Annotated in this window: 387 protein-coding genes, 3 tRNA genes, 3 rRNA genes, 20 pseudogenes and 1 riboswitch (2 of these 414 cut by a window edge); of the genes and pseudogenes, 276 read left to right on the plus strand and 137 right to left on the minus strand. The window is 70.6% G+C overall.

Annotation, left to right across the window (positions count from 1 at the left end):
* Window positions 1-233: the end of a trigger factor gene (gene tig / locus CFK39_RS12770; RefSeq protein WP_089065774.1), read on the plus strand. 1,348 nt of this gene lie to the left of the window's left edge; 233 of the gene's 1,581 nt are visible here — the last part of the coding sequence; its start codon lies beyond the left edge, outside the window; its stop codon occupies window positions 231-233.
* Between the two features lie 127 nt (window positions 234-360).
* Complete coding sequence (locus CFK39_RS12775; protein WP_089065775.1) at window positions 361-957, plus strand: dihydrofolate reductase family protein; 597 nt, start codon at window positions 361-363, stop codon at window positions 955-957.
* Between the two features lie 52 nt (window positions 958-1,009).
* Here the strand turns inward: CFK39_RS12775 and CFK39_RS12780 are convergent, their stop codons facing one another.
* On the minus strand, window positions 1,010-1,849 hold the full coding sequence (locus CFK39_RS12780; RefSeq protein ID WP_089065776.1) for a C40 family peptidase: 840 nt from the start codon (window positions 1,847-1,849) through the stop codon (window positions 1,010-1,012).
* 455 nt (window positions 1,850-2,304) lie between these two features.
* On the opposite strand from CFK39_RS12780, the gene CFK39_RS12785 reads away from it, so the two are divergent.
* The 7 genes and pseudogenes from CFK39_RS12785 (at window position 2,305) to nrfD (ending at window position 11,012) form a co-directional block, all read left to right on the plus strand.
* Window positions 2,305-2,880 carry an ATP-dependent Clp protease proteolytic subunit gene (locus tag CFK39_RS12785; RefSeq protein WP_172805707.1) on the plus strand — a complete coding sequence of 192 codons (576 nt, stop codon included), beginning with the start codon at window positions 2,305-2,307 and terminating at the stop codon, window positions 2,878-2,880.
* Between the two features lie 43 nt (window positions 2,881-2,923).
* The gene (locus CFK39_RS12790; protein WP_089065778.1) at window positions 2,924-3,616 is read left to right on the plus strand and encodes an ATP-dependent Clp protease proteolytic subunit; all 693 of its coding nucleotides are present in this window, start codon (window positions 2,924-2,926) and stop codon (window positions 3,614-3,616) included.
* A gap of 243 nt (window positions 3,617-3,859) precedes the next feature.
* Window positions 3,860-5,200: an ATP-dependent Clp protease ATP-binding subunit ClpX gene (gene clpX / locus CFK39_RS12795; RefSeq protein WP_089065779.1), complete on the plus strand. Its 1,341-nt coding sequence runs from the start codon at window positions 3,860-3,862 to the stop codon at window positions 5,198-5,200.
* The gene (locus CFK39_RS12800) at window positions 5,197-5,553 is read left to right on the plus strand and encodes a chorismate mutase (protein ID WP_089065780.1); all 357 of its coding nucleotides are present in this window, start codon (window positions 5,197-5,199) and stop codon (window positions 5,551-5,553) included. The genes clpX and CFK39_RS12800 overlap by 4 nt, the downstream gene beginning before the upstream one ends.
* A 53-nt stretch (window positions 5,554-5,606) precedes the next feature.
* Window positions 5,607-8,902: pseudogene (gene fdnG, locus CFK39_RS17205) on the plus strand (formate dehydrogenase-N subunit alpha).
* Window positions 8,899-9,900, plus strand: coding sequence for a 4Fe-4S dicluster domain-containing protein (locus CFK39_RS12815; RefSeq protein WP_089065782.1), 1,002 nt, complete (start codon window positions 8,899-8,901; stop codon window positions 9,898-9,900). Before fdnG ends, CFK39_RS12815 begins: the two are co-directional and overlap by 4 nt.
* Window positions 9,897-11,012, plus strand: a complete 1,116-nt coding sequence (gene nrfD / locus CFK39_RS12820; RefSeq protein ID WP_089065783.1) for an NrfD/PsrC family molybdoenzyme membrane anchor subunit — start codon at window positions 9,897-9,899, stop codon at window positions 11,010-11,012. Before CFK39_RS12815 ends, nrfD begins: the two co-directional genes overlap by 4 nt.
* Before the next feature lie 13 nt (window positions 11,013-11,025).
* Here nrfD and selD read toward each other — a convergent pair whose 3' ends face one another.
* Entirely contained in the window at window positions 11,026-12,045 is a 1,020-nt protein-coding gene (gene selD, locus CFK39_RS12825) for a selenide, water dikinase SelD (RefSeq protein ID WP_089065784.1), read from the minus strand.
* A 75-nt stretch (window positions 12,046-12,120) separates the two neighbouring features.
* Between selD and CFK39_RS12830 the strand changes: the two genes are divergently transcribed.
* The 3 genes and pseudogenes from CFK39_RS12830 to selB all read left to right on the plus strand — a co-directional run bounded on the left by CFK39_RS12830 (window position 12,121) and on the right by selB (window position 15,449).
* Window positions 12,121-12,215, plus strand: a tRNA-Sec gene (locus tag CFK39_RS12830).
* A gap of 152 nt (window positions 12,216-12,367) precedes the next feature.
* A pseudogene (gene selA / locus CFK39_RS12835) lies at window positions 12,368-13,665 on the plus strand (L-seryl-tRNA(Sec) selenium transferase).
* On the plus strand, window positions 13,662-15,449 hold the full coding sequence (gene selB, locus CFK39_RS12840) for a selenocysteine-specific translation elongation factor (RefSeq protein WP_089065785.1): 1,788 nt from the start codon (window positions 13,662-13,664) through the stop codon (window positions 15,447-15,449). Before selA ends, selB begins: the two are co-directional and overlap by 4 nt.
* 10 nt (window positions 15,450-15,459) lie before the next feature.
* On the opposite strand, the gene CFK39_RS12845 is transcribed toward selB, so the two are convergent.
* The gene (locus tag CFK39_RS12845) at window positions 15,460-15,936 is read right to left on the minus strand and encodes a hypothetical protein (protein WP_089065786.1); all 477 of its coding nucleotides are present in this window, start codon (window positions 15,934-15,936) and stop codon (window positions 15,460-15,462) included.
* 115 nt (window positions 15,937-16,051) lie between these two features.
* On the opposite strand from CFK39_RS12845, the gene CFK39_RS12850 reads away from it, so the two are divergent.
* Complete coding sequence (locus tag CFK39_RS12850; RefSeq protein ID WP_089065787.1) at window positions 16,052-17,284, plus strand: WXG100 family type VII secretion target; 1,233 nt, start codon at window positions 16,052-16,054, stop codon at window positions 17,282-17,284.
* Between the two features lie 63 nt (window positions 17,285-17,347).
* Here the strand turns inward: CFK39_RS12850 and valS are convergent, their stop codons facing one another.
* Window positions 17,348-20,014: a valine--tRNA ligase gene (valS, locus tag CFK39_RS12855; RefSeq protein WP_089065788.1), complete on the minus strand. Its 2,667-nt coding sequence runs from the start codon at window positions 20,012-20,014 to the stop codon at window positions 17,348-17,350.
* A 131-nt stretch (window positions 20,015-20,145) separates the two neighbouring features.
* Here valS and CFK39_RS12860 point away from each other — a divergent pair, with 131 nt between their 5' ends.
* A complete protein-coding gene (locus tag CFK39_RS12860) occupies window positions 20,146-20,916 on the plus strand; it encodes a metallophosphoesterase family protein (RefSeq protein WP_089065789.1) in 771 nt (256 codons plus the stop codon).
* Window positions 20,917-20,919: 3 nt separating this feature from the next.
* Here the strand turns inward: CFK39_RS12860 and CFK39_RS12865 are convergent, their stop codons facing one another.
* Together CFK39_RS12865 and CFK39_RS12870 are read right to left on the minus strand one after the other, a co-directional pair.
* On the minus strand, window positions 20,920-22,005 hold the full coding sequence (locus tag CFK39_RS12865) for a lipoate-protein ligase LplAB (RefSeq protein ID WP_089066443.1): 1,086 nt from the start codon (window positions 22,003-22,005) through the stop codon (window positions 20,920-20,922).
* A 52-nt stretch (window positions 22,006-22,057) separates the two neighbouring features.
* On the minus strand, window positions 22,058-23,353 hold the full coding sequence (locus tag CFK39_RS12870; protein ID WP_089065790.1) for a hypothetical protein: 1,296 nt from the start codon (window positions 23,351-23,353) through the stop codon (window positions 22,058-22,060).
* A gap of 136 nt (window positions 23,354-23,489) precedes the next feature.
* On the opposite strand from CFK39_RS12870, the gene CFK39_RS12875 reads away from it, so the two are divergent.
* The 5 genes from CFK39_RS12875 (at window position 23,490) to CFK39_RS12895 (ending at window position 28,002) form a co-directional block, all read left to right on the plus strand.
* Window positions 23,490-23,876, plus strand: coding sequence for an ArsR/SmtB family transcription factor (locus CFK39_RS12875; protein WP_089065791.1), 387 nt, complete (start codon window positions 23,490-23,492; stop codon window positions 23,874-23,876).
* Entirely contained in the window at window positions 23,873-24,778 is a 906-nt protein-coding gene (locus tag CFK39_RS12880; RefSeq protein WP_089065792.1) for a cation diffusion facilitator family transporter, read from the plus strand. The genes CFK39_RS12875 and CFK39_RS12880 overlap by 4 nt, the downstream gene beginning before the upstream one ends.
* Before the next feature lie 52 nt (window positions 24,779-24,830).
* Window positions 24,831-25,625, plus strand: a complete 795-nt coding sequence (locus CFK39_RS12885; protein ID WP_089065793.1) for an SDR family oxidoreductase — start codon at window positions 24,831-24,833, stop codon at window positions 25,623-25,625.
* Entirely contained in the window at window positions 25,625-27,499 is a 1,875-nt protein-coding gene (locus tag CFK39_RS12890; protein ID WP_157697167.1) for an ABC transporter ATP-binding protein, read from the plus strand. Before CFK39_RS12885 ends, CFK39_RS12890 begins: the two co-directional genes overlap by 1 nt.
* Before the next feature lie 278 nt (window positions 27,500-27,777).
* A complete protein-coding gene (locus CFK39_RS12895; RefSeq protein ID WP_089065795.1) occupies window positions 27,778-28,002 on the plus strand; it encodes a hypothetical protein in 225 nt (74 codons plus the stop codon).
* Between the two features lie 80 nt (window positions 28,003-28,082).
* On the opposite strand, the gene CFK39_RS12900 is transcribed toward CFK39_RS12895, so the two are convergent.
* Window positions 28,083-28,355 carry a 2Fe-2S iron-sulfur cluster-binding protein gene (locus CFK39_RS12900; RefSeq protein WP_089065796.1) on the minus strand — a complete coding sequence of 91 codons (273 nt, stop codon included), beginning with the start codon at window positions 28,353-28,355 and terminating at the stop codon, window positions 28,083-28,085.
* A gap of 132 nt (window positions 28,356-28,487) precedes the next feature.
* Window positions 28,488-28,718, minus strand: coding sequence for a hypothetical protein (locus CFK39_RS12905; RefSeq protein WP_089065797.1), 231 nt, complete (start codon window positions 28,716-28,718; stop codon window positions 28,488-28,490).
* Between the two features lie 455 nt (window positions 28,719-29,173).
* Here CFK39_RS12905 and ileS point away from each other — a divergent pair, with 455 nt between their 5' ends.
* Both ileS and CFK39_RS12915 read left to right on the plus strand, forming a co-directional pair.
* On the plus strand, window positions 29,174-32,476 hold the full coding sequence (ileS, locus tag CFK39_RS12910; RefSeq protein ID WP_089065798.1) for an isoleucine--tRNA ligase: 3,303 nt from the start codon (window positions 29,174-29,176) through the stop codon (window positions 32,474-32,476).
* A 197-nt stretch (window positions 32,477-32,673) separates the two neighbouring features.
* Complete coding sequence (locus CFK39_RS12915; protein ID WP_157697168.1) at window positions 32,674-33,153, plus strand: hypothetical protein; 480 nt, start codon at window positions 32,674-32,676, stop codon at window positions 33,151-33,153.
* An 85-nt stretch (window positions 33,154-33,238) separates the two neighbouring features.
* On the opposite strand, the gene CFK39_RS12920 is transcribed toward CFK39_RS12915, so the two are convergent.
* Window positions 33,239-34,819, minus strand: a complete 1,581-nt coding sequence (locus CFK39_RS12920; RefSeq protein WP_089065800.1) for a hypothetical protein — start codon at window positions 34,817-34,819, stop codon at window positions 33,239-33,241.
* Entirely contained in the window at window positions 34,816-35,601 is a 786-nt protein-coding gene (locus CFK39_RS12925; RefSeq protein ID WP_089065801.1) for a hypothetical protein, read from the minus strand. Before CFK39_RS12925 ends, CFK39_RS12920 begins: the two co-directional genes overlap by 4 nt.
* A 227-nt stretch (window positions 35,602-35,828) precedes the next feature.
* Between CFK39_RS12925 and CFK39_RS12930 the strand changes: the two are divergent.
* The 25 genes and pseudogenes from CFK39_RS12930 to CFK39_RS13045 all read left to right on the plus strand — a co-directional run bounded on the left by CFK39_RS12930 (window position 35,829) and on the right by CFK39_RS13045 (window position 59,964).
* Window positions 35,829-37,177 (plus strand): annotated as a pseudogene (locus tag CFK39_RS12930) (bifunctional folylpolyglutamate synthase/dihydrofolate synthase).
* A gap of 2 nt (window positions 37,178-37,179) precedes the next feature.
* Window positions 37,180-37,596, plus strand: a complete 417-nt coding sequence (locus CFK39_RS12935) for a DUF4233 domain-containing protein (protein WP_089065802.1) — start codon at window positions 37,180-37,182, stop codon at window positions 37,594-37,596.
* A gap of 76 nt (window positions 37,597-37,672) precedes the next feature.
* A complete protein-coding gene (gene ndk, locus CFK39_RS12940) occupies window positions 37,673-38,098 on the plus strand; it encodes a nucleoside-diphosphate kinase (protein WP_089065803.1) in 426 nt (141 codons plus the stop codon).
* 79 nt (window positions 38,099-38,177) lie between these two features.
* A complete protein-coding gene (locus CFK39_RS16285; protein WP_157697169.1) occupies window positions 38,178-38,339 on the plus strand; it encodes a hypothetical protein in 162 nt (53 codons plus the stop codon).
* Between the two features lie 107 nt (window positions 38,340-38,446).
* Entirely contained in the window at window positions 38,447-39,988 is a 1,542-nt protein-coding gene (gene ftsY / locus CFK39_RS12945; protein ID WP_089065804.1) for a signal recognition particle-docking protein FtsY, read from the plus strand.
* 236 nt (window positions 39,989-40,224) lie between these two features.
* The gene (locus CFK39_RS12950) at window positions 40,225-41,580 is read left to right on the plus strand and encodes an ammonium transporter (RefSeq protein WP_089065805.1); all 1,356 of its coding nucleotides are present in this window, start codon (window positions 40,225-40,227) and stop codon (window positions 41,578-41,580) included.
* The gene (locus CFK39_RS12955; protein WP_089065806.1) at window positions 41,577-41,915 is read left to right on the plus strand and encodes a P-II family nitrogen regulator; all 339 of its coding nucleotides are present in this window, start codon (window positions 41,577-41,579) and stop codon (window positions 41,913-41,915) included. Before CFK39_RS12950 ends, CFK39_RS12955 begins: the two co-directional genes overlap by 4 nt.
* Window positions 41,905-44,250 (plus strand): [protein-PII] uridylyltransferase family protein, encoded by a 2,346-nt coding sequence (locus CFK39_RS12960; protein ID WP_089065807.1) that lies wholly within the window; start codon window positions 41,905-41,907, stop codon window positions 44,248-44,250. Before CFK39_RS12955 ends, CFK39_RS12960 begins: the two co-directional genes overlap by 11 nt.
* Before the next feature lie 154 nt (window positions 44,251-44,404).
* Window positions 44,405-46,015, plus strand: coding sequence for a signal recognition particle protein (gene ffh / locus CFK39_RS12965; protein WP_089065808.1), 1,611 nt, complete (start codon window positions 44,405-44,407; stop codon window positions 46,013-46,015).
* 626 nt (window positions 46,016-46,641) lie between these two features.
* Window positions 46,642-47,553, plus strand: coding sequence for a PDDEXK family nuclease (locus CFK39_RS12970; RefSeq protein ID WP_157697170.1), 912 nt, complete (start codon window positions 46,642-46,644; stop codon window positions 47,551-47,553).
* A gap of 41 nt (window positions 47,554-47,594) precedes the next feature.
* Window positions 47,595-48,707 carry an amidohydrolase family protein gene (locus tag CFK39_RS12975; RefSeq protein WP_089065810.1) on the plus strand — a complete coding sequence of 371 codons (1,113 nt, stop codon included), beginning with the start codon at window positions 47,595-47,597 and terminating at the stop codon, window positions 48,705-48,707.
* 566 nt (window positions 48,708-49,273) lie between these two features.
* Window positions 49,274-49,762 carry a 30S ribosomal protein S16 gene (rpsP, locus tag CFK39_RS12980; RefSeq protein WP_089065811.1) on the plus strand — a complete coding sequence of 163 codons (489 nt, stop codon included), beginning with the start codon at window positions 49,274-49,276 and terminating at the stop codon, window positions 49,760-49,762.
* 1 nt (window position 49,763) lies between these two features.
* Window positions 49,764-50,006 (plus strand): RNA-binding protein, encoded by a 243-nt coding sequence (locus CFK39_RS12985; RefSeq protein WP_089065812.1) that lies wholly within the window; start codon window positions 49,764-49,766, stop codon window positions 50,004-50,006.
* 1 nt (window position 50,007) lies between these two features.
* Window positions 50,008-51,003 carry a hypothetical protein gene (locus CFK39_RS12990; RefSeq protein ID WP_245822632.1) on the plus strand — a complete coding sequence of 332 codons (996 nt, stop codon included), beginning with the start codon at window positions 50,008-50,010 and terminating at the stop codon, window positions 51,001-51,003.
* On the plus strand, window positions 51,000-51,584 hold the full coding sequence (gene rimM, locus CFK39_RS12995) for a ribosome maturation factor RimM (RefSeq protein WP_089065814.1): 585 nt from the start codon (window positions 51,000-51,002) through the stop codon (window positions 51,582-51,584). Before CFK39_RS12990 ends, rimM begins: the two co-directional genes overlap by 4 nt.
* 8 nt (window positions 51,585-51,592) lie before the next feature.
* Window positions 51,593-52,342, plus strand: a complete 750-nt coding sequence (trmD, locus tag CFK39_RS13000; RefSeq protein WP_089065815.1) for a tRNA (guanosine(37)-N1)-methyltransferase TrmD — start codon at window positions 51,593-51,595, stop codon at window positions 52,340-52,342.
* 317 nt (window positions 52,343-52,659) lie between these two features.
* Window positions 52,660-53,010, plus strand: a complete 351-nt coding sequence (gene rplS / locus CFK39_RS13005; RefSeq protein WP_089065816.1) for a 50S ribosomal protein L19 — start codon at window positions 52,660-52,662, stop codon at window positions 53,008-53,010.
* Between the two features lie 8 nt (window positions 53,011-53,018).
* Complete coding sequence (lepB, locus tag CFK39_RS13010; protein WP_089065817.1) at window positions 53,019-53,597, plus strand: signal peptidase I; 579 nt, start codon at window positions 53,019-53,021, stop codon at window positions 53,595-53,597.
* Between the two features lie 30 nt (window positions 53,598-53,627).
* A complete protein-coding gene (gene lepB / locus CFK39_RS13015) occupies window positions 53,628-54,407 on the plus strand; it encodes a signal peptidase I (RefSeq protein ID WP_089065818.1) in 780 nt (259 codons plus the stop codon).
* Window positions 54,404-55,174 (plus strand): ribonuclease HII, encoded by a 771-nt coding sequence (locus CFK39_RS13020; protein WP_089065819.1) that lies wholly within the window; start codon window positions 54,404-54,406, stop codon window positions 55,172-55,174. Before lepB (CFK39_RS13015) ends, CFK39_RS13020 begins: the two co-directional genes overlap by 4 nt.
* A complete protein-coding gene (locus tag CFK39_RS13025; RefSeq protein ID WP_012804628.1) occupies window positions 55,171-55,473 on the plus strand; it encodes a DUF2469 domain-containing protein in 303 nt (100 codons plus the stop codon). The genes CFK39_RS13020 and CFK39_RS13025 overlap by 4 nt, the downstream gene beginning before the upstream one ends.
* Window positions 55,474-55,570: 97 nt before the next feature.
* Window positions 55,571-56,068, plus strand: coding sequence for a YraN family protein (locus tag CFK39_RS13030; RefSeq protein WP_089065820.1), 498 nt, complete (start codon window positions 55,571-55,573; stop codon window positions 56,066-56,068).
* Window positions 56,068-57,609: a YifB family Mg chelatase-like AAA ATPase gene (locus CFK39_RS13035; RefSeq protein ID WP_089065821.1), complete on the plus strand. Its 1,542-nt coding sequence runs from the start codon at window positions 56,068-56,070 to the stop codon at window positions 57,607-57,609. Before CFK39_RS13030 ends, CFK39_RS13035 begins: the two co-directional genes overlap by 1 nt.
* Window positions 57,606-58,829 (plus strand): DNA-processing protein DprA, encoded by a 1,224-nt coding sequence (gene dprA / locus CFK39_RS13040; protein ID WP_089065822.1) that lies wholly within the window; start codon window positions 57,606-57,608, stop codon window positions 58,827-58,829. Before CFK39_RS13035 ends, dprA begins: the two co-directional genes overlap by 4 nt.
* Window positions 58,830-58,869: 40 nt before the next feature.
* Window positions 58,870-59,964 carry a tyrosine recombinase XerC gene (locus CFK39_RS13045; RefSeq protein WP_089065823.1) on the plus strand — a complete coding sequence of 365 codons (1,095 nt, stop codon included), beginning with the start codon at window positions 58,870-58,872 and terminating at the stop codon, window positions 59,962-59,964.
* 91 nt (window positions 59,965-60,055) lie between these two features.
* On the opposite strand, the gene CFK39_RS13050 is transcribed toward CFK39_RS13045, so the two are convergent.
* Entirely contained in the window at window positions 60,056-60,850 is a 795-nt protein-coding gene (locus CFK39_RS13050) for a murein hydrolase activator EnvC family protein (protein WP_245822634.1), read from the minus strand.
* Window positions 60,851-61,175: 325 nt separating this feature from the next.
* On the opposite strand from CFK39_RS13050, the gene rpsB reads away from it, so the two are divergent.
* The 11 genes and pseudogenes from rpsB to CFK39_RS13105 all read left to right on the plus strand — a co-directional run bounded on the left by rpsB (window position 61,176) and on the right by CFK39_RS13105 (window position 72,214).
* Complete coding sequence (gene rpsB, locus CFK39_RS13055) at window positions 61,176-62,138, plus strand: 30S ribosomal protein S2 (protein ID WP_089065825.1); 963 nt, start codon at window positions 61,176-61,178, stop codon at window positions 62,136-62,138.
* A gap of 102 nt (window positions 62,139-62,240) precedes the next feature.
* The gene (gene tsf, locus CFK39_RS13060; protein ID WP_089065826.1) at window positions 62,241-63,065 is read left to right on the plus strand and encodes a translation elongation factor Ts; all 825 of its coding nucleotides are present in this window, start codon (window positions 62,241-62,243) and stop codon (window positions 63,063-63,065) included.
* A 135-nt stretch (window positions 63,066-63,200) separates the two neighbouring features.
* Window positions 63,201-63,953, plus strand: a complete 753-nt coding sequence (pyrH, locus tag CFK39_RS13065; protein ID WP_089065827.1) for a UMP kinase — start codon at window positions 63,201-63,203, stop codon at window positions 63,951-63,953.
* A gap of 119 nt (window positions 63,954-64,072) precedes the next feature.
* The gene (gene frr / locus CFK39_RS13070) at window positions 64,073-64,639 is read left to right on the plus strand and encodes a ribosome recycling factor (protein ID WP_089065828.1); all 567 of its coding nucleotides are present in this window, start codon (window positions 64,073-64,075) and stop codon (window positions 64,637-64,639) included.
* Between the two features lie 59 nt (window positions 64,640-64,698).
* Window positions 64,699-65,601 (plus strand): phosphatidate cytidylyltransferase, encoded by a 903-nt coding sequence (locus CFK39_RS13075; RefSeq protein WP_089065829.1) that lies wholly within the window; start codon window positions 64,699-64,701, stop codon window positions 65,599-65,601.
* A pseudogene (gene rlmN, locus CFK39_RS13080) lies at window positions 65,598-66,889 on the plus strand (dual-specificity RNA methyltransferase RlmN). The gene CFK39_RS13075 and the pseudogene rlmN overlap by 4 nt, the downstream one beginning before the upstream one ends.
* Window positions 66,890-67,004: 115 nt before the next feature.
* Window positions 67,005-67,553, plus strand: a complete 549-nt coding sequence (locus CFK39_RS13085; RefSeq protein WP_089065830.1) for a DivIVA domain-containing protein — start codon at window positions 67,005-67,007, stop codon at window positions 67,551-67,553.
* Window positions 67,550-68,755, plus strand: coding sequence for a 1-deoxy-D-xylulose-5-phosphate reductoisomerase (gene dxr / locus CFK39_RS13090; protein ID WP_089065831.1), 1,206 nt, complete (start codon window positions 67,550-67,552; stop codon window positions 68,753-68,755). The genes CFK39_RS13085 and dxr overlap by 4 nt, the downstream gene beginning before the upstream one ends.
* A gap of 3 nt (window positions 68,756-68,758) precedes the next feature.
* Window positions 68,759-70,101: pseudogene (locus CFK39_RS13095) on the plus strand (M50 family metallopeptidase).
* Between the two features lie 94 nt (window positions 70,102-70,195).
* Window positions 70,196-71,356, plus strand: coding sequence for a flavodoxin-dependent (E)-4-hydroxy-3-methylbut-2-enyl-diphosphate synthase (gene ispG / locus CFK39_RS13100; protein WP_089065832.1), 1,161 nt, complete (start codon window positions 70,196-70,198; stop codon window positions 71,354-71,356).
* A gap of 6 nt (window positions 71,357-71,362) precedes the next feature.
* Complete coding sequence (locus CFK39_RS13105) at window positions 71,363-72,214, plus strand: GNAT family N-acetyltransferase (RefSeq protein WP_089065833.1); 852 nt, start codon at window positions 71,363-71,365, stop codon at window positions 72,212-72,214.
* Between the two features lie 42 nt (window positions 72,215-72,256).
* On the opposite strand, the gene CFK39_RS13110 is transcribed toward CFK39_RS13105, so the two are convergent.
* Entirely contained in the window at window positions 72,257-73,663 is a 1,407-nt protein-coding gene (locus CFK39_RS13110; RefSeq protein ID WP_157697171.1) for a twin-arginine translocation signal domain-containing protein, read from the minus strand.
* A gap of 143 nt (window positions 73,664-73,806) precedes the next feature.
* Between CFK39_RS13110 and CFK39_RS13115 the strand changes: the two genes are divergently transcribed.
* Entirely contained in the window at window positions 73,807-75,591 is a 1,785-nt protein-coding gene (locus CFK39_RS13115) for a proline--tRNA ligase (RefSeq protein ID WP_089065834.1), read from the plus strand.
* Between the two features lie 70 nt (window positions 75,592-75,661).
* Here CFK39_RS13115 and CFK39_RS16995 read toward each other — a convergent pair whose 3' ends face one another.
* A complete protein-coding gene (locus CFK39_RS16995; RefSeq protein WP_245822636.1) occupies window positions 75,662-76,147 on the minus strand; it encodes a DUF4439 domain-containing protein in 486 nt (161 codons plus the stop codon).
* A gap of 719 nt (window positions 76,148-76,866) precedes the next feature.
* Here CFK39_RS16995 and CFK39_RS13125 point away from each other — a divergent pair.
* The 6 genes from CFK39_RS13125 to truB all read left to right on the plus strand — a co-directional run bounded on the left by CFK39_RS13125 (window position 76,867) and on the right by truB (window position 83,580).
* Window positions 76,867-77,463: a ribosome maturation factor RimP gene (locus CFK39_RS13125; protein WP_089065835.1), complete on the plus strand. Its 597-nt coding sequence runs from the start codon at window positions 76,867-76,869 to the stop codon at window positions 77,461-77,463.
* A 1-nt stretch (window position 77,464) separates the two neighbouring features.
* A complete protein-coding gene (nusA, locus tag CFK39_RS13130) occupies window positions 77,465-78,451 on the plus strand; it encodes a transcription termination factor NusA (RefSeq protein ID WP_089065836.1) in 987 nt (328 codons plus the stop codon).
* Window positions 78,452-78,591: 140 nt separating this feature from the next.
* On the plus strand, window positions 78,592-78,915 hold the full coding sequence (locus CFK39_RS13135) for a YlxR family protein (RefSeq protein WP_245822638.1): 324 nt from the start codon (window positions 78,592-78,594) through the stop codon (window positions 78,913-78,915).
* A 73-nt stretch (window positions 78,916-78,988) separates the two neighbouring features.
* A complete protein-coding gene (infB, locus tag CFK39_RS13140) occupies window positions 78,989-81,826 on the plus strand; it encodes a translation initiation factor IF-2 (RefSeq protein ID WP_089065837.1) in 2,838 nt (945 codons plus the stop codon).
* Between the two features lie 318 nt (window positions 81,827-82,144).
* Window positions 82,145-82,627, plus strand: a complete 483-nt coding sequence (gene rbfA, locus CFK39_RS13145) for a 30S ribosome-binding factor RbfA (protein WP_089065838.1) — start codon at window positions 82,145-82,147, stop codon at window positions 82,625-82,627.
* A complete protein-coding gene (truB, locus tag CFK39_RS13150) occupies window positions 82,624-83,580 on the plus strand; it encodes a tRNA pseudouridine(55) synthase TruB (RefSeq protein WP_089065839.1) in 957 nt (318 codons plus the stop codon). Before rbfA ends, truB begins: the two co-directional genes overlap by 4 nt.
* Window positions 83,581-83,757: 177 nt before the next feature.
* Here the strand turns inward: truB and CFK39_RS17535 are convergent, their stop codons facing one another.
* Both CFK39_RS17535 and CFK39_RS17540 read right to left on the minus strand, forming a co-directional pair.
* Window positions 83,758-83,937 (minus strand): L,D-transpeptidase, encoded by a 180-nt coding sequence (locus CFK39_RS17535; RefSeq protein WP_245822640.1) that lies wholly within the window; start codon window positions 83,935-83,937, stop codon window positions 83,758-83,760.
* On the minus strand, window positions 83,934-85,289 hold the full coding sequence (locus tag CFK39_RS17540; protein WP_245822642.1) for a L,D-transpeptidase family protein: 1,356 nt from the start codon (window positions 85,287-85,289) through the stop codon (window positions 83,934-83,936). The genes CFK39_RS17535 and CFK39_RS17540 overlap by 4 nt, the downstream gene beginning before the upstream one ends.
* Window positions 85,290-85,709: 420 nt before the next feature.
* Here CFK39_RS17540 and CFK39_RS13160 point away from each other — a divergent pair, with 420 nt between their 5' ends.
* The 6 genes from CFK39_RS13160 to CFK39_RS13185 all read left to right on the plus strand — a co-directional run bounded on the left by CFK39_RS13160 (window position 85,710) and on the right by CFK39_RS13185 (window position 92,409).
* On the plus strand, window positions 85,710-86,735 hold the full coding sequence (locus tag CFK39_RS13160; RefSeq protein WP_089065840.1) for a bifunctional riboflavin kinase/FAD synthetase: 1,026 nt from the start codon (window positions 85,710-85,712) through the stop codon (window positions 86,733-86,735).
* 147 nt (window positions 86,736-86,882) lie between these two features.
* Window positions 86,883-87,152, plus strand: coding sequence for a 30S ribosomal protein S15 (rpsO, locus tag CFK39_RS13165; protein ID WP_089065841.1), 270 nt, complete (start codon window positions 86,883-86,885; stop codon window positions 87,150-87,152).
* 215 nt (window positions 87,153-87,367) lie between these two features.
* Window positions 87,368-89,626, plus strand: a complete 2,259-nt coding sequence (locus tag CFK39_RS13170; RefSeq protein ID WP_157697259.1) for a polyribonucleotide nucleotidyltransferase — start codon at window positions 87,368-87,370, stop codon at window positions 89,624-89,626.
* A 178-nt stretch (window positions 89,627-89,804) separates the two neighbouring features.
* A complete protein-coding gene (locus tag CFK39_RS13175) occupies window positions 89,805-91,148 on the plus strand; it encodes a M16 family metallopeptidase (protein ID WP_089065843.1) in 1,344 nt (447 codons plus the stop codon).
* Between the two features lie 78 nt (window positions 91,149-91,226).
* Entirely contained in the window at window positions 91,227-91,994 is a 768-nt protein-coding gene (dapB, locus tag CFK39_RS13180) for a 4-hydroxy-tetrahydrodipicolinate reductase (protein WP_089065844.1), read from the plus strand.
* A gap of 13 nt (window positions 91,995-92,007) precedes the next feature.
* Window positions 92,008-92,409 (plus strand): hypothetical protein, encoded by a 402-nt coding sequence (locus CFK39_RS13185; protein ID WP_089065845.1) that lies wholly within the window; start codon window positions 92,008-92,010, stop codon window positions 92,407-92,409.
* A gap of 412 nt (window positions 92,410-92,821) precedes the next feature.
* Here CFK39_RS13185 and CFK39_RS13190 read toward each other — a convergent pair whose 3' ends face one another.
* Window positions 92,822-93,136 carry an AzlD domain-containing protein gene (locus tag CFK39_RS13190; protein WP_089065846.1) on the minus strand — a complete coding sequence of 105 codons (315 nt, stop codon included), beginning with the start codon at window positions 93,134-93,136 and terminating at the stop codon, window positions 92,822-92,824.
* Window positions 93,133-93,897 (minus strand): AzlC family ABC transporter permease, encoded by a 765-nt coding sequence (locus tag CFK39_RS13195; protein ID WP_089066444.1) that lies wholly within the window; start codon window positions 93,895-93,897, stop codon window positions 93,133-93,135. The genes CFK39_RS13190 and CFK39_RS13195 overlap by 4 nt, the downstream gene beginning before the upstream one ends.
* A gap of 139 nt (window positions 93,898-94,036) precedes the next feature.
* Between CFK39_RS13195 and CFK39_RS13200 the strand changes: the two genes are divergently transcribed.
* The 13 genes from CFK39_RS13200 (at window position 94,037) to miaB (ending at window position 109,083) form a co-directional block, all read left to right on the plus strand.
* Window positions 94,037-94,699, plus strand: coding sequence for an HAD-IA family hydrolase (locus CFK39_RS13200; protein WP_245822644.1), 663 nt, complete (start codon window positions 94,037-94,039; stop codon window positions 94,697-94,699).
* Between the two features lie 172 nt (window positions 94,700-94,871).
* Window positions 94,872-97,043, plus strand: coding sequence for an asparagine synthase (glutamine-hydrolyzing) (gene asnB, locus CFK39_RS13205; protein ID WP_338027679.1), 2,172 nt, complete (start codon window positions 94,872-94,874; stop codon window positions 97,041-97,043).
* On the plus strand, window positions 97,040-97,621 hold the full coding sequence (locus CFK39_RS17385; protein WP_338027680.1) for a hypothetical protein: 582 nt from the start codon (window positions 97,040-97,042) through the stop codon (window positions 97,619-97,621). Before asnB ends, CFK39_RS17385 begins: the two co-directional genes overlap by 4 nt.
* Window positions 97,622-97,676: 55 nt before the next feature.
* Window positions 97,677-98,585, plus strand: coding sequence for a 4-hydroxy-tetrahydrodipicolinate synthase (gene dapA / locus CFK39_RS13210; protein ID WP_089065847.1), 909 nt, complete (start codon window positions 97,677-97,679; stop codon window positions 98,583-98,585).
* Window positions 98,586-98,687: 102 nt separating this feature from the next.
* Window positions 98,688-100,391, plus strand: coding sequence for a ribonuclease J (locus tag CFK39_RS13215; RefSeq protein ID WP_089065848.1), 1,704 nt, complete (start codon window positions 98,688-98,690; stop codon window positions 100,389-100,391).
* Between the two features lie 116 nt (window positions 100,392-100,507).
* Window positions 100,508-103,423, plus strand: coding sequence for an FtsK/SpoIIIE family DNA translocase (locus CFK39_RS13220; protein ID WP_172805672.1), 2,916 nt, complete (start codon window positions 100,508-100,510; stop codon window positions 103,421-103,423).
* Between the two features lie 64 nt (window positions 103,424-103,487).
* A complete protein-coding gene (gene pgsA, locus CFK39_RS13225; RefSeq protein WP_089065849.1) occupies window positions 103,488-104,084 on the plus strand; it encodes a CDP-diacylglycerol--glycerol-3-phosphate 3-phosphatidyltransferase in 597 nt (198 codons plus the stop codon).
* A complete protein-coding gene (locus CFK39_RS13230) occupies window positions 104,084-104,608 on the plus strand; it encodes a CinA family protein (RefSeq protein ID WP_089065850.1) in 525 nt (174 codons plus the stop codon). Before pgsA ends, CFK39_RS13230 begins: the two co-directional genes overlap by 1 nt.
* A 209-nt stretch (window positions 104,609-104,817) precedes the next feature.
* Window positions 104,818-105,123 carry a helix-turn-helix domain-containing protein gene (locus tag CFK39_RS13235; RefSeq protein WP_089065851.1) on the plus strand — a complete coding sequence of 102 codons (306 nt, stop codon included), beginning with the start codon at window positions 104,818-104,820 and terminating at the stop codon, window positions 105,121-105,123.
* Between the two features lies 1 nt (window position 105,124).
* Window positions 105,125-105,349 carry a DUF3046 domain-containing protein gene (locus tag CFK39_RS13240; protein ID WP_089065852.1) on the plus strand — a complete coding sequence of 75 codons (225 nt, stop codon included), beginning with the start codon at window positions 105,125-105,127 and terminating at the stop codon, window positions 105,347-105,349.
* A 275-nt stretch (window positions 105,350-105,624) separates the two neighbouring features.
* The gene (gene recA, locus CFK39_RS13245) at window positions 105,625-106,746 is read left to right on the plus strand and encodes a recombinase RecA (protein ID WP_089065853.1); all 1,122 of its coding nucleotides are present in this window, start codon (window positions 105,625-105,627) and stop codon (window positions 106,744-106,746) included.
* 3 nt (window positions 106,747-106,749) lie between these two features.
* Window positions 106,750-107,442 (plus strand): regulatory protein RecX, encoded by a 693-nt coding sequence (locus tag CFK39_RS13250; RefSeq protein ID WP_172805673.1) that lies wholly within the window; start codon window positions 106,750-106,752, stop codon window positions 107,440-107,442.
* A gap of 21 nt (window positions 107,443-107,463) precedes the next feature.
* Window positions 107,464-109,083: a tRNA (N6-isopentenyl adenosine(37)-C2)-methylthiotransferase MiaB gene (gene miaB / locus CFK39_RS13255; protein WP_089065854.1), complete on the plus strand. Its 1,620-nt coding sequence runs from the start codon at window positions 107,464-107,466 to the stop codon at window positions 109,081-109,083.
* A gap of 28 nt (window positions 109,084-109,111) precedes the next feature.
* Here miaB and CFK39_RS13260 read toward each other — a convergent pair whose 3' ends face one another.
* Window positions 109,112-109,603, minus strand: coding sequence for a YbjN domain-containing protein (locus tag CFK39_RS13260; RefSeq protein WP_245822646.1), 492 nt, complete (start codon window positions 109,601-109,603; stop codon window positions 109,112-109,114).
* Window positions 109,604-109,771: 168 nt separating this feature from the next.
* On the opposite strand from CFK39_RS13260, the gene miaA reads away from it, so the two are divergent.
* A complete protein-coding gene (gene miaA, locus CFK39_RS13265) occupies window positions 109,772-110,752 on the plus strand; it encodes a tRNA (adenosine(37)-N6)-dimethylallyltransferase MiaA (RefSeq protein WP_089066448.1) in 981 nt (326 codons plus the stop codon).
* A gap of 10 nt (window positions 110,753-110,762) precedes the next feature.
* The gene (gene dapF, locus CFK39_RS13270) at window positions 110,763-111,611 is read left to right on the plus strand and encodes a diaminopimelate epimerase (protein WP_089065856.1); all 849 of its coding nucleotides are present in this window, start codon (window positions 110,763-110,765) and stop codon (window positions 111,609-111,611) included.
* A gap of 74 nt (window positions 111,612-111,685) precedes the next feature.
* On the opposite strand, the gene CFK39_RS13275 is transcribed toward dapF, so the two are convergent.
* On the minus strand, window positions 111,686-112,309 hold the full coding sequence (locus CFK39_RS13275) for a class I SAM-dependent methyltransferase (RefSeq protein WP_089065857.1): 624 nt from the start codon (window positions 112,307-112,309) through the stop codon (window positions 111,686-111,688).
* A 154-nt stretch (window positions 112,310-112,463) separates the two neighbouring features.
* On the opposite strand from CFK39_RS13275, the gene hflX reads away from it, so the two are divergent.
* Both hflX and CFK39_RS13285 read left to right on the plus strand, forming a co-directional pair.
* Window positions 112,464-114,014: a GTPase HflX gene (gene hflX / locus CFK39_RS13280; protein ID WP_089065858.1), complete on the plus strand. Its 1,551-nt coding sequence runs from the start codon at window positions 112,464-112,466 to the stop codon at window positions 114,012-114,014.
* Between the two features lie 69 nt (window positions 114,015-114,083).
* Entirely contained in the window at window positions 114,084-116,105 is a 2,022-nt protein-coding gene (locus tag CFK39_RS13285; RefSeq protein WP_089065859.1) for an ATP-dependent DNA helicase, read from the plus strand.
* A gap of 34 nt (window positions 116,106-116,139) precedes the next feature.
* Here the strand turns inward: CFK39_RS13285 and lexA are convergent, their stop codons facing one another.
* The gene (lexA, locus tag CFK39_RS13290; protein ID WP_089065860.1) at window positions 116,140-116,844 is read right to left on the minus strand and encodes a transcriptional repressor LexA; all 705 of its coding nucleotides are present in this window, start codon (window positions 116,842-116,844) and stop codon (window positions 116,140-116,142) included.
* A gap of 169 nt (window positions 116,845-117,013) precedes the next feature.
* On the opposite strand from lexA, the gene CFK39_RS13295 reads away from it, so the two are divergent.
* Together CFK39_RS13295 and nrdR are read left to right on the plus strand one after the other, a co-directional pair.
* Window positions 117,014-117,406 (plus strand): LysM peptidoglycan-binding domain-containing protein, encoded by a 393-nt coding sequence (locus CFK39_RS13295; RefSeq protein WP_089065861.1) that lies wholly within the window; start codon window positions 117,014-117,016, stop codon window positions 117,404-117,406.
* A 28-nt stretch (window positions 117,407-117,434) separates the two neighbouring features.
* Window positions 117,435-117,917, plus strand: a complete 483-nt coding sequence (nrdR, locus tag CFK39_RS13300) for a transcriptional regulator NrdR (protein WP_089065862.1) — start codon at window positions 117,435-117,437, stop codon at window positions 117,915-117,917.
* A gap of 199 nt (window positions 117,918-118,116) precedes the next feature.
* Here the strand turns inward: nrdR and CFK39_RS13305 are convergent, their stop codons facing one another.
* Window positions 118,117-120,360, minus strand: a complete 2,244-nt coding sequence (locus CFK39_RS13305) for a HelD family protein (RefSeq protein WP_089065863.1) — start codon at window positions 120,358-120,360, stop codon at window positions 118,117-118,119.
* Window positions 120,361-120,512: 152 nt separating this feature from the next.
* On the opposite strand from CFK39_RS13305, the gene CFK39_RS13310 reads away from it, so the two are divergent.
* Window positions 120,513-121,490 (plus strand): PAC2 family protein, encoded by a 978-nt coding sequence (locus CFK39_RS13310; protein ID WP_089065864.1) that lies wholly within the window; start codon window positions 120,513-120,515, stop codon window positions 121,488-121,490.
* 282 nt (window positions 121,491-121,772) lie between these two features.
* Window positions 121,773-121,976 (plus strand): cold-shock protein, encoded by a 204-nt coding sequence (locus CFK39_RS13315; protein WP_010551414.1) that lies wholly within the window; start codon window positions 121,773-121,775, stop codon window positions 121,974-121,976.
* An 85-nt stretch (window positions 121,977-122,061) separates the two neighbouring features.
* On the opposite strand, the gene CFK39_RS13320 is transcribed toward CFK39_RS13315, so the two are convergent.
* Window positions 122,062-122,928 (minus strand): spermidine synthase, encoded by an 867-nt coding sequence (locus tag CFK39_RS13320; RefSeq protein ID WP_157697172.1) that lies wholly within the window; start codon window positions 122,926-122,928, stop codon window positions 122,062-122,064.
* 165 nt (window positions 122,929-123,093) lie between these two features.
* On the opposite strand from CFK39_RS13320, the gene CFK39_RS13325 reads away from it, so the two are divergent.
* The 32 genes and pseudogenes from CFK39_RS13325 (at window position 123,094) to CFK39_RS13480 (ending at window position 161,650) form a co-directional block, all read left to right on the plus strand.
* A complete protein-coding gene (locus CFK39_RS13325) occupies window positions 123,094-123,615 on the plus strand; it encodes an SAV_6107 family HEPN domain-containing protein (RefSeq protein WP_089066449.1) in 522 nt (173 codons plus the stop codon).
* A gap of 23 nt (window positions 123,616-123,638) precedes the next feature.
* Window positions 123,639-124,943 carry a DNA polymerase IV gene (gene dinB, locus CFK39_RS13330; RefSeq protein WP_089065865.1) on the plus strand — a complete coding sequence of 435 codons (1,305 nt, stop codon included), beginning with the start codon at window positions 123,639-123,641 and terminating at the stop codon, window positions 124,941-124,943.
* 156 nt (window positions 124,944-125,099) lie between these two features.
* Window positions 125,100-125,510 carry a DUF3040 domain-containing protein gene (locus CFK39_RS13335; protein ID WP_089065866.1) on the plus strand — a complete coding sequence of 137 codons (411 nt, stop codon included), beginning with the start codon at window positions 125,100-125,102 and terminating at the stop codon, window positions 125,508-125,510.
* Between the two features lie 504 nt (window positions 125,511-126,014).
* Window positions 126,015-126,446 carry a division/cell wall cluster transcriptional repressor MraZ gene (mraZ, locus tag CFK39_RS13340; RefSeq protein ID WP_089065867.1) on the plus strand — a complete coding sequence of 144 codons (432 nt, stop codon included), beginning with the start codon at window positions 126,015-126,017 and terminating at the stop codon, window positions 126,444-126,446.
* 193 nt (window positions 126,447-126,639) lie between these two features.
* Window positions 126,640-127,635 (plus strand): 16S rRNA (cytosine(1402)-N(4))-methyltransferase RsmH, encoded by a 996-nt coding sequence (gene rsmH, locus CFK39_RS13345; protein ID WP_089065868.1) that lies wholly within the window; start codon window positions 126,640-126,642, stop codon window positions 127,633-127,635.
* A 1-nt stretch (window position 127,636) separates the two neighbouring features.
* Entirely contained in the window at window positions 127,637-128,155 is a 519-nt protein-coding gene (ftsL, locus tag CFK39_RS13350) for a cell division protein FtsL (RefSeq protein ID WP_089065869.1), read from the plus strand.
* A gap of 2 nt (window positions 128,156-128,157) precedes the next feature.
* Window positions 128,158-128,826: pseudogene (locus tag CFK39_RS17390) on the plus strand (peptidoglycan D,D-transpeptidase FtsI family protein); the annotation flags it as partial.
* 308 nt (window positions 128,827-129,134) lie between these two features.
* Window positions 129,135-131,576, plus strand: a complete 2,442-nt coding sequence (locus CFK39_RS13360) for a UDP-N-acetylmuramoyl-L-alanyl-D-glutamate--2,6-diaminopimelate ligase (protein ID WP_338027681.1) — start codon at window positions 129,135-129,137, stop codon at window positions 131,574-131,576.
* Window positions 131,577-131,578: 2 nt separating this feature from the next.
* The gene (locus tag CFK39_RS13365) at window positions 131,579-133,048 is read left to right on the plus strand and encodes a UDP-N-acetylmuramoyl-tripeptide--D-alanyl-D-alanine ligase (RefSeq protein WP_089065871.1); all 1,470 of its coding nucleotides are present in this window, start codon (window positions 131,579-131,581) and stop codon (window positions 133,046-133,048) included.
* On the plus strand, window positions 133,045-134,145 hold the full coding sequence (gene mraY, locus CFK39_RS13370) for a phospho-N-acetylmuramoyl-pentapeptide-transferase (RefSeq protein ID WP_089065872.1): 1,101 nt from the start codon (window positions 133,045-133,047) through the stop codon (window positions 134,143-134,145). Before CFK39_RS13365 ends, mraY begins: the two co-directional genes overlap by 4 nt.
* On the plus strand, window positions 134,142-135,650 hold the full coding sequence (murD, locus tag CFK39_RS13375; protein WP_089065873.1) for a UDP-N-acetylmuramoyl-L-alanine--D-glutamate ligase: 1,509 nt from the start codon (window positions 134,142-134,144) through the stop codon (window positions 135,648-135,650). Before mraY ends, murD begins: the two co-directional genes overlap by 4 nt.
* On the plus strand, window positions 135,647-137,128 hold the full coding sequence (ftsW, locus tag CFK39_RS13380) for a putative lipid II flippase FtsW (protein WP_089065874.1): 1,482 nt from the start codon (window positions 135,647-135,649) through the stop codon (window positions 137,126-137,128). The genes murD and ftsW overlap by 4 nt, the downstream gene beginning before the upstream one ends.
* Window positions 137,128-138,216: an undecaprenyldiphospho-muramoylpentapeptide beta-N-acetylglucosaminyltransferase gene (murG, locus tag CFK39_RS13385; RefSeq protein ID WP_089065875.1), complete on the plus strand. Its 1,089-nt coding sequence runs from the start codon at window positions 137,128-137,130 to the stop codon at window positions 138,214-138,216. Before ftsW ends, murG begins: the two co-directional genes overlap by 1 nt.
* Before the next feature lie 35 nt (window positions 138,217-138,251).
* Complete coding sequence (gene murC / locus CFK39_RS13390) at window positions 138,252-139,772, plus strand: UDP-N-acetylmuramate--L-alanine ligase (RefSeq protein ID WP_089065876.1); 1,521 nt, start codon at window positions 138,252-138,254, stop codon at window positions 139,770-139,772.
* Window positions 139,773-140,038: 266 nt separating this feature from the next.
* On the plus strand, window positions 140,039-140,791 hold the full coding sequence (locus CFK39_RS13395) for a cell division protein FtsQ/DivIB (RefSeq protein WP_245822649.1): 753 nt from the start codon (window positions 140,039-140,041) through the stop codon (window positions 140,789-140,791).
* Between the two features lie 216 nt (window positions 140,792-141,007).
* Window positions 141,008-142,327, plus strand: a complete 1,320-nt coding sequence (gene ftsZ, locus CFK39_RS13400; protein WP_089065878.1) for a cell division protein FtsZ — start codon at window positions 141,008-141,010, stop codon at window positions 142,325-142,327.
* 71 nt (window positions 142,328-142,398) lie between these two features.
* Window positions 142,399-143,058 carry a peptidoglycan editing factor PgeF gene (gene pgeF / locus CFK39_RS13405; RefSeq protein WP_338027682.1) on the plus strand — a complete coding sequence of 220 codons (660 nt, stop codon included), beginning with the start codon at window positions 142,399-142,401 and terminating at the stop codon, window positions 143,056-143,058.
* A gap of 183 nt (window positions 143,059-143,241) precedes the next feature.
* Window positions 143,242-143,730, plus strand: coding sequence for a cell division protein SepF (locus tag CFK39_RS13410; protein ID WP_089065880.1), 489 nt, complete (start codon window positions 143,242-143,244; stop codon window positions 143,728-143,730).
* 25 nt (window positions 143,731-143,755) lie between these two features.
* Window positions 143,756-144,028, plus strand: coding sequence for a YggT family protein (locus CFK39_RS13415; RefSeq protein WP_420836207.1), 273 nt, complete (start codon window positions 143,756-143,758; stop codon window positions 144,026-144,028).
* 94 nt (window positions 144,029-144,122) lie between these two features.
* On the plus strand, window positions 144,123-144,872 hold the full coding sequence (locus CFK39_RS13420) for a DivIVA domain-containing protein (protein ID WP_089065882.1): 750 nt from the start codon (window positions 144,123-144,125) through the stop codon (window positions 144,870-144,872).
* Complete coding sequence (lspA, locus tag CFK39_RS13425) at window positions 144,869-145,474, plus strand: signal peptidase II (RefSeq protein WP_157697173.1); 606 nt, start codon at window positions 144,869-144,871, stop codon at window positions 145,472-145,474. The genes CFK39_RS13420 and lspA overlap by 4 nt, the downstream gene beginning before the upstream one ends.
* A complete protein-coding gene (locus tag CFK39_RS13430; RefSeq protein WP_089065883.1) occupies window positions 145,471-146,397 on the plus strand; it encodes an RluA family pseudouridine synthase in 927 nt (308 codons plus the stop codon). Before lspA ends, CFK39_RS13430 begins: the two co-directional genes overlap by 4 nt.
* A 41-nt stretch (window positions 146,398-146,438) precedes the next feature.
* On the plus strand, window positions 146,439-147,170 hold the full coding sequence (locus CFK39_RS13435) for a hypothetical protein (protein WP_089065884.1): 732 nt from the start codon (window positions 146,439-146,441) through the stop codon (window positions 147,168-147,170).
* Between the two features lie 136 nt (window positions 147,171-147,306).
* Window positions 147,307-150,402 (plus strand): alpha-mannosidase, encoded by a 3,096-nt coding sequence (locus tag CFK39_RS13440; protein ID WP_089065885.1) that lies wholly within the window; start codon window positions 147,307-147,309, stop codon window positions 150,400-150,402.
* Between the two features lie 259 nt (window positions 150,403-150,661).
* A complete protein-coding gene (locus CFK39_RS13445; protein ID WP_089065886.1) occupies window positions 150,662-151,936 on the plus strand; it encodes an ABC transporter substrate-binding protein in 1,275 nt (424 codons plus the stop codon).
* 95 nt (window positions 151,937-152,031) lie between these two features.
* The gene (locus CFK39_RS13450; RefSeq protein ID WP_089065887.1) at window positions 152,032-152,919 is read left to right on the plus strand and encodes a carbohydrate ABC transporter permease; all 888 of its coding nucleotides are present in this window, start codon (window positions 152,032-152,034) and stop codon (window positions 152,917-152,919) included.
* Between the two features lies 1 nt (window position 152,920).
* Window positions 152,921-153,859, plus strand: a complete 939-nt coding sequence (locus tag CFK39_RS13455) for a carbohydrate ABC transporter permease (RefSeq protein ID WP_089065888.1) — start codon at window positions 152,921-152,923, stop codon at window positions 153,857-153,859.
* A 21-nt stretch (window positions 153,860-153,880) separates the two neighbouring features.
* On the plus strand, window positions 153,881-154,930 hold the full coding sequence (locus CFK39_RS13460; RefSeq protein WP_089065889.1) for a hypothetical protein: 1,050 nt from the start codon (window positions 153,881-153,883) through the stop codon (window positions 154,928-154,930).
* 111 nt (window positions 154,931-155,041) lie between these two features.
* Window positions 155,042-158,610, plus strand: a pseudogene (dnaE, locus tag CFK39_RS13465) (DNA polymerase III subunit alpha).
* Window positions 158,611-158,614: 4 nt separating this feature from the next.
* A complete protein-coding gene (locus tag CFK39_RS13470; RefSeq protein ID WP_089065890.1) occupies window positions 158,615-159,433 on the plus strand; it encodes an endonuclease/exonuclease/phosphatase family protein in 819 nt (272 codons plus the stop codon).
* A gap of 73 nt (window positions 159,434-159,506) precedes the next feature.
* The gene (locus CFK39_RS13475) at window positions 159,507-160,715 is read left to right on the plus strand and encodes an acyl-CoA dehydrogenase family protein (protein ID WP_089065891.1); all 1,209 of its coding nucleotides are present in this window, start codon (window positions 159,507-159,509) and stop codon (window positions 160,713-160,715) included.
* Complete coding sequence (locus CFK39_RS13480) at window positions 160,712-161,650, plus strand: epimerase (protein ID WP_245822651.1); 939 nt, start codon at window positions 160,712-160,714, stop codon at window positions 161,648-161,650. Before CFK39_RS13475 ends, CFK39_RS13480 begins: the two co-directional genes overlap by 4 nt.
* A gap of 28 nt (window positions 161,651-161,678) precedes the next feature.
* On the opposite strand, the gene CFK39_RS13485 is transcribed toward CFK39_RS13480, so the two are convergent.
* Both CFK39_RS13485 and pgi read right to left on the minus strand, forming a co-directional pair.
* Entirely contained in the window at window positions 161,679-162,707 is a 1,029-nt protein-coding gene (locus CFK39_RS13485) for a 6-phosphofructokinase (protein ID WP_089065892.1), read from the minus strand.
* A gap of 91 nt (window positions 162,708-162,798) precedes the next feature.
* A complete protein-coding gene (gene pgi / locus CFK39_RS13490; RefSeq protein ID WP_089065893.1) occupies window positions 162,799-164,496 on the minus strand; it encodes a glucose-6-phosphate isomerase in 1,698 nt (565 codons plus the stop codon).
* 211 nt (window positions 164,497-164,707) lie between these two features.
* Here pgi and CFK39_RS13495 point away from each other — a divergent pair, with 211 nt between their 5' ends.
* The 7 genes and pseudogenes from CFK39_RS13495 (at window position 164,708) to CFK39_RS13525 (ending at window position 173,422) form a co-directional block, all read left to right on the plus strand.
* Entirely contained in the window at window positions 164,708-166,366 is a 1,659-nt protein-coding gene (locus CFK39_RS13495) for a peptide ABC transporter substrate-binding protein (RefSeq protein ID WP_089065894.1), read from the plus strand.
* 195 nt (window positions 166,367-166,561) lie between these two features.
* The gene (locus CFK39_RS13500) at window positions 166,562-167,497 is read left to right on the plus strand and encodes an ABC transporter permease (protein ID WP_089065895.1); all 936 of its coding nucleotides are present in this window, start codon (window positions 166,562-166,564) and stop codon (window positions 167,495-167,497) included.
* The gene (locus CFK39_RS13505; protein WP_089065896.1) at window positions 167,481-168,452 is read left to right on the plus strand and encodes an ABC transporter permease; all 972 of its coding nucleotides are present in this window, start codon (window positions 167,481-167,483) and stop codon (window positions 168,450-168,452) included. The genes CFK39_RS13500 and CFK39_RS13505 overlap by 17 nt, the downstream gene beginning before the upstream one ends.
* 173 nt (window positions 168,453-168,625) lie before the next feature.
* Window positions 168,626-170,295 (plus strand): annotated as a pseudogene (locus CFK39_RS16565) (ABC transporter ATP-binding protein).
* 164 nt (window positions 170,296-170,459) lie between these two features.
* Window positions 170,460-172,382 carry a translational GTPase TypA gene (typA, locus tag CFK39_RS13515; RefSeq protein WP_089065897.1) on the plus strand — a complete coding sequence of 641 codons (1,923 nt, stop codon included), beginning with the start codon at window positions 170,460-170,462 and terminating at the stop codon, window positions 172,380-172,382.
* A gap of 4 nt (window positions 172,383-172,386) precedes the next feature.
* Entirely contained in the window at window positions 172,387-172,836 is a 450-nt protein-coding gene (locus CFK39_RS13520; protein WP_089065898.1) for a hypothetical protein, read from the plus strand.
* Between the two features lie 4 nt (window positions 172,837-172,840).
* On the plus strand, window positions 172,841-173,422 hold the full coding sequence (locus tag CFK39_RS13525) for a CDP-alcohol phosphatidyltransferase family protein (protein WP_089065899.1): 582 nt from the start codon (window positions 172,841-172,843) through the stop codon (window positions 173,420-173,422).
* Here CFK39_RS13525 and CFK39_RS13530 read toward each other — a convergent pair.
* Window positions 173,361-173,633, minus strand: coding sequence for a putative acetyltransferase (locus tag CFK39_RS13530; protein WP_089065900.1), 273 nt, complete (start codon window positions 173,631-173,633; stop codon window positions 173,361-173,363). The genes CFK39_RS13525 and CFK39_RS13530 overlap by 62 nt on opposite strands.
* A gap of 148 nt (window positions 173,634-173,781) precedes the next feature.
* On the opposite strand from CFK39_RS13530, the gene fdxA reads away from it, so the two are divergent.
* From fdxA to CFK39_RS13545, 3 genes are read left to right on the plus strand one after another with little or no spacing between them, the layout of a single operon-like run.
* Window positions 173,782-174,111, plus strand: coding sequence for a ferredoxin (gene fdxA, locus CFK39_RS13535; RefSeq protein ID WP_089065901.1), 330 nt, complete (start codon window positions 173,782-173,784; stop codon window positions 174,109-174,111).
* A gap of 2 nt (window positions 174,112-174,113) precedes the next feature.
* Window positions 174,114-175,289, plus strand: coding sequence for a succinyldiaminopimelate transaminase (gene dapC / locus CFK39_RS13540; RefSeq protein ID WP_089065902.1), 1,176 nt, complete (start codon window positions 174,114-174,116; stop codon window positions 175,287-175,289).
* Window positions 175,290-175,344: 55 nt separating this feature from the next.
* A complete protein-coding gene (locus CFK39_RS13545) occupies window positions 175,345-176,697 on the plus strand; it encodes a citrate synthase (RefSeq protein WP_089065903.1) in 1,353 nt (450 codons plus the stop codon).
* Window positions 176,698-176,761: 64 nt separating this feature from the next.
* Here CFK39_RS13545 and CFK39_RS13550 read toward each other — a convergent pair whose 3' ends face one another.
* Window positions 176,762-177,712: a hypothetical protein gene (locus CFK39_RS13550; protein WP_089065904.1), complete on the minus strand. Its 951-nt coding sequence runs from the start codon at window positions 177,710-177,712 to the stop codon at window positions 176,762-176,764.
* A 21-nt stretch (window positions 177,713-177,733) separates the two neighbouring features.
* Entirely contained in the window at window positions 177,734-178,717 is a 984-nt protein-coding gene (gene dapD / locus CFK39_RS13555) for a 2,3,4,5-tetrahydropyridine-2,6-dicarboxylate N-succinyltransferase (RefSeq protein WP_089065905.1), read from the minus strand.
* 108 nt (window positions 178,718-178,825) lie between these two features.
* Here dapD and CFK39_RS13560 point away from each other — a divergent pair, with 108 nt between their 5' ends.
* On the plus strand, window positions 178,826-180,118 hold the full coding sequence (locus CFK39_RS13560) for an MFS transporter (protein ID WP_089065906.1): 1,293 nt from the start codon (window positions 178,826-178,828) through the stop codon (window positions 180,116-180,118).
* 21 nt (window positions 180,119-180,139) lie between these two features.
* On the opposite strand, the gene CFK39_RS13565 is transcribed toward CFK39_RS13560, so the two are convergent.
* The gene (locus CFK39_RS13565) at window positions 180,140-181,048 is read right to left on the minus strand and encodes a hypothetical protein (protein WP_089065907.1); all 909 of its coding nucleotides are present in this window, start codon (window positions 181,046-181,048) and stop codon (window positions 180,140-180,142) included.
* A gap of 90 nt (window positions 181,049-181,138) precedes the next feature.
* On the opposite strand from CFK39_RS13565, the gene CFK39_RS13570 reads away from it, so the two are divergent.
* The 4 genes from CFK39_RS13570 (at window position 181,139) to CFK39_RS13590 (ending at window position 185,284) form a co-directional block, all read left to right on the plus strand.
* Entirely contained in the window at window positions 181,139-182,899 is a 1,761-nt protein-coding gene (locus CFK39_RS13570; RefSeq protein WP_089065908.1) for an FAD/NAD(P)-binding protein, read from the plus strand.
* 60 nt (window positions 182,900-182,959) lie between these two features.
* Complete coding sequence (dapE, locus tag CFK39_RS13575; RefSeq protein WP_218192259.1) at window positions 182,960-184,063, plus strand: succinyl-diaminopimelate desuccinylase; 1,104 nt, start codon at window positions 182,960-182,962, stop codon at window positions 184,061-184,063.
* Window positions 184,064-184,079: 16 nt separating this feature from the next.
* Complete coding sequence (locus CFK39_RS13580; RefSeq protein ID WP_089065909.1) at window positions 184,080-184,829, plus strand: LOG family protein; 750 nt, start codon at window positions 184,080-184,082, stop codon at window positions 184,827-184,829.
* Window positions 184,830-185,116: 287 nt separating this feature from the next.
* Window positions 185,117-185,284: a DUF3117 domain-containing protein gene (locus CFK39_RS13590; protein ID WP_010551467.1), complete on the plus strand. Its 168-nt coding sequence runs from the start codon at window positions 185,117-185,119 to the stop codon at window positions 185,282-185,284.
* A 92-nt stretch (window positions 185,285-185,376) separates the two neighbouring features.
* Here the strand turns inward: CFK39_RS13590 and CFK39_RS13595 are convergent, their stop codons facing one another.
* Window positions 185,377-186,030, minus strand: coding sequence for an O-methyltransferase (locus CFK39_RS13595; RefSeq protein WP_089066453.1), 654 nt, complete (start codon window positions 186,028-186,030; stop codon window positions 185,377-185,379).
* Between the two features lie 130 nt (window positions 186,031-186,160).
* Here CFK39_RS13595 and CFK39_RS13600 point away from each other — a divergent pair, with 130 nt between their 5' ends.
* Window positions 186,161-186,574 carry a twin-arginine translocase TatA/TatE family subunit gene (locus CFK39_RS13600; RefSeq protein WP_089065911.1) on the plus strand — a complete coding sequence of 138 codons (414 nt, stop codon included), beginning with the start codon at window positions 186,161-186,163 and terminating at the stop codon, window positions 186,572-186,574.
* 55 nt (window positions 186,575-186,629) lie between these two features.
* On the opposite strand, the pseudogene CFK39_RS17210 reads toward CFK39_RS13600, so the two are convergent.
* The 4 genes and pseudogenes from CFK39_RS17210 to CFK39_RS13620 form a co-directional block, all read right to left on the minus strand.
* Window positions 186,630-187,792: pseudogene (locus CFK39_RS17210) on the minus strand (P-loop NTPase).
* Window positions 187,789-188,385, minus strand: coding sequence for a DUF1003 domain-containing protein (locus CFK39_RS13610; protein ID WP_089065912.1), 597 nt, complete (start codon window positions 188,383-188,385; stop codon window positions 187,789-187,791). Before CFK39_RS13610 ends, CFK39_RS17210 begins: the two are co-directional and overlap by 4 nt.
* A gap of 2 nt (window positions 188,386-188,387) precedes the next feature.
* Entirely contained in the window at window positions 188,388-189,737 is a 1,350-nt protein-coding gene (locus CFK39_RS13615) for a magnesium transporter MgtE N-terminal domain-containing protein (RefSeq protein ID WP_157697174.1), read from the minus strand.
* Entirely contained in the window at window positions 189,734-191,290 is a 1,557-nt protein-coding gene (locus CFK39_RS13620) for an aminopeptidase P family protein (RefSeq protein ID WP_089065913.1), read from the minus strand. Before CFK39_RS13620 ends, CFK39_RS13615 begins: the two co-directional genes overlap by 4 nt.
* Before the next feature lie 37 nt (window positions 191,291-191,327).
* On the opposite strand from CFK39_RS13620, the gene CFK39_RS13625 reads away from it, so the two are divergent.
* On the plus strand, window positions 191,328-192,212 hold the full coding sequence (locus CFK39_RS13625) for a PHP domain-containing protein (protein WP_089065914.1): 885 nt from the start codon (window positions 191,328-191,330) through the stop codon (window positions 192,210-192,212).
* A 234-nt stretch (window positions 192,213-192,446) separates the two neighbouring features.
* Here CFK39_RS13625 and CFK39_RS13630 read toward each other — a convergent pair whose 3' ends face one another.
* The 4 genes from CFK39_RS13630 to CFK39_RS13645 all read right to left on the minus strand — a co-directional run bounded on the left by CFK39_RS13630 (window position 192,447) and on the right by CFK39_RS13645 (window position 197,135).
* Window positions 192,447-194,348, minus strand: coding sequence for a DEAD/DEAH box helicase (locus CFK39_RS13630; RefSeq protein ID WP_089065915.1), 1,902 nt, complete (start codon window positions 194,346-194,348; stop codon window positions 192,447-192,449).
* Between the two features lie 116 nt (window positions 194,349-194,464).
* The gene (locus CFK39_RS13635; RefSeq protein ID WP_089065916.1) at window positions 194,465-196,186 is read right to left on the minus strand and encodes a metallophosphoesterase family protein; all 1,722 of its coding nucleotides are present in this window, start codon (window positions 196,184-196,186) and stop codon (window positions 194,465-194,467) included.
* 7 nt (window positions 196,187-196,193) lie between these two features.
* Window positions 196,194-196,415 carry a DUF3107 domain-containing protein gene (locus tag CFK39_RS13640; protein WP_089065917.1) on the minus strand — a complete coding sequence of 74 codons (222 nt, stop codon included), beginning with the start codon at window positions 196,413-196,415 and terminating at the stop codon, window positions 196,194-196,196.
* Between the two features lie 57 nt (window positions 196,416-196,472).
* Complete coding sequence (locus CFK39_RS13645; protein ID WP_089065918.1) at window positions 196,473-197,135, minus strand: TetR/AcrR family transcriptional regulator; 663 nt, start codon at window positions 197,133-197,135, stop codon at window positions 196,473-196,475.
* Between the two features lie 144 nt (window positions 197,136-197,279).
* On the opposite strand from CFK39_RS13645, the gene CFK39_RS13650 reads away from it, so the two are divergent.
* From CFK39_RS13650 to CFK39_RS13660, 3 genes are read left to right on the plus strand one after another with little or no spacing between them, the layout of a single operon-like run.
* Window positions 197,280-200,483, plus strand: coding sequence for a UrvD/REP family ATP-dependent DNA helicase (locus CFK39_RS13650; protein WP_089065919.1), 3,204 nt, complete (start codon window positions 197,280-197,282; stop codon window positions 200,481-200,483).
* On the plus strand, window positions 200,480-203,794 hold the full coding sequence (locus tag CFK39_RS13655; protein ID WP_089065920.1) for an ATP-dependent DNA helicase: 3,315 nt from the start codon (window positions 200,480-200,482) through the stop codon (window positions 203,792-203,794). The genes CFK39_RS13650 and CFK39_RS13655 overlap by 4 nt, the downstream gene beginning before the upstream one ends.
* 29 nt (window positions 203,795-203,823) lie before the next feature.
* Window positions 203,824-204,234 carry a hypothetical protein gene (locus tag CFK39_RS13660; RefSeq protein WP_089065921.1) on the plus strand — a complete coding sequence of 137 codons (411 nt, stop codon included), beginning with the start codon at window positions 203,824-203,826 and terminating at the stop codon, window positions 204,232-204,234.
* A 19-nt stretch (window positions 204,235-204,253) separates the two neighbouring features.
* On the opposite strand, the gene CFK39_RS13665 is transcribed toward CFK39_RS13660, so the two are convergent.
* Window positions 204,254-204,901, minus strand: a complete 648-nt coding sequence (locus tag CFK39_RS13665; protein ID WP_245822655.1) for a phosphotransferase — start codon at window positions 204,899-204,901, stop codon at window positions 204,254-204,256.
* Window positions 204,901-205,218: a hypothetical protein gene (locus CFK39_RS17025; protein WP_245822656.1), complete on the minus strand. Its 318-nt coding sequence runs from the start codon at window positions 205,216-205,218 to the stop codon at window positions 204,901-204,903. The genes CFK39_RS13665 and CFK39_RS17025 overlap by 1 nt, the downstream gene beginning before the upstream one ends.
* 48 nt (window positions 205,219-205,266) lie before the next feature.
* Here CFK39_RS17025 and nudC point away from each other — a divergent pair, with 48 nt between their 5' ends.
* The 3 genes from nudC to CFK39_RS13680 all read left to right on the plus strand — a co-directional run bounded on the left by nudC (window position 205,267) and on the right by CFK39_RS13680 (window position 209,066).
* Window positions 205,267-206,184 (plus strand): NAD(+) diphosphatase, encoded by a 918-nt coding sequence (gene nudC / locus CFK39_RS13670; protein WP_089065922.1) that lies wholly within the window; start codon window positions 205,267-205,269, stop codon window positions 206,182-206,184.
* 126 nt (window positions 206,185-206,310) lie between these two features.
* Window positions 206,311-208,452 (plus strand): ATP-dependent DNA helicase UvrD2, encoded by a 2,142-nt coding sequence (locus tag CFK39_RS13675; protein ID WP_089065923.1) that lies wholly within the window; start codon window positions 206,311-206,313, stop codon window positions 208,450-208,452.
* A 320-nt stretch (window positions 208,453-208,772) separates the two neighbouring features.
* Window positions 208,773-209,066, plus strand: coding sequence for a WhiB family transcriptional regulator (locus tag CFK39_RS13680; protein WP_089065924.1), 294 nt, complete (start codon window positions 208,773-208,775; stop codon window positions 209,064-209,066).
* Window positions 209,067-209,245: 179 nt separating this feature from the next.
* On the opposite strand, the gene CFK39_RS16450 is transcribed toward CFK39_RS13680, so the two are convergent.
* Entirely contained in the window at window positions 209,246-209,404 is a 159-nt protein-coding gene (locus CFK39_RS16450) for a DUF5679 domain-containing protein (protein WP_010551122.1), read from the minus strand.
* Window positions 209,405-209,940: 536 nt separating this feature from the next.
* Here CFK39_RS16450 and CFK39_RS13690 point away from each other — a divergent pair.
* Window positions 209,941-210,567, plus strand: coding sequence for a M48 metallopeptidase family protein (locus CFK39_RS13690; protein ID WP_089065925.1), 627 nt, complete (start codon window positions 209,941-209,943; stop codon window positions 210,565-210,567).
* On the opposite strand, the gene CFK39_RS13695 is transcribed toward CFK39_RS13690, so the two are convergent.
* Window positions 210,543-211,166, minus strand: a complete 624-nt coding sequence (locus tag CFK39_RS13695; protein WP_089065926.1) for an NUDIX hydrolase — start codon at window positions 211,164-211,166, stop codon at window positions 210,543-210,545. The two genes, CFK39_RS13690 and CFK39_RS13695, sit on opposite strands and share 25 nt — an antisense overlap.
* Window positions 211,156-212,634, minus strand: coding sequence for a zinc-dependent metalloprotease (locus tag CFK39_RS13700; RefSeq protein ID WP_245822658.1), 1,479 nt, complete (start codon window positions 212,632-212,634; stop codon window positions 211,156-211,158). Before CFK39_RS13700 ends, CFK39_RS13695 begins: the two co-directional genes overlap by 11 nt.
* Window positions 212,635-212,916: 282 nt before the next feature.
* Here CFK39_RS13700 and CFK39_RS13705 point away from each other — a divergent pair, with 282 nt between their 5' ends.
* The 3 genes and pseudogenes from CFK39_RS13705 (at window position 212,917) to ettA (ending at window position 216,510) form a co-directional block, all read left to right on the plus strand.
* Window positions 212,917-213,957 carry a YlbL family protein gene (locus CFK39_RS13705; RefSeq protein ID WP_245822660.1) on the plus strand — a complete coding sequence of 347 codons (1,041 nt, stop codon included), beginning with the start codon at window positions 212,917-212,919 and terminating at the stop codon, window positions 213,955-213,957.
* A gap of 121 nt (window positions 213,958-214,078) precedes the next feature.
* Window positions 214,079-214,600 carry an HAD family hydrolase gene (locus tag CFK39_RS13710; protein WP_245822662.1) on the plus strand — a complete coding sequence of 174 codons (522 nt, stop codon included), beginning with the start codon at window positions 214,079-214,081 and terminating at the stop codon, window positions 214,598-214,600.
* Window positions 214,601-214,828: 228 nt separating this feature from the next.
* Window positions 214,829-216,510: pseudogene (gene ettA / locus CFK39_RS13715) on the plus strand (energy-dependent translational throttle protein EttA).
* 99 nt (window positions 216,511-216,609) lie between these two features.
* Here the strand turns inward: ettA and CFK39_RS13720 are convergent.
* Entirely contained in the window at window positions 216,610-218,166 is a 1,557-nt protein-coding gene (locus CFK39_RS13720; protein ID WP_089065927.1) for a hypothetical protein, read from the minus strand.
* Window positions 218,167-218,461: 295 nt separating this feature from the next.
* On the opposite strand from CFK39_RS13720, the gene glgP reads away from it, so the two are divergent.
* The 3 genes from glgP to CFK39_RS13735 all read left to right on the plus strand — a co-directional run bounded on the left by glgP (window position 218,462) and on the right by CFK39_RS13735 (window position 222,818).
* Entirely contained in the window at window positions 218,462-221,026 is a 2,565-nt protein-coding gene (glgP, locus tag CFK39_RS13725; RefSeq protein WP_089065928.1) for an alpha-glucan family phosphorylase, read from the plus strand.
* Window positions 221,027-221,063: 37 nt separating this feature from the next.
* Complete coding sequence (locus CFK39_RS13730) at window positions 221,064-222,383, plus strand: extracellular solute-binding protein (protein WP_245822664.1); 1,320 nt, start codon at window positions 221,064-221,066, stop codon at window positions 222,381-222,383.
* Window positions 222,384-222,476: 93 nt separating this feature from the next.
* The gene (locus CFK39_RS13735; protein ID WP_089065929.1) at window positions 222,477-222,818 is read left to right on the plus strand and encodes a TfoX/Sxy family protein; all 342 of its coding nucleotides are present in this window, start codon (window positions 222,477-222,479) and stop codon (window positions 222,816-222,818) included.
* A 2-nt stretch (window positions 222,819-222,820) separates the two neighbouring features.
* Here the strand turns inward: CFK39_RS13735 and CFK39_RS13740 are convergent, their stop codons facing one another.
* Window positions 222,821-223,756: an acyl-CoA thioesterase gene (locus CFK39_RS13740; RefSeq protein WP_089065930.1), complete on the minus strand. Its 936-nt coding sequence runs from the start codon at window positions 223,754-223,756 to the stop codon at window positions 222,821-222,823.
* 40 nt (window positions 223,757-223,796) lie between these two features.
* Between CFK39_RS13740 and CFK39_RS13745 the strand changes: the two genes are divergently transcribed.
* Window positions 223,797-224,318 carry an acyl-CoA thioesterase gene (locus tag CFK39_RS13745; RefSeq protein ID WP_089065931.1) on the plus strand — a complete coding sequence of 174 codons (522 nt, stop codon included), beginning with the start codon at window positions 223,797-223,799 and terminating at the stop codon, window positions 224,316-224,318.
* Between the two features lie 13 nt (window positions 224,319-224,331).
* Here the strand turns inward: CFK39_RS13745 and CFK39_RS13750 are convergent, their stop codons facing one another.
* From CFK39_RS13750 to CFK39_RS13775, 6 genes and pseudogenes are all read right to left on the minus strand, one after another.
* A complete protein-coding gene (locus tag CFK39_RS13750) occupies window positions 224,332-224,781 on the minus strand; it encodes a globin (RefSeq protein WP_089065932.1) in 450 nt (149 codons plus the stop codon).
* Window positions 224,782-224,827: 46 nt separating this feature from the next.
* Complete coding sequence (locus CFK39_RS13755) at window positions 224,828-225,778, minus strand: mechanosensitive ion channel family protein (RefSeq protein WP_089065933.1); 951 nt, start codon at window positions 225,776-225,778, stop codon at window positions 224,828-224,830.
* Window positions 225,779-225,870: 92 nt separating this feature from the next.
* Window positions 225,871-228,420, minus strand: coding sequence for an aminopeptidase N (gene pepN, locus CFK39_RS13760; RefSeq protein ID WP_089065934.1), 2,550 nt, complete (start codon window positions 228,418-228,420; stop codon window positions 225,871-225,873).
* Between the two features lie 233 nt (window positions 228,421-228,653).
* Window positions 228,654-229,142: pseudogene (locus CFK39_RS17395) on the minus strand (ribonuclease FAU-1 family protein); the annotation flags it as partial.
* A 173-nt stretch (window positions 229,143-229,315) separates the two neighbouring features.
* Window positions 229,316-230,416, minus strand: a complete 1,101-nt coding sequence (locus tag CFK39_RS13770; protein WP_089065935.1) for a fatty acid desaturase family protein — start codon at window positions 230,414-230,416, stop codon at window positions 229,316-229,318.
* A gap of 63 nt (window positions 230,417-230,479) precedes the next feature.
* Entirely contained in the window at window positions 230,480-232,294 is a 1,815-nt protein-coding gene (locus CFK39_RS13775; RefSeq protein WP_089065936.1) for a sensor histidine kinase, read from the minus strand.
* Window positions 232,295-232,332: 38 nt separating this feature from the next.
* Here CFK39_RS13775 and CFK39_RS13780 point away from each other — a divergent pair, with 38 nt between their 5' ends.
* Window positions 232,333-233,013: a response regulator gene (locus CFK39_RS13780; protein ID WP_089065937.1), complete on the plus strand. Its 681-nt coding sequence runs from the start codon at window positions 232,333-232,335 to the stop codon at window positions 233,011-233,013.
* Window positions 233,014-233,029: 16 nt separating this feature from the next.
* On the opposite strand, the gene CFK39_RS13785 is transcribed toward CFK39_RS13780, so the two are convergent.
* Entirely contained in the window at window positions 233,030-234,196 is a 1,167-nt protein-coding gene (locus CFK39_RS13785; protein ID WP_157697175.1) for a serine/threonine-protein kinase, read from the minus strand.
* 101 nt (window positions 234,197-234,297) lie between these two features.
* On the opposite strand from CFK39_RS13785, the gene CFK39_RS13790 reads away from it, so the two are divergent.
* Window positions 234,298-235,644, plus strand: a complete 1,347-nt coding sequence (locus tag CFK39_RS13790) for a hypothetical protein (protein WP_089065939.1) — start codon at window positions 234,298-234,300, stop codon at window positions 235,642-235,644.
* 164 nt (window positions 235,645-235,808) lie between these two features.
* Here the strand turns inward: CFK39_RS13790 and CFK39_RS13795 are convergent, their stop codons facing one another.
* Window positions 235,809-237,641, minus strand: coding sequence for an ABC transporter ATP-binding protein (locus tag CFK39_RS13795; protein WP_089065940.1), 1,833 nt, complete (start codon window positions 237,639-237,641; stop codon window positions 235,809-235,811).
* Entirely contained in the window at window positions 237,638-239,401 is a 1,764-nt protein-coding gene (locus CFK39_RS13800; protein ID WP_089065941.1) for an ABC transporter transmembrane domain-containing protein, read from the minus strand. Before CFK39_RS13800 ends, CFK39_RS13795 begins: the two co-directional genes overlap by 4 nt.
* A 143-nt stretch (window positions 239,402-239,544) precedes the next feature.
* Between CFK39_RS13800 and CFK39_RS13805 the strand changes: the two genes are divergently transcribed.
* The 4 genes from CFK39_RS13805 to CFK39_RS13820 are packed head-to-tail and all read left to right on the plus strand — an operon-like array spanning window position 239,545 to window position 242,789.
* Complete coding sequence (locus CFK39_RS13805) at window positions 239,545-240,165, plus strand: mycothiol-dependent nitroreductase Rv2466c family protein (RefSeq protein ID WP_089065942.1); 621 nt, start codon at window positions 239,545-239,547, stop codon at window positions 240,163-240,165.
* A gap of 52 nt (window positions 240,166-240,217) precedes the next feature.
* Window positions 240,218-240,700, plus strand: coding sequence for a ribose-5-phosphate isomerase (locus CFK39_RS13810; RefSeq protein WP_089065943.1), 483 nt, complete (start codon window positions 240,218-240,220; stop codon window positions 240,698-240,700).
* Complete coding sequence (locus tag CFK39_RS13815; protein ID WP_089065944.1) at window positions 240,700-241,761, plus strand: Fpg/Nei family DNA glycosylase; 1,062 nt, start codon at window positions 240,700-240,702, stop codon at window positions 241,759-241,761. Before CFK39_RS13810 ends, CFK39_RS13815 begins: the two co-directional genes overlap by 1 nt.
* A complete protein-coding gene (locus CFK39_RS13820) occupies window positions 241,758-242,789 on the plus strand; it encodes an alpha/beta fold hydrolase (protein WP_089065945.1) in 1,032 nt (343 codons plus the stop codon). The genes CFK39_RS13815 and CFK39_RS13820 overlap by 4 nt, the downstream gene beginning before the upstream one ends.
* Before the next feature lie 28 nt (window positions 242,790-242,817).
* Here the strand turns inward: CFK39_RS13820 and CFK39_RS13825 are convergent, their stop codons facing one another.
* Entirely contained in the window at window positions 242,818-243,303 is a 486-nt protein-coding gene (locus tag CFK39_RS13825) for a nucleoside deaminase (RefSeq protein WP_089065946.1), read from the minus strand.
* A 73-nt stretch (window positions 243,304-243,376) separates the two neighbouring features.
* On the opposite strand from CFK39_RS13825, the gene CFK39_RS13830 reads away from it, so the two are divergent.
* A complete protein-coding gene (locus CFK39_RS13830; RefSeq protein WP_089065947.1) occupies window positions 243,377-243,931 on the plus strand; it encodes a GNAT family N-acetyltransferase in 555 nt (184 codons plus the stop codon).
* Between the two features lie 6 nt (window positions 243,932-243,937).
* On the opposite strand, the gene CFK39_RS13835 is transcribed toward CFK39_RS13830, so the two are convergent.
* The 7 genes from CFK39_RS13835 to CFK39_RS17035 all read right to left on the minus strand — a co-directional run bounded on the left by CFK39_RS13835 (window position 243,938) and on the right by CFK39_RS17035 (window position 250,676).
* A complete protein-coding gene (locus CFK39_RS13835) occupies window positions 243,938-244,378 on the minus strand; it encodes an ankyrin repeat domain-containing protein (protein WP_172805674.1) in 441 nt (146 codons plus the stop codon).
* Window positions 244,379-244,398: 20 nt separating this feature from the next.
* Window positions 244,399-246,369 carry an ATP-binding cassette domain-containing protein gene (locus CFK39_RS13840; RefSeq protein ID WP_245822666.1) on the minus strand — a complete coding sequence of 657 codons (1,971 nt, stop codon included), beginning with the start codon at window positions 246,367-246,369 and terminating at the stop codon, window positions 244,399-244,401.
* Between the two features lie 136 nt (window positions 246,370-246,505).
* Window positions 246,506-247,087 (minus strand): ECF transporter S component, encoded by a 582-nt coding sequence (locus CFK39_RS13845; RefSeq protein ID WP_089065950.1) that lies wholly within the window; start codon window positions 247,085-247,087, stop codon window positions 246,506-246,508.
* Window positions 247,088-247,130: 43 nt separating this feature from the next.
* Window positions 247,131-247,236: riboswitch (TPP riboswitch) on the minus strand.
* Complete coding sequence (locus tag CFK39_RS13850; protein WP_245822668.1) at window positions 247,228-247,824, minus strand: hypothetical protein; 597 nt, start codon at window positions 247,822-247,824, stop codon at window positions 247,228-247,230. It overlaps the preceding riboswitch by 9 nt.
* Complete coding sequence (locus CFK39_RS13855; RefSeq protein ID WP_089065951.1) at window positions 247,821-249,851, minus strand: M13 family metallopeptidase; 2,031 nt, start codon at window positions 249,849-249,851, stop codon at window positions 247,821-247,823. The genes CFK39_RS13850 and CFK39_RS13855 overlap by 4 nt, the downstream gene beginning before the upstream one ends.
* 31 nt (window positions 249,852-249,882) lie before the next feature.
* Window positions 249,883-250,434, minus strand: a complete 552-nt coding sequence (locus tag CFK39_RS13860; RefSeq protein WP_245822670.1) for a hypothetical protein — start codon at window positions 250,432-250,434, stop codon at window positions 249,883-249,885.
* 56 nt (window positions 250,435-250,490) lie between these two features.
* A complete protein-coding gene (locus tag CFK39_RS17035) occupies window positions 250,491-250,676 on the minus strand; it encodes a hypothetical protein (RefSeq protein ID WP_245822672.1) in 186 nt (61 codons plus the stop codon).
* A gap of 96 nt (window positions 250,677-250,772) precedes the next feature.
* On the opposite strand from CFK39_RS17035, the gene CFK39_RS13865 reads away from it, so the two are divergent.
* The gene (locus CFK39_RS13865) at window positions 250,773-251,822 is read left to right on the plus strand and encodes an ADP-ribosylglycohydrolase family protein (RefSeq protein ID WP_089066456.1); all 1,050 of its coding nucleotides are present in this window, start codon (window positions 250,773-250,775) and stop codon (window positions 251,820-251,822) included.
* The gene (locus CFK39_RS13870; RefSeq protein ID WP_089065952.1) at window positions 251,819-252,535 is read left to right on the plus strand and encodes an endonuclease/exonuclease/phosphatase family protein; all 717 of its coding nucleotides are present in this window, start codon (window positions 251,819-251,821) and stop codon (window positions 252,533-252,535) included. Before CFK39_RS13865 ends, CFK39_RS13870 begins: the two co-directional genes overlap by 4 nt.
* 45 nt (window positions 252,536-252,580) lie before the next feature.
* Here the strand turns inward: CFK39_RS13870 and CFK39_RS13875 are convergent, their stop codons facing one another.
* Window positions 252,581-253,399, minus strand: a complete 819-nt coding sequence (locus tag CFK39_RS13875) for a PIG-L family deacetylase (protein WP_089065953.1) — start codon at window positions 253,397-253,399, stop codon at window positions 252,581-252,583.
* Window positions 253,396-254,649, minus strand: a complete 1,254-nt coding sequence (locus CFK39_RS13880) for a glycosyltransferase (RefSeq protein WP_089065954.1) — start codon at window positions 254,647-254,649, stop codon at window positions 253,396-253,398. Before CFK39_RS13880 ends, CFK39_RS13875 begins: the two co-directional genes overlap by 4 nt.
* A 221-nt stretch (window positions 254,650-254,870) precedes the next feature.
* On the opposite strand from CFK39_RS13880, the gene CFK39_RS13885 reads away from it, so the two are divergent.
* Window positions 254,871-255,437 (plus strand): class I SAM-dependent methyltransferase, encoded by a 567-nt coding sequence (locus tag CFK39_RS13885; RefSeq protein ID WP_245822674.1) that lies wholly within the window; start codon window positions 254,871-254,873, stop codon window positions 255,435-255,437.
* 18 nt (window positions 255,438-255,455) lie between these two features.
* On the opposite strand, the gene CFK39_RS13890 is transcribed toward CFK39_RS13885, so the two are convergent.
* The 9 genes and pseudogenes from CFK39_RS13890 to CFK39_RS13930 form a co-directional block, all read right to left on the minus strand.
* Window positions 255,456-256,559, minus strand: a complete 1,104-nt coding sequence (locus CFK39_RS13890) for an FAD-dependent monooxygenase (protein WP_420836208.1) — start codon at window positions 256,557-256,559, stop codon at window positions 255,456-255,458.
* 382 nt (window positions 256,560-256,941) lie between these two features.
* Window positions 256,942-258,291, minus strand: a pseudogene (locus CFK39_RS13895) (DUF222 domain-containing protein); the annotation flags it as partial.
* A gap of 383 nt (window positions 258,292-258,674) precedes the next feature.
* On the minus strand, window positions 258,675-259,316 hold the full coding sequence (locus tag CFK39_RS13900) for a response regulator transcription factor (protein ID WP_089065957.1): 642 nt from the start codon (window positions 259,314-259,316) through the stop codon (window positions 258,675-258,677).
* On the minus strand, window positions 259,304-260,650 hold the full coding sequence (locus CFK39_RS13905; RefSeq protein ID WP_089065958.1) for a sensor histidine kinase: 1,347 nt from the start codon (window positions 260,648-260,650) through the stop codon (window positions 259,304-259,306). Before CFK39_RS13905 ends, CFK39_RS13900 begins: the two co-directional genes overlap by 13 nt.
* A 93-nt stretch (window positions 260,651-260,743) precedes the next feature.
* Window positions 260,744-261,184: an SRPBCC family protein gene (locus CFK39_RS13910; protein WP_089065959.1), complete on the minus strand. Its 441-nt coding sequence runs from the start codon at window positions 261,182-261,184 to the stop codon at window positions 260,744-260,746.
* Window positions 261,185-261,221: 37 nt separating this feature from the next.
* Window positions 261,222-261,542 (minus strand): hypothetical protein, encoded by a 321-nt coding sequence (locus CFK39_RS13915; protein ID WP_089065960.1) that lies wholly within the window; start codon window positions 261,540-261,542, stop codon window positions 261,222-261,224.
* A gap of 69 nt (window positions 261,543-261,611) precedes the next feature.
* Entirely contained in the window at window positions 261,612-263,357 is a 1,746-nt protein-coding gene (gene ilvD / locus CFK39_RS13920; protein WP_089065961.1) for a dihydroxy-acid dehydratase, read from the minus strand.
* A gap of 130 nt (window positions 263,358-263,487) precedes the next feature.
* Complete coding sequence (locus CFK39_RS13925) at window positions 263,488-264,105, minus strand: DinB family protein (RefSeq protein ID WP_089065962.1); 618 nt, start codon at window positions 264,103-264,105, stop codon at window positions 263,488-263,490.
* A gap of 123 nt (window positions 264,106-264,228) precedes the next feature.
* Complete coding sequence (locus tag CFK39_RS13930) at window positions 264,229-265,485, minus strand: alpha-hydroxy acid oxidase (RefSeq protein WP_089065963.1); 1,257 nt, start codon at window positions 265,483-265,485, stop codon at window positions 264,229-264,231.
* Between the two features lie 208 nt (window positions 265,486-265,693).
* Between CFK39_RS13930 and CFK39_RS13935 the strand changes: the two genes are divergently transcribed.
* On the plus strand, window positions 265,694-266,479 hold the full coding sequence (locus CFK39_RS13935) for a FadR/GntR family transcriptional regulator (protein ID WP_089065964.1): 786 nt from the start codon (window positions 265,694-265,696) through the stop codon (window positions 266,477-266,479).
* Window positions 266,480-266,528: 49 nt separating this feature from the next.
* Here CFK39_RS13935 and CFK39_RS13940 read toward each other — a convergent pair whose 3' ends face one another.
* The 8 genes and pseudogenes from CFK39_RS13940 to CFK39_RS13975 all read right to left on the minus strand — a co-directional run bounded on the left by CFK39_RS13940 (window position 266,529) and on the right by CFK39_RS13975 (window position 274,522).
* On the minus strand, window positions 266,529-267,398 hold the full coding sequence (locus CFK39_RS13940; protein WP_089065965.1) for an urea carboxylase-associated family protein: 870 nt from the start codon (window positions 267,396-267,398) through the stop codon (window positions 266,529-266,531).
* Between the two features lie 47 nt (window positions 267,399-267,445).
* Entirely contained in the window at window positions 267,446-268,615 is a 1,170-nt protein-coding gene (locus CFK39_RS13945; RefSeq protein ID WP_089065966.1) for a bifunctional 2-methylcitrate synthase/citrate synthase, read from the minus strand.
* Between the two features lie 3 nt (window positions 268,616-268,618).
* Window positions 268,619-269,557: a methylisocitrate lyase gene (gene prpB, locus CFK39_RS13950; protein ID WP_089065967.1), complete on the minus strand. Its 939-nt coding sequence runs from the start codon at window positions 269,555-269,557 to the stop codon at window positions 268,619-268,621.
* Window positions 269,557-271,073, minus strand: a pseudogene (locus CFK39_RS13955) (MmgE/PrpD family protein). The gene prpB and the pseudogene CFK39_RS13955 overlap by 1 nt, the downstream one beginning before the upstream one ends.
* The gene (locus CFK39_RS13960) at window positions 271,070-271,768 is read right to left on the minus strand and encodes a GntR family transcriptional regulator (RefSeq protein WP_089065968.1); all 699 of its coding nucleotides are present in this window, start codon (window positions 271,766-271,768) and stop codon (window positions 271,070-271,072) included. Before CFK39_RS13960 ends, CFK39_RS13955 begins: the two are co-directional and overlap by 4 nt.
* A gap of 110 nt (window positions 271,769-271,878) precedes the next feature.
* Complete coding sequence (locus tag CFK39_RS16290; protein ID WP_245822680.1) at window positions 271,879-272,559, minus strand: PKD domain-containing protein; 681 nt, start codon at window positions 272,557-272,559, stop codon at window positions 271,879-271,881.
* Window positions 272,560-272,962: 403 nt separating this feature from the next.
* Window positions 272,963-273,613, minus strand: a complete 651-nt coding sequence (locus tag CFK39_RS13970; RefSeq protein WP_089065969.1) for a DUF6318 family protein — start codon at window positions 273,611-273,613, stop codon at window positions 272,963-272,965.
* 90 nt (window positions 273,614-273,703) lie between these two features.
* The gene (locus CFK39_RS13975; protein WP_089066458.1) at window positions 273,704-274,522 is read right to left on the minus strand and encodes a spermidine synthase; all 819 of its coding nucleotides are present in this window, start codon (window positions 274,520-274,522) and stop codon (window positions 273,704-273,706) included.
* A gap of 71 nt (window positions 274,523-274,593) precedes the next feature.
* Between CFK39_RS13975 and CFK39_RS13980 the strand changes: the two genes are divergently transcribed.
* Window positions 274,594-275,067, plus strand: coding sequence for a GNAT family N-acetyltransferase (locus CFK39_RS13980; RefSeq protein ID WP_089065970.1), 474 nt, complete (start codon window positions 274,594-274,596; stop codon window positions 275,065-275,067).
* 15 nt (window positions 275,068-275,082) lie between these two features.
* Here CFK39_RS13980 and CFK39_RS13985 read toward each other — a convergent pair whose 3' ends face one another.
* Window positions 275,083-275,439: an HIT domain-containing protein gene (locus CFK39_RS13985; protein WP_089065971.1), complete on the minus strand. Its 357-nt coding sequence runs from the start codon at window positions 275,437-275,439 to the stop codon at window positions 275,083-275,085.
* 122 nt (window positions 275,440-275,561) lie between these two features.
* Between CFK39_RS13985 and CFK39_RS13990 the strand changes: the two genes are divergently transcribed.
* From CFK39_RS13990 to CFK39_RS14000, 3 genes are all read left to right on the plus strand, one after another.
* Window positions 275,562-275,849, plus strand: a complete 288-nt coding sequence (locus CFK39_RS13990) for an FmdB family zinc ribbon protein (RefSeq protein ID WP_089065972.1) — start codon at window positions 275,562-275,564, stop codon at window positions 275,847-275,849.
* Window positions 275,850-275,907: 58 nt separating this feature from the next.
* On the plus strand, window positions 275,908-277,164 hold the full coding sequence (gene fmdA, locus CFK39_RS13995) for a formamidase (RefSeq protein WP_089065973.1): 1,257 nt from the start codon (window positions 275,908-275,910) through the stop codon (window positions 277,162-277,164).
* 143 nt (window positions 277,165-277,307) lie between these two features.
* Window positions 277,308-278,006: a DNA alkylation repair protein gene (locus tag CFK39_RS14000; RefSeq protein ID WP_089065974.1), complete on the plus strand. Its 699-nt coding sequence runs from the start codon at window positions 277,308-277,310 to the stop codon at window positions 278,004-278,006.
* Here CFK39_RS14000 and CFK39_RS14005 read toward each other — a convergent pair.
* Both CFK39_RS14005 and CFK39_RS14010 read right to left on the minus strand, forming a co-directional pair.
* Window positions 277,950-278,954 carry a hypothetical protein gene (locus CFK39_RS14005; RefSeq protein WP_089065975.1) on the minus strand — a complete coding sequence of 335 codons (1,005 nt, stop codon included), beginning with the start codon at window positions 278,952-278,954 and terminating at the stop codon, window positions 277,950-277,952. The two genes, CFK39_RS14000 and CFK39_RS14005, sit on opposite strands and share 57 nt — an antisense overlap.
* Before the next feature lie 60 nt (window positions 278,955-279,014).
* A complete protein-coding gene (locus CFK39_RS14010) occupies window positions 279,015-280,190 on the minus strand; it encodes a multidrug effflux MFS transporter (protein WP_157697176.1) in 1,176 nt (391 codons plus the stop codon).
* 521 nt (window positions 280,191-280,711) lie between these two features.
* On the opposite strand from CFK39_RS14010, the gene CFK39_RS14020 reads away from it, so the two are divergent.
* The 5 genes and pseudogenes from CFK39_RS14020 (at window position 280,712) to CFK39_RS14040 (ending at window position 285,973) form a co-directional block, all read left to right on the plus strand.
* Window positions 280,712-281,320, plus strand: a complete 609-nt coding sequence (locus tag CFK39_RS14020) for an NADPH-dependent F420 reductase (protein ID WP_089065978.1) — start codon at window positions 280,712-280,714, stop codon at window positions 281,318-281,320.
* 475 nt (window positions 281,321-281,795) lie between these two features.
* The gene (dnaK, locus tag CFK39_RS14025; protein ID WP_089065979.1) at window positions 281,796-283,667 is read left to right on the plus strand and encodes a molecular chaperone DnaK; all 1,872 of its coding nucleotides are present in this window, start codon (window positions 281,796-281,798) and stop codon (window positions 283,665-283,667) included.
* Complete coding sequence (locus CFK39_RS14030; protein ID WP_089065980.1) at window positions 283,667-284,344, plus strand: nucleotide exchange factor GrpE; 678 nt, start codon at window positions 283,667-283,669, stop codon at window positions 284,342-284,344. The genes dnaK and CFK39_RS14030 overlap by 1 nt, the downstream gene beginning before the upstream one ends.
* 121 nt (window positions 284,345-284,465) lie before the next feature.
* Window positions 284,466-285,472, plus strand: a pseudogene (locus tag CFK39_RS14035) (DnaJ C-terminal domain-containing protein).
* A 60-nt stretch (window positions 285,473-285,532) separates the two neighbouring features.
* Window positions 285,533-285,973 (plus strand): heat shock protein transcriptional repressor HspR, encoded by a 441-nt coding sequence (locus CFK39_RS14040; RefSeq protein ID WP_089065981.1) that lies wholly within the window; start codon window positions 285,533-285,535, stop codon window positions 285,971-285,973.
* Here the strand turns inward: CFK39_RS14040 and CFK39_RS14045 are convergent.
* The 4 genes from CFK39_RS14045 to CFK39_RS14060 all read right to left on the minus strand — a co-directional run bounded on the left by CFK39_RS14045 (window position 285,957) and on the right by CFK39_RS14060 (window position 289,729).
* On the minus strand, window positions 285,957-287,096 hold the full coding sequence (locus tag CFK39_RS14045) for a glycosyltransferase family 4 protein (RefSeq protein ID WP_089065982.1): 1,140 nt from the start codon (window positions 287,094-287,096) through the stop codon (window positions 285,957-285,959). The two genes, CFK39_RS14040 and CFK39_RS14045, sit on opposite strands and share 17 nt — an antisense overlap.
* A gap of 13 nt (window positions 287,097-287,109) precedes the next feature.
* Window positions 287,110-287,601 carry a TVP38/TMEM64 family protein gene (locus tag CFK39_RS17040; protein WP_245822682.1) on the minus strand — a complete coding sequence of 164 codons (492 nt, stop codon included), beginning with the start codon at window positions 287,599-287,601 and terminating at the stop codon, window positions 287,110-287,112.
* 187 nt (window positions 287,602-287,788) lie between these two features.
* Window positions 287,789-289,033, minus strand: coding sequence for a glycosyltransferase family 4 protein (locus CFK39_RS14055; protein ID WP_245822684.1), 1,245 nt, complete (start codon window positions 289,031-289,033; stop codon window positions 287,789-287,791).
* A 198-nt stretch (window positions 289,034-289,231) separates the two neighbouring features.
* Entirely contained in the window at window positions 289,232-289,729 is a 498-nt protein-coding gene (locus tag CFK39_RS14060) for a YbhB/YbcL family Raf kinase inhibitor-like protein (protein ID WP_089065984.1), read from the minus strand.
* 71 nt (window positions 289,730-289,800) lie between these two features.
* Between CFK39_RS14060 and CFK39_RS14065 the strand changes: the two genes are divergently transcribed.
* Both CFK39_RS14065 and CFK39_RS14070 read left to right on the plus strand, forming a co-directional pair.
* Window positions 289,801-291,144 carry a carboxylate--amine ligase gene (locus CFK39_RS14065; protein ID WP_089065985.1) on the plus strand — a complete coding sequence of 448 codons (1,344 nt, stop codon included), beginning with the start codon at window positions 289,801-289,803 and terminating at the stop codon, window positions 291,142-291,144.
* Window positions 291,141-291,923, plus strand: coding sequence for an aspartate/glutamate racemase family protein (locus CFK39_RS14070; protein WP_245822686.1), 783 nt, complete (start codon window positions 291,141-291,143; stop codon window positions 291,921-291,923). The genes CFK39_RS14065 and CFK39_RS14070 overlap by 4 nt, the downstream gene beginning before the upstream one ends.
* 35 nt (window positions 291,924-291,958) lie before the next feature.
* Here CFK39_RS14070 and CFK39_RS14075 read toward each other — a convergent pair whose 3' ends face one another.
* From CFK39_RS14075 to CFK39_RS14095, 5 genes and pseudogenes are all read right to left on the minus strand, one after another.
* A complete protein-coding gene (locus CFK39_RS14075; protein WP_157697178.1) occupies window positions 291,959-293,254 on the minus strand; it encodes a carboxylate--amine ligase in 1,296 nt (431 codons plus the stop codon).
* 69 nt (window positions 293,255-293,323) lie between these two features.
* Window positions 293,324-295,038, minus strand: a pseudogene (locus CFK39_RS14080) (glycoside hydrolase family 13 protein).
* Window positions 295,039-295,076: 38 nt separating this feature from the next.
* Window positions 295,077-295,976, minus strand: coding sequence for a sugar ABC transporter permease (locus CFK39_RS14085; RefSeq protein ID WP_089065986.1), 900 nt, complete (start codon window positions 295,974-295,976; stop codon window positions 295,077-295,079).
* 20 nt (window positions 295,977-295,996) lie between these two features.
* The gene (locus CFK39_RS14090; RefSeq protein WP_089065987.1) at window positions 295,997-297,574 is read right to left on the minus strand and encodes an ABC transporter permease subunit; all 1,578 of its coding nucleotides are present in this window, start codon (window positions 297,572-297,574) and stop codon (window positions 295,997-295,999) included.
* A 142-nt stretch (window positions 297,575-297,716) separates the two neighbouring features.
* Complete coding sequence (locus CFK39_RS14095) at window positions 297,717-298,982, minus strand: sugar ABC transporter substrate-binding protein (protein ID WP_089065988.1); 1,266 nt, start codon at window positions 298,980-298,982, stop codon at window positions 297,717-297,719.
* Window positions 298,983-299,139: 157 nt separating this feature from the next.
* On the opposite strand from CFK39_RS14095, the gene CFK39_RS14100 reads away from it, so the two are divergent.
* The 4 genes from CFK39_RS14100 (at window position 299,140) to epsC (ending at window position 302,871) form a co-directional block, all read left to right on the plus strand.
* Window positions 299,140-300,102, plus strand: a complete 963-nt coding sequence (locus tag CFK39_RS14100) for a LacI family DNA-binding transcriptional regulator (RefSeq protein ID WP_245822688.1) — start codon at window positions 299,140-299,142, stop codon at window positions 300,100-300,102.
* Between the two features lie 52 nt (window positions 300,103-300,154).
* Window positions 300,155-301,231: a tryptophan--tRNA ligase gene (gene trpS, locus CFK39_RS14105; RefSeq protein WP_089065989.1), complete on the plus strand. Its 1,077-nt coding sequence runs from the start codon at window positions 300,155-300,157 to the stop codon at window positions 301,229-301,231.
* Between the two features lie 105 nt (window positions 301,232-301,336).
* On the plus strand, window positions 301,337-302,266 hold the full coding sequence (gene cysK, locus CFK39_RS14110; protein WP_089065990.1) for a cysteine synthase A: 930 nt from the start codon (window positions 301,337-301,339) through the stop codon (window positions 302,264-302,266).
* 17 nt (window positions 302,267-302,283) lie between these two features.
* Complete coding sequence (gene epsC, locus CFK39_RS14115; protein WP_089065991.1) at window positions 302,284-302,871, plus strand: serine O-acetyltransferase EpsC; 588 nt, start codon at window positions 302,284-302,286, stop codon at window positions 302,869-302,871.
* A gap of 31 nt (window positions 302,872-302,902) precedes the next feature.
* On the opposite strand, the gene CFK39_RS14120 is transcribed toward epsC, so the two are convergent.
* Together CFK39_RS14120 and CFK39_RS14125 are read right to left on the minus strand one after the other, a co-directional pair.
* On the minus strand, window positions 302,903-303,682 hold the full coding sequence (locus tag CFK39_RS14120) for an SIR2 family NAD-dependent protein deacylase (RefSeq protein WP_089065992.1): 780 nt from the start codon (window positions 303,680-303,682) through the stop codon (window positions 302,903-302,905).
* On the minus strand, window positions 303,679-304,524 hold the full coding sequence (locus CFK39_RS14125; RefSeq protein WP_089065993.1) for an aldo/keto reductase: 846 nt from the start codon (window positions 304,522-304,524) through the stop codon (window positions 303,679-303,681). The genes CFK39_RS14120 and CFK39_RS14125 overlap by 4 nt, the downstream gene beginning before the upstream one ends.
* 173 nt (window positions 304,525-304,697) lie before the next feature.
* Here CFK39_RS14125 and CFK39_RS14130 point away from each other — a divergent pair, with 173 nt between their 5' ends.
* The gene (locus CFK39_RS14130) at window positions 304,698-306,032 is read left to right on the plus strand and encodes an arginine deiminase (RefSeq protein WP_089065994.1); all 1,335 of its coding nucleotides are present in this window, start codon (window positions 304,698-304,700) and stop codon (window positions 306,030-306,032) included.
* On the opposite strand, the gene CFK39_RS14135 is transcribed toward CFK39_RS14130, so the two are convergent.
* Window positions 305,954-306,424 carry a GNAT family N-acetyltransferase gene (locus tag CFK39_RS14135; protein WP_245822690.1) on the minus strand — a complete coding sequence of 157 codons (471 nt, stop codon included), beginning with the start codon at window positions 306,422-306,424 and terminating at the stop codon, window positions 305,954-305,956. The two genes, CFK39_RS14130 and CFK39_RS14135, sit on opposite strands and share 79 nt — an antisense overlap.
* 339 nt (window positions 306,425-306,763) lie before the next feature.
* On the opposite strand from CFK39_RS14135, the gene gcvT reads away from it, so the two are divergent.
* The 8 genes from gcvT (at window position 306,764) to CFK39_RS14170 (ending at window position 315,162) form a co-directional block, all read left to right on the plus strand.
* Entirely contained in the window at window positions 306,764-307,897 is a 1,134-nt protein-coding gene (gcvT, locus tag CFK39_RS14140; protein ID WP_089065995.1) for a glycine cleavage system aminomethyltransferase GcvT, read from the plus strand.
* Window positions 307,898-307,953: 56 nt separating this feature from the next.
* A complete protein-coding gene (gcvH, locus tag CFK39_RS14145) occupies window positions 307,954-308,325 on the plus strand; it encodes a glycine cleavage system protein GcvH (protein WP_089065996.1) in 372 nt (123 codons plus the stop codon).
* A gap of 116 nt (window positions 308,326-308,441) precedes the next feature.
* Window positions 308,442-311,384, plus strand: a complete 2,943-nt coding sequence (gene gcvP / locus CFK39_RS14150; protein WP_089065997.1) for an aminomethyl-transferring glycine dehydrogenase — start codon at window positions 308,442-308,444, stop codon at window positions 311,382-311,384.
* Between the two features lie 71 nt (window positions 311,385-311,455).
* Window positions 311,456-312,667 (plus strand): cobalamin-independent methionine synthase II family protein, encoded by a 1,212-nt coding sequence (locus CFK39_RS14155; protein WP_089065998.1) that lies wholly within the window; start codon window positions 311,456-311,458, stop codon window positions 312,665-312,667.
* 115 nt (window positions 312,668-312,782) lie between these two features.
* A complete protein-coding gene (locus tag CFK39_RS17045; protein ID WP_245822692.1) occupies window positions 312,783-313,487 on the plus strand; it encodes a glycosyltransferase in 705 nt (234 codons plus the stop codon).
* Window positions 313,466-313,927: a glycosyltransferase gene (locus CFK39_RS17050; protein ID WP_245822694.1), complete on the plus strand. Its 462-nt coding sequence runs from the start codon at window positions 313,466-313,468 to the stop codon at window positions 313,925-313,927. Before CFK39_RS17045 ends, CFK39_RS17050 begins: the two co-directional genes overlap by 22 nt.
* A 162-nt stretch (window positions 313,928-314,089) precedes the next feature.
* Window positions 314,090-314,833 carry a gamma-glutamyl-gamma-aminobutyrate hydrolase family protein gene (locus tag CFK39_RS14165; protein WP_089065999.1) on the plus strand — a complete coding sequence of 248 codons (744 nt, stop codon included), beginning with the start codon at window positions 314,090-314,092 and terminating at the stop codon, window positions 314,831-314,833.
* Between the two features lie 71 nt (window positions 314,834-314,904).
* Window positions 314,905-315,162 (plus strand): hypothetical protein, encoded by a 258-nt coding sequence (locus CFK39_RS14170; protein WP_089066000.1) that lies wholly within the window; start codon window positions 314,905-314,907, stop codon window positions 315,160-315,162.
* A 90-nt stretch (window positions 315,163-315,252) separates the two neighbouring features.
* Here CFK39_RS14170 and deoD read toward each other — a convergent pair whose 3' ends face one another.
* Complete coding sequence (gene deoD, locus CFK39_RS14175; RefSeq protein WP_089066462.1) at window positions 315,253-315,981, minus strand: purine-nucleoside phosphorylase; 729 nt, start codon at window positions 315,979-315,981, stop codon at window positions 315,253-315,255.
* A 134-nt stretch (window positions 315,982-316,115) separates the two neighbouring features.
* Here deoD and CFK39_RS14180 point away from each other — a divergent pair, with 134 nt between their 5' ends.
* Entirely contained in the window at window positions 316,116-317,417 is a 1,302-nt protein-coding gene (locus tag CFK39_RS14180) for an MFS transporter (RefSeq protein ID WP_089066001.1), read from the plus strand.
* Between the two features lie 22 nt (window positions 317,418-317,439).
* On the opposite strand, the gene CFK39_RS14185 is transcribed toward CFK39_RS14180, so the two are convergent.
* Entirely contained in the window at window positions 317,440-318,075 is a 636-nt protein-coding gene (locus CFK39_RS14185; RefSeq protein ID WP_089066002.1) for an L-threonylcarbamoyladenylate synthase, read from the minus strand.
* Window positions 318,076-318,272: 197 nt separating this feature from the next.
* On the minus strand, window positions 318,273-318,638 hold the full coding sequence (locus CFK39_RS14190) for a DUF952 domain-containing protein (protein ID WP_089066463.1): 366 nt from the start codon (window positions 318,636-318,638) through the stop codon (window positions 318,273-318,275).
* A 24-nt stretch (window positions 318,639-318,662) separates the two neighbouring features.
* Between CFK39_RS14190 and CFK39_RS14195 the strand changes: the two genes are divergently transcribed.
* From CFK39_RS14195 to CFK39_RS14210, 4 genes are read left to right on the plus strand one after another with little or no spacing between them, the layout of a single operon-like run.
* Complete coding sequence (locus tag CFK39_RS14195; protein ID WP_089066003.1) at window positions 318,663-319,031, plus strand: GNAT family N-acetyltransferase; 369 nt, start codon at window positions 318,663-318,665, stop codon at window positions 319,029-319,031.
* Window positions 319,028-319,540 (plus strand): low molecular weight protein-tyrosine-phosphatase, encoded by a 513-nt coding sequence (locus CFK39_RS14200; protein WP_089066004.1) that lies wholly within the window; start codon window positions 319,028-319,030, stop codon window positions 319,538-319,540. Before CFK39_RS14195 ends, CFK39_RS14200 begins: the two co-directional genes overlap by 4 nt.
* Window positions 319,537-321,006, plus strand: coding sequence for an amidase (locus CFK39_RS14205; RefSeq protein ID WP_089066005.1), 1,470 nt, complete (start codon window positions 319,537-319,539; stop codon window positions 321,004-321,006). Before CFK39_RS14200 ends, CFK39_RS14205 begins: the two co-directional genes overlap by 4 nt.
* A complete protein-coding gene (locus CFK39_RS14210) occupies window positions 321,003-321,431 on the plus strand; it encodes an RNA-binding S4 domain-containing protein (RefSeq protein WP_089066464.1) in 429 nt (142 codons plus the stop codon). The genes CFK39_RS14205 and CFK39_RS14210 overlap by 4 nt, the downstream gene beginning before the upstream one ends.
* Before the next feature lie 25 nt (window positions 321,432-321,456).
* On the opposite strand, the gene CFK39_RS14215 is transcribed toward CFK39_RS14210, so the two are convergent.
* Entirely contained in the window at window positions 321,457-322,845 is a 1,389-nt protein-coding gene (locus CFK39_RS14215; protein ID WP_089066006.1) for a PrsW family intramembrane metalloprotease, read from the minus strand.
* 292 nt (window positions 322,846-323,137) lie between these two features.
* Between CFK39_RS14215 and CFK39_RS14220 the strand changes: the two genes are divergently transcribed.
* Entirely contained in the window at window positions 323,138-325,798 is a 2,661-nt protein-coding gene (locus CFK39_RS14220; protein ID WP_089066007.1) for an ATP-dependent Clp protease ATP-binding subunit, read from the plus strand.
* A 57-nt stretch (window positions 325,799-325,855) separates the two neighbouring features.
* On the opposite strand, the gene CFK39_RS16490 is transcribed toward CFK39_RS14220, so the two are convergent.
* On the minus strand, window positions 325,856-327,379 hold the full coding sequence (locus tag CFK39_RS16490) for a hypothetical protein (protein WP_177349006.1): 1,524 nt from the start codon (window positions 327,377-327,379) through the stop codon (window positions 325,856-325,858).
* 58 nt (window positions 327,380-327,437) lie between these two features.
* On the opposite strand from CFK39_RS16490, the gene CFK39_RS14230 reads away from it, so the two are divergent.
* A complete protein-coding gene (locus CFK39_RS14230) occupies window positions 327,438-327,779 on the plus strand; it encodes a hypothetical protein (RefSeq protein ID WP_157697180.1) in 342 nt (113 codons plus the stop codon).
* Window positions 327,780-328,310: 531 nt separating this feature from the next.
* On the opposite strand, the gene CFK39_RS14235 is transcribed toward CFK39_RS14230, so the two are convergent.
* The 4 genes from CFK39_RS14235 to panD form a co-directional block, all read right to left on the minus strand.
* Window positions 328,311-329,165, minus strand: coding sequence for a WXG100 family type VII secretion target (locus CFK39_RS14235; RefSeq protein WP_089066009.1), 855 nt, complete (start codon window positions 329,163-329,165; stop codon window positions 328,311-328,313).
* 90 nt (window positions 329,166-329,255) lie between these two features.
* Window positions 329,256-332,216, minus strand: a complete 2,961-nt coding sequence (leuS, locus tag CFK39_RS14240; protein ID WP_089066010.1) for a leucine--tRNA ligase — start codon at window positions 332,214-332,216, stop codon at window positions 329,256-329,258.
* Between the two features lie 229 nt (window positions 332,217-332,445).
* Complete coding sequence (locus CFK39_RS14245; RefSeq protein WP_089066011.1) at window positions 332,446-333,372, minus strand: AEC family transporter; 927 nt, start codon at window positions 333,370-333,372, stop codon at window positions 332,446-332,448.
* A 154-nt stretch (window positions 333,373-333,526) separates the two neighbouring features.
* A complete protein-coding gene (gene panD, locus CFK39_RS14250) occupies window positions 333,527-333,952 on the minus strand; it encodes an aspartate 1-decarboxylase (protein ID WP_089066012.1) in 426 nt (141 codons plus the stop codon).
* A gap of 68 nt (window positions 333,953-334,020) precedes the next feature.
* On the opposite strand from panD, the gene CFK39_RS14255 reads away from it, so the two are divergent.
* Together CFK39_RS14255 and CFK39_RS14260 are read left to right on the plus strand one after the other, a co-directional pair.
* Entirely contained in the window at window positions 334,021-335,586 is a 1,566-nt protein-coding gene (locus CFK39_RS14255; RefSeq protein WP_089066013.1) for a DEAD/DEAH box helicase, read from the plus strand.
* A 99-nt stretch (window positions 335,587-335,685) separates the two neighbouring features.
* Window positions 335,686-337,080 carry an L-serine ammonia-lyase gene (locus tag CFK39_RS14260; RefSeq protein WP_089066014.1) on the plus strand — a complete coding sequence of 465 codons (1,395 nt, stop codon included), beginning with the start codon at window positions 335,686-335,688 and terminating at the stop codon, window positions 337,078-337,080.
* On the opposite strand, the gene CFK39_RS14265 is transcribed toward CFK39_RS14260, so the two are convergent.
* Together CFK39_RS14265 and CFK39_RS14270 are read right to left on the minus strand one after the other, a co-directional pair.
* Window positions 337,061-338,209 carry an AMP-binding protein gene (locus tag CFK39_RS14265; protein ID WP_157697181.1) on the minus strand — a complete coding sequence of 383 codons (1,149 nt, stop codon included), beginning with the start codon at window positions 338,207-338,209 and terminating at the stop codon, window positions 337,061-337,063. The two genes, CFK39_RS14260 and CFK39_RS14265, sit on opposite strands and share 20 nt — an antisense overlap.
* A gap of 19 nt (window positions 338,210-338,228) precedes the next feature.
* Complete coding sequence (locus tag CFK39_RS14270) at window positions 338,229-339,335, minus strand: NADH:flavin oxidoreductase/NADH oxidase (protein WP_089066015.1); 1,107 nt, start codon at window positions 339,333-339,335, stop codon at window positions 338,229-338,231.
* Between the two features lie 209 nt (window positions 339,336-339,544).
* Between CFK39_RS14270 and acs the strand changes: the two genes are divergently transcribed.
* Window positions 339,545-341,524, plus strand: a complete 1,980-nt coding sequence (acs, locus tag CFK39_RS14275) for an acetate--CoA ligase (protein WP_089066016.1) — start codon at window positions 339,545-339,547, stop codon at window positions 341,522-341,524.
* Between the two features lie 98 nt (window positions 341,525-341,622).
* Here acs and CFK39_RS14280 read toward each other — a convergent pair whose 3' ends face one another.
* Genes CFK39_RS14280 through CFK39_RS14290 form a run of 3 tightly spaced genes read right to left on the minus strand, consistent with a single transcriptional unit; the run spans window position 341,623 to window position 344,569 of the window.
* The gene (locus CFK39_RS14280; protein ID WP_089066017.1) at window positions 341,623-342,549 is read right to left on the minus strand and encodes a DUF4097 family beta strand repeat-containing protein; all 927 of its coding nucleotides are present in this window, start codon (window positions 342,547-342,549) and stop codon (window positions 341,623-341,625) included.
* 47 nt (window positions 342,550-342,596) lie between these two features.
* On the minus strand, window positions 342,597-343,250 hold the full coding sequence (locus CFK39_RS14285) for a response regulator transcription factor (RefSeq protein WP_089066018.1): 654 nt from the start codon (window positions 343,248-343,250) through the stop codon (window positions 342,597-342,599).
* A complete protein-coding gene (locus CFK39_RS14290; RefSeq protein ID WP_089066019.1) occupies window positions 343,247-344,569 on the minus strand; it encodes a sensor histidine kinase in 1,323 nt (440 codons plus the stop codon). The genes CFK39_RS14285 and CFK39_RS14290 overlap by 4 nt, the downstream gene beginning before the upstream one ends.
* Before the next feature lie 147 nt (window positions 344,570-344,716).
* Here CFK39_RS14290 and CFK39_RS14295 point away from each other — a divergent pair, with 147 nt between their 5' ends.
* The 4 genes from CFK39_RS14295 to rlmB all read left to right on the plus strand — a co-directional run bounded on the left by CFK39_RS14295 (window position 344,717) and on the right by rlmB (window position 348,909).
* Entirely contained in the window at window positions 344,717-345,838 is a 1,122-nt protein-coding gene (locus tag CFK39_RS14295; protein ID WP_157697182.1) for a LacI family DNA-binding transcriptional regulator, read from the plus strand.
* Window positions 345,839-345,899: 61 nt separating this feature from the next.
* The gene (locus tag CFK39_RS14300) at window positions 345,900-346,382 is read left to right on the plus strand and encodes a phage holin family protein (protein WP_089066020.1); all 483 of its coding nucleotides are present in this window, start codon (window positions 345,900-345,902) and stop codon (window positions 346,380-346,382) included.
* A gap of 94 nt (window positions 346,383-346,476) precedes the next feature.
* Window positions 346,477-347,922 (plus strand): cysteine--tRNA ligase, encoded by a 1,446-nt coding sequence (gene cysS, locus CFK39_RS14305; RefSeq protein WP_089066021.1) that lies wholly within the window; start codon window positions 346,477-346,479, stop codon window positions 347,920-347,922.
* A gap of 21 nt (window positions 347,923-347,943) precedes the next feature.
* Window positions 347,944-348,909: a 23S rRNA (guanosine(2251)-2'-O)-methyltransferase RlmB gene (rlmB, locus tag CFK39_RS14310; protein ID WP_089066022.1), complete on the plus strand. Its 966-nt coding sequence runs from the start codon at window positions 347,944-347,946 to the stop codon at window positions 348,907-348,909.
* 142 nt (window positions 348,910-349,051) lie between these two features.
* Here rlmB and yczE read toward each other — a convergent pair whose 3' ends face one another.
* The 3 genes from yczE to CFK39_RS14325 all read right to left on the minus strand — a co-directional run bounded on the left by yczE (window position 349,052) and on the right by CFK39_RS14325 (window position 352,276).
* Window positions 349,052-349,774, minus strand: a complete 723-nt coding sequence (gene yczE / locus CFK39_RS14315) for a membrane protein YczE (RefSeq protein ID WP_089066023.1) — start codon at window positions 349,772-349,774, stop codon at window positions 349,052-349,054.
* Between the two features lie 18 nt (window positions 349,775-349,792).
* A complete protein-coding gene (locus tag CFK39_RS14320) occupies window positions 349,793-351,034 on the minus strand; it encodes a DUF4032 domain-containing protein (RefSeq protein ID WP_089066024.1) in 1,242 nt (413 codons plus the stop codon).
* 156 nt (window positions 351,035-351,190) lie between these two features.
* Entirely contained in the window at window positions 351,191-352,276 is a 1,086-nt protein-coding gene (locus tag CFK39_RS14325) for an ABC transporter ATP-binding protein (protein ID WP_089066025.1), read from the minus strand.
* 227 nt (window positions 352,277-352,503) lie between these two features.
* Between CFK39_RS14325 and CFK39_RS14330 the strand changes: the two genes are divergently transcribed.
* Together CFK39_RS14330 and CFK39_RS14335 are read left to right on the plus strand one after the other, a co-directional pair.
* Window positions 352,504-353,187 carry a peptide deformylase gene (locus tag CFK39_RS14330; RefSeq protein WP_157697183.1) on the plus strand — a complete coding sequence of 228 codons (684 nt, stop codon included), beginning with the start codon at window positions 352,504-352,506 and terminating at the stop codon, window positions 353,185-353,187.
* Between the two features lie 82 nt (window positions 353,188-353,269).
* Window positions 353,270-354,007: a hypothetical protein gene (locus CFK39_RS14335; protein ID WP_089066027.1), complete on the plus strand. Its 738-nt coding sequence runs from the start codon at window positions 353,270-353,272 to the stop codon at window positions 354,005-354,007.
* 137 nt (window positions 354,008-354,144) lie between these two features.
* Here the strand turns inward: CFK39_RS14335 and CFK39_RS14340 are convergent, their stop codons facing one another.
* On the minus strand, window positions 354,145-354,657 hold the full coding sequence (locus CFK39_RS14340; protein ID WP_089066028.1) for an inorganic diphosphatase: 513 nt from the start codon (window positions 354,655-354,657) through the stop codon (window positions 354,145-354,147).
* Window positions 354,658-354,725: 68 nt separating this feature from the next.
* Between CFK39_RS14340 and CFK39_RS14345 the strand changes: the two genes are divergently transcribed.
* From CFK39_RS14345 to CFK39_RS14415, 15 genes and pseudogenes are all read left to right on the plus strand, one after another.
* Window positions 354,726-356,135 carry a D-alanyl-D-alanine carboxypeptidase/D-alanyl-D-alanine-endopeptidase gene (locus tag CFK39_RS14345; protein ID WP_089066029.1) on the plus strand — a complete coding sequence of 470 codons (1,410 nt, stop codon included), beginning with the start codon at window positions 354,726-354,728 and terminating at the stop codon, window positions 356,133-356,135.
* Window positions 356,135-357,229, plus strand: a complete 1,095-nt coding sequence (tilS, locus tag CFK39_RS14350) for a tRNA lysidine(34) synthetase TilS (protein WP_089066030.1) — start codon at window positions 356,135-356,137, stop codon at window positions 357,227-357,229. The genes CFK39_RS14345 and tilS overlap by 1 nt, the downstream gene beginning before the upstream one ends.
* Window positions 357,230-357,273: 44 nt before the next feature.
* A complete protein-coding gene (gene hpt / locus CFK39_RS14355; protein WP_089066031.1) occupies window positions 357,274-357,828 on the plus strand; it encodes a hypoxanthine phosphoribosyltransferase in 555 nt (184 codons plus the stop codon).
* 4 nt (window positions 357,829-357,832) lie between these two features.
* Window positions 357,833-359,949, plus strand: a pseudogene (gene ftsH / locus CFK39_RS14360) (ATP-dependent zinc metalloprotease FtsH).
* A 1-nt stretch (window position 359,950) separates the two neighbouring features.
* On the plus strand, window positions 359,951-360,517 hold the full coding sequence (gene folE, locus CFK39_RS14365; protein WP_089066032.1) for a GTP cyclohydrolase I FolE: 567 nt from the start codon (window positions 359,951-359,953) through the stop codon (window positions 360,515-360,517).
* Window positions 360,514-361,371 carry a dihydropteroate synthase gene (gene folP / locus CFK39_RS14370; RefSeq protein WP_089066033.1) on the plus strand — a complete coding sequence of 286 codons (858 nt, stop codon included), beginning with the start codon at window positions 360,514-360,516 and terminating at the stop codon, window positions 361,369-361,371. Before folE ends, folP begins: the two co-directional genes overlap by 4 nt.
* Entirely contained in the window at window positions 361,368-362,285 is a 918-nt protein-coding gene (folK, locus tag CFK39_RS14375; RefSeq protein WP_089066034.1) for a 2-amino-4-hydroxy-6-hydroxymethyldihydropteridine diphosphokinase, read from the plus strand. Before folP ends, folK begins: the two co-directional genes overlap by 4 nt.
* Complete coding sequence (locus CFK39_RS14380) at window positions 362,282-362,791, plus strand: DUF3180 domain-containing protein (protein WP_089066035.1); 510 nt, start codon at window positions 362,282-362,284, stop codon at window positions 362,789-362,791. The genes folK and CFK39_RS14380 overlap by 4 nt, the downstream gene beginning before the upstream one ends.
* An 84-nt stretch (window positions 362,792-362,875) precedes the next feature.
* A complete protein-coding gene (locus CFK39_RS14385; RefSeq protein ID WP_245822696.1) occupies window positions 362,876-363,463 on the plus strand; it encodes a PH domain-containing protein in 588 nt (195 codons plus the stop codon).
* On the plus strand, window positions 363,460-365,088 hold the full coding sequence (locus tag CFK39_RS14390; protein WP_089066036.1) for a PH domain-containing protein: 1,629 nt from the start codon (window positions 363,460-363,462) through the stop codon (window positions 365,086-365,088). The genes CFK39_RS14385 and CFK39_RS14390 overlap by 4 nt, the downstream gene beginning before the upstream one ends.
* Window positions 365,085-365,990, plus strand: a complete 906-nt coding sequence (locus CFK39_RS14395; RefSeq protein WP_089066037.1) for a Rossmann-like and DUF2520 domain-containing protein — start codon at window positions 365,085-365,087, stop codon at window positions 365,988-365,990. Before CFK39_RS14390 ends, CFK39_RS14395 begins: the two co-directional genes overlap by 4 nt.
* A pseudogene (gene panC / locus CFK39_RS17545) lies at window positions 365,987-366,861 on the plus strand (pantoate--beta-alanine ligase). The gene CFK39_RS14395 and the pseudogene panC overlap by 4 nt, the downstream one beginning before the upstream one ends.
* Window positions 366,862-366,903: 42 nt before the next feature.
* Window positions 366,904-368,412, plus strand: a complete 1,509-nt coding sequence (gene lysS / locus CFK39_RS14405; RefSeq protein WP_089066038.1) for a lysine--tRNA ligase — start codon at window positions 366,904-366,906, stop codon at window positions 368,410-368,412.
* A 1-nt stretch (window position 368,413) separates the two neighbouring features.
* On the plus strand, window positions 368,414-368,596 hold the full coding sequence (locus CFK39_RS14410) for a hypothetical protein (protein ID WP_089066039.1): 183 nt from the start codon (window positions 368,414-368,416) through the stop codon (window positions 368,594-368,596).
* Window positions 368,597-368,710: 114 nt separating this feature from the next.
* Window positions 368,711-369,040 carry a histone-like nucleoid-structuring protein Lsr2 gene (locus tag CFK39_RS14415; RefSeq protein ID WP_089066040.1) on the plus strand — a complete coding sequence of 110 codons (330 nt, stop codon included), beginning with the start codon at window positions 368,711-368,713 and terminating at the stop codon, window positions 369,038-369,040.
* Window positions 369,041-369,151: 111 nt separating this feature from the next.
* Here CFK39_RS14415 and CFK39_RS14420 read toward each other — a convergent pair whose 3' ends face one another.
* The 5 genes and pseudogenes from CFK39_RS14420 to CFK39_RS14440 all read right to left on the minus strand — a co-directional run bounded on the left by CFK39_RS14420 (window position 369,152) and on the right by CFK39_RS14440 (window position 374,942).
* Complete coding sequence (locus CFK39_RS14420; protein ID WP_089066041.1) at window positions 369,152-370,120, minus strand: aldose 1-epimerase family protein; 969 nt, start codon at window positions 370,118-370,120, stop codon at window positions 369,152-369,154.
* Entirely contained in the window at window positions 370,117-370,914 is a 798-nt protein-coding gene (locus CFK39_RS14425) for a LutC/YkgG family protein (protein WP_089066042.1), read from the minus strand. Before CFK39_RS14425 ends, CFK39_RS14420 begins: the two co-directional genes overlap by 4 nt.
* Complete coding sequence (locus tag CFK39_RS14430) at window positions 370,911-372,470, minus strand: lactate utilization protein B (protein WP_089066043.1); 1,560 nt, start codon at window positions 372,468-372,470, stop codon at window positions 370,911-370,913. Before CFK39_RS14430 ends, CFK39_RS14425 begins: the two co-directional genes overlap by 4 nt.
* 108 nt (window positions 372,471-372,578) lie before the next feature.
* Window positions 372,579-373,364 carry a (Fe-S)-binding protein gene (locus CFK39_RS14435; protein ID WP_089066044.1) on the minus strand — a complete coding sequence of 262 codons (786 nt, stop codon included), beginning with the start codon at window positions 373,362-373,364 and terminating at the stop codon, window positions 372,579-372,581.
* Window positions 373,365-373,452: 88 nt separating this feature from the next.
* A pseudogene (locus tag CFK39_RS14440) lies at window positions 373,453-374,942 on the minus strand (malate:quinone oxidoreductase).
* A gap of 440 nt (window positions 374,943-375,382) precedes the next feature.
* Here CFK39_RS14440 and CFK39_RS14445 point away from each other — a divergent pair.
* Complete coding sequence (locus tag CFK39_RS14445) at window positions 375,383-376,657, plus strand: alpha-L-fucosidase (protein ID WP_157697184.1); 1,275 nt, start codon at window positions 375,383-375,385, stop codon at window positions 376,655-376,657.
* A gap of 72 nt (window positions 376,658-376,729) precedes the next feature.
* Here CFK39_RS14445 and CFK39_RS14450 read toward each other — a convergent pair whose 3' ends face one another.
* Window positions 376,730-376,972, minus strand: a complete 243-nt coding sequence (locus tag CFK39_RS14450; RefSeq protein ID WP_089066046.1) for a DUF6458 family protein — start codon at window positions 376,970-376,972, stop codon at window positions 376,730-376,732.
* A 232-nt stretch (window positions 376,973-377,204) separates the two neighbouring features.
* Here CFK39_RS14450 and CFK39_RS14455 point away from each other — a divergent pair, with 232 nt between their 5' ends.
* The 3 genes from CFK39_RS14455 (at window position 377,205) to CFK39_RS14465 (ending at window position 381,299) form a co-directional block, all read left to right on the plus strand.
* The gene (locus CFK39_RS14455) at window positions 377,205-379,787 is read left to right on the plus strand and encodes an ATP-dependent Clp protease ATP-binding subunit (RefSeq protein WP_089066047.1); all 2,583 of its coding nucleotides are present in this window, start codon (window positions 377,205-377,207) and stop codon (window positions 379,785-379,787) included.
* Window positions 379,788-379,956: 169 nt separating this feature from the next.
* Window positions 379,957-380,793: a DedA family protein gene (locus tag CFK39_RS14460; RefSeq protein ID WP_089066048.1), complete on the plus strand. Its 837-nt coding sequence runs from the start codon at window positions 379,957-379,959 to the stop codon at window positions 380,791-380,793.
* Window positions 380,790-381,299 carry an amino-acid N-acetyltransferase gene (locus tag CFK39_RS14465; protein WP_089066049.1) on the plus strand — a complete coding sequence of 170 codons (510 nt, stop codon included), beginning with the start codon at window positions 380,790-380,792 and terminating at the stop codon, window positions 381,297-381,299. Before CFK39_RS14460 ends, CFK39_RS14465 begins: the two co-directional genes overlap by 4 nt.
* Window positions 381,300-381,367: 68 nt before the next feature.
* Here the strand turns inward: CFK39_RS14465 and CFK39_RS14470 are convergent, their stop codons facing one another.
* The 5 genes from CFK39_RS14470 to CFK39_RS17055 form a co-directional block, all read right to left on the minus strand.
* The gene (locus tag CFK39_RS14470) at window positions 381,368-382,351 is read right to left on the minus strand and encodes an HhH-GPD family protein (RefSeq protein WP_089066050.1); all 984 of its coding nucleotides are present in this window, start codon (window positions 382,349-382,351) and stop codon (window positions 381,368-381,370) included.
* 5 nt (window positions 382,352-382,356) lie between these two features.
* A complete protein-coding gene (mscL, locus tag CFK39_RS14475; protein WP_089066051.1) occupies window positions 382,357-382,794 on the minus strand; it encodes a large conductance mechanosensitive channel protein MscL in 438 nt (145 codons plus the stop codon).
* A gap of 61 nt (window positions 382,795-382,855) precedes the next feature.
* Window positions 382,856-383,512, minus strand: coding sequence for an SAF domain-containing protein (locus tag CFK39_RS14480; RefSeq protein ID WP_089066052.1), 657 nt, complete (start codon window positions 383,510-383,512; stop codon window positions 382,856-382,858).
* 110 nt (window positions 383,513-383,622) lie between these two features.
* The gene (locus CFK39_RS14485) at window positions 383,623-383,946 is read right to left on the minus strand and encodes an FmdB family zinc ribbon protein (protein WP_089066053.1); all 324 of its coding nucleotides are present in this window, start codon (window positions 383,944-383,946) and stop codon (window positions 383,623-383,625) included.
* A 74-nt stretch (window positions 383,947-384,020) separates the two neighbouring features.
* Window positions 384,021-384,365 carry a 5-formyltetrahydrofolate cyclo-ligase gene (locus tag CFK39_RS17055; protein ID WP_245822698.1) on the minus strand — a complete coding sequence of 115 codons (345 nt, stop codon included), beginning with the start codon at window positions 384,363-384,365 and terminating at the stop codon, window positions 384,021-384,023.
* Between the two features lie 395 nt (window positions 384,366-384,760).
* Between CFK39_RS17055 and CFK39_RS14495 the strand changes: the two genes are divergently transcribed.
* The 7 genes from CFK39_RS14495 (at window position 384,761) to CFK39_RS14525 (ending at window position 390,712) form a co-directional block, all read left to right on the plus strand.
* Window positions 384,761-385,387, plus strand: coding sequence for a GNAT family N-acetyltransferase (locus CFK39_RS14495; RefSeq protein ID WP_089066054.1), 627 nt, complete (start codon window positions 384,761-384,763; stop codon window positions 385,385-385,387).
* A gap of 36 nt (window positions 385,388-385,423) precedes the next feature.
* The gene (locus tag CFK39_RS14500; protein WP_089066055.1) at window positions 385,424-386,311 is read left to right on the plus strand and encodes a hypothetical protein; all 888 of its coding nucleotides are present in this window, start codon (window positions 385,424-385,426) and stop codon (window positions 386,309-386,311) included.
* 1 nt (window position 386,312) lies between these two features.
* Window positions 386,313-387,524, plus strand: coding sequence for an alanine racemase (locus CFK39_RS14505; RefSeq protein ID WP_089066056.1), 1,212 nt, complete (start codon window positions 386,313-386,315; stop codon window positions 387,522-387,524).
* An 81-nt stretch (window positions 387,525-387,605) separates the two neighbouring features.
* Complete coding sequence (locus tag CFK39_RS14510) at window positions 387,606-388,916, plus strand: D-arabinono-1,4-lactone oxidase (RefSeq protein ID WP_089066057.1); 1,311 nt, start codon at window positions 387,606-387,608, stop codon at window positions 388,914-388,916.
* Window positions 388,917-389,001: 85 nt separating this feature from the next.
* Window positions 389,002-389,895, plus strand: coding sequence for an inositol monophosphatase family protein (locus tag CFK39_RS14515; RefSeq protein ID WP_089066058.1), 894 nt, complete (start codon window positions 389,002-389,004; stop codon window positions 389,893-389,895).
* A 109-nt stretch (window positions 389,896-390,004) separates the two neighbouring features.
* A tRNA-Ala gene (locus CFK39_RS14520) sits at window positions 390,005-390,077 on the plus strand.
* 92 nt (window positions 390,078-390,169) lie between these two features.
* Complete coding sequence (locus CFK39_RS14525; protein WP_089066059.1) at window positions 390,170-390,712, plus strand: STM3941 family protein; 543 nt, start codon at window positions 390,170-390,172, stop codon at window positions 390,710-390,712.
* Between the two features lie 76 nt (window positions 390,713-390,788).
* On the opposite strand, the gene CFK39_RS14530 is transcribed toward CFK39_RS14525, so the two are convergent.
* Window positions 390,789-391,136: a hypothetical protein gene (locus CFK39_RS14530; RefSeq protein ID WP_089066060.1), complete on the minus strand. Its 348-nt coding sequence runs from the start codon at window positions 391,134-391,136 to the stop codon at window positions 390,789-390,791.
* 87 nt (window positions 391,137-391,223) lie between these two features.
* Window positions 391,224-392,489, minus strand: a complete 1,266-nt coding sequence (locus CFK39_RS14535; RefSeq protein WP_157697185.1) for a trypsin-like peptidase domain-containing protein — start codon at window positions 392,487-392,489, stop codon at window positions 391,224-391,226.
* 923 nt (window positions 392,490-393,412) lie between these two features.
* Between CFK39_RS14535 and CFK39_RS14540 the strand changes: the two genes are divergently transcribed.
* Both CFK39_RS14540 and CFK39_RS14545 read left to right on the plus strand, forming a co-directional pair.
* Window positions 393,413-393,958, plus strand: coding sequence for a LysR substrate-binding domain-containing protein (locus CFK39_RS14540; RefSeq protein WP_089066062.1), 546 nt, complete (start codon window positions 393,413-393,415; stop codon window positions 393,956-393,958).
* Between the two features lie 98 nt (window positions 393,959-394,056).
* Window positions 394,057-394,530 (plus strand): S-ribosylhomocysteine lyase, encoded by a 474-nt coding sequence (locus tag CFK39_RS14545; protein WP_089066063.1) that lies wholly within the window; start codon window positions 394,057-394,059, stop codon window positions 394,528-394,530.
* Window positions 394,531-394,590: 60 nt separating this feature from the next.
* Here the strand turns inward: CFK39_RS14545 and malQ are convergent, their stop codons facing one another.
* On the minus strand, window positions 394,591-396,726 hold the full coding sequence (malQ, locus tag CFK39_RS14550; protein WP_089066064.1) for a 4-alpha-glucanotransferase: 2,136 nt from the start codon (window positions 396,724-396,726) through the stop codon (window positions 394,591-394,593).
* Window positions 396,727-396,878: 152 nt separating this feature from the next.
* Entirely contained in the window at window positions 396,879-398,489 is a 1,611-nt protein-coding gene (locus CFK39_RS14555) for a dolichyl-phosphate-mannose--protein mannosyltransferase (protein WP_245822700.1), read from the minus strand.
* Window positions 398,490-398,565: 76 nt separating this feature from the next.
* On the opposite strand from CFK39_RS14555, the gene rsmI reads away from it, so the two are divergent.
* Window positions 398,566-399,405, plus strand: coding sequence for a 16S rRNA (cytidine(1402)-2'-O)-methyltransferase (rsmI, locus tag CFK39_RS14560; protein WP_089066066.1), 840 nt, complete (start codon window positions 398,566-398,568; stop codon window positions 399,403-399,405).
* A 140-nt stretch (window positions 399,406-399,545) separates the two neighbouring features.
* On the opposite strand, the gene rpmF is transcribed toward rsmI, so the two are convergent.
* Window positions 399,546-399,716, minus strand: a complete 171-nt coding sequence (gene rpmF, locus CFK39_RS14565; RefSeq protein ID WP_089066067.1) for a 50S ribosomal protein L32 — start codon at window positions 399,714-399,716, stop codon at window positions 399,546-399,548.
* Between the two features lie 312 nt (window positions 399,717-400,028).
* On the opposite strand from rpmF, the gene CFK39_RS14570 reads away from it, so the two are divergent.
* From CFK39_RS14570 to CFK39_RS14585, 4 genes are all read left to right on the plus strand, one after another.
* Window positions 400,029-401,003 (plus strand): TatD family hydrolase, encoded by a 975-nt coding sequence (locus CFK39_RS14570; protein WP_157697186.1) that lies wholly within the window; start codon window positions 400,029-400,031, stop codon window positions 401,001-401,003.
* A complete protein-coding gene (gene rsmA, locus CFK39_RS14575; RefSeq protein ID WP_089066069.1) occupies window positions 401,000-401,887 on the plus strand; it encodes a 16S rRNA (adenine(1518)-N(6)/adenine(1519)-N(6))-dimethyltransferase RsmA in 888 nt (295 codons plus the stop codon). Before CFK39_RS14570 ends, rsmA begins: the two co-directional genes overlap by 4 nt.
* A complete protein-coding gene (locus CFK39_RS14580) occupies window positions 401,887-402,813 on the plus strand; it encodes a 4-(cytidine 5'-diphospho)-2-C-methyl-D-erythritol kinase (RefSeq protein ID WP_089066070.1) in 927 nt (308 codons plus the stop codon). The genes rsmA and CFK39_RS14580 overlap by 1 nt, the downstream gene beginning before the upstream one ends.
* Window positions 402,814-403,546: 733 nt before the next feature.
* A complete protein-coding gene (locus CFK39_RS14585; RefSeq protein ID WP_089066071.1) occupies window positions 403,547-405,295 on the plus strand; it encodes an HNH endonuclease signature motif containing protein in 1,749 nt (582 codons plus the stop codon).
* Window positions 405,296-405,312: 17 nt separating this feature from the next.
* Here CFK39_RS14585 and CFK39_RS14590 read toward each other — a convergent pair whose 3' ends face one another.
* The 3 genes from CFK39_RS14590 to CFK39_RS14600 form a co-directional block, all read right to left on the minus strand.
* Window positions 405,313-407,217 carry an ABC-F family ATP-binding cassette domain-containing protein gene (locus CFK39_RS14590; RefSeq protein WP_089066072.1) on the minus strand — a complete coding sequence of 635 codons (1,905 nt, stop codon included), beginning with the start codon at window positions 407,215-407,217 and terminating at the stop codon, window positions 405,313-405,315.
* A 65-nt stretch (window positions 407,218-407,282) separates the two neighbouring features.
* Window positions 407,283-407,816, minus strand: a complete 534-nt coding sequence (locus CFK39_RS14595; RefSeq protein WP_089066073.1) for a MarR family winged helix-turn-helix transcriptional regulator — start codon at window positions 407,814-407,816, stop codon at window positions 407,283-407,285.
* 37 nt (window positions 407,817-407,853) lie between these two features.
* Window positions 407,854-408,501, minus strand: coding sequence for a TetR/AcrR family transcriptional regulator (locus tag CFK39_RS14600; protein WP_089066468.1), 648 nt, complete (start codon window positions 408,499-408,501; stop codon window positions 407,854-407,856).
* Window positions 408,502-408,715: 214 nt separating this feature from the next.
* On the opposite strand from CFK39_RS14600, the gene CFK39_RS14605 reads away from it, so the two are divergent.
* The 15 genes from CFK39_RS14605 to CFK39_RS14675 all read left to right on the plus strand — a co-directional run bounded on the left by CFK39_RS14605 (window position 408,716) and on the right by CFK39_RS14675 (window position 425,799).
* A tRNA-Gln gene (locus CFK39_RS14605) sits at window positions 408,716-408,787 on the plus strand.
* Between the two features lie 85 nt (window positions 408,788-408,872).
* On the plus strand, window positions 408,873-410,381 hold the full coding sequence (gene glmU / locus CFK39_RS14610) for a bifunctional UDP-N-acetylglucosamine diphosphorylase/glucosamine-1-phosphate N-acetyltransferase GlmU (protein ID WP_089066074.1): 1,509 nt from the start codon (window positions 408,873-408,875) through the stop codon (window positions 410,379-410,381).
* Window positions 410,378-411,358, plus strand: a complete 981-nt coding sequence (locus tag CFK39_RS14615) for a ribose-phosphate diphosphokinase (protein WP_089066075.1) — start codon at window positions 410,378-410,380, stop codon at window positions 411,356-411,358. Before glmU ends, CFK39_RS14615 begins: the two co-directional genes overlap by 4 nt.
* Window positions 411,359-411,802: 444 nt before the next feature.
* Window positions 411,803-412,408 (plus strand): 50S ribosomal protein L25/general stress protein Ctc, encoded by a 606-nt coding sequence (locus CFK39_RS14620; RefSeq protein WP_089066076.1) that lies wholly within the window; start codon window positions 411,803-411,805, stop codon window positions 412,406-412,408.
* Window positions 412,409-412,658: 250 nt separating this feature from the next.
* Window positions 412,659-413,273 (plus strand): aminoacyl-tRNA hydrolase, encoded by a 615-nt coding sequence (gene pth, locus CFK39_RS14625; protein ID WP_089066077.1) that lies wholly within the window; start codon window positions 412,659-412,661, stop codon window positions 413,271-413,273.
* Window positions 413,270-416,881 carry a transcription-repair coupling factor gene (gene mfd / locus CFK39_RS14630; protein WP_089066078.1) on the plus strand — a complete coding sequence of 1,204 codons (3,612 nt, stop codon included), beginning with the start codon at window positions 413,270-413,272 and terminating at the stop codon, window positions 416,879-416,881. The genes pth and mfd overlap by 4 nt, the downstream gene beginning before the upstream one ends.
* Window positions 416,882-416,891: 10 nt before the next feature.
* Window positions 416,892-417,698 (plus strand): MazG nucleotide pyrophosphohydrolase domain-containing protein, encoded by an 807-nt coding sequence (locus CFK39_RS14635; RefSeq protein ID WP_245822701.1) that lies wholly within the window; start codon window positions 416,892-416,894, stop codon window positions 417,696-417,698.
* Window positions 417,699-417,764: 66 nt separating this feature from the next.
* The gene (gene eno / locus CFK39_RS14640; protein WP_089066080.1) at window positions 417,765-419,048 is read left to right on the plus strand and encodes a phosphopyruvate hydratase; all 1,284 of its coding nucleotides are present in this window, start codon (window positions 417,765-417,767) and stop codon (window positions 419,046-419,048) included.
* Between the two features lie 271 nt (window positions 419,049-419,319).
* Window positions 419,320-419,760 (plus strand): FtsB family cell division protein, encoded by a 441-nt coding sequence (locus tag CFK39_RS17060; RefSeq protein WP_245822703.1) that lies wholly within the window; start codon window positions 419,320-419,322, stop codon window positions 419,758-419,760.
* Window positions 419,757-420,290, plus strand: a complete 534-nt coding sequence (locus CFK39_RS14650; protein WP_089066081.1) for a DUF501 domain-containing protein — start codon at window positions 419,757-419,759, stop codon at window positions 420,288-420,290. The genes CFK39_RS17060 and CFK39_RS14650 overlap by 4 nt, the downstream gene beginning before the upstream one ends.
* Window positions 420,290-421,243, plus strand: coding sequence for a Ppx/GppA phosphatase family protein (locus tag CFK39_RS14655; RefSeq protein ID WP_089066082.1), 954 nt, complete (start codon window positions 420,290-420,292; stop codon window positions 421,241-421,243). Before CFK39_RS14650 ends, CFK39_RS14655 begins: the two co-directional genes overlap by 1 nt.
* A gap of 63 nt (window positions 421,244-421,306) precedes the next feature.
* Entirely contained in the window at window positions 421,307-422,680 is a 1,374-nt protein-coding gene (locus CFK39_RS14660) for an NAD(P)/FAD-dependent oxidoreductase (protein WP_089066083.1), read from the plus strand.
* A gap of 243 nt (window positions 422,681-422,923) precedes the next feature.
* Window positions 422,924-423,721 (plus strand): glucosamine-6-phosphate deaminase, encoded by a 798-nt coding sequence (gene nagB / locus CFK39_RS14665; protein WP_089066084.1) that lies wholly within the window; start codon window positions 422,924-422,926, stop codon window positions 423,719-423,721.
* 87 nt (window positions 423,722-423,808) lie between these two features.
* Window positions 423,809-425,314, plus strand: a complete 1,506-nt coding sequence (locus CFK39_RS14670; protein WP_089066085.1) for an NCS2 family permease — start codon at window positions 423,809-423,811, stop codon at window positions 425,312-425,314.
* Window positions 425,311-425,799 (plus strand): MarR family winged helix-turn-helix transcriptional regulator, encoded by a 489-nt coding sequence (locus CFK39_RS14675; protein ID WP_089066086.1) that lies wholly within the window; start codon window positions 425,311-425,313, stop codon window positions 425,797-425,799. Before CFK39_RS14670 ends, CFK39_RS14675 begins: the two co-directional genes overlap by 4 nt.
* 78 nt (window positions 425,800-425,877) lie before the next feature.
* Here CFK39_RS14675 and serC read toward each other — a convergent pair whose 3' ends face one another.
* Window positions 425,878-427,041 (minus strand): phosphoserine transaminase, encoded by a 1,164-nt coding sequence (gene serC, locus CFK39_RS14680; RefSeq protein ID WP_089066087.1) that lies wholly within the window; start codon window positions 427,039-427,041, stop codon window positions 425,878-425,880.
* A 129-nt stretch (window positions 427,042-427,170) separates the two neighbouring features.
* Here serC and CFK39_RS14685 point away from each other — a divergent pair, with 129 nt between their 5' ends.
* The 4 genes from CFK39_RS14685 to rrf all read left to right on the plus strand — a co-directional run bounded on the left by CFK39_RS14685 (window position 427,171) and on the right by rrf (window position 433,565).
* The gene (locus tag CFK39_RS14685) at window positions 427,171-427,869 is read left to right on the plus strand and encodes a demethylmenaquinone methyltransferase (RefSeq protein WP_089066088.1); all 699 of its coding nucleotides are present in this window, start codon (window positions 427,171-427,173) and stop codon (window positions 427,867-427,869) included.
* 490 nt (window positions 427,870-428,359) lie between these two features.
* Window positions 428,360-429,879, plus strand: a 16S ribosomal RNA gene (locus tag CFK39_RS14690).
* Window positions 429,880-430,258: 379 nt separating this feature from the next.
* A 23S ribosomal RNA gene (locus CFK39_RS14695) occupies window positions 430,259-433,326 on the plus strand.
* 122 nt (window positions 433,327-433,448) lie between these two features.
* Window positions 433,449-433,565: ribosomal RNA gene (gene rrf / locus CFK39_RS14700) — 5S ribosomal RNA — on the plus strand.
* The 16S, 23S and 5S rRNA genes sit together here, the layout of an rRNA operon.
* 701 nt (window positions 433,566-434,266) lie before the next feature.
* On the opposite strand, the gene CFK39_RS16455 is transcribed toward rrf, so the two are convergent.
* Window positions 434,267-434,641: a hypothetical protein gene (locus CFK39_RS16455; RefSeq protein WP_172805629.1), complete on the minus strand. Its 375-nt coding sequence runs from the start codon at window positions 434,639-434,641 to the stop codon at window positions 434,267-434,269.
* Here CFK39_RS16455 and CFK39_RS16300 point away from each other — a divergent pair, their 5' ends adjacent.
* The 17 genes and pseudogenes from CFK39_RS16300 (at window position 434,642) to CFK39_RS14785 (ending at window position 455,007) form a co-directional block, all read left to right on the plus strand.
* Window positions 434,642-435,421, plus strand: coding sequence for a hypothetical protein (locus tag CFK39_RS16300; RefSeq protein WP_245822705.1), 780 nt, complete (start codon window positions 434,642-434,644; stop codon window positions 435,419-435,421).
* A complete protein-coding gene (locus CFK39_RS14710) occupies window positions 435,418-436,434 on the plus strand; it encodes an HAD-IIA family hydrolase (RefSeq protein WP_089066089.1) in 1,017 nt (338 codons plus the stop codon). Before CFK39_RS16300 ends, CFK39_RS14710 begins: the two co-directional genes overlap by 4 nt.
* Window positions 436,431-437,276, plus strand: a complete 846-nt coding sequence (locus CFK39_RS14715) for a TlyA family RNA methyltransferase (RefSeq protein ID WP_089066090.1) — start codon at window positions 436,431-436,433, stop codon at window positions 437,274-437,276. Before CFK39_RS14710 ends, CFK39_RS14715 begins: the two co-directional genes overlap by 4 nt.
* A 5-nt stretch (window positions 437,277-437,281) precedes the next feature.
* Complete coding sequence (locus CFK39_RS14720) at window positions 437,282-438,226, plus strand: NAD kinase (protein ID WP_089066091.1); 945 nt, start codon at window positions 437,282-437,284, stop codon at window positions 438,224-438,226.
* Window positions 438,227-438,241: 15 nt separating this feature from the next.
* Window positions 438,242-439,990, plus strand: coding sequence for a DNA repair protein RecN (gene recN / locus CFK39_RS14725; RefSeq protein WP_089066092.1), 1,749 nt, complete (start codon window positions 438,242-438,244; stop codon window positions 439,988-439,990).
* Window positions 439,987-441,162 carry a putative cytokinetic ring protein SteA gene (steA, locus tag CFK39_RS14730; protein WP_089066093.1) on the plus strand — a complete coding sequence of 392 codons (1,176 nt, stop codon included), beginning with the start codon at window positions 439,987-439,989 and terminating at the stop codon, window positions 441,160-441,162. Before recN ends, steA begins: the two co-directional genes overlap by 4 nt.
* Window positions 441,163-441,177: 15 nt before the next feature.
* On the plus strand, window positions 441,178-442,239 hold the full coding sequence (locus CFK39_RS14735) for a copper transporter (protein ID WP_089066094.1): 1,062 nt from the start codon (window positions 441,178-441,180) through the stop codon (window positions 442,237-442,239).
* Window positions 442,236-443,069, plus strand: coding sequence for a hypothetical protein (locus CFK39_RS14740; RefSeq protein WP_089066095.1), 834 nt, complete (start codon window positions 442,236-442,238; stop codon window positions 443,067-443,069). The genes CFK39_RS14735 and CFK39_RS14740 overlap by 4 nt, the downstream gene beginning before the upstream one ends.
* Window positions 443,066-444,922 carry a murein biosynthesis integral membrane protein MurJ gene (murJ, locus tag CFK39_RS14745; RefSeq protein ID WP_089066096.1) on the plus strand — a complete coding sequence of 619 codons (1,857 nt, stop codon included), beginning with the start codon at window positions 443,066-443,068 and terminating at the stop codon, window positions 444,920-444,922. Before CFK39_RS14740 ends, murJ begins: the two co-directional genes overlap by 4 nt.
* Before the next feature lie 104 nt (window positions 444,923-445,026).
* Window positions 445,027-445,836, plus strand: a pseudogene (locus tag CFK39_RS17550) (glycosyltransferase); the annotation flags it as partial.
* 204 nt (window positions 445,837-446,040) lie between these two features.
* Entirely contained in the window at window positions 446,041-447,813 is a 1,773-nt protein-coding gene (locus CFK39_RS17555; protein ID WP_089066470.1) for a CTP synthase, read from the plus strand.
* 4 nt (window positions 447,814-447,817) lie between these two features.
* Window positions 447,818-448,492: an NUDIX domain-containing protein gene (locus tag CFK39_RS14760; RefSeq protein WP_245822707.1), complete on the plus strand. Its 675-nt coding sequence runs from the start codon at window positions 447,818-447,820 to the stop codon at window positions 448,490-448,492.
* 587 nt (window positions 448,493-449,079) lie between these two features.
* Window positions 449,080-450,600, plus strand: a complete 1,521-nt coding sequence (locus CFK39_RS14765) for a sugar ABC transporter ATP-binding protein (protein ID WP_089066097.1) — start codon at window positions 449,080-449,082, stop codon at window positions 450,598-450,600.
* The gene (locus CFK39_RS14770) at window positions 450,593-451,696 is read left to right on the plus strand and encodes an ABC transporter permease (protein WP_089066098.1); all 1,104 of its coding nucleotides are present in this window, start codon (window positions 450,593-450,595) and stop codon (window positions 451,694-451,696) included. The genes CFK39_RS14765 and CFK39_RS14770 overlap by 8 nt, the downstream gene beginning before the upstream one ends.
* Window positions 451,697-451,781: 85 nt before the next feature.
* A complete protein-coding gene (locus tag CFK39_RS14775; RefSeq protein ID WP_089066099.1) occupies window positions 451,782-452,840 on the plus strand; it encodes a substrate-binding domain-containing protein in 1,059 nt (352 codons plus the stop codon).
* Window positions 452,841-452,945: 105 nt separating this feature from the next.
* Window positions 452,946-453,958 (plus strand): annotated as a pseudogene (locus CFK39_RS14780) (Gfo/Idh/MocA family protein).
* 44 nt (window positions 453,959-454,002) lie between these two features.
* On the plus strand, window positions 454,003-455,007 hold the full coding sequence (locus CFK39_RS14785) for a sugar phosphate isomerase/epimerase family protein (protein ID WP_089066472.1): 1,005 nt from the start codon (window positions 454,003-454,005) through the stop codon (window positions 455,005-455,007).
* 140 nt (window positions 455,008-455,147) lie between these two features.
* On the opposite strand, the gene CFK39_RS14790 is transcribed toward CFK39_RS14785, so the two are convergent.
* From CFK39_RS14790 to msrB, 3 genes are all read right to left on the minus strand, one after another.
* Entirely contained in the window at window positions 455,148-456,344 is a 1,197-nt protein-coding gene (locus CFK39_RS14790) for an HRDC domain-containing protein (RefSeq protein ID WP_089066100.1), read from the minus strand.
* Window positions 456,341-456,979, minus strand: coding sequence for a DUF3000 domain-containing protein (locus CFK39_RS14795; protein ID WP_089066101.1), 639 nt, complete (start codon window positions 456,977-456,979; stop codon window positions 456,341-456,343). The genes CFK39_RS14790 and CFK39_RS14795 overlap by 4 nt, the downstream gene beginning before the upstream one ends.
* A 118-nt stretch (window positions 456,980-457,097) precedes the next feature.
* Complete coding sequence (gene msrB / locus CFK39_RS14800) at window positions 457,098-457,532, minus strand: peptide-methionine (R)-S-oxide reductase MsrB (RefSeq protein ID WP_089066102.1); 435 nt, start codon at window positions 457,530-457,532, stop codon at window positions 457,098-457,100.
* A 135-nt stretch (window positions 457,533-457,667) separates the two neighbouring features.
* Between msrB and CFK39_RS17075 the strand changes: the two genes are divergently transcribed.
* A complete protein-coding gene (locus CFK39_RS17075) occupies window positions 457,668-457,841 on the plus strand; it encodes a hypothetical protein (protein ID WP_245822709.1) in 174 nt (57 codons plus the stop codon).
* Window positions 457,841-458,670, plus strand: partial view of an alpha/beta hydrolase family protein gene (locus CFK39_RS14805; protein WP_245822711.1) — the 5' portion only. Its footprint extends 352 nt past the window's final position; only the first 830 of its 1,182 coding nucleotides appear in the window; the start codon lies at window positions 457,841-457,843; its stop codon lies off the right edge, out of view. The genes CFK39_RS17075 and CFK39_RS14805 overlap by 1 nt, the downstream gene beginning before the upstream one ends.

Raw genomic sequence — 458,670 nt, forward strand, 5'->3', positions numbered from 1 at the left:
CGAAGAAGAAGGCCCCGGCGAAGAAGGCCGCTGCCGCCGACGAGGCGGACGCCGCCGAGGAGAAGCCGAAGGCCAAGAAGGCCCCGGCCAAGAAGGCTCCGGCGAAGAAGGCTGCTGCCGAGGCGGATGCCGCCGAGGAGAAGCCGGCGAAGAAGGCTCCGGCCAAGAAGGCTCCTGCCAAGAAGACCCCGGCCAAGAAGGCCGAGTCCGACGAGGCGACCGAGAGCAAGTGAACCTCCGCCCTCTCGAGGGCGCAGCATGACGGCGGGTCGTCACCCTTCGGGGAGGCGGCCCGCCGTCGTCGGTGGAAGACTCGTCTCCCCGGACTGACGCTCCGCGGACCCGTCGCCGGAGGTTTCCATGGCAACATCGACCATCCCCACCGCAGGCAAGGTCACCTGGGGCTTCACCGCTTCGTTGGACGGCTTCCTCACCGGCCCCGATCACGACATGTCCTGGCTCGAGAGCGGCCCGAGGACGGATGGGGCCGTGGTCGCACGGCTCGCCGCGGCCGTCGGTGTCATCCTCTCGGGACGTCGTGGCTACGACGCCGCCCGGGCACAGGCAAGCGTGCGGGACGAGCTCACCGCCGAGGCCTACGGAGGCGCCTTCTCCGGGATCGAGATCGTGCTGACCCATCGGCCGGAGGAGCTCGCGGACGACCCCGCGGTCACCGCGCTGGATGTGAGCATCGTGGAGGCCGTGCGGCGGGCGAAGGAGCTCGCGGCCGGCAGGGACGTCCAGATCATCAGCGCAGACCTCGCCAGGCAGGCCCTGGAGCACGACCTCATCGATGAGCTGCAGATGTTCAGCGCCCCAGTGATGCTGGGGGACGGCACGCGCGTCTTCGACGTGCCCGGGGGGCGCCGTGTGCAGTGGGAGCCGGCCGGCCCCATTCCCGGAGCCGAGCTGGGCCTCGGCAGGATCTACCGCCCGCGTCGACCGGAGCGGGCATGAGAGCGGCCCGGCTCCCCCTGGGAGCCGGGCCGACCGGGAACGCTGAGGTGGCTCAGCGGTAGGACACGAAGCTGGGGTTGCCCCAGATGCCGCGCTCGACGACGCGCTGCTTGGAGCCGGAGGCGTCGATGATCTGGCCGTTGCCGGCGTAGATCGCGACGTGCCCGGGCCAGCTCACGATGTCACCGGGCTGGGCCTGGGACTGCGAGATCGAGCGGCCGCCGTTGGCGATCTGGCCGGAGGTGCGCGGGAGGTTGATGCCGGCGGCCTGATAGGCGTAGTTGACCAGGCCGGAGCAGTCCATGCCGCTGAGCGAGGAGCCGCCCCAGCTGTACCGGGTGCCGAGGGCGGAGCGGGCGGCGTTCACGATCGAGCTGCTCGAGCTCGAGGAGCTCGAGGAGGAGGTGGAGACCGAGGCACCGCCGGTGGAGACGCCGGCACCGTTGAGCGCGCCGCGGGTCTGCGGGCCGACGACACCGTCGACCAGGAGGCCGTTGGAGGACTGGTAGCTCTTCACCGCGGAGTGGGTGCGGGGGCCGAAGACGCCGTCGACGGAGAGGTTCGCACCGTGATCGTTGAGCGCGGACTGCAGATCCTGGACCGCACCGCCGCGGGAGCCCCAGCGGAGCTTCTGCGAGGAGTCGAGGACGGCCGCCGGGGCGACGATCGACGGCGCGGCGGGAGCGGCCTGGATCGCGGGGACACTCGCGGCCGGAGCCACCGGGGCTGCCGGGGCGGCGGGGGCGGCCTGCGCCGCACCACCGGTGAAAGCAGTTCCGAGGACGACGCCGCCGAGGACGGCTGCTCCGCCGAGGCCTCGCGCCGCGCGCTGCGCGTGGTGGGTCGGGAGCTGGGCGCGGCCGGCGAGGCGGTGAGTGTTGTTCTGAGCCATGATGTGCGGTTCGTTCCTTCCGGTCCCGGCCAGGGGCCGGGGATGTACTGCTGGATGCTCGGGGCCACAGGTGCCGTGGTCTGTGACCATCGATGTCGTGGCGATGTGACCACCGTAGGAGCAGGAGGTGCTGGAGGTCTGCGGGCTTGGCAGAGCCCGACCGTTGATTTTTGACGGTCTTTACGCATCGGGTTCCTCCGTGACCTGATCGCACCATGACTTGACGAAGCAGCGAGGGGTGACGCACACCGGCGGGCGCGACAGCGCATGGTGGACGCGAGGGTGGAGCGGCGCCGGAGGGGTCCGGCGCAGTGCGCCTGCGGCGAACAGGGCCCGTGCGGGGACCGCCCAGCGCCTAGAGTCGACCCATCAGCGAATTCCGGCATGAAGGAGACCCCGTGTCCTCGCAGAGCACTCAGACCTCCCCGCCCCGCAATGCGGCCGGCGACACCCCGATGGGACTGGACGACAACGTCTATCAGCGCCTGCTGCGCGAGCGCATCGTGTGGCTCGGCTCGGAGGTGCGCGATGAGAACGCCAACGCCATCTGCTCGAAGCTGCTGCTGCTCGCGGCGGAGGATCCCGACAAGGACATCTACCTCTACATCAACAGCCCCGGTGGTTCGATCACCGCCGGCATGGCCATCTACGACACCATGCAGTTCGTCAAGCCGGACGTGGTGACGGTCGGCATGGGCATGGCCGCGTCGATGGGGCAGTTCCTTCTCTCCTCCGGCACCAAGGGCAAGCGCTACGCCACCCCGCACACGCGGGTGCTGATGCACCAGCCGCTGGGCGGCCTGGGCGGCACCGCCACGGACATCAAGATCCAGGCGGAGCTGATCCTGTCCATGAAGCGCACCCTCGCGGAGCTGATCGCGGAGCAGACCGACAAGAGCGTCGAGCAGATCACCGCCGACTCCGACCGTGACAAGTGGTTCACCGCCACCGAGGCGCTCGAGTACGGCTTCATCGACAAGATCGTCAGCGGCTCCGGTGATGTCACCGGCGGTGGCGGCACCGCCGAGTGACCGCCCCGGCATTCACCGACCGCCCTTCACGCAAGGAGACCCTGTGACCTTCGATCCCCGCACCCTCGGCGCGCTGCCGACCGCCCAGGCGGGCCGCCTGGCCCCGATGCCCAGCTCGCGCTACGTGCTCCCGCAGTACGAGGAGCGCACCGCCTACGGCATGAAGCGCCAGGACCCCTACACCAAGCTGTTCGAGGACCGCATCATCTTCCTGGGCGTCCAGGTCGACGACGCCTCGGCCGACGATGTCATGGCCCAGCTGCTGGTCCTGGAGTCCCAGGACCCGGACCGCGACATCACCCTCTACATCAACAGCCCCGGCGGCTCCTTCACCGCGCTGACCGCCATCTACGACACGATGCAGTACATCAAGCCCGAGGTCACCACCGTGTGCCTCGGCCAGGCCGCCTCGGCCGCCGCGGTGCTGCTGGCCGCCGGCGCGCCGGGGAAGCGGCTCGCGCTGCCCAATGCCCGGATCCTCATCCACCAGCCGGCCATGGGCGGCGAGGGCGGTGGCGGCCAGGCCTCCGACCTGGAGATCCAGGCGAACGAGATCATGCGCATGCGCGAATGGCTCGAGGAGACGCTGGCATTCCACTCCGGTCGCACCAAGGAGCAGGTCAGCAAGGAGATCGAGCGCGACAACATCCTCACCGCGAAGTCCGCGCTCGAGTACGGGATGATCGATCAGGTGCTGGAGTCCCGCAAGGCTCCTGCCGCCCAGATCTCGAAGTGACCCGGTGCCGCTGCGGGCAGGCCCGGAGCCTGTCCGCAGCGGCGCGGTCGTACCCCGTCCTCGCCGGTGCGCGACATCATCGACGCGGACGGTCGCCCGGTGCGGGACGCGCCGCCCCCGACGCGTCGCCTCCCGTGATCGGGCAGTTCCCCGCGATACCGTAGTGGGGGTTCGCAGGGCCCCGGGACGTTCCCGCGGGAGCTGCGCAGAGCACTGCTGACGGCCTGACGAGAGGACACGGACATGGCGCGTACGAGCGATGGGGCCGACGTGTTCAAATGCTCCTTCTGCGGGAAGTCGCAGAAGCAGGTCGAGCGGCTGATCTCCGGCCCCGGGGTGTATATCTGCGAAGAGTGCATCGAGCTGTGCAACGAGATCATCGCCGAGGAGATCCAGGCCGCCCAGCCCGCCTCGCAGGAGCAGGAGCCGCTTCCCGCCCCGCGCGAGATCTTCGACTTCCTCGAGGAGTACGTCGTCGGGCAGGAGCCCGCCAAGCGTGCGCTCTCGGTCGCCGTCTACAACCACTACAAGCGGGTCCGCGCCCAGGATGCGGAGCAGCCGTCCGGTCCGGCCAGGAGCGCCGCCTCGGCCCTGGCCGAGGAGGCCGGCACCGAGGATGACGGCATCGAGGTCGCCAAGTCCAACGTGATGCTGGTGGGCCCCACCGGGTGCGGCAAGACCTATCTCGCTCAGACGCTGGCGCGGATGCTCGACGTCCCCTTCGCGATGGCCGATGCGACTGCGCTCACCGAAGCCGGATATGTCGGCGAGGATGTCGAGAACATCCTGCTCAAGCTGCTGCAGGCCGCGGACTACGACGTCAAGAAGGCAGAGCGCGGCATCATCTACATCGACGAGATCGACAAGATCGGGCGCAAGTCCGAGAACCCGTCGATCACCCGGGACGTCTCCGGGGAGGGGGTGCAGCAGGCGCTGCTGAAGATCCTCGAGGGCACGGTCGCCGCGGTGCCGCCGCAGGGTGGGCGCAAGCATCCCCACCAGGAGTTCATCCAGATCGACACCACGAACGTCCTGTTCATCGTCGCGGGTGCCTTCGCCGGCATCGAGGAGATCATCGGCCACAGGATCGGCAAGCGCGGCATCGGCTTCGGCTCGGAGCTGCACTCGCCGCTCGCCCAGGAGCAGCTCTACGGCAAGCTGCTGCCGGAGGACCTGCTGAAGTTCGGGCTGATCCCCGAGTTCATCGGCCGCCTGCCGGTGATCTCCAGCGTCGCGAATCTGGACCGCGACGCCCTGATCACCATCCTCACCGAGCCGCGCAACGCACTGGTGAAGCAGTTCCAGAAGATGTTCGCGCTGGACGGCGTCGAGCTCGACTTCGAGCGCAGCGCGCTGGAGGCGGTCGCCGACAAGGCGATCGAGCGGGAGACCGGCGCCCGCGGGCTGCGGGCGATCCTCGAGGAGGCCCTCCAGCCGGTGATGTTCGAGGTCCCCTCACGCGATGACGTGGTCAAGGTCGTCATCACCGAGGGCGTGGTCGCTGAAGGCCGGGCCCCGATGATCCTCACCGGCAAGGACGCCGACTCGGAGAGCGGGCGCGGCCGCCAGGAGCGCTCCGCATGACGCTCGCGGACGCGACCGATTCCGAGCAGCGCGCACAGAACGTGGAACGGGCCAGGCAGCTGCTGGCGGAGGAGCGCCGCAGCATCGACAACATCGATGCTGCGCTGGTCCATCTGCTCGCCGAGCGCTTCTCCCACACACAGCGGGTCGGCCAGCTCAAGGCCGCGCACGGACTCCCGCCAGCGGATCAGTCGCGCGAGCAGGAGCAGATCGCCCATCTGAGGGAGCTGGCTGACCAGGCCGGGCTGGATCCCACCTTCGCCGAGGCTTTCCTGCGCTTCATCGTCACCGAGGTGATCCGCCATCACGAGCGGATCCGCGACGGCGGTGACGAGGAGGCGAACCGCAGCTGACAGCTCGGCACCGTCTCCGCCACGGTGCAGAGCAGCGCTGATAGCATGCCCCTATGGCACGCCTCACGTTCCTCGACTGGCCGGTGATCCGGCAGCTTCGCGGGGCGGATCCGACCGGACGCGGCACCGCGGTCACGTCGGCGACGACCCGCGACATCGTCCCGCGCACCGTCACTGCCGACGGGGTGGCGGACAGCATCTGCCCGTACTGCGCCGTCGGCTGCGGGCAACGGGTCTTCCACAAGGACGGGCGGGTCATCCAGATCGAGGGGAACCCGGACTCCCCGGTGTCCCGCGGCCGTCTGTGCCCCAAGGGGGCGGCGAGCCAACAGCTGGCGAACTCTTATCTGCGGCAGACGAAGGTGCGCTACCGGCGTCCCTACGCGACCCAGTGGGAGGATCTCGAGCTGGACGTCGCGATGGACATGATCGCTGACCGGTTCATCGAAGCTCGCCGTGCGCACTGGGAGGACGAGGACGAGCAGGGGCGCCCGCTCAAGCGCGCGATGGGGATCGCCAGCCTCGGCGGCGCCACCATCGACAACGAGGAGAACTATCTGATCAAGAAGTTCTTCACCGCTGCGGGTGCGATACAGATCGAGAACCAGGCGCGCATTTGACACTCCGCCACGGTTCCCGGTCTGGGAGCCTCGTTCGGGCGTGGCGGTGCCACGCAGTCGGTGCAGGACTTCGCCAATGCAGACCTCATCGTCATCGAGGGCTCGAACATGGCAGAAGCCCATCCGGTGGCCTACCAATGGGTGGTCGAGGCCAGGAAGCGCGGTGCCCGGGTCATCCACGTCGATCCTCGCTTCACGCGCACCTCGGCGAACACTGATCGCCACATCCCGATCCGCGCCGGCACCGACATCGTGCTGCTCGGCGGGGTGATCAGGCATGTGCTCGACAACGAGCTGTTCTTCAAGGAATACGTCCAGGCGTTCACCAACGCCTCGACGATCATCTCCGAGCAGTACGCGGATCCCGAGGACCTCGACGGGCTGTTCTCCGGCTACGACCCGGAGACCAGCACCTACGACAACAGCAGATGGGCGTATGCGGGAGACCCGGAGAGGCTCGCAAGGGGACTGCCGGAGCGGGACGAGACCCTGCAGCATCCGCGCAGCGTCTTCCAGATCCTGAAGCGCCACTATGCCCGGTACACCCCGCAGATGGTCCAGGACACCTGCGGCATCTCCCCAGAGGACTTCTCCTACCTGGCGACCGCCATCGCCGAGAACTCCGGACGGGAGAGGACCACGGCCTTCGCCTACGCGCTGGGCTGGACCCAGCATCAGGGCGGGGCGCAGATGATCCGCACCGCCGGGGTGCTGCAGTTGCTGATGGGCAATATGGGCCGTCCCGGCGGCGGGATCATGGCCCTGCGCGGGCACGCCACCATCCAGGGCTCCACGGACATCCCCACGCTGTACCACATCCTGCCCGGCTACCTGCCGATGCCGAAGGTGGGGCAGGACGACTTCGCCGAGTTCACCCGGGCGATCGGCAAGAAGGAGCAGAAGGGCTTCTGGGCCGATGCGGATGTTTACACCGTCAACCTGCTCAAGGCCTGGTGGGGAGAGCATGCGACAGCGGAGAACGACTGGGGATATCACTACCTGCCCAAGCTGACCGGTGCCCACGGCACCTACCAGACCACGATGCGGATGCTCGAGGGAGGGGTCGACGGGTACTTCCTGTTCGGGCAGAACCCGGCCGTGGGCTCGGCCAACGGCCGCCTCCAGCGCCTGGCCATGTCGAAGCTGAAGTGGATGGTGGTGCGCGACTTCTACATGATCGAGTCCGCCACCTTCTGGCGTGACGGCCCCGAGATCGAGTCCGGAGAGCTCACCCCGGAACAGATCGCGACCGAGATGTTCTACCTGCCGGCCGCGAACCACACTGAGAAGGCCGGGTCCTTCACCCAGACCCAGCGCATGGTGCAGTGGCGCGACCAGGCCGTCGAACCGCCGGGCGACGCCCGGAGCGACCTGGAGTTCATGCACGAGCTCGGTAAGCGGATCCGGGAGAAGCTCCGGGATTCCACCGACCCGCGCGACCGACCGATCCTGGAACTGACCTGGGACTATCCCGTGGGTGAACACGGTGAACCGGATGCCGAAGCGGTGCTCGCCGAGATCAACGGTCGGCATCTGGAGGGCGAACGGGCGGGACAGCCGCTGTCTTCCTTCGGCGAGATGAAGGGCGACGGCTCCACCGACGGCGGATGCTGGATCTATTCCGGTGTCTTCGCGGACGGCATCAACCAGGCCCGGCGCCGCACGCCCGGTCAGGACCAGGACGAGACCGCCGCCGACTGGGGATGGGCCTGGCCGGCCAACCGCCGGATCCTCTACAACCGGGCCTCTGCCGATCCCCAGGGCCGGCCCTGGAGCGAGCGGAAGAAGCTGGTGTGGTGGGATGAGGAGGCCGGGGCCTGGACCGGCCACGACGTCCCCGACTTCCCGCTGACCAAGCGTCCGGACGATCCCGGTGATCCGAGCGGGGGCGGGGCGGCAGCGCTCGCGGGGACGGATGCGTTCATCATGCAGGCCGACGGCCGCGGCTGGCTGTTCACCCCCACCGGTCTGGTGGACGGGCCGCTGCCGACGCACTACGAGTCGCCGGAGTCGAACATCCCCAACCCGCTGTACACGCAGCAGTCCAACCCCACCCGGGTCACCTTCCGCAGCCCGGAGAACCTCAGCTCCCCGGGCGCCTCGAGCCGCGGCGGCGAGGTGTACCCGTACATCTTCACCACGTATCGGATCACTGAGCACCACACGGCCGGGGGATGAGTCGCTTCCTGCCCTATCTCTCCGAGCTGCAGCCGGAGATGTACTGCGAGGTCTCGCCGGAACTGGCCGAGGAGGTGGGCCTGGAGCCCTACGGCTGGGCGACGCTCATCTCGGCACGCAGCGCGATCGAGGCCAAGGTGCTGGTCACCGAGCGGATGAAGCCGTTGCGCGTCGGCGAGCGCACCGTCCACCAGATCGGGCTGCCGTTCCACTGGGGGCGCGGCACCGAGGCCCTCGTCCAAGGGGACGGGGCCAACGACCTGATCGGTATGAACCTCGATGCCAACACCCAGATCCAGAACAGCAAGAACAACTCGTGCACGATCATCCCGGGGCGCCGCCCGCGGGGCCCGGAGCGCGGCGAGCTGGTGGAGGCATACCGTCGACGGGCCGGTCTGATCGAGGCCGAGCACCCGGCGGTCGACGGGGCTGCGGGCGCTCCCGGCGCCGGTCCTGCCGACTCCTCGACGCCGCATCACGTGCGCGGCCCGGACGAGGCCCAGGCGGTCCCCACCGGCGAGCCCTCGATGAAGGAGATGAGGAACCGATGAGCCTGCTCTCAGGACCTGCCGGTCCCGCGGCGGATTCCGGCTGGGGCCATGACCACGAGCGCAAGGGATTCTTCACCGACACCTCGATCTGCATCGGCTGCAAGGCGTGCGAGGTGGCGTGCAAGGAGTGGAACCGCAACCCGATCGACGGCAATCTGGAGATCCTCGGGTCCAGCTACGACAACACCGGGGAGCTCGGGGCGAACACCTGGCGCCATGTGGCCTTCGTCGAACAGGGTCAGGAGCGGATCGAGGAGGCGCGCGAATCGGGTCGGAAGCTGGTCAGCCTCGGCATGCCCGGGATCGGGCCGAAGACCTCGGGACCACGCGGTGCGACGCCCGCAGGCGATCTCTCGACCGCGGACCGCACGCCCCCGGACACCCCCGAGTTCCGCTGGTTGATGTCCTCGGACGTGTGCAAGCACTGCACCAACGCCGGCTGCCTGGACGTGTGCCCGACCGGGGCGATCTTCCGCTCCGAGCACGGCTCCGTGGTGGTCCAGGAGGACGTCTGCAACGGCTGCGGCACCTGCGTGAGCGCCTGCCCGTTCGGCGTCATCGAGCGGCGTGACGACGGCACCGTCTCACCGCACGCGAATCGGGACGAGAAGATCGACCGGATGGGCACTGCGAGCAAGTGCACCATGTGCCACGACCGTCTGGTCGACGGCGAGCAGCCCGCCTGCTCCGCGACCTGCCCCACCCAGTCGATCACCTTCGGCGAGCACCCGGACCTCACCGCTGATGCGCGGCGCCGGGTCGCCGACCTCCACGAGCAGGGCATGACCGAGGCCCGCCTGTACGGAGCGAACCCGAAGGACGGCGTGGGCGGCACCGGCTCGCTGTTCCTGCTGCTGGACGAGCCCGAGGTCTATGGTCTCCCGCCGGATCCGCAGGTCCCCACCGCATCACTGCCGGCGAGCTATGCGAAGGTCGGCCTCGCGGCGGCCGGCATGGTGGCAGCGGCCGCGCTCTCGTTCCTGGGCGGTCGCCGATGAGCATCAGCGAGTTCGATGCTGACCGGCCGCCGCAGTCACCGCGCCGGCGCCGCCGAGGAGGCGGCCGTCGACGCCGCAGCCTCACCGAGGTCGGTATGGGGGACGGCTCCAGGGAGGGGGCCGTCGTCGAGGACGTCGAGATCCAGCGTGCGGGGGAGTTCGACTCGTACTACGGCCGCCCCATCGTCAAGGCGCCGCCGTGGCGCGAGCCGATCGCCATCTATCTCTTCCTGGGCGGAGTGGCGGGCGGCTCCGGACTGCTCGCCTTCGGGGCGCAGTGCACCGGGCGCCCGCTGCTGCGTCGCAACTCCCGCCTGCTGGCGCTCGGCGCGGTGGGAGCGGGCACGGTCGCCCTGATCGAGGATCTCGGCCGGCCCGAACGATTCCTCAACATGATGCGCACCGTGAAGGTGACCTCCCCGATGAGCCTGGGGAGCTGGATCCTGGGCGGCTTCGCGACCTTCTCCGGGGTCCTCGCCGCGCTCGAGGTGGATCGTATGACGGGGCGGAGGCTGCCGCTGGGGATCCTGCGCCGGCTCCTGGACACCGCGGAAGGACCGGCCTCGCTGGGCCAGGTCGTGCTGGCGCCGCTGCTGGCCTCGTACACGGGAGCGCTGCTGGGCAACACCGTGGTCCCGACCTGGGAGGCCGGTCGGGACCATCTCTCCTACCTCTTCGTCTCCTCGGCGGGCCTGGCAGCGGGCGGCGGCGCCATGCTCACCAGCCCGGTCGCCGAGACCCGGCCCGCGCGGCTGCTGGCGACCGCGGGCGTGGTGGGCGATGTGGTCTCCATGCGCCGCATGAAGCAGTCGATGCATCCGCTCGAGGCGGAACCCCTGGAGACCGGCAGGGCGGGAGCGCTGCTGACCTGGGCCGAGCGCCTCGCGATCGCCGGCGGCATCGGCGCCGTGCTCGGCGGCCGGAACCGCTACGTCGCCGCGGCCAGCGGCGCCGCGCTGCTGGCCTCCTCTGCGCTGACCCGCTTCGGGGTGCTGTACGCGGGGCTGGAGTCCGTCAAGGATCCGCGGCGGGTCGTCGAACCGCAGAAGGAACGGCTGGCGGCGCGACGCGCCGCAGGCATCACCGACGACTCGATCACCACCGGCGGCTGAGACCGGCCCGCGCTCAGCGCACCGTGAGGCCTGTGCCCTCCACCGTCTCGCCGATGATCGGATAGCCGGGGATCTCGCCGATCACCAGCAGCCCGCCGGAGGTCTGGGCGTCCGCCAGCAGCAGCAGGTCCTCCTCGGTGACGCCGGCGCCGGTGCGCAGGTGCTGCCGGACCCAGTCCAGGTTGCGCCGGGTGCCGCCGGAGACGAAGCCGTCGCGCAGCGCCTCGGCAGCACCGTCGATCAGCGGGACAGCGGTGCGGTCGATGACCATCCCCACCTCGGAGGCGCGGCCCATCTTGAACAGGTGCCCGAGCAGTCCGAAGCCGGTGACATCGGTCGCGGCCCTCACCCCCGCGGCCCGCGCGGCCCGGGAGGCATCGCGGTTCAGAGCGGTCATGGTCTCGATCGCCGCGGCGGAGACCTCCCCGGTGGACGTCATCCGGTTGTTCAGCAGCCCCACCCCGAGCGGTTTGGTCAGGGTGATCGGCAGACCCGCCACAGCGGCATCGTTGCGCAGCAGATGGTCCGGATGCGCGGTACCCGTGACCGCCATGCCGTACTTCGGCTCCGGATCATCGACCGAGTGCCCGCCGATCACCGGCACCCCGGCTTCCTGCGCGATCGCCAGCCCGCCCGCGAGGACCTCCTGCAGCAGCTCGTAGGAGAGCACCCCGCGGGGCCAGCCCACCAGGTTGATCGCCACCACCGGGTCCCCGCCCATGGCATAGATATCCGACAGGGCATTGGCGGCGGCGATGCGGCCCCAGTCGAAGGCATCATCGACCACCGGGGTGAAGAAGTCCGCGGTCGAGAGCACCGCGGTCGCCCCGTCGGGCCCGCCGATCCGCACCGCGGCCGCGTCGTCGCCGTCCTCCAGCCCCACGATCACCTGGTCGTACTGCTGCCCGGAGAGCGCCGAGACCACGTCCTCGAGCTCGCCGGGCGGGATCTTCGACGCACAGCCGCCGCCGTGCGCCATCGTGGTCAGACGGATCGAGGGCCGGGCCGCGGGACGGATCGGATGCGCGCTCATGCCCCGAGCCTATGGCGTCCGACCAGCCCGTGCGGAGCGAATCATGGCCGATCCCACGGTGATAGCTTGGGCGGCGGAGGCGTACGTGTCCTGGTGGGCGCCCCGGTCTTCAAAACCGGTGAGACCGAGCACCTCGGTCTGGCGGGTTCGATTCCCGTCCGCCTCCGCCACGCCCTCATCACCCGTATGCGGGTGGTGCCCGCCCGTCGGCCCTCGAGGAGGTCCCGTGCCCGAGACGCCCGTGCCCGAGGGTCCCGCGGCCGGGACCGATGCGCCCGAGGATCCGGCGCACGGTGCGACGGGCGCGGACCCGCGCCGCCGCATCCCCCGCACCGACCACCTGCTGGCCCTCCCGGCGGTCGCGGCCGCGAGCCGCACCATGAGCGGGCGCGTGGTGCTCGGCATCGTGCGCGCCGTGCAGGGTCGGGCCCGGTCCGGAGAGATCACTCCGGAGCAGGTGCAGGACGAGGTCTTCGCCGCCCTCGGGGACCGCCCCGCCGGGTCCCTGCGGCCGGTCCTGAATGCCACCGGCGTCCTCATCCACACCAACCTCGGACGGGCCCCGCTGTCCCGGCCGCTCGGGAGGCGCTGCAGGATGCTGCCGGATACACGGATGTCGAGTTCGATCTGGCCACCGGTGCGCGGGCGAGGCGCGGCGCCGGCGCACGGGCCGCGCTGCTCGCGGCCTGTCCCGAGGCCGAGGACGCACTGGTCGTCACCAACGGCGCCGCGGCCCTGCTGCTGGCCACCACCGCGCTCGCCGGCACCGGCGAGGTGGTGCTCAGCCGCGGCGAGATGATCGAGATCGGCGCCGGATTCCGCCTGCCGGATCTCATCACCTCCACCGGGGCCCGACTGCGCGAGGTCGGCACCACCAACCGCACCCACCTGTCCGACTACACCGATGCCCTCGGCCCCGAGACCGGCTGCGTGCTGCGCATCCACACCAGCAACTACCGCATCATCGGATTCACCAGCGAGGTCCCCCTCACCGAGCTCGCCGGGCCCTGCCGGGACGCGAACGTCCCGCTGATCGCGGACCTCGGCAGCGGGCTGCTCGCGCCCGAGCCCCGGCTGCCGGACGAGCCCGACGTCGCCACCGCCCTGCGCGACGGCGCGGACGTCGTCGTCGTCAGCGGCGACAAGCTCCTGGGCGGCCCCCAGGCGGGGATCCTGCTGGGCCGGGCCGACGTCATCGCCCGCCTCGCCCGCCACCCGCTGGCGCGGGCGGTGCGCGCCGACAAGCTCGCCCTCGCCGCGCTCGAGGCGACCCTGGACGGCCCGGCCCCGCCCGTGCTCGAGGCGCTGCGCACCGACCCGGACGCCCTGCGGGAGCGCACCGCCCGCCTCGCCGCTGAGCTCGACGGCACCGTGGTCCCGCACGACGGCCGCGTCGGCGGCGGGGGAGGCGCCGAGGTGCCCCTGCCCGGATGGGCGATCTCCCTCGAGGCCGAGCTCGCCGGCCCGCTGCGCACCGGGGACCCGGCCCTCGTCACGACCGTGCACGGCGGGCAGTGCCTGCTCGACCTGCGCTGCCTGCCTGCCGAAGACGACGAGCGCGTGGCCCGTGCGGTCGCCGCCGCCCGCTCCCGGACCGCCGGCGAGGTCGACCCGCGATGAGGCAGGTCATCGCCACGGCCGGTCACGTCGACCACGGCAAGTCCACCCTGATCCGCGCCCTCACCGGCAGCGACCCGGACCGCTGGGCCGAGGAGAAGCGTCGCGGGCTGACCCTCGACCTCGGCTTCGCCTGGACCACCCTGGCATCGGGCGACGAGGTGTCCTTCGTCGACGTCCCCGGCCACGAGCGCTTCCTCGGCAACATGCTCGCCGGCCTCGGCCCGGCCCCGATCGTGTGCTTCGTCGTGGCGGCCGACGAGGGCTGGCAGGCGCAGTCCTGCGACCACCGCGATGCGATCGCCGCGCTCGGCATCGACCGGGGCCTGCTCGTCGTCACCCGGGCGGACCTCGCTCCCGACCGGGTCGGGGAGGTCCTGGCCCAGGCCCGTACCGAGCTCGCCGGGACCGGCCTCGCCGCAGCTCCCGCCGTGGCCGTCTCCGCGCTCACCGGAGCGGGGATCGAGGAGCTGCGCCGCGTGCTGGGCACCGTGGTCGCCGCCGCCCACGAGCCGGCCCCGGAGGAGCGCGTGCGCCTGTGGGTGGACCGCTCCTTCAGTATCTCCGGGGCGGGGACCATCGTCACCGGCACCCTCAGCGGCGGCACCCTCCGGGTGGGGCAGACGCTCGAGCGGACGGGCGAGGGTCCGGCGCGACGGGTCCAGGTGCGCGGCCTGCAGTCGCGCGAGGAGACGGTGGAGCAGCTCGGTCCCGTCAGCCGCGCCGCCGTGAACCTCCGCGGCGTGGACGCGGACTCGGTGTCCCGCGGCGATGCGCTGCTCAGCCTCGGCGCCTGGACGATGACGGCCCTGCTGGACGTGCGGGCGACGGCGCGGGGTGCGTTCGCCGAGGCGCCCGCACAGCTCGTCGTCCACGCCGGGACCGCTGCGGTGCCCGCCCGGGTCCGGCCGCTGGGGCCCGACCACGCCCGGCTCGCCCTCGACCGCTCGCTGCCGCTGCGCGTCGGCGATCGGATGGTGCTGCGCGGCAGCGGCGACCGGGTCGTCCGCACCGGCGCCCTCGTGCTCGACGTCGACCCGCCCGCACTCACCCGGCGTGGCGACGCGGCCCGACGGTCCGCCGCGCTCGCCGCGTCCAGCGAGACCGGCGACCTCGCCGCCGAGGTGGCGCGGCGCGGTGCGGTGCCCGCCGCACAGCTGAGCCGATACGGGGTCCCCGTGCCCGAGATGCTGCCTGCCGGCGTGCTCCGGTCCGGGACGCTGCTGGTCGCCGAGGCCGCGCACACCGCCTGGTCCGCACAGCTGCGCCAGGTGGTCACCGCCGAGCACGAGCAGCATCCGCTCTCCGCGGGGCTGGCCCGCAAAGCGGCCCTCGACGTGCTCGGCACCCACCCGGAGCTCCTGCCCGAGCTGATCGATCGTGCCGGCCTGATCGAACAGGACGGACGGATCCTGGACCCGCGACGCTCCACGGGGCTCGGAGCGGCCGAGACCGCGACCGCCTCCCTCGAGCAGCGCCTGCGCGGCGATCCCTTCGCAGCCCCGGAGGCGGATGGCCTGACCGCGCTGGGCCTCGGCCCGGAACAGCTCGCCGCCGCAGCCCGGCAGGGCCGTCTGCTGCGCCTGCCGGGCGAGGTGATCCTGCTGCCCACCGCCCCGGCGCTCGCCATGCGGGAGCTGGCCCGGCTCGAGCAGCCCTTCACCACCTCCCAGGCGCGGCAGGCGCTCGGCACCAGCCGCCGGGTCGCGATCCCGCTGCTCGAGCACCTCGACGCCCGCGGCTGGACCCGTCGGATCGATGCCGGTCATCGTCAGGTGGTGCGCTGAGCGGGCGCGCTCACCGGTTCCTGGCGAGCCACTGCCGGTGGGCCGAGAGCAGGGCGTTCTGCACCCGGGAGTGATCCGGGCCGCCGCTGAGGGCGGAGGGGACGGTCGCGGGCTCCCACAGCGCACGCACCGGGACCCGGGAGCCGTCGCGCAGGAGCGCGGTCGCGACCAGACGCCGGTCGCCCGCAGCAGGCGGCACCAGCCGCTCCAGCACCTGCCAGCGCACCGCTCGCTGCGCCCCGACGAACCCGGCCCACACGAAGCCGTCCGCATCGATGCGCAGGCGGGAGCGTCGGGCGCCCCAGAGCACGAACGCCCCGCCGCCGAGCGCGAGCGCAGCCGGGATCAGCAGCGCCAGGAATCCGGCGGTCTCCATCACGAGCGACAGGACCACGGCTGCGATCGCCGCGAGGACCCCGACGAGCATCACCATCGGCCCCACGACGACATTGATGCGCGAGGCGGACGAGCGGAACGTGGACTCCATGAGATCTACTCTAGGGGAGGCATGGGGAGTGCTCCCCATCGCCAGCACGCGCAGGCCGCCATAGGCTCGTGGCAACGTCGGGGCAGTGGACAGAGCGAACAGGGATGGTGGCGGGATGACCGGGTTCTGCGGAGCGGACACCGAGCAGCTGCGGAGGCAGGCGGACGCCTGCCGGCGGAATTCCGGGACGCTGGACGACCTCGTCGGCACCGTCTCCGCGCTCATCGCGTCCGTCCCGTGGACGGGACCCGATGCCGAGGCCTTCCGGGAGCGCTGGGCGTGCGAGGCGAGGGCGCGACTCACGGAGCGGGCCGAGGCGCTCCGGAGCCGCTCCGACGAGCTGAGCGAGCATGCCGCGCAGCAGGACATCGCCTCCGCGGGCGACGGCGGTGGGGCGACCTTTCCGCCCTTCGGCACCCCGATGCCCTTCCCGTTCCCGCTGCCGCGCCCCGGTGGACCCGGAGCGGGAGGATCGCCGCTGTTCTACGGGGATGAGGGCTACGGCACGGGCGGCGCGGCCGGGGAGGAGCGGCCCGTCGGCGAGCACGACGCCGGGGGCCCGCACGGGGACGGCCGGGAGATCGACGAGGATTTCGGGCATCTCGACGTCTACGCGAACACCCGGGCGAGCGCGGGGACGAGCACCACGGTCGACGAGTTCGGAAACACCACCCATACCGCCGGTGCCCGGGCAGGTGCCGAGGTCGGGATCGACGAACAGCTGAACCTGCCCCTCAGCTCCTCGCTCGCGGCCGACGGACGGGCCGGAGCCGAGGCCTACGCGGAGGCCGGCGTGACCTACGGCGACGGCTTCAGCGCCGGTGCGGGCGCTGGGGCCGGGGTGTACGGCGACATGAGTGCCACCGCCACCGGTCCCGATGGCTCCAGCAACACGATCGGCGTGGACGGGTATGCCGGTGCCGAAGCGCACGCGAATGCGTATTCCCACGCGACCCGCAGCGACGAGGGGAATCTCAGCGGATGGACCATCGGGATGGATGCGGGGGCATTCGCCGGGGCAAAGGCGGATGCCGAGTTCACCTCCGTCTCGCCCGGCGGCTGGATGACGACCTCCGGATCCTTCGGAGCGGAGGCCGGGGCATCGATCGGCGGCGGCGCCGGAGCGGTCGTCTCGACCGACGCGGTCGGACTCAGCCTCGGCGGCGACATCGCAGCCGGGCTGGGCCTCCAGGGAGACATCGCGATCTCGATCAGTCCGAACAACATCGTCGACACCTTCACGCCGGGCGACTACAACCTGGACGATGCGATCTCCGACGCCGCCGGTGCCTTCGACAGCGCCGCGAGCATGGTGGGCGATGCGTACGACGCCCTGACTCCCTGGTGATTCGACAGCGCACGAGCGGGGTGGGCAGCCCCATGGCGGTCCGGTCGTCGTCGTGGCGCGAGCTCAGCCCTTGCTGCGCGGCTGCTTGACCGGCGGCTCGCCGAGCTCGACGTCGCGGGTGAGGATCTCCTCGCCCTCCCCGACGACCAGCTCGAGCTGCTCGATCCGGCCCAGCGCCGTGAGATCCGCGGCGGCGGCCTCGAGATGGGCGAGCGCCTGCTGCGGCGCCTCGATCCTCACGCTCAGGATCGGGGTCTTCTGGGAGACCTTGGCGTCGGACTTGAGGCGTCGCAGCGTGATCGCGGCCTGGGCCACCGTGTCCACGAGCGCCGCGTCCTGACCGGCGGCGGCCTCACGCAGCGGTGCCGCCTGCGGCCAGGCCTGCGTGTGCACGCTGCCCTCGCGCCACCACGACCAGACCTCCTCGGTCGCGAACACGACCACCGGTGCGAACAGGCGCAGCAGCACCTCGAGCGCGATCGCGAGCGCGGCGCGGGCCGAGGCGGCCCCGGCCTCGCCGGCGGGGGAGTTGCCGTGGGCTCGCTCCTTGACCAGCTCGATGTAGTCATCGCAGAACGCCCAGAAGAACGGCTCGACCGCCTCCAGGCTGCGGGCGTAGTCCATGTCCTCGAAAGCGGTCGTGGCCTGCTCGACGACCTGGGCCAGCTGTGCCAGCAGCGCCCGGTCCAGCGGATCGGTGACCACTGCCGGGTCCGCGGCGAGACGTCCCGCCGGATCGGCGGGGGCGGCGCCGAAGCCGAGGGCGAACTTCGAGGCGTTGAGGATCTTGATCGCCAGGCGGCGGCCGATCTTCATCTGCCCCTCGTCGAAGGCGGTGTCCACACCCTGGCGGGCGCGACCGGCCCAGTAGCGCACCCCGTCCGAGCCGTGCTGCTGCAGCAGCCCGATGGGGGTGACCACGTTGCCCTTGGACTTGGACATCTTCTTGCGGTCCGGGTCCAGGATCCAGCCGTTGATCGAGGCGTGCTTCCACGGCAGCGAATCCTGCTGCAGGTGGGAGCGCACGATGGTGGAGAACAGCCAGGTGCGGATGATGTCGTGGCCCTGCGGGCGCAGATCCATCGGGTAGACCTTGCTGAAGAGCTCAGGATCCGAGTTCCAGCCGCCCGCGAGCTGCGGGGTCAGCGAGGACGTGGCCCAGGTATCGAGGATGTCGGGATCGGCGATGAAGCCGCCCGGCTGGTTGCGCTGGGCCTCGGTGAAACCGGCCGGCACGTCGGTGGTGGGATCGATCGGCAGCGCCTCGATCGGTGGGGTGAGCACGGTGTCGTAGTCGGTCTCGCCGTCGGCGTCGACCGCGTACCAGAGTGGGAAGGGCACGCCGTAGAAGCGCTGGCGGGAGATCAGCCAGTCGCCGGTCAGGCCCTCCACCCAGTTTCGGTAGCGGGACTCCATGTAGGCGGGATGCCAGGTCAGCTCCGCGCCACGGGCGATCAGCTCATCGCGCAGACCGCCCTCGGAGGTGTCCCGGCCGCCGTTGGTGAGGTACCACTGACGCGAGGTGACGAACTCCAGCGGCTTGTCGCCGTTCTCGTAGAACTTCACCGGATGCGTGATCCTCTCCGGCTCGCCCACCAGGTCGCCGGACTCGGTGACCATCTCCACCACGCGCTTCTGCGCGCTGAACACGGTGAGCCCCGCGAGCTCCGCGTAGCGGGCCCGGCCCTCCTCGGAGGTGATCCAGGGCGCCTCGGGCAGGAAGCGGCCGTCACGGCCCACCACCGAGCGGGTGGGCAGCGAGAGCTCCCGCCACCAGGTGACATCGTTGGAGTCACCGAAGGTGCAGATCATCGCGATGCCCGCGCCCTTGTCGGGCTGGGCGAGGGGATGCGCCAGCACCGGCACCTCGACCCCGAACAGGGGCGAGGTGACGGTCGAGCCGAACAGGCTCTGGTACCGCTCGTCATCGGGATGGGCCACCAAGGCCACGCACGCCGGCAGCAGCTCGGGGCGTGTGGTCTCGATGTGCACCGTCTCCCCGGTGTCGTCGGTGCGGGTGAAGCCGATCCGGTGGTAGGCGGCCTCCCGCTCGCGGTCCTCCTGCTCGGCCTGTGCCACCGCGGTGCGGTAGGTGACGTCCCACATGGTGGGGGCCTCGGACTGGTAGGCCTGGCCCTGCTGCAGGTTCTCGAGGAACGCGCGCTGGGAGGTGGCACGGGAGGCGGCGTTGATCGTCTGGTAGCTGTGATCCCAGTCCACCGAGAGGCCGAGGGCGCGGAACACGTCCTCGAAGGACTTCTCGTCCAGCGCGGTGAGCTGCTCGCACAGCTCGATGAAGTTGCGGCGCGAGATCGGCAGCTGGTTCGCGGCCTTCGCCGACTTGTTCGAGCCGCCCTCCTGCGGGGGAGTGAAGTCCTCCTCGTAGGGCAGCGAGGGGTCGCAGCGCACCCCGTAGTAGTTCTGGGCGCGACGCTCGGTGGGCAGGCCGTTGTCGTCCCAGCCCAGCGGGTAGAACACGTTCTTGCCGCGCATGCGCTGATAGCGCACGATCATGTCCGCCTGGGAGTAGCCGAACACGTGGCCCACGTGCAGCGAGCCCGAGGCGGTGGGCGGCGGGGTGTCGACGCTGAAGACCTGGTCACGAGTGGTCTCCGGGTCGAAGGAGTAGAGGTCCTGCTCGCTCCATACGCTGTCCCACTTCTCCTCGAGGCCCTCGAGGGAGGGACGATCGGGGAGGGCGGAGTCGGGGCGCGGCGCAGTATCGGTCATGGGGGCCATTGTTCCAGGTCTGCCGCGACGTGCAACGCAGGCGACGACAGTGTGAGCGCCCTCGCTCAGAGCGCGGCCGTGCGGACCCGGTCACGAGACGGACGGGGCACCGGCAGCCGTACGGTGGAGTCATGCCTCTCCAGCGCCTCGCCGTGGTCTCCGACGTGCACGGCAACCTCACCGCCTATCGGGCGGTGCTCGCCGACATCGCCGCCCGGGGCATCACCCGGATCCTGAACCTCGGCGACGTGGTGGGCAAGGGGCCGCGGGGCGCCGCCTGCACCGCACTGACCCGGGAGCGCTGCGAGGCGACGGTGCGCGGCAACTGGGAGGTGGTGATCGCCGGGGACGGGGAGCTGCGCAGCGAGGGGCAGGCCTGGTGGCGCCAGGAGCTCTCCGCCGAGGACCGGCGATGGCTGTTCGCTCTGCCGGGCAGCCTGGACGTCCGGCTCTCCGGCCGACGGGTGCGTGCCCTGCACGCGTCCCCGGTCGATGAGTTCACCCGGGTCCTGCGAGGGCACAGTGAAGAGGAGTTCACCATGATGTTCGCCCCGACACCGTTCACCGGCGGCGGGGAATCGGCGGACATCGTCGTCTACGGCGACATCCACGATCCGTTCCTGCGCTCGGGCCGGGAGGGGACGCTGGTGAACGTCGGCAGCGTCGGCAACCAGCTCGACGACCCCACGCCCTCCTACGCCATCCTCGAGGGAGACCCCGACGGAGGGACCGACGCCCCGTTCGGGATCCAGTTCGTGCGGGTGCCCTACGACGTCGAGGCCGAGATCGAGCTGGCCCGCGCGCTGGGCATGCCCGAGGCCGGGGCGTGGGAGATCGAGCTGCGCACGGGGATCTACCGCGGGGCCCACGCGGCACTGGGCCTCACCCCCGGGGCGGACTGAGCGTCACGGCACCCGCGCAGTCCACTCCTGGGTGCCGAACTTGGTCTCCACCAGCTCGCGGGCCCGGGCGAGCTCCTCCTCGGTGTAGGTCGAGTCCACCGTGTCGTAGCGGGCGCGGAAGAACTCCAAGAAGCCGTCGATGATCTGCTCGCGGGCCAGACCCGTCTGCGAGCGCATCGGGTCCACCCGCTTGTTCGCGCTCCTGGTGCCCTTGCCGGAGAGCTTCTCCTTGCCGATCCGCAGCACCTCGCCCATCTTGTCGGCGTCGATGTCGTAGCTCATCGTCACGTGATGCAGCAGCACGCCGCCGGCGAATCGGCGCTGGGCCGCGCCGCCGATCTTGCCCTGCTCGGAGGCGATGTCGTTCAGCGGCACATAGCGGGCCCTGACCCCGATCTCGGCCAGCGCCCCCATCACCCAGTCGTCGAGATACGCGTAGGACTGCTCGAAGCTGAGCCCCTCCACCAGGGAGGTGGGGACCACCAGCGAGTAGGTGATGCAGTTGCCCTGCTCCATGAACATCGCGCCGCCGCCGGTGATCCGACGCACCACGCCGATGCCGTGCTCGGCGGCGCCCTCGGCATCGATCTCGTTGCGCAGCGACTGGTAGGAGCCGATCACCACCAGCGGGGAGTCCCAGTCCCAGATCCGGAAGTGGGGGCTGCGGCGCCCGGCGACGACTTCCAGCGGCAGCACCTCGTCCAGGGCCACGTGCATCACCGGCGGCAGCACCACCGGATCGATGACATCGAAGGTGAGATCGCTCCAGCTGGTGGCATGGCCCAGGGCGCGTCGCGTCGCGATCGCGACCGCCTCCTCGTCGAAGCCGATCAGCTGCACCGGGTCGGGGCGCGCCGCCAGCCGCGCGGTGATCGCGGCGGCCAGCTCCGTGGTGGTGGCGGTGGTGGACATCCCGGACAGGGCGGCGCCCAGGTCCTCCAGGGCGTCATCCGGCTCGAGGAAGAAGTCCCCGAAGACATGGGCGGTGTCGATCCGTCCGTCCGCGACCGTCACGTCGACGGCCACCAGTTTCCCGTCGCGGACCTTGTACTCGCCGTGCCTGACCGTGCTGTCGCTGCGCTCATCCATGCGGCCATTGTCGCGCAGCGGCATGCTCGGTGGCGTGATTCGGCCGCGCGGCTCAGGTGATGGTCAGCGAGCGCAGCGCGCGATGGACCTCCCAGACGAAATCCGCGGTCGACTGGTTCTTGCGCGGGGCGATCGCATAGGTCTCCTCCCCGCGGACATCGCTCGCCTCACGGGTCACGTTGGGGATGAGCTGACGCCACTCCCGCTCGCCGCCCACCCAGATCCGGTACGTGGTGCGGCTGTCGTCCCCGCGATGATGCAGGCGCAGCCCCAGGGTCGAGGCGGTGAGCGCCGGCTGTCGACGGGCCGCGGCGAGGTCGAAGCCGCGATCGCGCAGCAGCATCGGATTGAAGATCCCCCACAGCAGCAGCCGGGCCCCCTCGACCTCCGGGGAGGCGGGAGTGCCCACCAGCTCCGTCGGCACCTGCGGCAGGCGGGCCCCGGTGCGCCAGGACCGGCGACGGGCGAGAGCGTCCAGGCGCTCCCGCGCCGCGGCGCGGGCCGTCGGATCCTCGAGCCGTCCGATGCCCAGCGGCGTCGGTTCCTGACCGGTGCGCAGCAGGTGGACCGGCGTGCCGTGCTTCACCTCGCCGAACTCGAGCCCGGTGCGGTGCAGGCCCACGCCGACCTGCAGGTGGGCGGTCGCCTGCCCGCGCCGGGTGGAGAAGTGCGCGCTGGAGCCCAGCAGGGTGCGGCCGGCCTGGTGCAGCACGTCCAGATGGGCTCGGAACTCCCGAGCGACACGCCGCTTGGTCAGCAGCTTCTTCGGGTCCACCGGGAACTGCACGACCGGACGGCCCGAGTTCTCGCCGATCTCGCCGATGGTCTCCCACAGTGCGGCGTGCCCCGGATCGGCCTCGGTCATCCGCCTGCTCAGCCGGTCCCAGCTGAGGCAGATCACGCCAGGCGGGAGCGCATCCTGGCAGTCCTGCAGGTCCGAGCGGCGGGAGATGGCGATCAGCAGGTGATGCGGCGAGAAGCCGAGCGCGGCCCGCAGGCTCTGCAGCCGGGGGACGTCGAAGGCGCCGCCGGTGCGCAGCGCGATCCCGAGCCGAGCCCCGTCCTCCTCCGCGGCGGTGGCCGGGAACATCTCGGCGACGAGGTCGGGAGCATTGCGGCGCAGCCGCGGCGCGGCGACGATGCTGCCGGTGGTGTGCGCGGTGCGCGCCACGGTGCGCAGGAAGGCGCTGCGGCTGCGGGGTGCCATCAGCACGAATTCGAGCATGTGCCGCAGGATGACGTCGGACCGGTCGGGATGGAAGGACCAGCCCTCCAGCCCCGTCGACTGCAGGGAGCGGTCCATCGCGAAGGTCAGCATCTGTCCGACGGTGGCGTACGAGCGAGCCATGGTCCTCCTTCGCAGCGATCCGGGGCGCAGCGCCTGCCGCGGCCGATGCTGTCCAAGCCTAGGCCGTGACCGCTGCGGATCCGGTGCCGGATCCCCCCGCCCACCATCCCGCGGCCATCTCTGCCATACTGAACATATGAGCAATCATGCAGATATGGGGATCGGTGCGCTGGACGCGATCCGCGCCAGGATCCCCGGGCAGTCCGCGGTGGCGGATGTCGCGGACGTCTTCTCCCTCCTCGGTGACCCTGCGCGGCTGCGGCTCCTGCTCGCACTGCTCGAGGGCGAGTTGTGCGTGAGCGATCTGGCCGAGGTCACCGAGCATTCCGAGTCGGCCGTCTCCCACGCCCTGAAGCTGCTGCGGGCCCACCGGATCGTCGCCGTGCGCCGGGAGGGCCGCCGGGCGTTCTACCGCCTGGACGACCCGCACGTGAGGATGCTGCTGGACCTCGCGATCTCGCACACCGCGCACAGCCGGATGGAGCACCCCGAGCGGGAGGGCGCGACGGAGGTCGCCTCATGACGCACGACCACCGTCCGCCCAGCGGCCACGCCGGCGGCGCCCACCGCTGGCGCCTGGTCCTCGCTCTGGTGCTGATCGGCGGTTTCTTCGTCGTCGAGCTGGTGACCGGTCTGCTCTCCGGATCCCTCGCGCTCCTCTCCGATGCCGGGCACATGGCCGCCGATGTCGTCACCCTCGCGGCCGCGCTCGCCGCGACCGTGATCGCGGTGCGCCCGGACCGCAGCGGCCGGCGCACCTTCGGCCACTACCGCATCGAGGTGTTCGCCTCCCTGCTCGCGGTGCTGATCATGCTGGGCGTCGCCGTCGGCGTGGTGATCGCCGCGATCGGACGCCTCGGCCACCGGGTCGAGGTCGATTCCGGCCCGATGCTCGTCGTCGGCGTCCTGGGGCTCATCGTGAACCTCGTGGTGCTGATGCTGTTGCGGGGCGGCGCGGGAGAGAGCCTGAACGTCAAGGGAGCCTATCTCGAGGTCATGGCCGATACGGTCGGCTCGATCGGGGTCATCCTCGCCGCTGTGCTCCTGCGCTTCACCGGTGCCACCTGGGTCGATACCGCGGTCGCGCTCGCCGTCGGCGTCTTCATCGCGGTGCGGGCCGTGATCCTCGCCCGCGAGGTGCTCGGGGTGCTCGGCCAGGCCGCCCCACCCGGCATCGACCCCGAGCGGGTGCGCGCCGACCTGACCGCGATCGACGGGGTCGTCGACGCCCACGACCTGCACCTGTGGACCCTCACCTCCGGGATGGAGGTCGCCACCGTGCATCTGGTGGTGGATCCGGGCAGGGATCCGCACCCGGTGCTCGATGCCGCCCAGGAGCTGCTCAGCACCACCCACGGGATCGCGCACGCCACGGTCCAGACCGAGCCCACCGATCACCACGGCTGCCTGGAGATCGGCTGGTGAGAACCTTCCTCAGACGTGGTGCCCGCCGCATCGGTCCGCGTACTGTGACGCCATGACCTCCGCGAACGCCTCGACAGATCCTGAGCACCCGTCCCGCCTGACCGCCATCGTCACCGGAGCCTCCTCGGGCATCGGCCGGGCCACCGCACAGCGCCTGGTCGCGGACGGCTGGCAGGTCCTCGCCATCGCCCGGCGAGAGGAGCGTCTGCGTACGCTCGCCGAGGAGACCGGCTGCGCCGTGCTCGGCGTGGACATCACCGACGATGACTCGGTCGCAGCGCTCACGACGCGGGCGGCGGAGCTGTTCGGCGACACCCTCAATGCCGTCGTCCACGTCGCCGGTGGCGCGCTCGGCGTCGAGCCGGTCGCCGAAGCGGATATCGAGAAGTGGCAGGGGATGTACGAGACCAACGTGCTCGGAGCCCTGCGGGTGACCCGCGCGCTGCTGCCCGCGCTGCGCCGCAGCGGTCGCGGCGACGTGCTCTTCGTGACCTCGGTCGCCGCGCACGAGGCCTATCCCGGCGGTTCCGGCTACAACGCCGCCAAGGCCGGGGAGCACATGCTCGCCCGCACCCTCCGCCTCGAGCTGAACGGCGAGCAGGTGCGGGTCATCGAGATCGCCCCCGGTCTGGTCCGCACCGAGGAGTTCTCCCTGGTGCGGCTCGGGAACCAGGAGGCGGCCGACGCCGTCTACGACGGCATCGAACAGCCGCTGACCGCCGAGGACTGCGCCGACGTCATCTCCTACGCCCTGAACGCCCCGCATCACGTGAACCTCGATCTGGTCACCGTGCGCCCCCTCGCCCAGGCGGCGGCCCACCGCATCGCGCGCCACCACGGGGCCTGATGGCCTTCGGAGGTGGCGGCCACGGCGGGGGCATGGGCCCGAGGCCGGGCGCCGGCCGGATGCCGGACGACCTCCGGCTCGCCCCCGGGCAGCGCCCCGACGTGCGCCGCATGCTGGCACTGTTCCGGCCCTACCGCGCCACCCTCGTCGGGGTGCTGCTGCTGATCGTGCTGGCGGCCGCGATCGGGGTGGTCTCCCCGTTCCTGATCCGCGAGATCGTGGATGTCGCCCTGCCCCGCCAGCGGGCCGATGTGCTGGCCTGGTCGGTCGGCGGGCTGATCGCGGTCACCGTGGTGGCCAGCGCGCTCGGTGTCACCCAGGCGATGCTCTCCACCCGGGTGGGGCAGGCCGTGATGCATGATCTGCGGGTCTCGGTGTTCTCGCATCTGCAGCGCATGGGGCTGGGTTTCTTCACCCGCACCCGCACCGGCGAGATCCAGTCGAGGATCTTCTCGGACATCGGCTCGATGCAGGCCGTGGTCACCTCGGTGATGACACAGATCGTCTCCTCCGGTGCGGGGGTGCTGATGGCTCTGGTCGCCATGGTCGCCCTGGACTGGCGGCTGACGCTGTTCTCCCTGATCGCCCTGCCCTTCGCGGTGTGGATGAACCGGCGCGTGGGCCGCCGTCGGCGCGAGATCGTGCGTACCCGCCAGGAGAAGGCGGCCGACCTGTCCGCCGGCATCCAGGAGTCGCTGTCCGTCTCGGGGATCCTGCTCGGGGTGACGATGGGCCGCACGGAGGCGCTCACCCGCACCTTCTCCACCGACTCGCGCGAGCTCGCCGATCTCGAGGTGCGCTCCACCATGGCCGGCCGCTGGCAGATGGCCGTCTTCACCACCTTGATGGCGCTGTTCCCGGCGCTGACCTATCTGCTCGGCGGCCATCTGCTGTTCTCCGACCCCGAGGGGAAGGGAGTCACGATCGGCACCCTGGTCGCCTTCATCGCTCTGCAGTCCAGCCTGTTCCCGCAGGTGAACGGCCTGTTGCGGGTGGCGAACCAGGTCAACAGATCTCTCGCGCTGTTCACGAGGGTCTTCGAGTACCTCGATGCGCCGATCCTCATCCAGGATGCGCCGGAGGCAGTGGCGTTGGACCCGGCCACGGTGCACGGCCGGCTCCGCTTCGAGGAGGTCGCCTTCACCTATCCCGGCGCCGAGGAGCCCGCGCTGGCCGGCGTGGACCTGGTGGTCCCGGCCGGTCAGCACACGGCGCTGGTGGGGGCGACCGGCTCGGGCAAGACCACCACCGGCTACCTGATGGCGCGGCTGTACGAGCCGACGGCCGGGCGGATCACCCTGGACGGCCATGACCTGCGGGAGATCACGCTGGAGTCCCTCGCCGCGAGCATCGGGGTGGTGACCCAGGAGACCTACCTCCTGCACGCCAGCGTCGCGGACAACCTGCGTTTCGCACGTCCCGACGCGAGCGACGACGAGCTCGAAGCGGCGTGCCGGATCGCCCAGATCCACGACCATGTGATGGGCCTGCCCGAGGGGTACGGCACGGTGGTGGGGGAGCGCGGATACCGCTTCTCCGGCGGGGAGAAGCAGCGCCTGGCGCTGGCCCGGACCATCCTGCGGGATCCGCCCGTGTTGCTGCTGGACGAGGCGACCTCCGCTCTGGACGTGGCCACCGAACGGGCGATGTCCGGGGCCCTCGCCGCCGCCGCCCGCGGGCGCACAACGGTCTCGATCGCCCACCGGCTCTCGACGATCCGCCACGCCGATCAGATCCTCGTGATGGAGAACGGACGCATCATCGAACGGGGCACCTACGCGGAGCTCGTGGCCCGGGGCGGCAGCTTCGCCGAGCTGGCCCGCCAGGACGCCTGGCGCGAGGACGAGGTCCCCGGAGGCGGGACGACGGCATGAACCGGTGCCCGTCCCCTCCTCGAGAAGCCGGCAGCACGCTGTCGGGGCAGGGCAGTCAGGGGGTCTGCTCGACGCGGGCAGCGGGACCGGGCGGCGACGGAATACGACCAAAGGTGGAGGCCGCCCTCCACCCTGGGCGGGATGCGCCACCCGCACCGTGCGGGAGAGGATAAGAGCATCGGAGCGCATCGCATATCCTCACGTGGCATCGCATGAGACGGGCGGGTGCGCTCACCGGCTCAGCACGCACCCGGCCCCAGGGCGGAGAGGATCCCAGCATGGCGACGACGCCTCCCGAGAGTGCCGTGACCCCGCTGCGCCGGTCGAAGCCGGCCGTCGGCCACCCGCTGCTGTTCTCGTTCCTGCTCGCCGCGGCCGCCCTCGGGACGCTGCTCCTGCTGGTGACGGGGCCGAGCATCGGGTTGCCGCTCGCGATCGGCAGCGCCGCAGCGCTGATCACCCTGGTCGTGCTGACCTGGATCTTCACCGGGCCGCGTCTCTGACCCGACGGCGATGATGAGAGCGGCCGACGACGGCTGATCGGACGAGGACAGCCTGAGGGGGTGCCCGGATCGGCTCTCTCTCAGACGTCGATCTCGATCTCTCCCTCGCCGCGGGAGACGCAGGTGATCAGCTGATCGGCATGCTCGTCGTCCATGAGGAACTCGTCCATGTGCTCGACCTCGCCGGAGACCAGCGGCACCACGCAGGTGCCGCACACGCCGCCCTCGCACGAGTAGTCCATCGGGATGTCGGCATCGAGGAGCGCTTGGAGGAGGGATTGCCCCTCGTCGACCTCGACCGTGATCCCGGACTTCAGGCACTTCGCGGTGAAGGGCTCTCCGAACAGCGACATCCTCGCTCCTTCTGCATCGTCCGCCCCGTGACGCGGGGCGGATCCATGAAGGTCTTAGTCTTCCACGAGAACCCGTCTGCGACGAGGTGAGTCGTGCCTCGTCAGAACCTCCCGCAGCGGCGCGCGCACCGCTCAGCGGGCGGTGGGATCGGCCTCGTCGGACGCTCGACGCGGCGTCTCGGCCGCCGTCGCCGGGGCAGGGGCGGGGGCGGAGATCGCCGCCCGCACCGTCGGCGCGGGCTGCGCGGAGGGAGTGACTGCGAGGGCGGAGGGGCCGAAGCTGAGCACCAGCAGTGCCGCCGCGCCCAGCGCCGAGGCCCCGGCCGTCGCCCTGCTGCGGTGCGGAACGGTGTCGTCGTCCATCTCGTCTCCTCCTGGTGGGGGGAGCGGCGTCCTCATCGCCGCTGTGCCCATTGCACCCTCCGCTCCTGGGCGGGTGCTGGGCATCCGGTCCGGTGCGCCTGGGACCACGACCCGCCGCCCGGCGCCGATGGCTGTTCCCCGCGTCTCCTCCGCTCGCCGCGGGCGTGACCCTTCGCGATGGCCCGCGTACACTGCTGGCCATCGGCATCGACCCGGCCATCACCGGAGAGCCGCGGGAAGAACCGCCCACCGTCCGTCTCCGGGCACGGGCCCAGTAGAACCCGCCGGGACCAGCCCGTCATCGCTGAGGAACAAGGGGAGGCCCCTGCGTCGCATCCGTCGGCGCGAGGCATCAACCGAGGTGGTACCGCGCCACCGACCCCAGGGTCGGGAAGCGTCCTCGGAGCGCATGTCGTCCCAGCCCAGCCCCTGTCCTTCCTCGGAGGTCCGTCCTCATGGTCTACCCGGTCACCGGAGACTCCCTCGTCCCCTCACCGAACCTGCCCGCGCTCGAGAACGCCATCCAGGAGTTCTGGCGCGTCGACGACACCTTCCGCGCCTCGATCGCGCAGCGCGAGGGCGCCGAGGAGTTCGTCTTCTATGACGGCCCTCCCTTCGCCAACGGCCTTCCCCACTACGGTCACCTGCTGACCGGCTTCGTCAAAGACGTCATCCCGCGCTTCCGCACCATGTGCGGGAACAAGGTCGACCGCCGCTTCGGCTGGGACACTCACGGGCTGCCCGCCGAGCTCGAGGCGATGAAGGAACTCGGGATGACCGAGAAGTCCGAGATCGAAGCGATGGGCGTGAAGGAGTTCAACAACGCCGCCCAGGCCTCGGTGCTGAAGTACACCAAGGAGTGGGAGGACTACGTCACCCGCCAGGCCCGCTGGGTCGACTTCGAGAACGACTACAAGACCCTCGACGTCACCTTCATGGAATCGGTGCTGTGGGCCTTCAAGACCCTCTACGACAAGGGCCGCGCGTATGAGGGCTATTACGTGCTGCCCTACTGCTGGAAGGACCAGACGCCGCTGAGCGCCCACGAGCTGCGGATGGACGACGACGTCTACCAGGAGCGCCAGGACCAGACGGTCACCGTCACCTTCCCCTTCACCGGGGAGAAGGCTGCGGAGCTCGGCCTCCAGGGCGTCAGGGCGCTGGCCTGGACCACGACCCCCTGGACCCTGCCGACGAACTTCTCCCTCGCGGTCGGCCCGCAGCTCGACTACGCGGTGGTCCCCGCCGGGCCGCTCGGCGCCGCCGACGGCACGGCCGCGGGCGAGGGCCGCTTTCTGATGGCGAGCGCACTGCTGGGCGGCTACGCCAAGGAGCTCGGCTACGAGAGCGCCGAGGACGCGCTCGCCGCCCGCGAGGAGCGCAGCTTCGCCGGGCACGAGCTCGAGCACATGGCCTACCGGCCGCTGTGGACGGTCTACTCCGAGGACCGGGAGAAGTGGGGCACCGAGAACGCCTGGATCGTCACCGTCGCCGACTACGTCTCCACCGATGACGGCACCGGCGTGGTCCATCAGGCCACCGCCTACGGCGAGATCGACCAGCAGGTCAACGCCGCCTACGGCATTCCCGTGATCGTCTCGGTCGACGAGGGCGCACAGTTCCTGGACTACTTCGCCGGCACCGAGCTCGACGAGATCGCCGGCGTGCAGGTGTTCGAGGCGAACCGCCCGCTGATCCGCAACCTCCAGCGCTCCGGGCGTCTGCTGCGCGAGGCCAGCTATGTGCACTCCTACCCGCACTGCTGGCGCTGCCGGAACCCCCTGATCTACAAGGCCGTCTCCTCCTGGTACGTGAAGGTCGCCGACCAGCGCGAGCGGATGCTGGAGTTGAACGAGCAGATCGACTGGGTGCCCGGCAACGTCAAGCACGGCCAGTTCGGCCGCTGGCTCGAAGGCGCCCGCGACTGGGCGATCTCGCGCAACCGCTACTGGGGCACCCCGCTGCCGATCTGGAAGAGCGACGACCCGAACCACCCGCGGATCGACGTCTACGGCTCTCTCGCGCAGATCGAGGAGGCCTTCGGAACCCTGCCGCGCAACGAGCACGGCGAAATGGACCTGCACCGGCCGTACATCGACGAGCTGACGCGCCCGAACCCCGATGACCCGACCGGGCAGTCCACCATGCGCCGCGTCGAGGAGATCTTCGACGTCTGGTTCGACTCCGGCTCGATGCCGTTCGCGCAGATGCACTACCCCTTCGAGAACACCGAGCAGTTCGAGTCCCACAACCCCGCGGACTTCATCGTGGAGTACATCGGGCAGACCCGTGGCTGGTTCTACGTCATGCACGTGCTCTCCACCGCGCTGTTCGACCGCCCCGCCTTCACCTCGGTGATCTGCCACGGCATCGTGCTCGGCGAGGACGGGCAGAAGATGTCCAAGTCGCTGGGCAACTACCCCGATGTGCGCGAGATGTTCGACAAGTACGGCGCTGACGCGATGCGCTGGTTCCTCATGAGCTCCCCGATCCTGCGCGGTGGCAACCTCGTGGTCGACGAGCCGAAGATCCGCGACGCCACCCGCCACGTAGTGCTGCCGCTGTGGAACGTCTGGTACTTCCTGGGGCTGTACGCGAACGCTGCCGGTGAGAAGGACGCGGCCGGGAAGCCGACCGGATACCGCGGGAAGACCCGTTACGACTCCACCGACGTCATGGACCGCTACCTGCTGGCCCGCACCGGTGATCTGGTGCGGGAGGTGAAGGAGTCGATGACCGCGCTTGCGATCGCCGACGCCGCCGAGCTGATCGAGGACTACCTCGACATGCTCACCAACTGGTACGTGCGCCGCTCCCGTGACCGCTTCTGGGAGGGCGATGAGCAGGCGATCGACGTGCTCTCGACCTGCCTGGAGACGCTGTGCCAGGTGGTGGCCCCACTGCTGCCGATGGTCGCCGAGGAGATCTGGAAGCAGCTCACCGGTGGTCGCTCCGTGCACCTGACCGACTGGCCGGACGCAGATCTCTTCCCGCAGGACCCGCAGCTGGTGGCCCGGATGGACGATGTCCGCGCCATCGCCGGCGTCGGCAACTCGCTGCGCAAGAAGGAGCAGCTGCGAGCACGGCTGCCGCTCGCCGAGCTCGCCGTCGTCCACCACGACCCGACCTCCCTCGAGGCGTTCTCGGGGATCATCGCCGACGAGCTCAACGTCAAGGCGGTGCGCCTGCTGGATGTCGCGAGCGAGGAGGCCCAGGGCATGGGCGTCGAGCAGCGCCTCAGCGTGAACGCCCGCGCCGCCGGCCCCCGCCTGGGCAAGCAGGTGCAGACCGTCATCAAGGGATCCAAGACGGGCGACTGGTCCGTGGACGAGTCCGGCCAGGTCACCTCCGGTGGAATCGCTCTGGCCGAGGGCGAGTACTCGCTGGACCTGGTGGCCGGGGACTCCTCCGCGATGGACGGCCATGTCGTCGGCGTCCTGCGCGGCGGGGACTTCGTCGCGCTCGACACCCGGGTCACCGCCGAGCTCGAGGCCGAGGGCACCGCCCGCGACGTGGTGCGGGTGATCCAGGCCGCCCGCCGCGGCGCCGGCCTGGACGTCTCCGATCGGATCCTGCTGACCGTGGACGGCGATGAGTCCGTGATCGGTGCCGTCGCCGCACATCGAGAACTCGTCGCCGGGGAGGTGCTCGCGGTGGAGCTCGATGTCCCAGCAGGCCCGGCCGAGGGCGCGCACGCGGCGAGCGAGAAGGTCTCCGGCGGCACCGTGACAGTCTCCGTGGCCCGCGCCGGCGCCTGACCGGGGGACAACGACCGGCGGCGCCCCGTCCTTGCGAGGAGGCGCCGCCGGTCGTTCGCATCGCGACATGGTCTCGGTGCGGTTCTGCACCGACTTCCGAGAGCCGCTGGCCGCTTTCATCTACCGGACGACGCTCGACTGCACCCGCCGGCGTGCCGGCTGATCGCTTCGGGGCCCCGAGAGGCGACGGTCGTGGCATGCTCAGTCGTGAGCGCAGGTATGAGGGGATGATCATGGTGAGCAGACGGGGACTCCTGGGAGGGGCGGCCGCGATGGCGACCGTGATCCTCGGTGGGTGCGGCCGCGACCGCACGGCGCTGGTGACGGCCGCCAAGGAGGCTGCCTCCGGCGTGGAGGGCGTCGCGAGTGTGGAGCTCGAGATGGCTGACGGGGCGAACTTCGAGCAGCTCCTGCGCGGAACCGTCGCCCTCGAGGCGAAGGACCGTGACAGCGGACTTCTCGTCTTCGATGAGGCGATGCGCAGCATCATCACGGTCATCTATGAGGAGCTCGACGAGGTCGATGCCACGAGCCTCCGCGTCGGCTGGATCACCGGGGTGCTCGCCGGAGGCGAGGAGATCACCCCGATGGAGCTCGACCCCTATATGCCAGCGGTGAACCCGCGCCGCGACAGGATCACAGCGGAATCCTTCTACACCAAGTACGGACTGGGCTGAGAACCGGGCTGGATCCGGGATGCGCCCGGGCCACTTGGTGAACCGCAGCCGAGGACGGGCGCGGTGGTGCAGCGCAGCAGAGGGATCACGGAGCCCCGCGGCCTACCGACACCACGTGGGACTCGGCCACATAGGTGCCATCCCCGAGATATCGCCCGGTGAGGTCGTCCTGCAGCGCTGACAGCGTCGGGTCGGTCGCGGTGGTCCTGCCCACACTGCCTGAGTACCCGCCCTCCGCCTGGCCCTGCAGTCCCACCGAATCGTGATTGGACTCCAGGATCTTCACGGGGTTCAGCGAGTCCACCGGATACCCCGGCAGAGAGACCTCGTGCCGGTTCGGGACCCCGAGTGTCCCACCATCGACCTGCGCGCCGCCGAGGTCGAGTCCGGGGATCAGGTCGCCGCTGATCCCGCCGGCGCCGATCCCTCCCTCGTGACTCACATTCACCGACTGGGTCGATCCCTGCGCCGGGACGACGGTCTGCACCGGAGAGCCCACCGAGAAAGCGTGAGTCACATTGTATGTGCCCGCCTCCCCGGAGGCGCTGTTGAAGGAGGGGTCAGCGGTGAGATGATTCGCGACGATGCCGCCTTGGGAGTGGCCCACGATCATCACGTCCGCCCCGGGCGGCACCCCGGCAGCTTCCATCGCGGCCTGGACGTCGTCCATCGCGGCAGGATGCTGACCGGCGGTCAGGCGCAGGTTCGAGCCCCAGTCGCGCGAGTTGCCCTGCCCGCCGTAGGCGCCGGGAACATCCGAGATGTCCGCACCTTCGGTGGGCGGCACCTGCACGATGTACACGGGTTCATCGCTGCTGGCGCTGCGGATCTCCTGAATGCCGATCTGCCCGTTCTGAAGCGGACCCCCGGGGTTCTCCATGCGCAGGGCATCGTTCTGGAGGATCAGGTCCTGCAGGGTCTGCGGGCTCTGCGCAGGATCCGAGTCGGTGGCCACCGACTCGACGATGCCGCCGGGGCGGTCATCGAACAGCGCGGTGTCCTGGCCGGTGGCGGCCTCGTAGATCCCCACGCCCGCCGAGCCCACGCTCAGCAGCCCGGCGGCGCCCACCTCGGCGATCGTCGGGACCCGCTCACCGGTGGCCCAGTCCTCCAGAATGTCGCCGAAGTGGTCGCCATCCAGCTGGAACTGTGCGATCCCGTCGGTGTTCACACCGAACAGGCCGAGGCCGCCTTCGAGCAGGTCGATTCCGGTGTCGAACCCCTGGCCGATCCCTGCGGAGACCATCCCTGCCAGGTCTGAGACGGCGCCCTCGACCGGATTCTCGAGCCAGTTCGGGATCCAGGGGTTGTCCTCCTGGCGATACCCGCTGCTGGACCCGGAGGCATCGCTCGGAGGGATCGTGCTCGGGTCCCCTCCCGGGCCCGCGTAGGTTCCGTCCGGGGTGGAGACGACGTCCTGCTGGTCCGCCTCGCCGAGTGCACCATCGCTCAGCGCGAGCAGCTCTGCGCGCACGGCCGCCAGTCGGTCCTTGGCCAGGGACGCCCATCGGCCCCGGAACTCCTCGGCATCGGCTCCGGCCCAGGAGGCTCCCTGCACCGCGCTGGTGAGGCGAGCGGTGAGGTCCTCGACCTCGCCGGAGGCGGTGCGCAGCCGCCCGGCGTGCTCGCGCACCTGTGCGGTGTCCATACCCCAGAAGGCGTTCACCGTGCACCCCCCGATACGGCGCAGGCGGCGGTGAAGCGGAGCCCCTGCTCGAGGACCGGCAGGAGGGTGCCGAGCACGTCGCCGCCTGCCACGGGATGGACCTCCAGCGCCGGCGTCGCGGGCTGATCCAGTCGATACAATCCCCTGCTCCCGACCGCCCAGAGGCGAGACCAGGTCACCGGTTCCTGCGTCATCTGCCCGTGCGGATCGTGGAGCGTCAGCGCGAGGGAGAGACGCGGTCCGGTCGCCGTCAGCGCGTCACGCAGGGAGTCGTCGAGACCGGGGACGCTCGCGAAGGCCTCCGCGGCAGGGAGGCCGCGGGTGAGGGCGGCGTGAGCGAAGCGGTTCTGCTCGGGCGTCAGTCGCAGCGCATCCCCGCTGCGCCGGATGCTCAGCTGTGCGGGAGCGAGGTCGATCCCGGCGTCCTCGAGCAGTGCCGTGATCGTCGCAGGCACCTCCCGCACATCGCACTCCATCCAGTGCGAGGGACGGTCTCCGTCGGCCCGCTCGATGGTCGCCCCTGCGGGGTCCAGACCGATCCGGAGACGACGCGTCCGCGCACCCTCGGTCACCGCCACGACCAGCACGGCCGGGGCCGTCAGCTGCCGCTGCACGAGGTCCGTGCCCGCCTCGTCGAGGCCTGCGACGCCGGGGGCGCCGGCCGGTACCGGCCGAGGCTCGGAGACCAGCGCCCGGTACACCGGGTTCCATCCCGCAGGCGACCCCGACTCGCGGCCCACCCACTCCGCCGCCTGCTCGACGGTCGCGATCACCTCGGTCATCGCAGCCTCCCTCGCTTCCCGGCGGCCCCGTCGGCCGTCGCTCCTGCCCCGAGGCTATGTTCGCCGTCACAGAACGGCGATGGGCACTTCTGCCCATGTGGACCGGGGCCCGGTGAGGAGGAACGGTCCCAGCCTCCCCTCGTACACTGATCCGCGCCCCACCCGCCCGTCATCCCCCAGGAGCCGCAGTGCCGAGTTCTCCCCGCCCGGGTACATCCCGCCCGGCCATGTCGCCCGAGCTGCGAGAGGTCTACGCGGCGCTGCTCGAACGCGCCCCGGAGAACCGGATCGAACCGGACCTCTCCCGCATCACGCGAGTGATGGAGCTGATGGGAGACCCGCAGAACTCCTACCGGTCGATCCGGATCGCCGGCACCAACGGCAAGACCACCACCGCCCGGATCCTGGAGCGGATCCTGCGCGAATCCGGGCTGCGCACCGGCCGCACCACGAGCCCGCACCTGCGATCGCCCGTGGAGCGGATCGCCATCGACGGCTCCGCGATCGATGAGGAGGGCTTCCTCCAGGCATACCGCGACGTGGAGCCGTTCGCAGAGATCGTCGACGCCGAGCAGGAGGCCGCCGGGGGAGTGCGGCTGACCTACTTCGAATACCTCACCGCGATGGCCTTCCAGGCCTTCGCCTCCGCCCCTGTGGATGTGGCCGTGGTCGAGACCGGCCTCGGCGGGACCTGGGACGCCACCGGCGCGGTGGACCCCGACGTCACCGTGATCACCCCGATCTCCCTGGACCACCAGGACTACCTCGGCGAGACCATCGCCGAGATCGCGGGGAGAAGGCCGGCATCCTCACGGCGAGGGCCACCGCGATCATCGCCTCGCAGCCTTACGAGGACGCCGCCGACGTGCTGCGCGAGCGGATCGCCGAGCTCGGCACCGAGGCGGCGATCGAGGACCAGCAGATCGGGGTGCTCTCCCACACCCCCGGAGTGGGTGGGCAGATGCTCACCCTCCAGGGCATCGCAGGACGCTACGAACAGGTCTTCCTCTCGTTGCTCGGCGAGCATCAGGCACGCAACGCCCTGCTCGCGGTCGCCGCGACGGAAGCGCTGCTCGGCGACGGCGGCACCGTCCTGGACGGAGAGCTGCTGAGCACCGCGCTGTCGAGCGTGACCTCCCCCGGGCGCGCTGAGGTGGTGCGCCAGGCGCCGACCATCCTGCTGGATGCCGCTCACAACCCCGCAGGGGCGATGACACTGGTCGAGACGGTCCGGGAGAACTTCCGCTTCACCCGCACCGTCGGCCTGGTCGGCATCCTGCAGGAGAAGGATGCCGCGGAGATCCTCGACGTCCTCGAACCGCTCCTGGACAGCGTGGTCATCACCCAGTCGAGTTCGCCGCGCGCCATCCCCACCGATCGTCTGGCGGACCTGGCACGAGACATCTTCGACGACGAGGACCGGGTCGTGGAGCAGGCGAACCTGCCCGACGCGATCCAGGCCGCCGTGGACCTCGCCGAAACGGACGGCGACCAGTTCGGCGGCGTGGTGGTGGCCGGCTCGGTCACCCTCGCCGGCGAGGTCCGCGACCTGCTCGGCGTCCCCGAGGAGGAGTGAGCATGGACCTGGACCTCACCCCCTCTCCACGCCCGCACGGCGCGCAGCGCATGTTCTCGGCCACGATCCTCATCATCGAGGCCTTCGTGGTGTTCTTCGCCGTGCTGGCCGCCCACCAGCTGGTCCCTGGGGAACGCGTGCTGACCTGGTCCTGGGGGCTGCTCACCCTGCTCGCACTGGTGCTGTGCTCCGGGATGCTGCGCCGCGGCGCATGGCCCTACTGGCTCGGCCTCGCGCTGCAGCTGCCCGTGATCCTGCTCGGCCTGCAGCTCACCCCCATGTGGGTGGTGGGGTTCGGCTTCGCCGCCCTCTATGCCTACGGCGCCTTCAAGGGCCATCAGCTCGATGGGGAGAAGGACAGCGTGGACACCGCCGTGCACGAGAAGAGGGCGCGCGAGGACGGGGACCCGACGCTCTGAGCTCGACCGCGCCGAGGTCGTGATCCGCGCTCGCCGGTGCGCCGAGCACCCGCGGATCCGTGGGTACCCTGGTGCCATGACCGCACAGCGCACACTCGTCCTGCTCAAGCCCGATGCCGTCCAGCGCGGCCTGCGAGGAGAGATCCTCCGCCGCATCGAGGCCAAGGGCTATGGAATCCTCGCCCTCACCCAGCGGACCGCAACTGCCGAGGAGCTCGCAGCGCACTACGCCGAGCACGAGGGCAAGCCCTTCTACCCCGGCCTCGTCGAGTACATGGGCTCCGCACCGCTGGTCGCCGTCGTGGCCGAGGGGGTCAACGTGATCCCCGGTTTCCGGTCGCTGGCCGGAGCCACCAACCCCACCGAAGCCGCCCCCGGCACCATCCGCGGCGACCTCGCCTGCGAGGACGACCTGCCCGTGATCCAGAACCTCGTCCACGGCTCGGACTCCGAGGAGTCCGCCGCTCGTGAGATCGCGATCTGGTTCCCCGAGCACGCCTGACCGGCACCAGCTGATCGCGTGAGGCGCGCCGCACGGCGCGCCTCACCACTGGCGTGCCACGGCGTGCAGAATATGAGGCATGAGCCTGTCCCTGATCGTCATCGCCTTCCTGGGCTTCGCCGTGCTGCTCTCGATCGGGATCCTGCTCATGGTCGCGCTGCCGCAGCTGCGGGCCTCGTCCGAGCGGGACGAGGACGAGGATCAGGCGGATCGTCGGCACACCTCCCGCACCGGTCGCTGAGAGATCCCGGTCAGAGGCAGCGGTCGATCCGGTTCGCCGAGCAAACCCACCTACACTGACAGCCGACCTCGCCGCATCGTCGGCTTCCCCGACCTCGGAGGTGACCCGTGGATCCCGATGCTCTACTCGCACTGATCGCTGGTGGCGGCGGTGGTGTGCTCGTACTCGGCGCCGGCGCCTGGGCATACCTCCGCAGCCGAGGGCGCAAACGCTCCGGCGACGACAGCACCGGCGCGGACGGCACTCCCACGGACTCCGCGAATGCGCAGACGTCGCGCAGCAGCACCGCGCTCAAGGAACGTCCCGCCGCACCGACCTGGGACGACACGCTCTCGGCGCCGGCGCCGACGAAGCCCACGACGGACGCCGCAGGCACGGAGACGGCTGCTCCGGGCCCGTCCGCACCGGGACCGGTCCCCGCCGCTGAGCAGACCGCCGCCGGTCCGGCGGCGGAGACCGCACCCGCCGATGCTGACCTGCCTTTCGACCAGGAGACCGCGCCGGAGACCGGGATTGTCGAACAGCCGCGGACCGATGCCCCCACCCCCCTGGACCAGCCCGCCGCGGCAGAGCAGCCGACCGGGCCCGAGCAGTCCTCCGTCCGTGAGCAGCCCGTCCCGGCGGAGCCGGACGCTCCGGGGGAGCCGACCCAGCAGGACGCACCGTCGGCCGCATCCGCCGCGGTCATCGAGACCCCCGAGGCACCCGCTGACCGCATGGTGCGGCTGCGCGAGCGGCTCTCCCGCTCCGGCGCGCTCGGCCGTGGCATCCTCACCCTGCTCACCCGTGGCAGCGGCGTGGACGAGGACACCTGGGACGAGATCGAAGAGACCCTGCTGCTGGCGGATCTCGGCCCGGATGCCACCGACGAGATGCTCGAGAACCTCCGCCGCCGCATCCAGGTGCTCGGCACCGACGACGCCGAAGCGGTGCGCGAAGCCCTGCGTGAGGAGCTCGTCGCCCTGGTGAATCCCGAGCTGGACCGCCGCCTGGCGGCCACTCGCCGCGAGGCGCCCGATGGCACGGAGGTGCCCTCGGTGCTGCTCATGGTGGGTGTCAACGGCACCGGCAAGACCACCACGGTCGGCAAGCTCGCCCGGGTACTGGTCGCCGCCGGGCGCACCGTCGTGCTCGGCGCCGCCGACACCTTCCGTGCCGCCGCCGCCGACCAGCTCCAGACCTGGGGCGCCCGCGTCGGTGTGGACACCGTGCGCTCGGACCGTGACGGCGCCGATCCTGCCGCCGTCGCCTTCGATGCGGTCAAGGAGGGCATCGAGCAGGAGGTCGACGTGGTCATCATCGACACCGCCGGCCGCCTGCAGAACAAGAAGGGCCTGATGGACGAGCTCGGCAAGGTGCGGCGAGTCGCCGAGAAGGGCCTGCACGGCGATCACGTCGCCGAGGTGCTGCTGGTCATCGACGCCACCACCGGCCAGAACGGCATGCAGCAGGCCCGGGTGTTCTCCGAGGCCGTGAGCATCACCGGCATCGTGCTCACCAAGCTCGACGGCACGGCCAAGGGCGGCATCGTCGTCAACGTCCAGCGCGAGCTCGGCGTGCCGGTGAAGATGGTGGGGCTCGGCGAGGGGATGGACGATCTCACCCCCTTCGACCCCCACGGATTCGTCGACGCCCTGCTCGAGGGCTGAGCGCCCGGCCGCCTCGCGCCTCGTTCCCCGGACCCCCGTCGCACCGCGGCGGGGGTCCGTCGTCGCCGTGCGCGTCCAGCGCGCGGGACAGCAGGTCACGGAGAGGTCACGGCCACCCTGCGGACCAGGCGCTCGCGGGGTGCGGGCACACCATGGGGGCACGACCTGTACGGTCGTTCGGCCCGGAGTCGAGGACCCCTCTCCAGGGCCGGCCCTCCGCCCTCTCAGGAGCCGCAATGGAGACCTTCGAACTCGACACCGGAGCCACCGCCTGGATCCTCACCAGCGCCGCTCTGGTGCTGCTGATGACCCCGGGACTCGCCCTCTTCTACGGCGGCATGGTGCGCGCCCGCACCGTGCTGAACATGATGCTGATGTCCTTCGGGGCGATGGCGGTCGTCGCGATCTCCTGGACCCTGGCCGGATACTCGATCGCCTTCGGCGACGACCTCGGCGGGATCCTCGGCCACCCGCTGCAGCACTTCGGCCTGGTCGGCAGCGATGAGGAGTCCCTGCTCGCCGGGAGCGGCGTCCCGTTCCTGGTTGCCGCCGGGTTCCAGCTGACCTTCGCGATCATCTCCACCGCCCTGATCTCCGGGGCGATCGCCGACCGGGTCAAGCTCGGCACCTGGCTGGTGTTCGCCGCGATCTGGGTGCTCGCCGTCTACTCCCCGCTCGCCCACATGGTCTGGGGCGGCGGGCTGCTCGGCGCCGACGGACCCTTCGCCGCGATCGCCGAGCCCGTCGACTTCGCCGGCGGCACCGTCGTGCACATCAACGCGGGCGTCGCCGGGCTGGTGCTCGCTCTCGTGGTCGGTGCCCGCCAGGGCTTCGGCACCGAGCCGATGAAGCCTCACAACCTGCCGCTGGTGATGCTGGGAGCCGCGCTGCTGTGGTTCGGCTGGTTCGGCTTCAACGCAGGCAGCGCCGGCACGGCCGATGGCGCCGCAGGGCTGGCCTGGGTGAACACTACCGTCGCGACCGCAGGCGCGATGCTCGGTTGGGCGCTGGTGGAGAAGATCCGCGATCAGCACGTGACCTCTCTCGGTGCCGCCTCCGGCGTCGTCGCGGGTCTGGTCGCGATCACCCCGGCCGCCGCCGCGCTGACGCCGCTCACGTCGATCGTGCTGGGGCTCCTCGCAGGCCTGGCCTGCGCACTGGCCGTCGGGCTGAAGCATCGGTTCGGCATCGACGACTCCCTCGACGTGGTCGGGGTGCACCTGGTCGGCGGGCTCGTCGGCACCCTCGGCGTCGGTCTGCTCGCAGCTGAGGGTGGTCTGCTGCTGGGCGGCGGGATCTCGCTCCTGCTCGTGCAGACCCTCGTCGCCCTCGCGGCGATGCTGTTCTCCGGCGCGCTCACCGCGGTGATCTCCTTGATGCTGAAGCACACGCTGGGCTGGCGGATCCCCGAGGCCCAGGAGCTCGCCGGGATCGACATCTCCCAGCACGCGGAGTCCGGCTACGATCTGAGCGGCGCTCTCGCCACCCGACGGGAGCGCTCCTCCCACGGCCGGCCCGGGTCCATCACCACCCGGCCAGCAGACGCCCGCACCGGGGAACCCCACCCCGTCACGGCAGGAGAGAACCGATGAAGCTCATCACCGCCATCATCCGGCCCCATGCCCTGCAGGACGTCGCCGACTCCCTGCGTGAGCACGGAATCAGCGGGCTCACCGTCACCGAGGTCGCCGGCTTCGGACGGCAGGGAGGGCACGCCGAGGTGTATCGGGGCGCCGAGTACCGGATCGACACCATCCCCAAGCTCAAGCTCGAGATCCTCGCCCGCGAGGAGGACGAGGAAGCGGTCATAGAGCTCGTCGTCGCCACCGCGCGCAGCGGACGGATCGGGGACGGCAAGGTGTGGAGCAGCGACGTCGGCTCCGTGGTCCGGGTCCGCACCGGTGAACGGGGGGCGGATGCCCTCTGAGCCGCTCGCGGCCCGTCGGATCTCCCAGGTTCTCGAGGAGGGATTCACGGACCCCACCGTCGGCCCCTCCCGCCGCCGTGCCCAGTCGGACCTCGTGGACGACTGGCTGCGCGAGCTGTGGGGGAGGGCCGACGGCCCCGCGCAGGGGGCCGCACTGGCAGCCATCGGCTCCCTGGGCCGGCGCTCACCGGGACCGGCGAGCGACCTGGACCTGGTGCTGCTGCTGGACCCCGCGCAGATCGATGCGGCGCATGCTGAGCAGCTCGCCACTTCACTGTGGTACCCGATCTGGGACTCGGGCACCTCCCTGGACCATGCGGTGCGCAGTCCTGAGGAGTGCGCGGAGGTCGCCCGGACGGACCTGCGGGCCGCGATCTCGCTCCTCGACCTGCGACGCCTCTGCGGAGATGCGCAGCTGGTCGAGAACACCTCCACGCGAGTGCGCACCCAGTGGCGCCGCGAGGCGAGACGCCGCGTGGGAGAGCTCGCGGAGCTCGCCACCGACCGGGAGCGCCGCTACGGCTCCCTCGCCCACTCCTCGGAGCCGAATCTGAAGTCCGACCGCGGCGGGCTGCGGGACATCACCGTGATCCGCGCCCTCGCCGAGAGCTGGCTGGCCGACCACGACCATGCCGTGGTCGACGCCGCCGCGACCACCCTGCGCGATGCCCGCGACGCGCTGCAGGCCGTCACCGGCACCTCGGGCACCCGGCTGCGCCGCGCCGACCAGGATGCGGTCGCGGCCCTGACCGGTCACGCCACCGCCGATGACCACCACCGGGTGCTGGCCGACGCCGCCCGCGCCGTCACCTGGGAACTGCACCGTGCGGTGCGCGCGGCCGAGGCAGGGCTGGCCCCCGGCGGCGCCGCCACCCGCGGCACCGGCACCGCCCGCCGTCCCGCCCTGCAGCGCCTGGCCCACGGCGTGCTGATCCAGGCCGGTGAGGTCTCCGTGGATCCGGACTCCGACGACCCGCTGCGGGACGTCGCGGCGGTCCGTCATGCCGCGATCTCCGGCCTGGCCCTGTCGGCCGCCACCCTCGCCCGCATGGCGCAGGCCCCTGCCGGCCCGCTGCAGCCCGGCCAGCGCGACGTGCTGGTCGACGCTCTGGCCGGGCGGCACCTCGCCGAGACCTACGAGGCACTGGACGTGAAAGGGATCGTGGCCCGCTGGGTGCCGGGCTGGGAGAAGATCCGCAACCGGCCCCAGCGCTCTGCCGTGCACCGCTTCACCGTGGACCGCCACCAGATCGAGACCGTGCTGGAGGCCCAGCGCTTCGTGGGGCAGGTCAGTAGGCCGGACCTGCTGCTGGTCGCCGCCCTGCTGCACGACCTGGGGAAGCACGCCGACGCACGGGATCATGCGGCCGCCGGCGCTCCGCTCGCCGAGGCCGCCGCTGCGCATCTGGGATGCGATGCGGACGATGCCCGCACCATCGGCACCCTGGTGCGCGAGCACCTCACCCTCGTCGATCTCGCCACCGGCCGCGACCTCGCCGACCCCGCCACGCTCCGTGCGCTGCTGGACGCGGTCGACGAGGACCTCCAGACCCTCGAACTGCTGCGTGCGCTCACCGAGGCCGATGCGATCGCGGCCGGCCCGGCGGCCTGGTCCACCTGGCGCGCCGACCTCGTCGGCCACCTCACCGCTCTCGCCCGCACCGCCCTCAGCGGCACCGTCCCCGCGCCGCGCACCCGACTGGCCCCGCAGCGCTCCGCCCAGGAGGCGGTGCTCGGGGCTGTCCGTCGCAGCGGCGGGGCCCAGGTTCTCTACCCCGCCCACCTCGAGGCCGAGCCGATCTCCCAGATCTGTCTGGGTGCCCCGGACGGCGCCGGGGTGTTCGCGGCGATGGCGAGGGTGCTGGTGCGGCTGCGGCTGGACGTGCACAGCGCCGTGGTCACCACCGGTGACGGGATCGCCGTGAACACCTGGTGGGTCGCGGCCGCACCCGCCGACCTGCCCCACCCCTCGGTGCTGCGCACGGCGCTGGAGCGCGAGCTCGCCCACCGCGAACGGGCCGACGCCCGCGTGCTCGAGCTGCCGCCCTCGCTCCCGCCCCGCACCAGCGAGGACACCCCGGTGGTGACGCTGCTGCCCGGCGCCGCGCGGGAAGCGACCGTCGTCCAGGTCAACGCGCGCAACCGCCCCAGCCTGCTGGCCGATGTCGCCGAGGCGATCGCCCTGCACGGGATGCAGGTGCGCAGCGCGCATGTCATGACGCTGGGGCGGCGGGCCGTCGACGTCCTGTACCTCACCGACCAGCACGGCCGGATGCTGGATCCGCCCTCCACGGGCCGGATAGCGGCGGCGCTGATGGAGGCCGCCGAGACCTGAGCGGGCCGCACCTGCGGGAGGACGCCCCGGGGACATGCCGGGGCCGAGCGGGCAGGGTGTCGGTTCTCTCCTGTGGGTCTGACCGCGCATCCTGGGGTGACAGCGCCGGGCGCACTACACTGATGCGGTCCGTACGACCAAGGGGAAGCGCTTCGTGTTCAACAACCTCTCCGATCGCATCACAGCATCGCTGAAGGGTCTGCGCGGCCATGGCCGCCTCACCGAAGCGGACGTCGACAAGACGATCCGCGAGATCCGCCGTGCCCTGCTCGACGCCGACGTCGCCGTTTCGGTGGTGCGCGAGTTCACCGGCCGCGTCCGCGAGCGCGCGCTCGGCGAAGAGGTCTCCAAGGCGCTCAACCCCGCCCAGCAGGTCGTCAAGATCGTCAACGACGAGCTGGTCGAGGTGCTCGGCGGTGCCACCGGCGATCTGCACTGGGCGAAGAACCCGCCCACGGTCATCATGCTCGCCGGCCTGCAGGGCGCCGGCAAGACCACCCTCGCCGGCAAGCTCGCGAAGTGGATGAAGTCCGAGGGCCACACCCCGATGCTGGTCGCGGCCGACCTCCAGCGTCCCAACGCCGTGACCCAGCTGCAGGTCGTCGGCGAGCGCGCCGGGGTGCCGGTGTTCGCTCCCGAGCCGGGCAACGGCGTGGGCGACCCGGTGCTGGTGGCGATGAACGGCGTGTCCACCGCGCAGTTCCAGCAGCACGACGTGGTCATCGTCGACACCGCCGGTCGTCTCGGCATCGACGAGGAGATGATGGAGCAGGCGCGGAACATCCGCGACGCCGTCAACCCCGACGAGACCCTGTTCGTGGTCGACGCGATGATCGGCCAGGACGCCGCCCGCGTCGCGGAGGCATTCCGCGACGGCGTCGGCTTCACCGGCGTGGTGCTCTCCAAGCTCGACGGCGACGCCCGCGGCGGTGCCGCGCTGTCCATCACCGGGGTCACCCAGCGCCCGATCCTGTTCGCCTCCACCGGTGAGGGCCCCGACGACTTCGAGCGCTTCCACCCGGACCGCATGGCCAACCGCATTCTCGACATGGGTGACGTCCTCACCCTGATCGAGCAGGCGGAGAAGGCGTTCGATCAGGAGGAGGCCGAGAAGGCCGCGGCGAAGCTCGCCTCCGGCGAGGACTTCACCCTCGACGACTTCCTCTCCCAGATGCAGCAGCTCAAGAACATGGGCAACATCAAGAAGATGCTCGGCATGCTGCCGAACATGGGCCAGCACCGCGAGGCGCTCGAGAACTTCGACGAATCCGAGATCGGCAGGGTCGAGGCGATCATCCGTTCGATGACGCCGCAGGAGCGCAACGACCCCAAGGTCATCAACGGCTCGCGCCGCACCCGCATCGCCAAGGGCTCCGGCACCACCGTCCAGCAGATCAACCAGCTGCTGGAGCGGTTCAAGCAGGCCCAGCAGATGATGAAGACGATGGGCAAGGGCATGGGCGGCGGTGGCATGCCCGGCATGCCCGGCGGCCCCGGGATGGGAATGGGCAAGAAGTCCCGTGGCAAGCAGGCTCCGCAGAAGCAGGGGAAGAAGTCCAAGTCCAAGAACCCGGCCAAGGCCGCTCGCGAGCAGGCCGAGGCGGCGAAGAAAGCCGCGGCAGGCGGCGGCACCGGGGGTCAGGGAGGCTCGGCCTTCGGCGGCGGCGCCGGGGGAGCGGGCCAGCAGGCCGGCCAGCCGGACCTGTCCGACTTCGACCCCAAGCAGCTCCCGCCGGAGATGCAGAAGCTCCTCGGCGGCAAGTGACCGCCGCACCGCGGAAACGCGGTGCCGCGGTCGCGGTCCCGCCGCGCGTCGTGCCGCAGTCCCGCCGCGCCCCACGCCCCACGCCCCGCCCCCGTGCCGTTGTGCCGCTGTCTCCCAGCACCCCGTGCCGTCGTGCCGTCGCAGTGCGAAAAGTTCCAGTTTCCCGGCACGTTTTTCGTCGTGGCCGGGTGCTAGGTGGGGCGGCTCCGGCGGCGGTGAGGGAAGTACCGGTTCTCTGGCACGTTTCCCAACGTGATCGGGAATCCGGTGGGACCGCCCAGGCGACGATGAGAAAAGTTTCAGTTCCCTGGCACCTTTCTCGTCGTGGCCGGGAATCCGGCGGGGCGGCCCTACTGGCGGTGAGAAAAGTTCCATCTCTCTGGCACGTTTCTCGTCGTGGCTGAGCGCCTCATAGAGCTGTGATGCGCGGTGAGCCGGGAGGTTCCCGCCCGCTGGCACTTCGTGCTTCGTCCCGACTGCTCCGCACTGCGATGAGCCGGCGGTGAATCGGCGCGCCGCCTGACGGGGCTGGTCTCTCCGGTGCCACGGTCCCTCCCCAGCGGCGTCTCGTCCACAGCGGACGGCTGCCTCCGCGCCGGACCCCCTCGGGTTCGTACGCTCCGAACATGTCGCTTCGGCCCTCTGACCTGCGCACCAAGACCCTCTACAGTCGTGCCCACCTGCTCAGGGGTGGGATGCACCGCCGTGACCTCGCCTCTCATGCCATGCGTCGGGTGTTCCCCGGATGGTGGGCCCGTGCCGACACCGAGCTCACGCTGGCGGTGCTCGCCGCGTTCTTCCAGAAGCATGTCAGGCCGGGAGCGGTGCTCAGCCATCAGACTGCTGCCGAGCTCATCGGCATCCCGCTCCCTCGCAAGCTCACCGCCGATGGCGGCTCTGCGATCCATTGCCGGGGGCCTTTCGCTTCGAGCCCGACCGCGGGGTCCCTCGTCGTCGTGCACCGCTCCCTTCCTCAGCCGGAGATCACCTTCAGCAGTGTGGTGATGTCACATCCGTTGAGCGCTCTGCAGGACATCGCCGCACAGCTCTCGCAGGTGGACCTGATCGTGGCGATGGATGCCCTGGCGGCCGATCAGTGCGGAGCTCACCGTCGGGTGCGCCGCTCCGAGATGGAGGAGCTGATCGGGGAGCTGCGGGGGCGCGGAGCCCCGGCGCTGCGCAAGGCGCTGCCCCATGTCCGTGAGCGGTCGTGGTCACCGATGGAGACGAAGCTGCGCCTGCAGATGCTGCGGCGGGAGTTCCCGGAGCCCGAATTGAACGTCCGGGTCCTCGAGGAGACGACGGGGACCGAGTTCTACATCGACCTCGCCTACCCGGCTGAGAAGATCGCCATCGAATACGACAGCGAGGATCACCGGAAGAACCGGAAGACCTGGCAGAAGGACCTGAACAAGACCGATGTCCTGCACGAGGCCGGCTGGAAGGTCGTGAGGGCCACCATTGCCGACTACCACCAGCCGGGAGCATTCTTCGCTCGGCTCACAGATGCGCTGCAGCGGCGCCGGGTGGTGCTCTGATCCCGCCCGACGTCGTGACAGCGGAGATTAAGCTTGATGACATGCGCACCGATGCCAGCCCTGCCCCGGTCCTACATCTGCGCGGACCGGTCCTGCTCGGTCCTGACCAGGAGATCCTCGATGCCTGGGTGGTCGACGGCCGGATCCATCACAGCCGTCCCGAGCTGGCTGCGGGCACCGAGATCCGGGAGATCGACGGCTACGTGATCCCGGGCCTCGCAGATCTGCACTGCCACCTCGGGATCGGCGACGGTGGGGGAGGCACCACCCTGGAGGCCGCCCGGCAGCAGGCGCTGACGGACCGCGATACCGGCGTGCTGCTGATCCGGGACGCCGGCTCGATCACCGACACCTCGCCGCTGCAACAGCAGCGCGATCTGCCGCGCCTGATCCGCTGCGGCCGACATCTGGCCCGCACCCGCCGCTATCTGCGCGGCTATGCGGACGAGATCGAGCCCGAGGGCCTCCCGGCGGCCGTGACCCGAGAAGCGGAGCGCGGCGACGGCTGGGTGAAGCTGGTGGGAGATTGGATCGACCGCGGCGTCGGCGACCTCACCCCATGCTGGGAGGCCGAGGACTTCGACGCCGCAGCTCGCGCCGCCCATCGTGCGGGGGCTCGGATCACCACCCACACCTTCGACGAATCGACCCTGCCGCTCGCCCTCGACGCCGGATTCGACTGCCTCGAGCACGCCACCGGGCTCACCGACGAGACGATCAGCCGTACTGCCGAGGCCGGCGTCCCCGTGGTCTCCACACTGGTCAACGTCGGAGAGTTCGAGAGCTATGCGGCCCAGGGGGAGAAGAAGTTCCCCGGATACGCTGCGCACATGCGTCGACTCCGTGCCGCCCGGTACGAGCGCACCAGGGACGCACATGACGCCGGTATCCAGCTGCTGGTGGGCACCGATGCCGGGGGAGTGCTCGGCCACGGGATCATTCACGATGAGCTGGACGAGTTCGCGCGGGCGGGGCTCGATGCCATCACCATCCTGGACGCCGCGACCTGGGCGGCCCGCCGTTTCCTGGACGTGCCCTGTCTGGAGGACGGTGCTCCGGCCGATCTGGTGGTGCTGTCCCGGGACCCGCGCGCAGACCACCGCGCCCTGCGCGAGCGGAGCCACATCGTGATGGGAGGGCAGGTCATCGCCTGAGCGATCCGGGCAGCGCCGGCGCGCGGCTGGCCAGCCATGCCGCCGCGGCGAGAAACGTTCCACCCCAGCGGTACTTTTCTCGCCCCGGTGCCCCGGTGCCCCGGTGCCCCGGTGCCCCGGTGCCCTGGTGCCCAGTTCCCAGTCCCAGCCCCGGTGCTCCTGCGCCTGGTCGAAGGTTCCGGTATTGGTGCCGCGGCGGGAAAAGTTCCACTGCGGCGGTACCTTTTTCACTGCGACGCGTAGGTGGTGATGTGGTGAGGAGAAAAGTTCCACTTGAACGGTACTTTTCGGCTCACGGCGTGGGGCGAGCCGGCCCGACCCACCTGGCGCAGCCCAGCTCGGCCACGCCCGGTCCAGTTTTCCGGGCCCCGGCGTCGCGTGTGCCCTGGTGCACATGCTCGCGGCTGGTGCGAGGGGCGCTTCGCCTGGCATACTCAACCCCTGTATGTGCATGGGTCGGCCCTCTACCCGTCCGTGCGCGACACCCCGAGAACCGTCAGCGCCCGCATGACCCCACAGGCTGCGGCGGGACTCACCCGAACATCCCTGAAGGAGAGTCCACCCACGTGGCTGTCAAGATCCGTCTGAAGCGCATGGGCAAGATCCGTGCACCGTTCTACCGCATCGTCGTCGCCGATTCGCGCAAGAAGCGCGACGGCGCCGTGATCGAGGAGATCGGCAAGTACCACCCCACCGAGAACCCCTCGCTCATCGAGGTCGAGTCGGAGCGCGCGCAGTATTGGCTCCGCGTCGGCGCGCAGCCGACCGAGCAGGTCGCCGCGCTCCTCAAGGTCACCGGCGACTGGGCGACGTTCAAGGGTGAGGGCGACGCCGCCGGCTCGATGAAGGGTGCCGAGGCGAAGAAGTCCGCCGAGGAGCTCATCGCTGATGCCGATAAGGCCGCAGCCGAGTCCCGCGAGACCGCGCAGAAGGCCAAGTCCGCTGACGAGGCCAAGTCCGCCGAGTCCGCTGAGATCGCACCGGGCTCCGAAGAGGCCCCGGCCGAGGGTGAGACCACCGAGGACGCCGTCGCCGCGGCGACCGACGAGGCCTGACATGAGCTCCCGCGCCGAAGCCCTCGACCACCTCGTTCGCGGCATCGTCGATGATCCCGATGCCGTGGCCGTGACCGAGAAGTCCACGCGCCGCGGCCCGCTGCTCGAGGTCAGGGTCGGCGCAGCCGACCTCGGCCGGGTGATCGGCCGGTCCGGTCGCACCGCTCGTGCCCTGCGCACGGTGACTGCGGCGCTGTCGGATGATGACGTGCGGGTCGACATCGTCGACGTCGACCGGCGCTGAGGTGCCGCGAGCCACTCTGCGGAGCGGTGCTGCCGATCGGACCGAGAGGTCCGGGCAGCACCGCTCCTGGCATTCACGGCTGGGACAGGTGCTCCGCGGCGGGGGCCGGGCCGGGGCGTCGCTGCTCGGCGCGGGACTGCTGCTGAGCGGATGCACCGCTGCGGGACAGGGGTCCGCTCCGTCCCCGTCGGATGCCGGGGCGGCCCCCTCGGCCGCGCAGGAGACGACGGACGACGCGAGCCTGAGCGGGGCCTGCACCGCGTTCTGGGGCGATCCCGAATACGTCGACCCCCTGTCCCGGACCGCTCTGGCCCATGCCGCGTCCGCCGCTGAGGTCGGCCCCTCGGACCCGGACTTCTACGCTGTGACCGGCGACGCCATCGAGACCGCCTTCGAGGAGGCGCCGGCGCCGGCGCAGGAGACCGCAGGGGTGCTGGCCGAGTGGTTCCGCACCGAGCCTGCGCGCGGTGCCGACGCCGATCGGGATGCGTTCCGCAGCGCCTGGGAGGGCCTGGCCGGCAGCTGCCAGGAGATCTCGACAGCGGCACGGTGGGCCGTGGCACCGGGGGAGGACGGCACCAAACCCGCCTCTCTGGTCTGCGCGGATGTCTTCGATACTCCGGGAACCCTCACCCATTTCGCCAACGCCAACGTGCTGACATCCAATATGTTCAAGCTGGTGGGTCTGTATCCCCGCGCGGTCCCCGCTGGTCGCGAGCAGGACGTGCAGGACACCGCTGATCTGCTCACGGCGGAGATCGCCGCAGTGGACGATGGCACCGTGCGTGCCGCCCTCGAGGAGGTGCGCACCCCGTTCCTGGAGGTGCTGGAGGGCGACACCTGGTCCGAGGGACTGAGCGAGCCGCTGGCTGAGCTCGGCACGGCCTGCGAGGCGGTCGGCTATGCCTCCCCGGGCGTCGGGGAGATCGACAGCGAGGCAGTCGTCGGCGCCAGCGCCGAGGACCGGCACGGCACGAACCATGGAGGACGCTCATGAACACGCTCGACGTCATCATCGCGACCATCGGCAAGGCCCACGGGCTGCGCGGCGAGCTCGCGCTGACCCTGCGCACCGATCAGCCCGAGGAGCGCCTGCAGCCCGGCACCGCCTTCGAGGTCGAGGCCGCGGGGCGCCCCCGCACCCTGACCATCGTGAGCACCCGGTCGCAGCAGGAGCGCTGGTACGTGCGCTTCGAGGAGGTCACCGACCGCAGCGATGCCGAGTCCCTGCGCGGAATCGACCTGCAGGTCGGGGTCGACGCCGCGCAGGAAGCGGACGAGGACCCCGATGCCTGGTACCCCTCGCAGCTGAAGGGCCTGCGCGTGAAGCATGTGGACGGGCACGAACTCGGCACCGTGATCGGAGTCGACCACTACCCGGCGCAGGACCTGCTGGTCGTGCGTACGACGGATCGCCGCAGAGTGCAGCTGCCGCTGGTGGAGCAGCTCGTGCCCGAGGTGGATCTCGACGAAGGAGTGGTGATCGCCGACCCGCCCGGCGGGCTGTTCGACGCTCTCCCCGAGGACGAGCAGGGCCCTGAGCCGGAGACCTCCGCCCCGGCCCGCACGGAGCGCTGAGGGCCACCATGCGCATCGACGTCATCACGATCTTTCCCGAGTACCTCAGCCCGTTGGAGCTCTCCCTGATCGGCAAGGCCCGCCGTGAGGGCCTCGTGGACCTGCACGTGCACGACCTGCGGCAGTGGACCCTTGACCGCCACCGCACGGTCGACGACACCCCCCTCGGCGGTGGTGCGGGCATGGTGATGAAGCCCGAACCATGGGCGGCGGCCTTCTCCGCAGTGCGCGAGGCCGGGCAGGCGGTGGTGGGCGGCGACACCGAACCGCTGATCATCTTCCCGAACCCGGCGGGCGCCCCCTTCGCACAGAGCACGGCCCAGGAGTGGTCCCAGTGCGAGTGGCTGGTGTTCGCCTGCGGACGCTACGAGGGCATCGACGAACGCGTCTACCAGCACCTGTCGGACATCGGCTGTGAGGTCGCGCTCGCCTCCCTCGGCGACTACGTCCTCAACGGCGGCGAGGTCGCGGTGCTGGCGATCACCGAGGCCGTCGTGCGCCTGGTGCCGGGGGTCGTCGGCAACGCCGAGTCGCTGGTCGAGGAGTCCCACTCCGACGGTCTGCTCGAGTACCCGCTCTATACGCGGCCCGCCCGCTGGACGGATCCCGCCGGCGTGCTCCGTGAGGCACCGCCGATCCTGCTGTCCGGGGACCACGGCAGGATCGCGACCTGGCGACAGGAGCAGTCGCTCGCCCGCACCCGGCAGCGCCGTCCCGATCTGCTGGCACCGGCCGACGGGGATACGGCGGTCTCCTGAGCGCCTCACCGCTTCGGTGGTGATGGACCCGGCAGCGCGCCACCGTGATGACCAGCACGGCCGGAGCTGCGGGCTTGCCGCACCCGCACCGCGCTGGCAGAATGACCCCTCGTGCGCACCGCGCGCCCCTCTGCCTCAGGGGAGAGCGCAGCAAGCGGTCGGGCAGGTCCGTGGCGATGGGAGTCGCCGCCAGAGGCCCAGCACACCGGTACGGGGAGCATGCTCCCCGCCGGATCGACGGTTCCAGATAGACACCCCCGTCGGGGAGTCCCGCGAACGATGCCGTCCGACCTGAGGCGGAGGGCTGGAGAAAGACTATGCAGAAGCTCGATGAGCTCGACAAGGCGTCCCTGCGCGAGGATGTCCCCGCATTCCGCGCCGGCGACAACGTCAAGGTGCACGTGAAGGTCATCGAGGGCAACCGCTCTCGTATCCAGATCTTCCAGGGCTACGTCATCGGCCGTCAGGGCCACGGCGTGGGCGAGACGTTCCGCGTCCGCAAGATCTCCTTCGGCGTCGGCGTCGAGCGCGTGTTCCCCGTGCATGCCCCGACCGTCGACAAGATCGAGGTCGTCACCCGCGGCGACGTGCGCCGCGCGAAGCTCTACTACCTGCGCAACCTCACGGGCAAGAAGGCCCGCATCAAGGAGAAGCGCAGCCACTCCTGATCTCAGGCATGTCCTGCGACAGCGTGAACGGACGGCGGCGGCCCCACCCGGTGGTGGTCGCCGCCGTCTGTGTCGTGCTGCTGCTCCTCGGCGCGCTGCTGGTGCGGCACTACGTCGCCCAGCCGTTCCGGGTCCCCTCGGCATCGATGGCCCCGGCCCTGCGGCCCGGCGATGTGCTGCTGGCCGACCGCTCCACCCGGGGCACCGCGGAGCGCGGCGAGATCGTGGTCTTCGACGGGCGGGGCTACTTCGCCCCGTCCGCGGCCGACGGGAATCGGTTCTGGGTCAAGCGTGTCATCGCCGTCGGCGGTGAACGGGTGGAGTGCTGCGCACCGGACGGCGCGATCACCGTCGACGGCGCCCCCCTGGAGGAGCCCTACCTGCCCGAGGGCACCGCGCCCAGCGAGATCGAGTTCTCTCTGCGGGTCCCGGAGGGGCGCATGTTCGTCCTGGGTGACAACCGGACGGATTCCACCGACTCCCGTCATCTGCTGGGCGCTCCGGGAGGCGGCATGATCCCCGTGGACCGGGTGGTCGGGGAAGCGGATCGCATCGTGTGGCCGCTCTCGCGCCGCAGTGCGCTCTGACGCCCAGCATCTGCCGATAGGATCTTCGCGATGAACGCGTCCCACGATTCCCGCCCTGCTGAGTCCTCCCATGAGGACCCCGCAGACGGCAGGGACCCCGCGGGCCGGGACGCGCAGCACCCCGCACCGCGCCGTCCCCGGCGGCAGCGCATGCCGCTCTGGCTGGACACCTTCGTCACCATGGTGGTGGCGCTGCTGATCGCGGTGCTGGTCAAGACTTTCCTGATCCAGCCCTTCTACATCCCCTCGGCCTCGATGAACCCGACGCTGCTGGAGGACGACAAGATCCTGGTCTCCAAGCTCAGCCCCGGAGTCTTCGACCTCGAGCGCGGCGATGTCATCGTCTTCGAGGACCCCGATGACTGGATCCCCGGGGACGCCACCGAGAACCCCACCCCGCGGGTGCGGGTGATGATGCTGCTCAGCCTCGTCGGACTGGCGCCGGACCCCTCCCAGGACCATCTGGTCAAGCGACTGATCGGGGTATCCGGCGATCACGTGGTCTGCGAATCCGAGGGGGCGGCGCTCGAGGTCAACGGGACCACGCTCGAGGAGCCGTACATCAATCCCGAGACCCCGGCCTGTCAGGACGCCTTCGACGTCACCGTGCCGGAGGGCAAGGTCTGGGTGATGGGCGACAACCGCTATGCCTCCGCCGATTCCGCGTGGCACGAGATCCGGGGTGAGGGCGGCTTCGTCGACGAGTCCGACATCACCGGTCGTGCCGAGGTCATCTTCTGGCCGCTCAGCCGGTGGGACCGTCTGAACGACGGCCATGGGGCCTTCACCGACGTGCAGGATCAGCCGTGACCGCAGCCGTCCCGACCCTCGAGGTGGAACGTGCCCTCGCCGCTCGCCGCGGTGGCGGCCGGCGCATCATCGTGGGGATCGACGAGGTGGGCCGCGGCGCGCTCGCGGGTCCGGTCGCGGTCGGTGCCTGCGCGCTCGAGGTGGTCGACGGCGTCATCGCCCCGCTGCCCGAGGGTGTGCGGGACTCCAAGAAGGTGACCGCACGCCGCCGCGAAGCGCTCGTGGTGCCGATCCTGGACTGCGTGCATGCCGGCGCCGTGGGCTGGGCGAGCCCGGCCGAGATCGACGAGCTCGGGATCATGCCCGCACTGACCCGCGCCGCCCTGCGCGCGCTGGAGGCGCTCGAGCTGGACGCAGCGGCCGACGCGATCCTGCTCGACGGCGACGTCGACGTCCTGACTCCGGCGCTCGCCGCGGCGGATCACCTGCCGCCACTGGTCCACCTGCAGGTGTCGGCGGATCGTGACTGCGCGAGCGTGGCCGCGGCCAGCATCCTGGCCAAGGTGGCTCGGGATGCGCGCATGGTCGAGCTCGATGCGGACGCCCCCCGCTACTGCTGGGCCGCGAACAAGGGATACGGCTCCGCGGCGCACCGCGAGGCCATCGATCTGCACGGCGTCCACGAGCACCACCGGCGCAGCTGGCGGCTCGGCTCCCGGCCCGCCATCACACCGCGCGCAGTGCCCGTGACGACCTCGGAACCCGCAGAAGCTGGCGTACTGTGGGACGACCAATGGCACCCGCAGTATGGGAAGGAGCGTCGGTGAGCGCCCAGGAACTCGAGAACTACGAGTCCGACCTCGAACTCCAGCTGTTCCGCGAATATCGCGATGTGGTCAGCCTGTTCACCTACGTGGTCGAGACGGAACGCCGCTTCTACCTCGCCAACCAGGTGGACCTGCAGGTCCGTTCCGGGGGTGGCGAGGTCTTCTACGAGCTGCGGCTCGCGGATGTCTGGGTGTGGGACATCTACCGCTCGAACCGCTTCGTGCGCTCCGTGCGGGTGGTGACGTTCAAGGACGTCAACATCGAGGAGCTCAACAAGCAGGACATCTCCCTGCCCTGACCCTCGAGCGCGGCGCACCGTTCCTCCACAGCGCCGTGTCGTCCCCATCCGCGATGCAGCGCCTGCACCGGCCGCCGGATCCGGTCACGCTGGCCGCATGAACCACCTCGCGAAGACCCCCGGACCAGTCCCCGGCCCCGATCCTGCCGGCGTGCCGGGGCCCGCCCTCCTTCCCGGCCCGGCCGCGGATCCGCCCATGACGGGCCCGGTCGCGGCGCCGCCGCCCCGCCGGGTGCGGGACATGACCACCGCCGAGCTCGGCCGCGCCGGCGAGGACCTCGCCGCCGCCCATCTGAGCGCCTGCGGCTGGCAGATCGTGGAGCGCAACCTGCGCCTGCGACAGGGCGAGCTGGACATCGTGGCGCTGGCCCACACCACGCTCGTCTTCGTCGAGGTCAAGACGCGGCGCTCCTTCGTCACCGGCGTGCCCCAGGCCGCCGTCACCCCGGACAAAATGCGGCGACTGCGACGCCTGGCCGGCGAGTACCTGATGGAGCGCTCGACCCCGCACCGCGACGTGCGGGTCGACGTCGTCGCCGTGCACGCCCACCTCGACGGCACCTTCTCGCTCGAGCACCTCGAGGCGGTCTCCTGATGGGCCATGCACGCACCCTCTCGATCAGCCTCGCCGGGCTCGACGGCACTCTCGTGGAGGTGGAGGCCGATGTCTCCCCGGGACTGCCGGCGTTCTGCGTGGTCGGGCTGCCCGACTCCTCCACGCTCCAGGCCCGGGACCGGGTGCGCGCCGCCTCCGCCCGCAGCGGCATCCGCCTCGCCGCGCGCCGGATCACGGTCAACATGACGCCGGCCTGGCGGCCCAAGCACGGCTCCGGCTTCGACCTGGCGATCGCCATGGCGGTGCTGGATGCCCAGGGAGGCCTGGCCGTGCCGGTCCCGGCGGATCTGGTGCTGCTGGGGGAGCTGGGACTGGACGGCCGGGTGCGGCCGGTCCCCGGGATCCTGCCGGCCCTGCTCGCCGCTCGCGCCCACGGCCTCACCCATGCGGTCGTCCCCGAGGGGAACCTGCCCGAGGCCCGGCTGGTCGACGGGATGGACATCGCGGGTGCCGGTGATCTCACCGAGCTCCTGCTCCGCTTCGGCGCCGACGTGCCGGCCTCCCCGGCGAGGCCGCCGACGGTCACAGCCCTGCCCGAGCCGAATCCGGCTGCGCAGTCGGCGCACCCACCCGATTTCCTCGATGTGCTGGGACAGGCCACGGCGCGGCGGGCCGCGGAGGTGGCGGCCGCGGGAGCCCACCACCTGCTGCTGACCGGGCCGCCAGGAGCCGGCAAGACCATGATCGCCTCCCGTCTGCCGAGCATCCTGCCGCCCCTGGACTCGCAGGATGCTCTGGCAGTCTCCGCGATCCATTCCCTGGCCGGCCGCTTCGATGCCCGGGCCGGGCTGCTGTGCACCCCACCCTTCGAGAGCCCCCACCACACGGCCTCCACCGCGGCGGTGGTCGGGGGAGGGGCGGGTATCGCCCGCCCCGGCGCCATCTCCCGAGCCCATGCGGGGGTGCTCTTCCTCGATGAGGCGCCGGAGTTCTCCTCCCGGGTGCTGGAAGCGCTGCGGGAGCCGCTCGAGACCGGGGACATCACCCTGCATCGCACGCGGGGCGTGACCCGGTATCCGGCCCGGTTCCAGCTGGTGCTGGCCGCGAACCCCTGCCCCTGCGGGAAGGCCTGGGGCAAGGGCGATGCCTGCAGCTGCACACCCCAGCAGCGTCGTCGCTACCGGGCGCGACTCTCCGGTCCGGTGCTGGACCGGGTCGATATGCGAGTGTCCGTGGGGCCGGTCGATCTGCACGGCAGCGGCGGCGTGCCGGGGGAGTCCAGCGCCGAGATCGCGGAACGGGTCAGCGCCGCCCGCGAACGCCAGCGCCGACGCTTCGCCGGGCGGGCATGGACCCTGAACGCGCAGCTGCCCGGGCCTCTGCTGCGCACGGAATTCGCCCCGGAGCGCTCTGAGCGACGGCTGCTCGACCACGCCGTCGCCCAGGGCCGGCTCACACTTCGCGGGCACGACCGCGTGCTGCGACTGGCTTGGACGCTCGCCGACCTCGTCGAAGCCGACCGACCCGCCGCCGAGCACATCGGCCAGGCACTGACCTTGCGCGAAGGAGAACCGCGATGACCCGCCACACCTCCGGTGAGGGAACGGAACCGGCCACCGGATCCGACCGCACCGCACGGATCACCTGGTCGTTGATCGCTGAGCCCTCGGACCCGGTGGCCTATGCCGCCTGCGCGGCGCTCGGCCCCGTCGCCGCCCTCGATCTCGCCCGACACGGCGATGCAGGAGCGCTGCTGCACGAGCTGGGTGAAGAGCTCCCTCGCCAGAGCGCCGACCCCGAGCGCGGAGCACCGAAGACCCGCATGGAACGCGCGGTCGAGCGCTGGGGAGCACGCCTGTCACGGATCGACGTCGAGGCTGTGCGCGCGGACGCTCGGCGTCGTGGGATCCGCATCCTCACCCCGCAGGACGACGAATGGCCGCAGCTGCTGGACGATCTGCAGGAGACCGCCCCGCACTGCCTCTGGCTGCAGGGCCCGGGGCATCTGTACTCCCTGCTGGGGGCGCGCACCGCAGCGCTGGTGGGATCTCGGGCGTCCACCCCCTACGGTGAGGACACTGCGGCGATGCTGGCATCGGCCTTCGCCGCCGGCGGCGGCACCGTGGTCTCCGGCGGGGCGTACGGCATCGACGCTGCGGCCCATCGCGGCGCACTGGCGGCCGACGGGGGAGCGACCATCGCCGTCCTGGCCGGAGGGTTGGACCGCCTGTATCCGCGGGGCAACACCCAGCTTCTGGAAACGATCCGTGAACGGCATCTGCTGGTCAGCGAGGCGCCGCCGGGCACCGCGCCGACCCGGTGGCGCTTCCTGGCCCGCAACCGGCTGATCGCCGCGCTGTCGCGCGCGACGGTCGTGGTCGAGGCCTCATGGCGCTCGGGAGCCCTGTCCACCGCCCGGCTGGCTGATCAGCTCTCCCGACCGGTCGGTGCAGTCCCCGGCCCGGTGACCTCCGCCGCCAGCGCCGGAAGCCACCGACTGCTGCGAGAACGCGGTGCCGTGCTCATCACCGAGCCGGGAGATCTGCTGGATCTGCTCCCGGGCGGTCCCGCCGCCGGGGAAGGCAGCTTCGCCGTCCAGGACGAGCTGGACCTGCTGACCCCCGCGGACCGCCGGGTGCTCGATGCGGTGCCGCCACGCTCCAGCATCGCCGAGCATCGGATCGCGGACGATATCGGCTTCCGGCCCGACGAGGTGGATGCCGCCCTGGCGCGCCTGGAGCTGCTGGGACTGGTGGAGAGGTCCGCGCAGCGGGCACGACGCGCCCGTGCCACCGCCTGAAGCAGCGGTCTCTCGCCGCTGGTGGGCGACACTGGGAAGCATGAGCGCACAGCGTGAGCAGGACGACGAGTCCCTCGTCGACGACTTCGCCGGGCATCTCCGCCTGGAGCGGGGGCGCTCGGAGCACACCGTGCGCGCGTACCGGCGCGAGGCCGCGGGGCTGCTCCAGCACCTCCGCGAGGTCGAGCGCATCACCGTGGATGAGCTGGACGTGAATGAGCTGCGCTCCTGGCTCGCCGTGCGGGCCGGCTCCGGTGCCGGCGCGAGCACGCTGGCACGTTCCGCGGCAGCGGCCCGCACCTTCACCACGTGGCTCGCCGCCACCGGGCGGATACCGCATGACGTCGGCGGGCGTCTGCGTGCACCACGTCGCGGCCGGCACCTGCCCACCGTGCTCACCGAAGACCAGGCCGGAAGACTGCTGGACGGGATCGAGGCGACGACGCGGCCGCCGGCTCCGCCACCGGAGCGGCCCAGCCCGCGATCCTCCGCGCCGCGCACCCCCCGGCAGAACGGCGGTGAGCCGCAGGAACGCGAGCAGAGCGCCATCGAGCAGGAAGCTCCCGATCACGCGGCAGAGGGCGCGACGGACCCACGGGGGCCGATCGAGCGGGCGGTGCTGCTGCGGGACATCGCTGTGCTCGAGCTGCTCTACTCCTCCGGCTTGCGGGTCTCCGAACTGGTCGCCCTGGACCGCTCCGGCATCGACCGCAGCCAGCACACCGTCCGCGTCTGCGGAAAGGGGGACAAGGAACGGGTCGTCCCCGTCGGCATCCCCGCCCTGGAGGCCATGCACAGGTGGGAGACCGAGGGCCGGGCGGTGCTGCTGGAGAGCGGAGGCAGCGCGGGCCGGGCCGGTGACGCGCTGTTCCTGGGGGTGCGAGGGGGGCGCCTCGGTGACCGGGCAGTGCGCACGCTGGTGGATCGTCATGCGAGCGAGGCGGGGATCACCCGGCACATCTCCCCGCACACCCTCCGGCACAGCGCCGCCACCCATCTCGTCGAAGGGGGTGCGGATCTGCGCAGCATCCAGGACTTCCTCGGCCACTCCTCCCTGGCCACCACTCAGATTTACACGCATGTCAGCGCGGAGCGGCTGCGACGCACCGTCGACCAGGCCCATCCACGCGCCTGAACCCCGAGCACCAGGGGCGGCATCACCAGCCGAGCAGCCGAGCAGCCGACGGCCGACGTGGTCCGCGCAGCACGCCGACCGCGCCGCGTGGTCACCGGATGCGGGCCGCCGGCAGCGAACGCCCCGGATCACCCCTCGACGGCGCCGCCGCGACGAGGAGGGGCCCTATCGCCCGAGCCTCGGCGGAGGGGCTGGGCGCCGCAGCCGCCACCGGCGTCCCTTCGGCGCCGGACGACTCCTCCCAGGGCAGCAGGACGCTCGGGCCCCGCCCGCCGAGCAGCGGCAGCGGATCCAGATATCTCCCGTCTCGCCGTGCGCCGAGATGCAGGCAGCCGCTCCCGGGGCAGTGCGAGGCCCCTGAGGTGCGCGCGAGGGTGCCCAGCACCTCGCCCGCCTGCACCGGGCTCCCCTCGTCCAGGAGCCCGTGCACCGGCTGGTAGGTCGAGATCAGCCCATCGGCGTGCACCACCGAGACCACACCGCGTCCGGCGACCATCCCGCTGAACCGCACCGTGCCCGACTCCACCGCGCGCACCGCATCCCCATCGACCGGGACGGAGATATCGATCCCGCGATGGCCGGGACCGTAGGGGTGCTCTGGTGCCTGGAAAGGCGAGATCACGTGATGGGGTGGTGGGAGCGGCCATCGCCAGCGCGGCCCGTCGGCGCGCGCATGCCCCGGCAGCGCCACCACCGCGAGCAGCGCCGCAGCCAGGAGCAGCACCAGCGCCCGGTGGCTCGCCCCACGGGCAGGGCGTCGACGAGGGGCAGCGGGTGATGGGGCGAGTACGGACAGCGGCGACATGACCGCATCCTGCTTCAGCGCCCCCATCGAAGCACGGCCCGGGATCGGGTTGTGGACGAGCAGCGGGTGGGGAGGAACCACGGATCCGGTGCCCGGAACCCGGCTCCCCGGCGTCGTGCGTGGTGACGTACGCCGCGCGCGGGAACGCGGTGGCATCCGATAGACTCTCCTCAGCATCCGGTCCGTCCGGATGACTTCGCGTGCCCACCAGGGCGCGTCGGCCAGCGGTCCCCGACCGTTCCCGCACCTCGCGTGCGGGATGTCTCGGGGCGGTCGACGACCCGGGCACCAGGCCCTGCACCGACCGGTGGCGGGGAACAACCAAGAATGCAGGTCCTGCGCGATGACCACGGACGCCCGCGGGCGCGCCGTACGAGCCCAGGGCCGGAGAACAGAGGACACCATCATGGCAGTCGTCACCATGCGCCAGCTCCTGGAGAGCGGCGTCCACTTCGGACACCAGACCCGTCGTTGGAACCCGAAGGTCCGTCGCTTCATCTTCACCGAGCGCAACGGCATCTACATCGTCGACCTGATGCAGACCCTGACGTACATCGACAAGGCGTACGACTTCGTCAAGCAGACCGTCGCCCACGGCGGCACCATCCTGTTCGTCGGCACCAAGAAGCAGGCGCAGGAGTCGGTCCAGGAGCAGGCCACCCGGGTGGGCATGCCCTACGTGAACCAGCGTTGGCTGGGCGGCATGCTCACCAACCTGCAGACCGTCTCCCAGCGCGTGAACCGCCTCAAGGAGCTCGAGCAGATCGACTTCGAGGATGTGGCCTCCTCCGGCCGCACCAAGAAGGAGCTGCTGATGATGCGCCGCGAGAAGGACAAGCTCGAGAAGACCCTCGGCGGCATCCGCGACATGGGCAAGGCCCCCTCGGCCGTCTGGGTCGTGGACACCAACAAGGAGCACCTGGCCGTCGACGAGGCCCAGAAGCTCAACATCCCCGTCGTCGCGATCCTGGACACCAACTGCGATCCCGACGAGATCAGCTACCCGATCCCGGGCAACGATGACGCGATCCGCTCCGTCACGCTGCTGACCCGCGTCATCGCCGATGCTGTGGCCGCTGGTCTGCAGGAGCGTCACGCCAAGTCGACCGGTGGCGAGAAGAACGTCTCCGCCGTCGAGGCCGAGCCGCTGGCGGAGTGGGAGCAGGAGCTGCTCAAGCAGTCCGAGGTCCAGCAGCAGGGCGCCCCCGCCGAGGAGTCCGTCGCCGCGGAAGCCGCCGAGACCGCCGAGGAGCCGGCCGGCATCTCCGCCGAGGCCCCGGCCCAGGCGGCCGACAACGCTCCCGCAGCGGACGCCGCCGCCGAGGCAGTCGCCGAGGAGAAGTCCTCCGAGGCCCCGGCCGCCGAGTGACTCGCAGGCCCGGGAACGGCACCACCGTTCCCGGGCCTCTCCACGGGGAGGCGCACCCCGCCTCCCTCCCCTCCCGCAGCAGCTCCCACAAGGAAGAGGAACATGGCCAACTACACGGCAGCAGACATCAAAGCGATCCGCGAGTCCACCGGCGCGGGCATGCTCGACGTCAAGAAGGCGCTCGACGACGCGAACGGCGACAAGGCCAAGGCCGTGGAGCTGATCCGCGTCAAGGGCCTCAAGGGCATCGCCAAGCGCGAGGGCCGCACCGCGTCCGAGGGCCTCATCGCCGTCGACATCCGCGACAGCGAGGGCGGCCGGACCGGCACCCTGGTCGAGCTCAACTCCGAGACCGACTTCGTGGCCAAGAACGACAAGTTCGTCGCCCTGGGTGACGAGGCCGTCGCCGCGGCCGTCGAGTCCGGCGCAGGTGAGCCCGAGGAGCTGGCCGCCACCCCGTTCGGTGAGGCGCTCACCAACGCCGGCGCCACCATGGGCGAGAAGATCCTGGTGCGTCGCATCGGTCGCGTCTCCGGCGAGGCCGTCACCGAGTACATGCACCGCACCAACAAGGACCTCCCGCCCCAGGTCGGCGTGCTGGTCGCGACCGACAAGGCCGGCGCCGAGGTCGCGCGTGACATCGCGATGCACATCGCCGCCTTCACCCCGGCCTACCTCTCGCGCGATGAGGTCCCCGAGGAGAAGGTCGCCGAGGAGCGCCGCATCGCCGAGGACACCGCGAAGAACGAGGGCAAGCCCGAGAAGGCGATGCCGAAGATCATCGAGGGTCGCCTGAACGGCTTCTTCAAGGAGAACTGCCTCCTGGACCAGGCGTTCGCCAAGGATGCCAAGAAGTCCGTCGGCCAGGTCGTCGAGGAGGTCGGGGGCACCATCACCGGTTTCCTCCGCTTCCGCGTCGGCAGCTGACACTCCCCGGAGGAGACCCGTCAGGGCCTCTCCCCATCGGTGACGCGTGAGCGTCGCCACCGCCCTGCGGCCCCGCACCATCGGTGCGGGGCCGCACCGGTATCATCACCGAGGACCCAGCGCGGAAGGACCGACATGACCCAGACGTTCACGTCACCGATTCCTGTTCTCCCCCAGCCAGAGGACGGACGTCGCGTCCTTCTGAAGCTCTCCGGGGAAGCCTTCGGCGGAGGCGCCGTCGGCATCGACCCCGATGTCGTCGCCCGGATCGCCGGAGAGATCGCCGAGGGCGTGGCCCTGGGGGTCGAGTGCGCCATCGTCGTCGGCGGCGGCAACTTCTTCCGCGGCGCGGAGCTCTCCCAGCGCGGCATGGACCGCCGCCGCGCCGACTACATGGGCATGCTCGGCACCGTCATGAACTGCCTCGCCCTGCAGGACTTCCTCGAGCAGCGCGGTGTCTCCACCCGCGTGCAGACCGCGATCGAGATGGGCCAGGTCGCCGAGCCCTACATCCCGCTGCGCGCGGTGCGGCACCTGGAGAAGGGCCGTGTGGTCATCTTCGGCGCCGGTGCCGGCATGCCGTACTTCTCCACCGACACGGTCGCCGTCCAGCGCGCGCTGGAGATCGGCTGCGAAGAGGTGCTGATGGCCAAGAACGGCGTCGACGGCGTCTACGACTCCGACCCGCGCAACAACCCGGACGCGCGCAAGCTCGACCACGTCACCTACAACGACGCCCTGCAGCGCGGCCTGAAGGTCGTCGACTCCACCGCCTTCAGCCTGTGCATGGACAATGCCCAGCAGATGATGGTGTTCGGCCTCGATGCCCCCGGCAACATCACGCGCGCCATGCGCGGGGACCGGATCGGCACGGTCGTCACCAAGTGACCCCGGCCCGGCGGGCCACCGTCCCGCCGGGCGCACCCCAACCGGCGAAGCCCGCCTGCCGACCTTGACGGTGCGGGACAATGGACCACGAACACACACCGAGAACCGAGGAGCATCCCGTGAGCGACGACACCCCGAGCATCCTGAAGGACGCGGAGTCCAAGATGGCGAAGTCCGTGGAGGTCACCAAGGAAGAATTCACCGCGATCCGCACCGGCCGTGCGAGTGCCGCGATGTTCCAGGGCATCAACGTCGAGTACTACGGCGCCCCGACGCCGCTGAACCAGCTGGCCTCCCTGCAGTTCCCCGAAGCCCGCACTGTCATCGTCACCCCGTACGACAAGTCCGCGATGTCGGGTGTCGAGAGCGCACTGCGTGACTCGGACCTGGGGGTCAACCCCACGAACAACGGTGACACCCTGCGTGTGGTGCTGCCGGCGCTGACCGAGGAGCGTCGCAAGGACTACGTCAAGCTCGCGCGCACCAAGGCGGAGGACGGGCGCGTCTCCGTGCGCGGCTCCCGCGGCAACGCGAAGAAGGCGATCGAGAAGCTGGTCAAGGACAAGGAGATCGGCGAGGACGAGGGCAGCCGCGCGGAGAAGGAGCTCGAGTCGCTGACCAAGAAGCACATCGAGCTGATCGACGAGGCGCTCGGCCTCAAGGAGACCGAGCTCGAGACCGTCTGAGCCGCAGCACAGGAGCGCAGAACCCTGCACCGCAGACCACGACCCGGTGGACCCCCGGCGTGAGCACCGAGCCGGCGCCCGCCGCCCCGACCGCCTCGAGCACGCTCGAGGCGGCCCCTGACGCGCCCGGGAGCGAACCCGAGCATGCCAAGCGCCGCGGCGCCGGTCGGAATCTCCCGGCCGCGATCGCGGTCGGCGCGGGGCTGGCCGCCCTGCTGTTCGTGACGCTGTTCGTGGTGCCGCAGGCCTTCGCGGTGCTCGCCGCCATCGCGATGGTCATCGCGGTGCTCGAGGTGACGCGCGCCCTCGCGCAGGGCGGCCTGCAGCTTCCCCAGATCCCGCTCCTGGTCGGCGTGATCGGCATGGTGGTCTCCACCGTCGTGTTCGGTGCCCAGGGGCTGCTGGTGGCGACCGCCGCCGCCGTCTGCGTGCTCATCCTGTGGCGCGTCAGCGAGTCGATGGGGCTCAGCGCCCTGCGCGACGTGGCCGGGGGAGTGTTCGCGCTGGCCTGGATACCGTTCCTGGGCTGCTTCCTGCTGCTCCTGTTCGCGCGCGATCAGGGCGAGATGCTGGTGCTGCTGGCCATCCTCGGCCCGGTCGGCAACGACATCGGCGGCTATGTCGCCGGGGTGCTGCTGGGGAAGCATCCGATGGCGCCGCGGATCAGTCCGAAGAAGAGCTGGGAAGGTTTCGCCGGATCTCTGATCCTGGGCACCGCCGGGGTCACCGCGGTCGCCACCCTCGCGCTGGGCCTGCCCTGGTGGGCGGGGGTCGCGATCGGGGTGGTGCTGGTGCTCGTCTCCACCGGCGGGGACCTCTCCCAGTCCCTGCTGAAGCGGGATCTCGATATCAAGGACATGGGGCACCTGCTGCCCGGCCACGGGGGAGTGCTGGACCGGATCGATTCCATCTTGCTCGCCGCCCCCGCCACCTACGTCATGCTGGAGGTACTGCTGCCATGAATACCACCGAGGAACCGATCAGCCGCCCCGGCAACCCCACGCCGGTCGCGCTGTCCACCACCCCCGACCTGTCTCGCGAGGCGGTGCCCGGGCAGAAGGTCGCCCTGGCCCCGGGCCAGCTCCAGATGCGTCCCTCCCGTCGGGGCAAGCCGCCGGTGCACCTGGCCGACCTCACCCTCGCCGAGCGGAAGGCCGCAGTCGAGGAGATGGGGCTGCCGGGCTTCCGTGCGAAGCAGCTCTCGGTGCACTACTTCGAGCACTTCACCACCGACCCCGCGGACCTCACGGACCTGCCCAAGGATCGCCGGGACGAGCTGGTGGAGAAGTTCTTCCCCCGCTGCTGAAGCAGGTCTCCCGGCAGTCCGCCGACCACGGCGCGACCCAGAAGTTCCTGTGGCAGCTGTTCGACGGACCCATGGTCGAGTCGGTGCTGATGCGCTACAGCGACCGCAACACCCTGTGCATCTCCTCCGAGGCGGGCTGCGGCATGAACTGCCCCTTCTGCGCCACCGGCCAGATGGGGCTGACCCGCAACCTCTCGGCCGCCGAGATCCTCGAGCAGGTGCGCATCGCCAACCGGATGCTCGCCCGCGGAGAGCTGCCCGGCGGGACGGGCCGGGTCAACAACATCGTCTTCATGGGGATGGGGGAGCCGCTGGCGAATTATCGACCGGTGGCGACCGTGTGCAGGCGCCTGAACGCACCGGCTCCGGAGGGCTTCGGGATGGGCGCCCGGCACATCACCGTCTCCACGGTCGGTCTGGCCCCGGCGGTCCGCAAGCTCACTGCGGAGAAGATCCCGCTCACCCTCGCGGTCTCGCTGCATGCGCCCGACGACGCGCTGCGCAACGAGCTGGTGCCGATCAACACCCGTTTCGACATCGACGAGATCCTCGACGCCGCCTGGGAGTACTTCGAGACCACCGGGCGCAGGGTCAGCATCGAGTACGCGCTGATCCGCGACATCAACGACCAGCAGCACCGGGCCCAGCTGCTCGCCGACCGGCTGATCGCCAAGGGCGGTGCTCACTGGATCCACGTCAACCCGATCCCGCTGAACCCGGTCAAGGGCTCGAAATGGACCGCCTCGGATCCTCGGGTGGAGAAGATCTTCGTGGAGACCCTGCGTGACAACGGGATCTCCGCGACCATCCGTGACACCCGCGGCTCCGACATCGACGGCGCCTGTGGCCAACTCGCCGCGGAGGTCATCGAGACCGACACCCACCGGGAGGACCGTGAAGCACGAGTCGCCCGCGTCGAGGCCATCGCCGCCGGGACCGAGTGACCACGGACCCACCGGGCCCCGACGATCCCGCCCACGACCCCCCGCACGCCTCCCCGCACCGCACCGCCCACGCCGCTACAGTGGGACCCCGACAGCACCGAGGAAGGACCCACTGGTGAGCACATCGTTCGAGCGTGTCTCGCGCTTCAGCGTCGGATACGACATGCACGAGGTCGACGAGTTCCTCTCCCGCGCCCGCACCGCCTATGAGGGGCGCGACCCCTCGTTCACCGGCGGTGACATCACGGCGGCCAGCTTCGGCACGGAGCGGGGCGGATATGACATGCGCGTCGTCGACGAGGCGCTGGATCGGCTCTCCGACGCCTTCGCCCTCCAGGCGCGGGACGATGCCGTCGCCGAGCACGGCGAAGAGGTCTGGGTCGCCCAGCTCACCGAGCGCGCCGAGGTGCTCAAGGAGCGGTTGGAGCGTCCTGCCGGAGATCGCTTCTCGCCGGCCGCCCAGGGCGAGCCGGCCTACGACAAGGCCGACGTCGACGGTCTGTGCGACCAGCTCGTCGCCTACTTCACCGACGGTCACCCGATGAGCGTCGATGACGTGCGGCGTGCCGCCTTCGGGCGCCGCCGCGGACCGGACGGCTATCGGGAGGCCGTGGTCGACGTCTACCTCGATCGTGTCGCGGACGTGATGGCCTCCGTGCCGTGACCGGGACCCGCGAGCGTCGGCTCGCGCTGCTGGGCGCCACCGGATCCATCGGCACCCAGGCGCTGGAGGTCCTCACCCGGTTCCCCGAGGTCGCCCGACTGCACGGGATCGCCGTCGGCGGCACCCGACCGGCGCTCGTCGCGCAGCAGGTCCTCGCCCACCGGCCCGAGCGGGTGGTGGTCTCGGACCCCTCCCGCGCCGATGCCGTCGAGGCGGCGGTGCGGAGCGCCTGCACCGCAGAGGGCCTCGCCCCGGCCCGGTTCGACGCCGGAGCGGATGCCGTGGTCGACCTCGCCGGCTCCCTCGCGGACGGGGACGTGGTGCTGAACGCGATCACCGGTTCCGTCGGTCTGCTGCCTACCCTCGCAGCGCTCGCCTCCGGAGCCCGGCTCGCCCTGGCCAACAAGGAATCGCTGGTGGTCGGCGGGCATCTGGTCACCGAGGCCGCGGCGCCGGGGCAGATCCTGCCGGTGGACTCCGAGCACACGGCGATCGCGCAGGCGCTGGCCGGCGTGCGCCACGACCAGATCGATCACCTGGTGGTCACGGCCTCCGGCGGCCCCTTCCGAGGCCGGCGCCGTGACCAGCTGGCCGAGGTCACCCCGGAGCAGGCCCTGGCCCATCCCACCTGGTCCATGGGCCGGGTGATCACCACCAACTCCGCCACCCTGGTCAACAAGGCGCTCGAGGTGATCGAGGCCAGCTTCCAGTTCGCGCTGCCGGAGGAGCGGGTGCAGGTGGTCGTCCACCCGCAGTCGATCGTGCACTCGATGGTCACCCTCGTCGACGGCGCCACCATCGCGCAGGCGAGCCCTCCGGACATGCGCCATGCGATCGGCTGGGCGCTGGCCCATCCCGAGAAGCTCGCGGGTCTCGCCACGGCGCTGGATTTCCGCGCCGCTCAGTCCTGGACCTTCGAACCGGTCGACGAGGAGACCTTCGATGCGATCGACCTCGCCCGCGCCGCCCACCGGGAGGGCGGGGGAGCGATGGCCGTCTTCAACGCCGCGAACGAGGAGGCCGTGGACGGCTTCTTCGCCGGAGACCTCAGCTTCCTCGGGATCACCGCGCTGATCCGGGCGGTGCTCGAGCATCCGCGGCGCCCCCGTGCCCTCCCGGCCGACGGGGTGGAGCCGCTCCTGGCGGTCGAGGCGTGGGCGCGCCGCACCGCCCGGCAGCTGATCCCCTCCCTGGAGGGCTGAGGCATGCTGCTGTTCGTGCTCGGCATCCTGGTGATCGCCGTGGGCCTCACCCTCTCGATCGCCCTGCACGAGATCGGGCACCTGGTGCCGGCGAAGCTGTTCGGCGTGCGCGTCACCCAGTACATGATCGGGTTCGGCCCCACGATCCTCTCCCGCACCCGCGGGGAGACCGAGTACGGCATCAAGGCGATCCCGCTGGGCGGCTTCATCCGGATGATCGGGATGTATCCCCGCACAAGGGGGAGCCCCCGGGCACCATCCGGGAGGATTCCACCGGCCTGCTCCAGCAGGTGTCGGAGCTGTCCGAGGAGGCGAAGCAGTACGAGTCCACCCTGTACGGGCCCGAGGATGCTCACCGCACCTTCGTCGCCCTCGCGGTGCTGAAGAAGTTGGTGGTGATGCTGGGCGGCCCCTGCATGAACCTGCTGATCTCCGTCGTGCTGATGGTGGTCCTGGTCAGCGGCATCGGCCTGCCGGCCGTGACCCCGACCGTGCAGGCGGTCTCCGAGTGCGTGGTTCCAGCGGATGCTCCTGCCGACGTCGGCTGCGAGGGCCGCGAGCCCGCCCCGGCGCTCGCGGCGGGGATCCGACCCGGAGACATCCTGCGGGTGATCGACGGCAGGCAGATCCACAGCTGGGACGACGTCACCGCCGCGGTGAGGGCCGCCCAGGACCGCACCGTCGAGGTCGTCGTCGAGAGGGACGGCGAGATGATCCCCCTCGAGGCGACCATGGTGGTCGACGCCCGCCCGGTGCTGGACGAGGACGGCGCCGTGGTGCGGGACGCCGCAGGGGACCTGGTCACCGAACAGGTCGGGTTCCTGGGCGTCGCCGGCACCCCGGACCTGGTGCCGCAGTCCCCGGCGATGGTGCCGGAGATGGCGTGGTCGGCCTTCACCCGGACCGGGGAGCTGGTGCTCACCCTGCCGGTGCGGCTGTGGGAGGTGGGGCAGGCTGCCTTCGGCACCGCCGAACGCGATCCCAACGGCCCGCTCGGCGTGGTGGGAGTCTCGCGTCTGGCCGGTGAGGTCGCCGCCGCCGACCAGCCCGGCTTCGAGCTGCGCGAGAAGGTGGGCACGATGCTCTCGATGCTCGCCTCGCTGAACATGGCGCTGTTCGTGTTCAACCTGGTGCCGCTGCTGCCGCTGGACGGCGGGCATGTCGCCGGAGCGCTGTTCGAGGGGGTCCGTCGCTTCCTCGCCCGGCTGCGGGGCCGGCCCGACCCCGGCCCGGTGGACATGTCCCGCATGCTCCCGGTGACCAATGCGGTGGCGCTGGTGTTCATCCTGATGACGGTGCTGCTGCTGTATGCGGACATCGTCAAACCCATCACCTTGTTCCCCTGAACCCCGGTGGTGCACGCCACCGTCATCGTGCAGGAGCGGTGGAGGTCTCTCGCCCCGCCTCGCAACCCCCGCCGCGGAAGTCCATAATGAGGAGGTGACTTCAGTGAGCCTGGGCATCCCGTCCGTCAAGCAGCCGCCGCCGGTGCTCGCCCCCCGGCGGAAGACCCGCAAGGTCAGGCTCGGCGACCTCTACGTCGGCGGCGATGCACCGATCACGGTGCAGTCGATGACCACCACCCCCACGCATGACATCAACGCGACCCTGCAGCAGATCGCGGAGCTGACCGCAGCGGGCTGCGACATCGTGCGGGTGGCCTGCCCCCGGCAGGAGGACGCCGACGCGCTGGCCGCGATCGCCGCCAAATCCCCGATCCCGGTGATCGCCGACATCCACTTCCAGCCCAAGTACGTCTTCGCCGCCATCGAGGCCGGTTGCGCCGGGGTGCGGGTGAACCCCGGGAACATCCGCCGCTTCGACGATCAGGTGCGGGACATCGCCAAGGCCGCGAGGGACCACGGCACCGCCCTGCGGATCGGGGTGAACGCCGGCAGCATCGACCAGCGCATGATGACCGCGGACCGGGTCACCCCCGAGGCGCTGGTGGCGTCCGCGAAGTGGGAGGCCTCCCTGTTCGAGGAGCACGACTTCCACGACTTCGGCATCTCTGTCAAGCACAACGACCCGGTGATCATGGTCGACGCCTACCGCCAGCTCTCCGAGGAAGGAGACTGGCCGCTGCACCTGGGCGTGACCGAGGCGGGACCCGCCTTCCAGGGCACCATCAAGTCCTCCGTGGCCTTCGGCATCCTGCTGGGAGAGGGCATCGGCGACACCATCCGCGTGTCGCTGTCGGCCCCACCGGTCGAGGAGGTCAAGGTCGGGATCCAGATCCTGCAGTCGCTGAACCTCAAGGCCCGCAAGCTCGATATCGTCTCCTGCCCCTCCTGCGGCCGTGCCCAGGTGGACGTCTACAAGCTCGCCGATGAGGTCACCGAGGGGCTCAAGCACCTCGAGGTCCCGTTGCGCGTGGCCGTGATGGGCTGCGTCGTCAACGGTCCGGGCGAGGCCCGCGAGGCCGATCTCGGTGTCGCTTCCGGCAACGGCAAGGGCCAGATCTTCGTCAAGGGCCAGGTCATCAAGACCGTCCCCGAGGCGGATATCGTCGAGACCCTGCTGGCCGAGGCGAACCGTATCGCGTCCGAGATGGATGAGAACGAGCCCTCCTCCGGTGTCCCGTCCGTCTCTGTGGGCTGAGCGGCGATGTTCCGGCGCGGGGGGCGGGTCCGAGCGGTCCGCCAAGGCAGCCATGAGGCCGCGATCGCCCTCGCGCTGACCGACCCGGTCACCAACGCCCTGGCCGGCGCGCGCCTGCGCGAGCTCGGCCGCTCCGCCACCCTGTCCCAGGAGTTCTCCCTGGTCGGCGAGGAGCGGAGCCCTGAGGGGCTGCTGTGGCACGGGGTGAACCTGAACCCGATATCCGCCACCGACCGGGCGCTCGAGGACTTCGGACGGCAGCAGTCGTCCCGGCCACGCAGATCCAGCTCGGTGGTCGGCGACCGGCATGCGGTCGAGATCCTCTGGGAAGCGCTGGCGGAGGTCTGGGGGAGCGACGTGCGGGAATACCGCTGGAGCCAGCCGCTGCTGCTGGCCGAGGATCCGGGCGCGGTCCCGAAGCACCCGCCGGTCGGGCTGCGCGCCGCCGTCCCAGGAGAGGAGGCGGCGGTGTTCCCCGCCGCCGTCGCCATGTTCCGCGAGGAGGTGGGGGTGGACCCGCTGGCCGGGGACGGCGGCCGCTCCTATCGATCGCGCATCGCCGACCTGATCCGTCGGGGTCGTACCTATGTCGTCATCGAGGACGGCGAGGTGCTGTTCAAGGCCGACGTCGGTGCCCTGTTCGGGCCGGTCGCCCAGATCCACGGGGTATGGGTGCGCCCCGACCAGCGAGGGCGTGGCCTCGGCCGGGCGGGCATGGCCGAGCTGGTGCACCTGGTGCACCGCGATCATGTCCCGCAGGTCTCGCTCTACGTCAACGACTTCAACGAACCGGCCCGGCGAGCCTACGCCGCCTCCGGCTTCCGCCAGGTCGGAGAGCTCTCCACGATCCTGTTCTGAGCGTCCTTCGCCGATCGGCACCGCGAACGAGGCGCGGTCCGCTCAGCGTCGCAGGAGCGCATCGAGCGTCAGCAGTACGTTCGCCGCCGTCCAGGCCAGCGGTGCCACCTCCGCCGGGCGCCCGTCGAAGAGCACCTTCTCCGGCAGGGACCCGGCCGCGGTGCGGTGCTCGGCGAGCCAGCGGAGGATCCCCATCGCCGCCGCATGCTCGCCGGTGCGGGCGAGAGCGAGGCCCAGCAGGCTCGTCGAGGGCGTCCAGCTCACCCCGTCCGCGCGCCAGGAGGCGCCCGGGGCGATCCCGCCGCCCGGCCGGGCCAGCTCGTGACGAAGCGCGGCGAGCTGCCCGGACGGGACCACGCCGTGGCAGCCGCTCGCATCCAGGAGAGCCCGCGCAGAATCGGCACCTCCCCCTGCGCGGTAGCGCTGATAGCCGCCGCGCCCGAAGGTGCCCTCCAGCAGGAGCGTGAAGGTCTTGGCGGCCAGGTGCACCTCCGGATCCTCGGTGAGAGACGCCCCCGCGCGCAGCCCCATCAGCGTCGCAGCCATGGTCCACAGGGTCACGGAGTGCTCGCGCCTCTCCCAGTAGTCGGGGGAGACCGGCGGCATCCCGGCGCCGTCCTGCGTCGAGGAACGCAGTGCATCCACGGACACAGTGACCAGCGTGGTCAGGCGCTGCGTGACGATCTCCTGCCGGTCCCCGCCGGCGCGCCCCGCCGCCGCCGCGACCTCGGCTGTCGCCCACAGCAGCAGGCCGATGCCGTCGAACTGGCGCTGCCTGCGATCCGGTGCTCGGTCCGTGCCGGGGTCGTAGCGGGCCTCGAACCAGCCGTCGCGGGCCTGGAGGGACTGCAGGTGAGCGAGGACGTCCACGGCACGATCGAGGTGACCCACCCGGGCCAGGGCCACCGCGCAGAACGCGGCATCACGGGGCCAGATGTGCTGCCAGGAGGGGCTCCACCCCGCGACGGGGGCGGGCAGCGCGTCACCGAGGACCCAGAGGTCCTGCAGCGCGGAGGCCGCGAGGTCCTGCAGCAGCGGCTCCTGCGGGAGGGCTTCGGTGAGCCGCTCCCGCCAGGCGGCGGTGCCCTCGTCGAAGCGGTGGGCACGGCGCCGCACAGGGGAGGAATCCGGCAGATCCACAGCGAGCCGGGTGCCGGGGAGCACGTCGAGGGGGACCCCGCGCCCGCCGACGAGAATCCGGGTGCCGCGTGCGTCATAGGCGACGGTCCCGGACCAGAGCGGGATCACGGTGCGGGGGTCGGCCTCGGGCGGTGCCAGCTTCCATCCGGCGAGGGAACCGGCACCGACCGCACCGAGCGCGGCAGCGACCCCGGCGCCGCGCAGCAGCTGACGCCGCGACGTCCCGGGCCGCGGGGGACTCGCCTCCGCGCCCGTGGAGCTCGTCCCGGGATCCGGGGCGTCCGGGTCTCGCTGTCCTCGCCGGTGCATCCGTCCAGGGTACCGAGGCGCCGTGCACCGGCGTCCGCCGGGCCGCCGCCACCAGTACGGCCGGGCCCTCGCGCCCAGTACGATGGGGCCGCGCGAGCCCCGGTGGCCCCGCCCCGAACCACCCCGTGTGAAAGGCCTGCCCCATGATCCGTCTGTCCTCGTCCTTCGTCCGCACCCTGCGGGAGGACCCGGCCGACGCCGAGGTCGCCAGTCACCGGCTGCTGGTGCGTGCGGGCTACATCCGTCGCAGCGCCGCCGGGGTGTACACCTGGCTGCCGCTGGGGCTGAAGGTGCTGCGCAAGGTCGAGCAGATCGTGCGCGAGGAGCAGGACGCGATCGGTGGCCAGGAGGTGCTGTTCTCGGCGCTGCAGCCGCGTGAGCCCTACGAGACCACCGGGCGCTGGGAGGACTACGGCCCGAACCTGTTCCGGCTGCAGGACCGCCGGCACGACGACTACCTCCTGGCCCCCACCCACGAGGAGATGTTCACCCTCACGGTCAAGGACCTGTTCTCCTCGTACAAGGACCTGCCCACCATGCTGTACCAGATCCAGTCGAAGTACCGCGATGAGGCGCGGCCCCGGGCAGGGCTGCTGCGCACCCGCGAGTTCATCATGAAGGACGCCTACTCCTTCGATGTGACCGACGCGGGCCTGGACGTCTCCTACGAGAAGCAGCGTGTCGCCTACCAGCGCACCTTCGACCGGCTGGGACTGCCCACCGTGATCTGCCGCGCCGACGCCGGCGCCATGGGCGGCTCCCGCTCCGAGGAGTTCCTGCACCCCACGTCGGTCGGCGAGGACACCTTCGTGGTCTCCGAGGGCGGCTATGCCGCGAACGTCGAGGCGGTCACCACGCTCGCCCCGCCCGCGCTGGACGACGCCATGATCGCCGCACTCCCGGCGATGCACGTCGAGGACACCCCCGGAGCGAGCACCATCGCGAAGCTCACCGATTTCTCCAATCAGGCCTTCCCGGGGAAGGGACCGATCGCCGAGTCGGGGGAGTGGACCCGCCACGAGATGCTCAAGCACCTCGTCTACCTGCTGACCTTCCCCGACGGTTCCACCGAACCGTTGGTCATCGCTCTGCCCGGCGACCGGGAGGTCGACGGAAAGCGGCTGGAGGCGGCGCTGTCCCCTGCGATCGCGACCCCCTTCACCGAGGCGGATTTCGAGAAGCAGCCGGTGCTGAAGAAGGGGTACATCGGTCCCGAGGGGCTCGGGATGGAGTCTGCCTCGGGGATCCGCTACCTGGTCGATCCGCGCGTCGTGCCCGGCACCTCGTGGGTCGCCGGCGCCGGCGAGAAGGACAAGCACCTCTACGACCTCGTCTTCGGCCGGGACTTCACCGCCGACGGCACCATCGAGGCCGCGGAGGTGCGCGACGGCGATCCTGCGCCCGACGGCTCCGGCCCGCTGCGTCTGACCCGCGGCATGGAGATGGGGCACATCTTCCAGCTGGGTCGCAAGTATGCCGAAGCGCTGGACCTCAAGGTCCTCGACGAGAACGGCAAGACCGCAGTGGTGACCATGGGCTCCTACGGCATCGGTGTGACCCGGGCCGTGGCCGCGGTCGCCGAGCTCTTCCACGACGACAAGGGCCTGGTCTGGCCCCGTCAGCTCGCTCCGGCCGATGTGCACATCGTCGCCACCGGCAAGGGGCAGGAGATCTTCGCGGAGGCGGAGCGGATCGCTGTCGAGCTCGAGGCCCGCGGCCTGGAGGTGCTCTACGACGATCGGCCCAAGGTCTCTCCGGGCGTGAAGTTCAAGGATTCCGAGCTGCTGGGTGTGCCCACCTCGGTGGTCGTGGGCCGGAGCCTCGCCGAGGGCGTGGTCGAGCTGCGGGACCGCGGCAGCGGCGAGATCCGCGAGGTCAGCCCCCAGGAGATCGTCGCGGCGGTGGTCGAGGAGGTCCGCGGCGTCTGAGCCGTCGACACCCGCGCGGGCGGGGCGCCGCCGGGCGGCGTCCTGCCCGCGACTGCGCGGGCGCTGCCAGTCACCCCTGCGCGGGCGGCGGCTGTTCGACCTCGAGGCTCGGCAGCGGCTCCATGCGGTCCACCAGCGGCGCCAGCTGCTCCGCTTCCTGCAGGGCCGCGGCGATCGGCAGCGGACGCCGCTCGAACGGAGCGGCGCCGACCAGCGCGATGTGATCGATCAGCAGTCCCTGGGCCAGCAGCGTCGGCAGCTCCGCAGCGGCCTGCTCATCGAGGGTCCCTCCGGGGATGGCATAGACCGCCTGGCGGGCGACGACCGGGGCGCCGTCCTCCTCGGCGATCTCACCGAGCTCCCCGGCGCGCTCGCGATGGAGCGCGGTGAGGTCCAGATGCTGCTGCCGCACCTCGCCCGCAGACCGGGCCGCGAGCACCTCGTGGAGGAACCCGGCGTACCACTCCTCCAGCTGGGCCCGCTCGAGCGTGCGCTGGTAATCGGTCTCGGCGCCGATCGACGGCGGATCGGTGGTGGGCACCACCCGGGCCGGCACCAGCTCCTCCGCTGCGGGGGAGGGGGCACCCCGTCCTCGCCGGCACCGCCGCGCATCCGCTGCGCGGCCCACGCCGTGTGCGCCGCGATCGCGACCACGGGCCGTGCCAGGGAGCCGGAGATCTGACGCGCCGCCGAGGCGGCGAGGTCACGCAGCTGGGCCAGGGTCGCCACCAGGCCCGGCAGATCGGTCGGGGTTCCCTCGGGCGGCGGGGGCGGGGACTGTCCCGGTGAGGGATCATCCTCCGCCTCTCGCTCCTTCTCCCGCTCCGCGCCGGTCAGCAGGGCGGTGCGCTGCACCGGCAGGGCGGCGGAGAGCGCCGCCAGGGCCGAGGACAGCAGCGGGTCCCCGCCGGCGTCGCCGTCGGCGACCACCCGCGCGGTGCCGGCGATCGCACTGTCCAACAGCTCCAGCAGATCCGCCCGATACAGATCGTCGATCCCCGGCGGAGGCGGCGTGTACTCCTCCGGCTGGCCCAGCGCGATCCGCCCGCAGCCCGCCAGCGGCAGCAGCACCGCCAGACCGGAGGCCCGCAGCAGCATGCGACGGGAGGGGCCGGGGGCGGCGCAGGGCGGAGCAGAGGGACGGGGCACGGGATGATTCTCGCATCGGAGCCTCAGGTGGAGGCACGGACCGGCCGTGGCCACTATCCTGGTGCCATCGCCCCGGGGTCTCCCCGGGCACCACAGACACCCATAGCAGCAGGAGGCGAGCGGGCCATGAGCGCACTCGAGGACCAGACCATCCTGCGGGAGACGGCCACACGGGTGCTGGACGCCCATGGGCTCGTGCTCGAGGACGTCGAGATCCGGCGCGGCGGCGGGATGCCGCAGGTGCGCCTCGTCGTGGACCTCCCGGAGGACCAGCTGGGCAGCGTGGATCTCGATACCGTCGCCGACGCCTCGCGAACGCTCTCCGAGGCCGTGGACGCCGATGATGCCGTGCTGGGCAGCACACCGGTGCTGCTCGAGGTCACCACCCCGGGCGTCGACCGCGAGCTGACGCAGCCGCGTCACTTCCGCCGCTCCCGCGGGCGCCTGCTGGCACTGACGGTCGCCGACGGCACCAGCTATCGGGCCCGGCTCCTCGCCGTCCACGGCGAGGAGCTGCATCTGCGCCAGGAGCCCGGCCGCGATGACCGCGGGCGCCCGGTGAAGCTGCCCCCGGGCACGATCGAGCGCCCGGTGATCCCGATCGCCGACGTGCGAACCGCCCGGGTCGAGGTCGAGTTCGACCCGCCCGCCGACCTCGCTCAGCTGCTCGCTGATGCCGAGACCACCATCGCGGACCATCCGACCGCGCAGAAGGAGAGCTGAGATGGACATCGACCTGGGTGCCCTCCAGGCCCTCGAACGTGAACGCGAGATCAGCCTGCCCGTGCTGCTGGACGCGATCCGCTCGGCGCTGCACGCCGCTTACCTCCACACTGATCACCCGGTGCGGGACTCCGAGGTGCTCATCGACGACAGCACCGGTGAGGTCGCCGTGATCGCCCGTGAGCGCGACGCCGACGGGAACGTGGTGGAGGAGTGGGACGACACCCCGGAGAACTTCGGTCGGGTCGCGGCCTCGACCGCTCGCCAGGTGATCTTCCAGCGCATCCGCGACCTGGAGGACGACGCGGTGCTCGGCGAGTACGCCGATCGCGCCGACCAGATCGTCTCCGGCATCATCCAGCAGGGCCGTGATCCGCGGATGGTGCTGGTCGACCTCGGTGAGGTCGAGGCCGTGCTGCCGCCTCACGAGCGGGTGCCGGGGGAGGACTACTCTCACGGTCGTCGTCTGCGGGCCTATGTCACCGAGACCCGCCGCGGGCCCAGGGGCCCCCAGATCACCCTGTCGCGCTCCCACCCGAACCTCGTGCGCCGACTGTTCGACCTCGAGGTCCCCGAGGTCGCCGACGGGACGGTGGAGATCACCGGCCTCGCCCGGGAGGCGGGCCACCGCACCAAGATGTCCGTGCGCGCCACAGTCTCCGGCGTCAACGCGAAGGGCTCCTGCATCGGCCCGATGGGTGCCCGGGTGCGCTCGGTGATGAACGAGCTGGGCGGCGAGAAGATCGACATCGTCGACTTCGACGAGGACCCCGCCACCTATGTCACCAACGCGCTCTCGCCCGCCCGGGTCACCAGTGTGACGGTGCTCGATGAGGTCGGCCGTTCGGCACGGGCCGTGGTGCCCGAGACGCAGCTCTCCCTCGCCATCGGCAAGGACGGGCAGAATGCGCGGCTGGCCGCCAAGCTGACCGGCTGGAAGATCGATATCCGGCCCGACAGCGCACCGGAACCCCCGCCCGCCGATTGAGGTGTGTCCCACGCCTCCCCGCTGCGGTAGGTCAACTGCAGGTCCGCTACACTGGGGAGGCTGTTCGCCGGGTGGAGGCACGCATCGTTCGCCGATCGTGCACCTGCCCGCGCGGAGGCGCTCGGAACGGAGGTGGAGGAATGGGTATCCGCTCCTCTCATCGTCCTGAGCGCACGTGCGTCGGCTGCCATCAGGTGGCCCCGCGCGATGACCTGGTGCGTCTGGTCCGGGAGTTTGCTCCCGGAGGAGCTGCTCCGCGAGTCCGCGTCGATCCCTCGAGGTCGGCCCACGGCCGCGGATCATGGCTCCATCCGGCCGCGTCATGTCTCGAGCTCGCCCTTCGGCGAGGCGGTTTCCCCGGTCCTTCCGGGGACCGGTCGACACCGGGCTCCTCGCCCAGTCGCTCGAGAACCCCGATTTCACCCGAACGTGGAACAGGTAGAAGAACCATGGACATCCGATGAGTACTCACCAATGAGCACCTTCAGGAATTAGTGGTCCGAGCCCTCTTGTCGGCCGGACCGAGACAGGAGAAATGTGGCTAAGGTCCGCGTCCACGAGCTCGCCAAGGAGCTCGGACACCCGAGCAAGGTCGTTCTGCAGAAGCTGCAGGACATGGGCGAATTCGTTCGCTCCGCCTCCTCCACCATCGAAGCGCCCGTCGCGCGGCGTCTGCGTCAGGAGCTCCCCGCCCAGAGCGGCGACGATGCCCCCGCAGCGAAGAGCGACGCCGGTGCGCCCTCCAAGGCCTCCGGCGCCCCCAAGCCCGGCGGTGCCCCTGCGCCCAAGCCGGGCATGAAGCCGGCTCCGAAGCAGCCGGTCGAGACCGCTCCGCAGGCGAAGCCCGACCCGGCGCCGGCCCCCGCCCCGCAGAAGGCGGAGGAGCCCGCACCGGCACCGGCACCCGAGAAGCCGGCACCGGCCCCGAAGCCCGGCGCCGAGAAGCCCGCACCGAAGCCCGGCGCCGAGAAGCCGGCATCGACCCCCAAGCCCGGGGGCGAGCGTCCCTCGCCCCGTCCGGGTGCGGCACGTCCCGGCAACAACCCCTTCGCCAGCTCGCAGGGCATGCCCCGCCCCGGCGCCCGCAAGCCGGGCCAGGGCGGCGGTCGCCCGCCGCGCGGTGAGGGAGGCCCCCGTCCCGGGAACAACCCCTTCGCCAGCGCACAGGGCATGCCCCGTCCCGGGCAGCGCTCGCCCCGCCCCGCCGGCGGCGACCAGGCCGGGAGTCGTCCCGCCCGTGAGGGCGCCCCGCGCCCGAGCGGCGGTCGTCCCGGGATGCCGACCCCCGGCATCATGCGCCAGCACTCCAGCGGCGGCCTCGCCGAAGCGAACCAGGGCGGCGGCGGTCGCGGCCGCGGCGGTCGTCCCGGCCCCGGCGGCCCCGGTGGGCCCAGCCGTCCCGGCGGCGGTGGCGGCGGTCCCCGCGGTCGCGGCGGTCGCGGCAGCACCCAGGGTGCCTTCGGCCGCGGCGGCAAGCCGGCCCGCTCCCGCAAGTCGAAGCGTGCGAAGCGTCAGGAATTCGAGCAGCAGCAGGCTCCCGCACCGGGCGGCGTCTCGATCCCTCGCGGCAACGGCCAGTCCGTGCGCCTGCGCCGCGGCGCCTCGCTGTCCGATTTCGCCGATCGCATCGACGTCAACCCCGCATCGCTGATCACGGTCATGTTCGCCATGGGCGAGATGGCCACAGCGACCCAGTCCCTCGACGAGGTCACCTTCGGCCTGCTGGGCGAGGAGCTGGGCTACAAGATCGAGATCGTCTCCCCGGAGGACGAGGAGCGCGAGCTGCTCGAGCAGTTCGATATCGATCTCGACGCCGAGCTCGAGGACGAGGACGATGCGGACCGCATGCCGCGTCCGCCCGTCGTCACCGTCATGGGTCACGTCGACCACGGCAAGACCCGCCTGCTGGACACCATCCGCAAGGCGAAGGTCGGCGCCGGTGAGGCCGGCGGCATCACCCAGCACATCGGTGCGTACCAGGTGGAGGTCGAGCACGAGGACAACGACCGCGCGCTGACCTTCATCGACACCCCGGGCCACGAGGCGTTCACCGCCATGCGTGCCCGCGGTGCGGATGTCACCGACATCGCGATCCTGGTGGTCGCCGCGGACGACGGCGTGATGCCCCAGACCATCGAGGCGCTCAACCACGCCCAGGCGGCGCACGTCCCGATCGTGGTGGCGGTCAACAAGATCGACAAGCCCGATGCCAACCCGGAGAAGATCCGGCAGCAGCTGACCGAGTACAACCTGATCGCCGAGGAGTACGGCGGCGACACGATGTTCGTGGACGTCTCCGCTCGCGAGAACCTCAACATCGATGCGCTGCTGGAGGCGGTGCTGCTCACCGCGGACGCCGCTCTCGAGCTCAGCGCGAATCCCGACAAGGATGCGCGCGGCGTGTCCATCGAGGCGAACCTCGACAAGGGGCGCGGCCCGGTCGCCACGGTGCTGGTCCAGCAGGGCACCCTGCGGGTCGGCGATGCGATCGTCTGCGGCAGCGGCCACGGCCGAGTCCGTGCGATGCTCGACGAGAACGGCGTGGCCGTCGACGAGGCGGGTCCGTCCCGTCCGGTGCAGGTGCTCGGCCTGACCTCGGTGCCCGGCGCCGGCGACTCCTTCCTGGTCGCCCAGGACGAGCGCACCGCCCGCCAGATCGCGGAGAAGCGCGAGGCCGCCAAGCGTGCCGCGTCGCTGTCGAAGGTCCGCAAGCGGATCAGCCTCGAGGACATCAACCAGCACATGGCCGACGGCAAGGTCGAGACCCTCAACCTCATCCTCAAGGGTGACGCCGCCGGTGCGGTGGAGGCTCTCGAGGAGTCGCTGCTGGGGATCGAGGTCGGCGACGGCGTGGATCTGCGCATCATCGACCGCGGTGTCGGTGCGATCACGATGAACAACATCAACCTCGCGGTCGCCTCGAACGCCGTCATCATCGGCTACAACGTCCGCGCGGAGGGACTGAACGCGGACTACGCCGACCGCGAGGGCGTGGAGATCAAGTACTACTCGGTCATCTACAACGCCATCGACGAGGTCGAGTCGGCGCTGAAGGGCATGCTCAAGCCGGAGTACGAGGAGGTCGAGCTCGGTACGGCGGAGATCCGTGAGATCTTCCGCTCCTCCAAGTTCGGCAACATCGCCGGCTCGATCGTGCGCAGCGGCCTGATCAAGCGCGGTGCGAAGGCGCGCATCACCCGCAACGGGGTGGTGATCGCCGAGAACATCGAGGTGGCCGGGCTGCGTCGGTTCAAGGATGATGTCACCGAGGTCCGCGACGGATACGAGTGCGGTATCAACCTGGGCTCGTACAACGACCTCCAGCTCGAGGACCTCATCACCACCTACGAGATGCAGGAGAAGCCCCGCATCTGATGCTGGAGCGGCCGGGCATCCCGCGGGATGCCCGGCCGCGACCCGCGGGGGAGGAGTCCACGATGGCCCAGCTGACCCTCGTCCTGCGCGCACTCTCGGCCGACCCGGCGTGCATGCAGACCGCGGGTGGGCGCGCCCTCACGGGGGCGCTCGGGGCCCGTCGCCCGCCGCCCTCGGCGTGGCGGCCGGGATCGAGGTTCCGCCCGTCACCGCCACCGCTGTCGCCACTGCGACCGCGCCGGTGCCGTGCTCACGTGAGCTGCCCCCACGAACCACCTCGCGTCGAACAGCTCGCCGCTGATCAGGAGACCAGACCCCATGAACGACAACCCCCGTGCCCTCAAGCTCGCCGACCGCATCAAGGTCATCGTCGCGACCATGCTCGACAGCCGGGTCAAGGACCCGCGCCTCGGATTCGTGACCATCACCGATGTGCGCGTCAGCGGTGACCTTCAGCACGCCACCCTGTTCTACACCGTCTTCGGCACCGACGAGGAACGGGAAGGCACCGGTGCAGCACTGGTCAGCGCCACCGGCATGCTCCGCCGTGAAGTCGGCCGGCAGACCGGCGTGCGCCTGACTCCGACCCTGGAGTTCATCGCCGACGCGGTGCCCGAGAACGCCCGTGTCATCGAGGATCTCCTCACCGAGGCCCGCAGCCGGGATGCCGAGCTCGAGCAGGCCAAGGCCGGTGCCACCTACGCCGGGGAGTCCGACCCGTACCGCAAGCCGCGCGAGGAGGACGAGCTGGAGGAGGAGCCGACCAGCTCGGACGACGAGCACGGCCGCGAGCAGGCGTGACCCGCTCCCCGCACGGCATCCTCCTGGTCGACAAGGCCCCGGAGCGCACCAGCCACGACGTCGTCGCGCGGGTGCGCTGGCTGCTCGGCACGAAGAAGGTCGGCCATGCGGGAACCCTGGACCCGATGGCGACCGGGCTGCTGGTGCTCGGCGTCGGCCAGGGCACGCGTCTGCTGACCTACCTGGTGGGGCTGGACAAGACCTACCGGGCGAGGATCCGACTGGGTCGGGCCACCACCACCGATGATCGCGAGGGCGAACCGCTCGGGGACGTGGTCGATGCCGCTGCCCTGACCGAGGCGGAGATCGAGCAGTCGCTGACCGCCCTGCGCGGCGACATCGCTCAGGTGCCCTCCACCGTCAGCGCCATCAAGATCGACGGTCGGCGCGCCTACGCACGGGCTCGCGCCGGGGAGGACGTCGAGCTCGCCGCCCGTCCCGTGCGGGTGTCCCGCTTCGAGGTGACCGGCCGTTCCGTCGACGGTCCGTTCCTCGACCTGGACTCCGTGATCGACTGCTCCTCAGGCACCTACGTGCGCGCCCTGGCGCGCGACCTCGGGGCCGCGCACGGCGTGGGCGGCCACCTCACCGCACTGCGGCGCACCGCGGTGGGACCGTTCGCGGTGCAGGACGCCCGGCACGTCCCGGCACGTGGGGAGGGGGACGACGTCGAGCTGCCGCTGCACGGCCTGGGCACCATCGCCGCCCGTGTGCTCCCCACTCTGGCGGTGGACGACGAGCAGGCGGCCGGCCTCGGCACCGGGCGCCGGATCCGCTCCGACGCGGCTCCCACCGCCGCACCCCTGCCCGAGCCGTTCCCGGGGAAGGACCTCGCCGCCCAGCCCCGACCGGTTGCCGCCCTCGACACCGCCGGGCACCTGATCGCGATCCTGGCCGAGGAGGGCTCCTCCTGGCGGCCCCTGATGGTGGTCCCGCTCGACGCACGCTGCTGAGGACTTCGGGTTCCGGCTGCGCCGCCGAGGAGGACGGATCGCACCGCCCACGGAGGCCACCGCGGAGAGTTGATCAGCCACTACGTGGAGGTGCCCGTCCCGACGATCGTCGGGACGGGCACCACATGCTGCTGGAGCGGCGGCTGCGCCGGGAGGACTCTCAGTAATGGACTGCGGTCAGTAGTGGACCACGGTCTTGGTGCCGATGCTCGCCCAGTCGTACAGCCACTTCGCATCGGAGACCGGCATGTTGATGCAGCCGTGCGAACCGGAGTATCCGAAGGAGGAGCGCCAGGGGGCACCGTGGAAGCCGTAGCCGCGGTGGAAGTACTGCACCCACGGGACGTCTTCGGTCAAGTAGTACTTCGGATGGTCCTCGGGTAGTACGCGCCGTTGGTCATGTCCTGACGGTCGTAGCGCAGGTAGATCTCGAAGGTGCCGGTGACGGTCTCGTTGCCGGGCTTGCCGTCGACGATCGAACGCGGGCCCCACACCGGGGTGTCGCCGACGTAGGCGGTGACCGTCTTGTTGGAGAGGTCGACGTCGATCCACTTCTCGCCGGTGGGCTTCTCCGCCGGGGGAGTGCTCTTCTCCCCGTCCTTCTTCTTCTCGTCCTTCTCGGGCTTCGGGGCATCGACCTGCTCGACCTCGGCCTTGATCTTCGTGGACTCGAAGGCAGCCTCCAGAGGGGTGATCCCCTTCAGGGCGGTGATCAGCTCTTCGGCGATCGCGTCAGTGTTGGTGACCTTCAGACCGTCCTGCTTCTCGGCGACGACCTTGACGACCTCGCCGTCCTCGTCGATCTGCTCGATCCCGTCCTCCGCTTCGACGGAGTCCTGCTCGGCACGGGCGGAGACCCAGCCGCGCACGGCCTCCTCGTCCACGGCGATGCTCAGCGTCTGCCCGTCCTCGGCCGGGACGACGGAGATCCAGCTGTTGCGACGCTCGGCGGAGACCTCATGGGTCTCGCCGTCGGCACCGGTGATCGACATCGGCTGCTCGAGCAGCGTGGAGATGGAGCCGACGACCTCCTCCGCCTCCTCGGTGGTGATCGTCGGGGCGATCTGCTCGATGGGCTGCTCGACCGAGAAGTCCTCGAGCGCGGGCGCGTTCTCGGTCACGGCGGCGACCAGGGGCTCCGGATCCACGCCCTGGCCGTTGCGGCCGGGCTCGGTGGTCCAGGCCTGCTCGTCCTCGTCGAAGGTGACCGCTGCGTCGACCGGCGTGCTGCGGTCCTCGGGCACGAGGCCCTCGGCGAACGCGGCGGCGGCCGCCTCGTCGACGGTCACGACCGGTTCGACCGCGTACTCGCCCGACCAGGTCGAGGAGAGCACGCCGGTGAAGGAGTCATCGCGTCCGACAGCGGCCTGCGCGGTGGCGGAGGCATCGACGTTCACACCGAGATCCGCGAGGCTCTTCTCGAGCTGCTGGTCCCCGGCGGTGACGGTGACCGTCACCCCGTCGGTGCGCTCGGCGACGAGGGCGGCGATCTCCTCCGGGGTCTGACCGGCGACGTCCTGACCGAGCACCGTGGTGCCCGGGAGCGCGCGGCCGTCGAACTGCTTGGCGTAGGCCAGTGCACCACCGGCGAGGACGACGGCGATGACGGCGAGGATGGCCACCAGCAGGATTGCGACCCGGCGACGGCCGTGACGGCCGGTGGGTCGGGACGGGCCGCCCGGCGCGGCCGTATCGGTCACGTTCGTCATGGAAATTGATCCGTTCTCGGCGGCCGTCGTGACTGCCCCCGCTGCTGTATGCGGGAGGGCACAGGGGTCCCTCCCCGGCGCCGCCTTGCCCTCAGACTAACGGAGGGGCATTACCGCACGATATGGGGAATGGCCAGAGGTTCGTCACAGATCTGCAACTGGTGCGGCCGCCGCGGGAGACCCGCTCGCACGGCTGGGCTGTGCGAGCTCGTCCTGGCGCGGCGCGACCGGTTGTGCCCGGTCCAGTGCGCCCGGCGCACTGCTCGTGGCTCGTCGGGCACCTCGGTGGGCACCATGCCGCCGGCCCACGGGCGCTACAGTGTGCACCGGCGATCCTCGCCGCGGCGTCTTCCCGGCGCCCCGAGCCCCTCGACCTCCGCGCAAGAGCGCCTCAGGCCCCCGGAAGGACATGACCGCGTCGTGACCCGCGTCCCCATCTGGCACTCCGTCTCGGAGGTGCCCGCTGAGCTCGGACCCACTGCGGTCTCGATCGGCAACTACGACGGGGTCCACCGAGGCCACCGGTTCGTGCTCGACCAGCTGCGCCATCATGCCGAGACCCGCGCGCTCGCGCCGGTGGCCCTCACCTTCTGGCCGCACCCGCGGCACGTGATGGGCGATCCCGGCCGCACCCCGCTGCTGACCGGCCACGAGGACCGGGACCGCCTGCTCCTGCTGGCGGGGATGCACGGGGTGCTCGACCTGGAGTTCACCGTCGACTTCGCGCAGCACTCGCCCGAGGAGTTCGTGCGCGTCTTCCTGGTCGAGGGTCTGGGCATGCGGTGCGTGGTGCTCGGAGAGGATGCGCTCTTCGGCCGGGCGAACTCAGGGACGATCGAGACCATGCGCGAGCTCGGCGAGAAGTACGGGTTCGAGGTCGTGACCGTCGACGAGCTCGGCCCGGACGGCGCCGGCACCGGTCGCATCTCCTCCTCGGGGATCCGCCGCGACCTGCTGGACGGGGACGTGGCCGCCGCGAACCAGGCGCTGGGTCGGCTGCACACGGTCACCGACGTGGTCCGCCACGGCTTCCGCCGCGGGCACGAGCTCGGGTTCCCGACGGCGAACCTCGGCCCCGCCCCGGCCGGGCTGATCCCCGCCGACGGGGTCTACGCCGGGTACCTGACCGTGGCCGAGCAGGAGCCCGCCCACCTCGGGACCCCGCCGCTGGCCGGTGCACCCGCCACCATCTCCATCGGCACCAACCCGACGTTCGAGGCCGACGGAGCCGATGGCGCTCCCCGTCGCACGGTCGAGGCCTATGTGCACGATGATCACGACCTGGATCTGTACGGGGACCTGGTGCGTCTGGAGTTCGTCGACTATCAGCGGCCCACGCTGAAGTTCGACTCCGTCGAGACGCTCATCGAGCAGATGGACAAGGACGTCGAGGTGACCCGCCGCACTCTCGGCGCAGAGCGCTCCCGGCCCGGCATCTCTGGCTGATATCCTGCCCGAGCCGTCTTATCGGCCGCGGAGAGCGATTCCGCCCCATTCGTCGCATCGTCCCTCGGGCCGGAGCACGGCGGGGCCCGCTCGTCCCAGAGCCCGGACACGAGGTCCCGGAGCGCCGCGCAACGACCCAGGAGAGCCATGGCCTTCGACACCGCTACGAAGCAGCAGATCATCAAGGAGTACGGGACCACCGAGGGCGACACCGGTTCGCCCGAGGTCCAGGTCGCGCTCCTCACCCATCGGATCAACTACCTGACCGAGCACCTCAAGACCCACAAGCACGATCACCACACGCGTCGCGGTCTGATGCTGCTGGTCGGTCAGCGCAAGCGCCTCCTGCAGTACCTGCAGGGCGTCGACATCGAGCGTTACCGCTCGCTGATCAAGCGTCTCGGCATTCGCCGCTGACGATCGCCGCCGCTCGCCCCTGAGGGCGGGCGGCGGTTTCGTGTGCCCGCCGTCCCCGGACGGCGGGCGACCCGTCCACCGCCCCGACCAGGTTCGGTCCTCGGCAGTGGCCCTCGGAGCAGGAGACCCGGAGAACCGGGTGCCCGGCAGCCGCGGGTGACTGACGAAGGCCGCACCGGCAGGGCACCCCCTCATCCAAGGAGAGTCCCATGGCCATGGAAGGCCCCGACATCACCGCCACCACCGCAGTCATCGACAACGGCTCCTACGGCCGTCGCGAGATCCGCTTCGAGACCGGGCGCCTGGCCCAGCAGGCCGCCGGCGCCGTCGCCGTCTACCTCGACGACGACACCATGGTCTTCTCGGCCACCGCCGTGTCGAACAAGCCCAAGGATCACTTCGACTTCTTCCCGCTCACGATCGACGTCGAAGAGCGCATGTACGCGGCGGGCCGCATCCCCGGCTCGTTCTTCCGCCGTGAAGGTCGTCCCGGCACCGATGCGATCCTGGCCTGCCGCCTCACCGACCGTCCGCTGCGCCCGGCCTTCGTCAAGGGCCTGCGCAACGAGGTCCAGGTCGTGCTGACCGTCATGGCGAACGCTCCCGAGGACGCATACGACGTCGTCGGCATCAACGGCGCCTCCGCCTCCACCCAGATCTCCGGCCTGCCCTTCAACGGCCCGATCGGCGCGGTGCGCATCGCGCTCATGCCGAACGCCCAGGGCGGCGGCCAGTGGGTCGCGTTCCCGACCTTCTCGCAGCTCGATGAGGCCGTGTTCTCCATGGTCGTCGCCGGGCGCATCGTCGAGGACGAGGCGGGGAACCAGGATGTCGCGATCATGATGGTCGAGGCCGAGGCCACCGACAACGCCTGGACGCTCATCAAGGAGCAGGGCGCGATCGCCCCCACCGAGTCCGTCGTGGCCGAGGGCATTGAGGCCTCCAAGGTCTTCATCCGCAGCCTCTGCGTCGCCCAGCAGGAGCTGGCCGCCACCGCCGCCAAGCCGGTGCGCGAGTTCCCGCTCTTCCTGGACTTCCAGGACGACGCCCACGACATCGTCGAGGCGGCTGCCGCCGAGCGTCTGGCCGAGGTCATGTCCATCGCCGCGAAGACCGAGCGCGAGGAGCGCACCGAGCAGCTGCTCGGTGAGCTCACCGAGGAGCTGGCCGGCGAGGGCAAGCAGCTCGAGGGCCGCGAGAAGGAGGTCTCGGGTGCCTTCCGTGCGCTGACCAAGCAGGTCGTGCGCAAGAAGGTCCTCACCGACGGAGTCCGCATCGATGGGCGCGGACTGCGCGACATCCGTGCGCTCTCCGCCGAGGTCGAGGTGCTCCCGCGCGTGCACGGCTCCGCCCTGTTCCAGCGCGGCGAGACCCAGATCATGGGCGTCTCCACGCTGAACATGCTGAAGATGGAACAGCAGATCGACTCGCTCGGGCCGGTCACGCGCAAGCGCTACGTGCACCACTACAACTTCCCGCCGTACTCCACGGGCGAGACCGGACGCGTCGGATCCCCGAAGCGCCGCGAGATCGGCCACGGCATGCTCGCCGAGCGCGCCCTGGTCCCTGTCCTGCCCACCCGCGAGGAGTTCCCCTACGCGATCCGTCAGGTCTCCGAGGCGCTCGGCTCCAACGGCTCCACCTCGATGGGCTCCGTCTGCGCCTCGACCCTGTCGCTGCTGAACGCGGGTGTGCCGCTGCGCGCTCCGGTCGCCGGCATCGCCATGGGCCTGATCTCGGACACCGTGGAGGGTGAGACCCGCTACGCGGCCCTCACCGACATCCTCGGTGCCGAGGACGCCTTCGGCGATATGGACTTCAAGGTCGCCGGCACCGGTGAGTTCATCACCGCCATCCAGCTCGACACCAAGCTCGACGGTCTGCCGACCTCCGTGCTCACCGGTGCGCTGTCGCAGGCCCATGAGGCCCGCCTGGCGATCCTCGGCGTGCTCGGCGAGGCGATCGACGCCCCGGATGAGATGAGCCCGCACGCCCCGCGCGTCCTCGCGGTCACCGTCCCGGTCGACAAGATCGGTGCGGTCATCGGCCCGAAGGGGCAGATGATCAACAAGATCCAGGACGACACCGGTGCTGACATCACCATCGAGGACGACGGCACCGTCTACATCGGCGCCACCGACGGGCCCTCGGCGGAGGCCGCCCGTTCGGCGGTCAACGCCATCGCCAACCCGATGGTCCCCGAGATCGGTGAGCGCTACCTCGGCACCGTCGTGCGCGTGGTTGACTTCGGCGCCTTCGTCTCGCTGACCCCGGGCAAGGACGGACTGCTCCACGTCACCCAGCTGCGCAAGCTGAACGACGGCAAGCGGGTCGACAACGTCGAGGACGTCGCCAAGGTCGGTCAGAAGATCGAGGTGGAGATCCGCGAGATCGACGCCCGCGGCAAGATCTCCCTCGCCGTGATCGAGGACGAGGCCGAGGAGACGCCCGCGGAGGGCAGCTCCGCGGAGTGATCCACCTGCCGGCCCCGGTCGGCACCCCAGGACGGGGAGGCATCCGAGCGGATGCCTCCCCGTCCTGCCTCTGCGCCCTTCTGCGCCACCACTGCCGGCTGCTGGCCTCGGCCACCGGCGCGTCGCAGTGACGCACCGCTCGCCCCGCACAGCCCCCTGCCCGTGGAACAATCGAGTGATGCCTCTCGACCTCTCCTACGACGACCCCGCCTCCGATGTGCTGCTGGATCCCGCCACCGGCGTGCGCCGCAGCATCCTGCCCGGGGGCGTGCGTCTGCTGACCCAGACCGACCGCAGCGTGCGCAGCGCGACCATCGGCCTGTGGCTGCCGGTCGGCTCCCGGGACGAGACCCCCGCCCACGCCGGCTCCACCCACGTGCTCGAGCACCTGCTGTTCAAGGGCACCCGGCGCCGCAGCGCGATGGACATCGCCACCGCCTTCGACGAGGTGGGAGGGGACTCCAACGCGATCACGGCCAAGGAGCACACCCTCTACTTCGGCCGCGTCCGCTCGACCGACCTGCCGATGGCCGTGGACGTGCTCACCGACATGATCACCGCCAGCCTGCTGGAGGACGAGGCGCTCGCGACCGAGCGCGAGGTCATCCTCGAGGAGCTCGCCATGGCGGAGGACGATCCGGGGGACATCGGCTACGAGACCTTCCTCGCCGACGTGCTCGGCCCCGACACCCCGATCGGCCGTCCCGTCGGCGGGACCCCCGCGAGCGTCGAGGCGCTGACGATCGACGACGTCCGCACCCATTTCGCCGAGCACTACCGACCCGGCAACCTCGTGGTCACCGCCGTCGGCGACCTCGATCATGACGATCTCGCCGGCATGCTCCAGACCGGACTGCGCCGCGGCGGCTGGGAACTCGCGGCCGGCGCACTGCCGAAGCGCCGCCCCCGCACGGCGCAGCCCGAGCCGTCCGGCGCGGGCCTGCTCGCCGCCCCGGCCGACGTCGCCTCGCTCGCGCCCCACCGGCTCGATCGACCCAGCGAGCAGAACCACATCTACCTCGGCGGCCAGGGGCTCACCGCGCTCAGCGAGGACCGCCACGCGCTCTCGGTGCTGATGTCGATCCTCGGCGGCGGGATGTCCTCGCGCCTGTTCCAGACCATCCGCGAGGATCGCGGCCTGGCCTACTCCGTCTATTCGTTCAGCGCCGGGTATCACGATGCCGGGCTGTTCGGGATGTATGCCGCCTGCCGACCCGGCCGCACCACCCAGGTCGTCGAGCTGCTCGCCGAGGAGCTGGCCCGGATGGGGGAGCAGGGCATCGACGACCTCGAGCTCTCCCGGGCCAAGGGCCAGATCACCGGGTCCTTCGCCCTCGGCCTCGAGGACACCAGCTCCCGGATGGGACGACTGGGCACCCTCGAGCTCGTCCACGGCCGCTACACCAGCGTCGATGAGACCCTGAGATGCATCGGCGCCGTCGGCACCGATGATGTCAGCGCGCTCGCCTCCCGTCTCGCCGGCTCCTTCAGCACCCGGGTCGAGGTCGGCCCCGAGAGCTGAAGCGCCCCGCTCCGGAACCGCTGGACCGCCCCCAGAACCGTGCCACCACCGACCTGCCACCGCATCGAGGAGACCCCTATGACCGAGTCGCCGTCCCGCCCCGTCCGTGTCGCCGTCCTCGGCGCCTCCGGCCGCATGGGCACCGCCGCCTGTGCGGCCGTCGAGGACGCTCCTGATCTCGAGCTGGTCGCCCGCATCGGTCGCGGTGACGACCTGGACACGGTCGCCGAGGCCGGCGCCGAGGTCGCGATCGACCTCACCGTCCCCGCGGTGACCGCGCAGAACGTGCACTGGTTGATCGAGCACGGCATCCACGCCGTCGTCGGCACCACCGGCTGGAGCGACGAGTCGCTGGGCGAGCTCCGCGCACAGCTCGAGGGCGCCGATGGGGTGGGTGTGCTGATCGCCCCGAACTTCGCCATCGGCGCGGTGCTCGCCATGCGCTTCGCGGAGATCGCGGCCCGGTACTACGAGAGCGCCGAGATCATCGAGATGCACCACCCGGACAAGCTCGATGCGCCCTCCGGGACGGCGACGCATACCGCCGCAGCCATCGCCCGGGGTCGTGCCGCGGCCGGGCTCGGCCCGGTCCCGGATGCCACCGAGAAGGATCCCGCCGGTGCTCGCGGTGCGGTCGTGGAAGGCGTCCACGTCCATGCCGTCCGCCAGCGCGGCCTGGTCGCCCACGAGGTCGTCCAGTTCGGTGGGGTGGGGGAGCAGTTCACGCTGCGCCACGACTCCTTCGACCGCATCAGCTTCATGCCCGGGGTGCTGCTGGGCGTGCGCCAGGTCGCCGCGCATCCGGGCCTCACCGTGGGCCTGGACGGCTACATGGACCTCGGCTGAGCCGGGCGAGCACATGAGGGAGAAGATCTTCGTCGCCGCGCTGGTGCTGATCACCGCGGCCTATGCCTGGGGACTGGGCTGGATCGCCTGGGGCTTCGTCCGCGCCGGCAGCGTGCTCGGCTACGGCCTGGCGCTCGGCATCACCATCCTGCTGCTGCTCACGATCTGGGTGACCTGGCGCGAGATGCTCTTCGGACTCGGCTCCGGGCGCCTCGCCCGGCAGTACGAGCCACCGGCCGAGGCCGACGGCGAGGACGCCCGGGCCGAGTTCGAGGCCGCCCGCACCGCGATCCAGGACGGTCCCGAGCACGACTGGCGCGCCTGGTTCCGCCTCGCCCTGGCCTATGACGCGCTGCGAGATCGCAAGGGCGCCCGGATGGCGACCCGACGCGCCATCATCGAGCACCGCGGCTGAGGACGGCATCCCGGCGGCAGCGCGCCGGTGGCCGTCTGCGGGAGGGACCCTGCCGGTGACTGCGTGCGGTTGTCCGTCTGGCGGTGACCGGGTGCGAGGGTCCGTCTGGCGGTGACCGGGTGCGAGGGTCCGTCTGGCGGTGATCGGGTGCGTGGGCGACGTGCCGAGGAGTGGCGTCGGTTCCCCCTGTATCTCCCGCTGCGGAACGATATCGGGGGAATAGTGCGGCGTGTTTCGAGGCTCATGCCGCGGTCGGGGTCCACGCAAGGCCCAAGACTCGAGGCGCAGCGCCGAACAGGCGTACAGCAGGTGGAAGGATCGGCTCCGAGGATCCACTGCGGCGACCACGCCCCGAGGCCAGCGTGATGTCCGCACCGTAACGGCACCGTCCTCCTCCACGTGTCGGCCCCTCTCAGGACCACCCCAGTGCCCGCAGCCCGGCCGTGACCACTGCGGCCCCGACCACGACCACCAGGAATGGGGCTCGCAGGCACAGCAGCACCACCGCAGCAGCGAGCCCCGCCAGGCGCGCATCGAGCAGGATCTCGGAGCCGCTGGTCGCCGTCTGCGTGGCCACCAGCGCGCCCAGCAGTGCGATCGGCAGCAGGGTCGTGACCCGGGAGACTCGCGGGCGCTCGAGCACGTCCGGCGGAGCCTGGTACCCCACCCACTTCTGGGCGAAGGACAGCACCGAGGCGGCGATCACCGCGATCCACAGCATGCTCATCGCCGCTCCTTTTCGATGTCGACCCCGTCGCGGTGGACGGGTCCGCGGCGTGAGGGCAGCAGTCCCGCGACCACCGCCACCAGAGCCGCCGCCAGCACCGGCAGCCCGGCGGGCAGCGCCGGCGTGGTCACCAGGGCCACGAAGGCCGCGGCCACGGCGACCGCGATCGCCTCCCCGCTGCGCAGGCGCGGCCACAGCAGGGCGATGAACGCCGCGGCGGCCGCCGCATCCAGGCCCCAGGCCCCGGGGTCGGCGACGTGCTGCCCGGCGAGCGCGCCCACCAGCGAGAACAGGTTCCAGAAGACATACACCCACACCCCGGCCGCCCAGAACCCGGCCCGCTTCTCCGCGGTGGTGACGCCACTCGCTGCCAGCGCGGCGGACTCATCGATCGTCAGGTGCGCCCGGGCGACGCCCCGGAGGCCGCCCCGAGGCAGGGAGGGGGCGAGGATCAGGCCGTACAGAGTGTTGCGGACCCCCAGCAGCACCGAGGCCAGGGCCGCGCCGAGAGCCGAGCCGCCACCCCCGACCACGCCGATGAACGCGAACTGGCTGCCGCCGGTGAACATCACCGCAGAGAGCACCATCGCCTGCCAGACATCGAGGCCCGAGGCCGTCGCGAGTGCACCGAAGGAGATTCCGTACAGGCCGGTCGCCACCCCGATGGACAGGCCGTTGCGGCGGATGCTGCGCAGGCGGCCGGAGGCGGAGCCGGCGGCGGAGGGCAGGGCCGCTCGTGGGCCGGGTGAAGCGGAGGTCATGATGCGCGACACTCTACGATCACCAGGGGCGACGCGGTCCCGCCGTCCATCGTGCGATGTGAGAATCTAGGGGCATGACCACGTCTTCGGATCCATCTTCCCCCGCGAGCACGGACATGCACTGCCGCTGCGCGGAGAAGTGCTGCTGTTGGACATGGACGGCACCCTCATCGACTCGGGCCCCGCCGTCGAGAGGTCCTGGAACCGCTTGTTCGGCGAGTTCGGCATCGACCTCGAGTTCGGGGCCGAGCATCATGGGAAGCCGGCGCGGCAGGTGCTCGGAGAGGTGCTCCCGGAGCTCGGGGAGGACGGGATCGCGCAGGCGCATCGCCGGGTCGAGGAGCTCGAGGTCTCCGACGTCGACGAGATCGCGGTGCTGCCGGGCACCGAGCGGCTGCTGGCCGAGCTCGCCGCCGCCGCCGAGCAGCTGGGGCGTCCCACCTGGACCATCGTCACCTCCTGCACGGCACCGCTGTTCGAGGCCCGCTGGGCCCGCACCGGGCTGCCGGTCCCTGCTGGGCTCGTCACGGCGGACCAGGTCACCAGGGGCAAACCAGACCCGGAGCCCTATCTGCTGGGCGCCGAGAGGCTCGGCGCGGACCCGACCGCGAGCATCGTGATCGAGGACTCGATCGGTGGGCTGCGCTCCGGTGCGGCGGCCGGATCCCGCACCGTCGCGGTGACCAGCACCACGCCGGCAGGGGACCTCGCGCCCCTGGCGGACGCCCTGGTCACGTCGTTGGACGATCTCGAGGTGAGGGTCGACGGCGAGGGGCTGCTGCTCTCGCGACGCGGACGCTGAACGTCACGCCGCGCCTGCATCGTCGCACCCGATGGCGTTGATAGGCTCGGGCGGCCGAACCCGGTTCGTCCGCACGCCCGGAACCGTCGGGAGCGTCCCTGACGCCCCTGCACTCTGCTGTCGAGCATCGTGACTGCGGGCGGAAGCCGTCCCCCTCGAAAGGACTCATCCCATGTGCGGAATCGCCGGTACCTATGGATTCGGTGCTGACACCGAGGGCATCGCCCGACGGATGAGCAGTGCGCTGGCCCACCGCGGCCCCGACGGCGAAGGTCTCTTCGTCGATGACCAGGTCGGGCTGGCCCACCGCCGCCTCGCCATCATCGATCGCGAGCACGGCGCTCAGCCGATGACCACTGCGGACGGTCGATACACGATCATCTACAACGGCGAGACCTACAACTACCTCGACCTGCGCGCCGAGCTCGAGGGCCTCGGCCATACCTTCCGCACCGATTCCGACACGGAGGTGCTGCTGGAGGCCCACGCGGAGTGGGGGACCGCCGCCTATGACCGCTTCAACGGCATGTTCGCCTTCGCGATCCACGACGCGCACACCGGCACCGTGACCATCGCCCGTGACCACTTCGGGATCAAGCCGCTCTACTACTGGAGCGACCCCACCGCGGATGCCGCCGACGGCCCGCGCGTCGTGTTCGGCTCGGAGATCCGCTCGCTGCTGGCCTCTCGCGCGTTCGAGGCGGCCCCGGATGACCGCGCCGTCTACCGCTACCTGAAGTTCCGGGTCCAGGACGACGACTCCCAGACCTTCTTCGCGGGGGTGAACCGGCTGATGGCCGGCGAGGTGCTCGAGATCCGCGCCGACGGCACCGAGGTCTCCTCCTTCACCCGCCTGAAGGACGAGCTGCGCGAGATCGCCGCCCGCCCCGCCCGGCCCTACGACGAGCAGGTCGTGGACGAGTACCGCGAGCGTTTCCAGGAATCGGTGCGCCTGCGCCTGCAGTCCGAGGTGCCCGTGGGCACCTCGCTCTCCGGTGGCCTGGACTCCTCTGCGGTCGCGGCCGTGATCGCCCGTCAGCTGCGTGAGCAGCCCGAGGACGAGCGCTACAGCGCCGTCGGCACGCGACAGAACACCTTCTCCGCGGTGTTCCCGAACTCCTCGAACGACGAGGAGCGCTATGTGGACGCGCTGCTGGAGGACTACCAGGGGCAGATCACCGCCCACAAGATCACCCCGCAGCCCGATGCCTTCCTCGAGGACGTGCACGACTTCGTGCGCACCCAGGAGGAGCCGATCATCTCCACCGGCCCGTACGCCCAGTACGCGGTGATGCGCGAGGCCAGCCAGCACGTCACCGTGCTGCTGGACGGTCAGGGCGCCGACGAGATGATGGCCGGCTACAACCCGTACTTCTACGTCTACCTGCGCCAGCTGCGCCGGCAGAGGCGGTTCAAGGAGCTCGCCAGTGAGATCGTCGGCTCGCGCGACATCCTCCGCAAGCTCGCCAGGACCAAGTTCTCCGGCCGCACCACGGTGCCGATCGAGGCGCTGCTGAACTCCGGCTTCGTCGCCGAGCACCACGGCGAGAAGGTCACCTCGGTCCAGGACGACCTGAAGGAGCGGCTGCTCGAGGACACCTTCCGCTCCTCGTTGCCGTCCCTGCTGCGCTACGAGGACAAGAACACGATGCGCTTCAGCATCGAGGGGCGCGTTCCCTTCGTGGACAAGGAGCTGCTGAAGTTCCTGTTCTCCCTGGACGAGTCGGCGATCATCCACGACGGCTGGAACAAGCGGATCCTGCGCGAGTCGATGTACGGGATCCTCCCCGACATGATCTCCAAGCGCCGCAACAAGATCGGCTTCACCACCCCGGAGGGGGAGTGGTTCCGCTCGATCGCCCCGCAGCTGCGGGAGATCTTCGCGTCGTCGTCCTTCGCTTCACGCCCCTACTTCGACGCCGCGAGCGTGCTGGCGCTGTTCGACGACTACATCGCCCATCCCGAGAACTACGGCACCCTGATGTTCTGGCGCCTGCTGAACGTCGAGCTGTGGATGCGCACCTTCTTCGACGACGTCGACGGCGCGGTCCGCGCGCTCGGCGGTTCGGCCGAGGCCGGGGAGCCCCCGCGCCCGAACCGGCCACGGCTCCCGCCGCGGAGGTGGAGGACGAAGCGCCCAAGAGCGACTACGTCGCCAACCCCGGCAAGCAGCTGGACCTCGTCTCCGCTGCCGATGCGCACACCTGGCGCCGCCTGCCGCTGCAGACCGAGCTGGTGGCCCGCGGCGACGACATCGAGTCGCTCGCTCGGCAGCGGGTCGAGCGCTTCGCCGCTGACCTGCCCGCCGGGGCCGTACCCGCGGGCGCGCCATGGTACTTCGTGATCAGCGAGAAGATCATCGCGATCTCGCAGGGACGCTCCTGGTTCACCTGGGAGGTCAAGCCGCGCCGTTCGGCGAAGGTGCTCAGCCGCTTCGTCAGCCGTACCCCGGCGGGCATCGGCCTGGGCGACCCGACCACTATGGAGCTGGCGATCCGCGAGGTCGGCCTGCCCCGTGTGCTCGTCGCCTCCGCGGCTGGCGCTGCGGGCAAGGTGGTGGGTCGCAGGGGACTTTTCTACGAGGTCGTCGGCGCGAACGTGCGAGCCATCGACGGGCCCACGCCCTACTCCGCCTTCCCCTCGAATGTCTCCGCCAAGCTCCCGCCGAAGGATCCCGATGCAGTCTCCGCACGGATCTCCGCCGCGATCCGTGCAGCGGACATCCCCGCCACCCTGCGGGAGAGCTTCGTGGGCACCGTGGTGATGGACGCCAATGACATCGGACGCAACATCCTGGGCTCCGATGTGGCGACCCCGCACGAGCATCTCGAGGCGACCTTCGCCGACAATCCGCTCGGGCAGGGCCGTCAGCGCACCCCGATGGCGATCCTGGTGGATCTCGACATCGCGTCACAGCGGTGAGAACACGCCGACCTGGTCTAGGCTCCGGGAATCAGAGCATTTTCGGGAGGAGATCATGACCAGCACCGACCTGCGCCTCGCGCGGCCGTTCGGCGCGGTGGGGACCGCGATGGTCACCCCGCTCACCGAGGACGGCCACAAGGTGGACCTCGATGTCGCCCAGCAGCTCGCCGTCCATGTCGTCGAGCACGGCCACGACATGATCGTGGTCTCCGGCACCACCGGCGAGGCCCCGACCCTCACCGACGTGGAGAAGATCGAGCTGGCTCGTGCGGTGCGTGAGGCCGTCGGGCCGGAGATCACCGTGGTCGCAGGGGTGGGCACCTACGACACCGCCCACTCGATCGACCTCGCGCGCGAGCACGCCAAGCTGGGCGTCGACGGCCTGCTGGTCGTCACCCCGTACTACTCGAAGCCCAGCCAGGCCGGGATCATCTCGCACACCACTGCGATCGCTGACTCCACCGACCTGCCGGTCATGCTCTACGACATCCCCGGTCGCACCGGGACCCCGCTGTCCTACGAGACCCTCCTGCGTCTGGGCGACAATCCGCGGATCCTCGCCGTCAAGGACGCCAAGGCTGATCTGCAGCAGGCCTCGCGGATCATGGAGCAGACGGACCTCGTCTACTACTCGGGCGAGGACGGGCTGAACCTCCCCTGGCTGTCGATCGGCGCGGTGGGGATCGTGTCGGTGGTCGGCCAGGTCGCCGGCGAGCTGGAGAAGGCGATGATCGACGCCGTGGACCGCTTCGACCTGGCCGCCGCCCGCGAGGCCCATCACCGGCTGGTCCCGGTGGTCGACGCCATCATGAACCACATGCCCGGTGCCGTGGCCGCGAAGGCCGCGCTGCATCTGCAGGGCGTGCTGCCCCACGCCGCGATGCGCGGCCCCCACGTCCCGGCCGACGCCGACCAGCTGCGCATGCTCAGCGCCGCGCTGGACGCCGCCGGTCTGCTCTGACCGGATCTGCCTCACCGGGCACGCCCGCCTGCGCCCACGCTCCCGCCCGCTGACGCTCCCGTCCGCGGACGCTCTCCCGCCCGCTGACGCTCGGAGGTCCCGATGCCCGCCGTCCACTCCCAGCGACTCCCGCCACCTCCGGCGCTGCCGGAGGGGACGCTGCGCATCGTCCCGCTGGGCGGGCTCGGCGACGTCGGTCGCAACATGACCGTGCTCGAGTTCGACGGACGCCTGCTCATCGTCGACTGCGGAGTGCTCTTCCCCGAGGACTCGCAGCCCGGGGTGGACCTGATCCTGCCGGATTTCGGTCTCATCCTCGACCGGCTCGACGATGTCGTCGCCATCGTCCTCACCCATGGCCACGAGGATCACATCGGCGCGGTGCCGTACCTGCTGAGGCACCGGCCGGACATCCCTCTGGTGGGCAGCGCGCTCACGCTCGCCTTCATCGAGGCGAAGCTCAAGGAGCACCGCCTCCGACCCCGCACCGTCGTGGTGACGGAGGGGCAGCAGGAGAGCTTCGGCCCCTTCGACTGCGAATTCATCGCAGTCAATCACTCCATCCCCGACGCCCTCGCGGTGCACCTGACCACTCCGGCGGGCACCGTGCTGCACACCGGCGACTTCAAGATGGACCAGCTGCCGCTGGACGGCCGGATCACGGACCTGCGCGCCTTCGCGCGACTCGGCGAGGCCGGGGTCGATCTGTTCATGACCGACTCCACCAATGCTGAGGTGCCCGGCTTCACCGTCGGCGAGCAGGAGATCGGTCCCACCCTGGACACGCTCTTCGCCCGGGCCGACCAGAAGATCGTCGTCGCCTCCTTCTCCAGCCATGTCCATCGCGTCCAGCAGGTGCTGGACGCGGCCGCCGCGCACGGCCGGAAGGTCGCCTTCGTCGGCCGCTCGATGGTGCGCAACATGGGCATCGCCGCGGAGATGGGCTACCTCGACATCCCCGAGCGCACCGTGATCGACGTCAAGCAGATCGACGGCCTGCCCGAGGAGCAGGTCGTGCTGATGTGCACCGGCAGCCAGGGCGAGCCGATGGCGGCGCTGGGACGGATCGCGAAGGGCGACCACCGGGTCAGCGTCGGCCCAGGAGATGTCGTCATCCTCGCCTCCTCCCTCATCCCCGGCAACGAGAACGCCGTGTTCCGGGTGGTCAACGGTTTGCTGGCGCTCGGGGCCGAGGTGGTCCACAAGGGCAACGCGAAGGTCCACACCTCCGGCCATGCGAGCGAGGGCGAGCTGCTGTACTGCTACAACATCGTGCGCCCGAAGAACGTGATGCCGATCCACGGCGAGATCCGCCACCTCATCGCCAACGGCGCCATCGCCGAGGCCACCGGCGTGCCGCGTGACCGGATCGTGCAGGCCCGGGACGGTCACGTGGTCGACCTCAGGGACGGGATCGCGCGGACCGTCGGACAGGTGCCGAACGGCTACGTGTACGTCGACGGCTCCAGCGTGGGCGAGATCTCCGAGGAAGATCTCGAGGATCGCCGGATCCTGGGGGACGAGGGCTTCATCTCCCTGTTCGCCGTGGTCGACGCCGAGACCGGCAGACTCATCGCCGGCCCCGAGATCCATGCCCGCGGCGTGGCCGAGGATGCGCAGGTCTTCGAGAAGATCCGCCTCGAGATCATCGCAGCCCTCGAGCAGGCGGTCGCGGAACACCCCGACCGCCGCGACACCCATCAGCTGCAGCAGGTCATGCGCCGGGTGGTGGGGCGGTACGTCGGCCGACGCCTGCGCCGACGACCGATGATCCTCCCCGTGGTCCTGCGGTCCGACGAGCGCTGAGAACTCCTGGACCACGGGTCCCTGCCCGCGATATGCACGTGATCTGCGCCCGGCGGGACGGTGCCGCCCGGGCCGCCTCCCGGGCATGACGGGGTACGGACGGTAGGATCGAGGGCATGGCGACACGTACGTCTTCCCCCGCACGTGCGTCGAAAGGCTCCTCGCGGAGCGCTGCTGCCGGCACCTCGCGCACCAGCGGCTCCGCGACGAACGACCCCTCGACGCTCCCCCTGCCGGTGCGCGCAGTGCGCTCCGGCTATCTGGCGATCGCCCGCATGGTCGGCGGAATGATCCGCTCGATCGGCGTGCAGCGCTGGGAGGTGGCACCCAAGCAGCGGCGCGACGGCTACGCGCTGTTCCTGCTGATGATCGCGACACTGGTCGCCGTCGTCGAGTGGTGGCAGTCCGCCGGGCCCGTCTTCGGTGCGGTCCATACCGTGGTGGCCGGCACCTTCGGGATCTCCTCGATGGTGATCCCGCTGCTGGCCGCCGGCTGGTCGCTGAGGATGTTCCGCCGCCCCGACCAGGTGCGCGCCAACTCCCGCATCGCGATCGGGATCGCGATCCTGCTGACCGCCATCTCTGCCATCGCCTCGGTATCCGCCCGGCTGCCCGCCCCGGCCGACGGCATCGACGCGCTGGCCCGGGGCGGCGGCGTGCTGGGCTACCTCGCCGCCGCGCCGCTGGAGGCGCTGGTGCCCCCGGTCGCCGTCATCGTCCTGCATTCGGTGCTGATCGCCTTCGGCGTCCTGGTGCTCACCGCCACCCCGGTCGAGTCCATCCCCACGCGCCTGCGCGGCGTGTACGAGGACATGGTGGGGCGCAGCGAGGAGGAGGACGAGGAGCGCGTCGCCTTCGGCCTGCGCCCGCGCCGGATCGATCCCGCCGTGCACGAGCAGGCCACCGCGGCACAGCCGACGGGCCGCCCCCGTCGCCGCACCCGCAAGGAGAAGTCCGAGGCGGAGGCCGCCGAGCGCGACCACGAGAGCTTCGGCTACGTCGGCGACGAGGCCTTCGAGCAGGGCGTGGACGAGGACGCCGCGGCCGCCGCGACGGCGAAGCGATCGCGCCGCCGTTCCACCCCTCGCAGCAGCGCTCCGGCGGACTCCGAGGAGGTCTTCGACGTCGTCGGGGAGGAGAACCACCGCGCGAAGACCTTCCCGGGCAAGGGTGCCGCGGGCGCGCCGCAGCCCACCGCTCCGATGCCCGCTGCGGCCAAGAGCGCCGGGCAGCCGGCGTCGGCCCCCGCCAGCCCGGCCGCCCAGAAACCGGCGCCCCAGGAGAAGACCGAGCTGGTGCCGCCGCCGATGGGCGATCTGCCCCGGGCGGGCGAGCAGCTCGAGCTCGCCGGGGACGTCGTCTACACCCTGCCGGAGTCCTCCTTCCTGCTGGAGGGGCCGCCGCACAAGACCCGCTCCGAGGTCAACGACCAGGTCGTGGCCGCACTCGGCGAGGTCTTCGAGCAGTTCAACGTCAACGCCGAGGTGGTCGGCTTCTCCCGCGGGCCGACGGTCACCCGCTACGAGGTCGAGCTCCACCCCGGCACCAAGGTCGAGAAGGTCACGGCCCTGGACAAGAACATCTCCTACGCCGTCGCCAGCGCCGACGTGCGCATCCTCTCGCCGATCCCCGGCAAGAAGGCCATCGGCATCGAGATCCCCAACACCGACCGTGAGACCGTGGTCCTCGGCGACGTGCTGCGCAGCTCGGTGGCCCGCCGCAATGAGCACCCCCTGGTGATGGGCGTGGGCAAGGACGTCGAGGGCGGCTACGTGGTCGCGAACCTCTCCAAGATGCCGCACCTGCTGGTCGCGGGCGCCACCGGCGCCGGCAAGTCCAGCTTCGTGAACTCGATGATCACCTCGATCCTGATGCGCGCCACCCCCGAGGAGGTGCGCATGGTGCTGGTCGACCCCAAGCGGGTCGAGCTGACGATCTACGAGGGCATCCCGCACCTGATCACCCCGATCATCACCAACCCGAAGAAGGCCGCCGAGGCCCTCGAATGGGTGGTGAAGGAGATGGACGCCCGCTACGACGACCTCGCCGCCTTCGGGTTCAAGCATCTCGATGACTTCAACAAGGCCGTCCGCGCCGGAGAGATCCAGGTGCCCGCGGGCAGCGAGCGTCGGCTGGCGCCGTACCCCTACCTGCTGGTCGTGGTCGACGAGCTCGCGGACCTGATGATGGTCGCCCCGCGCGACGTCGAGGCATCCATCCAGCGGATCACCCAGCTGGCGCGAGCCGCCGGGATCCATCTGATCCTCGCCACCCAGCGCCCGTCGGTCGACGTCGTCACCGGCATCATCAAGGCCAACGTGCCCAGCCGGCTCGCGTTCGCGACCTCCTCGCTGCAGGATTCGCGCGTCATCCTCGACTCCGTCGGCGCGGAGAAGCTCATCGGTCAGGGCGATGCCCTGTTCCATCCGATGGGCAAGGCCAAGCCGATGCGCGTCCAGGGCGCCTGGGTCAACGAGTCGGAGATCCACAAGGTCGTCGACCACGTCAAGACCCAGATGAAGCCGAACTATCGTGAGGACGTCCAGGTCGTCGCCGCCAAGAAGCAGATCGACGATGACATCGGCGACGATCTCGACGTGCTGCTGCAGGCGACCGAGCTGGTGGTGACCACGCAGTTCGGCTCCACCTCGATGCTGCAGCGCAAGCTGCGGGTGGGCTTCGCGAAGGCGGGCCGCCTGATGGACCTGCTGGAGTCGCGCGAGATCGTCGGCCCCTCCGAGGGATCCAAGGCGCGCGATGTGCTCATCCATCCCGATGAGCTCGGCACCGCCATCGCCCGCATCCGCGGCGAGGACGTGCCGTCCGAGGAGAGCGGGGAGGAGCCCTACGGCGCGGACCAGGCCGTCGACCTCACGCCGGGCACACCGGTGGAGACCGAAGGGGCGGGCGAGTCCCAGGATCGCTACGGCGATGACCCGCTGGCCGAGGACGACTCCGCACCGGAGACCGACTACTACGACGATGACTCCGGTGAGGACGGCGAGGATGCCTGGAGCCTCACAGGGCGCTGACCTCCCCGCCCCACCGCCGCCGCCCCGCACCTCCGCTCGTCCCCCATCAGCTCAGGAGCCACCGATGACCGCACCGCGCACCGCCGAGGTTCCGCTCTGGAACATCGCCAACATCCTCACCATGGTGCGGTGCGCCATGGTCCCGCTGCTGGTGATCCTCGCGCTCCTGTACGCGGACTCGGTGCCCGGCCGGCTGCTGGTCGCCGGGGTGTTCGTGCTCGCGATGATCACCGACTTCGCGGATGGCCACCTGGCCCGCAGCCGGAACCTGATCACCGACTTCGGCAAGATCATGGACCCCATCGCGGACAAGGCGATGACCGGTGCGGCGCTGATCATGCTCTCGGTGTGGGAGTACGTGCCGTGGTGGATGACGATCCTGATCCTGGTGCGCGAGATCGGGATCACCGTCATGCGGTTCACGATCCTGAAGTACGGGGCGCTGCCGGCGAACATGGCCGGCAAGGCCAAGACCATGGTCCAGACCATCGCCATCACCTTCTGCCTGATCCCGTTCGAGGTGTGGTGGGCTCCGGCACGCTGGATCGGCCTGGCCATGATGCTGCTGGCCGTGGTGCTGACCGTGTGGTCCGGGCTGGTCAACCTCAAGGACGGCCTGCGGCTGCGGCGTGAGGCCCTGGCCGGCGGCGCCGAGGCCTGATGGCCGTCGCCGGTGACGTCCCCCGCGGCGACGCGCCCACCGATGCCGCGCACTCCGACCCCGCCGCCGTGATCCGGAGGGCAGCGGAGCGGGGCTGGACGCTCTCGACCGCGGAGTCCCTGACCGCCGGGGCCGTGGTGGCCCGCCTCGTGGACGTCCCCGGGGCCAGCGCGGTGATCGCCGGGGGAGCGGCCTGCTATTCGCTGCAGGCCAAGTCCCGGGTGCTGGGGGTGGAACCCGCCCTGCTCGCCGCCACCGGCGCGGTCACTGCGGAGGTCGCCGCGGCCATGGCCGAGGGGGCGCGCTCCCTGTACCTCACCGATCTCGCCGTCTCCACCACGGGAGTGGCCGGTCCCGGCCCGGATGAGCGCGGCGTCGCCGAGGGGACCGTCGTGCTCGGGCTCGCCCGGCAGGGCCGACCCACCCGCACCCGTGAACTCCGTCTCAGCGGCGGGAGGAGCCGGATCCGCGCCCTGACGGTCGACGCCGCGATCGAGATGCTGGCAGCGGAGCTCACCGAATAGGCGGCGCTCCAGCTCAGCCGCGTCCCGCGGACCCGTCCTCCCCACCGTCCCACCATGCACACGGTTCAGCGAACCCTCGGGGTGGGCCACTACACTCGGGGAACACTTTCGTAGGGCACAGCGTTGGACTGTTCGTGATGACGATGACATACCGGAACCCCGAACTGCACCACACGTTCCCCCCGAGTCAGAGGAAGGGAGGCAGGTCCATGATCCTGTTCCGCCAGGAGCTGGGCGACGTGCTGCGCGACGCGCGCCGCTCCCAGGGCCGCACGCTGCGGCAGGTGTCCTCCGATGCCCGTGTGTCGCTGGGCTACCTCAGCGAGATCGAGCGCGGTCAGAAGGAGGCGTCCAGCGAGCTGCTGGTCTCCGTGACCGACGCACTGGGCCTCCCGCTGTCCTTCGTCCTGCGCGAGGTCTCCGAGAGGATCGCGATCGCCGAGCAGGTGACGATCCCGGACACGGTCCCGGAGGGTCTCGCCGACGGCACCGCGCCGCTCGTCGGCGCCCGCTGAGGTGCGGCGCAGCGAATTCGCGGAGCTGGCCGACCACGTGTTCGGTCCAGCCCTAGCCCGCACCTACACGCACGACCTCGTGCTCGAGGAGATCGGCGGCCTCAGCGCCGCCCAGGCCCTCGAGCGCGGGGTCGCCGTGCGTGCGGTGTGGAATGCGCTGTGCGATGCGATGGACGTGCCGGACTCCGCACGCTGGGAGATCCCCGCACAGCAGCGACGGCACTGACGCCGTCACTGCCGAACCCGGGCATGCCCGGCACGATCTGCGCAGAGCGCAGAGCGCATCGGCGACACGCCGACATCTCCCACGTGTTCGAACGTCTGTTCGGTATCGTGGTCCCCGACGGTCCCTCCAGCACGTCACCCACGAACTGATCTCCCCTCCCCATCGACCGCCGTCCACAGCGGGACCGGGGGAGCGGCGAATGTCGGGGGCGACGCCTACTGTGGCCGCACTGGTCACCGCGTCGGCACTCCCGGCCCTCAGGAAGGAACAAGCACATGGCTGCACCGAAGTCAGCATCCAAGCCCCCGGTCTCGAAGTCGACCGAGAAGAACCGCAGCTCCTCGCTCGACAACGCCCTCGCCCAGATCGACCGCCAGTTCGGCAAGGGCTCGATCATGCGCCTGGGCGACGACACCCGTCCGCCCGTGGAGGTCATCCCCACCGGCTCGGTGGCGCTGGACGCCGCGCTCGGCATCGGCGGGCTGCCCCGCGGCCGCATCGTCGAGATCTACGGCCCGGAATCCTCCGGCAAGACGACGCTCGCCCTCCACGCGGTCGCCAACGCCCAGCGCAACGGGGGCATCGCCGCATTCATCGATGCCGAGCACGCGATGGATCCGGAGTACGCGAAGAAGCTCGGCGTGGACACCGACGCCCTGCTGGTCTCCCAGCCGGACACCGGTGAGCAGGCCCTGGAGATCACGGACATGCTGATCCGTTCCGGTGCGCTGGACGTCGTGGTCATCGACTCGGTCGCGGCGCTGGTGCCCAAGGCCGAGATCGAGGGCGAGATGGGCGACTCCCATGTCGGTCTGCAGGCCCGCCTCATGTCCCAGGCGCTGCGCAAGCTCACCGGCGCGCTCTCCGCCTCGGGCACCACCGCGATCTTCATCAACCAGCTGCGCGAGAAGATCGGCGTGTTCTTCGGCAGCCCCGAGACCACCACCGGCGGCAAGGCGCTGAAGTTCTACGCCTCCGTGCGCATGGACATCCGTCGTATCGAGACGCTGAAGACCGGCACCGACTCCGTCGGCAACCGCACCCGCGTCAAGGTGGTGAAGAACAAGATGGCCCCGCCCTTCAAGCAGGCCGAGTTCGACATCCTCTACGGCGAGGGCATCTCCCGCGAGGGCGGCCTGTTGGACCTCGGCGTCGAGCACGGCGTGGTCCGCAAGTCCGGCGCCTGGTTCACCTACGAAGGGGACCAGCTGGGGCAGGGCAAGGAGAACTCCCGCCAGTTCCTCAAGGACAACCCCGATCTGGCCGCCGAGATCGAGGAGAAGATCCTGCGCACCCTGGGTGTGGGCAAGTACGCGGCCGAGCCGGAGGCCCCGGAGGTCGCAGCACCCCTCGGTGAGGACGAGTTCCTCGACGAGGACGTCCCGGTCACCATCTGAGCGATGTCGTCGTTTCACCCCGCCGGCGACGCCGACGGCCACTCGCCCGTCCGCGTCGCCGGCGCCACCACTGCGGAACCTCCCGCCAGTGCTGCCGGGCACGAGGAGATCCATGATCGTCTCGCCGAGCGCACCCGGAGGATCCTCGAGACTCCCCGAGCCGCCCCGGACCCGGAGCGGGCCGCACGGGAGAAGGCCGTGGTCCACGAGTGCCGGTACCTGATGAGGCTGCTCGCCTCCCGCCGGCGCTCGTTCGGGGAGATGCAGGAGCGGTTGAGGCAGCGCGAGGTGCCCGGCGCGATCGCCCACGAAGCGATGGCTCGCATCGACCGGGCCGGCCTGGTCGACGATGAGACCTTCGCCCGCGAGTGGGTGCAGCAGCGTCGGGAGCTGCGGTCGCTCGGCGATGAGGCGCTGCGGCGGGAGCTCGAGTCGAAGCGGGTCGATGCGCGGTGGATCGACGCCGCGCTGGACGGCGGGGACGCGGATGAGGAGCAGCGCTGCCGGGAGCTGGTCCGCTCCCGGATCGGGCACCGCGACCGGGAGCAGCTCCGCAGCGAGCGGGACGGCACCCACCGGCGCCGGCTCTCCCGGCGTCTGGATTCGCTGCTGACCCGCAAGGGCTATCCGGGCTCGCTCGCCGTCCACGTGATCTCCGGCGAGCTGCGCTCCGCCGCTGCGGTGCCGGACGCCTGAGCGCCGTAAGCTCGGGGCACTATGTCCTTCAGCTCGCTCGCCCCGCAACCGGCCCCGGACTCCCACGTCGAGGACGCCGCCCACCAGCACCGCGGCACCTACCAGGTGCGCACCTTCGGCTGTCAGATGAACGTCCACGATTCCGAGCGCCTCACCGGCATGCTCGAGGACTCCGGCTACATCGCCGCTGCGGCGACCGCCGACCCTCGTCGGGGCGAGGTGGACGTCATCGTGTTCAACACCTGTGCGGTGCGGGAGAACGCGGCCGACAAGCTGTACGGCACCCTCGGATCCCTGCGCCCGGGCAAGGACGCCAATCCCGGCATGCAGATCGCCGTCGGCGGCTGCCTGGCCCAGAAGGACCGGGACACCATCATCGACCGCGCCCCCTGGGTGGACGTGGTCTTCGGCACCCACAACCTCGGCTCGCTGCCGGTGCTCCTGGACCGCGCACGGCACAACGCCGAGGCCCAGGTCGAGATCCTCGAATCCCTCGAGGTGTTCCCCTCCACGCTCCCCACCCGGCGCGAATCCGTCTACGCCGCCTGGGTCTCCATCTCGGTGGGCTGCAACAACACCTGCACCTTCTGCATCGTGCCCTCCCTGCGCGGCAAGGAGAAGGACCGCCGTCCCGGGGAGGTCCTCGCCGAGGTGCGTGACGTGGTCGACTCCGGGGCCATCGAGGTCACGCTGCTGGGACAGAACGTGAACTCCTATGGTGTCGAGTTCGGGGATCGGGGAGCCTTCGCCAAGCTGCTGCGAGCCTGCGGCGAGATCGATGATCTGGAGCGGGTGCGCTTCACCTCCCCGCACCCGGCCATGTTCACCGACGACGTGATCGATGCGATGGCGGAGACCACGAACGTGATGCCGCAGCTGCACATGCCGCTCCAGTCCGGCAGCGATGCGGTGCTGCGCCGGATGAAGCGCTCCTACCGGTCCAAGAAGTTCCTCGGAATCCTGGACCGCGTCCGCGAGCGGATCCCGGAGGCGGCGATCACCACCGACATCATCGTCGGTTTCCCCGGCGAGACCGAGGACGATTTCCGACGGACCCTCGAAGTGGTCGAGGCCTCACGCTTCGCCAGCGCCTTCACCTTCCAGTACTCGATCCGGCCCGGCACCCCCGCGGCGACGATGCCGGACCAGCTGCCCAAGGAGATCGTGCAGGAGCGCTTCGAGCGCCTGACCGCCCTCCAGGACCGGATCACCCATGAGGAGAACCTCGCCCTGGAGGGCCGAGCGGTGGAGATCCTGGTCGCCGAGGGGGAGGGGACGCGGGACTCGCGCACGGACCGGCTCTCGGGCCGGGCCCGCGACCACCGGCTGGTCCACTTCTCGCTGCCCGAGGGGATCACCGAACCGGAGCGGCCGCGCCCCGGCGACCTGGTGACCGCGACCGTCACCCACGCCGCACCGCACTACCTGATCGCCGACAGCGCGCTCGGCGAGGGCAGCGGCATCGGACTCAGCGGGCAGCCGTTCGGCGGCGACCGTTTCTCGGTGCGACGCACCCGCTCCGGAGACGCCTGGGAAGCGGGTGAGCTGGGCCTGGATGCGGGCGCCTCCTGCGGCACCGGCGGGGCGGCGATGCCCGGCGGTCCGATCACCCTGGGGATGCCGAGCCTGCGTCCCCGCTGAACCGGGAGATGTGCCCGGCAGCGGGCCCTCAGCTGTCGAGGTCGTCCAGCTCGGCTCCGAGACGCTCCTCGAGGCTGTGGAAGAAGGCGATCACCGTGCTCAGCCCGCAGGTGATCGCATTGTCGATCTGCGAATCCAGGGCTCCGGCGCGGAAGTCCGCAGCGAGCTCGCCGTACACGCCCAGCAGTCCCTCGGACTCACGGCGCACGTAGACCTTCGGCCAGATCCGGTTCATGTTCCACTCGTTGCAGAGCTTGATCATCTCGACCTTGCGGGAGACGTCCACCGAGTGGCTCCAGCGACCGCGGGTCTGGAGCACACCGTGCTCGTCGCCGGAGATCATGAACTGGAAACGGTAGTCGTCGAAGCGGGCGCGCAGGATCTCCGGATGCTCCTCGTCCTCGACGAAGGCGTATCCATGCCGGGCGAGGCTCTCCTCGACCCTCGACAGGGACAGAGGGGCCAATTCGTCGGCCGAGCCCTTGCCCATCTGAACAGGGGACTCGTTCGGTGCAGTCACTTCCCACCTCGGGCGTTCGGTAAAGGGGTCCAGGGTGATCCGAGGGCTCGGATCGCCGATCACCCTACTCCTTCCGCGGTGGAACGGCCCCCGGCACGGCCGTGATCCCGCTGACCCTCCATGGGCTGGGCCGATCCGCGCTCCGGGGACGCCGATACAGTGCCTGCCATGGATGCCTCCGCCGCGCCGCCCATCGCCGTCGCGAGGGACTCCGATGTGCCCGTGGTGGCGGTCGTGGGGGCGACCGCCACCGGCAAATCCGACCTCGCGATCGCACTGGCCGAGCGGCTGGACGGCGAGGTCGTCAACGCTGATGCCCTGCAGCTGTACCGCGGCATGGACATCGGCACCGCCAAGGTCACCGCGCAGGAGCGTCATGGCGTCGCGCACCACCTGCTCGATGTGCTGACGGTGACCGAGGAGGCGAGCGTCTCCGCCTATCAGCGGCAGGCCCGCGAGGCGGTGGCCGGCATCCGCGCTCGCGGCAGAGTCCCGATCCTGGTGGGCGGTTCCGGGCTGTACGTCCGGGCTGCTCTGGACGAGATCGAGTTCCCGCCGACGGATCCTGCCGTCCGCGCCCGTCTCGAGAAGCGCGCCGAGCGAGAGGGCGCGGCAGCGCTGCATCGCGCGCTCGCGGACACCGACCCCGAGGCGGCCCGCACCATCGGGGTCCAGGACACCCGCCGCATCGTGCGAGCGCTCGAGGTGGGGGAGCTGACCGGGCGTCCCTTCACGGCCTTCCTGCCGCGACCGCTCTATCACCACCCCGGCACCGTGCAGCTGGGTCTGCGCCTGGAGCGTCCGGTGCTGCATGAGCGGATCGAGGCGCGAGTGCATCGGATGGTCCAGCAGGGCCTGCTGCAGGAGATCTCCGGCCTGCGCGAGCAGGGACTGGACGACGGGCGGACCGCACGCCGCGCGATCGGCTACGAGCAGGGTCTGGCGGTGCTCGACGGGGCCATCAGCTGTGAGCAGGCGATCGAGGACACCATCGCCGGCACCCGCCGCCTGGTGCGGAAGCAGGACACCTGGTTCCGTCGCGACCTCCGGGTGCGCTGGCTCACGGCCGACGCCGGTGAGGCGCTCGTGGAGCACGCGCTCGCACGGATCCGGGAGGAGGCCATGACGACCCGGGAGCAGCAGCCGTAGGCTCGGCGCCATGAGCGAGCGCATCGACTTCACCAAGGGCCACGGCACCGAGAACGACTTCGTGGTGCTGGATGATCCCGAGGGCCTGCTCACCCTCGATGAGGCCGTGATCGCAGCCCTCGCCGATCGACGGGCCGGGATCGGCGGGGACGGGGTGATCCGGGCGGTCCGTTCGCGCTGCGCCGGTGTCGATGCCCCGGCGGATGCGCCGGAGTGGTTCATGGACTACCGCAATGCGGACGGCTCGATCGCCGAGATGTGCGGCAACGGGGTGCGCGTCCTCGCCGCGCACCTGCAGCGGGCGGGCTGGATCGCCGAGGACCGCTTCGAGATCCTCACCCGCGCCGGAGTGCGGGCCGTGGAGATCCTGGAGCGACCCGCGAGCCCGGGCAGACCGTGGAGCGTCCGGGTGGGCATGGGAGCCGCTCGCTGCACTGCTGAGACCCGCACCATCGAGATCGCCGGGCAGCGCCTGGCCGTGACGGACGTCGACCTGGGCAACCCCCATGCCGTCGCCTTCCTCCCGGAGGGGATCTCCCTGGAGGGGCTCGACCTGACCCGCCGCCCGACCCTGGGCCCCGAACCCGCCGGTGGGACCAATATCGAGTTGGTCAGCGAGCGCGGTCCCCGTCACGTGGCGATGCGGGTGCACGAGCGTGGGGTGGGGGAGACCCGCTCCTGCGGGACCGGCGTGGCGGCGGTCGCGGTCGCCGCGGCGCTGCGCGCCGGAGACGAGTCCCGCGAGCCCTGGACCGTCGAGGTGCCGGGCGGGCGGCTGCAGGTGGGATGGTCCGCAGCGGGAGAGGTCCTGTTGACCGGACCTGCCCAGCTGGTCGCGTACGGCACCACGCTGATCTGAGCGCCGCGGGCAGCTGCCCGGGAGGCGGTGAGGCGGGAGCCGCGGGACCAGGACCCCACTCTCAGCCGGCGTGCTCAGCCGGCTGCGCCGACGGGCCCGACCTCGATCACCCGGAATCCCTTCGCGCTCGCGACCTTCGCAACCGAGCGGTCGGGCAGCTGCTGGCCGAGCCAGCGCGCGAGCGGATCGGCACCCAGGTTCTTGCCGACCACGAGCGCCGCGGTGCCCTGCGGAGCCAGGCGGGGCATCCAATCCTGCAGCAGGACGTGCAACGCCTCCTTCCCGATGCGGATCGGTGGATTCGACCAGAGCGCCTGCGGCGCGAGATCCTCCGGCACCTCCTGCGGGGCGAGGACGCGGAGGTTGGTCAGCCCGGCGCGGCGGGCGTTCTCCGCGGTCAGCTCCCGCGCACGCTCGCTGACATCCACCGCCCACACCTGCGACTCCGGATGCAGCAGGGCCGCGGTCAGGGCGATCGGGCCCCACCCGCAGCCGAGATCCACGATCGTCGCCCCGGGCGGCGGGACGGTGATCTCGTCGAGGCGATCCAGCAGCACTGCGGTGGCCTTGTCCAGGCCGCGACCGCTGAACACCGAAGCGCTCGAGACGAGGTCGAGGTCGCGGCCGGCCAGCCGCACCCGCAGTGGGAAACGGCGGTCCTCGGTCGCGGGGGAGGGGGTGAAGTAGTGCTCGTCCACCTGAGCAGGATACGGAGCGGGAAGGCACCCGTGGTGCAGCGGGGTCCCCTCCCCGGCACGATCCGCTCCGCCCAGCGCAAAATCCCTCGACCTCCGTGTCGGGACGTGGGATCGTGGAGACCTCGATATCCCCGACCCGAGGAGTGCCCCGACCGTGCCCATCGCCTTCCATCCCGAACCCGCCTCAGACACCGACGTCGACGGGACCAGCGCGGAAGGAACCGGGGCCGCCGAGCACTCGAGCAGCACGGACCGGCCGGCGACCGCCCGGGATCCGCTGACCGCACGGATCCTCGCCCGCGGTGACGCCTCCCTCGCCGCCGCCACCTACGACTCCGCGACCGATGGTGAGCAGTACGACCTCGCCGACCGTCAGGCACTGCGCCGGGTGGCCGGCCTGTCCACCGAGCTCGAGGACGTCACCGAGGTCGAATACCGCCAGCTGCGTCTGGAGCGGGTGGTCCTCGCCGGCCTCTACACCTCCGGCAACACCGAGCAGGCCGAGACCAGCCTGCAGGAGCTCGCGGCGCTCGCCGAGACTGCCGGCTCCGAGGTGCTGGACGGCGTCCTGCAGCGCCGGGCACATCCGGATCCGGCGACCTTCCTGGGCAAGGGCAAGGCCGCGGAGCTCGCGGACCTGGTCGCCGGCAGCGGCGCCGACACGGTCATCGCCGACGGCGAGCTGGCCCCCGGCCAGCGCCGTGCCCTCGAGGACATCGTCAAGGTCAAGGTCATCGATCGCACCGCACTGATCCTGGATATCTTCGCCCAGCATGCGAAGTCCCGCGAAGGCAAGGCGCAGGTCGAGCTGGCCCAGCTCGAATACCTGCTGCCGCGGCTGCGCGGCTGGGGCGAGTCGATGTCGCGTCAGGCCGGTGGGCAGGTGGGCGGTGCAGGCGCCGGGATGGGCTCGCGCGGTCCGGGCGAGACCAAGATCGAGCTGGATCGTCGGCGCATCCGCGACCGCATGGCCAAGCTGCGCCGCGAGATCAAGGCGATGGCCCCGAGCCGTGAGGAGCAGCGGGCGGATCGCAGGCGCCATCAGATACCTGCCGTCGCCATCGCCGGCTACACCAACGCCGGCAAGTCCTCGCTGCTGAACCGGCTCACGGGGGCCGGGGTGCTGGTCGAGAACGCACTGTTCGCGACCCTGGACCCGACGGTGCGGCGCGCGAGCACCCCGGACGGGCGGGAGTTCACCTACGCGGACACCGTCGGCTTCGTGCGGCATCTGCCCACCCAGCTGGTCGAGGCTTTCCGCTCCACGCTCGAGGAGGTCGGCGGATCGGATCTGCTGCTGCACGTGGTGGACGCCTCCCACCCGGACCCGGAGGGCCAGATCGCCGCGGTGCGCACGGTGCTCGGGGAGCTCGAGGGCTTCGATGTGCCCGAGGTCGTGGTGCTGAACAAGGCTGATATCGCCGAGCCCGAGACGATCGCGCGGATCCGCAGCCAGGTCGCGGACTGCGTGGTGGTCTCCGCCCGCACCGGTATGGGCATCCAGGAGCTGCGCGAGCTGATCGCCGAGCGGCTGCCGCGTCCCGCTGTCGAGGTGGACCTGGTGGTGCCCTATTCCCGTGGGGACCTGATCTCCCGGGTCCACACCACCGGCGAGGTGCTGGCGGAGGAGCACCTGATGGATGGCACCCGCCTGCATGCGAGGGTGGACGAGGCGCTCGCCGCCGAGCTCCGGGGTTCGGCCTGATCGCCAGGAGATCGGCCTGTCGGGCGGAGCCTGAATGGTGTTCGCCCGGGGCGCGGATACCCTGAGCGGATGACCGCTCCGTCCACCCACCCCGTCGCCCCCACGGCGGGGGACATCCCTCTGTCCACCCTGATGGACGCTGCGGTGACGGCGATCGGTGGGACACCCCGACACGGCCAGCAGACGATGGCGGAGGCCGTCGATCTCGCCATGTCCGGGGGCCGGCACCTGCTGGTGCAGGCGGGGACCGGCACCGGCAAGTCGCTCGCCTACCTGGTTCCCGCGATCCGTCACGCACTGGTCAGCGGTCGCCCGGTGGTGGTCTCCACCGCCACCATCGCGCTGCAGACCCAGATCGTCCGCAAGGACCTCCCGCGGCTGGTCGAGGCGCTCGCCGGGCACCTGCCGCGAACTCCCACCTTCGCCCTCCTCAAGGGTCGGGCGAACTATCTGTGCAAGCACAAGATCGCCGGCGGCTACCCGGTCGACATCGAGCCCGGCGCCCTGTTCGCCGAGGCCTCGGCGGATCCCTCCCGCGACGGTGGTGAGCGGCTGGGGCAGCAGGTGCGACGCCTGCGCGAATGGGCCGAGGAGACCGACAGCGGCGACCGCGACTCCCTCGAGGATGCTGTCTCGGATCGAGCATGGCGCCAGGTCTCCGTCACCGGCACCCAGTGCATCGGCAGCAGCTGCCCGATGGTGGAGGACTGCTTCGCCGAGCGCAGTCGGGAGCTCGCCCGGGAGGTCGATGTGGTGGTGACCAATCATGCGCTGCTCGCCATCGACGCCTTCGACAGCCTCGGCATCATCCCCGATCATGATGTCGTGGTCTTCGACGAGGCGCACGATCTCTCCCCACGCGTCACCAGCGCCGTCACGGATGTGCTGAGCCCCGGCATGCTGCGCGGCACCGTCCGCGACCTGCGGGGGATCGGTGTGGCGGGGACAGCTCTCGATGACGCCTCGGAGGAGCTGCGTGAATCTCTCGAGCTCGCCACGGACGGGCGGGTCATCGGTGAGCTGCCCGAGCGGCTCGCCGATGCGGTCACCCAGCTGCGGGTCGAGGCGCGCACGGCGCATTCCGATGCGAAGGACGCCGGTGACGACTCCACCGCGGGTGCCCGCAAGACCGTCCGCGCGAATCTGCAGGAGATCATCGATGTCTGTGAGCGCCTGACCGCACCGGGGGAGGATGACGTGGTCTCGATCTCGCACTCACCGGCGACCGGGCGCTCCAGCATCCAGGTAGCGCCGCTCAGCGTCGCGGCGGCGATGCGCGGAGCGATCCTCGAGGAGCGCACGGCAGTGCTCACCTCTGCCACTCTCGCGCTCGGTGGCCGCTTCGAACCGGCGGCCGGTGAGGTCGGCCTGGCCCGCCGCGACCGGGTGGCGGAGGACGAGCTGCCGGCCTCCGGGAACTCGAGCGCGTGGGCGGGGCTCGATGTGGGCAGCCCGTTCGAGTACCGCCGCCAGGGGATCCTCTACACCGCCCGGCACCTCCCGGCGCCGGGGCGGGACGGCCCCTCCGCAGCGATGCTGGACCATCTCACCGAGCTGGTGGAGGCCTCGCGCGGGGGAGCGCTGTGCCTGTTCTCCTCGCGCCGCGGCGCGGAGGTCGCGGCCGAGCATGTGCGTGCCCGGCTGGATCTGACGATCGCCGTGCAGGGCGAGGACTCCATGGCGAATCTGGTGCGGACCTTCCGCGAGGAGGAGGATGCGAGCCTCTTCGGCACCCTCACCCTGTGGCAGGGGGTGGACGTCTCCGGCAGGTCGCTGCGGCTGGTCACCATCGACCGGATCCCGTTCCCGCGCCCGGATGATCCGTTGACCGCGGCCCGGCAGGAACGGATCGGACGCCACGGCGGCAACGGCTTCATGTCGATCTCCGCCCAGCATGCCGCGCTGCTGCTCGCCCAGGGGGCCGGGCGCCTCATCCGCTCCGATCAGGACCGCGGGATGGTCGCGGTGCTGGATCCGCGCCTGGCGACCGCGCGGTACGGGAGCTTCCTGCGGGAGTCCATGCCGCCGCTGTGGCCGACGGCGGATCCGGAGGCCGCTCTGGCAGCGCTGCGCCGACTCGCGGACGCCTGAGCGCCCCGACCTCACCGGCAGGGGCGGGCTGTGGTCAGACGGCCCGCAGGACCGCCACGATCTTCCCGAGGATCTCGGCATGATCACCGAGGATCGGGGCGAAGGCCGGGTTGTGGGGCATCAGCCAGACGTGGTCGTCACGCTGCACGAAGGTCTTGACCGTGGCCTCGCCGTCGATCATGGCGGCCACGATCTCGCCCTTCTCCGCAGTGCTCTGTGAGCGCACGACCACCCAGTCGCTGTCGCAGATGGCCGCGTCGATCATCGAATCCCCGACCACCTGGAGCAGGAAGAGGTCCCCGTCGCCCACCAGGCGCTGGGGCAGGGTGAAGACGTCCTCGACGTGCTCCTCGGCGGTGATCGGAGCGCCGGCGGCGATCCGGCCCACCAGCGGCACGGCCACCGAATTGGGAGTGATCTCGGGCTCGGGCGACGGGCTCGGCGGGGCCGGGGCATCGTCCGCATCGGGCATCACCACCTCCATCGCGCGCGGTCGCTTGGGGTCGCGGCGCAGGAAGCCCTTGCGTTCGAGGGACTGCAGCTGGTGGGCGACCGAGGAGGACGAGGTCAGCCCGACGGCATCACCGATCTCTCGCATCGTGGGCGGGTAGCCGTGCGCGGCGACCGCCTCGTTGATCGTCTCCAGGATCAGCCGCTGGCGACGGGTGAGGACCGCGGTGCGCTCATCAGCCGGGGCATCGCCGCGGGCCGGGATCGGCTGGGGGGTGCTCGGCGTCATCGTGCGGCCTCCTGGCGTCGTCTGTCGGACCCATGCGGTTCCGTTGTCCTGTCACCCAGCGTAGGGCGGCACGCCGCAGAAGCCAAACATGTGTTCGATGCTGCTGTTGCGTGTCGCGAGCGACTGGGGTTACAGTCGCACATACATTCGATCGAACAGGAGTTCGGATATGCGTACCGATATTGCCACGGCCCTTCCCTTCCCGTCGCAGGGCACGCCTCGTCGCGAGGCCGCCGCCCGAGCACGCGTTCGACTCGAGCCGACGCGTCGCGGTCGCCTGCTCGTCACGGTGCTCGCCTTCGTGCTCGGTCTGCTGGTGGCCGCTGCCGTACTGCTGTCGGTCGACCTGCCGGCGATGGCGGGCACCGAGAGCGAGCAGCCCCTCACCGTGACCGTCGAAACCGGAGACACCCTGTGGGGCTATGCCGACCAGTACGCGCCGGAGGGCATGAGTGCGCAGGAGTTCGTCGCCCAGGCGCGACTGCACAATCAGCTTCCCACCGGTCGCATCACCGCAGGTCAGGAGATCCAGCTTCCCGTCCTGGGCGGCGAGACCCGCTGAGCGGCTGAAAGGCCGGTATTCTGGGCGGATGCACTGTCCGTTCTGTCGCCATCCCGATTCCCGCGTCGTCGACTCCCGCACGTCCGACGACGGCGCGACGATTCGCCGCCGGCGCCAGTGCCCCAACTGCTCCCGACGCTTCTCCACCTCGGAGACGGCCTCCCTCTCCGTGCTCAAGCGCTCGGGTGTCAGCGAGCCGTTCAGCCGGGCCAAGGTGATCTCGGGGGTGCGCAAGGCCTGTCAGGGCCGGCCGGTCAGCGATGACCAGCTGGCGATGCTCGCCCAGCGGGTCGAGGAGAGCATCCGTTCCAGCGGCCTCGCAGAGATCGATGCCCACCAGGTGGGACTCACGATCCTGCAGCCGCTCCAGGAGCTGGACGTGATCGCGTACCTGCGCTTCGCGAGCGTCTACCGGGGCTTCGATTCGCTCGAGGATTTCGAGGCGGCGATCGCGCGCCTGCGCGCCGAGGCGCCGCAGGGCGAGGACCCCGTGGGGACGCCGACCGCCTGAGGTCGCCCGGCGAGCGGCAGATCGTGTCCGATGACACACCGCCCAGGCGGTTTCCTCCCACATCTCGGATTTGGTGCGGAGGCTCCCGCGGATATGCATAAGATATCCCTCGTGCGCTCACGCAGCGCACACCTGATCGGCGGTCGTGGAGGGGAAGCCACGGCCGCCGATCCCTGTTCGGGCAGGGCGACCGCGGCACTCACTGCGCGATGCCGGCCGGAAGATCCTGCGCGTGGACCACCCCGAGGTGCTGGGTCGGGCGGCTCATCGCCACATATAGATCCCCGGCACCATGGGCGGCGATCAGCTCAGCCGGTTCCACGATCACCACCGCATCGAACTCGAGCCCCTTGGCATCCTGAGCGGTCATCACCGCGACCTCGTCATCCACACCCGCCGATCCCGCGCCGACGGCCGGCAGGGCCGCCTGGGAGCGCAGGGCCTCGAGCAGGACGGCGAGGCGCTCCTGCGCGGCGATCACGGCGATCCTGCCCAGGCGCTCCGCGTGGAGCGCCACCACTGCCTCGGCGGTGCCGGCGACGATCCCCTCGGGGGAGGCCCGCTGTATCAGCGGCTCCCGGTCGCCCTCCCGCACCGAGCTGACCGGTGTCACCGGCAGCTCGTGCGCCTGTGCCATCGCCACCGCGCGATCCATGATCAGGCTCGGCGTGCGGTAGTTGACGGTGAGATGCTCGACCTGCAGTCGATCCTGGATGTAGGGCGAGAGCGCGGCGGACCAGGAGTCGGTGCCGCCGGCGGAGGAGGTCTGGGCGACATCGCCGACCACCGTGAAGGACTTGGTAGGAGCTCGCCGCATCAGGGCCCGCCAGCTCATGGGGGAGTGCTCCTGAGCCTCGTCGACCACGACATGGCCGTAGGTCCAGCTCCGCTCGGCGGAGGCGCGCTCGGCCAGGGTCCGCCCGTCGCGGATGTGGCCGACCTGATCAGCGAGGTCCTCGGCGCGGATGATCCCCGAGGTGTCGATGTTCTCGATGACCTTGCGTGCGTACTCGACCTCCGACCGTCGGCGTTCGGCGTCGTCCCGGGCTCGGGCCTCCGCCGGTGCGGAGTCCTCTCCGAGCAGCTCCGCCACTTCGTCGAGCAGGGGGACGTCCTCGACCGTCCAGGGTGAGTCCTTGGGGCGCACCAGTAGCTCGATCTCGTTCGTCAATGACCGCGGGGCCGCGTCCCGCAGCCGGTCGGGCCGGGAGAACAGGATCCGCAGGAAGCCCTGCGGGGTGTACGGGAGCCAGGCGAGGTTCAGCTGGCGCTTGATCTCGGGATCGTTGCGCAGGTCCGAGAGGAGATCGGGGCGGTCCTCCGGGATGACCGTGTGCCCCTGAGCCCGCAGCGAGCTCTCGTAGCTCTGGACCAGGCGGTCCATCGCTGCGCGGACGAAGACGGCACGGCCGGTGTTGTGCGGCTTGTGCGAGGCCCGGGCCTCGCGCCGGGCCGAGCGGATCGCGTCCCGGGTGAGGGTGATCGGAGTGCCGTCGATGCGCAGGCTGATGTCGGCGTCGGGGACCACCTGGCGCTGTCGGACCGCGCGGGCGAGGAGCTCAGCCATCGCGGCGTCGCCCTTGAGCCGTGCCACGGTGTCCTCGTCGTGCACAAAGGTCTCGACCCCGGGGAACAGCTCGCCGGGGGTCAGCATCACGACCCCGGATTCGCCGAGGCTCGGCAGCACCCGTTCGATGTAGCGCAGGAACCCCGGGGTGGGGGCCATGATCAGCACGCCCGTGTGCTCCAGCCGCCGACGGTGCGTGTACAGCAGGTACGCCGCGCGGTGGAGCGCCACCGCGGTCTTGCCGGTGCCGGGCCCGCCCTGGACCACCAGCACACCGCGGTTCTCGGAACGGATGATGCGATCCTGCTCGGACTGGATCGTCGCGACGATGTCGCCCATCCGCCCGGTGCGCTTCCCGGAGACGGCGGCCAGCAGGGCGCCCTCGCCCTGGAGCACGACGTCGTGGTCGGGGTCCTCGAGCACAGTCTGATCCAGGACGTCGTCCTCGAGGCCGACCACGGTGCGACCTCGATTGATCAGGTGCCGCCGGAGCCGCACCGACAGCCTGTCGGTGCTGGTGGCGCGGTAGAACGCAGCTGCCGCGGGAGCGCGCCAGTCCACCAGGAGCTGTTCTCGTTCAGAGGTGAACAGCCCGATCCGGCCGATGTAGTGACGGGCCGCATCGTCCATGTCGAGACGACCGAACACCAGGCTGCGGGAGACCGAGCGCAGCAGTGCGAGACGGTCCTCGTACAGCGCCATGAAGGAATCGCGCTCGGAGCGGTTCTGGTGGGTCGAGGCGTGCTGTGATCGCTGGATCTGCTCGAGATTGCCCTCCACCTGCGTGATCAGCTGGTCCAGCCGTCGATAGAGACGGTCGGCATACGTCTGTTCACGTGTGATCTCCCGGGCGATCTGTTCCTCGGCGTCGTCCACGTCCCTGCCTCTCACCCTGTGCGTCCTCATGCCGCGCCGCCGTCCGGCGGACCCGAGATCGGCGAAGCACGGTGGTCCATTATGGTGGACGGGCCTGGGTGCGCGTGCCATCAGGTGATCCACGTCCAGTCGGCCGCGAGGGAGGAGCCACGATGCGAGACCCGCGCGATCTGTATCGGTTCGAGTCGACCGAGGTCCTGGAGGCGGTGCCGCGCTCCGGGCTCACGCTGGTGCACGCACTGCCGGGGATGGTGGATGCCGGCAACGCCTGCCGCATCGCCGCCACGTACCTGCGCGATGAGCTTCGCCATCTGCGACTGGTCTCCTTCGACACCGATGAGCTCCTGGACTACCGCGGCTCCCGCCCGCAGGCGAGCTTCGACGGCACTTCCTTCGTGGACGTGGAGGTCCCTGAGCTCACGCTCTCGCTGATGTACGACGAGCAGGACCGGCCCTTCCTCTTCCTCGACGGTCCGGAGCCGGATCTGCAGTGGCGCCGGCTGGCCGAGGCGCTGATCGATCTGGTGGAGTACTTCGACGTCCAACGGGTGGTCGGTATGCAGGGCGTGCCCATGGCGGTGCCCCACACCCGTCCCATCGGTCTGTTCGCCCACGCCAACGACCCCTCGCTGCTGGGTCGGCCGGGCGCCCGGGCGACACCGGCCCCGGGGACCGCGCCGGACTTCGGCGAGGAGGGGGCCGCCGAGCTGGTGATCCCGGCGGCCTTCAGCACCCTGCTCGAGCATCGGCTGGGCAGGGCAGATCATCCCGCGATGGGCTACGCCGCCCAGATCCCGCACTATCTGGCTCGGACCGACTTCCCTGCCGGATCGCTGGCGCTGCTGCGCCGGGTCAGCGAGGCGGCCGGGCTCGACCTCCCGCTGGTCCATCTCGGAGACCTCACCGATGCCGCCACGGTGGCCCTGCAGGCCTCCCTCGAGCAGAACGCGGAGGTGCGCCAGATCGTCGGGGCGCTCGAGGAGCAGTACGACTCGATGGGCGCGAACGAGGACTCCTCGCCGCTGGCGACCACGATGGATCTGCCGACGGCCGACGAGATCGGCGAGCACTTCGAGCGCTTCCTCGCCGACCATGACGGTGACTCCCCGGAGGAGCCGCCCTCGCTGTGAGCGCCGATGCGGTGCTGCCCGACGGCGCGGGAGACCCCGAAAAACCTCAGTTCGTTATCTCTTCGTGATCCGGTCTTGCCGATCTCCGTGTGAACCGGGCCACGGTCATGACAGAATGAAGTCGTTGCGGTGATGCAGGTCCAGCAGGACAGTCCGACGACGGTGCCTCGGCACAGCAGTACGGCTTGCACCTGACGCCACCCGCTCCGGCGGGGGACGGCTTCACGCGGCACCGCGATCGCGTCGTGCGATCGATGAAGGACGACACAGAAGGTGACAGGTATGGCACAGGGCTCGGTCAAGTGGTTCAACGCCGAAAAGGGCTACGGATTCATCGAGATCGACGGAGGCGGCGCAGACGTCTTCGTGCATCACAGCAAGATCGACATGGATGGATACCGCGCCCTCGACGAAGGTCAGCGCGTGGAGTTCGAAGTCAGCCAGGGTGACAAGGGGCCGCAGGCCGAGCAGGTTCGTCCTCTCTGATCGACGGCACCCCGTCAGCATCACGAACCGGGCAGGAGCATCGCGCTCCTGCCCGGTTCGTCGTCGTCGGGCCGTCGGTATGCGCTCAGCGTGAGTGCAGCACGCGTCCGGCACGGGCGAGCGCCTCGACCTGGGGCCGGCGCGCCAGGCGCACCGAGACCGCATCGGAGCGCAGGTCGCGGTCGATGCCCTCGGGGAGCGGGCGCCGGGAGGCGAGCAGGATGCAGTTCCCTCGCCGCTTGCCCGAGAGGTGGGCGGGCTCGGCGATCACCCCGACGTGCGGGAAGACGGTGGAGAGGGTCGCGACCTCGTCCGCCATCAGGCCGCTCCCCGGTGGCGCCGCGCAGTTGGCCAGGTAGATCCCTCCGTCGCGCAGCACCCGATCGGCGTGGGCGGCCGTTTCCGCAGTCGTGAGCTCCGGGGGTGTGACCGCTCCGCTGAAGACGTCTCTGACCAGAACATCGAATCGCTTCTCGCGCCAGGAGGTCAGGGCGCCGAGCGCATCCTCCACGCGCAGTCTCAGCTGCGGCGAGCGGGGGAGGTCGAACCATTCCCGCACCTGGTGCGCGAGCAGCTCGTCGATCTCCACCACGATCTGGCGGCTGCGCGGATGGCGGGCGGCGATCGCCCGCGGCAGGGAGCAGCCGCCGCCGCCCAGGTGCGCGAGATGGGGAGCCGGCGCCGGCGGGCTGCTCGCAGCTCCTGACGCATCTGGTCCTGGCAGCTCCGCGAGGTGGCGGTCGATCACCAGCAGCATCCAACGCATGTACTCGAACACCAGGTGCTCGGGATCCGGATGCAGGTGTGAGGAAGGGACCCCGTTGACATCCAGCAGCACCGAGCCGTCGGTCTCCAGGGTCAGCGCGGCGGTCCCGGTCGAGATGGGGATCGGGGTGTCGAGGGGGCCGAGGTGCGCGAAGGCAGCGCGGCGCGGGCGATCGCGGCGGGGCATCGCACCACTCTAGGAGATCCACGGGAGATCGCCGGGTCGGTTCCTCCCCATCCGGTGCTCCTCCACCGCCGCAGCGGTCCCGCCTCATCTGTCAGACCCCGCCCCTAGCGTGGCACTCAGCAGGACGGCGCAGAGGGCGCCCCGAGTTCGCGGAGGAGGAGACCGATGACCCGCACCATGCCCCGGCGAGGAGGAGCCACGGCGCCGGTCGACTCCGGCGCCCGCGCCCTGCGTCTGCTCCTGGCACGCCTGGACCAGGACCAGGCGGACCTCGAACGCGCGCGAGAGCTGCTGCGCCAGGGGCGATCGCAGCTGGAGGAGGATCCGCGCGAGGCCTTTGAGCTGATCCATCGGGCGGCGTTGAGAGGCGCCGGGGTGCTGGTCTCCCGGGCCAACCGCGAGCGCCGCCGGGCGCTGCCGCTGAACGTGTGGACCGCGCTGGCACGCCTCGGCGGGCCGGATGCCGAAAGGGCGGAGCAGCTGGAGCCCCTGGTGGCGGAGAGGATGCGGCTGGACCGGGAGGTCAGCGCCCAGCCTGATCCAGAGCTGCTGCGCAGCCACCTCGAGGGAACCGGGGCGCACCTCGAGCTGGTCGCCCAGCGTCTCCTGGAGGACCTCCCCGCCCACGTCACCGAGCTCATCGCCCCCGGCGGAGCGTCCCCGGTCGAAGGCGCGCAGCCCGGGTAGAGTTCCTCGCGAGGGAGGTGCCGATGGATGTCAGCGGTGACGCGGGCTCGACGGAGGAGATCCCCGGGATCCTGCACCTGGACATGGACGCCTTCTTCGCCTCCATCGAGGTGAGGGACGATCCCCGGCTGCAGGGCCTGCCCGTGGTGGTGGGTGGCGCGGGGGCGCGCGGGGTGGTCGCCGCGGCCAGCTATCCGGCCCGCACCCGAGGCATCCGCTCCGCGATGCCGATGGCGTCGGCGCGGCGCCTGGCCCCGGATCTCGTCATCGTCCCGGCGCGGATCGACCACTACCGCCAGATCTCCGCCCGCGTGATGGAGCTGCTGGCTGACGTGGTCGCCGACATCGAGCAGATCAGCGTCGACGAGGCCTTCCTCGATGTGCGCGGCGCACGACGGCTGTTCGGCCCACCGGAGCAGATCGCCGAGCTGCTGCGGGGGAGGATCCGCGAGGACCTCGACCTGCCGAGCTCGGTCGGGGGATCCGTCTCCCGGGCCGTCGCGAAGATCGCCTCCGCCCGGGCCAAGCCCGACGGGATGCTGATCGTCCCCGCCGCCCGCACTGCCGAGTTCCTCGCCCCGCTGCCGGTCTCGGTGATCTCCGGCGTCGGCCCCAGAGCGCAGGAGTCGCTCGCCCGGATCGGTGTGCGCACCATCGGCCAGCTGCGGGAGATCCCCCGCTCCGCCCTGACCCGGGCGCTGGGACCTCGAGCGCCCGAGATCGCGGCGCTCGCCGAGGGCAGCGACCGCACCGGGCTGGGGCGACGCGCCAGGGACAAGTCGCTGGGGACGGAGCGGACCTGGGATCAGGACCTCTCCGACCCGGCGGAGGTGCGCAGGTCCATCACGCAGATGGCGGATGATGTCGCCCGGCAGCTGCGCCGCGGCGACTTCGTGACGCGGACCGTCGTGCTCAAGCTCCGCGCTCCGGACGGCACCACCATCACGCGCTCCTCGACCCTGGACCAGCCCACCTCCAGCGGTGAGCGGCTCCGGGAGCAGGTGGTCTCCCTGTGGGAGCGCGAACGCTCCACGATGTGCCGGGTGCGCCTGGCGGGGGTGCGGGCCGCGCACCTGGAGCCGGCCGCCGGCTCCCCGGTGCAGTCGGAGCTGAACCCCCGAGCGGCGGGCTGGCAGGACCTGGAGGCCGCGATGGATCGGGCGCTCGAGCGCTTCGGCACGCGCAGCCTGGAGCGCGGATCGACGCTCTCCGCCGCCCCCGACGGGGCGCGGCGCAGCCCGCCGGACCCCGCCCCGGATACCCGTGCGGGACCGACGGGGCGTCTCGATACGGACGGCCCGCACCCTCGAGGACCGATCGGTCGGTGAGGGTCGCTGACCGGTCGTCATGTGATGCGGTGCCCGGAGTGTTCACATTACCCAGGAACAGGATCTAAACTGGGTGCACTGCCGACGAGGACGAGGCTCCTCGACCGGTGGATGTGCGCCGACCGGCGCGAGAGGACGGGGACAAGGAGCGGGATCATGCCGCTGTCTGAACACGAGCAGAAGATGCTCGACGAGATGGAGCGTCAGCTCTTCGCTGACGATCCGCGCCTCGCACGAGCTTTCGCACCGAAGACGCCGCCGCGACGCAGCGGGCGGCGAATACTCATCGGCCTGGGCGCCGTCGTCGTGGGCCTCGGGGTCCTCGTGCTGGCGGTGAGCCTCCCGGCGATCTGGCTCGGGGTGATCGCCTTCATCGGCATGCTTGCCGGCGCGGTCTATGCGGTCACCGGATCCAGCAGCTCTTCGCACGGCAAGGACTCTCCTGACGGGGGAGGCGGCAGCGGGGGCACCGGACCGGCTGCTCCCGGCGGTGACGACGGCGGCACCTTCATGCGCAAGATGGAGGAGCGCTGGGAGAAGCGTGCGGGGGACGATCCCCGATCCTGACCGCTGTGCAGGTCGGCGCGGCACTGATGCGCTGACTCTCTGATGTATGACGATGCCCCGGCTCGGAAGAGCCGGGGCATCGTCATGTCCGCGCCCTTCGGGTGACCGGTCGGTCACCGTGCCCACGGAGGCGACGGTGCTGGAGGCGGCTGCCTCTCCCGCGATTCCCCACATTGCTCCACCGCGGTTCTCCCTGCCCCTCCACCTCCCTCCCCGCGGCCCGACCATGCCCACCGGTGAGTCGCTGACCTGGGATTTCTCGATTGGGGCTGCTGAGTGGCCGGCTCGGCAGCGGCGGCAACGATGCCGAAACGCCGGAGGAGACGTGCCCGACAGGAATTTTCCCCCACCTCGCTCCATCCCGCTGACCTGCTGTGACGTGGTTCCCTTGCGGCTGTTTCGAGGTTTTGGGGTCCAATGGTGGGGAGTAGTGGGGTAAAGTGGAGCGCGTTGGGAGGAGATGGAGTCCGGATCGCGAGTCGCGGCAGGTGAAGGAGGGCGCTGATGTTCCTCGGCACCTTCACGCCCAAGCTCGATGAGAAGGGCCGCCTGATCTTCCCGGCGAAGTTCCGTGACGAGCTCGCCTCGGGACTGGTCATGACTCGTGGACAGGAGCACTGCATCGCCGTGTACCCGCTCATGGAGTTCCGCCAGAAGCTCGAGGACGCCCGTCGGGCGCCCACCACCGACAAGCGCATCCGTGACTACCTGCGAGTGCTGCTCTCCGGTGCGGAGGACGTCATCCCGGACAAGCAGGGACGCATCACCATCCCGGGCCATCTGCGCGACTACGCGGATCTGGACCGGGAATGCGCCGTCATCGGCGCATTGGACCGGCTCGAGATCTGGGCGCTCCCGGCCTGGGAGACCTACCTCGAGCAGAAGGAGCAGGGCTTCGCGGAGACCTCCGAGGAGGTGATCCCCGGCCTGTTCTGAGCTCGGCCCGAAGGACTCTCCGTCCTGTGAGACCTCTCGTCGTTCCCGCCCCGACGCAACTTCCCCGGTGGCGGGTCGGGAACGACGGGGAATCTGACAGGACGGCACCGCGAAGAGATCGCGGGGCCGGGCAGGACGCAGCACCCGGACCAACGCAGACAGCACGACAGCACCGACCCAGGGGAGGGGTGACATGGACCAGTCGCAGAGCCGGCGACCAGCTGAGGACCGACACGTCCCCGTCCTCCTGGACACCTCCGTCCAGCTCCTCGCCCCCGCGCTCCAGGAGCCCGGGGCGATCCACGTCGACGCCACGCTGGGGATGGGCGGCCATGCCTCGGCCGTCCTGCGGGCCGCCCCGCACGCCCACCTGGTGGGCATCGACCGCGACCCCCAGGCACTGGTCCTCGCCCGGGAGCGCCTGGACTGCGACGGGGTGGGGGCGCGGGCCACCCTGGTCCATGCCACCTACGACCAGATCCCCGAGGTGCTCGAGGACCTCGGTCTTCCCGGAGCGCACGGCGTGATGATGGACCTGGGCCTGTCCAGCTTCCAGATCGATACCGCGGACCGCGGCTTCTCCTACGCGGTCGACGCCCCCCTGGACATGCGGATGGATCCCTCCTCCGACGGCCCCACCGCAGCGGATCTGCTGCGGGACCTGCCCGAGACGGAGATCGCCCGCATCCTCCGCACGCTCGGCGATGAACGCTTCGCCAAGCGGATCGCCCGCCGTCTGGTCGAACAGCGCCAGGTGGCACCGCTGACCCGCAGCGGCGAACTGGTCGAGCTCCTGGAGCGGGCGATCCCCGCAGCCTCCAAGGCCAGCGGCGGGCATCCTGCCAAGCGCACCTTCCAGGCATTGCGGATCGCCGTGAACGAAGAGCTCGAGATACTCGCCTCCGCCATCGAGTCCGCCCTCGACAGCCTTCACCTCGAAGGCCGGATTCTCGTGGAGTCGTACCACTCAGGCGAGGACCGCCTGGTCAAGACCGCGTTCACGCGGCGTACCCGTTCCTCCGCACCGCCCGGGTTCCCGGTCGAGCTGGAGGAGCACAAGCCGACCTTCGCCCCGCTCGTGCGCGGTGCCCTCCAGGCTGACGACGTCGAGCGCGACGGCAACTCCCGCGCAGCCTCGGTCCGGTTGCGCGCCCTGACCCGAATCCGACCCGACCAGGGAGCACACTGAGATGGCCAGCACGTCCGCCGTTCATGCACCCGCGATCCGCCCGGTCCGCGGCACTCGGCGCTCCGCCGCCGCACGACCCGGCCTGACGGTCGTCGCCAGCCCGAAGACCGCAGGCAGCTCGATGCCGTTCACCATGCTGTGCACGCTGATCGTCGTGGCGACCCTCGCCGCACTGCTCTACCTCAACATCCAGATGTCCGACACGAGCTACGAGATCACCCGGCTGCAGGGCCAGTCCCAGCGGCTCACGGAAGAGAGCCAGGCGCTCGCCGAGACCAACGAGCGCCTGGGCACGCCGCAGGAGCTCGCCCGTCAGGCGCGCGAGATCGGCATGGTCCCGGTGGCGGATCCCGCATATATCGACCTCGACACGGGCGAGATCATCGGCGAGACGTCCCCGGCGGCGCAGACTGAGGTCAATCCGGAGCTGACCGAGGTGCCCGAGAAGGTCGCCGTGCCTCCGGCGCAGATCTATGACGAGCCCACCGCCTACCACGGCATGGGCAACGAAGGGGCCTGAGGATGACGCCACCGCGCAGCAGCCGGCGGAGCACCACCCGTGCCACGGGAGGTGCTCGAGGGCACCGGCCCGGCGGCACCGGAGGGACCCTCATCCCGCCGCCCCGGATCGGGGATCCCTCCACCCGGCACCGACTGCTCATCAGCGTGATCCTGGTGGCCGTCCTGGCGCTGTCCGGACGCCTGATCTGGGTGCAGGGCCTGGACGCGAGCGCCCGTGCCGAAGAGGCGATCGCCCAGCGCACCGTCACCCGCACCATCCCCGCCCTGCGCGGAGACATCACCGACCGTCACGGCACCACCCTGGCCAGCTCCGTGGAGCGGTACGACCTGTGGGTCAACCAGCTCCAGGTCGGCGAGTACCTCGAGAACTCGAAGTCCGCCGACGTCACCGGGGTGGCGGCGGCGCAGGACCTCGCCCCGGTCCTGGGCTGGAGCGTCTCCAAGACCGAGCAGGCACTCACCGGCGATGCAGGATTCTCCTACCTCCTCAAGAGCGTCGAGCCCGAGGTGCGTGACGCCGCGCTCGCGCTGCGCATCCCCGGCATCGGCGCGGACCGGGTGGCCGAACGGATCTACCCGGCAGGTTCCGTCGGCGGGAACGTGCTGGGCTTCGTCGGTGCCGACGGCACCGCGCTGGCGGGCACGGAGCTCTCCTTCGATGGCCAGCTCAGCGGCACCGACGGCAAGACCACCTACGAGCGCGGTGCGCAGGGCCAGATCATCCCCACCGGTGCGCAGGAGACCACCCCGGCGGTCGACGGCGATGACGTGGTGCTGACCATCGACCGGGATCTGCAGTGGAAGGCGCAGCAGATCGTCGCCGGCGCCGTCGAGACCTGGGGCGCCTCCGGTGGCAGCGCCGTCGTCTACAACGCGCACAGCGGCGAGGTGCTCGCTCTCGCCGAGTACCCGAGCTTCGACCCGAACACCCCCGGCGACTTCGCCCCGAGGACCTCGGCAACCGGTCGATCTCCAGCGTGTTCGAGCCCGGATCCACCGGAAAGCTGTTCACCCTGGCCGCGGCGATCGAGGAAGGGGAGGTCACCCCGGAGTCGGAGTACGAGATCCCGTACGAGATGTGGTTCGACGGCCACCGCGTGAAGGACTCGCACCATCATCCGGACCAGCGCCTCACCCTCGCAGGGGTGCTCAAGAACAGCTCGAACGTCGGCACCGTGCAGATCGCCGAGACCGTGAGCCCCGAGCTGCGCTACGACTACCTCAAGGCCTTCGGCCTGGGGGAGAAGACCGGGGTGGAGCTGCCGGGCGAGTCCGCCGGAGTCGTCCACCCGGCCGACCAGTGGAAGGGGCGCACCCGCTATACGACCGCCTTCGGCCAGGGGTACAGCGTCAACGCCCTGCAGATGGTCTCCGCCGTCGGCACCTTCGCCAACGACGGTGTGCGGGTCCAGCCCTCCCTGATCGCCGGCCTCCGACAGCCTGATGGCTCCGTGCGACCCCTCGGCGAGCCGGAGAGCACTCGGGTGGTCTCCAGCGAGACCGCCGAGACGATGCGCGCGCTGATGGACAACTCGGTGGACGAGGAGCAGTCCTCCGCCGCGGTGGACGGCTATGCGGTCGGCGGCAAGACCGGCACCGCCCAGGTCGGCGACGGCACCTACACCGCCTCCTTCATCGGCTTCGCCCCGGCGGATGACCCCGAGCTCGTGGTCGGCGTTTTCGTCTTCGGACTGAACACCTTCATCTCCGGCAGCCGCGCTGCGGCGCCCGCCTTCTCCGAGCTGACCGCCTTCTCCCTCCAGAACCAGGGCATCGCCCCGACCGGTGTCCCGGGCGCGAGCTCGAGAACGAGTGGTGAACCCGTGATGACCCCGATGACCGATCCCGCGCTGGAACCCGCCCGCCCCCGCCATGCCCACGGCGCGACGGCGGGGGACCTCGCCCGTGCGCTCGGCGCACCGATGCCGGGTGCTTCCGGTTCCGAGGCCGATCCCGTGCTGTGCGGAGTCACCCTCGACTCACGCTCCGTGGAGCCCGGCGACCTCTGGTGCGCGCTGCCCGGCGCCAACGCCCACGGCGCCCAGTTCGCCCAGCAGGCCGCGGATCTCGGCGCGGCGATGGCGCTGACCGACCCCACCGGCCGGGAGCGCTGCGAGGCCGCTGGACTGCCGGTGCTCGTGGTCCAGGATCCGCGCACCGCCACCGCCACCGCCGCGGCCCTGGTGCAGGGCCGCCCGGCCGCACGCCTGGTCACCATCGGTGTCACCGGCACCAACGGCAAGACCTCCATCACCACCGCGATCACTCGCACGCTGCTGGAGCTCGGGGTCCCTGCCGGTGCGATCGGCACCAGCGGCACCAGCTATCGCGACGTGCACGGCACGGACCATGCCATCGGCACCGTCCGCACCACCCCGGAGGCTCCCGAGCTGCACGGTCTGCTCGCGCGGATGGTCGAGGACGACGTCGAGGTGGTCTCGATGGAGGTCTCCAGCCACGCCCTGGTCCTGCACCGTGCGGACGAAGTCGTCTACGACATCGCCTGCTTCACCAACCTCACCCAGGACCACCTCGACTTCCACGGCTCCATGGAGCGCTACTTCCAGGCCAAGCGGCTGCTGTTCACCCCCGAGCATGCGCGTCGCGGCATCGTCTGCGTCGATGACGACTGGGGCCGCCGACTGGCCCGGGAGGCTCTGGTCCCGGTGACCACCTACACCACGAAGGCGGACGTCGAGGCGGACCACCGGGCCGGGCCCCATCGCCCCGAGGGCTACGGCTCCACCTTCGAGGTCGAGGGCCCGGGAGGCACCCGCACGCTGCGGGCCGCGCTCCCCGGCCGCCACTACGTCGCCAACACCCTGGCGGTCGATCTGCTGCTGGCCGCGATCGGCCATACCGGGGAGGAGGTCACCGAGGCGCTGGGCCGGGCCGGCACGGTCCCCGGGCGGATGGAGTCCGTGGCCGCCGCCCCGATCCGCGGCATCGTGGACTACTCCCACACCCCCGACGCCCTCGAACAGGCGCTGACCACCCTGCGCGGCATCCCCGGCACCGGCCGCCTCCTCGTGGTGATGGGGGCCGGCGGCGACCGCGATCGCGGCAAGCGCCCCCGCATGGGGGAGGTCGCCGCGCGCCTCGCCGACGTGGTGGTCGTCACGGACGACAACCCGCGCAGCGAAGACCCCGCAGCGATCCGCCGCGAGGTGCTCAGCGGGGTCCCGGACGATGCGAACGCGCTGGTCCACGACGTGGACGGGCGCGGGAAGGCGATCGCCCTGGCTGCCTACCTGGCGGACGTGTCCGACACCATCCTCGTCGCCGGCAAGGGGGCCGAGACCGGGCAGCAGATCGGCGGTATCGTCCATCCGTTCGATGACCGCCTCCGATTGCGGGATGCACTGCGAGATGCGCACACGGCGCGCGGGGGCGCCGACGACATGGACGAAGGACGCTGAACATGCTCCAGACCACGGCACGGGAGATCGCCGACCTCACCGGCGGCGCACTGGTGGGAGGCGCCACCGGGGACGAGATCGTCACCGGAACCGCCGCCATCGATTCTCGCGACGTCGGCCCCGGTGATCTGTTCGCCGCCTTCGACGGCGAGCACGTCGATGGCCACGACTACCTCGGCGCCGCCCGGGACGCCGGAGCCGCGCTCGCCCTGGTGGCCACGGACCACGACATCCCGGCAGTGCAGGTCGACGACGTCCGAGCGGCGCTGTCCGCACTGGCTCGTGCCCAGCTCACCCGAGCCCGGCGGCAGAATCCGCAGCTGGTGGTCCTCGCTGTCACCGGCAGCGCCGGCAAGACCGGCACCAAGGATCTGCTGGGGGCGATCCTCGGCGCCTCCGGCCCCACTGTGGCTCCCGTCGGCAGCCTCAACAACGAGCTCGGCCTGCCGCTGACCGTGCTGCGGCTGAGCGCCGAGACCCGGTTCCTGGTGCTCGAGATGGGGGCGCGCGGCATCGGCCACATCGCCCAGCTCACCGCGATCGCCCGCCCGGATATCGCGCTGGTGCTGAACGTCGGCTCTGCCCATCTCGGCGAGTTCGGCGGGGTCGACGCCATCGCGCAGGCCAAGGGCGAGCTCGTCGAAGCCCTTGCGCCCCACGGCCGGGCGATCCTGAACGCGGAGGACAGGCTTGTCGCAGGGATGGCCCCGCGCTCCGCCGCTCCGGTCGTCACCTGGGGATTCACCACCGGGGACGTCCGCGGTGCCGGCCTCCGCCTCGACGAGCAGGCGCGGGTGAGCTTCTCGCTCGAGGTGCCCGAGGGGCTCACCACCCTGGACGGCGATGCCGTGAGCCCGGGAAGCTTCCCGGTCAGTCCCGATCTGCTGGGCGAGCACCAGGCCGCCAACGTGCTGGCAGCGCTCACCGCAGCCCTGGTCGCCGGGGTGGAGCCGGCTGCGGCCGCCGCGACCCTCGAGGGGGCCACCCTTGCCTCCGCGCAGCGGATGCAGGCCCTGCGCGCCGGCGGAGTGCTCATCATCGACGACGCCTACAACGCCAACCCGGATTCCATGAAGCAGGCGCTGAAGACGCTTGCCCACCTCGGCCGCAGCCACCGCACCGTCGCCGTGCTCGGTGAGATGCTGGAGCTGGGGCCCGACAGCGTGCGGCTCCACGACGAGATCGGGCGACTCGTGGTGCGTCTGAACATCGGCCAGCTGTACGTGGTGGGCACCGGCGCCGCCCCCATCCACCACGGGGCCAGCCTCGAGGGGAGCTTCGGCGGGGAGTCCGAGCACCTCGACACCGTCGACGAGGCGATCGCCGTGCTGGAGCAGACCGTGCGGCCCGGCGACGCGGTGCTGCTGAAGTCCTCCCGCGACGCCGAGCTGCGGCGCATCGCGGGCCCCCTCGTCGAGCATCTCGAGCGTCTCGATGACCACGACCAGTCGCAGACAGGAGCCGACCAGTGATCGCGATCATCATCTCCGGGGCGATCGCACTCGTGCTGTCGATCTTCGGCACGCCCCTGTTCATCAAGGCCCTCGAGCGCCGCGGCTACGGGCAGTTCATCCGTGACGACGGCCCCACCACGCATGCCACCAAGCGCGGCACTCCCACCATGGGCGGCGTCGCGATCATCCTCGCGGTCCTGGCGGCGTACTTCCTCACCCACCTGGTGCTGTGGACCTCGCCCAGCGTCTCCGTGCTGCTGGTGCTGTTCCTGGCCGTCGGCCTCGGGATCGTCGGCTTCCTCGACGACTACCTCAAGATCTCCCAGCAGGACAGCACGGGGCTGCGCCCCCGGTACAAGCTGCTCGGCCAGTTCCTGGTCGCGACCGCCTTCGCCGTGATGGCGCTGCTGTTCCCCGACGAGAACGGGCTGACCCCCGCGTCCCTGCACATCTCCTTCGTGCGGGACGTCCCCTGGCTGGACCTCGCTTTCCTGGGCACCGTGGTCGGTTTCCTGCTCTTCGCCATCTGGGCGAACTTCCTGGTCGCCGCCTGGTCCAACGGAGTGAACCTCACCGACGGGCTCGACGGCCTCGCCAGCGGCGCGACGATCATCTTCACCGCCGCCTACCTGATCATCAGCTTCTGGCAGTGGCGACAGGTGTGCAACGTCGATCTCGACGCCGGGGGACTGGTGCACTGCTACGACGCCCGCGACCCGCTGGACACCGCGGTGCTGTGCGCAGCGATCATCGGCGCCTGCGTCGGCTTCCTGTGGTGGAACACCTCGCCCGCCAAGATCTTCATGGGCGACACCGGCTCGCTAGCCCTCGGCGGCGCGATCGCGGGCCTGACCATCATCTCCCGCACCGAGATCGTCGGCGCCGTCATCGGTGGCCTGTTCGTGATCATCTCGCTGTCGGTCATCATCCAGGTCGCCAGCTTCAAGCTCACCGGGAAGCGCGTGTTCCGGATGGCGCCGCTGCAGCACCACTTCGAGCTCAAGGGCTGGAACGAGGTCACCATCGTGGTGCGCTTCTGGATCGTGGCAGGCATCCTCGCCGGTATCGGACTGGGCATCTTCTACCTCGACGCCCTGCCGAGGCTCACGTCATGACCGCGCAGCCGGCCGGACTCGCGGCCGAGGAGCGTTCCTGGCCCGGCCTGGACGTCAGCGGGCTGCGGATCCTGGTGACGGGTTTCGGGGTCTCCGGCTATGCCGTCGCGGATCAGACCATGCAGCGCGGCGCGCAGGTGCTCGTCATCGACGGAGCCGACGCCCCCGCATTGCGCGAGCGCGCCCAGATCCTCGAGGTGCTCGGAGTGGAGTTCCGCCTCGGCGCGGAGCACCTCCTCGCACTCCCGCAGGACCGCACGATCGACCTGGTGGTCACCTCCCCGGGCTGGCGGCCCGATCAGCCCCTGCTGGTCGCCGCCCAGGCCGCCGGGATCCCCGTCTGGAGCGAGATCGAGCTGGCGCGCCGGATGCAGGCCGCCGACGGTCCCGCCTGGCTGGGCATCACCGGCACCAACGGCAAGACCACCACCGTCACCATGCTCGAGTCGATCCTGCACCAGGCCGGGCTGCGGGCGGTCGCCTGTGGGAACGTCGGCCTGCCCGTCATCGAGGCCGCACTGGACCCCGAGGGCTTCGAGGTGCTGGCTCTCGAGCTGTCGAGCTTCCAGCTGCACTGGACCGAGCATCTGGACTGCGAGGCGGCCGTGGTGCTGAACATCAGCGCCGACCACCTGGACTGGCACGGCGGTGCGGAGGCCTACGCCGCGGCCAAGGGCCGGATCTTCGAGGGCGCGCGCACCGCCTGCGTGTACAACGTCGCCGACTCCGTGACCCGGCATCTGGTCGAGGAGGCCGACGTGGTCGAGGGAGCGCGGGCCGTCGGCCTCACTCTGGGGGTCCCCGGGCCCTCCGAGCTCGGCCTGATCGACGGCGTCCTGGTGGACCGGGCCTTCCTCGCCGAGCGCCGCTCCGCGGCCGCTGAGCTCGCCACGCTCGAGGACCTCGCCCACCTGGGTCCGCAGGGCGCCGGCCCCCACCTCGTGCTCGATGCCCTGGCCGCCGCCGCGCTCGCCCGGGCCCACGGGATCGAGGCCCGCGCGGTCCGCGACGGCCTGCGGGCGTACCGGATCGGCAGCCATCGCGCCCAGCACCTGGCCACCATCGACGGCATCGACTACGTCGACGACACCAAGGCGACGAACCCCGCTGCCGCGGCCGCCTCCCTGCGCTCCGCAGCGCGCGTGGTCTGGATCGCCGGCGGTGACGTCAAGGGCGCCGATCTCGATCCCCTGGTCGCCGCGGTGCGCGACCGACTGGTCGCCGTCGTGCTGCTGGGCATCGATCCGGAACCGTTCACGACCGCTCTGTCGCGACACGCACCGGAGATCCCCCTGCGGCGCATCGATCCGGGTGACACTGGCGGCGACGCCGGGCGATCCCGGCTGATGGACGACGCGGTGCAGGCCGCTCGCACGCTCGCCGAGCCCGGTGACGTGGTGCTGCTGGCTCCCGCGGCCGCCTCCATCGACCAGTTCCGTGACTACGCGGAACGGGGGGATCTGTTCGCGGCGGCCGTGAGCCGACTGCCAGGAGAGCGCGCATGACGATGGAGGACACCCGCCGAGGATCCCGTCGCGATGCACCTCGCTCCACCGAGGTGGTGCGGCCCGACGAGGAGCAGCCGCTGGGCAACATCGGCGACCGCGTCCGGGACGGTGTCGCCGGTTGGCTGCGGTCCCCGGCGCTCGACTTCTACGGACTGATCGTCGTCGCCACGCTGCTGGTCAGCGTGGGCCTGGTGATGGTGCTGTCCTCCTCCGCAGTCCTCAACATCTCCCGCGGCAACTCCGGCTTCGCCGGGCTGTTCCGCCAGGGCACGTTCGCCACGATGGGGCTGGTGCTGCTGATCCTCGCCTCGCTGCTGCCTCCGGGCTTCTACCGCCGGGCGGCGTGGCCGCTGCTCGGCATCGGTCTCCTGCTGCAGTGCCTGGTCTTCGTCCCCGGCCTGGGCGTCGAGGTCGACGGCAACCAGAACTGGATCCGGATCGCCGATCTGACGCTCCAGCCCTCCGAGTTCCTCAAGCTCGCGCTCGCCGTCTGGCTCGGGGCCCTGCTCTCCATGAAGCGACCGCTCCTGCACCGGCCCGCGCATCTGCTCTTCCCCCTGGTCCCCGGAGTCCTCCTCTCCCTCGGCCTCGTGATGCTCGGACACGACCTGGGCACCATGCTGATCATGGCCATGCTCGTGGCCGCGGCGATGTGGGTGGCGGGCATCCCGCGGCGCTGGTTCGCCCTCGCGGGTGCCGCAGGTCTGCTCGGGATCATCGTCCTGACCATCACCAGTGCGAACCGCATGGCGCGCATCACGAACTGGCTCCACGGGATCTGCGAGGGCGACTCCTGCTATCAGTCGGACCAGGGGCTGATGGGCCTCGCCGAGGGCGGCTGGTGGGGCGTGGGGCTCGGCGAGTCCCGCCAGAAATGGGGCCGGCTCCCCGCTGCGCAGGACGACTACATCTTCGCGATCCTCGGGGAGGAGCTCGGCCTGATCGGCACCCTCGGCGTGCTGCTGCTGTTCACGGTCTTCGCACTGATCATGGCGCGGATGATCACCCGTCTCGACGACGGTTTCATGCAGATCACCGTGGCCGGCATCAGTGCCTGGCTGCTCGGGCAGGCCTTCGTGAACATGATGGTCGTCACCGGTCTGCTGCCCGTCATCGGGGTGCCTCTGCCGTTCATCTCCTCCGGCGGCTCCGCGCTGCTGGCGTCCATGCTCGCCCTCGGCGTGCTGATCTCCTTCGCACGTCGGGAACCGGGGGCCGCAGAGGCCATCGGTGCTCGGCTGCACTCGGTGCGCAGCTCCATCAGCGTGCTGCCGGCGCCCCGAGGACGCACTGCGGAGCCCGCGGTCGCACGCTCTGCTCCCGCGAAGCGCTCGGCCGGCACCGTGAAGCGCTCGGGCGGCACCGCGAAGCGCCGGACCGGCTCAGCGAAGCGCTCGGCGCCGGCGGAGCGCCCCGCGACCTCCCGCCCGCGGACTGCACGCGGCGGCGCCTCCCCCTCCTCCCGAAGGTCCTGATGTCCTCCACCTCGCCCCGCATCCTCCTGGCCGGGGGTGGCAGCGCCGGGCACGTCTCCCCGCTGCTGGCCACCGCCTCCCAGATCACCCGTCGCTGCCCGGAGGCCGAGGTGACCGTGCTCGGGACCCCCCAGGGGCTCGAGGCCGATCTGGTGCCCGCCGCCGGCTACGAGCTGGTCACGATCGACAAGGTGCCCTTCCCGCGCCGACCGTCCGGTGCCGCGCTGCGCTTCCCGGGCCGTTTCCTGGGCACCCTGCGGGAGGTCCGCACCCTGCTGCGCGAGCGCGAGATCGACGTGGTGGCCGGGTTCGGCGGCTACGTCTGCCCTCCCGCCTATCTCGCCGCCGCCTCGCTGCGGCGACCGCTGGTGGTCCATGAGGCGAACCGCCGACCGGGCCTGGCCAACCGGCTCGGCGCCCCCCGGGCGAAGGCGGTCCTGACCGCGTTCGAGGGGTCGAGCCTGCCCGGTGCACGCCGCATCGGCATGCCGATGCGGGAGGCGATCGCCCATCTCGACCGCGCAGCACGTCGTGAGGAGGCGGTGCGGGCCCTGGGCCTGGACCCTTCCCGTCCCGTGCTCCTGGTCACCGGCGGGTCTTTGGGCGCGCAGCGCCTGAACGCCGCTGTGGCGGAGGCCGCGCGGGCGTTCACCGACGCGGGAGCGCAGATCCTGCACATCTCCGGCCGCGGGAAGGCTGATGACCTTCCCCGGCACGAGGGCTACCGCGCCGTGGAGTACGTGACCGCGATGGAGGACGCCTACGCCGCGGCCGATCTCGCCCTGACCCGCTCGGGAGCCGGGACGGTCAGCGAGCTGACCGCCGTCGGCCTCCCCGCCGTGCTGGTCCCGCTGCCCATCGGCAACGGTGAGCAGGCGCTGAACGGGGAGCAGGTCGTCGCCGCCGGCGGCGCCCTGATGATCGCCGATGACGAGCTCGATGCCGCCTACCTCACCGGGCAGGTGCTGCCGCTGCTGCAGGACCGGGATCGGCTGCGAGCGATGAGCGAGGCCGCACGCACCTTCGGGATCACCGATGCCGCCGAGGTGATGGCCGACGTCGTGACCGGCATCGCACGCCGAGCCTGACGCGGGCGATGCGTCGAGCGGATTACCGTGATCACATGACTGCTGCCCCCGAGAACGGTTCCCTGCCACCGGTGACCCCGCGCACGATCCTGCGCGCCGGCGACGTGGTCACCCGGCCGGACTGGCCTGCAGGCGAGGACGTGCGCTCGGTGCATGTGGTGCGCATCGGCGGAGCCGGTATGAGCGCCGTCGCCCGCCTCGCGCTCGAGTCCGGGCTCACCGTGAGCGGTTCCGACTCGCAGGACGGCCAGTTCATCGCCCCGCTGCGAGCGGCCGGCGCCCGCATCGGGATCGGCTTCGACGCGGACCTGCTGGATGCCGACCTGGACCTGGTGGTCGTCTCCACCGCTGTGCGCGCCGACAACCCCGAGGTGCTCGCGGCTCGCGAGCGCGGGATCCCGGTCATCCACCGCGCGGCCGCTCTGGCCGGGCTGCTCAGCGGCCGTGGCCTGATCGCGATCGCCGGCACCCACGGGAAGACCACCACCACCGGGATGGCCGTGTCCGCGCTGCGCGGTGCCGGGCACGATCCCGCCTGGGCGCTCGGCGCGGCGGTGCCCGACCTGGGCCGCAACGCCGGGCTCGGCGCCGAGCCGTCCGCACCCCCGTCGACCACCGCACTCGCGGTGGTCGAGGCCGATGAGTCCGACGGCTCCTTCCTCGCCTTCACCCCCCGCTCCCTGGTGGTCACCAATCTCGAGCCCGACCACCTCGACTTCCACGGCGACGTCACCCACCTCACCGCGGCGTTCGACGCGCTCACGCGGCAGCTCGCCCCCGGCGGCACACTCGTGGTGTGCGCTGACGATCCGGGCGCCCGGGCACTCGGTCAGCGGGCCGAGGAGCGCGGGCTCACCGTGGTGCGCTACGGCACCGGCGAGGATGCCCGGTGGGCGCTGCGGCAGGAGCGCAACGGGCCCCGCGGCGCCGAGATCGAGATCGACACCCCCAGCGGTGAGCTGACCGCACAGCTGTCGGTGACCGGGCACCACAACGTGCTGAACGCACTGGGCGCCCTCGCCGCGACCGCCGCCGCCGTGCCCGGGGCCGATCTCACCGCCCTCGCCGCCGGGCTGGGGACCTTCACCGGTGCCTCCCGTCGCTTCGACGTGGCCGGGACCGCCGGCGGGGTCACGGTCGTGGACGACTATGCCCACCACCCGCGGGAGGTCGCCGCGACCATCGCCGCGGCCCGCGGGATCGTCGCCGCGCAGCCGCAGCCGGGACGGGTCCTGGTCGGCTTCCAGCCGCACCTGTTCTCCCGCACCCGAGACTTCGCGGTCGACTTCGCCGCAGCGCTCTCGGCGGCCGATCTGGCCTGGGTGCTGCCCGTCTACGCGGCCCGGGAGGACCCGGACCCGAGGGTCGACGCGCGCACGGTCACCGACCTCGCCGCAGAGTCCGTGGAGCCGGTCGCCGGCGCCGAGCAGCTCGTGGACCGCGTCGTCGCCGCCGCCCGCCCCGATGATCTGCTGCTGATGCTCGGCGCCGGGGACATCGTGGAGGTCACCCCCGGGCTGATGGCCGCCCTGGACTCCGCTCGAGGGCGTGGCTGATGGCTCGACGCCCCACCGCGCCGCGCCCCCGGCAGGGCCCCCGACGCCCAGCACCATCGGTACCTCCGCAGCGCCGACCGGTGGCGAAGGCCGCTCGGCAGCGTCCGACGGAGGCCCCACCCGCGCCCACCACCGCTGCCCGTTCCGTCTCGTCGACCGCCTCTGCGCCGCGCTCCCGCTCGGCGTCGTCGGCGGCTCCGGCGCCCCGCTCCCGCTCCCGGTCCGTCGGCCGGCCCCGCCCGATCTCCACGGCCGGCGAGAAGCCGATGGCTGACGGGCGATCGGTCCCCGCCGACGGCCGTCTGCGAGAGCTGGTGGTGGGTCGCCCCTGGCGGCGACGTCGCCGCCTGATCCTCGCCGGCACCGCGGGCACTCTGCTGGTGCTGGTCGCCGCACTGCTCACCGTCGTCTTCCTGCCCGCCCTGCAGGTCGACGAGGTGACGGTGGACGGGACCGGATACCTCGACGAGGCAGAGATCCGTGCCGTCGCCGCGCCGCCGGCCGAGGGCAGCGTGCTGCTGCTCCCCACCGGCGAGATCGCCGCCGAGGTGGGGGCGATGCCGGGCGTCGCCTCTGTCGAGGTCGAGCGGATCTGGCCGGACGGAGCGCGGGTGAGCATCACCGAGACCGCCCCGATCGCGGTGCTCACCAGGCTGGACGGCACCTCGGTGGTGGTCGGGGAGGATGGGCAGGAGCTGCCCGCTGCCGCAGGCGAGGGGGAGACCCTGGTCCCGCTCGCGGTCAGCAGCGGCTCCGCCGACCCCGACGGGGCGGCCGCCGCGATGAGCGAGGTCCTCGCGGAGATGCCGACGACGCTGCGCGGCGCGGTGCGGGAGGTCTCGGCCTCCACCAGGAGCGACGTCACCTTCGAGCTCGCCCTCGAGGGCGGCGGCACCAAGACGGTCGTGTGGGGCGACGCGCATGATGCGGAGCTCAAGGCCGAGGTGGTCCAGGCGCTGCTCGGCCAGCCGGGCTCCGTCATCGACGTCTCCTCCCCGGTCGCCCCCGTGACCAGATGACGCCGATCGAGGTCACCACGGTGATCTGGCCCGCGCTCGGAGGCCGACACGCGCCCTCGGTATTTGCGTGCAGGTGCACCTGTCCCTAGCGTCAGAGGAAAGGGGAGGTGCCCCGAAGTCCGAACCTCAACTCGAGGTCCAGGGTTTCGGAAGTCCACGACCAGGTGCGACGCAGGCCCCTCTTCGCGGAGGAACGACAAGAGCAAGGACCCAAACGTGGCCGGAACCCAGATCTCACTCGCAGTCATCAAGGTCGTCGGCGTCGGCGGCGGAGGTGTCAACGCTGTCAACCGCATGATCGAGTCCGGTCTGAAGGGCGTCGAGTTCATCGCGATCAACACCGACGCCCAAGCGCTGCTGATGTCCGATGCGGATGTCAAGCTCGACGTCGGCAAGGAGATCACCCGCGGTCTCGGCGCCGGCGCCGACCCCGAGGTCGGAAAGCGGGCCGCCGAGGACCACGCCGAAGAGATCGAAGAGGTCATGCGCGGGGCGGACATGGTCTTCGTGACCGCCGGCGAGGGCGGCGGCACCGGCACCGGCGGCGCGCCCGTGGTCGCCAAGATCGCCCGCAGCCTCGGTGCGCTGACCATCGGTGTGGTCACCCGCCCCTTCACCTTCGAGGGTCGTCGCCGCTCCACCCAGGCCGAGTCGGGCATCGCCTCGCTGCAGGCCGAGGTCGACACCCTCATCGTGATCCCCAACGACCGCCTGCTGTCCATCGCGGACAAGCAGGTCTCGATGCTCGACGCCTTCAAGAGCGCGGACCAGGTGCTGCTCTCCGGCGTCCAGGGCATCACCGACCTGATCACCACACCGGGCCTGATCAACCTCGACTTCGCGGACGTCAAGTCCGTCATGCAGGGAGCGGGCAGCGCCCTGATGGGCATCGGCTCCGCACGCGGCGAGGACCGAGCGCTCCAGGCCGCCGAGCTGGCGGTCTCCAGCCCGCTGCTGGAAGCCTCCATCGATGGCGCCTACGGCGTGCTGCTGTCCATCCAGGGCGGCAGCGACCTCGGCCTGTACGAGGTCTCCGAGGCGGCCCGCCTGGTCCAGGAGGCCGCCCACCCGGATGCGAACATCATCTTCGGCTCCGTCATCGACGACGCCCTGGGCGACGAGGTCCGCGTGACTGTCATCGCCGCCGGCTTCGAGGGCGGCGGTCCGGCCCCGCGCCACGACATCGCCCCGCAGCAGCGTCCCGCCCCGCGCACCGAGCAGGCTCCGGCGCCGCGCGCCGCCCAGCCTCGCCCCGCGGCCCAGGAGCAGCGCCCCGCCCAGGGCGGAGCCGCCGCCGCCCCCGGGGCCTGGGGCCTGCCGCAGCAGGCGTTCTCCCCGTCGCGGTCCAGCGCCGCGGAGCCGGAGACCGAGATCCTGGACGCCGCGGATTCCGAGGACGAGCAGGGTGCGGCGCAGGGCCAGGTCGCCCCGCAGCCCGCACCGCGGGCCCCCGAGCGGGAGCCCGCGCGCCCGCCGCACATCGAGGAGCCGCCGTCGGACGATGACGATCTCGATCTGCCGTCATTCCTCAAGTGAGCTCACCTCTGACAGCACGGGCCCCGCGTCTTCGCGGGGCCCGTGCCCTGTTCACGGGGCGGGGCGGGGGAGTGAGCACCGGCGACCACGCCGGGCTGAACCTCGCCCGGCACGTCGGGGACGACGAGCAGGCCGTGGAGCGCAACCGCGCCCTGCTCGCCGAGGAGATCGGCGCGTCGGTGGTCTTCGTCGACCAGGTCCATTCCGCCGATGTCCACGTGCTGCCGGCGACGGGCAGGGTGCCGACCCTCACTGCGGATGCGATGGTCACGGACCGGCGCGATGTCGCGCTGGCGATCATGGTGGCGGACTGTCTGCCGGTGCTGCTGTCCGATCCCGTCGCCGGTGTCGTCGCGGTCGCCCACGCCGGCCGCCAGGGTCTGCTGGCCGGTGTGCTGCAGCGCACGATCGAGGTGATGGCAGAGCTCGGCACCCGTCCGGCGGACCTGCAGGCGAGCGTCGGCCCCTCGATCTGCGGCGCCTGCTACGAGGTGCCCGCCACGATGCGCGACGATGCCGCGGCGCGGCTGCCGCAGACCTGGGCACGCACCTCCTGGGGCACACCGTCGCTGGACCTGCGCGCCGGTGCGGTCGCGGTGCTGGCAGCGGCGGGCGTGCCCCGCGCCTCGCTCGATGCGGACCACCCGTGCACCCTGGAGGACGAACGCTTCTACTCCTACCGCCGCGCCTCGCGCACCGGCCGGTTCGCCGGTGTGATCCGCCGCAGCTGAGGCCGAGGGGCGGCGGGCGCTCACCGCGTGAGCGCCACCGCACCGGACACGCCCACGACACGCCGGGCACCTCCCGGGGTGGAGGAAATGCCTACGGTACTTTCAGTGGGCAAGGGCTCCCGCGCACTCCCCGTGCTTCCCTGGAGCCCAGGTCAGCGTGAACAACAGACTGGGAGATCTGCGATGGGAACCTGGCGCAACGCCATGGTCGCACTCGGCCTCGCCAACGAGGTCGACGACGAGTACTACGAGGACGAGCGGCTCCGCCACGACGAGGTCGCCGCATCGCCCCGCCGCACCGAGCGCGGCCCCGAGCCCGCACCCGAACGGGAGGCCCAGGTGACCCCGATCCGTCAGCATTCGAACGTGGTCTCCATGGCCCCGGCAGTGGAGGAGTCGATGCACCGCATCACCACGATCCATCCGCGGTCCTACAACGACGCGAAGGCGATCGGCGAGTCGTTCCGCGACGGCGTGCCGGTCATCATGAACCTCTCGGACATGCAGGACGGCGACGCCAAGCGCATGGTCGACTTCTCGGCCGGTCTGGTGTTCGGTCTGCGCGGGACCATCGAACGCGTCACCTCCAAGGTGTTCCTGCTCTCGCCGGAGTTCGTCCAGGTCGACGGGGACAGCTCTGCCGACGAGGGCAGCTTCTACAACCAGAGCTGAGCACGCCGTGCAGCTCATCGCGGGAATGGCGTACCTCGCACTCCTGCTCTATCTGATCGTGCTCATCGCGCGGCTGGTGCTCGAATGGATCCGGTCCTACGCGCGGGAGTACCGTCCGGCGGGGCTGGTGCTGGTGCTGTTCGAAGTCGTCTACACGCTGACCGACCCGCCCGTGAAGGGGCTCCGGCGCCTGATCCCCCCGCTGCGCATCGGCGCGGTCTCCCTCGATCTGAGCCTGATGCTGCTGTTGGTCGTCGGATGGATCCTGCTGCGCATCCTCGGCGGCCTCGCGATGTGAGGACTTCCCAGTTCGGGAACGTCCGCTGCATCCGCTAGGCTGACGACACTGCGCGCACCGCGCTTCTGACGTAAGAACTAGGAAAAGGTGACCCATGGCTCTGATGCCCGAAGACCTGCAGAATCAGCGGTTCACCCCCGTTCGATTCTCCGAGGGCTACGACATGGACGAGGTGGACAACTTCCTCGACAACGACGTGGAACCTCGTCTCAAGGAACTCATCGCAGAGAACGAGCGGTTGAAGAAGGAGCTCGAGGAGGCGCACAACCGCATCGCCGAGCTCGAGACCGGCGAGGCCGCGGCCGCCCCGGCGGCGGAGGTGTCCGCGACCGGCGAGACCGACGCGATCATCGACACCACCTCGGTCACCGACGCCGACGAGACTGCGGACGAGCCCGGGGCCACCGCCACGGTCGACGAGGACACCACGGTCACCGCCGCCGAGCAGGACCCCGCCGCGGGCACCGCGGATGCGGCCACCGCGCAGCAGCCCGCCGTCGAGGCCGCTCCCGTGCGGGAGGCCCCGGACCAGTCCGCGGCCGGCATCATCGCCCTGGCGAACCGTCTGCACGACGAGCACGTGAAGAACGGCGAGGATGAGCGTGACCGCCTGATCACCGAGGCCAACGACGAGCATAAGCGGATCGTGGGCGAGGCCGAGGAGAAGTCCCGCCTGACCCTCACCGAGCTGCAGGAGAAGAAGGCCGAGCTCGACAAGACCATCGAGGGCCTGCGCAACTTCGAGCGCGACTACCGCAACCGTCTGCGCAACTACCTGGAGAACCAGCTCCGCGATCTCGACACCAGCGAGACGCAGGACAAGCAGGCGAACTTCGGTCTGTGAACAGCGCTTCCACCGAGTCGACGAGCGCCGGGCCCCAGAGGTCCGGCGCTCGTCGCCGTCTGAGCCGAGGCCGGGTCCTGGGGATCATCGCGGTGATCGCCGTGGTGCTCGCAGTGATCGATCAGATCTCCAAGAACTGGGCCGAGGCGAACCTGGAGGAGCTGGTGCCCCAGCCCTTCATCGGCGAGATCCTGCAGCTGACCCTGCTGTACAACACCGGCGCGGCCTGGGGGATGGGGTCCGAGATCACCCCGGTGGTCACCGGCCTGCAGCTGGCGATCGTGGTCGGCGTGATCGTGTTCGCGCTCAAGGCGGTCCGCTCCTGGGGATACGCCGTCGCGCTCGGCCTCATCCTGGGCGGCGCGCTGGGCAACATCCATGACCGGATGCTTCGCGACCCCTCGCCCTTCCACGGCGCCGTCGTCGACTTCCTCGAGCTGCCGAACTGGCCGGTCTTCAACGTCGCCGACATGGCGGTGGTGGGCGGTGCGATCCTGATCATCGCCCTGGGCCTGTTCGGCGTCGCCGCGGATCCCGCCGCGGACGCTCCGGCAGCGGAGTCCCCGGGGAGCCCGGATGCGACTCCGGAGGAGCCGCGGTGAACGCCTCACGCACCCTGATGGTGCCCGAGGGGCTCGCCGGAGAACGGGTCGACGTGGGCATCTCGCGGATGCTGGGGCTCTCCCGCACCCGCGCCGCAGAGCTCGTGATGGCGGGCCATGTGCTGATCGACGGGCACGCCCCGGCCCGCTCCACCCGGCTCGAGCCCGGGGCGATGGTGTTCGTCGAACTGCCCGAGGAGAAGCCGGCGGTGCAGGTGCGCCCCCAGATCGCCGAGGGCATGAGCCTGATCCATCAGGACGAGGACATCGTGGTGATCGACAAGCCCGTGGGCGTGGCCGCGCATCCCAGTGCCGGCTGGTCCGGGCCGACCGTGCTGGGCCACCTGGCCGCCGCAGGCGTCGGGATCAGCACCACCGGCGACCAGGAGCGCCAGGGCATCGTCAGCCGCCTGGACGTGGGCACCAGCGGGCTGATGGTCGTCGCCCGCACCGAGCGCGCCTACACCACCCTCAAGGACGCCTTCCGCGCTCGCGAGGTCGGCAAGGTCTACCACGCCATCTGCCAGGGCACCCCCGACCAGCCGCGCGGCACCATCGAGGCGCCGATCGGCCGCTCCCCGCAGCATGACTACAAATTCGCGGTGCGCAACGACGGCAAGCACTCGGTCACCCACTACGAGACCCTCGAGGACCTCCAGGGCGCGACCCTGCTGAAGATCGGTCTGGAGACCGGCCGCACCCACCAGATCCGCGTGCACCTGTCGGCGCTGCACCATCCGCTGGTGGGCGACCCGCTGTACGGAGCGGATCCGACGCTCGCGGCGCGGGTGGGCCTGATCCGCCAGTGGCTGCACGCGATGGAGCTGACCTTCATCCATCCGGTGTCCGGGCACGAGGTCACCTACCGCTCGCAGTACCCCGCAGATCTGCAGCAGGCGCTGGAGGCGCTGCGCGGCCCCTGAGCCGGTCACGGTGCCGGTGTCACCCGCGATAGCGTCAGGGCATGAACGATGAGCAGATCTCCGGCGCACTGGCCCCCACCCGTGATGCGGCCCTGGCACGCCCCGATTTCCCCTTCGCGCGCATCGCGCATCGGCTGGGAGTGGACCCCGCCGAGGCGGAGGTCGTCCTGCGCGACGACGAGAAGACGCGGGCGGCGCTGACGCGTTCGATCCACGAGTTCCTGGCGGCCGACGACGATCGGCGGGCCGGTCGCATGCCGGCCACCGCGCTCGCCCTGGACCCGGACTTCCCGACCGGAGTGGGCATGGCGCTGGTGGGCGCGGCGGTGCTCTGGGACGCTCACGATCTCGTGCCGCGCGTCGCGCTGCGGGTCGCGAAGGACCACTACGAGGACGGTGCCGACGAGCTCGCCGCGAGCTACCTCGCACTGGTCCAGGAGGGGATCGATCCCGGGCAGGACAGCGCCGACGACGCGATCGCCTGGGCCGCCCAGTCACTGCTGGTCTCCGTGCTGCAGCGCTCCGGCAGCCCCGCCCAGGCCGATGAGATCGCCCGCGACCTCGCCGCCCACGCGATCCCGATCGACCTGTGGCGGGGCGACGACCCGACCCTGCCGGACGATTCGCTGTCCTGGCACGGCGGTGCCTTCGTGGGCGGGATCCCGCCCCGCCGTGACGAGCGCTCGCTCAGCTTCGAGGACGTCCACGACTTCATGAACACCCTGCTGGCGGACATGCGCCGTGAGCAGGAGGCGGAGGACGGCGCAGACTGAGCCGCCCGGTGCAGCCCAGGGCGGCGACGGGGCGGGCAGCGTCCGGCTCCGCGACGATGCTACGCTTGCTAAACCGCTTTATGCCCGGTCAGCGGGCGCCATCGGCGCTCTGGCAACGCTCATCGAGGAGCCCCCCATGCACGACAACCGCCCCACCAGTGAGGACCGGGTCCGCCGGTTCCTGCGCGAGATGCTGCCGGCCCGCCGTCACCTGGCCACCGGGCCGCTGACGATCGAGGCCTGGGAGGTGCCGGACGAGCCCGTCCCCTTCGAGGAGGCCAGGCGCCAGCGATACACCCCCGTGTCCGTCGGCGACCGCTGGGGTCGTCCCTGGTCGACCCTGTGGCTGCACGTCACGGGCCACGTGCCGAGCTCCTGGAGCGTCGGCGAGGACCGCGACATCGAGCTCCAGCTCGACCTGTCCTTCACGAACATGCCGGGATTCCAGGCCGAGGCGCTGATCTGGACCCCCGAGGGCGAGACCGTCAAGGCGATCAACCCCTTCAACCAGTACCTCACCCTCGAGGCCGGCCAGGAGGTCGACCTCTACCTCGAGTGCGCCGCGAATCCCAACGTGCCCGGTGACTGGACCTTCGCCACCACCGCGCTGGGGGACAAGGCGACCGCCGGGGAGGATCCCATCTACGACCTCACGATGCTGCGCCTGGCCTGGCGCTCGCGGGTGGTCTGGGAGCTCGAGCAGGACGTGATCGCGCTGAACGGCCTCATGCACACCCTGCCCGAGCAGTCCGCGCGCCGCTTCGACATCCTCCACGCCCTGGGGCGGGCGCTGGACGTCGCCGACCCGGACGATCTGCACGGCACCGCCGGCGCAGCGCGGGCAGAGCTGCGCGAGGTGCTGGACGCTCCCGCGAATGCCTCGGCACTGACCGTCATCGCCACGGGCCACGCCCACATCGACTCCGCCTGGCTGTGGCCGGTGCGGGAGACCAAGCGCAAATGCGCCCGCACCTTCTCCAACGTCTGCTGGCTGCTGGAGCACTACCCGCAGCTGACCTTCTCCTGCTCGTCCGCACAGCAGTTCCAGTGGATCCGGGATGAGTACCCGGGGCTGTTCCGACGGATCGCCGGGCACGTCGACGCAGGCCGCTTCGTGCCGGTGGGCGGCATGTGGGTCGAGTCGGATACGAACATGCCCGGCTCCGAGGCAATGGCGCGCCAGTTCCTGCACGGCAAGAAGTTCTTCCTCGAGGAGTTCGGGTTCGAGACCAAGGAGACCTGGCTGCCGGACTCCTTCGGCTATTCCGCCGCCCTGCCCCAGATCTGCGCGCTCGCCGGCAATGACTCCTTCCTCACCCAGAAGGTGTCCTGGAACCAGTACTCGACCTTCCCGCACCACACCTTCGACTGGGAGGGGATCGACGGCACCACGCAGTTCACCCACTTCCCACCGATCGACGCCTACAACGGGCAGCTCACCGCTGCGGAACTCGCCTATTTCGAGGAGAACTTCAAGGAAAAGGGCGCCAGCCACATCGGTCTGACCCCGACCGGGTGGGGAGACGGCGGGGGCGGCCCGACCCGCGAGATGATCGCCTCGCAGGAGCGGTTCGCGGATCTCGAGGGAGCGCCGAAGGTCCGATGGTCCTCCTCGCAGGACTTCTTCGCCCGCGCCCGTGCGGAGTATGTGGACACCCCCGTCTGGAACGGAGAGCTCTACCTCGAGCTGCACCGCGGCACCTATTCCTCGCAGATCCACGGCAAGCAGGGCAACCGCCGCACCGAGGCGCTGATGCATGATGTCGAGCTGTGGAGCGCCACCGCGGCGCGCCTGGTCGACGGCTTCGTCTACCCGTACCAGGAGATCGATTCGCTGTGGGACAAGCTGCTGCTGCTGCAGTTCCACGACATCCTGCCGGGCTCGTCGATCGCCTGGGTGCATCGCGAGGCCGAGCAGTCCTACGACTACATCACCGAGCAGGGTGAGTCGCTGGTCGCGGCCGCCCTCGCAGCGCTCGGCGACGACTCCGAGACCTACGTGATCGCGAACTCGGCATCCCGTTCGCGCCAGGGCGTCCCGCCGCTGGCGATCGCCGCCGCGAGCGATCTGGGCGCGGCGCCGATGGTGCGGGAGGCGGGCGGCACCCTCACCGTGACCACCCCCGGGCTCCACGTGCAGATCGACGAGCGGGGGCTGCTCACCTCGCTGCGCGCCGGCGCCGCGGGTCGCGAGGCGATCGCCCCGGGGGCCGCCGGGGCCCTGCTGCAGCTGCACCGGGACGCACCCAACGCCTGGGACTCCTGGGACATCGATGAGTTCTACCGCCATGTCCACCGTGACCTGACGGCCGAGGGCGCGCCGGAGGTCACGCACGACGAGGATGGCACGGTGCGCATCGCCGTCACCCACCGCACCCGCGAGGACGGCGCCGTCGAGCGCCCCCACGAGGGGATGCCGGCGGTCGGGACCGGATCGCGCATCACCCTGACGTACTCGGTCGCTCCCGGTGCGGACGCCCTCGGCATCGACCTCGACGTCGACTGGCACGAACGCAAGAAGGTGCTCAAGCTGGCCTTCCCGCTGGATGTCCGCGCCGCCGTCATGAGCAGCGAGATCCAGTTCGGCCACCTCGACCGGCCCATCCCCGTGAACACCAACGAGGACTTCGGCCGGTTCGAGACCTGCGCCCATCGCTGGGTGCGCGTGGCCGAGCCGGACTTCGGCATCGCACTGGCCAACGACTCCTCGTACGGGCACGACGTGCGGCGCGTGCTGCGGGAGGACGACGGCGGGACCACCACGGTGGTCCGCGCGACGGTGCTGCGGGCGGCGGAGTTCCCGGACCCCCTGGCAGAGGAAGGGCAGTACTCCCTGCAGTACGCGATCCGACCGGATGCGGGCCTCGGGGACGCGGTGGATCTCGGCGAGGAGCTCAACCAGCCCCAGCGCCGTCTCCGCCGCGCGGAGGAGCTGGCGCCGGTGGCTCAGCTGGTCGCCGACGGCGAGGAGAGCAGCGCCAGGATCCAGACCATCAAGCTCGCCGAGGACCGCTCGCAGGACCTCGTGGTGCGGCTGTACGAGTCCGAGGGGAGACGCGCCGAGGCGACCCTCCAGGTGCCCGGGGCGAAGGAGCTGACGGTGGTCGACCTGCTCGAGCGGCCGCTGACCGACGACTCCCCGCTGGCGCATCGCGCAGCTGCTGCGCAGGGGTCCGCCCTGGCCCTCACGCTGAAGCCCTTCGAGATCACGAGCGTGCGCGTCCGCTTCTGAGGCGATCTGCCTGACGTCACCGGGGGTCCTGCGGCCCCCGGTGGCGTCGTGTGCCCTGAGGGGGCCGCTGCTCAGCACGGCAGCTCGGAACTGCTGGTCCGGTGCGTCGAACCTGCCGCGGAATTGACAGGAGGCGGGCCGGGTGCAACGATCACTTTACCGCTTTAGTGGTGCGTGTCGGGGTTCCCGGGAACCCCGCTCCGGAGCTCGCCGCCGAGCTCCGCACCGAAGCATCGACCACAACAGAAGAGGTCCAGTCATGGCAGCTACCCGACGCACATTCCTCGCCGCCGGATCCGGTGTCGCCGCTGCGACGCTCGCAGGATGCGGGCTCTCCGGCAGCGGCGAGAGCAGCGATGACGTCGCCGAGAAGGCCGCCTCGGGCGAGATCACGGGGGAGATCACCTTCCAGTCGTGGTCGCTGAAGAACGAGAAGTTCACCCCCTTCTTCGAGCAGGTGATCCAGGACTTCCAGGAGGAGTACCCGGGTACCACCGTGAACTGGATGGACCAGCCGGGAGAGGGCTATCAGGACAAGGTCCTGGCGCAGGCGAACTCCGAGTCGCTGCCCGATGTCATCAACCTGCCACCGAATCTGGCCTACCCCCTGGCCTCGACCGACTTCCTGCTCGATCTGGGCGCAGCGGTGCCCGAGCTCGCCTCGACCTATGTCGAAGGTGCCGTCAAGGGCTACCAGTTCCCCCAGGTGGAGGGATCCTTCGGGTTCCCCTGGTACCTGGGCACCGATATGAACTGGTGGAACATCGAACAGCTCTCCGAGTTCGGCGTCGACGAGTCCTCGCTGCCCACCTCACTCGACGAGATGTTCGACCTCGCCCTGCAGGTCCATGAGGAGGGCGGGGAGAATCCCGTCATGTCGAGCATGCCGGAGCTCGTGATCACCTCGGACGACAACGGCGAGTTCGACTTCGCCACCGAAGAGAACGTCGCGCTCCTGCAGAAATATGTCGACCTCTACGCTGCCGGAGCGATGCCTCCGGAAGTCCTGAACAATGACTACACGGGCAATGCCGCGCTGTACAAGCAGAGCAAGGTCCTGTGGACCACCGCCACCTCGACCTATGCCGGCGAGCTGAAGGAGGGGGCGCCCTCCCTCCTGGAGGACACCGTCGTCACCCCCCGCTTCGGCGAACCACCGCTGTTCGTCCAGGGCGTCTGCGTCTCGAAGAAGTCCGCGAACGCGGCCACGGCCCTCGCATTCGCCCAGTTCCTCACCAACGACGAGAACCAGATCGAGTTCTGCACTCTCGCCCAGGGATTCCTGCCCGGCACCCAGAAGGCCGCCGCCGATCCCTCGAAGTTCGCCCAGGACAGCGACATCGAGCTGCAGAATCGGGCCGTGGAGGTCGCCTCCGAGTCGATGGACACCGCGGTCGACAACACGAACGTGCGGTGGACCGAGGACATGGATACCAATCTGATCCAGCAGATGGCCACGGCGATGCAGGGAGAGATCACGGCAGAGGCCGCTCTCGAGGCGGCCGTCGAGTACGGCAACAAGAACCTCGCCTGAGGCCGAGGACCTTCCTTCCGCCCCCGGGGCGCGATCCGCTCGGCCTCGTCCCGCTCTCCCGGTCTCCGCAGGCCGACACGAAGGAGTGATCTCGCATGCGTGCGTTCCGCTGGTATGTTCCGTGGATTCTTGCGGCACCGGCCCTGATCTGGGTCATCGTGTTCGCCCTGTGGCCGTTCCTGAACACCATCGTGCTGTCGTTCACCGACGCTCGGCCGCTGACCGGCGGGAGTTTCGTCGGTCTCGAGAACTACACGGACCTTCTGGGGGACCAGCGCTTCTGGAACGCGCTGGTGACGAGCCTCGTCTACGTGGCGCTGTGCGTCCCCTTCCTCACCTTCCTGCCTCTTTTGATGGCTCTCCTGGTCGAGAAGGAGATCCCGGGGATCTCCGCCTTCCGCACCACCTTCTACTTCCCGGTGATCGCCTCCGTGGTCGTGGTGGGTCTGATCTGGACCTGGCTGTTCGATTCGCGCGGCATCATCAACGAGGCGCTCGAGTTCATCGGCCTGATCCAGGAGCCGATACCGTTCCTCGCCAGCCGCTGGGGTCTCATCGGCACTGCCGTCCTGCTGACCGTGTGGAAGGGCCTGGGGTATTACATGGTGGTGTACCTCGCCGCGCTGGGGAACGTCGGCCGTGAGCTGCACGAGGCCGCAGCGATGGACGGTGCGAACGGGCTGCGCCGCCTGCTCTCGGTGACGATTCCCGGGGTGCGCGGTGCCATGTTCCTGGTCAGCGCGCTGATCACGGTGAGCGCCATGCGGGTGTTCACCGAGCTGTACGTCCTGTCCAACGGCTCCGGCGGTCCGGGCGGCGCAGCGGCGAGCATCGTCATGCTGGTCCAGCAGACCGGCTCGGGCCTGCAGGGCCGGCTCGGGTACGCCTCGGCGGCGAGCGTGGCGCTGTTCCTGCTCACCATCGGGCCGCTGCTGCTGGTCGCCTACCTCAACCGCGGCGACAAGCCGGCGAAGGGAGCCTGAGATGAACACTCTGAGGCATGACCCCGCTCCCGCTCAGATCCCGCCGACGGGCACGCCGTCGCGTCGGCGCCGCACCGACCGGCCCTGGAAGACCAAGGGCGGCGGCGGCTTCGGCAAGCCGACCCTCGCGGGGCTGATCGTCCGCTACGTGCTGCTCGTGATGGTGCTGGTGATCGCCATCGGTCCGTTCATCTGGCAGCTGTCGAGCTCCTTCAAGGGCCCAAGCGATGACATCTACGCGTTCCCGCCGACCCTGATCCCCGCGGACTTCACGCTGGAGAACTACACGCGGGTCGCCGGCACCATCCCGATCTTCGACTACGCCTGGCACTCCCTCATCGTCGCAGTGGCGCTGGTGGTGGCGAACGTCGTGCTGGGCACTCTCGCCGGCTATGCGCTGGGCTGCCTGCACTTCCGCGGGAAGACGATCGCCGTGCTGATCCTCCTGTCGACGCTGCTGCTTCCCGGCGAGGTGACGTTGATGAGTCAGTTCCTGACGATCAAGTCCCTCGGCCTGGCCAACACCCTCGGCGGCGTGATGCTGCCGGGACTGGTCGGGGCGATCAACGTGCTGCTGATGACTGCGGCCTGTCGGGCGATACCTAAGGAGCTGATCGAGGCCGCCGTCATCGACGGCGCCAGCACCTGGCAGATCCTGCGCAACATCGTCTGGCCGAGCGTGCGGGGCATGGCCAGCGTGGTCGCGATCTTCGCGTTCATCGGTGGCTGGGACGACTTCCTGTGGCCGTTGATCGTGCTCACGGACCCGGCGAAGTACACCCTCACTGTCGGCATGGAGTACCTGAACTCGAACTTCGGCTCCGACCCGCGTGTGGTGGCCGCCGGCACGATGATCGCGCTGATCCCGATCATCATCTTCTTCGCCGTCTTCCAGAAGTTCTTCTTCCGCGGCGTCGAGGACGGCGCGGTCAAGGGCTGACCCGCCCCGTACCCTGGACCCATGACTCAGACACGGGGTGCCCATCTCACCGGCAGCGTCAACTACGACGACGCCGAGACCACCATGCGCACGGTCGCCGAGATCCTCGGCGGCCATGTGCGCCGCATCCCCGACGGCGAGGTGGGGAAGCGATTCCACTGGATCATGTTCCAGCCCGACGTGCTCGGCGAGGCCCAGGGCATCGAGCGGGTGGGGGAGGAGCCGATCCCCTTCGGTGCCGGACTCGACATCCGCCCGCTGCGCCTGGCCAGCGGCGTGGAGCCCGCGCACATCGACCTGCCCCCGCTCGGATATGCGGCAGCCGCCGAGGAGGCCTACGCGCTGTTCACCCGGCTGCGCCAGGAGGGGGTGATCCCCGCCGGGACCAGGTTCCAGGTCTCCCTGCCCACCCCGGTCGCCGTGATCTCCTCCTTCTTCCGCGGTGAGGACCGCGCCGCCTTCGAGCTCGTCTACGCCGACGCGCTCCTCGGCGAGCTCGAGCAGATCCTCGAGGACATCCCGCACTCCGACCTCGCGATCCAGTGGGACGTGGCCAGCGAGATGGGCATCCTCGAAGGCGCCTCCGGCTACGGCTCGGTGATGGACCACTGGTGGACCGGCGGCGTGCTCGACGGCATCGCCGTGCGCCTGGCCGCACTGATCGACTCCGTCCCGTCCGAGGTCGAGGTGGGGATGCATCTGTGCTACGGGGATGCCGGGGAGAAGCACTTCGTGGAACCGGTCGACACCGCGAACCTGGTGCGGGTCGCGAACGCTGTCATCGACTCGGCTGCGCGCGAGCTGTCCTGGCTGCACCTGCCGGTGCCGATCGACCGCGACGACGAGGCATACTTCGCCCCGCTCGCCGAGCTCGACGCCGTCGCCGAGCTGTACCTCGGCCTCGTCCATCGCGAGGACGGGGCCGACGGTGCTCGCCGCCGCCTCGCCGCGGCACTGCCCGCCCTCCGCCAGGACATCGGCGTGGCCACCGAGTGCGGCATCGGCCGCGCCCCCGAGGGCACCACCGAAGGGATCCTGCGCACTCATGCGGAGGTCGCCGCGCCGTGGTGAGGCCCGGACCCGCAGCGGCTCCCGGCGGCGACACGCCGAACTCGCCGAGGTGACCTCTCCGACCCACCCCTGAGCGCCTCGGATGTCGTGGGCAGGGCTACCCTGGAGTGCATGGCTTCCGCGGACTCCGATGATTTTGTGCACCTCCACGTCCACACCGATTACTCCCTGCTGGACGGGGCCGCGAAGATCGACAAACTGGTCGACGAGACGGTGCGGCAGGGGCAGCAGGCCGTCGCGATCACCGACCACGGCTACCTCTTCGGCGCCTACGAGTTCTACAAGGCGGCCACGGGGGCGGGCATCAAGCCGATCATCGGCATCGAGGCCTATGTGACCCCGGGGACCAGCCGTCACGACCGCACCCGCCAGCAGTGGGGCACCCGGGAGCAGCAGCTCGCCGGCGACGACGTCTCCGCCCGCGGCGCGTACACGCACCTGACGCTGCTGTCCCGCACCACCGCCGGCATGCACAACCTGTTCCGCCTGGGCTCCTACGCCTCGCTCGAGGGCCAGATGGGCAAGTGGCCCCGCATGGACCGGGAGATCCTCTCCCAGTACTCCGACGGGCTGATCGCCACCTCCGGCTGCCCCTCCGGCGAGGTGCAGACCCGCCTGCGACTGGGCCAGTTCGACGAAGCGGTCAAGGCGGCCGGCGAGTACCAGGACATGTTCGGCCGTGAGCACTACTTCATCGAGCTGATGGACCACGGGCTGACCATCGAGAAGCGGGTCACCAAAGACCTGCTCGAGGTCGCCAAGGCCGTCGGCGCCCCGCTGGTGGCCACCAATGATCTGCACTACGTCACCGAGCAGGATGCCCAGATCCAGGACGTCCTGCTGTGCATCAACTCCGGCTCCCGCCTGAACGACCCCGACCGCTTCAAGTTCGGCGGCTCCGGCTACTTCCTGAAGTCCGCCCAGCAGATGCGCGAGCTGTTCCGCGAGTTCCCGGAGGCCTGCGACAACACCCTGCGGATCGCCGAGATGTGCGAGGTCGAGTTCCGCACCACCGACGAGGGCGCGAATTATATGCCGAACTTCCCCACCCCGGTGGGGGAGGACGAGGAGTCCTGGTTCGTCAAGGAGGTCCAGCGGGGGCTGGAGTACCGCTACCCGGCGGGCATCCCGAGGATGTGCAGAAGCGCGCCGACTACGAGGTCTCGGTCATCCTGCAGATGGGTTTCCCCGGTTACTTCCTGGTGGTCTCGGACTACATCAAGTGGGCCAAGGAGCAGGACATCCGCGTGGGGCCGGGCCGTGGCTCCGGCGCCGGCTCGATGGTCGCCTACGCCATGCGCATCACCGACCTCGACCCCCTCGAGCACGGCCTGCTGTTCGAGCGGTTCCTGAACCCCGACCGCGTCTCCATGCCCGACTTCGACGTCGACTTCGATGATCGCCGCCGCGGCGAGGTCATCGAGTACGTGGAGCGCAAGTACGGCGACGACCGCATCGCGCAGGTCATCACCTACGGCGTGATGAAGACGAAGAACTCCCTCAAGGACGCCGCGCGCGTGCTGGACTACCCCTACGCGATGGGCGACCGGCTGTCCAAGGCGCTCCCGCCCACGGTGATGGGCAAGGACATCTCGGTCAAGGGCATCTTCGACCCCGAGGACAAGCGCTACGCCGAGGCGGGGGAGTTCCGCCGGATCCACGACGAGGACCCCGACGTCCAGAAGGTCGTCGAGATCGCCAAGGGCGTCGAGGGCCTGACCCGCGGCTGGGGCGTGCACGCCTGCGCCGTGATCATGTCCAGCCACCCGCTGATCGATATCGTCCCGATGATGCGCCGCCCCTCCGACGGCCAGATCATCACCCAGTTCGAGTACCCCACGCTCGAGGCCCTCGGGCTGCTGAAGATGGACTTCCTGGGACTGCGGAACCTCACCGTGCTCTCCGATGCCGTCGAGAACATGGCGCGCAACGGCAAGACCCCGCCCGATCTCGAGACGCTCCCCTTCGACGATCCGAAGACCTACGAGCTGCTGCAGAAGGGCGACACGCTCGGCGTGTTCCAGCTGGACGGCTCCGGCATGCGCACCCTGCTGCGGCAGATGAAGCCCGACCAGTTCGGGGACATCACCGCGGTCTCGGCGCTGTACCGGCCGGGCCCGATGGGCATGAACTCCCACACCAACTACGCCCTGCGCAAGAACGGGCTGCAGGAGATCACCCCGATCCACCCGGAGCTCGAGGAGCCCCTCGCGGAGATCCTGGGCGAGACCTACGGCGTGCTCGTCTACCAGGAGCAGGTCATGCAGACCGCGCAGAAGGTCGCCGGGTACAGCCTGGGACAGGCGGACATCCTGCGCCGCGCCATGGGCAAGAAGAAGAAGGCGGAGCTGGACAAGCAGTTCGCCTCCTTCGAGGCCGGGATGAAGGAGAACGGGTACTCCGCGGCCGCGGTGACGGCGCTGTGGGAGACCCTGATGCCCTTCGCCGACTACGCCTTCAACAAGTCGCACTCGGCCGCCTACGGCGTGGTCTCCTACTGGACCGGCTACCTCAAGGCGAACCATCCCACCGAGTACATGGCCGCGCTGCTGACCTCCACCCAGGAGAATCGCGACCGCCTCGGCCTGTACCTCGGCGACTGCCGGCATCGCGGGATCACCGTGCTGCCGCCGGACGTCAACGAGTCCGATCTGTATTTCTCCGCCGTCGGCGACGACATCCGCTTCGGTCTCTCCGCGATCCGCAACGTCGGCGCCCACGTGGTCAAGGAGATCATCGCCACCCGTGAGGAGAAGGGCGCCTTCACCTCCTTCACCGACTTCCTGGACAAGGTGCCGCTGTCGGTGTGCAACAAGCGCACCATCGAGTCCCTCATCAAGGGCGGCGCCTTCGACGAGCTGGGCGCGAACCGCCGCTCCCTGGTGCTGATCCACGAGGACGCCGTCGATGCGGTCATCGACGTCAAGAAGAAGGAGGCGACCGGACAGGGCGACCTGTTCAGCTCGGACATGTTCGGCGGCGGGGGCGATGACCAGGTGGCGACCGGCTCGGCCGCGACCACCACGATCCCGGACCTGCCCGAATGGGATCGCAAGGACAAGCTCGCCTTCGAGCGGAACATGCTGGGCCTGTACGTCTCGGACCACCCGCTGTACGGGCTCGAGCACGTCATCGCCCAGAACTCGTCCACCTCCATCAGCGCGCTCGCCGATGACGGCGCCGTGGAGGACGGGGCGATGGTCACGATCGCGGGGCTGATCACCTCCCTGCAGCGCAAGACCACCAAGAAGGGCGACATGTGGGCGATCGTCACCGTCGAGGACCTCGAGGGCTCGATCGACTGCCTGATGTTCCCCTCGACCTATCAGACCGTCGCCACCGAGCTCGCCGAGGATCTGATCGTCTCGATGAAGGGACGGCTGGACACCTCCAAGGGCATGCCCGAGCTGAAGGTCATGGAGATGTCGATCCCGGAGGTCGGGGGAGGGCCCGACGGTCCCGTGGTCATCGCGCTGCCCGCGATGCGCGCCAGCGAACGGGTGGTCAGCGAACTGAGGGGTGTGCTGGAGGACAACCCCGGCGGCAGCGAGGTGCGCCTGCGCCTGCAGGAGCCCGGCCGCACCACGCTGATGCGGCTGGACAAGCGGCTCTCGGTCACCCCCTCGGCCGCGCTGTACGCCTCGCTGAAGACGCTGCTGGGACCGAGCTGCCTGCAGTGATGCGATGAGCGCGTGGCGGGTCGCGACCTTCAACATCCGCCACGGCCTGGGGCCCGATTCTCGCGTTGATCTCGCGCGCACCGCCCGCGAGATCCGGCGGCTCGACGCCGACGTGATCGGCCTGCAGGAGGTCGACCAGGGGTTCGGGCCCCGCTCCGCTCACGAGGACCAGCCCGCACGGCTCGCGGCGCTGCTGGGCATGAGGGTGTGCTTCGGCGCCACGCTCGACCTCCCGCCGTCGCAGGCCGGTGCGCCGCGACGGCGCTACGGGCTCGCCCTGCTGACCCCGCACACGATCCTCGCGCACACCCTGCACCTGCTGCCCGTCCCGTCGGACGGTGCGCCGTCGCCGGAGCCGCGCGGGTTGCTGCATGTCCGGGTCCGCTGCGCCGAGGGCCAGGAGCTCGACGTGCTCGTGACGCATCTCGACAATGCCGGCCGTGCGCTTCGCACCGCCCAGGCGCAGGACATCGCCCGCCGCACCCGGGACCTCGAGGGGCCGGCGATGCTGATGGGGGACATGAACGCCGATCCCACCGCGCCGGAGCTGGCGACACTGGCCGCCGCCGGGTGGCGGGACACCGCACGCCACGCCTCGCGTGACGGCGGCGACCCACTGCGCCCGAACCTCTCTCAGCGGATCGTTGCCGCCATGGCGTGGCTGCGCACCCGCGGAGGGGCCACCCATCCGGCCCGGTTCCCACTGCGACGGATCGACTCGCTGTGGATGCGCGGCGACATCGAGGCGAGCGCCCCGGTGGTGGCTCCCCGGGGCGCCTCGGACCACCGCCCGGTGAGCGTGACCCTGCGCACCCCACACTGACAGGCCGGAGGACCACGGCGGGAACCGCGCAGCCTGCCGCCCCCAGCAGGCCGGCCTGGACTAGCGTTGCCTCATGAGCTCCACCGCCGAGGACCTGTTGCCCGATTCCCTGCTCGAGACCTTCCGCGAGCGTGCGGTGGTCCACGACCGGGAGAACACCTTCCCCCGGGACGATCTCGCCGATCTCCGCGAGCGCGGCTACCTGCGTCTGCTGGTGCCCGCCGAGCTCGGCGGGCTCGGCGCCTCGCTGCTGGAGGCCACGCGGATCCAGCGCCGCCTCGCCCGGGCCGCTCCCGCCACGGCGCTGTCGATGAACATGCATCTGGTGGTCACCGGGGCGGCGCTGCACGCCCACCGCCTCGGCGTGGCACCGGTGCGCACCATCCTCGAGGACGCCGCCGCGGATCGGCTGTTCGCCTTCGGCATCTCCGAGGCCGGCAACGACGCGATGCTCTTCGACTCCTCCACCCGGGCCGTGGAGCAGGAGGACGGCGGATTCGCGCTCACCGGGACCAAGATCTTCACCTCGCTCGCCCCGGTCTGGGACCGGCTGGTGGTGCACGGCCGCGTCGCCGAGGCCTCCGAGGCGGAGCCGCGGCTCGTCTTCGGGGTCATCGAGCGCACCGACGAGGTCGAGACCCTCGATGACTGGGACACCCACGGGATGCGTCCCTCCCAGTCCTGCACCACGCGCCTGCACGGCGCCCCGATCCCCGGCGATCGGGTTCTCACGCACACCCCCGTCGGCCCGAACCCCGACCCGTTCGTGATGGGCATCTTCGGCGCTTTCGAGCTGCTGATCGCGTCGGTGTACACCGGCATCGCCGAGCGCGCGATCACGGTCGGGACCGGGATCGCGACCACCCGCCGCAGCGCCACCAAGGACATCGTCCACGCCGACGACCCCGACATCCGCTGGCGGCTGGCCGATGCGGCGATCGCGGTGGACGGCTCGATCCTGCAGATCGAGAAGGTCATGGCAGATCTCGATGCGCTCGGGTCGGGGGAGCAGGGCAGCGGCCTGAGCGATCACGGCCCGCGCTGGTTCCTGCACTTCTCCGGCGTGAAGTCCCGGGCCACCGAGTCGGCGATCGCCGCGGTGGACCAGGTGCTGCGCGCCAGCGGCGGATCCCAGTACTTCCGGCGCAGCGAGCTGGAGCGGCTCTCCCGGGACGTGCGCGCCGGCATGTACCACCCCTCCGACGAGGAATCCGTGCACTCCTCCTACGCCAAGGCCCTGCTCGGCGAGATCGGGGCGCCCCGCCCGGTGCTGCCGCAGTGAGCGACGCGCTGCGGATCGTCATCGCGGGAGGCTCCGGCACCCTCGGCCGCGCGCTGAGCACTCAGCTCGTGAGGCGCGGGCACGAGGTCGTGGTCCTCACCCGGGCGCCGCGGTCTCCGTCCCGGCACCCGGGCGTGCGTGAGGTGCACTGGGACGGTCGCACCCTCGGACGCTGGACGCAGGAGCTCGCAGCACCGGGAACCGCCCTGGTCAACCTGGCGGGCCGGCTCGTCGATGCTCGACCCACGCCGGAGAACATCGCCGACCTCACCCGTTCCCGCGTCGAGGCGACCACAGCGCTGGTCGAGGCCTCCCAGCGCCTGGAGGAGCCGCTGACGCACTGGGTGCAGGCCTCGACCACCGCGATCTGGTCCGACGCCGGGGACCGGCTGCTGGAGGAGACGAGCCCGGTGCCCGTGGGACTGCCGCAGATGACCGGGGTCGCCGAGCGCTGGGAGCGCGCGGCCGAGGGAGCGCACTGCGACCATCAGGTGGTGCTGCGCACCGGCATCGTGCTGGAGGCCGGGACCCCGGCACTGGAGCGGCTCGTGCTGCTGGCCCGCTGGGGGCTGGGCGGACCGGTGGGCACCGGCCGGCAATGGGTGAGCTGGATCCACGTCGAGGACTGGGGGCGGATCGTGCTCGCTGCGCTGGGCCTGGAGCAGCCGCAGCTGCCCGAGGGGATCGTGGTCGCCTCCGCCCCGCACCCGGTGCGGAACGCCGAGATGATGCGCCTGCTGCGACGGGGCGTCGGCCGGAGCCACGGCCTCCCCACCCCCGCCCCGCTGCTCCGGCTCGGGGCCGTGCTGCTGCGCACGGACCCGGCGCTGGGGCTCACGGGCCGCCATGCCACCTCGCGCGTGCTGGACGAGGCGGGATTCCGATTCCAGCATCCGCGGCTCGACGGCGCTCTCGCGGACCTGCTGCCCGGCTGATCCCGCTCGGACGCCCGCGGAACGTCGATCAGCCGAACAGCACCTCGGCCTCGCGCCAGCGGGACTCCGGCACCCGCTTGACGCTGTCGATCGCCTCGGTCAGCGGCACATCCACGATCTCGGTGCCGCGCAGCGCGACCATCCGGCCGAAACGGTTCTGGTGGACCAGATCCACCGCCGCGGTCCCGAGCCGGGTGGCGAGCACCCGGTCGTAGCCGGTCGGCTCCCCGCCGCGCTGGATGTGCCCCAGCACCGTGGCCCGGGACTCGATGCCCAGCCGCTCCTCGATCAGCGGGGCCAGCACCTCGGCCACCCCGCCGAAGCGGGGACGCCCGAACTCGTCCAGCTCGTAGTCGATGAAGCCCTCCGGGGCGTCCCGGGGCACGAATCCCTCGGCGACCACCACCAGCGGTGCCCGGCCCCGGGCGAAGGCCGACGCCACCTGGGTGCAGATCTCATCGATGCTCAGCGGGAACTCCGGCAGGCAGATCACATGCGCTCCCGCAGCCATCCCCGAGTGCAGAGCGATCCAGCCGACGCTGCGACCCATCACCTCCGCGACCATGCAGCGGTGATGGGAGTCGCCGGTGATCCGCAGCCGGTCCAGGGACTCGGTGGCGATCTCGACCGCGGTGTTGAACCCGAAGGTGTAATCGGTGGCATCGAGGTCGTTGTCGACCGTCTTGGGCACCCCGACCATCGGGATGCCGGCCTCGGAGAGCCGATTCGCGGTGAACAGGGTGCCGTCGCCGCCGATCGCGATGATCGCGTCCATGTCGTTCTCGTCGAGGTGGCGGCGCACGATCTCCGCCCCGTCCTCGCCCTCGGCGAAGGGATTGGAGCGGGAGGTGCCCAGGATCGTCCCGCCGAGGCGGCCGATGCCGCGCACGCGCCGACGCGGCAGCGTCATCCAGTCATCCTCGATCACACCGCGCCAGCCGTCCCGGAACCCGATGAACTCGTCCTCGAAGTGCTGATCGCCCTTGATCACCGCCCCGCGGATCACGGCGTTCAGTCCGGGACAGTCGCCGCCGGAGGTCAGGATTCCGATCTTCATGGGGATGGCTTCTTCTCTCGTCGAGCGCGGGGCGCGGTGCGTCCACCGCCCACTCTACGGCGGCGCGTTGGGCTCCTCCCAGGACCACCGTTCAGCGCTGCGCGCGATGCTCCAGGTAGTAGCGGATCAGCCCCGCGGTCGAGGCGTCCTCGTCCGCGATCGCCGTCTCATCGCCGGCGACCGCCTCACCGAGGTCCTTGGCGAGCTGCTTGCCCAGCTCCACACCCCACTGGTCGAAGGAGTTGATGCCCCACACCACGCCCTGCACGAAGGTGATGTGCTCGTACAGCGCGATCAGCTGGCCCAGCACGCTCGGGGTGAGCTGCGGGGCCATGATCGAGGTGGTGGGCCGGTCCCCGGAGAACTCGCGGGCCGCGACCAGCGATCCCTCGGTGCCTTCTGCACGGACCTCCTCGGCGGTCTTGCCGAAGGCGAGCGCCTTGGTCTGGGCGAAGAAGTTCGCCAGGAACAGCTCGTGGACGTCCTGGTCGCCGTCCTTCAGCGGATGGTTCGGGGTCGCGAAGGCGATGAAGTCCGCGGGGATCACCCGGGTGCCCTGGTGGATCAGCTGGTAGAAGGCGTGCTGGCCGTTGGTTCCGGGCTCGCCCCAGAAGACCTCCCCGGTCTCGGTGGTCGCGAGCGAGCCGTCCCAGCGCACGGCCTTGCCGTTGGACTCCATCGTGAGCTGCTGGAGGTAGGCGGGGAAGCAGTGGAGGTACTGGGAGTAGGGGAGCACCGCATGGGTCTCCGCGTCCAGGAAGTTCACGTTCCACACGTTCAGCAGGCCCATCAGCAGCGGCACGTTCTGCTCCGCGGGGGCGGTCGCGAAGTGCTCGTCCATCGCGTGGAAACCGGCCAGCAGCTCCTCGAAGGTGTCCGGCCCGAGCACGGTGGCGAGCACGGTGCCGATCGCCGAGTCGACCGAGTAGCGGCCGCCCACCCAGTCCCAGAAGCCGAAGGCGTTCTTGGGATCGATGCCGAAGTCCGCGACCTTGTCCAGCGCGGTGGAGACGGCCACGAAGTGCTGGGCGATGGCCTCCTGCTCCTGCTCCGCGGTCAGGGCCGCGTTCTCCCGCAGCCCGGTCAGCAGCCACTGCCGCACCAGGCGCGCATTGGTGAGGGTCTCCAGGGTGGTGAACGTCTTCGAGGCCACGATCACCAACGTGGTCTCGGGGTCGAGGTCCTGGGTGGTGGCGAAGGCGTCGGTGGGGTCGATGTTCGAGATGAACCGGGCCTCGAGCCCGTCCTGCGCGAGGGGCTTCAGCGCCTCGTAGACCATCACCGGGCCGAGGTCGCTGCCGCCGATGCCGATGTTCACGACCGTCTCGATGCGCTTCCCGGTCATGCCCGTCCATGCACCGGAGCGCACCTGGTCGGCGAAGTCGAAGACGCGGTGCAACGTCTTGTGCACGTCTTCATCGATGTTCTGGCCGTCGACCACCAGGGCGGGGGAGGAGCCGGCCGGTCGGCGCAGCGCGGTGTGCAGCACGGCGCGGTCCTCGGTGGTGTTGATATGGGCGCCGGCGAACATCTCGTCGCGACGCTCCTGGACCCCCACCTCGCGGGCCAGCTGCAGCAGCAGCTCCACCGTCCTCGGCGCGACGAGGTTCTTGGACAGATCGACGTGCAGATCCGCGGCATCGTGGGTGAAGCGCTCTGCGCGCTGCGGGTCGGCGGCGAACCACTCGCGCAGCGAGCCGTCGAGCTCGAGGTGGTGAGCCTCGAGCTCGGCCCAGGCGTCGGTGGTCGTGGGATCGATGGGGGCGGTGGGCGAGGTCGGTGCAGTCATACCGCCATTGAACACTGCGGAAGGAGAACCTGCAGGGCCGTGCCGTGGGCTCCGCGGGTTCGAGCGGCGGGCAGGACCTCTGGTCGACCCCGCGCCGAGACCGAAGTGTTATCAGCAGATGGAATGCTATTGACAGTCAAGGGTGCACACTGGTCGGTGATGCTGCACACTGTCGTGCGGTTCACGACCCCAAGACATCACAGGAGTATTCATGACCATCTCGCGCCGATCGATGATGTTGGGCACCGCTGCCGGCGGCGCCGCTGCTCTGACGCTCGCCGCCTGCGGCAGCGATGAGAGCGGCTCCGGGGGCTCCGGTGGCGGCGAGGGCGGCGGCGGTGGCGGGGGCATGATCCTCGCCAATGGCACCGAGCCGCAGAACCCGCTGATCCCGACCAACACCAATGAGGTCGGCGGCGGCCGCATCGTCCAGAACATCTTCTCGGGCCTGGTCTCCTACGACGCCGAGGGCACCCCGCAGAACGAGGTCGCGGAGTCCATCGAGACCGAGGACAGCCAGCACTTCACGATCACCCTCGCCGACGGCTGGACCTTCACCAACGGCGATCCGGTCACCGCCCAGAGCTTCGTGGACGCCTGGAACTTCGGCGCCAACGCCTCCAACGCCCAGCTCTCGGGGTACTTCTTCGAGCCGATCGAGGGCTTCGCAGACCTCCAGGGCGAGGACGTGGCCGCCGACGCCACCCTCACGGGTCTCTCGGTCGAGGACGACCTTGTCTTCACCGTCACCCTGGTCTCCCCGCAGGCCGACTTCCCGATCCGCCTGGGCTACAGCGCGTTCTCGCCCCTGCCCGAGGCGTTCTTCGACGACCAGGAGGGCTTCGGCGAGAAGCCGATCGGCAACGGCCCCTACATGCTGACCTCCTGGGAGCACGAGGTCTCGGCCGAGCTCGAGGTGAACCCCGACTACAAGGGCCCGCGCGCCCCGCAGAACGACGGCGTGCGCTTCACCTTCTACCAGGACATCGAGACCGGCTACAACGATCTGCTCTCCGGCGGGCTCGACGTCATCGACAACATCCCCGCCAGCCGGCTCACCTCCTTCGAGCAGGAGCTCGGCGATCGCGCGGTCAACCAGCCGGCCGCGATCTTCCAGTCCTTCACCATCCGCATGGAGGATCCGAACTTCAGCGGGGAGGCCGGGACCCTGCGCCGCCAGGCCCTGTCGAAGGCGATCAACCGCCAGGAGATCTGCGACACGATCTTCCAGGGCACCTCGTCCCCGGCCACGGACTTCTCCACTCCCGTGGTCAACGGCTACTCGGACTCGATCCCCGGCAGCGAGGTCCTGGACTTCGACGCCGAGGGCGCCAAGAAGCTGTGGGAGAAGGCCGAGGGCATGAAGCCCTTCGAGGGCCCCTTCACCCTCGCGTACAACGCCGACGGCGACCACGCCACCTGGGTCGAGGCGGTCACCAACCAGCTGCTGAACAACCTCGGCATCGAGGCCACCGGCAAGTCGTACCCGACCTTCGCCGCCCTGCGCGACGAGGTCACCAACCGCACGATCACCGGCGGTTTCCGCAGCGGCTGGCAGGCGGACTACCCCTCCGTGTTCAACTTCCTCGGCCCGCTGTACGGCTCGGCCGCAGCGGAGGGCCGCGGGTCCAACGACGGCGACTACATGAACGACGAGTTCGACCAGCTGCTGGCCGACGGCCTCTCGGCCACCGATGAGGACACCGCGTTCGCCAAGGCCCAGGCCGCAGAAGAGCTGCTGTTCCGGGACCTCCCCGCAGTGCCCCTGTGGAACGACAACGTCACCGGCGGCTCCGCGGAGACCGTGGACAACGTCGTCTTCGGCTGGGACAGCCAGCCGCAGTACCACGAGATCACCAAGTCGGCCTGATCAGCAGGTCCTGACCCGTCGGGGCGGGGCGCGGCGCAGCAGCCGCCCCCGCCCCGCATCGGGTCCCACCCCTCCGGCATCGACCGGCGCCCCGGCGCGCCGGAGCCCTCCGTGTGGCTATGGTGTCCCAGTCCCCTCCGCGCCCCGCCCGACCCGAACGGTCCGGGGCGCCCTCCCTCCCGTAAGGTGCAACGCATGGCCTGGTACGTCCTCCGGCGCGTGCTGCAGATGATCCCGGTCTTCTTCGGCGCGACGTTCCTGGTGTACTTCCTGGTGTTCTCGATGCCGGGTGACCCGATCGCGGCCCTCGGTGGCAACAAGCCGCTCTCGCCCGCGGTCCAGGATCGTCTGCGCGCGGAGTACAACCTCGACGAACCCTTCATCGTCCAGTACCTGCTCTATCTGCAGGGCCTGGCCCAGGGTGACTTCGGCACAACCTTCGCCGGCCGGCCCGTGATCGACGACATCCGCCGAGCCTTCCCGGTGACCGCGCGCCTGGCGCTGGTGGCGATCGTCTTCGAGGCGGTCTTCGGCATCATCGCCGGCGTCATCTCCGGCCTGCGCAAGGGGACCTGGATCGACTCGACGCTGCTGGTCACCTCGATCCTGGTGATCGCGGTGCCGACCTTCGTGATCGGCTTCGTGGCCCAGTTCGTCTTCGGCGTGAAGCTGGGATGGGTGACGATCAACGTCGGCGCGAACGTCACCTGGATGAACCTGCTGCTCCCGGGGATGGTGCTCGGTGCTGTCAGCTTCGCCTACGTGCTGCGCCTGACCCGCACCCAGATCACCGAGACGATGACCGCCGACCACGTCCGCACCGCGACGGCCAAGGGGCTGTCCCGGCCCCGGGTGATCACCGTGCACATCCTGCGCAACTCGCTGATCCCGGTGGTCACCTTCCTCGGCGTGGACCTCGGTCAGCTGATGGGCGGGGCGATCGTCACCGAGGGGATCTTCAACATCCCGGGCCTCGGCTTCAATCTCTTCGACGCCATCCAGCGCGGCGAGAGCACGAAGATGGTCTCGATGGTGACGCTGCTGGTGATCATCTTCATCATCTCGAACCTCCTCATCGATCTGCTGTACGCATTTCTCGACCCCAGGATCAGGTATGACGCACGCAAGTGAGACAGGCGGCGCCACGACGCGCCGCGGCCAGGCACACTTCGTCGCCCCGGTCGACGAGACCCCGCTGCAGGCGGTCGATGCCCTGAACACCGACGTCAAGCCGCGATCCCTGTGGTCCCAGGCCTGGCGCGACCTGCGACGCAACCCGATGTTCATCATCTCCGCGGTGCTCATCGCCGTGGTGGTCGCCGTCGCCGCGCTGCCGCAGCTGTTCAGCAGTCTCGACCCGTACGCGCAGGGCGCCTGCCAGCTGTCCAACAGCTACGGGGACCCGACCCCCGGTCACCCCTTCGGCTTCGACCAGCAGGGCTGCGACGTGTACTCCCGGGTGATCTACGGGGCCCGGCCCTCGGTGATCGTCGGTGTGGTCACCACGCTCGGCGTCTTCCTGCTGGGCGGCCTGATCGGTGCGCTGGCCGGCTGGTTCGGCGGCTGGATCGACGCGATCCTCTCCCGCGTCACCGACGTCTTCTTCGCGATCCCGCTGATCCTCGCCGCGATCGTCGTCGGCCAGCTCTTCGAGCTCAATGCGCTCACCCTGGCGATGATCCTGGTGCTGTTCGGCTGGACCGCCATCGCCCGCATCGCCCGCGGCAGCGTCATGAGCGTGATGAACTCCGAGTTCATCACCGCCTCCAAGGCGCTCGGCGCCTCCTCCTCCCAGAACCTGTTCCGGCACGTGGTGCCCAACGCGGTCGCCCCGGTGATCGTCACGGCGATGGTCAACCTGGGCATGTACATCGTGCTGGAGGCGACCCTGTCCTTCCTGGGGGTGGGGCTTCCCGAGTCCACCATCTCCTGGGGTGCGGACATCTCCAACGCGCAGACCGGGCTGTACACCCGCCCTGAACTGCTGTTCTATCCCTCCGGCGCCCTCGCCATCACGATCCTCAGCTTCATCATGCTGGGCGATGCCGTGCGCGACGCACTCGATCCGAAGACGAAGAAGCGATGAGCTACGACCCGAACTTCCCGCACGCCTCCAGCGAACGCGCCGAGGAGCCGACCACCGAGCCCGCCGGGCCCCGGGACGAGGGCGGCGACGCGGCGGACGCCGACCTCGCGCAGGTCCACGCGACCGCGGGAGGCACCTCCGGCGCCGTCCGCGAATGGGACCCGGACCGTCCGCTGCTCGAGGTGAAGGACCTCGACATCACCTTCACCACCTCCGGCGGCGATGTGCCGGCCGTGCGCGGGGCGAACCTGACCGTGTACCCCGGCCAGACCGTCGCGATCGTGGGTGAGTCCGGCTCGGGCAAGACCACCACCGCCATGGCGGTCGCCGGTCTGCTCGCCTCCAACGGGCGGGTCTCCGGCGGCAGCATCGTCTTCCAGGACGAGGATGTCGCCAAGGCCTCCGGCAAGCGCATCCGCCAGCTGCGCGGCGATGAGATCGGCATGGTCCCGCAGGACCCGATGTCGAACCTCAACCCGCTGTGGAAGATCGGCTTCCAGATCAAGGAGTCGCTGACCGCGAACAAGGTCGCCAAGGGCAAGGCGGCGGACAAGCGCGTCGTCGAGCTGCTCGAGGAGGCGGGACTGCCGGATGCGGCACGTCGCGCGAAGCAGTACCCCACGAGTTCTCCGGCGGCATGCGCCAGCGCGCCCTGATCGCCATGGGCCTTGCGGCCCGGCCGTCGCTGCTGATCGCCGACGAGCCCACCAGCGCGCTGGACGTCACCGTCCAGCGGCAGATCCTGGACCACCTCGACGTGCTGACGGGCCAGCTCGGCATCGCCGTCCTGCTGATCACCCATGACCTCGGCCTGGCCGCGGAGCGCGCCCAGCACCTGGTGGTCATGTACCGCGGGCAGGTGGTGGAGTCCGGCCCGGCGCTGGAGATCCTCCAGAACCCGCAGCACCCCTACACGCAGCGGCTGATCGCGGCCGCGCCGTCGCTGTCCAGCCAGCGGATGGTCTCCTCCTACAGCACCCGCGGCGAGGAGCCCGCCCCAGGAGAGCAGTCCGCTCCGACGGAGGCACGGACCGACGACGTCATCGTCGCCGAGGACCTCACCCGGGTCTTCGACATCCGCGGCGGTGTGCCGTGGGTGAAGGCCGCGCCGTTCACCGCGGTCGATGACGTCTCCTTCACCCTCAAGCGCGGCACTACCCTGGGGATCGTGGGCGAGTCCGGTTCCGGGAAGTCGACGGTCGCCCAGATGGTGCTGGGCCTGCTGGCCCCGACCTCGGGAAGGATCCTCTTCGAGGGCCAGGACATCGCGGAGAAGTCCAAGCAGGAGCTCTTCGCACTCCGCCGTCGCATGCAGCCGGTGTTCCAGAACCCGTACGGGTCGATCGATCCCACGTACTCGATCTTCCGCACCATCGAGGAGCCGCTGCGCCTGCACGGCATGGCCTCCCGCGGCGAGCGGGAATCCCGGGTCCGGGAGCTCCTGGACCAGGTGTCGCTGCCGGCCGCGACCATGCAGCGCTACCCCAACGAGCTCTCCGGCGGGCAGCGCCAGCGCATCGCCGTGGCCCGGGCCCTCGCGCTGCGGCCCGAGGTGCTGGTGCTGGACGAGGCCGTCTCGGCCCTCGACGTGCTGGTCCAGGACCAGGTGCTCGCCCTGCTCAACGACCTCCAGGCCGAGCTGGACCTCTCCTACGTGTTCATCACCCACGACCTCGCCGTGGTCCGGCAGATCGCCGACCGGACGATGGTCATGGAGATGGGCAGGGTCGTCGAGCACGGGGCGACCGAGGAGGTCTTCCGCTCCCCGCAGCAGGAGTACACCCGGCGTCTGCTGGACGCCATTCCCGGCGGCTCCATCCCGCTGGCGGGCTCGGGCCGCTGAGCCCGGCACCCCGCCCAGCGCGTCGAAGGTCTCATCCGGCCCCCTGTGGCAGGAGGCGTGGGACGGATAGACTCGGCGAGGCCCTGGAGCGGGCCGCACGTCTCGTGCGGCCGGGCGCTGCTCGGTCCACGACCCGCCGCGCAACCTGAAACGAGCATCTGCGTATGACCATCCAGCACCGCACCGATCTGCGTAACGTCGCCATCGTCGCCCACGTCGACCACGGCAAGACCACCCTGGTCGACGCCATGCTCACCCAGGGCGGCGCCTTCGGCGATCGCGACAAGCACGACGATCGGGCGATGGACTCGGGCGAGCTGGAGCGCGAGAAGGGCATCACGATCCTCGCCAAGAACACGGCGATCCGGTACGCCGGGCCGTCGGCCGCGGCGATCGGTGAGCCGGACGGCATCACCATCAATGTCATCGACACCCCCGGCCACGCCGACTTCGGCGGCGAGGTCGAGCGCGGCCTGTCGATGGTCGACGGGGTGGTGCTGCTGGTGGACTCCTCCGAGGGCCCGCTCCCGCAGACCCGCTTCGTGCTGCGCAAGGCGCTGGCGGCGAAGCTGCCGGTGATCCTCGTGGTCAACAAGGTCGACCGCCCCGATGCGCGCATCGAGGACGTCGTCGGCGAGGCCACCGATCTGCTGCTGGGTCTGGCCTCGGACCTCTCCGAGGAGATGGACGACATCGATCTCGACGCGGTGCTGGACGTGCCCGTCGTCTATGCCTCCGGCAAGGCCGGCCGCGCCTCGACCACCCAGCCCGCCGACGGCACCCTCCCCGAGGAGGAGAACGTCGAGGCGCTGTTCAAGACGATCCTCGAGCAGATCCCGGCGCCGGTCTACGACGACGAGGTCCCGCTGCAGGCCCACGTCACCAACCTCGACGCCTCCCCGTTCCTGGGCCGCCTGGCGCTGCTGCGCATCAAGAACGGCGAGCTCTCCAAAGGCCAGCAGGTCGCCTGGTGCACCCAGGCGGGCACCGTCAAGCAGGTCAAGATCACCGAGCTGCTGGAGACCAAGGGCCTCTCCCGCGAGCCGATGACCCGCACCGCGCTGCCCGGCGACATCGTTGCCGTCGCCGGCATCCCCGAGATCATGATCGGCGAGACCCTCGCCGACCTCTCCGATCCGCGCCCGCTGCCGCTGATCGCGATCGACGACCCCGCGATCTCGATGACCATCGGCATCAACACCTCGCCGCTGGCGGGCAAGAACGGCAAGGGCCACAAGCTCACCGCCCGCCAGGTGAAGGACCGCCTCGACGCCGAGCTCGTCGGCAACGTGTCCCTGAAGGTGCTGCCCACCGAGCGTCCCGACGCCTGGGAGGTCCAGGGCCGCGGGGAGCTCGCGCTGTCGATCCTGGTGGAGCAGATGCGCCGCGAGGGCTTCGAGCTGACCGTCGGCAAGCCGAAGGTCCTCACCCGGGAGATCGACGGGAAGGTCCATGAGCCGGTCGAGCGCATGACGATCGATGTGCCCGAGGAGTACCTGGGCACCGTCACCCAGCTGATGGCCTCGCGCAAGGGCCGCATGGAGACCATGAGCAACCACGGCTCCGGCTGGGTGCGCATGGAGTTCGTCGTCCCCGCCCGCGGCCTGATCGGCTTCCGCACCCGGTTCATGACCGAGACCCGCGGCAACGGCATCGCCTCCTCCTACGCCGACGGCTTCGAGCCGTGGATGGGGGAGATCGAGTTCCGCTCCACCGGCTCCCTGGTCGCCGACCGCGCGGGCACCGTCACCCCCTTCGCGATGATCAACCTCCAGGAGCGCGGCTCCTTCTTCGTCGAGCCCACCTCCGAGGTGTACGCCGGTCAGATCGTGGGGGAGAACTCCCGCAACGAGGACATGGACGTCAACATCACCAAGGAGAAGAAGCTGACGAACATGCGCGCTGCGTCCTCGGACTCCTTCGAGAACCTGGTGCCGCCGCGTCGGCTGACCCCCGAGGAGTCCCTCGAGTTCTCCGCCGAGGACGAGTGCGTCGAGGTCACCCCCGAGGTCGTCCGCATCCGCAAGGTCATCCTCGACGCCAACGAGCGCAAGCGGGCGCACTCCAAGGCCAAGTCGGGGAAGTGAGGTCGTGAACCCCGCGCGATCGCCGGCGGGGTCGACCCGCAGCGTCGACACCAGCTCCCTCGCGGCCCGCCTCACGCAGGCCGCGATGGCGCTCGTGCTCGCGGTCATCTCGGTGCTGCTGATGCTCACCACGCATCGGCTGGAGCTGGAGCTGTTCGGCGTCGACGTCCCCGCAGGGCTGCTCTTCGGTGCGGTGTTCCAGGTGGTGACCTGCGTGTTCCTGTGGTCTGCGACCGGGTCGCGGTTCCCGTTGCTGGTGCTGGGCTGCCTGTGGGGGATGCTGGCCACCCCCTTCCTGGGGGAGAGCGTCGGCGGCGGCGTGCTGCTGCCGGCGGTGATCGGCGACGTCCCGCAGCTGTCCGGCTGGATCGTCCAGGGGCTCGGCCTGGTGATCCCCTTCCTCGTCGCGGCCGTGATCACGATCCTCGGGAAGCTCTTCCCGCGAGTCCGCTGATCACATGAGCATCTCCCCGCGCCCCGACTGGGCGACCATCCCGAACCTCGTCACCCTGGCGAGGTTCGTGCTGCTGGCGCCGGTGTGCCTGCTGCTGCTGGACGGGCCCGACACCCTCGCGGTGGTGCTGCTGCTGGTGTGGGCATCCACCGACTGGGTGGACGGGCTGCTCGCGCGGGCCCTGGAGCAGACCAGCCGGACCGGGGCGATCATCGACCCGATCGCGGACCGGGTGGGGCTGGCGGCGATCGTGCTGTCGCTGGCAGTGGCGGGCCTGCTGCCCTGGGCGGCGCTGGTGCTCATCGTGGTCCTGGACGTGGCGATGGTGGTGCTCGCGACCGGAGCGGCGCTCGGCGGACGGATCTCGGTGTCCTGGCTCGGCAAGATCCGCACCTTCGTCCTGATGGCCGCGGTGTTCCTGCTGGTGGTCGCCGCCGCCTGGTGGCCCGTCCTGATCCCTGCCGCGCAGGCGCTGATCTGGCTCGGGGTGGTGCTGCACATCGTCTCGGGGATCGACTACATCCTCAGGGCGCGGCGGGCCCCCGCCGTCGCACCGGTGGTGGAGGCACCTCCTTCGCCGCGATGACCAGCGCCCGCGGCACGCGCACCTGGCCGCGGCGGGTCATCACCTGCACCGAGGCCTCGTCGATACCCACGATGGTGCCCAGCGCATCGGTCATCGACTCCCCGTGGGGCGCGGACTGCACATCGATCGCATAGCGCAGCACCACCCGGCGTCCCTCGAGCAGGAAGGGGGCCCAGCCGGCGCGGGCCCGCGGAGCGTCATCGTCAGCCATCCTGCGAGACTATCCCCGCCCCGCGGACCGCGGGCCGGGGCTCCGGGTGTGCAACCTGTCACCTCGGTGGCGCCGGCCTCCGCCGCGCCATCGCCGGAGCGGGCGGGATGAGATGATGGGGGCCGTCTCCGACGGAAGGAAGCCGCCCATGACCTACGTCATCGCCCTGCCCTGCGTCGACGTGAAGGATCGTGCCTGCGTCGACGAGTGCCCCGTGGACTGCATCTACGAAGGCAACCGGATGCTCTACATCCAGCCCGACGAATGCGTGGACTGCGGTGCCTGCGAACCCGTCTGCCCTGTCGAGGCGATCTTCTACGAGGACGACACCCCGGACCAGTGGGCCGAGTACTACCAGGCCAACGTCGAGTTCTTCGATGACCTCGGTGCCCCCGGCGGCGCGGCGAAGATGGGCGTGATCGACAAGGACCACCCGATCATCGACGCCCTGCCGACGCAGCCGAACCCCCTGGCCTGACCATGGCGGCGAACTCCGGTCCCCGCCCGAGCCCGGCGCGCAGAGGGCTCGCCGAGCGGCTGCCCGCCTTCCCCTGGGACGCACTGCTCCCGGCGAAGCAGCGCGCCGCCACCCACCCCGAGGGGATCGTGGACCTCTCCGTGGGCACCCCCGTGGATCCGACACCGGCCTCTGTGCAGGCCGCCCTCGCCGCCGCCGCCGACAGCCCCGGTTACCCGACCACGATCGGCACCCCGGCGCTGCGGGAGGCGCTGGTGGACTTCAGTCGCCGCCACCGCAGCGCCCCGGACTCGCTCGGCATCGAGGGCGTGCTGCCCACCGTCGGCTCGAAGGAGCTCGTCGCCCACCTCCCCTTCCAGCTCGGGCTCGGCCCCGGGGACGCCGTCGCCTTCCCGCACATCGCCTACCCGACCTACGACATGGGTGCCCGCTTCGTCGGCGCCGAACCGCTGCCGGTGGACATGGTCCGGCTCGCGACCCACGGGGATGAGGCCCTGCCCGAGCCGTCGGCCGCGCAGCGGATCCGGCTGCTGTGGCTGAACTCCCCGTCGAACCCCACCGGGGAGGTGCTCGACGTCACCCAGCTGGCGGCCGTGGTGCGCTGGGCCCGGGAGCGGGGGATCGTGGTCGCCTCCGACGAGTGCTATGCGCTGCTGCCCTGGACCGTGGACGATGTTCCCTCGGTGCTGGACCCGCGGGTCAACGGCGGTTCGCTGGAGGGGCTGCTGTGCGTGTACTCGCTGTCCAAGCAGTCCAACCTCGCCGGCTACCGAGCCGCCTTCGTGGCCGGGGACCCAGCACTGGTGGGCGAGCTGGTGGCGGTGCGGAAACAGGCCGGGATGATGCTCCCCGGCCCGGTGCAGATCGCGATGACCGCAGCGCTGGGCGACGATCAGGCCGCAGCTGACCAGCGTGAGATCTATCGCGCTCGGCGCGCGCTGCTCGAGCCCGCGCTGCGAGCCGCCGGCGGCTCTGTCCACGGTTCGCAGGCAGGACTGTACCTGTGGACCACCTTCGGCGAGAAGGCGATGACCAGTGTCGAACGCCTCGCAGCCAGCGGCATCCTGGTGGCGCCCGGGATGTTCTATGGTGGCAGTGGTGGAGGATTCGTCCGGGTCGCGCTCACCGCGACCGATGAGCGGATCGCTGCCGCCGCCCGGCGCCTCGAGCGCCTCTAGAACCTTCGGCGCCCGTGGGTGCCGCACCGATCCGACCACGCACAACGGAGAGCCCATGGATCACGCGACGACGTCTGCTCAGCTCAGCCTGGGGGAGAAGACTCTCGACCTCCCCACCGTTCCCGCCGTGGAGGGCAACTCCGGCATCTCGATCGGGCCGCTGCGCAAGGAGACCGGTCAGGTCACCTACGACCCCGGCTTCATGAACACCGCCAACGCGAAGTCGTCGATCACCTATATCGACGGCGACGAGGGCATCCTGCGCTACCGCGGCTACCCGATCGAGCAGCTCGCCGAGAAGTCGAGCTACCTCGAGGTCGCCTACCTGCTGATCCACGGCGAGCTGCCCACCAAGGGCCAGCTCGACAACTTCGAGGCCAGGGTCGAGCACCGCACGCTGCTGGACGAGCGCTTCAAGCGCATGTTCGACAACTTCCCGCGGGATGCGCACCCGATGGCCGTGCTCCAGGCCGGGACCTCGGCGCTGTCGACCTTCTACCAGGACTCGCTGGACCCCTTCGACGCGGAGCAGGTGCGGATCTCCGCCGTGCGGCTGCTCGCGAAGCTGCCCACGATGGCGGCCTATGCGCACCGCATCGCCCAGGGCCACGCCCTGCTGTATCCCGACAACCGGCTCTCGCTGATCGAGAACTTCCTGCGGCTGACCTTCGGGTTCCCGGTCGAGGAGTACATCGCGGACCCGGTCGTGGTGCGGGCGATGGAGCAGCTGCTGATCCTGCACGCCGACCACGAGCAGAACTGCTCGACCTCTGCGGTGCGCCTGGTCGGCTCGGCCCAGGCGAACCTGTTCACGTCGATCTCCGCCGGCATCGGGGCCCTCTCCGGCCCGGCCCACGGCGGCGCCAACGCCGCGGTGATGGACATGCTCGACCAGATCCAGGCCGAGAACATGGACCCGCGCGACTTCATGGAGAAGGTCAAGAACAAGGAGGACGGGATCCGCCTGATGGGCTTCGGCCACCGGGTGTACAAGAACTATGATCCCCGCGCCCGCATCGTCAAGAAGATCGCCGACGATGTCCTGGAGCGCCTCGGCGTCAACGACTCGCGCCTGGAGCTGGCCATGAAGCTCGAGGAGATCGCGCTGAAGGACGACTACTTCGTCGAGCGCAAGCTCTACCCGAACGTCGACTTCTACACCGGCCTGATCTACAAGGCCATCGGCTTCCCCACCGAGATGTTCACGGTGCTGTTCGCCATCGGCCGCCTGCCCGGCTGGATCGCGCAGTGGGAGGAGATGGTCCACGACCCGGAGACGAAGATCGGCCGTCCCCGCCAGATCTACACCGGGCACGCGGAGCGTCCCTACAAGGAGATGGGCGAGCGCACCGGCACCAGCGAGCTGCGCCTGGCCGAGCTGCAGTCCGACATCGCCAACCGGGGCTGAATCCGTCGCACCGCGGTGACCCCGACGAGGGCCGAGCTCCCCGGGAGCCCGGCCCTCGTCGGCGTCAGCGCCCGCTGACCAGCACCACCACGTGCCCCGTGGCACCATCATCGGCGGCGCCCCAGCTACGGGCCTCCTCGCCGTGGACCGCCCGGTCCCAGACCCGCCCCTGATAGGACACCCGGACCACCCCGTCGTCCGCGGCGCGAGCGACCGCCCAGTTCGCGACCGCCCAGCCCAGCGCGGCATCGCCGCCGGGATCGATCACCAGTGCGGTCGCCCCGGCATCGGCGGACGGCTGCGGCAGCGTGCCGGAGGCGGCAGTCAGGGCCGAGGTGAGCCGACCGGAGTCGACGGCGCGCGGGAACTGCCGCAGCAGCTCGGAACGGACCTGCTCGGGGGAGACGGTCGCCCCGACGGCAGCCAGGGTGCATACCAGATTCGGTCCGCTCTGTCCGGTCAGCGCCGAGGCGTACAGCCGTCCCTCGGTCTCGTGGTCCCGGTAGGCCTCCGGATGGCCGGAGCGCTGGACCTGCTGGGCCACATCGTTGATGTCCGCGCCCGTATAGCCGGGGATCCTCACCAGCTCGTCGTAGAACGCATTGGCGGAGTAGACGGGATCCTGGATCTGCTCCTCGGTGCCCCAGCCCTGGGAGGGGCGCTGCTGGAACAGGCCCAGGGAGTCGCGGTCCCCGTAGTCGATGTTCTGCAGCTGCGATTCCTGGTACGCGGTGGCCAGCGCGATCGAGGCCGCCCGCGGCGGCAGCTGCCGGTCCACGGCGATCGCGGTGATCAGCGCCGCGTTCGCGACCCGGTCGGTGCTGTAGCGATGGCTGGTCCCCAGCCCTGTCGCCACGCAGGTGCCCTCATGGGCGGGGGAGCCGTAGCGCTGCAGCGCGACGTAGCTGCCGCCGGCGATGGCCGAGAACAGCAGCACCAGGGTCAGGGGAACAGCGAGATGGCGAGCGAGGGAACGGCGTGATCCTCGTCCGCGCCGCCGCGCGCCTGCCGCCACCTCGAGTCCTCTGCTCCGCTGTCAGTTCGCGTGCAGCGCGGCGTTGAGCTCGACGGTCTGTCCCTCGTGGGCCACCGCCTGGACTGCGCCGCTCAGCGAGTGGCGACGGAACAGCAGGTTCGCCACCCCGGAGAGGTCACGGGCCGTGACCACGTGAGGCCCCTCGGAGGCGGTGCCCGCCTCGCCGATGAGCTCCACCTTGGTACCGGCGGTGACGTACAGGCCCGCCTCGACCACGCAGTCATCGCCCAGGGCGATGCCCACGCCGGCCTCGGCGCCCACCAGCGAGCGGCGGCCGATGCTCACCCGCTCGGTGCCGCCGCCGGAGAGGGTGCCCATCGTCGAGGCGCCGCCGCCGACATCGGAGCCGTCGCCCACGACCACGCCTTGCGAGATGCGGCCCTCGATCATCGAGGCGCCAAGGGTCCCGGCGTTGAAGTTCACGAAGCCCTCGTGCATGACGGTGGTGCCCTCGGCCAGGTGCGCACCCAGCCGGACCCGGTCCGCGTCACCGATGCGCACCCCGCCGGGCAGCACGTAGTCGACCATGCGCGGGAACCTGTCGACGCTGAACACGGTGGGGGTGCGTCCCGCTGCGATCAGGCGCAGACGGGTCTCCTCGAAGCCGGCGACGGCGCAGGGCCCCTGAGAGGTCCAGACCACGTTGGTGAGCTTTTCGAACAGACCCTCGAGGTTCTGCGCGTTGGGCCGGACCAGGCGGTGGGAGAGCAGGTGCAGGCGCAGGTAGGCATCGGCGGCATCGACCGGGGCATCAGCCAGCGAGATCGTGCGGACGACGACCTCCTGCGTGGTGCCCCGCACCTGGTCGGCCCGGGCGGCGGCGGTCAGCTGAGAGTGCAGCGGATGGCTCTCGATCTCGGAAGGAGCCTCGCCGAGCTGCGGGGAGGGATACCATGCATCGAGGACGGAGCCGTCGGCACCAAGGGTGGTGAGTGCGATGCCCCAGGCCTTCGTGGCAGGGGAGTCCGTTGTCGTCGTGGCCATGAGGCGAGTCTACGAAGCCAGACGCGGCAGCGGCACCATCGGAGCGCCTGCCGGGGCCAACCCCACAGTGCGGCGGGGCCGCACGGCGGAGCGGGGTGAGGCCCGGAGATGACGGATGCCGCCGCCCCTGTCCCACTGCGTCGCAACCCCGAGTACCTGCGGTGGCTGGTCGGCGACCTCCTGCTGGATGCCGGCACCGGGATCGGAGCCTTCGCGTTCCCTCTGGTGACCTTCATGGTCACCGAGGACCTCGGCATCACGGGACTGGTCGCGCTGGTCCAGGGCCTCGGCGCGCTGGTCGGCCTGATCCCGGGCGGACTGCTGGCGGACCGCGTCGAACGGCGGCGCCTGCGGCTGCTGGCCGGGGTGATCGGCGCCGCCGTCCAGGCAGTGCTGGTCATCGTGCTGCTGACCGGGATGGCGGGGGCGGTGGTGCTGGCCGCCCTGGCGTTCGCCGACAGGTTCCGCGAGACGCTGCTGGGCAGCGCCTCCAACGCCATGCTCAAACAGATCGTGCCCACCACGCAGCTGCCCCGGGCGGTCTCGGTCAACCAGGGGCGCGAGGCCGCGGTGGAGATGGTCGCGGGCCCGGCCGGCGGCGCGCTGCTGGGCCTGTCGATCGTGTTCCCTCCGCTGGCCCAGCTGCTGGGCAACCTCGGCTCGGTCATCGCGACCCTCGGCATGCGGCGTCGGTACCACCCGCGGATCGTCGGCGCCAAGCGCACGAAAGTGGGGGAGGACATGCGCGAGGCGCTCGGCTGGATGGTCTCCCAGCCCCTGCGCCTGCAGATCCTCGCGATCGCGTCCGCGGTGAACCTCGGGGCCAACGGCCTGATCTTCGCGGTGCTGCTGAACCTCGCCTCGGACGGGGTCTCGGCGACCCGGATCGGCCTGCTGAACACGGTGCTGGCCGCGGCGATCCTGCTCGGCGCGGCCCTCGCGCCGCGCCTGGTGGACACGGTGCCGACGGGGATGCTCGCGATCGCTCCCGTCGTGGTGATGGCGCTGGTCGGGGTGTTCCTCGGCTTCGAGCCCGGCATGGTCTGGATCGGCGTGGCCTACGCCGTGCTAGGGGTCGGGATACCGGCGACCAATGCCTCCAGCCAGGGATTCTTCACCCACATCACGCCCGTGTCGATGCAGGGGCGGGTCAGCTCGCTGATGCGGGTGGTCTCCTCGGCGCTGATGCCGCTGGCCCCGGCGGCGGCCGGCTGGGGGCTGGAGCTCGTGGGCGTCATGCCCACCATGCTCGTCTTCGCCTCCGTGCTGGCGCTCGGCGCCCTGGTGGGGATGCTGGGCCCTGACCTGCGCCGGATCCCCACCGCGCCGCGATGGGAGGCCCATGCCCGTCAGGAGGGGCTCGCGGTCGAGGAGGACGAGGAGCCGTCCTCCGAGCGCTGAGCGTCGCGGAGCCCGCCCCGCTCACACCGCGGGCGGCTCCTCCACCTGCGGCGCGGGCCCGATCCACTCCGCCGCCCGGTACCGGCGCACGATCTGCCGGAGCCGCCGGGAGCGCAGGTAGATGATCAGCACCGCTGCCACCAGTGCGGCGGCGCCGCCGCCGAGCAGCCACGGCGACCAGTGCGAGACCCCACCGACATCACCCAGCATCGGGGAGATCAGCAGCAGCGCGGCCCCGGCCACGATCATGAGCACCCCGGCAGCCACCAGCAGCGCCGGTCCGAGGGCGCGTGCGATGGCCGGTCCCGCCGACTCGCCCTGCAGCGGGCGTTGCAGCGGCAGCCCGCGGCCGAGCTGCCCCGGCCGGGAGGCCGCCCAGCCCAGTAGGAGATGATCGCGTCGCCTCGTCGCCACCGTGCCCACCAGCGCCGCCAGCAGCCCGGCCACGAGCGCGACCACCAGCAGCGTCAGCCCCTGCTCCGGGACACGCTCGGCGAGCCCGGCCGACTCGGAGCGGATGCTCAGGACCACCATGATGACGACTGCCGTGAACGCCACCAGCAGCAGCACCGCCTCGACCAGGCGCAGCGGGAGCTGTCGCGCGCGCTGCTCCGCCTGCGCGGCGGATTCCAGCTCGTCGGCCACCGGATCAGCGCCCTCCTCGAGCACCACGCGGCGCTCGTCCGCCAGGCGCTGGGCGAACTCCTCGGTGCTGGGGCCGGAGCGCAGGGACGGGGCGTACTGCGCGCGCTGCGTCGCGGTGAGCCAGGTCGTCATCACCAGTGCATCGGCGGAGGCACGCTCCTCGGGCAGCAGATCGGCGTTCACGATCGCGCGCAGCTTCGCCGCCTGGCGCCCGCCGAACAGTCCCGGAGGCGTCGAGGGGCCGCTGGGCGGGAGATGTCTGGGCGACGGCGCGGGAGTCGACATGGCGTCATCGTCCCAGATCGGTGGGGGCGGTGTGGACGCGGCCGCGCGAACACGTGCGGCAACAGGTGGAGGTCACGCCATACTGGAGCGATGACCGCAGCCGCCGAGCCCCTCCGCACCGTCGCCGTCGTCGGGGCAGGGCCGCGGGGCACGGCGATCATCGAACGACTGGTGGCGGCGTCGAACGGCCCGAACTGGCGGGGCGGCCTCACGGTGCATCTGATCGACCCCCTGGTCGGCCGCGGTGGTGCCGTCTGGCGGCACGACCAGTCCGAGGTGCTGCTGATGAACACCACCACCTGCCAGACCACGATGTACCCCGATGAGTCCTGCCATGCGCTGCTGCCCGCGCCGCGCACGGAGACCCTCGCCGACCATCTGGCAGGGGAGGGGCTCGCCCCCACCGACTTCGCCTCCCGTGCCGCGCACGGCCGCTATCTGGCCCACGTGCTGGAGACGGCGCGGCGCGACGCCGATCCGGCCCGGCTGCGGATCGTCGAGCACGCCGCCGAGGCCGTCGACGTCACCGGCGGGGCCGACGGTCCGCAGCGGGTCCGGCTGAGCGACGGGCGGGTGCTGCGCGCCGATGCCCTCGCGCTCGCACTCGGGCATCTGCCCACCGCGCTCGGCCCCCGCTCGCAGCAGCTCGCCGACGCCGCTGCCCGACATGGCCTGGTCCATATCGGGCCCGCGAACCCGCTCGAGGTGGACTACGCCTCGCTGCTGGGACGGGAGGCCGTGGCGGTCCAGGGCCTGGGGCTGAACTTCTACGACGCGATCGGGATGCTCACCGAGGCGGCAGGCGGGTGCTTCGCGCCCGACGCCTCCGCCCCCTCCGGCCTGCGCTACCTGCCCGGCGGCGGGGAGCCGCACCTGGTGGTCGGCTCCCGCTCCGGCATGGTCTACCGGCCCAAACCCGATCTCGGGGACTGGATGCCCGAGCCGTACCTCCCCGAGGTGCTCACGGGGGAGCGGGTGCTCGAGCTCGCGGTCCGCGCCGCGGGGGTGGACCACGAGCGCGACGTGATGCCGCTGATGTTCGCCGAGCTGCGCCGGGCGCTGCGGGGCGGAGGATTCCCCGAGCTCGCCGACGACCAGCTCCTGCTCACACTGCTGTTCCCCTTCGGCCGCCGCGGCGGGGAGAGCCCGGTGCCGCCGCGGAGCACCCGTGACGTGCTGCGCGAGGCGCTGCGGGCCGCGACCGAGCCCGACCCGGCCTGGGTGCTGATCTACCGGGTGCTCATCGCCCTGCGGATCCAGGTGGGTCGCCTCACCGACCTCGGTGCCTACACCACGGAGTCCGTGCGCCAGGACATCGACGGCCACCTGCGCAACGCCTTCGCCTCCTGGGCCTCGGGCCCGCCGGTGCTGCGCGTGCGGCAGGTGCTCGCGCTCCAGGAGGCGGGGCTGTTGGAGTTCACGGGTCCGCGGATGCACGTGGACATCGACGACGAGGCCGGCCGCTTCGCCGTCCACGGCGCGGAAGAGCGGATCACGCTGTGCGACGGGGTGCTCGAGGCGCATCTGCCGCCGGTGGACCTGCCCGCCTATCGCAGCGCCCTGCTGGGCGCCTGGCGCGAGCGCGGCGAGGTGCAGAAGGACTCCTGGGCCTCGCGCGGCACGAGGCGACGGATGCTCACCGGCTCCATCGCGGTCGATGGCCTGTACGCGCCGGTCGGGACCGACGGCACCGTCTACGAGCGTCGGCTGCTGGTCGGCGTGCCGGTGAGCACGGCGCAGCCGGGCTCCTCGATCACCGCAGAACCAGGCACCTCCCCGCAGCTGCTGCGGCACGCCGAGGCGGTCGCTCTGCGCCTGGCCCGTGCCGGAGGCGCGCTGTCCGGGGAATGAGTGCTCGCTGAGCGCGGCAGGGTCGATCCCGCGCCGCCCGGACGTGGCACGATGACGGCCATGAGCAAGCAGACGGCCCCGGTCCTCGATCCCCACGCCGATATCGCCCGGCTCACTGCGGCGATCGTCGACATCGAGTCCGTCTCCGGGAACGAGCAGGCGCTCGCCGATGCGGTCGAGCAGGCGCTGCGCGAGCACGCCGGTCACCTCGAGGTGCTCCGCGACGGGGACACCGTGATCGCGCGCACCGACCGGGGGCTTGCCCAGCGGGTGCTGCTGGCCGGGCACCTGGACACCGTCCCGGTCGCGGACAACCTCCCCTGCGCCCGCCGTCTAAGGGAGGGCCGCGAGGAGCTGGTGGGGCGCGGCACCTGCGATATGAAGGGCGGCCTCGCGGTGTTCCTCAAGCTCGCCGTCGAGGCCTCGGCCGCGCCCGTGGATCTCACCTGGATCTTCTACGACCACGAGGAGGTGGCCGCGGCGGACAACGCCCTCACTCGGATCGCCGCTGAGCATCCCGAGCTTCTCGAGGCGGATTTCGCGATCCTCGGCGAGCCGACCTCCGCCGGTGTCGAGGGCGGCTGCAAGGGCACCATGAAGCTCGAGGTCACCGCTCGGGGCCTCGCCGCGCATTCGGCCCGCGACTGGGTGGGGGACAACGCGATCCACCGCCTCGCACCGGTGCTCGAGCGGGTCGCGGCCCACGAGGCCCGTCGCGCCGTGATCGACGGGCTCGAGTACCGCGAATGCCTCAACGTGGTCTCGATCGCGGGAGGCATCGCCGGGAACGTGATCCCCGATCGGGCCACTGCGCTGCTGAACTACCGCTTCGCACCGGATACCTCCGTCGCCCGGGCGGAGGCGCACGTGCGCGAGCTCCTGACCGGTCTCGAGCTGGAGATCGACGTGGTCGACTCCTCCGGCGGCGCGCTGCCCGGCCTGGACAACGCCGCGGCCCGCGGCTTCCTCGCCGCGCTGGGGGAGGGCGTCACGGTGGCGGCGAAGCAGGGCTGGACCGATGTGGCCCGCTTCTCGGCGCTGGGCACCCCGGCCGTGAACTTCGGTCCCGGGGATCCGCTGCTCGCCCACACCGATGATGAGCACGTACCGCTGGAGGATCTCGAGATCGCGCTGGCAGGGCTGCGCCGATTCCTGTCGGCCTGAGCGCTACGCTCGGTCCATGACGCCTGAGGAACGAGACCACCACCGCAAGGGCCCGATCACGCTGCGCGGCGCCCAGCTGCCCGACCGCACCACCGACCAGCGCCTGCTGGAGGAGGACGGCGAGACGGACTGGGTCCATGCGGACCCGTGGCGGGTGCTGCGCATCCAGTCCGAGTTCATCGAGGGCTTCGGTGCGCTCGCCGAGCTCGGGCCGGCGATCTCGATCTTCGGCTCCGCCCGACTGGGTGCGGACAGCGCCCACTACGAAAGCGCGGTGGAGATCGCCCGCGGTGTGGTGGAGATGGGTTACGCGGTCATCACCGGCGGCGGTCCCGGGATCATGGAAGCCGGCAATCGCGGTGCCCAGGAGGCCGGTGGTGTCTCCGTCGGGCTCGGCATCGAGCTGCCCCACGAGCAGGGGCTGAACAAGCATGTCGACCTCGGGGTCGACTTCCGGTACTTCTTCGTGCGCAAGACGATGTTCGTGAAGTACTCCAGCGGCTTCGTGGTGATGCCCGGCGGCTTCGGCACCTTCGACGAGCTCTTCGAGGCGCTGTGCCTGATGCAGACCCACAAGATCGACCTGTTCCCGGTGGTGCTGGTGGGGCGTGACTACTGGCAGGGCCTGCTGGACTGGCTGCGCACCACGGTGGTCGAGGGCGGGATGGTGAAACCGCTGGACATCGATCTGATGCGCGTGGTCGACACCCCGCAGGAGGCGCTGGAGATGCTGCGGAAGTACGCCCGGAAGGCACCCGTCTCGTGAGTGCCGTCGGTCGACGAACTGCGAGGGACGAGTGGGAGGAGATCGACTCATGAGCGCAGTCGGACCGATCGTGATCCTCCTGCTGCTGGTCGCACTGCTGGTCGGAGCGCTGATGGTGGGGGTCGCGACGGGCAGGATCGGCGGCGGGATAGACCTCCCGGACAGGCCCCCACGAGCCCGACGTGCGCGCCGGTCCCCAGACCTGAGATAATGGCCACCGTACGCGCATTGTCCGAGGCCCCGTCCGGGGGTGCCACGCAAGGGCAGTGACACATCAAGGAGGCACGATGGCTGCTATGAAGCCGCGCACCGGTGACGGTCCGCTCGAGGTCGTGGAGGAGGGTCGCAGCATCATCATGCGGGTCCCGCTCGAAGGAGGCGGCCGCCTGGTCGTCGAGATCGCCGCATCGGAAGCCGTGGAGCTGCGAGACGCCCTGGAGGGTGTCATCAAGTAGCAGATCACCAGCCCAGACCTCAGCCCCGCACCCTGTTGGTGCGGGGCTGAGGTCATCTCCGGGCCGGTCGCCGGCCGCGCTCTATCGGGCGGTCAGGGGCGCAGCACGGCGGCGAGCACGCCGTCGCCGCTGCCGGTGAGCACCGAGACCAGGTCCTCGGAGTCGGTGACGGCCTTCAGCAGTGCGCGCACGGCCTGCGTGGTGGCATCCCGCGCGGTCGGGTCCGCGACCCGGTCGTGGAACAGGGCGTGCGGGATGACCAGCACCCCGCCGGGCCTCAGCAGGCGCCGCGCATGCTCGAGCAGGTCCAGGGCATGCGGGGTGTGAGCGGGGAAGCTGACCAGGTCATAGGCGTGGTCGGTGAGACGCCCGACCACATCGCGGGGACGGCCGGCGATGGTGCGCACCCGCGGGGACCGGATCCCGGCCTCGGCGAAGGACTCCCGGGCGGCACGCTGGTTCTCGACCTCGAGGTCGATGGTGGTCAGCACCCCGTCCGGGTGCATTCCCGAGAGCAGGTAGAGGGAGCCGACACCGCTGCCGGTCCCGATCTCGACGGCGGAGCGCGCCTGGACCGAGGCCGCCAGCACCCGCATCAGCGCGCCGGCCCCCGGCAGCACGGGGGCCGCGCCGAGCTCGTTGCCGCGTTCTCTGGCGCGGGCGAGCACCCCGTCGTCGGAGAAGAGGGTCGCCTCGTCGACGAATTCCTCACCGTGGGCCCAGCCGGCCACTTTTCCCGACGACATCAGCGCATCCTCTCCGTTCACAGTCCGATCTGGCCGATCCTACGACAGCGGCCGCTCCTGTGAGCCCCGCCGAGCCCGCGATGCAATAATGGCGACGCATCAGCAGACCTCGAGACGTACAAGGTGGACAATGGGCGGCACCGGATTCATGGGCCTCGGCGGCTGGGAGATCGTGGTCCTGCTCATCGTGTTCCTGGTGATCGTGGGGCCGCAGCGGCTCCCGGATGTCACCCGGCAGCTGGTGCGGTGGGTGCGGCAGGCGCGGGTCTGGGTCGAGGACTCCCGCTCCACGGTCGAGGACGAGATGGGCATCGCCATCGAGGACCTCCGCAAGTACGATCCCCGCCAGTACGATCCGCGGCGCATCATCCGCGAGGCCTGGGGCGACACGGACCTCGAGGAGCTGATCCCCAGCAAGGACTCGATGAGCGCCGCCCTCGGCGGTGCTGCGGCCGGTGCCGCCGCGAAGGGCGCGACGTCCGGGAAGAAGTCGACGAAGGACAAGGGGCCCAAGCGGGCACCCTTCGACGACGAGGCCACCTGAGCCGAGGCCTCGGGGCCGGCGCTCCCCGGGATCAGCCCCGTGAGGGACGTCCCGTTCAGGATCGCGCGACGGTCAGCGGAAGCTTCATCCCGCCGAGCCCGCGCGGCTTGTGCACCAGCGCTCGGGCGACGCCCTTGAGCGCCAGCGAGGTGGGGGAGCCGGGGTCCGAGACCACCAGCGGCACCCCGTGATCCGAGCCCTCGCGCAGCGCGGGGTCCAGTCCGATCCGTCCCAGCACCGGCACGTCGTGGCCGACGGCCCGCGCCAGCGTCTGCGCCACCCGGTCCCCGCCGCCGGTGCCGAAGACGTCCATCACGGTGCCGTCCGGCAGGGTCAGCCCGGCCATGTTCTCGACCACCCCGGCGACCTCCTGCTCGGTCGAGGTGGATAGCGATCCGACCCGCTCGGCCACCCCGGAGGCGGACTGCTGCGGCGTGGTGACCACGACCATCTGCGCGCTCGGCAGCAGCTGGGCGACCGAGATCGCGACGTCGCCGGTGCCGGGCGGAAGATCCAGCAGCAGCACGTCCAGATCGCCCCAGAACACGTCCGAGGCGAACTGCTCGATGGCGCGATGCATCTTGGGCCCGCGCCACACCACCGCCTGCCCCTCGGGACGAACATGCCGATGCTCATGACGGCCACGCCGTGCGCCGCCGGGGGCATCAGCAGGTCCGAGACCTTGGTGGGCTGCTCGGTGATCCCGAACATGCCCGGCATCGAGAAGCCGTGGATGTCCGCGTCGATCACGCCCACACGCAGCCCGTCGGCCGCCATCGCCGCGGCGAGGTTCGCAGTGACGGTGGACTTGCCGACCCCGCCCTTGCCGGAGGAGATCGCGAAGATGCGCGTCAGCGAACCGGGCTGGTTGAAGGGGATCTGACGACGGCCCTGGCGCAGGCGGTTCGTGAGCTCACGACGCTGCTCCTCGGTCATCGCACTGGTGGAGACCTCGACCCGGGACAGGCCGGGGACGGTCGCGGTCGCCTCCGCGGTCTCGCGCTCGATGCGGTCCCGCATGGGACAGCCCTCGATGGTCAGCAGCACCATGACATGCGCGGTGTCGTCGGCATCGACCGTCACCGAGCCGACCATCCCGAGCTCGGTGATGGGGCGATGGATCTCGGGGTCGATCACCCCGCTCAGCGCCTCGTGGATCTGGGCGACGCGCTCGTCGGTGTCGGTCTGCCCGGTCTCGGTCTGCTCGGAGTTGTTCACTGGCTGTTCTGCTCCTTCGATGACGTGGTGGTGGCATCGGCCGTGCGGCGGTCCAGTGCCGCCTCGACCTCCTCGCGCAGGAGGGTGCGCAGAGTGTCGGCATCCCGGGCGGGCGGCGCCTCGAGGTCCTCGAGCAGGTCCCGCAGCTCGCTGCGCACGAAATCGCGAGTGGCGACATCGTTCAGGGCGAGGCGCAGGGAGGCGATCTCCCGGGTGATGAAGTCGGTGGTGGCGTGGTTGCGCTCGTTGGACTGACGGTCCTGCTCGGCCTGGACGCGGTCGCGGTCGTCCTGACGGTTCTGTGCCAGCAGCAGCAGAGGCGCGGCGTAGGAGGCCTGCAGGGACAGGATCAGCGTCAGCAGAGTGAAGTTCAGGGCGCGCGGATCGAACTGCGCGGATTCCGGGGCCAGCGAGTTCCAGGTCAGCCAGACCGCACAGAACAGGGTCATCCCGACCAGGAAGGCCGGTGTGCCCATCATCCGGGCGAAGCCCTCGGCGGCGCGTCCGAAGGCATCGCCGCGGAAGGGATTGGGCACCAGCGGGCCTCTGCGCGGTGACGGATCGTCCAGCGGGCTGTGGATGTGCTCTGCCATGCTCAGCCCTTCGTGGTACGGGGCGGGGCGGGGTCCTCGGCGTCGCGGGCCGTGGCCCGGGCGATCTCGGACAGATCGATCTGGCCGGTCGCCGGCGGCGGCTCGTCCTGCTCTCGCCAGTCATCGGGCAGCACGTGATCCAGCACGTCGTCGACGGTCACCGCGCCCAGCAGCCGACCTTCCTCGTCGACCACGGGGAGCGAGACCAGGTTGTAGGTGGCCATCTCCCGGGTGAGCGCGGACAGCGCCACGGTCGGGGCGACTACGACCTTGTCCGCATCGAGGATCTCCCCGACGGGGCGGTCGGGGCGCTCCCGCAGCAGCTGCTGGAAGTGGACGATGCCCAGCAGCTTCCCGGTGGGGGTCTCGAGCGGGGAGCGGCAGACGTGCACCGTCGAGGCGAGCGCGGCGTGGATCACCTCACGGCTGATCATCGCCAGGCAGTGCGCCACCGGGGTCTCCGGTGCCACGATCAGGGGCTCGGTGGTCATCATGCCGCCGGCGGTGTACTCGTCGTAGGCGAGCAGGCGGCGCACGTCCTCCGCCTCCTCGGGCTCCATCAGGCTCAGCAGATGGGCGGCGACGGACTCCGGGAGCTCCTGGACCAGGTCGGCGGCATCGTCCGGGTCCATGGCGTCGAGGATGTCCGCTGCCCGGGTGGCGTCCAGCCCGGTGACCACCTCGACCCGGATGTCCTCGGGCAGCTCCTCGAGCACATCGGCGAGGCGTTCGTCGGCGAGCTCCCCGGCGAGCTCGGTGCGGCGCTTGGGCTCCAGCTCCTGGATGACCTCCGCGAGATCGGCGGGATTCAGATCCTGGTACGAGGCGGCCAGGAGGTGCGCGGACTGCTCCGCCTGCGTGCCGTAGAGCCCGGAGACCTCGGACAGCTCGACCGTCACGGTCTCCCCGCGCGAGACCAGCCGGCTCAGCGAGCCGCCCCTGCGCTGCCGGCGCAGATGCAGCCGGGAGACGTTCCAGTCCCGATGACGATCCTGGTCCAGGGCGATGTCCAGCACCGTCGCCTCGCCGGTGTCATCGTTCAGGGTCACCGCACGGTCCAGCAGATCGCCGATCACCAGCAGCTCACCGGTGCGCTTCTCGAAGCGGCGCACGTTCAGCACCCCGGTGGAGATCACCTGTCCCGGGGAGATCGAGGTGATCCGGGTGATGGGCAGGAACGCCCGGCGCTTCCTGCCGACCTCCACCACCAGGCCGACGGCGACCGCGCTGGTGCGCGACTGCGGCACGACCACGACGTCACGGACCGTCGCCACCACGTCACCGATCGGGTCGAAGACGGTGGTCCCGGCGAGCCGTGCCGCGTAGAAGCGCGGTCGCGCGGACGTGCTCACCGCTGCAGCTCGGAGATCCAGCGCTCGACGTCCTCGGCCCGGCGCGGGGCGGCGGCCGAGAGGTTCTCGACGCCGTCGGCCGTCACCAGCACGTCGTCCTCGATGCGCACGCCGATGCCGCGCAGCTCGCTCGGCACCAGCAGGTCGTTCTCCTTGAAGTACAGCCCGGGCTCGATGGTGAAGACCATCCCCGGCTCCAGCTCCGCGTCGAGGTACATCTCGCGGCGGGCCTGGGCGCAGTCGTGGACATCCAGTCCCAGGTGGTGGCTGGTGCCGTGCGGCATCCAGCGGCGATGCCACTGGCCCTCCGCGGAGAGGGACTGCTCAGCGGTGCCGGGCAGCAGGCCCCACTCCGCGAGCCGGTGGGCCAGCACCTCCATCGCGGCGGTGTGCAGCTCGCGGAAGCGCAGGCCGGGACGGGCCACCGCGAACGCGGCATCGGAGGCCTCCAGCACCGCGTCGTAGATCTTCCGCTGCGCGGGGGAGAAGGTGCCGGAGACCGGCAGGGTGCGGGTGACATCGGCGGTGTACAGCGAGTCCACCTCGACGCCGGCGTCGATCAGCACCAGCTCGTCGGCCGAGACCTCTCCGTCGTTGCGGGTCCAGTGCAGGGTGCAGGCATGGTCGCCGGCCGCCGCGATGGTGTCGTAGCCGACGCCGTTCCCGTCGGCCCGGGCGGTGGCCGCGAAGACGCCCTCGATGACCCGTTCCCCGCGAGCATGGCCGATGGCGCCCGGCAGGTGCCGGATGACGTCCTCGAAGCCGCGCAGGGTGGCGTCGACGGCCTTGCGGAGCTCGCGGACCTCGTACTCGTCCTTGACCAGACGCTGCTCGCTCGCAGCCTCCTTCAGGGCGGCGTACTCCGCTGCCGCCTCATCACCGTCGGGCAGCCCGTTCTGCCCGCGGATCTCCTCGACCATCGCCTCGACGGAGGCGTCCACGCTCGGCATCACGCTCAGCGAGAGCTGGGCGCCGACGTCCTTGGCGAGATGATCGCGCAGCTCGTCGATATGGCGCACCTCGATGCCGAGGCGCTGGGCGGCCTCGGCGACGGTGGGGCGGCGCCCCACCCACATCTCGCCGTAGCGGGCGTCGGCGTAGAACTCGCTGGAGTCGAAGCCGGCGCGGGGACGGAAGAAGTACGTGGCCTCCGCGCGCTGGGGGTCCTCGGCAGAGGGCTCGACCACCAGCACGCTGTCGGGCTCCTCATCGGTGCCCAGGCCCGAGTAGTAGGCGAAGGCGGACTCCGGGCGGAAGGGGTAGTCGGTGTCGTTGGAGCGGACCTTGAGGACGCCGGCCGGCAGCACCAGGCGGGTCGCGCTCAGGCGCTGCACCAGCGCGTCACGGCGGGCCGGGGTGAAGTCCGCAGCCTCGCGACGCTCGGCATCGGGGACCGTCTCGTCCCAGCCGGAGGAGATGAACTCGCGGAAGGCCTCGTTGCTGGGGCGCTGCGAGCGGGAGTCGCCGCGAGAGGCGAGCTCCTCCATCCGCTCGCTGCTGCCGGCGCTTCCGGTGGTGGTGGTCTGCTCGGTGCTGCTGTTCTCGGTGCTCACCCCTCGATGGTCTCACGGCGCGGTCTACCCTGGGCGTATGAGTGAGAGGACTGACGCCGGCGCCGCACAGCGGATCGACCTGCATGCACACAGCTCGTGGTCCGATGGGACGACGGATGTCCGGGAGCTGTTCGCGCAGGCTTCCGCCGCCGGTCTGGACGTGCTGGGACTGACCGACCACGACACCGTCTCCGGCTGGTCGGAGCTCGACGCGGCGGTCGCTGCCAGCTCGGTCGCCGCAGTGCCCGGCATCGAGGTCTCCAGCGAGGTCGACAGCCGCAGCGTGCATCTGCTCGCACTGCTGGTGGATCCGTCGCCGGAGACGGCTCTGGCCGCGGAGATGGCCAGTGCACGCAGTTCACGGGTGGAGCGAGCTCGGCGCATGGTGGAGCTGATCTCGGCCGATCACCCGGTCCGCTGGGAGGATGTGACGGCACAGGTCGCGGGGGAGAGCACCGTGATCGGTCGCCCGCACATCGCCGACGCCCTGGTCGACGCACGCGTGGTCCCGGATCGTTCTGCGGCCTTCACCGAGATCCTGCGCCCCTCCGGCCCGTACTACGTCCCCTACTACGCGCCCTCGCCGCTGTCCGCGGTTCGCGCCATCCGCGAGGCCGGGGGCGTCTCGATCCTCGCCCACCCCGGGTCGGTCACCCGGGACGACGACCTGCCGCTGACCCTGTTGGAGGCCCTGGTCGAGGCCGGCCTCGACGGCATAGAGGTCGACCATCGCGAGCACGGCACGGACGAACGGGCCCGGCTGCGGGAGTTCGCGCGCAGCCACGACCTGCTGATCACCGGCGGCAGCGATTTCCACGGCACCGGCAAGGAGAACCGGCTGGGCGAGAACCTCACCGTCCCCGAGGTGCTGGAGGAGATCGCCGCGCGGGCCACCAGCGGCACCCGGATCATCCGGCCCTGACCGGGTGCTCCGTGCCTGACCTGCTGCTCCGTGTCTGACCGGGTGCTCCGCCCGGTCCCAGCGCAGCACGATGCCATCCGCGGGCGCTCTCTCAGCATGCGACCCCGTATACAGGTGCGGATGCTGGCTGAGCGCCACTGGATGCAAGGCACTGGCGGCCCGTGCCCCGGAGACCGGGACACGAGCCGCTGAACTGTGCCGTGGGACGGGCTGCGCCGCGGCGCAGGACCTCGGTCAGTTCTCCTGCGGGGCAGAGCCCTGGTCGCCTGCTACACCGGAACGTCCGCGGCCTCCGCGGGAACGGCGGCGACGGGGGCGGCCTTCCTCCGAGGAGTCCTTGCCCTGCGGCTCGCCCTGCGACGTGCTCCGGGAGGCGCTCGGCGTCCCGCTCTGCGGGGCGTCGGTGACCTCACCGTTGACCCGGCGGGTGCGGGAGCGGGTCCGGCTGCGGCGGGGACGCTCGCCCGAGCTCTCCTCGGTGCTGGTGCTGGTGCTGGTGCTGGTGCTGGTGCGGTCGCCGGGACCGGAGCTCGGGGCGGCGTCCTGACGACCGCCGTCGCGACCGCTGGGGGAATCGTCGCGGGACCGGTCTCGACCACCGCTGCCACGACCGCCGCCGTCTCGACCGCCGCCGTCTCGACCGCCACGGCCATCGCGCTCGCCGCCGCGGCTCCGGCCGCTGCGCTCACCCCGGCCACCGCGTCCACCGCGGCCGCCGTTGTCACGACTGCCGCCACGGTCGCCGCGGCCGGCGTCCCGGCCGCCGCGAGCACCTTCGGGGCCGCCCAGATCCTCGAGCTCCTCGGCCTCCAGACCCTCCCGGGTGCGCGCGCTGCGGGGGAGGGTGCCCTTCGCCTCGGCGGGGATGTCGAGGTCGGTGAAGAGATGCTCCGAGGTGGAGTAGGTCTCCTCGGCCTCGGTGGTCTCCAGCCCCAGCTGACGGGCGATGAGGGCCCAGCGAGCCAGGTCCTCCCAGTCCACGAACGTGACCGCGGTGCCCTTCTTGCCCGCCCGGCCGGTGCGGCCGGTGCGATGCAGGTACGTCTTGTCGTCGTCGGGGCAGTTCCAGTTCACGACATGGGTGACGTCGGTGACGTCGATGCCGCGGGCGGCGACGTCGGTCGCGACCAGCACATCGATCTTCCCGTTGCGGAAGGCGCGCAGCGCCTGCTCGCGAGCGCCCTGCCCGAGATCACCGTGCAGCGGTGCCGCGGCGAAGCCGCGGTCGGCGAGATCGCCGGCGACCCGATCCGCTTGCCGCTTGGTGCGCATGAAGATGATCGACAGACCACGGCCGCGGGCTTGCAGGATGCGCGCCATCACCTCGATCTTGTCGAGCTGGTGCGCACGGTAGACGACCTGCTTGATATCTGCTTTGGTGCGGGCGCCGTCGTTGGGGTCCTGGGCACGGATGTGCGTGGGCTGCTTCATGAAGCGGCGGGCCAGCGCCATGATCGGGCCGGGCATGGTGGCCGAGAACAGCATCGTCTGGCGGTTCTCGGGCACTGCCTGCAGCAGCTTCTCGATGTCCTCGAGGAAGCCGAGGTCGAGCATCTCGTCGGCCTCGTCGAGCACGGCCGTGCGCACCTGGGAGAGGTCCAGGTACTTCTGGCGCATCAGGTCGATGAGCCGGCCCGGGGTGCCGACCACCACCTCGACGCCCTTCTCGAGCGCCTCGATCTGCGGCTCGTAGGCGCGGCCGCCGTAGACGGTGAGGATGCGGATCGGGCGCTTCGCCGAAGCGGTCTCCAGGTCATGGGCGACCTGGACGGCGAGCTCGCGGGTGGGGAGCACCACCAGGGCCTGCGGCTTGCCGACGGGGCGGTCGTGCGGATTCGGCTCGCCGGGCGCCACGGAGCTCTGCAGCAGTGGGATGCCGAAGCCGAGGGTCTTGCCGGTGCCGGTCTTGGCCTGGCCGATGATGTCGCGGCCGCGCAGGGCGACCGGCAGGGTCATCGACTGGATGGGGAAGGGGGTGGTGATGCCCTTGGCGGCCAGCGCGTCGACGATGTCCTTGCGGACATCGAAATCAGCGAAGGTCTGGACCGGTTCGGGCTGTGCGGAAGTGCCGGAGCTCTGCTCGACGGCGGGGGAGGCCGACACGGCCTCGTCGGTGTGCGGGGTGGATTCAGGCACCGTTCAACTCTCTGGTCATGGATATGCACGGCCATCGTAGCCCCCGCACGTCTCGCGGACCCGCCGGACCGTGCCGAAGGTGACATCGGTCCGGCGGGGAAAGAACGGGCAGGTGCTCAGCCCATCCCGCCGTCGCTGCCCGCGGGGACCGGCTCGCGGGTCTCCGGCAGCGGGCTGACGGGATCGGTGGGGGTGACGCGGTCCTCGTCCGGCAGGCCCTCGCCGGGCTCGACCTCCTGCTCCGGTGGGATCGTGTTCTCCGGGGTCTCGGCATCCGCGGGGATCTCGAGCTCCGCCGTCTCCTCAGGCATCTGGGTGCGCTGGATCGAGACCGACACCAGGCCCAGTCCGCCCATCACGATGTCGTCGTAGGCGACCAGCTGCCGGGTGTCCTGGTCGAAGTAGAGCATCCTCGCCGTGAGGTCCAGCGGGTCCTCGCCGGAGAGCACCGGGGCGATCCCCCCGGAGGCGAGCGCCCCGCCGGTGGAGCCGACGGTGAACCAGTCCGTGCCCGAGCCCTCGCGGTCGAGCTCGACCTTCGAGGTGTGCATGTGGCCGGAGAGCACCAGCGGGGTCCGACCCAGCAGACCCTCGGGCTGGGTCGGATCGTGGATCATGGCGAAGTCGACGGGGTCCTCGGGATGGGCCGCGTCGTACGCCTCGATGGTGTCGCCCAGCTGGAAGACGCTGGCGTTGACGGCTTCGTCGCCCTCGCGCCAGCCGCCCGCGTCCGAGTCGTCATCGGCCGCGAAGCGCGGGTCGCCGATCCCGGCGATCCGCAGCCCCGCCACCTCGACCACCTCGTTGTCGACCACGGTCGCATTGGGCTGCGCCTCGATCATGGCCGCGGCGGAGGCACCGTCATGGTTGCCGCTGACATAGACATAGGGGACGTCCAGCGTGCCGATGCGGCGCAGCAGCTCGGTCTCCAGCGGCGTGCCCCAGGAGACGATGTCGCCGGTGTCGACGACAGCATCGATCGCGAACTGCGTGTGCAGCTGCTCGATGACGTCGTAGGCCTGCGGGTTGTCGTGGATGTCCGAGACGTGCAGGACCGTGATCACGTTCTCCTGGTCCAGGCCCACCGGCAGCGAGTCCGCGGCGATGTACAGCGCGGAGACCTGTCCCACGAACTCGGCCAACGTGTCGCGGTAGCTCTGGTAGTCGATCACGGTGCCGTGGCCGAGATCAGCGATGTAGGCGGCCTGGGAGAGCAGCCCCTCGAACTTGGGCTGGCTCAGCGAGGCGGGGGAGAAGGTCACGGAGGTGGCGGCGAGCGAGGCCCCCACCACGACGACGGCACTGCCGCCGGCGATCAGCGCGCGCCGCACCCGGCGATAGGTCACGCCGACGGCGAGCCCGGCCCCGGCGGCGGCGAACAGAGCGTTCAGCGCGGCGTTCTTCGCCGCGGCCGCCGCCAGCGTCTCCGGCGCCGTCTGCTGCAGCTCCGCGAATCCGGAGTCCGCGTAGAACAGCGCCTCGGCCTTCTCGACATCGACGCTCTTGACCCGGGCCTCGATCCGCACCGGCGCGGTATGCGTGTCGAAGGCGACCTGGCCCACCGGCGGGAGCAGCAGCACGGTCTCGGAGGACAGGGAGGGCCGCAGGTGGACGCTCGCGGTCAGCGGGCCCACCTCGACCGTGGTGGCGGGGACCAGCAGCAGACCGACGATCGCCCCCAGCATCGCGACCACGGCCGTGGTGGTGAGGTGCAACCACCGCTGGCGGCGCCGCCTCAGCCGTCGCCGCCGGGTCGGGGAGTCCTGCACGGTCACCGCCGCCGGGCCCTCCTGCGAGCCGGGGCTGCCCTCCGGCGGGCGCGCCTCGCTCGAGGACATCGCGGGCTCAGCCGAGGAAGCCGACGCGACGAGGCTCCTCGGTGGAGACCTCGACGTAGGCGACCTTCGCGCCGGGGACCAGGACGGTGCGGCCCTTGTCGTCGACCAGGGTGACCGGGGAGCCGTCGGCGATCGCGCCGCTCAGCCGCTCGATCAGGGCATCGGACTTCTCCTCGGACTCGATCACGATCTCGCGCGGGGAGTGCTGGATGCCGATACGGATCTCCATGACCTGACCTTTCCTCCGCCTCGGGGCGGGGACGTTCGTTGCAGTACTGCCGGGAGTCTACGCGTCCGCCGGCGGTGCGGAGGCGTCGTCCGCCGCCAGCACAACCCCGGGGATCCGGGAGCCCTCCCGCGGTGCGAAGCCGGTCAGGCCGTGCACCACGGTCGTGGTCATGGTGTCCAGGATCGTGACACGCTCCGCCTCGTCCGCGGCGCCATGGAGCAGCTGCGCGGTGGTCTGGGTGACGGCGATGACCCCGCGCCCGAGGATCCGGGACTCCTCGACACCGATCTGCCGTGAGGCGGTCAGCACCCCGGCCAGCTCGATCGCCATCCGGTCCAGGACCGTCACCACCTTCTGCTGGACCACCTCGGAGATCAGCTCGTGACCGGTGAACAGTCGCAGGGAGTTGTCCAGCGCCACGAACTCGTAGAAGCGGTGCAGGCCCGCACGCACCCGGGTGATCGTGTCGCCCTCGCCCTCGCCTATCGCGCGGACCTCGTCGATCATCGAGGTCGCGAGGAGGTCGAGCACCTCGACGTAGAGCTTCTCCTTGGAGTCGAAATGCTGGTAGAGCACGGGTTTGGTGACACCGGCGGCGGTGGCGATGTCGTCCATGGAAGTGGACTGGAAGCCCTTCGCGGTGAACACCCGGGTGGCCAGCTCGAGCAGCTGTGCACGACGCTGTGCACGCGGCATCCGGGCCGTCGTTGACGTGGTCATGGTGTCGGTCTCCGATTCCGAGGGCAGCGGGGCGAGGGCGCTGCGGGGCAGGGGTCAGGTTCCTCGTGATCCCGGACACTCTACCGCCGCGGCCCGCCGGAGCCGAGGCGCCCGGATGTCGGTGCCGTGAGGTGGAATAGGGGCATGCGACAGACGGGCACGACCACGGGTGAGGGGATCCGTCTGCTCGGGCCCGACCTCGAGGCGCTTCCCGCCCTGCACGCCGTCGAGGAGCTCGATGACGTCCAGCGCGCCGCCCTGGAGCGCTTCCTCGGTGGCGGCGATGTGCTCGTCCACGGCGGCCCCGGCAGCGGCCGCACCGCGCTCGCGCTGACCGCTGCGGAGGTCTCCGGAACCGGCACGCTGCTGCTGGCCCCCCGACGCGCAGCCGCCGGTCGCCTCCGCGACACCCTCGCCGTCCGCGGCACGGGCGAGGTGCGGGCCATGACCCCACCCGCCCTCGGCCACGCGCTGGTGCGTGCCGACGCGCTGCGCCGCGGCCTGGGCGAGCCGACCCTGGTCACCGGCGCGGAACAGGATGCCCTGCTCGCCGAGCTGATCGCGCAGCGAGAGAGCTGGCACCTGGAGGTCGACCCCGGGGCGCGCACGCTGGCGAGCTTCCGCACCGAGCTGCGGGACCTGATCACCCGGGCGGCGGAGCTCGGCCTGACGCCCGCCGATCTCGAGGCGCTCGGGCACGAGCGCGGCAGGCCCGCCTGGCTCGATGCCGCCGCTCTGCTGCGGGACTATCTCGGGGTGCTCGACCTCGAGGCCTCCGCCGCGCTCGACGCGGGCCCGCGCCTGGACTCCGGGGCCCTCGTGCGCCGTGCCGTGCAGCTGCTCGCCGATCCCGCGACGCCCCCACCCTTCCGTGCCGTCGTGGTCGACGACGCCCAGGACCTCACCGCCGCCGGCATCGCCCTGGTCTCCGCGCTCGCCGCTGCCGGCGCGCGGGTGCTGGTGTGCAGCAGTCCCGATGCCGCGGTGGACACCTTCCGCGGCGCCCTGCCCGACGCCGCCGAGCGCCTGCGCGAGACGCTGCCCCGCCCGGTCGGCAGCATCGTGCTGACCGGAGCACATGCCCAGGTCGAGGGTCTGACCGCGGCGGTCGACGCACTGCGGGGACGGCTGCCCCGGGCCGGGGCTCCGGCGGAGGCGCGACGCCCCCGTGCCTCCCGTCTCGGCGCCCTGGTCGCGCTGCGGGCTCAGGATCCGCTGGACGAGGCCCGACTGATCGGCTCCGCCCTGCGCGACCTCCACCACCGCGAAGAGGTCGACTACGACCAGATGGCGGTGGTGTGCCGCTCCGGCGCCGCAGTCGCCGATCTCGCCGATCTGCTCTCGCGCACCGGTCTGCCGGTGCGCATCCCGCACCGCCCCCAGCCACTGCGGGAGGTCCCCGCGATCGCCGATCTGCTGACGATCCTGGAGATCGGGCTCGCCCCGCCGGAGGCCCCGCTGGATCCCCGCCGCGCCACCGAGCTCCTGCGCGGGCCCTTCGGCGACGCCGACACCCTCCGCCTGCGCCGCATCCGGCGACTGCTGCTGAGCGCCCACCGCGCCGCCGATCCCGACAGCGGGGCCACCAGCGAGCAGCTGCTCGCCCGAGCACTGGTCGACCAGGACGCGCCGGGCCTGCCCGCCGCAGCTGCCCGGGACCGCGCCGCCGCCCCCGTGCACCGGGTGCGGGACATGATCGCCGCGGTGCGCGAGCACCGGGATGCCGATGCGCAGCTGGTGCTCTGGCAGGCCTGGGACGCCTCGGGGCTGGCCGGCGGCTGGCGGCGCGCCGCCCTGGGCGCGGCCGGGGACGTGGACGGCGCCCGCTCGCGCCTGGCCGCGTCCCGGCTCGATGCGCTGCTGGAGCTGTTCGCGGCTGCGGAACGGCTGGCGGACCGCCGGCCCGGTGCCGGCGCCCTGGACCTGGTCGAGCAGGTCCGCTCTCAGGCAGTGGTGGAGGATACCCTCGCCCCGGCTGCCGCCGCCCGCGGCCGCATCGCGGTGCTCACCCCCGCGCAGCTCGCGGGCGAGCACCGCGACACCGTGGTCCTCGCCCGCCTCCAGGAAGGGGCCTGGCCGGACCTGCGCCTGCGCTCGACGCTGTTCGGCGCCGCAGAGCTGTCGCTGCGGGTCGGGGCCCGGCGCGGCGCCGAGCTCCCGCTCGAGGCCGACGCGGTGCGCGCACTCCAGCGCGAGCAGGTCATCGCCGACGAGCTGCGCCTGGCTGTCAGCGCACTCGCCCGTGCCCGGAGAAGGGTGCTGGTCACCGCGATCCAGGACGAGCAGAACGAGCCCTCTGCGCTCTTCGACGCGCTCGCAGATCTGGCCGCCCGCGCCGACTCCTCCGATCCCGAGGCCGCACCCTGGATCGATCTCAAGACCCTGCGCCGGGATCCCGGCCCCGCCCCGGACGCCCGCCGCCTGGTCGCGGCGCTGCGCCGGAGGCTGCGGGAGGAGGACCCGGACAGCGCCCGCGATGCGGCCCTGGCCCTGGAGGCGCTCGGCCGGGCCGGCGCCCCCGGCACCGATCCCGCCCGCTGGTATCACCAGGAGCCCAGCTCCACCGCGCCCCTGCACCAGGACGACGACCTGATCCGACTCTCCCCCTCGGCGCTGGAACGGGCCGTGGACTGCCCCCAGTCGTGGCTGATGGAGCGTGCCGGCGGCACCCGCAGCGGTGGGCCCGCCCAGCTCATCGGCACCGCGCTGCACCATCTGGCTCAGGTCCACCCGCGCGGTCCGGCCGGCGGCGAGCAGGACCTGCTGGAGGAGCTGCACACCCTGCTGCGCACCGTGCCCGGCACCGAGACCTGGTCCGGCCGGCGCCGCGTGCGCCGTGCCGAGGACGCCGCCCGCCTGCTCTCCGACCACCTGCGCAGCGCCGGGGAGCCGCTCGCCGTCGAGGCTCCCTTCGAGGTGACCCTGGGAAGGGTGCAGCTGCGCGGCAGCATCGACCGCATCGAGGGCGACGCCACCGGGCTGCGGGTGGTGGACCTGAAATCCGGCCGCGCCGCCAAATCCGCGGCGAAGGCCGAGGAGGACCTGCAGCTGGCCGCCTATCAGGCCGCAGTGCGCGAAGGGGCCCTTTCGGAGCAGCTGGGACCTGACGCTCCGGACCGGCTGAACGGCGCCGAGCTGGTCTACGTCGGCACCGGCGGGAAGAAGGCCGCCGTGCGCACCCAGGGAGCCCTCACCCGCGCAGAGGATCCGGGCTGGTTCGACGACCTCGTCCAGGAGGTCTCCCGCGAGGTCTCCGGTGACCAGGTGACCGCGCGCGTCAACGCCCACTGCACCCACTGCGCCGTGCGCAGCAGCTGCTCCCTGCAGCCCGAAGGAGATCAGCTGTGACCACCCCCCGCCCCACCCCGCCGGGCCCCGCCGCGCCCCGGGCCGAGCATTCCGCCGCCCGGCTGGCCGCGCTGCTCGAACAGCCGCCGCCCACCGCGGAGCAGACCGCCGTCATCGAGGCGCCCCTGGCCCCGATGCTGGTGGTCGCCGGGGCGGGTTCCGGCAAGACCGAGACCATGGCCTCGCGCGTGGTGTGGCTGATCGCCAACGGCATCGTCGAACCCCGCCAGGTGCTGGGCCTGACCTTCACCCGCAAGGCCGCCCACGAGCTCGCCGAACGGATCAGCGCGCGACTGGGGACCCTCGCCGCCGCGCTGCGGGCCGAGGGCCTGCCCCTGCCGCGCGGCCTCGAGCGCGGCGGCGACGACCTGGTCGGCCAGCGCCCCACCGTCCACACCTACAACGGCTTCGCCCTGGACCTGGTGCGCGAGCACGCGCTCGCCGTCGGCATCGACCCCGAGCTGACGATGATGTCCACCTCCGCCTCCTGGCAGCTCGCCCACGAGATCGTCGAGGGCTGGGACGACTCCCTGGACCTCGAGGCCTCCCCGGCGACCCTCACCGCCGCCCTGCTCTCGCTCACCTCATCGCTGGCCGATCACCTCGTCACCCCGGACCGGCTGGCCGTGCACCTGCGCGAGATCCGCGACCACCTCTCCCAGATCCCGCTGCAGGTCGAGGGGAAGCGCCGCACCACCCCCAAGGAGGTCGCGAAGGTGCTGGGCGCGCTCGAGTCGCGGCTCGCGCTGCTGCCGCTGCTGGCGCGGTTCGCCGAGATCCGCACCGAGTCCTCCGCACTGGACTTCGCCGACCAGGTCTCCCTCGCCGCCCGCGTGGCGCGCGAGGTGCCCGCCGCCGGTGCCCTCGCCCGCCGCATGCACCGGGTGGTGCTGCTGGACGAATTCCAGGACACCTCCGTCGCCCAGCTGCAGATGCTCACCGACCTCTTCGGTCCCGGCCACGCCGCCTGCGCCGTCGGCGACCCGCAGCAGGCGATCTACGGCTGGCGGGGGGCCTCGGCCGCCTCCCTCGCCGGCTTCGCCGAGGCGTTCGCCACCGCCGAGCAGAGCGTCCTGCAGCGCACCCTGTCCACCTCCTGGCGCAATGACCAGGCGGTCCTCGCCGTCGCGAACCGGCTCGCCGCCCCGCTGCGCAGCGTCGACTCCGGGGTGACCATCCCCGAGCTGCAGCCCCGACCCGGGGCGGGGGAGGGCGCCTGCGAGATCGTCGAGGCCGCCGACGAGCGCACCGAGGCGCTCGCGATCGGCCGCTGGATCCTGGCGCGCCGCGCGGAGCAGGAGGAGGACGCCCCGCCGGCCTCCGCCGCGGTGCTGGTGCGCGCCCGCCGCCAGATCCCGGCGCTGGTCGAGGGGCTCGAGGCGACTGGTCTCGCTGTCGCGGTGGTGGGGCTCGGCGGGCTCCTGCACCGCCCCGAGGTCGCGGATGTCCGGGCGCTGCTGGAGTGCGCCCACGACCCCGGCCGCGGCGACGCCCTGGTGCGCCTGCTGACCGGGCCCCGGCTCCGTCTCGGGGCCCGGGACCTCGCCGTGCTGGGCCGCTGGCGCGACCGGATGGGCTCCCGGCTGCGGCGGGAGGGAGAGGCGCCGGGCGGTCAGGACGAGGCCGAGACCGTCTCACTGGTCGACGCGGTCGACGATCTCCCGCCGACGGACTGGACCGATCCCTCCGGCCGCGTTCTGTCCACCACCGGCCGGGAGCGGCTGGCGCAGGTCCAGCAGATCCTGCGGGAGCTGCGCCGGTTGCTGCCTTTGCCGCTGCCGGACCTGGTCACCGCCGCGACCCGGCTGCTCGAGGTGGACCTCGCGCTGCTCGAGCGGGAACCGGACTCGCGGGCGCTCGCCGACCTGGAGGCGTTCCGTGACCATGCCGCGGCCTTCGACCGCACCGCCCGCCGCGGCGGTCTCGGGGCCTACCTCGACCTGCTCGAGATCAGCGAGGACGAGGAGGCCGGGCTCGCCGTCACCGCCGCCCCCGAGGCCTCCCACGACCCCGCCGCCGTCACGATCGTCACCCTGCACTCGGCCAAGGGCCTGGAATGGGACCTGGTCGCGGTCGCCGGACTCACCGAGGGCAGCGTCCCCTCCTACGACCTGCGCCGCGCGAAGACCGACGAGGCCGGCAGGACGCGGGTGCCGGCCGACGGCTGGCTCGGCAAGCTCGCCTCCGCCGCCGTGCCCACCGCCCTGCGCGGTGACGCGGACACCCTGCCGGAGCTGGCCTGGGCCGAGGCGGATACGCAGGTCGATGCCGAGTCCCTGATCCAGGAGTACCGCTTCGCCCAGGGAGAGGAGTCGCTGCGGGAGGACCGCCGGCTGATGTACGTCGCGGTGACCCGGGCCCGGCGCCGCCTGCTGCTGACCTCCGCCGCCTGGCGCAGCGGGCTGGCCTCAGCTCGGCCCCGCTCCCGCTATCTCACCGAGGTCACCGAACTGGTGCCCGAAGCGTTCCGCACCGTGCAGGAGGTCCCCGAGCACAACCCCCTGGAGAGCGAGCGCCCGCAGGCGTCCTGGCCACCGGCCCCCGGTCGGAGCGAGCGGGCGCGGGCCCGCGCGGCGGAGCTGCTCTCCGCCGTCGCAGGGCAGGCGGGGGAGCCGGCCGATCCCGAGCTCGCGGAGCTGGTGCGCCGCGCGGTCGTGGACCTCGAGCAGCAGGCCGCCCCGCCCATGGTCCATTCGCCGCCGCGGCTGTCGGCCTCCCAGGTGGTCCACCAGGCACGGTCTCCGCAGGCCGCAGCGCTCGACCTGTTGCGGCCCCTGCCCCGGCAGCCCTCCGCGGCCGCGGCACGGGGCACCGCCTTCCATGCCTGGCTGGAGTCCCGCTACGACAGCGCGACCCTGCTGGACCTGGAGGACCTGAGCGATCTGGAGCAGGCGGACGGCGAGGGCGCCACCGGGCTCGACGACCGGGCCCTGCGCGAGGCCTTCACCGCCTCGGAGTGGGCAGAGCGCTCCCCGCTCACGGTCGAGCAGCCCGTCCACACCCGGATCGGGCAGATCGCGGTGCGCGGCGTCATCGACGCCGTCTTCGCCGATCCCGAGGGCACCGACGGCAGCGAGGGCGTGCTCATCGTGGACTGGAAGACCGGCCGGGTGCCCCGGCCCACTCAGCTGCGGCAGCGCGCCCTGCAGCTCTCGCTGTACCGGCTCGCCTGGCACGAGCGCACCGGTCTGCCGCTGTCGCGCATCCGCACCGCGTTCCACTTCGTGGCCGACGGGGTGACGCACGAGGTGCGCCGCCATCCCTCGCGCGAGCGGATCGCGCAGCTGCTCACGGGGGAGGCGGGGGAGTGAGAGCAGCGGTCCGACGTAGGATCAAAGGTATGGCGACACGGTCTCGGGGCCGACGTGCGGTGCGGGCGGGCACCGCTCTGGTCGCGGTCCTCCTCACCGCGGCAGTGGTCGTCTATGGCGTCTGGGCGGGATACCTGTGGGTCTTCGCCTCCGAAGGGGCCGTCCCTCCACAGTCCCGGATCCCGGATCTGCCGGCCGGCACCGAGATCGTGGGCAGCACCACCGAATGCGCCTCCGGCGGGTGCTGGCGCGAGGTCTCTCTCGCTCCCGCGCCGCACAGCTCCCCGCGAGAGCTGGCGGAGACGCTCGGTCTGGAGCGCACCGAGCAGCGGTATCCGTGGAGCCTCCGCGATCCGCACTCGGTGCGGGCGTGGGCCGACGCCGACGGCGACCGCCTCGTGGTCTCCCTGCGCTACTGGGGCGCCGAGCTCACCCCGTGAGGGTGTGCGGGAGCGAGGCTCAGACCGTCCCGTCCTCCCGCGCGTTCATCTCCTCGTAGGCCCGCTCGGCCTCGTCGCGGGCGAGCTGTGCGAGATCGGCATCGAGATCAGCGATCATGCCGCGGGCATCAGCGACGATGTCCTCATCGCCCACCTCCAGGCCGTGGGCGAGCCATTCCGCGACGGCGAACTCGCCGAGGGCCTGGGCCCGCTCCATCAGCCGCGGATGGGTCGCGGTCGGCAGCTCCTCGCGATAGGCGGCGTAGAGGTCGTCGAAACGCTCCGGATCCAGGGAGGAGATCAGCCAGGCGAGGTCGGAGGCGGCATCGGCGACCTGGGAGGAGGACCAGTCACGGATGGCGCTGACCTGCTGCCCGGTCGTGAACAGGCTCTCTTCGGAGAGGTCCCCGTGCACGAACTGCGGGGTGATGTCCCACAGCTCCTGGTCCTCGAGCAGCGCCTGCCAGCGCTGGGAGACCGCAGCGGGGAGATGCCCGGCCGCGGTGACGGTGTCGATCCGCCCTCGATGGGCGGCGTGCATCGCCTCCGGGGTGAAGGTCTCCACCCCGGCCGCCTCGGCGGCGTAGCGCGGCACGGTGTGGATGCGGGCCAGCACCTGGCCCAGGGACCGGGCCAGCTCCGGGCTGCCGGCGAGGTCGTCGAGCATCAGCGGCCGGCCGACGGGGCCTCCGTCACCGCGCAGCGCCCGCCCTCGGAGAGTTTCACGAAGCCGAGCACCGGAGGGATCACGCTGTGCAGCGAGGTGCCGGTGAGCGAGTCGGCGACCTTCAGATCCCGCTCGAGGCGGACCCCGGCCGCGGTCGAACCGGGGGAGAGGACCATCACGCGCCTGCCGTCCTCGCCCACGATGCCGGCGACGTCGAGATCCTCGGCAGGGGTGGCGATCGGCATGGTCCGCGCCGGGACCAGCCCGGGGACCGCTGCCGCGGCAAGAGCAGCCAGGGAGTAGGAGTTGCGATGCACGCGTCCACCGTACCCGGCCAGGGTGCCCGCTCCGCGTAGGCTCGGACCATGGCGAAGCTCCGTGGTCCCCATCTCAGCACCCCTCTCACCCTCCTCGGCTCCGACCGGGACGCCCTGCAGCGCAGCGCCCCGGAGGCCGCCGCCCCCGGTGAGGACGCCCGCTACCTGGTCACCCGCTCCGGGGCGGTCACCCTGCGCGAGGACGGTGATGGCACCCTCCATGCGGTGCTGGAGGAGGCGGACCCCCGCGACGGCACCCAGCAGCCGCTGGTGCTGCTGGGCCGGCGTGACGGATTCCGCGTGCTCGCCGCCGAGATCGCCGAGCCCAGCCCCGAGCTGGACGCCCCCGGCCGTGATCTGCGCGACCTCCGGCGCGTCGCCGATCTGCTGGCCGACAGCGACGCGGACCTCGCCGCCGCCGCCGTCGCGATGGGCGCCTGGCATCGTTCGATGCGTCACTGCCCGCAGTGCGGCAGCGCGTTGGAGCCGGAGATGGCCGGCTGGGTGCTGCGCTGCCGCGAGGACGGCACCGAGCAGTTCCCCCGCACCGATCCCGCCGTGATCATGGCGGTGCGCGACGGGCAGGATCGCCTCCTGCTGGCCCGCAACGCGCACTTCCCCAGCGGTTTCCACTCGGTGCTGGCGGGTTTCGTCGAGCCGGGCGAGAGCCTCGAGAACGCAGTGGCCCGCGAGGTCGCCGAGGAGGTCGGGGTCACGGTCGAGGAGGTCGAATACGTGGGCAGCCAGCCCTGGCCCTTCCCCCGCTCGCTGATGCTCGGCTACCGGGCCTGGGCGCCGGGCGCCGGCGAGCTCGCGCTGCAGGAGGAGGAGATCGCCGAAGCCCGCTGGTTCAGCCGTGAGGAGCTCGCCGCCGCCCTGGAGGCGGAGGAGATCGCGCTGCCCGGCGCGGCCTCGATGGGCCGGGCGCTGATCGACGACTGGTTCGGCCGCTCCGCGCAGCGGTGAGACCACGCGGTGAGGCCATGCGGTGAGACCAGGGGGCGGTGCACCGGGCACCCCGGGGTGGTGTGCGGCACCCGCCGTCCACAGCGGTCCGCGGGGCGTCGCACCACCCTGGCAGGATGATCGGTGATGACCGATCAAGCCGCCCCCTCCGACCGCGCCGCCGCCGACAGCGGCGCGCCATCACCGACCGATGCGGAATCCCTGCTCGCCGCGCTCGATCCCGAGCAGCGCGAGGTCGCCCGCAGCTTCGGCGCCCCGATGTGCGTGCTCGCCGGTGCCGGGACCGGCAAGACCCGCGCCATCACCCACCGGATCGCCTACGGCGTCGAGACGGGGCAGCTGAATCCCCGCCATGTGCTGGCGGTGACCTTCACCGCCAAGGCCGCGGCCGAGATGCGCTCCCGGCTGCGTGACCTCGGCGTGCCCGCGGTCCAGGCCCGCACCTTCCACTCCGCCGCGCTGCGGCAGCTGCGCCATTTCTGGCCGCGTGTGGTGGGCGGGCCGATGCCCGAGCTGCTGACGAACAAGTTCGCGGGCATCGGTGAGGCCTGCCAGCAGCTGCACCTGAGCGTGGACCGTGCTGCGCTGCGGGACATCGTCTCCGAGGTCGAGTGGTCGCGGGTCTCGATGCTCACCCCCGAGTCCTACCCGGAGGCCGCACAGCAGGCCCGTCGGCCGGGCGTCGCGGGATTCGACTCCCGCTCCATCTCCCGCATCCTCACCCAGTACGAGGAGGTGAAGAAGGAGCGCGGGGTGATCGACTTCGAGGACGTCCTGCTGCACATGGTCGGCTTCCTCACCGAGCGCGGCGATGTGGCCCGAGAGGTGCGGGAGCAGTACAAGCACTTCGTGGTCGACGAGTACCAGGACGTCTCCGCCCTCCAGCACGCCCTGCTGCGGCTGTGGCTGGGCACCTCCGATGATCTCTGCGTGGTCGGCGACGCCGCCCAGACCATCTACACCTTCGCCGGTGCCCGAGCCTCCTACCTGCTGGACTTCCGCTCCGAGTTCAAACGTGCGCAGATCATCCGGCTCGAGCGGAACTACCGCTCCACCCCGGAGATCGTGCGTATGGCCAACACCGTGCTGGACGGTGCTCAGGGCCGCACCCGCGAGACCCGCCTGACCCTGGTCTCGCAGCGCGAGCCGGGCCCGCCCCCGCTGGTCGAGTCCTTCCCCGATGATCCCGCCGAGGCCGACGGCATCGCCGAGCGGATCGCCGACCTGGTGACCGGGGGCCGACCGGCCTCCGAGGTCGCGATCCTGTTCCGCACCAACAGCCAGTCCGAGGCCCTCGAACAGGCGCTGACCTTCCGCGGCATCGGCTACCTGGTGCGCGGCGGTGACCGCTTCTTCGAACGCCAGGAGGTGCGCCGGGCGATGGTCTCCCTCCGCGCCGCCACCCGGGTCGAACAGCTCGATCCGGCCCGCGCGGTGCGCGACATCCTCTCCCAGCAGGGATGGGCGCCCACCGCCCCGGAGACCACCGGCGCGGTCCGAGACCGCTGGGACTCGCTGAACGCCCTGGTGGGCCTCACCGACACCATCACCGCGAGGCCGGCCACCACCATGGCCGATGTGGTGCGCGAGCTCGAGGAGCGGGCGGAATCGCAGGCGGCCCCGGTCGTCGACGGGGTCACGCTCGCCTCCGTGCATGCCGCCAAGGGACTGGAGTGGCCGGTGGTGTTCGTGGTCGGCGCCAGCGACGGTCTGCTGCCGATCTCGATGGCCAGGACCCCGGCCGAGGTCGAGGAGGAGCGGCGGCTGTTCTACGTCGCCCTCACCCGTGCGCGCGACCTGCTCACCGTGAGCTGGTCGGCCGCTCGCACCCCCGGTGCCCGCGGCTCGCGCAAGCCCTCCCGCTTCCTCGACGGGGTCCTCGCCCACCCCGATGCGCCGAAGACTGCGCCCGGGGCCGGGCCGCGCCGCACCGGTCGGCGCTCCGCCACCGTCTATGCGGAATGCCGGGTGTGCGGGCAGGGGCTGGTCGCACCACGGGAGCAGCGACTGGGCCGCCACGAGGGGTGCCCGTCGACCGTCGGGGAGGGGCTGCGCACCACGCTGCGCACCTGGCGACGCGAACAGGCGCGACTGCGCGGCACCCCGCCCTATGCGATCCTCACCGACGCCGCGCTGGACGCGGTCGCCGAACGGGCGCCGCGCAGCGAGCAGGAGCTGCTCGAGGTCCCGGGGATCGGCCCCAACAAGCTCGCGAGCTTCGGTGCCGACCTGCTCGAGCTGCTCGCCGCGGAGGCAGAGGATCAGTGAAACCGCAGGTCAAAAAATAGTTTCGCGGTCCATCGAACGGGTGTAGAGTCTCACTCGTCAATCGTCCGCAGTCGTGGACCGGGACACCGGGACGCGCGCATTCGAAAGGGGGTGGCCTCAGTGATCGATATCTGGAATCTCGCAGGAGCAGGTCCGCGCCCCCTCGGCGCGCCCTCCCTTCTGCCGCGCGAACGGGGCCATGCCCCTGCGGTGCTCAGCCTGAGCTGACGAGGTCCTCCCTCGCTCCGGGTGCGGCACCGCCGCCGCGCCCCCGCCCCATCGGGCGGGTCCCTCCCGACGGACTTCGAAGCAGCGAGACGATGAGTACCCTTCTGACAACTTTCCTGAACCCCGCGGATGCCTCCGCGACCATGCTCCCGTGCCACGACACGGATGCCGCCGACCTCTTCTTCTCCGAGCGCCCCGCAGACCTCGAACAGGCCAAGACCCTGTGCGCGGGCTGCCCGCTCATCGAGGAATGCCGACAGGGCGCCCTCGACCGGGCGGAGCCCTGGGGCGTCTGGGGCGGCGCGATCTTCGAGGCCGGCCGCATCATCGCCGTCAAGCGCGGCCGCGGCCGGCCGCGGAAGAACCGGGAGCAGGAGGCCGCATGACCCGGGCCGAGCCTCGGCTCGCCCGCCTCCTGCCCCTGTGGAACGGCGTTCGGCACCCCTCCGGTGCGGCGGGCGCGCCGAATGCCGTTCCACGGTGCCGCAGCATCGATGAAGGCCCCGGACCGAGGTCCGGGGCCTTCATCGATGCTGCGCGGGGCAGCACCTCGCTCAGGGGTGCTTCAGGCCTTGCCGAGGATCCGGTTCAGCTTGGTGCCGCACTCCGGGCACACGGCCTTGGCCATGCGGCGACCGTTGGAGACGACGACGTTGCCCTCGGCCTCCCGCTTCTCACGGCACTTGACGCAGTAGAACTCTCCGGCATAGGTCTCGTCGGCCATATCCGCTCCTCGTTGCTTGTCGGTGATGTGCATTCCCGGATGCGCGGAACTGGCTGCGAAGCCGGGACCGATCCACTGTAACGGCGCGGGAACGTGCTGCACGAATCAGGGGCCGCTGATGTGGCCGGATCGGGGCGGCCCGTCGCACGCTTCGGGTACAGGAGGCTCCGAGGGAGCCGAGGAAGTGCGCGCGACGAGCCGACATCACAGGCCCCGAAGGCGGCCTCAGGCCTCGAAGGGCCGTGGAACCCCGGGGGCGCTCAGCACCACGCGCACCTTCCCCGTGTGCGTCCTGCTAGTTATCCCGGGATCCCACGTGGAGGGAAACTTAGCCCGTGCGGACACGATGGGTCAAAGTCCGGTCGGGGATCGGCTGTGGACAACTCGCTCCCTGCTGTGGACAGGGTGTCGATGAGCGTGCGCCCCTTGTGGAGGAACGGAGGGATCCGCTGGACACGGGGCTCTGACCGGCCACGTCGCGATGCACAGATGTGGACGAAGGTTTTTTGTCCGCAGCACGTGCGAGGCTGTGACCCATGAGCGATCTGGTCCTGCACGAGCACGTCACCGGCCCTCGCGGGGAGCGGGTGCTGGTGCGCCGCAGCGCCCGCCGGCGCCGCACCGTCTCCATCTCCCGCCGCGACGGCGATCTGCTGATCGCGATCCCCGCGACGTTCAGCGCCCGTCAGGAGCGGCAATGGGTGACGAAGATGGTCGACCAGATGGTCACCAAGGAAGCCCGTCGACCCTCGGCACGACGCAGCGATGCCGCCCTGCTGCGGATGGCCCGGGAGGTCAGCGAGGCGCACCTCGGCGGGCGGGCGCATCCCACCTCGGTGACCTGGTCCTCACGGCAGAACCAGCGATGGGGCTCCTGCACCCCGGTCGACGGCACCATCCGGCTCTCCCATCAGCTCCAGGGCATGCCGGACTACGTGGTGCGCTCGGTGATGATGCATGAGCTCGTCCATCTGCTGGTGCCGGGGCACGGGCCGGAGTTCAAAGCGCTGATGGCGAACTATCCGCTGGCCGAGAAGGCGCAGGGATTCCTCGACGGCGTCTCCTGGTCGAAGAACCTGCCGGAGGTGGAGGGGGAGGTCGACGGCGGTGCTGACCTCGGCGAGCTGCCGGCGGAGGCTCAGCAGGTCCAGCGCGCGAGGTAGAGCGCCAGCTCCTCGAGGGTCCCCGCCAGATCGGGCACCGTCCCCTCGGGCAGCGCCGAGCTCTCGCGTTCGGGTCCGGCACCGCGCAGCGGCCAGGGCACCCACCGCACCTCGGCGGACTCCTCGCTGACCGTGAGCGGCAGCTCGGCGGCCGGGGCCGGGGCGCGCAGCAGATACTGCACATCCCAATGCTCGCTGCACCTGCCGAAGGCCGCATCGAGGGCATGCCGGTGCAGCATCGCCGGGCCGTCGCCGATCCGCTGCAGACCGCTGATCCCGATCTCCTCGACGACCTCCCGGCGGGCGGCCTGCTCGAAGCTGGTCTCGCCCGCCTCGAGGTGACCGCCGGGCTGCACCCAGAAGCGGCCCTTGCGATGCCACACCAGTGCCACGTGATCCCCACAGAGATCGATCACGATCGCGCTCGCGGTGAGATGGCGCGGCCCGCCCTCCCGGAGCAGCACACGCGGGTCCCCGGCCAGCAGCTCGCCGTACTCGCGGGCGAGTTCCGGCCCCGAGACCGCAGCCGCAGCCTGCTCCAGCTCCGCGAGCGCCGAGGCCGGAGGCGAGGGTGCCGGGCCCGCGGGCTCAGCGCCCATCGGCACCGCCGGGAGACGAGGAGCCGCCCTCCTCGTCGTCCTCGTCGTCCTCGCGGTCCTCGCGGTTCTCGTCGTTGTCGTCGTGCGCCGTGCCGGATCCGTGCAGACCGCCCTGCTCGTCCTCGCGCGGTGCCCGCTCCTGGCCATCGCCGGACAGCAGCTTCTCCAGCTCGGCGTCGAAGTCCTCCGGCAGAGCGACGTCCGCCAGATCCTCGACCTCGGTCTGGGACGCCGCAGGCTGCGGGGCCTGCGGGCGCCCGGAGAGGACCTCCGGGGTGGGCAGCAGGTCCGGGTGATCCCATTTCGCCTCGCGACCGGCCTCGCCCTCCGTGTCCAGCACGCTCTCCCACCAGGCCAGCGCCTCGCGCACCCGGCGCGGGCGCAGCTCGATGCCGACCGTCTTCGAGAGCATCTGCTCGGCGGGACCGCCGGAGGCGCGACGTCGCCGCAGCACCTCGCGCATCGCCTCGAGCTCGGGGAGCTTCCCGTCCAGCGCCTTGGTGGTGACGTGATCCACCCACGCCTCGATCAGCGCCAGAGTGGTGGCCAGCTCTTCGAGCGCACGCTCCTGCGAGGCGCGACGGGTGAACACGAACATCTCCTCGGGGCGACGGGCCTGCATCGCCTCCGGGTCCGAGAGGTCCAGGTCGCGCACCATCTCATCGAGGGCGTCGAGGTCCAGCGTGATGCCGCGGGAGAAGTCCTCGATCGCGGAGAACAGCGCCTTCCCGAGCCACGGGGTGGAGGCGAACAGCGCGGTGTGAGCGATCTCGCGGGCCGCCAGGAAGATGCGGGCGGCGCCCGGGTCCAGGGAATGCGCTGAGATCAGATCCTCGACGTTGGCGGCCACCAGCGCCGGCTCGCCGTCCCGGCCCAGCGGCAGGCCCAGGTCCGTGGTGCCCGCCGCTTCCCGGGCGAGAGAGCCGATGGCGTGGCCGAACTGCACCCCGAACATGGTCCCGCCGATGCGCTCCATCATCGCCGCAGGATCCCCGCCCGGGATCGGCATATCGGCGCCGCCGAACTCGCCCATCTGCCCCAGCTGGGCCGAGATCGCCTCGCCGATGGCCCCGGCCATGTACTTCGCGACCGGTTCGACGATGGGCTTCCAACGCGGAAGGGTGCGGGCCAGCCAGGTCCCGCGGCTGTACACGGCCAGCTCGGTCGAGGGCACGTCGACCGAGATCACGGGATCGAGCCACAGTCGCGCCACCTGCGCGGCCTGGCGCAGCTCGGAGGTCGCGGCGTCCGTCGGCGCGGGATCGCCCGGGGTCCCGGCCGGCTCGGGTGTCCCGGGGATCCCGGCCTGACCGGCCGCGGTGCGCCGCGCGATGTCCTCGGCCATGTCCCAGTTCACGGGACTGTCGCCCTGCGCGGCGAACATGTTCTGCATCTGCGCGGCGGCGGCACGCAGCTGGGCGGGATCCTGCGGCAGGTTCGCCTGCTGCGCGAGCGCCGACAGGTCCACCCCGTCCAGCGCCCCCTCGGGGAGCGCATCCCGAAGGTCTCTTTCAAGAAGCGCTTCAGCGCCTCCTCGTCCATGTCACCGGGTCCACCCGGGATCGGGGCATCACTCATGGCCACCTCCAGCAGTCTGTGGGGCATCCAGCCTACCGACCCCTCCTGGGGATCAGCGGCGGGTGGGGCACAATGTCGGGGTGACCGATGCCCCCGCCCGTCCCACCCGCACCCGCCGAGCGAGGGCGTTCCTCGCCCGTTCCGTCGACGACGCGCAGCTGGCCCGCCCGCGATGGCGCTGATCTCGCTGGTCGTGCTGTGCCTGATGATCCTGGGCGGTTCGCTGCTGCCGGTTCCCTACGTCATCGAGCGGCCGGGCCCGGCGATCGATGTGCTCGGTGAGTACGACGACGAGCAGATCCTGGTCATCTCCGGCGCCGAGACCCACCCGACCGACGGGGAGCTGATGATGACCACGGTCTCCGTGGACGGCGGTCCCGGGTACCGCGTCACCCCCGTGGAGGTCGTCGCCGCCTGGTTCGACCGCTCGAAGCTGGTGCTGCCCAAAGAGGTGGTCTTCCCCGAGGACCAGACGCGCGAGCAGACCACCCTGGTCAACACCGCAGCGATGAGCACCTCCCAGCAGGGAGCCGTCGCTGTCGCCCTGGACGAGCTCGGGATCGAGTACCGCGATGTGGTGATGATCGCCGGGGTCCAGACGGACGGCGCAGCCGAGGGCACCCTCGAGGCGGGCGACGTGATCGTCTCCGTCGCGGGCGGGACCGCCGATGGCATCGAGGGGTATCAGCGGCTGATCGAGGCCGTCCCCGACGGCGAGCCGATCCCGATGACCGTGCGACGCGACGGCGAGGAGATCACCCTCGAGGTCCCCACGGCGATGGTCGATGGCACCCCCCAGATGGGGGTGATGCTCGCGCGCGGCCACGAGTTCCCGATGGACGTCCAGATCTCAGTGGGGGACATCGGCGGCCCCAGCGCCGGGATGATCTTCTCCCTCTCCGTCTATGACGAGCTGACCCCCGGGGCGCTGACCGGCGGCCATCGCATCGCGGGCACCGGCACGATCGCCGCCGACGGCGCCGTCGGCCCCATCGGGGGGATCCGACAGAAGATGGTCGGCGCGCAGGAGACCGGCGCCGAGTACTTCCTGGCCCCCAGCAAGAACTGCGACGAGGTCGTGGGCCACGCCCCCGACGAGCTCGACGTGGTCGCGGTCTCCACCTTCCAGGACGCGCTGACCGCGACCGAGACCATCGCCGACACCGGCAGCACCGAAGGCCTTCCGACCTGTGAGGACGTGACCACCCCGTGAGCAAGAAGAATCGTCGTCGTAAACCCCCCAGACCCACCGTCGTCTTCGACTTCGGCGGAGTGCTGAGCGCCGGCCACGATCCGGTGCCCGACGTCCACGAGCTCCTCGGGGCGATGCCGAGGTGCTGGGCGAGGCCCTGTGGGCGCAGCGCGGCGCCTACGACCGCGGCGCCAGCAGCGCGGCCGAGTACTGGGGCGCGGTCGCCGGCGCCGTCGGCATCGAGCAGCTCTCGGAGGATGAGATCAGCGAGGTGCAGCGTGCGGATGACCGCTACTTCCTGCGCCTGGACCCGGCAGCGCGCTCGCTGATCCATGACCTCGCCCGCAACCAGGTGCGCCTGGCACTGCTGTCCAACGCCTCCGAATCCTTCGGTGCCGCGGTGCGCCGCGCCGACTGGTTCGAGGCCTTCACCCTTGCCGTCATCTCCGGCGAGGAGCGGGCCGTCAAGCCCGGTCGGGAGATCTTCGAGGTGCTGCTGGACGTCCTGGCCCACGAGACCGGGGAGTGTCGATCCCCTCGGCGATCATCTTCTTCGATGATCGCCAGGCGAACGTCGACGCCGCGGCGGCGCTCGGCATCGACGCCCATCTGTGGCCGCGCAACGGCGATGAGCACCCCGCGGGCACCGAGCACGGTGCGGTGATGGCGCGCCGCGTCCTCGCCGAACGCGGCATCTCCCTGGACTGAATCCGCCCGCGCACGTCCGCCTCCGCGCCCGGGAGGGTCGTACCCGTCATGTTCCGGGCCCCGCAGCGCCGGGCCGCGCAGGGATGCGGGTAGAGTCGGGAGCCGTGACGTATCCCGTGCGGCGCCGCTCTGCGGCGCGCCGGTGAGAATCCCCGGAACCCCCACTCCCGAACAGGAACACGAGTTGGCTGAATTCATCTACTCCATGCACAAGGCCCGGAAGGCCGTGGGCGACAAGGTCATCCTCGATGACGTGTCCATGAGCTTCTACCCGGGGCGAAGATCGGCATGGTCGGCCCCAACGGCGCCGGCAAGTCGACCATCCTCAAGATCATGGCGGGGCTCGACCAGCCCTCCAACGGCGAGGCGCGCCTCAGCCCCGGCTACAGCGTCGGCATCCTGCTGCAGGAGCCGCCGCTGGACGAGTCCAAGACCGTCCTGGAGAACGTCCAGGAGGGCATGGGCGAGCTGTTCCAGAAGGTGCAGCGCTTCAACGCCATCGGCGAGGAGATGGCCGAGCCCGACGCGGACTTCGACGCCCTGATGGCCGAGATGGGCACGCTTCAGACCGACATCGACACCGCGAACGGCTGGGATCTGGACTCCCAGCTCGAGCAGGCGATGGACGCCCTGCGCTGCCCGCCCGGCGACGAGCCCGTCACGCACCTCTCCGGCGGTGAGCGCCGCCGCGTCGCGCTGTGCAAGCTGCTGCTGCAGAAGCCCGATCTGCTGCTGCTGGACGAGCCCACCAACCACCTCGACGCCGAGAGCGTGCTCTGGCTCGAGCAGCACCTGCAGCAGTACGAGGGCGCCGTCATCGCCGTCACCCACGACCGGTACTTCCTGGACCACGTCGCCCAGTGGATCGCTGAGGTCGACCGCGGCCAGCTCTACCCCTACGAGGGCAACTACTCCACCTACCTGGAGAAGAAGGAGGAGCGGCTCAACGTCCAGGGCAAGAAGGACCAGAAGCTCGCCAAGCGCCTCAAGGAGGAGCTGGAGTGGGTCCGCTCCAGCGCCAAGGGCCGGCAGGCGAAGTCCAAGTCCCGTCTGGCCCGCTACGAGGAGATGGCCGCGGAGGCCGAGCGCACCCGCAAGCTCGACTTCGAGGAGATCACCATCCCGCCGGGCCCGCGGCTGGGCAACCAGGTCATCGACGCCAAGGACATCAAGAAGGGTTTCGGCGAGCGCGTGCTCATCGACGGCCTCTCCTTCTCCCTGCCGCCCAACGGCATCGTCGGCGTCATCGGCCCCAACGGCGTCGGCAAGACCACGCTGTTCAAGACCATCGTCGGCCTGGAGTCCCTCGATGCGGGCGAGCTGAAGATCGGCCAGAGCGTGAAGCTCAGCTACGTCGACCAGAACCGCGAGAACATCGACCCCGACAAGAACCTCTGGGAGGTCGTCTCCGACGGCCTGGACTTCATCCAGGTCGGCAAGGTCGAGATCCCCTCGCGCGCCTACGTCTCCCAGTTCGGCTTCAAGGGCCCGGACCAGCAGAAGAAGGCCGGAATCCTCTCCGGCGGCGAGCGCAACCGCCTGAACCTGGCGCTGACCCTCAAGCAGGGCGGCAACGTGCTGCTGCTCGATGAGCCCACCAACGACCTGGACGTGCAGACCCTCGGCTCGCTCGAGAACGCGCTGCTGGAGTTCCCCGGGTGTGCCGTGGTGGTCTCCCACGACCGCTGGTTCCTGGACCGGGTCGCGACCCACATCCTGGCCTTCGAGGGCACCGCGGAGAACCCGGCGAACTGGCACTGGTTCGAGGGCAACTTCGAGGCCTACCAGGCCAACAAGGTCGAGCGTCTCGGTGAGGAGGCGGCGCGCCCGCACCGCGTGACCTATCGTCGCCTCACCCGCGACTGACAACGATCCACCGGCCACCGGTGGCCGGCCTTCGGATCCGACGGACCCCTGCTCGCCGCGGCGAGCAGGGGTCCGTCCTCGTCCGGGACCGGGAACCGCTCAGGCCTGCGCGAGCTCACCCGCCGGCGGGTCGAGGCTGGCGACCACCTTGGAGGAGGGGGAGCCGGATTCGTTGCCCGGCGACATCTCCCGGGTCACGAAGAGCCGCTGAGCGTTCTGCGGCGAGGTGAACTCGGAGGTGAACTCGATGGTCCCGTCCGGGTCGAGATCGAGCACACCGAGGCTGCGCTGGACCCCGTCGCTCTCCCCCCACAGCTCCAGGACCTCGCCCTGCCAGCCGGCGACCCCCTCTGCGCGCAGCGCGAGACCGTCCTCGGCCAGGACCGCCTGCCAGGTACCGTTGTCGCTGCTGCCCGCGATGAGCAGGGCCCCGGGGGCCACGGAGCGATCGACCCAGGTCGCGGCGAAGGCCTCGGAGTCCTCGAGCCGCCGGTGGCTGTCCAGCAGCAGCGCCCCCAGCACCAGCGAGGCGATCAGGGCCAGGGCGGCCACGGACCGGGAGACCCACGGGACCCGCCGGGTCCCTGCCCGGGCCCCTTGCTTCTCCCGGCGCCGACCGCGCCGCGAGCGCTCCTTCTCGTCCGTGGGACGGAACGCGAAGGCCGGGGCCGCGTCGGTGCCCTGCGCCGCCAGCGGCGGTGCGGCATCGGGCGAGGCCGGTGATCCGGCCGGCGGCTCCCCGGCGCCGACGTGCACACCGCCTGCCACCGGCGGCGGGCCGACGACACGGCGCTGGGTATCGGTGCCGAGCACCGGGGTGGAATAGGTGCCGCTGTAGGCCGCTTCCCCCTCACCCAGGGCGTCGCTCCCGGTGGCGACGGGGTCCGGGGCGCGGGCGCTGAATCCCTCGAGCACCGCGATGCGCAGGTCCCGTGAGGGAGGGACCGCGGTGAGCAGGGCGAGGCGGGCCGCGGCCTCGATCGCACGGAGGTGGATGCCGGCCGCCTCGGGGGAGCGGGTCAGCTCGCGCAGGCGCTGGCGCTCGCCCTCGTCGGCCAGGGCCAGGGCATCCAGAGAGCTCAGCCCCCGGGTCTCGGCATCGGGGGGACCGCCGAAGGGCACCAGCGCATCGAGCACCTCGGAGATGGTCAGCGCGGGCTGCTGCCGGGCGGCGCCGGTGAAGGGGAAGCGTCCCTGGGCCGCGGATTCGACCAGGGCCCGCTGCACCGGGGGGAGCTCCAGCAGCACCCGCAGCACATCGATCTCCCGCCGGTCGCTGGTGCGGTCCGCGGCGGGGCCCGGACCGGCCAGCGAGCGCACGTCACCGGTGGGATCGGTGGCCACGGCAGCGCGTCGGGCGCGATCCAGCACCGCGGCCTCCCCCGGCAGCCCGCTGGTGGCGAGGTCCCCGGCATCTCGCAGGCAGGAGCGCAGCACGGTCACGGCGAGCTTCTCCGCCCGGGCGGCGGATCCGGTGACATGGACGGCCAGCCCATGGATGCGAGGGCCGAGCACATCGACCAGTGCGCTGGCGGCGCGCTGGTCTCCGGCGGCGGTGCGCCGCAGCAGGGTCCGGACCGGATCGAGCCGTTCCCCGAGATCGACCGTGTCCTCCGGGATGGCCGGCATCTCGCCGGTGCGTGCGTCGCTCCCCATCGGGCGCCTCCGTGCGTTCTGAGCTCAGTGCTGGGCACCGCCCCCGCGGTGCCGGACCATTGTTGCAGGCAGTCGTGTCGGGCGTGGCGCCGGGAGGGCGAATCGCCGCGGCCACCGCCGCGAACTTCGCCGAAAGATCTTGCACGATGCGCCAGGGGTCGGCTATCTGAGATCTGACCGCGTTGTTTCCGACCGCCATCTGTGCTGGTGACTGAGGGTCGCAGGGAATGTGAGCTAAGGTCCGCGGCGCGCAAGATCAACGAAAGATCACTCGCCTCTCGGGTATCTTGAGAGCATGCAGCCGCTCTCCACGATCACGGTCTCCTCCGACCTCCCGGATGTCCTCGCGCCGCTGCGCGAGCTGGCGTTGAACCTGCGTTGGACCTGGCGCCGACAGACCGCGGATCTGTTCCGCTCCCTGGACCCGCGAGCCTTCATCGCCAGCGGGGAGAACCCCATCGCGATGCTCCCGCAGGTGCCCGCCGGCCGCCTCGCCGAGGTCTCCCGCGACGAGGCCTTCCTCGCGCGGATGCGCGCCGAGGTCGGCGACCTGCGCACCTACCTCGACTCCGGCCGCTGGTTCCAGCGGACCGTCCCGGGCGCGCAGGACGGCAGCGAGAACACCTCGATCGCCTACTTCTCCATGGAGTTCGGGATCACCCCGACCCTGCCGATCTACTCCGGCGGCCTCGGCATCCTCGCCGGTGATCATCTGAAGTCCGCCTCGGATCTCGGGGTACCGCTGGTCGCCGTCGGGCTGCTCTACCAGTGGGGCTACTTCTCCCAGTCACTGGACCGCAGCGGCTGGCAGCAGGAGGACTACCGGCTGAACGATCCCACCGAGCTCCCTGTCGAGCCGGTCATCGATGCCACCGGCGAGCAGCTGGCGGTGGAGGTCACCCTGCCCGGAGCCCGCGAGGTCGCGATCACCGTCTGGAAGGCACAGGTGGGCCGGGTCCCGCTGCTGCTGCTGGACACCAGCCTCGAGTCCAACGACGAGCAGGCCCGCCAGATCACCGACCGGCTCTACGGCGGCGATCACGAGCACCGCATCCTGCAGGAGATCGTGCTGGGCATCGGCGGCGTCCGCGCGGTGGAAGCCTACAGCGCGCTGGAGGGCGCCCCGGTCCCGTCGGTGTTCCACCTCAACGAGGGCCACGCGGGCTTCTCGGGGCTGGAGCGCGTGGGCCGCAAGATGCAGGCCGGCTCCGGGTTCGCCGAGGCCGTCGCGGAGGTCCGCTCGGGCACCGTGTTCACCACCCACACCCCGGTGCCCGCGGGCATCGACCGCTTCGAAGCCTCCCAGCTGCGCGGCTACCTCGACGCCGACGGGTCCGGACTGTCACGGCTGATCCCGTCGCTGCCCGTGGAGGCGGCGCTCGCCCTGGGCATCGAGGACGGCGGTGACGTCTTCAACATGGCGCAGCTCGGCTTCCGCATCGCCCAGCGGTCCAACGGGGTGGCCAAGCTCCATGGTGCCGTCTCGCGGGCGATGTTCCAGGACCTCTACCCGGGCTTCGACGTCCCCGAGGTGCCGATCGGCTCGGTCACCAACGGTGTCCACCGTCGCACCTGGACCTCCACCCACCTGGATGACCTCTTCAAGAAGGCTCTGGGCGATGTGGACATCTCCTCGCTCAGCGACTGGAGCGCACTGTCCACCCTCACCGACCACGAGCTCACCGAGGCCCGCGACACGCTGCGCGGGGATCTGGTGACGATGGCGCGCCGCCATGTCAGGGACTCGTGGCTGCGCCGCGGCGCCGACGAGGCCGAACTCGCCTGGACCGATCACATCCTGGACCCGAACGCGCTGACCATCGGCTTCGCCCGCCGGGTGTCGACCTACAAGCGCCTCACCCTGATGCTCTCGGATCCCGAGCGTCTGAAGCGGATCCTGCTGGATCAGGAGCGTCCCGTGCAGATCGTGGTGGCGGGCAAGTCGCATCCGGCGGATCGTCCCGGCAAGGAGTTCCTCCAGCAGCTGGTGCAGTTCGCCGACGACCACGGCGTGCGCCATCGCATCGCCTTCCTGCCCGACTACGACATCCGGATGGCCTCCGTGCTGATCGCCGGCTCGGACGTGTGGCTGAACAATCCGGTCCGGCCAGAGGAGGCCTCCGGCACCTCCGGCATGAAGGCGGTGCTCAACGGCGGCCTCACCTTCTCGGTCTCCGACGGCTGGTGGGACGAGATGAAGGATGACGAGGCGGGATGGACCATCCCCACCGCGGACGTCCAGGACCAGGCCCGCCGTGATGAGATCGAGGCCGACGCCCTCTACGAGATCCTCGAGCAGTCGATCGTGCCCCTGTTCTACGAGCGTGACGCCCGTGGCATGCAGCGAGGCTGGATGACGAAGGTCCGTTCCTCGCTGGTGAAGGTGGCTCCCCGGATCACCGCGGGTCGCATGGTCCGCGACTACGTCACGGACCTGTACCTGCCCGCCGCCAGGGCGGCGTCCGCCTTCGCCTCGGATCCCTCGCTGGCCGGTGAGTTCATCGCCTGGAAGGAAGAGATCCAGGACGCCTGGTCCCGGGTGTCGGTGAGGAATGTGAGCCTGGAGGGCGCGGACGGGGCCGCGGTGTCCACCGGCGCCGAGCTCACCCTCATCGCCGATGTCGAGCTGGGCGGTCTGCGCGACACGGATGTGCTGATCGAAGCGGTCCTCGGCGAGATCGGCGCCGGGGATGAGATCATCGAGCCCCAGCTGATCCCGCTGCAGCGCGGGGAGGACGGCCGCTGGGCCGCCCGCTTCGCCCTCACCGTCCCCGGTGAGGTGGGCTTCACCGTGCGGGTCACTCCGCAGCACCCGGTGCTGGCCTCCCGCGCCGAGCTCGGGCTGGTGACCACCGCCTGAGCGGCCCTGCCGCATCCTGCTCGAAAGGTTCCGATCCGTGCCGACCCGCCGCCAGCTCCTGTTCACCACCGCTGCGCTGGGAGCGGCGGGAATCGGGACCCTCTCGGGGTGCTCCCGCGACCGTCCGGTCGAGCTCGAGGACGGGGACAGGCTGCGGATGCGGGTATGGAGCGAGTCCGCGGCGACGGCCTACGAGGCCTCCCTGGAGGATTTCACCTCCGCGACCGGCATCGACGTCGAGCTCGAGGTGCTCGGCTGGGACGACTACTGGGAGCAGCTGCCGATGGACGTGGCCTCCGGGGATCTGCCCGATGTGCTCTGGATGAACACCGCCAACCTGGCCCAGGCCCACGCCAGCGGGACGCTGTTGGAGGTCGGAGAGATCGTGGGGGAGGACGCCGCGGGCTGGGAGAGCGCGGCCACCGACCTCTATCGCATCGATGAGGGCCTGTGGGGGGTGCCGCAGGTGTGGGAGCAGAGCATCCTGGTGGCCCATGAGGGCCTGGTCGCTGCGGCCGAGGGGGATGCCGCAGCGCTGGTCTTCGATTCCGCAGCCCCGTCGGATCCGCTGCGGGAGCTCTCCCGCGCCCTCACCGTGGACGGGGAGGGGCGCCGGCCCGGGGAGCCGGACTTCGACCCCGCCACCCGCAAGACCTTCGGGTTCAGCGCCCATCCCGATCGCACCGCGGTGCTGGGACCGTTCATCGCCGCCCAGGGCGGCAGCTGGCAGGACGAGAAGGGGGCGATGAGCTTCGCCTCCGCCGAGGGCATCGCGGCCGTGCAGTACCTGGCGGACCTCGCCTCCGCGCACCTGGGCCCGGCCGGGCAGGACACCGTCGCCGACCCGTCGCTATGCAGGACGCTGTTCCTGGAGGGAAAGCTCGGCCTGCTCCAGACCGGGACCTACGACCTGCACACCCTTTCCGAAGAGATCGACGGCACGTTCACCTGGGGGATCCATCCGGTCGTCGCAGGCCCCGAAGGCACGCGGCCCCTGGTGCACTCGATCGCCGCTCTCGGGATCGATCCTGGTGATGATGACCGTGAGAAGGCGATCGGTGAGCTGCTGCGCTGGCTCGGCGGCGTCGAGGGCCAGCGCCCGCTGGCCGAGAACCGGCTGGGCATCCCCGCCCACCGTGACCTGCGCGGTGCATGGGAGAAGAGCTGGGACGCCGCCGGCGTGGACGTCTCGGTGATCGAGGTCCCCGAGGAGGCCGCCCGACCCGAGATCGGGGACCGCTCGGGGATCGCGACCGGTACGGCGATGCCCATCATCGCCGAGGTGTTCCTCGGCGAGACCGACGCCGCCGAGGCCCTGCCCCGCGCGCAGCAGGCCGCGCGGGAGGCCATGGGCTGAGCGCCAGGGCGGAGCAGCGCGGGGCGTGACAGGTCGCCCCCGGTCGGGGAGACTCGGGCGCACGCGCATCGTTGCACCGAGGGAGGACCCGCCATGGCTGCCGCATCTCATCCCGCCCAGGAGGCCCTGTTGGCCCGGATCCATAGCCTGCTCCCACCCGGCAGAGCTGTCCGGGAGGTGGCGATGTTCGGCGGACGGGCGGTGATGCTCGAGGACGCGATGCTGGTCTCCGCCGGGCGCGACGGTTCGCTGCTGGTGCGGGTCGCTCCCGAACGGCACGCCGAGCTGCTGACGCGGGACGGTGCCGGGCAGGCGGAGATGGGCACGGAGCGGACGATGGGGGAGGGCTGGATCGAGGTCGAGCCACGCGTGCTGGTCGAGGACATCGACCTGGGTCGCTGGCTCCAGGACGCCCTGGAGTTCCACGACCGCTGACCTCAGCGCTGGCCGGCCGTCCGGATCATGCCCTCCTGGGTGACGGTCGCGACCAGGTCGCCGGCTCGGTCGAAGACCTGCCCGTGGGTGAGGCCGCGCCCACCGGCGGCGGAGGGGGAGCGCTGCACGTACAGCAGCCAGTCGTTGGCATCCACGTGCTTGTGCCACCAGATCGCGTGGTTGATGGTGGCCATCTTCAGCCCCGGCGTCATCCAGCTCAGCCCCTGCCGGCGCAGGATCGGCTCGAAGGGGGTGTAATCGCTCGCGAAGGCGAGGATCGCGTCGTGCAGCAGCGGCTCCGCCTCGACGGGGGCGAGGGTGCGCATCCAGACCATCTGCGCATCCGCGGTGTCGGAGGCCGGATCGGGCTGCAGGTAGATCGGATCGGTGACGTGCCGGATGTCGATCGGGCGCTGGGTGGCCCAGTACCGCGCCACCGGATGATCGATCCCGGCGAGCACCTCCGCTGTGGTGGGCAGCCCCTCGGGATCCGGCGCCTGGGGCGCCCGCTCCTGATGCTCGAGACCGTCCTGGGACTCCTGGAAGGAGGCGGTCATCGCGAGGATCGTGCGCTCCTCCTCGTCGGCCTCTGTTCCCGGCTGGGTGGCCAGCACGCGGCGCACCGAGAAGGAACCGCCGTCCCGCAGCGCATCGACCTGGAAACGAATCGGGTGCGCAGGATCGCCGGGGGCCAGGAAATAGGAGTACATCGAGTGGATCCGACGGTCGGCCGACACCGTGCGGCCCACTGCGGTCACCGCCTGGCCCATCACCTGGCCGCCGAAGACGTGCCCGCCGGGCTGTGGTGAGGAGTCGCCCTGGTACGCGGCGACGGTGGCAGGGGTGGAGAACTCACCGAACGGCGCGATCTCGCGCAGGTCCAGCAGGCCCACCAGACCGGCAGCGATCTCCGAGGGGTCGGTGTGCGGAAACGTCATGGCTCCGATCGTACTGGGCGAGCGGCCTACCATGAGCACCATGCCTTCTCATATCGCTGCCGATGCACCTGATCTCACGCCCGGGCCGCTGGACGTGCCGATCCCGGTCCGCTGGACGGACCTGGACGCCTACGGGCACGTGAACAACGCCGCGGTGGTGCGTCTGCTCGAGGAGGCGCGCATCGCCGCGTTCTGGCAGCCGCCCGCAGAGCAGCTCGCCCTCGGCGCCCCGCAGCCTCCGGCGGCGCTCCCGGTCAGCGGTGCGGGAGCTGCGCTCAGCACCGTCATCGCCTCGCAGCGGATCGAATATGCCCGATCGCTCGGCCATCGCCGTGACGGTGTGGTGGTGAGGCTGTGGCTCTCGCGGATCGGCGGGGCGAGCCTGAGCGTGGACTACCTGGTGCTCACCCGCGATGACCCCGAGGGCGCCGCGCCCTACGCCCGGGCCCGCACCGTGGTGGTGCTGGTCGATGCGGAGACCGGGGCCCCGGTGCGTCTGGAGCCGGAGACCCGGGCCACGCTCGAGGCGTTCACGGCGGAGCCGCTGCGCTTCCGCGACTGACGCGGAGAGCTTCTCAGCTCAGCCGGCCCGGCACGTCCTGGCCGGCCGCCGGTGCCTCGCCGCCATCGACCGTGTTGATCAGCGAGTGGGCCGCCCGGTCGAGGTAGTCCCACAGCGTCTGCTCATGCAGCGGCGCCAGATCCAGGGTGTCCAGGGCGTTGCGCATATGGCGCAGCCACGCGTCGCGGGCCGAGGGCGAGACCGGGAAGACGGCATGCCGCATCCGCAGCCGAGGATGGCCGCGCTCCTGGCCGTAGGTCTTCGGACCTCCCCAGTACTGCTCCAGGAAGGTGCACAGGCGATGCCTCGCCCCGGTGAGATCCTCCTCGGGGTACATCGGGCGCAGTTCGGGATCCTCGGCGACACCCTCGTAGAAGCGATCCACCAGGAGCTTGAAGGTCTCGTGGCCGCCGACGGCCTCGTAGAAGCTGATCTGTGCGGGCTGCGAGGCAGGACTGGTCATGTCTGGGATCCTCCCATGGAGCGGACGGGGAACGGGGATGGGCAGATCAGCTCTGCACGGTCTCGACGAAGCGGGGCATGGCGAAGGCGATGTCGGCCGCGGCGAAGCCGGCCCGGATGCGGGCACGCAGCTCCCGCTCCACGCCCCACTGCTGCCCGGGTGCGGTCTGGATCGTGACCCGCCGCTGATAGCGGTTCCCGTCCACGTCCAGGATGCCGGTGATCGCGGCGGGGGCGAGCACGGTGTCGTTCCATGCGGGGTCCTCGGAGATCTCGGCGGAGACCTTCTCGACCACCTCGGTGACCAGCTCGTCGTCGGCCTCTGCGGCGATGTCGAGGATCACCACCGCGGTGGAGAAGCCGCGGGCGTAGTTGCCCACCCGGATGATCTCGCCGTTGCGCACCGTCCACAGCACCCCATCGATGCCGCGCACCTGGGTGGCACGCAGATTGATCGACTCGACGGTGCCCTCGGCGTACTCGAGATCCACCCAGTCGCCCACGGCGACGATGTCCTCGAAGAGCATCACGACGCCGGCGACCACATCCTTGATGATGGTCTGCGCGCCGATGCCGGCCGCCAGGCCGACGACGCCGAGGCTCGCGATGACCGGGGCGATGTTCACCCCGATCTCGGAGAGGATCATCATCGTGGCGATCGCCCAGATCATCACGTGGGCGATGTTCCGTGCCACGTTCGAGAGCGTGCTCGCACGCTGTTCGCGACGGGCCTGGGCGGCCCGCTGCGACTTCGGATCCCGACGGATGACGGTGCCGGTCACGGTCGAGATCTTCGCCCCGGACTGCACCATGGTGCGGAAGAAGCGGCGCAGGAACCAGCCGACGGCCAGGCTCAGCAGCGTCGCGGCCACCAGGATGACCACGATCTTGATCCCGCTGCTGAGCAGCCATCGCACCAGCTGGTCCATCAGCGTCAGCGCATCGTCGGTGGTGGGGGCGGCCAGGAGCGGGCCGAGGTCGAGAGGAGCGTCCAACATGCCTTCGACGATAGTGCCCGGCGGCGCTGATGTCCGAGCCCGCGAAGGGCGAGGTCGGTCACCGTCCGACCTCGCCCCTCATGGCGTTCCCGTCAGCGGACGTCCGCGGCGCGGACCTTCTCCTGCCGGGCCACGGTGTCGCGGCCCTCGATGATGATCCGGCGCAGACCGAAGGGGGCCTCCTCGGCCTCCGCCAGCCAGGCATCGGCGGCGTCGAGCACGCCCTGCTCGCCGTAGGAGTGCGGGAAGTATCCGCCGACGAGACGGGTCGCGATCTCGTTCGAGCGCTCCGCCCACACCGCCCGGACCATGTCGAAGTAGCGCTGACGGTAGGGGACCAGCAGCGATTCATCGGTGACCCGGCGGAAGCCCTGGATCACGGCGGTGATCGATTCGTTGGCCAGGGTGTCCTTCTCGACCGTGCGGCGCCAGGCCTTGGCCTTGGCGGCCTCGGTCGGCAGTGCGGCCCGGGCGGTCAGGGCGTGCTTCCGGCCCGACTGGGTGTCGTCCGAGGCGAGCTGCTCGTCGATCCCGGCGGCGTCGATCCCGCCCAGCACCGCGAGCGAGATCACCAGCTTCCAGCGCAGGTCGGTGTCGATCTCGCGGCCCGGCAGGGTGACCGTGCCGCCCAGCAGGCCCTCGAGGGTGTGACGGTGCCCCTCGGAGCGGGCGAGTCGCGCGAAGGACTCCATGAACTGCAGCTGCGCGTCGGAGCCGGCCGCAGCCGCCTCGGCGAGCTCCCAGACCGCGGTGGCCGCGGACTCGGTGCGCCGCTCCCGCTGGTCGACCGCGGCATAGGGGCCGGCGACCGTCTCCAGCTGCTGCAGCAGGGTGCGCACCACAGAGGAGGAGTCCTCCCCGGTGAGGTGGGCCAGCACCAGCTGCTGGTAGCGGCGGCTGGGCAGCTCGCCGTCGCGGACCATGTCCCAGGCGGCGGACCACAGCAGGGTGCGGGCCAGGGAGTCGTCGAGGTCGCGCAGGTGCTCCATCGCGACCGCCAGAGACCCCTCATCCAGGCGGACCTTCGCGTAGGTGAGGTCGCCATCGTTGACCAGCCACAGATCCGCGTGCTTCCCGGTCAGCTCCGGGACCTCAGTGAGCTCCCCGTCGACGTCCAGCTCGACGCTCTCGGTGCGGACCAGGGCGCCGTCGTGCAGCGAGAAGCCACCCACCTGCAGGCGGTGCGGGCGCAGGGTCTGGTGCTCCTCGGGAGCGTGCTGGGCGATCGCGAACCGGGTCACGGCCCCCTCGTCGTCGCGCTCGATCACCGGGCGCAGAGTGTTCACCCCGGCCCGCTGCAGCCAGAGCCCGGCCCAGCTGGAGAGGTCGCGGCCGCTGGTGGCCTCGAGCTCGACCAGCAGATCGGAGAGCTCGGTGTTGCCCCAGGCATGCTTCGCGAAATAGGCCCGGACCCCGGCGAAGAACTCCTCCCGCCCCACGTAGGCGACCAGCTGACGCAGCACCGAGGCGCCCTTGGCATAGGTGATCCCGTCGAAGTTGGTCTCCACCGCCTCGAAGTCGACCATGTCGGCGACGATCGGGTGGGTCGAGGGCAGCTGGTCCTGCTGGTAGGCCCAACCCTTCTCCGAGAGCGCGAAGGTGGTCCAGGAATCGCTCCAGCGGGTGACCTCGGCGCTGGCCAGCGTCGAGGCGTACTCGGCGAAGGACTCGTTCAGCCACAGATCGTCCCACCAGCGCATGGTCACCAGATCGCCGAACCACATGTGAGCCAGCTCGTGGAGGATCGTGAGGTCGCGGCGCTCGCGCACCGCATCGGAGACCTCGGAGCGGAACACATAGGCCTCGACATAGGTGATCGCACCGGGGTTCTCCATCGCGCCCATGTTGTACTCCGGCACGAACACCTGGTCGTACTTGCGGAACGGGAAGTCCCGGTCGAAGGCCTCCTCGTAGAAGTCGATGCCGGCCCGGGTCACGTCGATGACGTCCTGCGCATCCACGTGCTCAGCGAGCGAGGCGCGGGCGAAGACCCCCATCGGGATCGTGCGCCCGTCACGGGTGACGATCTCTCCGGTGCCGCCCTGATAGTTCCCGGCGATCAGTGCGACCAGGTAGGTGGAGATCCGCTCGGTGGGGACGAAAGCCCAGGTGGCGACCCCCTCCCCGGCAGGGCTGGGTTCCGGGGTGGGAGCGTTGGAGATGACGCGCCAGTGCGCCGGGGCCGTGACGGTCAGGGCGAAGGTGGCCTTCAGATCGGGCTGCTCGAAGCAGGCGAACATGCGCCGGGCGTCGGAGACCTCGAACTGGGAGTACAGGTAGACCTCGTCGTCGACCGGATCTACGAAGCGGTGCAGGCCCTCGCCGGTGTTCATGTACCGGCCCGTGGCCAGGATCCGCACGGTATTCTCGCCCTCGGCGAGGGCGGGCAGCTGCACCCGGGCGCCGTCGAAGCGGGAAGCGGGTTCGGACAGCAGCTCTCCGTTGAGCTCGATCTCCTGGACGGACTGCGCGATGAGGTCGACAAAAGTGGGTCGGGCGGCGGTGGAGGTGAAGCGGAGGGTGGTCTCGGTGAGGAACGTCCGCTCATCGGTGGTGAGGTCCAGGCGGATGTCGTAGGAGTCGGTGCTGAGGAACGAGGCGCGGCTGCGGGCCTCGTCGCGAGTGAGGTTCTCGGATGACATGGGCTCCATCCTGCCACCCGATGGTGGTCCGGAAGTCCCTGCGCGCCCGGCGGGCCCTGCGGTATCGGCTCAGCGCCTGGTGAGGTCGAGGTCCCAGGTGTAGTGCGAGGGGAGCGGGGCAGCGGCCAGGAGGGGTCCGGGAAGAAGTACTCGTATCCGGCGGAGAAGGGGTATCGCCAGTCGGCGATGTGCTGCTCTGCCTGTCGGCCTGCGGCCCGGATACCGTCGATCTCCTCGGCGGAGAAGTAGCCGGTGCGCTCGGCGCCCTCGAGCTCGTCCTCGTCCTTGTAGTGCCAGTCGCGGCGCGGCAGCACCACCAGGTCCAGGACGAGGTCGCGGGTGGCCACGCCCTCCTCAGTGCGCTCGTAGGGAGTTTCGAGGTTCACGTAGTAGCAGCCCAGCGAGCCGTCGTCCTTGAAGAACAGCCAGATCGAGTAGGGGGTGTCCGGCAGGCCGATCATCAGGATGCCGTTGCCGGTCCAGAGCTGTTTGGACTGCACCCGCGGTGCGGTGAACATGCCCTCGTCACCGGCACGGCGCAGGGCTGCCCCGGTCTCCAGGACGGGCAGCAGCACTTCGGTGCCGGGCGCGATCCAGACCGCCACTCCGCGGTCGTCGTCCAGCACGACGGTGCCGGGGCGGACGGTGCGGGTGGGGTGCTGAGGGGTGTAGTAGGTCCAGGTCACCTGGTCGCCGGGCGACCAGCGTGGGGTGGAAGACATGGTGGTGGTCCCGGCCGGGTCGGCCTCCACGGACGCCCCGTACCGTCCGGCCACCGGGCCGGGGCTGCTCTGCCCGTGAGGGGGTAGGCGTATGGGACGACCATACCGCCCGCCCCCGTGCCGTGCAGGAGACGCGCCGGTGCGCGGCCGCCGCGGCCGAGGCCGGGGACGGGTCAGGAGATGGAGGCTCCGCGCAGCTGCGCCGCCAGCGGGCAGTCCATGGGATCGGCATGTCCCAGGCCCACCCGGTTGAGGTACTTGATGATGATCCCGTAGGAGGTCAGCAGGTTCGTCTCGGTGTAGATGATCCCGCGCTCGGTGCAGAACTGCTTGACGATCGGCTTCGCCCTGCGCAGGTTCGCCGAGGGCATGCGGGGGAACAGATGGTGCTCGATCTGCAGGTCCAGCCCGCCCATCGCCCAGTTCATCAGCAGACCGCCCTTGATGTTGCGGCTGGTGAGGACCTGCCGGCGCAGGAAGTCGACCTGGAGGCCCTTCGGGATCAGCGGCATGCCCTTGTGGTTCGGGGCGAAGGACGAGCCCATGTAGACCCCGAAGACGGCCATCTGCACGCCGAGGAACGCCAGGCCCATGCCCAGCCCCAGGGTCGCCAGCACGATCGCGGGGAACCCGATCACGCGCACCAGCACGAGCGCCAGCTCGACCCGGCGGTGCTTGGCCTTCTTGTTCTTGACCAGCGCCGTGATCCCCTCGTAGTGCAGCACGAAGCCGAACAGGGTGAGGATAGGGAAGAACGCCCAGCCCTGTCGCTTCGCGAACCAGGCCATGAAGCCGGTGCGCTCGCTCATGTCCTCGGGATCGAACACCAGCGTGCCGGCGGCGATGTCGCCGTCGCGGCCGATGGTGTTGGGGTTCGCGTGGTGCTTGTTGTGCTTGCGGTTCCACCAGGCGATGGCCAGTCCCACCACGAGGTTGCCGATGATGCGGGAGAACCAGGCGTTGTGCCGGCCGGAGGAGAAGATCTGCTGATGCGCGGCGTCGTGGCCGAGGAACGCGGCCTGCGTGAACAGGATCCCGAACAGTGCCGCGACGGCGAGCTGCCACCAGGTGCTGCCCAGGGTCAGCAGCAGCACGAAAGCGCCGACGAGGGCGAGCGTGAGCAGTGCCGTGCGCACCATGTAGGAGCGGACATTGCGCCCCATCAGCCCGGCCTCCTTCACCCGTTCGGCGAGCTCGAAGTAGTCCCGGGTCTGGGCGTCGGCCCGGGGCCTTCGGGCGGCGGGCGCGGGACGCGGTGAGGCAGTGGTGGTCATGCCGTTGACGCTAGAGCGCCGGGCGATGCCGGCGCGTCCCCCGCGGGAGCGAACCTGCACCCCCTACCGGGGTAGGGGGTCGGCGAGCGGGATCCGGGCGGTGACGGCGAAACCGCCGTCAGTCCTCGCCGCCGCCTCCACCGTGCCGCCGAGCGCCCGGACCCTCTCCCGGGTCCCGGACAGCCCCAGCCCCGAGCCCGGGATCGTCTCCTGCGGATCCTCGGGGCGCTCGTTGACCACCTCGACCAGGAGGGCACCGCCGGAGGGTGTCACCCGCACCCGGATCGCTGCACCGCGGGCATGGCGCAGTGCATTGCTCAGCCCCTCCTGGACGACCCGGTACGCGGTCAGGCCCACGGTGGGCGTCACCTCCGGCGGCGAGATCTCGGCGGTGATGGTCGCGCCTGAGGCCCGGGTGGAGCGGAGCAGCTCCGTGAGGTCCTCGAGCCCCGGCATCGGCACCTCGTCGAGGATCTCGTCGGTGCGCAGGATCGCCAGCAGCGAGCGCATCTCGCCGAGGGCCTGTCGGGAGGAGGCGGCGATGTCCTCGAACTCCCGCTCGGTGTCCGGATCCAGGCCGGGCAGCCGGAACTTCGCAGTGCCGGCCTGCACCGTGATCACGGACATGGAGTGGGCGACGACGTCGTGCAGCTCGCGGGCGATGCGGCTGCGCTCCTCGAGCTCGTAGCGGCGTCGCACCTCCTCGGCGCTCAGGGTCTGCGCCCGTTCGATCTGCCCGCTGACCAGCACCCACTGCCGAACCGTGATGCCCAGCAGCACCACCCCGCCGCTGACCGCCAGCAGCACCACCCCGTTGGTCATCACCTCTCGCAGGGTGCCCCCCGGCGCGGTCGAGGCGTCGGTCAGCAGCAGGGTGACCAGGGTCAGGACGGCCCCCGCGGACCAGGTGGAGACGGACCAGTACCAGCGATGCAGCACCGCCAGCACGAGCAGGGTCAGGCAATGGGTCAGCAGCGAGGTCACCGGCCAGGGCCAGGGTGCAGCGGCCTGGGCCGGAGCGGTCACCAGCATCATGGCAGCGATCGCCACCACCGACAGTGACAGCCCGGCCCAGGGCCAGCGCACCGCGAGCAGGGCGGAGACCGCAGCCGCGACCGTCACCAGCATCGCCGGCGCCGGATGCACCTCGTAGACGGTGGTGGTGACCGGCCACGCCACGACCGCCAGCACGAACGCGAGGAAAGCGATCGTCATCCGGGTCCAGGCGCTCTCCCGCAGGCGGGCATCGGCCTCTGCCGAGCGCGGCGGCGGGATCGCCCCCCGCAGGCTCGAACCGGGCACCGCGCCGCCGAGCAGAGGTGCCGTGACCACGAGGTCCAGCAGCGCCAAGGCATGCACCATCGCCGGGAAGGAGAGCGTGAGCACCAGGCCGACGACCATGACCAGTGCCCACTGGCCGGGCAGGACGTCGTTCCGCTCCGGCAGCAGGGATCCCCACGCCCACCAGGTCAGCCCGCCCACGGCACCGGTGATCCAGGCGATCGTGGTCCCGGCGGTGAGCGCCCGGACCGGGAGTGCGATCACCGCCTCGAAGGCCAGGTCGAGCCAGCGACGGGAATCGGTGATCAGGCGCAGCATGCCGATAGCGCCCGGACCGCGGCGCCGGTACGTCGCAGGGGTGACCTCGATGCCCCAGCGGCGCAGCCGTGCCCGATCCAGTCGGGCCCAGGCGGAGGCGAGCGTCAGCACCGCCGGGATCAGGAGCACTCCCACCCAGACGATCGAGAGCGCTGCCGAGATCGCGATCAGCGGCAGCAGCGTCAGGGCAGCGAACAGGGTCAGCGGCAGTCCGGGGATGACCAGGGCCAGGTCATGCCGGAGTCGACGCAGCGCATGGCGATCAGGGATGAGGAACATCCACGCTCCCTCCAGGTGGGCGAGGATACGGTGTCGCCATGGGCCAGCCAGCGCGAGACGACATCCGGGTGCTGATCGTCGATGACCAGTCGATGATCCGCGGCGGCTTCGAGGCGCTGCTGAACGCGCAGGACGGGATCGAGGTGGTGGGCACCGCATCCGACGGGGCGGGCATCGCCGAGGTGGTCGAGGAGCTGCGGCCCGACGTGGTGCTGATGGATATCCGGATGCCGCAGGTCGGCGGGCTCGAGGCTACTCGGACGCTGCTCGAGCTGCCCGGGACGCCACCGAGGATCATCATGCTGACCACCTTCGATGCCGATGAGTACGTCTTCGCAGCCCTGCGGGCCGGGGCCAGCGGGTTCCTGCTCAAGGATTCCACACCCCAGGAGCTGGTCCAGGCGGTGCGGGTGGTGGCCGAGGGGGAGTCGCTGCTCGCCCCGCGGGTGACGCGTGCGCTGATCGCCGACTTCGTGGCCCGTCCCGAACGCTCCCAGGGCGCGGAGGCGAGCCTGTCCGTGCTCACCGAGAGGGAGCTGGACGTGCTGCGGCTGGTCGCCCGGGGACTGGCCAATCGCGAGATCGCCGAGTCGCTGGTGATGGCGGAGCAGACCGTCAAGACGCATGTCTCGCGCATCCTCGGCAAGCTGATGCTGCGCGACCGCACCCAGCTGGTGGTCGCCGCGTATGAGTCCGGGCTGGTGCGGCCCGGGGAGTGAGCCCGCGATCGCGGGCTCAGCCGAGCGCCGACCACACCAGCGCGGTGGCGCCGGCGAAGCACAGCACCGCGATCAGCAGCAGCACCACCGCGGTCGCGGTCGCGCCGCCGCGGCGGGGCGCAGGGCCGGAGGGCGCTGCGGCAGTCGTCCGCGTCGGGTCATGGACGAAGCGCTCGGTCGTGCTGGCGGAGGGGGCCGGTGGGGGCGAGGTCGCGGACCTCGATCTGGCGACCAGCCGCTCATGCAGGCCGGGTGCCAGCCCTGCGAGGGTCTCGGGGCCGTCCAGAGGCACCTCCGGCAAGGCATCGGAAGCCTCGATCTGGTCGAGGATCTCGACGGGTCCGCCATCGGCGGTGCGCATCCAGGCCGCCGGCGGTGACGTGGGCAGCGGGATGCGGTCCCGGGCCTGTGCTGCGGTGGGGCGTGCCGCCGGATCGCCGAGGAGCATCCGCTGCAGCAGCTCCTCGAGCGGCCGAGCGGCCGGATCGGCGCTGTGGGCGAGGACCTCGCGCAGGCGGGCGGGGAGCTCGGCCGGCTCGAGCCGCTCCCGTGGCGGCAGCGGTGCCAGCGCCTCGAGCGCACAGGCTGCCGCCGCCCAGACGTCCTGGGCGGAGGACGTGCCCATGCCCTCGAGGATCTCCGGAGCCATGAAACCGGGTGTGCCGTGGGCGAAGCCGGTCTCCGTCAGCCGCACATCGGTCTCGTGCAGAGCGATGCCGAAATCAGCCAGCAGCAGGTGCGGACTGCCGTCACCGGTGGCCTCCAGGAGCAGATTCGCGGGTTTGAGGTCGCGATGGACCCAGTGCGACTCGTGCATCGCCGCGAGCGCGTCCAGCAGCTGGCGCAGCAGCTGGGCGACCAGCGACGGGGACAGCGCACCGTGCTCGGCGAGGACCCCGGCGAGCGTCCCGCCATGGACCAGGGTCATCACCAGCACGATCGTGTCGTCCTCCGCGACCCAGGTGTACGGAGGCAGCAGGTGCGGGTGCCGACCCAGCCCCTGGGCGGAGCCGACCGTCTGCTCGCGTACGAAGCGCAGCACGTCGGCGCCGTCGCGCTGGCGCATCACCTTGGCCGCGCAGACCGCTCCGTAACGGCGGTCGATCGCGCGCCACAGGGAGCCCGAGGCGCCCCGGGCGAGGGGGTGGAGCAGCTCGATACGGCCGGCGATCACATCGGACATGGTGACCGTCATGCTAGGGCACGGGTGCACTGCGGGAGCATCGGATCTGGCAGTCTGGGCGCTGAGCCGTCCCGACGTCGCCCTCGACCCCAGGAGTACGCATGACCCGCCCAGCGCGAGCACGTGGAGCACTCGCCCGCACCACCGGGACGAGCGCGGCCGCACTGGTGGCGGCGCTGGCACTGGCCATCGCTCTCGCCCTGGCGGGCGCAGTGCCCGCAGCGCATGCGGACCCGGCCGACGAGGCGGCGCCGCCCGCCCATGCGTATCAGGCGGCCGGCCCGGAGGTCTCCGGCGCTGTGTCCCAGGCCCAGGCACCCCTGCTCCTGCCCGGGATCCACCTCGACACCTTCGCGCTCGGCGGGCAGAGCGAGGACGAGAGCACCGGGACCGCGAAGTACTACCGCATCGCGGTCAGCAGCGGTCAGCGGGTGCACGCCTCGGCGACGGTGGCCGCCCCGCCGTATGCCGACGGCATCCCCGAGGACGCGGACCAGCTGTCGCTGGCCGTCACCTTCCTCACCGCCGGGGGTGATGACTGCGAGGACAGCGGGAAGGATGGGATCGGCCAGTCGCGCACCGGGGACGGGCCGATCACCTCGAGCGCCGTCTCGGGAGCGGTGGGCTGGGACGGCTGCCCCGGCGAGGAGCTGTTCCTGCGGGTCACGCGGACGGGGACGCGGGCGGGGGACAGCCCGCTCCCGGTCGAGATCCAGGTCGCCATCGAACCCGCCGGCGCGGGCGGCGGCTCCCCCGCGGTCACCGAGGAGATCGAGGACTCCGGTGCCGGCCCGGTGCCGCCTGCCCAGGACGAGCCCTTCGAGGCGGGCCGCTCCTTCGCGACGGCGCCCGAGGCGGCACCGGGCTCCTATGTCATGGAGCTGGTGCCCGGCGAGGTGGGGGTCGTGCGGATCGACGTGCAGGAGGGCCAGCGGCTGCGCTGGCGCGTCGAGACGACATCCCAGCCCGAGGGCGCGGGGGAGCTTGCGCTGCGGACCTTCAACGCCGTCAGGGAGCAGGTCAGCGTCCACGGCGGCAGCTGGGTGATGCGTCCCCAGGACCGGGTCGCCGGTGGGGGCATGACCGCTCCCGTGGATCGCGGCAACCGCGGCTCCGAGCTGACCTCGGTCGCGACGGCCTGGTTGCCGGGCACCCACTACGTCACGCTGCAGCGCCTGCAGCGTCCTGCCGACGCGGAACCGGCCGGGGCCGCGCCCGTCACCGTCGTGCTCACGCTCGAGGTCGACGGCGAGGTGGCCGAGGATGCTCCTGAGGGTTCGGTGCTCGAGCTGGGGGAGACCACCGTGACCAGCGGCCCGCTGTCGTTCGCGGGGATCGATGCCTCGTGGGGACGCCTGGCGATGTTCGGCGGAGCCGGACTGCTGACCCTGCTCGGCCTGCTCACCGGCATCGCCGGCATGCTGGTGCTGCGGATGCGCCGCAGCTGACGATCACCTGGCGTCTGTTGGCTGATCTCCTGCCGTTCGTGCCTCACAGCACGTCGATCAGCGGCGTCGGTTGGCTGATCTCCTGCCGTTCGTGCCTCACAGCACGTCGATCACGCGGTGCCTGTTGGCTGATCTCCTGCCGTTCGTGCCTCACAGCACGTCGATCAGCCGGTCCACGCCGCCCAGAGGCGTGCGTAGTCCCCACCGCGGGCGACCAGCTCGTCATGGGTGCCCTGCTCGACCACGGCGCCGGCGGCCATCACCAGGATCCGGTCGGCGATCCTCGCCTGCGAGAGGCGGTGGGCGACGATGATCGTGGTGCGGCCGTGGGCGACCTCGAGCGCGGCCCGTTCCAGGACCCGGGCCCCGGAGGAGCCTTCGTCGGCCGTGGCCTCGTCGAGGATCAGCACGGCCGGGTCCCGCAGCGCGATCCGGGCCAGGGCCAGCTGCTGGGACTGCTCGGCGGTGAGACGCTCACCCTTCTCGCCGACCTCCGTGTCCAGACCGCGGGGGAGCCGGTCCACCCAGGCCAGCGCGTCGACCCGGTGCAGGGCTCGGCGCAGCGTCTCGTCGTCCGCGCGGGGCGCTGCCAGGTGCAGGTCCTCCCGCAGAGTGCCGCGGAAGACGTGCACGTCCTGGCTGACGATCGCGGCGTGGGCGCGGACCGCCTCGAGGTCGGCGTGGGCGAGGTCCGCCCCTCCGTGCAGCACCCGGCCGTGGCGCGGGGCCAGGGTGCCGGCCAGGATCGCGGCGAGGGTCGTCTTGCCGGCCCCCGAGGCGCCCACCAGGGAGACCACCTCGCCCGGGGCGATGTCGAGATCGATCGGCCGCAGCACGATCCGCTCGGCCCCGTCCGCGTCCTCGCCGTAGGCGTGGGAGACCTGCTCGAGCCGGATCGAGGCGTCTGCGGGGAGCCCGGTGCCGGGCGAGGCGGCCGGGTCGACCGAGGTGATCACCCCGACCATCCTCGCCAGGCTCGCCAGCGCCGACTGCACCTCGTCGAGGTTGAAGATCACCGCCATCATCGGCCAGAACAGGGTCACCAGGTAGACCGCGGCCGCAGTGACCAGGCCGACGGGGGCCCCGCCGACCTGCACCATCACGAAGCCGAACAGCAGCACCATCGCCAGCGCCAGGTTCTCGGGCACGTTCAGGCCCATCACCAGGCGGCTGACCAGGAACATCACCCGCATGTTCAGCAGCGATGCGGTCTCCGAGAGCACCGCGACGTGCCGGGTCTCGCGCCGTTCGATGCCGTAGGCATGCACGGTGGGGATGCCGTGGATCGCCGAGAGCAGGCCCTGGGCCCGGGCGCCCATCGCGATCCGCTCCCGCCGGTAGAGAGGGCCGGTGCGCCGCAGATACCAGAGCGCCGCGAGCACGTACATGGGCACGATGATCACCACCATCAGCAGCAGCCAGGGGGACAGCATCGCCATCCCGACCAGGGTGATCAGCACCAGGAAACCCAGCTGGATCAGGTTCGGGACGAGGTTGTTCACCGCCCGGGCGGCGACGTCGACGTCATCGGCGACCCGTGAGAGGGCATCGCCGATCCCGGTGGACTCCATGGTCTGGGCGGGCAGATCCAGTGCTCGGTCGATGACGTCCTCCCGCATTCCGGCGAGGATGCGCTGGCCCAGCGCCGAGACCAACCACCAGCCCAGTGCCATCAGCACCGCCTGGATCACGCCGACGGCGAGGATCTGGCCGCCCAGCGTCCAGATCCGGTCCGTCGGCTCGCCGGCGGCGACCACGTCCACGGCCGAGCCGATCAGGCGGGGAAGGATCGCGGCGGCGACCGCTCCGCTGACCGTCACCACCAGGGTGAGCAGCGTCCAGGCCCAGTGCTCCCGCAGCCGGGCCGCCATGAACCGCAGGGAGGTGCGGGCGTCCGCGATCGGCAGCAGCTGTGCATGCTCTGCCAGCTGCCGGCGGGCGGTCTCGTCATCGCCGAGCACCTCCTGCAGCGGGCGCTTCCAGTCGAGCTCGCTCATCGCCGCACCACCTCCCGGTACTCCGCGTGGCCCATCAGGTCCTGGTGCGTGCCCTCGGCGACGACCGCGCCGTCCCGCATGAACACCACCCGATCGGCCTCCTGCAGCAGGGCCGGTGCCCGGGTCACCAGCAGTGTCGCCCGGTCGGTCCGGCGGCGTGCGGCGATCAGCGCCTCGGCGATGTTCTGCTCGGTGACCGCGTCGACGGCGGTGGTGGGGTCGTGCAGCACCAGCACCGGGGCGTCCGCCGCCACCGCCCGGGCCAGGGCGATGCGCTGACGCTGCCCGCCGGACAGGTTCGCGCCGCGGTCCAGGATGCGGGAGTCGTAGCCCTCGGGCAGGATCCGCAGCAGGTCCTCGGCACCGGCGGCGTGCAGCGCCTCGGCGGCCCAGGACTGGTCCTCGTCCGCGGTGTCCCGGGGGGAGCGGGTCGCCAGCTGTTCGCGCAGGGTGCCGTCGAAGAGATCCACGACATGGGGCTCGACCAGCAGGTCCGCGCGCAGGGCGAGACGGTTCCCGGGGGTCAGCGGCTGGTCTCCGATGCGCGCCCCGGTCTCGGAGCGGCCGCTGGCGGCATCGACCACGGCATCCGCATCCTGCGCATCGGCGCAGGCCAGGGCGATGATCTCGCCGTCGGCGACCGTGAGCTGGGGGAGGTGCAGGCCGCCCGCCGCGCCGCGGCGGCCCGGCCCGCCGCCGAGGTCGCCGCGCTCATCGCGCTGGGTGGTCAGCAGGTCCAGTCCCAGCTCCGGATCGTCGACGGTCCGCCCCAGATCCGTGTAGAGGTCACGCACGCGCCGTGCGGAGGTGGACATGCCCGCCCACCACACCGGGGCGCCCGAGAGGCCCTGCAGCATGCCCATCACGTAGCGGGCCACGCCCACCACCGCGATCAGCACACCCAGGGAGAGCGAGCCGTCCAGGGTGCGCAGCGCGGCGAGCACCACCACGGCGGCGAGCATGGCTCCGGTGACCAGGGTGGTCAGCCCGGAGGAGATCCCCGAGTAGCGGGCGTTGATCAGTGCGGCCTGCAGCGCCGAGCGCGAGCGTCGGCGGTAGGTGGCCCTGGCCCGGCTCTGCACGCCGAGGCCCTGCAGCACCCGCAACCCGTGGACCAGGTCGGTCGCGGTGGCGGCGGCCTCTGCGGCCTGTGACTGCTGGTCGTCGTAGCGGGCCGACAGAGTCGGGGTGATCACCCGGATCACCACCACCATCACCGCGATGCCGAGCAGCATCGCCAGGCCCAGCCAGATGTCCATCGCGGCCAGATAGCCGGCTGCGGCCAGCACCGTCAGCAGCGAGGGCACCACCCACGGGAGCATGTCCATCAGGTCCGAGGCCTTGTCGGCGTCGGAGGTGGCGATCGAGAGCACCTCGCCGGCGGGGCGCCGCACCGGGCGCGAGCGGGGGTCCAGCACCGCACCGGTCAGCCCCACGCGCAGCCGGTGACGCTCGTACATGCACGCCTTCTGGGTCTGGACGAAGATCCAGGCCCACACGAGAACGCCCAGCACCCGGAGCAGGATCAGTCCCAGCGCGCCCAGCAGCGTCAGCCGCAGATCGCCGGCGAGCACGCCGTGATCGATCACCAGGCCCAGCACGATCGGCGTCAGCAGCTCGACCCCTTCGGAGAGGGTCGCCAGCGGCAGCACCACGGCGAGCATCCGGCGATGGGCGCGGACGATCGAGGCCATCACCCCGGGTGCCGAGGCGCGGGGGACGGCGGGCGCCGTGACGGCGGTGGAACGGGAATCGAGCACGTGCTGATCCAACCCGCCCCGCCCGCACAGCGCAACGTCTTTTGCCTCCCGGGGCTGTGTGCCCGGTCACCGAGCGGGGGATCGCCCACGCAGCGGCGGCCGATGACAGAATGGCCGCATCACCCCCGAGCCGAGGAGTCTCCTTGTCTGTGCGCACCGTCGAGCTGTTCGTCGACCCCGTCTGCCCCTACGCCTGGATGACCAGCCGCTGGCTGCTGCATGCCGCCGAGGTCCGTGACATCGCCCCGAAGTTCTCGGTGATGTCGCTGTCCGTCCTCAACGAGGGCGCCGAGCTGGATTCCGGCTACCGCGCGATGCTCGACGATTCCTGGGGCCCGGCGCGCCTGGCGATCGCGATCGACCGTGCCGAGGGCAATGAGGCACTCTCACGCTGGTACACCGCCTGGGGCGAGCGCTTCCACGTCGGCGGGGACCACCGCGACCGCCGGTCGACGGCAGCGGCCGCACTCGCGGACGCGAGGCTGCCCGCGTCCCTGATCGAGGCCTACGACCCGGTCGCCGGCGATGAGGTCGACGCCGCGCTGCGCGCCTCCCACGAGACGGGGATCTCGCAGGTCGGCAACGACGTGGGCACCCCGGTGATCTCCTTCGGGGACGGCACCGCGTACTTCGGCCCGGTGGTCTCGCCGGCACCGAAGGGCGAGGACGCCGGGAAGCTGCTCGATGCGCTCTCGACCATGGCCTCGCTCGACGGCTTCTTCGAGCTCAAGCGCTCCCGCGGCGACGGCGTCGACTTCAGCTGACCGCCCCGCGCCCGAGCCCGTTCCCGCACCACCGAGAGAGAGACCCCCTGACATGCGCGTGCACATCGGCACCGACCACGCCGGCTTCGAGCTCAAGAACCGCCTGGTGGCGGCGCTGCAGCAGAAGGGGCACGAGGTCACCGACCACGGCGCCCACCACTTCGACGCCCTGGACGACTATCCGCCGTTCTGCACGGATGTCGGCGAGGCGGTGGTCGCGGACAGCGAGTCCCTCGGCATCGTGATCGGCGGCTCCGGCAACGGCGAGCAGATCGCGGCGAACAAGGTCGCTGGCGTCCGCGCCGCGCTGGTGTGGAACGAGGACACGGCCCGCCTGGCCCGTCAGCACAACGATGCCAACGTGATCTCCGTCGGCGCCCGCCAGCATTCCGAGGACGAGCTCGAGGCGCTGATCGATCTGTTCCTCGCGGAGCCGTTCACGGGCGAGGAGCGTCACCAGCGCCGGATCGACCTCATCGGCCGCTACGAGCGCACCGGCGGCTACACGGGGACGACTGCTCCGGCCGGCGACTGATGCCGGAGGGGCATACCGTCCACCGGCTGGCCGCCGCGTTCGAGCGCGCCTTCGGCGGGCAGCGGGTGCGCACCTCGAGCCCGCAGGGACGGTTCTGGGAGGCGGTGCAGCTGGACGGGATGGTCCTGCTGGGCGCGGAAGCGGTCGGCAAGCACCTGTTCCTGCCCTTCGCGCCCGCGGAGGATGTCGACCCGGCTGCGCCGGTGGTGCGGCACGTCCACATCCACCTGGGCCTGTACGGGTCCTGGACCTTCGCCGGCGACCCCGGCTTCGCCGACGCGCATGCGATCGGCGCGCCGCGGCTGCGGATGGGGGAGCAGGAGGAGCAGCTCGACGGGGCGGGCGGTGTCGACTGGCGGCGCCTGGTGCCGCGGCCGACGGTCCGGCTGCGGATCGCCGGGACCCGCGGGCTCGCGGATCTCACCGGTCCCACCGCCTGCGAGATCCTCGACGCCGACGGTCGGCAGGCCGTGCTGGACCGGCTGGGCCCGGACCCGCTGCGCCCGGACCCCGAGCGCCGGGAGCGCCGCCGCTTCGTCGAGGCCGTGCAACGCTCCCGCACCACCATCGGTGCGCTGCTGATGAACCAGAAGATCGTCGCCGGGATCGGCAACATCTACCGCGCCGAGCTGCTGTTCCGTGCCCGCCTGGACCCTCTCGTGCCGGGCAAGGACCTCAGCACAGGGATGCTCGAGGAGATGTGGGAGGACCTGGTCGCGCTGATGACCTACGGCGCCCGCACCGGGAGGATCGTCACCACCCAGCCGGAGCACCGGGAGATCGAGGCGCGGATCATCGAGCGCTCCCGCGGCACCCGGCAGAACGGGGACGAGGACCCGGACGTGGTGCCCCGGGAGGAGTCCTTCTACGTCTACCACCGCCAGACCCTGCCCTGCCGACTGTGCAGCACCATCGTGCGCTCGGCGGACCTCGCCGCCCGCACCGTGTTCTGGTGCCCCCGCTGCCAGAGCAGGCGCAGCCGCCGAGCGAGCTGGACCCGCGAGCACCCGGCCGCTCCCTGGGCGCTGGCTGCGGAGCCGCCCGACGGGAAGGCTGCGTGAGCATCCCGCCGCTTCCGCCTCCGTCCGCCACGACTGCCGAGGGGCGCCTCCCGGTCGGCGACGGGCACGAGATCTTCTGGGAGGAGTCCGGCATCGCCGGTGGCGTGCCCACCCTCTACCTGCACGGCGGGCCGGGAGGCAGGCTCACCCCCGGCTATCGGCGGCAGTCCCCGGCCGGTCGTGCCCGGATCATCAGCCTGTCCCAGCGGGGCGCCGGCCGCTCCGTGCCCGGGGCGGGAGCGCCCGGAGCGGTGGACCTGAGCACGCACACCACCGCGCATCTGGTCGCCGATCTCGAGCGGCTGCGAGAGCACCGGGGGATCGAGTCCTGGGTCGTCCAGGGCGTCTCCTGGGGAAGCACCCTCGCCCTCGCCTACGCCCAGGCCCATCCGGAGCGGGTACTGGGCGTGGTGCTGTTCGCCGTCACCTCCACCTCCCGTCGCGAGGTCGACTGGATCACCGAGGGCGTCGGCGCGCTCTACCCCGAGGCGTGGGACGAGTTCGCCTCCGTCGCCGAGGCCCACGCCGGCTTCGACCGTCATGACCACTCCCCGCAGCGGCTGCGCCTGGTCGAGGCCTATCGGCGGATGCTCACCGGGCCGGCCGGCGCCCTGGTCGACCACGCCGCCCGGGCCTGGATGACCTGGGAGGACGCGCACATCGGGATCGGCGGGGGAGGGCCCGCACAGTCGCACGCCGCGCACGAGGATCAGCCGGTGTCCGAGTACGAGCGCGGCTTCGCCCGGCTGGTCAGCCACTACTGGGCCCACGACGGCTTCGTCGCCGACTGGGCGCGGGACTGGGGTGCGGCGCCCGGCGCGGGACTGCTCGGCGGGATGCCCCGGCTCGACGGGATCCCCGGCGTGCTGATCCATGGCCGCCGCGACGTCTCCGGTCCGGCCCTGACCGCATGGGAGCTGCATCGCGCCTGGCCGGGCAGCGAGCTGGTGCTCGTCGAGGAGGAGGGCCACGGCGGACCGCGCATGGTCGACGCCTGGCGAGACGCCGTCGACCGCCTCCTCGGATGACGGCACTCCGGCCTCGCCTGCCCGTTCCTCAGCGATCGAGCTCCGAGCTCTCCACCCCGATGTCCTCGCTCCAGATCTCCGGACGCTCCACGATCATCCGCTCCATCAGGGCCCGGCAGCGCGCATCATCCAGGACGTCGACGGTGACCCCGCGCTCGCGCAGCAGCGCCTCGGACATCTCGAAGCTGCGGTTCTCGCCGACGACGATGCGGGGGATCCCGTACAGCAGCGCGGTGCCGGCGCACATCAGGCACGGCGACAGGGTCGTGTACAGGACGCTCTCGCGATAGACGCCGGCAGTGAGCCGACCGGCACGCTCGATGGTGTCGGTCTCGGCGTGCAGGATCGCGGACTGCTTCTGCACCCGCTGGTTGTGCCCGGCCGCGAGGACTCTGCCCTCGTGGACCAGGACGGCACCGATCGGCACCCCGCCCTGGTGCCAGCTCGTGCGTGCCTGCTCGATCGCGAGGTCGAGGAAGCGCTGATCCTGCTCGGCGGTGGGGGTCGGGGCCATGATGATCCTCTCGATGGGGGAACGGCGCCCCTGCAGGATACGACCGGGACCGGCAGTGCCGTACCGTGACCGCATGAACGACACGGCCTCCGCCACTGCCCCGGCCCCCGCTCCCGAGCACGGCCACGACGGGGTGCTCCGCCGGGCGGTCCTCGCCGAGATCGACCCGCGCACCCTGTACCTGCTGGCGATGCTGCGACAGGACGTCTTCACGATGGAGCAGGGAGCCACCGATGCGGACCTCGACGGCCGCGAGCTCGAGCCCACGACCACCCTGGCCTGGATCGAGCTGCCGGGATCCGCGGCGGCGGCCTGCGGGCTCGAGCGCGAACCGGTCGCGCACCTGCGGATGCTGTTCGAGGCCGACGGCACCGGCGCGGCGGCCGTGGTGCGGATCGGCCGGGTCGCCGTGCGCGCCGATCACCGCCGCGGCGGTGTCGGACGCCGCCTGATGATCGCTGCGCTCGAGCACATCGAGCAGACCGCGCCCGGGGCGGAGGTGCGCATCGATGCCCAGGCCTATCTCGAGCAGTGGTACGCCTCGATGGGCTTCGAGACCGTCAGCGAGATGTTCATGGAGGCAGGGATCGAGCACGTCGCGATGGTGCGGAGGCCCTCACGGGCCTGAACCCGCCTACGCCCGACGGGCCTCGATGAGCGCGACCATCTCCGCACGCTCGAAGTAGACCGCGGTATCCAGCGCACTGGGGGTGCCCAGAGCAGGATCGGCCCCGGCCTCCAGGAGCACCTCCGCGACATCGGTGAAGCCTTTGAACGCGACGCCCGCCAGCGGGGACTGACCGCGGTCGTTGACGAGGTCGACGTCGGCGCCGCGGGCGGCGAGTTCGCGCACCAGCTCGGCGTGGCCGTGATAGGCGGCGAGCATCAGCGGGGAATTCCCGGCCCCGTCGCGCAGGTCCACAGGGGCGCCCTGGTCGACCAGCGACAGGAGGGCGGCGGCGTCACCGGTGCGGGCGGCGTCGAGCAGCGAGTGGGCCAGGGCGATCACGGCCTCGTCCTCGGTGCTGACGGGGTCCTCGGGGCTGGTGGGCTGGGTGCGGGTGTCCTCGTTCACCGCTCCAGGGTACGACGCGCTCACCCCACCAGCATCCCCGCGATCAGCGGCCAGACCAGGAACCCGCCGGCGATCACGGCGCCGAGCAGGTCCGCCCGGCCCAGCGGGCTGGGTGCGGCCCAGGTGCGGTGGTCCGCCCCGGCGAATCCGCGCGCATCCATCGCCAGGGCCTGCTGCTCCGCCCCGCGCAGCGTGTCCACCAGCAGGGCGAGCGTGGCCCCGGCGAGCAGTCGCGGAGAGCGGGCGCTGCCCAGGCCCCGACGGATCCGCGTGCGGAGGATGACCTCCCACTGCCGGCCCAGATGACCGACCCGCACCAGCGCCGTCACCGAGGCGACGACCGGCCGGGCGGGCAGGCGCAGGCGCTGACCCAGCGCATCGCCGAGCGCCGTGGCCTCCACGCTGCCCAGCGCCAGCACCCCGGGGGCGACGAAGGCGGTGATCCGGGCGGCCTCCTTGAGTCCCAGCAGCCATGCCTCGCGCGACAGGGGCGGTGCGTCGCCGAGCAGGGCCGTGGTCCAGGCCAGCCCCGCTGCCGAGAGCAGGATCGGGGCTAGGCGCAGGGCGCCGCCGCGCAGCGTCCGCACCGCCAGCGGTGCCAGCAGCACCGTAGGGAGCAGGGCCAGCAGCCCGCCCTGCCAGGTCTGCACGGCGAAGGAGCCGGCCGCGGCGAGGATCCCGATGAGGCACAGGGTGAGCGGATTCAGCGCATCGGCGGGAAGCCGACGCCGCGGCGCGGGCGGTGGCCCGGCCGGATCCGGGGCCGGCAGCTCGAACCGGTCGGCGGCGGCCGCGATCAGCTCCGGGTCGTGGGTGGCGACCAGCACGGCGCAGCCGCGGGACGCGGCGTCCGCGAGCAGAGACTGCACGTCCCGGCGCCGACGGGCGTCCAGGCCGACAGTGGGCTCATCCAGCACCAGCAGGTCCGGGGCCTGGGCGAGGGCCGCTGCGGTCGCCAGGCGGCGCTGCTCCCCGCCGGAGAGACGATGGGGATGGGCGCCGGCGAGGTGCGCGAGCCCGGCGCGCTCCAGCAGCTCCTCGGCGAGGACGGGATCGGTGGCCCAGGGGGAGGCGCTCAGCTCGGCCCGCACGGTGGTCGCGACGAAGGAGTGCTCGGGGTTCTGGGGGACCGCCGCGATCCGTGCGGGCTCCGGCCGCTGCACCTCGCCGGTCGCCGGTGCGGCCGCATCGAGCAGGGTGCGCAGCATGGTGGTCTTCCCTGCTCCGGAGGGGCCGGTGAGCACGCTGAGGCGACCGGCGCGCACCTCGAGGTCCAGGGGCGAGGTCAGCCCGCGGGAGGGGACGGTGACGCCGCGCAGCGAGGCGACGATCGGCCCCGCCCCGACTGATCGCGTCGCGGCCGGTCGCGCCGCGCTCTTCTCCTCGGGGACCAGCACCCCGATCTCCTGCAGCAGCGCCCGCTGCTCGCGCAGCACCTCGCCCGGTGCCCCGTCGGCGAGGATCTGCGCCTGCTCGCCGAGCACCACCAACCGGTCCACGTGAGCCAGCCAGGGCCCCAGCCGGTGCTCGGCGATGACCAGACCGGCACCGTCGGCGGCCACGAGGATCGCCTCGCGGACACGGTCCGCGGTGTCGGGGTCGAGCATGCTGGTGGGCTCGTCCAGCAGCAGCAGCTCGGGGTCGAGGGCGAGGCCGCCGGCCAGTGCGATGCGCTGCTGCTGCCCGCCGGAGACCTCGAGCGGACCCCGCTGGGGATCCAGCCCCACCTGTGCGGCCGCGAGGGCTGCGGCGACGCGCTCACGGATCTCCGTGCGGTCCAGGGCGGCGTTCTCGGGCCCGAAGGCGATGTCGCGGAAGGCCGTCGCCGCGACCACGGCATGCGCGGGATTCTGCAGCAGCAGCCCGGCCTCCCCGGGCCGGGTCGGTGGAGGCAGCAGGCCGGTGCCCTCGCCGGATTCCTCGTCGAGGAGCCCGGCGAGGGCCCGCAGCACGGTCGACTTCCCGCTGCCGCTGGCACCCGCCAGCAGCACCCGCTGCCCGGCCGGGATCGTGAGGTCCAGCGAGGCGATCGTGGGCCGGGAGCGGGTCAGCGGTCGCCAGGTCAGACCGGTCAGCTGTCGACCGGTCGTGGCAGGGGCGCGGGGAGGGGTGATCGGGGCCGCCTGCTCAGGCCTCGGCGACCCGGGCGTGCTCCCGGCCGGCGGCGAGGGAGTCCACCGCGCCGGTGGAGACCAGCGCCCGTGCGGCCGCCCAGCCGAGCACGCCGCACAGCAGCACCCCGGAGACCAGGAAGCAGGCGAGCATCGCGCCGGAGAAGGCCCAGCTCATCTCCTGGTAGTACGCGACCTTCTCCCATCCCCACTCCAGCAGCGCGGCGAGGACGCCGCCCAGCACGGCGACCGGCAGGCCGAAGCGCCGGTAGCGGGTCAGCAGGAACGCGAGTTCGACGCCGCCGCCCTGCATCAGGCCGGAGATCGCGGTGCCCCAGCCCCACTGGCTGCCCAGCAGCATCGACAGCACGGCGGCGAGCAGCCCGGCCAGCAGGGCGGCACCGGGCTTGCGCACGATGAGCCCCGCGAGCATCGCCGGCAGGAACCAGATCCCGGCCAGCAGTCCCTCGGCGGGCTTGAACGTCGCGGTCAGCGGTCCGATCAGCGTGTACAGCTGGCCGTAGCCCAGGTACGCGACGCCGAAGGCGGCGCCGATCAGAACGGTGACCAGCAGGTCCACGGTACGGAAACGAGTCATCACTTCTCCTTCCCTCTGGAAGGGGCGCGGGCGCCGGCGGCGCTCCACGGATATCCCGACTCCCTACGCCGGTGTGAGCCGGATCAGGTTCGAGGGTCTGCGCGGGCTGCGCACTCTCAGCACCTCGCGGTGCTCCCCTGTCAGTGGATGACGAGGGGGAAGTCTACCCGTTCAGCGCCGGGAACGGATCGCCTGGTCGACCGCGGTGGCCGTGGCGTGCGGGTCCTCGGGGAGAGGATGTAGTGGGTGGAGCCGCGGCCGATGATCTCGACCATCGTCCCCGGCCGGGTGACCAGCATCCGGTAGGGCTGTTGGATCTGGTCGAGGGTGAAGATCTTCCGCGACCCGACAGGGGTGAGCTCCGCGGGCTGCGGAGTCGATGCGCGGCTGCGACGCCATCCGTAGCCGCCGAGGGCCACGCCCACCTGCGAGCGCGGCAGCTCGCGCAGCTGCACGGTGCGGAAATCCTCCAGCGGCCAGGGCTTGCGAGGCAGGAACCCTCCCAAGCTGACCGTCAGCCCGTGCCCGTCCACGATGAAGCGGGTCCGCTGCCCCATCCACGTCCACACCGCCAGGCCCAGGAACAGCACTGCCACCAGCAGCATGCCCAGCGATGTGGAGCGCTGCGCCATGAGCAGCGCGAGCACGGCGCCGGCCACCAGAGTGATCGCGATGCGGGTCCAGCCGATGGACGAGGGCCGCGTGCGACCCACGTAGAACGGCGCCTCCGGCCTCACCAGATGCTCACCCGCTCCTCGGGTGCGCGGTACATCGCATCACCCTCATGGACTTCGAAGGCGGTGTGGAACTCCTCCAGGTGGCTCGCGACCGTGTTGCAGCGGAACTCCATCGGGGCGTGGGGGTCCACGGCCAGGCGGCGGATCGCCTCCTGGGTGCGGTGGCGGCCGCGCCACACCGTCGCCCACGACCAGAACACCCGCTGCAGGCCGGTGAAGCCGTCGATCTCGGCCTCGACCTCGGCGGCGTCGTGGCTGGCCAGGTAGGCCTTCACCCCGATGGACAGTCCGCCCAGGTCGCCGATGTTCTCGCCGATGGTCAGGGCGCCGTTGACGCGATGGGAGTCGTCGAGGTCCCGGGGTGAGAGGGCCGAGTACTGGGTGATGAGCTGCGCGGCGCGGGTGTCGAAGGCCTCGCGGTCCTCGGGTGTCCACCAGGAGACCAGGTTGCCCTCGCCGTCGTACTTCGAGCCCTGATCGTCGAAGCCGTGGCCCACCTCGTGGCCGATGACCGCACCGATCCCGCCGAAGTTCACGGCGTCCTCGGCTTCGGCATCGAAAAACGGGGGCTGCAGGATCGCGGCGGGGAAGACGATCTCGTTCGCGCCCGGGTTGTAGTAGGCGTTGACCGTCTGCGGGGTCATGTGCCACTCGGTCTCGTCGATCGGCCCTCCCACTTTGGAGAACTCGAACGCGGCCTCGAAGCAGCGGGAGGCCCGGGCGCTGGCGACCAGGTCACCGGGCACGAGCTCGAGGCCGTCGTACTCGCGCCACTGCTCGGGGTAACCGATCTTCGGGGTGAACCGCTCGAGCTTGGCGAGGGCCTTCTGCCGGGTGGCCGGGGTCATCCACGGCAGGCTCCGGATGGAGTCGCGGTAGGCGTCCATCAGCGCGTCGACCAGCTCGGTCATGCGCTCCTTGTGCGCGGCCGGGAAGTGGCGGGCGACATATTCACGGCCCACCGCGAAGCCGACGACACCCTCGACGAAGGCGACACCGCGCTTCCACCGCTCCCGCAGCTCCTCGGCTCCCGAGAGGATCTTCCCGGAGAAGGCGAAGTCCTCCTCGACCAGGACGGCGGGACCGTACGGCGCGTAGGCGGACACGGCATGCACGGCCAGCCAGCTGCGCAGCACCTCGAGGTCCTCCCCGGCCAGCAGCCGGGCGGCGGCGGCGACGAAGTCGGGCTGACCGATCGAGACCACCTCGAAGGCCGTGGCCGGGGCACCGGTGCCCTCGACGTAGGCATCCCAGGGGAAGCTCGGCGCCAGCTCCCGGCGCTGGGCGGAGCCCATCGGGTTGTAGGACTTCTCCCGGTCGCGCAGGCGCACCACGTCCAGGTGGCAGGCGGCCAGACGGGTCTCGAAGTCCATCACGGCGGCGGCGAGGTCCTCGGCGCTCCCGGGGACCAGACCCTCGCGACCGGCGAGCCCCGTGACGCGGGCGAGGTTCGCCAGGTGCTGGACGTAGGCGGTGCGGATCTCGGCGTAGTCCTCCTCGCGGTAGTAGGACTCGTCCGGCAGGCCCAGCCCGCCCTGGTGGATCTTGACCTGGTAGTTCGTCGAGTCCATGTCGTCGGTCCAGACGTACGCCAGCAGCGCGGAGGTGCCGGAGTCCGGGGCCGCCATGGTTCGTACGATGCCCTCGAGATCCGGGGTGGAGGTGACCTCGGCCAGCAGACCCTCGAACACGCCGAGGCCGGCCTGCTCGATCGCCTCGGTATCCATGAACATCCGGTACAGCGCGCCCACCCGGTGGTGATCCGTGGCAGGGACCTGCTCGCCGCGCGGGTCGCGGGACTCCGCGTCGGCCGCGGCCTCCTCGATGATCTCGCGCACCCGCTCCTCGGAGAGGTCCCGCAGGGCGTGGAAGGCGCCGTCGCTGGAGCGGTCCGCGGGCATCACATGCTCGCGCAGCCACCGGCCGTTGACATGGCCGAAGAGGTCGTCCTGGATGCGGACGGACTCGTCGACCTGATCGAGCCAGAGGCCGGAGGGGCGAGTGGAGGGGGTGGGGGCAGTGGTCATCATCGGCTCCTGCAGGATGGGGGTACGGGGATCAGAGGGTGAGCAGCCCGAAGACGGCGAGCGCGAGGGTGAGCAGCCCGAGGCCGACGGGGGCGTAGGCCCAGGGGCTGCGGGAGCGCTCGGCCGGCGAGCGGCGATGGAGCACCAGGGTGGAGAGACCGACACCGATCGAGAGCACGATCGTGCCGATCGCCAGCACCGGCGAGAGGATCACCAGCACCGTGGCGCCGACCTGGAACATCACGGTGCCCGCCACGTCGAGCAGGCGCATCAGCACGGTCGAGCGCGCGCCGACCCGATGCGCCAGCATCGTGGAGATCGCTTCCTCGGACCAGTCGCCGGGACGGGCGATGCGCTGCCGGGTGGTGATGGTCTGGGCGGTGGCGAGCAGCAGCCACACCAGCGCGCAGCCGGCCCCGACCCAGATGCCGAGCTCCGGGCGCACATCAGCGGGCCACAGCAGGATCGCCAGCAGCACCGCAGCGACACGCAGCAGCTCCTCGACGACACTGCGCACGGCCAGCAGGCCGGGGTTCACGGCCAGCTGGGTGCGGGTGCGCGCGACGAACAGGCTGGTGGCCACCAGCGAGGCCAGCTGGGCGGCGCCCAGGCCGATCCCCAGCAGCAGGGGGACCGGTGTCAGGGGGCGAAGGGCAGGATCGCCAGCAGCAGGATGACAGCCAGCACCGGGATCAGCAGCGCCTGGATCGACAGGCCTTTGACGAGGTCCCGGACGAGATCCGCGCCACTGGGCGGATGGTCGTGGCCGGTGTGATCGTGGGGGTCGTCGCCGTGCGGTGCGGAGGCCGCGGAGGTGTCTGTCATGAAGCTCCTTCTGGGTCCTCACCAGGGTACCGGGACCGGACTGGGCGCAGTTCGCCGCCAGCGGTGTGGAACCATGGCCGGGTGACGATCGATGCGATGAACACCAGCGGAGAGGGCCTGTCCCAGGCTCAGCGCCAGCGTGCCATCGGCACCGTCGTGGCGGCAGCGGCCGGGGATGCGCTCGGCGCCCCCTACGAGTTCCAGCCGCCGCTGCCCGATTCCGAGGACATCGACATGATCGGGGGCGGGGTCCTCGATTGGCAGCCGGGGGAGTGGACCGACGACACCGCGATGGCGATCGTGGTGCTGGAGGCGTCCCTCGCCGCCTCCGACGGTCATGACCTGCGGGTCGAGACTGCGCAGAACCACATCGCCCGCGAGTGGTATTCGTGGTCCCTGGGCACTCCCGACATCGGCACGCTCACCTCGCAGGTGGTCCGCACCGCGGCGGATCTCGCCCGCGAGGACGGCCACTACGCGCCGCGGGCGAAGGATTTCCGGCTCGCCGCGGCCACTGCGCACGAGCAGCTGCCGGCCTCTGCGGGGAACGGCTCGCTGATGAGGGTGCACGTGACCGTGCTTCCCTATCTGCTCTCCTCGGAGGAGGACGCGGTCGAGGCGATGACCGCGGTGTGTCGCTTGACACACGTGCATCCCGACACGATCGAGGCGAACGTGCTGTGGGGACTGGCCGTGCGCCACGCGATCCTCACCGGGCAGATCGACGTGCGGGTGGGGCTCGGGCAGCTTCCCGCCGATCGGCGTGCCGTATGGCTCGAACGGATCGAGGAGGCGGAGCTCTCGACGCCGGTGATGTTCCGTCGCAACGGCTGGGTCGTCGGCGCCTTCCAGGCGGCCTGGGCGGCGATCGCCGGTGTCAGCCCGATCCCGGAGGGCAAGTTCGCCCAGCGCGACGCGCTGGTGACGGCGCTGCGGTCCGCGGTGCGCGCAGGCTATGACACCGACACGGTCGCGTGCATCACCGGAGCGCTGATGGGGGCGGCGCTCGGCCCCAAGGCGGTGCTGCCGGAGTGGCGGCGGATACTCTTCGGCTGGCCGAGCTACGAGGTCGACGAGCTCTACGGGCTGGTGGAACGCGTGATCGCGCCGATGGTCCGCGAGGGCGCGGCAGAGGGCAGGGCATGAGGCACGAGTCCTGGGAGCTGCGGATCCTCAGCTGGAACCTCTGGGAGCTGCGCGGCGATCTGGCGGCGCTGATCGAAGCCGCCCGGGACCTGCAGCCCGATGTGCTGCTGATCCAGGAGTCGCCGCGGTTCGTGCTGCCGAGCGCCCGGCTGCGGTGGCTGGCCAGACGGGTCGGCCGACGGGTGCTGCTCGGCGGCGCCGGCGGTCGTGGCCTGGCGATCCTCGCCACCGACGAGGTCGCCGCCCAGGTGATCCGCCGGGGTGCGCATCCGGTGGAGCAGACGGTGTCGGATCTGAACTCGACCTATCCGCGAGGGGTCGCGGCGGTGCGGCTCTCGATCCCCGGCGGCGGCGCCGTGGTGGTCGCCTCGACGCATCTGGCGCTGCAGGAGGAGAACCGGCTGCGGCACGCGGAGCACCTGGCCGCGCTGGTGCGCGGCGCCGGAGCACCGGTCATCGTCGGCGGGGACCTCAACGAGACCGCGGACGGCGCGGCGCGCCGCCATCTCGCGCCGCTGCTCCGCGATCCCGCAGCCGTCTCGGAGCACACCTTCCCGGCCGCGTCACCGAGCCGTCGCATCGATGCGGTCCTGGTCACGGAGCAGGTCCGCGTGCGGGACGCACGTGCCGTGCGCTCCACTGCAGCGGTCCAGGAGTCCCGGCTCCGCGGGGCCTCGGACCATCTGCCGGCGCTGCTGGACGTCTCCCTCTGAGCGCTGGCCCGAGCCCGGGTGCGGGCGCGGGTACGCAGGGAGCCGTCAGTCCCGCACGTGCAGCCCGGTGCGCAGCCGGACCATGTCGTCCTGCCCGCCGACATGGCGGATCGCGATGCCGCCCGGCGTCTCGCCGATGACGGTGAGCTGGGTGCGGTAGGAGTCGATGGCGCGCAGCACGGGGTCGGCGGTCCCGGGATGAGCGCGTTCGATGATGCGGGGGTCGGGGTCGCCGTCCGGGAGCGCGCTGGCGATCTGGATCAGCGGCACCTGGGCGCGGGCGCTGGCTGCGACGGCGACGTGATGCGCCCGGACGTGGTCGGGGTGGCCGTAGGTCCCCTCGTCGTCATAGCCGATGACGGCATCCGGCTGCACCGTCCGCAGGAGCGCCACGAGATCGTCCACGGCCTCCTCGAGCGGGCGGAGGGAGAAGCTGTCGGCCCCGGCGCTGTCCGAGGGCCCCGCGAGCCCCTCCCGCACCCACTGCATGCCGGAGTCGCGGTAGCGGCGCGGCGCGGCGCCGGGGGAGAGGGCCGGGGCGGTGCCGAGCCAGTGCCGCTCGGCGATCCCCAGGGCGGAGGCCGCGGCGGCGATCTCCGCCTCGCGGACCTCCTCGAGCGGCCGGGACTCCGCGGCGTCGAGCGAGCCGGGCACGATCTCGCCCTCCTCCCCGCGGGTCGCGGACACCAGCACCACCCGGGTGCCGGCAGCGGCCAGGGAGGCGAGCAGGGCGCCGCTCGAGAGAGACTCGTCGTCCGGGTGCGCATGGACGGCCAGGACCGTCGCGGCGGTGTCGAGCAGCCGCCACGGGTCGGGGACGGGCACCGGCAGCGGAGCGGTGGGCTGCGGGTCGGGCGTGCTCATGAGGCGGCTCCCGGAGAGAGTCGGTGCGGGGCGGTGGGGCGGGTGAGGGTGGTGGCGTACAGCCCGGCGAGGGACTCCGCGGTGACCTCCCAGGTGCGGGTCGCCGCGAACTCCCGAGCCGAGCGCACCGCGGTGCGATAGCGGTCCTCGTCGCCGAGCAGGGACTGCAGCGCCTCGGCCCAGACGTCCGGGTCACGGCTCTCGAGCACGCACCCCTCGGGACCGACGGCCTCCTGCACCCCGCCTGCGCAGTGCCATGCGAGCACCGGGGTGCCGCTGGCCTGGGCCTCGAGGGCGACCAGCCCGAAGGTCTCGGACCAGCTGGTCAGCAGCAGCGCGCCCGCGCAGCGCATCGCCTCGGCGAGCTCGTCGCGACCCAGGGAGCCGACGAAGTCCACCCGGTCTGCCACTCCGAGCTCGTGCGCCAGGTGCCGCAGCTCCTCGAGGTACTCCGCGAAGTCCTCGGAGATGCCGCCGGCGAGCACGAGTCGGGCCCCGAGCGCCGGGTCCAGGCGCGCGAGGACCTCGAGCGCGAGATCGGGCCCCTTCAGCGGCTGCAGGCGGGCGGTGAACAGCAGCGTGGGTCCGGTCCGGCGGTCCTCCACGTCCGGGCACGGACGGAAGCGGTCGACGTCCACGCCGGGACGGACCACGCTCAGCCGGGAGCCCGGGACCCCGTACCGCTCGCCGACGGTGCGGGCCTCTGCCTCGGACACCGCGACCACCAGATCGGAGCCGGTGGCAGCGAACTGTTCCCCGGGGATCCGCCCCTCGGACTCGGCGGGCTCTCCCGCATCGAGCGACCCGGCGCCCTGCGGGGCCGCGACCGAGTGGAAGGACTGCAGGTGCGGGATGCCGAGTTCGCGGGCGACAGGGAGCGCGGCGACCCCGCTGAACCAGTGATGGGAGTGGATGAGATCCCACCCGTCGGCCTCGTCATCAGCGAGGAGCACCGTGCGCAGTGCGGAGCGGAAGGGGGCGATCGCCTGTTCCATCGCGCTCTTGGCCAGCGGTGTTGCGGGGCCGGCGTCGAGGTGGTGCAGCCAGACGCCGGTGGTGATCTCGACGATGTCCGGGGAGGTGGGGTCGCTGCGCCGGGTGAAGAGGTCGACGCGATGGCCGAGGCGGGCGAGCGCGAGGGACTGCTCGAGCACGACCACGTTCATGCCGCCGGCATCGGCACCGCCCGGATCCTCGAGCGGGGAGGTGTGCAGGGAGACTGCGGCGATGCGCAAGGAGGGGGCCGACATGCCAGCCATCCTAGGCGGGCGGTGCGGTGATGCGTCAGCCGGGCGAGGCGCGGACGCTGCACGGTCCGCGGCCCAGGCTCCTGTCCGAGATGGCGCAGTATGCCCCGGTGTTCGCCAGTGACGAAACTTGAGGCGTCCTGCGTCACGGGAAGTTGAAATGGGCAACTGCATGATAGAGCCTGAAACGCATGGAGACGGCGGAGAAAGTTGACTGGGCAGCGTTGAACGCCCATGCGGCGGGCCGCCCCGCTCGCCGCCTCGTGACCAAGGCGATCGCAGCGGTCGGTGGCGACCGCCAACCGGGGGTCGTGCTCGACCTCGGCGCCGGTGCAGGTGCCGACTCCCTGCAGTTCGCTCGTCACGGCTGGACGGTGCATGCCTACGACAGCGATGACACCCTCGCCGCCCGTCTGGTGGAGAACGAACGGATGTCCGGTTCGGTCCAGTTCCACCACACCGACATCGCGGACGTCCCGGTCTTCCCCTCGGCGCAGATCGTGTACTCGACCTACACGCTGGGCCTGCTGGGTCCGACGGCACTGCCCGAGGTGTGGCGCAAGCTCGTGGCGTCCCTGCCGCGCGGCGGCGTGATGGCGGTCGACTTCTTCGGCACCAATGACTCCTGGGCGGAGCGCCCGGACGTGGCGACCCTGCCGCTGGAGGAGATCGACGCGATGTTCAGCGACTTCCAGGTGATCGATCGCTCGGTGCGTGACGAGGACGGCCGCTTCCTGGCGGAGAAGAAGCACTGGCACGTCATCTCCACCCTCGCGCGCAAGCTCCGCTGAGAGGCCCTGCCGGTACGCTCATCCGGCCCGCTGACCGATCCGCCCGAGGGTCGTACTGAGCACCCGATCGCGCCATCCGGCGGCCGAGGACGTCATCGCCACTCGCATCATCGCCTCGGATGCCAGCCGCCATCCCTGGTCGGGCAGGACGCGGCGCGCGGCATACCGCCGCAGTGAACGGCTCACCACAGCCGAGGCCGCGTCCGGAGGGATGCCGCGCCCCTGCTCACCCCGTCGCTCGCTGCGGCCACATTGCTCACGTATCGCCTGGACCAGGGACTGCGCGTCTTGGAGGGCCGTATTCGCGCCGTGGCCGAGATTCGGCGCCATCGCATGCGCCGCATCGCCCAGCAGTACGACGTTCTGCCGAACGGGCCATATCCCACCCACGGTGTGGATGCCGTGCACGAGGGTGCGCTGCGGGGCTGCCGCCTCGAGGACCGCGTCGATCTCCGCGCGATGCCCGCCCACTGTGCGCCGCAGGTGAGCGAGGTCCTCACGTCGAGACCCGGTGCGGTGCTCGGGCAGGCAGGCGAACCAGTTGGTGCCGGTCCCGGCCAGGGGAGTGATGCCGAACAGCCACCCCCGGCCCCAGGTCTCCGAGACTTCCGGCGGAGCGAGCGGGGTGGTCCCGCGCAGTACGGTCACGCCGTGCGAGCGGGCGGATGGCCGCCTGGGCCAGCCGGAGCGCCGCACGAGGGAGTGGACGCCGTCGGCCCCGATCAGGAGGTCCGCTCCCGCGCGCAAGGGACGGATGTCCTCGACACGCCGCCTGCTGGTGGTGACGGAGGCAGGGAGGGCATCCAGGAGGATCCGCACCAGCTCCGAGCGGGAGGTGAGCAGAGCATCGCCTGCCGGGACGGTGGCGAGGACCTGTCCGTCAGCGGCGCGCAGAGTGCCGACCTCTGGCGCTGCCGAGATCGTCCGGACCCGCTCCAGGACTCCGAGACGGGCGAGCACGGACTGCGCCGGAGGGACCAGCGCGAGTGCGGTCCCGACGGCGGGAACTGCGAAGTACTCGTCGATCAGCTCGACCCGGTGCCCGTCGGCGGCGAGGAGGATCGAGGCGGTGAGTCCTGACACGCCGGCGCCGAGGATACGGATCCTGAGGGGCATGGGCATGGTGCTTCTTCCACGAGGGGCAATGGACGCGCGGGGGATGATCGCCACGGCCGTGATGATCGAGCCTATGTCGGCGGCGGATCCTGCGAAGGATCGGAGGCCGGCGCCGGGCCCGGTGGGAGCTCCGGTGGTGGCGGGGTGAGCATCGGGGAGTCCAGGAGACGCCCTGTGCACCGTGCGGACTGGTCCAGAACCATGCAGTTGGCGGCGTCGACGCAGCGGGTGATGATGATGGAGTCCCGGGAGTCCCGAGTGTGTCCGGTGTGGTGTCGGACGGCTGGGTCGATACCGGGTTCGGTGCATTCTCGCCGGTCAGGGGCACGAGCACCCACAGTCCGTGCTCCTTGAGCAGGTTGCAGCGCACGCACAGCCCTTGACCATTGGCGTAGCTGGTCGGCCCGCCGCGGTGGAAGGGGATGACATGGTCGCTCTGGCGGATCATCGCATTGCACCACGGGGTGCGGCAGGTGGTGTCCCGCCAGCGGATCATGCGGGCCAGCCCGGCGGGGAACGCTCGGGACCGCGACTCCATCGCGACCAGCTCTGCGGTGGCTGGGTTCGTGTAGAGGCGTCGATAGAACGCGGAGACCAGTTCGTCCGGATGCTCGTCCTCGTCAGGGCGCAGGTAGCCGGGAGGTCTGCCGAGCAGGGAATCCCGGACGATGTGTGCGGGAATGATGCCGTATCCCTCGAGGTGGGCGCTCTCGGTGTCGTCGCGGCCCAGCAGAGCGGTGTCGGAGATGACAATGCCGACGTCGAGCCCAGGCTGCGGCCGCGGGCGGCGTGGTGCGTGCGGCGCCTCGTCCGAGGGTGCCGGGTGTGCAGAGGTCCCACGGGTGAGCACGGCGTCGACCAGGAGGTCTGCCTCGAGGGCGGGGGTGGAGGTCTTCTCCCCGGCGGCGCGCAGGGATCCGGCGCCGGAGTGCAGCGCCTGCATCATTCCGACCGCATCGATGCCTCGCAGGACGGCGGTCACCCGCGCCATCCCGTCCGCCAGCGGTGTCATGGTCACGTGTCGTTCGCGCGCGGCGCGCTCTGCACGTTCCCGGGAGGTCTCGGGCTCCAGGTGCTGGACCATCTCCTCGACGTCGGAACGCAGACGCTTGTGCCCTTTCCCTTGGAGGGTCTGCGGGTCCTGTTCTATGAGCTCGTCGATCCGTCGACAGGTCTCGGGCGAGGCCGTCGACAGCGCGCCCGCCACGGTGGAGGCCTGCTGTGCGGTCACGGCGCCCTCCCAGAGGGTGTCGACCGTGCCGGGCATGTGTTGGACGAGGCGCCGCGCGGAGGCGAGGGAGAAGGAGGACGCGGCCGGGGAGATGCGGCGGGCCAGCGCGATCTCGCTGTTGGCGCCCTTGCCCTGCTGTGTGGTGGGGAGGCCGCGATGCGCGTCTGCACGACCGATGCGCCGCTCCGCGGCGACCTGCCAGGTCGCGTCCATCGCAGAGAGCGAGGAGCGCAGCTGATCGATCCCGGCGAGGACCGCGAGCGCCTCCTCGGCGGATCCGGCGGCGGTGTCGGGCAGGGGATCGCGCACCGAGCGGGTGCGGGTGAAGGCCACGAGCGTCGCGCTGAGGACCTGTGCCAGCACGACCCGCGCCGCTGGGCCCGCCTCGACCTCGATCAGGGTGGAGGCCGCGGAGGCTAGGACGTCCACCGAGGACGAGCTGCTGTCCCGGTGAGGTGAAGCCTCACCGGGACGTGCCCCGTCGTTGCTGGGTGTCGTCGATTCCATACCCGTAATCGTAGTCAGGTTCGATAATCGCGACCACCCCTCCGCGGAATCTGTGGATAACTACTGAAGGCGCCCCATAGTGTGGAAGGAGATGTGGAAGAAACTGTGGATGAAGGTGCCCGGTGGAGGAACGGTCATGGCGGTCGGGGCAGCGCCCACCGGGTTCATGGGAGCGGGAGGCCGCTCCCGATTTGCACTCCCGTGTGCGGGGGCCAGCATTATTGCAAACGAAAAAAGTACTATCGGGACGCTGTCAAGAATGTCGGTGAGGATTGTGGACGATGCGGGTGTGGGGAGGGAAGGACGCACGATCACCTACCGGTCTCGATCACGCTCCGGCCGAGCAGCCGAGCAGCCGAGCAGCCGAGCAGCCGAGCAGCCTCTCAGTGACCCAGCAGGGTCAGCACCGCGGTCACCCGGCGGTGCACGCTCGCATCCTCGCTGAGCCCGAGCTTGGCGAACAGGCGCTGCGTGTGCTTCTCCACCGCGCCGCCGCTGATGTACAGGCGCTGCGAGATACCGGCGTTGGTCAGCCCCTCACCCATCAGCTCCAGGACCGCGCGCTCGCGCGGTGTGAGCTCGTCCAGCGGCGTGCGCCGACGTGAGGAGATCACCTGCCCGACCACGTCCGGGTCGATCGCCACGCCGCCGGCGGCCACCCGCTCGATCGATTCGAGGAAGGCCCGGATGTCGAAGACGCGGTCCTTGAGCAGGTAGCCCGTGGACTGCACCCCGGACTCGATCAGCTCGGTCGCATAGCCGACCACCACGTACTGGCTCAGCAGCACGATCGGTGCCTGCGGCCACTGTGCGCGGATCTGCTGGGCCGCCCGCAGCCCCTCATCGGTATGGGTGGGTGGCATCCGGATGTCGGAGATGATCAGATCCGGACGCAGCTCCAGCGCACGCACCACCAGCTCCGTCCCGGTCGAGGCAGTGCCGACGACCTCGTGGTCGGCCTCCTCGAGCACCAGGCGCAGTCCCTCCCGGATCAGCGCGGAGTCGTCGGCGATCAAGATGCGCACGGGACCACCGCCTCGACCCGTGTCCCGTGGCCCTGCGGCGAGGTCACGGTGAGCCTTCCCTCCAGGGAGGCGACGCGGCCGGCGAGGCCGGCCAGGCCGCCGTCGGTGCGCATCTCGGCGCCTCCGCGCCCGTCGTCCTCGATCCTCACCCGTGCATCATCGCCGATCCGAGCCAGCTCCACCCGGACGTTCCGGGCCCCGGAATGTTTGGCGGCATTGGTCAGCGACTCGGAGACGACGTAGTAGACACCGATCTCGACATGCTCGGGCAGCTCCAGCTCGGGGGCCTCGACCGTGGTGGGGATCGGGGAGATCGCCGCGAGCTCCGTGAGGGCGGCGGCGAGCCCGCGGTCCACCAGCACCGGCGGGGCGATGCCGCGGGAGAGGCGGCGGAGGTCATCGAGGGTGAGGCCCAGCTGCTCACGGGTCTCCCGCAGCACCGCCTGCGCCTTCTGGGGATCCTTCTGGGCGAGCGATTCCACGCGCGCGAGATCCATCGAGGCGCGCACCAGGCGCTGCTGGGGCCCGTCGTGCAGGTCCCGCTCGAGACGCCGCAGAGCGGCGGATTCCGCAGAGCGGCCCGCGGCGCGGGACTGCTCCGTGCGCAGCAGGCGCTGCTGCTCCCGATACCGCGAGCTCAGCAGACCGCGCGCCAGCGACCGGTGCAGCGCGGTGAGCCCGCGCACCACCGGACCCAGCGTGAGCAGGAACAGCAGCCCGGCGAGGAACTGCAGTCCGACGTCCACCGGCAGCGCATACGGCTCCGGCACCCCCATCAGAGTGCCCAGGCCGCTGGTCTCCGACGGGGGCAGCACCTGCTCCAGGATCAGGGTCGCCACGGGCCCGCCCACCATCGCGATCGCCCCCGCGGTCCAGGCCAGCGCCAGCGGGAAGGTGATCAGCACGAGCAGGAAGTTGACCAGCACCCAGAGCGAATCCAGCCAGCTCTGGGGGTCGGTCAGCGGCGTGAGCAGGCGGCGCACCCTGCCGGCGCCCGCCGGGGGCCGGACCGGTGCCGGGGTGGGCAGCGCGGTCCCCAGGATCGTGGACTGCAGGCCGCGTTCCGCCTTCGCGAACCCGTGCGCCACCAGCACCCCCGCGACCAGGATCGGCAGCCCCACCCAGACGACGACGGTGGCGACGCCGGCGGACAGCAGGCCGAGGACGAGGGCGAAGCCGACCGCTCCCAGCACCGTGGCGAGGAAGCTGTAGGCGAGGAACCGCCCGATCCGGGCCGCCCAGCGGCCGATCGACCAGGGCTGAGCAGGCGCGGAGGGATCAGGGGAGGACGGGGTCTGTCCTGCCAGGTGGTCGGGGACGGTCACGGTGGTCATGTCTCCACTCTGCTGCTGCGGGGCCGTGCATCCCATCCTGGCACCGGGTCGGTTGATGTCGGGCTGGCCCGACATCGGTGGTGCTGCGCCTGCTCAGCCCTGCTCGCAGATCTCCTTCAGCGTCGCGAGGTCCTCGGCGACCGCCTCCGCGTCCTCCACGAACTCGCTCTCGGACATCGTTCCCCGGCGCAGGGTGAACACGACCTCACAGCGGGACTCGTCCAGCTCCATCACCCGCAGCGGGTTGAGCACTGATTCTCCGCTGGGGAGGGTGACGGTGTGGTCCATGACCCCGTACTCGTTCTCTGGGACGAAGCTGATCAGCACCCGTCCCATCGGGGAGTTCATCGACCATTGCGAGACCTCGCGCTGCACCTCGCCGCCGGCGAGCCCGGCGGCCCAGCGGGGCAGGTTCTGCGGGTCGCTCGCGAATTCGTACACCCGGCGCCAGGGGCGCTCGATGACGATGTCGAGATGGCGGGACGCGCCGGCCGAGCCCGTCACGTCGTCGATCTGCTCTGCACTGTCACTCATGTCCGCGACGCTAGCAGGGGCGGCCGACGGGTGGGTCTCAGCGCCGCGCCTCGACCTCCCGCAGGGCACCCAGCGCAGTGCGCACCACGGCGCCGAGGCTCGTCGGCTCCCGCAGCGCCGCGCCGTCGGCCGTTGGCGTGACCACGACCCAGCGGGGCTCCCCGCGCCGCCGCATCCGGCCGATCTCGATGCTGCGGCCCGTCGGCAGCGGGATCAGCAGGGCGCCGCTCGGGCCGACCAGCAGTCGGCGGTCGAGATCCGGCCGTCGTTCCAGCAGTAGGGCGCGGATCGTCTCCCGCTCGGTGTGGGCGGTGCCGCCCGAGGCGGGGTGCGCGAGGATCGAACCCGAGGAAGACATGTCCCGAGACTAGGGACGGGGTGGGACAGTCCACGGTGTCGGGACAGCGGCCGAGGACCGCCCAGGCCCTCAGTCCCCGAGGATCGCGCCGGTCGAGGCCGACTTCACGAGCTTCACGTACTTTCCTAGCACGCCCTTGGTGAACTTCGGCGGCAGCGGCTCCCAGCCCTCACGGCGACCGGCGAGCTCGTCCTCGTCGACCAGCAGATCGAGACTGCCGGTGCCCACGTCGAGTCGGATCCGGTCCCCGTCGCGCACGAAGGCGATCGGTCCGGCGTCCACCGCCTCCGGGGCGATGTGGCCGACGCACAGCCCCGTGGTGCCGCCGGAGAAGCGGCCATCGGTCATCAGCAGCACGTCCTTGCCGAGCCCCGCACCCTTGATCGCGCCGGTGATCGCGAGCATCTCGCGCATGCCCGGCCCGCCCTTGGGGCCCTCGTACCGGATCACCACCACGTCGCCGTGGGTGATCGTGCCGTCGGTCAGGGCGTCCAGCGCGTGCTGCTCCCGCTCGAAGACGCGGGCGGTGCCCTCGAAGACATCGGCCTCGAAGCCTGCGGACTTCACCACCGCGCCCTCCGGGGCGAGGGAGCCGTGCAGGATCGTGATGCCGCCGGTGGGGGCGATCGGCGCCGAGGCGGGGCGCAGCACCTTCCCGTCGGCCGGGCGTGGGGCGAGCACCTCGAGGTTCTCGGCGATCGTGGAGCCGGTGACGGTCAGGCAGTCCCCGTCCAGCAGCCCCTCGTCCAGCAGGGTCTTCATCACCACCTGGATGCCGCCCACGTGATCGACGTCGTTCATGACGTAGCGGCCGTAGGGCTTCAGATCTGCGAGGTGCGGCACCTTCGCACCGATCCGGGCGAAATCGTCGAGGCTGAGGTCGACATCGGCCTCGTGCGCGATCGCGAGCAGGTGCAGCACCGCGTTGGTGGAGCCGCCGAAGGCCTGGACCACCGCGATCGCGTTCTCGAAGGCGGCCTTGGTCATGATGTCGTGGCTGGTGATGCCCTGCCGCAGCATCTCCACCACGGCCTCGCCCGCGCGACGCGAGTCCGCGTCGCGGCGACGATCGGCCGACGGGGGAGTGGCGGAGCCGGGGATCGACATCCCGATCGCCTCGGCGACGGTCGACATGGTGTTGGCGGTGTAGTAGCCGCCGCAGGCCCCTTCGCCGGGGCAGATGGAGCGTTCGATGCGGCCGAGGTCCTCACGGCTCATCAGCCCCCGCGCGCAAGCGCCGATGGCCTCGAAGCCGTCGATGATGGTGACCTCCTTCTCCTCGCCGGTGGAGAGGCTCGCCCGGCCCGGCATGATCGTGCCGGCGTAGACGAACACGCTGGCCAGGTCCAGGCGGGCGGCGGCCATCAGCATGCCCGGCAGGGACTTGTCGCAGCCGGCCAGCAGCACCGAGCCGTCCAGACGTTCCGCGCTCATCACCGTCTCGACGCTGTCGGCGATCAGGTCGCGGGAGACCAGCGAGTAGTGCATGCCGTCGTGCCCCATCGAGATCCCGTCGGAGACGGAGATGGTGCCGAACTGCAGCGGATACCCGCCGCCGGAGTGGACGCCCTCCTTCGCCGCCTGCGCGAGGCGGTCCAGCGACAGGTTGCAGGGAGTGATCTCGTTCCAGGAGCTGGCGATCCCGATCTGGGGCTTGTCCCAGTCCGCGTCCCCCATCCCCACCGCACGGAGCATGCCGCGGGAGACGGTCGCGCCGAGCCCGTCGGTGACCTGGCGGCTGCGGGGCTTGATGTCCGGGGCCGAGAACGTGGCGTCGGCGGCAGGGGCGGGGGCAGAGGAATCGTCGGCGTTCATGGGTCGACTCTATGCCTCGACCTCGCATGCGGGGAAGGGACTCGCCTGCAGGGAGCAGGGAGGGGTCAGCGACCCACGGCGCCGTACTGGGGCACGCGGTGCGGAATCGTGCCGTGCGAGGTCCGACGACTCAGGCCCCCTCGGCGATGGCGTGCAGGCGGTCGCGGTGCTCCGCCCACTGCTGCTGCGTCAGCCCCGGAAGATTGCTGGCATCGGCGCTCATCCCGATCGAGCCGTCGAGCCGCTCGCGGATGATGTCGGCGTGCCCGGTGTGCCGAGCCGTCTCCGCGATGAGGTGGACCAGGAGGGTGTGCAGCGTGGGTCGGCGCCGCTGCTCGGACCACCAGCGTACGAGGGCCGTGGCGGACAGCGGCAGCGAGAAGATCGCGGCATCGCCGTGCGCCCAGGCCTGGCGATAGCCGTCCACGATGTCCTCGGGCGATTCGTCGTCGCGGGCCCACAGGTCGGTGAGTGCACCCTCCGGGTCCAGGTCCGCGGCGGAGTCCTGTGTGACCTCGCCGGAATCCCACGGCCACGGGTCGTCCAGGGGGCGGTCGAGGCACTCCCCGAGGCAGCCCAGCTCGGTCCAGGTCAGGTGTTTGACCAGGCCCAGCAACGACGTGCCGCTCGGCGTGGCGGGCCATCGCAGCTGTCGCTCGTCCAGCCCGTCGAGCTTGAACAGCATCGCCTCCCGCTGTTCCTGCAGGTAGCGGTGCAGGGTCATCCGTTCGGTCTCGTCGTCACTCATCTCGTGAGCGTAGTGACCCGGCCCGTCGGCCTGCGAGCGAATTTCTGCCGGCTCGCCGCCTCGTTGATTCGCGGCTCGGGCGTCTCAGGGCCGAGCAAGGGATCGGCCGACGGGCCGTGCCGCTCAGCGGCGGTTTGCGGGATCCTCCTGGCCCAGGGGCGCGAAGCGGCTGAGCTGGGTGACGTGCTCCGGGGTGAGGTCCTGCAGGGTGGAGACCTGCAGCAGCTTCATCGTGCGCTCCACCTCGTCGGAGAGGATCTCGATCGTCCGGTCCACGCCCTGCCGGCCGCCGGCCATCAGGCCGTAGAGGTAGGCCCGGCCGATCAGGGTGAAGTCGGCGCCGAGCGCGATCGCGGCGACGATGTCGGCCCCGCTGCGGATGCCGGTGTCGAGGATGATCTCCAGGTCCTGGCCGACCTCGCGGGCCACCTCGGGCAGCAGGTGGAAGGGCACCGGGGCGCGATCCAGCTGGCGCCCGCCGTGGTTGGACAGCACGATCGCGTCGACCCCGAGGTCGGTGAGCTTCTTCGCGTCCTCGAGGGTCTGGACTCCCTTGACGGCGAGCTTCCCGGGCCACAGCTCGCGGATATATGCGAGATCGTCGAAGTCGATGCTGGGATCCATCGCCGAGTTCAGCAGCTCGCCGACGGTGCCGCCGGTCTCGCTGAGCGAGGCGAACTCGAGCTTCGGCGTGGTCAGGAAGTCCCACCACCACCAGGGGCGCGGGATCGCGTTGAGCACCGTGCCGGCGCTCAGCTGCGGCGGGATCGAGAAGCCGTTGCGGGAATCGCGCAGTCGGGCTCCCGCCACCGGGGTGTCCACGGTGAAGAACAGCGTGTCGTAGCCGGCCTTCGCCGCCCGCTCCACCAGGCCGTAGGAGATCTCCCGCTGCCTCATCACGTACAGCTGGAACCAGTTGCGGCCCAGCGGGTTCTCGGCCTTCACGTCCTCGATCGAGGAGGTGCCGAGCGTGGAGAGGGTGAAGGGGATCCCGGCGGCCCCGGCCGCCCCGGCCCCGGCGATCTCGCCCTCGGTCTGCATCAGGCGGGTGAAGCCCGTCGGGGCGATGCCGAACGGCTGCGCCGAGCTGCCGCCCAGGATCTGGGTCGTGGTGTCCACCTGGGAGACGTCGTTGAGGATCGAGGGATGGAACTCGATGTCCTCGAAGGCCTGGACGGAGCGCTCCATCGAGATCTCGCCCTCGGCGGCGCCATCGGTGTAGTCGAAGGCCGCCGCGGGGGTCCGACGCTTCGCGATCGTGCGCAGATCGTCGATGGTCAGCGCCCCGGAGAGGCGACGACGACGGGGATCGAGATCGAGCTTCTTGAACTTCATCAGCTCGAGGAGCTCTGCGGGGCGGGGGACCTGGCGTTGGACCATGGGGTTCTCCTTGCTGGGGTCAGCGGGCGGTGCGGATCATCCTGCCGACCACGCTGTCGATGTCGTGCCTTGCGAGCCCGTGAGAACACGAGGTGGCAGACCGTGCTGTGGTCTGACCACATATCGGTTACCCCGGATGTTAAGTCCTCCGTCGACGGAGGGCAAGGTCGTGCCGTGTCGCAGAGCCCCCTGTGCTAGAACAGGGACCATGGTCGACACGACGAACGGCAATGAGGTCAGACCGCAGGCTGCTCGTCCCGCCGAGGCGGACGCCGCCTGGACCCCGGTCACCCGCAGCAGCACCTACGAGCTGGTCATCGACGCGATCGAGGACCAGATCATGAACGGCGCCCTCGTCGTCGGGGACCTCCTGCCGCCGGAGCGCGAGCTCGCCGCCCGGCTCCGGGTGAGTCGGGCGGGCGTGCGCGAGGCGATCCGCGCCCTCGAGGCGTATGGGGTGCTGCGCTCCGAGGTGGGCTCCGGTCGCGGCGCGGGGACGTTCGTCGCCGCGATGCCCAGCGCCGCCCTGGAGCGGTTCCTCCGGCTGCATGTGGCGCTGTCGAACTTCGGCCGGCACGAGGTCATCGAGACGCGCATCCTGCTCGAGCAGGCGAGTGCCGCGCTCGCCGCAGAGCGCGCTGATGCCGACGCCCTCGCCGAGCTCGAGCGGCTGCTGGTGGTGATGGACGATCCCGACGTGACCCGCGAGGGCTTCAACGACGCGGATACCGCCTTTCACGTCGCGATCGCCCAGGCCGGCGGCAATGCGCTGTTCTCCGATATGACCGCCGCGATCCGCGCCTCCCTGCGCACCCCGATCATGGAGTCGTTCACCAAGATCGCCGACTGGCAGCCCATCGCCGTCACCCTGTGCGCGCAGCACCACGGGATCTTCCGCGCGATCCGTGACGGCAGAGCGGAGGAGGCCGCGGAGCTCACCGCCGCGCACATCCGTCATGCCGCCGCCGCACTGCCGGAGCTGGGCACCGACTGAGCCGGCAGCTGAGCGCCGTCCGCTGCGACCTCCCGAGCGAGAGGGGACCTCAGGCCTGAGGGAACGGCACCGCACGGAGGCCGTGCCGGCCGTTCACCCCGTCGTACGCCGCGATCTCGGGTGGCTGCCAGCCCTCCAGCGCTGCCTCGTCGACGGCGAAGACCTCGACGCCGAGCGGGTGGCAGTGCTGGAGCTGTTCCTCGGTGCTCGCCGCCTCGGGCCCCCACATGTGCACCGAGAGATCACCGCCCGGGCAGGTGGAGAGGGCGCAGAGCAGGTCGATCTCGGCGAAGAACTCGAAATGATCTCCGGGACCGGCGGGGCACGTGTCCATGAAGTACTCATGGTCGGCGTTCAGCCCTGCGAACTGGAAGACGTTGAGCACGTCATGGATATCGAGTTCGGTGAGCCCATACCCCTGGACCGCGCGGGTGAGGTTCGAGTGACAGTGGTAATCGAAATCGGTGCCCGCGAGCAGGCGGTTGATATAGGGGTCGCAGCGAGTTCCCAGGAGGTCATGGATGACCGCGGCGTCAGGATGATCGGCCAGCGTATCGGCGACGACGGTCGCCAGCGGACGCAGGGACGGGAGCGTGGACCAGAAGCGGTCGTACGTGGTCATCGAGGAACGGTGCAGCTGGCGGGTGCGGGCCGCCCAGAAGCGCTCTCGCGGATTGTGCAGATTCCACATGTTGAGGTCACCGACCTGCGGGCCCTCCACCGAGGAGATGCGCACGATCGCACCGGCCGGCACCTCCCAGGCCCTGCCGGATCGCACCGGGATCTCGAACTGCTCGATGCTGGTGCGATCGGCGCCGACGATGCGGTCGTACAGCGCGGTGTCGAGATCGAGCGGCCCGCCCGGAACGGACTGATAGGCGGCGGGCTGCGTGAAGTGACGGGGTCCCGTTGCTGTCATCGCACCTCCTGCGATCCTTCGTTCTTGGGGTTCCGGAGCCCGCCGGGTCAGGCGCCGGGCACCGGCCGCTCATCCGGGCCGGTGTAGGCCGACAGCGGACGGATCAGCGCGTTCGCGGCCCGCTGCTCCATCACGTGGGCGGTCCAGCCCGTGATCCGCGCCGCGATGAACAGCGGGGTGAACAGCTCGGTGTCGAAGCCCATCAGGTGGTAGGTGGGGCCGGCGGGATAGTCGAGATTCGGCTTGATGCCCTTCGCCTCGTCCATCGCCTGCTCCAGACCGTTGTACAGGCCCAGCACCTCGGAGCGGTCGAAGTGGGCGATCATCGCATCCATCGCCTGTTTCATCGTGGGCACCCGGGAGTCGCCGTGCTTGTAGACGCGGTGCCCGAAGCCCATCACCTTCTTCTTCTGGGCGAGCGCGTCCTCCATCCAGGCCTTCGCCCGGGCCTTCGCCTCCGCCTCGGACTCCTCGGGACGGATGCCGATCTCGTCGAAGGTGTGCATCACGGCCTCGTTCGCCCCGCCGTGCAGGGGGCCCTTCAGCGCACCGATCGCGCCGGTGACGGCGGAGTGCATATCGGACAGCGTCGAGGTGATGACGCGCGCGGTGAAGGTCGAGGCGTTGAAGGAGTGCTCCGCGTACAGCACCATCGAGATGCGGAAGGCATCGACCACCTCGGGAGCGGCCTCTTCGCCGAAGGTCATCCACAGGAAGTTCTGGGAGTAGTCCAGGTCCTCTCGCGGCGCGATCGGCTCGGTCGGCCCACCGGCTCGGCGACGCCGCTGCTCGTAGGCGATCACCGTCGGCAGCTGCGCGTACAGGCACCGGGCCTTCTCGAGCTCCGCCTCGGGCGAGGAATCCTGCGCTGCCGGGTCCAGTGCGCCGAGCACCGAGACCGCGGTGCGCACCGCATCCATCGGATGGCACGTGATCGGCAGCGAATCCATCGCGGCACGCACCTGCGGTGCCAGATCACGGTGGCTGCGTTCATGGCGGATCGCCTCAGCGAGCTCGTCGGCGTCGGGCAGCTCCCCGGTCCACAGCAGATGGGCGACCGCCTCGAAGGGCTGCGTCGCGGCCAGGTCCGGGACCGGATATCCGCGGTAGAGCAGCGAATTGGTCTCCGGGTTCACCTTGGAGATGGCGGTCGTGTCGGTCACGACGCCGTTCAGACCCCTGCGGATCTCGGCGCCGTCTGCGGTCTCGGCGTTCATCTCTCACTCCTTCGTGGACGGCGGTGTCTGGCCGGTGTGGTGCGCGGTGGGGACCGGGAAGTCGAAGACCGAGCTGTCGAAGCGGTTGTAGGACTCATACTCCACCAGTTCGTACAGCCGCGCACGCGTGAGCATCTCGGGGACCCGCGGCTCCTGGGTGCCCTCGGCCGCGATCGTGTCCAGGACGCGCTCGGCCGCGCCCATGGCGCTGCGCAGCAGGGTGACGGGATAGATGACCATCGCGACCCCGGCCTCGCCGAGCTGCTCCCGGGTGAACAGCGCGGATTTCCCGAACTCGGTCATGTTCGCCAGCACCGGCACCTCGAGCGCCGCGCACACCTGCTCGAACTCCGAGAGATCCCGCAGGGCTTCGGGGAAGATCGCATCGGCCCCAGCATCGACCAGTGCCTTCATCCGATCGATGGCGGCGTCCAGTCCGTCGGTGCCGCGCAGGTCGGTGCGGGCCATGACCAGGAAGTCCGCATCCCGCCGACCGTCGGCCGCGGCGCGGATGCGCTGGGTGGCGGTGGGCAGATCCACCATGGTCTTCCCGTCGAGGTGGCCGCAGCGCTTGGGGTTGACCTGGTCCTCGATGTGGCAGCCGGCCAGTCCCGCATCTTCCAGCTCCTGGATCGTGCGGGCCACGTTCATCGGCTCCCCGAAGCCGGTATCGGCATCGATCAGGCACGGCAGATCGGTGGCGCGGGCGATCTGGGCACCGCGCTCGGCGACCTCGCTGAGGGTGGTCAGACCGACATCCGGCAGGCCCAGCTCGTTCGCGATCACCGCGCCGGAGATGTACACCCCGGGAAAACCCTTCTCCTGGATGAGCTTCGCCGACAGCGGGGTGAAGGCGCCGGGGAACGGCTGCGCCGCCCCGGGGGTGAGCATGGCGCGCAGGTCCTGCCGCTTCTGGGCCGGGGCCCGCGTGCTCGACAGCATCAGAACAGTCCCTTCGGTCCGGCCGACAGGTCGATCACGCCGGGGGCGGCCTGGATGTTCAGCCTGCCCAGCTCCCCAGCCGGCAGCTGTGCGAGCTGCGCAGCGGTCTCGAGGAAGCGGTCGATCTCGGCCGCCTCCACCAGCCCGTCGGCGAGGGAGCGGAACTTGTGCACGTACTGCTCCCGACCGAAGGGTCGGGCGCCGAGCGGGTGGGCGTCGGCCACGGCGATGCTGTCCTCGATCACGGTGCCATCCCGCAGGGTGATGATCACGGTGCCGCCGAAGGCCTTCTCGGTCAGATCCAGGGAGTGGTAGCGCCGGGTCCACTCCGGGTCCTCCTCGGTGGTCACCTTGTGCCACAGCGCGACGGTGTCGGGGCGGGCCGCGCGCTCGGGGGCGTAGGAGCTCGCGTGATGCCAGGAGCCGTCCTGCAGGGCGACGGTGAAGATGTACGGGATCGAGTGGTCGAGGGTCTCCCGCGAGGCCGTCGGGTCGTACTTCTGCGGGTCGTTCGCGCCGGAGCCGATCACATAGTGGGTGTGGTGCGAGGTGCGGATCAGGATCGAGGCGACCTGGTCCGGGTCTGTGGACTCGGGATGCTCGGTGTGGAGCTTGCGGGCCAGATCGATCCAGGCCTGTGCCTGGTACTCGGCGGAGTGCTCCTTGGTGTAGGTGTCCAGGATGGAGCGCTTGGACTGGCCGGTCTCCGGCAGTGGGACCGTGTAGCGGGCATCCGGGCCGTCGAGCAGCCAGGCGATCACGCCGTCCTCTCCCTCGTAGATCGGCACCGGGGAGGTCTGGCCGCGCATAGCCCGGTCCGCGGCCTCGACGGCCAGCTTCCCGGCGAAGGCGGGGGCGTGGGCCTTCCAGGTGGAGATCTCTCCCTTGCGGGACTGACGGGTGGCGGTGGTGGTGTGCAGGGCCTGGCCGATCGCCTGGAACACCGTCTCGGTGTCCAGCCCCAGCAGGGTGCCGATCCCGGCGGCGGCCGACGGGCCGAGATGGGCGACGTGGTCGATCTTGTGCTCGTGCAGGCAGATCGCCCGCACCAGGTCCACCTGCAGCTCGTACCCGGTGGCGAGGCCGCGGATCAGGTCGTGACCGGAGCGGCGCGTGTGCTCGGCGACCGCGAGGATCGGGGGATGTTGTCCCCGGGGTGGGAGTAGTCCGCGGCGAGGAAGGTGTCGTGGTAATCCAGCTCGCGCACGGCCACGCCGTTGGCCCAGGCCGCCCATTCGGGGGAGGTGTGCTGGGGGACGCCGAACACGCCGGCCCCGGACCCTCCGGTGGAGACCGGATGGCTGAGCGCCTGCGCGCGGGCCGAGATGATCGGATCGCGGTTCAACGAGGCGATCGCGACGGAGGCGTTGTCGATGATCCGGTTGATGATCATCTCCTCGACATCGCTGTCGACCTCGACGGGGTCGACGGCGACCTCGGCCATCTTCCAGGCCAGCTGGCCCTCGTGGGGCAGGTTCTCGTCGGAGCGGTGGACGCGGACGTCGTGGCCTCTCATGGTGCGGACTCCTGGGTGATCGGGGATGGTCTCGGGTGGTCGGCGTCCTCGCTCTGCAGATGGGCGAGGGCCTGGTGGAGGTGGACGATCGTGGCGGCGGCGGCGAGTTCGGGGTCGCCGGTCGCGATGGCGCGCGAGATCGCAGCGTGCTCCCGAGCGGAGGCGGCGAGGCGCCCGGGGGAGTTGCGGGCCAGGCGACGCAGCCGGCCCAGGTGCAGGCGCAGTCCGCGCAGCGAGTCGGCGAGGTAGGGGTTGCCGCAGGCGGCGTCGAGCTCCGCATCGAGCTGCGCGGTCAGTACGTAGTAGCTGCTGGGCTCGGTGCCGGCGGAGAGCTGGGTCGTGGCCTGCTCGAACCGGGTGGCGAGGGCGGTGAAGCGGTCGCGCAGCTCGGGCCCACCTTCGGGGCTCCTGGTGCGCTCGGCGGCGCGGCGCCCGGCGAGGGTCTCCAGTGCGATGCGGAGGTCGAAGAGTTGCGGGGCCTCGGCGAGGGACACGGCGGTGACCACGAGACCGCGCCCGCGGGAGGTCGTGGCCAGGCCGTCGGCGACCAGGCGGGCGAGCGCTTCTCGCAGGGGTGTGCGGGAGATGCCGAGGCGTGCGGACTGCTCGACCTCGCCCAGCACGGTGCCGGGCTCGAGGAGGCCGTCGACGATCTCCTGGCGGAGCCTCGAGTAGGCACGATCGCTGGCACGCATACCCATCACTGTATACAACTGGTGACCTGAAGGATGGATCACTGAGGGTTTTCGCGGCGATGGAGGATCGTTGTATACACCTGTGACTGCATTGTGCGCTGCGCGTGGTCTCAGATCTCGCGGTGGCGGGCCTCGGGATCGCTGGGACCCTCGGTGTCGTGGCTGCGCTCGGGGATCCAGGGGTCGTCGTCCTCATCGACGGGGACATCGCCGTTGACGAGGCGGGATTCAAGAGACTTGGAGTAGACCGGGACGGGGTCGGAGATGATCTCGATGGTTCCGTCGATGTCCTGCCATTCGCCGCCTGCCACGGAGAACTGTCCGGAGAAGGTGGTGGTGAGGGTGATGTCGTACCAGCCCTCCTGGGTGTAGGTGGAGGAGACGGTCTCGGAGGGGAACGGCTTGCCGGGGTTGGTGGTGGTGATGGTGTTCCCGTCGCCGAGGTCCCAGTGGTAGGAGATCGGGGTGGCGCGGATCGCGACAGGAGTGTCGAGCAGCTCCGTGTTCAGCAGCTGGGTGCTGGGATCGGTGTGCAGGACGTTGACCATGTTCACCGGCAGCCAGCCCTCGGGTGGGCCGGCGTGGGCCTGGAGCGGTTTGACGGGGAGGCGGGCGAAGTCCTCGCGTGTCACGGTGATGACGACGGGTGGCGCTTCCTCGTATTCGGGCGTGCCGGGCAGAGCGCAGCGGACGCCGAGGTCGACGGGTTCGCCGCCCTCACGGTCGATGCGGGTGCCGCGCTGGGTGACGCCTTCCACCGGCGCGTTGGAGACGGCGCCGACCTCCAGCACGTCACCGGTGCCGGCAACCGTGCTGCCGCTGCCTGCCTCACAGGAATCGGGGTGCGGGGTGCAGGACCACGACCCGCCGCCGAGGCTGGCGCCGCAGCCGGAGAACTCCGAGACCGGGGCCCAGACGTAGGTGTAGCGGGGTGGGGAGGGCGAGGAGGCTGCCGTTTCGTGTGCCTCGCTGCTTCCGGGTGTGACTGTGGACGTTTTGTCGGGACTTAGAACTTCAGACTTTTTAGTATTTATGCCGTCACTGTTGGTACTGGCGTCCACGGGCGTTTCCGAGACCCCGACTTTGTCCCCAGTTTCAAGTCTCATCTCGGCGAAGCTCGCGAGGGGGAAGAGGGAGTGAAGTGCGACGAGGAGAAGGAGTGTTGCGGCTAATTTTTTGGTGAACGCAAGTCGACTAGTCTGAATGGACATCATCCCCCCATTCAACAGTCATTCCGCTTGTGATCCACTGGTTACCATTCCAGTCCATGCCGCCGATGGCAACGTACTCTATCGATTCTACGTTAATGCTGCCAGTGTAGTTCTCGTTCGGTCGAGAGTGATTAGAAAGTGTGAATACGTAGCCTATTTCGTGATCGTAATTGGTCGAGTTGTGCACGGCGGTCCCTGTGTCATTTATTTCAAAATCTGACCAATAGATTCCGGAAGCCTCCACTTGCGCAATGTCCTCGTTAAGGAAAGCGCAGCCCCCGCAAGACTCGCCCTGCAAGTTTGTTAAAATCGTCGTGTTGCCGGTTTGGTGCGCCCACATGGACACGGCGATGTAGTACCTAAACGCCTGCTCCGCGCCCTCTGGCGTGTGCTCATCCATCCCGGCAAAGTCCGCCGGGTCGGGCGCGGGGATGTCGGGCGCTTCGGCCGTGGGCTCGTCGGTCGGTCCTCCGCCCCCATCGCTCGGCTCGGCATCGCCCCCGCCATCGCTCGGCCCGGCGATATCTATGCTCGGCGGAGCGGCGGTGGCGGGCCCGTCGATCGGCTCGTCGCATGCGGCGAGGCCCAGCAGGAGGGCACCGGTGGCGGCGGCGCTGAGAAGGCGTCGAAGCATGGGGACTCTTCCAGGAGTGCGTCAGATCACCGTCACGGTATCCAGGAACCACACGCCCGCGCACGGGTTGGGCAGAAATTGTGGACAGATTCAGCGGCGGAAGGCTTCCGCGGTCTCCGTCGGATCCAGCACTGCGCCGGGGTGGGGCCCGGCCTGTTCCCAGGCCTCTCGCCACTTTCCGATCTCGGGCGAGGAGAGTCCGCCGCCCACCACCAGCACCATGTTCCCGTCGGCCGGGGTGGTCAGCAGCGAGGCCAGCGTCAGGGTCCACACCCCGGCGAGGCCGGCCTCGGCGGCGGCATCTTCGAGCTCCCGCACCTGTGCGGCGAGGAAACGCTGGCCGGCATCGTCCCCCACGTTGACCAGCAGCAGGCCGTCGGCCTCGAGATGGGCGAGCGCTTCGAGATAGAAATCCTTCGCGGCCAGGTGTGCGGGGGACTCCTCGCCGGAGAACACGTCCAGCACGATCGCGTCGAACCGTCGACCCTGCATCGCGGCGAGCTCCTCGCGGGCGTCGCCGATCACCACCTCCAGGTCGGTGCCCTGCAGCATCGGCAGCGCGGTGGTGACCAGGGTAGGCAGCTCCCGCTCGATCTCGACGACCAGCTGTGCCGATCCTGGTCGGGTGGCCTGCACGTACCTCGCCAGCGTGAGTGCTCCCGCACCCAGGTGTGCGATCCGGATCGGCTCCCGGCGCGGCCATGCCGCATCCAGCACATTGGCCATCCTTCGCAAGTACTCATGCACGAGATGCGTGGGGTCCTCGAGGTCGACATGGGACTGCTCGACCCCGCCGATCTGCAGCACCCACCCTCCGCACACCTCGTCCTTCACGATCCAGGCGGGCTGGTCGGAGAAGCTCAGCTGGGCGCTGCGCTGCGCGCCGGGGAGGGAGTCGTCGGAGGCCATGAGGTCATTGTGCGCGACGAGCGCGGTCTCGGAGCCGGTGGCCATCCCCGTCACCGGGGACAATGAGGCCCATGGACACCCTCGAACTCTCCGGCCGACGTTTCGCCCTTCGCCGTGCCGACCTCGCCGAGCTGCCGGAGCTGGTCGCGCTGCTGGCTGACGACATGCTGGGCCGGGAGCGTGAGGGCACCGACCTCGCGCCCTACGAGCGGGCCTTCGACCGGATCTCTCGCGATCCGCACCAGCTGCTGCTGGTGGTCCGGGACGAGGGCGGTGCGATGGTCGCGACGATGCAGCTCACGCTGATCCCCTCCCTCTCCCGCGGCGGCGCCACCCGGCTCCAGCTCGAAGCCGTGCGGGTCGCGGAGTCCACTCGTGGCAGCGGCCTCGGGACGGCGCTGTTCGCCTGGGCCCACGATTGGGGCAGGGCACAGGGAGCCGCACTCGCCCAGCTCACCACCGATGCCGTACGCGCCGACGCGCACCGCTTCTACGAACGACTCGGCTATGCGCCGAGCCATGTAGGGTTCAAGCTGCCCCTGTGAGCCGGGCCGTGCGGCTCAGCGCTGGGGCCCGGAGTGCACGTGGATGTGCAGGTGCTTCGAATCCTGGTATGCGCCGAGGTTCGTGAGCACCGCGGCGGCGCCGTGCTCCCGCTCCACTCTCCGCGCCACGTCGGTCACCACCTGCAGCAGCGCCCGCAGGTCGGCCTCGTCCTCCGGCCCGGCCGCAGTCAGCGAGGCGATGTGCCGCTTCGGCACCGCCACCAGGTGGACCTGCCAGAACGGACGGGTGTGGTGATAGGCGAGGACCAGCTCGTCCTCATGGACCACGTCGAGCGCTTCCGAGTTCGGGATCGCGACGTCGCAATAGAAATCGGTGCCGCGGTACACGGGGGCGGAGGAAGTATCTGACATGCCTTGAGTATCCCCGTCGCCGCTGGTCGTCGGGCGTTCTCCGGAATCACCAGCGCGTCGTTCGCGAGCGCTCTATGGTGGGCGTCATCGCGAGATGTGACGCAGGCGACAAGGAGTGTGGGATGCCGATCTACGAGTTCCGCTGCGAGAGCGCCCATGAGTACGAGCGCTCCGTGCCGATCAGCGCCCGCGACCGGGACCTGACGTGCCCCCATTGCGGGGCGTCCTCGCGGCGCCGGATCAGCGCACCCCGGCTCGGCACCCTCGGCTCCATGGCCGGGAAGCTGATGGACAGCACGGCGGCGAGCGCCCATGAACCCGCCGTCGTCGATCGGATCCCCGGCGCCCGTCGCACCGCCGGGACACGCACCACCATGGACCCGCGCCATGCGCGGCTGCCGCGTCCCTGAGACCGGTACCGGACCTGACGGGACCGCGCAGAGGACCCGTCGCTGTGGAAGGAGAAGCATGCCCCAGAACGTGTTCCCCCTCGACTCCGCGAAACCCTTCACCGAGCAGAAGATCCTCGGTCACAACCGCTGGCACCCGGACATCCCGCCGGCCGTCAGCGTGAACCCCGGCGACGTCTTCCGCGTCGACTGCCGCGAATGGTTCGACGGCTACATCAAGAACGACGACTCCGCCGAGGACATCGCCACCGCCCCCATGCACACCGTCCACACCCTCTCGGGACCGTTCCGCATCGAGGGGGCGAAGCCTGGCGACCTGCTGGTCGTCGACATCCTGGACGTCGGCCCGATCCCACAGGAGGACTCCGGTCCGCTGTCCGGGCAGGGCTGGGGCTACACCGGCATCTTCGCCAAGCGCAACGGCGGCAGCTTCCTCACCGACCAGTTCCCCGACGCCTACAAGGCGGTCTGGGACTTCCGCGGTGACCGGACCACGTCGCGACATGTCCCGGGCGTCGAGTTCACCGGCATGATCCATCCCGGGCTGATGGGCACCGCCCCCTCACCCGAACTGCTGAAGACATGGAACTCCCGTGAGGCGGCGCTGATCGCGACCGATCCGGACCGAGTGCCTCCGCTCGCTCTGCCGCCGGAGCCGCACGGTGCGATCCTCGGCGGCGTCGGAGAGGCCGACCGTGACCGGGTGGCCGGCGAGGGCGCCCGCACCGCGCCGCCGCGCGAGAACGGCGGCAACCAGGACATCAAGAACCTCACCAAGGGCACCCGGATCTTCTACCCGGTGTTCGTGGACGGGGCGAACTTCTCCGTCGGCGACCTCCACTTCTCCCAGGGCGACGGCGAGATCACCTTCTGCGGCGGCATCGAGATGGGCGGATTCGTGGATCTCCACGTCGATGTCATCAAGGGAGGCATGGAGAAGTACAACGTCGCCGAGAACGCGATCTTCATGCCCGGCAACACCGCGCCGCAGCACAGCCAGTGGCTGTCCTTCTCCGGCACCTCGGTGACCCTGGACGGCGAGCAGCGCTACCTGGACTCGCACCTCGCCTACCAGCGAGCCTGCCTGCACGCGATCGACTACCTCTCGACCTTCGGCTGGTCGAAGGAGCAGGCCTACCTGCTGCTCGGGGCGGCGCCCATCGAGGGCAGGTTCTCCGGCGTGGTCGATATCCCCAACGCCTGCGCCACGGTGTACCTGCCGCTGGACATCTTCGACATCGACATCCGCCCGGGCAGCGGGGAGGTGCCGAGGATCGATCCGGGGATCGGCGCGCCGCGCGCGAGCGTGGGCTGAGAGCGCGGGTCCTGCGGGCGGGCGTCCGGGCCGACGGGGGAGCGTCGACCCGGGTGCCCGCCCGCGCACGCCCCGCCACCGGACGGATGTCTCACCCCACGTCGTAGGCTCGGTGGGAACAGCTCCCCGACGAAGGGCACCTCATGGCCGACAGCGCACAGGAGCCGGCCGACCTCGGCGCGACCGCCACGGCGCTCCGCGAGGAGCTCGCGGGGCTCGAGAACGAGCGGGTCCGAGAGATCAACGCCAGGCACGGCGACGACCACGCCGTGAACCTCACGGCGCTCCGCGGGATCGCGAAACGGCTCAAGACGCAGCCCGAGCTCGCTCGAGTCCTGTGGGACGGAGGCGACTCCGCCGCGAAGCTGCTCGCGATCCTCCTGTCCCGCCCCAAGCAGTACGCCGAGGAGGAGCTGGACGCGATGCTGCGCGAGGCCGGCACCCCCAAGGTCCACGACTGGCTGGTGAGCTACCTCGTGAAGAAGAGCCCGCACCGTGAGGCGCTGCGGGAGGCATGGTTCGCCGACTCCGACCCGGTGGTCGCGAGCGCCGGCTGGGCGCTGACCAGCGACCGGGTGGTGAAGAAACCCGAGGGGATCGATCAGGCCGCGCTGCTGGACCTCATCGAGGCGCGGATGCAGGATGCGCCGGGACGCCTGCAGTGGGCGATGAACGAGTGCCTCGCGCAGATCGGCATCACCAACCCCGAGCTGCGCACGCGGGCACGGGAGATCGGGCAGCGCCTGGAAGTGCTCAAGGACTACCCGACACCACCGAACTGCACCTCACCGTTCGCGCCGATCTGGATCGATGAGATGGTCCGCCGAGGGCGCGCCGGCTGAGAAGCTCGTCCTCCACTCGGTGTCCTTTTCGACGAGCTCCTCGAAGTCCTCCATGCCGGGGCTCGAGGCGGGATCCGTGTCGACCTCCGTCGGGCGCTCGAGGCCCTCGACGACCATCGCGGACGGCATCGCGACCTCCTCGTCGCTGGACACCCGGAAGAGCCTGTCGGCGAGCAGCACGTGGCGGCGCTGGGCGACACGTGACCGGGCGCTGCTGACCAGATGGGTGGCGAGGATCGGCAGTGCGCAGACGACGGGGGCGAGGAAGAGACCGTAGGACTCGCTCGACTCCCGGATGGCGAAGAGGAAGACCGTCAGGAACATGTCCATCATCAGTACGTTGAACGCACAGAATTTCAGCAGCTCCCAGCTGATCATGATCTCGGCGAACGGGGACTTCGCAGGAATGCCGAGCTGCCTGCTCGCGGGATCGTCGGCCGCCCATCGCAGCACCGCCCGCGTCGTGGTCCGCTCCCTCCAGAGCACCGCCAGATGAGCCGGGACGTACACCGCGATCAAGGCGATCGGGGCGAGCAGCAGGATCTCCTCGTCGGGGAGGAAGACGACCTCGGGCGGCAGGAGGAGCGGAGCGCGGTTCGGATCCCCGGCGAAGAACCAGACGATCACCCACCCCGCCGCGCCGAGGACGCAGGCGAAGAAGAGGCGCAGCAGCCACATCGCGGCCCGCACCGATGCCTCGTATCCGGGAATGTGCTGATCGGGCAGGGCGGTGGAGCACTCCAGCCCGCGGCGCTTCAGATCCGCGTCGTCCTGCTCGCTCGCCGGGGTCGCGGAGAAGCGCAGCAGGGCCTCGGCGGCTCCCGCCTGATCCGCCGCGCGGAAGAAGGCGACGGCTTCAGGACCGCCGATCCGCACGAAGGCGAGTGCGTCCCGAGCGACGGGGGTGGCGGCCTTGCCGGGAGAGTCGGTGCTGTGAAGAGGTGCCACGGGAGAACCCTATGCCCGGGAGGTTCCCGTCGCGCCGCCCCGCAGAACTCGGCCCGTCGGCTAGGTCGCCGAGTCCGCGCCGGTCACGCCGCTGGCCCGGATCCCGGACCGGCGGATCAGCGTGGCGGTCGCCGTCGCCGAGAGGACGTAGAAGGTGAGCATCACCACCGACAGGGCGATCGCCGTCGTGCCGACGACGCCGAGCAACGGTGCGGCGAGGGCACCGGCCAGGCTCATGCTGGCAGTGAGGAACGCGGCGGCCGTACCGCTGCGCTCGCCGTGGCCAGACAGCGCGATCGTCTGACTGTTCGGGATGATCAGCTGCTGGCAGGCCAGTGCGCCCCACACCGGGAGCAGCAGCCCCCACATCCCTCCGAAGCCCGAGGCGGTCAACGCGGTCATCACCACCCCGGAGCTGGTCACCCCGGCCAGCCCGAGAATGAGCACCTGGCCGGTGGTCAGCCAGCGCAGCAGGACCGGGTTCATCTGGCTCATCACGATCATCCCGAACGTGCCGGCGGAGAACAGATAGCCGAACTCGCCGGCGCTCAGGCCGTAGCCGTCCTGCAGGATGAAGGACATCCCGGAGACGTAGGAGAACGAGGCGGAGAACATCAGCGCCTGGGTCAGCAGTGCGCCGATGTAGATCCGGTCGCGCAGCAGCGTGCCGATGGTGCGGGCCATCGCACGCGGCCGGGCGGGGATGCGGGCGTGCGTCGGCAGCGTCTCCGGCAGCGCCACGGCGCAGACCGTCACCACCACGAGGGACGTGGCGGCGAGCACCAGGAAGATGCCCCGCCAACCGGTGAAGGACATCAGGAACCCGCCGACCGCCGGCGCCAGCACCGGCGCGATCCCGGTCACCAGCACCAGCCGGGAGAACATCGTGGAGGCGCTGCGCCCGGTGAACAGGTCCCGCACGATCGCCATCGCGGTGATCGCTCCGGCCGCGGCCCCGAATCCTTGCAGCACCCGCAGCGCCATCAGCACGCTGATCGACGGTGCGGCGATCATCGCCAGCGAGGAGAGCACGTGCACGCTGACTCCGAAGATCATCGGGCGGCGCCTGCCCATGGAGTCCGAGAGCGGGCCGATCACCAGCTGACCGGCCGCCATCCCCAGCAGCGACCCGGTCAACGTGGCCTGCACGCTCGACGTGGAGGTGAGGAATTCGTCCGCCAGCTGAGGCAGCGCGGGCAGGTACATGTCCACGGTGGCCGGTCCCAGCCCGGTCATGATGCCGAGCAGCACGGTGATACGGATCAGCTGCCATCGGGTGAGCTCGTGGACCGGAGGCAGTGTGCGGCGGTGTCGCAAGGGGGCGGCGGGGGAGTCGCCATGAAGAAGACCTACTGGGCTGGTACCGGGACTGCCTTCAATCTAGCCATGAGCGGCGGCTGTGGCGAGGGGCCGCGGCAGGAGGTGGGTCACGTTCGCCGTGACATGAGCAACCGGGCACGGTGCGCACCGACATGAACTGCCGTCGATGCCTGAAGCGGGCAGGGCTGACCTGCACCAGGTGACCCTGGAACAGGCGGATCCCCACCAGACGGTTGCAGTCCTGGCGACGGGGCGCTCGACGTGGTTCCCGAGCACGACGGCGTGGGGGCACCCCTGGAGATCCGTGCAGCGCCATCCGGCGCCGGTCTGCGAGACGGCGGCCCGCGGCGCCCTGTACCTCCTCGTCGCCCGGGCGTAGCGTCGGGATCCGGGGCGCGGACGTCCCGCGCAGTGTCGTGAGGCAGCAAGGAGACATCATGGATATCGGGATCCTGGGTACGGGCAGCGTCGCGCAGGCCCTCGCGGGCGGATGCGCTCGGGCCGGGCACACCGTCACGCTCGGCTCGCGGCATCCGGAGTCCAGGGCTGATCTGCCGTTGACAGTGGCCGGCCTCGCGGAGACGGCTCGGGGCGCCGACGTGATCGTGAATGCGACGCCGGGGGCCTCGTCGGAGGAGCTGCTGGCCCAGGTGGGTGCGGACGCGATCGGCGACAAGCTCCTGATCGACGTGGCCAACGCCGCCACCGCCTCCTTCGATCTGCTCTATCCCGACTCCAGCCTGGGCGAGCGACTGCAACAGCAGTTCCCGGACGCCAAGGTCGTCAAGACGATGAACACCTGCGCCGGCAAGGTCTTCGTCGATCCGGGAGCGCTCGATCCCAGCAGCATCTTCGTCTCCGGTGACGACGCGCGTGCCAAGAGTCGGGTGGTCGCCCTGCTGCGGGACCTGGGCTGGCCCGAGGACGCCATCGTGGACCTGGGCGGGATCGCCACGGCGAAGGGGCCGGAGCACTACTTCATCATGTGGGCCTGCCTCACGGACGCGTTGGCCACCACCGAGCTCAACCTGCGTGTGGTCCGGTGAGCTCGACCCCGTAACCGCTGATCCTCGCGCTCATCGACGAGATGTGCGCCGAGGGCCATGCCGTCGCGCCGATCCTCCGTGTCCTGCGCCAGCAGGGTGCGGCGATCGCTGCACGCACCCACCGAGCCGGGAGGAGGTCGGCCCGCATCGCTGAGGACCCTCGGCCCCGAGGGCATACGGCGGGTCGAGGCGCTGCGCACCACCCTCCCCGATCCGGACGGGAAGCGTGCCGGTGGCGTTCCCCGGAGCTGGAGAACCTACATCAGGTGCCCTCCGTCACATCCTCAGTGTGCGGGAATGAACCTGGACGGTCCGGAGTTGAGTCGGGTGTACTCAAGTTCAGTGGTCTTCAGATTGACAACATCGATCCGGAGTTCTCTACTTGAGTGTGTACAGCTCAAGTCTTGCCGCCGACCTCCTGGCCGGCAGTGCACGAACCCGTTGCGGCGCAACCGCCGCAGAAAGGCAGGCCCCCATGTCCCGTGTCGTCGGAATCGACCTCGGTACCACCAACTCCGCCGTCGCCGTCCTCGAGGGTGGCCAGCCCACCGTCATCGCGAACGCCGAGGGCTCCCGCACCACCCCGTCGGTCGTGGCCTTCTCCAAGCAGGGCGAGGTGCTGACCGGTGAGGTCGCCAAGCGCCAGGCCGTCACCAACGTCGACCGCACCATCGCCTCCGTCAAGCGCCACATGGGCACCGACTGGAGCACGGAGATCGACGACAAGAAGTACACCGCGCAGGAGATCTCCGCGCGCATCCTGGGCAAGCTCAAGAAGGACGCCGAGTCCTACCTGGGCGAAGCCGTGACCGATGCGGTCGTGACGGTCCCCGCGTACTTCTCGGACTCCGAGCGCCAGGCCACCAAGGACGCCGGCACCATCGCGGGCCTGAACGTCCTGCGCATCATCAACGAGCCCACCGCCGCGGCGCTCGCCTACGGCCTCGAGAAGGGCAAGGACGACGAGCAGATCCTGGTCTTCGACCTCGGCGGCGGCACCTTCGACGTCTCCCTGCTCGAGGTGGGCAAGGACGACGAGGGCTCCACCATCCAGGTCCAGGCCACCGCCGGCGACAACCGCCTCGGCGGCGACGACTGGGACCAGAAGGTCGTGGACTGGCTGGTCTCGCAGGTCAAGAACAAGGACGGGGTGGACCTGTCCAAGGACAAGATCGCCCTGCAGCGCCTGAAGGAAGCTGCTGAGCAGGCCAAGAAGGAGCTGTCCGCCTCGACCTCCACCTCGATCTCGCTGCAGTACCTGTCGATGACCGAGAACGGTCCGCTGCACCTGGACGAGAAGCTCACCCGGGCCCAGTTCGAGGACATGACCTCTGACCTGCTCGAGCGCACCAAGGCCCCGTTCCACCAGGTCATCAAGGATGCGGGCATCTCCGTCTCCGACATCGACCACGTGGTCCTCGTCGGCGGTTCCACCCGCATGCCGTCGGTCACCGAGGTCGTGAAGTCCCTCACCGGTGGCAAGGAGCCCAACAAGTCCGTGAACCCGGACGAGGTCGTCGCCGTCGGCGCTGCCCTTCAGGCCGCGGTCATCAAGGGTGAGCGCAAGGACGTCCTGCTCATGGACGTCACCCCGCTCTCCCTCGGCATCGAGACCAAGGGCGGCGTGATGACCAAGCTCATCGAGCGGAACGCCGCCATCCCCACCAAGACCTCCGAGGTGTTCTCCACCGCCGAGGACAACCAGCCCTCCGTGGCGATCCAGGTGTTCCAGGGCGAGCGTCAGTTCACCCGGGACAACAAGATGCTCGGCACCTTCGAGCTCACCGGCATCGCTCCGGCCCCGCGCGGCATGCCGCAGGTCGAGGTCACCTTCGACATCGATTCCAACGGCATCGTGCATGTGACCGCGAAGGACCGCGGCACCGGCAACGAGCAGTCCATCCAGATCACCGGCGGTTCGGCCCTGTCCGACGAGGACATCGACCGCATGGTGAAGGACGCCGAGGCCCACGCCGCCGAGGATGAGGAGCGTCGTAAGAACGCCGATGCCCGCAACACCGTCGAGCAGCTCGTCTACCAGGGCGAGAAGCTGCTCAAGGACAACGCGGAGAAGATCGAGGACGGCGACAAGACCAAGGCCGAGGACGCGATCAAGGAGGCCAAGGAGGAGCTGGCCAAGGAGGACGCCTCGACCGAGGACCTCGAGGCCAAGCGCGACTCGCTCAACGAGGCCCTGCAGGCTGTCGGCACCGCGATCTACTCGCAGGCCGAGGGCGCTGAGGGTGCCGAGGGTGCTGAGGGCGGCGCCGAGCAGCCGGCCGATGCGTCCGATGATGACGACGTGGTCGACGCCGAGATCGTGGACGAGGACGAGGAGCAGAAGTGATGACCGAGGACCCGAGCACTCCCGATGACGCGCAGCGTCCCGAGGACGAGCCCAGGTTCTCCTTCACCGACAAGCGCAAGGTGAACCCGGAGGACGGCACCGTCCGCCCCTCCGGGGCCACCCCCGCAGCCGAGGGCCAGGGGGCCGGCGAACCGGTCGACCCCTTCGACGCCGAGGCGGCGGAGCTGTTCGAGCAGGCGGCCCAGAGCGGGGAGGACACCTCGCTCCCGGCCGATGCCGGACGGGTCGCCGAGCTCGAGGGCAAGGTCACCGAGCTCACCGAGCAGCTCAAGCGCGATCAGGCCGAGTACGTCAACTCGCGCCGCCGGATCGAGGGCGCCGCCCAGGTGAGCAAGGAAGCGGCGGTCGCCGGCGTCCTCGGCTCGCTGATCGGGGTCCTGGACGACGTGGAGCTGGGCCGCCAGCACGGCGACATCGCCGAGGGCACCCCGTTCCACGCCATCTCGCAGAAGCTCGAGGAGGTGCTCGGCTCGCACGGCCTGAAGCGCTTCGGCGCCGTCGGGGAGGAGTTCGATCCGAACCTCCACGAGGCACTGATGCACGAGGACGCCGAGGACGCCGAGACCACCACGATCTCGCTCGTCATGCAGCCCGGCTACGCGATGAACGAGCGGATCCTCCGACCCGCTCGCGTCGGCACCCGCGGCCCCGCCTGACAGCGGACGTCTGAGCGACCCGCTCACCTCGGTGCGGGGCCTGCCGGTCCCCGGCAGGCCCCGCACCCGCTTCACCCCATATATTCGATCCCGCAGCTGAGGCTCCCGGAAGGAGACGCACATGTCCGGACAGGACTGGCTCGACAAGGACTTCTACGCGGTCCTCGGCGTCTCCAAGGACGCCGACGCGCAGGAGATCAAGAAGGCCTACCGCACACAGGCCCGGAAGTACCACCCCGATCACCACCCCGATGACGCCAAGGCGGAGGAGCGGTTCAAGGAGATCGGCGAGGCCTACTCGGTGCTCAACGATGACGAGCAGCGCCAGCAGTACGACGCCATCCGGGCGATGGGCTCGGGCGGCGCCCGCTTCTCCGCCGGCCAGGGAGGCCCCGGCGGAGCCGGCTTCGAGGACATCTTCTCCTCGATGTTCGGCGGCGGCGGTCACCCCGGTGCCCGCCCCGCCCCCGGCGGTGGCGGTGCGAACCCCGACATCGACGATCTGCTGAAGATGTTCGGCGGCCAGGGCGGCGGCTTCGGCGGGGAGGCCCGGCCGGTTTCTCCCCGAACCGCACCCCGGCGAAGGGCTCGGACACCTCGGCCCGCACCCGCATCAGCTTCCGCGATGCGGCGCTGGGCACCGATCTGCGACTGAACGTCGACGGTCGCACGGTCACCACCCGCGTCCCCGCCGGCGTGCACGACGGTCAGAAGATCCGCCTGCGCGGCAAGGGACGACCCGGTCCCGGTGGCGCCCCCGCCGGCGACCTGCTGTTGACCCTGGAGGTCGAGGAGCACCCGGTGTGGAGCGCCGACGGCAAGAACTTGAAGATCACCGTGCCGATCAGCTTCGACGAGGCGGTGCTGGGCACCACGCTGTCCGTCCCGCTGCTCGACGGCGGCACGGTCTCGGTGAAGGTCCCGCCGGGCACCCCGTCCGGTCGTACCCTGAGGGTGCGCGGCAAGGGCCTGGTGACCAAGAAATCCACCGGTGACCTCCACGTCACGGTGCAGGTCGCCGTCCCCACCCATGTGGAGGGCGCGGCCAAGCAGGCCGTCGAGGACCTGCGGACGGCGTTGGCCGAGGAGGATCCGCGGACCGGACTCGCCGAGGCCGCCGCTCGCTGAGACCCCTCCACTGAGCCTCCACCCGACCGCCGCCACCGGATCCCTGAGAGGAGCACCCCGATGCACAGCTCGCACCGCTTGGACGACCGGGCCCCCGTGTTCGTGATCTCGGTGGCGGCGGAGCTCTCCGGCATGCACCCCCAGACCCTGCGCCAGTACGACCGGCTGGGGCTGGTGATCCCGCAGCGCACCCGTGGCCGCGGCCGCCGGTACAGCACCCGCGACATCGCGCGCCTGCGGGAGATCCAGGGCCTCTCCCAGGAGGACGGCATCAACCTCGCCGGGATCAAGCGGATCCTCGAGCTGCAGGACGAGGTCTCCACGCTGCAGGACCAGCTCGGCCGGGTCCGCGACAGGCTGGAGACGATGACGCCGGCTCAGCGGCGCGTGTTCTCCGCCGATCGGGACGGGGAGATCAGCGCCCTGCGCCGCGGGGAGCGCCCCCGGCGCCGCGGCAGCAGCAATGCGTTGGTGGTATGGAGGCCTACGCGCCGTTCGTGACGGGGCGCGCCGGCGGGGCCGGACGCACCCCGGCGAGGCGGTAGATCTCCTGCAGCTGCAGGGCGACCTGGTCGAGGTCGACGCCCTCCGCAGCGTGGCGGCCCGCTGCGGTGAGGTCCGCGAGCTCACCGTCGAGCTGCGCCTGGAGCTTTCCGACGACCTGGCCCGCGAACTCGGGCCCGTCCCCGGTGACCTGGTGGGTGAGCACCCCGTCGGGCATCGCCTCGCGATACAGCGGGATCCCGCGCACCAGCGTGGGGACCTCGCAGGCGAGCGCCTCCCACAGCACGATCCCCTCGGTCTCCTCCTTGGTGAGGAAGCAGAAGGCATCTGCACCGCAGTAGGCGTCCCGCAGCTGCGCGGCCTGCATATACCCGGGGAACAGAGCGTTCGCGGGGGCGCCGGCCAGAGCGCGCTGAACCTCGGTCGTCAGCAGCCGCGGGTCGGTGCGGCCGTACCAGACGAAGGTGACATGCGGCATCCGGCGGGCCACTTCCACCCAGTCCAGGATCCCCTTGCGCCGCAGCTGCATCCCGACGCTGATCACCACCGGAGCATCCGGTGCCAGGCCGAGGGAGGACCGCAGTCGCCCGCGGGCCGTCGCGTCCGCGCGGAAGAAGCCGGTGTCGACCCCGTTGGAGAGCACCCGGATCGATGCCCGCAGCCCGTACTTCGGGGCGGAGATCAGCTGCTTGGAGTATTCGCTCGGCGTGACCACGGTGTCCCCGCACCGGTACAGGAGTGCGATCCAGCGCCGGAACAGCGGGGCCAGCCGATTGGATCCGGGGAAGGAGTCGCGGAAGTCGTCCTCGGTGGAATGCGCCCACACCAGCACCGGTCGTCGACGCAGCCGCGCCCACCCGGCCAGCAGCAGCGTGTCCGGGAAGGGGGTGTTCAGGTGGACCACGTCGAAGGGCCGCAGCGGAGAGGTGACCACCTCGTGGCCCAGCGACCGCACCGCCGATTCCTGGTGACGGATCGCCGCGCCGATCCCCGATTCGCGGGCGAGGGAGGCGAGGCCTCCCGGCAGCAGCACGCGCAGTGGCCCGTCGTCGGATCCCTTGCGGTGGGCGAGCTGGCGAGAGGAGGCGATGCGCCGGCGTGAGCGGGACTTCAGGAGCATGACAGGGATCCGTTCACCAGGGCAGGAAGCGCAGCACGAGGGCACTGATGCCGAGCCCGTAGGCGATCAGGGCCCACGGCTTGCACAGCAGGATGATCAGGACATAGGTGCGCCACCGCATCCGGGTGGTGCCGGCGATATAGCAGAGCAGGTCGTCCGGGGCGATCGGCAGGGCGATCGCGAGCGCGAACGCCCGCGTGAAATGGTCGCTGCGGGTCCAGCCCAGGAACTTCTCGACCGTGCGGGGACGGAAGATCCGCTCGATGAGCGTCAGCCCCACATGCCGGGCGATGGCGAAGTTCAGCAGGGAGCCGGCGCTGACCGCGACATAGTTGTACAAAGTCCCCTCGATCGGGCCGAACAGCACCGGACCGGCGAGCACCAGCAGGCCGGCGGGCACGATCGGGAAGACCACGGAGGCGGCGGAGGCGATCAGGAACGCGACCGGGCCCCAGGCACCGAGGGAGTCGATGAACGCCTGCAGGTTCTCGAGCGACTGCAGCACCCCGGTCTCCAGCCCCCACCACACCAGGGCGATGCTGAGACCGAGCCCGAGCAGCGGCGACAGCCGCGCGGCCAGGCGCAGCGGATCGCGGCGGGCCGGTGCCGATGCCCCGCCCTGGGCCGGGCGCTGCGTCGTCGTGCCGGTCGGGGCAGGGAGTCCAGGCGCGGGATCGACCCCGTGGAGGTGCTCATGCCGGCACCGCCTCGCGCCGGGCCAGCAGCGGCGCACGGCGCTGCCGGGCCTGCTGGTAGACGTCCAGCACGCTGCGACCGAACTCCTGCGCATCGCAGGTGGTCCGGGCGCGTTCGAGGGCCGCCCGGGCCATCTGCTCGCGACGGCGCGGGTCATCCAGCAGCGAGTGCAGGCGTGAGGTGAACTGGCCGGGGCCCTCGAACTGCCAGCCGGTGACGTCCTCGACCACGACACTCGCCAGCGAGGGGTCGCGACGGCACAGCAGCGGCAGGCCGCTGGCCATCGCCTCGATGAAGGTCAGCCCCTGGGTCTCGCTGAGGGAGGCGCCGACGAACACGTCGCCCATGCGGTACCAGCGCGGGATGTCGGCCGGATCGACCACGCCCGTGAACCGGACCCGCTCGGCGATGCCGAGAGCCCTGGCGCGGGCCTCGAGCTCGGCCCGGTACGGTCCCTCACCGACCAGGACCAGCACGGCGTCGGCGCGGTCCGCGACGGCCACCATCTCGAGCACCTCGTCGAGGTTCTTCTCCTTGGCCAGCCGCGAGACGGACAGCAGCACCCGCTGCTGCGGCCCGATGTCGAGCGCGGCCCGCAGCGCGAGGGCGTCGGCATGCTCCTGCTCGTTGCGGGCGGGACGGAACCGGTCCAGATCCAGCCCGGTGGGGATCACATGCAGCGGACGGTGCACCCCGTAACCGGCGAGGAGGCGGGCGACCTTGGTCGTCGGCGCGATCACGGCATCGGTCCTCGAGAGCACGCGGCGGGAGAAGGTCTCCACGACCTTGCGACCCATGGTGCGGCTGGGCGAGTAGTAGTGCGTGTAGTCCTCGTAGATGGTGTGGTACGTGTGCACCAGCGGCACCGAGAGGGTGCGGGCGATGCGGCGGGCCCACATGAAGGTGGAGAACTCGGCCTGGGAGTGGACGACATCGGGCCGCCACTGCAGGATGTCGCGCAGCACGCGGCGACCGGAGGGCATGCCGATGCGGGCACGGTCGTACACCATCGACGCGGAGACCGAGCCGATGCGGTAGACCCCGTCCTCGTTGCGGGCGCGGATCCCCTGCGAGAGGGTCAGCACGCGGACATCGCAGCCCAGCGCGAGGAGCTCTCGCCGCAGGGTCTGGACGGAGGCGACCACGCCGTTGACGACGGGCTCCCACCAGTCGGTGGTCAGCAGCACCCGCAGCGGATGCTCGGAGGCGGTCGCCGGCGGGCCGGGGGGCGTCCTGTTCACGTTCACCCCTCGAGGCTCGCACCTGGTGCGAGCGTTCGCGTCCCCCGAGCGCATGAGAGACCTCAGACCATGGTCTGATCTCTGCTCTCGCCGCGTGCTGCGGGTAGTCCTGGCGTCCATGAGTCGAGCCTACGATCGGTGACGAGGACGGGACACGTGGCACGCCCGCCCGGTCGCGGAGAGTTTCCCCCTAGTATTTCACTCCATCACCTGGTAGCGCGCGGTGAACGAGGCCGAGGCCAGCTGCTGGGAGAAGATCGCGAAGCGGGCCGCGATATGCGGTGAGTCCGCACTGACCCCGAGCGTCGGGACCGGCAGGGCATGCACCGAGAACTGGTAGCGGTGCGGGGGGCCGGCCGGCGGCTCGGGCCCGTCGTAGCCGGGGTTGCCGAAGTCGTTCCGCGCCTGGAGGAGGGACGCATCGTCCCGAGCCACCCCGAGCGGCAGCGACGTGGTCGCAGCGGGGATGTCCCAGGCCACCCAGTGCCAGAACCCGGATCCCGTAGGGGCGTCGGGGTCATAGCAGGTCACAGCGAAGGAGCGGGTGCCCTCCGGGGCTCCCGACCAGCGGAGATCGGGGGAGAGGTTCTCCCCGCCGAGCGCCTCCACCAGCTGCTGGGGAGCCACCTCCTCGCCTGGGGGCGTGGCGCTCGAGATGAGGACGAACGATGAGGTCTCAGGGGACGTGTGATCCATCCCTCCAGCGTAGGCACCCCTTCGGAGTGTGTCGAGGAGGCGCGAGCAGGGTCGTCGTTAGACTGGCCGACATGCCAGAGAACGCCTCCGACGCGTCCGCCGTCGAATTCACGCCCGTCGTCGTCGGCGGAGACATCGGTGCCTACTCCCTCGCACGGGCCTTCCACGAGGCGTACGGGATCCGCACCGTGGTCATCTCCCGTCTGGCGGGCTGGGTGGTGGGGACCTCCTCCCTCATCGACAACGTGCGCTGCCAGGACCCGTTCGATCCCGAGTCGCTGGCTCCGGTGCTGCAGGAGGTCGCCGATGCGCATCCGGGCCGCCCCCTGCTGCTGCTCGGCTCGGCCGATGCGACGGTGAAGCCCATCATCCGGATCCGCGACGAGATCGGCCTGGATCCCCGCTACATCACGCCGTACGTCGACCTGGCCACCTTCGCGGCGGCCACCGAGAAGCAGAACTTCACCCGGCTCTGCCAGGACCTCGGTGTGGATCATCCGGGCACACTGGTGGTCGATCTCGCCGAGGAGATCCCGGCCGATCTCGAGGTGCCCTTCGAGTTCCCGGTGATCGCCAAGCCGGCCGAGGTCTCCGAGTGGAAGCGCATCGAGTTCCCGGGCAAGAACAAGGTCCACACCGTCGAGTCGCCCGAGGAGCTGCATGCTCTGCTGAGCACCATCCGCCGCGCCGGATACCGCGAGTCGATCATCGTCCAGGACCGCATCCCGGGTGATGACCAGTACATGCGGATCCTCACCGTCTACTGCGATGCGGATTCGCGGGTCCGCTTCGCCTCCTACGGCCACACGCTGCTCGAAGAGCATGCGCCGGGCGCGATCGGGAATCCCGCGGCGATCATCACCGGGGTGGATCGGGAGATGGTCGCCCAGGCGCAGCGCCTGTGCGAGCGGCTCGGCTGGACCGGCTACGCGAACTTCGACCTCAAGCACGACCGCCGCGACGGCCGCACCAAGTTCTTCGAGCTCAATCCCCGCCTGGGACGCTCCAACTACTACGTCACCGCCGGCGGGCACAATCCCGTCATCTGGTATGTCGACGAGCACCTGCGCGGCGCGCTGCCCGAGCAGGGGCCGGGCTCCGGGATCGGAGAGGACGGCATCGTCCAGGACCAGCCCGAGGTGCTCTACACCGTCGTCCCGCTCTCCCTGGTCAAGCGGTACACCACCCTGCCCGAGGCCAGGGATCGGCTGCGCCGGGCGCTGCGGGGCGGCCGGGTGGGCAATCCCCTGCACTACCCCGGTGTGGATGCCTCCCTCTCCCGGCGGCGATACGTCCTGGCCGCGGGGCTGAACTCGGTGCTGAAGTTCCAGCGCTACTACCGGCCCGAGGGCGGTGACCGGCTCAGCCGTCTGCTCCGCCGCCGCTCCGGGGCGGCAGCGGAGGAACAGGCGTGATCGAGACGGCGCCGGGAGCGGCAGGGAAGGACTCCGGCGGCCGGCTCGACCCCGCGGACTGGTCCCGCCCGGTGGTCGGCGTCCTCGGCGGGCTCGGACCGGCGGCGACCTCCGTGTTCCTGGACATGCTGATCCGCGCCACGGTGGCCGGCAGCGACCAGGAGCATCTGGACCTGCTGGTCTCCCAGCACTCCACCACCCCGGACCGGACAGCAGGGATACTCGAGCCCGGCGCCCCCGATCCCGGCCCGGTGATCGTCCGTGACGCGGTGATGCTCCAGCGCGCCGGCGTGGACCTGCTCGTCCTGCCCTGCAACACCGCTCACCACTACGCGCGCCAGGTCGAGGCGGCCACCGACATCCCGCTGCTGAGCATCGTCGAGACCACCTCGCGCGCCGCTGTCGAGGTCGCGGACGGGGCCCCCATCGCCGTCTTCGCGACCGAGGGCAACATCCACGCCGGGGTGTACCAGGATCAGATCCTCGCCCGGGGTGGCACGCCGCTGGTGCCCGACCGTGCTGTGCAGGAGGACATCAATCACCTCATCTACGCCCAGGTCAAGGCCGGGGTGCCGGTGGACCTGGACCTCTTCGAGTCCTGCATCGAACGAGTGCTGGCCTGCGGTGCGGGTGTCGCCGTGCTCGGCTGCACCGAGCTCTCGGTGGTGTACGACCAGCACGGGTACCGCGGCGACCGGCGGCTGGTCGACTCGCTCACCGAGCTCGCCCGCATCACCGTGGGCCGGGCCGGCAAGGAGCTGACCGAGCTCTTCCGCTGAACCGGCTCAGCGCAGCGGGGCGCGGGTCGGGGGGCTCAGAACCCCGAGTCGGTCGGCCGTGGATAGTGGCGCAGGAACTTGCGCACATGGTTCAGCCCGACGATCCGCGCGTAGCGGCGCGCCCAGCCGCCGTCCGCCGGGTAGGTCCACGGGTTGCGGACCCCGCGCCGCGCCACGGTGGCCACCCAGCGCTTCAGCGGGGGGTCGCGCAGGTAGCGCCTCAGCAGCGGCATCGGGACCAGCGAGTAGAGGATCTCGTCGAACTGCGTGACCGGCTCGATCCGGCGGTGCTCGATGGCATCGGCCACCACGAAGCGGGAGACGTTCGCCCCAGCGCTGGAGACATAGAAGTTGTTGCGACCGATACGGGGATTGACCTCGAAGAACTTCCAGGTCCCGTCGCGAGGGTCGCGCTTGACGTCGAAGTTCGCGTAGCCCCGGTAGCCGGTCGCCTCGAGCAGGGCCCGCGCCTGCTCCAGCGCGTCGTCGAAGGGGGTGGTGATCATCGCGGCCGGTCGGCCCAGCGCATCGGGCGTGTGCTCGCCCAGCAGCACCCGGGCCGAGCACAGCAGCGTCACCCGACCCGCGGCGTCGGTGTAGGCGGTGATCGAGCCCTCGGCGGTGTCGTCACCGGGGATCAGCTCCTGGACGATCAGACGTCCGGTGTAGCCGGCCGCGGCGATCGAGCGGAGCAGCGCGGCGAGCTCCTCGGGGTCCTCGAGGAACCACACCTTCTTCTTGCCCGCGAAGCGCACCCCGGCCATGTCCGCGGTGCGGGCCGCTTTCATGACCACCGGGAAGGGCAGATCGGTGCGGGGAGGCTCCCAGCCCGCCTTCCGCGGAATGCTCAGGTCGATGACCTCCGTGCGCGGGGTCGCCACCCCGTGCTCGGTGCACAACCGGGCGAATTCCGCCTTGTCCGAGAGACGCTCGAGGACATCGGCCTCGAGGATCGGCATGACGTAGTGCGGCTCCAGCTGATCGCGATGATCGCTCATCAGCTGCACGAGCGAATCCGCATTGGCCAGCAGCAGCTGCGGGCGCACTCCGCCGCGCTCGATCGCCAGGTCCACGGCGGCGGTGACCAGGTCCTCATCGCTCGCGGAGCTGCCGAGCTCGTCGACGACGCAGGTGACCGAGCGACGCATCGGCTCGATCCCGACCTTCGTGATCACCGTCGCCACCACGCCGTACTCCTCATGGAAGGCACGCGCGAGCGTGTAAACCCCGAGCCCGGAGCCGAGCAGCACCAGGTCGAAACCCGCCTGCGCCGAGGACGGACCGGGATCGGGTGCGGCGGGACGGGACGTGGGCGTCTCAGGGTGTGGCATATCGATGATCCTAACGGCGGAGCCGGGCACCGGGCGCCGACGCCCCGCGCACCGGTGCCCGAGGGGTGATCAGCGCCTCCGGCGCAGCCAGAGGGCGCTGTCGCCGGCGACGGCCAGGTCCTCGCCGTCCGTTCCGACGGGTACCGAGCGCAGCAGGACCTCGTGCTCCACCCCGCCGACGACCTCGCTCAGGGAGACCGGCTCCGAGGTGGTGTTGACGATGATCCGGACGTCACCGCGGTCGATGGCCAGCACGCCCGCGGGAGCTGCGTCATCGAAGACCACGCCATGGCTCTCGCCCTGCTCGCCCAGACGCAGCCTCCGGCGCAGTCTCAGCGCCTCCCGGTACAGCTCCAGGACGGAGCCGTCCACGCCGAGCTGCTGGTCGACCGCGAGCGGCCCGAACTCTGCCGGCTGCGGCAGCCAGCTCTGACCGGAGGGGGAGAAGCCGAAGGCCGGGGCATCCTGGACCCAGGGCAGCGGCACGCGGCAGCCGTCACGCCCGGGAACTCCGGCACGCCGGTGGGCGGGGTCCTCCCGCAGCTCGTCGGGGATGTCACTGACCTCCGGCAGGCCGAGCTCCTCGCCCTGGTACAGATAGGCCGCCCCGGGCAGGGAGAGCATGAGCAGCGTGGCGGCACGGGCCCGGCGCAGGCCCAGCTCCGCATCCGGCACCTCGTCGCGGCGCAGCCCCTCGCCGAAGCGGTGGTCCGGGGCGAAGCCGTAGCGGGAGGCGTGACGGATCACGTCGTGGTTCGAGAGCACCCAGGTGGTGGGGGAGCCGACGGCGTCGGCCAGTGCGAGGGGCTTCTCGATCGCGGCGCGCATCGTGTCCACGCCCCAGCGGGCCTGCAGGAAGCCGAAGTTGAAGGACTGGTGGGCCTTCTCGTCCCCGATGTACAGCGGCAGCCGCTGCTCGGGGATCCAGGCCTCGAGCACCATCATGCGGTCGCCCTCGTAGGAGTCCAGGATCGGCCGCCACTCGCGGTAGATGTCCAGCACGCCGTCGTTGTCGAAGTAGACCGGGACCTCGCCCGCGGGGATGTCGATCAGCCCCTCGGCGTTGACCGTGGCATCGGGGAGCCCCTCGGGCTTGACCATGCCGTGGGCGACGTCCACCCGGAAGCCGTCGGCGCCGCGATCCAGCCAGAACCGCAGCACCTCCCGGAACAGGGCGTGCACGCGGGGGTTCTCCCAGTTCCAGTCCGGCTGGCTGGTGTCGAAGATGTGCAGGTACCACTGGCCGGGGGTGCCGTCCGCCTCGGTGACGCGGGTCCAGGCGGGGCCGTGGAAGATCGAGGTCCAGTTGTTCGGCGGCAGCTCACCGTGCTCGCCCCTGCCCTCGGCGAACATGTACAGCTCGCGCTCGGGGAGCCGGGGCCCGCCGCCAGCGCCTGCTGGAACAGCTCGTGCTGCTCGGAGGAGTGGTTGGGGACGATGTCGACGATGACCTTCAGACCCAGCTCGTGGGCCCGGCCGATCATCTCGTCGGCATCGGCCAGGGAGCCGAAACGGGGATCGACGTCCGTGTAGTCGGCCACGTCGTAGCCGCCGTCGCGCTGCGGCGACGTATAGAACGGGGAGAGCCAGATCGCGTCGATGCCGAGATCGCGCAGGTAGGGCAGGTGCGCGGTCACGCCGGGCAGGTCACCCATGCCGTCGCCGTCGGAGTCGGCGAAGGAGCGGGGGTAGACCTGGTAGACGACGGCATCGCGCCACCACTGCCGGTCCGGGGTGCTCTCCTGCCCGTCCGTCCGGGGGGCGGTGGAGGTCGTGCTGGTCATGAGGGGTCCTTCCGGGGGAAACAGGGGAGGGGAGGGGGTCAGCCCTTCACGGCCCCGGCGGTCGAGCCGCCGACGATGTACCGCTGCAGGAACTGGTAGAGGATGATCACCGGGATCATCACCATCACCGAGCCCGCGGCGAAGACCCCCAGGTTGTTGGAGCGGTCCGAGGAGAACATCCCGTACATGCCCACCGCGAGGGTCTTCTTCGAATCGTCGGTGAGGAAGATCGAGCCGATCAGGAACTCACTCATCGAGCCGACCAGCGCCAACAGCAGCGTGGTGGCCAGGATCGGGGTCATGGAGGGCACCAGGATCTTGCGGAACGCCTGCCAGTGGGACGCCCCGTCGATGATCGCGGCCTCGTCCAGCGACTTCGGGATCGTGTCGAAGAAGCCCTTGAGCAGCCACACCTGGCCGAAGGCGCCGCCCATCAGCACCGCGATGTAGCCGGCCAGGGTGTTCAGGCCGAGCATCGGCACGGCCTCGCCCAGGCCCGCGATCATCGTGTACACCGCGATCATCGACAGGATCGCGGGGAACATCATGATCAGCAGCACTGCGAGCATGCCGCCGCGCCGGCCGCGGAAGCGCAGGCGGCTGAACGCATAGGCGGCCAGCAGCGAGAGGAAGACCTGTCCGGTGGCGACGACGCCGCACACGATGATCGTGTTCAGGTACCAGCGCAGGAAGTTCGCGCGCTCGCCGCTGAGCATCGCGGCATAGTGCTCGAGGGTGACCCCCTCCGTGGGGAGGAGGCCTGCGGCGGCGATCGAACCGCTCTGGTTCAGCGACGCCGAGATCACGAACATGATCGGGAAGATGGCGAAGGCGATGGCCAGCACTCCCACGACGTGCCGCCAGCCGAGCTCGACGAACCAGCGGTTGAAGGGCATGCGGCGCTTCGTGCCGTGCTGCGGAGCTGTGGTGGAGCTCATGGTGGACCCCTTCCGCGGGCTCAGTTGACGTCTTCGAGGACGTTGGTGAATCGGAACTGGATGGCGGCCAGGACACCGGTGAGGATGAACAGGCACACCGAGACCGCCGAGGCGAATCCGAAGTCGGCCCCGGAGCCGCCGAACGCGATGCGGTAGACCATCGAGATCAGGATGTCCGTGGCACCGCGGCCGGAGCCGTCGGGGAACGGACCGCCCTCGGTGAGCAGCTCGATCGCGTTGAAGTTGTTGAAGTTGAAGGCGAAGGATGAGACCAGCAGCGGGGCCACGGCCACCAGCAGCAGCGGCAGCACGATCTTCCTGGTGGCCTGCAGGGGCGAGGCGCCGTCCATCCGGGCGGCCTCGGTCAGCTCATCCGGGATCGCCTGGAGGGCACCGGTGGAGACGATGAACATGTAGGGGAAGCCCATCCACAGGTTCGTCAGCAGCACCGCGACCTTGGCGAGGGACGGATCGCCGAACCAGTCCAGGTGCAGGCCGAGCGTCTCGTTGATCAGCCCGAAATCGCGGTTGTAGAAGTTCGACCACACCAGCAGCGAGATGAAGCCGGGGATCGCGTACGGCATGATCAGCACCGAGCGGTAGAACCGGCGTCCTCGCAGGCGCTGGTCGTTGAGGATCACGGCCAGGGCGAAGCCCAGCGCGAAGGTGAGCAGCACGGAGCCGGCCGCGAAGACCAGGGTCCACACGAAGGCCGAGAAGAACTGCCCGGCGACGGTGGAGTTGGTGAACAGGCGCTCATAGTTGGACAGGCCCACGCTCTGCAGCCAGCCCTGGGAGAACGCCCGCTCGCCCGAGGAGTCCACGAAGAACTGGGAGTCGCCGATCTTCCCGACGGTGTACTCCTCACCCGTCGAGGTGTCGGTGATGGTGTCGCTCGCCGCGTCGTACTGCAGGACGGTGGTGCCCACGAAGGCCTGGTTCACACCGAGGGGGCGGACGGCCGAGGAGTCGTCGACCGGGACCGCGAGCTCCATCAGCTCGTTGTAGATCGTGTTCACCTGACCGGCGTCGAGGACGGTGAGGCCCTGGACCTCGGTGACCCGGCCATCGGCCACGGTGACGGCTCCCGGGTCGACCTCCTCGAGGGGAGTCTCGGCGTCACCGCGGTAGATCGTGCCGTCGGCGGGGTCGACCAGGTAGAGCTCGAACGGCCCTTCGACAGGGGAGCCGGAGGTCGCCACGGTCATCGTGTACCGCGGCGAGTCGGCCGACTGCTGGACGGAGCTGGCGACGATCGAGCCGACCGCCTGCTCCTTGGTCCCGCGGGTGCCGTCGCCGTAGTTGGTGAACGAGTACCCGATCGTCAGCACGATCGGGAGGATCAGGAACACGGAGAGGAAGAAGGTGCCCGGGAAGAGGTATTTCCCCGGCACGAAGCGCTTCGTGGAGTACAGGACGAAGATGCCGACCGCGGAGAGGAGCAGCACCGCGAGCCACATCCAGGACTGCTGGGAGATCAGCACCGGTGCGATGAAGACCGTCACCGCGAGGGTGATGCCGAGCACTGCGATGCGGGTGACCACGGCTGGGACCGAGACGGACCGGGTCCGGTGCGCGGGGGCATGCGTCGAGGTCATGAGGCGACTCTGCCTTTCGAAGGAACCTGGGCGAGGAGGAGGGGTGGGGTGGGGGCGTCAGGAGCGCCGGGCGATCGGGGCGGACAGCGGGGCGATCCGCCTTGCCGGCCGCAGGGGCGGCGCGGCGGATCGCCCGGTCGCCTCAGCCGATCGCGCCGGCGATCTCCTCGCCGGCGGCCTCCATCGTCGGGTGCGGGTCCTTGCCGCCGACGATGTTGGCCTCCGCGATGCCCAGCGGACCCCAGATCGCGGCCATCGCCGGGATGGCGGGCATCGGATCGGCGGCCTCGGCGGCCTCGGCGAAGATCATCACGTGCTCGTCCGAGCTCGCGATCTCCTCACGCAGCTGGAGGTTCACCGGGGGCAGGGGGTTGGCCTCGTACATGGCCTTGGCGACGTCGGGGGAGCTCGCGACATCGGTCATGAACTGCTGGGCGAACCCGGCATTGGCCGCGTTCGAGGCGACGTAGAACGAGTTCACGCCCGCGAACGGCGCCGCCGGCTCCATCCCCTCGAAGCCCGGGATCGGGGAGACGGTGAAGTCGATGCCCGAATCGCGCATATCCGCCAGGGCCCACGGACCGGAGATCAGGTACGCGGCCTTGCCCTCCGCGAACAGGGAGATCGAGTTGTCGCCCGTGATGGAGTTCTTCAGCACGCCCTGCTCGCCGAGCTCGGAGATCTTGTCCGCTGCGGTGAGGGAGCCTTCCTTGCCCACGCCCAGGTCGGAGGGGTCGAGATTGCCCTCGGCGTCCTTCCCGAACAGGTAGCCGCCGGCCGAGGTGTAGATCGGCTGCATGTGGTACGGATCCCCGGACTCGCCGATCGGGAGCGAGAGGATGTTCTCGGCGCCACCGGCCTCGGCAGCGGAGATGAGCTCCTCGATCGAGCCGGGCTCTGCGGCATCGGTCAGCTCGTTGTTGGCGAACAGCGCCAGGGTCTCCACCGCGTAGGGCACGCCGTAGGTCTGGCCGTCATAGGTGACGGCGTCCACGCCGACCGGGGCGATGGTGTCCGCCACGTCGGCGGGCAGCTGCACCGGGGAGATCGCTCCGTTCTGGACGAGGTTGCCGATCCAGTCGTGAGCGCCCATGGTGACGTCGGGGCCGTTGCCGGCCTGGTTGGCGGTGATGAAGTTCGCCTGCAGCTCGTCCCCGGGGACGACCTCGACGACGACCTCGACGCCGTTCTCCTCGCCCCAGGCCTCCGCGGAGGGCTTCAGTGCGGGAGCCTTCTCCTCGTCGGCCCAGATCACCAGCTTCCCGGCCGAGGCGCCACCGCCGCCGCCGTCGCTGGCACCGCCGCCGGTTCCCGAATCGGACCCTGAGTCGCCGCCGCAGGCGGCGAGCAGGGTGGTGCCGGCGGCGAGGCCGCCGAGGGCGAGGAAGCTCTTTCGACGAATCTGCACGTCTTCTCCTTTGAATCGTGGAGCGGCCGCCTCCCGTGGCGGCGCTCGATGCGCCCACACTAGGACGCGGAGCCGGCTTTGTGCAAGAATGCGCAAGAACTTGCAGGTATCGATTCGGCCACGGGCGACGGCGCGCGCGGTCTGGGAGGGGGAGGTAATGGCGCGACTCATCGACATCGCCCACGCCGCCGGAGTCAGCGAGGCGACGGTCTCGCGTGTGCTCAACGGGAAGGCCGGGGTCAACGAGGCGACCCGCCAGACCGTGCTGGATGCCGCGCGCCGGCTCGGCCGGGATCTGGGGCCGGAGGCCCTCGGCTCCGGACCGCTGGTCGGCGTGCTCGTGCCGGATCTGGACAATCAGGTCTTCGCCGCCTGGGCCGAGCGCATCGAGGCCGAGCTCTTCGAGCGCGGTGCCTCCGCTCTGGTGGCGATGCGGGCCCGCACCGTGGAGCGCGAGCGGGAGTTCTTGCAGAGGTTCTTGCATTGCGGCGCTGAGGCGATCATCGTCGTCTCCGGGCATCATGCCCAGCACCGTGGGCCGGTCGACCACTATCGCGAGATCATCGCCGGTGGGATGCCGCTGGTGCTCATCAACGGGGTGCGGGAGGAGCTCGACGCCGCCTTCCTCTCCAGCGATGAGGAGCACGCGGTGCGCGCTGTGCTCACCCATCTGCAGGAGCTCGGGCATCAGCGCGTGGGCCTGGCCGTCGGCGACGAGCACACCTGGCCGGTGCGCGAGAAGCTGCGGGTCTTCGAGGCCGTCACGTCCACCTGGGGCGAGCGGCCTCAGCCGGTCTCCTTCACCGACTTCTCGTACGCCGGGGGGTATGAGGCCGCGAGGGATCTCGTGGACCGCGGTGCGACCGCGATCCTCTGCGGGTCCGACGTGATGGCCGCCGGTGCCCTGGAGGGGGTGCGCTCCCAAGGCCTCAGCGTCCCGCGTGACGTCTCCGTGGCCGGGTACGACGACGTCTTCTGGGCGTCGTTGACGAACCCGCCGCTGACCACCGTGCGCCAGGCCGTCGGCTCCATCGCCCGCGCCGCCGTGCGCACCGCGCTCGGGGCGGGGAGGACTCGCGCCGGCCCGCGCGGACCGAGGTCGTGGTGCGGCCCCAGCTGATCGTGCGCGGCTCGACCGCGGCGGCGCCCGACGGGGCCGCTAGCATGGTGTGGTGACCGCACCGAACGACACTCGCACCAGCTACGACACCGCCCAGCAGCGCAGCGACAAGATCTGGTCCCAGATCAGCTCCGACCCCTCGGGGCTGCGCATGCTCACCGGTGACCGCCCCACCGGCGCCCTGCATATCGGCCATTACTTCGGCTCGCTGCGCAACCGCGTCCGTCTCCAGGACGCCGGGGTGGAGACATGGCTGATCGTCGCCGATTACCAGGTGATCACCGACCGTGAGGTCATCGGGGACATCAAGGGGTCGGTGCGGGAGCTGCTGACCGACTACCTGGCGGTCGGCATCGATCCGGAGCGCTCGACGATCTTCACCCACTCCGCGGTGCCGGCGCTGAACCAGCTGATGCTGCCCTTCCTCTCGCTGGTGACCCAGCCCGAGCTCGAGCGCAACCCCACGGTGAAGACCGAGCTCGCCGCCGCCGGGAAGTCCGCGATGGGCGGGCTGCTGCTGACCTACCCCGTCCATCAGGCCGCAGACATCCTGTTCTGCCACGGCAACCTGGTCCCGGTGGGTCGGGACCAGTTGCCGCACATCGAGCAGACCCGGGTCATCGCCCGGCGCTTCAACGAGCGCTACGCCGGGGGAGAGGCATACTTCCCCGAGCCCGCTGCGCTGCTCTCGGAGGCCCCGACCATCCTGGGCCTGGACGGTGAGCACAAGATGAGCAAGTCCCGCGGCAACACCGTCATGCTGCGGATGGACGCCGACGAGACGCTGAAGAAGATCAAGAAGGCCAAGACCGACGCGGACCGACGGATCACCTTCGACCCGGAGGGCCGGCCCGAGGTCGCCAACCTGCTGACCATCGCCTCGGAAGCCAGCGGTCGAGCCCCCGAGGAGATCGCCGAGGAGATCGGCGATCGCGGTGCCGGCACCCTGAAGCTCCACACCGCCGAGGTGCTCAACGAGCATCTCGCGCCGGTGCGCGCCCGTCGTGCCGAGCTGGAGCGGGACCCCGGATACCTCTTCGAGGTGCTCCGCGCGGGCAACGAGCGGGCGAACGCCGAGGCCGAGGCGACGCTGGCGAAGGTCCGCGAGTTCATGGGGATGGTCTACTGAGCCGCTGAGCGCGGACGGGCGGGCGACCACCGGGGCGAGCAGTTATGATCGACTAAAGGATGCCTTTGGGTCTGCCTGTGCGGGCCCGCAACGTCGAGGAGAAGCATGCCCATCTACGAGAACGTCTCCGAACTGGTCGGCCGTACCCCGCTGGTCAAGCTGAACCACCTCGGGGACGAGGTCAAGGCCACCATTGTCGCCAAGCTCGAGTTCTATAACCCCGCCAGCTCCGTCAAGGACCGCATCGGCGTGGCCATGATCGATGCCGCCGAGGCGTCCGGACAGCTGCAGAGCGGCGGCACCATCGTGGAGGCCACGAGCGGCAACACCGGTATCGCGCTGGCGATGATCGGCGGCTCCCGTGGCTACAAGGTCATCCTGACCATGCCGGAGTCGATGTCGAAGGAGCGACGGATGCTGCTGCGCGCCTACGGCGCGGAGCTGATCCTCACCGAGGCGTCCAAGGGCATGAAGGGCGCGGTCGAGAAGGCGGAGGAGATCGCCGTCGAGACCGGCGCGGTCCAGGTCCGCCAGTTCGACAACCCCGCCAACGTCGACGTCCACCGCCGCACCACCGCCGAGGAGATCTGGAACGACACCGACGGCACTGTGGACGCGGTGGTCGCCGGCATCGGCACCGGCGGCACCATCAGCGGCGTCGGCCAGGTGCTCAAGGAGCGCAAGCCGGAGGTGAAGATCATCGCCGTCGAGCCCGAGGAGTCCGCGATCCTCACTGGTGGCCAGCCCGGCCCCCACAAGATCCAGGGCCTCGGCGCGAACTTCGTGCCCAGCATCCTGGACCGGGAGATCTACGACGAGGTCATCGACATCGACGGGGAGACCTCCATGGACCGGGCCCGCTCCGTGGCCCGCACCGAGGGACTGCTGGTGGGCATCTCCTCCGGTGCCGCCATCGAGGCCGCAGTCCGCGTCGGCTCCCGCGAGGAGTACGCCGGCAGGACCATCGTGGTGGTGGTGCCGTCCTTCGGCGAGCGCTACCTCTCCACCCCGCTGTACGCCGGGTACGCGGACTGACGAGACGGTCGGCACCCATGGCGATGAACCCGCTGGATCGGGTGATGGACGCCGTCGCGACGGTCCGGGAGGACCTCGCGGCGGCGCACCGTCGCGACCCCGCCGCCACCGATGACCTCGCGATCCTGCTGACCTCTCCCGGTCTGCACGCGATCTGGACCCACCGCCTCGCCCATCGGCTGTGGGCGCGCGGGGCGCGGTTGCCGGCGCTGGCCCTGGCACAGGGCGCCCGTTCGCTCACCGGAGTGGAGATCCACCCGGGGGCCAGGATCGGTCGCCGCTTCTTCATCGACCACGGTATGGGCGTGGTGGTGGGGGAGACGTCCGAGGTCGGCGACGATGTCATGCTCTACCACGGGGTCACGCTCGGCGGCCGCTCGATGGATCGGGTCAAGCGTCACCCCACGGTCGAGAGCGGGGTGGTGATCGGGGCGGGTGCCCGGGTGCTCGGACCAGTGGTCCTCGGCGAGGGCGCGCAGGTCGGTGCCAACGCCGTGGTGGTCAAGGATGTGCCGGCCGGGGCCACCGCCGTCGGGATCCCGGCCACGGTGCGTGCCGGCGGCGCCCATCCCCAGGAGCAGATGGACCCGGCGATCTGGATCTGAGCGGTCCGGCGCGGCCCCGGCGCCGTGCTGCTCAGTCCGGGAAGGGATCCAGGAACGAGGTGCCGCCGACGCGGTGGAGCCGCCGCTCCCAGTCCGGCAGCACCTCGTGGGCGTCCTCGGCGATGACGTGGTCGAAGAGGGTGCCCGAACCGGAGGGGGGCGCGATGTCGATCAGCACCGTGGTGGCGCCGTGGGATGCCGCCAGCGGCGCCAGCTGAGCGGAGGGGAACACCACTCCGCTGGTGCCGACGGCGACGAAGAGGTCCGCCCGCTGCGCCAGCCGCATCGCGAGCTCGAGGGCCTCCTGCGGCAGCTGTTCGTCGAAGAGCACCACGTCGGGTCGGGTCGGAGCGCCGCAGAGGGGGCAGGCACCGGGCACCCCGTGGTCCTCGGCGCGCGAACCCTCGCCCGGCGACAGCGGCGCCGACCAGGTGCAGCGCACCTCCAGGCACACCGCACTCAGCGCACTGCCGTGCAGCTCGGCGACCACCTCGCTGCCGGCCGCCTGATGCAGGCCGTCGATGTTCTGGGTGATCACCGGGGCACCCAGCCGGGCGATCGCCCGATGGCCCGGGGTCGGTCCGTGCCCACGGGCGATGCGCGCCATCCGCCCCCACACCCGCCACAGCTGCGGCAGGGAGCCGGGGAGCAGCTCGGCGTGCATCGCCTCCTCGGTCTCGGGCTCGAGCGCCCAGAGCCCGTCCGGTCCCCGGAAGGTGCCCAGACCGGTGCGGGCGCTGATCCCGGAACCGGTGAGGAAGACGATCTCCCGGTGCCCCGCCCCCGGGGTGAAGCGGCCCCCCGCGGTCACCACTCCTCGTGCTCGCGGGAGTCCCAGGCGGCCGCTTCGCCCAGATCGAGCGAGGCCAGCCCGGTGCGGTCCTCCTCATCGAGGGCGATGGCATCGAGGCTCGCATTGTCCCGCTGACGCTGGGGATCCTGGGACTTCGGGATCACCACGATGCCCTGATCGATCGCCCAGCGCAGCGAAACCTGCGAGGGGGTGACCCCGTGCTTGCGTGCGATGCGCTGCAGGGCGAACTGCCCGGCGAGCCCCTCACGCCCGCCCAGCGGACCCCAGGCCTGGGTGACGATGCCATGCTCGCGGTGGAAGGCGACGGCCTCGGCCCGGGGCAGGGCGGGGGAGAGCTGGATCTGATTCACCTCGGGGGTCACCCCGGTGGCGTCGATCAGCTCCTGCAGCTGCTCCGGCCGGAAGTTCGAGACCCCGATGTGCAGCGCCCGGCCTTCCTCCTTGAGATCGATCAGGGTGCGCCAGGTCTCCAGGGCGAGGCCGCGGGAGGGGTTGGGCCAGTGGATGAGCACCAGAGCGGCGCGCTCCAGGCCCAGCCGGCGCAGGGAGCCGAGGTACCCCTCGCGGGTCGCGATGCGGCCCTGGTCCCCGCCGGCGATCTTCGTGGTCACCAGCGCCTGGTCGGGATCCACGCCGCTGTCCCGCAGCCCCTGGCCGACCGCGGCCTCGTTGCCGTACTGGGCCGCGGAGTCGATCAGCCGGTAGCCCGCACGCAGGGCCTCGGCGATCGCGCGGGCACCTTCGACGCCCTTCATGCTGGAGGTGCCGAAGCCGATCAGCGGGAAGTCGGTGCCGTCGGCGAGGGTGGTGGTGGGGATGGACAGCGCGGTCGCGGACACAGGATCCTCCTGGAGCGGGGCGGGTGCGGACCCCACCAGCGTAGTCATCCTCCGGCAGAGCACGCACCGCAGGACGCCCGGATCACGCGCCGTGCTCTGTTAGCGTGCTCGCAGCGCCGAGAGGACGTGCCCTCACCGTCGAGGGCACGGAGGTCGAGAACCGAGGAGTTCAGATGGCAGTGGCAGCAGCGCACCGGGTCGGGGTGCATGACGAGATCTCCACGTTGCGGCGGGTGATCGTCCATGGGCCGGGGCCCGAGCTGGAACGGCTCACCCCGGATTCCCGGGAGGGACTGCTGTTCGACGAGGTGCTCTGGCGCGACCGGGCCGAGGCGCAGCATCGGGAGTTCACCTCTCTGCTGCGCGGCGAGGGCGTCGAGGTGCTCCAGCTGCGGGCTCTGCTGGCGGACCTGCTGGAGGATCCCTCGCTGCGCCAGGAGCTGCTGCATCGTGCCCTGGACCCTGCGATCCTCGGGGACATCGCGGTGCAGGACCTGCACGGGGCGCTCGCGGACCTGCCGCCGGCACCGCTGGTGGAGGTGCTCATCGGGGGCATCACCGTCGGCGAGCTGCGTGCCCTGGGGGTGAGCCCGCGCTCGATCGCCCTGCATGGCGCGGGGGAGGAGCGCCTGGTCCTGGATCCCCTGCCCAACCACCTGTTCACCCGCGACCCCTCGGCCTGGATCGGGGACGTGGTCTCCGTCAGCCCGATGCGTCACCCCGCGCGGCGCCGCGAGAGCCTGCACCTGGAGATGATCTACCGCCACCATCCGCAGTTCGCGGGTGCCGCCGCGCCGCGGCGCATCGTGGGCCGGGACGATGCCGGCACCGCGACCGTCGAGGGCGGTGACGTGATGATGCTGTCCCCGCGGGTGGTCGCGGTCGGCATGTCGGAGCGCACCAGCGCCGTCGGCGTCGAACGCCTGGCCGCCGATCTGCTCGCGGACGGCTCTGTGGAGCGGGTGGTCGCGATCGCGCTGCCGCATCGTCGCTCGATGATGCACCTGGACACCGTCACCACCGTCGTGGACGAGGAGTCGATGCTGCGGTTCGGGTCGCTGGAGGCGCTGGAGACGTTCGAGATCGAGCGCCCCGGGGACCGGCTGGTCTCACGCGCCCGACCGGCCGACGAGATGGACCAGGTCCTGGCCCGCGGGCTGGGGGTCGAGGCGCTGCGCGTGCTCACCCCGCCGCTGGATGCCTACGCCGCGGCCCGGGAGCAGTGGGACGACGGCTGCAACGTGCTGGCCCTGGCCCCCGGGAAGGTCGTCGCCTACGAGCGCGCCGCAGCCACCAATGAGTACCTGCGCGCCCAGGGCGTGGAGGTCCTCGAGTTCAACGGCGACGAGCTGGGCCGCGGCCGCGGCGGCCCCCGCTGCATGAGCTGCCCCGTCGCGCGGGCTGAGGATCCCGGCGGCGCGCCGGGAGGTCAGCGCCGGGTCGGGGGCGGCGGATCGGCCTCGGTCTGCAGCGGCTGGGCGTACTCCGGCAGCGGATCGTGCAGGTGACGTTCCAGCAGCAGCTGCTGGGCCCCGAACTCCTCCAGCCCCTTGCGCACGCAGAAGCCGAGCTTCCGCAGCAGGGCGACGCTGCGCTTGTTGCGGGTCTGGCTGATGGCGATCACCTGCTCGTCCTCGAGCTCGTTCCGGGCCCAGCCGAGCAGGGCGATGCACGACTCGGCCGCATACCCCCTGCCGGTCCACTCCGGGAGCAGCGCATAGGAGAGCTCGAGCTCACCGCGGTCGTAGCTGAGGGTGATCGAGCCGATCATGGTGTCGTCCTCGGCGAGGGCGAGCACCCAGCGCCCCCAGGTGAGGCCCAGCGGCGAGAGCTCCAGCGCCTGCCGGGACGCATAGTCCACGGCACCGCCGAGGTATTCACGGGTCACGGGATCGGTCATCAGCCGGATGACCGATCCGCGATCAGCGTCGCCAGGCGGCCGGATCACCAGCCGCGGGCTATGGATCCGTACCGGCCACTCGGTCGTGCCTTCCGTCGTCACCCGGCCCACGGTACTAGGTACTCGGGCCGGGACCGCGGGCCGTTCGGTCGGCGGCGGCGCATTCGTTCCGGGGCTCGCTCCCGCTTCCCTCCCGTCTGCGCAGACCGGCGACGCAGTCCACGCCCGGACGGTATGGTGAGCCTGCGACACGACGAGGTGGCGCACAGGTCGTCGCTCCTGCGTGACGTGCGAAGCGGAGCCCGCCCGACGACCGCCCACGGACGAGTAAGGAGCCCCATGGCCGACCAGGACCTGCGCAGCACCGCCCTCGCGGCGGTCCACGAGGCGCTCGGCGCGACGTTCACCGACTTCGCCGGCTGGCGCATGCCCGTGCGGTACGACTCCGATCTCGCGGAGCACCGAGCTGTGCGCGAGAGCGCCGGCATCTTCGATCTGAGCCACATGGGGGAGATCCACCTGCGCGGTCCCCAGGCCGGGGACGCCCTCGACCACGCGCTCGCCGGCAAGCTCTCGGCGATGTCCGTGGGGCGCGCGAAGTACTCGCTGCTGCTCACCGAGGACGGCGGCGTGATCGACGACGTCATCACCTACCGCCTCTCCGAGGAGCACTTCCTGGTCGTCGCCAACGCCTCCAACGCCGAGGTCGACGCCGCCGAGCTCAGTGCCCGGGCGGAAGGCTTCGACGCCGAGGTCGATGACGCCTCCGACCGCACCGCGCTGATCGCGGTGCAGGGCCCGGCGAGCGAGCAGATCCTGCTCGACGCCCTGCTCGACCGGGACAGCGGGGTCGAGGGCCTGACCGCTGCGGATCTCACCGAGATGAAGAACTACCGCTTCGCCGAGAGCACCTATCGCGGGGAGCCGATGCTGATCGCCCGCACCGGCTACACCGGTGAGGACGGCTTCGAGCTGTATGTCCCGAACGAGCTCGCCGCAGGACTGTGGGAGCAGCTCACCGTCGCCGGCGGCGACCGCCTCGTCCCCTGCGGGCTCGCCTGCCGAGACACCCTGCGCCTCGAGGCCGGGATGCCGCTGTACGGCAATGAGCTGGGCCGCGATCTGTACCCCGCCCAGTCGGGCATGGGCCGGATCGTCGCGCTGAAGTCCAAGGGCGACTTCGTCGGCCGCGCGGGCATCGAGGCTGCGGACCTGTCCGCCCGGCCGGTCCTGGTGGGCCTGGTCGCCGACGGCCGTCGCGCCGCGCGGGCCGGCTCCCAGGTGCGTGACGCGGACGGGCGGGAGGTCGGCTCGATCACCTCCGGCGTCCTCTCGCCGACGCTCGGCCATCCCATCGCCCTGGGCTTCGTGTCCGCGAACGTCTCCGAGGTCGGCACCGTTCTGGTGGCCGACGTGCGCGGCAAGGACCTCCCGGTCCGCGTCGTGAAGACGCCGTTCTACTCCCGTGACTGAAGCATCCCCCTGACCCCGAGTTCCCAGAACCCCCGTCCCAGGAAGGACCATCCCCCATGTCCGCAGAACTTCTGTACAGCAAGGACCACGAGTGGGTCCGCGTCGAGTCCGCGGGTGCCGCCGTCGTCGGCGTCACCGACTTCGCGGCCGAGCAGCTCGGAGACGTCGTCTACGTGGACCTGCCCGAGGTCGATGACGAGATCACCGCCGGCACCGAGATGGGTGAGATCGAGTCCACCAAGTCGGTCTCCGATCTGTTCTCGCCGATCTCCGGCACCGTCACCGAGGTCAACCAGGCCGTCGTCGACGCCCCGGAGCTCGTGAACTCCTCGCCCTTCGAGGAAGGATGGCTGGTCAAGGTCACCTTCGACGCACTCCCGGAGGATCTGATGAACGCCGCGGACTACACCGCCTTCACTCAGTCCTGATCGCTGCGGAGGTGGCCGCCGCGCGGCGGCCGCCTCCCGCCGGCACCGCGCGCCGCCGCGCGGAAGACCGCCGGCCACCCACCCAGATCCGCACGCAACACCAGGGGCGCCTCTCCATGACCGCATCGTCTGTGCATGCACACGACTCCTTCGTCCGCCGCCATGTCGGCACCGATCCCGACGCGCAGCGTCACATGCTCGAGCTCCTGGGCTATGAGTCCCTCGACGAGATGCTCACCGCTGCGGTGCCCAGCACGATCCTGCTGGACCAGGGCTCGGGGCCCAGGAGCCTCGAGTCGGCGGTCCCCGCCGGCATCTCCGAGCCGGCCGCGCTCGAGGAGCTGCAGACCCTCGCCGACCGCAACACGGTGCACCGCTCGCTGATCGGCCTGGGCTACCACGGCACCCATACGCCCGCGGTGATCCAGCGCAATGTGCTGGAGAACCCTGCCTGGTACACCGCCTACACCCCGTACCAGCCGGAGATCTCCCAGGGCCGCCTCGAGGCGCTGCTGACCTTCCAGACCATGATCTGCGACCTCACCGGGATGGACGTCTCCAACGCCTCCACCCTGGACGAGGCCACCTCTGCGGCCGAGGCGATGCTGCTCGCGCGCCGCAGCGTCAAGCGCAACGGCAACGTGTTCCTGGTCGATGCCGACACCCTCCCCGCCACCAAGGCGGTGCTGCAGGGCCGGGCCGACGGTCTCGGCATCGAGCTGCGCGAGGTCGACTTCGCCGTCGACGGCGCTCCCGAGGGCGACTACTTCGGCGCGCTGATCCAGTACCCCGGTGCGTCCGGCCGGGTCTGGGACCCCCGCGACGTCATCGCCGAGATCACGTCCACCAAGGCTCTCGCGATCGTCTCCGCGGACCTGCTGGCCCTGACCATGCTCGCCTCCCCGGGCTCGCTCGGCGCGGATGTCACCGTCGGCAGCTCGCAGCGCTTCGGCATCCCGCTGGGCTTCGGCGGCCCCCACGCGGGCTTCGTCGCCGTGCGCAAGGGTCTCGAGCGGCAGCTGCCCGGCCGCCTGGTCGGCGTATCCAAGGACGTCGACGGCAACCCCGCCTACCGGCTGTCCCTGCAGACCCGCGAGCAGCACATCCGCCGCGAGAAGGCCACCAGCGCGATCACCACGGCGCAGGTGCTGCTGGCCGTGATGGCCGCCATGTACGCCGTCTACCACGGCCCCGAGGGGCTCACCCGGATCGGTCGCACCGTCGCCGATCGCACCGCGTCCCTGGCCGATCTGCTGCGGCGCAGCGGCTTCGAGCTGGCGGGCGAGAGCTTCTTCGACACCCTCGAGGTGCGCGCCACCGGCAGCGCCGGCGCGATCTCGCGCTCCCTGCGCGAAGCCGGGTTCCTCGTGCACACCGAGGGCGATGACCTGGTCCACCTCTCGCTCGACGAGACCGTCACCGAGGCGGACCTCGAGAAGATCGCCGCGGCCTTCGCCCCCCAGGCCCCGACCCCGGGACAGGAGCTGACCGAGGTCGGCTCGGGCAACGGCTGGGACGGTCTGGTGCGGGAGGACCCCTTCCTCCAGCACCCGGTGTTCTCCTCCTTCCGCTCCGAGACCGCGATGATGCGCTATCTGCGCCGCCTCGCGGACCGGGACTTCGCGCTGGACCGCGGGATGATCCCGCTGGGCTCCTGCACCATGAAGCTCAACTCCGCCACCGAGATGGCCGGCATCACCTGGGCGGGCTTCAACGCGGTCCACCCCTTCGCGCCCCGTGAGGACGTGGAGGGCTATCTGGAGATGATCACCCAGCTGGAGTCCTGGCTCGCGGACCTCACCGGGTACGACACCGTCTCCCTGCAGCCCAACGCCGGCTCCCAGGGCGAGTTCGCGGGACTGCTCGCGATCCGCGCCTACCACGCCTCCCGCGGGGAGAGCGGGCGGGAGGTGTGCCTCGTGCCCAGTTCAGCGCACGGCACCAATGCCGCCTCCGCCGTGATCGCCGGGCTGCGCGTGGTGGTGGTCGACTCCGATGCCCGCGGCAACATCGATCTCGACGACCTGAAGCAGAAGATCAAGGACCACGGCGACGAGCTCGCCGCGATCATGATCACCTACCCCTCCACACACGGCGTGTACGAGGAGGAGGTGCGCACCGTCTGCGAGCTGGTCCACGACGCCGGCGGTCAGGTGTACGTCGACGGCGCGAACCTCAACGCGCTGCTGCAGGTGGCGCGTCCCGGCGAGTTCGGAGGCGACGTCTCCCACCTGAACCTGCACAAGACCTTCTGCATCCCGCACGGCGGCGGCGGCCCGGGCGTCGGCCCGGTGGCGGCGAAATCGCATCTGGCGCCCTTCCTGCCCGGTCACCCGGACATGCAGCAGGAGGAGCATCCGGTGGCCGGCCACGGCAGCCGCCCCCATGGCGGCCCACCGGTCTCGCAGGCGCCCTACGGCTCCGCATCGATCCTGCCGATCACCTGGACCTACATCCGGCTGATGGGACCGGACGGACTGCGCGAGGCGACCGGTGCCGCGGTGCTGGCCGCGAACTACATGGCCCGCCGCCTCGAGGAGTCCTTCGAGATCCTCTACACGGGGGACAACGACCTGGTGGCCCACGAGTGCATCGTGGACCTGCGGCCCTTCACCGCCCGCACCGGGATCACCGTGGACGATGTGGCCAAGCGGCTGATCGACTACGGCTTCCATGCCCCGACCATGTCGTTCCCGGTGGCGGGCACGCTGATGGTGGAGCCGACCGAATCCGAGGACCTCGCCGAGATCGATCGCTTCGTCGACGCGATGCTGATGATCGCCAAGGAGGCGGAGGAGGTGGCCGCCGGCACCTGGCCGAAGGACGACAACCCGCTGGTCAACTCCCCGCACACCGCAGCCTCGATCGCGACGGGGGAGTGGACCCACCCGTACTCCCGCGAGATCGCCGTCTACCCCGGCAGCTGGACCGCGCTCGAGGACGACTCCGTCCACGACAGCGCCCAGATGCGGATCCAGTCGAAGTACTGGCCGCCGGTGCGCCGCGTCGAGCAGGCCTTCGGCGACCGCAACCTGGTGCCCACCTGGCCGCGCGACTGAGACCAGGCCCGTGTGAACACCTGTGACGCCCCGGTTCCCGACCGGGGCGTCACTGCTCGTAGGCTCGGTCCATGACCGAGATCCTCACCACCCACGCCGGTTCCCTCCCACGCAGCCCCGAGCTGATCGCGGCCAACGCCGCCCGGCCCGTCGGCGCTGACGGGCTCACCCCCGAACCCACCGCCGAGTTCCGCGAGGTGCTGCGGCAGGCCGTGGTGGACGTGGTCGCGAAGCAGCGGGAGATCGGCATCGCGATCCCCAACGACGGCGAGTACGGGCACCTGATGGGATCGGCCGTGAACTACGGCTCCTGGTGGTCGTACATCTTCGATCGCGTCAGCGGCCTGGAGATCACCGGGGAGGACATCTTCTCCTCCCAGCCGGTGCGCTCAGCGCCCGGCGACGTGCGCCTGACCACTTTCCCGGACCGCCGCGACTGGACGCTCTTCGCCGAGGCCTACCAGGATCCGACCTCCGGCATCACCGTCGGCTCCCAGCCCACCTTCCCGGCGGCGACCGGCCCCATCGCCTATTCAGACACCGGGCGCGCGCTGATCTCCCAGGACATCGCCAATGCGCAGGCGGCCTTCGACGCCGCCGGCTACGAGCACGGCTTCCTCAACTCCCTCTCGCCCGGCTCGGGCAGCCGCATCGTCGATGCCCACTACGGCGATGTCGACGCCTTCCTCGACGCCTGGGTCGAGGTGATGCGACCCGAGTACGAAGCGATCGCCGCGGCCGGCCTCACCGTGCAGGTCGACGATCCCTCGATCGCCGAGAACTGGGACCAGATCAACCCCGAACCCAGCGTGGAGGACTACCTCGACTTCACCCGGAAGCGGGTCGACGCCGTCAACCGTGCCCTGGTGAACGTCCCCACCGAGCAGACCCGTTTCCACCTCTGCTGGGGCTCCTGGCACGGACCCCACACCACCGACATCGAGCTCCGCCACCTCGCCCCGCTGCTGCTGGAGATCGACGCGAAGTACTACTCCTTCGAGGCCGCGAACGTGCGCCACGAGCACGAGTGGACCGTCTGGGAGGAGCTGACCCTGCCCGAGGACAAGGTGCTGGTGCCCGGCATCGTCTCCCACGCCACCAACGTGGTCGAGCATCCGGAGCTGGTCGCCCAGCGCCTGGAGCGCTTCGCCCGGATCGTCGGTCCCGAGCGCGTGATCGGCTCGACGGACTGCGGCCTCGGTGGGCGGATCCACCCGCAGATCGCCTGGGCGAAGCTCGAGTCCCTCACCGCAGGAGCGGAGATCGCCGCCCAGCGCCTCTGACCCCAGCCGCACCGGCGGCCGTCTCCTGCGGTGATCGCCGCAGCGGACCGGGTGTTCACCGGGATGTCATGTGCAGGTAGCGCAGAGGACGGGCACGGGGAGCATCATCAGGAGCGTGAGGATCCTCCTTGTCTCCGAAACGTTCCTTCCGCACCTGCCCGGCGTCACGGAACCGGTGCTCCGCATGGCCGACCACTTCGCTGCCACGGGCGACGACCTCGAGATCATCGCGCCCGCAGCGCCGGGAGCGGAGAAGCATCTGCGCACCTCCAGTGGCAGGCGGGTGAGGGTGCATCGGATCGCCTCGGCCCCACTGCCCGGCCGCCCCGCGGTGCGGATCGTCCCCGCCGGCGCCTCAGCGCTGCGCCGACGCATCGACGAGTTCCAGCCCGACATCATCCACCTCGACTCTCCGCTGCTCCTCGGCGGCCGCGCCGCGGTCGCGGCGCAGAGGGCCGGAGTCCCCGTGGTGGCGGTCCATGGCGGCGACGCTCCCGGATCCCCCGCGCCGTACGGCATGGCGCTCCTGGAGGACGCCACCTGGCAGCTGCGACGGGAGGCCCACCACCGGGCGACGGTGAACCTCGCACCGTCCAACGCGACCCGCGACCAGATGCTCGACCGCGGCATCGAGCGGGTGGACCTGTGGCGGCGCGGCGCGGACACCTCCCTGTTCTCGCCCGCGCGGCGCAGCGCGTCCCTGCGGGCCTCCTACGCACGGCCCGAGGAGAAGCTGGTGGTCTATGCGGGGCGCCTCGCCCCGAGAAGCAGGTCGAGGATCTCGAGGTCATCCATGACATGCCCGGAGTGCGCCTGCTGATCGTGGGCGAAGGGCAGCAGCAGGAGTCCCTGCGGCGACTGCTGCCCCGGGCCCGCTTCGCCGGGTTCCGCACCGGCACGGACCTGGCCGCCCATCTCGCCAGCGCCGATCTGTTCATCGATCCCGGCGAACGGGAGACCCGCGGCCGGACCCTGCAGGAGGCGATGGCCTCCGGGCTGCCGGTGATCGCTCCCCGCCGCGGGGGACCGGTGGACCTCATCGCACCCAGCCGCACCGGCTGGCTCTACACCCCGGGCATGCTCGACGAGCTGCGGGATTGCGCGAGCGACCTGCTGTTCGACGACGGAAAGCGACGGGCCTTCGGCCGGGCGGCCGAGGCCTCCATGCACAGACGCACCTGGCCGGTGCTCGCCGAGCAGCTGCGCGGCTACTACCTGCAGGCCATCGAGCAGCACGGGCGCGTCGGCGCACTCCTGTGACATCCCCTCCCCGACATCCGGCCGGGGCCGCACCGACCCGCTGTCACGCCGGGCTGTCACATTCGGCCACATAACTCGCCCGCCAGGGGTCCGTGCAGTGAACTGGGTCCAGTCGTCGACCGGCGGCCCGGAACATCGCTCCTCTGCGGAAAGGACAACATCATGGCGCAGCGCACTCGTCGCCCGCTCATCGGCGTGACCGCGGGGACCCGCACGATGATGTCCGGCGCCTGGGCGGGCCATGACGCCGTGTCCGTCAACGAGCACTATGTGCGTGCTCTGCGCGAGGCCGGCGCCCGCCCCGTCATCATCGCCCCGCAGGATGAGTGGAGCGATGAGGAGATCGCAGAGCTGGATGGTCTCGTGCTCACCGGCGGGACCGACCTCGACCCGGCCGCCTGGGGCGAGGACGCCCTGGTCACCGACATGACCCCGGACCCGGAGCGGGATGCCTTCGAGACCGCGCTCTACCGCGCGGCCCGCCGCAGCGACGTGCCCGTGCTGGGGATCTGCCGCGGCCTGCAGATCATCGTCGTCGCCGAGGGCGGCGCACTGCACCGCCACCTGCCGGTGGACCTGCCGGGGCACCCCACCACCGGTGAGCGACCCACCCGGGTCGAGGCCGAGGTGGAGGCCGCCAGCGATCTCGCACTCGCCCTCGGCACCCGCGCCGAGGTCACCGCCTTCCACCACCAGGGCGTGCGCGCCGTGCGCGGGGACCTGCGGATCGTGGCCCGTCACGACAGCGGCCTGCCGCTCGCCGTCGAGGCGGAGCGCGGCTCGAGCGTCCTGGGGGTGCAGTGGCACCCGGAGATCGACGGCCCGAGCGGAGCAGCCCTGTTCGAGAGCCTGCTCACGGCGATCCACCACCGAGAGGTGTCTGCTCCCGTCGGCTCTCTGGTCTAAGATGGGCTCTGGACGCCCCTGCTCCGGCTGCGGCGACCACCGGCAGCGGTACAGGCACAGGAAGAGGTATCATGAGCAACCAGCACGCCACGGGCGCGCCTCGCGCACAGACGCACGAGGACGAGAACGTGACTTCGAAGGGCAACAGCCTCGGCCTGTCGATCGTGCTGTTCGTCGTCTTCTTCGGGCTCTTCGGCGGTGGCCTGTACGTGATGGGTCTGATCTCGATGGACGATCCCTCCGTGCTCACCTTCTGCGGTGGCCTGGCGATGTGCCTCATCGCGCTGTTCGGAACCTTCGACCTGGTGCCGCGCTTCCTGAACAAGTGACCCTTCGCTGAACATTCCACGTGCCCGGCGCCTCACGGCGGCCGGGCACTGGCATGTCCGGGGCGGCACCCGGGCCGGTCCCGCTGCGGCTCAGCGGGAGGGCTGCGTCGCATCGAGGCGCACGAGCGCCTCCAGTGCCACCACGATCATGTCCTCGAAGGTCTCCTGACGCTCCTGCGAGCTGGTCCTCTCCCCGGTGAGGAGATGATCCGAGACGGTGCACAGCGCGAGCGCCCGACGGGAGAACTGCGCCGCCAGCGTGTACAGCGCCGCCGTCTCCATCTCGACCCCGAGCACCCCGTACTTCGCCAGGGTCGCCGTGATCTCCGTGTCGGGGCTGTAGAACTGGTCCGAGGAGAACAGACCGCCGGCGGTCACCGGCAGCAGCCGCTCCTCGGCGACCTCCACCGCATGCCGTGCCAGGGTGAAGTCCGCAGCGGGGGCGTAGGAGACCTGACCGAATCGCGGCACGTTCATCGCGGAGTCGGTGGAGGCGGCCACGCCGAGGATCACGTCCCGCACGCTCACCGTCTCCGACAGCCCGCCGCAGGTGCCTACGCGGACGATGGCCTGGACGTCGTAGTCCTCGAACAGCTCCTGGGCATAGATGGCCATCGAGGGCTGCCCCATCCCCGAGCCCTGCGCGGAGACGCGGACACCGGCATACGTGCCCGTGAAGCCGAGCATCCCGCGCACATCGTTGTACTGGACCGGGTCCTCGAGGAAGGTCTCGGCGATCCACCGGGCACGATAGGGGTCACCGGGCATGAGCACGTAGGGGGCGATCTGATCGGGGGAGGCTCCGAGGTGTGTCGACATGAGGCCAGGGTACGGCGTGCGCGGGCCGGTGTCGTGTGCCCCCGGACCGGAGCGCGGGAACAGCTGGAGCGGTCCGCGGACGAGGAGCTCCGGCTGCCGGTCGACGAGGTCCGGATGGTCCACAATGGTGTCTCGTGAACGCTCACGCCCCCTCCTCCGGCGACCTCGCCCGCCCCGTCGTCCCCGCCGCCGTGCGCCGTGCTCGATGGGCCGTCTCGCTGGTCTTCTTCCTCAACGGCGCCTCGTTCTGCGCGATCATGCCCCGCTACCCGGAGCTGGTGGACTCGATCGGGCTGAGCAACACCGCCTTCGGACTCGCCATCGGACTCGGACCTCTCGGCGGGCTGCTCTCGGGCCTGTTCGCGGCGCGATTGATGAGGGGCCTCGGCTCGGCGCGCGTCGCCGTGGCCGCCCAGATCATCGCCTCCACCTCCCACCTGCTGGTCTACACCGCCGGGAGCTGGCTGTGGCTCGCACTCTCGCTCGGTCTCGCGGCCGCGGCAGATGCGATCACCGACATCTCGATGAACTCCCACGGGATGCGGGTCGAACGCCGCTACCGCCGCTCGATCATGAACAGCTACCACGGCTGGTGGTCCCTCGGAGCGGTGGTCGGCGGGCTGTTCGGGGCGGCCGCCGCACAGCTCGGGCTCCCGCTGTGGGCCCAGGGCGTGATCGGGCTGCTCCTCTTCGGCGCCCTGGCTGCAGGATCCTTCCGCTATCTGCTGCCCGGGCACGACTCCACCGAGCGCACCCCGGTGCCGAGCACCGCGGGCCCGTCGGCCGCCTCCGCGGGCGAGGTGCCCGCTGATGCCTCCCCGCACGGGCTAAGCATCGCGGGGATGAGCCTGCATGCCCTCGCCCTGGTGGGCGCGCTGGGCATGGTGCTGGTGTTCGCCGGCTCCACGGAGGACGCCGGAAGCACCTGGGGCGCCCTGTTCATGACCGAGACCTTCGGTGCCGCGCCCTTCCTGGCCGGTATGGCCTTCGTCGCGATGCAGGGGGCGCAGACCATCGGCCGCTTCACCGGGGACGCCGTCGTGGACCGAATGGGGGACCGTGCCACCGCCCGCCTGGGAGCCCTGGTCGGGATGATCGGGATGAGCCTCGCACTGCTGCTGCCCTCGCCCGCCATGGCGGTGATCGGCTTCGCCGCCGCCGGCTGGGGCGTGGCCACCCTGTTCCCCGCCGCCTTCCGCGCGGCCGATGAGCTCCCGGGCGTGCCGCCGGGCGTGGGCATCACGGTGGTCGGCTGGTTCGCGCGCCTGGGCTTCTTCCTCACACCGCCCCTGGTCGGAGCACTCGCAGATGCGATGACCCTGCGCTACGCACTGTGGATGGTTCCGGTGTATGCGCTGGGCATCATGCTCTTCTCCGCCGTGCTCAGCACACGGCAGCGGTCCACCTCGGCCGGAGGCCCGTCCACCACGGTCTGAGGCTCGCAGCCGAGCCGGGCGGTCAGAACCGGCTGACGTCCCCGGCGCCCTCCCGAGCGATCACCAGATCCCCGCCGGACAGATCGATGACCGTGGTCGGCTCCGTGCCCACCTCGCCGGAATCGATGATCGCCTCGACCTGCCCATCCAGCAGGTCCTGGACCACCCAGCCCTCCGTGGGCGGCTCCTCCTGCTCCGGCATCAGCAGGGTGGAGGAGACGATCGGCGCGCCGAGCGCCTCGACCAGAGCATGGGCCACCCGATGATCGGGGATCCGCACCCCGACGGTGTGCTTCTTGGGATGCGCCATCTTCCGGGGCACCTCGCGGGTGGCCGGCAGGATGAAGGTGTACGGCCCGGGCGTGGCGTTCTTGACCAGTCGGAAAGTCGGGTTCGAGACCAGCACGAACTGGCCCAGCTGCGAGAAGTCCGCGCACACCAGTGTGAAATGGTGATCCTTGCCGACCTGACGGATCCGACGGATGCGCTCGAGCCCCTCAGCGTTGCCGAGCGCGCAGCCCAGCGCATAGCAGGAGTCGGTGGGGTAGGCGATCAGCCCACCCGCTTCCAGCACGGCCACCGCCTGCTCGATCAGGCGGGGCTGCGGATCCTCGGGATGGATGTCGAGATACTTCGCGGAGTGACGTGACCTGGCCATACCCGATGGTACGCCGGAGCCTCACAGCACGTCGATCAGGCTGCGTCTGTTGCCTGGTCTCCTGCCGTTCGTGCCTCACAGCACGTCGATCAGGCTGCGCCTGCTGCCTGATCTCCTGCCGTTCGTGCCTCACAGCACGTCGATCAGGCTGCGCCTGCTGCCTGATCTCCTGCCGTTCGTGCCTCACAGCACGTCGATCAGGCGACGACCACGAACTCTCGGCCGATCCACTTGGTGCGGCGCAGCCGGACCACGGCGCTGACCGGCAGCGGACCGTTGATGTGGGGGTAGCCGCGACCCTTGCCATCCACATCCGCCTCGATGTCCACGGCGATGCCTGCCGCCTCGACGCGGCCCACGTCGATCTCGAGGATCACCAGATCCGAGGGGCGGTCGGGGTAGATGCGCTTGGCGACCTTGGAGACCTGCTCGGGCCAGGAGGCGTGGATGAACCCCTCGTCGGCGAGCTCGCGATCGCGCGTGGCGCGGGTGTACGAGCCTGACCGGACGGCCGCCTCCCAGGCGGGCAGTTCGGTGATGTGCCAGATCAGGGGCGCGGGCATGACCGGCAGTGTACCGTGACCGGCATGGATGAGACCTCCGCCGAACCGGGCGCGGTGCGCCTGGTCCACAATGCCGATCGCGACCGCTACGAAGCGCTGGACGGGGACGAGGTCCTCGCCGTCCTCGCCCATGAGGACGAGGACCCGCCGGACGGCGACGGCCGCGCTCTCGGAGTGCGCCTGCGCGACCTGCGCTCCACCGTGGTCGCCCCCGAGCGCTCCGGTGCCGGGATCGGCTCCGCCATCGTGCGCTTCGCCCTCGACGACATCCGCGGCCTGGGCATGACCGTCCGTCCCACCTGCTGGTTCGTGCGGGGATGGATCGAACGACACCCCGAGTACGCGGACCTGCTGGAGACAGCCGCCCCCGAGACGGACGGAGACGACCGATGACCTACCGGATCCTCACCATCTGCACCGGCAACATCTGCCGCTCCCCGATGGCCGAGTACGCCGTGCGCGAGGCCCTCGAGCAGGCGGGCCTCGCCGAGCACGTCGAGGTGACCTCCGCAGGCACCTCCGGCTGGGAGGTCGGGAACCCGATCGACCCCCGCGCCGGTGAGCTGCTGCGCCGTCACGGCATCGAGCCCGGCGACCATCGGGCCCGGCAGATGGACACCGACGAGCTGCAGGAGGCCGACCTGGTGCTCACGCTCGACCACGACCACGTCGACCCCGTGCGACGGGTGCTCGGCGCCGCGCGGGCCGAGGAGACGGTGCGGATGGTGCGGGACTTCGCCCCGCACTCCGTCGAGGACACCGGCATCCGTGATCCCTGGTACGGGGACGAGAGCGACTTCGACACCGCCTGGGAGCAGATCGACGAAGCACTCCCCGGGATCGTCGACCACGTGCGCAGCGCCCTGCCCGAGCAGGAGCTGCGGGGGACGGGGCCGCGATGATGACCGCACAGTCGGAGACACCGCGGGGAGCACTGGAGACGGCCGCCGCCCTGCGCACCGGAGAGCTCGATGCCGAGGAACTCGCCGAGCGCACCCTCGACGCGGCACGCTCGACGGGCGCCGAGGTGGGCGCCTTCGCCCATCTCCTGGAGGCGCTCACCCGGGAGCAGGCGCGCAGCGCGGCCGGGCAGCTCGAGCAGGCTCGTCGCGCCGGGCGTCTCGCAGAGCTCGCCGACCACCGGCCGCTGCTCGGCGTGCCGCTGCCGATCAAGGATCTGACCCAGGTCGCCGGGGCGCCCTTCGAGGCGGGCAGCGCGGCGCTCGCCGGGAACATCGCGACCCTGACCGACGGGGTCGCCCAGCAGATCCTCGACGGCGGCACCCTCACCATCGGCAAGACTTCGACCCCCGAGTTCGGGCTGCCCTGCTACACCGAGCCGGCCACCGGGGCGCCTGCCCGCACCCCCTGGGATCTGGACCGCACCGCCGGCGGATCCAGCGGCGGCGCGGCCGCCGCAGTGGCCAGCGGGATCGTCCCGCTCGCCCACGGTTCCGACGGCGGCGGATCGGTGCGCATTCCCGCCGCCTGCTGCGGCATCGTCGGCCTCAAACCGTCCCGCGGGGTCATCTCCCCGGGCCCGTACGGCAGCGAGGGGATGGGGCTGGTCACCGATGGGATCCTGACCCGCAGCGTGCGGGACGCCGCCGCCGGGCTCGACCTGCTCGCCGGGCCCCGCATCGGGGACTTCACCCCCGCGGCCCGCGCCCCGGGCTCCCACCTCACCCGTCTCGACGATGTCGGCGCACAGAGCGCTCCGCTGCGGATCGGAGTGCTGCGCGCACCGCTGGCCGCGGAGACCGACGTCCACCCGGCCGCCGTGCGCGGCCTCGACCGGGCGCTCGAGGTGCTGCGCGGACTCGGCCACGAGCTGACCGAGATCCCGGCCCCGTTCACCCCCGAGGACTGGACCGCCTTCATGCCGTTGTGGACCGTCGGAGCGGCGACGATCCCGCTGGACGAGGAGCAGGAGGGCAAGCTCCTCGAGCTCACCCGCTGGCTGCGCGAGCGTGGCCGCAGCTATAGCGGCGTCGACCTCGCCCGGGCCTTCGCCGGGGTCCAGATGCTGTCGAGACGCACCCTGGAGGCCTTCGCCCCCTACGACATCGTGATCACCCCGGCGCTCTCCGGTCCTCCCGCCCTCCCCGAAGAGCTGCAGCTGGTCGACGGCGCCGCAGACTTCGATGCCCAGTGCGCCTTCACCCCCTGGACCAGCACCTGGAACATGCTCGGTGCCGCGGCGATCTCGATCCCGTTGCACCGCGAGAGCATCGACGGGGTCGAGCTGCCGTTCGGCGTGCATCTGGGCGCGACCCGGCACGGCGACGACGCCCTGCTGCTGTCCGTGGCCGCGCAGCTGGAGGCCCGCGACCCGTGGCCGCTGGTGCGCACGCCGCACAGCGCATGAGCGGCCTCGCGGGAGCCGACGGGCCGCAGACCATCCGCCTGGACGTGTGGCTGTGGAGCGCTCGTCTGATGCCCACCCGCTCCGCGGCGACGGCCGCCTGTCGCGGCGGGCACGTGCGCCGCAACGGCGAACCGGCCAAGGCGGCGCAGAAGATCGTGGTCGGAGATGAGCTACGGGTGCGCTCCCGCGGCCGGGAGCGGATCGTGATCGTCACCCGGATCCTCACCACCCGGGTGGGGGCGCCGATCGCCCGCGAGGCCTACGAGGACCACACCCCCGAGCCGCCGCCTCAGCTGGCGGCGGCGCCGCCCCGTCGGGAGCGCGGCACGGGCAGGCCCACCAAACGCGAGCGGCGACAGTTCGACCGGCTGCGCGGACGCGATTCCACCCGTGGCCCGGCAGTGGACCCGGAGGATGCGCCCTGAGGGCAGGCTGGACCCTTGACCGGGCTCAGCGCGCCATGGCGAGCAGCTGCTGCCGATTCGCGGTCAGCCGCTGCAGCAGGTTCCGCTCGATCCCGACGACCTTCGGATTCGCACCGTCTGCCAGCAGCCGCTGACGGATCGAGGCGAGATCGGCGCTCTCCCGGATGAATCTTTTCATCACGGGCCGGGCGCCGATCTGGCTCGCCCAGCGCTTGCCTTCGCGCCGACCCTTCCAGGTCGCGAGCATGTCGACCTCCTCATGGGTGAGCCAACCCTGGTTGGCGTAGTCACCCAGGCGAACCCTGGTCAGCCGGGACTCGTCCCAGATCAGCACCACGATCGCGATCAGCCACAGCAGCGAGATGATCGCCTGGGCGCCGTACATCAGCAGCACTCCGAGGAGCCCGCCCCCGAGCCAGGCGGAGAAGTTCCATCCGGCGTGCAGCAGCATCCCGGGGATCAGGGCGGGGATGAACACCAGGAAGCCCATGATCGTGCCCCATTTGCGAGCCACGAAGCCGACGGTGAGGCCGGTCAGAGAGGTGTAGATGGCGTGGCCGAAGATGTTCATCACGCCGCGCAGGATGAACAGGAACAGCACCCCGCCGGCGCCGGAGGTCTCCAGCTGCCGGGTGTAGTAGACGATGTTCTCGGTGAAGGCGAAGCCGCCGCCGATCAGCGAGCCATAGATCAGACCATCCAGCGGGCCGTTGAAATAGCGGCGGGCCAGCAGCATCAGCAGCAGCAGACCGAGCCCCTTGGTGGTCTCCTCGACCAGCGGCGCACTGATGACGAGACCGGCGAAGTTCGCGATCTCCTCGCTGCCCGTGGCGATGAAGACCAGCTGACCGTTCAGGGTGTTCAGCACATAGCTGATGCCGACGGCGATGGCGGCGCCCCAGAACACCGCGATGATCAGCAGGGGCAGCGGCTGCGGATCCCAGCGGTCCGCCAGGACCATGATCCCCGCGATGATCAGCAGGGAGAAGGCGGCGAGGAAGGCGGTGACCGGCCACCACACCGGATTCGCGCTCGCGGTGATGACGAAGTTGAGGAAGAAGTAGCCCAGGACCAGCAGCAGGCAGACGCCGAGCACGACGACGGCCAACCACACGGCGATGCTCACGGTGGGCAATCGGGCGGCACCCTGGGCGACCTCCTGGACCCGTCGGGTCTGGGTGGACCAGGCGGAATGGGGCTGAGCCTGGTCGGGACGCTGGATCTGGGCCGGCGCGAAGCGGGCCGCGGTGAGGCCGGAGGCCGGCCGTACCGAGGTGTCGTACGCGCGGGGGTTGCCGTAGTCGATATAGCGCGGCTGAGGTGGGTGCGACGGGCCGCCCTGGGCTGCACCGGGGCGCGGCCGGCCGTTGGGCATGTACCGGCCGTTCTGCGGCGGTGTCGGGGGCTGTGTCATGAGGGCCTCGGTTTCGACGGCAGCGGGGAGGAGGGAAGGGTGGCACGGGACCGCCGTCGGTTCCCCGGACGACGCCTCACGGTGCCAGTGCGATGCTACAGGCGTGCATTCCCATCATCGCCGAGCGGGAGGTCGACGGTGAGCGGATGTGGACAAGTGATCGGCCGTGCACCGAGAGGCATCGCAACCGATCCGAGATTGAGTGGAATAGACTCAACTTGTCTGACGTTCTTATCAGCAGATGTCGTGGCGTTCAGGTCCGCGACCCCAGAGGACTCAGGAGAGGAGCCCCGTGGAGTTCCAGTTCACCACCCGTTCCCAGGAGGCCGTCACCGCCGCCGCGGAGAGAGCCGTCGAGCTCGGCAATCCTCAGATCAGCTCCCTCCACCTGCTGTGGGCGCTGGCCGGGCAGGCCGACGGCATCGGCCGGGCCTGCCTCGAAGCGGTCGGTGCAGCGCCGGATGAGGTGATCCGCCGCAGCGCCGAGGCCATCGAGGCGCTGCCCCGTGCCAGCGGCGGATCGTCCCCCACCTTCGTCGGCACCGGATTCGATGCCCTCGAGGCTGCCCGCCGGGAGGCGGATGCCGCCCACCGCAGCTACCTGTCCACCGAGCATCTGATGATCGGCATCGCGCTCGGCAAGGACCCGGCCGCCCGGCTGCTCGCAACGGCCGGGGCGACGCCGAGAGCCCTGCGCGATGCCGTCCAGGAACTGACCACAGGAGATGACCGCATGACCCAGATGGACTCCCAGAACCCCGAGGGCTCCTTCCAGAGCCTCGAGAAGTTCGGCGTCGACCTCACCGAGCTGGCCCGCGAGGGGCGGCTCGACCCCGTGATCGGCCGAGACGGCGAGATCCGCCGCGTGGTGCAGGTGCTCTCGCGCCGCACCAAGAACAACCCCGTGCTGATCGGAGAGCCAGGTGTCGGCAAGACCGCCGTGGTGGAGGGTCTGGCCCAGCGGATCGTCGCCGGCGACGTCCCGGACTCGCTGCGCGGCAAACGCCTGGTCTCGCTCGACCTCTCCTCGATGGTCGCGGGCTCGAAGTACCGCGGCGAGTTCGAGGAGCGGATGAAGGCCGTCCTCGACGAGATCCGCACCAGCGACGGCCAGATCATCACCTTCATCGACGAGCTGCACACCGTGGTCGGTGCCGGCGGCTCCGGGGACGGCTCGATGGACGCCGGCAACATGCTCAAGCCCATGCTCGCCCGCGGCGAGCTGCGGATGGTCGGCGCGACCACGCTGGACGAGTACCGCGAGAACATCGAGAAGGATCCCGCGCTCGAGCGGCGCTTCCAGCAGGTGCTGGTGGGGGAGCCCAGCGTCGAGGACACGGTCACGATCCTGCGCGGTCTCAAGGACAAGTACGAAGCGCATCACAAGGTCACCATCACCGACGCCGCCCTGGTCGCGGCCGCGGCCTTGTCCTCGCGCTACATCTCCGGCCGCCAGCTGCCGGACAAGGCCATCGACCTGGTCGACGAGGCGGCGTCCCGGCAGCGCATGGAGCTGGACTCCTCGCCGGAGCAGCTGGACATCCTGCGCCGCCAGGTGGACCGGCTGAAGATGGAGGAGCTCGCGCTCGCCGGCAGCGAGGACCCGGGCAGCCTCGCCCAGCTGGAGTCCGTGCGCTCGCAGCTGGCCGATCGGACCGAGCAGATGGACGAGCTCTCGGCCCGCTGGGAGCGGGAGAAGGCGGGGCTGAACCTCGTCGGCGACCTCAAGGCGCAGCTCGAGCAGCTCCGCATGCAGGCCGATCGTGCCCAGCGCGACGGTGATCTGACCGCCGCCTCCAAGATCCTGTACGGAGACATCCCGGCGCTCAAGGAACAGCTGCGCGACGCCGAGGAGCAGGAATCCGGTGAGCACAGCGAGCAGCAGCGGCCGATGGTCGCCGATCACGTCGGGCCCGATGACATCGCCGAGGTGGTCGAGGCGTGGACCGGGATCCCGTCGGGCCGGCTGCTGCAGGGCGAGACCGAGAAGCTCCTGCAGATGGAGGAGATCATCGGTCGGCGCCTGATCGGCCAGCAGCGAGCGGTCGCCGAGGTCTCGGATGCCGTGCGCAGGGCCCGGGCAGGGATCTCGGATCCCCACCGGCCCACCGGCTCCTTCCTGTTCCTCGGGCCCACGGGGGTGGGCAAGACCGAGCTGGCCAAGGCCCTGGCCGAGTTCCTCTTCGATGACGAGCGGGCGATGATCCGCATCGACATGTCGGAGTACGGCGAGAAGCACACCGTCTCCCGGCTGGTCGGCGCGCCCCCGGGATACGTCGGCTACGACCAGGGAGGGCAGCTCACCGAGGCCGTGCGGCGCAGACCGTACTCGGTGGTGCTGCTCGACGAGATCGAGAAGGCGCATCAGGACGTGTTCGACGTGCTGCTGCAGGTGCTCGACGACGGCCGGCTCACCGACGGGCAGGGACGGACCGTGGACTTCCGCTCCACGATCTTCATCCTCACCTCGAACCTCGGGGCCGTCGCGCTGCAGGACCAGACGCTCACCGAGAAGGAGAAGCATGATCGGGTGATGCAGGTGGTGCGGGCCTCCTTCAAGCCGGAGTTCCTCAACCGTCTGGACGACATCGTCATGTTCGATGCTCTGGAGCGGGAGGAGCTGAGCCGCATCGTCTCGCTCCAGATCCAGGAGGTGGCGGAGCGGCTGCACGATCGCCGCATCGAACTGGACGTCTCCGCGGACGCCACCCGCTGGCTCGCCGAGGAGGGCTTCGACCCGCTGTACGGGGCGCGTCCGCTCAAGCGCCTGGTGCAGAAGGAGATCGGCGACGGCCTCGCCCGGCTGATCCTGCGCGGCGAGGTGCAGGACGGCCAGCGGGTGCGGGTCCGGGCCGCGGCCGATGGACCGGGCCTGGTCCTCGAGGTGGACGGCTCCGAGCCCGGGGCACCCGCGCCCTCCGACCGGGAAGCGCCAGACGCTGCGCAGAGGTGAGGCGCCGCCGGCCGTGGAGATGCCATCTCCACGGCCGGTGTGCCGGGCCTGGGCATCTCACCCCTGGGGGTCCCAGGGTGCCGGCAGGTATCGCCGGCGCAGGTCGTAGTAGAACTCGGGGTCGGTCAGCTGTTCCTGGCCGCGCTCCCAGCCCAGTCCGACCTCCCGGACGGACTGCTCCGCCGTGCGCAGTGCCTCCGCGGAGTGAGCATTGAAGGGCTCCACCAGGTCTGCGCTGGTCCCGATCAGATCGGACGTGGTGTCCGCGGCGGCAGGGAGCGCGGAGACGGTCAGGAGGTCGGCGGAGACGCCCACCTGTCGAAATGCCCCTCGCTCGAAGGCGCGGAAGGCCCCGGCCGCGTCGCCGTCGCCGGCAGCGGTGAGGACCTCGTCGCTGGTCTGCGTCACATTGGCGACTCCGCGGTCGATGGCCGAGAACGTCTGGTCGAGCACCGAATGCTCTCCGAGAACTGCTCCCGAGACCTCGTGCGGCAGGCGGGCCAGCGACACCGCCGGGACGAACGCCCCGTACCCGTTGTCCTCGAGCTTCAGCTCGACCCGGTCGAAGCCGTCGCCGATGCTCTCGTGGACGCTCATCAGCGTCTGGGCGGTTCCCACTGCGGGAACCTCTCCCAGCGCGAGCTCGCGCCGGTCCTGCGCCGCGGCCAGGATCTCCGGATCCAGAGCGAAGTCCTCCCCCTCGGGCAGCGGCCGTGACGGAGGCGTGGCCCAGGGAGGGTCCTCGGCCATGATGGGGCCCGCGATGACGGGATCGAGCTCGTCGAAGCTCGGCAGATCCGGCAGGAGCTCGGTCGGGTCCTCGGCCATGAACGGGCCGGCGATCCTGGGCTGCAGGTCCTTCCAGCGCGAGCCCTGCAGGGAGGGTAGCCGGTCGAACTCGTCCTGGACCCACGGTGGGGTGGCACGCACCCCGAGGGGGTCCCCTCCGAGCCTCGTGACATCATCCGGCTGGGAGCAGAGATCCTGCTCCTGGGCCTCCTTCCCGAGCAGCTCTCCGAGCTTCCGCAGCTTCTCGACGAGGAGGATCACCGTCTCCGCCAGGTCTTCGGTGCATCGATGATGCTCCTCGGCATCAGGGCCGATCCAGTCGGCGGCGCGTGCGCACAGGAGAGCCCGCTGGATCAGAGCCCGCAGCCGGACAGCGCGGGTGTCGAAGATGGTGGACAGCTCGGTCAGGTGCTCGGTCTCGCATCCCCAGAAAGTGTTCATGGCGCGACCGTAGACAGCCCGCCCTCCTCGCCGTTGTGCGGGAGCACCGAGTGTGGATGGCCCGGCGATGTGGAGGAAGCGTCTCCTCGAGGGATCCCTGATGATCAGCTTCCGCACGGCCTGCTCCGCCAGCAGCTTCTTGACGCGCTCCTCGGCCATCACCGACGCCTCCGGATCGGCCTCGGAGATCTCCGGATCGACCTCGATGCGGTGACGGACCTTGCCCTTGACCTGGATCACGCGGATGACGCGCTCGGCCTTCAGCAGCTCCGGATCAGCGACCGGATAGGCGACGCGGGAGATGCGCCCGGTGCGCCCTCGCCGCTGCAGGAAGCGCTGCGAGGCGACCACGGCCCGGGTCTCCCACGGCCGGCCCGTGCGGGTTGCGGGAGTAAGTGCAGGCGAACGCTTGGAGGCAGCCCTGGCTGAACCGTCGATGGAACGGCTCCTGGCTGGAGGACTCGCCGCGGTCGAGCAGCACCTGGATGCCGTTGTGGAAGGTTCCGGAGGTCGAGTGCTCGCCGAGAACGAATCGGCCCAGTGCGCGGTTCAGGTCCATCGGCAGCAGCGGAGGGCTTGTGATCTCGAGATCCTGGACATCGGCGAAGATGTGGCTGGCGAGGCCGAGAGCATCGGCGGTGTCGAAGGCATTCCCCGCAGCCGGCGCTTCCCGAAGCCCGGGCAGGGCCGCGACGCTGTGCGCGGCGCTCGTTGGATCATTGTGCAGCTCGGGTGTTCCCGGCGGCGCTGAGCGGTCAGCGCCCGTGGGGCCGCGGGCGGCAGCCCACGGCCAATAGCGGGGACGGGGGAGTCGGCAGTACTCGCGGCACCTTGGGCATCGGTCCGGGCACCCAGCGCGTCGCCGAGGGCTGTCCGAGTGCTCGTGATGGTCTCCCCCGCCGCGCGGTGCGTTGGGCTCGGTCGCGGCATCGTGTACCTGCTGCGTGCAGCCGTGCAGGGCATCGGGTCCGGCGCTGAGGAATCCAGTCATGCGGTATCCGTCAGATCCTCCGCAGCGGGTGTGCGCCCGCGGCGCGGACGGTGGACCCGCTTGTGATGGGAAAGAGACGCGACCGGTGCATCCCACGGGGACTCTTCGCCGATGGACGGACCGCGCTGCAGGTCATCCTCTTGATCGCGGGTCCCGCCGCCGTAGGCGGCTTCTGGTCGGACTCGAACGCGTCGCAGAACCTCGGCCTTCACTCCAGCAGGCCCTCGGCGGGTCGCTGATCGGCAACGCCGTGCTGAACCTCGTGGCGCGGCCTCTGCACCGCGCCGTGCATCAGCGGAAGGTGTTCCAGGCACCGGTCAGGGTATTGGCCACTCCGAACACCGGGTTCGCCGTCAGGAGGAGGTAGGCACCGACTCCGGCCGAGGAACGGATGACGTTGGCGCCGGTGCTGCCCTTCTCGAAGCCGAGACTCGCTGAGAGGACCATTGCGGTCATCTCGCCCTGCTGCACCGCGAATCCGTTCGACTCGATCTTCCCACCCCAGTCCATGAGCGACGCGCCCTCGGGCATGAAAGCGGGACTCACACCGTCGATGACGCCCCCGATGCTGCCGATGCCAGGGACGAAACTCAGCGCGATGCTTCCGATATCTCCGATCGCCGATCCCGTGTCCCCGTCGCGGACGTGCCCGATCAAGTCTGCGACCTCGGGAAGAGCGCCGATGACCGGCATCGTCTTCATGATCCTGCGGGCCCATGGGGAATCTTTCAGGAAATCACCGATCTTGCCGATGCCCTGGCCGCGGTACTCGTCCAGGATCGTGTCGATCCAGCTCGGGGTGCCGGGGCGATCAGCTCCCGATCCGGAGTCGCTGCCCGCTGACGGGCCGCGGTCGGGGGAGCCGCCGGCTCCGCTCCTCGCGTCCAAATCGGAGGTCTCGTCCTGCTCCTCGGCCTCTCGCTCCAGCCGAGCACCGCGCTCCGAGAGCGTCTGCGCGGTCTCGGAACAGCGGTGGTGTGCATCGTCGAAGCGGGTACGGAACTCCTCAGCGTCGGGCCCCGTCCACTCGACTCCGCGCACTAGGGGCCCGAGCGTCGTCAGCGTCTCCTCGAGGCGCTGCGCGCCGTCGGCGACGGACCGGGCCGTGCTGCGGAGCTGGTCGGTGTCGGCGCCGAGGAAGGTCATGCCGGCCACGGTAGAAGACCCCACTGCGGACCGCGATGGGGAGAAGTCCCCATCGCTGGAGCGGGGGCCGGAGCACCACCCCGCTCACGGTCACACCACGATGTTGACGATCTTCGGGGCCCTGATGATCAGCTTCCGGATGGTCTGCCCCGCCAGCAGTTCCTGGACGCGCTCCTCGGCCATCACCGCGGCCTCCAGATCGGCTTCGGAGATCTCCGGGTCGACCTCGATGCGGTGGCGGACCTTGCCCTTGACCTGGATCACGCAGGTGACGCGCTCGGCCTTCAGCAGCTCCGGATCAGCGACCGGGTAGGCGACGCGGGAGATGCTCCCGGTGTGCCCCAGCCGCGTCCACAGCTCCTCGGCCAGGTGGGGCGCGAACGGCGCGACCATCAGCACCAGCGGCTCGACCGTCTCCCGGGGCGTGGATCCGGTCGAGGTCAGCTGCTTGGTCAGCTGGTTCACCAGCTCGATGAGCTTCGCGATCGCGGTGTTGAAGTGCATCCGCTCCATATCGCGGGCTACCCCGTCGATGGCGCGGTGGGTCGCCTGGTTCGTGGCGAGATCAGCCGGCTGCTCGGAGACGGTCAGGCGACCGGTCTCCTCATCGACCACCAGGCGCCACAGCCGCTGCAGGAAGCGCTGGGATCCGACCACGGCCCGGGTCTCCCACGGCCGGGACAGATCCAGCGGGCCCATCGACATCTCGTACACGCGCAGCGTGTCTGCGCCGTACTCCTCGTACATGTCGTCCGGGGCGACCGCGTTCTTCAGCGATTTGCCCATCTTCCCGTACTCCTGGGAGACGCTGTGGCCCTGGTAGGTGAAGGTGCCGTCGGGCTCGGCCACGACCTCTTCTGCCGGGACGTGCACGCCGCGGGAGTCGGTGTAGGCGAAGGCCTGGATATAGCCCTGGTTGAACAGTCGGTGGAAGGGCTCCTGGCTGGAGACGTCCCCGCGGTCGAAGAGCACCTTGTGCCAGAACCGGGCGTACAGCAGGTGCAGCACCGCGTGCTCCACGCCGCCGACGTACAGGTCCACCCCGCCCACGCCGCCGTCCTCACGGGTGCCCAGCCAGTACCGCTCGTTCTCGGGACGCACGAGGACCTCGTCCTCGGTGGGATCGATGTAGCGCAGGTGGTACCAGGAGGAGCCGGCCCACTGCGGCATCGTGTTCGTCTCCCTCAGGTAGCGCTTGGGTCCCTCGCCCAGGTCCAGCTCGACCTCCGCCCACTCTGCGGCCCGGGAGAGCGGTGTCTGCGGCTCCGTGTCCGCATCCGTCGGATCGAAGGTCCTGGGGGAGAAGTCCGCGACCTCGGGCAGGTCCACGGGCAGCATCGACTGCGGCAGCGGGATCGGCACCTCGGGCGCGGCCGGGTCGTAGACGATCGGGAAGGGCTCTCCCCAGTAGCGCTGGCGGGAGAACAACCAGTCGCGCAGACGGAACGTGGTACGAGCGCGGCCGAAGCCCTTCTGCTCGGCATAGGCGGTGGCGCGCTGCTTCGCCTCGTCCTTGTCCAGACCGTTCAGATCCAGATCCGCGCAGGCGGAGTTGATCTTCTCGCCCTCGCCGGTCCAGGCGCCGCCCTCGAAGTCCGCCGGTGGCCGCACCGTGCGGATCACCGGCAGGTCGAAGCGTGCAGCGAACTCGAAGTCGCGCTCGTCCTCGGCAGGCACGGCCATGATCGCACCGGTGCCGTACCCGGTCAGCACATAGTCCGCGGTGAACACCGGCAGCTCGCGGCCGTCCATGGGGTTCTTCGCGAACAGGCCGGTGAACACCCCGGTCTTCTCGCGGTCGTCCGCCGTGCGCTCGTCCTCATCCAGCGAGGCAGCCCGGGCCTGGTAGGCCGCGACAGCGGCACGCGGGCCCTCCGCGCCACCGGTCCAGGCGTCCTTCGTGCCGGCCGGCCACCGGGCGGGCAGTGCCGCGGGCTCGGTCAGCAACGCATGCTCGGGGGAGAGTACGCAGAAGGTCGCCCCGAACAGGGTGTCGGCACGAGTGGTGAACACGTCGAACCTTGCGTCGGTGCGGCCTTCCAGCCCGGAGGCGGGGAAGGTCACCTGCGCGCCATGGCTGCGACCGATCCAGTTCCGCTGCATCGCCCGGATCGACTCCGGCCAGTCCACCCGGTCCAGGTCGTCGATCAGCCGATCCGCGTAGGTGGTGATGCGCATGTTCCACTGCCGCAGGCGGCGGGTGAAGACGGGGAAGTTCCCGCGCTCGGACCGGCCCTCGGCGGTGACCTCCTCGTTGGCCAGCACGGTGCCCAGGCCCGGGCACCAGTTCACCGGGGTCTCGGAGATGTAGGTCAGGCGGAAGCAATCGGCCAGCTGCGCGATCTCCTCTGTGGAGGCTGTGCGCACGTCGGCGGGGCTGCGGCCGGCCCAGTCCGCGGGCAGCTCGATGCCCTGGCGATCGGCGAGGGCGAACGGGTCGACCGTGCCTGCCCGCAGCTCCTCGCACAGCTCCGCGATCGGGCGCGCCCGGCCCGTGATGCCGTCGACGTTCGGGGCCTCGGGGTCGTACCAGGAGTCGAAGATGCGCAGGAAGATCCACTGCGTCCACTTCACGAACTCCGGATCCGTGGTCGACAGCGTCCGTCGCGGATCATGGGACAGACCCAGCCGATGCAGCTGACGGCGCATGTTCGCGATGTTCGACTCGGTGGTCTGGCGGGGATGGGTGCCGGTCTGGACCGCGTACTGCTCCGCCGGCAGGCCGAAGGCGTCGTAGCCCATCGTGTACAGGACGTTCTTCCCCTTCATGCGCTGGTGACGGGCGACCACGTCGGTCGCGATATATCCCAGCGGATGACCCACATGCAGCCCTGCCCCGGAGGGGTAGGGGAACATGTCCATGATGTACATCTTCTCGGCGGCTTCGTCGCCCGAGGTGGCTGCGGCCTCCTCGATCGACTCGGCCGAGCCGCGCAGCTCGCCGACGGGGTTGTCGGCGTAGAAGGTGCCGTCCTCGTCCCAGCGCTGCTGCCAGCGGCGCTCGATCTCGTCCGCCACGTCGGCGGTGTAGCGGTGCGGGGCCTCGCTCATGGGTGGATCGTCCTCCGAAGGATCAGTGCGGCAGATGCCGCCAGGCGTCTCGTGACATGAAAAAACCCTCGCGCAGGCGAGGGGAGCCGCGTCGGTGCCTCACGTGCGCACCGGCGCGCTCTCAGGAGCGCGGGGTGGGCGCGGGCCTTGTCCGACGCGGCGGCATAAGCAGCAGCCGTCGAGTCACCCGGTCATCGTACCGCGCCCGGGCCGGTGCCCCGGTGCGCTCTCAGACCCCGAGCACTGCGGAGATCAGCAGCAGCACCAGCACCGTGCCGATCGTGGTGATCAGCACCGTGTCGCGGGCGAGGTTCTCCGAGGCGCGATAGCGGGCCGCAGCGACGTAGACGTTCTGCGCCGTGGGCAGGGCCGCCATCACCACCACCTCGAACAGGGAGGTGCCGCGCAGGCCCAGCAGCAACCCCACGCCCAGGGCGATCACCGGCATCAGCAGCAGCTTCGAGCTGGAGGCCACCGCGATCAGCCCGCGATAGCCATCGGCCTTCGCCAGCGGTCGTGAGCCGTACAGGGAGAGCCCGTAGGCCAGCAGCATCGCCGGGATCGCCATATCCGCCAGGGAGCGGATCGGTTCGAGCGCCACGGAGGGGATCTGGACCCCTATAAGCACCAGCAGCAGGCCGACCGCGGCGGCGATGATGGTGGGGTTGGCGACGATGCTGCGCAGCACGCCGGCGGGCTCCGAGGCGTCCTTCTCGGTGATCCGATGCAGCACGAACAGGTACAGGGGGGTGTACAGGGCCTGTTGGAACAGGATCACGGGCAGCGCGTGGGAGATGTCGCCGAGCACATAGAGGGCGATCGGGAAACCCATGTTGGCCCCGTTGACGACTGAGCCGCTGACAGCCGTCATCACCAGGTCCGCTCCCCGGCGCTCGGAGCCCAGGGCCACGGCGATGACCACGATCGCACCGGTGGTGAGCCCCGAGATGGCCGCCACGGCCATCGGCAGCGAGAGCACCTCGCGCACATCGGACTGGAGCAGGCCCACCAGCACGAGCGCCGGCGAGGCGATGAAGAAGGTGGACCGGTTCAGCACGTACCGGCCATGCGGGCCGAGCACGCCGGCGCGGCCCACCACCCAGCCCACACCGATCATGGACCAGACGATGAAGAAGCCGGCGAGGACGCCGGTCACAGCGGTGCGGGACAGTGAGGTGATATCACCGCACAGAGCCTAGACCACCAGCGGGAAAGGGTCTTCCGAGGACCAGTGTGCGGACACCCGGCAGGCGTCCGTCCAGGGCGGCGCGCTCGGCGCGGGATCAGCTGGTGCGCGCCGGGCGGCGGACTCACCGCATGCCGTGCGAGGTGCGGCCGTCGATCTGGTCGGGCATGCCGGGGACCGGCTGGGAGCCGTCGGCGCCGAGGGCGACGATGCGGTTGTCGCGATCCACATGGACCACGCGGGGGCGGTGGGAGGTGACCTCCTCCGCGTCCAGCTGCCCGTAGGCGATGATGATCACGAGGTCTCCGGGGGTGACCAGATGGGCCGCAGCGCCGTTGATGCCGATCACGCCGGTGCCGCGCTCACCCTCGATGACGTAGGTGACCAGACGGTGACCATTGGTGATGTCCACGATCGTGACCTGTTCGTTCTCGACCAGGCCGGCGGCCTCGGTGAGATCGGGGTCGATCGTGACCGAGCCCACGTAGTGCAGGTCTGCCTGCGTGACGGTGGCTCGGTGGATCTTCGAGGTCATCAGAGTGCGCAACATCGCTTCCATTATCCCACCGATGGCCCATGCTGGATGATGGGGACGTTCGTTTCGTCAGGAGGATCACCATGCCCAAGGCCCGTCGCCGCTCAGCCCACCGCTCCGAGCGGTTCGAGGACATGGCGCTGCCCGATGAGCTGCTGGGAGTCCTCGCCGGTCAGGGCCTCGAGAGCGCCTTCGAGATCCAGTCGGCGATCCTGCCCGATGCCCTCGCCGGGCGTGACGTGCTGGCCCGGGCCGAGACCGGTTCCGGCAAGACGCTCGCGTTCACCCTGGCGATGACGGCCCGCTTCCGCGGGCGGAAGGTCCACAAGCGTCGGCCCCTGGGCGTGGTGCTGGTCCCCACCCGGGAGCTCGCCGTGCAGGTGGTGGACACCATCCATCCCTTCGCCCGCGCCGTCGGCACCTCGGCGCAGCTGGTCGCCGGTGGGATGAACATCGAGAAGCAGGCCGATGCCGTGGCGCGGGGGGTCGGGATCGTGGTCGCCACTCCGGGTCGCCTCATCGACCTCGCCGAGCGCGGGGCCATCCAGCTGGACCTGGTGGAGACGACGGTCATCGATGAGGCCGACCATATGGCCGACCTCGGGTTCCTCCCCGATGTGCGCGACATCCTCGCCGCGATCCCGATGGGCACCCAGAAGATGCTCTTCTCCGCGACCTTGGACGGGCAGGTCGAGGAGATCGTCGACGCCTTCCTGGTCGACCCGGTCAGCCACGAGACCACGCCGGTCACCGCCGCGGTGAAGACCATGGATCACCACGTGCTGGCCATCGCCCCCGAGGCCAAGCGCGCGGTCACCGCCCAGCTCGCGGCCCGTGGGGGCCGCACCCTCATGTTCACCCGCACCCAGCTGGGGGCCGAGCGGGTGGCGCAGGAGCTCATCGAGGTGGGTGTCCCCGCCGCGGCGCTGCACGGCAACAAGCAGCAGGGCCTGCGCACCAACGTGCTGGCCGGATTCCGCCAGGGCGCCTTCCCGGTGCTGGTGGCGACCGATGTCGCCGCCCGCGGCCTGCATATCGACGACATCACCATGGTGGTCCACGTCGATCCCTCCGACGACGTCAAGGAGTATGTGCATCGCTCGGGGCGCACCGCCCGGGCCGGCGCCGCGGGCAGCGTGGTCACGCTCGCGCTGCCCCATCAGCGCAGCTCCTCGCGCCGCATCCTCGACGGGGCGGAGGTCGAGCCCCACTGGGTCGAGGGCGTCTCCTCCGCCGAGCACCCGGCGCTCGCCGGGCTCGGCGGCCGCACGCCGGCGGGGGTTCCGGCCGAGGACCCGGCGACGGTGAAGTACAAGGGCGCGCCCCGCAAGCTCGACCTCTCCCGGTCCCGCGGGGCCGACGGGCGCAAAGCGGAGGAGCGTCGGGCGAACGAGGAGCGGCGCGCCTCCTGGGAGGAGGAGCCCGAACCCCGCGGTCGGCGCGGCGGGCAGGAGTCCCCCCGCTCCGGCGGCGGTCGCCCCGGCGGCGGTCGCGCTCGCGGGGCCGCAGCGGAGCGGAACCGTCAGCGCGGTGCCGGTCCGGACGGCGGCGGCGAGCGACGGGGGCGCTCCGCCGGCACAGGCAAGGGCCAGGGTCGTGGTCGCTCGGGCGCGCCGTCGCGCGCCCCGCGCCGTCGTGGCGGACGATGAGGGGACGAACGGTCGTGCACTGACGCGCGGCCGAGAGGGACGATGAGGGCACGAACGGCTGCGCACTGACGCGCGGCCGGGGCCCCGAGGAGGCACGCGATGAGCGTCAGCACGTTCGACATGTTCAAGATCGGCATCGGACCGTCGAGCTCGCACACCGTGGGCCCGATGCGCGCCGCAGCGATGTTCGCCCGGGAGGTGCTCGGGGACCCCGAGCTCGGATCGCGCGTCGCCGATGTCGCGGTCCATCTGTACGGCTCGCTCGCGGCGACCGCCACCGGTCATGGCACCCTGAACGCGGTGGTGATGGGGCTCGAGGGAGAGGATCCCGAGACGGTCGACCCCGTCGCCGGTCTCGAACGGGTCGCTCAGATCCAGGAGCAGGGTGGGCTGCAGCTGGACGGGAGGGTGCCGATCGGACTGCGTCCCTCCTCGATCGTGCTGCACCCGCTGACCTTCCTGCCCCAGCACTCCAACGGGATGACCTTCATCGCGCTGGATCCGGAGGGCGAGGAGCTGCTGCGGCGGCCGATGTTCTCCGTCGGCGGAGGATTCGTCGTGGACGAGGCCGACATGGACCGCTCGATCGCCGAGGTCGCCGCCGAAGACGAGGGCAAGACCATCTTCACCACCGGAGACGAGCTGCTGAGGGTGTGCGAGGACCGGGGGATCTCGGTCTCCGAGGCGATGCTGATGCGCGAGCGGCAGTGGCGCAGCGACGAGGAGATCCGGGCTGGTCTGCTCACCATCTGGCGTGCCATGCATGACTGCATCGAGCAGGGGACCCGGACCAGCGGCACCCTCCCGGGCGGGCTCGACGTCCAGCGCCGGGCATCCTCCTGGTATGACTCGCTCTCGGCCGAGGATCCGGTGCGGCTGCCGATGAACGCCTTCGAATGGGTCTCCCTCGCGGCGCTCGCCGTCAACGAGGAGAACGCCGCCGGCGGCCGCGTCGTCACCGCCCCCACCAACGGTGCCGCCGGCATCATCCCGGCCGTGCTCTACTTCGCCACCACCTATATCGAGGGCGTCGACCCCGATGAGATCGCGGTGCGCTTCCTGCTCACCGCCGGGGCGATCGGCTCGCTGTACAAGGAGCACGCCTCGATCTCCGGTGCCGAGGTCGGATGCCAGGGCGAGGTCGGCTCGGCCTGCTCGATGGCGGCGGCGGCGCTGTGCGAGGCGATGGGCGGCAAGCCCGCCCAGGTGGAGAACGCCGCCGAGATCGCAATGGAGCACAATCTGGGACTGACCTGCGACCCCGTCGGCGGGCTGGTGCAGATCCCCTGCATCGAGCGCAACGCCATGGCGGCGGTCAAAGCGATCACCGCGGCCCGCTTCGCGCTGCGCGGCACCGGCGAGCACTTCGTCTCCTTGGACACGGTCATCGAGACCATGCGCCAGACGGGCAAGGACATGAACGAGCGCTACAAGGAGACCGCGATGGGCGGGCTCGCGGTCACCGCGGTCCCGGTCAGCGTCCCGGACTGCTGAGATCCGGCCCCGCGGGGCCGGTCCGGCCGGTGTCGGACGGGAGCAGGCGCACCTCGCGCGGCACCGAGGCCGGTCCCAGACGGTCCCGGACGAGCGCCTGCAGCGCCTCCGGGGTGGGGGCCGCGCGGCCGTCGGCCGACGGTGCGAGCTCGACCTCCGCCACCGTGCGGATCCCGGCGTGCACGTCCTCGACCATCCGCAGGCGTGCCTGCCCCACAGCGGGATGAGAGCGCAGAACGCGCACCACCGCGACCGGGTCGGGCAGCATCCCGGACGGGGAGAGCGGCCCGGCGGGCCCGTCGGGCCGCTGCGTGAGGATCCCGGCGGTGACCGTCCCCGGGCCGGTGACCAGCTCACGCCTGCCGGTGAACGGGGTCCGGGCATGGATCAGGCCGTCGATCTCGCGCAGGTGCACGCCGCGCAGCGGGCGGCCGTCGACCGCCAGCGGTCCGGTCGCATCGCTGCCGTAGACGTCGTGGACGCGGGCACGGAACTGGCGGGCGAGATCCGCGCGCAGGGCGGGGGAGAGGGCATCGGAGCCGGAGACCACGCGCGAGATGTGCAGGGGATGGCCGCGATCCTGCTCCCGTTCCGCCAGCAGCAGGTCCATCAGGTGCACGGGGATGCCGGAGAGCAGATCCGGGGAGGTGCGGTGCAGGAGCGCGACCCGCTCGGGCCCGGGCAGATGACTGAGGTCCACCATCGGCGCGCCGATCGCAAGGGCGCCCAGGGCGACCAGCAGGCCATGTCCGTGCACTCCTGGCGTGAGGCAGGCGACGCGGCGACCCGGCCCCAGCCCGATGCGTCGGGCGAGATCGGACAGGGTCAGGAGCTGGGTGGGGGTGAGCGGTCCCCGTCGCTGCAGGCGGGGAGCGCCGGCGCCGCCGTCCGCGCGGTGCGTGAGCACTCCGTTGCCCGACAGGACCGTGACCAGCACCTGTCGCAATGGTGCGGTGGCGGGCAGGTTGCTGAGGGCGGTGTGCGGCCGCCGGCGTCGCCGCCGGTGCAGCTGCACCAGGTCGAGCAGCTCGCCCGCATCGAGCGTGCCGTGGCGGTCCTCCAGGACGATCGTCCGCGGGCGCAGGGCGACCCGGGCTCGCAGGACGGCCGCGGCGGGGAGGAGCTTCATCGCCGGCCCCTCGGGGAGGTCACCACGAGCCCCGTCGGTAGGCGCTGGGATACAGCGCCGCATCGCGCACGCCGAGCTGGTGCGCCGCGCGCTGCGGCCACCCCGGCTCGCGCAGCGCGGCCCGGCCCACCGCGACGAAGTCCGCATCACCGCGATCCAGCACGGCCTGGGCCCCGGTCGGCTCGGTGATGAGGCCGACGGCGGCCACCGGCATGGTCACCGCGTCGCGCAGGGTGCGGGCGAAGCCGACCTGGTACTCGGGGCCGACGGCGATGTCGGCGATCACCGCGCCCCCGGTGGAGACGTGCAGGGCGTCGACCCCGACCCCCTCGAGCTCGCGCGCGAGCTGGACGGACTGCTCGATGTCCCAGCCGCCGTCGATCCAGTCGGTCGCACTGAGCCGCACGATGAGCGGCCGCTCGGCCGGCCACTGCTGCCGCACCGCGGCGGCGATCTCGAGCGCGAGGCGGCGACGGCCCGGGCCATCACCGCCGTAGCGGTCGGTGCGGGTGTTCACCAGCGGGGAGAGGAACTCGTGGACCAGGTAGCCGTGGGCGAAGTGCAGCTCGATCGCGTCGAAGCCGGCCTCCTCGGCGTGCCGCGCGGCCGCGACGAAGTCCTCGATGACGCCGGCGATGTCCGCCGGGCTCAGCGCATCGGGCGCGTCGAGCCCCGGGAACGGCTCCGAGGTCGGGCCGACCGTCCGCCAGCCGGCGGCGAACTCCGGCACCGTGCCGCGTCGACCGCGGAACCGAGGCAGCGCCGGCCAGGTGGAGGCCTTGCGGCCGGCATGGGCGAGCTGGACAGCGATCTTCGCGCCCCGATCCTGGCAGAACCCGGTGATCCGGCGCCAGGCGGTGGCCTGGGCGTGGTTCCACAGCCCGGTGTCCTGCGGGCTGATGCGCCCTTCGGGGGAGACGGCGGTGGCCTCGGTGACGATCAGCCCGAAACCGCCGGCGGCCCGCGCGCCCAGGTGCACCAGATGCCAGTCGGTGGGGATCCCGTCCTGCTCCTCGACCATGTACTGGCACATGGGGGCCAGCCAGATGCGGTTGCGGATCTCGAGCTCGCGCAGACGTGCCGGTGCCAGCAGCGCAGGGGGGACGTCGGCGGGAGCGGGGACCATGATCCCTTACGGTAGCCGCCTGCCCCGGCGCCTGCCTGGACGTCCGTCGGTGGGTCCCGGAGGGCCGCGGACGCCCGGGACCGCCGCGTCGAAGGCGTGCCCCGCGAGGACCAAGGAGTGTAACGGGGGCGCGTGACGTGCATCTCCTGCGATACGGTGTTCGCGTCCATCCGCCCCGGTGATCCGGGGCCCGCGAAGCAGGAGCACTGATGTCTGACGACGCCGCCACCGGGATCGAGAACCTCTCCCAGGAGACCCGCACCTTCTCTCCCCCCACCGAGTTCGTCCAGAACGCGGTGGCCCGTCCCTCGCTCTACGAGGAGGCCGAGCGGGACCATCTCGCGTTCTGGCGCTCGCGGGCGAGCCTCCTGAGCTGGGAGACGCCCTTCACCGAGACCCTCGACTGGTCGAATCCGCCCTTCGCCCGCTGGTTCGCCGACGGCACCCTGAACGTCGCCTACAACTGCGTGGACCGTCACGTCGAGTCCGGCCACGGCCAGCAGGTCGCCCTGCTGGCCGAGTACGAGGACGGTTCCGACGCCACCTTCACCTACGCCGACGTGAAGGACGAGATCTCGAAGATGGCGAACGTCCTCGCCGATCTCGGGGTGAAGACCGGCGACCGGGTCGCGATCTACATGCCGATGATCCCCGAGGCGGTGTTCGCGATGCTGGCCTGCGCCCGCATCGGCGCCCCCCATTCGGTGGTCTTCGGCGGCTTCAGCGCCGAGGCGCTGCGGTCCCGCATCGAGGACGCCGAGGCGCGCGTGGTCATCACGGCGGACGGCCAGAACCGCCGCGGCAAGCAGCTGCCGCTCAAGCCCGCGGTCGACGAGGCGCTCGCCGGTGGTGGCGAGAGCGTCGAGAAGGTCCTGGTGGTGCGCCGCACCGGCGGCGACGTGGAGTGGACCGAGGGCCGTGACGTGTGGTGGCACGAGGCGCGCGAGAGCGCTTCGGCCGAGCACGCCCCGGTGGCGGTGGAGGCGGAGCACCCACTGTTCATCCTGTATACCTCGGGCACCACCGGCAAGCCCAAGGGCATCATCCACACCACGGGCGGGTACCTCACCCAAGCCGCGTACACGCATCGGAACGTCTTCGATCTCAAGCCCTCCTCGGACGTCTTCTGGTGCACCGCGGACGTCGGCTGGGTCACCGGCCACACCTACGTGGTCTACGGCCCCATGGCCAACCGCTCCACCCAGGTCATCTACGAGGGCACCCCGGACTTCCCGCACCAGGGCCGCTGGTGGGAGATCATCCAGAAGCACAAGGTCTCGCTGTTCTACTCCTCGCCCACCGCGATCCGCACCGCCATGAAGTGGGGCGAGGACATCCCCGCCGAGTACGACCTGTCCTCGCTGCGCCTGCTGGGCAGCGTCGGCGAGGCGATCAACCCCGAGGCATGGATGTGGTACCGCCGCGTCATCGGCGGCGATCGCTGCCCCATCGTGGACACCTGGTGGCAGACCGAGACCGGGTCGATCATGATCTCCCCGCTGCCGGGCATCACCGACACCAAGCCGGGCTCCGCGCAGGTCGCGCTGCCCGGCATCAGCGCGGACGTGGTCAACGACGCGGGAGAGCCGGTCGCGAACGGCGAGGGCGGCTATCTGGTGCTGGATCAGCCGTGGCCGGGCATGCTGCGCGGCATCTGGGGCGACCCGGAGCGTTTCAAGGAGACCTACTGGTCGCGCTTCGAGGGCCTGTACTTCGCCGGTGACGGCGCCAAGCGTGACGAGGACGGCGACATCTGGCTGCTCGGCCGGGTGGACGACGTCATGAACGTCTCCGGGCACCGTCTGTCCACCATGGAGATCGAGTCTGCGCTGGTCAGCCACGACTGGGTCGCCGAGGCCGCAGTGGTCGGAGCGGACGACGCGACCACCGGCCAGATCCCGGTCGCCTTCGTGATCCTGCGCGGAGGCAACGACGAGGAGCTCGCCGCAGCCGGCGGCGACGAGAAGATCTCCGAGCTGCTGCGCGCCCATGTGGGCAAGGAGATCGGCCCGATCGCCAAGCCGAAGAAGGTGCTTCTGGTCACCGAGCTGCCCAAGACCCGGTCCGGGAAGATCATGCGACGACTGCTGCGGGATGTCGCCGAGAACCGTCAGGTGGGCGATACCCAGACCCTCGCCGACGCTTCGGTGATGGACCTCATCCAGCAGGGGCTCTCCGGCAAGAGCTGAGCGGGCCCCCGCGGGCTCCGGTCCCGCGGATCGGCAGACGGGCGGGCGCTGTGGTCATCGACCGTGGCGCCCGCCCGTCTCTGTGCGAGGAAGGACCCTCAGCGGGTGATGTCGATGTTCCCCAGCTCAGAGGTCACGGCGAGGGTGCCGGCCGCCTCGCCGGCCCCGTCGGTGAGGCCCGGCGCCGTGTGCACCTCGCCGAGCTCGGAATCGGCTCGGATCTGCCAGTGGGCGGTGCCCGGCGCCGAGACCTCGACATCACCGAGATCGGTGCTGATGGAGACCTCGCCGCCGGCGTCCGTGGGCAGCAGCAGGTCGACGTCGCCGACCGCAGCGGTCAGGTGGACGATGGCGGGGGAGGGGGAGTCCAGCTCGAGGTCGATGCTCCCGACCTCGGTGGTCGCGTTCACGCCGTCGGGGGCGGAGAGCGGCCCCAAGCGGAGGTTGCCCGCGTCGGCGTGTGCCTCCAGCGAGGTGAGATCGCCGTCGACGACTATGTCGCCGACCCCGGCGCGCACCTCGAGCGCGAGCTCCAGAGCGGTCGGGACGAGGAGCAGGACGTCCAGCGTCTCGTCCGACCAGGGCGGGCTGAAGGAGCGGGTGGGCTGTCGCACGTCCACCGACGTCCGGTTCGCGCCGGCGGTCTGCGTGATCCTGGCCGGCACCCGGGCGTCGGGGGACGGAAGCGTCGTGACTCCCGGAGAGACCAGGGCGAGGGTCAGCTCGTCGACATCCCCCGAGGGCAGCACGCGCACGGTTCCCGTGCCGGAGTCCAGGGTCACCGCGGCCGGGCTTCCGAGCTCGGAGATCGCGGGCACCGCGGTGAAGCTGCGTCCGGCGAACCAGGTCGCGGTCGAGAGCAGTGCGAGTCCCAGCACGACCAGGAGCACGATCACCGCGCCGATCAGCGTGGTGGCCCGGCGCAGGCGGCGGTCGCCGCCTGGTGAGGGCGGAAGGCGGTGGCCGGGGATGATCAGGGGGGCCGGTGCGGAGGGCGGAAGCTGTGCCGTGCCCGTCTCCTGCATAATGCGCGGGTCCGGTGCCCTCTGCGGGCCAGGGTGTGCGTCGATCTTCATCGCTCCTCCGATTCCAGATAGCGCAGCACGGCCATCACGCGGCGGTTCTCCCCGTCGACCGGCGGCAGATCGAGCTTGGTGAGCACGGAGGAGATGTGCTTCTCGACGCTGCCGGCGGAGACGAACAGGGTGTCGGCGATCGCCTGGTTCGACCGCCCCTGGGCCATCAGGGAGAGCACCTCGCGTTCGCGCGGGGTCAGGCCCTCGAGAGTCCGTCGCCGCCGGGAGCGGACGAAGATCTGCTGGACCACTTCGGGGTCGAGCCAGGTGCCTCCGTCGCCCACCTCGGCCACCACGCCGAGGAAGTCCTCGACATCGGCGACGCGATCCTTGAGGACGTAGCCCAGGCCGTGCGGGGAATCGGCGATGAGATCGGAGGCGTAGCGCTCCTCGACATACTGCGAGAGCACCAGCAGCGCCACTTCCGGGTCCTGGCGCCGGATCAGCATCGCGGCCCGCACCCCCTCATCGGTGAAGGACGGTGGCATCCGCACGTCCACCACGGCCAGGTCGGGGCGGTGGTGGGAGATCGCGGCGACCAGCGCCGAGCCGTCGCCGACGGCCGCGACCACCTCATGCCCTGCGTCGGTCAGCAGCCGTTCGAGCCCGGCGCGCAGCAGGACGGCGTCATCGGCGATCACGATCCTCATCGGAGGGTCTCCTCGGTGGTGGGTCGGGTCATGGCCCGGGTGGTGGTCGCTTCGCTGGTCAGCGGGATCCGGGCGTGGAGCTGGGTACCGCCGCCGGGAGGGCTGGACAGCTCCAGCACCCCGCCGGTGGCGCGCACCCGGTCGGTGAGGCCGGCGAGCCCCGTGGAGTGCCCGTCGCGGTGCACCCGTGCGCCGCCGCGCCCATCGTCGCGGATGCGCACGTGCAGCGTCCCCTGGTCCTGGTCGACGGTGACCTCGGCCCGGCTCGCGGCGGCGTGCTTGGCGATGTTGGTCAGTGCCTCGGCGACCACGAAGTACGCCACGGCCTCCCGCTCCCGATCCAGTGCCGGTCCGCCTGTCGTGCTCAGGTCGACGTCGAGCGTGACCGGGATGCGAGAGCGGGCGGCCAGCGCTGAGAGCGCTGCGTCCAGACCTCGATCTGTGAGCACGGCGGGGTGGATGCCGCGGGCCAGCTGGCGCAGATCCGTCATCACCCCCTTCGCCTCGGCATGTGCTTCCCCGACCAGCCGCTCGGCCCGGTCGGGGTCGGCCCGGATCGCGCTCCGGGCGATGCCGAGCGTCATCGCGAGGTTGACCAGGCGCGGCTGGACCCCGTCGTGGAGGTCGCGCTCGATCCGCAGGCGCTCCTGGGCGGCCGCGTCCACCGCCCCCTGGCGGCGTTCGGCCAGCTCGGCGACCTGCTCACGCAGATCGCCCTCGGAGCCGGAGATGAGACCGCGGGCGAGCCCGCGATCGGCCAGGGCGCCCAGGCCGAGCATGACCGCGGCCAGCAGCACGCACACGGAGGAGATCACTGCGAGAGCAACCTGTGACAGCTCCCGCGACCCCAGCTCCACGGGGCCATGGACGAGAGCGATCTCCGCACCCTTCCAGCCGCACCACAGCAGCACTACGAAGGCGAGGAAGAACAATCCGGTGACCAGGATCGCCAGGTGGTGATGCAGGAGCCCGCGCCAGAACGCACCGGTTCCGAGCTCGAACCAGCGGTTCTGCAACCAGCCTGCGACCCCTTGTCGGCGGGAGCTGCGCTGGGCGGGCAGGATCACGCGCAGTCCGTGGATCGCGACGGCTCTGCGCCGCTCGATGCGCACGATCAGCTGCATCAGCAGCAGCCAGGGCAGCAGCAGCAGCAGACCGCTGCCCAGGGCGGGCAGCAAGCTGATCCCGGTGACGAGCAGGGCCAGGCTGATCCAGAACCAGGTGCACAGCAGGAGCCCGCCCACTGCCACCGAGGCGATCGAGGCCGGGGTCAGCCGAGCCCGCGGGTGGTTCCCGTCCTCGGCGATGGAGTCGTTCATGCCTTGACAGTAGGCCCCGGGAACGTGCTTCCCCACCGGGCCCGCCCTCCAAGGGAGTGGGGGTAAACCCCCGCACGGAGAGGAACCGTGATGGACATCCATGACCGAGGTGCCGGATACGGCGGGCAGATGCGGTTCAATGGAGGCATGAGCAGTGACGCCACTTCTTCCGACGACTCCCTCGATCCCGCCCGTCAGGCCGGATCGTCCGCCGATGGCCAGGACCGGGGCACCCTGCGTGATGTCGCGAACTCCCTGGGGATCTCCAGCGCGGTTGCGCTGCGTGCTCTGCGCGGCTCCGACGAGATCAAGCCGCAGATGGCGCGGCGCGTGCTGGAGACCGCCGAACGGCTCCGCTTCCCGCTCGAGGAGCTCAGCGGCGAGACGGAGCATCGCGGGGTCGTCGCAGTGCTGGTCAACACCATGCGCAACACCTGGATCTCTGATCTGGTGCGTGCCATCCGCATCGAGCTCGCGGCCACCGGGCGGACCGCCGTGGTGGTCCCGACCCGGCGCCGGATCCCCGAGTACCCGGTCGCCGCGGACACCGACGCCATCGAGGATCTGGTCCACCTCGGGGTGGACGGCTTCCTGATGATCTCCGACCTCGCGGACATGGAGCACGTGCTCGAGTCCACCGCCGGTCGCCCCTTCGTCGGCATCGGCTGTTCCCGCAGCTTCACCGGCAGGTTCGACACCGTCCGCATCGACGACGAGGTCGGACAGGGCCTCCTGGTCGACCATCTCGTCGGACTCGGGCATCGGGAGATCGCGCATGTCGGCGGGGTCGGGGCGGCTGTCGCCCGCGAGCGCGCCGAGGCGTTCCGCTCGGCGATGGCACGCCATGGCCTCGAGGACGTGGCCCGGGTCGAGCCCGGTGACTTCACCGAGCAGGTCGGGCAGACCGCCGGGTCGATGCTGCTGCGCGGCAGCCGCGTGCCCACCGCCGTCACCTGCGCCAACGACGTCACCGCGGTCGGGGTGCTCTCCGCCGCCCGCGATGCCGGCTATGCCGTTCCCGAGGAGCTCTCGGTGGCCGGCTACGGCAACACCTCGCTGGCGTCCTCCGGGGTCTCCCAGCTGACCAGCGTCGACCCCAACTCCGACCGTCTCGGCGCGCTCGCCGCGCAGTTCCTCGTCGAGCGCGTGTCCGGGCACGAGGGCCCGACACGGGATGTCGCAGTCGCACCCTCCATCGTGGTGCGCCGCACCACTTCCGCGGGGCCGCGCCCCGAGACCACCAAGCGCAAGCGGATCTCCGTCGACTGACCGTCGACAGCTCCCGGTATCCGACCTGCGAACGCTCTTCTCCCTGCGATAGGCTCCGACCATGATCAACACCACGAACGACCCGAGCACGCCGCCCACCCAGCGGTCCATCGGCGAGCTCGTCCAGTCCATCCGCGACGAGCTCCTCGGTGTCGTCCACCACGAGATCGACATTGCGAAGAAGGAGGTCACCGCCCTCGCGGTCAAGGCCGGCATCATCGCCGCCTGCGCGGCGGTGCTGCTGTTCCTCCTGCTCTCCGCCTGGGTGATGCTGCTGTTCGCGGCGGCCACCGGGCTCGAGGCGCTGGGGCTGCCCTACTGGGCGGCCTACCTGATCGTCGCCGGCGTCTTCGTCGTGATCAGCGCGATCCTCGGGCTGGTCGCGTTCCTGGTCTCGAAGAAGCTCAAGGCTCCTGAGACCACGATCGAGACCGCGCAGTCGGCGGTCCAGGCGGTCCAGGGCAAGCGCCGTCAGAATGCCGTGTCCTATGACGACACCTTCGAGGAGCTCTACGGCAAGCAGGTCAGCGCCCGCGTCGACTGACCTGGCAGCTCCGACGCTGCCGGGCAGGGTTCTGCTCGTGTGTCATGCGCCTCGCGCGCTATCGGCCCTCCCGCCTGGCAGTACCCTGGGGCATGTGACTCTCCAGCTGCACGACACCGCTACCCGTTCCACTGCGCCGCTGACCCCGGTGCGGGAGGGGGCGGTGTCGTTGTATGTCTGCGGTCCGACCACGCAGGGAGCGCCCCATCTCGGGCATCTGCGCACCTTCCTCGCCTTCGATGTGCTGGTGCGCTGGCTCGAGCGCAGCGGGCTCGTGGTCACGCACGTCCGCAACGTCACGGACATCGACGACAAGATCCTCGTGAAGTCCGCCGAGGCGGGAGCCCAGTGGTGGGCCTGGTCGCTCCGCTTCGAGCGGGAGTTCCAGGACCTGCTGGACCGGGTCGGCAATCGCCGCCCGACCTACGAGCCGCGCGCCACCGGGCACGTGCCCGAGATGATCGAACTGATGCAGCGACTGATCGAGCGCGGCCATGCCTACGCCGATGGGAACGGCTCCGTCTACTTCGACGTCGCCTCCCACCCGGACTACGGATCGCTCACCCGCCAGTCCCTGGACGATATGCAGGATGCCGGCGAGGAGATGGAGCCGGGCAAGCGCGACCGACGGGACTTCGCGCTGTGGAAGGCGGTCAAGCCCACCGAACCGGCGACCGCCTCCTGGGACACCCCGTTCGGCCGGGGCCGGCCGGGCTGGCACCTCGAATGCTCCGCCATGAGCCGCAAGTACCTGGGCGAGACCTTCGATATCCACGCCGGGGGACTGGATCTGCGCTTCCCGCACCACGAGAACGAGCAGGCGCAGTCCCATGCCGCCGGATACGGATTCGCGCGGCGCTGGATGCACTCCGGCGTGCTCACGGTGGACGGGCTGAAGATGGGCAAGAGCCTGGACAACTTCGTCACGGCGGCCCGCGCCCTCGCCGAGCACCCCACCCCGGCCGTTCGGCTTGCTCTGATCAGCGGTCACTACCGTGCCACGGTCGAGTACAACGCGACCGCCATGGCCGAGGCCGAGACCGTCTGGGAGCGTTTCCGGGCGACCGCTGTCCGGGCCGCGCAGCAGCTCGGCGAGCATCCGGTCGCCGCGGTGTCCGCGCCGCTGGCAGAGGTGGAGCTGCCCGCTGACTTCACCGCAGCGATGGACGAGGATCTCGCGGTGCCGGAGGCCCTCGCGGTCATCCACCGAGAGCAGTCCGCACTGAACACCCTGCTGGCCGCGAAGAGCGCCGTGGATCCCACGGAGATCGCCGGTCCGCTGGGTCGGTTGCGGGCGATGCTCGACGTGCTGGGGCTGGACCCGCTCGGTGCGCAGTGGGGGCAGGCCGCCGGTGCCGCCAGCGGCGAGCACGAGGCGCTGGACGCGCTGATCACCGCACAGCTGGCCGCGCGGCAGGCGGCCCGCGCCGAGAAGGACTGGGCCCGGGCGGATGCATTGCGCGATGCGCTGACCGCCGCCAGGATCCGCATCGAGGATGGGCAGAACGGCGCCCGCTGGACCCTCGAGACCCGAGACTGAGCAGGACTGAGGAGACGAACGATGGCAGGCAACAGCGCGCGCCGCGGTGCGGTGCGCAAGGGCAAGAAGGGCGCGACCGTCGGATCCGGCGGTGTGCGACGCCGAGCGCTCGAGGGCAGGGGTCCGACGCCGAAGGCTGAGGACCGTCCGAACCACAAGGCGTACAAGGGCGCGTCCTCATCCGGTGGCACCGCTCCGCGGCGCGGGGCCGGCAAGGGGGCGCGGAAGGCTCCCGGCAGCGACCAGGTCGCCGGCCGCAACGCTGTACTCGAGGCGCTGCGCGAGGAGGTGCCCGCCACTCAGCTGACCGTGATGGTGCGCCTCGACACCGATGAGCGGGTGCGGGAGATCATGCGCCTGGCCACCGCTCGCGGTCTGCCGGTCGCAGAGGCTGCGCGCACGGATCTGGACCGCATGACCGATCACGCGGTTCATCAGGGTGTGGCGCTGACCATCCCGCCGTACGAGTACGCGGAGGTCGACGAGCTGCTGCGTATCGCCGCGGATCGCTTCGAACCGCCGCTGCTGGTGGCACTGGACGGCATCACCGATCCGCGGAACCTGGGAGCGATCCTGCGCTCGGCGGACGCCTTCGGAGCCCATGGAGTGATCCTGCCCGAGCGTCGCAGCGTCTCGATGACCGCGAGCGTGTGGAAGGTCGCCGCCGGCGCGGCCGGCCGGGTCCGGGTCGCCCAGGTCACCAACCTCAATCGCACCCTCACCTCGTTGAAGGAGAAGGGCGTGTTCGTGCTCGGACTCGATGCCGAGGGCGACGTCACCACGCGTGGGCTCGAGCTGGGCACCCAGCCGACCGCCCTCGTCGTCGGCGCCGAGGGCAAGGGGCTGTCGCGCCTGGCCCGGGAGATCAGCGACCAGGTCGTGTCGATCCCGATGGCCGGACGCTCCGAGTCGCTGAACGCCTCGGTGGCCGCCGCGATCGCTCTCTACGAGATCTCCGGTGTACGCGAAGGCCAGGGCCTGGGCTGATCGACGTGCTGGCGAGGGACGAGCCGGTAGGAGAGCAGCGGGGCGGCTGGGCTGATCGACGTGCTGGCGAGGGACGAGCCGGTAGGAGAGCAGCGGGTCGGCGGGGCTGATCGACGTGACGAGCCGGTAGGAGAGCAGCGGGTCAGCGGGACTGAGTGGGTCCCTGGACCGTTTCCTGCGCGGCCTGAGCCGGGACTGCGCGGCCGTTCAGCGTGCGCACGGGGATGGTCGCGTAGGGCAGCGTGAGCTGGATGATCGGTCCGAGCCCGATCGCGTAGATCACGGTGCCGATGCCGAGCGGTCCGCCCAGCACCGTGCCGGTGACCAGGACGATCACCTCGAGCACGATGCGCACCGGGCCGACCGGCCGATCCAGCACCCGTCCGAGCCCCGTCATCAGACCGTCCCGGGGGCCCGCTCCGAGCTGGGCGCCGATGTAGATGCCGCCGCTGATCCCGTTGAGGACCACGCCGAGGAGCATCATCGTCACCGCCGCCGGGATGCCCTGGGCCTCGGGCAGCACCAGCATGCCCAGGTCGATGCTCACGCCCACCCAGATCGAGTTCGCGATGGTGCCGATCCCGATCCGCTCACGCAGGGGGAACCACACCAGCAGCAGCACGAAGCTCACGCTGATGCTGAGCGTGCCGACGGTGAGGCCGAGCCGGTGGGCGAGTGCCGCGTGGAGCACGTCCCACGGGGCTCCGCCGAGGCCGGACTCGAGCAGCAGGGCCAGGGAGAAACCGAAACCGGTCAGCCCCACCATCATCTGGAGCACCCGCAGCGGCAACCGGTCCACGCGCAGCTGGTCGCGCAGGGAGAGATTGTCCAGGCGCGCGGTCGATCGTCGACGATCGCGGGTCATGGAAGCGGTGGGCTCCTCTCAGGAGTCGAAGATCGGCAGAGCGGAGGTCTCGGTGGTCACCAGGGACTTCTCATCCGGCCGATGGATGAGGACGTTGAGGATGTAATGGCGCACGGTCTCATCGAGGCTGACGTCGTGGCCCTTCTTCTCGGAGAGGAACCACTTGTGCTCGAGGATCTCATGGAAGAACTCAGGAGGCTCGAGTTTGGACCGCATCGAGCGGGGCACCGCCCGCACCACCGGCTCGTACTGCTGCTGGAGCCACTCGTGCGCGACGAACTCCTCGTCCTCGAGCTGCTGCTCGGTGTCGGCGCGATACTGATCGAGGTCGTTGAGCAGTCGCCGCGCCTGGTTCTCCTGCGCGTCGATCCCGGTCAGCCGCATCAGGCGCCGCGCATGGTGCCCCGCGTCGACGACTTTCGGCATGATCGACAGCGTGGTGCCGTCGAGGTCGGTGGTGATCTCCAGCTCGCCCACGTCGAAGCCCAGCTCGTTGAGCTTCTCGATCCGGGCAGAGACCCTCCAGCGCTCATCGGCGGAGAACCGCTCGCGGGAGGTGAGCGTCTCCCACAGCTCCTCGTAGCGGGCGATCAGGTCGTCGCCGACCGAGATCGGATCGGCCTCGGGATCGAACATGTCGCCGGCCTGCAGGTCCATCAGCTCGCCGATGATGTTGGTGCGAGCCAGGTCCAGGTCGTAGTGGCGCTGACCGGTGGAGAGCCGCTCGTGGAGGGAACCGGTCTCGACATCGACGAGGTAGGCGGCGAAGGCTCCCGCATCGCGGCGGAAGAGGGTGTTGGACAGTGAGACGTCGCCCCAGTAGAAGCCCTCCAGGTGCAGGCGCACCAGCAGCACCGCGAGCGCGTCGAGCAGGCGGTGGGCGGTGTCCGGGCGCGAGACCTGGCTGAAGACGGCCCGGTAGGGCAGGGAGAACTGCAGGTGGCGCGTGATCAGGACGGCGTCGAGCTCCTCGCCCGAGGGCGTGGTCCGGCCGGAGACGACGGCGAAGGGTTCGACCGCAGGGATCTCCAGGCGGCCCAGCACGCGCAGCATCTCGTACTCACGCTGCGCCAGGGTGTGGGAGATCTCCTTGATGGCGAGGACCCGTCCCGAGACGCGGGCGAAGCGCACGACGTGACGGGAGATGCCGCGGGGCAGGGCGGCGAGGATCTCGTCGGGCCACTGCTCGAGCGGCGTCTCCCACGGCAGGTCCAGCATTGCCGGATCTGCGCGGGATGCGGTGATCTCCAGGGGTGCCATGGGGACATTGTCTCCTGTGCCGGGGAGCTTCGCATCGTCGGGACGAGAATTCACGTCATCTCGACGTGAAGGTCACCTCGTGCGCACGGACGGGGACGACGGCGACGGGCGCCCGGCAGATGCCGGACGCCCGTCGCGCGGTGCAGCTGGTTCGGGTCAGTCGCCGAGGCGCTGGCCGCTCTTCGTGTCGAAGAGGTGGGCGTGCTCCGGCGAGGGACGGAAGTAGACCGTCTCGCCCTTGCTCGGAGGACGGCGGGCGTCGACACGGGCGATGAACGGCTTGTCCGTCTCCTCGGCACCTGCCCGACGACCGTAGATGAACGCGTCTGCGCCGAGCTCCTCGACGAGGTCGACCTCGATCGCGAGCCCCTGGTTGTCGGAGGCGATCTCCAGGTCCTCGGGGCGCACACCCACGGTGACCGTGGTCTGATCGGTCTCCGAGAGCGTGGAGCGGTCCACGGGGATCACGGCGCCGCCGAACTCGACGCCCTGATCGCTCAGCGGGGCCTCGAACAGGTTCATGGCCGGGGAGCCGATGAAGCCCGCGACGAACACGTTGTTCGGGTGGTCGTACATGCGGCGCGGGGAGTCGATCTGCTGCAGGACACCGCGATCGAGCACTACCACGCGGTCACCCATCGTCATGGCCTCGGTCTGGTCGTGCGTGACGTAGACCGTGGTGACGCCGAGACGACGCTGCAGCGAGGCGATCTGGGTACGGGTGGACACGCGCAGCTTGGCGTCGAGGTTCGACAGCGGCTCGTCCATGAGGAACACCTGGGGCGAGCGGACGATCGCGCGACCCATGGCCACTCGCTGACGCTGACCACCGGAGAGTGCCTTGGGCTTGCGATCCAGGTACTCGGAGAGGTCCAGGATCTCCGCGGCGTCCTCGACGCGCTTGCGGATCTCGGCCTTGGGCTTGCCGGCGATCTTCAGGGCGAAGCCCATGTTGTCGGCGACGCTCATGTGGGGGTACAGCGCGTAGTTCTGGAACACCATCGCGATGTCACGATCCTTCGGCGGGACGTCGGTGACGTCGCGATCGCCGATCAGGATGCGGCCGGCGTCGATCTCCTCGAGGCCGGCGAGCATGCGCAGGGAGGTCGACTTGCCGCAACCGGAGGGGCCGACGAAGACGAGGAACTCGCCGTCACCGATCTCGATGTCGAGGCTGTCGACGGCCGGGCGCTCCTGGCCCGGGTAAATGCGGGAAGCATTGTCGAACGTGACTGTTGCCATGGTGGTTCTCCTTCACCGGCAGGTACGTGCCGGACGGTCCGTTGTGAAGTGATGAGCGGCCGGTTCGAGGTCGTTCCCACGGGAGGTGCTTCTTCGCACCGGCTCGCAGAAGTGTAGCGCAGCTCTCAGTCCTCCTGGCGGGTCGGTGTGGCGAGTCTCACGTGCGGGCCTCGTCCTGTGCCCTCGCAGGGCGGGGAAGCAGGGGAGGGGTGCGGGATACTGGCGCGGTGGACATCAACGAGCTGACCCGGAAGATCCTGGACCGACGCGCGCAGGATGGTGATGCGCTGCGGATCGTGCAGGCCGGGCATCCGGCTCTGCGGCGGCGAGCCGTCCCCGCCCGTGGGCGGATGGATCTCGAGCTGCTGTGCGAACTGGCCGAGGCGATGACCGTGACGATGCGCGCAGCTCCGGGAGTCGGGCTGGCGGCTCCTCAGGTGGGGCTTCCGCTGAGCTTCTACGTGGTCGAGGACGCCTCCGCCAGCGAGCCGGGCGAGGACGCGGGAGACGACCTGCTCGAACGCCGGCCGCTCGCGCTGCGCGCGCTGCTCGATCCGGTGCTGGAGCCACTGGGCTCGCAGCGGGTCTACGCCTTCGAGGGGTGCCTCTCCGTGGACGGGTGGCAGTCGATCGTCCCGCGCTCGCGCCGGGTGCGCCTGCGCGCCGTCGAGCTGCTGTCGGACGGTCGGCTGGAGGAGGTCGACGAGGAGCATGTGGGCTGGACCGCCCGGATCCTCCAGCACGAGACCGATCATCTGGCCGGAACCCTGTGCCATGACGTGTCCGTGCCCCGCTCCTTCATCGATGCGGCCTACGTCGAGCACTACGGGGACCTCGCCGAGGCGGTCTCCCGGCTCGGACTGACCGGGGAGATCGCCGAGCTCGCCCCCGGCGAGGTGGTGATCGGCTGATCGCGGCGCCGAGCCCTCAGCGGGGTCCCGGCCGGACGCTGTAGCTTGACCCTGTCCAGGACCCGACAGAACGGAGCAGACGGTGACCCAGAGCGGCCGGAGCACCCCTTCCATCCCGCAGGACGAGCTGGTCGAGGACGACGGTCTCGCCGAGCAGCTCGATGAACGCTGGCTCGCGGTGATCGACACCGTGCTGCGGGTGCAGGCGCCGCTCGCCCGCACCTACGTCGAGCGCTTGCGTGCCAAGCACCCCGAGGCGACCGATCGCCAGCTGCTCGAGCACGTCACCAAGCGGTTCAAGGACATCACCACGGTCAGCGGGGCGGGCATCGGCGGTGTGGCGGCGCTGCCCGGGCTCGGCACCGTGGCTGCTCTGGGCCTGACCATCGGCGAGGGCGTGTCCTTCGCGGAGGCGTGCGCCTTCCTCACCCTCGCCGCAGCGGATATCCACGGTGTGGACATGTCGGAGCAGAACACCCGCCGTCTGGTCCTGATGGGTGTGCTCAGCGGTGAGCGGGGCACCGAGATCATCGCCAAGGCGATGGGCAAGCAGGGACTGCAGTGGAATGCGGTGCTCAGCGGCGGCGGTGGTTTCCTGCCGGGGCTGGTCAGCCGGCAGGTCTCCCGGTATGCGCGCCGCCGCGTGATGGCGCGCGCCGGCAAGCTCTGGTTCTTCCGGCTGCTGCCGTTCGGGATCGGTGCCGTGCTGGGCGGTCTCGGGGCCCGCTCTGTCGCCCGCTCCGTGGTCGAGTCGATGCTGGAGATCTTCTCGCACGGCGCGACGCTCCAGGGCGAGATCGCTCAGGAGCGCGGGGCGTGAGCGGACGGAGCCGCAGGCGCCGCATGCCCAGCTGACGGGCACGTGGGGCACGGATGCAGAGCACAGAGGGTCGGTCCCCGCGGGGACCGACCCTCCGTGCCGTCGAGACCGGGTCCGCGATGCGCGGACCGGGGTGCTCAGACCTTCTGCGTGAAGTCGTTGGCGTGCTCGGTGCCGACGGCACGCTCATAGGAGCGGCGGATCTCCGCCTCCGCGTCGCTGCGGCCCTCCCAGTGCGCGCCCTCGACGCTCTTGCCGGGCTCGAGGTCCTTGTAGACCTCGAAGAAGTGCTGGATCTCCAAGCGGTGGAACTCCGAGACGTCGGTCAGCTCCTGGCGGCGCACCTGACGACGGTCGCCGACGGGGACCGCGACGATCTTGTCGTCGCCGCCGGCCTCGTCACGCATACGGAACATGCCCAGTGCACGGCAGCGGATCAGGCATCCCGGGAAGGTCGGCTCCTCGAGGAGGACGAGGCAGTCCAGCGGATCGCCGTCCTCGCCGAGGGTCCCTTCGATGAAGCCGTAGTCATCCGGGTAGCGGGTGGCGGTGAACAGCATCCGGTCGAGCCGGATGCGTCCGTTGTGGTGGTCCACCTCATACTTGTTCCGATTTCCCCGGGGGATCTCGATAGTCACGTCGAATTCCACGACAGCCGCTCCATTGCTCCGGCCCCGTAGGCCACTGGTAAAGACCGTGACACCATATCGTGGGCACCATGGCAGCGAGTGCAATCGAGCGGATCTGGCGCACCACCGCGATCGTGATGTGCGCGGCGGTGCCGACGAGCTTCTACGTGCTCGGAGATCTCACCGACGCCTTCCCCGGCGTCCTCACCGTGCGCAGCGAGGCGGCGGGCCCGGAGTTCGGGCCGCGCGCTGTCGCCGAGGACTGGGAGCGGGTCGGGGCCGAGGACCTCCTCCCGGCGCCGAAGCCGGCCGCCTCCCCGGCAGACACCGCTGACCTCGCGGAACGGATGGCCGCCGGGGCGGACCTGCCGGTGGTCGCCGGAGGGCTGGCCTTCAGCGTGGTCGACGCTGAGACCGGCCGGACGCTCGCCGCCCGTGAGGAGGGCACCGCCCTGGTGCCCGCCTCGACCTTGAAGCTGCTCACTGCCGCCGCCGTGCTGCGCCAGTACCGCGGGGACGAGGTCCTGACCACCCGCGCCGTCGTCCAGGACGGCGTGATCACCCTCGTCGGCGGTGGTGACATGACTCTCAGCGAGGACGATCTGCGTGAGCTGGCCACCCAGGCGGCGACGCTCGCCGGAGCGCAGGGGGCCACCGAGGTCTCCGTCGCGCTGGATGACAGCTACCTGGATGGCGGAGCCAACCCGGCCTGGGGCAACAACGGCAGGGCCGGCGGCTGGGTGACCCCCACCGCTTCTCTCGCGCTGGAGGAGGGGTGGCTCGACGGGGAGCAGTACGGGCCCAAGTCGGCGACCCCGGCGCGGGACGCCGCCGAACGCTTCGCGGAACTGCTCGAGGAGGCGGGGCTGACGGTCGCGGGTGAGGTCACCGGCGCACGAGCCCCCGAGGGCGCGCCGGCCGCGGAGATCCATTCCGAGACGATCGCGGAGCTGGTGCGCCACACCCTGCTGATCTCCGACAACACCACCGCTGAACTGCTCGCCCACCTGGTGGCCCTCGCCCGCGGCGAGGAGACCACCCCGGCCGGGGCGGCTGCCGCGGTCGATGCGGAGATCCGGGAGCTGGCGGAGGAGATCGGAGTGGCGCCGGAGGTGATCGCCTCGCTCGAGATCCATGATGGCTCCGGGCTCTCCCGGCAGAATCGGGTGCCTCCGGCGCTGCTCTCGGCGGTCCTGGCCGACGTGGCCTCCGGGAAGGCGCCCGCCCTCGAGCAGATCCTCTTCGACGTGCCCATCGCGGGCCTGTCCGGCACTCTGGCCGACCGCTTCGAGGCGGAGGGGACCGAGGACGCGAGCGGTCTCGTGCGCGGCAAGACCGGCTACCTCGGCGGCGCGGCCACCCTGGCCGGAGTCACCGTGCTGCCTGATGGACGGACCGTCGGGTACTCGATCGTGGTGCATGGCTTCGACGGAGCCGACGCGGCGGCCGCCCGCGCGGCGGTCGACGAGGTCGCCGCCGAGATGGTGCAGGTGGACTGATGGCCGGCCCTCCTCCCGTCATCGCCCGCGCCCGCACCGCCGTGCGCTCCGCGCTGACCACCCGCCTCGAGCTGCTCGCCGACGACACCGCCGTCGGCCGGACGGCGCCGCGACTGCTGGTCGGGCTCAGCGGGGGAGCGGACTCGCTCGCCCTGCTGGCCACCACCGTCTGGGTCGGGGCCCGGATGGGCCTGGAGACCGAGGCGGCGATCGTCGACCACGGCCTGCAGGAGGGATCGGCCCGGGTCTCGGAACGGGCGCTGGTCCAGGCGCAGCGGCTGGGCGCCGAGGCACGGATCCTGCGCGTCGCAGTCGACGTCGGGGCTCCCGGCGGGCTGGAGAACGCCGCCCGCACGGTGCGTCACGACGCGCTGGAGACGCTCCGCGAGGAGCGGGGGGCGCTCGCGCTGCTGATGGCGCACACCCTCGATGACCAGGCCGAGCAGGTGCTGATGGGGCTCGCGCGGGGTGGCGGGCCGCGGGCCCTGGCCGGGATCCCGCGAACCCGCGGCGCCCTGCTGCGCCCCTTCCTGGGCAGCGGCCGGGACGAGAGCACCGCGCTGCGCCGGACCGATACCGAGGAGATCTGTCGCCTGCACGACCTGCAGTGGTGGGAGGACCCGATGAACGCCGATGAGACGCTGCTGCGCTCCCGCGTGCGCCACCGGGCCCTGCCCCTTTTGCGGGAGCTGCTGGGGGAGCACCTGGACGAGAACCTCGCCCGGACCGCTGACCTGGTGGGCCCCGATGCCGATCACCTGGACGCCGAGGCGACCGCGCTGCTGGAGTCGCTGCACCGGGACGGCGGCGAACTGCGCGAGGAGCGGGACCTGCTGCTGCTGGATGTCCACGCACTGGCTGCCGCGCCCGCCCCGCTGCGCACCCGGATCCTGCGCGACGCCTCACGTTCCGCTGACCGCGCAAAGCCGCGGTGCGGGGGCGCCGGATCATCGAAGTCCCTGCTCCGGCGCCAGGTGCTGGCGATAGACGCTCTGGTGGTCTCATGGCACGGTCAGTCAGCGGTGCCCGTTCCGGGTAGGATCGAGGTCGCTCGCCGCGACGGCCTGTTGGTGTGGCGCCGCATCGATTCGTGACCCGCGGCTCGCGCACCCCACCACGTTCCATGGAGGAGATCCGCGTGCCCCAGACGCACCCCCACCCCGATGTCGACCGCGTGCTGCTGGACGAGCAGCAGATCCGCGAGCGGCTCGCCGAGCTCGGAGAAGAGATCGCAGCGGACTATGCGGACGAGCCGCCGATCCTGGTCGGCGTCCTCAAAGGGGCGGTGATGGTGATGGCGGATCTCGCCCGCGAGATCGACCTCAAGGTCGAGATGGACTGGATGGCGGTCTCCTCCTACGGCTCGGGCACCAAGTCCTCGGGCGTCGTGCGCATCCTCAAGGACCTCTCCGGGGACATCACCGGCCGCAACGTGCTGATCGTCGAGGACATCATCGATTCTGGCCTGACCCTCAAATGGCTGCTGTCCAACCTCCGCTCCCGCGGACCCAAGAGCGTCGAGATCGCCGCCCTGCTGCGCAAGCCCGAGGCGGCACGGGTCGAGATCGACGTGAAGTACATCGGCTTCGACATCCCCAACGAGTTCGTGATCGGCTACGGCCTCGACTTCGCCGAGAACTACCGCAACCTCCCCTACGTGGGCGTGCTCTCGCGCTCGATCTACGAGGACTGATCACGTGGCAGATTCCGCCAAGAACCCCAAGCGCTCGGGCACCAAGAAGCGCCGTCCCTTCTCCGGGCTCGCCCTGTGGATCATCATCGCCCTGCTGCTGGGCATGGCCATGTTCTCCCTGTTCGGACGGGATGGTTACCAGCAGATCGACACCCAGCAGGGTATCGAGCTGCTCCAGGGCGGCACCGTCGAGCAGGCCAAGATCATCGACGGCAATCAGCAGCGTGTGGACCTGGTGCTCACCGAGGACTTCGTCGACGGCGATGACAACAAGGGCACCGAGGTGCGCTTCTCCTACGTCGACGCCCGGGGCGAGGCGGTGGTCGAAGCCGTCGAGAAGGCGGCTCCCGCGAAGGGGTACACCGACGAGATCGCCAGCAGTCCCTGGTGGTCCACCCTCCTGCTGACCTTCCTGCCGCTGCTGCTGTTCATCGGCCTGTTCTGGTTCCTGATCATGAACGCCCAGGGCGGCGGCAAGGCGATGCAGTTCGGCAAGTCCAAGGCGAAGCTGTTCAACAAAGAGGCCCCAAGGTCACCTTCGCCGACGTCGCCGGCGCCGAGGAGGCCGTCGAGGAGCTGGACGAGATCAAACAGTTCCTGGTCGACCCGGGCCGGTACCAGGCCGTCGGCGCGAAGATCCCTAAAGGCGTGCTGCTGTACGGCCCGCCCGGCACCGGCAAGACGCTCCTGGCCAAGGCCGTCGCGGGCGAGGCCAACGTGCCCTTCTACTCGATCTCCGGCTCCGACTTCGTGGAGATGTTCGTGGGTGTCGGTGCGAGCCGCGTGCGCGATCTGTTCAACACCGCGAAGGAGAACGCCCCGGCGATCATCTTCATCGACGAGATCGACGCCGTCGGCCGCCACCGCGGCGCCGGCATGGGCGGCGGGCACGACGAGCGCGAGCAGACCCTGAACCAGATGCTGGTGGAGATGGACGGGTTCGACGAGAACCAGAACGTCATCCTCATCGCCGCCACCAACCGCGTGGACATCCTGGATCCCGCCCTGCTGCGCCCGGGCCGCTTCGACCGCCAGATCGGCGTGGAGGCACCTGATCTGAAGGGTCGCCTGCACATCCTCGGCGTGCACGCCAAGGGCAAGCCGCTCGCGCACGACGTCGACCTCGAACATGTCGCCAAGCGCACCATCGGCATGTCCGGCGCCGATCTCGCCAATGTGCTCAACGAAGCGGCGCTGCTCACCGCCCGCTCCGGCAACCAGATCATCGACAACCGCGCTCTGGACGAGGCCATCGACCGCGTCTCGATGGGGCCGCAGCGGTACTCGAAGGTGATGACGGAGCGCGAGCGCCAGATGACCGCCTATCACGAGGGCGGTCACGCCCTGGTCGCGGCGGCGATGAACAACTCCGCCCCGGTCACCAAGGTGACGATCCTGCCGCGCGGGCGCGCCGGCGGGTACACGATGGTGGTGCCCACCCAGGACCGCAACTATCAGTCCCGCAACGAGCTGCTGGACCGGCTCGCCTATGCGATGGGCGGCTACGCGGTGGAGGAGAGCATCTTCCATGACGTCACCACCGGCCCCAGCTCGGACCTGCAGAACGCGACCAAGATCGCGCGCACCATGGTGATGCAGCTGGGCATGAGCGGCACCGTCGGCCAGGTGGCGCTCGAAGGGGAGCAGGAGGTGTTCGTCGGCATGCAGCAGGGGCAGGGCCCCCGCTTCAGCGCCGAGACCGCGAGCCTCATCGACCAGGAGGTCCGCGAACTGCTGGACACCGCGCTGGACGAGGCCTGGTCCGTGATCGTGGAGAACCGCCACGTGCTGGATGAGCTGGTCGAAGAGCTGTTGGAGCGGGAGACCCTGAACGAGCACGAGCTCGCCGAGATCTTCCGGGACGTGAAGAAGCAGCCGCCGCGAGAGGTGTGGTCCTCCAGCTCGGAGCGCCCCGCCCTGTCCGCCCCTTCGGTGGGCGGCACCACCACCGCGACGGGGACCGAGTCCCACGACGCCGGCGAAGCAGTCCAGCCGAACCCGCCCGAGCTGCCCCATCCGGGCGGCGACGGCCCGCAGATCCCCGGTGCTCCGCACGGCGGCGAGCCGGGCTCCGGCGGCGGGGGATACGGGTACGACACCCACGACGGGAAGGACCGCTGAGATGGCCGTCGACGCCCCGCGCATCGAAGCCGCGGTCCGGGAGATCCTCGGCGCGATCGGCGAGGACCCGGACCGTGACGGCCTGCTGGAGACCCCGGCACGGGTCGCTCGCATGTATGCCGAGGTCTTCCAGGGCCTGGACCAGGATGCGAGCGCACCGCTGTCGACGACGTTCGACATCGACCACCAGGAGCTGGTCCTGGTGCGCGATATCGCGTTCTACTCGATGTGCGAGCACCATCTCCTGCCCTTCCACGGCACCGCCCATATCGGATACATCCCCGGCGGCGGGGTGGTCACCGGGCTCAGCAAGCTCGCGCGGCTGGTGAACGTCTATGCCCGGCGCCCCCAGGTGCAGGAGCGGCTCACCTTCCAGGTCGCCGACGCGCTGATGGACGAGCTCGGGGCGAGCGGGGCGATCGTCGTGATCGAGGCCGAGCACATGTGCATGTCGATGCGGGGCGTGCGGGCGGCCGGTGCCCGCACGGTCACCAGCGCCGTGCGGGGCATGCTGCGGGAGAACTCGAGCACCCGCGGCGAGGCCATGGCGCTCATCCACGGGTCATGAGCAGCCCGCTGCGCCGTCCCGCCGGTCTGCCCGACCGGGCCGGCGGTGAGGGGACGCTGGTGATGGGCGTCCTGAACGTCACCCCGGATTCCTTCTCCGACGGCGGTGAGCATGACGCTCCCGCCGCCGCGATCGCGCATGGCCGGCTCCTGGTGGCGCAGGGTGCCGCGATCGTCGATGTCGGCGGCGAGTCGACGCGGCCCGGCGCCCCGCGCGTGGACGAGGACGAGGAGCTGCGCCGGGTGCTGCCGGTCGTCTCCGCCCTGGCGGCCGAGGACATCGTGGTCAGCGTGGACACCATGCGTGCCTCCGTCGCCGCGGCGAGCGTCGAGGCGGGTGCCCTGATCGTCAACGATGTCTCCGCAGGGCGGGCGGATGTGGACATGGGCAGCGAAGCGGCGCGCCTCCGCACCCGCCTGGGCACCCCGCCGGTGTTCATCGCGATGCACTGGCGCGGGCACAGCGATGTGATGAACGAGCTGGCCGTCTATGAGGATGTGGCGCGGGACAGCGCCGCCGAGCTCGCCGAGCGTCTCGCCACGCTGCGCGAGGCTGGGGTCGAGGATCGCTTCCTCGTCGCGGACCCGGGGCTGGGATTCTCCAAGACCGGGGAGCAGAACTGGGAGGTGCTGGCCCGCTGGGAATCGATCGCCTCCCACGGGCTGCCGATCCTCATCGGGGCCTCCCGCAAACGGTTCGTCGGCGCGCTCGGCGTGGATCGTGATCTCGCGACCGCAGCGATCAGCGCCTACAGCGCCGAGCACGGTGCCTGGGCGGTGCGGGTGCACGAGGTCGCACCCTCGGTCGCCGCGGTGCGCGTCGGCGACCGGTTGCATCGGAGCATCCACCGATGAGCATCCTGAGGGGAGCCCCTGCCACCGGGCTGCAGCTGGTGGACCGCATCGAGGTCACCGGCATCCGCGCCTGGGGTCACCACGGCGTGCTCGCGGCGGAGACGCAGCTGGGCCAGCAGTTCATCGCCGACATCACCCTGCACCTCTCCACCGCCGCTGCCGGCCGCACCGATGCGCTCTCCCGCACGGTCAACTACGCCGAGGCGGCTCATGCCGTCCGCGAGGAGCTCACCGGCGGGCCCTACGCGCTGGTCGAGACCCTCGCAGAGCGGATCGCCCAGCGGATCCTCACCGACACCGGATATCCGCTGGTGCGCCGGGTCGAGGTCCGGATCCACAAACCGGCTGCACCGGTCGGTCTGCCCGTCGATGATGTCACCGTGAGCATCACCCGGGACGCCGCACCGGTGCCGGCCGTGCTCGCCCTCGGCACCAACCTCGGCGACCGCGCCCAGCATCTCCACGGCGCGCTCGAGCTGCTGGCCGCCACGGACGGCATCGAGGTGGAATGGACCGGGCCGGTGCTGGAGACCGCGCCCGTCGGCGGTCCGACGGGGCAGGGCAGATTCCTGAACTCCGTGATCGGGGTGAGCACCGGTCTGGGCCCTTTCACACTGCTGGAGGCGGCGCATCGGGCCGAGCATGCCGCCCACCGGGAGCGCCTGGTGCGCTGGGGACCGCGCACGCTCGACGTCGACGTGATCACCTACGGGAGCTGGACCAGCCAGGACGAGCTCCTGACCGTGCCGCATCCGCGAGCCCACCTGCGCGCCTTCGTCCTGGCACCCTGGCACGCCGCGCGTCCCGGAGCGGAGCTGCCGGGCCATGGCCCGATCGGCGCGCTGCTGGCCGCGGCCGAGGACCGCGACGGGCTGCGTCCCGGTCCTGAGATCGAGGGGTACGGGATCTCGTGAAGCCCCTGAACGTGCCGGTGCTGGTGCTGATCCTGGTGGTCGGCGCCGGATTCGGGGCGCAGATGCTGGAGACCCTCGCCTCCCGGGGCCACTCGCTGCCGATCGCCGGCTGGCTCACCACGGTGGTGCTGCTGGTGCTCAGCACGGTGCTGCTGATCGTGGGGCTGCCGCTGCGGCGCTACATGCTCGAGAGCGCCGAGCGCCGCGAGCATCCGAGCTTCGCCCCGCGGCGCCACCAGATCGACCTTCTCACCGCCTACCGGATCGTGCTGCTCGCCCGCGCATGCGCCTACACCGGGGCCGTGGTCGGCGGGATCTTCGTCGGCCAGGCGCTGTTCCTGCTCCTGACCGGCACCGGTGATCCGTTGAGGGGGATCCTGCCCACCGCCGCCGCCGCCCTCGCCGGGATCCTGCTGGGTGTGCTGGGCGTGATCGTCGAACACTGGGGCCAGCTGCCACCGGAGGACGGAGAGAGGGCCGCGGAGGGCGCTGGGGCCGGCGGCTGAGGCGCGCCGCGGCCGCCTTTCGTCGGGGCCGCTGCCGACTTCCCGCAGAGCGCGGATCCCGGCGGAGGTGACACCATGGTGCCCATGAGCTCCACCCCCGATCCCGCCGCGCAGACCGTCCCGGGCATGGTTCCGGAGGCGGCACCGGCCGCGACGGCGCCCGACCCGGCGCTGTCCGATGCTCCCGATGGTCTGCTCGGAGCGAGCGCGCTGCGCCCGGTCTCGACCTCGCTGATCCCTGCCCGCTACGTCGCAGGCATCATCGGCTATGTGATCTGGGTGCTGATGATCGCCGGTCTGATCACGGCGGCGGCGCTGTCCGGGATGTGGTGGATCGCCGCGCTGGGGCTCCTGCCGCTGCTGATCCTGCTCCAGAGCCTGCTGCTGACCCCGCGCCGGGTACGCGCCATCGGCTACCTGGACGCCGAGGAGGATCTCACCATCGCCAGCGGCATCATGTTCCGTTCCGTGCACACCATCCCGTACGGACGGGTGCAGTCGGTGAAGATCGACGAGGGCCCCGTGGATCGCCGCTACGGCCTCGCGAAGCTGACGGTGAGCACGGCCAACGGGGCGTCGACCGTCGTCCTGCCGGGACTGCCGAAGGCGGAGGCCGAGCGGTTGCGGGCCCTGCTGACCGCCCGCGGCATCGAGACCATGGCAGCGCTGTGAGCACCCCTGACCACGGGCCCGTCGAGCCCGGCCCCCCGTCCGCTCCGGTTCCCGCCGTCGAGCCCGGGGCGACGGCCGCGCGCCGCCGCACCCACCCCATCACCCCGCTGGTCACCGGCTGGAAGATCGTGGTGGGCGTCATCGCCGTGCTCACTGCGCAGAACATCGCCCGACTGGCCGAGGACTTCACCGTGACCCGCGCCCTGATCGGGCTGGCCATGCTGGTGCTGGTCGTGGTGATCGCCATCGTCCTGTCGGGGTTCAGCTGGTGGTTCACCACCTACGCGGTCGACGAGGCCGGGGTCTCCCTGCACCGCGGCATGATCAGCCGGTCACGGGAGTACGCCCCCCGTGCCCGCATCGAGTCGGTCTCGGTCGAGCGGCCGCTGCTGGCCCGTCTGCTGGGGCTGGCGAAGGTGCGGGTCGAGGTCGCCGGCGGCGGGGATTCCTACCTCGACATCGAATACATCCGCTCCGCGGATGCCGAGCAGCTCCGTCGCGGCATCCTCGACGTCGCGGCGGTCGATGCCCCGGCCGGCCCGGCACCCGAGGCGGAGGGCGGCGCGGAGGCCGCTTCGGCCGCTGCCTCGACGGCGGGGCAGCGGTGGGATCAGGCCGAGGCCCCGGGGCCGGTCGGCCGGCAGACGGGCGCGCAGGGACCGGCCGGACGCTCGCTGGAGGAGATCCTGCACGACGACGTCGCCGAGGGCGAGCTGATCGCGCAGATCCCGACCCGGCGCCTGATCCACTCCCTGCTGCGCGACCCGGGATTCCTCCTCAGCATCGTCGTGGGCGTCCTCGGGGTGCTCGCGGCGCTCGCCCTGGTGATCTGGCAGGACGGGGTGTCCTTCGCGATCCTCGTGGCCCTGCTGCCCACCGCGATCGCGATCCCCAAGTACGTCTTCGGCCGCATCGAATCCGGGTGGGGCTTCGTCTCCCGCATCACCGAGCGCGGGCTGCGGATGCGGCGCGGGCTGGCCAACACCCGCACCGACAACATCGCCGCGGGGCGCATCCAGCGCTTCGAGCTGCGACGCCCGCTGCTGTGGCGCAGCCCCGGCTGGACCGCGGTGACCGTCACCGTCGCCGGCATCGAGGACAGCGAGGAGAACGGGGCCGCGCACGTGCTGCCGGTCGGTGAGCGCGAGGAGCTGCGGGCGACGCTCGGCCACCTGGCCGCACCGCTGGGCACCCCGGATGACCTGGGGACGATCGAGCACCTGCTCTCCGCCCCGGCACGGGAGATCGACGGGCTGCGCACCCCGGTCCGCGCCTTCTGGATCTCCCGACGGACCCGCGTGGCGGTGCTCCTGCCGGGAGCGCTGGTCCAGCGCAGCGGAGTCCTCGCCCGACATCTGGAGATCATCCCCCGGGAACGGATCCAGGGGCTCACCGTCCAGGACGGCCCTTTCGCCCGGAAGCTGGGGGTCCTGGATCTGCGAGCCGGCGTCGCCGGCGAGACCATGCTGCTGTCGGACCTGCCCCGCCGTGACGTCCTCGCCCTCCACGCAGTGCTCGCCCGCGACGCCGCCACGCTCCGCCGCTATCGGGACCGGGCGCACTGGCCGCAGCCCGCCCTGTCGCTCGTCGGCGCTGGGGCGGGACCGGCCGGGGGAGTGCAGTGACCCCGCCGCGCCTGGGCATCGGCGTGATCGGTGCGGGCCGGGTGGGTGCCGTGCTCGGCGCCGCACTGCGCGCCGAGGGCCACGCGATCACCGGCGCCTACGCCGTCTCCGACGCCTCCCGGGACCGTGCCGCCGCGCTGCTGCCCGGTGTGCCGCTGCTGGGCGTGGCGGAGCTGGTCGAACGCAGCGAGATGCTGCTGCTGGCCGTGCCCGATGATCAGCTGGCACCATTGGCCGCCGGCATCGCGGCCACCGGCATGGCTCCCGGCGGGCAGCTGGTCGTGCACACCTCCGGGCGCTACGGCACCGAAGTGCTGGCGCCGCTCGCCCGCCAAGGCAGCGCGACCCTCGCCCTGCATCCCGCGATGACCTTCACCGGCACCCGGTCCGACCTCGCTCGCCTGATCGGCTGCCCGATGGGGATCACCGCCCCGCCCGATCTGCTGCCCATCGCCGCCGCCCTCGCAGTGGAGCTGGGCGGGGAGGCCGTGGTGATCGCTGAAGGCGACCGTCCTCTGTACCACGCGGGCCTCGCGCACGCCGCCAACCACCTGGTGGTGCTGGTGGACCAGGCCCGGGAGGCCCTGTCCCGGCTCGGGATCGAGGATCCCGGCAGCTATCTCCGCCCGCTGCTGGAGGCGGCGCTGGACGAATCCCTCCGCCACGGGGCGAAGGCGCTGACCGGGCCCGTCGTGCGGGGGGACGCCGGCACCGTCCAGTCCCACCTGGACGCGCTGGCGGACCTCGACGCCACCGGAACACCGGGAGAGCACGGGGATGTCGCGGACACCTACCGCGTGCTGGCGCTGGCGGCGCTGACGCGTGCGAGACTCCCGGAGGACACCCGGGCGAGAATCCGGGTGCTGCTGGAGGACCAGCCGCCCAGGGAGGACGAGGCATGAGCCAGGACCCGCTGCGGGATCCCGTACGTCGCATCACCACCAGGCTGATCACTACCAAGGATGAGCTGCGGGAACGACGCGCGGCGATGGACGGCACCGTCGCCACGGTGCTCACCATGGGCGCGCTCCATGCCGGTCACCTGGCACTGGTCCGGCGCGCGCGGGAGCTGGCGGACCAGGTGATCCTCACCGACTTCGTCAACCCTCTCCAGTTCGGCCCCGGCGAGGACTACGAGGCGTACCCGCGCACTCTCGAGGAGGACCTGGATCTGGTCGACGGGCTGGTCGATGTGGTCTTCGCCCCGTCGGTCCAGGAGATGTACCCGGTGCTGCCCCGATGGTCTCGGTCACTGCCGGCACGGCAGGCACGATCCTCGAAGGTGCGGCCCGTCCCGGTCACTTCGACGGCGTGGTGACCGTAGTGGCCAAGCTGCTGCAACTGACCGCCCCGCACCTCAGTGTGTTCGGTCGCAAGGACGCCCAGCAGCTGGCGATCATCCAGCGCCTGGTCGGCGATCTCGACCTGCCGGTGCGGATCGAACCGGTCGAGATCCAGCGCGAGCCGACGGGACTGGCCCGCTCCAGCCGCAACGCCTATCTCAGCCCGGCGGGCAGGGAGCGGGCGCTCGCCCTGTCCCGGACGATCACCGCCGCCTGCGCCGCAGCGCCCTCGGTGGGCGCGATCCGCGCCGTGCTCACCGAGGCGCTCGATCGCGCCGAGATCGAGTGGGACTACGCCCATGCGCTGGACCCGGCCACGCTCGAACCGATCGGGCCCGAGCATCGCGGGGAGATCCTGGTGGTGCTCGCGGGCACCGTCGAGGGCACCCGCCTGCTGGACGCCGCTGTGGCGGTCGCGACAGCACCCTGATCCGACAGGCATTCTCAGCGGCACTGATGAGACAATCGCCCCATGAGCGAGAATCTCCCTGCCCTCGACACGACGGACACCTCCGACCAGGTCGCGGTCCGCAGAGCGAAGCGGGAGCGGCTGCTGGCACGCGGCGAGGAGGCCTATCCCGTCTCGGTCCCGGTGACCGACACCATCTCCGAAGTGCGTGCGCAGTACGACCAGCTCGGGGCCGGTGAGGAGACGCAGGACGTCGTCGGCGTCGCCGGCCGCGTCGTCTTCCAGCGCAACAAGGGGAAGCTGGCCTTCATCACCCTCCAGGACGGGGCCGGGCAGCGCCTGCAGATCATGGCCTCGCAGGCGGTCATCGGCGAGGAGCGGCTGAGCGCGCTCAAGGCCGACGTCGACCTCGGCGACCATGTCTTCTTCCACGGCCGGGTGGGCGCCTCCCGCCGCGGTGAGCTGAGCATCTTCGCCGATACCTGGCAGATGGCGGCCAAGGCCGTGCGGCCGCTCCCGGTCCTCCATGCCGGTCTCTCGGAGGAGTCGCGGGTCCGACACCGCTACGTCGACCTCATCGTGCGCCAGGAGGCCCGCGACACCGTGCGCCAGCGGGCCGAGGTCATGCACTCGCTGCGCACCTCCTTCCACGACCGGGGCTACGTCGAGGTCGAGACGCCGATGCTGCAGGTGATCCCCTCCGGCGCCGCGGCCCGGCCGTTCGTCACCCACATGAACGCCTTCGACCTGGATCTCTATCTGAGGATCGCCCCGGAGCTGTTCCTGAAGCGGGCGGCCGTGGGCGGGCTCGAGAAGGTCTTCGAGATCAACCGCAACTTCCGCAATGAGGGCGCGGACTCCACGCATTCCCCGGAGTTCGCGATGCTCGAGGCATATCAGGCGTACGGAGATTACGACACGATCGGCGATCTCACCCAGCGGCTCGTGCAGGAGGCGGCCGAGCATGCCACCGGATCTCAGGTCGTCACGCTGACCGATGGATCGGAGTACGACTTCTCGGGCGAATGGGCGCAGATCACGATCTACGGCTCCCTCTCGGAATCCCTCGGCGAAGAGATCACCCCGGAGACCACGCCGGAACGGCTTCGCGAGATCGCGCGTTCCCTCGATCTTGATCTCGATCACCCCAAGTTCGGTCACGGGAAGCTCGTCGAGGAGCTGTTCGAGAATCGCGTCGGCGATCATCTCTACGAGCCGACCTTCGTGCGCGATTTCCCGGTCGAGACGAGCCCGCTGGTGCGTGCGCATCGTTCGCAGCCCGGCGTGGTCGAGAAGTGGGATCTCTACGTGCGCGGGTTCGAGCTCGGCACCGGATATTCGGAGCTGGTGGACCCGGTGATCCAGCGTGAGCGGTTCGCCCAGCAGGCACAGCTCGCCGCACAGGGTGACGACGAGGCGATGCGCCTGGACGAGGACTTCCTCGAGGCGATGGAGTACGCGCTGCCACCGACCGGCGGCATGGGCATGGGAGTGGACCGCCTTCTCATGGCATTGACCGGCCTGGGAATCCGCGAGACCATTCTGTTCCCGCTCGTGAAGCCGGAGGCCTGAGATGGATTCCGGGTTCTGGTTCGAAGCGGGGGCACTGCTCCCTTCCCTCGGTGTGGGGCTGCTGTTCTGGTTCGTGATGCGTGCGGTGATGCGCGCGGACCGACATGAACGAGACGTCGAACGCGAGGCGGAACGGGAATACCGCGAACTGCATGGCAACGATGAACAGAATCACTCCGCCTGAGCGGATATCGAAACCAGATTGAAATCTAGGTGTTTTCGGCTGATACTGGGTGCGGATGGCGAACTCACCAGAGTTCGCACGACAAAAGCATCAGACCAGCAAGGGAGAACCCCTATGGCACGGAAGACCTACGTGGAGCTCATCGACGATCTGACCGGTGACAAGGCTGACGAGACGGTGAACTTCGCCCTGGACGGAGTCGCCTACGAGATCGACCTGACAGAGGCGAACGCCTCGAAGCTCCGTGAGGAGCTCGGCAGCTGGGTGGAGAAGGCGCGCCGGGTGGGTGGTCGTCGTTCTCGCGGGACCGCTCCCGCACGCACGAGCTCCAACGACTCCGCCAAGATCCGTGAGTGGGCTCGCGGAGCCGGCTACGAGGTCCCGGATCGTGGCCGCATCTCCGGGACCATCCGCAAGGCGTACGAAGAGGCCCACGCGGAATGATCTCGAGCGCCTCCGGCCGCGGCGCGGCGGGAGAGCGCATCGAGCACAGCACAGGCCCGTCACCGATCGGTGACGGGCCTGTGCTCATGCCGGGACGGGAACGGCCGCCGCTCACCAGCCCCGCAGGGTCCAGGACGCGGCATGCTCCGCGCCGGGGACCAGGCGCACCACATCTGTGCCGGTGCGGAAGGCATCGGGCGGGCAGGTCATCGGCTCCACGGCGAGCCCCAGCCGGTTGTTCTCCGGCTCCGGGCGATCACCGGTGTGAAGCTGCAGCCAGGGACATTCCGGACCAGCGCTCAGCTCCACCCCGGTGCCGCCCGGGGCGGAGACGGTCACCACCACCCGGTCCTGACCGTCACGGCCGAGATCGGTGAAGGCGTGGTCGAGGAACAGCGGGCCGAGAGTCCGTGCGGCGCGGAAATCGAACTCGCTGCCGGGAGCGACCTCGGCAGTACCGGTGGGCAGCAGCCGGTCCTCGCTGACGAGGAGCACGGTCCCCGCGGTGACCTGGAGCGACCAGGTATCCAGCGGCTCCGTCCCGGCGACCAGGTACGGATGCGGGCACGTCCCGTAGGGAGCGTCCTGTGCGCCGAGGTTGCGCGCGGTCACGGTGGTGCTGAGACCCTCCTGCGGATCCAGCGCGTAGTGCACCGTCAGCAGCAGGTGGAAGGGATATCCCGTGGAGGGGAACAGCTCGGTGCGCAGAACCAGCTCGTCCTCCGAGAGGGCTGCCGGGGTGAAGGCCTGGAAGGAGACCAGGCCGTGCAGCGCGTTGCCTCGTTCGGGCTCGGTGAGCGCGGTGCGGATCTCCTGGCCGTCCCAGGTGTAGGTCCCGTCGCCGATCCGATTGGGCCACGGCGCGACGATCGCCCCGCGGTGGAACTGCATGGGGCCGGTCTCGGGGTTGCGCACCAGCAGATCGCGACCGCCGACGGTGAGGGACTCGAGGGTCGCCCCCACCGAGGAGATCTCTGCCTGGTACGCGCCCGCGTCGAGGGTGAACAGCTCTCCGCGGTCACGGGCGGCGCCGCCGGCGGCGGGCAGCTCGAGGCCCATGGTGTCTGTGGCATGGTTCATGAGGTCTTCTCCTGGGTGCGGGCCGGTGCGGCCGTCGATGAGGGATCCTGCGTGGCCTCCGGCACGGACGCCGCCGCTGTCGTGGGGGCCGGTTCCGGTTCCGGCTCGATGAGGACGACCTCGAGGCGTCGGGGACCATGCATGCCCTCGACCCGCTCGAACTCGATATTCCTGGTCGCACTGGGTCCGGAGATCATGGTCCAGGCCGCAGCGGCGTCCTGGCCCATGCGCTCGATCGCCTTGGGGACGCCGAGCACCACCTGCTCGGACTCCACGACGACCACGTGGCGGTCGGGCACCAGGCTGAGCGCACGGCGTCCGCCCCGATCATCGCTGCGCAGCACCAGTGTGCCGGTCAGAGCGATCGCCGTATGGCAGCCGGTGAGCACCGCATCGAACGCGTCGAGCTCATGCGAGGTGGTGGCCCCGTCGTCGACCACCAGCGAAGCGTCGAGCTGCGTGAGCCAGGCCGCGGGCAGACCGGAGGGGACCACCGCGCTGCGCGCCCCGCCCAGTGCGGCGGCGATCGCCGCCGGGGCCGCGGCTGCAGTGGTGCGGTGGACCGTCGCCGCGCAGTCCTCGAGACGCTGGACCAGCACACCGCGCACCTTCGTGGGGGCGGTGCGGATCTCCTGCTTGTCGTCGGCCCGCTGGTAGGTGCGCGGCACATCGCCGGACTCGGTGACCTCATCGCGGCGCGGGACCGCGAGCGCTGCCCGCACCCGGGCGAGGATCTCCTCTTTCGCGGTCATCCCCGGGGTGCGTGCGGGGCGGGCGTCCGTCCACTCGCTCATGAGTGCTCCTCGTCCGTGGAGCCCGGATCGTGCGCCGGGCCCTGCGCGGCGCGGTCCTTCTCGTGCTGATCCCACCAGGAGCGGAAGGAAGCGCCGGGCTTGGGCAGATCGCGATGATCGGTCCAGCCCGTCAGCAAGGGCAGCAGCCCGGGCAGCTTGCCGATGTTCTTCCCGGGCAGCACCGAGCTGAGCGGACCGGCCGAGCGCACCGCGAGGTCGTAGGCGCGGGGCGAGGCCATCAGCGTGCTCGCGCCCCGCAGCGCCACATCCCAGGTGCCGTGGAAGTCACCGCGGCTCTCCCGCCGCCGGTCGACATCCTCGGCCCGCAGATGCACGAGCACCTCGGGGATGTTGATCTTCACGGGGCACACGTCATAGCAGGCGCCGCACAGGCTCGAGGCGTACGGCAGCGTCGAGTTCGGATCATCGCTGCCGTGCATCCCCGTCATCTGCGGTGAGAGGATCGCGCCGATCGGACCGGGATAGGTGGAGCCATAGGCCTGACCGCCGGTGCGGTTGTAGACCGGGCAGACGTTCAGGCACGCCGAGCACTGGATGCAGTGCAGCGCGCTGCGCCCCTCCGGATCCTCGAGCACTGCGGAACGACCATTGTCCAGCAGCACGAGATGGAACTCCTCGGGGCCGTCTCCCTCATGGACCCCGGTGAACAGGGTCGTGCACGGGCTCATCCGCTCTCCGGTGGAGGAGCGGGGGAGCAGCTGCAGGAACACCTCCAGGTCCTGGAAGCTCGGCACGAGCGCCTCGATGCCGACCACGGAGATGAGAGTTCTCGGCAGGGTCAGGCACATGCGGCCGTTGCCCTCCGACTCGACGACGACCATGGTGCCGGTGTCGGCCACCGCGAAGTCCGCCCCGGAGATCGCCACCGAACCGGGCATCTCCAGGAACTTCTCCCGCAGGAACCGGCGGGCCGCCCCCGCCAGCTCCGCCGGCTCGTCGGTGATCGACGGATCCAGATCCGGCATGGCCGCCAGCAGGATCTCCCGGATCTCGGACCGGTTGCGGTGGATCGCAGGAAGCACGAGATGGGACGGTGCATCCCCGGCGAGCTGCACGATGAGCTCGGCGAGATCGGACTCGATCGCCCTGATACCGGCATGGGCGAGCACCTCGTTGAGCCCGATCTCCCGGGTCGCTGACGACTTGACCTTCAGCACCTCCTGGGCACCGCGTTCGAGCGCCAGACGGGTGACGATCTCCCCGGCCTCTTCGGCATCGCGCGCCCAGTGCACCACTCCGCCGGCCGCGGTCACGGAGGTCTCGAGCTGCTCCAACAGCTCTGGAAGATGATCGGTGACCTGCCACTTCAACGCGCTGCCGGCATTGCGCAGCTTCTGCCAGTCGCGCACCTCGCGCACCGCCGAGGCGCGTTTGGACTGGATCGTCGAGGTGGCGTGACGAAGGTTCTCGCGCAATCTCCCGTCGCCGAGCTCCTCCCGCGCCGCCTCGGGGAAACTGCGCCCACCGCGCAGGTGCGAGCTCGGGGAAGCGTGCTGCGGACGAACGGTCGGGATCCCGAGATCCACTGAGCTCACGGCGGCATCTCCTCCCGCTCGTTCCTCGCAGTTCGTCGACCGACGCTGGTATTCACGGCGCCATCTCCTCCCGCTCGTTCCTCGCAGTTCGTCGACCGACGCTGGTATTCACGGCGCCCTGCCCAGGATGGTCTCCGCCGGGATGAAGGGATCCTCCTTGGTCGAGGCGAGGATCTGCGCGAGATGCACGGAGCGCGGCGAGGCACCTGTGCGGCGCAGCTTGCCGCCGATGTTCATCAGGCACGAGGCGTCACCCGCGACCACGAACTCAGCACCGCTGCGCACCACGTTCTCGGCCTTGTCCGTCACCATCGCATCGCTGGTGGCGTCATTCTTCACCGAGAAGGTGCCGCCGAAGCCGCAGCATGAATCGGACTCGGGCAGGTTCTTCATCTCCAGGCCCTCGACCGCACGCAGCAGCTTCAGCGGTCGCGCCCCCACCTTGAGGAAGCGCATCGAGTGGCAGGTGGGATGGTAGGTCACCGAGTGCGGGAAGTAGGCGCCGACATCGGTCACCTTCAGCACGTCCACCAGCAGCTCCGAGAGCTCATAGGTCTTCGCCGCGACCGCTGCGGCACGCTGTTCGAGCTCGCTGTCGCCCTCATGCCGCGCCACCAGCTGATGCTGATCGCGCACGCACCCGGTGCAGGAGCCAGAGGGCATCACGATCGCATCGACCGACTCCAGCGCCGGTTCGAAGGTGTCGACGAAGGAGCGCACGATCGGCGCCGCTTCGGTGTAGTACCCGGAGTTGGTGTGCATTTGGCCGCAGCAGGTCTGCCGCTTGTCGAACACCACCTCGTGGCCGAGCCGTTCCAGCAGGATCACGGTCGCCCGAGCCACATCCGGGGCGACCACGTCCACCAGGCACGTGGTCATCAAAGAGATGCGCATCCGCCGGCCTTCCTCCTTGTCGCGGTCCCGGTCCGATCTGATCGTGCCCACCCACCTCTGCCGAGGCCCGGTGGGCCCTGAGAGCCTCTCAGGACTGCGTCAGGCCCAGTGCCTCGGCCGTGTGGTCGAGCAGCCGGTGCGCCTCGTCCGGGTACTCCGACAGGGACCGTCCCCAGCTCGGCACCATCTGGGTCAGCGAGGGCCGCCAGGCATCGATGCGCTGCGGGAACATCTTCTCCAGCAGACCGAGCATGATGCTGGTCGCGGTCGAGGCTCCCGGAGAGGCTCCGAGCATGCCGCCGATGGAGCCGTCTGCAGCGGTGATCACCTGGGTGCCGAACTGCAGCACGCCGTGCTTGGCCTTGTCCGGTGCGATGACCTGGACGCGCTGACCGGCGGTGACCTCTTCCCAGTCGGAGGCGCGCGCCGCCGGCATGTACTCGAGCAGCGCTTCGAAACGCTGGTGATGGGTCGCCGCCAGCTGCGAGCCGAGGTAGACCATGAGGTCGAGGTTCGGCGGGGCCACAGCCATCATCTGGGTGATGTTCGAGGGCTTCACCGATTCGAGCAGGTCGGTGTAGCGACCGGATTTCAGGAACTTCGGCGACCAGCCGGCGTACGGGCCGAACATGAGCGATCGCTTCCCGCCCACATAGCGGGTGTCGAGATGCGGGACGCTCATCGGCGGGGCGCCGACGGCGGCCTTGCCGTACACCTTCGCATCGTGGCGGGCGATGGTCTCCGGATCGGTGCAGCGCAGCCACTGACCGGAGATCGGGAACCCGCCGAAGCCACGGATCTCGTCGATCCCGGACTTCTGCAGCAGGGGCAGCGCGTAGCCCCCTGCGCCGACGAAGACGAACGGAGTGCGCACCACGCTCATCGAGCCGTCCTCGGTGGAGCGCACCATCACCCCCCAGTCCGACCCCATGCGTCGCAGATCCACGACCTCTGACCCGGTGGAGACAGTGGTGCCGGTGCGAGTGGCGAAACCGAGCATCTGACGGGTCAGCGCGCCGAAGTCGACGTCGGTGCCATCCATGGAGCGGGTCGCGGCGATGGTCTCCGTGACCGGTCGGCCTTCGGCGACCAGCGGCGCCCATTCAGCCAGCTGCGCATGCTCGGTCGTGAACTCCATGCGGTCGAACAGCGGGTTCGAGGTGAGGGCCTGATGCCGGCGGCGCAGGAAGTCGGCGCTCTCCATGCCGTGCACGAAGCTCATATGCGGCACGGTGTGGATGAACTCGCCCGGGTCACCGATCCGGTCGTTCTCCACCAGATGCGCCCAGAACTGCCGGGAGACCTGGAACTGCTCGTTGATCGTGATCGCCTTGGCAGGGCTGACGGAGCCGTCCACATCCTGCGGGGTGTAGTTCAGCTCACACAAGGCGCTGTGCCCGGTGCCGGCGTTGTTCCAGCCGTCGCTGGACTCCTGACCCACGGTGTCGAGCTTCTCGAGCACTCGGATATCCCACGTCGGCTCGAGCTCGCTGAGGAGGGCCGCAAGGGTCGCACTGGCGATCCCGCCCCGATCATCACCGCATCGGCGCGCTCGACATCCACCCTGAGGTCTGCCATGTCTCTCCGTCCCTCGTCCCCGCACTGGCGCAGGTCCCTCGATCGGTCCCGTGAAGCCTAGCCCTCACGGCGGGGTCTGGGCGATTCGGGCCGGCCGGCCCCCGGCGCCGGCTCGTCGTCCGATGCGTCCAGGAGGGTGTCTACGCGGCGGCCCAGCAGCGTGGAGGCGACCTGGACGACGGCCCCCGGACCGCCAGGATCCCCAGCGGGGGGATCACGGTGCAGAGCACGAGCCAGGGGAGCAGGACGGTGATCAGCAGGAAGCTGCCACGGGCTGCGTGCGACGACGTCCAGCTCCGGGTTCTCACGACGCCGGCAGCGTGGGAGGGTGGGATCTCGCGGCGGTGGTGCCGCGACGACGTCCGTCCTGATCGAGCAGCACCGCGACCCCGATGTTCGTGAGCGGGGATCGACGTCCCCCAGCTGAAGGAGATCGCACGATGGATGAGGCCCACTGGTTCGACGAGGCCCGCTTCGGCCTGTTCGTGCACTTCGGGATCTACGCCGTCTCGGCGCGCCACGAATGGGTGATGAGCCGGGAGCGGCGTGATCCCGAGGATTATGCGCGGTACGCGCAGGAGTTCGACCCCGATCGGTTCGATGCTCGCGACATCGCGCGCGGTGCCCGGGAGGCCGGCATGCGGTACGCCGTGCTGACCACGAAGCATCATGACGGGTTTTGCCTGTGGGACAGCGATCTCACCGAGTACACGGCGCCGAAGGTGTGCGGGCGTGACCTGGTGGAGGAATGGGTCCGGGCGCTGCGTGACGAGGGGCTGCGCGTCGGCCTCTATCATTCACTGATCGACTGGTCCCATCCGGACTTCACGATCGACCAGAACCATCCGCTGCGGGACCGTCCCGATCGGGCCGAGCTCGACGCCGGTCGCGACATGGCGAGGTATCGCAGCTATCTGCATGGCCAGGTGCGAGAGCTGCTCACCCGGTACGGGCAGATCGACTATCTCTTCTTCGACTTCACCTACCCGGGGCCGCAGGGGAAGAGTGCAGAGGACTGGGATGCCCGGACGCTGCTGGCCCTGGTGCGGGAGCTGCAGCCGGGTGCCCTGGTGAACGACCGGCTCGGCATTCCCGGGGACCTGGTCACGCCGGAGCAGTACCAGCCGGCGCGGCCCATGACCGGCCCCGACGGCACTCCGATCCGGTGGGAGGCCTGCCAGACCCTGAACGGGTCCTGGGGCTATGACCGCGACAACCTCGAGTTCAAGAGCCCCGACCTGCTGGTGCGGATGCTCGTGGGCTCGGTGTCGACGGGTGGGAACATGCTGCTGAACATCGGGCCCGACGGGCGAGGGGGCCTGCGTCGTGAGGACACCGCAGCCCTTGCAGAGATCGGCGAATGGATGGAGCTGCACGAGGACTCCGTCCGCGGGGCCGGGCCGGCGCAGGGATTCACCGCCCCTGACGGCACGGTCCTCACCCAGCGCGGTGACCGTCTGTACGTGCACCTGACCACCTGGCCCATGCAGCACGTCCACCTCGCCGGAGCCGCCGGTCGTGTGCGTTTCGCGCGTCTGCTGCACGACGGCTCGGAGGTCGTGCACAGGGTCATCGACCCGGAGCAGAAGGCATCACAGATGACGCTCGGCTCCCTGGGCCGCGACGTCGTCACCTTCACCCTCCCCGTGCGCCGGCCGGACGTCGCGCTGCCCGTGCTGGAGATCAGACTGGAGCCGGAGGGCGCAACCGGATGACGCATCTGGCGCCGCTGCGCGGCGTCGCCGACTCCCTCGTCGATCAGTGCTGCGTCCCAGGGATCCCGGCCCTCAGACCGTGGGCGGAGGGTCGCGGCGCTCGGAGACGCTGTGCCCCGGTGCGTTCTGCGTGTTCACGACAGTCTTGCGCGAGCGCAGCATCAGCAGCAGGCCGACGACGAACAGGACGGCTCCCGCCGCCATCAAGATAGTGCCGAGCATGCCGGAGTCCACGCCGGGCAGATCGAACTCCAGCGCGAAGCGCGCGATGGCTCCCAGGACGAAGAGGATGATTCCGCCGACGATGGCGCCCATGTGGTGCTCCTTGAGGAAGGGGGTGTGACGCGGGCCATGATACGGCTCGCGCCGCCTCGCTCTGCGGGATCCGACCGACGGGTCAGGATGCATGTCGGGAACCGGGGCCCCGCGACCGGACGGGTGCTCATGCCCACGGCGAACAGCCGTCACGCCTGCGGCGAACAGGCTCTGCTTCAACCGGAGCGGCGCGTACGCTCGAGCCATCACCACCACCGGACGGGGGAGGACCATGTTCGAACGCTTCACCGATCGCGCCCGCCGCGTCGTCGTCCTGGCACAGGACGAGGCACGGCTGCTGAACCACAACTACATCGGCACCGAGCACATCCTGCTCGGTCTGATCCATGAGAACGAGGGAGTCGGCGCGAAGGCGCTCGAAGCCCTCGGCGTGACCCTTGACGCCGTGCGCGAGCAGGTGCGCGACATCATCGGCGAGGGGAACCAGACCCCCTCCGGTCACATCCCCTTCACCCCGCGAGCCAAGAAGGTGCTCGAGCTGAGCCTCCGCGAGGCGCTGCAGCTGGGCCACAACTACATCGGCACCGAGCACATCCTGCTGGGCCTGCTGCGCGAGGGTGAGGGCACCGCCGTCAAGGTGCTCTCGCGCCTGAAGGCGGAGCCGTCGGCCGTGCGCCAGGAGGTCATCGAGCGCCTCTCCGGCTACCAGGGCAAGGAGCCCGCCAACGCGGGCGGCCCCTCTGAGGGACAGCCCGCCGGGTCGCTGGTGCTCGACCAGTTCGGTCGCAATCTCACCCAGGCCGCCCGCGAGGGCAAGCTCGACCCGGTCATCGGCCGGGCCGACGAGGCCGAGCGGGTGATGCAGGTGCTCTCACGCCGCACCAAGAACAACCCGGTGCTGATCGGCGAGCCCGGGGTCGGCAAGACCGCGGTCGTCGAGGGCCTGGCACAGGCCATCACCGCCGGTGACGTCCCCGAGACGCTCAAGGACAAGCAGCTGTACACGCTGGACCTCGGATCCCTGGTCGCGGGCTCCCGCTACCGCGGTGACTTCGAGGAGCGCCTGAAGAAGGTGCTCAAGGAGATCCGCACCCGGGGCGACATCATCCTGTTCATCGACGAGATCCACACCCTCGTCGGTGCCGGTGCGGCCGAGGGCGCGATCGATGCCGCCAGCATCCTCAAGCCGATGCTGGCCCGCGGCGAGCTGCAGACCATCGGTGCGACCACTCTCGAGGAGTACCGCAAGCACATCGAGAAGGACGCAGCGCTCGAGCGCCGCTTCCAGCCGATCCAGGTCGACCAGCCCTCGGTGGCCCACACCGTGGAGATCCTCAAGGGGCTGCGGGACCGCTACGAGGCCCATCACAAGGTGACGATCACCGATGCGGCGCTGGTGGCCGCGGCGAACCTCGCAGACCGTTACGTCAACGACCGCTTCCTGCCGGACAAGGCGATCGACCTGATCGATGAGGCGGGTGCCCGCCTGCGCATCCGCCGTCTCACCGCACCGCCGGAGCTCAAGGAGTTCGACGCCCGCATCGAGGCCACGCGGAAGCAGAAGGAGGAGGCGATCGACGGGCAGGACTTCGAGCTCGCAGCCTCGCTGCGCGATGAGGAGCAGAAGCTCAAGGTCGAACGGGACGAGAAGGAGAAGGCCTGGCGGCACGGCGAGTCCGATGCCGTGACCACGGTCAGCGAAGAGGTCATCGCCGAGGTGCTGGCCGCTTCCACCGGCATCCCGATCGTGAAGCTCACCGAGGAGGAGTCCTCGCGGCTGCTCAACATGGAGGACGAGCTGCACAAGCGGGTCATCGGGCAGGACGAGGCCATCAAGGCCATCTCCCGCGCGATCCGTCGCACGCGCGCCGGCCTCAAGGATCCCAAGCGCCCGGGCGGCTCGTTCATCTTCGCCGGCCCCACCGGCGTCGGCAAGACCGAGCTCGCCAAGGCGCTCGCCGAGTTCCTGTTCGGTGACGAGGAAGCCCTGATCCAGCTCGACATGTCCGAGTTCGGGGAGAAGCACACGGCCTCGCGCCTGTTCGGCTCGCCCCCCGGATACGTCGGCTATGACGAGGGCGGCCAGCTCACCGAGAAGGTGCGGCGGAAGCCGTTCTCCGTGGTGCTGTTCGACGAGGTGGAGAAGGCCCATGTGGACATCTTCAACTCGCTGCTGCAGATCCTCGAGGACGGTCGCCTCACCGACTCGCAGGGCCGGGTGGTCGACTTCAAGAACACCATCATCATCATGACCACCAACCTCGGCACCCGGGACATCGCCAAGGGCGTCTCCCTGGGCTTCACCGCAGGCGGAGACCTCTCCACCGACTACGCGCGGATGAAGTCGAAGGTGCATGAGGAGCTCAAGCAGCACTTCAAGCCCGAGTTCCTGAACCGTGTCGACGACGTGGTGGTCTTCCCGCAGCTGTCCATGCAGGAGATCGTCCAGATCGTGGATCTGGAGATCGCCAAGCTCGAGACCCGGCTGCGGGACCGGGACATGTCCCTCACCCTCTCGTCGAAGGCGAAGGATCTGCTGGCCGAGACCGGGTACGACCCGGTGCTCGGTGCTCGTCCGCTGCGCCGCACCATCCAGCGCGACATCGAGGACACGCTCTCCGAGCGGATCCTGTTCGGGCAGATCCAGGTCGGCGACGAGATCGTCGTCGACGCGGAGGGGGAGGGCCTGCTCGGGGAGCTGACCTTCGCCCGCCGGGCCGAGGGCGGCGAGCTGACGCCGATCTCCGAGGAGATCGACATCGATTCGATGACCCAGGCGCGTGCCGAGGACCTCACCCACGCCGACGGGACGAGCTCCCCGGACGCGGACAGCGCGGAGGCCAGCACCTCCTGACCGGTCGGGCCGGTCCCGCCCGCGCGGGGCCGGCCCCACCACCCGCCTCGGCACGACTGCCGGGGCGCGAGCACTACCGGGCCTGATCCGCTCTCAGGCCCGGGCACTCGCTTCGACGAGCCCGGGAGGCCCGGGGCGTATGCGCCGGGGCCTTCGATGGAGAGGACGCATGGGCGACACCATCGACTGGCTGCTGTCACTGACGGCGCAGATGGAGGATTGGATCCTCGGCATCGCCGATGCCTGGTGGGTCCATCCCATGGTGTACCTGTTCGCCGCGTTCGACGGCTTCTTCCCCTCAGTGCCGAGCGAGTCGACGATCGTGACCCTCTCCTCCCTGTGGTCCAGCTCGGGTCGCCCCTCGATCATCTTCCTCGGCCTGGCGGCGTGGTTGGGTGCCTGGACCGGCGACAACCTGGGGTATCTGATCGGCAGCAAGGTCGGCTGGGAACGCTTCCGGTTCCTGCGCGAAGGTCGTGGCCGCGGCGCTGTCGAGGCGGCGGATCGAGGACTGCAGAAGCGGGCCCTGGTCTTCCTGATGACCGCCCGCTACATCCCCTTCGGTCGCACCGCGGTGAACCTGGTCGCCGGCGCCGTGCACTATCCCCACCGCCATTTCTGGCCCCGTTCGCTGCTGTCCACCTTCGTGTGGGCCGTCTACTCGTGCGCGATCGGGGCGATCGCAGGCGCCTGGTTCGAGGACCACAACCTGCTGGCCATCACGGTCGCGCTGTTCGCCGCTCTGGTGATGGCTCTGGTCATCGAACGGCTGATCACCACGCTGCACCGCGCCCTGGACCGCCGGGCCGAGCGGCGCGAGGCCGCGGCGGATCTCGCGGCGAAAGATGCTGCCGCTGAAGCCCAGCTGCGGGAGACGACCTCGCCGGACGGCGCCACCGAGGCCGCCGCTCCGAACGGCGAGGGACCCGACCAGGGGCCGCAGACCGTCGGCTCCAGCGCCGAGTCACCGCTGAGCCCGTCACGTGGAGAGGACAGCTCGCCATGAGCACCACCATCCGTCCCGCGCTGCCCGCCGATGTGCGCGGCATCAACCGTCTCGTCGAGCCGATGACCCACACCGGGGTGCTGCTGGGCAAGGACCTGGTGTCCTATTACGAGGCGGTCCAGGAGTTCCTGGTGGCGATCGATGAGGCCGGGGAGGTGGTCGGCTGCGGCGCGCTCCACGTGATGTGGGAGGACCTCGCAGAGGTTCGCACCCTCGCGGTGCACGAGGACCATCTCCGCACGGGCCTGGGCCACCGGCTGCTCGACTCCCTGCTCGAGCGGGCGCTCCAGCTCGGCCTGCAGCGTGTGTTCTGCCTGACCTTCGAGGTGGACTTCTTCGTCCGCCACGGCTTCGAGGTGATGAGCGAGGCCGTGGAGCCCGACCTCTACAACCAGCTGCTGCGCTCCCCGGACGAGGGGATCGCCGAGTTCCTCGATCTCGCGCGGGTCAAGCCCAACACCCTCGGCAACACCCGCATGATCAAGGCACTGCTCCCACCACGCTGAACGGGCTCGACGCCAGGGGGGTCCACGCGGACGAGGGCCTCGTGCGGCCCCGCGCTCCGTGCAACCGTTCACGGCAGGCGCAGGTGCGCCCCGTCACGGACCGCGAGGCCATCGGCTGCCAGCGTGCGGATGCCACGCCGCACCCGCTCGGGGTCATCCGCATCGAGCCCCATCAGCTGCTCCTGCGCGGCGGAGCCGTCCCTGCGCAGCAGGGCCATGATCATGCCTCGCATCTGCCGATCCGTGCCCTCGAAGGGCTGGCGGCGACGAGTGTCCTCCGTCGCGGCAGGACGGCCGGCGGCGAACCAGGCACAGCCGCCTCCGGCCAGCGGACACTGCTGGCAGCGCGGGGCCCGAGCGGTGCACACCAACGCCCCCAGCTCCATCACGGCCTGGTTCCAGGCCGTGGACTGCTCACGCGACAGCGGCAGGCTGGCGGCGGCCACCGCTCGCTCCGCAGCACTGTAGGAGCGGTCCGGCAGAGCATGGCCGCGCACGCTCCGGGCGAGCACCCGACGGATGTTGGTGTCGACCACGAGGGCCCTCTCTCCGTGCGCGAAGGCGGTGACCGCAGCGGCGGTGTACTCACCGACCCCCGGCAGCGCACGCAGGGCCTGCTCGCCGCGGGGGACCCTCCCGCCGTGCTCGCGAACGATGACGCGCGCACATTCCTGCAGCCGCAGCGCCCGTCGCGGATAGCCGAGCCGGTCCCAGCAGCGCAGCACCTCGGCGGTCGGGGCGTCGGCCAGGTCCGACGGTGCGGGCCACCGCTGCATCCATTCCTGCCAGCGCGGCAGGACCCGGACCACCGGGGTCTGCTGCAGCATCACCTCGGAGACCAGGATCGCCCAGGCCGATACACCCTCGCGACGCCAGGGCAGATCGCGGCCCGCCTCGGCGAACCAGGCGATCACCGCCTCGACGGATTCCGCGTGCGCGGCGATCTCGTCCGTCCTGGCGACACCGCTGGGCGAGGGCGCACCAACAGCGCGGGCCGGAGCCTCGCGGCTCCGGCCCGCGCCGGTGGGATCAGGTGCCGAGGCACCGTGCATGATGCTCAGACCTGCGGGGTGGTCCCGCCGGGCTGGGCCGCGCTGCCGGGCCGGGCGGTGAGCGCATCCCGGATCTCGGTGAGCAGGACGATGTCCTCGGAGATCGGGGTCTCCTCCTCCTCGGGAAGCCCGCGCCGCTTGCGATCGAGCCGCCGTGCGGAGGAGATCGGGAGCACGAAGACGAAGTAGACGACGGCCGCGGTGATCAGGAACGCGATGACGGCGGAGATCACGGCGCCGATATCGACCAGCGTGCCGTCATTGCCCTGGATGATCCTGAAGGCGAGACCGGCGGGGTTCTGCCCGCCGAAGACGTTGATCACGGGCTGGATCAGGTTGTCCACGAACGCACCGATCAGGGCGGTGAACGCACCGCCGATCACGACGCCGACCGCGAGGTCGATGACGTTGCCCTGCATGACGAAGTTCTTGAAACCCTTCATGGGGTCATCCTTATGAGGAGAGGGATGGGGAGAGGAGCCGCTGTGCGGTCCGTGACGGACTTTAACCGATCACCGTCACGACCACAGCCCCGGCTCCCAGAGCGTGAGCCAGTTCTCGTTCCTGCCCCCGCTCGACGGTGACGAGCGCCTCGGCCATGCCCGTGCTCCCGCTGCCCAGCGCGGGCACGCCCGGGTCGGGGGCGACGACCTCGAGGACCCGGGCCGCGATCCCCGAGCTGCTGAACGCGGTCGGATCCGCTGTCGGATCCACCGTCGGACCCACCGGGAGCAGCTCGATCCGGGTGCCCGGCGGCAGATGCGGCACGAGCGCCCGGGGTACGGGCACCGTCATCAGCACGAAGCCCTCGGGGACGGCGGCCGTGCCGGAGGCCTCGAGCATCCCGGGCAGCAGGGGCGTTCCGGCGCTCAACGGGATCCGGGTGGTGCGGCCCAGCACCTGCTCGACATCGAGTGCGGCATCCGCGGGGACCAGATCCTCTGCGATGCGGGCGGTGCTCAGGTGCGCGGAGGTCACCACGGTGCCGGTTGCGAGCTCCTCATCGAGAACCACCACCTCGACCCCGCGGGACGAGGGCGGCAGCAGCGAGGGCAGCAGGGCTGCCGTGAGCGCCATGACGGCCAGCACGGAGAGCGTCCGTCGTCGTCGGCGCAGAGCACGGCGCCAGGCGGGCAGGTGAGCGCGGAGACGGGAGAGCATGCCTCGACGCTAGGCGCGGCGCCTGTCCCGCGGGGTCGGTGCACCGTGGAGGTGGACGACCGTGCCCTGGGGAGGAGAGGTCGCCGCGCGGGAGGCCCCTCCCGCGCGGATCAGGAGGCCGCGGGGGCGGGCTGCGTGGCCGGTGTGCTCGAGGAGGACGTCTCGGAGGGGGTGCTCGCGGCGGCACCGGAGCTCGCACCATCGGCGGTGCCGGACGCGCCGGTGGACGCAGTGGATGCCGTGGAGGCGCCCGAGGCCGCGGAGTCGGTCGAGTAGAAACCGGGCCCCTTGAAGACGATCCCCACGGAATCGAAGACCTTCCGCAGTGCGTCCTGGGTGCACTCGGGGCAGGTCCGCAGCGAGTCCTCGCTGAAGCTCTGGTACTGCTCGAATCGGTGGTCGCAGTTCTTGCAGGCGTAGACGTACGTGGGCACGCGGGATCCTCCGGGATGGTCGAAGTGCTCGGTCGCGCGCGGGCGACCGAGGTGAGTCTACGACTGCGTCGGGCTCAGGCGCTCGTGGACGTGACCAGCGAGACGAGACCGTCGGCCGTGAGCACGGTGGGGATCGGCACGTCATGCCCCTCGCACGGCAGCGAGTCCTTCGCCAGCAGCTCGTCGGGATTGATCACCGCGACGATCCGCGCCCCCTCGGGCAGGGTGCGCAACGCGCGGTCGTAGTAGCCGGCCCCGTGCCCGATCCGGGTGCGGGAGCGGTCCACCGCCACCGCGGGCACCAGCACCAGCGAGGCCTCCTCGAGCGCGCAGGTGCCGAGCCTCTCGCCGGCCGGCTCCTTGCCGAAGCCGCGGCCGGGGAGTCCTGGAAGGCGGACTCGCCATCCCAGCTGATCCATTCGAGCTCCTTCCCGGCAGCGGCCGGGAACACCACCCGGGCGCCGGCGCTCGCGAGCCGACCGGCGAGGGGCAGCACATCCGCCTCGGTGGGGGTGGGATGGAAGGCGGCGACCAGCGGGGCCGGGCCATCCGCGGCAGCCGCGGCGCGCACGTCGCGCTCGACCTCGGCGATCAGCGGAGCGGCGTGCTCGATCAGCTGCTGCGATTCCCGTGCTCGGCGGGAGGCGCCCTCCTGACCGGCATAGGCAGTGGCGCGCCTCGCCCTCAGCTGCCGACGCAGCTCCTGCTTGCGTGACCTCATCGTCTCCTCGTCCATGACCCCAGACTCGCACAGCGCGCCACCTCCCGGTGCCGTGGGGCCGGTGATCGGGTCGGCGCCGTCTACGATGACGCGATGGTTCACGTGTGGCCGCTGACATTGCAGGACGGGGAGCTGATGCTGCGTCCCCTGCGCCGCCGTGACCGCGGGGCCTTCGAACGGCTGCGAGAGCGCAACGCACGCTGGCTGCGCCCCTGGGACGCGACCGATCCCGAGCACGGAGCTCGCCCGATGGACTTCCGGCTCCTGCGCCGCTGGAACCAGGAGCAGGCGCGACTGGGGCTCGCGCTGCCGCTGGTGATCACGGTCCAGGGGCGGCTGGCCGGGCAGATCACCGCGGGCCCCATCCAGTACGGGGCGCTGCGCTCCGCAGTGCTCGGCTACTGGATCAGTCATGACGAGGCCGGTCGCGGGGTCGTGCCCCGCGCGGCGGCGCTGGTGATCGACCACCTCTTCGCCGAGCTCGGCATGCACCGCATCGAGGTCACCGTGCGCCCCGAGAACGTGGCGAGCCTGCGCGTGGTGGAGAAGCTGCACCTGCGGCCCGAGGGACTGCGAAGGTCGGCGATCCACGTCGACGGGGCCTGGCGCGACCACCAGGTCTTCGCCCTCACCGCGGAGGAGGTCGCCACCGGGGATGACGGGCACGGGGTGCTCAGACGTCTCCACAGCGAGTTTTCCGGCGACACGCCCGCAACCTGACCTGGGGAATCACAGGCATGTCACTAAGGTGTCCATGTGGAGTCGATCAATCTCGGAGCCGTCCTCTTCGGCATCCTGCTGCTGCTGTGGCTGGCATACGCCCTGCCGCGCACCGCGAGCCGTCGTGACGTGATGGGCCGCGCCCGCGCGGCCGACGACGCCGAGATGTCCTCCCAGGCGCGGGACCTCTCCGCGGCCGTCCACGCCCGCCGCACGTCCACCGAGGTGAACCCGCCCATGTTCCAGGACCGCCTGCTCCTGCGCCCCGCAGACCCCACCAGCCGCCCCCGCTTCGACGCCGAGCCCGGCACCCGCATCGACCCCGCCCAGGAGCGTGCGCGCTCCCGTCGCCTGCTCGCCGTCGTGCTCGGCACCCTGCTCACGGCCACTGCCGTCCTCGTCCTCCTCGCTGCGCTGCAGGTGCTGGCCTGGTGGGTGCCGGTGCTCGCCGGCGCCGGGGTCGCCGCGTACCTGATGGGACTGCGCCGGGTCGAGCTCGAGCGTCGCGCCCGGGCGACCCGCGCGACCACCCGCCAGCGCCGTCAGCGCGCCGAGGCCGAGACCGCACGGCGCAGGGAGTCCGAGCAGAGTGCGCACGCTGCGGCGCCGGACACGGGCACGGCGCCCGCCGCTCCGCTCGAGGGGGCGCCGAACGCCGCGCTCGAGGCCTCCTCCCGGCGCGCGGCGGAGCAGGTCTCCCGGCCCGGCGAGTGGACCCCCCGGCCGGTGCCCCGCCCCACCTACGCTCTGCGTGGCGAGGTCGACGACCTCGCCAGCCGCCACGCGGCCCACCGCCAGAGCATGCTCGCCACCTCCGTCCCGCTGGAGAGCGGACGCGTCGAGGAGTTCGAGGCCGTCGACGAGGACTTCGCCCCGGCGCAGGACCTCCAGCTCGACGAGATCCTCGCGCGCCGTCGGGCCTGAGATGAGTACCCGCGGAGACGTCGTCGATCTCGAGTCGCTGCTCGCCCGCGAGGGTTATCACGAGCGCCCGATCGCTGTGCTCGACCTCGACGCCTTCGACGCCAACGCGGAGGACCTCGCGCGGCGGGCTCATGGCACCCCGCTGCGAGTCGCCTCGAAGTCCCTGCGGGTCAGAGGCCTGCTCGAGCGGGTGCTGGCCCGTCCCGGATATGCCGGGATCCTCGCCTTCACCCTGCCCGAGGCCCTGTGGCTGGTCGAGCAGGGAGCCAGCGACGTCGTCGTCGCCTACCCGACCGCCGAGCGCGGGGCCCTGCGTCGGCTCGCGATGCTCCCCGCGGCGCTGGACGCCATCACGCTGATGGTCGACGAGACCGCACAGCTCGATCTGATCCTCGACGCCGTGGCCGATCTCGAGTCCCGACTGACCGAGCACCCGATCCGGATCGCCCTCGAGCTCGATGTCTCCTATGCGCCCCTTCCCGGGGTGCGCTTCGGGGCGCTGCGCTCGCCGGTCCGCAGCCCCGAACAGGCCGTCGCGCTCGCCCACCAGGTGCAGGCCCGAGCTGGTCTGGACCTGGTGGGGCTGATGGCCTACGAGGGGCACATCGCCGGGGTGACCGATGGGGCCCCCACACCGTACGGCGCAGCGGTGCGCACCATGAAGCGGCTCTCCCGCCCGGACATCGCCGCTCGCCGTGCCGAGGCGGTCGCCGCGGTGCGGGAGATCGCCGACCTCGAATTCGTCAACGGCGGCGGCACCGGGTCGATCGAATCCACCGCGGCCGAGGCTGCGGTCACGGAGATCGCCGCTGGTTCCGGACTGATCGGTCCGGGACTGTTCGACCGCTACCGGGATTTCGCCCCGCGCCCCGCCCTGCTGCTCGGGGTGAGCGTGGTGCGCCGCCCGGCCCCGGGCGTGGCGACGCTGCTCGGCGGCGGGTGGATCGCCAGCGGCGTGCCGGCGGCGGACCGTCTGCCCACCATCGCTCACCCAGCCGGGCTCGCCTTCGCCCCTCAGGAGGCGGCGGGAGAGGTCCAGACCCCTGTCGTCGGGGCCGCCGCCGAGGGGCTGCGGGTGGGCGACACGGTATGGCTGCGGCACGCCAAGGCAGGGGAGCCCGCAGAGCACTTCGCGAGCTATCTCCTGGTCTGCGGCGACGAGATCGTCGGATTCCACCCCACCTACCGCGGGGAAGGTGCAGTCTTCCTCTGAACAGTGCGGATCCGAGAGCAGTGCGGTTCCGCCCGGGATCCTGACGACCCCGACCCCCACCGAGCCCCGAAGGAGCGGCCGATGCCGGCGAGCACCATGACCCTGCGCACCTGGAGCAGAGCCGTGCGGTGGACGCCGCAGCAGGTGCTGCGGCCCACCTCCCAGGACGCAGTGGCCGCCGCAGTGCAGGCCGCCCGTGCCCGCGGCTGCACGCTGCGGATGATCGGTGGCGGCCACTCCTTCTCCGCCCTCGCCGCGACCGAGGGGATCACCCTGTCGTTGGACGGCTATCAGGGCCTGGTCACCGCGGACCCCGTCACGGGTTTGGTCACCCTGCGCGGCGGCACCCGGCTGTGGGCGGTCGCAGAGCTGCTGGCGCCCTACGGTCTCGCGCTGTCGGTGATGGGGGATATCGACCGGCAGTCGATCGCCGGGGCGATCCAGACCGGCACCCACGGCACCGGCGCCGCCTTCACCGGGTTCGCCGGCATGGTCCGCGGATTGCGGCTGGTGCTGGCCGACGGCTCGGTCGTGGACACCTCACCCAGCCAGGAGCCCGATCTCTTCGAAGCCGCCCGCCTGGGGCTCGGCAGCATCGGGGTGGTCCTCGAGGTCACCCTGCAGTGCGTGCCCGCGTACCGCCTCGAGCTGATCGAGAGCACCGAGCCGCTCGAGCCGACGGTCGGCTCCTTCCTCGCCGAGTCCTCCCGCGCGGACCACCACGAGTTCTTCTGGTTCCCCCGCACCGACCGGGCGACCGTGCGCACCATGCGGCGGCTGCCGCTGACCACTGCGCGACACCGCCCCGCCCGTGCCCTCGAGGTGCTGCAGCAGGAGGTGCTCGGCAACGGGGCCTGGGAGCTGCTGTGCCGCAGCGCTGCGCTGGTCCCGCCGCTCAGCCGGCCCGTCGCCGAGATCGCCTCGCACGTGTTCGCCGGGCCCCGGGTGGTCGGTGACTCCGCCGCGGTCTTCGCCGCGCCGCGGCGGGTGCGCTTCCACGAATCGGAATGGGCGCTGCCGGCGGACCGCTTCGAGGACGCCTTCGCGGCGCTGCGGCACCGCATCGAGGCCGAGGATGTGCGCGTCACCTTCCCGCTCGAGATCCGCCGCGCCGCGGCCGACGACGTGTGGCTGTCCACCGCCCACGAGCGGGACACGGTCTACATCGCGGCCCACCGCCACTTCACGGAGGAGCCGGGACCCTATCTGCTGATGGTGCAGCGGACCCTGGCGTCCTTCGGGGCTCGCCCGCACTGGGGAAAGATGCACTGGTTGGGCCTCCGCGAACTCACGGCGCTCTATCCGCGTCTCGAGGACTTCCGCACCGTGCGCCGGGCCGTCGATCCCGACGGACTGCTGATGAGCCCGTACCTGCGGCACCTGTTGGGCTGAGCGGGGGACGAGCCGGCGCGGCAGTCGGCTGTCCGCCGGCTGTCCGCCCGCCCGGGACCGACCGGCGCGGGCTAGCCTCACAGGGGTGAACACCTCCGCGCCCCGTACCTCACCCGCCACCGTTCCCACGCCCGCGCAGCTGCGGGACATCGCGCTCGCCGCCGCCCATGCCGCGGCCGAGTACATCCGCGGCCTGGATCGCGACGGCCTGGCTCGCGAGTACAAGACCTCCAGCCACGACATCGTCACCGAGCACGACCGCGCCAGCGAGGAGATCATCGTCTCCGAACTGCGCCGGCTGCTGCCCACCGCCCGCATCGTCGGTGAGGAGGGCGGGGAGCGCCCGGCCGAGGAGCCCTCCTCCGGTACAGCGGGGGAGGAGCCGGTGGTGAGCTTCTTCGTCGACCCCATCGACGGCACCAGCAACTTCGCCGCCGGGCTGCCGCTGTTCTGCATCTCGATCGGGGTGACGGTCGACGATGAGCTGGTCGCCGGAGTCATCGACGCCCCGGTGCTGCACCAGGTGTTCGCCGCGGCCGATGGCGACGCCACCCTCAACGGCCGCGTGATGCGCCCGCGCGCCACCAAGTCGCCGGCCGACGCCCTGGTGCTCTCCGGATTCCCCGGACAGCGGGTCGGTGCGCAGTTCCCGGACTATGCCGCGAGCTCGTTGCGCACGCTCGAGGACTCGGTCTCCGCGGTCCGGCACCTCGGCTCGGCCGCGCTCGAGCTCGCCTACGTCGCGGCCGGCTGGGCCGATGCGACGGCGCTGACCGCGATCAACTCCTGGGACGTAGCGGCGGGATTCCATATCCTGCGCCGGGCCGGCGGCTCGCTGCGCACCTGGCCGGGGGCCGAGGCGGTGGAGCGCCCCGACCACCTGCATCCCGCCTACGTGGCCTGCACCGGGCAGGAGAGGCTGGACGTGCTGGATGGTCTGCAGGAGGAGCTCCAGGAGCTGCGCACCGCGGGGCGGTGATCCCGCCCGCCCGACGGCGCGCTGTCGCTGTGACCTTCGTCAAGGCCCCGTCCTCGAGGCGACAGCTGCGCGGTGGCGATGCTAATCTGTCCAGGTCGCATCGCGGCATGGGGCTATGGCGCAGTTGGTAGCGCGTCTCGTTCGCAATGAGAAGGTCCGGGGTTCGAATCCCCGTAGCTCCACTCCGGTTCCCCCTGGTCAGCTTCATGATCAGGGGGTTCTTCCATGTCGGGGCCCATGCCGGTCGCGGCCATGCAGCCCGAGGAGAACCAGCATGAATACCCCGAAGAACGATGTCGACGCCTGGGCCGAGGCTCTCCGGCAGGGACGGACCGTCCCTTTCCGCTTCTCGCGCGGCAAGACCGTCCTGTTCATCTTCCTCTGCCTGTTCTTCGCACTGATCGGGCTGCTGATGATCGGCGCTGACGGCTTCTTCATCCCGATCGTCGGAGTGCTTGCGGTGTTCCTGTTCCTGGGCGGCGCGATCGTCCTGGTCCGTCGACTCTTCCGGCGCGCCGCGGTGCTGGAGGTCTCCACCGAGGGCATCGCGATGTCGACGGCGAAGGCCGGCACGGTCCCGTGGACCGAGATCATCGATGTGCACCCGGTGAAGATGAACTCGAACGTGTTCATCGAGATCGTCGTCTCGGAGCAGGAGGCCGAGCGCCAGGCCGCCGCCGGCCACACCGTGGCGGAGCAGGAGCTGGAGGACGGAACCCGACAGCAGGTGCTGTGGGCTCCGAACGGGCTCGCGGTCTCGAAGCCCGCGCTGTGCTCCTGGCTCGAGCAGGAGCTCACCGCCCGCCGCACCGTGTGAGAGCGACGCGCCGCGTGCGATGGCTCGCTCCGGCACCCGGCACCCGGCACCCGGCACCCGGCACCCGGCACCCGGTTCACCGACTGGTCGTCGCAGGTATCGGGCGGAACCGTCCGCCCTCGCCCCGGGGGAGCACCACGGCGCTGTCCGGGCCGATGCTCGCCACGGTGTCCTCCAGGAACTCGATGACCACGGCGAGGCCGTGGCGCGCCGCGGCATCCTCCGCCGCACGGGTGGTCGCATCGACCGCGAAGCGCAGCGCTACCCGCCCCACCCGTCGGCCAGCTACCAGCGGGGCCTCCACCTCGTGCTGCTCGACCACGTGCAGGGTGCCGAGGGCGAGCACGGCCTGCTCCAGCACATCGGAGGGGGAGCACCCGGCATGGAGCGCACCGATCGGCACGTGCAGGCGATAGCTGGGCATGGAGGAAGGGTAGAGCACGCCCCCGCAGCGAAGGATCGAGCCGCTGGGCCGTGCCTCTCAGCACCGCCCAGGTGAGAGCCGGTGATGCTATTGAGCGCACCCGATCGGGTCGCTCTCCAACCGCACCTGGTCGATGAAGTACTCCTGGAGATCATCGTCCCAGAGAAGCGCGTACGTGAGGTCCCAGTCGCTGCAGGCCTCGCCGCCCGGACCATAGTGGGGCGACTGCTCCGTGCGTAGGGTCATCCGCAGCTCGACGCCTTCCTCAGTGATCGTGCTGCCGGTCAGGGTGAGCTCCGTCCAGTACGAGGTGTCCAGCCCGCTGCTCCATTCCTCGAGGCCGCCCATGGCCTCCTGCATCTGCGGGGTGAACATCGCGAACGCGCTCTCGTAGCTCCCGGTATTGATCGCTTCTCCGTGGACCAGGACAGTGAGAGCCGCGACGATGACATCAGGATCGGAGAGGTCGGTATCAACCGTGAGCTCGAACGGCTCTGCCTCGGTGGCGCACGCGGGCATTCCGGGAGGATCGGGGTGGCCGCGCCAGCCCTCGACGAGCGGACGCGCAGCGGTATGAGAGACGGAGAAGTGCATGCCGTCGACCGGTCGGCCGAAGGCTTCGAGGAGGGTCCAGCTGTGGACACCGATCACCTCTCCGTCCCTCGTGACGATTGCTCCTCCACTATTTCCTGCGTTGGTGGGTGCGGTGATCCTGAGAAGCTCTTGTCCCGTCTCGCTCTCGTCATATCCGCTGAGGACACCGGTGACGACGGAGAATCCCCCTCCGAGCGGGAAGCCCAGCGCTGCCACGGCCGAGCCGATGGGCGCTTCCCCCTCGGCCCACGAGAACGTGTAGCCGTCCACCGGCTCGTCCAGCTGCAGCAGGGCGACGTCCGCCTCGGTGTCGAGGCCCAGGACCTGAGCGTTGCGGAGCTGCTCGTCGACCGCTGCGACGGTCGAAGTCGCGCCCTCCACCACGTGGGCGGCGGTGACGACCAGGTCCGGCGCGATGAGGAATCCACTCCCTGATCCGAGCACGTCCGGGTCGCACCCGGTCACGGTGAGGTGGACGACCCCTGAGCGGGTAGTCGCCACGACAGATTCCCATCCTTCCGGGTCGCCATCACTCTCCCCGTTCTGGGCTTTCCCTCCGCTCTCCGCTTTCCCCTCGGTGCCCGAGACGTCGTCCGCGCTGGAGTCCGACCCCTTGTTCTCGTCGCTCCCCTGCTGCTCGCCACCCGGCGGCTCCTGCACATCCAGCGGGGTCGTGAAGCCCGGGATGCATCCGGTGAGGGCGAGGACGGCAGTGGCCGCGATCGCGGCAAGACGTCCGCCGAGGTATTCGGTAGTCATGGGTGGCCCCATTCGCTCGGATGGAGCAGCTCTGCTCCGCAGTCGGAGGATCCGTAGCGGAAGAATAGGACAAATCCGCATGAAGCGGAATAGTCTCGCGAGCGGGAACCTGAGCTCCCGATGGCCGCGCTCTCGGTGCGCCCAGCCCGCTTCTCTCCCACAGGAAGCCGTGTGACCTCGTGGGAGGAGGCGGCCATGACTCGAGCATCTTCCTGATCCACGCCGTCCGCGCCTCACCGCTCATGTGGAAGAACGCTGCGCCGCCTGCGCGGACGCGGCTGCGAGGACCTCGAGCACGTCGCCCAGGAACTCAACGGCCGCCCACGCAAAACGCTCGACTGGGATACCCCAGCCGAGCGTCTGCGTGATCTACTGACAGTCACTTAACCATCAGGTGTTGCGAGGACCCCTAGAAACCGCCAGTCCCGGGAGGGCGTTCTGCTGTGCGCGGCGGGAAGAGGCGATCCGGGGACGGTGCCCACCGACCGTGGGCTCTCAGGTCGGGTCGGTGGCGGAGCCGTCGGCCGGGCGGTCTCGGTCCTCGGATCGCCGCTCGTCGTGAGCGGGGCGTCCTCGGGGTCGGCGTACCCGAGCGCCTCGGCTGCGGCCGTGTCGTCGTCGGCCTCGTCGGGGCTGCGGTCCGGGTCGAGGGCGTCGTCCCTGCTGTCGTCCGACGGGATGAGGGGTGGTCCAGGTGGCATGCTCATGGGACGAGACTAGCGTCACATCGGCACGGGTGGGTCGCCGTGTCGACGGCCAGTGCTGTTCCGTGTGGCTGTGAGGCACCGACCTGACGGTCGGACCGCGCCGGCCATCCCCTGGGGAGTCGTCGTCACCGCTCGGCACGTCCAGGCGATAGCCGGGCATGGAGGACGAGCAGGGCGGCTCCCGACGACGCCGCGCGCGGGTCGTAGGCTGGGGGCATGCATCCCACCACGCTGCGCGTCGGCTTCATCCCCGGCGTCGAACCCGATCGCTTCCTGCGCCGCTGGAAGTCGGGCCGCCGCGGGGCCTGGCTCGAACTCGTCCCGATCCCGCTCTCGCGGCAGCACGAGGCATTGAGCGCGGGCGAGGTCGACATGTGCTTCGTGCGCCTGCCGCTGACCTCCGAGGAGCTGCACCTGGTGCCGCTGTGGCAGGAGCGCGCCGCGATCGTGGTCGGCACCGAGGACGCGCTCAGCCTGCTCGACGAGATCGGCCCGGAGGACCTGGAGGGGGAGACCGAGATCCCCGCCACCCATGCCGATGACGCCGCCGAGCGGATCGCGACCGCCGCCACCGGGGTCGGCTTCACGCGCGTGCCGCTGTCGGTGGCGCGCCTCCACCACCGCAAGGATGCCGTCGTGCGCCCGCTGCGGGAGGGCGAGCCCACCCGCATCGCCCTGGCCTGGCCCCGGGAGGCTGATGATCCTGTGCGCCAGGAGTTCGTCGGCGTTGTGCGCGGCCGCACCGCCCGCTCCAGCCGCTGAGCAACCCCGCAGCCCCGCCGGTCTCCCGATCCCGGGACCACCGACATACCACCGATAGATCACCCACCGATAGATCACCGATCCAAGGAGCATCACCGATGACCGAGCAGCCCCGCATGAACGTCGAGAGCTTCAACCTCGACCACCGCACCGTCGCCGCGCCCTACCTGCGCATCGCCGATCGCAAGGAGCTGCCCGGCGGCGACGTCCTGACGAAGTTCGATGTGCGCTTCACCCAGCCCAACGTCGAGCATCTGGACACCGAGACCGTCCACTCGCTCGAGCACATGATGGCCGAGCACATGCGCAACCACTCCGGCGACGTCCTGGACGTCTCGCCGATGGGCTGCCGCACCGGCTTCTACGTGCTGCTGGTCGGCGATCACACCGTCGAGGGCTTCGCCCCCGTCCTCGAGGCCACCCTGCGCGATCTGCTGGCGGCCGACGAGGTGCCCGCCGCCAATGAGGTCCAGTGCGGCTGGGGAGCCCACCACAGCCTCGAGGGCGCGCAGACCGCCGCTCGCGAGTTCCTCGACCAGCGCTCGGTGTGGGACCAGGTCACCGCGGACTGACCGTGCACGCGAGCTGAGGGCGGATCCCGCCGACCGCGCCGCGGATCGGCCGATCGCGCGTCAGCGCCGTCCCAGGCCCTCGCGCACCGCCATCAGCAGGCGTGCGGTGCGCTCGTCGGTCGCGATGTCGTCGATCGAGACCGGGGCCCCGGCGGCATCCGCCAGCGGGATCCGCCAGTTCGGGTACTCCTCGTCGGTGCCCGGCTGGTTCTGGATGCGCCGCTCGCCCACGCAGTCCACGAGCGAGACGCCCAGCAGCATCGACGGGGTGCGTGCCAGGTGGCGGTGCAGGGCGAGCACCGTCTGCTCGATGTCCGGCCCGTCCTCGCCGCGGGCGGCCAGCAGGCCTTCCCGGCGCAGCAGGTCGAGCACCTGCTCGCGTCCGGCGGCGTCCGCCTCGAGCTCCTCGTCCAGGTCCCGCTCCAGCAGACCCAGCTCGTGGCGCAGGGCGACGTGGTCACCCGCCAGGTAGCCCGCCGTGGGTGGCAGGTCGTGAGTGTTCACTGAGGCCATGCACAGAGCCCGGTAGTCCTCCGCCGGCAGCGGGTCCCCCTCGCCGTCGTACTCGAACCAGAGGATCGAGGTGCCCAGGATCCCGCGGTCCACGAGGTAGTCGCGCACCCACGGCTCGAAGGTGCCGAGGTCCTCGCCGACCACCAGGGTGCCCGAGCGCTGCGCCTCCAGGACCAGGATGCCGATCATCGCCTCATGGTCGTAGGAGACGTAGGCGCCGTCGGCCGCCTCATGACCCTCCGGGATCCACCACAGCCGGAACAGCCCCAGCACGTGGTCGATCCGCAGCGCGCCGGCATGGCGCATGAGCGTGCGCAGCATGTCCCGCCACGGCCGGTAGCCGGCCTCGCGCAGATGCTCGGGATGCCACGGCGGCTGGTGCCAGTTCTGGCCCTGCTGGTTGTACTGATCGGCCGGAGCACCGACAGCGGCGCCGTCGGCGAGCACCCCCTGCAACCGCCAGGAGTCCGCGCCGATCTGTTCCACCCCGACGGCGAGATCATGCATGATCCCGATCCGCATCCCGGCATCGCGGGCCGCGGCCTGGGCGGCGCTCAGCTGCTCGTCCAGCAGCCACTGCGTCCAGATATGGAAGTCGATCCGTCCGGGCAGCTCTCGACGAGCCTGCTCGAGGATGGCCTGGTCGAGGTCCTGCAGGCAGGCCTCGTCGGCCGTGCCGCGCACCGACTCCGCGATCGCGCACCACAGTGCGAAGTCCTCCAGGCCCTGACCCTCGCGGGCGCGGTAGGCATCCAGCAGCGCCCTGCGCCCCGCGGTCAGCGGCACCGCGAACAGCTCCTCGAGGGCCTGCAGCTTCACGGCCAGCACCTCGTCGCGCTCGAGCCGGTCCACGCGATCGTTCCAGCCGGAGACCTGCTCGCGCAGCAGCCCCACCCGCTGGCGGGAGAAGTCGGTGAGCTCGCGGTACTCGGGCACGTCCTCGATGCGCAGGTACAGCGCACTGGTGAAGCGGCGGGTGACCGGGAGGTACGGGGAGGGTTCGACCGGCGGGGTCGGGTAGGAGGCGTGCAACGGGTTCACCAGCAGGAAGTCTGCGCCGTGGTGGGCACCGCTGATCGCGGCGAGATCGCGCATATCGGCGAGGTCGCCGATACCCCAGGAGCGCTGTGAGCGGACCGAGTAGAGCTGTGCTTGGAGCCCGAAGGCCCGCTTCGCGGCGAACTCCCGGTGCACGGTCACCCGCGCCGGGGTCACCACCACATCCGCCTCGGAGGGGCCCTGTGAGGTCTCCGCGACCAGCCGGTGCCAGCCCAGCGGCAGCCCGGCGGGCAGGTGGAAGCGGGCCCGGCCGCGCAGGGTGCCGTCCAGATCGTACGGGGCGGTGTGGTCCTCGGCCTGCGCGAGATCCCGGCGGTCGCCGTCCTCGAGCAGCAGGTGGGCCCGGACCGTGGTGCCGTGGTCGACATGGACGGGCACCGTGGTGGCGGCGTCCTCGCGCAGCACCGTCACCGGTGGCAGGGTGCGGGCCCAGGGTGCGCGCTCGCGCTCGCGCCGCACGGCCTCGATGTCCTGGTCGCAGGCCACCGGTGCACCGAGCGCGGTGAGGATCGCGTGGAGGGTGTCAGCAGCGACATCCTTCAGCGTGCCGTCCCACCCCCAGTACCGAGTGCTGACGCCGAGGTCGCGGGCAAGATCTCGCAGCGCTGAGGAATCTGGGGACATGAGGCAAGCGTAGCGGGCCGGGGGAGAGGTCGAGCGTGTCCGTCCGCGGGGTCCCGGTCCTGCGCGCGCGCCACAGACCGAGCGACTGCGCCGTCGGCCGCGCGATCACGGGATCGTGACCTCGACCGCGCCACCGACAGGGCGCGCCGCAGTCAGGTCCAGGACGGCAGCCACATGCGGTAGCGCCACTGCTCCAGATCGAGCACCTGCCCGGTCCAGACGGGCCAGAAGAACGCCGAGACGAGCACGATCAGCACCAGCAGCGAGCCGACGAACAGCCCGCCGGCGAGCCGGCGCTCCCGCTCGGCGCCGGCGGAGCCGATCACCAGCGCCATCACGTACGCCAGGCACAGGATCAGCCACGGCGCGAAGGCCACGCTGTAGAACGTGAAGATCGTCCGCTCGCTGAAGAACAGCCACGGCACATAACCGGCGAGGATCCCCGACAGCGCCGCCCAGGCACGGCCGTCCCGCCGCACCACAGCGAGCACCAGCGTCACCAGGACCGCGAGGGTGCCCAGCCACCAGATCAGCGGGTTGCCGACCGAGAGGATGTGCGCCCCGCATTTGGCGACCTCGCAGCCGTGCTCGCCGTAGTCGTAGGAGCGGTAGTAGAAGTTCGTGGGCCGCAGCTGCAGCAACCAGCCCCACGGGTTCGCCTCATAGGGGTGCTCGGTGTCCAGCCCGACGTGGAAGGTGTAGGCCTGGACGTGGTAGAGCCACAGCGACAGCAGCGAATCCAGGATGCCGTTGCCGGTGGCCATGCCCTCCTCTGCCGCGAGGTGACGGTTGTATCCGATGGCGGAGACGAACCAGCCGGTCCAGGAGGCCACGTAGGTCACCAGCGCCGTCCCCACGATGGCGAAGAACGCAGGGATCGCGTCCCTCACCAGCGCGCCGAGGAACCAGTCTCGCTGAGCGGCGGTGCGCCGGGCCCACCAGTCCCACAGCACCGTCATGATCCCGAAGACTGCCACGAAGTACAGCCCCGACCATTTCACCGAGCAGGCCATGCCCAGCAGCAGGCCCGCCAGCAGTCTCCACGGACGCAGCCCGCCGGAGATCCCGAGCCGGACCGGCGCCTCGGAGCTGGTGTGCATGCGCGCGCTCGCCAGCGCGAGCCGTTCTCGGAAGCGATCCCGGTCGATGAGGAGCGCACCGAAGGCGGCCAGTGCGAAGAACATCAAGAAGGGGTCCAGCAGGCTGGTGCGGGAGTGCACCAGATGCACGCCGTCGACCGCGAGGAGCAGGCCGGCGATCAGGCCCGCGGTGGTCGAGCGGAACAGTCGCCGCCCGATCCGGGCCAGGAGCAGCACCGCGATCGAGCCCAGCACCGCCGAGGAGAAGCGCCAGCCCCAGGGGGAGTCCGCCCCCAGCAGCATCATGCCGCCGCCGATCAACCACTTGCCCAGCGGCGGATGGACCACGTAGGCGCCCTCGGGCTCGTAGGTGTCCACGTCCCCGGCCTCGAAGGCGGCGTCCGGTTCGTCGGGCCAGGACATCTCCACCCCCTGCTGGGTGAGGGTGTAGCCGTCCTTGACGTAATAGGTCTCGTCGAAGATCAGCTCATCGATCGACCCCAGGCCCCACAGCCGCAGCACCAGGGCGAGGCCGAGAACGGCCATCGCGCCGGCCCAGGCGATTCGCGAGAAGGGCAGGTCGAAGGTCCGCAGCCGTCGTCGGTATGAGGCGAGCACCGCATGCGGCTCGTCGTCGACGGCAGCTCGGTGCGCGCGGGCTGTCGCTTCCTCCTCCGTGGGCACCCGCACATGCTAGGTCATCGACCGGGGGCACCCGGGCGGCTGCGCTCGACCGGGCGGGTATCGCTAGCATGGCGGGATGCTCGAGCCCGGAGTCCTCACCCTCGCCGCCACCCCTATCGGGAATCCGCTGGATGCCTCGGTGCGTCTGATGCGAGCTCTCGGCGAGGCGGACCTGATCGCCGCCGAGGACACCCGGCGGCTCCACCGCCTGGTGCGGGAGCTCGAGGTGGTCACCCACGGCACGATCCTCTCTTATCACGAGCACAACGAGGTCGAGCGCACCGGCATGCTGCTCGAGGCGTTGGCGGCGGGGCAGCGGGTCCTGATCGTCACCGATGCCGGCATGCCCGTCGTCTCCGATCCGGGCTTCCGTGCGGTGCAGGCCGCGACCGGGGCCGGACACCGGGTGACGGTGATCCCCGGCCCCTCCGCCGTGCTGACGGCGCTGGCGGCCTCGGGCATAGCCCCGGACCGCTTCACCTTCGAGGGCTTCCCGCCGCGGAGGGAGGGCCGACGGGCCGGCGCGCTCGAACCGCTGGCGACCGAGCAGCGGACGATGGTGTTCTTCGAATCGCCACGACGCACTGCCGCGACCCTCGCCGCGATGGCGGAGGCCTTCGGCGCCCAGCGCCCGGCCGCCGTGGCCCGCGAGCTGACCAAGACCTACGAGGAGATCCGGCGCGGCACCCTCGCCGAGCTCGCCATCTGGGCGGAGGAGGGCGAGGTGCTGGGCGAGGTGGTGATCGTCGTGGCGGGCGCAGAGCCCGTGGCGGCGAGCGCGGAGGACCTGGTCGACCAGGTGCTGGCCCGGGCGGCGGCGGGGGAGCGGCTCAAGGCTGCGGCGAAGGAGGTCGCCCGGCCCCATGCAGGCATCGGCGCGAGCGAACTCTACGACCTGGCCCTGCAGAAGCGCTGAGACGGCGGTGGTGTCCCCGGCGCGCAGAGCCCGTCGGAAGCAGGGATCTCTTAGGATCCCGCACGCATGACGACGCCCCCGTCACCGAGTGGCGGGGGCGTCGTCGAGCATGCTGTGGTGCGGGCAGTGCCCGCGGCGGATCAGTCCTCGATCTCGAGGAGACCGCGCTGGTACGCCTTCGCGAGGCGACGCGGCACGGCGGCGGTGCGGCCGCGGACCGTGACCTGCACGAGGTCGGGGTTGTTGGCCTTCCACTGCGAGCGACGGGAATGCGTGCGCGCACGGGACATCTTGAACTTGGGCACTGCCATGGGACGCTCCTTGACGGTCCGGAGGGTGAACGAGCGTTGGCATCCGCCCGAGCAGCGACCCGAACCCGGTCCAACGGAATCGGGGCGCTCGGGTGCACGAAAGGACGCGCAACGACGCCCCATCTTGCCACATCCCCTGGATCTCCGCGCCCTCCAGGCCTGCTCCGTGCCCGTGAGCTATCACACCGCCCGCGGCCCGATCGGTACTGATCGCGTCGTCAGGGGCGCAGCGACGGGCACGTTCCGGTCACGGCCCGGGGGTGCAGAGCCCCCGTGGTCCGGCGCGCCCGTGGCCCCTCCTACCATGGTCGCATGTCGTCACCGCACGAGACCCCGCCCGGACCCGCCGCCCCGTCACCGGTGCGCGACCGCGAGGACATCGACCCCCGTGGGAAGAAGCGCGACCGCTCCTGGCCGCCCGCGCCCGAGCCGCTGCCCTTCCCGGTGATCGACAACCACTGCCATCTCGACTTCGCCGACGGGGATGAGCAGCTCAGCATCCACGACCACGTCGCCCGGGCCGCGGCCGCCGGCATCGATGCGCAGATCACCATCGGCTCGGATCTCGAGGCCGTGCGATGGACAGCCGCGCTGCTCGCCTCTGCGGACTGCCCGCCCTCTCTGCGCGGAGGCGTCGCCGTGCACCCCAACGAGGCCGCCCTCCACGTCCGCGGGCGCGACCATCAGGGCCGGGAGCTGGTGGGGCTCGACGAGGCGATCGGTGAGGTCTCCGCACTGCTGCGCGGCCCCGGGATGGTCGTGGTGGGGGAGACGGGACTGGACTGGTTCCGCACCTCGCGGGAGGACGAGGCGGCCCGCACAGCCCAGATCGACTCGTTCCGCGCGCATATCGCACTGGCCAAGGAGCTGGACCTCCCGCTGCAGATCCATGACCGCGACGCCCACCGGGACGTGCTCGAGGTGCTCGAGGCCGACGGCGCTCCGGAGCGGACCGTCTTCCACTGCTTCTCCGGCGATGCCGAGTTCGCCCGCGAGTGCGTGGACCGGGGCTGGTTCCTCTCCTTCGCCGGTACCGTCACCTTCAAGAACGCCGCGGACCTGCGCGGCGCGCTGGCCGAGGTGGGCCTCGGCCAGGTCATGGTCGAGACCGATGCACCCTTTCTCACCCCGGTGCCCTACCGGGGCCGCCCGAACTCCTCGTACCTGATCCCGCTCACCATGGCGACGATCGCCGAGGTGACCGGCACCGACCTCGAGCAGGCCTGCCGCACGATCCGGACCACCACCCAGGACGTGTACCGCTGGCCCGAGGGCGTGCCCGCATGACCGGCGCTGATGCGGGGACCTCGGGGATGCTGCTGACCGCTCGCGACATCCGCGAGCTCGCCGAGACCGCGGGTATCCGTCCCTCGAAGCAGCGTGGACAGAACTTCGTGATGGATCCCAACACGGTCCGTGCCATCGTGGGCCGTGCCGGGCTGGAGCCGGGCCAGGCCGTGCTCGAGGTCGGACCGGGTCTGGGATCCCTCACCCTGGGTCTGCTCGAGGCCGGGACCGAGGTGGTCGCCGTCGAGCTGGATCGGGGCCTGGCCGAGCTGCTCCCGCTCACGCTCCGCGCCCGCGGCGTCGAGGAGGACCGCTTCCGACTCGTGCACGCCGACGCTCTGCAGATCGCCGAACTCCCCTCGCTGCCGCACGCCGGCGAGCCGACGGCGCTGGTCGCGAACCTCCCGTACAACGTCGCCACGCCCATCCTGCTGACGATGCTCGGGCGCTTCCCCTCCGTGCGCACCGCCCTGGTGATGGTGCAGTCCGAGGTGGTGGATCGCCTCACCGCAGGCCCGGGATCACGCACCTACGGCGGGCCCAGCGTGAAGACCGCCTGGTACGGCCGGGCCGTGCACGCGGGCAGGATCTCCCGGCAGATCTTCTGGCCGGTCCCCAACGTCGACTCCGCACTGGTCGAGCTGGTGCGGCACGAGCAGCCGCTCGGCACCGACGCCGAGCGGGAGGCGGTGTTCGCCGTCGTCGACGCCGCCTTCGCCCAGCGGCGCAAGACGCTGCGGGCCGCGCTGGCCGGCTGGGCGGGCTCCGCGGCGCGATCCGAGGAGATCCTGCGCAGCGCCGGCATCGACCCGGGCGCCCGCGGCGAGACCCTGGGCATCGAGGAGTTCCGCGCGATCGCCCAGGCGGAGAGGGAGATCTGCTGATGCCGCCCGCGCGCCGGCGGGTGGTCGTGCGCGCCCCCGGGAAGATCAACCTCTCCCTGGGGGTCGGCGCCGTCGATGACCGCGGCTACCACGCCCTGGCCACCGTGTTCCAGGCGGTGGATCTCTACGAGACGATCAGCGCCACCCGAGCCGACGGGATGAGCCTCGAGGTCCATTCCGAGGTGCCGGGGGAGATGCCGCTGGACGAGTCCAACCTGGCCCTGCGAGCGGCGGAGCTGCTGCGCACCGAGTTCGATCTCCGTGACGGCGCCGCGCTCCACATCCACAAGCAGGTCCCGATCGCGGGGGGCATGGGAGGGGGGTCGGCCGATGCCGCCGCCACCCTGGTCGCCCTGGATCGACTCTGGGGCCTGGGGCTGGGCAGTGATGGCCTGCGGCAGCTCGGCTCCCGGCTCGGTGCCGACGTGCCCTTTGCGATGCTCGGTCACACGGCGCTCGGCCGGGGCAACGGCGCGGATCTCACCACGGTGCTCACCCACGGGGAGTGGACCTGGCTGCTCGCCGTCCCCGGTGGTCATCTCTCCACCCCCGAGGTGTTCCGCCGGTTCGACGAGATCGCCGCCAGTGGCGGGCGCACCCCGGCCACGCAACCCACGATCGACGAGCGTCAGCTCCAGGCCCTCAGCGGCGGCAATGTCGAGCTGCTCGCCGACACCCTGCACAACGACCTGCAGGCCGCCGCCTTCGCCCTGCACCCGGGGCTGGAGCCCGTCGTCGAGGCCGCTGAGCAGCATGGCGCCCTGGCGGCGCTGGTCAGCGGCTCGGGCCCGACGGTCGCGGTGCTGGTGGAGGGCGAGGCGCAGGCCCGCTCGATCGCGGCCGGGCTGATGAGCGAGGCGCTGGTGGAGTCGTGCCTGGTGGCCCGGGGGTCCGCGCCGGGAGCGAGCGTGCTCGAGGAGGAGTGACTCCGCGATCCCCGGTGTCGGAGGGCTCGGTCTTCCTGCGGTGGATGGCCGGAATCGCGACCACCGGCCCGACCTCTCTCATCGGACGTGCCGAACCTCCCCGAAGAGACGACGACGGGTGAGCGCCCCGGAGGAGTCGGCGAGGGCGCGGCCGCGATGTCCGGGGCTCCGCCGAAATGTCTCGGTGCGCTGGCAGGAGGCGATTCAGGAATGTCTGCGCGGGATCTCTCCACTCTTCCCGAACGGATTGCTGAGGCTGCTGGGTGGCGTCATTTCGTGGGAGGGACAGATGTGACCTCATGAGCCCTGCGGAATGTTCAGTAGCGGTGTGCGCGGACTGCACAGAGGGGTGCTCTTGCCGGCGCTGAGCACATGGGTGGCAGACGGGGGATCGCGGACCCTCGGCGACCCGCCCCCGGAGGGTCAGGTCTCGCTCCTTCTGCCGATCCTGCTCCTGTGCATGCTCTGACGTGCACATCGTCCCCACGCCGGCTGCGCTCTCGCTCGCGATAGAGGCTCGCGGCCGGTCGCGCCGTCGCCCCTCGAAGACTCCTCGGGACTCGTGCGAGACGCAGCATTCGAGGGGCTTCTGCGTGGTCACCTGAACGTTGAGGGGTGGTAGGGGCGAATCACCTTTCCTCCCCAGTGGAGGTTATCCACAATGAGCAGCTACTCATGAGTAGGATCCACAGAGATCTTCCCTTCATCGAATCTCTGTGCGAAAATATGAGGCATGGCACGTGAATCGTACGAGGGCGAGGAAGCACCGGGAGCCGGTCACGACGCTCCCGGGATCGTGCCGTTGCGTGCGACCTCGGGGAGCGGTCCCGAGGGGTCGATCGCGGCGTCGGTGGGGCCCGGAGTGCGCAGCGCGCTCTCGATCGACGCAGGTGTCGGCGAGCTCCGGATCGGTGACGTCGACGTGGCTGCGGCGCGCACCGTGCTCGCCCGGCTCGGGGCCGACGGCGCCCCCTCGCTGGATCGGCTGTCGGCCACGGAGGCGATCGCAGTGCTGTCCGGGCTCCAGGAGCTGTCCGGGGCGGTGGCCGCGGTCCAGGCACGGGCGCTGATCCGGTTGGAGGAGGCGGTCACGGAGGACTGCCGGCGTCGTGAGGAGACGCCGAAGCAGGCGCTGAAGATCGCACGGTCCGAGGTCTCGACGGCGCTGAAGCAGTCCCGGTCCTGCGCCGGTCAGTCGATGGCCACCTGCCGTCGTCTCGTCCGCTCGATGCCCGGCATGCTCACCGCGCTCGCCCGCGGGCAGATCGTGCCCGGCTCCGCGCACAGGGTGGGGCGCACGATGGCGCCGGCGAGCCCCGAGCAACGCGCGCAGGTCGATCAGATCCTCACCGCCCACCTGCCCTACCTCGAGGACTGCGGTCCGGAGGAATGGGGCGGGGAGGCGGAGAAGGTGCTGCACGGCCTGGATCCGGACGGCGCCGCTGAACGACATCGCACGGCGAAGAGGGACCGCAGCGTCACCGTGCGCCGCGGTGAGCACGGCATGTGCACTGTCACCGCGCGCCTGGCCGGGCTCGACGGCGCCCGCCTCCGCAAAGGGCTCTCGATCGCTGCGGAGAAGGCCCGCGCTCATGGTGATCGGCGGGGCCATCAGCAGATCATGGCGGACCTCTTCGCCGACGCACTGATCGGCCGCGGCGAGGGGATCGATCCGTCCACGCTGGAGATCGGCGTGATCATCACCGACCGCTCCCTCCTCGCCCCCGATCACGCCGATGCCGCCACCATCGAGGGCTACGGCGCGGTGCCCTTCGAGCACATCCGCGAGGAGATGCGCGAGGCGATGACGCCCGTCGAGGAGGATCCGGAGCTCGTGATGACCCTGCGCCGGCTCTATACCGACCCGGAGGACGGCCAGCTCGTCGCTGTCGAATCCACTGCCCGCAGCTTCCCGCCGGCGCTCGCCCGCTTCCTCCGGTTCGCCCACCAGACCTGCCGTGCGCCCCACTGCGATGCGAGCATCCGCCAGAACGACCACATCGTCCCGTGGTCGCAGGGTGGCCCCACCTCCCTGGACAACGGCAACGGACTCTGCGCCGCGGACAACCAGAAGGAGGAGTCCGGGCAGAGGGCACGCGTCGTCCGTGACGAGAACGGGAAGCGCCGCACCGTCGAATGGACCACCCGCTACGGGCAGACGTCCCACCGTCGCGGCATCAACGTCGACCCGGTCGGCACGGGGGCGAGACTGCTGCGCCGAGCTGACGGCACGGCTCGCTCCAGTCCCCGCCCCGGCTCCCGCCCACCCGATGGCGAACCGGATGGCTCACTCCGCCGCGCTCTCGCGCTGCTCGATCCGCGACCGGTGGTGCGAGATCACCGCAGGGAACCCCCTCTCAAGGAGCCTCGACACAGGGAATCTCACCGCCTCGCGTCGCGGCGCCGGGATCACGTCTTCTTCCCGCACGTCACGCTCATCGCCGACCGGCCATGGCGCGGTCTCGAACCCGGCGCGGCCTAGCGTGAGGGCGGATCCGCTCAGCCGAGCAGCTCCGACAGCTCCAGCCAGCGTTCCTCGAGGCTCTCGATCTCGCTCTCGACCTCGCGCAGCTGTGCGGTGATCTCCGCGAGGCCCACGTAGTCGGACTGGTCGTGGTCGGCCAGCTTCGTGTGCAGGGACGTCGTCCGCTGCTCGAGCTTCTGCATCCTGCGCTCCACGGCCCCGAGCTCCTTCTGCGCCGCATGCGACTCCGGCCCGGAGAGGGTCGGCGCCCCCGCGGCCGACGAGCCGGCTGCGGCGTCTGACGCCGGCGACCGGCCGGAGCCGCCGGAACCGCCACCGACCGCGCCCGCGCCACTCGCGCCGCGGGAGCTGCCGGGACTGCCGGAGCCTCTACCGCTTCCCGCCGCCCCGGATGCCGGTACCGCGCCCTTGCCCGCCCCCGCAGCCCGCAGCTCCAGGTACTGCTCCACCCCGCCCGGCACGTGCCGGACCGTTCCGTCGAGCACCGCGTACTGGATGTCGGTGACGCGCTCCAGGAGGTACCGGTCATGGGAGACCACCAGCAGCGGACCGGGCCAGGTGTCCAGCAGGTCCTCCATCGCCGCGAGCATGTCGGTGTCCATGTCGTTCGTCGGCTCGTCGAGCACCAGGATGTTGGGCTCGTCCAGCAGGGTCAGCAGCAGATCCAGGCGTCGCTGCTGACCGCCCGAGAGCGCCCCGACCTTTACCTTCTGATGCGCAGCGGTGAACCCGAGCCGCTCGAGCAACTGCCCGGGCGTGACCTCGTCCTTGCCCGAGCGGAACGTGGTGCGGTACCTGCCCACCACATCGCTGACCCGCGAGTCCAGATGCTCCTGCAGGCCCTCCAGCTGCTGGGTCACCTGCCGCACGGTGACGGTCTTGCCCTTCTTGACCCGACCGGCCTGCGGCTCCAGATCTCCCGTGATCAGGGCCAGCAGCGTCGACTTGCCGGCGCCGTTGGGGCCGAGCACTCCGATGCGGTCCGCAGGGCCGATATGCACGGTGACGTCCCGCAGCACCGTGACGTCCCCATAGCCGGCGTCCACGTCGAGCACATCGATCACGTCCCGGCCCAGGCGCGAGGTCGCCAGTTGCGTCAGCGCGACGGAATCGCGGACCGGTGGCTCGTCGGAGATCAGCTCGTTCGCCGCGTCGATGCGGAACTTCGGCTTCGACGTCCGGGCCGGTGCGCCGCGGCGCAGCCAGGCCAGCTCCTTGCGCATCAGGTTCTGCCGCTTCGACTCGATCGCCGCGGCCTGTCGGTCCCGCTCGACCCGCTGCAGCACATAGGCGGCGTAGCCGCCCTCAAAGGGTTCGACGACCCCATCGTGCACCTCCCACATCCGGGTGCAGACCGCATCCAGGAACCAGCGGTCGTGGGTGATGACCACGAGGCCGCCGTCCTTGGGGCTCCAGCGGCGGCGCAGATGCTCCGCGAGCCAGGAGATGCCCTCGACGTCGAGGTGGTTCGTCGGCTCGTCCAGCAGCAGCACATCCCAGTCGCCGACCAGCAGCTCCGCCAGATGCACGCGGCGCAGCTGCCCGCCGGAGAGTGAGGTGAGCGGCGACTCGAGATCGATGCCCTCCAGCAGACCGGAGAGCACGTCCCGGATCCGCGGGTCCGAGGCCCACTCGTACTCGGGTCGATCCCCGACCACGCGGTGGCGGACGGTGGTGTCGGCGGTCGCCTCGTCCTGCTGGCTGAGCACGCCGACGCGCACCCCGCCGCGCACGGTGACGCGGCCCTCGTCGGGCGTGGTCAGGCGAGCGAGCAGGCGGAGCAGCGTCGACTTCCCGTCGCCGTTGCGCCCTACGACGCCGATGCGATCGCCCGCATCGATGCCGACGGTGATGTCGTCCAGCAGCACGCGATCGGGCAGTGCGACGTGCAGGGACTGGGTGCCGAGCAGGTGAGCCATACGGAGAGGTCCTCGGGGGTGCGGAAGATGCGGGCGGACGGCTGGGCGGTTCTGAACGCCACGGCTCACCGCTGGGGAGGGTCGTCCGCCTCGAAGGTCAGCAGCAGGGAGCGCAGGGTGTCGGCGAGCGCGGAGCGCCCGTCGGGGGCCAGCGGCTCGAGCAGCTCCTGCTCCGCCTCCAGCAGCGTCTCCATCGCCGCATCGACCCGGGCGACGCCCTCGCGGCGCAGCCGCACCTCGACCGCCCGGCCGTCATGCGGGCTGCGGTTCTTGCTCACCAGGCCCCGGGCGACCAGCTTGTCGATGCGGGTGGTCATGGTGCCGCTGGTCACCAGGGTCTCGTGCATCAGCGCGCCGGGCGAGAGGGCGTCCTCACCGCTGCGCCGCAGGGCCGAGAGCATGTCGAACTCCCATCCCTCGAGCCCGGCATCGGTGAAGGCCCCGCGCCGGGCGACCTCGAGATACCTCGACAGGCGGGAGATGCGGGAGAACACCGCCAGCGGGGCGACATCCAGGTCTGCGCGGGCCGTGCGCCAGCCCTCGACGATGCGGTCGACCTCGTCGTGGCGCGGTGCGGCGGCGTCTGGCGTGGTGGGCATGGGGCCGAGTCTAGGGGCCTGTCTGCCGCGAGTCCCTTCAGCCGCCGTCGCTCTCGCGCAGCGAAGGCTTCTTCTGCAGGGCGCTGAGCCCGTACCAGGAGAGGTTCACCATGCGAGCGGCGACGATCTCCTTCGAGGGCCTGCGCGTCTCCAGCCACCACTGACCGGTGTACGCCACCATCCCGACGAGCATCTGGGCGTACAGCGTGGCGTCGCGCGGCGGGTAGCGGTGCAGGCGCAGCTGAGTGGCGAGGATCTCCTCGACCCGCTGGGCGACATCGGTCAGGAGCGAGGAGAAGGTGCCGACCGCGTGGCTGACGGGGGAGTCCCGCACCAGGATCCGGAAACCGTCCTCGTTCTCGTCGATGTAGGAGAGGAAGGCGAGCGCCGCCCGCTCCATCAGCACCCGGGGATGCGAGCGCTGATCCTCCAGGGAGCTCTCCAGGTCGGTCAACAGGGTGGAGACCTCGCGGTCCACGACGACCGCGTACAGCCCCTCTTTGCCGCCGAAGTGCTCGTACACGATCGGCTTGGAGACCTTCGCCCGTGCCGCGATCTCCTCGACGGTGGTCATGTCATAGCCCTTCTCGGCGAACACGCTGCGGCCCACCGAGACCAGCTGCTCACGGCGCTCCTTGCCGGACATGCGCGTCGTCCGAGCGCGAGAGGCTTCCTTCTCCACCATGGCGGGAGTCTCCCACACCGGTGATCCGGCGGTCAGCGACGGCGGGCGGCGGTCCGGCACGGTCGCCGAGCCGGCCGCGCCCCGGAGGTGCTCCGGCCAGGAGGGGAGCGCCCGGGGACCGCCGATCTGGCGGTAGGATCGGGCCGCGCCCGCGGCGCCACCTGTCTCCATCGGTGCCCGGAGGGGCCGGCGGCAGGCAGTGCGAGGGGCGCGATCCGCCATGGTGTAATCGGCAACACCTCAGATTTTGGTTCTGAAGTTTCAGGTTCGAGTCCTGATGGCGGAACGCCATCGCTCTCGTGGCGATGTCGCAGGACGACCGCGGCGACGCCGCATACCCCACCCGTCGAAGACCTCGAGGAGCCGCAGACGTGGGAATCGAAGAGACCACTGCCCCCGCCGCCGTGATCGTTCTGGCCGCTGGTGCCGGGACCCGGATGAAGTCTCGGAGGCCGAAGGTGCTCCACGAGATCGGGGGCAGATCCCTCCTCGTGCACGCCGTCACCGCCGCCGAGGGCACCGGCCCCGCCGAGCTCGTGGTCGTGCTGCGTCACGAGCGGGACCGCGTCGCCGAGCATCTCGCCGAGCACGCCTCCGAGGTCACCGTCGCCGACCAGGACGAGATCCCCGGCACCGGGCGCGCCGTCCAGTGCGGGCTCGAGCAGGTCACCGCGAGCGAGGGGACCGTCCTGGTCACCTACGGCGACGTGCCGCTGTTGGATCCCGCCACCCTGCGTGAGCTGGTCACCGCCCATGAGGGGGCGGGTGCCGCCGCCACGGTGCTCAGCGCTCGCGTCCCCGACCCCACCGGCTACGGCCGCATCCTGCGCAGCGAGGACGGCACCGAGGTGATCGGGATCGTCGAGCACAAGGACGCCGACGCCGCTCAGCGCGAGATCGACGAGATCAACTCCGGCATCTACGCCTTCGATCTCGCGGTGCTGCGCGACGCGCTGGGGCGCATCGGCACCGACAACGCCCAGGGCGAGATGTACCTCACCGACGTCCTCGCGATCGCCCGAGCCGATGGCCGTCCCGTGCGGGCCGTGGTCACCGCGGACGTGATGATGGTCGAGGGTGTCAACGACCGGGTCCAGCTCGCACAGCTCGGAGCGGAGATGAACCGTCGCACCCTCGAGCGCCACATGCGCGCCGGCGTGACGATCATCGACCCCGCCACCACCTGGATCGACGCCGACGTCACCATCGGGCAGGACGTGATGATCCTTCCCGGGGTCCAGCTGCACGGCGCCACCGACATCGGCGAGGAGGCCGTGATCGGCCCCGACTCGACCCTGCGCGATACCGAGGTGGGCGCCGCCGCCGAGGTGGTCCGCTCCCATGCACTCCTGGCCGTCATCGGCGCCGGCGCCACGGTCGGGCCCTTCTCCTATCTCCGGGCCGGCACGGATCTCGGGGCCCGCGGCAAGATCGGTGGCTTCGTCGAGACCAAGAACGCGAAGATCGGCGAGAGCGCGAAGGTCCCGCACCTCAGCTACGTCGGTGACGCCGATATCGGTGAGGGCACCAACATCGGCGCCGGCACGATCGTCGCGAACTACGACGGAGTGGACAAGCACCGCACCACCATCGGCCGCCAGGTGCGCGTCGGCGCCGACAACGTGCTCGTGGCGCCGGTCAGTATCGGTGACGGAGCGGCGACCGGAGCCGGGACCACGGTCCGCAAGGATGTCCCCGCCGGGGCCCTGGGCGTCAGCGCCGTCTCGCAGCGGAACATGGAAGGATGGACCCTGCGACGCCGTGCGGGGACCACGGCCGAGGCTGCGGCACGTGCGGCCCTCGGCACTGACGAAGGGTCCGCTGCCAGGACGCCTGCAGATACTGCCGCCGACGAGCACAAGGAGCACAAGCAGCGATGAGCGGAATCGTCACCACCGGGGAGAAGCGACTGGTCCTCGCCTCCGGACGGGCTCACCCGGTTCTCGCGCAGGAGGTCGCCGACGAGCTCGGCGTCGAGATCCTGCCGATGGATGCCTGGGACTTCGCCAACGGCGAGATCTACGTGCGCTACGGCGAGTCGGTGCGCGGCACCGATGTCTTCGTGCTGCAGTCCCACCCCGCTCCGATCAACACCTGGGTGATGGAGCACCTCATCATGATCGACGCGCTCAAGCGGGCCTCGGCCAAGCGGATCACCGCGATCGCGCCGAGCTTCCCGTACGCGCGCCAGGACAAGAAGCATCGTGGTCGCGAGCCGATCTCCGCGCGGCTGATGGCGGATATGTACGAGACCGCGGGCGTGGATCGGATGATCTCCGTGGACCTCCATGCACCGCAGGTCCAGGGCTATTTCGAGCGCCCTGTCGACCATCTGATGGCGCTGCCGATCCTCGCCGAGTACATCCAGGGCAAGTACGGTCAGGAGGATCTCGCCGTCGTCTCCCCGGATGCCGGCCGCATCCGGGTCGCCGAGCAGTGGGCCAAGAAGCTCGGCGGCGTGAACCTCGCCTTCGTCCACAAGTCCCGCGACCCCAAGCGGCCCAACCAGGCCGTGGCCAAGCGCGTGATCGGTGACATCGAGGGCAAGACCTGCATCCTGGTCGACGACATGATCGACACCGCGGGCACCATCGTGCAGGCGGCGGACGCCCTGGTCGCCAACGGTGCTGACTCGGTGGTCATCGCGACCACGCATCCGATCCTCTCCGACCCCGCTACCGAGCGGCTGAAGGCCAGCTCGGTCCGCGAGGTCGTGTGCACCAACACCCTCCCGGTGCCGCCGGAGAAGGAGTTCGACCGGCTCACCCAGCTCTCGATCGCGCCGCTGCTGGCGCGGGCGATCCGTGCGGTCTTCGACGACGGCTCGGTCACCAGCATCTTTGATGGCGAGGTCTGATCGACGTACTGCGAGGTACGAGCGGTAGGAGACCAGACGAAGCAGCGGGGTCTGATCGACGTACTGCGAGGTACGAGCGGTAGGAGACCAGACGAAGCAGCGGGGTCTGATCGACGTACTGCGAGGCACGAGCGGTAGGAGATCGGGCGGTGGGGCGGGGTCTGAGCAGCGCTCGCGTCGGCCAGCCCGGCGAGGACGTGGCCGTTGCCGCCCCGCTCACTGCGTGGTCGCCGCTCCGCTCCCGGGCTGAGGTGCGGTGCCGCTCACGTCGCTCCCGCCCCGGTGGGCCACCCGTGCTAGTCTCACCGGGTCACTTCGGCGAGGGAGCGGGCCACGGCCCCTCCGTGATCGACGCGGTGCGGAAATCCGGGAGCGGGTCACCCCTCCCTGTGCCCCGTGGCGTCGCTCATCGTCGAGCCACCCCACTCCACGAGGAGCACTCCTATGGCTGAGAAGCTGAACGTCGAACTGCGCGAGGACTTCGGCAAGGGCGCATCGCGCCGCCTGCGCGCCGAGAGCCGCATCCCCGCCGTCCTGTACGGACACGGCGAGGCACCCCTCCACCTCTCCCTGCCCGGGCACGACACCGCCCTGGCCGCTCGTAACCCCAACGCGCTGCTCGAGCTCTCCCTCCCGGACGGTGCCAAGCACCTCGCCCTCATCAAGGAGATCCAGCGTCACCCGCTGAAGCGCTCCCTGAACCACCTCGACCTGATCACCGTCCGCAAGGGCGAGAAGGTCGAGGTCGAGATCCCGGTCATCCTCGACGGTGAGCCCGTCGCCCCGGCCGCGGCGTTCGTCGAGCTGCAGACGCTGACGCTCCTGGTCGATGCGCTGAACGTGCCGGAGCAGGTCGAGATCGATGTCGAGGGCACCGAAGACGGCTTCCAGGTCTTCGCCGGTGACGTCACCCTGCCCGAGGGCAGCGAGCTGGTCTCCGACGTCGAGCTGCTGGTCGCCAGCGTCGCCCTGCCGCGCATCGAGGAGACCGAGGACGAGGACTCCGAGGAGGCCACCGAGGCTGCCGAGGAGCCCGCCGAGGAGGCGTGACCTCTGCGGAGCAGGTGAACCGGAGGCCCCGCCCCGACCCCGCTCCGTTGCTCACACCCCAGGTGCCGGGGCGTCGCGCTCAGCGCGGCGCCCCGGTACGGTATCCGGGGTCGTGCGCCCAGCCTCGCCACGGGACCGCCCTGCGCGGAACCACCCAGCCTCGAGCAGGTTCGGCGGGCATCGCCGACCGGGATCAGTCCGTGCCGCCAGCAGTCCCTGCCGGCACCGAGGCAGCAGCGAGGAGCAGCCCATGACCGTCAGCGCACGCCGGCCAGGCCCCTACCTGGTGGTGGGTCTGGGCAATCCCGGCCCGAAGTACGCCGCGACCCGGCACAACATCGGGCAGATGGTCCTGGATCACCTCGCGGCGGCCGTCGGAGGCCGCTTCGCCGCCGCCCGGCGCGCCCAGGCCGTCGTGCTGGAGGGTCGGCTCGGCCTCCCCGGGGCCGATGCCCGCGTCGTCCTGGCCAAGACCACCACCTTCATGAACGTCTCGGGAGGTCCGGTCAAGGCGCTGTCCACCTACTACGACATCCCGCCGGAGCGGATCGTCGCCGTGCACGACGAGGTCGACATCCCCTTCGACGCAGTGCGGCTGAAGTCCGGTGGCGGCGAGGGCGGCCACAACGGACTGCGGGACATCACCAAGGCACTGGGCACGAAGGACTATCTCCGGGTGCGGGTGGGCGTCGGCCGACCGGCCGGCGGCCGCGACACCGCCGATCATGTGCTCGCTCCCTTCAGCACCACCGAGCGCAAGTCCCTGGAGCTGCTCGTCTCCGATGCGGCCGACGCCGTGGAGTCCGTGATCCTCGAGGGCCTCACCGCCGCCCAGCAGCGCTTCCACTCCCGAGAGGTCCGATGACCACGCAGACCATTGCCCCGACCCTGACCGCCGAGCAGCCGCCGCTGCGTCCGCTGCTGGACCAGCTGGGCGCCGGCAGCGATCTCACCGCGGTCCGCTCCCTGGTCGAGGAGGGCACCGAGAGCGGTGACGGCGGCAGCATCGTCGCCGCCACCGGCCTGTTCCCCTTCCTGGTGGCGGATCTCGCCCGCCGGGCCACGGCCGAGGAGCCGCTGGTGATCGTCACCGCGACCACCCGTGCCGCCGAGGATCTGCGAGCGGCGCTGTCGGCCCTGGTCGGCACCGCGCACCTGGTCGAGCTGCCCGCCTGGGAGACCCTGCCCCACGAGCGGCTCTCCCCGCGAGCCGACACCGTCGCCAAGCGGCTGTCGACCCTGCGACGCATCGCGCACCCCGAGACCGAGGACCCGGCGCACGTGGTGCTGATGCCCGTGCGCTCCCTGCTGCAGCCGATCGCGAAGGGCCTGGGGGACCTGCGCCCGGTGCGCGCGGCGGTGGGGGACACCTACCCGCTGGAGGACATCGAGCGGGACCTCGTCGACGCCGCCTACGTGCGGGTGGACATGGTCGAGAAGCGGGGTGAGTTCGCCGTGCGCGGCGGCATCCTCGACGTCTTCCCGCCCACCGAACCGCATCCGCTGCGCGTGGACCTCTTCGGCGACGAGATCGACGACGTCCGCTACTTCTCCGTCGCCGATCAGCGCTCCCTGGACCCGGCCCCGCGCGGCCTCGACGCCCCGCCCTGCCGCGAGATCCTGCTGACCCCGGCCGTGCGGGAGCGTGCCCGGGCCCGCGCCGAGGAGCTGCCCGGAGTGCGGGACCTGCTGCTGCGGATCGCCGACGGCATCGCCGCCGACGGCATGGAATCCCTCAGCCCGGTGCTGGTCGGCGAGATGGAGCAGGTGGCCGACGCATTGCCCTCCGGGGCCCGCTTCCTGGTCCTGGATCCCGAGAAGGCCCGTGCCCGGGCCGACGAGCTGGTCGCCACCACCGAGGAGTTCCTCGCCGCGGCCTGGTCCAGCGCCGCCGCCGGCGGCGGACTGCCGATCGATGTGGGTGCGGCGAGCTTCGTCCCGCTGTCCGAGGCGAAGGGACATGCCCGCGAGGGCGGGCGCCCCTGGTTCACGCTGGCCGCCTTCGGCCTGGACACCGACGTCGACCTCACCACCGCCTCCTCCACGCATCCCGGCTATTCCGGCAAGCCCGGCGACGCCGCGAAAGACCTCGAGCAGCGCCGCGCCGAGGGCTGGTCCGTGATCTCGACCATGGTCGGCCCCGGGGGAGCGCGCCACGTCGCAGAGAACCTGCGCTCCGAGGGACTGCCCGCGGTCTTCACCGCCGAGCTCACCGGCCCTGTCGCGCCGGGCGAGGCCGTGGTCACCGTCGGGCCCTTCGTCGAGGGTCTGGTCGACACCGACCTCAAGCTGATCCTCGCCGCCGAGCGGGACCTCACCGGCAAGTCCGGGGCGCGCCGCGCCGAGGAGCGGAAGATGCCCTCGCGGCGCCGCAACGTCGTCGATCCCCTTCAGCTGCGCCCCGGGGACCATGTCGTCCACGCCCACCACGGTGTCGGCCGTTTCGTGGAGATGACCAGCCGCGCCGTCGGCGTCGGCGCCAAACGCACCACCCGTGAGTACCTGGTCATCGAGTACGCGCCCTCGAAGAAGGGACAGCCCGGGGACCGTCTCTACGTCCCCAGCGACCAGCTCGACCAGGTCACCAAGTACGTCGGCGGCGAGGAGCCGAGCGTCAACCGCATGGGCGGTGCCGACTGGGCGAAGACGAAGTCCAAGGCGCGCAAGGCGATCCGCGAGATCGCCGACGAGCTGGTGCGGCTGTACTCCGCCCGGCAGTCCGCGCCCGGGCACGCCTTCGGCCCCGACACCCCGTGGCAGCGAGAGCTCGAGGACTCCTTCGAGTTCGTCGAGACCCCCGACCAGCTCTCCAGCATCGAGGCCGTCAAGGCGGATATGGAGAAGTCCGTCCCCATGGATCGGCTGATCCTGGGGGATGTCGGCTATGGCAAGACGGAGATCGCGGTACGCGCCGCGTTCAAGGCCGTCCAGGAGGGGAAGCAGGTCGCCGTGCTCGCCCCAACGACCCTGCTCGCCCAGCAGCACCTGGACACCTTCGCCGAGCGCTACACGGGTTTCCCCGTCACCGTGCGCGGGCTCTCCCGCTTCCAGAACCCCGCCGACTCCACAGCCACTGTCGAGGGGCTGGCCGACGGCAGCGTCGACGTGGTGATCGGCACCCATCGCCTGCTCACCGGCAATGTGCGCTTCAAGGACCTGGGACTGCTGATCATCGATGAGGAGCAGCGCTTCGGCGTCGAGCACAAGGAGACGCTCAAAGCGCTGCGCACGAACGTGGACGTGCTGTCGATGTCCGCGACCCCGATCCCGCGCACCCTCGAGATGGCGGTCACCGGCATCCGCGAGCTGTCGATCCTGGCGACCCCGCCGGAGGAGCGGCACCCGGTCCTCACCTACGTCGGTGCCCAGGAGGACAAGCAGATCACCGCGGCCATCCGTCGCGAGCTGCTGCGCGAGGGGCAGGTCTTCTACATCCACAACCGAGTCGAGGACATCGACCGGGTCGCCGCGCACCTGCGTGAGCTGGTGCCCGATGCACGGATCCAGGTCGCCCACGGCAAGATGAACGAGCATCAGCTGGAGCGGGTGATCATCGACTTCTGGGAGCGAGATTTCGACGTGCTGGTGTGCACCACCATCGTCGAGACCGGTCTGGACATCGCCAACGCGAACACGCTGATCGTGGAGAATGCTGACCGGTTCGGTCTCTCCCAGCTGCATCAGCTGCGCGGTCGCGTGGGGCGTTCGAGCGAACGGGCCTACGCCTACTTCCTCTACAACGCGACGAAGCCGCTCACCGAGCTCGCGCACGACCGTCTCACCACTCTCGCCACCAACACCGACCTCGGAGCAGGCATGCAGGTGGCGATGAAGGACCTCGAGATCCGCGGCGCGGGCAACCTGCTGGGCGGCGAGCAGTCCGGCCACATCGCCGGCGTCGGCTTCGACCTGTACGTGCGGATGGTGGGAGAGGCCGTGGCGGCCTTCCGCGGCGAGAGCACCGCGCCCGAGAAGGAGATCCGCGTCGAGCTGCCGCTGGACGCCCACGTCCCGCACGAATACATCGGCTCCGAGCGGCTGCGCCTGGAGGCGTACTCGAAGCTCTCCGCCGTGCGGGAGGTCTCCGAGGTCGAGCAGATCCGCTCGGAGCTCACCGACCGCTACGGCGCACCGCCCGCGCCGGTCGAGGTGCTGCTGGACGTGGCCCGGTTCCGGATCGACGCCCGCGCCGCGGGGGTCGACGAGATCCAGGCCCAGGGCAAGATGATCCGCTTCGCGCACCTGGAGGTGCCGGATTCCGCGGCGATGCGGATGAAGCGCCTCTACCCGGGCACCGTGCTCAAGCCCGCCGTGCGCCAGGTGCTGGTGCCGCGCCCGATGACCTCCCGATTCGGGGGCACCGAGCTGCGGGACCATGACCTGCTGGAGTGGACGCGGGAGGTGCTGCGCACCCTCGTCCCCGCTGCGGCGGAGCAGATCACCGCACCCACGGTGCGCACCACGGCGAAGTAGCCTCGCTCCCGTGAGCGATCCGCACAGACCCCCGACGCCCGCCCCTGCGCCCGACGACGCCGCGCGAGCCGATCCCGCGCAGGACAGGCTTGGGCTTCCCGTCCGCGGGCACGCCCTGCTGCGGGCGGTGGAGGTGATGGAGGCGCTCCGCGCTCCCGACGGGGACGCCTGGACCCACCGCCAGAGCCACGCCTCGCTCGCCCGCTACCTGCTCGAGGAGACTCACGAGGTCCTCGAGGTGATCGACGATCCCGCGGCCCACGGGACCGGGGCGCTCGCGGACGAGCTCGGCGATCTGCTGTTCCAGATCCTCTTCCACGCCCGGGTCGGCGCGGAGGAGGACCCGGCCTGGGACATCGATGATGTGGCCCGGGCCTTCATCGCGAAGATGGAGCGGCGCAATCCGCACGTCTTCGGGCAGCAGCGGGAACGGACCCTGACGGACCCCGGGGACGTCGAGCAGATCATCGCCCAGTGGCATGCGGTCAAGGCCGCGGAGCAGGCGTCCACGGGAGCCCGTGAGAAGGGCTGGTTCGACGGCATCCCCGCCCGGCTCCCGGCCCTGCAGACCGCGGCGAAGGCGGTGCATCGCGCGCGTTCCGCCGGGCGGCTCGAAGAGCTGCTGACGGCCGCTGACGAAGCCGCTCGCGCTGAGGACGCCCAGGACTGGGGCGCCGACATCGCCCGGGCGCTGTTGGACCTCGCAGTGGAGGCGGAGTCGCGCGACGTCGATCCCGAGACGGCTCTGCGCACCCTGCTGGAGCGCATCCGGTCCGGGCTCGCCGACTCGGAGCAGGATCCGGGGCTCTCGGCCTAGACTGTCCCGTGGACGGTCAGCGCCGACCGGCCGTGACATCACTTCACCCGAAGGAAGGAACAGCCCATGGCAGCTCTGATCGATGCCCTGCTCGCCCGCGAGATCCTCGACTCCCGAGGAAACCCCACCGTCGAGGTGGAGATCCTGCTCGACGACGGGACCTTCGCCCGCGCCGCGGTCCCCTCCGGCGCCTCCACCGGCGCCTTCGAGGCCGTCGAGCGTCGCGACGGCGACAAGTCCCGCTACCTCGGCAAGGGTGTCCGCGACGCCGTCGATGCCGTGGTCGCGGATATCCAGCCGAAGATCCTGGGCATGGACGTCCAGGAGCAGCGCGCGATCGATGCCGCGATGCTCGAGCTCGACGGCACCGCGAACAAGGGCACCATCGGCGCCAATGCCATCCTCGGCGTGTCCCTGGCTGTGGCCCGCGCCGCCGCCGACTCCGCAGGGGTGCCCCTGTACCAGTACGTCGGCGGCCCGAACGCCCACATCCTGCCGGTGCCGATGATGAACATCCTCAACGGCGGCTCGCACGCGGACTCCAACGTCGACATCCAGGAGTTCATGATCGCGCCGATCGGTGCGGAGACCTTCTCCGAGGCTATGCGCGTCGGTGCCGAGGTCTACCACGCGCTGAAGGCCGTGCTCAAGGAGCGCGGACTGGCCACCGGACTCGGTGACGAGGGCGGGTTCGCGCCGAACCTCGAGTCCAACCGCGCGGCGCTCGATCTCATCGTCGAGGCCATCGGCAACGCCGGTTACACGGCGGGCAAGGACGTCGCGCTCGCGCTGGACGTCGCGGCCTCGGAGTTCTTCGAGGACGGTGCCTACACCTTCGAGGGCGCTAAGAAGACCTCCGCCGAGCTGGTCGAGTACTACGCCGAGCTGGTGGATGCGTACCCGCTGGTCTCCATCGAGGACCCGCTGGATGAGGACGACTGGGAGGGCTGGAAGGCCATGACCGATCGTCTCGGCGCGAAGATCCAGGTGGTGGGGGACGACCTCTTCGTCACCAACCCCGAGCGTCTCAGCCGTGGCATCGCCGAGGGTTCGGCCAACTCGCTGCTGGTCAAGGTGAACCAGATCGGTTCGCTCTCGGAGACCCTCGACGCCGTGGACCTCGCGCATCGCGCCGGCTTTACCGCGATGATGTCCCACCGCTCCGGTGAGACCGAGGACACCACCATCGCCGACCTCGCCGTGGCCACCAACTGCGGTCAGATCAAGTCCGGCGCCCCGGCCCGCGGCGAGCGCATCGCTAAGTACAACCAGCTGCTCCGCATCGAGGAGGAGCTGGGCGAGGCCGCCCGCTACGCCGGCGCGTCGGCTTTCCCGCGTTTCTCGGCCTGAGTCCTCAGGAACGAGGTTGTAACCTCGTGCCATGAGCAGCAGACGACCGGGCGCCCCGCGATCGACGAGGCGCCCGGTCTCTGCGTCCGGGGGCAGGCGCTCCGGAGCACGGACCACCTCTCGACCGGCCGCCGGCACTCCGCGCGCAGCTGCCGCTAAGGCCTCGCGCGCCCGTGGGCCGGCCGCTGCCTCACGGCCCGCCGCGAGTGCGCAGACCGCACCGGAGGAGGACGGCCCCGGGATTACCATCACCCGGCGCACCCTCGCGCTGGTGGCTCTGCTGGTGATCGCGCTGGCGGCCCTGGTGCCGACGGTCAACACCTATGTCGCGCAGCGGCAGAAGCTCTCCGAGCTGCAGTCCCAGGTCTCCCAGCAGGAGCAGCAGGTCGAGTCGCTGCGCGAGCAGGTGGCCCGTTGGGACGACCCCACCTATGTCGCCGCCCGTGCCCGTGAGCGGCTGCTGTTCGCGATGCCGGGGGAGACCCAGTACCGACTGACCGACACCTCCGGGAGCGATGTCCCGCTCACCGAGGCCGAGCAGGCCGCGGAGGCTGCGAAGGAGGGCGAGTGGTTCTCCGTGCTCTGGGAGAGCGTGGAGGGCTCCAGCCGCCTCACCCCCGAGGACATCCCCGACGAGACCGGCTCGACCGACGACGACGTCTCCGAGCAGAACCCCGCCGACGACACCACCGATCAGGACACCGACCAGTGACCACTCTCGCCCCTCTGCCCTACGAATCCCCAGCCACCGAGCAGGACCACGCGGTGATGCGCACCCAGCTCGGGCGGGAGATGCGGGGTGTGATCTCGATCGCCCGCCGCTGCGCCTGCGGCCGTCCCGCTGTGGTCCGCACCTCGCCGCGGCTCGAGGACGGCACCCCGTTCCCGACCTCCCTCTACCTGACCCTGCCATGGCTCACGCTGGAGATCTCCCGCCTCGAGGCGACCGGTCTGATGGCCGAGCTCACCGCACGGGTCGAGCAGGACTCCGAGCTCGCCGCCGCCTATCGCGACGCCCATGAGCGCTACCTCGCCCGCCGCGCGGAGATCGGCGATGCCGCAGAGGTCCGTCACGTCAGCGCCGGCGGGATGCCCACGCGGGTGAAGTGCCTGCACGCGCTCGCCGGCCAGGCACTCGCCGAGGGGACCGGGACAAACCCGATCGCCGACGAGGTGCTGGTGATGATCGAGGGCGTGCTTCCCGAGCTGCTCTGTCGCTGCGACGACGTCGAGGAGGCATGATGAGCGCCCCCGTCGCCGCGATCGACTGCGGCACCAACTCCATCCGTCTGCTCATCGCCCGCCGTGACGAGGCCTCCGGCACGGTCATCGACCTCGAGCGCCGCCTGGAGATGGTGCGCCTGGGGCTCGGCGTGGACCGCACCGGCCGCTTCGATCCGGTCGCCGTCGAGCGGACGCTCGAGGCGGCACGCCGATTCCGAGCACTGATCGAGCACCACGGCGTGGCCACCCAGGACGTGCGCTTCGTCGCGACCTCTGCCACCCGTGATGCCTCCAACCGCGACCTCTTCATCGAGGGCATCCACGAGATCCTCGGGATCGTGCCCGAGGTGATCAGCGGGCAGGAGGAAGCGGCGCTCTCCTTCCGCGGAGCCGTCAGCACCGTCGCGGACCTGCCCGCCGGACCGCGGCTGGTCGTGGACATCGGCGGCGGCTCCACCGAGCTGGTGCTCGGCGAGGTGACGCCGACCCATCGGATCAGCCTGGACATGGGTTCGGTGCGCCTGACGGAGCGCCACCTCGTGACGGACCCGCCCACCGCAGCCGAGATCGACGCGGCCATCGCCGAGATCGATGCCCAGCTGGACCGGGCCTGCGCCGAAGTTCCCTTGGACCAGGCGGCCTCGCTGGTGGGTGTGGCCGGCACCGTGACCACTGTCACGGCCGTGGCCGCCGGGATCCAGGACTATCGTCCCGACGTCACCCACGGGGCCGTCATGACCCTCGACGAGGTGCGCGGGATCTGCCGCACGCTGCTCGCCGAGACCCGCGCCGAACGGTCGCTGCGGAAGGTCATCCACCCAGGTCGCGTCGATGTCATCGGTGCCGGAGCGCTGATCTGGTCGCGCATCGTCAACCGCGTCTCGGAAGCCGGGACGATCACCTCCGCGCGCACCAGCGAGCACGACATCCTGGACGGGATCGCTCTGGATCTGCTGGACCGCGTTCCCTGACCTCGGGCTGTTCATCAGGCGGTCCCTTTTGTGTCAGGGCCTCCACGGTTCTACTCTGTAGATATGACTAATACCTTCGGCGGCAAGCCCCATGTCCTCATCCTCGGAGGCGGTTCCGTCGGTTTGACGACCGCATCCGAGCTGCGCAAGACCCTCGGTGCGGAGGTCGCGATCACCGTCGTCGACCCGCGTCCATACATGACCTACGCGCCCTTCCTCCCCGAGGTCGGCGCCGGCAGCATCGACCCGCGCAACGTCCTCGCGCCCCTGCGCAAGGTGCTCCCGGGCGCCAAGGTCGTCACCGGTTCGGTCTCCGCGATCCGCAGCGCCGAGAACACCGTCGTGGTGGATCTCGAGGAGGACGAGCAGCTCGAGATCGCCTACGACTACCTGGTCGTCGGTCTCGGTGCCGTGCCCCGCCTGCTGCCCATCCCGGGCCTCGCGGAGAACGCGATCGGCTTCAAGCAGGTGGAGGAGGCGACCGCAGTGCGCGACCGTGTCCTCGCCAACCTCGCCGAGGCGGCGACCACGAAGGACCCCGCGGTCCGCAAGCGCCTGCTGACCTTCACCTTCATCGGTGGCGGCTTCGCCGGCGGCGAGGCTGTCGCCGAGGCCGAGGACATGGTCCGGGACGCCCTGCGCTACTACCCCGACCTCCACGCCTCGGACATCCGTTTCGTGCTCGTCGACGGCGCGCCGTTCATCTTCCCCGAGCTCACCGAGGACCAGCGCGCCTACGTGCTGAACCAGCTGCGTGAGCGCGGTATCGAGGTCAAGCTCGAGACCTTCCTGAACTCCGCCGAGAACGGCGTGATCAAGACCAGCGACGGCGACGAGTTCGAGACCGATCTGCTGGTCTGGAACGCCGGTGTGAAGCCCGCCCCGGTGCTTTCGGACTCGGAGATCTCGGACCTCCCGGTCGTCACCGAGCGCGGCCCCCTGATGGGCAAGCTCGAGGCGCTCGCGGACCTCCGGGTCAACGGCGCCGACGGCCCGTTGGACAATGTCTTCGCCGCCGGCGACTGCGCCGCAGTGCCGGACCTCGCCTCGGGCGAGGGCAAGTTCTGCCCGCCCAACGCACAGCACGCCGTCCGTCAGGCCAAGCGCCTGGCAGACAACATCGCGCGCTCCGTCCAGGGTCGCCCGCTGGTGGACTACTACCACCGCAACCTCGGCGTGATGGCCACCCTCGGCATGTACAAGGGCGTGTGCCGCCTGCAGCTGGGGGAGAAGGAAGTCGACGTCCGCGGTCTGCCGGCATGGGCGATGGCCCGCTCGTACCACGTGTACGCGATGCCGACCATCGGTCGGAAGGCCTCCGTGATCGCGGGCTGGGCGACCAACCTGATCTCGCGCCGCGACATCATCGGCATCCCCGAGGCCGAGACGCCGCGCGCAGCCTTCGAGTACGCCGCGAGCACCGGCAAGAAGAAGTGAGCCGGGCGGCCGGCCCCGCCTGAGCGGGGGCTCCCGGCCCGAGGGATCGAACGCTGCCGCACACGCGCTGTGCGGCAGCGTTCGTGCGTCGCAGGCAGTGCGAGGCGAACAGACCGGTTCATGCGCCGACGACCTGCCCGAGGACGAGCTGCGTGAGCAGGTATGCTCGAACCTACGCTGGAACACGCAGAGACGATCATCGGTGAGCCGTGGCGCGGCCCCGGGGCAGAAGGGCAGGACCGCATGGAGATCCACATCGTGGAGAACGCCGAGACGGGGGCGAAGGTCGTCGCGGACGTCTTCGCCCGCACGCTGGCGGAGGCCGGGGAATCGGGCACGGTCCTGGGACTGGCCACCGGCTCCTCCCCGGTCCCGGCCTATGCCGAGCTGATCCGTCGGCATCGGGAGGAGGGGCTCTCCTTCGCCCGCAGCCGCGCCTTCCTGCTCGATGAGTACGTCGGACTGCCCGCCGGTCACGAGCAGAGCTACCACCACTTCATCCGCGAGAACTTCACGGCGCATATCGACATCGACGACGCAGCCGTGGTCTCCCCGGACGGTGCCTCGGCCGACCCGGTCGCCGAAGCCGCCTCCTACGATCGTCGGCTCCGCGACGCCGGGGGAGTGGACCTGCAGATCCTCGGGATCGGCTCCAACGGGCACATCGCCTTCAACGAGCCCGGCAGCTCGCTCGGCTCCCGCACCCGGGTGGTGGGCCTGGCACGCTCCACCATCGAGGACAATGCCCGCTACTTCGCCAGCGCGGACGACGTCCCGGTCCGAGCCCTCAGCCAGGGCCTGGGCACCATCCTCGAGGCCCGTCGGATCGTGCTGACGGCCACCGGGCAGGGCAAGGCCGACGCCGTCGCCCAGCTCGCCGAGGGCGCGATCAGCGCCCGCTGGCCGGCGACCGCGCTGCAGATGCACCCGGACGTCACTGTGGTGGTCGACGAGGCGGCCGCCGCGAAGCTCGAGCTCGCGGACTACTACCGCTACTCGCGGCGGCTCGAGGCGGAGCACCCGCTCAACGCCCCGCGCTGACCCCGGGCGGGCCGCACGCTGCGGGGTGCCGCAGACCTCACGAGGACCGTGAGTCCCCCGGGGCCCGGGGCGGATACGCTTTCTCCCATGCAGCAGGCCGATCCCCCCTCCCTCACCACGCCTCCCGCCGCGGTCGACAGCGCGCCCCGGTCCGGGCTGGACCGCTACTTCAAGATCTCCGCGCGGGGCTCCACGGTGGGCCGGGAGATCCGTGGAGGGCTCGTCACCTTCTTCTCGATGTGCTACATCGTGGTGCTGAACCCCCTGATCATCGGAACGGTCCCGGATTCCACCGGGATGTATCTCGGCGGAGGCGCTGAGCCGAATCTGCCGGCCGTCGCCGCCGGCACGGCGCTGATCGCCGGTCTGCTGAGCCTGGTGATGGGAGCCTGGGCGAAGTTCCCTCTCGCACTCGCCGCCGGGCTCGGACTGAACGCCTATCTCGCCTACTCCGTCGTCTCCCTGCCCGGCATGACCTGGGCCGGGGCCATGGGCATGGTGCTGCTCGAAGGCGTCGTGATCCTGGTGCTGGTGCTCACCGGGTTCCGCAAGGCGGTCTTCAGCGCTGTCCCGCCGTTCCTCAAGACCGCCATCGCCGTGGGCATCGGGCTGTTCATCGCCTTCCTCGGACTCTTCAACGCGAAGTTCGTGACCACCGCAGCCGGGACCCCCGTGCAGCTGGGCAACGACGGATCGCTGACCGGTTGGCCGACCTTCGTGTTCGTCGCCGGGCTGCTGCTGATGCTGGTGCTGTGGATCCGCAAGGTGCCGGGAGCGATCCTCATCGCGATCGTGAGCGCGACCGTGCTCTCCCTGGTCATCGAGCAGGTGCTGCACCTCGGGGCCTCCGCCCCGGCCGAGGGTGCGGATCCCGGCAATCCCGGGGGCTGGGCGATGAATGTCCCGGCGATCACGGGCTCGCCGATCCAGCTGCCCGACTTCGCCACGCTCTTCACCGTCGACCCGATCGGCGGCATCTCCGCTGCGGGCATCATCGGCGCAGCCGTCATCGTCTTCTCCCTGCTGCTGGCAGATTTCTTCGACACCATGGGCACGATGGTCGGAGTCGCCTCCGCCGCGGACCTCCTCGAGGAGGACGGCGACATCCCCCACTCCCAGCGCATCCTGGTCGTCGACTCGGTCGCCGCGATCGCGGGCGGCGTCGGCGGCGTCTCCTCCAACACGAGCTTCGTCGAATCCACCTCGGGAGTGGCCGAGGGCGCGCGGACCGGGCTCGCCGCCGTCGTCGTCGGCATCCTCTTCCTGCTCTCGACCTTCCTCTCGCCGCTGGTCGCGATGGTCCCCTATGAGGCGGCGACCCCGGCACTGGTGATGGTCGGCTTCCTGATGATGACCCAGATCACCGATATCGACTTCACCGACGTCGAGGTCGCGGTGCCCGCATTCCTCACGATCATCCTGATGCCCTTCGCCTACTCGATCACCGTCGGCATGGGCGCCGGCTTCGTGATGTACGTGCTCATCCGGGTGGTCCGCGGCAAGGCCCGCCAGGTCCACTGGCTGATGTACCTCATCGCGCTGCTGTTCGTCGTGTACTTCCTGCGCGGGGCGATCGAGGGCATCCTGCTGTGAGCTCGCCCGGCAGGGGAGAGGAGACCACGGAGCCGATCGGTTCCGCGGCAGCGGGCGAGGAGGTGGCCGAGCTCGCCGCCGAGCTGCAGCGGGTACTGCTGGTCTCCTCCCGGATCCTGCGCTCCCACACCGCTTCGGAGGACGTCTCCGCCCCACAGTTCTCGATCCTCGCCTATCTCCACCGGAGGGGGGAGTCGACGCCGAGCGCGCTCGCGGAGTTCGAACATGTGAGCCCGCCGGTGATGACGCGGAGCCTGGGCCGGCTCGAACAGGCAGGACTGGTGCGCCGCGCCACCCACCCGGTGGACGGGCGACAGGTCAGGGTCACGCTGACCGAGGCGGGCGTGCAGCTGGTGCTCGCGGGTCGGGAGCATCGCCACACCTGGCTGCGGCACCGGCTCGACGGCGCCACACCCGCGCAGCGCGCCGCCCTGCGCGACGCCTCCGAGGCGCTGCGCGAGCTGATCATCCCGCCGCGGGAGTGAACGCCCGCGGAGGAGCCGCGGCGGGTCCGCCGAACAGCTTCTCGACCGGCGGTCCGGCCACTGCGACGCCGAGCGCGCTCAGGCCCCGGCGGTGCTGTCCAGCACGTGATCGAGCACCTCGATCAGCGCCGCGACATCTTCCTCGCCGACGGACGGGAAGGTCGCGATCCGCAGCTGGTTGCGGCCGAGCTTCCGGTACGGCTCGATATCGACCACGCCGTGCGCACGCAGCACCGAGGTGATGGCGGTGGCATCGATCGACTCGTCCACGTCCAGCGTGGTCACCACCTGGGAGCGGGCGGCCGGATCGGCCACGAACGGGGAGATCTCCTGGCGACGCGCGGCCCAGGCCAGCAGCATGCCGCTGGTGGTCCGGGTCCGCTCATCAGCCCATGCCAGACCCCCCTGCGCCAGCATCCACTCGATCTGCTCGGCCAGCAGCACCAAGGTGGCGACGGCCGGCGTGTTCAGCGTCTGGTTCTTCCGGGAGTTCTCGATCGCACTGGTGAGCGAGAGGAAGGACGGGATCCATCGGGTCTGATCCTGCGCCAGCCGCTGCGCCCGTTCGAGCGCGGCGGGGGACAGGACGCTCAGCCAGAGACCGCCGTCGGAGGCGAAGGCCTTCTGCGGAGCGAAGTAGTACGCATCGGTCTGCGTGATGTCGACGCTCGCCGCACCCGCGACCGAGGTCGCGTCCACGAGCACCAGCTGGTCCGCGGAGGCGCCCACCGGACGCTGCACCGGCACCATCACACCGGTCGAGGTCTCGTTGTGGGGCCAGGCGTAGGCGTCGACCTCGGCGGAGGCGAGCGGCTGCGGAGCGGTACCGGGAGCGGAGCGCAGCACCTCCGGCTCGGCCAGGTGCGGGGCATCGACGGCCTCCGTGGCGAACTTCTGGGAGAACTCACCCAGCACCAGGTGCTGGGAGCGACGCTCGATCAGACCGAAGACGGCGACGTCCCAGAATGCGGTGGATCCGCCGTTGCCGAGCACCACCTCGTAGCCCTCGGGCAGGGAGAACAGTGCCGCCAGCCCGTTGCGCACCCGGCCGACGAGATCCTTCACCGGGGCCTGTCGATGCGAGGTGCCCATCACCGTGGTGGAGACGGACTGCAGGGTCTCCATCTGCTCCGACCGGACCCGCGAGGGACCGGACCCGAAACGACCGTCCGCGGGCAGCAGGCGCTGGGGAATGGACAGGGCGCGAAGGGCATCGGTGCGAGCGGTGCTGGCTGCGGTCATTCGGAGACTCCTCATGCTGGGTGGGCCGAAGGCGCCGACCGGACGGGCGCCCGGCCCCATTCTTCCAGCGGATCGCCGATCAGCCGAGACTCGTCCGTGTGCGCGCATCGGGCGTGGGAGGATCAGAGCATGAGCCGTGCTGATCTGGAGAAGCAGCCGTACGACGTCGCCACGATGTTCGACGGCATTGCCAAGCGCTACGACCTGATGAACGACGTCGCCGCGATGGGACAGGTCGGGATGTGGCGGGACCTCATGGTCCAGGCGCTGGAGATCGGGCCCGGAGGGCAGGTCCTCGACCTCGCCGCCGGCACCGGAACCTCGGCCGCTGCGATCGCCCGCACCGGTGCCCGGGTGGTCGCCGCGGACTTCTCCCTGGGCATGATGAGCGAGGGCCGTCGGCGCGGAGCCCCGGTCCCGTTCGTCGGTGCCGACGCCCAGCACCTCCCCTTCGGGGACGACTCCTTCGACGCCGCCGTGATCTCCTTCGGGCTGCGCAATGTCCACCAGCCGCAGCTGGCCCTGGCCGAGATGGTGCGGGTGGTCCGTCCGGGAGGTCGGGTCGTGGTCTGCGAGTTCTCCACCCCGACCTGGGGACCGTTCCGCACGGTCTACGAGAAGTACCTGCTGCGTGCACTGCCGGCGGTCGCCGGGACGTTCGCCACCGACGTGGACGCGTACGACTATCTCGCCGAATCGATCCTGGAGTGGCCGGACCAGGAAGCGCTGCGGGACTGGTTCCTGCAGGCCGGCATGGAGCGAGCCCAGTACCGGAACCTCAGCGGCGGGATCGTGGCGCTGCATCGGGGTGTTGTCCCCGTCTCCTGATGAGCGGGCCCGCAACCGGCCCAGCCAGCAGAAGGGTCGCCCCATAGCGCCATGACCTGCACGAACGTCGGATCGGAGAAGGTGTGGTCGAGGCCACTCGCGAAAGGGGCGTTCTGGCTTGACGGGGGTGTGCGGGGCCCGTAATGTTTCTCCTCGTGCCCCGGACAATGGGAACGAGGAACGGCCAGCGAGCCGGACCGAGTTTCCTTCACTGGCCAGGCATGACTGGTCTTCCGAGAGAGGATCGCGGCGCGGATCACACCGCACGGATTTGACTCGGAGAACTGGGCCGCAGTAGGTTAGCGGAGTTGCCTCGGAGCGGATGGCCCGGAAGGGTCCGATGCACTGAGTGCGCGTGTTGCTTGATATCTCAATAGCGTGTCTGTTTATTGATGCCATTTAGTTTGAATGGCAATATTATACGGATGATACAGCAGTTTAATTTGCTGGTTGTTTGTTTATTTTGTCAGGATATTGTTTTTCATGTTTTTTCATGGAGAGTTTGATCCTGGCTCAGGACGAACGCTGGCGGCGTGCTTAACACATGCAAGTCGAACGATGATGACGGGGCTTGCCCTGTCTGATTAGTGGCGAACGGGTGAGTAACACGTGAGTAACCTGCCCTTCACTTCGGGATAACCTCGGGAAATCGTGGCTAATACCGGATATGAACTCTTGCCGCATGGTGGGGGTTGGAAAGATTTATCGGTGAAGGATGGACTCGCGGCCTATCAGTTTGTTGGTGAGGTAATGGCTCACCAAGGCGATGACGGGTAGCCGGCCTGAGAGGGCGACCGGCCACACTGGGACTGAGACACGGCCCAGACTCCTACGGGAGGCAGCAGTGGGGAATATTGCACAATGGGCGAAAGCCTGATGCAGCGACGCCGCGTGGGGGATGACGGCCTTCGGGTTGTAAACCCCTTTCAGTAGGGAAGAAGCGAAAGTGACGGTACCTGCAGAAGAAGCGCCGGCTAACTACGTGCCAGCAGCCGCGGTAATACGTAGGGCGCAAGCGTTGTCCGGAATTATTGGGCGTAAAGAGCTCGTAGGTGGCTTGTCGCGTCTGCCGTGAAACTCCGAGGCTCAACCTCGGGCGTGCGGTGGGTACGGGCAGGCTAGAGTGTGGTAGGGGAGACTGGAACTCCTGGTGTAGCGGTGAAATGCGCAGATATCAGGAAGAACACCGATGGCGAAGGCAGGTCTCTGGGCCATTACTGACACTGAGGAGCGAAAGCATGGGTAGCGAACAGGATTAGATACCCTGGTAGTCCATGCCGTAAACGTTGGGCACTAGATGTGGGGGACATTCCACGTTTTCCGCGTCGTAGCTAACGCATTAAGTGCCCCGCCTGGGGAGTACGGCCGCAAGGCTAAAACTCAAAGGAATTGACGGGGGCCCGCACAAGCGGCGGAGCATGCTGATTAATTCGATGCAACGCGAAGAACCTTACCAAGGCTTGACATGCACCGGACGATCCCAGAGATGGGGTTTTCTTCGGACTGGTGCACAGGTGGTGCATGGTTGTCGTCAGCTCGTGTCGTGAGATGTTGGGTTAAGTCCCGCAACGAGCGCAACCCTTGTTCTATGTTGCCAGCACGTGATGGTGGGGACTCATAGGAGACTGCCGGGGTCAACTCGGAGGAAGGTGGGGACGACGTCAAATCATCATGCCCCTTATGTCTTGGGCTTCAAGCATGCTACAATGGTCGGTACAATGGGTTGCGAAACTGTGAGGTGGAGCGAATCCCAAAAAGCCGGCCTCAGTTCGGATTGGGGTCTGCAACTCGACCCCATGAAGTCGGAGTCGCTAGTAATCGCAGATCAGCAACGCTGCGGTGAATACGTTCCCGGGCCTTGTACACACCGCCCGTCAAGTCACGAAAGTCGGTAACACCCGAAGCCAGTGGCCCATCCTTGTGAGGGAGCTGTCGAAGGTGGGATCGGTGATTGGGACTAAGTCGTAACAAGGTAGCCGTACCGGAAGGTGCGGCTGGATCACCTCCTTTCTAAGGAGCATCACCAATTATGGTGGCCATTTTCTCACCCGAGTGTGGTGGGGGTGGTTGCTCGAGGGTGGAACATCAATGGATGGGCACTTCGCTTGCCAGCGTTGTCTTCTAGTACGGCTCACTTCTGTGGGTTTGGAACGGGGATGGTTGGTGGGTTCGAGGTGGAGACACGCTATTGGGTTGTGAGGCTGCACGCAGCTCCCTGACCCTGGTCGCTTCTGGTGGCTGGGGTCTTGTGGGGTGTGTGGCTGGTCCTCCCTTGCATTGCTTCCGTATTTTGCGGGGTGGTGTGGGTGTGGGGTTGTTTCTTGAGAACTGCATAGTGGACGCGAGCATCTTGTAAGCAATTTTTAATGCGCAAAGAGTCTTTGTGTTGCCGTAAGTTTTAAAGGGCGCACGGTGGATGCCTTGGCAAGAGGAGCCGACGAAGGACGTGGGAGTCTGCGTTAAGCCTCGGGGAGTTGACAACCAAACTGTGATCCGAGGATGTCCGAATGGGGAAACCCACCACGAGTCATGTCGTGGTACCCGCTGCTGAATGTATAGGCAGTGTGGAGGGAACGCGGGGAAGTGAAACATCTCAGTACCCGCAGGAAGAGAAAACAATAGTGATTCCGTGAGTAGTGGCGAGCGAAAGCGGAGGAGGCTAAACCTGGTCTGTGTGATACCCGGCAGGGGTTGCAGGTTGGGGGTTGTGGGACGTATCTGGATCGTCTGCCGGCGGTCCGACGTGTACGTGCAGTGGTAGTCGAAGTCGTGTTGAGTGCGACGGCGTAGAGGGTGTGACCCCCGTAGACGAAACTTCTGCATGGCGTGATGCTGTTCCCGAGTAGCACCGGGCCCGTGAAATCCGGTGTGAATCTGCCAGGACCACCTGGTAAGCCTGAATACTACCTCTTGACCGATAGCGGACAAGTACCGTGAGGGAAAGGTGAAAAGCACCCCGGGAGGGGAGTGAAATAGTACCTGAAACCGTGCGCTTACAATCCGTCGGAGCCTTTAGGGGTGACGGCGTGCCTTTTGAAGAATGAGCCTGCGAGTTAGTGGTCGGTGGCGAGGTTAACCCGTGTGGGGTAGCCGTAGCGAAAGCGAGTCTGAACGGGGCGTTCAGTCGCCGGCTCTAGACCCGAAGCGAAGTGATCTATCCATGGGCAGTGTGAAGCGCGGGTAAGACCGCGTGGAGGCGCGAACCCACTTCAGTTGAAAATGGAGGGGATGACCTGTGGATAGGGGTGAAAGGCCAATCAAACTTCGTGATAGCTGGTTCTCCCCGAAATGCATTTAGGTGCAGCGTTGCGTGTTTCGTACCGGAGGTAGAGCACTGGATAGGCGATGGGCCCCACCGGGTTACTGACCTTAGCCAAACTCCGAATGCCGGTACGTGAGAGCGCAGCAGTGAGACTGTGGGGGATAAGCTTCATAGTCGAGAGGGAAACAGCCCAGAACATCAGCTAAGGCCCCTAAGCGTGTGCTAAGTGGAAAAGGATGTGGAGTTGCTGAGACAACCAGGAGGTTGGCTTAGAAGCAGCCACCCTTGAAAGAGTGCGTAATAGCTCACTGGTCAAGTGATTCTGCGCCGACAATTTAGCGGGGCTCAAGCACACCGCCGAAGCTGTGTCACTCAGACTTTGTGTCTGGGTGGGTAGGGGAGCGTCGTACAGCCAGCGAAGCCGCGGGGGAACCCAGTGGTGGAGGCTGTACGAGTGAGAATGCAGGCATGAGTAGCGAAAGACGGGTGAGAAACCCGTCCGCCGATTGATCAAGGGTTCCAGGGCCAGGTTTATCCGCCCTGGGTTAGTCGGGACCTAAGGCGAGGCCGACAGGCGTAGTCGATGGACATCGGGTTGATATTCCCGAACCGATCGTAGGAGGACCCATACCGAGGCAGTCGATGCTAACCACCCGAGCTGTTCCCATACCCTTCGGGGTGTGGAGAGTGGTGAGGCTGGGAACCAAGGTTGTAGTAGGTCAGCGCGAGGGATGACGCAGAGAGGTAGCTTCCGCGGACTTAATGGAATAGTCCGTCTAAGCGTGCAGCCCGGCCCCGGGTAATGCTGGGGCCATGAGGGTGAGACGTGATGGGGATCCCGTATGGGCGTAGGTGAGTGATCCTGTACTGCCAAGAAAAGTTCCGGCGTGACGAATACGGTCGCCCGTACCCTAAACCGACTCAGGTGATCAGGTAGAGAATACCGAGGCGTTCGAGAGAATCGTGGTTAAGGAACTCGGCAAAATGCCCCCGTAACTTCGGGAGAAGGGGGGCCCGAACCGTGAGAGCGGTGAGGGCCGCAGAGACCAGGGAGAAGCGACTGTTTACTAAAAACACAGGTCCGTGCGAAGTCGTAAGACGCTGTATACGGACTGACGCCTGCCCGGTGCTGGAAGGTTAAGAGGACCGGTTAGAGCTCTTCGGAGTTCGAAGCTGAGAATTTAAGCCCCAGTAAACGGCGGTGGTAACTATAACCATCCTAAGGTAGCGAAATTCCTTGTCGGGTAAGTTCCGACCTGCACGAATGGCGTAACGACTTCTCCACTGTCTCAACCGCGAACTCGGCGAAATTGCATTACGAGTAAAGATGCTCGTTACGCGCAGCAGGACGGAAAGACCCCGGGACCTTTACTATAGTTTGATATTGGTGTTCGGGACGGCTTGTGTAGGATAGGTGGGAGACTGGGAAGCATTCACGCTAGTGGGTGTGGAGTCATTGTTGAAATACCACTCTGGTCGTTCTGGATTCCTAACCTCGGTCCGTGATCCGGATCAGGGACAGTGTCTGATGGGTAGTTTAACTGGGGCGGTTGCCTCCTAAAGAGTAACGGAGGCGCTCAAAGGTTCCCTCAGCCTGGTTGGCAATCAGGTGTTGAGTGTAAGTGCACAAGGGAGCTTGACTGCGAGACAGACATGTCGGGCAGGTGCGAAAGCAGGAACTAGTGATCCGGCACTCCATTGTGGAATGGGTGTCGCTCAACGGATAAAAGGTACCCCGGGGATAACAGGCTGATCTTGCCCAAGAGCTCATATCGACGGCATGGTTTGGCACCTCGATGTCGGCTCGTCGCATCCTGGGGCTGGAGTTGGTCCCAAGGGTTAGGCTGTTCGCCTATTAAAGCGGTACGCGAGCTGGGTTTAGAACGTCGTGAGACAGTTCGGTCCCTATCCGCTGCGCGCGTTGGATATTTGAGAAGTCCTGTCCCTAGTACGAGAGGACCGGGATGGACTGACCTCTGGTGTGCCAGTTGTTCTGCCAAGGGCATGGCTGGTTGGCTACGTCGGGAAGGGATAACCGCTGAAAGCATCTAAGCGGGAAGCCTGCTTCGAGATGAGATATCCATACACCCTTTGGGTGTGAGAGGCCCCCAGTAGATGACTGGGTTGATAGGCCAGGTGTGGAAGCACAGCAATGTGTGGAGCTGACTGGTACTAATGGCTGATGACTTACAACAACATTTCTTTGTGTTGGTTGTTTGCTGTGTGTGTTTGCGTCCACTGTGCGGTTCTCGGGGAACAACCCCTGACGGTCCGGGTTTTGTTGCTCGGGGTGTGGGGTCTGGTTGTCTCATTGTGTTACGGCGGTCATAGCGTCGAGGAAACGCCCGGTTCCATTCCGAACCCGGAAGCTAAGCTCGATTGCGCCGATGGTACTGCACTCGGGAGGGTGTGGGAGAGTAGGTCGCCGCCGGACATCTTCATTGGGAGTGGAGGAGTGCTGGAACCCCTGTTTTGGGTGTTCGCCTCCTCCACTCCCTTTTTTCATGCCCGAAAGCTGCGACGTCGGGCAGCAGGATGATGGCACTGGCCTGAGGCGGCGCCGGTGGGCGCACCGCGAGGGCATTGCGAGACGGATGCCGGAGCCGTGGGACCACGTTGGTCACGGCGCCTGAGGAGCATTGCCAGCGGCGTTCCGAGCGCCGGTCACCTGGTGAAAGCTGTCACGGATGACGCTGTTACTAGCTGGTCAACAGGGTGGAGTCGCTTAGGATCCTGGGAGAAAACGGCATAGAGCGAGACAAGCTAAGAGACGGACGGTCCAGGGTGGCTGAGGACAGCAACAGCAAGGACGACCGCGGCCACGGCGATGAGAGCCGCAATTGGCAGCGGAGTGACAAGCGCGCCGCGACATCGTCCCCCCGCAAGGCATCCGGCGGGTACCGCGGGCGGCCCACAGCAGGGGGCCCACGAGAGGCTCGCGGCCCCAGGCGTGATCACCCGGACGGCTCCGGCGCGGGCGTCAAGGGAGCAGGCTACCGGGGAGGCCCCGGTCGCGACGATCGCGGTGCGCCGCGGTCCGCGACGCGGCAACGTTCCGGGGACGCGCGCGGCGACCGATCCGGCCGCGGCGACGGCGGCTCGCACCGCTACGAAGGTCGCTCTGCGAACCCTCGCTCAGACGCCCGTGGCCGCCGCGATGATCGTCCGTGGGAGAAGCGCGACAGCCGCGAGGATCGTCCGCAGCGCGGCGACCGCCCGCGACGTGATGACCGGCCATGGAGCCAGGATCGTCCCCGCCGTGACGATCGAACGCGCCGTGATGATCGCCCGTGGAGCCAGGACCGTCCTCGTCGTGATGGTCGGGCGCAGCGCGATGACCGTGCGCGGCGTGATGACCGGCGAGAGCATCGTCCCGGCCAGGAGGCGCGTGCCGATCGTCCGATCGAACCTCACATCCCGGCGAGCATCACCGGACGCGAGCTCGATAGGGACGCGCGCTCTGAACTGTTCAGCCTGAGCAAGGAGACGGCGGAGCGGGTCGCCCGCCATATGGTCGCTGCACAGCTGCTGGAGGAGTCCGAGAACGAGACTGCACTGGCTCACGCCCGGTTCGCCGCCAGACTCGGCGGGCGCGTGGGCGTGGTCCGGGAGACGTACGGGGTGCTGGCATATCGTGCCGGGGATTTCCGTACCGCATCCCGTGAGCTGCGCACCTCGCTGCGCATCACCGGTCGGACTGATGTGCTGCCGATGATCGCCGACTCCGAGCGTGGCCTGGGACGGCCCGAGCGGGCTCTGGACATCGCGGCCTCCGACGATGCCTCCTCCCTCGGCGTCGACGCGGCGATCGAGCTGATGATCGTGGTGGCCGGCGCCTACGCGGATACCGGCGACATCGGCACGGCGCTGCGCACCCTCGAGATCCCGGCCCTGCGCCACAAGGTCGACGGGCGGTGGCAGGTGCGGCTGTGGGTCGCCTATGCCGATCTGCTCGAACGCGCCGATCGCCAGGAGGAGTCCAAGCGCTGGCTCACCCTGGCCGCCGACACGGACACCGAGGGCCTCACCGACGCCGCCGAGCGGCTCGGCCGACCGGCGCCGGCCCCGGCAGAAGAACCCACGTGGGCCGACGACGAGCAGATCGCCGTACTGGACGCCTACGACCCGGACGCGGATGCGGACGACGATGCTGACAGCGGCGACACGGCCGACGACTCCGAGAGCATAGCCGGCGAGGACGCGGCCGGCGCGGCAGCTGCGGAGCCCGCAGCGCAGGAGGACGCGACCGCTGACGTCGACACGGATCGAGAGCCGGAGGAGCGCGAATGATCCGCCGCCCGGACCCGTCCCTGCTCGACCTGCACGACGCACTGTTCTTCGATCTCGATGGAACGCTCATGCACGGCTCCCGGCCGATCCCGCATGCCGCCGAGGCCGTCGAGACCGCACGCGCGGCCGGGCGCACCGTCGTCTTCGCCACCAACAACGCCTCTCGCACCCCGCAGCAGGCCGCTGAGCATCTGGCCGACATCGGCATCACCGCACAGCCGGACGAGTTCGTGACCTCTCCGCAGGTGGCGTCGCGCCTGCTCGCCGATCGCCTCGACGCCGGCGCGAAGGTGCTCGTCGTGGGCGGGCCGAGTCTGGCCGCCCAGATGCGCGAGGTCGGTCTCTCCCCGGTGGACACCGACTCCGCAGAGGTCGCCGCCGTCGTCCAGGGCTGGTCACCGGACCTGGACTGGTCGTGCCTGGCCGAAGGCGCCTACGCGATCCGTCGCGGTGCGCACTGGGTGGCCACCAATGTCGATGCGACCCTGCCCACCGAGCGGGGCCTCGCTCCGGGCAATGGCTCCCTGGTTGCGGCGCTGCGTCATGCCACCGGGGTCGAACCGGCCGTGGCCGGGAAACCCGAGCCCGGTATGTTCCAGGTCGCGGCCCGTGAGCACGATGCGCGCCGACCACTGATCATCGGTGATCGCCTGGATACCGACATCGAGGGTGCGGTGCGGGCGGAGATGGATTCTCTGCTCGTGCTCACGGGCGTCGACGGCGTCGAGGCCGCCCTCCGCGCCGAACCGATCCGTCGGCCCACCTTCATCCTGCCGGACCTCGCCCAGATCGCCGCGCCGTTCCCGCTGCCGGTCCTCGACGGCGGCCGTGCTCGTTGCGGAGCCGTGAGCGCCACCTGGAACGACGGCGACATCACGGTCCATGGCGACCGGGACGATCCCCAGGTGCTCCGCGCGGTGCTGGCCCTGCTGCACGAGCACAGCGCGGACAGCGCCTGGACGGGGCAGCTCCGCGAGGAGCACCCCACCGTGCCGTCGCCCGCCCAGCGGTGAGCGGCAACCGACTCGACGTCGCTCTGCTCGCCGCCGGCCACGCGCGCTCTCGGAGCCATGCGCGCCGCATCATCGAGGAGGGCCGCGCGCGGGTCAACGGTCGAACGGCCGTCAAGGCGTCGACGCCGGTCGCGGACGGCGCTCTGCTCGAGGTCGTCGACGTCCCCGACGGGATCGAGTTCGCCTCCCGCGCCGCGCATAAGCTCGCCGGGGCTCTCGAGGCGCTGGCGCTGGATCCCGCCGGACGGCTGTGCCTGGACGCCGGGGCCTCCACCGGCGGATTCACGGATGTGCTGCTGCGCCGGGGCGCCGCCGCCGTGATCGCCGTCGATATCGGTAACGAGCAGCTCGCCGAGCACGTGCGCCGCGACCCCCGCGTCACGGTCCGCGACGGCACCAGTGTGCGGGACCTCACGCCCGAGCTCCTGGGCACCACGGTCGACCTGGTGGTCGCGGACCTCTCCTTCATCTCCCTGCGCACCGTGGTCCCGGCCCTGGCCGGCATAGTCCGGGCCGACGGGGAACTGCTGCTCATGGTCAAGCCCCAGTTCGAGGTGGGCAGGGCCGCGCTGCCCAGATCCGGAGTGGTCAGCAGCGCCGCCGACCGGACGGCGGCCGTGTGCGGGGTGGCTGCGGCGGCCGCGCAGGCAGGACTGCTCACCCAGGCCGTCGGTCCGAGCGAGCTGCCCGGGCAGGACGGGAATCGAGAGTATTTCCTCCATCTGCGACCGTGCGGCGCGACCTCCGCGCTGGACGCCCAGGCCTGTGACATGATCGAGTCGGCCGTGCGCGGGGACGGTCCTCGGCGCCGCCGTGACCAGCACACCACCGAGGAGGACTGACCACCATGCGACGGTTCCTCCTGTACGTGCACACGGGTCGGCGAGCCGCCCTGCGGGCGATGCTCAACGTGCTCGAGGAGCTCCGGCTGCGGAACGTGCGCGGCGTCGTCGTCGACGATCAGGTCGACGAGATCCTCTCCCTGCCCGAGAACATGGCACCGCCGAAGCTGCTCACCTTCCTCACCAACGGCGCGGTCGACGTCCTGGACGCGGTCTCTGCCGCGGATGCCGTCGAACTGGGGATCGTGCTCGGCGGCGACGGCACCATCCTGCGGGCGCTCGAGGCGGTGCGCGCCGCTGACCTGCCCGTCCACGGCGTCAACCTCGGGCATGTGGGCTTCCTCGCCGAGAGCGAGGTGGAGGACCTCTCGATCACGGTCTCGCGCCTGCTGGACGGCGACTACGAGGTCGAGGAGCGCTCGACCCTCGAGATCACCGTGCTCGACGCCCAGGACCAGCTCATCGAACGGCACTGGGCGCTCAACGAGGCCTCCCTGGAGAAGGCCGATCGGAAGAAGATGATCAACGTCGCCATCGAGATCGACGGGCGACCCGTCTCCTCCTTCGGCGCGGACGGAGTGCTGCTGTCCACCCCCACCGGTTCGACCGCCTACGCCTTCAGCGCCGGTGGCCCGGTGATCTGGCCCGAGGTCGACGCGATGATGTTGATCCCGTTGGCGGCCCACGCGCTGTTCGCCCGGCCGCTGGTGCTCGGGCGCTCCTCCGAGGCCGCCGTGGAGATGACCCTCGACAACCGCGACGATGCGATCCTCATCCTCGACGGCCGCCGCAGTGCGGACATCACCGCAGGCATGCGCATCGAGGCTCGACTGTCCGCGCAATCCGTGAAACTGGCACGACTGGCCCCGACCCCCTTCGCGGACAGGCTGGTCGAGAAGTTCCAGCTGCCCGTCGTGGGCTGGCGGGGGCGCGACCCCCGCACCCGCTGAGGCAGGAAGGGCTCCATGCTGTCCACGCTCCGCATCCGCCATATCGGCGTGATCGACGACGCGATGCTCGACTTCGGTCCCGGCTTCACCGCCCTGACGGGGGAGACCGGTGCCGGCAAGACGATGATCGTCACCGGACTGACCATGCTTCTGGGCGGTCGGCTGGACCGTGGCCGCACCAGTGGCGCCAGCACCGTGGACGGCACCCTGTCACTGACCGGGCACACCGAGCTCGCGGACTCCCTCGACGAGCTCGGCGCCGAGGAGGACGACGGTGAGGTGCTGGTGGTGCGCCGCGTCACCCGTGATGGTCGCTCCCGTGCACAGATCGGCGGCGTGCCCGTCCCGATCGGCACCCTGTCCCGGCTGGTGGGCACCGCAGTGACCGTGCATGGCCAGTCCGACCAGCAGCGACTGCGCGATCTCGACGCCCAGCGGGAGGCGCTGGACCGCTTCGCGGTCGCTGAGATCGGGCCCCTGCTCGATCGGCACCGGACGATCTGGCGCGAACGCTCCGATCTCGCCGGGCGGCTGACCGAGCTCGATGCGCTGCTCACCGAGCGGGACCGGCGCGGCACCGCCCTGCGGGAGGCTCTCGAAAGGCTCGAGCAGACCGATCCGCAGGAGGACGAGGACCTCTCGCTGCGGGCGGAGATCGAACGTCTCGGCAACGCCGAGGAGCTGCGTGGCGCGGCCGGCCAGGCGGCGCTGGCTCTGGTCGGAGACGACGACGGCCCGGCCGCGGCCCCGCTGCTGGCCATCGCCGCCGAGGCTCTGGGCCGGGCTGCGCGCACCGACCCCACGCTCGCGCCCCTCGTCGAACGGCTCGACTCCGTGCGGATCGAGCTCTCGGACATCGCCGCGGAGATCTCCCGCTATGCCGAGGACATCGATGCCTCCCCCGGGCGGATCCAGGAGGCCAATGAGCGCCTCCACGAGCTGACGCTGCTGGTGCGGGACCTCGGCACCATGCTGCCGGGTGCCGACGGGCCGGCCGAGGACATCACCACCCTGCTGTCCACCTCCCGCAGCGCGGCCATCGACCTGGACCGCTTCGAGGGCGCAGAAGAGGAGCGCGCGACGACCGCCACCAGGCTGGCGCAGGTCGAGGACGAGCTCACCGCTGCGGCCGAAGCCCTCACCGCGGCCCGTACCGCTGCCGCCGCTGCACTGTCCACGGCTGTCCAGGAGGAGCTGCGCCACCTCGAGATGCCCGATGCGGACATCCGGGTGGAGGTGACCGCTCAGAGCCATCGCTCCCACGGCCGGGACGCCGTCGCGATCCTGCTCGCCCCGCACCCCGGTGCCCAGCACCTCCCGGTCGCCCAGGCCGCCTCCGGTGGCGAGCTCTCCCGGGTGATGCTCGCTCTCGAGGTCGCACTGTCCTCTTCGCGCCAGGATCGCTCCGCCGCGCCGGTGTTCGTCTTCGACGAGATCGATGCGGGGATCGGGGGTCGGGCGGCCCTCGCGGTGGGCCAGCGGCTGGCACGTCTCGCCCGGCACGCACAGGTGATCGTCGTGACCCATCTGCCGCAGGTCGCCGCCCACGCCAGCACCCACCTGCAGATCGTGAAGTCCTCGAGTGACGGCACCACCAGCTCCACTGTCCAGACCCTCGAGCGGCCGGCCCGGATCAGGGAGCTGGCGAGGATGCTCGCCGGTGACGACGCCTCCGACGTCGCCCTCGCCCACGCCGAGGAGCTGCTGGACGAGGCGCGTGCCGGGGCCGCCGGGCAGAGCTCCGCACCGGGAGTGCGGCGATGAGCGTCGAGGTCTCCGTCACGGGGATCGCCCGGCTGGGCAAGCGCACCAAGGACCTCACCAAGCGGCTGCAGCCCGGGGACATCGCGATCATCGACCACGAGGACATCGACCGGGTCGCCGCCGAGGCTCTGGTCGAGCGCGAGCCGGCGGCCGTGCTGAACGTCGCGGCCTCCACCTCGGGTCGCTACCCGAATGCCGGGCCACGGATCCTGGTCGACGCCGGCATCGTGCTGGTCGACGATCTCGGCGAGTCCGTGTTTGAGGAGATCCGGGACGGGCAGTCGATCACGGTGGCGCGGGAAGAGGTGCTCCTCGATGATGCGGTGATCGCGCACGGCACCCGCCAGGATGACGCGACCGTCACCGCGTCCCTCGAGGTCGCGCGCGAGGGCCTGTCCGAACAGCTCGAGCTGTTCGCCGAGAACACCATGGAGTACATGCTCCGCGAGCGGGATCTGCTGCTGGACGGGATCGGTGCCCCGGACGTGCGCACCCGTATGGACGGCCGTCCGGTCCTCATCGTGGTGCGCGGGTACCACTACAAGGAGGACCTGGCCACGCTCAAGCCCTTCCTGCGCGAGAACCGCCCGATCATCATCGGTGTCGACGGGGGAGCGGATGCGGTGATCGAGGCCGGCTTCCATCCCGACATGATCATCGGTGACATGGACTCCGTCTCCGACCGCGCTCTGCGAGGCGGGTCCGAGCTGGTCGTCCACGCCTACCGCGACGGACGCGCCCCGGGGATGGAGCGCCTCGCCGAGCTGGCTCTCGCCGAGGACGCGATCTCCTTCCCCGCCTCCGGTACCAGCGAGGACATCGCGATGCTCCTGGCCGACGAGAAGGGAGCCTCCGTGATCGTCGCCGTCGGCACGCACGGCACCCTCGAGGAATTCCTCGACAAGGGCCGTGCCGGCATGAGCTCGACCTTCCTCACCCGGCTGCGGATCGGCTCCAAGCTGGTGGACGCCAAGGGTGTCTCCCGCCTGTACCGTCAGAGGATCTCGACCCTCCAGCTGGTGCTGCTGGCACTGGCCGGGCTCGCCGCACTCGCCGTCGCGCTCTGGGCGACCCCCGGCGGGCAGGCACTGGTCCAGATCCTCGGCGCCCGCCTGGACGGGATCCTGTCCTGGTTCACCATGCTGTTCTCACCCCGGGTCACCGGGGCGTAGGAGGAACCCGACCTCGTGATCGATTTCCGATACCACCTCGTCTCGCTGATCTCCGTGTTCCTGGCACTGGCCGTGGGCATCGTGCTCGGCGCCGGTCCGCTGCGCGAGAACCTCGGCGACCAGCTCGCCGGCCAGGTCGAGCAGCTGCGCACGGAGCAGGAGCAGCTGCGCTCCGACGCGGAGGAGCTGTCCACCAAGAACGACCAGCTGGCGACCTTCGTCTCGGAGCTCGGCCCGGAGCTCGTCGCCGGCAACCTCGCCGGGAAGCAGGTCGCGGTGATCACCGACGACGGCTCCACCCGCCCGGGCATCGAACGCATGATGACCCTGCTGGGCGATGCCGGGGTCGAGTCCCCGACGCGGATCGGCCTGCAGCCGGCGCTGTGGTCCCCGGACGCCGACGGGGAGCGTGCCGCGGCGGTGGGGGAGATCAGGTCCATCGCGCCGGCCGCGCTCACCGCTGATCCCGATGGGGAGCTCACCGATGCCGCGCAGCTGTCCGGTCTGATCCCGAACCTGCTGCGCGGGGGTGAGGAGCTCCCGCCCGAGCTGCGTTCGCAGCTGTGGCAGGTGCTGATCGACCATCAGCTGATCGTCATCGACGGCCATGCCCCCACCCGGGTGGATGCGGTGATCTATACCGGCGCCGCCCCGGAGGAGCTCTCCGTGGAGACCGAGGACGAGGCCGTCGCGACCGAGCGCGCGCAGGCGCTGCTGGCCTCCCAGACCCACCTGCTCACCGAGCTCGCCGGCACCGGCCTGCCCGCCGTCGTCTCCGCTGCCACGCCCGGCAACGACGCCTCCACCGGTATCCTGCGCACAGTGCGGGGCGACCGTGCCTTCGATGCGCTCTCGACCACGGACCGGCTCCAGGAGCCGGACGGGCCGCTGCTGTCCGTGCTCGCCCTGATCGAGCAGACCCGCGGCGGGTCCGGAGCCTATGGCACCACCGGCGACGCCGAGGAACGCCTGCCGGTGCTGCCCGAGACGCGGGGGATCGAGGGCGCGCTCCAGGACCAGGGAACCGGCGATGCGGGCGCCGACCCGCAGCCCTCCGACGGGGGAGGGGAGGGATGACCCCTTCGCTGTGTGGAGAGCTGCGACGGCGCAACTTCGCCGGTCGCGAGGTGAGCCTCGCCGAGGGCGCCCTCGTCATCGCCGGCGCCACCTTGGTGACGGCCCGGGGCGGCCGGGCCACGGATGCCCTCGCCGTGGCCGGGATCGGTATCCTCGGCCTCGCCGATGACCTGCTGGAGCCGCGCCTGCGCCGCGCCGGACGCCCCGTCTCCAAAGGGCTGCGGGGCCATCTCGGTGCCCTGCGCACCGGCCATCTGACCACCGGCGCCGCCAAGGCGCTGGGCATCCCGCTGGTGGCGCTGGGCGCTGCGGTGGCCGCGCCGTCGCCGCGAGGCGGAGCGATCGTGGTGGCCGATGCCGCTCTGATCGCAGGCTGTGCGAACCTCGCCAATCTCCTGGACCTGCGACCCGGCAGGGCGCTGAAGGCGGTGCTGCCAGCCGCCGCGCTCCTGTCCCTAGGATCGCCGCAGGACCAGCGTGGAAGCAGCGGGCGCCACCTCGCCCTCGCCGCCGCCGTACCCGGACTGCTCGCCCTGCCCGCGGACCTGCGCGAGCACGGCATGCTCGGCGATGCGGGGGCGAACGTGCTGGGAGCGGCCGTCGGGGGCGCGGCGACCCGGCGCCTGCCCCTCCCGGCCCGGCTGACCCTGCTCGGTGCCGTCGTCGCGCTGAACCTGGCCAGCGAACGCGTCAGCTTCAGCGCCGTCATCGAGCGCACCGCGGCGCTGCGCGCCCTGGACCGCCTCGGCCGTCGTCCCGCGAGGGCGCCCGCCGCCGGCAGCGATGAACCGCACGCTGCGCCGGGCACGGATCCCGAGGCGCCCCGATGAGCCCGGCCGCCCCGAGACCCGCCCCTCGCAGCTCGATCGCCCGTTCGGTGCTGCGCGGCGCAGGGGTGATCCTGGTGGTCACCATCTTCGCGCGCATCCTCGGATTCGTCCGCTACCTCGTCTTCGGTGCGAGCATCGGCGCCGGCGACGTCGGCACCGCCTACTCCACCGCGAACATGCTGCCCAACGTGCTGTTCGAGGTCGCCGCCGGCGGCGTGCTCGCCGCTGTTGTGGTCCCGCTGATCGCCGGGCTGGTGCCCGAGGGCAACCCCTCCGCTCACGCCGCTGCCGACGCGAGCGGCACCTCAGCCGCCGCCGGCACCACCACGACCGCCGCCGGCACCACCACGACCGCCGCCGCCACGACCGCAGTCGCCGCCACCGGGGCGCCGCGCCCAGTGAGCGAGCAGCTCGTAGCCGGCGAGGAACCTGCCGCAGGGGAGGGGCAGGCCGTGGACAGCGGCACCGCCCTCGCCGACCGCATCGTCTCGACCCTGCTGACCTGGACCCTGCTGGGCACCGGAGCGCTGGCCGCCCTGGTGATCCTCTTCTCCGGCCCGCTCGCCCAGCTGCTGCTGGCCGCCGATGGCCCGGCGGAGTCAGGAGTCCCGCTGGGCGCGGCCCTGCTGCGGATCTTCGCGTTCCAGCTCCCGCTGTACGGGATCTCCGTGGTGCTGGCCGCCTATCTGCAGGCGCGCCGGCGCTTCTTCTGGCCCGCGATGATGCCGCTGCTGTCCTCGGTGACGGTGATGATCTCCTATCGCGTCTACGCCCACCTGGTGCCGGCGGTCGCCACCTCCACCACCATCAGCCAGGGCGCCGTGTGGTGGCTCGGCTGGGGGACCACGGCCGGGGTCGCCACCATGGCGCTGCCCGTCGTGGTGATGTCCCTGCGCTCGGGATTGAGCCTGCGTCCCTCGCTCACCATGCCGCCGGGCTTCGGCCGCCGCGCCCTGGCGCTCGGAGGGGCCGGGCTCGGCGCCGTCGGCGCCCAGCAGCTGGTCCTGGCCCTGGTGATGCTCCTGGCGATGCGGGCTGGTGGTGTGGGCACCCTGCCCGTCTTCCAGTACGGCCAGGCCCTGTACCTCCTGCCCTACGCGGTGCTGGTGGTGCCCCTGGTCACCTCGGTGTTCCCGCATCTGTCGGAGCTGCGACTGGTCGGTGACCGCTCCGGCTTCGCGAAGGTCGCCGCGGCCTCGGTGCGCACGGTGATGGCGGTCTCGGTGGTCGGCGCCGCCATGCTGCTGGCCGCCGGACCCGCCCTCGAGCAGTTCTTCCGCCTGATCGACCGGGCCGGGGCGACCGGTGTCGGCTCCACCACGGCCGCCCTGGCGCTGGGACTGGTCGGCTTCGCGGTCGCGACCCAGTGCACGCGGATCCTCTCCGCCGCGCTCCGCGCGCGTGACGCGCTGCTGGTCGGTTCGCTGGGCTGGCTGATCGCCGGTGTGGTGATCCTGGCCGTGGTGCTGCCGAGCCCGCAGCGCTCCGCCGCGGAGGCCGCGACCGTCTTCGCGCTGGCGATGGCGCTGGGCATGGCGCTGGCCGGGCTGATGGGCCTGGCGCGGATCGCCGACGTGCTCGAGCACGGTGGCCACCTCGTCCAGGTGCGTCGCACTGCGCTCGTGGTCCCGATCGCGGTGCTGGGCGGCGGCATCCCGGGCCTGCTGCTCGGGAAGAGGCTGGTGACCGCGGACGCGGGAGAACCCCGCACGGTGCTGATCGGCATCCTCTGCGGGCTGGTCGCCGCGCTCCTCTCGGCAGCGCTGATGGCTGCCGCCGATCCCGAGACCACCCGGCGTCTGGCGCACCGGTTCAGGGGCGGCCGCTACGGCGCATCGAGGTCAGCGCAGTGAGGATCCTCCTGGTGCGCCCCGCCGCGAGCGGCGGGCTGGCCGCCCATGTCGACCACGAGCTGGCTCTGCTCGCCGCTGCGGGCAGGGAGGTCGCCGAGGCCCCGGTGCGGATCGGTGAACGTCCTCATCCGCTCTCGGACCTGCGCACCGTGCACACGCTCCGAGCGGTTCTCGGTGCCCAGCCCTCACCGGTGACGCTGCACGCCCACGGGCTGCGTGCCGGAGCCCTGTCGGCTCTCGCGGTGTGCGGCCGCCGGCGGCACAGGCTCGTGGTCACGCTGCACAACCGCACCGTCGGCTCCCGTGCGACCCGCGCTGTCGGCGCCGGACTGCTGCGGATCCTGGCCGCCGGCGCCGATACGGTGCTCGCCGTCTCCCCGGACCTCGCGGAGACCGCGCGCCGCGCCGGGGCCCAGGATGTGCGGCACGCCGTGATCCCTGCACCGCAGCCGCGCGCCCCGGGACCCGGCGGGCCGCCTGCTGCGGTCGGCGGCGCCGCGAACGCACAGCCCCACGCCGAGGCGGATCCGCTGACCGAACGGCTCGAGATCCTGGTGATCGCCCGCCTGGCCCCGCAGAAGGGGCTGCATGACCTGCTGGACGTCGCCGCGATGCTCCGCGACACCGCTGCGGTGAGGATCCGGGTCGCCGGGGACGGACCGCTGCACGAGGAGCTCGCCGCCCGGATCCGCACCGAGCGGCTCCCGGTGGAGCTGCTCGGGCGCCGCAGCGATGTCCCCGCGCTGCTCGCCTCCGCCGATCTGGTGGTCTCCGCCGCCCAGTGGGAAGGCCAGCCGGTGTCCCTCCAGGAGGCGCTCCGTGCGGGGCGAGCCATCGTGGCGACCGATGCGGGTGGGACGCGCTGGGTCACCGGGGAAGCAGCCGAGCTGGTCCCCGTCGGCGACGTCCGCGCGCTGACCGCCGCGATCACGGCGTTCGCGGACCCCGCGCGGCGCCGCATCGCCGAGGCCGCCTCCAGGCGCCGGGCCCGGAGCCTGCCCACCCCGAGGACCTGCTCGCCCAGCTCGACGAAGTGCTCGCGGGGGACCCCGGCGCCTGGTAGGTTGAGGGTCCGTGGCAGATACCAGCGCGAGAACCCCCAGCCGGGCACCGGCCCCATCCCCAGGGTCGGGGCGGCCTCCACGGCCAAACCGTTTCGGAATCCGGGCATCACCAGGCACATCTTCGTCACCGGCGGAGTCGTCTCGAGCCTCGGCAAGGGGCTGACAGCCTCCTCCCTGGGGATGCTGCTGAGCAGCCGCGGCCTGCAGGTGACGATGCAGAAGCTGGATCCGTACCTCAACGTGGATCCGGGCACCATGAATCCGTTCCAGCACGGCGAGGTGTTCGTCACCGAGGACGGCGCCGAGACGGATCTGGACATCGGCCACTACGAGCGCTTCCTCGACGAGGACCTCACCGCCCATGCCAACGTCACCACCGGGCAGGTGTACTCCACCGTGATCTCGAAGGAGCGGCGCGGCGCATACCTCGGGGACACCGTGCAGGTCATCCCGCACATCACCGATGCCATCAAGGAGTCGATGCGCGCCCAGGCCGGCTCCGGCACGGACGTCATCATCACCGAGATCGGCGGGACCGTCGGAGATATCGAGTCCCAGCCCTTCCTCGAGGCCGCTCGCCAGGTGCGCCAGGACCTCGGCCGCGAGAACGTGTTCTTCGTGCACGTCTCCCTGGTGCCCTTCATCGGCCCTTCGCAGGAGCTGAAGACCAAGCCCACCCAGCACTCCGTGGCCGCGCTTCGCTCCATCGGCATCCAGCCCGATGCGATCGTGCTGCGTGCGGATCGGCAGCTGCCCAGCTCGGTCAAGACGAAGATCTCCGCGATGTGCGACGTCGACCTCGACGCAGTCGTCACCTGCGCGGATGCGCCGTCGATCTACGAGATCCCGCTGGTGCTGCACGGTGAGGGGCTGGACGCCTACGCCATCCGGCGGCTCGACCTGCTCAGCCATGACGTCGACTGGTCGCAGTGGGAGGAGCTGCTGCGCCGGGTGCATGATCCCGCCTACGAGATCACCGTCGCCCTGGTCGGCAAGTACGTCGACCTGCCCGACGCCTACCTCTCCGTCACCGAGGCGCTGCGCGCCGGCGGGTTCCATCACCGGGCACAGGTGGCGCTGCGCTGGATAGAAGCTGACCTCTGCGCACGTCCCGAGGACGCCGCTGAGCAGCTGAAGGACGTCGACGCGATCGTGGTGCCCGGCGGGTTCGGGATCCGCGGGGTCGACGGGAAGGTCGGCGCCCTCCACCACGGCCGCATCCACGGCGTGCCCACGCTCGGCCTGTGCCTGGGAATGCAGTCCATGGTGGTCGAGTACGCGCGTCACGAGCTCGCTCTGCCCGCGGCCCACTCCACCGAGTTCGATCCCGGCACCGACCATCCGGTGGTGGCCACGATGGCGGAGCAGGAGGACATCGTCTCCGGCGAGGGCGACCTCGGCGGCACCATGCGGCTGGGTTCCTACCAGCACACTCTGGTGGAGGGATCGCTCGCCGCACGCGTCTACGGCACCACCGAGGTCTCCGAGCGGCACCGCCACCGCTACGAGGTCAACAACAGCTACCGGGACCGGCTGCAGGAGGCCGGGCTGCGGATCGCCGGCACCTCACGCCTCGACGATGGCCGGTCGCTGGTGGAGTTCGTGGAGCTCGACCCCGAGGTGCACCCCTTCTACATCGGCACCCAGGCTCATCCCGAGCTGAAGTCCCGCCCCACCCGTGCGCACCCGCTGTTCGCGGGCCTGATCGGGGCGGCTGTCGAGCTGCAGAAGGCGACTCGGCTGCTCGAGGTCCCGCCCTCCGGCCAGGACGAGACGGGGCTCGAGACCATGAGCCGGACCGGGCCCGGGACGAGCACACAGGAATGAGGACATGAGCATGGATGAGCACACCACCGATCAGGCCAGGACCCGCCCCGAGGCCCCGCTGCGGGACGAACCCGGGCAGCGACCCGTCGCCGCCCGACGACAGCTCCTCGACGGCATGGTCTTCGACCTGGTGCGGGACACTGTCGACTTCGCGGACGGCGTGCGCTTCGATCGCGAGTACGTCTGGCACACCGGTGCCGTAGCGGTGCTCGCCCTCGACGAGGCGGACCGGGTGCTGATGATCCGGCAGTACCGGCATCCGGTGGGCCATGAGCTCTGGGAGATCCCGGCGGGGCTGCTGGACCAGGGCGGCGAAGCACCGCATCTCGCCGCCGCCCGGGAGCTCGCTGAGGAGACCGGCTACGACCCCACCGGGATGCGGACCCTCGTGGACCTGCGACCCAGCCCGGGCGGCAGCGACGAGGTAATCCGCGTCTACCTCGCCACCGGCGTCCGCTGCAGCGAGGACGAGTACGAGCGCACCGACGAAGAGGCCGAGCTGGTGCCCAGGTGGGTGCCGCTGCGCGAGGCGATCACTGCGGTGCTCGAGGGGCGCATCACCAACGCCACCACCGTCGCCGCCGTGCTCGCGCTGCAGGCGCTGCGTGCGTGCGGTCAGGACCCCGACGAGCTGCGCCCGGCGGACACTGCGTTCATGGCACGGCCCGGCAGGGACTGAGCAGCCGAATCCGGGCGGGATCCACCCCGGCCCATGGACGTCGGCCAGCGCCTCCAGACGTCCCTCGTTGCTGCGCTGGCAGAGTATCTGTCTGCCACCCGGCCCCGCGATCTGGCCATTATCCGCGGCGGCCTCGACCAGGATCGTGACGTCGGCAGTGCGCTGCTTGTTGGCGGGGACGTCGAAGCCGTCCCCGCCGGGCATGATCGGCGGAGACTTTGGATGGCCCGCGTCGTGCGCGACGGGTTCCGGCACGCCGATCTCGACTCTGAGAGGCCTCGCCCGCCGGGGCCAGTAGACCCGCGGCGAGCAGCTCCTCGGTCCGGGCGGTGACTGCGGGCCGGCAGACCCAGTGGAGGCGACCAGTCCGGAACGGGTCCTCGGCGCACCGTCGCGGAAGAACACGCCCAACGCCCGGGGCCTGCCTGGGTTGCTTGCTTCAGGTCGCGAGCTCCAGGGGGGGGGGAGAGTTCTCAGGTCGACGGCCAGAGGACGGTCACGACTTCTGGGAAGCACCATGTCTAATTCGAGTTACGACAGCAACCCTTTGGTTCTCTTGCTAACTAAACCCCCCTAGGCTGGTGATTATGGTCACAGCAGAGTCGTCGGCGCCCTTGCTGCGCGTCACGAACCTCGTCAAGCACTTCCCGGGCGCGAAGGCTCTGGACGGGGTGGACTTCGACGTCCGTGCCGGGGAGGTCCACTGCCTCCTCGGACAGAACGGCGCCGGAAAGTCCACTCTCATCAAGGTCCTCGCCGGTGCGCACCAGCCCGACGACGGGGAGATCCACTGGGAGGGTCAGGCGGTGACTATCCCGTCGACCACCAAGGCGCTCGGCCTCGGCATCGCGACCATGTACCAGGAGCTCGACGTGGTCGACGGCCTGACCGTGGCGGAGAACATCTACCTCGGGCACGAGCTCTCCCGTGGCGGCATCCTCCGCCACGCCGAGGCGCGCACCCGCACTCTTGACCTGCTGCGCCGCCTTGGGCACCCCGAGATCCTCCCCGGTCAGGACGTGGGAAGCCTGTCTGCGGCCGGCAAGCAGGTCGTCTCCATGGCCCGCGCGCTCTCCCACGACGCACAGGTGATCGTCATGGATGAGCCCTCCGCCGTGCTGGACCCCGAGGAGGTCGTTAATCTCTTCCAGGTGGTCGAGTCGCTGATCGCCGAGGGTCTCGCCGTCATCTACATCTCTCACCGGCTGGAGGAGATCCGGCGCATCGGTGACCGGATCACCGTGCTCAAGGACGGCAGGACCGTCGCCTCGGGACTCGCAGTGGCGGAGACTCCGACCGGTGATCTGATCGAGCTGATGACCGGCCGTCGCGTCGAGAGCGATTTCGGCGGTGCCGGCGTCGAGGCGTTCGGCGAGGTGATGCTGCGGGTCGAGGGTCTGGCACTGGACGGAGTCTTCACGGACGTGAGCTTCGAGGTCCGCTCCGGGCAGATCCTCGGTATGGCGGGCCTGGTGGGCGCCGGTCGCTCCGAGATCCTCGAGACGCTCTACGGCGCTCGGCCCGCGGCCGCCGGCACCATCACGGTCGGCGGACGGCCGATGCGCACCGGTTCCGTCGTCCGCGCCGTGGCCCGGGACATCGGGTTGGCTCCGGAGGAGCGCAAGAGCCAGGGGCTGCTGCTCGACGAACCGGTCTACCGCAACATCACCCTGTCCACCTTCGCTCGGTTCGCGCGCGGGGGGTTCCTCGACGAGCGAGCCGAGCGCCGGGCCGCCGTCGAGCAGATAGAGGCGCTTCACCTCGCGCCTGCCGATCCTGACCGCCAGATCCGGACCCTATCCGGAGGCAATCAGCAGAAGGCGATGCTCGCGCGCTGGCTGGTGCACGGCTGTGACGTGCTGCTGCTGGATGAGCCGACCCGCGGGGTCGATGTCGGGGCGCGCGCCGAGATCTACGGGCTCATCCGTCGGCTCGCGCGGCAGGGCACTGCCGTCGTCCTGGTCTCCAGTGAGATCGACGAGGTGCTCGGTCTCGCGGATCAGGTGCTCGTCGTCGCGGACGGCACCGTCGTGCACAGCGGACCCGCAGAGCAGATCGACGAGCACGGAGTGCTCGACCTCGTCATGGAAGGAACCGCACATGAGTGAGCAGGCTCAGCGCAGCGGAGAGGGGGCCGCACCTGACGAAGGCGCAGGCGTCGACCTCGGCAACGGTCCCGTGCCGTCGGACGTGCCCACGAGACAGCTCGCCGACGGACCGGACGGGAGGGGCACCCGCACGCGTCGCGGCCGCAGCGTCGGGCTGGGCCGCAGCCTCGGGCTCATCATCGCGCTACTGCTCATCTGCGTGGTGGGCGGGCTCACCGCCGGGGACCGCTTCTTGGACATCGACAACGTCCTGACCATCGTCCGTGGTGCCGCGGTCATCGGAGTGGTGAGCATCGGGATGACCTTCGTCATCACCGCCGGTGGCATCGACCTGTCGGTCGGCTCGGTGTTGGGACTGGCGAGCGTATGGGCCACCACCCTCGCCACCCAGGCCATGGCCGAGGACGTGCACTGGATCGTGATGGTCTTCACCGGCGTCGCGGTCGGAACCGCAGCGGGCGTCGTCAACGGGATCGTCGTCTCCTACGGCAAGGTCGTCTCCTTCATCGCCACCTTCGCCATGCTGATCGCCGCGCGTGGCCTCGCCGAGATCATCTCCGGTCGCGGGACCCAGCTCGTCACCGACAACGACTTCGCGACGTTCTTCAGCGGCGTCCTCCTCGGCATCCCGACCATCGTGTGGATCTTCCTCGTGGTCGCCGCTATCGGCTGGGTGGTGCTGAATCGGACCACCTTCGGTCGCCGGACGGTCGCCGTCGGCGGCAACCCCGAGGCCGCCCGCCTGGCAGGGATCAACATCCGGCGTCACACCGTCTACGTCTTCGCCCTCAGCGGTTTCACCGCCGGCCTCGCCGCGGTGATGATGCTGGGTCGCACCGGAGCCGGCAGCTCCACGAACGGGACGCTCTACGAACTCGATGCCATCGCGGCCGTGGTCGTCGGCGGCACGCTCCTGATCGGCGGCAGGGGCACGATCGTCGGCACCGTGATCGGCGTGCTCATCTTCCAGACCCTGACCAACGTCTTCGTGTTGAACAACCTCTCCACCTCCGTGCAGGCGCTCGTCCAGGGCGCGATCATCGTGATCGCGGTCCTCCTCCAGCAGCGCTTCGTCGGTCGCGCCAGATCGACCTGACCGACATGTCCCGCATCCCGGCCTCTCCCCGACGTTCCCCGATCCGTCCGTGCCAGTCCCTCACCACCTACAAGGAGCTACTCCCATGACTGCATCGATGACGCTGCGTCGCCGTGTCACGGCCTCCCTCGCCGTGCTGGCCTCCGCCGCACTCCTCGCCTCGTGCACCGGAAACACGCCGGAGACCGTCGAGGAGGGGAGCGGCGGTGGCGACGTGAACGTCGGCAGCAGCAACGACGAGACCGGAGAGACCGTCACCATCGGATTCTCCGCCCCGGCCGCCGATCACGGGTGGATGGGGGCGATGAGCACCCGCGCTCAGGAGGTGGCCGATGAATACGACGACGTCGAACTGCTGGTGGCAGAGGGCACCAACGACGTCAACCTCCAGATCAGCCAGATCGAGACCTTCATCAACAACGACGAGGTGGACGCGATCGTGGTTGTCCCATTCGACGGGGCCGCACTGACCGGAGTTGCGCTGAAGGCGATGGAGGCCGGGATCCCGGTCATCAACGTCGACCGCGAGTTCTCCGACCCCAACGCTGCCCGGGTGACCGTGATGGGTGACAACTACGGGATGGGCCACAACGCCGGTGAATACATATGTGAGCGGGTGGGTGACGACCCTGACGCGGTGATCGCCGAGGTCACCGGCATCTCCTCCCTGCCCCTGACCGAGGAGCGCACCCAGGGATTCGTCGATGCGCTCGGTGAGTGCGGCCAGGACGTCGACAACCGCGTCGCTGCGGACTTCACGGTCCAAGGCGGCGAATCGGCCACCTCCAACCTGCTGCAGGCGGCCCCCGAGATCGATGCCATCTGGAACCACGATGACGATCAGGGCGTGGGCGTGCTGTCCGCGATCGAGAATGCCGACCGCGATGAGTTCTTCATGGTCGGTGGGGCCGGATCGGCCAACATGATGCGCCACATCCAAGAGGGCGATTCGGTCGTCGAGGCCACTGTGGTGTACCCCGCCAGTCAGGCCGCCAACGGCGTGGCGCTGGCCCGTCTGCTCGCCCAGGACAAATCGATCTCCGACCTCGTCGAGAACGAGGTGCCCCGTCAGGTCCAGCTCTACGCGCCGGTCGTGACCGAGGAGAACGTCGACGAGTACCTCGACTCGGCTTTCGAGTCCTGAGCCGATCCGGGATCCCGGTGCCGGCGGCGCCCCGACCTCACGGGTGCCGTCGCCGGCCGGGTCCGCTCTCTCCTCTCCCGTTCGTCTGAAGAAGGAGGATGTGCCATGACCACCGCCCCCTGCCCGCTGCGTATAGCGATGTTCGGCTACTCCTTCAAGGGGCGCGCCCATTCCCAGGCGTGGCGCACGGCGCCACGATTCTTCGACCTGCCGCACGCCTCTGAGATGACTGTTCTCGTGGGGCGCGACCGCGAAGCGGCCGCCCGGGCGGCGGACCGGCTGCAGTGGGCGGAGGTGGAGACCGACTGGCGCCGCGTGCTGGAGCGCGAGGACGTTCGACCTGGTGGACATCTGAACCCCGGGCGATACCCATGCCGAGATCGCCGAGGCGGCTCTGGCGGCCGGCAAGCATGTGCTCGTCGAGAAGCCGATGGCCAATTCTGTGCCGGAGGCTGCGGCCATGGCCGCTACCGCTGCCGCGGCTCGGCAGCACGGGGTGCGCTCCATGGTCGGCTTCACCTACCGCCGGGCCCCGGCCCTGCAACTGGCCCGTCGCCTCATCGAGGAGAGCCGCATCGGGCCGATCCGGCAGGTGCGCGCTCAGTACCTGCAGGACTGGGCCGCCGACGAGCAGGCGCCGCTGTCCTGGCGGGTGGACAGGGACCAGGCGGGCTCCGGGTCGCTGGGGGACATCGGCGCCCACATCGTCGATCTCGACCCGGATGGCCTGGGGGCGCAAGAACGCGATGCGCATCGAAGTCAGAGGAACCTCCGGCTCCCTCTCCTTCGACTTCGAGGAGATGAACGTGCTGCACTTCTACGACGCCGACGAGGACGCCCGCACCGCCGGGTTCCGGCGGATCCTGGTCACCGAGCCGGAGCATCCGTTCATCGAGGCCTGGTGGCCCGCCGGCCATGGCCTGGGCTATGAGCACGGCTTCACCCATCAGGTGGTGGACCTGGTACGGGCGATCGCCGAAGGGGCGGATCCCGATCCGTCGTTCGACGACGGCTTGCATGTCCAGGCCGTCCTGGAGGCTGTGGAACGTTCCGCCGCCGCTGCTGGTGCTGCTCAGCAACTGACGTCCGACACAGGTACGACCTCACCGATCCGATAGAGAACCCGGGCTTCGGCCCCGTCCAGAAGGAAGGCATGACGACCATGGCACGACCGATCACGCTGTTCACCGGCCAGTGGGCCGACCTACCGTTCGAGGAAGTGGCTCGCCTCGCCGGTCAGTGGGGATACGACGGACTGGAGATCGCCTGCTGGGGCGACCATCTGGACCCGTGGCGCGCCGCCGAGGACGACGCCTACGTGCAGAACCGGCTCGACATCCTGGGCGAGAACGGATTACAGGTGTTCACCATCTCCAATCATCTCAAGGGACAGGCCGTCTGCGACGATCCGATCGACCAGCGCCACCGGGACATGCTCCCGGACCGCATCTGGGGCGACGGCGAGGCCGAGGGAGTGCGCCAACGCGCTGCCGAGGAGATGAAGATGACCGCCGTCGCGGCCGCCCGGCTCGGCGCGAGCACCGTCAGCGGCTTCACCGGCAGCTCGATCTGGAAGTACGTGGCGATGTTCCCGCCGGTCTCCGAGGAGCTCATCGAAGCCGGCTACGCCGACTTCGCCGAGCGCTGGAACCCGATCCTGGACGTGTTCGACGAGCAGGGGGTGCGGTTCGCCCTCGAGCCCCATCCCTCGGAGATCGCCTACGACTACTGGACCACCCAGCGCACGCTCGAGACCATCGGCCATCGCGAGGCCTTCGGGATCAACTGGGACCCCTCCCACTTCACCTGGCAGGATCTGGATCCGGTGGGCTTCCTGTGGGACTTCCAGGACAAGATCTTCCATGTGCACTGCAAGGATTCCAAGCGCAGAATGGTCAACGGTCGCAACGGCCGGCTGGGATCCCATCTGCCCTGGGCCGATCCGCGCCGCGGCTGGGACTTCATCTCCACCGGGCACGGTGACGTGCCGTGGGAGGACGCCCTGCGAATGCTCAACAGCATCGGCTACGAGGGCCCGCTCTCCGTGGAGTGGGAGGACGCCGGCATGGACCGTCTCGTCGGTGCTCCCGAGGCGCTGGAGTTCGTGAGGAGGCTGTCCTTCGAGCCTGCCGACGCCGCCTTCGACGCCGCCTTCTCCACCCGTTGAGCGGGGCGGTCGTCGACGCGATGGGAGCCGCCGCGTCGACGACCGCAGGTCGCTGACCACGCCATGGGCGCAGGACGCGCCTTCGCAGTGAGCGCGGATGCGGTGTCCCGGGGAGGTTCTGGGGCGGAATGCCGGTGCGCTCAGCCCTCGGTCAGCGCCCGATGGATCACCGGCGCCGCCTGCTCGACCTGCCAGGGCCGCGCCCCGAGCTCGGCCAGCTGATCGGCGAGCTCGGGCTCCGCCGGCGCCTGCTCGTGCTCCCATACCCACCGGCGCAGCAGCGCGGGCTGCAACAGGTTCTCGGGCGGCATCTCGAGGTCCTCGGCGCGCTCATTCGTCGCAGTGCGCACCAGCTGGTAGCGCTCGGACACCTCGGGGTACTTCTTCGACCAGAGCTTGTGCGGCGGGGGATAGGAGCGCTCGGTGCGCTCGGGCAGATGCGCGGCCGGCAGCTCCAGACCGGTCCGGGCCGCCTGCCACCAGACGTCCTTCCGACGCATCTTCGACGGCAGAGCCCTGTCGAAGGCCTCCCTCCCCCGAGGAGCCTCCTTCGCCGCCGCCACCAGATCACGATCCTTGATCACGCGGTGGGGGGAGAGATCCTCCGCACCGGCGATCTCATCCCGGCGGGTCCACATCTCGCGCGCCACGGCGAGCTGACGGACCGAACGCAGAGTGCCGAGGCCGTGCAGCCCCCGCCAGCTCGAGGAGCGGGTGGGTCCGTGCTCACGGGTTCGTTCGTGCTCGAACTCCTGCGCGGCCCATTCCTCCTTGCCGGCGGCCCGCAACCGCTCCTGCAGGATGTCGCGGACCTCGACGAGGACCTCGACGTCGAGGGCCGCATAGGTGAGCCAGCCCTCCGGCAGCGGTCGCTTCGACCAGTCTGCCGCGGAATGCTCCTTGGCCAGGTGCAGTCCCAGAGTGTCCTCGACGACCGCGCCGAGACCCACCCGCTCCATTCCCAGCAGCCGGGCGGCGAGCTCGGTGTCGAAGAGCGAGCCGGGCCGCAATCCGATCTCGGCGAGGCTCGGCAGATCCTGGCCCGCAGCATGCAGCACCCACTCGCGCTCGGCGAGCAGCGACCTCAGCGTCCCCGGCATGGTGAAGGCCAGCGGATCGATCAGAGCGGTGCCGGCCGTATCGGTGCGCAGCTGCACCAGATAGGCGCGTGAGCTGTAGCGGTAGCTCGAGGCGCGCTCGGCATCCACGCTGACCTGCTCCCCCGGAGCGGAGGCCGCGGCCTCGCACCACGCCAGCAGCGGCTGAATGCGGTCGGTGACCGGCACCAGACCGTCGCGCGGAGCATTCAGAGCGGTGACGGCGGGAGAATCAGTCACCGGATGTCACCGGCCTCCTCGGGGCGCGGAGCCCTCGCATGGTGGGTGGGGGCGATCGGGGCGATGCGGGGCGGCGCCGGCGGCAGCCCGCCGGCGGCGGCGAGCATCGCGGTCCAGGCCGCGAAGTGCGGGGCCAGATCGATGGCCTTCTCCGGGTCCTCTGCCTCCAGCGGCTCCGGGGTCCAGGAGACTCGCATCTCGACGTCCACGGTCGAGGGGCGGGAGGCCAGCGCGCCGTAGGACTGGGAGACCACGCGGGTGGTGGTGCAGCCCAGCTCGCGGGCATCGGCCTCATGGAGCTGGAGGGATTCGGTCACCCAGGACCAGGCCACGTCACCGAGCATCGCCTCGACCGCGAACTCGGGCTCCAGCTGCGCCTGCACCAGTGCGACCATCCGATAGGTGCCGTCCCAGGACTCCTGGCCCGCGGGATCGTGCAGGATCACCAGGCGGCCGGAGGCCAGCTCCTCGTCGTGCACCAGGATCTCACCCGTGCACGCCCAGGTCGACGGTGCCATCCGGGAGGGCGCGGGAATCGTGCGCCAGGTGAACTCCGCACGCTGCGGTGCGGAGGTCATGGCGTCGACGGCAGCGCGGAAGATGTCGTCGCCGGATCGGATCTCGTGGACTGGCACGCAGGGAGGCTATCGCCGGGGACCGGACGAGTCCGGCAGGCGCGCCGTGCCCCGCTCCTCCAGCACCCGACGGCGACGAAGACGCGACGGAGGCCGGACGGGACGGAGCGAGGTGTGCTCAGGCGGGCGCGTCGTCGCTGTGGACCAGGCTGAGCGAATTGATGCAATAGCGCTGGTCGGTGGGCGTGGGGAATCCCTCGCCCTCGAAGACGTGGCCGAGGTGAGAGCCACAGGCGGCGCAGCGCACCTCGATGCGTCGCATCCCCAGCGAGGAGTCCTCCAGCAGCTGGACCGCCTCCGACTCGGCGGGGGCGTAGAAAGCGGGCCACCCGCAGTGGGCGTCGAACTGGGTGGAGGCGGTGAACAGCTCGGCACCGCAGCCCTTGCAGGCATAGGTGCCGGCCGGCCGCACCTCCTCGTATTGGCCGGAGCCGGGTCGCTCGGTGGCGCCCTGCCGCAGCACCTGGAACTCGGCGGGCGAGAGGCGCTCGCGCCACTCCAGGTCGCTCACCGAGATGGGGTAGCGGTCAGAGCTGATGGGCTCGGTGGACATCGGGAGAGCCTCCGATCTGCGACGCCGACGAGCGCCGCTCGCGCGGGCGGGAGATCCGCCGCGCGCACTGCAGGACAACGAAGGTGAACGAGACGTTCACATCGTCGATCGTAGCTCGCAGCTAGGATGCGCGGTATGACGCGCGCCCCTTCCCCGACCCTGTCCCGACTCGACTCGATCCGCCGCGTCATCCCCCTCCCGAATCGCCCTGATCAGGCTCGATGGTCCGAGGTCATGGTCCACGGCGCCGTCGGTGCGGCCACCATGTTCGCACTCAGCGCAGGCGCGCTCACCGCGGGGCCCGGGTGATGGCGCGTCTGCCGCTGGTGCCCCGGGAGAGCCTGCGCGGCCTGCCGGACGTCACGGTGCGGGCCGTGCACCCGGACCGTGTCCACCTCGACGAGACCCGCACCACCGGGCGCGGCGGCCTGCTCGCCCTCCGCCAGGGCGGCGGCACCGTCCACGTGCGCCTGGGGCCTGTCGACGGCCGACCGACCCCGACCACCGTCTCCCGGCCGGTGCTCGCCGTGGACACTGACGAGCCGCTGCGGGTGGAGCGGGCCCGCAGCAACGGCTTCTACTGGGCGGGGACCCCGCAGACCGCGCACGGCCTGCCCACCGAGGAGGTCACCGTGGAGTCCCCGGTCGGCCTGATGCCCGCCTGGCTGGTGCGGCCCACCCCGGAGCATGGCGCCGCCACCGGCCACGACGACACCTGGGCGATCCTCATCCACGGCCACGGATCTGCACGGGGCGAAGCGCTGCGGATCATCCCGCTGCTGCACCGGCTGGGGCTCACCAGCCTGGCGATCACCTATCGCAACGATGTCGGGGCTCCCGCCTCCGCCGACCGGATGCACCATCTCGGCTCGGCGGAATGGGAGGACACCGAGGCCGCGATCGACTTCGCGCTCGCGCATGGCGCGCGCCGGATCGTCCTGGTGGGCTGGTCGATGGGCGGAGGCATCGCGCTGCGCACCTCGCTCCGCTCCGCACACCGCGAACGCATCGCCGCCCTGGTCCTGGACTCTCCGGCCGTGGACTGGCAGGACATCCTCATCTACCACGCGACCGCGCTGAAGGCGCCGGCCCGGATGCGGCAGCTCGCGCTGTGGATGATGACCTCGCGGATCGGGGC

It is taken from the genome of Brachybacterium avium, assembly GCF_002216795.1.
Classification (GTDB): Bacteria; Actinomycetota; Actinomycetes; order Actinomycetales; family Dermabacteraceae; genus Brachybacterium; species Brachybacterium avium.

Bases quoted from the DNA above. Each gene is read 5' to 3' on its own strand.
- CFK39_RS12775 (WP_089065775.1), top strand. From the start codon at position 361: ATGGCAACATCGACCATCCCCACCGCAGGCAAGGTCACCTGGGGCTTC.
- CFK39_RS12780 (WP_089065776.1), bottom strand. From the start codon at position 1,849: ATGGCTCAGAACAACACTCACCGCCTCGCCGGCCGCGCCCAGCTCCCG.
- CFK39_RS12785 (WP_172805707.1), top strand. From the start codon at position 2,305: ATGGGACTGGACGACAACGTCTATCAGCGCCTGCTGCGCGAGCGCATC.
- clpX (WP_089065779.1), top strand. From the start codon at position 3,860: ATGGCGCGTACGAGCGATGGGGCCGACGTGTTCAAATGCTCCTTCTGC.
- CFK39_RS12800 (WP_089065780.1), top strand. From the start codon at position 5,197: ATGACGCTCGCGGACGCGACCGATTCCGAGCAGCGCGCACAGAACGTG.
- CFK39_RS12815 (WP_089065782.1), top strand. From the start codon at position 8,899: ATGAGCCTGCTCTCAGGACCTGCCGGTCCCGCGGCGGATTCCGGCTGG.
- nrfD (WP_089065783.1), top strand. From the start codon at position 9,897: ATGAGCATCAGCGAGTTCGATGCTGACCGGCCGCCGCAGTCACCGCGC.
- selD (WP_089065784.1), bottom strand. From the start codon at position 12,045: ATGAGCGCGCATCCGATCCGTCCCGCGGCCCGGCCCTCGATCCGTCTG.
- selB (WP_089065785.1), top strand. From the start codon at position 13,662: ATGAGGCAGGTCATCGCCACGGCCGGTCACGTCGACCACGGCAAGTCC.
- CFK39_RS12845 (WP_089065786.1), bottom strand. From the start codon at position 15,936: ATGGAGTCCACGTTCCGCTCGTCCGCCTCGCGCATCAATGTCGTCGTG.
- CFK39_RS12850 (WP_089065787.1), top strand. From the start codon at position 16,052: ATGACCGGGTTCTGCGGAGCGGACACCGAGCAGCTGCGGAGGCAGGCG.
- valS (WP_089065788.1), bottom strand. From the start codon at position 20,014: ATGACCGATACTGCGCCGCGCCCCGACTCCGCCCTCCCCGATCGTCCC.
- CFK39_RS12860 (WP_089065789.1), top strand. From the start codon at position 20,146: ATGCCTCTCCAGCGCCTCGCCGTGGTCTCCGACGTGCACGGCAACCTC.
- CFK39_RS12865 (WP_089066443.1), bottom strand. From the start codon at position 22,005: ATGGATGAGCGCAGCGACAGCACGGTCAGGCACGGCGAGTACAAGGTC.
- CFK39_RS12870 (WP_089065790.1), bottom strand. From the start codon at position 23,353: ATGGCTCGCTCGTACGCCACCGTCGGACAGATGCTGACCTTCGCGATG.
- CFK39_RS12875 (WP_089065791.1), top strand. From the start codon at position 23,490: ATGAGCAATCATGCAGATATGGGGATCGGTGCGCTGGACGCGATCCGC.
- CFK39_RS12880 (WP_089065792.1), top strand. From the start codon at position 23,873: ATGACGCACGACCACCGTCCGCCCAGCGGCCACGCCGGCGGCGCCCAC.
- CFK39_RS12885 (WP_089065793.1), top strand. From the start codon at position 24,831: ATGACCTCCGCGAACGCCTCGACAGATCCTGAGCACCCGTCCCGCCTG.
- CFK39_RS12890 (WP_157697167.1), top strand. From the start codon at position 25,625: ATGGCCTTCGGAGGTGGCGGCCACGGCGGGGGCATGGGCCCGAGGCCG.
- CFK39_RS12895 (WP_089065795.1), top strand. From the start codon at position 27,778: ATGGCGACGACGCCTCCCGAGAGTGCCGTGACCCCGCTGCGCCGGTCG.
- CFK39_RS12900 (WP_089065796.1), bottom strand. From the start codon at position 28,355: ATGTCGCTGTTCGGAGAGCCCTTCACCGCGAAGTGCCTGAAGTCCGGG.
- CFK39_RS12905 (WP_089065797.1), bottom strand. From the start codon at position 28,718: ATGGACGACGACACCGTTCCGCACCGCAGCAGGGCGACGGCCGGGGCC.
- ileS (WP_089065798.1), top strand. From the start codon at position 29,174: ATGGTCTACCCGGTCACCGGAGACTCCCTCGTCCCCTCACCGAACCTG.
- CFK39_RS12915 (WP_157697168.1), top strand. From the start codon at position 32,674: ATGCTCAGTCGTGAGCGCAGGTATGAGGGGATGATCATGGTGAGCAGA.
- CFK39_RS12925 (WP_089065801.1), bottom strand. From the start codon at position 35,601: ATGACCGAGGTGATCGCGACCGTCGAGCAGGCGGCGGAGTGGGTGGGC.
- CFK39_RS12935 (WP_089065802.1), top strand. From the start codon at position 37,180: ATGGACCTGGACCTCACCCCCTCTCCACGCCCGCACGGCGCGCAGCGC.
- ndk (WP_089065803.1), top strand. From the start codon at position 37,673: ATGACCGCACAGCGCACACTCGTCCTGCTCAAGCCCGATGCCGTCCAG.
- CFK39_RS16285 (WP_157697169.1), top strand. From the start codon at position 38,178: ATGAGCCTGTCCCTGATCGTCATCGCCTTCCTGGGCTTCGCCGTGCTG.
- CFK39_RS12950 (WP_089065805.1), top strand. From the start codon at position 40,225: ATGGAGACCTTCGAACTCGACACCGGAGCCACCGCCTGGATCCTCACC.
- CFK39_RS12955 (WP_089065806.1), top strand. From the start codon at position 41,577: ATGAAGCTCATCACCGCCATCATCCGGCCCCATGCCCTGCAGGACGTC.
- CFK39_RS12960 (WP_089065807.1), top strand. From the start codon at position 41,905: ATGCCCTCTGAGCCGCTCGCGGCCCGTCGGATCTCCCAGGTTCTCGAG.
- CFK39_RS12970 (WP_157697170.1), top strand. From the start codon at position 46,642: ATGTCGCTTCGGCCCTCTGACCTGCGCACCAAGACCCTCTACAGTCGT.
- CFK39_RS12975 (WP_089065810.1), top strand. From the start codon at position 47,595: ATGCGCACCGATGCCAGCCCTGCCCCGGTCCTACATCTGCGCGGACCG.
- CFK39_RS12985 (WP_089065812.1), top strand. From the start codon at position 49,764: ATGAGCTCCCGCGCCGAAGCCCTCGACCACCTCGTTCGCGGCATCGTC.
- rimM (WP_089065814.1), top strand. From the start codon at position 51,000: ATGAACACGCTCGACGTCATCATCGCGACCATCGGCAAGGCCCACGGG.
- trmD (WP_089065815.1), top strand. From the start codon at position 51,593: ATGCGCATCGACGTCATCACGATCTTTCCCGAGTACCTCAGCCCGTTG.
- rplS (WP_089065816.1), top strand. From the start codon at position 52,660: ATGCAGAAGCTCGATGAGCTCGACAAGGCGTCCCTGCGCGAGGATGTC.
- lepB (WP_089065817.1), top strand. From the start codon at position 53,019: ATGTCCTGCGACAGCGTGAACGGACGGCGGCGGCCCCACCCGGTGGTG.
- lepB (WP_089065818.1), top strand. From the start codon at position 53,628: ATGAACGCGTCCCACGATTCCCGCCCTGCTGAGTCCTCCCATGAGGAC.
- CFK39_RS13030 (WP_089065820.1), top strand. From the start codon at position 55,571: ATGAACCACCTCGCGAAGACCCCCGGACCAGTCCCCGGCCCCGATCCT.
- CFK39_RS13035 (WP_089065821.1), top strand. From the start codon at position 56,068: ATGGGCCATGCACGCACCCTCTCGATCAGCCTCGCCGGGCTCGACGGC.
- dprA (WP_089065822.1), top strand. From the start codon at position 57,606: ATGACCCGCCACACCTCCGGTGAGGGAACGGAACCGGCCACCGGATCC.
- CFK39_RS13045 (WP_089065823.1), top strand. From the start codon at position 58,870: ATGAGCGCACAGCGTGAGCAGGACGACGAGTCCCTCGTCGACGACTTC.
- rpsB (WP_089065825.1), top strand. From the start codon at position 61,176: ATGGCAGTCGTCACCATGCGCCAGCTCCTGGAGAGCGGCGTCCACTTC.
- tsf (WP_089065826.1), top strand. From the start codon at position 62,241: ATGGCCAACTACACGGCAGCAGACATCAAAGCGATCCGCGAGTCCACC.
- pyrH (WP_089065827.1), top strand. From the start codon at position 63,201: ATGACCCAGACGTTCACGTCACCGATTCCTGTTCTCCCCCAGCCAGAG.
- CFK39_RS13105 (WP_089065833.1), top strand. From the start codon at position 71,363: ATGTTCCGGCGCGGGGGGCGGGTCCGAGCGGTCCGCCAAGGCAGCCAT.
- CFK39_RS13110 (WP_157697171.1), bottom strand. From the start codon at position 73,663: ATGCACCGGCGAGGACAGCGAGACCCGGACGCCCCGGATCCCGGGACG.
- CFK39_RS13115 (WP_089065834.1), top strand. From the start codon at position 73,807: ATGATCCGTCTGTCCTCGTCCTTCGTCCGCACCCTGCGGGAGGACCCG.
- CFK39_RS13125 (WP_089065835.1), top strand. From the start codon at position 76,867: ATGAGCGCACTCGAGGACCAGACCATCCTGCGGGAGACGGCCACACGG.
- nusA (WP_089065836.1), top strand. From the start codon at position 77,465: ATGGACATCGACCTGGGTGCCCTCCAGGCCCTCGAACGTGAACGCGAG.
- CFK39_RS13135 (WP_245822638.1), top strand. From the start codon at position 78,592: ATGGGTATCCGCTCCTCTCATCGTCCTGAGCGCACGTGCGTCGGCTGC.
- rbfA (WP_089065838.1), top strand. From the start codon at position 82,145: ATGAACGACAACCCCCGTGCCCTCAAGCTCGCCGACCGCATCAAGGTC.
- CFK39_RS17540 (WP_245822642.1), bottom strand. From the start codon at position 85,289: ATGACGAACGTGACCGATACGGCCGCGCCGGGCGGCCCGTCCCGACCC.
- rpsO (WP_089065841.1), top strand. From the start codon at position 86,883: ATGGCCTTCGACACCGCTACGAAGCAGCAGATCATCAAGGAGTACGGG.
- CFK39_RS13170 (WP_157697259.1), top strand. From the start codon at position 87,368: ATGGAAGGCCCCGACATCACCGCCACCACCGCAGTCATCGACAACGGC.
- CFK39_RS13175 (WP_089065843.1), top strand. From the start codon at position 89,805: ATGCCTCTCGACCTCTCCTACGACGACCCCGCCTCCGATGTGCTGCTG.
- dapB (WP_089065844.1), top strand. From the start codon at position 91,227: ATGACCGAGTCGCCGTCCCGCCCCGTCCGTGTCGCCGTCCTCGGCGCC.
- CFK39_RS13185 (WP_089065845.1), top strand. From the start codon at position 92,008: ATGAGGGAGAAGATCTTCGTCGCCGCGCTGGTGCTGATCACCGCGGCC.
- CFK39_RS13190 (WP_089065846.1), bottom strand. From the start codon at position 93,136: ATGAGCATGCTGTGGATCGCGGTGATCGCCGCCTCGGTGCTGTCCTTC.
- CFK39_RS13195 (WP_089066444.1), bottom strand. From the start codon at position 93,897: ATGACCTCCGCTTCACCCGGCCCACGAGCGGCCCTGCCCTCCGCCGCC.
- asnB (WP_338027679.1), top strand. From the start codon at position 94,872: ATGTGCGGAATCGCCGGTACCTATGGATTCGGTGCTGACACCGAGGGC.
- dapA (WP_089065847.1), top strand. From the start codon at position 97,677: ATGACCAGCACCGACCTGCGCCTCGCGCGGCCGTTCGGCGCGGTGGGG.
- CFK39_RS13215 (WP_089065848.1), top strand. From the start codon at position 98,688: ATGCCCGCCGTCCACTCCCAGCGACTCCCGCCACCTCCGGCGCTGCCG.
- CFK39_RS13220 (WP_172805672.1), top strand. From the start codon at position 100,508: ATGGCGACACGTACGTCTTCCCCCGCACGTGCGTCGAAAGGCTCCTCG.
- pgsA (WP_089065849.1), top strand. From the start codon at position 103,488: ATGACCGCACCGCGCACCGCCGAGGTTCCGCTCTGGAACATCGCCAAC.
- CFK39_RS13230 (WP_089065850.1), top strand. From the start codon at position 104,084: ATGGCCGTCGCCGGTGACGTCCCCCGCGGCGACGCGCCCACCGATGCC.
- CFK39_RS13235 (WP_089065851.1), top strand. From the start codon at position 104,818: ATGATCCTGTTCCGCCAGGAGCTGGGCGACGTGCTGCGCGACGCGCGC.
- recA (WP_089065853.1), top strand. From the start codon at position 105,625: ATGGCTGCACCGAAGTCAGCATCCAAGCCCCCGGTCTCGAAGTCGACC.
- CFK39_RS13250 (WP_172805673.1), top strand. From the start codon at position 106,750: ATGTCGTCGTTTCACCCCGCCGGCGACGCCGACGGCCACTCGCCCGTC.
- miaB (WP_089065854.1), top strand. From the start codon at position 107,464: ATGTCCTTCAGCTCGCTCGCCCCGCAACCGGCCCCGGACTCCCACGTC.
- miaA (WP_089066448.1), top strand. From the start codon at position 109,772: ATGGATGCCTCCGCCGCGCCGCCCATCGCCGTCGCGAGGGACTCCGAT.
- dapF (WP_089065856.1), top strand. From the start codon at position 110,763: ATGAGCGAGCGCATCGACTTCACCAAGGGCCACGGCACCGAGAACGAC.
- CFK39_RS13285 (WP_089065859.1), top strand. From the start codon at position 114,084: ATGACCGCTCCGTCCACCCACCCCGTCGCCCCCACGGCGGGGGACATC.
- lexA (WP_089065860.1), bottom strand. From the start codon at position 116,844: ATGACGCCGAGCACCCCCCAGCCGATCCCGGCCCGCGGCGATGCCCCG.
- CFK39_RS13295 (WP_089065861.1), top strand. From the start codon at position 117,014: ATGCGTACCGATATTGCCACGGCCCTTCCCTTCCCGTCGCAGGGCACG.
- nrdR (WP_089065862.1), top strand. From the start codon at position 117,435: ATGCACTGTCCGTTCTGTCGCCATCCCGATTCCCGCGTCGTCGACTCC.
- CFK39_RS13310 (WP_089065864.1), top strand. From the start codon at position 120,513: ATGCGAGACCCGCGCGATCTGTATCGGTTCGAGTCGACCGAGGTCCTG.
- CFK39_RS13315 (WP_010551414.1), top strand. From the start codon at position 121,773: ATGGCACAGGGCTCGGTCAAGTGGTTCAACGCCGAAAAGGGCTACGGA.
- CFK39_RS13320 (WP_157697172.1), bottom strand. From the start codon at position 122,928: ATGCCCCGCCGCGATCGCCCGCGCCGCGCTGCCTTCGCGCACCTCGGC.
- CFK39_RS13325 (WP_089066449.1), top strand. From the start codon at position 123,094: ATGACCCGCACCATGCCCCGGCGAGGAGGAGCCACGGCGCCGGTCGAC.
- dinB (WP_089065865.1), top strand. From the start codon at position 123,639: ATGGATGTCAGCGGTGACGCGGGCTCGACGGAGGAGATCCCCGGGATC.
- CFK39_RS13335 (WP_089065866.1), top strand. From the start codon at position 125,100: ATGCCGCTGTCTGAACACGAGCAGAAGATGCTCGACGAGATGGAGCGT.
- mraZ (WP_089065867.1), top strand. From the start codon at position 126,015: ATGTTCCTCGGCACCTTCACGCCCAAGCTCGATGAGAAGGGCCGCCTG.
- rsmH (WP_089065868.1), top strand. From the start codon at position 126,640: ATGGACCAGTCGCAGAGCCGGCGACCAGCTGAGGACCGACACGTCCCC.
- ftsL (WP_089065869.1), top strand. From the start codon at position 127,637: ATGGCCAGCACGTCCGCCGTTCATGCACCCGCGATCCGCCCGGTCCGC.
- CFK39_RS13365 (WP_089065871.1), top strand. From the start codon at position 131,579: ATGCTCCAGACCACGGCACGGGAGATCGCCGACCTCACCGGCGGCGCA.
- murD (WP_089065873.1), top strand. From the start codon at position 134,142: ATGACCGCGCAGCCGGCCGGACTCGCGGCCGAGGAGCGTTCCTGGCCC.
- ftsW (WP_089065874.1), top strand. From the start codon at position 135,647: ATGACGATGGAGGACACCCGCCGAGGATCCCGTCGCGATGCACCTCGC.
- murG (WP_089065875.1), top strand. From the start codon at position 137,128: ATGTCCTCCACCTCGCCCCGCATCCTCCTGGCCGGGGGTGGCAGCGCC.
- murC (WP_089065876.1), top strand. From the start codon at position 138,252: ATGACTGCTGCCCCCGAGAACGGTTCCCTGCCACCGGTGACCCCGCGC.
- CFK39_RS13395 (WP_245822649.1), top strand. From the start codon at position 140,039: ATGGCTGACGGGCGATCGGTCCCCGCCGACGGCCGTCTGCGAGAGCTG.
- CFK39_RS13410 (WP_089065880.1), top strand. From the start codon at position 143,242: ATGGGAACCTGGCGCAACGCCATGGTCGCACTCGGCCTCGCCAACGAG.
- CFK39_RS13415 (WP_420836207.1), top strand. From the start codon at position 143,756: ATGGCGTACCTCGCACTCCTGCTCTATCTGATCGTGCTCATCGCGCGG.
- CFK39_RS13420 (WP_089065882.1), top strand. From the start codon at position 144,123: ATGGCTCTGATGCCCGAAGACCTGCAGAATCAGCGGTTCACCCCCGTT.
- CFK39_RS13435 (WP_089065884.1), top strand. From the start codon at position 146,439: ATGAACGATGAGCAGATCTCCGGCGCACTGGCCCCCACCCGTGATGCG.
- CFK39_RS13440 (WP_089065885.1), top strand. From the start codon at position 147,307: ATGCACGACAACCGCCCCACCAGTGAGGACCGGGTCCGCCGGTTCCTG.
- CFK39_RS13445 (WP_089065886.1), top strand. From the start codon at position 150,662: ATGGCAGCTACCCGACGCACATTCCTCGCCGCCGGATCCGGTGTCGCC.
- CFK39_RS13450 (WP_089065887.1), top strand. From the start codon at position 152,032: ATGCGTGCGTTCCGCTGGTATGTTCCGTGGATTCTTGCGGCACCGGCC.
- CFK39_RS13455 (WP_089065888.1), top strand. From the start codon at position 152,921: ATGAACACTCTGAGGCATGACCCCGCTCCCGCTCAGATCCCGCCGACG.
- CFK39_RS13460 (WP_089065889.1), top strand. From the start codon at position 153,881: ATGACTCAGACACGGGGTGCCCATCTCACCGGCAGCGTCAACTACGAC.
- CFK39_RS13470 (WP_089065890.1), top strand. From the start codon at position 158,615: ATGAGCGCGTGGCGGGTCGCGACCTTCAACATCCGCCACGGCCTGGGG.
- CFK39_RS13475 (WP_089065891.1), top strand. From the start codon at position 159,507: ATGAGCTCCACCGCCGAGGACCTGTTGCCCGATTCCCTGCTCGAGACC.
- CFK39_RS13485 (WP_089065892.1), bottom strand. From the start codon at position 162,707: ATGAAGATCGGAATCCTGACCTCCGGCGGCGACTGTCCCGGACTGAAC.
- pgi (WP_089065893.1), bottom strand. From the start codon at position 164,496: ATGACTGCACCGACCTCGCCCACCGCCCCCATCGATCCCACGACCACC.
- CFK39_RS13495 (WP_089065894.1), top strand. From the start codon at position 164,708: ATGACCATCTCGCGCCGATCGATGATGTTGGGCACCGCTGCCGGCGGC.
- CFK39_RS13500 (WP_089065895.1), top strand. From the start codon at position 166,562: ATGGCCTGGTACGTCCTCCGGCGCGTGCTGCAGATGATCCCGGTCTTC.
- CFK39_RS13505 (WP_089065896.1), top strand. From the start codon at position 167,481: ATGACGCACGCAAGTGAGACAGGCGGCGCCACGACGCGCCGCGGCCAG.
- typA (WP_089065897.1), top strand. From the start codon at position 170,460: ATGACCATCCAGCACCGCACCGATCTGCGTAACGTCGCCATCGTCGCC.
- CFK39_RS13525 (WP_089065899.1), top strand. From the start codon at position 172,841: ATGAGCATCTCCCCGCGCCCCGACTGGGCGACCATCCCGAACCTCGTC.
- CFK39_RS13530 (WP_089065900.1), bottom strand. From the start codon at position 173,633: ATGGCTGACGATGACGCTCCGCGGGCCCGCGCCGGCTGGGCCCCCTTC.
- fdxA (WP_089065901.1), top strand. From the start codon at position 173,782: ATGACCTACGTCATCGCCCTGCCCTGCGTCGACGTGAAGGATCGTGCC.
- dapC (WP_089065902.1), top strand. From the start codon at position 174,114: ATGGCGGCGAACTCCGGTCCCCGCCCGAGCCCGGCGCGCAGAGGGCTC.
- CFK39_RS13545 (WP_089065903.1), top strand. From the start codon at position 175,345: ATGGATCACGCGACGACGTCTGCTCAGCTCAGCCTGGGGGAGAAGACT.
- dapD (WP_089065905.1), bottom strand. From the start codon at position 178,717: ATGGCCACGACGACAACGGACTCCCCTGCCACGAAGGCCTGGGGCATC.
- CFK39_RS13560 (WP_089065906.1), top strand. From the start codon at position 178,826: ATGACGGATGCCGCCGCCCCTGTCCCACTGCGTCGCAACCCCGAGTAC.
- CFK39_RS13565 (WP_089065907.1), bottom strand. From the start codon at position 181,048: ATGTCGACTCCCGCGCCGTCGCCCAGACATCTCCCGCCCAGCGGCCCC.
- CFK39_RS13570 (WP_089065908.1), top strand. From the start codon at position 181,139: ATGACCGCAGCCGCCGAGCCCCTCCGCACCGTCGCCGTCGTCGGGGCA.
- dapE (WP_218192259.1), top strand. From the start codon at position 182,960: ATGAGCAAGCAGACGGCCCCGGTCCTCGATCCCCACGCCGATATCGCC.
- CFK39_RS13580 (WP_089065909.1), top strand. From the start codon at position 184,080: ATGACGCCTGAGGAACGAGACCACCACCGCAAGGGCCCGATCACGCTG.
- CFK39_RS13590 (WP_010551467.1), top strand. From the start codon at position 185,117: ATGGCTGCTATGAAGCCGCGCACCGGTGACGGTCCGCTCGAGGTCGTG.
- CFK39_RS13595 (WP_089066453.1), bottom strand. From the start codon at position 186,030: ATGTCGTCGGGAAAAGTGGCCGGCTGGGCCCACGGTGAGGAATTCGTC.
- CFK39_RS13600 (WP_089065911.1), top strand. From the start codon at position 186,161: ATGGGCGGCACCGGATTCATGGGCCTCGGCGGCTGGGAGATCGTGGTC.
- CFK39_RS13610 (WP_089065912.1), bottom strand. From the start codon at position 188,385: ATGGCAGAGCACATCCACAGCCCGCTGGACGATCCGTCACCGCGCAGA.
- CFK39_RS13625 (WP_089065914.1), top strand. From the start codon at position 191,328: ATGAGTGAGAGGACTGACGCCGGCGCCGCACAGCGGATCGACCTGCAT.
- CFK39_RS13635 (WP_089065916.1), bottom strand. From the start codon at position 196,186: ATGTCCTCGAGCGAGGCGCGCCCGCCGGAGGGCAGCCCCGGCTCGCAG.
- CFK39_RS13640 (WP_089065917.1), bottom strand. From the start codon at position 196,415: ATGGAGATCCGTATCGGCATCCAGCACTCCCCGCGCGAGATCGTGATC.
- CFK39_RS13645 (WP_089065918.1), bottom strand. From the start codon at position 197,135: ATGACCACGTCAACGACGGCCCGGATGCCGCGTGCACAGCGTCGTGCA.
- CFK39_RS13650 (WP_089065919.1), top strand. From the start codon at position 197,280: ATGCGACAGACGGGCACGACCACGGGTGAGGGGATCCGTCTGCTCGGG.
- CFK39_RS13660 (WP_089065921.1), top strand. From the start codon at position 203,824: ATGGCGACACGGTCTCGGGGCCGACGTGCGGTGCGGGCGGGCACCGCT.
- CFK39_RS13665 (WP_245822655.1), bottom strand. From the start codon at position 204,901: ATGCTCGACGACCTCGCCGGCAGCCCGGAGCTGGCCCGGTCCCTGGGC.
- nudC (WP_089065922.1), top strand. From the start codon at position 205,267: ATGGCGAAGCTCCGTGGTCCCCATCTCAGCACCCCTCTCACCCTCCTC.
- CFK39_RS13675 (WP_089065923.1), top strand. From the start codon at position 206,311: ATGACCGATCAAGCCGCCCCCTCCGACCGCGCCGCCGCCGACAGCGGC.
- CFK39_RS13680 (WP_089065924.1), top strand. From the start codon at position 208,773: ATGAGTACCCTTCTGACAACTTTCCTGAACCCCGCGGATGCCTCCGCG.
- CFK39_RS16450 (WP_010551122.1), bottom strand. From the start codon at position 209,404: ATGGCCGACGAGACCTATGCCGGAGAGTTCTACTGCGTCAAGTGCCGT.
- CFK39_RS13690 (WP_089065925.1), top strand. From the start codon at position 209,941: ATGAGCGATCTGGTCCTGCACGAGCACGTCACCGGCCCTCGCGGGGAG.
- CFK39_RS13695 (WP_089065926.1), bottom strand. From the start codon at position 211,166: ATGGGCGCTGAGCCCGCGGGCCCGGCACCCTCGCCTCCGGCCTCGGCG.
- CFK39_RS13705 (WP_245822660.1), top strand. From the start codon at position 212,917: ATGGCGCTGATCTCGCTGGTCGTGCTGTGCCTGATGATCCTGGGCGGT.
- CFK39_RS13720 (WP_089065927.1), bottom strand. From the start codon at position 218,166: ATGGGGAGCGACGCACGCACCGGCGAGATGCCGGCCATCCCGGAGGAC.
- glgP (WP_089065928.1), top strand. From the start codon at position 218,462: ATGCAGCCGCTCTCCACGATCACGGTCTCCTCCGACCTCCCGGATGTC.
- CFK39_RS13735 (WP_089065929.1), top strand. From the start codon at position 222,477: ATGGCTGCCGCATCTCATCCCGCCCAGGAGGCCCTGTTGGCCCGGATC.
- CFK39_RS13740 (WP_089065930.1), bottom strand. From the start codon at position 223,756: ATGACGTTTCCGCACACCGACCCCTCGGAGATCGCTGCCGGTCTGGTG.
- CFK39_RS13745 (WP_089065931.1), top strand. From the start codon at position 223,797: ATGCCTTCTCATATCGCTGCCGATGCACCTGATCTCACGCCCGGGCCG.
- CFK39_RS13750 (WP_089065932.1), bottom strand. From the start codon at position 224,781: ATGACCAGTCCTGCCTCGCAGCCCGCACAGATCAGCTTCTACGAGGCC.
- CFK39_RS13755 (WP_089065933.1), bottom strand. From the start codon at position 225,778: ATGTTGGACGCTCCTCTCGACCTCGGCCCGCTCCTGGCCGCCCCCACC.
- pepN (WP_089065934.1), bottom strand. From the start codon at position 228,420: ATGTCATCCGAGAACCTCACTCGCGACGAGGCCCGCAGCCGCGCCTCG.
- CFK39_RS13770 (WP_089065935.1), bottom strand. From the start codon at position 230,416: ATGACCACCACTGCCTCACCGCGTCCCGCGCCCGCCGCCCGAAGGCCC.
- CFK39_RS13775 (WP_089065936.1), bottom strand. From the start codon at position 232,294: ATGTTCCTCATCCCTGATCGCCATGCGCTGCGTCGACTCCGGCATGAC.
- CFK39_RS13780 (WP_089065937.1), top strand. From the start codon at position 232,333: ATGGGCCAGCCAGCGCGAGACGACATCCGGGTGCTGATCGTCGATGAC.
- CFK39_RS13785 (WP_157697175.1), bottom strand. From the start codon at position 234,196: ATGTCCGATGTGATCGCCGGCCGTATCGAGCTGCTCCACCCCCTCGCC.
- CFK39_RS13790 (WP_089065939.1), top strand. From the start codon at position 234,298: ATGACCCGCCCAGCGCGAGCACGTGGAGCACTCGCCCGCACCACCGGG.
- CFK39_RS13795 (WP_089065940.1), bottom strand. From the start codon at position 237,641: ATGAGCGAGCTCGACTGGAAGCGCCCGCTGCAGGAGGTGCTCGGCGAT.
- CFK39_RS13810 (WP_089065943.1), top strand. From the start codon at position 240,218: ATGCGCGTGCACATCGGCACCGACCACGCCGGCTTCGAGCTCAAGAAC.
- CFK39_RS13815 (WP_089065944.1), top strand. From the start codon at position 240,700: ATGCCGGAGGGGCATACCGTCCACCGGCTGGCCGCCGCGTTCGAGCGC.
- CFK39_RS13825 (WP_089065946.1), bottom strand. From the start codon at position 243,303: ATGGCCCCGACCCCCACCGCCGAGCAGGATCAGCGCTTCCTCGACCTC.
- CFK39_RS13830 (WP_089065947.1), top strand. From the start codon at position 243,377: ATGAACGACACGGCCTCCGCCACTGCCCCGGCCCCCGCTCCCGAGCAC.
- CFK39_RS13845 (WP_089065950.1), bottom strand. From the start codon at position 247,087: ATGACTCGTTTCCGTACCGTGGACCTGCTGGTCACCGTTCTGATCGGC.
- CFK39_RS13855 (WP_089065951.1), bottom strand. From the start codon at position 249,851: ATGACCACTGCCCCCACCCCCTCCACTCGCCCCTCCGGCCTCTGGCTC.
- CFK39_RS17035 (WP_245822672.1), bottom strand. From the start codon at position 250,676: ATGACAGACACCTCCGCGGCCTCCGCACCGCACGGCGACGACCCCCAC.
- CFK39_RS13865 (WP_089066456.1), top strand. From the start codon at position 250,773: ATGAACACCAGCGGAGAGGGCCTGTCCCAGGCTCAGCGCCAGCGTGCC.
- CFK39_RS13870 (WP_089065952.1), top strand. From the start codon at position 251,819: ATGAGGCACGAGTCCTGGGAGCTGCGGATCCTCAGCTGGAACCTCTGG.
- CFK39_RS13875 (WP_089065953.1), bottom strand. From the start codon at position 253,399: ATGAGCACGCCCGACCCGCAGCCCACCGCTCCGCTGCCGGTGCCCGTC.
- CFK39_RS13880 (WP_089065954.1), bottom strand. From the start codon at position 254,649: ATGTCGGCCCCCTCCTTGCGCATCGCCGCAGTCTCCCTGCACACCTCC.
- CFK39_RS13890 (WP_420836208.1), bottom strand. From the start codon at position 256,559: ATGCCCATGCCCCTCAGGATCCGTATCCTCGGCGCCGGCGTGTCAGGA.
- CFK39_RS13905 (WP_089065958.1), bottom strand. From the start codon at position 260,650: ATGACCACCGTGACCGTCCCCGACCACCTGGCAGGACAGACCCCGTCC.
- CFK39_RS13910 (WP_089065959.1), bottom strand. From the start codon at position 261,184: ATGAGTGACAGTGCAGAGCAGATCGACGACGTGACGGGCTCGGCCGGC.
- CFK39_RS13915 (WP_089065960.1), bottom strand. From the start codon at position 261,542: ATGTCTTCCTCGGGTTCGATCCTCGCGCACCCCGCCTCGGGCGGCACC.
- ilvD (WP_089065961.1), bottom strand. From the start codon at position 263,357: ATGAACGCCGACGATTCCTCTGCCCCCGCCCCTGCCGCCGACGCCACG.
- CFK39_RS13925 (WP_089065962.1), bottom strand. From the start codon at position 264,105: ATGAGTGACGACGAGACCGAACGGATGACCCTGCACCGCTACCTGCAG.
- CFK39_RS13930 (WP_089065963.1), bottom strand. From the start codon at position 265,485: ATGGTCCAACGCCAGGTCCCCCGCCCCGCAGAGCTCCTCGAGCTGATG.
- CFK39_RS13935 (WP_089065964.1), top strand. From the start codon at position 265,694: ATGGTCGACACGACGAACGGCAATGAGGTCAGACCGCAGGCTGCTCGT.
- CFK39_RS13940 (WP_089065965.1), bottom strand. From the start codon at position 267,398: ATGACAGCAACGGGACCCCGTCACTTCACGCAGCCCGCCGCCTATCAG.
- CFK39_RS13945 (WP_089065966.1), bottom strand. From the start codon at position 268,615: ATGAACGCCGAGACCGCAGACGGCGCCGAGATCCGCAGGGGTCTGAAC.
- prpB (WP_089065967.1), bottom strand. From the start codon at position 269,557: ATGCTGTCGAGCACGCGGGCCCCGGCCCAGAAGCGGCAGGACCTGCGC.
- CFK39_RS13960 (WP_089065968.1), bottom strand. From the start codon at position 271,768: ATGCGTGCCAGCGATCGTGCCTACTCGAGGCTCCGCCAGGAGATCGTC.
- CFK39_RS13970 (WP_089065969.1), bottom strand. From the start codon at position 273,613: ATGCTTCGACGCCTTCTCAGCGCCGCCGCCACCGGTGCCCTCCTGCTG.
- CFK39_RS13975 (WP_089066458.1), bottom strand. From the start codon at position 274,522: ATGGCCTCCGACGACTCCCTCCCCGGCGCGCAGCGCAGCGCCCAGCTG.
- CFK39_RS13980 (WP_089065970.1), top strand. From the start codon at position 274,594: ATGGACACCCTCGAACTCTCCGGCCGACGTTTCGCCCTTCGCCGTGCC.
- CFK39_RS13985 (WP_089065971.1), bottom strand. From the start codon at position 275,439: ATGTCAGATACTTCCTCCGCCCCCGTGTACCGCGGCACCGATTTCTAT.
- CFK39_RS13990 (WP_089065972.1), top strand. From the start codon at position 275,562: ATGCCGATCTACGAGTTCCGCTGCGAGAGCGCCCATGAGTACGAGCGC.
- fmdA (WP_089065973.1), top strand. From the start codon at position 275,908: ATGCCCCAGAACGTGTTCCCCCTCGACTCCGCGAAACCCTTCACCGAG.
- CFK39_RS14000 (WP_089065974.1), top strand. From the start codon at position 277,308: ATGGCCGACAGCGCACAGGAGCCGGCCGACCTCGGCGCGACCGCCACG.
- CFK39_RS14010 (WP_157697176.1), bottom strand. From the start codon at position 280,190: ATGACCGGGCTGGGACCGGCCACCGTGGACATGTACCTGCCCGCGCTG.
- CFK39_RS14020 (WP_089065978.1), top strand. From the start codon at position 280,712: ATGGATATCGGGATCCTGGGTACGGGCAGCGTCGCGCAGGCCCTCGCG.
- dnaK (WP_089065979.1), top strand. From the start codon at position 281,796: ATGTCCCGTGTCGTCGGAATCGACCTCGGTACCACCAACTCCGCCGTC.
- CFK39_RS14030 (WP_089065980.1), top strand. From the start codon at position 283,667: ATGACCGAGGACCCGAGCACTCCCGATGACGCGCAGCGTCCCGAGGAC.
- CFK39_RS14040 (WP_089065981.1), top strand. From the start codon at position 285,533: ATGCACAGCTCGCACCGCTTGGACGACCGGGCCCCCGTGTTCGTGATC.
- CFK39_RS14045 (WP_089065982.1), bottom strand. From the start codon at position 287,096: ATGCTCCTGAAGTCCCGCTCACGCCGGCGCATCGCCTCCTCTCGCCAG.
- CFK39_RS14060 (WP_089065984.1), bottom strand. From the start codon at position 289,729: ATGGATCACACGTCCCCTGAGACCTCATCGTTCGTCCTCATCTCGAGC.
- CFK39_RS14065 (WP_089065985.1), top strand. From the start codon at position 289,801: ATGCCAGAGAACGCCTCCGACGCGTCCGCCGTCGAATTCACGCCCGTC.
- CFK39_RS14075 (WP_157697178.1), bottom strand. From the start codon at position 293,254: ATGCCACACCCTGAGACGCCCACGTCCCGTCCCGCCGCACCCGATCCC.
- CFK39_RS14085 (WP_089065986.1), bottom strand. From the start codon at position 295,976: ATGAGCTCCACCACAGCTCCGCAGCACGGCACGAAGCGCCGCATGCCC.
- CFK39_RS14090 (WP_089065987.1), bottom strand. From the start codon at position 297,574: ATGACCTCGACGCATGCCCCCGCGCACCGGACCCGGTCCGTCTCGGTC.
- CFK39_RS14100 (WP_245822688.1), top strand. From the start codon at position 299,140: ATGGCGCGACTCATCGACATCGCCCACGCCGCCGGAGTCAGCGAGGCG.
- cysK (WP_089065990.1), top strand. From the start codon at position 301,337: ATGCCCATCTACGAGAACGTCTCCGAACTGGTCGGCCGTACCCCGCTG.
- epsC (WP_089065991.1), top strand. From the start codon at position 302,284: ATGGCGATGAACCCGCTGGATCGGGTGATGGACGCCGTCGCGACGGTC.
- CFK39_RS14130 (WP_089065994.1), top strand. From the start codon at position 304,698: ATGGCAGTGGCAGCAGCGCACCGGGTCGGGGTGCATGACGAGATCTCC.
- CFK39_RS14135 (WP_245822690.1), bottom strand. From the start codon at position 306,424: ATGACCGATCCCGTGACCCGTGAATACCTCGGCGGTGCCGTGGACTAT.
- gcvT (WP_089065995.1), top strand. From the start codon at position 306,764: ATGGCCGACCAGGACCTGCGCAGCACCGCCCTCGCGGCGGTCCACGAG.
- gcvH (WP_089065996.1), top strand. From the start codon at position 307,954: ATGTCCGCAGAACTTCTGTACAGCAAGGACCACGAGTGGGTCCGCGTC.
- gcvP (WP_089065997.1), top strand. From the start codon at position 308,442: ATGACCGCATCGTCTGTGCATGCACACGACTCCTTCGTCCGCCGCCAT.
- CFK39_RS14155 (WP_089065998.1), top strand. From the start codon at position 311,456: ATGACCGAGATCCTCACCACCCACGCCGGTTCCCTCCCACGCAGCCCC.
- CFK39_RS17050 (WP_245822694.1), top strand. From the start codon at position 313,466: ATGCCCGGAGTGCGCCTGCTGATCGTGGGCGAAGGGCAGCAGCAGGAG.
- CFK39_RS14165 (WP_089065999.1), top strand. From the start codon at position 314,090: ATGGCGCAGCGCACTCGTCGCCCGCTCATCGGCGTGACCGCGGGGACC.
- CFK39_RS14170 (WP_089066000.1), top strand. From the start codon at position 314,905: ATGAGCAACCAGCACGCCACGGGCGCGCCTCGCGCACAGACGCACGAG.
- deoD (WP_089066462.1), bottom strand. From the start codon at position 315,981: ATGTCGACACACCTCGGAGCCTCCCCCGATCAGATCGCCCCCTACGTG.
- CFK39_RS14185 (WP_089066002.1), bottom strand. From the start codon at position 318,075: ATGGCCAGGTCACGTCACTCCGCGAAGTATCTCGACATCCATCCCGAG.
- CFK39_RS14190 (WP_089066463.1), bottom strand. From the start codon at position 318,638: ATGCCCGCGCCCCTGATCTGGCACATCACCGAACTGCCCGCCTGGGAG.
- CFK39_RS14195 (WP_089066003.1), top strand. From the start codon at position 318,663: ATGGATGAGACCTCCGCCGAACCGGGCGCGGTGCGCCTGGTCCACAAT.
- CFK39_RS14200 (WP_089066004.1), top strand. From the start codon at position 319,028: ATGACCTACCGGATCCTCACCATCTGCACCGGCAACATCTGCCGCTCC.
- CFK39_RS14205 (WP_089066005.1), top strand. From the start codon at position 319,537: ATGATGACCGCACAGTCGGAGACACCGCGGGGAGCACTGGAGACGGCC.
- CFK39_RS14210 (WP_089066464.1), top strand. From the start codon at position 321,003: ATGAGCGGCCTCGCGGGAGCCGACGGGCCGCAGACCATCCGCCTGGAC.
- CFK39_RS14215 (WP_089066006.1), bottom strand. From the start codon at position 322,845: ATGACACAGCCCCCGACACCGCCGCAGAACGGCCGGTACATGCCCAAC.
- CFK39_RS14235 (WP_089066009.1), bottom strand. From the start codon at position 329,165: ATGACCTTCCTCGGCGCCGACACCGACCAGCTCCGCAGCACGGCCCGG.
- leuS (WP_089066010.1), bottom strand. From the start codon at position 332,216: ATGAGCGAGGCCCCGCACCGCTACACCGCCGACGTGGCGGACGAGATC.
- panD (WP_089066012.1), bottom strand. From the start codon at position 333,952: ATGTTGCGCACTCTGATGACCTCGAAGATCCACCGAGCCACCGTCACG.
- CFK39_RS14255 (WP_089066013.1), top strand. From the start codon at position 334,021: ATGCCCAAGGCCCGTCGCCGCTCAGCCCACCGCTCCGAGCGGTTCGAG.
- CFK39_RS14260 (WP_089066014.1), top strand. From the start codon at position 335,686: ATGAGCGTCAGCACGTTCGACATGTTCAAGATCGGCATCGGACCGTCG.
- CFK39_RS14265 (WP_157697181.1), bottom strand. From the start codon at position 338,209: ATGAAGCTCCTCCCCGCCGCGGCCGTCCTGCGAGCCCGGGTCGCCCTG.
- CFK39_RS14270 (WP_089066015.1), bottom strand. From the start codon at position 339,335: ATGGTCCCCGCTCCCGCCGACGTCCCCCCTGCGCTGCTGGCACCGGCA.
- acs (WP_089066016.1), top strand. From the start codon at position 339,545: ATGTCTGACGACGCCGCCACCGGGATCGAGAACCTCTCCCAGGAGACC.
- CFK39_RS14280 (WP_089066017.1), bottom strand. From the start codon at position 342,549: ATGCAGGAGACGGGCACGGCACAGCTTCCGCCCTCCGCACCGGCCCCC.
- CFK39_RS14285 (WP_089066018.1), bottom strand. From the start codon at position 343,250: ATGAGGATCGTGATCGCCGATGACGCCGTCCTGCTGCGCGCCGGGCTC.
- CFK39_RS14290 (WP_089066019.1), bottom strand. From the start codon at position 344,569: ATGAACGACTCCATCGCCGAGGACGGGAACCACCCGCGGGCTCGGCTG.
- CFK39_RS14295 (WP_157697182.1), top strand. From the start codon at position 344,717: ATGAGCAGTGACGCCACTTCTTCCGACGACTCCCTCGATCCCGCCCGT.
- CFK39_RS14300 (WP_089066020.1), top strand. From the start codon at position 345,900: ATGATCAACACCACGAACGACCCGAGCACGCCGCCCACCCAGCGGTCC.
- rlmB (WP_089066022.1), top strand. From the start codon at position 347,944: ATGGCAGGCAACAGCGCGCGCCGCGGTGCGGTGCGCAAGGGCAAGAAG.
- yczE (WP_089066023.1), bottom strand. From the start codon at position 349,774: ATGACCCGCGATCGTCGACGATCGACCGCGCGCCTGGACAATCTCTCC.
- CFK39_RS14320 (WP_089066024.1), bottom strand. From the start codon at position 351,034: ATGGCACCCCTGGAGATCACCGCATCCCGCGCAGATCCGGCAATGCTG.
- CFK39_RS14325 (WP_089066025.1), bottom strand. From the start codon at position 352,276: ATGGCAACAGTCACGTTCGACAATGCTTCCCGCATTTACCCGGGCCAG.
- CFK39_RS14345 (WP_089066029.1), top strand. From the start codon at position 354,726: ATGGCAGCGAGTGCAATCGAGCGGATCTGGCGCACCACCGCGATCGTG.
- tilS (WP_089066030.1), top strand. From the start codon at position 356,135: ATGGCCGGCCCTCCTCCCGTCATCGCCCGCGCCCGCACCGCCGTGCGC.
- folE (WP_089066032.1), top strand. From the start codon at position 359,951: ATGGCCGTCGACGCCCCGCGCATCGAAGCCGCGGTCCGGGAGATCCTC.
- folP (WP_089066033.1), top strand. From the start codon at position 360,514: ATGAGCAGCCCGCTGCGCCGTCCCGCCGGTCTGCCCGACCGGGCCGGC.
- folK (WP_089066034.1), top strand. From the start codon at position 361,368: ATGAGCATCCTGAGGGGAGCCCCTGCCACCGGGCTGCAGCTGGTGGAC.
- CFK39_RS14385 (WP_245822696.1), top strand. From the start codon at position 362,876: ATGAGCTCCACCCCCGATCCCGCCGCGCAGACCGTCCCGGGCATGGTT.
- lysS (WP_089066038.1), top strand. From the start codon at position 366,904: ATGAGCGAGAATCTCCCTGCCCTCGACACGACGGACACCTCCGACCAG.
- CFK39_RS14410 (WP_089066039.1), top strand. From the start codon at position 368,414: ATGGATTCCGGGTTCTGGTTCGAAGCGGGGGCACTGCTCCCTTCCCTC.
- CFK39_RS14415 (WP_089066040.1), top strand. From the start codon at position 368,711: ATGGCACGGAAGACCTACGTGGAGCTCATCGACGATCTGACCGGTGAC.
- CFK39_RS14420 (WP_089066041.1), bottom strand. From the start codon at position 370,120: ATGAACCATGCCACAGACACCATGGGCCTCGAGCTGCCCGCCGCCGGC.
- CFK39_RS14425 (WP_089066042.1), bottom strand. From the start codon at position 370,914: ATGAGCGAGTGGACGGACGCCCGCCCCGCACGCACCCCGGGGATGACC.
- CFK39_RS14435 (WP_089066044.1), bottom strand. From the start codon at position 373,364: ATGCGCATCTCTTTGATGACCACGTGCCTGGTGGACGTGGTCGCCCCG.
- CFK39_RS14445 (WP_157697184.1), top strand. From the start codon at position 375,383: ATGGATGAGGCCCACTGGTTCGACGAGGCCCGCTTCGGCCTGTTCGTG.
- CFK39_RS14450 (WP_089066046.1), bottom strand. From the start codon at position 376,972: ATGGGCGCCATCGTCGGCGGAATCATCCTCTTCGTCCTGGGAGCCATC.
- CFK39_RS14455 (WP_089066047.1), top strand. From the start codon at position 377,205: ATGTTCGAACGCTTCACCGATCGCGCCCGCCGCGTCGTCGTCCTGGCA.
- CFK39_RS14460 (WP_089066048.1), top strand. From the start codon at position 379,957: ATGGGCGACACCATCGACTGGCTGCTGTCACTGACGGCGCAGATGGAG.
- CFK39_RS14465 (WP_089066049.1), top strand. From the start codon at position 380,790: ATGAGCACCACCATCCGTCCCGCGCTGCCCGCCGATGTGCGCGGCATC.
- CFK39_RS14470 (WP_089066050.1), bottom strand. From the start codon at position 382,351: ATGCACGGTGCCTCGGCACCTGATCCCACCGGCGCGGGCCGGAGCCGC.
- mscL (WP_089066051.1), bottom strand. From the start codon at position 382,794: ATGAAGGGTTTCAAGAACTTCGTCATGCAGGGCAACGTCATCGACCTC.
- CFK39_RS14480 (WP_089066052.1), bottom strand. From the start codon at position 383,512: ATGCTCTCCCGTCTCCGCGCTCACCTGCCCGCCTGGCGCCGTGCTCTG.
- CFK39_RS17055 (WP_245822698.1), bottom strand. From the start codon at position 384,365: ATGGATCAGCTGGGATGGCGAGTCCGCCTTCCAGGACTCCCCGGCCGC.
- CFK39_RS14495 (WP_089066054.1), top strand. From the start codon at position 384,761: ATGGTTCACGTGTGGCCGCTGACATTGCAGGACGGGGAGCTGATGCTG.
- CFK39_RS14505 (WP_089066056.1), top strand. From the start codon at position 386,313: ATGAGTACCCGCGGAGACGTCGTCGATCTCGAGTCGCTGCTCGCCCGC.
- CFK39_RS14510 (WP_089066057.1), top strand. From the start codon at position 387,606: ATGCCGGCGAGCACCATGACCCTGCGCACCTGGAGCAGAGCCGTGCGG.
- CFK39_RS14525 (WP_089066059.1), top strand. From the start codon at position 390,170: ATGAATACCCCGAAGAACGATGTCGACGCCTGGGCCGAGGCTCTCCGG.
- CFK39_RS14530 (WP_089066060.1), bottom strand. From the start codon at position 391,136: ATGCCCAGCTATCGCCTGCACGTGCCGATCGGTGCGCTCCATGCCGGG.
- CFK39_RS14535 (WP_157697185.1), bottom strand. From the start codon at position 392,489: ATGACTACCGAATACCTCGGCGGACGTCTTGCCGCGATCGCGGCCACT.
- CFK39_RS14540 (WP_089066062.1), top strand. From the start codon at position 393,413: ATGCATCCCACCACGCTGCGCGTCGGCTTCATCCCCGGCGTCGAACCC.
- CFK39_RS14545 (WP_089066063.1), top strand. From the start codon at position 394,057: ATGACCGAGCAGCCCCGCATGAACGTCGAGAGCTTCAACCTCGACCAC.
- malQ (WP_089066064.1), bottom strand. From the start codon at position 396,726: ATGTCCCCAGATTCCTCAGCGCTGCGAGATCTTGCCCGCGACCTCGGC.
- rsmI (WP_089066066.1), top strand. From the start codon at position 398,566: ATGCTCGAGCCCGGAGTCCTCACCCTCGCCGCCACCCCTATCGGGAAT.
- rpmF (WP_089066067.1), bottom strand. From the start codon at position 399,716: ATGGCAGTGCCCAAGTTCAAGATGTCCCGTGCGCGCACGCATTCCCGT.
- CFK39_RS14570 (WP_157697186.1), top strand. From the start codon at position 400,029: ATGTCGTCACCGCACGAGACCCCGCCCGGACCCGCCGCCCCGTCACCG.
- rsmA (WP_089066069.1), top strand. From the start codon at position 401,000: ATGACCGGCGCTGATGCGGGGACCTCGGGGATGCTGCTGACCGCTCGC.
- CFK39_RS14580 (WP_089066070.1), top strand. From the start codon at position 401,887: ATGCCGCCCGCGCGCCGGCGGGTGGTCGTGCGCGCCCCCGGGAAGATC.
- CFK39_RS14585 (WP_089066071.1), top strand. From the start codon at position 403,547: ATGGCACGTGAATCGTACGAGGGCGAGGAAGCACCGGGAGCCGGTCAC.
- CFK39_RS14590 (WP_089066072.1), bottom strand. From the start codon at position 407,217: ATGGCTCACCTGCTCGGCACCCAGTCCCTGCACGTCGCACTGCCCGAT.
- CFK39_RS14595 (WP_089066073.1), bottom strand. From the start codon at position 407,816: ATGCCCACCACGCCAGACGCCGCCGCACCGCGCCACGACGAGGTCGAC.
- CFK39_RS14600 (WP_089066468.1), bottom strand. From the start codon at position 408,501: ATGGTGGAGAAGGAAGCCTCTCGCGCTCGGACGACGCGCATGTCCGGC.
- CFK39_RS14615 (WP_089066075.1), top strand. From the start codon at position 410,378: ATGAGCGGAATCGTCACCACCGGGGAGAAGCGACTGGTCCTCGCCTCC.
- CFK39_RS14620 (WP_089066076.1), top strand. From the start codon at position 411,803: ATGGCTGAGAAGCTGAACGTCGAACTGCGCGAGGACTTCGGCAAGGGC.
- pth (WP_089066077.1), top strand. From the start codon at position 412,659: ATGACCGTCAGCGCACGCCGGCCAGGCCCCTACCTGGTGGTGGGTCTG.
- mfd (WP_089066078.1), top strand. From the start codon at position 413,270: ATGACCACGCAGACCATTGCCCCGACCCTGACCGCCGAGCAGCCGCCG.
- eno (WP_089066080.1), top strand. From the start codon at position 417,765: ATGGCAGCTCTGATCGATGCCCTGCTCGCCCGCGAGATCCTCGACTCC.
- CFK39_RS14655 (WP_089066082.1), top strand. From the start codon at position 420,290: ATGAGCGCCCCCGTCGCCGCGATCGACTGCGGCACCAACTCCATCCGT.
- CFK39_RS14660 (WP_089066083.1), top strand. From the start codon at position 421,307: ATGACTAATACCTTCGGCGGCAAGCCCCATGTCCTCATCCTCGGAGGC.
- nagB (WP_089066084.1), top strand. From the start codon at position 422,924: ATGGAGATCCACATCGTGGAGAACGCCGAGACGGGGGCGAAGGTCGTC.
- CFK39_RS14670 (WP_089066085.1), top strand. From the start codon at position 423,809: ATGCAGCAGGCCGATCCCCCCTCCCTCACCACGCCTCCCGCCGCGGTC.
- serC (WP_089066087.1), bottom strand. From the start codon at position 427,041: ATGACCGCAGCCAGCACCGCTCGCACCGATGCCCTTCGCGCCCTGTCC.
- CFK39_RS14685 (WP_089066088.1), top strand. From the start codon at position 427,171: ATGAGCCGTGCTGATCTGGAGAAGCAGCCGTACGACGTCGCCACGATG.
- CFK39_RS16455 (WP_172805629.1), bottom strand. From the start codon at position 434,641: ATGGCGGGCGACCCGCTCCGCCGTCTCCTTGCTCAGGCTGAACAGTTC.
- CFK39_RS16300 (WP_245822705.1), top strand. From the start codon at position 434,642: ATGGTCGCTGCACAGCTGCTGGAGGAGTCCGAGAACGAGACTGCACTG.
- CFK39_RS14710 (WP_089066089.1), top strand. From the start codon at position 435,418: ATGATCCGCCGCCCGGACCCGTCCCTGCTCGACCTGCACGACGCACTG.
- CFK39_RS14720 (WP_089066091.1), top strand. From the start codon at position 437,282: ATGCGACGGTTCCTCCTGTACGTGCACACGGGTCGGCGAGCCGCCCTG.
- recN (WP_089066092.1), top strand. From the start codon at position 438,242: ATGCTGTCCACGCTCCGCATCCGCCATATCGGCGTGATCGACGACGCG.
- steA (WP_089066093.1), top strand. From the start codon at position 439,987: ATGAGCGTCGAGGTCTCCGTCACGGGGATCGCCCGGCTGGGCAAGCGC.
- CFK39_RS14740 (WP_089066095.1), top strand. From the start codon at position 442,236: ATGACCCCTTCGCTGTGTGGAGAGCTGCGACGGCGCAACTTCGCCGGT.
- murJ (WP_089066096.1), top strand. From the start codon at position 443,066: ATGAGCCCGGCCGCCCCGAGACCCGCCCCTCGCAGCTCGATCGCCCGT.
- CFK39_RS14760 (WP_245822707.1), top strand. From the start codon at position 447,818: ATGAGCATGGATGAGCACACCACCGATCAGGCCAGGACCCGCCCCGAG.
- CFK39_RS14765 (WP_089066097.1), top strand. From the start codon at position 449,080: ATGGTCACAGCAGAGTCGTCGGCGCCCTTGCTGCGCGTCACGAACCTC.
- CFK39_RS14770 (WP_089066098.1), top strand. From the start codon at position 450,593: ATGAGTGAGCAGGCTCAGCGCAGCGGAGAGGGGGCCGCACCTGACGAA.
- CFK39_RS14775 (WP_089066099.1), top strand. From the start codon at position 451,782: ATGACTGCATCGATGACGCTGCGTCGCCGTGTCACGGCCTCCCTCGCC.
- CFK39_RS14785 (WP_089066472.1), top strand. From the start codon at position 454,003: ATGGCACGACCGATCACGCTGTTCACCGGCCAGTGGGCCGACCTACCG.
- msrB (WP_089066102.1), bottom strand. From the start codon at position 457,532: ATGTCCACCGAGCCCATCAGCTCTGACCGCTACCCCATCTCGGTGAGC.
- CFK39_RS17075 (WP_245822709.1), top strand. From the start codon at position 457,668: ATGACGCGCGCCCCTTCCCCGACCCTGTCCCGACTCGACTCGATCCGC.